Annotated in this window: 401 protein-coding genes, 3 tRNA genes, 3 rRNA genes, 1 pseudogene and 1 riboswitch (2 of these 409 only partly in view); of the genes and pseudogenes, 202 read left to right on the plus strand and 206 right to left on the minus strand. The window is 38.4% G+C overall.

From position 1 onward, the window contains the following. The 7 genes from B5D82_RS05805 to B5D82_RS05835 form a co-directional block, all read left to right on the plus strand. Window positions 1-125: the end of an SOS response-associated peptidase gene (locus tag B5D82_RS05805; RefSeq protein WP_081149910.1), read on the plus strand. It extends 502 nt beyond the left edge of the window; 125 of the gene's 627 nt are visible here — the last part of the coding sequence; its start codon lies off the left edge, out of view; it ends in the stop codon at window positions 123-125. Between the two features lie 60 nt (window positions 126-185). Continuing rightward, entirely contained in the window at window positions 186-542 is a 357-nt protein-coding gene (locus B5D82_RS05810) for a DUF2750 domain-containing protein (protein WP_081149911.1), read from the plus strand. A gap of 160 nt (window positions 543-702) precedes the next feature. Then, window positions 703-1,305 carry an HvfX family Cu-binding RiPP maturation protein gene (locus tag B5D82_RS05815; RefSeq protein ID WP_081149913.1) on the plus strand — a complete coding sequence of 201 codons (603 nt, stop codon included), beginning with the start codon at window positions 703-705 and terminating at the stop codon, window positions 1,303-1,305. A gap of 395 nt (window positions 1,306-1,700) precedes the next feature. Further along, window positions 1,701-3,125 carry a COG3014 family protein gene (locus tag B5D82_RS05820; RefSeq protein ID WP_172820624.1) on the plus strand — a complete coding sequence of 475 codons (1,425 nt, stop codon included), beginning with the start codon at window positions 1,701-1,703 and terminating at the stop codon, window positions 3,123-3,125. A 35-nt stretch (window positions 3,126-3,160) separates the two neighbouring features. Continuing rightward, window positions 3,161-3,637 carry a YcfL family putative periplasmic lipoprotein gene (locus tag B5D82_RS05825; RefSeq protein ID WP_081149915.1) on the plus strand — a complete coding sequence of 159 codons (477 nt, stop codon included), beginning with the start codon at window positions 3,161-3,163 and terminating at the stop codon, window positions 3,635-3,637. 18 nt (window positions 3,638-3,655) lie between these two features. Then, window positions 3,656-4,258 (plus strand): penicillin-binding protein activator LpoB, encoded by a 603-nt coding sequence (gene lpoB / locus B5D82_RS05830; RefSeq protein WP_081149916.1) that lies wholly within the window; start codon window positions 3,656-3,658, stop codon window positions 4,256-4,258. Between the two features lie 118 nt (window positions 4,259-4,376). After that, window positions 4,377-4,844, plus strand: a complete 468-nt coding sequence (locus B5D82_RS05835) for an outer membrane lipoprotein (RefSeq protein WP_081149918.1) — start codon at window positions 4,377-4,379, stop codon at window positions 4,842-4,844. Window positions 4,845-4,910: 66 nt separating this feature from the next. Here the strand turns inward: B5D82_RS05835 and B5D82_RS05840 are convergent, their stop codons facing one another. The 3 genes from B5D82_RS05840 to B5D82_RS05850 form a co-directional block, all read right to left on the minus strand. Further along, on the minus strand, window positions 4,911-5,213 hold the full coding sequence (locus tag B5D82_RS05840; RefSeq protein ID WP_081149919.1) for a hypothetical protein: 303 nt from the start codon (window positions 5,211-5,213) through the stop codon (window positions 4,911-4,913). Window positions 5,214-5,311: 98 nt separating this feature from the next. Then, window positions 5,312-5,911 (minus strand): RDD family protein, encoded by a 600-nt coding sequence (locus B5D82_RS05845; protein WP_081149921.1) that lies wholly within the window; start codon window positions 5,909-5,911, stop codon window positions 5,312-5,314. Between the two features lie 165 nt (window positions 5,912-6,076). Continuing rightward, on the minus strand, window positions 6,077-7,159 hold the full coding sequence (locus B5D82_RS05850) for an endonuclease/exonuclease/phosphatase family protein (RefSeq protein ID WP_081149923.1): 1,083 nt from the start codon (window positions 7,157-7,159) through the stop codon (window positions 6,077-6,079). 265 nt (window positions 7,160-7,424) lie between these two features. Here B5D82_RS05850 and B5D82_RS05855 point away from each other — a divergent pair, with 265 nt between their 5' ends. Beyond that, on the plus strand, window positions 7,425-7,604 hold the full coding sequence (locus B5D82_RS05855; protein WP_081149924.1) for a DUF6435 family protein: 180 nt from the start codon (window positions 7,425-7,427) through the stop codon (window positions 7,602-7,604). 144 nt (window positions 7,605-7,748) lie between these two features. Here B5D82_RS05855 and B5D82_RS05860 read toward each other — a convergent pair whose 3' ends face one another. The 3 genes from B5D82_RS05860 to B5D82_RS05870 form a co-directional block, all read right to left on the minus strand. Next, entirely contained in the window at window positions 7,749-8,630 is an 882-nt protein-coding gene (locus tag B5D82_RS05860) for a mechanosensitive ion channel family protein (protein ID WP_081149926.1), read from the minus strand. Between the two features lie 113 nt (window positions 8,631-8,743). Next, window positions 8,744-8,923, minus strand: coding sequence for a DUF6435 family protein (locus tag B5D82_RS05865; protein WP_081149928.1), 180 nt, complete (start codon window positions 8,921-8,923; stop codon window positions 8,744-8,746). Window positions 8,924-9,288: 365 nt separating this feature from the next. After that, complete coding sequence (locus B5D82_RS05870; RefSeq protein ID WP_245807563.1) at window positions 9,289-11,376, minus strand: alpha/beta hydrolase family protein; 2,088 nt, start codon at window positions 11,374-11,376, stop codon at window positions 9,289-9,291. A gap of 333 nt (window positions 11,377-11,709) precedes the next feature. On the opposite strand from B5D82_RS05870, the gene B5D82_RS05875 reads away from it, so the two are divergent. Next, on the plus strand, window positions 11,710-12,333 hold the full coding sequence (locus B5D82_RS05875; protein ID WP_081149929.1) for a 3'-5' exonuclease: 624 nt from the start codon (window positions 11,710-11,712) through the stop codon (window positions 12,331-12,333). Window positions 12,334-12,938: 605 nt separating this feature from the next. Beyond that, the gene (locus tag B5D82_RS05880) at window positions 12,939-13,982 is read left to right on the plus strand and encodes a zinc-binding dehydrogenase (RefSeq protein WP_157673847.1); all 1,044 of its coding nucleotides are present in this window, start codon (window positions 12,939-12,941) and stop codon (window positions 13,980-13,982) included. On the opposite strand, the gene B5D82_RS05885 is transcribed toward B5D82_RS05880, so the two are convergent. The 6 genes from B5D82_RS05885 to B5D82_RS05910 all read right to left on the minus strand — a co-directional run bounded on the left by B5D82_RS05885 (window position 13,979) and on the right by B5D82_RS05910 (window position 19,435). After that, entirely contained in the window at window positions 13,979-14,707 is a 729-nt protein-coding gene (locus tag B5D82_RS05885) for a substrate-binding periplasmic protein (protein ID WP_081149932.1), read from the minus strand. The genes B5D82_RS05880 and B5D82_RS05885 overlap by 4 nt on opposite strands. 52 nt (window positions 14,708-14,759) lie before the next feature. Then, window positions 14,760-15,230, minus strand: coding sequence for a Cys-tRNA(Pro) deacylase (gene ybaK, locus B5D82_RS05890; protein ID WP_081149934.1), 471 nt, complete (start codon window positions 15,228-15,230; stop codon window positions 14,760-14,762). Window positions 15,231-15,251: 21 nt separating this feature from the next. Continuing rightward, window positions 15,252-15,842, minus strand: coding sequence for a PqiC family protein (locus tag B5D82_RS05895; RefSeq protein WP_081149935.1), 591 nt, complete (start codon window positions 15,840-15,842; stop codon window positions 15,252-15,254). After that, window positions 15,842-17,497, minus strand: a complete 1,656-nt coding sequence (gene pqiB, locus B5D82_RS05900) for an intermembrane transport protein PqiB (RefSeq protein WP_094122855.1) — start codon at window positions 17,495-17,497, stop codon at window positions 15,842-15,844. Before pqiB ends, B5D82_RS05895 begins: the two co-directional genes overlap by 1 nt. Then, the gene (locus tag B5D82_RS05905) at window positions 17,490-18,680 is read right to left on the minus strand and encodes a paraquat-inducible protein A (protein ID WP_081149938.1); all 1,191 of its coding nucleotides are present in this window, start codon (window positions 18,678-18,680) and stop codon (window positions 17,490-17,492) included. The genes pqiB and B5D82_RS05905 overlap by 8 nt, the downstream gene beginning before the upstream one ends. 140 nt (window positions 18,681-18,820) lie before the next feature. Further along, window positions 18,821-19,435 carry a uracil-DNA glycosylase family protein gene (locus B5D82_RS05910; protein WP_425429879.1) on the minus strand — a complete coding sequence of 205 codons (615 nt, stop codon included), beginning with the start codon at window positions 19,433-19,435 and terminating at the stop codon, window positions 18,821-18,823. Window positions 19,436-19,782: 347 nt separating this feature from the next. Here B5D82_RS05910 and B5D82_RS05915 point away from each other — a divergent pair, with 347 nt between their 5' ends. From B5D82_RS05915 to B5D82_RS05930, 4 genes are all read left to right on the plus strand, one after another. Beyond that, on the plus strand, window positions 19,783-20,700 hold the full coding sequence (locus B5D82_RS05915) for a M14 family metallopeptidase (RefSeq protein WP_081149940.1): 918 nt from the start codon (window positions 19,783-19,785) through the stop codon (window positions 20,698-20,700). An 83-nt stretch (window positions 20,701-20,783) separates the two neighbouring features. After that, window positions 20,784-21,356 carry an elongation factor P-like protein EfpL gene (gene efpL / locus B5D82_RS05920; RefSeq protein ID WP_081149941.1) on the plus strand — a complete coding sequence of 191 codons (573 nt, stop codon included), beginning with the start codon at window positions 20,784-20,786 and terminating at the stop codon, window positions 21,354-21,356. Between the two features lie 152 nt (window positions 21,357-21,508). After that, window positions 21,509-22,060 carry a GNAT family N-acetyltransferase gene (locus B5D82_RS05925; protein WP_081149943.1) on the plus strand — a complete coding sequence of 184 codons (552 nt, stop codon included), beginning with the start codon at window positions 21,509-21,511 and terminating at the stop codon, window positions 22,058-22,060. Between the two features lie 654 nt (window positions 22,061-22,714). Then, window positions 22,715-24,706, plus strand: a complete 1,992-nt coding sequence (locus B5D82_RS05930; RefSeq protein WP_245807564.1) for a methyl-accepting chemotaxis protein — start codon at window positions 22,715-22,717, stop codon at window positions 24,704-24,706. A 153-nt stretch (window positions 24,707-24,859) separates the two neighbouring features. On the opposite strand, the gene B5D82_RS05935 is transcribed toward B5D82_RS05930, so the two are convergent. Further along, a complete protein-coding gene (locus tag B5D82_RS05935; protein ID WP_081149944.1) occupies window positions 24,860-25,375 on the minus strand; it encodes an NUDIX hydrolase in 516 nt (171 codons plus the stop codon). A 295-nt stretch (window positions 25,376-25,670) separates the two neighbouring features. Here B5D82_RS05935 and B5D82_RS20000 point away from each other — a divergent pair, with 295 nt between their 5' ends. The 8 genes from B5D82_RS20000 (at window position 25,671) to B5D82_RS05970 (ending at window position 38,870) form a co-directional block, all read left to right on the plus strand. After that, window positions 25,671-25,820: a hypothetical protein gene (locus B5D82_RS20000; RefSeq protein ID WP_172820625.1), complete on the plus strand. Its 150-nt coding sequence runs from the start codon at window positions 25,671-25,673 to the stop codon at window positions 25,818-25,820. A 268-nt stretch (window positions 25,821-26,088) separates the two neighbouring features. Next, window positions 26,089-28,044 carry an alpha-amylase family glycosyl hydrolase gene (locus B5D82_RS05940; protein ID WP_081149946.1) on the plus strand — a complete coding sequence of 652 codons (1,956 nt, stop codon included), beginning with the start codon at window positions 26,089-26,091 and terminating at the stop codon, window positions 28,042-28,044. Next, the gene (locus B5D82_RS05945; RefSeq protein ID WP_157673848.1) at window positions 28,041-30,626 is read left to right on the plus strand and encodes a glycoside hydrolase family 31 protein; all 2,586 of its coding nucleotides are present in this window, start codon (window positions 28,041-28,043) and stop codon (window positions 30,624-30,626) included. Before B5D82_RS05940 ends, B5D82_RS05945 begins: the two co-directional genes overlap by 4 nt. Window positions 30,627-30,915: 289 nt before the next feature. Continuing rightward, complete coding sequence (locus B5D82_RS05950) at window positions 30,916-31,263, plus strand: hypothetical protein (RefSeq protein ID WP_081149948.1); 348 nt, start codon at window positions 30,916-30,918, stop codon at window positions 31,261-31,263. 211 nt (window positions 31,264-31,474) lie between these two features. After that, a complete protein-coding gene (locus B5D82_RS05955) occupies window positions 31,475-32,947 on the plus strand; it encodes an efflux RND transporter periplasmic adaptor subunit (RefSeq protein WP_245807565.1) in 1,473 nt (490 codons plus the stop codon). A gap of 34 nt (window positions 32,948-32,981) precedes the next feature. Next, window positions 32,982-36,257 (plus strand): efflux RND transporter permease subunit, encoded by a 3,276-nt coding sequence (locus tag B5D82_RS05960; RefSeq protein WP_081149949.1) that lies wholly within the window; start codon window positions 32,982-32,984, stop codon window positions 36,255-36,257. 97 nt (window positions 36,258-36,354) lie between these two features. Then, complete coding sequence (locus B5D82_RS05965; protein ID WP_081149951.1) at window positions 36,355-37,293, plus strand: cation diffusion facilitator family transporter; 939 nt, start codon at window positions 36,355-36,357, stop codon at window positions 37,291-37,293. A 137-nt stretch (window positions 37,294-37,430) separates the two neighbouring features. Continuing rightward, window positions 37,431-38,870, plus strand: coding sequence for an alanine/glycine:cation symporter family protein (locus B5D82_RS05970; RefSeq protein ID WP_081149952.1), 1,440 nt, complete (start codon window positions 37,431-37,433; stop codon window positions 38,868-38,870). A gap of 463 nt (window positions 38,871-39,333) precedes the next feature. Here B5D82_RS05970 and B5D82_RS05975 read toward each other — a convergent pair whose 3' ends face one another. After that, a complete protein-coding gene (locus B5D82_RS05975; RefSeq protein WP_081149953.1) occupies window positions 39,334-39,861 on the minus strand; it encodes an Mpo1 family 2-hydroxy fatty acid dioxygenase in 528 nt (175 codons plus the stop codon). A gap of 222 nt (window positions 39,862-40,083) precedes the next feature. Here B5D82_RS05975 and B5D82_RS05980 point away from each other — a divergent pair, with 222 nt between their 5' ends. From B5D82_RS05980 to B5D82_RS06000, 5 genes are all read left to right on the plus strand, one after another. After that, the gene (locus B5D82_RS05980) at window positions 40,084-40,428 is read left to right on the plus strand and encodes a YajD family HNH nuclease (RefSeq protein WP_081149954.1); all 345 of its coding nucleotides are present in this window, start codon (window positions 40,084-40,086) and stop codon (window positions 40,426-40,428) included. A 43-nt stretch (window positions 40,429-40,471) separates the two neighbouring features. Next, window positions 40,472-41,422: a DUF808 domain-containing protein gene (locus B5D82_RS05985; protein WP_081149955.1), complete on the plus strand. Its 951-nt coding sequence runs from the start codon at window positions 40,472-40,474 to the stop codon at window positions 41,420-41,422. 135 nt (window positions 41,423-41,557) lie between these two features. Then, window positions 41,558-41,893, plus strand: a complete 336-nt coding sequence (gene hpf, locus B5D82_RS05990) for a ribosome hibernation-promoting factor, HPF/YfiA family (RefSeq protein WP_081149956.1) — start codon at window positions 41,558-41,560, stop codon at window positions 41,891-41,893. A 456-nt stretch (window positions 41,894-42,349) separates the two neighbouring features. Continuing rightward, window positions 42,350-42,646: a DUF6172 family protein gene (locus B5D82_RS05995; protein ID WP_081149958.1), complete on the plus strand. Its 297-nt coding sequence runs from the start codon at window positions 42,350-42,352 to the stop codon at window positions 42,644-42,646. Between the two features lie 198 nt (window positions 42,647-42,844). Next, window positions 42,845-43,294: a serpin family protein gene (locus B5D82_RS06000; protein WP_081149960.1), complete on the plus strand. Its 450-nt coding sequence runs from the start codon at window positions 42,845-42,847 to the stop codon at window positions 43,292-43,294. Window positions 43,295-43,406: 112 nt separating this feature from the next. Here B5D82_RS06000 and B5D82_RS06005 read toward each other — a convergent pair whose 3' ends face one another. The 4 genes from B5D82_RS06005 to B5D82_RS06020 all read right to left on the minus strand — a co-directional run bounded on the left by B5D82_RS06005 (window position 43,407) and on the right by B5D82_RS06020 (window position 48,574). Beyond that, complete coding sequence (locus B5D82_RS06005) at window positions 43,407-44,330, minus strand: histone deacetylase family protein (protein WP_081149961.1); 924 nt, start codon at window positions 44,328-44,330, stop codon at window positions 43,407-43,409. Window positions 44,331-44,412: 82 nt separating this feature from the next. Continuing rightward, window positions 44,413-46,248, minus strand: a complete 1,836-nt coding sequence (locus B5D82_RS06010) for a GNAT family N-acetyltransferase (protein WP_081149963.1) — start codon at window positions 46,246-46,248, stop codon at window positions 44,413-44,415. Between the two features lie 593 nt (window positions 46,249-46,841). Continuing rightward, window positions 46,842-48,011: a hypothetical protein gene (locus B5D82_RS06015; protein WP_245807566.1), complete on the minus strand. Its 1,170-nt coding sequence runs from the start codon at window positions 48,009-48,011 to the stop codon at window positions 46,842-46,844. Window positions 48,012-48,307: 296 nt separating this feature from the next. Next, window positions 48,308-48,574 carry a CBU_0592 family membrane protein gene (locus B5D82_RS06020; protein ID WP_081149965.1) on the minus strand — a complete coding sequence of 89 codons (267 nt, stop codon included), beginning with the start codon at window positions 48,572-48,574 and terminating at the stop codon, window positions 48,308-48,310. Between the two features lie 375 nt (window positions 48,575-48,949). Between B5D82_RS06020 and B5D82_RS06025 the strand changes: the two genes are divergently transcribed. After that, on the plus strand, window positions 48,950-49,837 hold the full coding sequence (locus B5D82_RS06025) for an alpha/beta fold hydrolase (protein WP_081149966.1): 888 nt from the start codon (window positions 48,950-48,952) through the stop codon (window positions 49,835-49,837). 90 nt (window positions 49,838-49,927) lie between these two features. Here B5D82_RS06025 and B5D82_RS06030 read toward each other — a convergent pair whose 3' ends face one another. After that, window positions 49,928-51,301, minus strand: a complete 1,374-nt coding sequence (locus tag B5D82_RS06030; RefSeq protein WP_081149968.1) for a hypothetical protein — start codon at window positions 51,299-51,301, stop codon at window positions 49,928-49,930. Window positions 51,302-51,936: 635 nt separating this feature from the next. Here B5D82_RS06030 and B5D82_RS06035 point away from each other — a divergent pair. Beyond that, window positions 51,937-53,598 (plus strand): tetratricopeptide repeat-containing diguanylate cyclase, encoded by a 1,662-nt coding sequence (locus tag B5D82_RS06035; RefSeq protein ID WP_157673849.1) that lies wholly within the window; start codon window positions 51,937-51,939, stop codon window positions 53,596-53,598. A 64-nt stretch (window positions 53,599-53,662) separates the two neighbouring features. Continuing rightward, entirely contained in the window at window positions 53,663-54,004 is a 342-nt protein-coding gene (locus B5D82_RS06040; RefSeq protein WP_081149972.1) for a Fis family transcriptional regulator, read from the plus strand. 3 nt (window positions 54,005-54,007) lie between these two features. Here B5D82_RS06040 and B5D82_RS06045 read toward each other — a convergent pair whose 3' ends face one another. After that, on the minus strand, window positions 54,008-54,622 hold the full coding sequence (locus B5D82_RS06045) for a LysE/ArgO family amino acid transporter (RefSeq protein ID WP_081149973.1): 615 nt from the start codon (window positions 54,620-54,622) through the stop codon (window positions 54,008-54,010). Between the two features lie 150 nt (window positions 54,623-54,772). On the opposite strand from B5D82_RS06045, the gene B5D82_RS06050 reads away from it, so the two are divergent. Then, window positions 54,773-55,666: a LysR family transcriptional regulator ArgP gene (locus B5D82_RS06050; RefSeq protein ID WP_245807567.1), complete on the plus strand. Its 894-nt coding sequence runs from the start codon at window positions 54,773-54,775 to the stop codon at window positions 55,664-55,666. Window positions 55,667-55,740: 74 nt separating this feature from the next. Continuing rightward, complete coding sequence (locus tag B5D82_RS06055; protein ID WP_081149976.1) at window positions 55,741-56,232, plus strand: GNAT family N-acetyltransferase; 492 nt, start codon at window positions 55,741-55,743, stop codon at window positions 56,230-56,232. On the opposite strand, the gene B5D82_RS06060 is transcribed toward B5D82_RS06055, so the two are convergent. The 3 genes from B5D82_RS06060 to B5D82_RS06070 all read right to left on the minus strand — a co-directional run bounded on the left by B5D82_RS06060 (window position 56,201) and on the right by B5D82_RS06070 (window position 59,859). Beyond that, entirely contained in the window at window positions 56,201-56,932 is a 732-nt protein-coding gene (locus tag B5D82_RS06060) for an NAD-dependent epimerase/dehydratase family protein (RefSeq protein ID WP_081149978.1), read from the minus strand. The genes B5D82_RS06055 and B5D82_RS06060 overlap by 32 nt on opposite strands. A 31-nt stretch (window positions 56,933-56,963) precedes the next feature. Beyond that, the gene (locus B5D82_RS06065; protein ID WP_081149980.1) at window positions 56,964-59,078 is read right to left on the minus strand and encodes a methyl-accepting chemotaxis protein; all 2,115 of its coding nucleotides are present in this window, start codon (window positions 59,076-59,078) and stop codon (window positions 56,964-56,966) included. A 532-nt stretch (window positions 59,079-59,610) separates the two neighbouring features. Then, the gene (locus tag B5D82_RS06070) at window positions 59,611-59,859 is read right to left on the minus strand and encodes a DUF3297 family protein (protein WP_081149981.1); all 249 of its coding nucleotides are present in this window, start codon (window positions 59,857-59,859) and stop codon (window positions 59,611-59,613) included. 696 nt (window positions 59,860-60,555) lie between these two features. On the opposite strand from B5D82_RS06070, the gene B5D82_RS06075 reads away from it, so the two are divergent. After that, the gene (locus B5D82_RS06075) at window positions 60,556-62,394 is read left to right on the plus strand and encodes a GGDEF domain-containing protein (protein WP_081149983.1); all 1,839 of its coding nucleotides are present in this window, start codon (window positions 60,556-60,558) and stop codon (window positions 62,392-62,394) included. A 228-nt stretch (window positions 62,395-62,622) separates the two neighbouring features. Here B5D82_RS06075 and recQ read toward each other — a convergent pair whose 3' ends face one another. Further along, window positions 62,623-64,419, minus strand: a complete 1,797-nt coding sequence (recQ, locus tag B5D82_RS06080; protein ID WP_081149984.1) for a DNA helicase RecQ — start codon at window positions 64,417-64,419, stop codon at window positions 62,623-62,625. A gap of 568 nt (window positions 64,420-64,987) precedes the next feature. On the opposite strand from recQ, the gene B5D82_RS06085 reads away from it, so the two are divergent. Both B5D82_RS06085 and B5D82_RS06090 read left to right on the plus strand, forming a co-directional pair. Next, window positions 64,988-67,330, plus strand: coding sequence for a TonB-dependent receptor (locus tag B5D82_RS06085; protein WP_081149986.1), 2,343 nt, complete (start codon window positions 64,988-64,990; stop codon window positions 67,328-67,330). 74 nt (window positions 67,331-67,404) lie between these two features. After that, a complete protein-coding gene (locus B5D82_RS06090; RefSeq protein WP_081149987.1) occupies window positions 67,405-68,085 on the plus strand; it encodes a Fe2+-dependent dioxygenase in 681 nt (226 codons plus the stop codon). Between the two features lie 86 nt (window positions 68,086-68,171). Here the strand turns inward: B5D82_RS06090 and B5D82_RS06095 are convergent, their stop codons facing one another. Next, window positions 68,172-68,471, minus strand: coding sequence for a hypothetical protein (locus B5D82_RS06095; protein ID WP_081149989.1), 300 nt, complete (start codon window positions 68,469-68,471; stop codon window positions 68,172-68,174). A gap of 256 nt (window positions 68,472-68,727) precedes the next feature. Next, window positions 68,728-69,669 (minus strand): AraC family transcriptional regulator, encoded by a 942-nt coding sequence (locus tag B5D82_RS06100; RefSeq protein ID WP_081149991.1) that lies wholly within the window; start codon window positions 69,667-69,669, stop codon window positions 68,728-68,730. Window positions 69,670-69,936: 267 nt separating this feature from the next. On the opposite strand from B5D82_RS06100, the gene B5D82_RS06105 reads away from it, so the two are divergent. The 11 genes from B5D82_RS06105 to rrf all read left to right on the plus strand — a co-directional run bounded on the left by B5D82_RS06105 (window position 69,937) and on the right by rrf (window position 85,319). Next, on the plus strand, window positions 69,937-73,332 hold the full coding sequence (locus tag B5D82_RS06105; RefSeq protein WP_081149992.1) for a methylmalonyl-CoA mutase family protein: 3,396 nt from the start codon (window positions 69,937-69,939) through the stop codon (window positions 73,330-73,332). 41 nt (window positions 73,333-73,373) lie between these two features. Then, the gene (locus tag B5D82_RS06110) at window positions 73,374-75,167 is read left to right on the plus strand and encodes an acyl-CoA dehydrogenase C-terminal domain-containing protein (protein WP_081149994.1); all 1,794 of its coding nucleotides are present in this window, start codon (window positions 73,374-73,376) and stop codon (window positions 75,165-75,167) included. A 164-nt stretch (window positions 75,168-75,331) separates the two neighbouring features. Then, window positions 75,332-76,345, plus strand: coding sequence for an oxidoreductase (locus B5D82_RS06115; protein ID WP_081149995.1), 1,014 nt, complete (start codon window positions 75,332-75,334; stop codon window positions 76,343-76,345). A 51-nt stretch (window positions 76,346-76,396) separates the two neighbouring features. Further along, complete coding sequence (locus B5D82_RS06120; protein ID WP_081149997.1) at window positions 76,397-77,563, plus strand: enoyl-CoA hydratase/isomerase family protein; 1,167 nt, start codon at window positions 76,397-76,399, stop codon at window positions 77,561-77,563. Window positions 77,564-77,652: 89 nt separating this feature from the next. Further along, window positions 77,653-78,414 (plus strand): SDR family oxidoreductase, encoded by a 762-nt coding sequence (locus tag B5D82_RS06125; RefSeq protein ID WP_081149998.1) that lies wholly within the window; start codon window positions 77,653-77,655, stop codon window positions 78,412-78,414. 220 nt (window positions 78,415-78,634) lie between these two features. Further along, the gene (gene gmhB / locus B5D82_RS06130) at window positions 78,635-79,186 is read left to right on the plus strand and encodes a D-glycero-beta-D-manno-heptose 1,7-bisphosphate 7-phosphatase (protein ID WP_216629022.1); all 552 of its coding nucleotides are present in this window, start codon (window positions 78,635-78,637) and stop codon (window positions 79,184-79,186) included. 669 nt (window positions 79,187-79,855) lie between these two features. Continuing rightward, a 16S ribosomal RNA gene (locus B5D82_RS06135) occupies window positions 79,856-81,400 on the plus strand. A 103-nt stretch (window positions 81,401-81,503) separates the two neighbouring features. Beyond that, window positions 81,504-81,579: transfer RNA gene (locus tag B5D82_RS06140), tRNA-Ala, on the plus strand. A gap of 33 nt (window positions 81,580-81,612) precedes the next feature. Further along, a tRNA-Ile gene (locus B5D82_RS06145) sits at window positions 81,613-81,689 on the plus strand. A 482-nt stretch (window positions 81,690-82,171) separates the two neighbouring features. Beyond that, a 23S ribosomal RNA gene (locus B5D82_RS06150) occupies window positions 82,172-85,065 on the plus strand. Between the two features lie 139 nt (window positions 85,066-85,204). After that, window positions 85,205-85,319 (plus strand): 5S ribosomal RNA (rrf, locus tag B5D82_RS06155). The 16S, 23S and 5S rRNA genes sit together here with 2 tRNA genes alongside, the layout of an rRNA operon. Before the next feature lie 1,378 nt (window positions 85,320-86,697). Here the strand turns inward: rrf and B5D82_RS06165 are convergent. Continuing rightward, window positions 86,698-88,857 (minus strand): S46 family peptidase, encoded by a 2,160-nt coding sequence (locus B5D82_RS06165; protein ID WP_081150003.1) that lies wholly within the window; start codon window positions 88,855-88,857, stop codon window positions 86,698-86,700. A 322-nt stretch (window positions 88,858-89,179) separates the two neighbouring features. Here B5D82_RS06165 and B5D82_RS06170 point away from each other — a divergent pair, with 322 nt between their 5' ends. Together B5D82_RS06170 and folD are read left to right on the plus strand one after the other, a co-directional pair. Beyond that, window positions 89,180-90,181, plus strand: a complete 1,002-nt coding sequence (locus tag B5D82_RS06170) for a GGDEF domain-containing protein (RefSeq protein ID WP_081150004.1) — start codon at window positions 89,180-89,182, stop codon at window positions 90,179-90,181. A gap of 463 nt (window positions 90,182-90,644) precedes the next feature. Further along, the gene (gene folD / locus B5D82_RS06175) at window positions 90,645-91,514 is read left to right on the plus strand and encodes a bifunctional methylenetetrahydrofolate dehydrogenase/methenyltetrahydrofolate cyclohydrolase FolD (RefSeq protein ID WP_081150006.1); all 870 of its coding nucleotides are present in this window, start codon (window positions 90,645-90,647) and stop codon (window positions 91,512-91,514) included. Window positions 91,515-91,686: 172 nt separating this feature from the next. On the opposite strand, the gene B5D82_RS06180 is transcribed toward folD, so the two are convergent. Then, window positions 91,687-92,175: a GNAT family N-acetyltransferase gene (locus B5D82_RS06180; RefSeq protein WP_081150007.1), complete on the minus strand. Its 489-nt coding sequence runs from the start codon at window positions 92,173-92,175 to the stop codon at window positions 91,687-91,689. Window positions 92,176-92,483: 308 nt separating this feature from the next. Here B5D82_RS06180 and B5D82_RS06185 point away from each other — a divergent pair, with 308 nt between their 5' ends. The 3 genes from B5D82_RS06185 to B5D82_RS06195 all read left to right on the plus strand — a co-directional run bounded on the left by B5D82_RS06185 (window position 92,484) and on the right by B5D82_RS06195 (window position 97,281). Beyond that, the gene (locus B5D82_RS06185; RefSeq protein ID WP_081150009.1) at window positions 92,484-93,833 is read left to right on the plus strand and encodes a DEAD/DEAH box helicase; all 1,350 of its coding nucleotides are present in this window, start codon (window positions 92,484-92,486) and stop codon (window positions 93,831-93,833) included. A gap of 525 nt (window positions 93,834-94,358) precedes the next feature. Continuing rightward, window positions 94,359-96,794: a winged helix-turn-helix domain-containing protein gene (locus B5D82_RS06190; RefSeq protein ID WP_081150011.1), complete on the plus strand. Its 2,436-nt coding sequence runs from the start codon at window positions 94,359-94,361 to the stop codon at window positions 96,792-96,794. Window positions 96,795-96,822: 28 nt separating this feature from the next. After that, complete coding sequence (locus tag B5D82_RS06195) at window positions 96,823-97,281, plus strand: hypothetical protein (protein ID WP_081150012.1); 459 nt, start codon at window positions 96,823-96,825, stop codon at window positions 97,279-97,281. Window positions 97,282-97,551: 270 nt separating this feature from the next. Here B5D82_RS06195 and B5D82_RS06200 read toward each other — a convergent pair whose 3' ends face one another. The 4 genes and pseudogenes from B5D82_RS06200 to B5D82_RS06215 all read right to left on the minus strand — a co-directional run bounded on the left by B5D82_RS06200 (window position 97,552) and on the right by B5D82_RS06215 (window position 103,793). Beyond that, window positions 97,552-98,394 (minus strand): 23S rRNA (adenine(2030)-N(6))-methyltransferase RlmJ, encoded by an 843-nt coding sequence (locus tag B5D82_RS06200; protein WP_081150014.1) that lies wholly within the window; start codon window positions 98,392-98,394, stop codon window positions 97,552-97,554. Between the two features lie 97 nt (window positions 98,395-98,491). Continuing rightward, window positions 98,492-100,084, minus strand: a complete 1,593-nt coding sequence (locus B5D82_RS06205) for an ABC-F family ATPase (protein ID WP_081150015.1) — start codon at window positions 100,082-100,084, stop codon at window positions 98,492-98,494. 165 nt (window positions 100,085-100,249) lie between these two features. Beyond that, a pseudogene (locus B5D82_RS06210) lies at window positions 100,250-101,356 on the minus strand (DUF3362 domain-containing protein); the annotation flags it as partial. A gap of 169 nt (window positions 101,357-101,525) precedes the next feature. Further along, the gene (locus B5D82_RS06215) at window positions 101,526-103,793 is read right to left on the minus strand and encodes a YgiQ family radical SAM protein (RefSeq protein ID WP_216629028.1); all 2,268 of its coding nucleotides are present in this window, start codon (window positions 103,791-103,793) and stop codon (window positions 101,526-101,528) included. Window positions 103,794-104,115: 322 nt separating this feature from the next. Here B5D82_RS06215 and B5D82_RS06220 point away from each other — a divergent pair, with 322 nt between their 5' ends. From B5D82_RS06220 to B5D82_RS06240, 5 genes are all read left to right on the plus strand, one after another. Beyond that, window positions 104,116-104,409, plus strand: a complete 294-nt coding sequence (locus B5D82_RS06220) for a hypothetical protein (protein WP_081148189.1) — start codon at window positions 104,116-104,118, stop codon at window positions 104,407-104,409. 179 nt (window positions 104,410-104,588) lie between these two features. Next, complete coding sequence (locus tag B5D82_RS06225) at window positions 104,589-105,803, plus strand: DUF262 domain-containing protein (protein ID WP_081148187.1); 1,215 nt, start codon at window positions 104,589-104,591, stop codon at window positions 105,801-105,803. Further along, the gene (locus B5D82_RS06230; protein ID WP_081148185.1) at window positions 105,800-106,870 is read left to right on the plus strand and encodes an AAA family ATPase; all 1,071 of its coding nucleotides are present in this window, start codon (window positions 105,800-105,802) and stop codon (window positions 106,868-106,870) included. Before B5D82_RS06225 ends, B5D82_RS06230 begins: the two co-directional genes overlap by 4 nt. A 1-nt stretch (window position 106,871) precedes the next feature. Continuing rightward, on the plus strand, window positions 106,872-107,756 hold the full coding sequence (locus B5D82_RS06235) for a type II toxin-antitoxin system RelE/ParE family toxin (RefSeq protein WP_081148183.1): 885 nt from the start codon (window positions 106,872-106,874) through the stop codon (window positions 107,754-107,756). A gap of 145 nt (window positions 107,757-107,901) precedes the next feature. Then, the gene (locus B5D82_RS06240) at window positions 107,902-108,606 is read left to right on the plus strand and encodes a hypothetical protein (protein ID WP_081148181.1); all 705 of its coding nucleotides are present in this window, start codon (window positions 107,902-107,904) and stop codon (window positions 108,604-108,606) included. Between the two features lie 171 nt (window positions 108,607-108,777). On the opposite strand, the gene B5D82_RS19860 is transcribed toward B5D82_RS06240, so the two are convergent. The 6 genes from B5D82_RS19860 to B5D82_RS06265 form a co-directional block, all read right to left on the minus strand. Next, on the minus strand, window positions 108,778-108,939 hold the full coding sequence (locus B5D82_RS19860; RefSeq protein WP_157673809.1) for a hypothetical protein: 162 nt from the start codon (window positions 108,937-108,939) through the stop codon (window positions 108,778-108,780). A 15-nt stretch (window positions 108,940-108,954) separates the two neighbouring features. Beyond that, the gene (gene tnpC / locus B5D82_RS06245; RefSeq protein WP_172820608.1) at window positions 108,955-110,481 is read right to left on the minus strand and encodes an IS66 family transposase; all 1,527 of its coding nucleotides are present in this window, start codon (window positions 110,479-110,481) and stop codon (window positions 108,955-108,957) included. Between the two features lie 58 nt (window positions 110,482-110,539). Further along, complete coding sequence (gene tnpB / locus B5D82_RS06250) at window positions 110,540-110,890, minus strand: IS66 family insertion sequence element accessory protein TnpB (RefSeq protein WP_157673808.1); 351 nt, start codon at window positions 110,888-110,890, stop codon at window positions 110,540-110,542. Next, window positions 110,890-111,195, minus strand: coding sequence for an IS66 family insertion sequence element accessory protein TnpA (tnpA, locus tag B5D82_RS06255; protein WP_081148179.1), 306 nt, complete (start codon window positions 111,193-111,195; stop codon window positions 110,890-110,892). Before tnpA ends, tnpB begins: the two co-directional genes overlap by 1 nt. 68 nt (window positions 111,196-111,263) lie before the next feature. Next, window positions 111,264-112,565 carry a DEAD/DEAH box helicase gene (locus B5D82_RS06260; protein ID WP_081148177.1) on the minus strand — a complete coding sequence of 434 codons (1,302 nt, stop codon included), beginning with the start codon at window positions 112,563-112,565 and terminating at the stop codon, window positions 111,264-111,266. After that, window positions 112,562-113,092 (minus strand): hypothetical protein, encoded by a 531-nt coding sequence (locus B5D82_RS06265; RefSeq protein WP_081148175.1) that lies wholly within the window; start codon window positions 113,090-113,092, stop codon window positions 112,562-112,564. Before B5D82_RS06265 ends, B5D82_RS06260 begins: the two co-directional genes overlap by 4 nt. Before the next feature lie 132 nt (window positions 113,093-113,224). Between B5D82_RS06265 and B5D82_RS06270 the strand changes: the two genes are divergently transcribed. The 12 genes from B5D82_RS06270 (at window position 113,225) to B5D82_RS06325 (ending at window position 134,908) form a co-directional block, all read left to right on the plus strand. Then, window positions 113,225-113,440, plus strand: a complete 216-nt coding sequence (locus tag B5D82_RS06270; RefSeq protein WP_081150019.1) for a helix-turn-helix domain-containing protein — start codon at window positions 113,225-113,227, stop codon at window positions 113,438-113,440. A 190-nt stretch (window positions 113,441-113,630) separates the two neighbouring features. Then, window positions 113,631-114,518, plus strand: coding sequence for a WYL domain-containing protein (locus tag B5D82_RS06275; RefSeq protein ID WP_081150020.1), 888 nt, complete (start codon window positions 113,631-113,633; stop codon window positions 114,516-114,518). After that, entirely contained in the window at window positions 114,519-115,133 is a 615-nt protein-coding gene (locus tag B5D82_RS06280; RefSeq protein ID WP_216629023.1) for a DUF1819 family protein, read from the plus strand. It abuts the gene before it with no gap. 4 nt (window positions 115,134-115,137) lie between these two features. Continuing rightward, a complete protein-coding gene (locus B5D82_RS06285; RefSeq protein ID WP_094122770.1) occupies window positions 115,138-115,725 on the plus strand; it encodes a DUF1788 domain-containing protein in 588 nt (195 codons plus the stop codon). A 172-nt stretch (window positions 115,726-115,897) separates the two neighbouring features. Beyond that, entirely contained in the window at window positions 115,898-119,596 is a 3,699-nt protein-coding gene (gene brxC, locus B5D82_RS06290) for a BREX system P-loop protein BrxC (protein ID WP_245807568.1), read from the plus strand. A 69-nt stretch (window positions 119,597-119,665) separates the two neighbouring features. Next, window positions 119,666-123,379, plus strand: a complete 3,714-nt coding sequence (gene pglX, locus B5D82_RS06295) for a BREX-1 system adenine-specific DNA-methyltransferase PglX (RefSeq protein ID WP_081150023.1) — start codon at window positions 119,666-119,668, stop codon at window positions 123,377-123,379. 1 nt (window position 123,380) lies between these two features. After that, window positions 123,381-124,298, plus strand: coding sequence for a radical SAM protein (locus B5D82_RS06300; protein ID WP_081150025.1), 918 nt, complete (start codon window positions 123,381-123,383; stop codon window positions 124,296-124,298). Next, window positions 124,298-124,693 (plus strand): DUF6375 family protein, encoded by a 396-nt coding sequence (locus B5D82_RS06305; protein ID WP_081150026.1) that lies wholly within the window; start codon window positions 124,298-124,300, stop codon window positions 124,691-124,693. Before B5D82_RS06300 ends, B5D82_RS06305 begins: the two co-directional genes overlap by 1 nt. Before the next feature lie 3 nt (window positions 124,694-124,696). Continuing rightward, window positions 124,697-128,797, plus strand: a complete 4,101-nt coding sequence (locus B5D82_RS06310; protein ID WP_081150028.1) for an NACHT domain-containing protein — start codon at window positions 124,697-124,699, stop codon at window positions 128,795-128,797. Beyond that, the gene (gene pglZ, locus B5D82_RS06315) at window positions 128,797-131,547 is read left to right on the plus strand and encodes a BREX-1 system phosphatase PglZ type A (protein ID WP_081150030.1); all 2,751 of its coding nucleotides are present in this window, start codon (window positions 128,797-128,799) and stop codon (window positions 131,545-131,547) included. Before B5D82_RS06310 ends, pglZ begins: the two co-directional genes overlap by 1 nt. A gap of 12 nt (window positions 131,548-131,559) precedes the next feature. Next, on the plus strand, window positions 131,560-133,761 hold the full coding sequence (gene brxL, locus B5D82_RS06320) for a protease Lon-related BREX system protein BrxL (protein WP_245807569.1): 2,202 nt from the start codon (window positions 131,560-131,562) through the stop codon (window positions 133,759-133,761). Between the two features lie 46 nt (window positions 133,762-133,807). Then, window positions 133,808-134,908 (plus strand): hypothetical protein, encoded by a 1,101-nt coding sequence (locus B5D82_RS06325; RefSeq protein ID WP_081150032.1) that lies wholly within the window; start codon window positions 133,808-133,810, stop codon window positions 134,906-134,908. Between the two features lie 429 nt (window positions 134,909-135,337). Here B5D82_RS06325 and B5D82_RS06330 read toward each other — a convergent pair whose 3' ends face one another. The 13 genes from B5D82_RS06330 to B5D82_RS06390 form a co-directional block, all read right to left on the minus strand. Beyond that, window positions 135,338-135,724, minus strand: a complete 387-nt coding sequence (locus B5D82_RS06330) for a hypothetical protein (protein WP_081150034.1) — start codon at window positions 135,722-135,724, stop codon at window positions 135,338-135,340. A gap of 306 nt (window positions 135,725-136,030) precedes the next feature. Next, window positions 136,031-136,474, minus strand: coding sequence for a hypothetical protein (locus B5D82_RS06335; protein ID WP_081150035.1), 444 nt, complete (start codon window positions 136,472-136,474; stop codon window positions 136,031-136,033). Continuing rightward, window positions 136,471-138,600 carry a hypothetical protein gene (locus tag B5D82_RS06340; protein ID WP_081150037.1) on the minus strand — a complete coding sequence of 710 codons (2,130 nt, stop codon included), beginning with the start codon at window positions 138,598-138,600 and terminating at the stop codon, window positions 136,471-136,473. Before B5D82_RS06340 ends, B5D82_RS06335 begins: the two co-directional genes overlap by 4 nt. After that, window positions 138,582-140,348 carry a hypothetical protein gene (locus B5D82_RS06345; RefSeq protein WP_081150038.1) on the minus strand — a complete coding sequence of 589 codons (1,767 nt, stop codon included), beginning with the start codon at window positions 140,346-140,348 and terminating at the stop codon, window positions 138,582-138,584. Before B5D82_RS06345 ends, B5D82_RS06340 begins: the two co-directional genes overlap by 19 nt. A gap of 27 nt (window positions 140,349-140,375) precedes the next feature. Then, window positions 140,376-141,587: a tyrosine-type recombinase/integrase gene (locus B5D82_RS06350; RefSeq protein ID WP_081150040.1), complete on the minus strand. Its 1,212-nt coding sequence runs from the start codon at window positions 141,585-141,587 to the stop codon at window positions 140,376-140,378. 78 nt (window positions 141,588-141,665) lie between these two features. Next, window positions 141,666-143,171 (minus strand): GspE/PulE family protein, encoded by a 1,506-nt coding sequence (locus B5D82_RS06355; RefSeq protein WP_281255942.1) that lies wholly within the window; start codon window positions 143,169-143,171, stop codon window positions 141,666-141,668. A gap of 1 nt (window position 143,172) precedes the next feature. Next, window positions 143,173-144,336 carry a tetratricopeptide repeat protein gene (locus B5D82_RS06360; protein ID WP_081150042.1) on the minus strand — a complete coding sequence of 388 codons (1,164 nt, stop codon included), beginning with the start codon at window positions 144,334-144,336 and terminating at the stop codon, window positions 143,173-143,175. Next, the gene (locus B5D82_RS06365; RefSeq protein WP_081150043.1) at window positions 144,333-145,241 is read right to left on the minus strand and encodes an ExeA family protein; all 909 of its coding nucleotides are present in this window, start codon (window positions 145,239-145,241) and stop codon (window positions 144,333-144,335) included. Before B5D82_RS06365 ends, B5D82_RS06360 begins: the two co-directional genes overlap by 4 nt. 11 nt (window positions 145,242-145,252) lie before the next feature. Next, on the minus strand, window positions 145,253-146,962 hold the full coding sequence (gene mshL, locus B5D82_RS06370; RefSeq protein WP_081150045.1) for a pilus (MSHA type) biogenesis protein MshL: 1,710 nt from the start codon (window positions 146,960-146,962) through the stop codon (window positions 145,253-145,255). Further along, on the minus strand, window positions 146,959-147,240 hold the full coding sequence (locus B5D82_RS06375) for a hypothetical protein (RefSeq protein ID WP_157673850.1): 282 nt from the start codon (window positions 147,238-147,240) through the stop codon (window positions 146,959-146,961). The genes mshL and B5D82_RS06375 overlap by 4 nt, the downstream gene beginning before the upstream one ends. Window positions 147,241-147,268: 28 nt before the next feature. After that, window positions 147,269-147,970, minus strand: a complete 702-nt coding sequence (gspM, locus tag B5D82_RS06380; RefSeq protein ID WP_081150048.1) for a type II secretion system protein GspM — start codon at window positions 147,968-147,970, stop codon at window positions 147,269-147,271. Between the two features lie 4 nt (window positions 147,971-147,974). After that, window positions 147,975-148,571, minus strand: a complete 597-nt coding sequence (locus tag B5D82_RS06385; RefSeq protein WP_081150050.1) for a PilN domain-containing protein — start codon at window positions 148,569-148,571, stop codon at window positions 147,975-147,977. A 1-nt stretch (window position 148,572) separates the two neighbouring features. Beyond that, window positions 148,573-149,472, minus strand: coding sequence for a hypothetical protein (locus tag B5D82_RS06390; protein WP_081150052.1), 900 nt, complete (start codon window positions 149,470-149,472; stop codon window positions 148,573-148,575). 106 nt (window positions 149,473-149,578) lie between these two features. Here B5D82_RS06390 and B5D82_RS06395 point away from each other — a divergent pair, with 106 nt between their 5' ends. Further along, the gene (locus B5D82_RS06395) at window positions 149,579-150,523 is read left to right on the plus strand and encodes a 1-aminocyclopropane-1-carboxylate deaminase/D-cysteine desulfhydrase (RefSeq protein ID WP_081150053.1); all 945 of its coding nucleotides are present in this window, start codon (window positions 149,579-149,581) and stop codon (window positions 150,521-150,523) included. A 223-nt stretch (window positions 150,524-150,746) separates the two neighbouring features. On the opposite strand, the gene rplI is transcribed toward B5D82_RS06395, so the two are convergent. From rplI to B5D82_RS06430, 7 genes are all read right to left on the minus strand, one after another. Then, window positions 150,747-151,199, minus strand: coding sequence for a 50S ribosomal protein L9 (rplI, locus tag B5D82_RS06400; RefSeq protein ID WP_081150055.1), 453 nt, complete (start codon window positions 151,197-151,199; stop codon window positions 150,747-150,749). A 20-nt stretch (window positions 151,200-151,219) separates the two neighbouring features. Then, the gene (gene rpsR, locus B5D82_RS06405; protein WP_077283912.1) at window positions 151,220-151,447 is read right to left on the minus strand and encodes a 30S ribosomal protein S18; all 228 of its coding nucleotides are present in this window, start codon (window positions 151,445-151,447) and stop codon (window positions 151,220-151,222) included. A 65-nt stretch (window positions 151,448-151,512) separates the two neighbouring features. Beyond that, window positions 151,513-151,827: a primosomal replication protein N gene (gene priB, locus B5D82_RS06410; protein WP_081150057.1), complete on the minus strand. Its 315-nt coding sequence runs from the start codon at window positions 151,825-151,827 to the stop codon at window positions 151,513-151,515. 23 nt (window positions 151,828-151,850) lie between these two features. Continuing rightward, the gene (gene rpsF, locus B5D82_RS06415) at window positions 151,851-152,297 is read right to left on the minus strand and encodes a 30S ribosomal protein S6 (RefSeq protein WP_081150059.1); all 447 of its coding nucleotides are present in this window, start codon (window positions 152,295-152,297) and stop codon (window positions 151,851-151,853) included. Window positions 152,298-152,651: 354 nt separating this feature from the next. Further along, window positions 152,652-153,410: a 23S rRNA (guanosine(2251)-2'-O)-methyltransferase RlmB gene (gene rlmB, locus B5D82_RS06420; RefSeq protein WP_081150060.1), complete on the minus strand. Its 759-nt coding sequence runs from the start codon at window positions 153,408-153,410 to the stop codon at window positions 152,652-152,654. 249 nt (window positions 153,411-153,659) lie between these two features. After that, window positions 153,660-156,125 carry a ribonuclease R gene (gene rnr, locus B5D82_RS06425; protein WP_081150062.1) on the minus strand — a complete coding sequence of 822 codons (2,466 nt, stop codon included), beginning with the start codon at window positions 156,123-156,125 and terminating at the stop codon, window positions 153,660-153,662. A 113-nt stretch (window positions 156,126-156,238) separates the two neighbouring features. Next, entirely contained in the window at window positions 156,239-156,856 is a 618-nt protein-coding gene (locus B5D82_RS06430; protein WP_231295790.1) for a tetratricopeptide repeat protein, read from the minus strand. Between the two features lie 324 nt (window positions 156,857-157,180). Between B5D82_RS06430 and B5D82_RS06435 the strand changes: the two genes are divergently transcribed. Next, entirely contained in the window at window positions 157,181-158,203 is a 1,023-nt protein-coding gene (locus B5D82_RS06435) for a GGDEF domain-containing protein (RefSeq protein ID WP_081150064.1), read from the plus strand. A gap of 80 nt (window positions 158,204-158,283) precedes the next feature. Beyond that, the gene (locus B5D82_RS06440) at window positions 158,284-159,453 is read left to right on the plus strand and encodes a cyclic di-GMP phosphodiesterase (RefSeq protein ID WP_081150065.1); all 1,170 of its coding nucleotides are present in this window, start codon (window positions 158,284-158,286) and stop codon (window positions 159,451-159,453) included. Between the two features lie 249 nt (window positions 159,454-159,702). Here the strand turns inward: B5D82_RS06440 and B5D82_RS06445 are convergent, their stop codons facing one another. The 3 genes from B5D82_RS06445 to B5D82_RS06455 all read right to left on the minus strand — a co-directional run bounded on the left by B5D82_RS06445 (window position 159,703) and on the right by B5D82_RS06455 (window position 162,552). Then, entirely contained in the window at window positions 159,703-161,112 is a 1,410-nt protein-coding gene (locus B5D82_RS06445; protein ID WP_081150067.1) for a M20/M25/M40 family metallo-hydrolase, read from the minus strand. Window positions 161,113-161,402: 290 nt separating this feature from the next. Further along, entirely contained in the window at window positions 161,403-161,744 is a 342-nt protein-coding gene (gene erpA, locus B5D82_RS06450) for an iron-sulfur cluster insertion protein ErpA (protein ID WP_081150069.1), read from the minus strand. A 64-nt stretch (window positions 161,745-161,808) separates the two neighbouring features. Then, window positions 161,809-162,552: a DUF6776 family protein gene (locus B5D82_RS06455; protein ID WP_081150070.1), complete on the minus strand. Its 744-nt coding sequence runs from the start codon at window positions 162,550-162,552 to the stop codon at window positions 161,809-161,811. A 59-nt stretch (window positions 162,553-162,611) separates the two neighbouring features. Here B5D82_RS06455 and B5D82_RS06460 point away from each other — a divergent pair, with 59 nt between their 5' ends. The 4 genes from B5D82_RS06460 to hemL all read left to right on the plus strand — a co-directional run bounded on the left by B5D82_RS06460 (window position 162,612) and on the right by hemL (window position 167,272). Next, a complete protein-coding gene (locus tag B5D82_RS06460) occupies window positions 162,612-164,300 on the plus strand; it encodes a chloride channel protein (RefSeq protein ID WP_081150072.1) in 1,689 nt (562 codons plus the stop codon). Then, entirely contained in the window at window positions 164,300-164,731 is a 432-nt protein-coding gene (gene hemJ / locus B5D82_RS06465; protein WP_081150073.1) for a protoporphyrinogen oxidase HemJ, read from the plus strand. The genes B5D82_RS06460 and hemJ overlap by 1 nt, the downstream gene beginning before the upstream one ends. Window positions 164,732-164,935: 204 nt before the next feature. Further along, on the plus strand, window positions 164,936-165,943 hold the full coding sequence (locus tag B5D82_RS06470; protein WP_081154359.1) for an aspartate carbamoyltransferase: 1,008 nt from the start codon (window positions 164,936-164,938) through the stop codon (window positions 165,941-165,943). A 45-nt stretch (window positions 165,944-165,988) separates the two neighbouring features. Then, complete coding sequence (gene hemL, locus B5D82_RS06475; protein ID WP_081150075.1) at window positions 165,989-167,272, plus strand: glutamate-1-semialdehyde 2,1-aminomutase; 1,284 nt, start codon at window positions 165,989-165,991, stop codon at window positions 167,270-167,272. 77 nt (window positions 167,273-167,349) lie between these two features. Here the strand turns inward: hemL and B5D82_RS06480 are convergent, their stop codons facing one another. From B5D82_RS06480 to zapE, 8 genes are all read right to left on the minus strand, one after another. After that, window positions 167,350-167,835, minus strand: coding sequence for a ClpXP protease specificity-enhancing factor (locus B5D82_RS06480; protein ID WP_245807570.1), 486 nt, complete (start codon window positions 167,833-167,835; stop codon window positions 167,350-167,352). Between the two features lie 11 nt (window positions 167,836-167,846). Continuing rightward, the gene (gene sspA / locus B5D82_RS06485) at window positions 167,847-168,488 is read right to left on the minus strand and encodes a stringent starvation protein SspA (RefSeq protein WP_081150077.1); all 642 of its coding nucleotides are present in this window, start codon (window positions 168,486-168,488) and stop codon (window positions 167,847-167,849) included. 97 nt (window positions 168,489-168,585) lie between these two features. Further along, window positions 168,586-169,284: a cytochrome c1 gene (locus B5D82_RS06490; RefSeq protein ID WP_081150078.1), complete on the minus strand. Its 699-nt coding sequence runs from the start codon at window positions 169,282-169,284 to the stop codon at window positions 168,586-168,588. After that, a complete protein-coding gene (locus B5D82_RS06495; protein WP_081150079.1) occupies window positions 169,281-170,549 on the minus strand; it encodes a cytochrome b in 1,269 nt (422 codons plus the stop codon). Before B5D82_RS06495 ends, B5D82_RS06490 begins: the two co-directional genes overlap by 4 nt. Continuing rightward, entirely contained in the window at window positions 170,549-171,139 is a 591-nt protein-coding gene (gene petA / locus B5D82_RS06500; protein WP_081150080.1) for a ubiquinol-cytochrome c reductase iron-sulfur subunit, read from the minus strand. The genes B5D82_RS06495 and petA overlap by 1 nt, the downstream gene beginning before the upstream one ends. A 784-nt stretch (window positions 171,140-171,923) precedes the next feature. Then, the gene (rpsI, locus tag B5D82_RS06505) at window positions 171,924-172,316 is read right to left on the minus strand and encodes a 30S ribosomal protein S9 (protein WP_081150081.1); all 393 of its coding nucleotides are present in this window, start codon (window positions 172,314-172,316) and stop codon (window positions 171,924-171,926) included. Window positions 172,317-172,319: 3 nt separating this feature from the next. After that, window positions 172,320-172,748 (minus strand): 50S ribosomal protein L13, encoded by a 429-nt coding sequence (gene rplM / locus B5D82_RS06510; RefSeq protein ID WP_081150082.1) that lies wholly within the window; start codon window positions 172,746-172,748, stop codon window positions 172,320-172,322. Between the two features lie 238 nt (window positions 172,749-172,986). Next, complete coding sequence (zapE, locus tag B5D82_RS06515; RefSeq protein ID WP_081150084.1) at window positions 172,987-174,102, minus strand: cell division protein ZapE; 1,116 nt, start codon at window positions 174,100-174,102, stop codon at window positions 172,987-172,989. Window positions 174,103-174,282: 180 nt separating this feature from the next. Here zapE and B5D82_RS06520 point away from each other — a divergent pair, with 180 nt between their 5' ends. From B5D82_RS06520 to B5D82_RS06535, 4 genes are all read left to right on the plus strand, one after another. Further along, window positions 174,283-174,747: a Z-ring associated ZapG family protein gene (locus B5D82_RS06520; RefSeq protein WP_081150086.1), complete on the plus strand. Its 465-nt coding sequence runs from the start codon at window positions 174,283-174,285 to the stop codon at window positions 174,745-174,747. Window positions 174,748-174,859: 112 nt separating this feature from the next. Beyond that, window positions 174,860-176,221, plus strand: coding sequence for a Do family serine endopeptidase (locus B5D82_RS06525; RefSeq protein WP_081150088.1), 1,362 nt, complete (start codon window positions 174,860-174,862; stop codon window positions 176,219-176,221). Window positions 176,222-176,550: 329 nt separating this feature from the next. Next, a complete protein-coding gene (locus B5D82_RS06530; RefSeq protein ID WP_094122771.1) occupies window positions 176,551-177,240 on the plus strand; it encodes a glucosaminidase domain-containing protein in 690 nt (229 codons plus the stop codon). A 374-nt stretch (window positions 177,241-177,614) separates the two neighbouring features. Next, complete coding sequence (locus B5D82_RS06535) at window positions 177,615-178,673, plus strand: trypsin-like peptidase domain-containing protein (RefSeq protein WP_245807571.1); 1,059 nt, start codon at window positions 177,615-177,617, stop codon at window positions 178,671-178,673. Between the two features lie 88 nt (window positions 178,674-178,761). Here the strand turns inward: B5D82_RS06535 and murA are convergent, their stop codons facing one another. From murA to mlaF, 7 genes are read right to left on the minus strand one after another with little or no spacing between them, the layout of a single operon-like run. After that, window positions 178,762-180,024 carry a UDP-N-acetylglucosamine 1-carboxyvinyltransferase gene (murA, locus tag B5D82_RS06540; RefSeq protein ID WP_081150089.1) on the minus strand — a complete coding sequence of 421 codons (1,263 nt, stop codon included), beginning with the start codon at window positions 180,022-180,024 and terminating at the stop codon, window positions 178,762-178,764. A gap of 27 nt (window positions 180,025-180,051) precedes the next feature. After that, window positions 180,052-180,309, minus strand: coding sequence for a BolA family protein (locus tag B5D82_RS06545; protein ID WP_081150091.1), 258 nt, complete (start codon window positions 180,307-180,309; stop codon window positions 180,052-180,054). A gap of 24 nt (window positions 180,310-180,333) precedes the next feature. Beyond that, entirely contained in the window at window positions 180,334-180,630 is a 297-nt protein-coding gene (locus tag B5D82_RS06550; protein WP_081150093.1) for an STAS domain-containing protein, read from the minus strand. 58 nt (window positions 180,631-180,688) lie between these two features. Next, on the minus strand, window positions 180,689-181,327 hold the full coding sequence (locus B5D82_RS06555; protein ID WP_081150094.1) for an MlaC/ttg2D family ABC transporter substrate-binding protein: 639 nt from the start codon (window positions 181,325-181,327) through the stop codon (window positions 180,689-180,691). A gap of 2 nt (window positions 181,328-181,329) precedes the next feature. Further along, window positions 181,330-181,800, minus strand: coding sequence for an outer membrane lipid asymmetry maintenance protein MlaD (mlaD, locus tag B5D82_RS06560; protein ID WP_081150096.1), 471 nt, complete (start codon window positions 181,798-181,800; stop codon window positions 181,330-181,332). Between the two features lie 60 nt (window positions 181,801-181,860). Next, window positions 181,861-182,637: a lipid asymmetry maintenance ABC transporter permease subunit MlaE gene (mlaE, locus tag B5D82_RS06565; protein ID WP_081150097.1), complete on the minus strand. Its 777-nt coding sequence runs from the start codon at window positions 182,635-182,637 to the stop codon at window positions 181,861-181,863. Further along, window positions 182,634-183,443, minus strand: a complete 810-nt coding sequence (gene mlaF, locus B5D82_RS06570) for a phospholipid ABC transporter ATP-binding protein MlaF (RefSeq protein WP_081150098.1) — start codon at window positions 183,441-183,443, stop codon at window positions 182,634-182,636. Before mlaF ends, mlaE begins: the two co-directional genes overlap by 4 nt. Window positions 183,444-183,873: 430 nt before the next feature. On the opposite strand from mlaF, the gene B5D82_RS06575 reads away from it, so the two are divergent. From B5D82_RS06575 to mgtE, 12 genes are all read left to right on the plus strand, one after another. Continuing rightward, on the plus strand, window positions 183,874-184,854 hold the full coding sequence (locus tag B5D82_RS06575; RefSeq protein WP_081150099.1) for a calcium/sodium antiporter: 981 nt from the start codon (window positions 183,874-183,876) through the stop codon (window positions 184,852-184,854). Between the two features lie 16 nt (window positions 184,855-184,870). Next, on the plus strand, window positions 184,871-185,836 hold the full coding sequence (locus B5D82_RS06580) for a KpsF/GutQ family sugar-phosphate isomerase (protein WP_081150101.1): 966 nt from the start codon (window positions 184,871-184,873) through the stop codon (window positions 185,834-185,836). Window position 185,837: 1 nt separating this feature from the next. Beyond that, entirely contained in the window at window positions 185,838-186,383 is a 546-nt protein-coding gene (gene kdsC / locus B5D82_RS06585) for a 3-deoxy-manno-octulosonate-8-phosphatase KdsC (protein ID WP_081150102.1), read from the plus strand. Then, window positions 186,380-186,946, plus strand: coding sequence for an LPS export ABC transporter periplasmic protein LptC (gene lptC / locus B5D82_RS06590; RefSeq protein WP_081150104.1), 567 nt, complete (start codon window positions 186,380-186,382; stop codon window positions 186,944-186,946). The genes kdsC and lptC overlap by 4 nt, the downstream gene beginning before the upstream one ends. A gap of 31 nt (window positions 186,947-186,977) precedes the next feature. After that, window positions 186,978-187,457: a lipopolysaccharide transport periplasmic protein LptA gene (gene lptA, locus B5D82_RS06595; RefSeq protein WP_245807572.1), complete on the plus strand. Its 480-nt coding sequence runs from the start codon at window positions 186,978-186,980 to the stop codon at window positions 187,455-187,457. Further along, window positions 187,458-188,189, plus strand: a complete 732-nt coding sequence (lptB, locus tag B5D82_RS06600; RefSeq protein WP_081150107.1) for an LPS export ABC transporter ATP-binding protein — start codon at window positions 187,458-187,460, stop codon at window positions 188,187-188,189. A gap of 60 nt (window positions 188,190-188,249) precedes the next feature. Then, on the plus strand, window positions 188,250-189,758 hold the full coding sequence (locus tag B5D82_RS06605; RefSeq protein ID WP_081150109.1) for an RNA polymerase factor sigma-54: 1,509 nt from the start codon (window positions 188,250-188,252) through the stop codon (window positions 189,756-189,758). A gap of 35 nt (window positions 189,759-189,793) precedes the next feature. Continuing rightward, a complete protein-coding gene (gene hpf, locus B5D82_RS06610) occupies window positions 189,794-190,081 on the plus strand; it encodes a ribosome hibernation promoting factor (RefSeq protein ID WP_081150111.1) in 288 nt (95 codons plus the stop codon). A gap of 29 nt (window positions 190,082-190,110) precedes the next feature. Then, window positions 190,111-190,563, plus strand: a complete 453-nt coding sequence (gene ptsN, locus B5D82_RS06615; protein ID WP_081150112.1) for a PTS IIA-like nitrogen regulatory protein PtsN — start codon at window positions 190,111-190,113, stop codon at window positions 190,561-190,563. A 6-nt stretch (window positions 190,564-190,569) separates the two neighbouring features. Next, on the plus strand, window positions 190,570-191,427 hold the full coding sequence (gene rapZ, locus B5D82_RS06620) for an RNase adapter RapZ (RefSeq protein WP_081150114.1): 858 nt from the start codon (window positions 190,570-190,572) through the stop codon (window positions 191,425-191,427). A 6-nt stretch (window positions 191,428-191,433) separates the two neighbouring features. Then, window positions 191,434-191,712, plus strand: a complete 279-nt coding sequence (locus tag B5D82_RS06625; RefSeq protein WP_081150115.1) for an HPr family phosphocarrier protein — start codon at window positions 191,434-191,436, stop codon at window positions 191,710-191,712. A 517-nt stretch (window positions 191,713-192,229) separates the two neighbouring features. Beyond that, the gene (gene mgtE, locus B5D82_RS06630; RefSeq protein WP_081150117.1) at window positions 192,230-193,588 is read left to right on the plus strand and encodes a magnesium transporter; all 1,359 of its coding nucleotides are present in this window, start codon (window positions 192,230-192,232) and stop codon (window positions 193,586-193,588) included. A gap of 211 nt (window positions 193,589-193,799) precedes the next feature. On the opposite strand, the gene pmbA is transcribed toward mgtE, so the two are convergent. Continuing rightward, a complete protein-coding gene (gene pmbA / locus B5D82_RS06635) occupies window positions 193,800-195,155 on the minus strand; it encodes a metalloprotease PmbA (protein ID WP_081154365.1) in 1,356 nt (451 codons plus the stop codon). Window positions 195,156-195,260: 105 nt separating this feature from the next. On the opposite strand from pmbA, the gene yjgA reads away from it, so the two are divergent. Beyond that, window positions 195,261-195,779 (plus strand): ribosome biogenesis factor YjgA, encoded by a 519-nt coding sequence (gene yjgA / locus B5D82_RS06640; RefSeq protein ID WP_081150119.1) that lies wholly within the window; start codon window positions 195,261-195,263, stop codon window positions 195,777-195,779. A gap of 78 nt (window positions 195,780-195,857) precedes the next feature. On the opposite strand, the gene B5D82_RS06645 is transcribed toward yjgA, so the two are convergent. From B5D82_RS06645 to B5D82_RS06665, 5 genes are all read right to left on the minus strand, one after another. Beyond that, window positions 195,858-197,006 (minus strand): succinylglutamate desuccinylase/aspartoacylase family protein, encoded by a 1,149-nt coding sequence (locus B5D82_RS06645; protein ID WP_081150120.1) that lies wholly within the window; start codon window positions 197,004-197,006, stop codon window positions 195,858-195,860. An 18-nt stretch (window positions 197,007-197,024) separates the two neighbouring features. Continuing rightward, window positions 197,025-198,278 (minus strand): PLP-dependent decarboxylase, encoded by a 1,254-nt coding sequence (locus B5D82_RS06650; RefSeq protein ID WP_245807573.1) that lies wholly within the window; start codon window positions 198,276-198,278, stop codon window positions 197,025-197,027. Window positions 198,279-198,286: 8 nt separating this feature from the next. Then, window positions 198,287-199,036: a 2,3,4,5-tetrahydropyridine-2,6-dicarboxylate N-succinyltransferase gene (locus B5D82_RS06655; RefSeq protein WP_081150122.1), complete on the minus strand. Its 750-nt coding sequence runs from the start codon at window positions 199,034-199,036 to the stop codon at window positions 198,287-198,289. After that, window positions 199,033-200,043: a 4-hydroxy-tetrahydrodipicolinate synthase gene (gene dapA / locus B5D82_RS06660; protein ID WP_081150124.1), complete on the minus strand. Its 1,011-nt coding sequence runs from the start codon at window positions 200,041-200,043 to the stop codon at window positions 199,033-199,035. The genes B5D82_RS06655 and dapA overlap by 4 nt, the downstream gene beginning before the upstream one ends. 80 nt (window positions 200,044-200,123) lie before the next feature. Further along, window positions 200,124-200,366, minus strand: a riboswitch (Lysine riboswitch). A 117-nt stretch (window positions 200,367-200,483) separates the two neighbouring features. Continuing rightward, window positions 200,484-201,776, minus strand: a complete 1,293-nt coding sequence (locus tag B5D82_RS06665) for a DsbA family protein (RefSeq protein WP_157673851.1) — start codon at window positions 201,774-201,776, stop codon at window positions 200,484-200,486. A 238-nt stretch (window positions 201,777-202,014) separates the two neighbouring features. On the opposite strand from B5D82_RS06665, the gene B5D82_RS06670 reads away from it, so the two are divergent. The 3 genes from B5D82_RS06670 to arcA all read left to right on the plus strand — a co-directional run bounded on the left by B5D82_RS06670 (window position 202,015) and on the right by arcA (window position 205,790). Continuing rightward, on the plus strand, window positions 202,015-203,064 hold the full coding sequence (locus tag B5D82_RS06670) for a methyltransferase (RefSeq protein ID WP_081150127.1): 1,050 nt from the start codon (window positions 202,015-202,017) through the stop codon (window positions 203,062-203,064). Window positions 203,065-203,151: 87 nt separating this feature from the next. Continuing rightward, window positions 203,152-204,765 carry a sensor histidine kinase gene (locus B5D82_RS06675; RefSeq protein WP_081150129.1) on the plus strand — a complete coding sequence of 538 codons (1,614 nt, stop codon included), beginning with the start codon at window positions 203,152-203,154 and terminating at the stop codon, window positions 204,763-204,765. 323 nt (window positions 204,766-205,088) lie between these two features. Further along, window positions 205,089-205,790: a two-component system response regulator ArcA gene (arcA, locus tag B5D82_RS06680; RefSeq protein ID WP_081150131.1), complete on the plus strand. Its 702-nt coding sequence runs from the start codon at window positions 205,089-205,091 to the stop codon at window positions 205,788-205,790. A gap of 49 nt (window positions 205,791-205,839) precedes the next feature. On the opposite strand, the gene B5D82_RS06685 is transcribed toward arcA, so the two are convergent. Then, window positions 205,840-206,193, minus strand: a complete 354-nt coding sequence (locus tag B5D82_RS06685; protein ID WP_081150132.1) for an Hpt domain-containing protein — start codon at window positions 206,191-206,193, stop codon at window positions 205,840-205,842. A 331-nt stretch (window positions 206,194-206,524) separates the two neighbouring features. On the opposite strand from B5D82_RS06685, the gene folE2 reads away from it, so the two are divergent. The 3 genes from folE2 to B5D82_RS06700 all read left to right on the plus strand — a co-directional run bounded on the left by folE2 (window position 206,525) and on the right by B5D82_RS06700 (window position 214,044). Then, a complete protein-coding gene (folE2, locus tag B5D82_RS06690; RefSeq protein ID WP_081150134.1) occupies window positions 206,525-207,451 on the plus strand; it encodes a GTP cyclohydrolase FolE2 in 927 nt (308 codons plus the stop codon). A 656-nt stretch (window positions 207,452-208,107) separates the two neighbouring features. Beyond that, window positions 208,108-212,568 carry a glutamate synthase large subunit gene (gene gltB / locus B5D82_RS06695; RefSeq protein ID WP_081150136.1) on the plus strand — a complete coding sequence of 1,487 codons (4,461 nt, stop codon included), beginning with the start codon at window positions 208,108-208,110 and terminating at the stop codon, window positions 212,566-212,568. Between the two features lie 27 nt (window positions 212,569-212,595). Continuing rightward, window positions 212,596-214,044, plus strand: a complete 1,449-nt coding sequence (locus B5D82_RS06700; protein WP_081150137.1) for an FAD-dependent oxidoreductase — start codon at window positions 212,596-212,598, stop codon at window positions 214,042-214,044. 278 nt (window positions 214,045-214,322) lie between these two features. Here the strand turns inward: B5D82_RS06700 and B5D82_RS06705 are convergent, their stop codons facing one another. Together B5D82_RS06705 and B5D82_RS06710 are read right to left on the minus strand one after the other, a co-directional pair. Next, the gene (locus B5D82_RS06705) at window positions 214,323-216,527 is read right to left on the minus strand and encodes a sensor domain-containing diguanylate cyclase (RefSeq protein WP_081150139.1); all 2,205 of its coding nucleotides are present in this window, start codon (window positions 216,525-216,527) and stop codon (window positions 214,323-214,325) included. 228 nt (window positions 216,528-216,755) lie between these two features. Next, on the minus strand, window positions 216,756-218,651 hold the full coding sequence (locus tag B5D82_RS06710) for a beta-ketoacyl synthase (RefSeq protein WP_081150141.1): 1,896 nt from the start codon (window positions 218,649-218,651) through the stop codon (window positions 216,756-216,758). A gap of 121 nt (window positions 218,652-218,772) precedes the next feature. Between B5D82_RS06710 and B5D82_RS06715 the strand changes: the two genes are divergently transcribed. Further along, window positions 218,773-219,807 (plus strand): GlxA family transcriptional regulator, encoded by a 1,035-nt coding sequence (locus B5D82_RS06715; RefSeq protein ID WP_081150143.1) that lies wholly within the window; start codon window positions 218,773-218,775, stop codon window positions 219,805-219,807. Window positions 219,808-219,815: 8 nt separating this feature from the next. On the opposite strand, the gene B5D82_RS06720 is transcribed toward B5D82_RS06715, so the two are convergent. Next, on the minus strand, window positions 219,816-220,136 hold the full coding sequence (locus tag B5D82_RS06720; protein WP_245807574.1) for an ArsR/SmtB family transcription factor: 321 nt from the start codon (window positions 220,134-220,136) through the stop codon (window positions 219,816-219,818). Between the two features lie 161 nt (window positions 220,137-220,297). On the opposite strand from B5D82_RS06720, the gene B5D82_RS06725 reads away from it, so the two are divergent. From B5D82_RS06725 to B5D82_RS06735, 3 genes are read left to right on the plus strand one after another with little or no spacing between them, the layout of a single operon-like run. Next, window positions 220,298-222,895: an efflux RND transporter permease subunit gene (locus tag B5D82_RS06725; protein WP_172820626.1), complete on the plus strand. Its 2,598-nt coding sequence runs from the start codon at window positions 220,298-220,300 to the stop codon at window positions 222,893-222,895. 10 nt (window positions 222,896-222,905) lie between these two features. After that, a complete protein-coding gene (locus B5D82_RS06730; protein ID WP_245807575.1) occupies window positions 222,906-223,793 on the plus strand; it encodes an outer membrane lipoprotein-sorting protein in 888 nt (295 codons plus the stop codon). Window positions 223,794-223,816: 23 nt separating this feature from the next. Next, the gene (locus B5D82_RS06735; protein WP_081150145.1) at window positions 223,817-225,136 is read left to right on the plus strand and encodes a hypothetical protein; all 1,320 of its coding nucleotides are present in this window, start codon (window positions 223,817-223,819) and stop codon (window positions 225,134-225,136) included. A gap of 122 nt (window positions 225,137-225,258) precedes the next feature. Here the strand turns inward: B5D82_RS06735 and B5D82_RS06740 are convergent, their stop codons facing one another. Then, a complete protein-coding gene (locus B5D82_RS06740; RefSeq protein ID WP_425429886.1) occupies window positions 225,259-225,555 on the minus strand; it encodes a DUF2956 family protein in 297 nt (98 codons plus the stop codon). A gap of 198 nt (window positions 225,556-225,753) precedes the next feature. Here B5D82_RS06740 and B5D82_RS06745 point away from each other — a divergent pair, with 198 nt between their 5' ends. The 6 genes from B5D82_RS06745 to B5D82_RS06770 all read left to right on the plus strand — a co-directional run bounded on the left by B5D82_RS06745 (window position 225,754) and on the right by B5D82_RS06770 (window position 230,218). Beyond that, window positions 225,754-226,374 carry a dUTP diphosphatase gene (locus tag B5D82_RS06745; RefSeq protein ID WP_081154374.1) on the plus strand — a complete coding sequence of 207 codons (621 nt, stop codon included), beginning with the start codon at window positions 225,754-225,756 and terminating at the stop codon, window positions 226,372-226,374. A 173-nt stretch (window positions 226,375-226,547) separates the two neighbouring features. Further along, on the plus strand, window positions 226,548-227,207 hold the full coding sequence (locus B5D82_RS06750; protein ID WP_081150147.1) for a DUF2726 domain-containing protein: 660 nt from the start codon (window positions 226,548-226,550) through the stop codon (window positions 227,205-227,207). A 166-nt stretch (window positions 227,208-227,373) separates the two neighbouring features. Continuing rightward, window positions 227,374-228,084, plus strand: coding sequence for a 5'-methylthioadenosine/S-adenosylhomocysteine nucleosidase (gene mtnN, locus B5D82_RS06755; protein ID WP_081150149.1), 711 nt, complete (start codon window positions 227,374-227,376; stop codon window positions 228,082-228,084). After that, the gene (locus tag B5D82_RS06760) at window positions 228,084-229,064 is read left to right on the plus strand and encodes a cobalamin biosynthesis protein CobD/CbiB (protein WP_081150151.1); all 981 of its coding nucleotides are present in this window, start codon (window positions 228,084-228,086) and stop codon (window positions 229,062-229,064) included. Before mtnN ends, B5D82_RS06760 begins: the two co-directional genes overlap by 1 nt. A 119-nt stretch (window positions 229,065-229,183) precedes the next feature. Further along, on the plus strand, window positions 229,184-229,573 hold the full coding sequence (locus B5D82_RS06765; RefSeq protein WP_081150153.1) for a rhodanese-like domain-containing protein: 390 nt from the start codon (window positions 229,184-229,186) through the stop codon (window positions 229,571-229,573). Between the two features lie 12 nt (window positions 229,574-229,585). Next, window positions 229,586-230,218 (plus strand): trimeric intracellular cation channel family protein, encoded by a 633-nt coding sequence (locus B5D82_RS06770; protein WP_081150155.1) that lies wholly within the window; start codon window positions 229,586-229,588, stop codon window positions 230,216-230,218. A gap of 218 nt (window positions 230,219-230,436) precedes the next feature. Here the strand turns inward: B5D82_RS06770 and B5D82_RS06775 are convergent, their stop codons facing one another. The 7 genes from B5D82_RS06775 to B5D82_RS06805 all read right to left on the minus strand — a co-directional run bounded on the left by B5D82_RS06775 (window position 230,437) and on the right by B5D82_RS06805 (window position 237,478). Then, window positions 230,437-231,642, minus strand: coding sequence for a class II fumarate hydratase (locus tag B5D82_RS06775; protein ID WP_245807576.1), 1,206 nt, complete (start codon window positions 231,640-231,642; stop codon window positions 230,437-230,439). Between the two features lie 107 nt (window positions 231,643-231,749). Continuing rightward, on the minus strand, window positions 231,750-232,499 hold the full coding sequence (locus B5D82_RS06780; protein ID WP_081150157.1) for a PRC-barrel domain-containing protein: 750 nt from the start codon (window positions 232,497-232,499) through the stop codon (window positions 231,750-231,752). A gap of 938 nt (window positions 232,500-233,437) precedes the next feature. Continuing rightward, the gene (locus B5D82_RS06785; RefSeq protein ID WP_081150159.1) at window positions 233,438-234,187 is read right to left on the minus strand and encodes a substrate-binding periplasmic protein; all 750 of its coding nucleotides are present in this window, start codon (window positions 234,185-234,187) and stop codon (window positions 233,438-233,440) included. 420 nt (window positions 234,188-234,607) lie between these two features. Beyond that, window positions 234,608-235,984, minus strand: coding sequence for a class II fumarate hydratase (locus B5D82_RS06790; protein WP_081150161.1), 1,377 nt, complete (start codon window positions 235,982-235,984; stop codon window positions 234,608-234,610). Window positions 235,985-236,527: 543 nt separating this feature from the next. Further along, window positions 236,528-236,821: a large conductance mechanosensitive channel protein MscL gene (locus B5D82_RS06795; RefSeq protein WP_216629024.1), complete on the minus strand. Its 294-nt coding sequence runs from the start codon at window positions 236,819-236,821 to the stop codon at window positions 236,528-236,530. Window positions 236,822-236,931: 110 nt separating this feature from the next. Continuing rightward, the gene (locus B5D82_RS06800; RefSeq protein ID WP_081150163.1) at window positions 236,932-237,189 is read right to left on the minus strand and encodes a hypothetical protein; all 258 of its coding nucleotides are present in this window, start codon (window positions 237,187-237,189) and stop codon (window positions 236,932-236,934) included. A 121-nt stretch (window positions 237,190-237,310) separates the two neighbouring features. Then, window positions 237,311-237,478 carry a PLDc N-terminal domain-containing protein gene (locus B5D82_RS06805; protein WP_081150165.1) on the minus strand — a complete coding sequence of 56 codons (168 nt, stop codon included), beginning with the start codon at window positions 237,476-237,478 and terminating at the stop codon, window positions 237,311-237,313. A 792-nt stretch (window positions 237,479-238,270) separates the two neighbouring features. Between B5D82_RS06805 and B5D82_RS06810 the strand changes: the two genes are divergently transcribed. Continuing rightward, window positions 238,271-238,942, plus strand: coding sequence for a tRNA (adenine(22)-N(1))-methyltransferase (locus tag B5D82_RS06810; protein WP_172820628.1), 672 nt, complete (start codon window positions 238,271-238,273; stop codon window positions 238,940-238,942). Window positions 238,943-239,128: 186 nt separating this feature from the next. Here B5D82_RS06810 and B5D82_RS06815 read toward each other — a convergent pair whose 3' ends face one another. Then, window positions 239,129-239,566, minus strand: a complete 438-nt coding sequence (locus tag B5D82_RS06815) for an energy transducer TonB (RefSeq protein ID WP_245807577.1) — start codon at window positions 239,564-239,566, stop codon at window positions 239,129-239,131. A 604-nt stretch (window positions 239,567-240,170) separates the two neighbouring features. On the opposite strand from B5D82_RS06815, the gene B5D82_RS06820 reads away from it, so the two are divergent. Beyond that, window positions 240,171-241,448 carry a YjiH family protein gene (locus B5D82_RS06820; protein ID WP_094122859.1) on the plus strand — a complete coding sequence of 426 codons (1,278 nt, stop codon included), beginning with the start codon at window positions 240,171-240,173 and terminating at the stop codon, window positions 241,446-241,448. Between the two features lie 262 nt (window positions 241,449-241,710). On the opposite strand, the gene B5D82_RS06825 is transcribed toward B5D82_RS06820, so the two are convergent. The 11 genes from B5D82_RS06825 to tyrS form a co-directional block, all read right to left on the minus strand. Then, window positions 241,711-242,001: a hypothetical protein gene (locus B5D82_RS06825; RefSeq protein ID WP_081150169.1), complete on the minus strand. Its 291-nt coding sequence runs from the start codon at window positions 241,999-242,001 to the stop codon at window positions 241,711-241,713. 180 nt (window positions 242,002-242,181) lie between these two features. Continuing rightward, a complete protein-coding gene (locus B5D82_RS06830; RefSeq protein WP_081150171.1) occupies window positions 242,182-242,505 on the minus strand; it encodes a ribonuclease E inhibitor RraB in 324 nt (107 codons plus the stop codon). Window positions 242,506-242,691: 186 nt separating this feature from the next. After that, entirely contained in the window at window positions 242,692-243,168 is a 477-nt protein-coding gene (locus B5D82_RS06835) for a hypothetical protein (protein WP_081150173.1), read from the minus strand. Continuing rightward, a complete protein-coding gene (locus B5D82_RS06840) occupies window positions 243,168-243,761 on the minus strand; it encodes a DUF4136 domain-containing protein (RefSeq protein ID WP_081150175.1) in 594 nt (197 codons plus the stop codon). The genes B5D82_RS06835 and B5D82_RS06840 overlap by 1 nt, the downstream gene beginning before the upstream one ends. Window positions 243,762-243,866: 105 nt before the next feature. Then, window positions 243,867-244,367, minus strand: coding sequence for a nitrous oxide reductase accessory protein NosL (locus B5D82_RS06845; protein ID WP_081150177.1), 501 nt, complete (start codon window positions 244,365-244,367; stop codon window positions 243,867-243,869). 11 nt (window positions 244,368-244,378) lie between these two features. Continuing rightward, window positions 244,379-245,197 (minus strand): ABC transporter permease, encoded by an 819-nt coding sequence (locus B5D82_RS06850; RefSeq protein WP_081150179.1) that lies wholly within the window; start codon window positions 245,195-245,197, stop codon window positions 244,379-244,381. Continuing rightward, the gene (locus tag B5D82_RS06855) at window positions 245,197-246,147 is read right to left on the minus strand and encodes an ABC transporter ATP-binding protein (protein ID WP_081150181.1); all 951 of its coding nucleotides are present in this window, start codon (window positions 246,145-246,147) and stop codon (window positions 245,197-245,199) included. The genes B5D82_RS06850 and B5D82_RS06855 overlap by 1 nt, the downstream gene beginning before the upstream one ends. After that, window positions 246,147-247,517 (minus strand): nitrous oxide reductase family maturation protein NosD, encoded by a 1,371-nt coding sequence (locus B5D82_RS06860; protein ID WP_081150183.1) that lies wholly within the window; start codon window positions 247,515-247,517, stop codon window positions 246,147-246,149. The genes B5D82_RS06855 and B5D82_RS06860 overlap by 1 nt, the downstream gene beginning before the upstream one ends. A gap of 133 nt (window positions 247,518-247,650) precedes the next feature. Next, window positions 247,651-249,540 carry a TAT-dependent nitrous-oxide reductase gene (gene nosZ / locus B5D82_RS06865; protein WP_081150185.1) on the minus strand — a complete coding sequence of 630 codons (1,890 nt, stop codon included), beginning with the start codon at window positions 249,538-249,540 and terminating at the stop codon, window positions 247,651-247,653. A gap of 42 nt (window positions 249,541-249,582) precedes the next feature. After that, window positions 249,583-251,712, minus strand: a complete 2,130-nt coding sequence (nosR, locus tag B5D82_RS06870; RefSeq protein WP_081150187.1) for a transcriptional regulator NosR — start codon at window positions 251,710-251,712, stop codon at window positions 249,583-249,585. Between the two features lie 265 nt (window positions 251,713-251,977). Further along, window positions 251,978-253,177 (minus strand): tyrosine--tRNA ligase, encoded by a 1,200-nt coding sequence (tyrS, locus tag B5D82_RS06875; RefSeq protein ID WP_081150189.1) that lies wholly within the window; start codon window positions 253,175-253,177, stop codon window positions 251,978-251,980. A 192-nt stretch (window positions 253,178-253,369) separates the two neighbouring features. On the opposite strand from tyrS, the gene B5D82_RS06880 reads away from it, so the two are divergent. The 5 genes from B5D82_RS06880 to B5D82_RS06900 all read left to right on the plus strand — a co-directional run bounded on the left by B5D82_RS06880 (window position 253,370) and on the right by B5D82_RS06900 (window position 258,824). After that, window positions 253,370-254,776: an OapA family protein gene (locus B5D82_RS06880; RefSeq protein ID WP_245807578.1), complete on the plus strand. Its 1,407-nt coding sequence runs from the start codon at window positions 253,370-253,372 to the stop codon at window positions 254,774-254,776. Window position 254,777: 1 nt separating this feature from the next. Continuing rightward, window positions 254,778-255,917, plus strand: a complete 1,140-nt coding sequence (locus B5D82_RS06885) for an anhydro-N-acetylmuramic acid kinase (protein ID WP_081150191.1) — start codon at window positions 254,778-254,780, stop codon at window positions 255,915-255,917. A 176-nt stretch (window positions 255,918-256,093) separates the two neighbouring features. Continuing rightward, window positions 256,094-256,285, plus strand: a complete 192-nt coding sequence (locus B5D82_RS06890; protein ID WP_081150193.1) for a hypothetical protein — start codon at window positions 256,094-256,096, stop codon at window positions 256,283-256,285. A gap of 570 nt (window positions 256,286-256,855) precedes the next feature. After that, window positions 256,856-257,752: a TIGR01777 family oxidoreductase gene (locus B5D82_RS06895; protein WP_081150195.1), complete on the plus strand. Its 897-nt coding sequence runs from the start codon at window positions 256,856-256,858 to the stop codon at window positions 257,750-257,752. 160 nt (window positions 257,753-257,912) lie between these two features. After that, a complete protein-coding gene (locus tag B5D82_RS06900) occupies window positions 257,913-258,824 on the plus strand; it encodes a formate/nitrite transporter family protein (RefSeq protein ID WP_081150197.1) in 912 nt (303 codons plus the stop codon). A 295-nt stretch (window positions 258,825-259,119) separates the two neighbouring features. Here B5D82_RS06900 and ssb read toward each other — a convergent pair whose 3' ends face one another. Together ssb and B5D82_RS06910 are read right to left on the minus strand one after the other, a co-directional pair. After that, a complete protein-coding gene (gene ssb / locus B5D82_RS06905; protein WP_081150199.1) occupies window positions 259,120-259,809 on the minus strand; it encodes a single-stranded DNA-binding protein in 690 nt (229 codons plus the stop codon). Between the two features lie 292 nt (window positions 259,810-260,101). Then, window positions 260,102-260,494, minus strand: a complete 393-nt coding sequence (locus B5D82_RS06910) for an acyl-CoA thioesterase (protein WP_081150201.1) — start codon at window positions 260,492-260,494, stop codon at window positions 260,102-260,104. Window positions 260,495-260,706: 212 nt separating this feature from the next. Between B5D82_RS06910 and B5D82_RS06915 the strand changes: the two genes are divergently transcribed. Both B5D82_RS06915 and B5D82_RS06920 read left to right on the plus strand, forming a co-directional pair. After that, window positions 260,707-261,405, plus strand: a complete 699-nt coding sequence (locus B5D82_RS06915) for a 2OG-Fe(II) oxygenase (protein ID WP_081150203.1) — start codon at window positions 260,707-260,709, stop codon at window positions 261,403-261,405. Window positions 261,406-261,531: 126 nt separating this feature from the next. Further along, a complete protein-coding gene (locus B5D82_RS06920; RefSeq protein WP_081150205.1) occupies window positions 261,532-262,287 on the plus strand; it encodes a substrate-binding periplasmic protein in 756 nt (251 codons plus the stop codon). Window positions 262,288-262,354: 67 nt separating this feature from the next. On the opposite strand, the gene pssA is transcribed toward B5D82_RS06920, so the two are convergent. Together pssA and B5D82_RS06930 are read right to left on the minus strand one after the other, a co-directional pair. Next, window positions 262,355-263,686: a CDP-diacylglycerol--serine O-phosphatidyltransferase gene (pssA, locus tag B5D82_RS06925; protein WP_081150207.1), complete on the minus strand. Its 1,332-nt coding sequence runs from the start codon at window positions 263,684-263,686 to the stop codon at window positions 262,355-262,357. Between the two features lie 283 nt (window positions 263,687-263,969). After that, window positions 263,970-266,000, minus strand: coding sequence for an NADPH-dependent 2,4-dienoyl-CoA reductase (locus tag B5D82_RS06930; RefSeq protein ID WP_081150209.1), 2,031 nt, complete (start codon window positions 265,998-266,000; stop codon window positions 263,970-263,972). Window positions 266,001-266,370: 370 nt separating this feature from the next. Between B5D82_RS06930 and B5D82_RS06935 the strand changes: the two genes are divergently transcribed. Next, window positions 266,371-266,754: a GreA/GreB family elongation factor gene (locus tag B5D82_RS06935; protein ID WP_245807579.1), complete on the plus strand. Its 384-nt coding sequence runs from the start codon at window positions 266,371-266,373 to the stop codon at window positions 266,752-266,754. Between the two features lie 42 nt (window positions 266,755-266,796). Here B5D82_RS06935 and B5D82_RS06940 read toward each other — a convergent pair whose 3' ends face one another. Next, window positions 266,797-268,161: an MFS transporter gene (locus B5D82_RS06940; RefSeq protein WP_081150212.1), complete on the minus strand. Its 1,365-nt coding sequence runs from the start codon at window positions 268,159-268,161 to the stop codon at window positions 266,797-266,799. Between the two features lie 322 nt (window positions 268,162-268,483). On the opposite strand from B5D82_RS06940, the gene uvrA reads away from it, so the two are divergent. From uvrA to B5D82_RS06955, 3 genes are all read left to right on the plus strand, one after another. Then, the gene (gene uvrA / locus B5D82_RS06945; RefSeq protein ID WP_081150213.1) at window positions 268,484-271,342 is read left to right on the plus strand and encodes an excinuclease ABC subunit UvrA; all 2,859 of its coding nucleotides are present in this window, start codon (window positions 268,484-268,486) and stop codon (window positions 271,340-271,342) included. A 156-nt stretch (window positions 271,343-271,498) separates the two neighbouring features. Continuing rightward, window positions 271,499-272,176, plus strand: a complete 678-nt coding sequence (locus tag B5D82_RS06950) for a fused MFS/spermidine synthase (protein WP_081150215.1) — start codon at window positions 271,499-271,501, stop codon at window positions 272,174-272,176. Next, window positions 272,169-273,089: a spermidine synthase gene (locus tag B5D82_RS06955; protein WP_081150217.1), complete on the plus strand. Its 921-nt coding sequence runs from the start codon at window positions 272,169-272,171 to the stop codon at window positions 273,087-273,089. The genes B5D82_RS06950 and B5D82_RS06955 overlap by 8 nt, the downstream gene beginning before the upstream one ends. Before the next feature lie 47 nt (window positions 273,090-273,136). On the opposite strand, the gene B5D82_RS06960 is transcribed toward B5D82_RS06955, so the two are convergent. Then, window positions 273,137-273,763: an FMN-binding negative transcriptional regulator gene (locus B5D82_RS06960; RefSeq protein WP_081150218.1), complete on the minus strand. Its 627-nt coding sequence runs from the start codon at window positions 273,761-273,763 to the stop codon at window positions 273,137-273,139. Between the two features lie 51 nt (window positions 273,764-273,814). Then, a complete protein-coding gene (gene rluF, locus B5D82_RS06965) occupies window positions 273,815-274,771 on the minus strand; it encodes a 23S rRNA pseudouridine(2604) synthase RluF (protein ID WP_081150220.1) in 957 nt (318 codons plus the stop codon). Between the two features lie 248 nt (window positions 274,772-275,019). Between rluF and B5D82_RS06970 the strand changes: the two genes are divergently transcribed. After that, on the plus strand, window positions 275,020-275,718 hold the full coding sequence (locus B5D82_RS06970) for a pirin family protein (protein ID WP_081150222.1): 699 nt from the start codon (window positions 275,020-275,022) through the stop codon (window positions 275,716-275,718). A gap of 18 nt (window positions 275,719-275,736) precedes the next feature. Then, window positions 275,737-276,276: an NADPH-dependent FMN reductase gene (locus B5D82_RS06975; RefSeq protein ID WP_081150224.1), complete on the plus strand. Its 540-nt coding sequence runs from the start codon at window positions 275,737-275,739 to the stop codon at window positions 276,274-276,276. Between the two features lie 39 nt (window positions 276,277-276,315). On the opposite strand, the gene B5D82_RS06980 is transcribed toward B5D82_RS06975, so the two are convergent. The 9 genes from B5D82_RS06980 to B5D82_RS07020 all read right to left on the minus strand — a co-directional run bounded on the left by B5D82_RS06980 (window position 276,316) and on the right by B5D82_RS07020 (window position 284,798). Further along, window positions 276,316-276,513: a hypothetical protein gene (locus B5D82_RS06980; protein WP_081150226.1), complete on the minus strand. Its 198-nt coding sequence runs from the start codon at window positions 276,511-276,513 to the stop codon at window positions 276,316-276,318. Window positions 276,514-276,685: 172 nt separating this feature from the next. Further along, window positions 276,686-277,297, minus strand: a complete 612-nt coding sequence (locus B5D82_RS06985; RefSeq protein ID WP_081150228.1) for a DUF2238 domain-containing protein — start codon at window positions 277,295-277,297, stop codon at window positions 276,686-276,688. Window positions 277,298-277,359: 62 nt separating this feature from the next. After that, a complete protein-coding gene (locus B5D82_RS06990) occupies window positions 277,360-277,728 on the minus strand; it encodes a hypothetical protein (protein WP_081150230.1) in 369 nt (122 codons plus the stop codon). A 5-nt stretch (window positions 277,729-277,733) separates the two neighbouring features. Then, window positions 277,734-278,444 carry a DUF6445 family protein gene (locus B5D82_RS06995; RefSeq protein WP_081150232.1) on the minus strand — a complete coding sequence of 237 codons (711 nt, stop codon included), beginning with the start codon at window positions 278,442-278,444 and terminating at the stop codon, window positions 277,734-277,736. 51 nt (window positions 278,445-278,495) lie between these two features. Beyond that, complete coding sequence (locus B5D82_RS07000; protein WP_081150234.1) at window positions 278,496-278,777, minus strand: putative quinol monooxygenase; 282 nt, start codon at window positions 278,775-278,777, stop codon at window positions 278,496-278,498. 135 nt (window positions 278,778-278,912) lie between these two features. Next, the gene (locus tag B5D82_RS07005; RefSeq protein WP_081150236.1) at window positions 278,913-279,719 is read right to left on the minus strand and encodes a formyl transferase; all 807 of its coding nucleotides are present in this window, start codon (window positions 279,717-279,719) and stop codon (window positions 278,913-278,915) included. Window positions 279,720-279,821: 102 nt separating this feature from the next. Then, complete coding sequence (locus B5D82_RS07010; RefSeq protein WP_081150238.1) at window positions 279,822-280,241, minus strand: GNAT family N-acetyltransferase; 420 nt, start codon at window positions 280,239-280,241, stop codon at window positions 279,822-279,824. A gap of 46 nt (window positions 280,242-280,287) precedes the next feature. Continuing rightward, window positions 280,288-281,232: a YbgA family protein gene (locus B5D82_RS07015; protein WP_081150240.1), complete on the minus strand. Its 945-nt coding sequence runs from the start codon at window positions 281,230-281,232 to the stop codon at window positions 280,288-280,290. Between the two features lie 260 nt (window positions 281,233-281,492). Continuing rightward, window positions 281,493-284,798: an amidohydrolase family protein gene (locus B5D82_RS07020; protein WP_081150242.1), complete on the minus strand. Its 3,306-nt coding sequence runs from the start codon at window positions 284,796-284,798 to the stop codon at window positions 281,493-281,495. A 283-nt stretch (window positions 284,799-285,081) separates the two neighbouring features. On the opposite strand from B5D82_RS07020, the gene B5D82_RS07025 reads away from it, so the two are divergent. Next, entirely contained in the window at window positions 285,082-285,375 is a 294-nt protein-coding gene (locus B5D82_RS07025) for a hypothetical protein (RefSeq protein WP_081150244.1), read from the plus strand. A gap of 340 nt (window positions 285,376-285,715) precedes the next feature. Here the strand turns inward: B5D82_RS07025 and B5D82_RS07030 are convergent, their stop codons facing one another. Beyond that, the gene (locus B5D82_RS07030; protein WP_081154380.1) at window positions 285,716-286,363 is read right to left on the minus strand and encodes a flavin prenyltransferase UbiX; all 648 of its coding nucleotides are present in this window, start codon (window positions 286,361-286,363) and stop codon (window positions 285,716-285,718) included. A 143-nt stretch (window positions 286,364-286,506) separates the two neighbouring features. Continuing rightward, on the minus strand, window positions 286,507-287,874 hold the full coding sequence (gene mpl / locus B5D82_RS07035) for a UDP-N-acetylmuramate:L-alanyl-gamma-D-glutamyl-meso-diaminopimelate ligase (protein WP_081150246.1): 1,368 nt from the start codon (window positions 287,872-287,874) through the stop codon (window positions 286,507-286,509). Window positions 287,875-288,092: 218 nt separating this feature from the next. Here mpl and B5D82_RS07040 point away from each other — a divergent pair, with 218 nt between their 5' ends. From B5D82_RS07040 to B5D82_RS07090, 11 genes are all read left to right on the plus strand, one after another. Continuing rightward, a complete protein-coding gene (locus B5D82_RS07040; RefSeq protein WP_081150248.1) occupies window positions 288,093-289,301 on the plus strand; it encodes a YcbX family protein in 1,209 nt (402 codons plus the stop codon). Window positions 289,302-289,315: 14 nt separating this feature from the next. Further along, on the plus strand, window positions 289,316-290,062 hold the full coding sequence (locus B5D82_RS07045) for a 5-oxoprolinase subunit PxpA (protein ID WP_081150250.1): 747 nt from the start codon (window positions 289,316-289,318) through the stop codon (window positions 290,060-290,062). Window positions 290,063-290,066: 4 nt separating this feature from the next. After that, window positions 290,067-290,837, plus strand: a complete 771-nt coding sequence (gene pxpB, locus B5D82_RS07050) for a 5-oxoprolinase subunit PxpB (protein WP_157673853.1) — start codon at window positions 290,067-290,069, stop codon at window positions 290,835-290,837. Next, window positions 290,834-291,898 carry a 5-oxoprolinase subunit C family protein gene (locus B5D82_RS07055; RefSeq protein WP_081150254.1) on the plus strand — a complete coding sequence of 355 codons (1,065 nt, stop codon included), beginning with the start codon at window positions 290,834-290,836 and terminating at the stop codon, window positions 291,896-291,898. Before pxpB ends, B5D82_RS07055 begins: the two co-directional genes overlap by 4 nt. A 114-nt stretch (window positions 291,899-292,012) precedes the next feature. After that, window positions 292,013-292,618, plus strand: a complete 606-nt coding sequence (locus B5D82_RS07060; RefSeq protein ID WP_081150256.1) for an anthranilate synthase component II — start codon at window positions 292,013-292,015, stop codon at window positions 292,616-292,618. 79 nt (window positions 292,619-292,697) lie between these two features. Further along, window positions 292,698-293,843 (plus strand): HDOD domain-containing protein, encoded by a 1,146-nt coding sequence (locus tag B5D82_RS07065; protein WP_081150258.1) that lies wholly within the window; start codon window positions 292,698-292,700, stop codon window positions 293,841-293,843. A 483-nt stretch (window positions 293,844-294,326) separates the two neighbouring features. Further along, window positions 294,327-295,541, plus strand: a complete 1,215-nt coding sequence (locus B5D82_RS07070; RefSeq protein WP_081150260.1) for an aspartate aminotransferase family protein — start codon at window positions 294,327-294,329, stop codon at window positions 295,539-295,541. A 71-nt stretch (window positions 295,542-295,612) separates the two neighbouring features. Then, window positions 295,613-296,629 carry an arginine N-succinyltransferase gene (gene astA / locus B5D82_RS07075; RefSeq protein ID WP_081150262.1) on the plus strand — a complete coding sequence of 339 codons (1,017 nt, stop codon included), beginning with the start codon at window positions 295,613-295,615 and terminating at the stop codon, window positions 296,627-296,629. 49 nt (window positions 296,630-296,678) lie between these two features. After that, on the plus strand, window positions 296,679-298,151 hold the full coding sequence (astD, locus tag B5D82_RS07080; RefSeq protein ID WP_081150264.1) for a succinylglutamate-semialdehyde dehydrogenase: 1,473 nt from the start codon (window positions 296,679-296,681) through the stop codon (window positions 298,149-298,151). A gap of 278 nt (window positions 298,152-298,429) precedes the next feature. Then, window positions 298,430-299,224 (plus strand): DUF1338 domain-containing protein, encoded by a 795-nt coding sequence (locus tag B5D82_RS07085; protein ID WP_081150266.1) that lies wholly within the window; start codon window positions 298,430-298,432, stop codon window positions 299,222-299,224. Window positions 299,225-299,366: 142 nt separating this feature from the next. After that, window positions 299,367-300,827, plus strand: coding sequence for a tetratricopeptide repeat-containing sulfotransferase family protein (locus B5D82_RS07090; protein WP_081150268.1), 1,461 nt, complete (start codon window positions 299,367-299,369; stop codon window positions 300,825-300,827). 92 nt (window positions 300,828-300,919) lie between these two features. On the opposite strand, the gene B5D82_RS07095 is transcribed toward B5D82_RS07090, so the two are convergent. Together B5D82_RS07095 and B5D82_RS07100 are read right to left on the minus strand one after the other, a co-directional pair. Then, window positions 300,920-301,240 (minus strand): DUF3718 domain-containing protein, encoded by a 321-nt coding sequence (locus tag B5D82_RS07095; RefSeq protein WP_081150270.1) that lies wholly within the window; start codon window positions 301,238-301,240, stop codon window positions 300,920-300,922. A gap of 300 nt (window positions 301,241-301,540) precedes the next feature. Then, a complete protein-coding gene (locus B5D82_RS07100) occupies window positions 301,541-304,492 on the minus strand; it encodes a TonB-dependent receptor (protein ID WP_081150272.1) in 2,952 nt (983 codons plus the stop codon). 527 nt (window positions 304,493-305,019) lie between these two features. Here B5D82_RS07100 and B5D82_RS07105 point away from each other — a divergent pair. The 4 genes from B5D82_RS07105 (at window position 305,020) to B5D82_RS07120 (ending at window position 309,191) form a co-directional block, all read left to right on the plus strand. Further along, a complete protein-coding gene (locus B5D82_RS07105; RefSeq protein ID WP_081150274.1) occupies window positions 305,020-305,373 on the plus strand; it encodes a DUF3802 family protein in 354 nt (117 codons plus the stop codon). A 60-nt stretch (window positions 305,374-305,433) separates the two neighbouring features. Continuing rightward, a complete protein-coding gene (locus tag B5D82_RS07110; protein ID WP_081150276.1) occupies window positions 305,434-306,087 on the plus strand; it encodes a single-stranded DNA-binding protein in 654 nt (217 codons plus the stop codon). Window positions 306,088-306,131: 44 nt separating this feature from the next. After that, window positions 306,132-308,246, plus strand: coding sequence for a hypothetical protein (locus B5D82_RS07115; protein ID WP_081150278.1), 2,115 nt, complete (start codon window positions 306,132-306,134; stop codon window positions 308,244-308,246). A 279-nt stretch (window positions 308,247-308,525) separates the two neighbouring features. Beyond that, window positions 308,526-309,191, plus strand: coding sequence for a TVP38/TMEM64 family protein (locus B5D82_RS07120; RefSeq protein WP_081150280.1), 666 nt, complete (start codon window positions 308,526-308,528; stop codon window positions 309,189-309,191). Window positions 309,192-309,345: 154 nt separating this feature from the next. Here the strand turns inward: B5D82_RS07120 and B5D82_RS07125 are convergent, their stop codons facing one another. The 4 genes from B5D82_RS07125 to ccoG all read right to left on the minus strand — a co-directional run bounded on the left by B5D82_RS07125 (window position 309,346) and on the right by ccoG (window position 314,367). Then, window positions 309,346-310,521 (minus strand): IS4 family transposase, encoded by a 1,176-nt coding sequence (locus B5D82_RS07125; protein ID WP_081148330.1) that lies wholly within the window; start codon window positions 310,519-310,521, stop codon window positions 309,346-309,348. Between the two features lie 744 nt (window positions 310,522-311,265). Further along, a complete protein-coding gene (locus tag B5D82_RS07135; RefSeq protein ID WP_081150284.1) occupies window positions 311,266-311,898 on the minus strand; it encodes a thiol:disulfide interchange protein DsbA/DsbL in 633 nt (210 codons plus the stop codon). Window positions 311,899-311,956: 58 nt separating this feature from the next. After that, a complete protein-coding gene (locus B5D82_RS07140; protein WP_081150286.1) occupies window positions 311,957-312,934 on the minus strand; it encodes a serine/threonine protein kinase in 978 nt (325 codons plus the stop codon). After that, entirely contained in the window at window positions 312,934-314,367 is a 1,434-nt protein-coding gene (ccoG, locus tag B5D82_RS07145; RefSeq protein WP_081150288.1) for a cytochrome c oxidase accessory protein CcoG, read from the minus strand. Before ccoG ends, B5D82_RS07140 begins: the two co-directional genes overlap by 1 nt. Window positions 314,368-314,589: 222 nt before the next feature. Between ccoG and B5D82_RS07150 the strand changes: the two genes are divergently transcribed. Then, the gene (locus tag B5D82_RS07150; protein ID WP_081150290.1) at window positions 314,590-314,946 is read left to right on the plus strand and encodes a hypothetical protein; all 357 of its coding nucleotides are present in this window, start codon (window positions 314,590-314,592) and stop codon (window positions 314,944-314,946) included. 52 nt (window positions 314,947-314,998) lie between these two features. Here the strand turns inward: B5D82_RS07150 and B5D82_RS07155 are convergent, their stop codons facing one another. Together B5D82_RS07155 and hutG are read right to left on the minus strand one after the other, a co-directional pair. Beyond that, window positions 314,999-316,363, minus strand: coding sequence for a formimidoylglutamate deiminase (locus B5D82_RS07155; RefSeq protein ID WP_081150292.1), 1,365 nt, complete (start codon window positions 316,361-316,363; stop codon window positions 314,999-315,001). Window positions 316,364-316,375: 12 nt separating this feature from the next. Next, complete coding sequence (hutG, locus tag B5D82_RS07160; protein WP_081150294.1) at window positions 316,376-317,182, minus strand: N-formylglutamate deformylase; 807 nt, start codon at window positions 317,180-317,182, stop codon at window positions 316,376-316,378. 332 nt (window positions 317,183-317,514) lie between these two features. Here hutG and B5D82_RS07165 point away from each other — a divergent pair, with 332 nt between their 5' ends. The 7 genes from B5D82_RS07165 (at window position 317,515) to B5D82_RS07195 (ending at window position 323,864) form a co-directional block, all read left to right on the plus strand. Continuing rightward, window positions 317,515-318,243, plus strand: a complete 729-nt coding sequence (locus tag B5D82_RS07165) for a glutathione peroxidase (protein ID WP_081150296.1) — start codon at window positions 317,515-317,517, stop codon at window positions 318,241-318,243. 136 nt (window positions 318,244-318,379) lie between these two features. Next, entirely contained in the window at window positions 318,380-318,622 is a 243-nt protein-coding gene (locus B5D82_RS07170; protein ID WP_081150298.1) for a VF530 family protein, read from the plus strand. 88 nt (window positions 318,623-318,710) lie between these two features. Next, entirely contained in the window at window positions 318,711-319,571 is an 861-nt protein-coding gene (purU, locus tag B5D82_RS07175; protein WP_081150300.1) for a formyltetrahydrofolate deformylase, read from the plus strand. 103 nt (window positions 319,572-319,674) lie between these two features. Continuing rightward, window positions 319,675-321,468, plus strand: coding sequence for a M61 family metallopeptidase (locus B5D82_RS07180; protein WP_081150302.1), 1,794 nt, complete (start codon window positions 319,675-319,677; stop codon window positions 321,466-321,468). Window positions 321,469-321,638: 170 nt separating this feature from the next. Next, a complete protein-coding gene (locus B5D82_RS07185; protein WP_081150304.1) occupies window positions 321,639-322,172 on the plus strand; it encodes a VOC family protein in 534 nt (177 codons plus the stop codon). Between the two features lie 609 nt (window positions 322,173-322,781). Further along, window positions 322,782-323,354, plus strand: a complete 573-nt coding sequence (gene yihI, locus B5D82_RS07190; protein ID WP_081150306.1) for a Der GTPase-activating protein YihI — start codon at window positions 322,782-322,784, stop codon at window positions 323,352-323,354. Between the two features lie 9 nt (window positions 323,355-323,363). After that, on the plus strand, window positions 323,364-323,864 hold the full coding sequence (locus B5D82_RS07195; protein ID WP_081150308.1) for a DUF2489 domain-containing protein: 501 nt from the start codon (window positions 323,364-323,366) through the stop codon (window positions 323,862-323,864). Between the two features lie 9 nt (window positions 323,865-323,873). Here B5D82_RS07195 and B5D82_RS07200 read toward each other — a convergent pair whose 3' ends face one another. Then, the gene (locus B5D82_RS07200) at window positions 323,874-324,422 is read right to left on the minus strand and encodes a DUF1285 domain-containing protein (protein WP_081150310.1); all 549 of its coding nucleotides are present in this window, start codon (window positions 324,420-324,422) and stop codon (window positions 323,874-323,876) included. Between the two features lie 214 nt (window positions 324,423-324,636). Here B5D82_RS07200 and B5D82_RS07205 point away from each other — a divergent pair. Beyond that, window positions 324,637-324,712, plus strand: a tRNA-His gene (locus B5D82_RS07205). Window positions 324,713-325,629: 917 nt separating this feature from the next. Further along, window positions 325,630-326,397, plus strand: coding sequence for a PEP-CTERM sorting domain-containing protein (locus B5D82_RS20140; protein ID WP_094122773.1), 768 nt, complete (start codon window positions 325,630-325,632; stop codon window positions 326,395-326,397). A gap of 495 nt (window positions 326,398-326,892) precedes the next feature. Here the strand turns inward: B5D82_RS20140 and B5D82_RS20235 are convergent, their stop codons facing one another. Next, entirely contained in the window at window positions 326,893-327,027 is a 135-nt protein-coding gene (locus tag B5D82_RS20235) for a hypothetical protein (RefSeq protein WP_281255943.1), read from the minus strand. Window positions 327,028-327,378: 351 nt separating this feature from the next. Here B5D82_RS20235 and B5D82_RS07215 point away from each other — a divergent pair, with 351 nt between their 5' ends. The 4 genes from B5D82_RS07215 (at window position 327,379) to B5D82_RS07230 (ending at window position 329,700) form a co-directional block, all read left to right on the plus strand. Further along, window positions 327,379-327,645: a type II toxin-antitoxin system Phd/YefM family antitoxin gene (locus B5D82_RS07215; RefSeq protein ID WP_081150312.1), complete on the plus strand. Its 267-nt coding sequence runs from the start codon at window positions 327,379-327,381 to the stop codon at window positions 327,643-327,645. A 47-nt stretch (window positions 327,646-327,692) separates the two neighbouring features. Next, entirely contained in the window at window positions 327,693-327,944 is a 252-nt protein-coding gene (locus tag B5D82_RS20310; protein ID WP_425429887.1) for a type II toxin-antitoxin system RelE/ParE family toxin, read from the plus strand. 574 nt (window positions 327,945-328,518) lie between these two features. Then, the gene (locus tag B5D82_RS07225; RefSeq protein WP_172820629.1) at window positions 328,519-328,713 is read left to right on the plus strand and encodes an NF038104 family lipoprotein; all 195 of its coding nucleotides are present in this window, start codon (window positions 328,519-328,521) and stop codon (window positions 328,711-328,713) included. A gap of 426 nt (window positions 328,714-329,139) precedes the next feature. Next, entirely contained in the window at window positions 329,140-329,700 is a 561-nt protein-coding gene (locus B5D82_RS07230; RefSeq protein ID WP_081150314.1) for a lysozyme, read from the plus strand. Between the two features lie 119 nt (window positions 329,701-329,819). On the opposite strand, the gene B5D82_RS07235 is transcribed toward B5D82_RS07230, so the two are convergent. Further along, a complete protein-coding gene (locus B5D82_RS07235; protein ID WP_081150316.1) occupies window positions 329,820-330,764 on the minus strand; it encodes a response regulator in 945 nt (314 codons plus the stop codon). A gap of 184 nt (window positions 330,765-330,948) precedes the next feature. Further along, a complete protein-coding gene (locus B5D82_RS07240) occupies window positions 330,949-331,440 on the minus strand; it encodes an NYN domain-containing protein (protein WP_081150318.1) in 492 nt (163 codons plus the stop codon). Between the two features lie 261 nt (window positions 331,441-331,701). Between B5D82_RS07240 and plsB the strand changes: the two genes are divergently transcribed. The 3 genes from plsB (at window position 331,702) to B5D82_RS07255 (ending at window position 340,896) form a co-directional block, all read left to right on the plus strand. Next, complete coding sequence (plsB, locus tag B5D82_RS07245; RefSeq protein WP_245807580.1) at window positions 331,702-334,146, plus strand: glycerol-3-phosphate 1-O-acyltransferase PlsB; 2,445 nt, start codon at window positions 331,702-331,704, stop codon at window positions 334,144-334,146. A gap of 631 nt (window positions 334,147-334,777) precedes the next feature. Continuing rightward, window positions 334,778-339,385, plus strand: coding sequence for a glutamate synthase large subunit (gene gltB, locus B5D82_RS07250; RefSeq protein ID WP_081150320.1), 4,608 nt, complete (start codon window positions 334,778-334,780; stop codon window positions 339,383-339,385). A 20-nt stretch (window positions 339,386-339,405) separates the two neighbouring features. Further along, on the plus strand, window positions 339,406-340,896 hold the full coding sequence (locus B5D82_RS07255) for a glutamate synthase subunit beta (protein ID WP_081150322.1): 1,491 nt from the start codon (window positions 339,406-339,408) through the stop codon (window positions 340,894-340,896). A 254-nt stretch (window positions 340,897-341,150) separates the two neighbouring features. Here B5D82_RS07255 and B5D82_RS07260 read toward each other — a convergent pair whose 3' ends face one another. The 4 genes from B5D82_RS07260 to B5D82_RS07275 form a co-directional block, all read right to left on the minus strand. Beyond that, the gene (locus B5D82_RS07260; protein WP_081150324.1) at window positions 341,151-341,564 is read right to left on the minus strand and encodes a hypothetical protein; all 414 of its coding nucleotides are present in this window, start codon (window positions 341,562-341,564) and stop codon (window positions 341,151-341,153) included. 108 nt (window positions 341,565-341,672) lie between these two features. Beyond that, a complete protein-coding gene (locus B5D82_RS07265; protein ID WP_081150326.1) occupies window positions 341,673-342,650 on the minus strand; it encodes a DUF4382 domain-containing protein in 978 nt (325 codons plus the stop codon). Window positions 342,651-342,999: 349 nt separating this feature from the next. Continuing rightward, window positions 343,000-343,860, minus strand: a complete 861-nt coding sequence (ubiA, locus tag B5D82_RS07270; protein ID WP_081150328.1) for a 4-hydroxybenzoate octaprenyltransferase — start codon at window positions 343,858-343,860, stop codon at window positions 343,000-343,002. Between the two features lie 12 nt (window positions 343,861-343,872). Then, the gene (locus tag B5D82_RS07275) at window positions 343,873-344,439 is read right to left on the minus strand and encodes a chorismate--pyruvate lyase family protein (RefSeq protein ID WP_094122775.1); all 567 of its coding nucleotides are present in this window, start codon (window positions 344,437-344,439) and stop codon (window positions 343,873-343,875) included. A 382-nt stretch (window positions 344,440-344,821) separates the two neighbouring features. On the opposite strand from B5D82_RS07275, the gene B5D82_RS07280 reads away from it, so the two are divergent. Then, window positions 344,822-345,202, plus strand: coding sequence for a flagellar basal body-associated protein FliL (locus B5D82_RS07280; protein ID WP_081150330.1), 381 nt, complete (start codon window positions 344,822-344,824; stop codon window positions 345,200-345,202). A gap of 75 nt (window positions 345,203-345,277) precedes the next feature. On the opposite strand, the gene glpG is transcribed toward B5D82_RS07280, so the two are convergent. Genes glpG through B5D82_RS07300 form a run of 4 tightly spaced genes read right to left on the minus strand, consistent with a single transcriptional unit; the run spans window position 345,278 to window position 348,715 of the window. Then, window positions 345,278-346,138 (minus strand): rhomboid family intramembrane serine protease GlpG, encoded by an 861-nt coding sequence (gene glpG / locus B5D82_RS07285; RefSeq protein ID WP_081150332.1) that lies wholly within the window; start codon window positions 346,136-346,138, stop codon window positions 345,278-345,280. After that, window positions 346,138-346,470: a thiosulfate sulfurtransferase GlpE gene (gene glpE / locus B5D82_RS07290; RefSeq protein WP_081150334.1), complete on the minus strand. Its 333-nt coding sequence runs from the start codon at window positions 346,468-346,470 to the stop codon at window positions 346,138-346,140. Before glpE ends, glpG begins: the two co-directional genes overlap by 1 nt. Further along, window positions 346,470-347,498 (minus strand): L-threonine 3-dehydrogenase, encoded by a 1,029-nt coding sequence (gene tdh / locus B5D82_RS07295; protein WP_081150336.1) that lies wholly within the window; start codon window positions 347,496-347,498, stop codon window positions 346,470-346,472. Before tdh ends, glpE begins: the two co-directional genes overlap by 1 nt. A 2-nt stretch (window positions 347,499-347,500) precedes the next feature. Beyond that, window positions 347,501-348,715: a glycine C-acetyltransferase gene (locus B5D82_RS07300; protein ID WP_081150338.1), complete on the minus strand. Its 1,215-nt coding sequence runs from the start codon at window positions 348,713-348,715 to the stop codon at window positions 347,501-347,503. 175 nt (window positions 348,716-348,890) lie between these two features. Between B5D82_RS07300 and B5D82_RS07305 the strand changes: the two genes are divergently transcribed. After that, a complete protein-coding gene (locus B5D82_RS07305; protein ID WP_081150340.1) occupies window positions 348,891-349,319 on the plus strand; it encodes an Lrp/AsnC family transcriptional regulator in 429 nt (142 codons plus the stop codon). Here B5D82_RS07305 and B5D82_RS07310 read toward each other — a convergent pair. Next, window positions 349,316-350,137 (minus strand): serine aminopeptidase domain-containing protein, encoded by an 822-nt coding sequence (locus B5D82_RS07310; RefSeq protein ID WP_081150342.1) that lies wholly within the window; start codon window positions 350,135-350,137, stop codon window positions 349,316-349,318. The genes B5D82_RS07305 and B5D82_RS07310 overlap by 4 nt on opposite strands. 175 nt (window positions 350,138-350,312) lie before the next feature. On the opposite strand from B5D82_RS07310, the gene waaA reads away from it, so the two are divergent. Next, the gene (waaA, locus tag B5D82_RS07315) at window positions 350,313-351,611 is read left to right on the plus strand and encodes a lipid IV(A) 3-deoxy-D-manno-octulosonic acid transferase (RefSeq protein WP_081150344.1); all 1,299 of its coding nucleotides are present in this window, start codon (window positions 350,313-350,315) and stop codon (window positions 351,609-351,611) included. Between the two features lie 19 nt (window positions 351,612-351,630). Here waaA and B5D82_RS07320 read toward each other — a convergent pair whose 3' ends face one another. The 3 genes from B5D82_RS07320 to B5D82_RS07330 form a co-directional block, all read right to left on the minus strand. After that, window positions 351,631-352,233, minus strand: a complete 603-nt coding sequence (locus tag B5D82_RS07320; protein ID WP_081150347.1) for a PepSY domain-containing protein — start codon at window positions 352,231-352,233, stop codon at window positions 351,631-351,633. 98 nt (window positions 352,234-352,331) lie between these two features. After that, window positions 352,332-352,775: an NUDIX domain-containing protein gene (locus B5D82_RS07325; protein WP_081150350.1), complete on the minus strand. Its 444-nt coding sequence runs from the start codon at window positions 352,773-352,775 to the stop codon at window positions 352,332-352,334. A gap of 19 nt (window positions 352,776-352,794) precedes the next feature. Next, window positions 352,795-353,883 carry a glycosyltransferase family 9 protein gene (locus tag B5D82_RS07330; protein WP_081150353.1) on the minus strand — a complete coding sequence of 363 codons (1,089 nt, stop codon included), beginning with the start codon at window positions 353,881-353,883 and terminating at the stop codon, window positions 352,795-352,797. A 48-nt stretch (window positions 353,884-353,931) separates the two neighbouring features. Here B5D82_RS07330 and B5D82_RS07335 point away from each other — a divergent pair, with 48 nt between their 5' ends. Next, on the plus strand, window positions 353,932-354,687 hold the full coding sequence (locus B5D82_RS07335; protein ID WP_245807581.1) for a 3-deoxy-D-manno-octulosonic acid kinase: 756 nt from the start codon (window positions 353,932-353,934) through the stop codon (window positions 354,685-354,687). A gap of 41 nt (window positions 354,688-354,728) precedes the next feature. On the opposite strand, the gene B5D82_RS07340 is transcribed toward B5D82_RS07335, so the two are convergent. Then, the gene (locus B5D82_RS07340; protein ID WP_081150356.1) at window positions 354,729-355,385 is read right to left on the minus strand and encodes a TetR/AcrR family transcriptional regulator; all 657 of its coding nucleotides are present in this window, start codon (window positions 355,383-355,385) and stop codon (window positions 354,729-354,731) included. 171 nt (window positions 355,386-355,556) lie between these two features. On the opposite strand from B5D82_RS07340, the gene B5D82_RS07345 reads away from it, so the two are divergent. Together B5D82_RS07345 and coaD are read left to right on the plus strand one after the other, a co-directional pair. Beyond that, complete coding sequence (locus tag B5D82_RS07345) at window positions 355,557-355,949, plus strand: nuclear transport factor 2 family protein (protein ID WP_081150358.1); 393 nt, start codon at window positions 355,557-355,559, stop codon at window positions 355,947-355,949. 75 nt (window positions 355,950-356,024) lie between these two features. After that, a complete protein-coding gene (gene coaD / locus B5D82_RS07350; RefSeq protein WP_081150362.1) occupies window positions 356,025-356,513 on the plus strand; it encodes a pantetheine-phosphate adenylyltransferase in 489 nt (162 codons plus the stop codon). A gap of 81 nt (window positions 356,514-356,594) precedes the next feature. Here the strand turns inward: coaD and B5D82_RS07355 are convergent, their stop codons facing one another. After that, on the minus strand, window positions 356,595-356,801 hold the full coding sequence (locus B5D82_RS07355) for a cold-shock protein (protein ID WP_081150364.1): 207 nt from the start codon (window positions 356,799-356,801) through the stop codon (window positions 356,595-356,597). A gap of 108 nt (window positions 356,802-356,909) precedes the next feature. Beyond that, window positions 356,910-357,233, minus strand: coding sequence for a hypothetical protein (locus B5D82_RS07360; RefSeq protein WP_081150367.1), 324 nt, complete (start codon window positions 357,231-357,233; stop codon window positions 356,910-356,912). A 420-nt stretch (window positions 357,234-357,653) separates the two neighbouring features. On the opposite strand from B5D82_RS07360, the gene B5D82_RS07365 reads away from it, so the two are divergent. Continuing rightward, window positions 357,654-358,220 carry a class I SAM-dependent methyltransferase gene (locus tag B5D82_RS07365; protein ID WP_081150369.1) on the plus strand — a complete coding sequence of 189 codons (567 nt, stop codon included), beginning with the start codon at window positions 357,654-357,656 and terminating at the stop codon, window positions 358,218-358,220. A gap of 155 nt (window positions 358,221-358,375) precedes the next feature. Here B5D82_RS07365 and mutM read toward each other — a convergent pair whose 3' ends face one another. Genes mutM through B5D82_RS07380 form a run of 3 tightly spaced genes read right to left on the minus strand, consistent with a single transcriptional unit; the run spans window position 358,376 to window position 360,766 of the window. Continuing rightward, a complete protein-coding gene (mutM, locus tag B5D82_RS07370; RefSeq protein ID WP_081150371.1) occupies window positions 358,376-359,284 on the minus strand; it encodes a bifunctional DNA-formamidopyrimidine glycosylase/DNA-(apurinic or apyrimidinic site) lyase in 909 nt (302 codons plus the stop codon). A 1-nt stretch (window position 359,285) separates the two neighbouring features. After that, a complete protein-coding gene (locus B5D82_RS07375; RefSeq protein WP_157673854.1) occupies window positions 359,286-360,221 on the minus strand; it encodes an ATP-grasp domain-containing protein in 936 nt (311 codons plus the stop codon). A 47-nt stretch (window positions 360,222-360,268) separates the two neighbouring features. Then, a complete protein-coding gene (locus B5D82_RS07380; RefSeq protein WP_081150374.1) occupies window positions 360,269-360,766 on the minus strand; it encodes a hypothetical protein in 498 nt (165 codons plus the stop codon). A gap of 124 nt (window positions 360,767-360,890) precedes the next feature. Here B5D82_RS07380 and B5D82_RS07385 point away from each other — a divergent pair, with 124 nt between their 5' ends. Next, on the plus strand, window positions 360,891-362,633 hold the full coding sequence (locus tag B5D82_RS07385; protein WP_081150376.1) for a DUF885 domain-containing protein: 1,743 nt from the start codon (window positions 360,891-360,893) through the stop codon (window positions 362,631-362,633). A gap of 253 nt (window positions 362,634-362,886) precedes the next feature. Here B5D82_RS07385 and rpmG read toward each other — a convergent pair whose 3' ends face one another. The 6 genes from rpmG to radC form a co-directional block, all read right to left on the minus strand. Beyond that, window positions 362,887-363,042, minus strand: a complete 156-nt coding sequence (gene rpmG, locus B5D82_RS07390) for a 50S ribosomal protein L33 (protein WP_070375415.1) — start codon at window positions 363,040-363,042, stop codon at window positions 362,887-362,889. Window positions 363,043-363,051: 9 nt separating this feature from the next. Next, window positions 363,052-363,288, minus strand: coding sequence for a 50S ribosomal protein L28 (gene rpmB / locus B5D82_RS07395; RefSeq protein ID WP_077284236.1), 237 nt, complete (start codon window positions 363,286-363,288; stop codon window positions 363,052-363,054). A gap of 237 nt (window positions 363,289-363,525) precedes the next feature. Further along, entirely contained in the window at window positions 363,526-363,912 is a 387-nt protein-coding gene (locus B5D82_RS07400) for a hypothetical protein (RefSeq protein ID WP_081150378.1), read from the minus strand. After that, on the minus strand, window positions 363,899-364,567 hold the full coding sequence (locus B5D82_RS07405) for an AAA family ATPase (RefSeq protein ID WP_081150380.1): 669 nt from the start codon (window positions 364,565-364,567) through the stop codon (window positions 363,899-363,901). Before B5D82_RS07405 ends, B5D82_RS07400 begins: the two co-directional genes overlap by 14 nt. A 71-nt stretch (window positions 364,568-364,638) precedes the next feature. Beyond that, entirely contained in the window at window positions 364,639-364,962 is a 324-nt protein-coding gene (locus B5D82_RS07410; RefSeq protein WP_081150382.1) for a PilZ domain-containing protein, read from the minus strand. A 32-nt stretch (window positions 364,963-364,994) separates the two neighbouring features. After that, window positions 364,995-365,675 carry a RadC family protein gene (gene radC, locus B5D82_RS07415; RefSeq protein ID WP_216629025.1) on the minus strand — a complete coding sequence of 227 codons (681 nt, stop codon included), beginning with the start codon at window positions 365,673-365,675 and terminating at the stop codon, window positions 364,995-364,997. 84 nt (window positions 365,676-365,759) lie between these two features. Between radC and coaBC the strand changes: the two genes are divergently transcribed. The 4 genes from coaBC to B5D82_RS07435 all read left to right on the plus strand — a co-directional run bounded on the left by coaBC (window position 365,760) and on the right by B5D82_RS07435 (window position 370,146). Continuing rightward, the gene (gene coaBC / locus B5D82_RS07420; protein WP_081150386.1) at window positions 365,760-367,004 is read left to right on the plus strand and encodes a bifunctional phosphopantothenoylcysteine decarboxylase/phosphopantothenate--cysteine ligase CoaBC; all 1,245 of its coding nucleotides are present in this window, start codon (window positions 365,760-365,762) and stop codon (window positions 367,002-367,004) included. A gap of 148 nt (window positions 367,005-367,152) precedes the next feature. Further along, on the plus strand, window positions 367,153-367,737 hold the full coding sequence (gene slmA / locus B5D82_RS07425) for a nucleoid occlusion factor SlmA (protein ID WP_081150388.1): 585 nt from the start codon (window positions 367,153-367,155) through the stop codon (window positions 367,735-367,737). A 58-nt stretch (window positions 367,738-367,795) separates the two neighbouring features. Next, window positions 367,796-369,268: an aminoacyl-histidine dipeptidase gene (locus B5D82_RS07430; protein WP_081150391.1), complete on the plus strand. Its 1,473-nt coding sequence runs from the start codon at window positions 367,796-367,798 to the stop codon at window positions 369,266-369,268. A gap of 218 nt (window positions 369,269-369,486) precedes the next feature. Beyond that, the gene (locus tag B5D82_RS07435; RefSeq protein WP_081150393.1) at window positions 369,487-370,146 is read left to right on the plus strand and encodes a response regulator; all 660 of its coding nucleotides are present in this window, start codon (window positions 369,487-369,489) and stop codon (window positions 370,144-370,146) included. A gap of 52 nt (window positions 370,147-370,198) precedes the next feature. On the opposite strand, the gene B5D82_RS07440 is transcribed toward B5D82_RS07435, so the two are convergent. From B5D82_RS07440 to B5D82_RS07455, 4 genes are all read right to left on the minus strand, one after another. Next, a complete protein-coding gene (locus tag B5D82_RS07440) occupies window positions 370,199-373,636 on the minus strand; it encodes a hybrid sensor histidine kinase/response regulator (protein WP_081150395.1) in 3,438 nt (1,145 codons plus the stop codon). Window positions 373,637-373,735: 99 nt separating this feature from the next. Then, entirely contained in the window at window positions 373,736-374,176 is a 441-nt protein-coding gene (locus B5D82_RS07445; RefSeq protein ID WP_081150397.1) for a hypothetical protein, read from the minus strand. Between the two features lie 228 nt (window positions 374,177-374,404). Then, window positions 374,405-376,144: a sodium:solute symporter family protein gene (locus B5D82_RS07450; protein ID WP_081150400.1), complete on the minus strand. Its 1,740-nt coding sequence runs from the start codon at window positions 376,142-376,144 to the stop codon at window positions 374,405-374,407. After that, on the minus strand, window positions 376,144-376,395 hold the full coding sequence (locus tag B5D82_RS07455; protein ID WP_081150402.1) for a DUF4212 domain-containing protein: 252 nt from the start codon (window positions 376,393-376,395) through the stop codon (window positions 376,144-376,146). Before B5D82_RS07455 ends, B5D82_RS07450 begins: the two co-directional genes overlap by 1 nt. Window positions 376,396-376,713: 318 nt before the next feature. Between B5D82_RS07455 and B5D82_RS07460 the strand changes: the two genes are divergently transcribed. The 3 genes from B5D82_RS07460 to B5D82_RS07470 all read left to right on the plus strand — a co-directional run bounded on the left by B5D82_RS07460 (window position 376,714) and on the right by B5D82_RS07470 (window position 379,611). Beyond that, window positions 376,714-378,558 carry a putative nucleotidyltransferase substrate binding domain-containing protein gene (locus B5D82_RS07460; protein WP_081150404.1) on the plus strand — a complete coding sequence of 615 codons (1,845 nt, stop codon included), beginning with the start codon at window positions 376,714-376,716 and terminating at the stop codon, window positions 378,556-378,558. 18 nt (window positions 378,559-378,576) lie between these two features. Continuing rightward, the gene (locus tag B5D82_RS07465; RefSeq protein WP_081150406.1) at window positions 378,577-379,275 is read left to right on the plus strand and encodes an exonuclease domain-containing protein; all 699 of its coding nucleotides are present in this window, start codon (window positions 378,577-378,579) and stop codon (window positions 379,273-379,275) included. Window positions 379,276-379,374: 99 nt separating this feature from the next. Next, entirely contained in the window at window positions 379,375-379,611 is a 237-nt protein-coding gene (locus B5D82_RS07470) for an RNA recognition motif domain-containing protein (protein WP_081150408.1), read from the plus strand. 499 nt (window positions 379,612-380,110) lie between these two features. Here the strand turns inward: B5D82_RS07470 and B5D82_RS07475 are convergent, their stop codons facing one another. From B5D82_RS07475 to B5D82_RS07485, 3 genes are all read right to left on the minus strand, one after another. Next, complete coding sequence (locus tag B5D82_RS07475) at window positions 380,111-380,539, minus strand: hypothetical protein (protein WP_216629026.1); 429 nt, start codon at window positions 380,537-380,539, stop codon at window positions 380,111-380,113. A gap of 42 nt (window positions 380,540-380,581) precedes the next feature. After that, window positions 380,582-381,688, minus strand: a complete 1,107-nt coding sequence (gene fic, locus B5D82_RS07480) for a protein adenylyltransferase Fic (RefSeq protein ID WP_081150411.1) — start codon at window positions 381,686-381,688, stop codon at window positions 380,582-380,584. Between the two features lie 256 nt (window positions 381,689-381,944). Then, entirely contained in the window at window positions 381,945-382,808 is an 864-nt protein-coding gene (locus B5D82_RS07485) for a YicC/YloC family endoribonuclease (protein WP_081150413.1), read from the minus strand. A 293-nt stretch (window positions 382,809-383,101) separates the two neighbouring features. Between B5D82_RS07485 and B5D82_RS07490 the strand changes: the two genes are divergently transcribed. Further along, on the plus strand, window positions 383,102-384,241 hold the full coding sequence (locus B5D82_RS07490; RefSeq protein ID WP_081150415.1) for a 2OG-Fe(II) oxygenase: 1,140 nt from the start codon (window positions 383,102-383,104) through the stop codon (window positions 384,239-384,241). Window positions 384,242-384,248: 7 nt separating this feature from the next. Here B5D82_RS07490 and B5D82_RS07495 read toward each other — a convergent pair whose 3' ends face one another. Genes B5D82_RS07495 through B5D82_RS07505 form a run of 3 tightly spaced genes read right to left on the minus strand, consistent with a single transcriptional unit; the run spans window position 384,249 to window position 387,266 of the window. Continuing rightward, window positions 384,249-385,973, minus strand: a complete 1,725-nt coding sequence (locus tag B5D82_RS07495; protein ID WP_081150417.1) for a GMC family oxidoreductase — start codon at window positions 385,971-385,973, stop codon at window positions 384,249-384,251. Beyond that, complete coding sequence (locus B5D82_RS07500; protein WP_081150422.1) at window positions 385,970-386,740, minus strand: gluconate 2-dehydrogenase subunit 3 family protein; 771 nt, start codon at window positions 386,738-386,740, stop codon at window positions 385,970-385,972. Before B5D82_RS07500 ends, B5D82_RS07495 begins: the two co-directional genes overlap by 4 nt. Next, window positions 386,718-387,266: a thioredoxin family protein gene (locus tag B5D82_RS07505; RefSeq protein ID WP_081150425.1), complete on the minus strand. Its 549-nt coding sequence runs from the start codon at window positions 387,264-387,266 to the stop codon at window positions 386,718-386,720. Before B5D82_RS07505 ends, B5D82_RS07500 begins: the two co-directional genes overlap by 23 nt. Before the next feature lie 167 nt (window positions 387,267-387,433). On the opposite strand from B5D82_RS07505, the gene rph reads away from it, so the two are divergent. Continuing rightward, window positions 387,434-388,147 carry a ribonuclease PH gene (gene rph, locus B5D82_RS07510; protein WP_081150427.1) on the plus strand — a complete coding sequence of 238 codons (714 nt, stop codon included), beginning with the start codon at window positions 387,434-387,436 and terminating at the stop codon, window positions 388,145-388,147. Between the two features lie 18 nt (window positions 388,148-388,165). Continuing rightward, the gene (gene pyrE, locus B5D82_RS07515) at window positions 388,166-388,807 is read left to right on the plus strand and encodes an orotate phosphoribosyltransferase (protein WP_081150429.1); all 642 of its coding nucleotides are present in this window, start codon (window positions 388,166-388,168) and stop codon (window positions 388,805-388,807) included. An 85-nt stretch (window positions 388,808-388,892) separates the two neighbouring features. On the opposite strand, the gene B5D82_RS07520 is transcribed toward pyrE, so the two are convergent. The 3 genes from B5D82_RS07520 to bioH form a co-directional block, all read right to left on the minus strand. Continuing rightward, on the minus strand, window positions 388,893-389,873 hold the full coding sequence (locus B5D82_RS07520; RefSeq protein WP_081150432.1) for a putative metalloprotease CJM1_0395 family protein: 981 nt from the start codon (window positions 389,871-389,873) through the stop codon (window positions 388,893-388,895). A 5-nt stretch (window positions 389,874-389,878) separates the two neighbouring features. Further along, entirely contained in the window at window positions 389,879-390,175 is a 297-nt protein-coding gene (locus tag B5D82_RS07525; protein ID WP_081150434.1) for a hypothetical protein, read from the minus strand. Between the two features lie 77 nt (window positions 390,176-390,252). After that, window positions 390,253-391,047 (minus strand): pimeloyl-ACP methyl ester esterase BioH, encoded by a 795-nt coding sequence (gene bioH, locus B5D82_RS07530; protein WP_094122778.1) that lies wholly within the window; start codon window positions 391,045-391,047, stop codon window positions 390,253-390,255. A gap of 54 nt (window positions 391,048-391,101) precedes the next feature. On the opposite strand from bioH, the gene B5D82_RS07535 reads away from it, so the two are divergent. Next, window positions 391,102-391,869 carry a ComF family protein gene (locus tag B5D82_RS07535; protein WP_081150436.1) on the plus strand — a complete coding sequence of 256 codons (768 nt, stop codon included), beginning with the start codon at window positions 391,102-391,104 and terminating at the stop codon, window positions 391,867-391,869. Between the two features lie 8 nt (window positions 391,870-391,877). Here the strand turns inward: B5D82_RS07535 and B5D82_RS07540 are convergent, their stop codons facing one another. After that, window positions 391,878-394,430, minus strand: coding sequence for a M14 family zinc carboxypeptidase (locus tag B5D82_RS07540; protein ID WP_081150438.1), 2,553 nt, complete (start codon window positions 394,428-394,430; stop codon window positions 391,878-391,880). Window positions 394,431-394,683: 253 nt separating this feature from the next. Here B5D82_RS07540 and nfuA point away from each other — a divergent pair, with 253 nt between their 5' ends. Beyond that, window positions 394,684-395,262 (plus strand): Fe-S biogenesis protein NfuA, encoded by a 579-nt coding sequence (gene nfuA, locus B5D82_RS07545; RefSeq protein WP_081154389.1) that lies wholly within the window; start codon window positions 394,684-394,686, stop codon window positions 395,260-395,262. A 27-nt stretch (window positions 395,263-395,289) separates the two neighbouring features. Beyond that, entirely contained in the window at window positions 395,290-395,526 is a 237-nt protein-coding gene (locus B5D82_RS07550; protein WP_245807582.1) for a hypothetical protein, read from the plus strand. 47 nt (window positions 395,527-395,573) lie between these two features. Here the strand turns inward: B5D82_RS07550 and B5D82_RS07555 are convergent, their stop codons facing one another. Next, window positions 395,574-396,905, minus strand: coding sequence for an MATE family efflux transporter (locus tag B5D82_RS07555; RefSeq protein WP_245807583.1), 1,332 nt, complete (start codon window positions 396,903-396,905; stop codon window positions 395,574-395,576). Between the two features lie 98 nt (window positions 396,906-397,003). Between B5D82_RS07555 and B5D82_RS07560 the strand changes: the two genes are divergently transcribed. Beyond that, window positions 397,004-398,053, plus strand: coding sequence for a polysaccharide deacetylase family protein (locus tag B5D82_RS07560; RefSeq protein WP_081150440.1), 1,050 nt, complete (start codon window positions 397,004-397,006; stop codon window positions 398,051-398,053). A 131-nt stretch (window positions 398,054-398,184) separates the two neighbouring features. Here B5D82_RS07560 and B5D82_RS07565 read toward each other — a convergent pair whose 3' ends face one another. The 5 genes from B5D82_RS07565 to B5D82_RS07580 are packed head-to-tail and all read right to left on the minus strand — an operon-like array spanning window position 398,185 to window position 402,171. After that, window positions 398,185-398,856, minus strand: coding sequence for an SCO family protein (locus B5D82_RS07565; RefSeq protein ID WP_081150442.1), 672 nt, complete (start codon window positions 398,854-398,856; stop codon window positions 398,185-398,187). Continuing rightward, on the minus strand, window positions 398,856-399,773 hold the full coding sequence (gene cyoE, locus B5D82_RS19780; protein ID WP_094122779.1) for a heme o synthase: 918 nt from the start codon (window positions 399,771-399,773) through the stop codon (window positions 398,856-398,858). The genes B5D82_RS07565 and cyoE overlap by 1 nt, the downstream gene beginning before the upstream one ends. Before the next feature lie 9 nt (window positions 399,774-399,782). Then, window positions 399,783-400,766, minus strand: a complete 984-nt coding sequence (locus B5D82_RS19785) for a COX15/CtaA family protein (protein ID WP_094122861.1) — start codon at window positions 400,764-400,766, stop codon at window positions 399,783-399,785. Between the two features lie 24 nt (window positions 400,767-400,790). Beyond that, window positions 400,791-401,351: a hypothetical protein gene (locus tag B5D82_RS07575; RefSeq protein ID WP_081150444.1), complete on the minus strand. Its 561-nt coding sequence runs from the start codon at window positions 401,349-401,351 to the stop codon at window positions 400,791-400,793. A 52-nt stretch (window positions 401,352-401,403) separates the two neighbouring features. Continuing rightward, a complete protein-coding gene (locus B5D82_RS07580; RefSeq protein ID WP_081150447.1) occupies window positions 401,404-402,171 on the minus strand; it encodes an SURF1 family protein in 768 nt (255 codons plus the stop codon). Between the two features lie 51 nt (window positions 402,172-402,222). Here B5D82_RS07580 and B5D82_RS07585 point away from each other — a divergent pair, with 51 nt between their 5' ends. Then, complete coding sequence (locus tag B5D82_RS07585) at window positions 402,223-402,432, plus strand: DUF2909 domain-containing protein (protein WP_081150449.1); 210 nt, start codon at window positions 402,223-402,225, stop codon at window positions 402,430-402,432. A gap of 72 nt (window positions 402,433-402,504) precedes the next feature. Here the strand turns inward: B5D82_RS07585 and B5D82_RS07590 are convergent, their stop codons facing one another. The 5 genes from B5D82_RS07590 to lexA all read right to left on the minus strand — a co-directional run bounded on the left by B5D82_RS07590 (window position 402,505) and on the right by lexA (window position 408,358). After that, window positions 402,505-403,389 carry a cytochrome c oxidase subunit 3 gene (locus tag B5D82_RS07590; RefSeq protein ID WP_081150451.1) on the minus strand — a complete coding sequence of 295 codons (885 nt, stop codon included), beginning with the start codon at window positions 403,387-403,389 and terminating at the stop codon, window positions 402,505-402,507. Window positions 403,390-403,419: 30 nt separating this feature from the next. Then, a complete protein-coding gene (locus B5D82_RS07595) occupies window positions 403,420-404,004 on the minus strand; it encodes a cytochrome c oxidase assembly protein (protein ID WP_081150453.1) in 585 nt (194 codons plus the stop codon). A gap of 11 nt (window positions 404,005-404,015) precedes the next feature. Continuing rightward, entirely contained in the window at window positions 404,016-405,620 is a 1,605-nt protein-coding gene (ctaD, locus tag B5D82_RS07600; protein ID WP_081150455.1) for a cytochrome c oxidase subunit I, read from the minus strand. Window positions 405,621-405,632: 12 nt separating this feature from the next. Further along, window positions 405,633-407,195, minus strand: a complete 1,563-nt coding sequence (gene coxB / locus B5D82_RS07605; RefSeq protein WP_425429880.1) for a cytochrome c oxidase subunit II — start codon at window positions 407,193-407,195, stop codon at window positions 405,633-405,635. A 548-nt stretch (window positions 407,196-407,743) separates the two neighbouring features. Next, window positions 407,744-408,358, minus strand: a complete 615-nt coding sequence (gene lexA, locus B5D82_RS07610; protein ID WP_081150458.1) for a transcriptional repressor LexA — start codon at window positions 408,356-408,358, stop codon at window positions 407,744-407,746. 273 nt (window positions 408,359-408,631) lie between these two features. Between lexA and B5D82_RS07615 the strand changes: the two genes are divergently transcribed. Next, the gene (locus B5D82_RS07615; protein WP_081150460.1) at window positions 408,632-408,997 is read left to right on the plus strand and encodes a cupin domain-containing protein; all 366 of its coding nucleotides are present in this window, start codon (window positions 408,632-408,634) and stop codon (window positions 408,995-408,997) included. A gap of 68 nt (window positions 408,998-409,065) precedes the next feature. On the opposite strand, the gene B5D82_RS07620 is transcribed toward B5D82_RS07615, so the two are convergent. After that, a complete protein-coding gene (locus tag B5D82_RS07620) occupies window positions 409,066-409,440 on the minus strand; it encodes a DUF2306 domain-containing protein (RefSeq protein ID WP_081150462.1) in 375 nt (124 codons plus the stop codon). Window positions 409,441-409,692: 252 nt separating this feature from the next. On the opposite strand from B5D82_RS07620, the gene oxyR reads away from it, so the two are divergent. Beyond that, the gene (gene oxyR / locus B5D82_RS07625; RefSeq protein ID WP_172820630.1) at window positions 409,693-410,592 is read left to right on the plus strand and encodes a DNA-binding transcriptional regulator OxyR; all 900 of its coding nucleotides are present in this window, start codon (window positions 409,693-409,695) and stop codon (window positions 410,590-410,592) included. A 104-nt stretch (window positions 410,593-410,696) separates the two neighbouring features. Here the strand turns inward: oxyR and ahpF are convergent, their stop codons facing one another. The 3 genes from ahpF to B5D82_RS07640 form a co-directional block, all read right to left on the minus strand. Further along, the gene (gene ahpF, locus B5D82_RS07630) at window positions 410,697-412,298 is read right to left on the minus strand and encodes an alkyl hydroperoxide reductase subunit F (protein ID WP_081150464.1); all 1,602 of its coding nucleotides are present in this window, start codon (window positions 412,296-412,298) and stop codon (window positions 410,697-410,699) included. A 115-nt stretch (window positions 412,299-412,413) separates the two neighbouring features. After that, complete coding sequence (gene ahpC, locus B5D82_RS07635) at window positions 412,414-412,983, minus strand: alkyl hydroperoxide reductase subunit C (protein ID WP_081150466.1); 570 nt, start codon at window positions 412,981-412,983, stop codon at window positions 412,414-412,416. Between the two features lie 1,055 nt (window positions 412,984-414,038). Next, entirely contained in the window at window positions 414,039-414,455 is a 417-nt protein-coding gene (locus tag B5D82_RS07640; protein ID WP_081150469.1) for a hypothetical protein, read from the minus strand. A gap of 236 nt (window positions 414,456-414,691) precedes the next feature. On the opposite strand from B5D82_RS07640, the gene B5D82_RS07645 reads away from it, so the two are divergent. The 5 genes from B5D82_RS07645 to B5D82_RS07665 all read left to right on the plus strand — a co-directional run bounded on the left by B5D82_RS07645 (window position 414,692) and on the right by B5D82_RS07665 (window position 418,998). Beyond that, complete coding sequence (locus tag B5D82_RS07645; RefSeq protein WP_245807584.1) at window positions 414,692-415,573, plus strand: PepSY-associated TM helix domain-containing protein; 882 nt, start codon at window positions 414,692-414,694, stop codon at window positions 415,571-415,573. Further along, entirely contained in the window at window positions 415,570-416,295 is a 726-nt protein-coding gene (locus B5D82_RS07650) for a PepSY domain-containing protein (protein WP_245807585.1), read from the plus strand. The genes B5D82_RS07645 and B5D82_RS07650 overlap by 4 nt, the downstream gene beginning before the upstream one ends. Before the next feature lie 313 nt (window positions 416,296-416,608). After that, complete coding sequence (locus B5D82_RS07655) at window positions 416,609-417,508, plus strand: endonuclease/exonuclease/phosphatase family protein (protein ID WP_081150473.1); 900 nt, start codon at window positions 416,609-416,611, stop codon at window positions 417,506-417,508. 149 nt (window positions 417,509-417,657) lie between these two features. Then, entirely contained in the window at window positions 417,658-418,314 is a 657-nt protein-coding gene (locus tag B5D82_RS07660) for an esterase/lipase family protein (RefSeq protein WP_081150476.1), read from the plus strand. A 342-nt stretch (window positions 418,315-418,656) separates the two neighbouring features. Beyond that, a complete protein-coding gene (locus B5D82_RS07665) occupies window positions 418,657-418,998 on the plus strand; it encodes a hypothetical protein (RefSeq protein WP_081150478.1) in 342 nt (113 codons plus the stop codon). A gap of 120 nt (window positions 418,999-419,118) precedes the next feature. On the opposite strand, the gene B5D82_RS07670 is transcribed toward B5D82_RS07665, so the two are convergent. The 5 genes from B5D82_RS07670 to B5D82_RS07695 all read right to left on the minus strand — a co-directional run bounded on the left by B5D82_RS07670 (window position 419,119) and on the right by B5D82_RS07695 (window position 423,860). Then, window positions 419,119-419,646, minus strand: a complete 528-nt coding sequence (locus B5D82_RS07670) for a hypothetical protein (protein ID WP_094122780.1) — start codon at window positions 419,644-419,646, stop codon at window positions 419,119-419,121. A gap of 186 nt (window positions 419,647-419,832) precedes the next feature. Beyond that, window positions 419,833-420,879, minus strand: coding sequence for a CNNM domain-containing protein (locus tag B5D82_RS07675; protein ID WP_081150480.1), 1,047 nt, complete (start codon window positions 420,877-420,879; stop codon window positions 419,833-419,835). Window positions 420,880-421,416: 537 nt separating this feature from the next. Further along, window positions 421,417-422,457, minus strand: coding sequence for a zinc-binding alcohol dehydrogenase family protein (locus B5D82_RS07685; RefSeq protein WP_081150484.1), 1,041 nt, complete (start codon window positions 422,455-422,457; stop codon window positions 421,417-421,419). A gap of 171 nt (window positions 422,458-422,628) precedes the next feature. Then, entirely contained in the window at window positions 422,629-423,336 is a 708-nt protein-coding gene (locus tag B5D82_RS07690; protein ID WP_081150486.1) for a pirin family protein, read from the minus strand. A 77-nt stretch (window positions 423,337-423,413) separates the two neighbouring features. After that, window positions 423,414-423,860 (minus strand): DoxX family protein, encoded by a 447-nt coding sequence (locus tag B5D82_RS07695; protein WP_081150488.1) that lies wholly within the window; start codon window positions 423,858-423,860, stop codon window positions 423,414-423,416. A gap of 120 nt (window positions 423,861-423,980) precedes the next feature. Between B5D82_RS07695 and B5D82_RS07700 the strand changes: the two genes are divergently transcribed. Beyond that, entirely contained in the window at window positions 423,981-424,874 is an 894-nt protein-coding gene (locus tag B5D82_RS07700) for a LysR substrate-binding domain-containing protein (RefSeq protein WP_081150490.1), read from the plus strand. A gap of 152 nt (window positions 424,875-425,026) precedes the next feature. Here B5D82_RS07700 and B5D82_RS07705 read toward each other — a convergent pair whose 3' ends face one another. Continuing rightward, on the minus strand, window positions 425,027-426,262 hold the full coding sequence (locus B5D82_RS07705; protein WP_081150492.1) for a TMEM143 family protein: 1,236 nt from the start codon (window positions 426,260-426,262) through the stop codon (window positions 425,027-425,029). Window positions 426,263-426,533: 271 nt separating this feature from the next. Here B5D82_RS07705 and B5D82_RS07710 point away from each other — a divergent pair, with 271 nt between their 5' ends. From B5D82_RS07710 to B5D82_RS07720, 3 genes are all read left to right on the plus strand, one after another. Next, a complete protein-coding gene (locus B5D82_RS07710) occupies window positions 426,534-427,265 on the plus strand; it encodes a cytochrome b/b6 domain-containing protein (RefSeq protein ID WP_081150494.1) in 732 nt (243 codons plus the stop codon). A 334-nt stretch (window positions 427,266-427,599) separates the two neighbouring features. Continuing rightward, window positions 427,600-429,303, plus strand: a complete 1,704-nt coding sequence (locus B5D82_RS07715; RefSeq protein WP_081150496.1) for a DUF5666 domain-containing protein — start codon at window positions 427,600-427,602, stop codon at window positions 429,301-429,303. A 314-nt stretch (window positions 429,304-429,617) separates the two neighbouring features. Then, a complete protein-coding gene (locus B5D82_RS07720) occupies window positions 429,618-430,406 on the plus strand; it encodes a hypothetical protein (protein WP_157673855.1) in 789 nt (262 codons plus the stop codon). A gap of 96 nt (window positions 430,407-430,502) precedes the next feature. On the opposite strand, the gene B5D82_RS07725 is transcribed toward B5D82_RS07720, so the two are convergent. Both B5D82_RS07725 and B5D82_RS07730 read right to left on the minus strand, forming a co-directional pair. Further along, entirely contained in the window at window positions 430,503-431,348 is an 846-nt protein-coding gene (locus B5D82_RS07725; protein ID WP_081150500.1) for a M48 family metalloprotease, read from the minus strand. A gap of 479 nt (window positions 431,349-431,827) precedes the next feature. Continuing rightward, window positions 431,828-432,289, minus strand: coding sequence for a YybH family protein (locus B5D82_RS07730; protein ID WP_157673856.1), 462 nt, complete (start codon window positions 432,287-432,289; stop codon window positions 431,828-431,830). Window positions 432,290-432,652: 363 nt separating this feature from the next. Here B5D82_RS07730 and msrB point away from each other — a divergent pair, with 363 nt between their 5' ends. Genes msrB through B5D82_RS07745 form a run of 3 tightly spaced genes read left to right on the plus strand, consistent with a single transcriptional unit; the run spans window position 432,653 to window position 434,132 of the window. Further along, on the plus strand, window positions 432,653-433,096 hold the full coding sequence (gene msrB / locus B5D82_RS07735) for a peptide-methionine (R)-S-oxide reductase MsrB (protein ID WP_081150504.1): 444 nt from the start codon (window positions 432,653-432,655) through the stop codon (window positions 433,094-433,096). Between the two features lie 3 nt (window positions 433,097-433,099). Then, on the plus strand, window positions 433,100-433,597 hold the full coding sequence (msrA, locus tag B5D82_RS07740) for a peptide-methionine (S)-S-oxide reductase MsrA (RefSeq protein WP_081150506.1): 498 nt from the start codon (window positions 433,100-433,102) through the stop codon (window positions 433,595-433,597). A gap of 7 nt (window positions 433,598-433,604) precedes the next feature. Further along, window positions 433,605-434,132 carry a peptide-methionine (S)-S-oxide reductase gene (locus B5D82_RS07745; RefSeq protein ID WP_081150508.1) on the plus strand — a complete coding sequence of 176 codons (528 nt, stop codon included), beginning with the start codon at window positions 433,605-433,607 and terminating at the stop codon, window positions 434,130-434,132. Between the two features lie 113 nt (window positions 434,133-434,245). Here the strand turns inward: B5D82_RS07745 and yihA are convergent, their stop codons facing one another. Continuing rightward, window positions 434,246-434,902 carry a ribosome biogenesis GTP-binding protein YihA/YsxC gene (gene yihA, locus B5D82_RS07750; protein ID WP_081150510.1) on the minus strand — a complete coding sequence of 219 codons (657 nt, stop codon included), beginning with the start codon at window positions 434,900-434,902 and terminating at the stop codon, window positions 434,246-434,248. Window positions 434,903-435,099: 197 nt separating this feature from the next. On the opposite strand from yihA, the gene B5D82_RS07755 reads away from it, so the two are divergent. From B5D82_RS07755 to B5D82_RS07765, 3 genes are all read left to right on the plus strand, one after another. Continuing rightward, window positions 435,100-436,326 carry a c-type cytochrome gene (locus B5D82_RS07755; protein ID WP_157673857.1) on the plus strand — a complete coding sequence of 409 codons (1,227 nt, stop codon included), beginning with the start codon at window positions 435,100-435,102 and terminating at the stop codon, window positions 436,324-436,326. 229 nt (window positions 436,327-436,555) lie between these two features. After that, window positions 436,556-437,176 (plus strand): c-type cytochrome, encoded by a 621-nt coding sequence (locus B5D82_RS07760; protein ID WP_081150514.1) that lies wholly within the window; start codon window positions 436,556-436,558, stop codon window positions 437,174-437,176. 204 nt (window positions 437,177-437,380) lie between these two features. After that, on the plus strand, window positions 437,381-439,072 hold the full coding sequence (locus tag B5D82_RS07765; RefSeq protein WP_081150516.1) for a M1 family metallopeptidase: 1,692 nt from the start codon (window positions 437,381-437,383) through the stop codon (window positions 439,070-439,072). Window positions 439,073-439,198: 126 nt separating this feature from the next. Here B5D82_RS07765 and B5D82_RS07770 read toward each other — a convergent pair whose 3' ends face one another. After that, window positions 439,199-439,693 (minus strand): outer membrane beta-barrel protein, encoded by a 495-nt coding sequence (locus B5D82_RS07770; RefSeq protein ID WP_157673858.1) that lies wholly within the window; start codon window positions 439,691-439,693, stop codon window positions 439,199-439,201. Between the two features lie 241 nt (window positions 439,694-439,934). Here B5D82_RS07770 and B5D82_RS07775 point away from each other — a divergent pair, with 241 nt between their 5' ends. Together B5D82_RS07775 and B5D82_RS07780 are read left to right on the plus strand one after the other, a co-directional pair. Next, complete coding sequence (locus tag B5D82_RS07775; protein WP_081150520.1) at window positions 439,935-440,513, plus strand: HutD/Ves family protein; 579 nt, start codon at window positions 439,935-439,937, stop codon at window positions 440,511-440,513. A 203-nt stretch (window positions 440,514-440,716) separates the two neighbouring features. Next, window positions 440,717-442,240 (plus strand): S10 family peptidase, encoded by a 1,524-nt coding sequence (locus B5D82_RS07780; protein WP_081150522.1) that lies wholly within the window; start codon window positions 440,717-440,719, stop codon window positions 442,238-442,240. A gap of 1,218 nt (window positions 442,241-443,458) precedes the next feature. Here the strand turns inward: B5D82_RS07780 and B5D82_RS07785 are convergent. Further along, on the minus strand, window positions 443,459-446,296 hold the full coding sequence (locus tag B5D82_RS07785; RefSeq protein ID WP_081150524.1) for a M16 family metallopeptidase: 2,838 nt from the start codon (window positions 446,294-446,296) through the stop codon (window positions 443,459-443,461). Between the two features lie 382 nt (window positions 446,297-446,678). On the opposite strand from B5D82_RS07785, the gene B5D82_RS07790 reads away from it, so the two are divergent. Beyond that, window positions 446,679-448,139, plus strand: coding sequence for an HDOD domain-containing protein (locus tag B5D82_RS07790; protein ID WP_081150526.1), 1,461 nt, complete (start codon window positions 446,679-446,681; stop codon window positions 448,137-448,139). A gap of 547 nt (window positions 448,140-448,686) precedes the next feature. On the opposite strand, the gene polA is transcribed toward B5D82_RS07790, so the two are convergent. The 5 genes from polA to B5D82_RS07815 form a co-directional block, all read right to left on the minus strand. Next, complete coding sequence (gene polA, locus B5D82_RS07795; RefSeq protein ID WP_081154400.1) at window positions 448,687-451,431, minus strand: DNA polymerase I; 2,745 nt, start codon at window positions 451,429-451,431, stop codon at window positions 448,687-448,689. 715 nt (window positions 451,432-452,146) lie between these two features. Further along, window positions 452,147-453,049, minus strand: a complete 903-nt coding sequence (locus tag B5D82_RS07800) for a copper resistance D family protein (protein ID WP_081150528.1) — start codon at window positions 453,047-453,049, stop codon at window positions 452,147-452,149. A gap of 12 nt (window positions 453,050-453,061) precedes the next feature. After that, window positions 453,062-453,472, minus strand: coding sequence for a copper resistance CopC family protein (locus tag B5D82_RS07805; RefSeq protein WP_081150530.1), 411 nt, complete (start codon window positions 453,470-453,472; stop codon window positions 453,062-453,064). Window positions 453,473-453,495: 23 nt separating this feature from the next. Continuing rightward, window positions 453,496-454,368 carry a copper resistance protein B gene (locus B5D82_RS07810; protein ID WP_081150532.1) on the minus strand — a complete coding sequence of 291 codons (873 nt, stop codon included), beginning with the start codon at window positions 454,366-454,368 and terminating at the stop codon, window positions 453,496-453,498. Beyond that, the gene (locus B5D82_RS07815) at window positions 454,365-456,197 is read right to left on the minus strand and encodes a copper resistance system multicopper oxidase (protein WP_081150534.1); all 1,833 of its coding nucleotides are present in this window, start codon (window positions 456,195-456,197) and stop codon (window positions 454,365-454,367) included. The genes B5D82_RS07810 and B5D82_RS07815 overlap by 4 nt, the downstream gene beginning before the upstream one ends. Before the next feature lie 230 nt (window positions 456,198-456,427). On the opposite strand from B5D82_RS07815, the gene B5D82_RS07820 reads away from it, so the two are divergent. After that, window positions 456,428-457,114, plus strand: a complete 687-nt coding sequence (locus tag B5D82_RS07820) for a heavy metal response regulator transcription factor (protein ID WP_081150536.1) — start codon at window positions 456,428-456,430, stop codon at window positions 457,112-457,114. After that, entirely contained in the window at window positions 457,104-458,495 is a 1,392-nt protein-coding gene (locus B5D82_RS07825; protein ID WP_081150537.1) for a heavy metal sensor histidine kinase, read from the plus strand. The genes B5D82_RS07820 and B5D82_RS07825 overlap by 11 nt, the downstream gene beginning before the upstream one ends. A 126-nt stretch (window positions 458,496-458,621) precedes the next feature. On the opposite strand, the gene gorA is transcribed toward B5D82_RS07825, so the two are convergent. Further along, complete coding sequence (gene gorA, locus B5D82_RS07830) at window positions 458,622-459,974, minus strand: glutathione-disulfide reductase (RefSeq protein WP_081150538.1); 1,353 nt, start codon at window positions 459,972-459,974, stop codon at window positions 458,622-458,624. Window positions 459,975-460,207: 233 nt separating this feature from the next. Between gorA and prlC the strand changes: the two genes are divergently transcribed. Continuing rightward, a protein-coding gene (gene prlC / locus B5D82_RS07835; protein WP_081150539.1) for an oligopeptidase A crosses the window boundary here: on the plus strand, window positions 460,208-461,373 show its 5' portion. The gene runs 877 nt beyond the window's last position; only the first 1,166 of its 2,043 coding nucleotides appear in the window; it begins with the start codon at window positions 460,208-460,210; the stop codon falls past the right edge of the window.

Here is a 461,373-nt window from a genome sequence, read left to right on the forward strand (position 1 = left end):
GTATGCCAGTGTTGATTTTGCCTGAAAATATTAATGTTTGGTTGCAGCCCACAAGTCCAAGCTCCAATTTATCACCATTAATGTCTGCAATTCCTGAGCAACACTTACAAGTAATAACAAATTAATATCCTCTGATTTAATTCAATTGGTATAATATAAAAAACGTTCTTAAGGTAATAAAACAAATGAGCACTGAAACAACATTGAAGTCATTTTTAAATCAAGTTAAAGACACCCAAACTCTTTGGGCGTTACAAGATAAAAACAGCGAAGACTGGGTAGTACTAGATTCAGTAAATTTTGAAAATACGGAAGTCATGCCGCTTTGGTCAACCGAGGCACTTGCTATAAGCCATTGTGTTGAAGAATGGGCTGACTATAAACCCGCTGCTATTAAGATTGCAGATTGGATGGAGTTTTGGGTTGAAGACTTACTAGAAGATGGCGTTATTATCGGCCTCGACTGGCAGGAAAATGAAGCCTGTTTTGAATTAGAACTAGCTGAATTTACTCAAGCATTAGCGGAAGTTGAAACGTTATAATAATGTTGTTCGCTTTAAAGAGATAAGCTTTATTTATAGCTAAATGACTTATTAAACAGCCTTAATGTGTATTTTATCGACAAATTTTGAAATTGCTCAGTCACTTATCGGGTCAAATAAAATAGTTCCCCATAAACAACTAAAGCAAATAGGAATAAACATGGTAAAAGCACTATTGAATAAAGGTTACTGTCTATTAAATTCAACGAGAAAGTTGGATTTTCTTGCCCCGTTACTATTACGTTTATATTTAGTACCTATTTTTTGGATGGCGGGCACGACTAAAATAGACGGTTTTGACAATATAGTGCAATGGTTTGGTAATGATAATTGGGGCTTAGGATTACCGTTTCCGTATATTCTGGCTATTTTAGCCGTTGGTGCTGAGGTTATTGGTGCCATTGCATTATTATTAGGCTTAGGCGTACGTTTAATGGCTGTTCCTTTGATGTTTACCATGTTCATTGCTATGACTTCAGTTCACGGACAATATGGTTGGCAAGCGATTGCAGATGCCAATGCCCCCTTCGCTAATGAGCGAGTAGAGGCGTCGGTTGAGAAAAAAGAAGTAATTATTTCTATTTTGCAGGAGCATGGTAACTACGAATGGCTTACCAGTAGCGGCAACATTACTATTTTAAATAACGGTATTGAATTCGCAGCGACATATTTTATTATGCTATTGGCATTGTTTTTTATCGGCGGCGGGCGCTATGTCAGCCTTGATTATTGGTTTAAACGCAGTTTTATATCAGTAACTTAGCGCATAAGAAATAGATTAAAACTAGATTAAAAAACAGATTAAAAAACAGATTAAAAAAAGATTAAAAGATAGATATAACCTGAACACTGGAGAATCTTTAAGCTCTTATTAATACTGAACTTTACAAGCGTCAATAGCGTTTATTGGTAACCATTTCATTAAACGCTATTACATGAATAAATAACAATATGTTGTTCCATCAAAAATACGTTATGTCATTTATTGCGCAGTTCGCCGCCAAATATAGTTTTCTTACATTTTTCATTAAAGTAAGTATTGCTACTCGTCTTAAATAAGCTTACTTTTATCAATAGTTAAAAAATCGAAAATTTTTTTATTTATTTATAAAAAGATAATTAAGCGCAGTAAAATTTTTATGGAAATAAATTAACTTAATGTTTAAGTCTTTTTCTAATCGTGTCGTTGTCATCGCAATTATTATCTCCGTGCTATCTGGTTGCGCAACCTTTCAACTTTCTGATCTCTTTCAAGGTTACAATAGCCAAATGCAACCGGTGAAATTGGCACAGCGACAAGGCGACTTTCTTAAAGCGCAAAACCTGCTGGGTGAACGTGACCAAAGCAATAATACTTATGTATTAAGCTTGCTAGAAAGAGGGCGCTTACAGTTTTTAGCCGCTGATTGGCCAACTAGCCAAAAAACCTTTGCTCAAGCCTATGTTCAAGTTGAAGAGCAACGTAACAAAGCGAAAATTCAAATCAGTAAAGGTATCGAAAAGTTAGGTGCTGTGGTCAGTAATGATAATGCGACGTCTTATGAAGTACCTTATTATGAACAAAGCATGCTTCATAGTTATCAAGCGTTAAATTATCTATTTCAGAATGACTTATCCGGTGCGTTAGTTGAGATACGTCGTGCGAATTTAGTTCAAGAGGCCGCACTTAAAGCTTATAAGGATGAAATATATAAAGCACAAAATGAGCTTCATAACTCGGGCATGAGTACCGATAGTTTGCAAGGTGGCTACCCAAGTATGGATAGTGCCATTGGCAAAGTGAAAAATGGCTTTCAAAATGCTTTTACCTTTTATCTTTCTGGTGTTTTATATGAAGCCAGTGGCGAATTAAATGATGCTTACATCGATTTTAAGCGAGCGATCGAAATATACCCAGAAAATCATTATTTGCAACAAGATGTTTTACGGCTGGCAAGCAAGTTAGGTATGCAAGATGATTTAGTCAGTTTCCAACAACGCTTTGGTAAATATCAAGCTCGAGAATCTAAAGGTAAAGGGCAAGTGGTTGTGCTTGTCGAGCGAGGTATTGTTAACAGTAAGCAAGATATTGGTTTAAACCTGCCAGTAGGTCGAAGCAATAACGGGTTTAAATTTTTCAGTTTTTCTTTACCTGTTTATGAAGGAGCTTTGCCACAGCATAATAAGCTTATCTTTAACAGTGCGGGTGAAAGTTATCAATCGAATGAAATTGTGCGAATTCAATCGTTAGCGGCGAAAGATTTAAAAGATCAACTACCGATACTTCTCACCAGGCAAGTAGTGCGAGTTGTTGCCAAAGAGCAAGTACGACAAAAGCTTAGCCGAGAAGCCGGTGATGTCGGTAATATTTTAGCCAGTATTTATAATATTGCTTCTGAAAAGGCTGATACTCGCAGTTGGTCTACATTACCAGATCAAGTTGATATAGTGCGTATGGATGTACCGGTAGGTAAGCAAATATTGCAAGTGCAGGTTAATGGACAACAAAAAAATATTGAAGTAGATGTACTACCCAATAGAATTACCTTGATTAATTTTTCAGTTATCGGTAGCTATACTGGTCATCAAGCGATTAACCTATAAAATAATGTTAAATGAATAATGAATCAGGAGGAAATATGTTAAATAGCAAAAACACGCTCAATACTCGTCAAAAAATCATTGGCAGTGTAGCGGTAATATTAGTCAGTGCTATTGTTACTGCTGGGTGCGCAAATAAAAAGCCTCCTGTAACCTCAGGCACAGGCACTAGTGCGATGACGCAAGGCGATGACTTTAGTAAACACCTTGAAGTTCATAACAAAGCTTTAGCGAAGCGATTATTTATTAGTGATGTTAAATCACGTAAAAGTAATGACTTACTGGAAATAAATTTAACCTTGACCAGTCGTTATGATAAATCGCAAAAATTACAATATCATTTTAATTGGTTTGACGAAGCTGGCTTTGTTATTGAAGCCGGAAAAACACCTTGGGTTCCTTTAGAATTACACGGTAAACAATCAACAACTTTACGAGGATTAGCGCCGAACATTAATGTCAGCACTTTTAGTGTTTATGTCCGCGAAATCCCTGAAAAAGCATACAAATATTAATTGTTAAGGAAAAGCATTATGAATAAATTAGCACTGGTAACAACACTCGGCTTAACCCTAGTAATTGCAGCGGGTTGTGCTAATAAATCAGTGGTTCGCTATGGTGATGCCACCGCGGTAGAAACGACTGATATTAACTTTGGCTCAACCGATTTACAAAAAGTTGCCGCCCAAATGACCGACTCGTTATTATTATCACCCGTTGTTGGCACATTAACGCAAAACACGCGTCCAGTAATGTTTGTGGAACGTTTAAAAAATAAAACCAGTGAGCATATTGATACTGAGTCAATAACTGACTCAATTTCTACTAAGCTTTTGCGTTCAGGCAAGTTCCGCTTTGTTGATATGGGCAGAGTAGAAGCAGCACGTGAACAACTTAAATTTCAACATGACGGTGGTATGGTTGACGCAAGTAAAGCGACTCAGTTTGGCCGCCAAATCGGCGCGCAATATATGTTATACGGTAACTTATCGAGTATCGTAAAAAGTAACCAAGATAAGTCAGACGTTTATTACAAGTTTACCCTGCGTTTAATGGATCTTGAAAGTGGTTTAGTTGAGTGGGCAGATGAAACTGAAATTCGTAAAACTAAAGCAAAAGAATCAGTAGGTTGGTAAGTTTAAAGCTAGATAGATAATTGATATTTCCGTTGAAAATTAGTTAGCTACTTCTACAAAATATTTATTTTTAAGTCGCTGACTAAGGATGTTGTTTATCAAATAAAAGGTGGGCAAAATGAAGACAATCTATATAACGTTAATTTGTTGGTTGGCACTAATCCCCTTTGCAAATGCTGAATATGAGCGAAATAAAGCTGTGCCAGTTGAAAAAGTGCTGTTTGGTCAAGTAATGTCAGTACGTAATATTACTGAACAGGAGCTGATACAAGATAAAAATGCTGGCTGGAAAACCTTTGGCGGTGCGCTGATTGGTGGCGCGATAGGCAATCAATTTGGTAGCGGCAGTGGCCGAGGTGTCGCCACGGTATTAGGCGCAATTATTGGTGGTTCAATAGCCCATGATAGAAACCCTAAATATCATGAAAAAACGTTATTGCTAGTTGAGCTAATGATTAAAGTTGAAAATGGTGATGAATATATGGTGATACAAGACTTAGATCACCGTATGCTATTTCAACAAAAAGATGATATTCGTATGATTTATCTCGCCAATGGTACTGTGCGTATTGATAAGCAAATGTGATTTTTTCTTTCAAAATTCAAAAATGGCTGAGTAGTGATACTAAGCCATTATTTTATTAATTTTGATTCATTTTGCCAATCTTTGTTCTGTTAGGCTTAATCGTTTTTGCGAACTATACACATGCTGTTTTTCATGACCTTTGATCAGAAACGCTTCCATTTCCACAGAGATTAACGCTGATTTGGGAAAAACTTCTAGAATACCGAGTTCACCAAGCTTCGCAGAGAGAAGTGCGGTTTTACCATTAGCGAGAAAACTAGTGTCTTGATCTCTACAATCACCGTCGATATAAAGTTTTGTACCACGTGACCATGAATTTACAATTTTAACTTTATGATCTTTTACTGTAAATTCGAATTCTTTTCTCATATTGAAACTCCGTTTAAAAAAATAGTGAAACGCCTAAAATAGACCCAACAAGCCAGTGATGCGATAACCTTTGCTTTTTATTCATTAGCAAAGGTTTGTTATGTATCGGTATAGCTAACTTTTGTTTTGGCTACATAGTCGTGTAAGCAACGTCTTTGCTTACCAAAAATAAATAATGGGTTTACGATACCTGAAATAAATTGGCCTACCGATGGTACAAACCCAATTAATTGCATTGGCAGCATGCGTTTGAGATAAATAGTCGATAAAGTCGCTTTGCTACCATCTAAGTTCTCAATTCGAATAGACATATAATGTTTGCCTATGGTTTGTCCATAATAATACAAAAGGTAACCATGAAAAATTAAGGTAGTTAGTAGGCCATAGAAAAACACAGCGCCAATGAAAGTTATGGTTGGTTCAGTGAATGCATCAAGTCCAACAAAATAAAATATAGGGATTAATGAGATAACAGCAATAGCTAAGTCAATCAATGAAGCAACCAACCGATCAAATTTTGATGCTTTATCTCCTGCTTGTTTTGTTTTATTAATTTCTTCAGGACATTCAGTTTCTTTCTGACGAATTATGTCATCTATTTCTTTTGCTCTTTGAGGATATAAATCTCGATCAATAGACTCAGCGCAAGTATAAAGTTCGTCTAGAGAATACGAAGAAAAGTTAATTTTAGCATCCATGTTTTTTAGCACTCCTTGTTGTATAACATCATATTCGCAAACGAATAAGAAACTCCTATTTACATAGTTATCTTTTAATTTAGAACAAGCTTCTGATATTTCAAGTTTTAATTTATAAAGCTGAAATTATTTTATAAAAAGAGTATAAATTTTAATTGCTTAATCCTATTCAGCAGGCGTTGGTACATCATTTTTACTGACTTGTTTTTGATTTGTGATCTCTTCAGACCATTTTTCTTCTTCTGCTTCGGCTTTTATACCTTCTTGGTCACTGCCGTGTGGGAAAGTAAATACTAGTCTAGTTAGCAAAGGGAAATGATCTGAATCAATAGACGGTAAGCGTTGTATATCACGTAGTGTAAAATGCGAGCTGTGAAATAAATGATCTAATGGCCAACGGGCAATTGGGTAATCTACGTGAAAAGTGTTAAAGGCGCCGCGGCCGACACGAGGATCTAACAAACCACTAATTTTACGGAACAATCGAGTGGTTGCAGACCAAGCAACGTCATTAAGATCGCCGGTTACAATCACCGGTTGCTTGCTCTTTGCAACGCTTTTCGCCACCATAATTAATTCTGCATCACGCTCAGCCGATTCAGGGTTTTCTGTTGGACTAGGTGGCGCTGGATGAAGAAAATGGGCACGCACTTTATCGCCGGTTCGTAATGTTAAGCACACATGTATCGACGGCACATCTTGCTCAACTAAGTAACATAATTCTTGCTCGTCTAGCGGCAGCCTTGAATAAACATGCATGCCATAAAGGTTATCGAGCGGGCATTTAATGCTGTAAGGCATATCAGTTTCAATCACTTTAAGCTGGTCTTGCCACCATTGGTCGGACTCAAGAGTCACTAACACGTCAGGCTTATGCTGTTTAACTAAACTGATTAAGGCTTTAGCGTTACGATTAGGGGTGAATACATTCGATGTCAATATACTCAGTTGCTTTTCAGCGGTGTTATCATTTGATGTTGCTACCTCTTTACGCCATAAAAGAGTAAAAGGTAATATCCACCATAATTGCCATATTAAACATGTCGTAGTGGCAAAAATTAATGTCTGTACGACTATTGTTTCTCGATCTAACAATAGCAGTTGGGCAATTAATAACGCAGCGGCAAATATCATAAATTGCAAACGCGGAAAGTCCATACCTCTGATCAGCCAATGTGGGTGTCGCCATAAAGGCAGTAAGGTAAAAATGAGAATGAGCAGTGTGCAAAGGCTGAGTATTTGTAACATATAGACTTTTCTTTAATCGTTAGTTTTATATTATATCAATAGGGCTAAATAATTGTTCAATTTGGATTAATTAATATCTTGCTCGAAGCAATGGGCAAATTAATTGTATATTTTCGCTTTCACCATGACGTATCAATAAAGATACGGCTTTTTATCGACTAAGAATAGCGCTAATTCTTTGTTTATTTAAAAAGTATTATAAATAAAAACCAAAATACCTTTTACATCGTATAATCGTCATTAACTCACCAACTGGTAATTAATTATGTTTTCAATATTTAAGTCAGACCCACTAAAAAAGTTAAATAAGCGCTATGAAGCCAAGCTTGAGCTCGCTATGCATGCCCAAAGAAATGGCGATATTAAAGGCTATGCCATGATTACTGCTGAAGCTGAAAAAATAGCAGTTCAAATAAAAGCGTTAGAAATATCATCTAATAGCTGATTAAATCACAAGGGCTATATTATGCTAAAGTCAGAATTTATCATTAGATTATGTGCTAAAGCAGCTGTAAATAAATGATATTACTTCATCATAAGATTTGTTTATATTAAATTAATATCGTTGATTACATATTACCAAGATTAATTATTCAGATGATTTATCTTGCTGTTTATCCGTGTTAACACTAATGGGTTGATTAAAAGTAAGCGTACGATAAGGGAAAGGTATTTCGATACCCGATTTATCAAGCGCAGATTTTACTGCAGCCACAACTTCATCTCGAGACTCTCGAATGTCTAGGGGCTTAGAGCCTGTCCACCAAGTCACTTCAAAATTTATTGATGAGTCTGCAAACTCGTTGGCAAATATTTGTACGGGTCGAGAATCACTAATAACAGTTTTACAGTCGGTTACAGCTTGTTTTATAACTGCTCTTGCCTCATCTACATTTTCGCCATAGCCTACGCCACAAACAATGGTTGTTCTTCGCTGGTCAAGATCTGTTCGTATCGTGAGTGGGTTCTTAAATAATATACTATTAGGCAGTATTACTAATTCACCATCGGGTTGACGAATATGTGTTTCACGCACGAGTATTGTTTCAACGGTGCCTTCATAACCCTCACAGGCAATAAAGTCATTAATGCGCATTTCTTTACGAATCAAAATGATAATGCCGGCTAAAAAATTTTCAAATATATCTTTAAATGCAAAACCAATAGCAACAGAGCCGATACCTAAACCGGCAAGCATTTTGGTTGGGGTTAGACCTGGGAAAGCGATAATGGCGGCAATCATGATACCAATAATCCAAATTGCTATCGAAGAAAATAGAATCAGTAAATTGATTAAGCTCTTACGTAATTTTGTTTTTTTAAGAATACGTTGTGCTATGTTTTTTGCTAATTTAGCGAAAGCGTAAGTTAACAATATTATGACTAATGCAATCAATAATTGCGGCATAACTTCAATAGCACCTCGGGCAATATCGCGAAGTTGCGCAACCAAAATATTAATAGGTTCCATCTTTAATTCCTTTTAGCTTCATTAGGACTGAGTTATGAAAACATTTAGTGCCTGATATAAAGTCGCTAAATTGTAGCTAGTTTAATTATATTATTTTAGCTTAGAAGTTAACGTTATGCTTTTGTGGGTTTTTCTAATGCTTGTATTTTTTGTCTAATTATAAGTGCTTCTTCAGCGAACATTGAAAAAGCACTTATATCACCGTGTTTTTGCGCACAGATAGCTTTTGCAAGTTTTTCCTCATAACGTTTGTTTAATTTTTTAGTTTCGTGCTTTATAAATAATGAAAACATATAAATATCTCGTGAGTTACTTATAAGTCTACATACGGCTACAAATAGCTTTTGGTTTTCTTTTTATAAATTAAATCATAACTTTCGATCAGTTGAGCTGATCAATAAACCCATTTTAAAATATTATTGGAAGGCTAGACTACTCGATGTAGTTGTCTGTAAGATTAGCTTTTTGCAAGCTGATATATAGTTGAAGTACGAGTAATTCATTGATATTGATGTTTTTTACGGTTTTATTTATGTTTTAATAGCGTTAAAACCAACTGTCGTTTGGCTTGTTCAATGTAAACAGTTGTTATAAATTTTGATGAAATAACGCGATGTGCGGCAGGTTTTACCAAAGGCCGCACATACCTTAAATGCTATTAATCTTGCTTCGCTACTTTGTCCTGCTGATCTGCTTTTGCTACATCATATTTAGCAAACCAGCCCATAATGTTATCGGTTTTAGCAATTAAACGGCTAGGGCGTGACGCAATATAATGCGGTGCGCTGGGCACTCTGATCAGTGCCGTATCAACACCTAACATTTTAAGTGCAGTATAAAACTGCTCAGCCTCCCATGCAGGCGTTCGATAATCTTCTTCCCCCACCATCATCAAAGTTGGAGTTTTAACTTTATCAACATAGCGAATAGGGGAAAACTTTAGGAATGCTTCAGGGTTAGACCAAGGGTCTTCACGTATCCAATGTCGTCTAACATAAGGGGCAATATCACCGGCCAATGCCATTGTCATCCAGTTAATTACCGGTTTTATTGACGCCGCAGCAGCAAACCTTTGGGTTTTAGTTACAATCCAAGCGGTTAAAATTCCGCCGCCAGAGCCACCGGTGACAAATAAACGTTTATCGTCGACATACTGACGAGCCACTATTTCATCCACTACACTCATTAAATCATGGTAATCATTACCAGGGTAAGCGCGATCAATTTCTAGCGCAAAGTCTTCACCATAACCTGTTGAGCCGCGAGGATTAGCCCAAACAGTGACATAACCTTCAGCAGCGTAACGTTGCATTTCGCTAGCAAAGTAAGGACCGTACATAGTGTAAGGACCACCATGTATCTCTAAAATCATAGGAAAGCTACCATCGGCTTTAAAATCAGGTGGAAAAGCCACCCAAGCTTCAATTTCTTTACCATCATGACTGGATTTAACTTTGATCTCTTCAACTGTTGCCATCTCAAGATAAGGCAGTAAATCATCATTCAGTTTGGTTAAAATCTGTTGTTTCTTACCTTTATAATCGCTCAAGCCAACTTCGGCTGGACGATCAGAAAATCCTGCCATATAGGCAATTTTAGGTTTACTTTGGTTACTGATGGAGAAACTACCATTGGCATAGGGGCGGCCGATAGAACCACCACCAATTCCAGTCAATATTTTTGAAATATTATCTTTTAAGTCAGTACGATACAGGCTAATTACGCCGTGATCCTCAGATGAAAAATACAATGATTTACTTGTCGAATGCCATTTTATTTGTCCAATGCTACCAGAGAAGTCAGCGGCTATTTCTCGAGCATTAGTGCCATCTGCGTTCATGATATATAAATTACTTTGTTGATAGGACAGCACCTTGTCGTCATAACCAATATAGGCGATATATTTGCCATTAGGCGAAACCGTTGCACCAGCATCTGGACCGTCACGCTTAGTTAATGCTGTTATCGACAAATCCTGCAATTCAATGGCATATATCTCGCTTTCAATGAAGTCCATGTCGCGGTCTTCTGCTGAATTACCCGTAACTAGTAGTGTATCTTTGTCTAACCAAGCTGAAGTATTCATATCAGCATCGCCATGAGTTAATTGGCGTACAGAGCCGCCTTCAATCGGTATCGTAAACACTTGCGTGGTACCTTCATCTAAATAGCCTCTTCCATCAAATCGAAATGTAAGATCGTCATATACCTTCATTGCATCATTCCATTGTGCACCTTCGGGCTTATCAACAGCTGGGGCAAAGCTTGGACTTTTACCTTTGACAAACATATTGAAAGCTATGTGTTTGCCATCAGGAGACCAGATGGCGCGTGACGGAGCGCTGGCAAATTGAGCTAAGGCAATATGTCGGTCTGATTGCACATATAACAACCTTAATTCAGGCTTACCGTCAGTTGCGCTAACAAAAACTAATGTTTTTCCATCTGGTGACCATCGAGGAGAATGAGAAGGCGCTTCGCCATCAATTAATGGTAGGTGCGTGCCTTTAGCAATATCGAGCAACCAAATGTGGCTTTGGTCATTATCACTCATTCTGTCCATAGAGTGGCGCACATAAGTAATGTGCTTACCGTCAGGTGAAATCTGAGGGTCGGTGGCATATTCCATATCAAACACTCGCATCGCGGTAAAACGTTTTGATGGAGTGTTGTTGTCAGCCGCTAAACTGCTAGTTAACGTAAATAATGAACATAAAAAAATGAAACCTAGATGACTGTAGCGCATTTTCTATCCCTGTTATTTATTCTTAGTTTAAGGTTTATATGCATTGCATTGACTTGCACAGGTTTGGTAAGGATAGCTTAGAAACAAGCATTTAACCAAACCTAGCAGTGTATACCTCTAGCATGTAAATGTTTTGAAAGATAAGCAGTGCTTTGGCATTGCGACCCGCAGCAGAAAAGCACCCACTTGATAAAATAGCAGGTTGATTTAGTTATTTTAACGTACTAATAAAGCCCCGCTATTCGATGTTAATGTATCTGGTATAAAACTATGAGATAATTTCATTTATTGAATTTTTATGTTCCATACTTATTAATTACTGAGGAAACGTTAGTGTTAGCTAACTCGATAGTCGTACTGGATTTTGAAACAACAGGTTTATCACCTGATCAAGGGGATCGCGCCATTGAAATTGGTGCAGTTAAACTTGAAAACGGCATTGTAACTGACAGATTTCAAGCCTTGATGAATCCAGGGCGACGCATCAATAGTTTTATTGAAAACTATACCGGTATTAGTAATACCATGTTGGCTACAGCACTTCCGTGTGCAGAGGTTATGACCGACTTTGCTGACTTTATAGGCGAAAGCAATTTACTCGCGCACAATGCCTCTTTTGACTCTCGTTTTCTTACGGCTGAGTTTTCAAACTTGGGGCGTCAGGTTTTAGGCGAATTTACTTGTTCATTATTAGTGTCGCGACGTATTTATCAAGATGCACCAAATCATAAGTTAGGCACGTTAATTAATTATAAAAACATCGCCGCCGATGGCAGTTTTCATCGAGCGTTATTTGATGCAGAAATGACCGCTGAATTATGGTTAATTATGTTAAAGGATATTAGCGAGCGCTATGGTTTAGAGAATATACCTTTTAGCTTAATCAAGCGACTGACCAGAACCCCAAAAGCTCAAATAGCTAAACTACTTACAAATTATGCTGCTAAAGTGCTTTAACTGAATAAGTTACACTGAAAATTTATCTATTCTAAACTCAAGTCATAGTTAATTATAAACTGGGATTATTAGTAATATAATACCTCCAATAGATGCTTTATAGCTATAAGCATTAAAGCATCTATAAAACACTTTGATGACGTGAATAAAGCGACAACAACGCTGAAAAAATTTCGCTATAGTGTTAACGGCCGAAAGTTGGAGCTTGATCACGTCATTATTGAACAACCCCTACAAATACGATTGCTGTGGCAAGCACAAGACTGCACTTAACTACAAAGCAAAGTGGATTCATTTGTAAAACGTTGATTGGCGTTTGTGACCATTGCAGGATAAATATTAATAATTTAAACAACTTAATTGATTTTAAAAGCTAAAAAATCAGCATACCCCAGCTGATATAAATAATAATTACTTTAACTTGAGCTTATTATATCCGCAGTAACCATCTAATAATTCATAATATTGGTATTAACACTATCTCCCATTTAAAAAACTGTAGAGTTTGCATGCACGCTAATTGTGTTCATTATATACTTAAGCCATTTGTCAGTTAGCTTTTCTCAGGTATGCTGTTTATATCATGAAAATAAGAGGAGTTAACATTGACAGACAATATGTTCAAAACGGTTAAAGGTTTCGCTTTGGTTCTAAGTGATGAAAATGAGCTAAAACCTTCGCAAAGAATAAAGCGCATTGAAAAAACATTACCTGAGCTTAAGCCTGGGCAAGTATTAGTTAAAATGTTGGCCACACCCGTTAATCCCTCTGATTTAATGTATTTGCTAGGTAAATATGGTCTAGCAGCACAAGATGGTGCCTTTGTTGGCTTTGAAGGTTGTGGCATTGTAGTCGAAGCTAATGCTGGGCTTTACGGCCGGTGGTTAAAGGGCAAGCGCGTAGCTCTATCAGCACAACCCGGTATTGATGGCGTATGGGCTGAATATGCTATTACAAAAATAAATTTTTGTTTACCGGTGCGAAAAGAATTAAGTGATGACCAAGCGGCAACGATTATCGTTAACCCATGTACATCTGTTTGCTTAGTAGAGCGGGCCATAGCTCTTGGCAGTAAAGCCATCGTTATTAATGCAGGGGCAAGTCAAGTAGGTAAGGGGGTTATCCGTTATGCAAAGCTTAAAGGTATTAAAACTATAGCGACTGTTCGTAGTGAAGCGAATGTTGAGGTTTTGCAAGCTTTAGGAGCCGATTGTGTCTTACTAACTTCACATGAAAATTTTGATGAATCATTAAAGCATTGGGCGAAAAAACTCAACGCTAAAGTTTTATTAGATGCTGTTGCAGCTAACGATACCCCTAGAGTTTTAAAAGCGATGCCCAATAGTTCTACAGCCATAGTTTATGGTCGTTTAACTGAAACTCATGATGCGCTTGGTGGTTTATTTAGCGTTGCTGATGTCATATTTCGTGATATCAAAGTAGAAGGTTTTTGGTTGGCAAAATACATTGGTGATGCCTCTGTATTACAGGTATTATCACTAAGTTCTAAAGTGCAAAAACTGTTTGCTCAAGACGTTTTTAAGACAGATATTTATGCCAGCGTGGGCTTTGATGATTTTTCCGAAGCATTAGATCACTACGCGAAACATAAAAGTGATGGTAAAGTGATATTAATGCCTAATAATTAAAAATTATATTTTTCAATGATATTTTGATATTTATTGCTCGCTTTAAAGGTTTTTAAAGCAGAGTTAAATACTTCGACATCTCCACTATTTTTAAATGCTACCTGATACGGACTTAACGGAAAAATATGGTGAATTTGAATATCACTTTGTTTTACCGTTTTACTGAGTTTATTCAAAAAGTGTAAAAATATTTTAGTATCCATTACGATGATATCTACTCGACCTAGCAGCAGCAACTCAACTTGTTTTTCTTGATTGGCGACTTGAATATAAATCGAACTATTAGTAACTGCTGCGGAAAATTCTGCTCCCAATGCTTTGTGGGCTAACTGGAATGCTGCAATAGAATAATCGGCTAATTCCGCAACATTATTGAGTGATATCGCATTTTTTTTCATGGATATAGCCACATTTTCATAGCTAATGTAACTTTTGCTTAGGTACTGACTATTCGGAAATATTTTCTCATTCACTGTCAATACAGCATCAATATCTGGTAATGCGAGCATTTTCTCGGAACGACCATAAGGGATGAAAATAAATTCTGGCTCTTTGCCAATCAAGGTTAATAATTGCTGAATTAACTCTAATTCAAAACCAGTTTGACTTTCTTCAATAACATAAGGAGGTTTTGATAACCCCACCACGACCTTATAGGATTGGTTTGCCATGCTATTTGTCGAAAGTAAGAAGATAAAGATAAACAAAATAATATTTATTGGCATATCAACTCCTAGCTATTAACTCTTAAGGTTACGTAATTAAGCTTAGTATATATTACTCGCTGCTTATATCAGCATAAATAGCTTGCAGCGATAGTACAAGGTTTTCTGGCGGTAACTCTATTTCTAAACCGCGCTTACCACCACTAACAAAAACGGTATTTAACACTTCTGCACTTTTATCTAATACGGTTACTAAGGTTTTTTTTTGCCCTAATGGACTAACCCCGCCTAGTACATAGCCAGTTGAGTTTTGTACTTTATTTGCATCTGCCATTTTAATTTTTTTAGCGAGAAGAACTTTGGCTAACTTCTTTAAACTGAGTTGTTTTATCACCGGGATTATAGCAACCGCTAAATAACGACTATCAACTTCAACAACCAAGGTTTTGAAAACGGTTTCAGCACTGACGTTTAGTTTCTCAGCTGCTTCTAGACCGTATGATTTACAATTAACATCATGCTGATATTGATGTAGCTTATACGCTATAGCTAATTTTTTTAATTGCTTAACACCAGGTGTCATATTGATAATTCCCTTTAATGTTTACTCAACTGCGAGGGTATTTGCTATTTTTTTAGCTAATTGACCAACGCTTTTTCGCATCTGCTCTACGGCGTGCTCATAGCCATCTTGGTTTAGCGCTACTGTTAGATTAAAGTTATGCTCAGCTATTTCGCCTTTAAAGTCTTTATCTTGCAGCCAAAAAGTTCCGGTAAGTATGGCTTGAGATTGGTGAGTAGCATGAAATGCACTTACTTTAACGAATACGACATCGGTTGATGTTTCATGGTTTGAAGCTTCGGTGCTAATATAATTTACGCGACTATTTATATCATTTAAATCTTGCGATAAAGCTTCTAGAAAACTGCTCTGTAGAGGCTCAGCCCACATATGAAAGTGCGAGTAGTGCAGTTGATGACTGGAAAGCTGTAAAACTAAACTTGGTTGCTTTAAATAATCAGGTAGTTCTATTAGTGTAATGGCTATGTTTTGATTGTTTTTATTATGAATAGGGGCAGTGCTAGTGCTCGTTGGACTATTAAGTAAATAATATTGTGTTTTTTGTGGAGTATTAGCACTACAAGCAGTGAGCAGTATAATTGACACAATAGAGGCTATTAATATCGGTTTCATTATTGTGATCCATTTATTTTTGTTGGTATTGGCTCAGAACCTTCACCACTATTAAATATTAAGCTATTAGGTTTGTGCTTTAGCTGATTAAGTAGAGGCTTTAATTCGTTCATTGTCGCCGTTAGGGTATGTAATGTGCTGCGCAGTTCTTCATACCCTTGAGAGCCAGATGATAAGTCTTTAGCTAATGTGGTAATGCCTTGCAAGGTTTTACTCAGTTCGCTGCTGATTTTTTGTTGCTCAACTTGACCGAGTAATTTATCAATACTTTGGCCTACCTTTTGAATTTCATGTGCTGTTTGAGTGATTTCGAGCATTAATTGATTGGCATTTTTACTCATACTCTTGAGCGGGATATTGTTTAAGTTATCTATAAATTGTTCAGCTTTTGCTGTGATTTGTGAAAATTCATCGCCATTGGTTGGTATGATAGAATAGTCACCATATTTTGCAATTTCATTGATCGGTTGGCCTTTATTATGCTGTAGATCAACGAATAGGCTACCGGTTAAGATATTACCTGTTCGAAGTACCGCTTTTAAGCCATTTTCAATCCAATAAACGTTTTGCTCAATCATCAAATTTTCGCCTACCTCATTATCAGGCAGTCCAACTCGACCAGGCTGTAAGCTGATGAGCACAGGAATTTTAAAATCTTCTTCTATTAACTGTGCTTGCTGACGCGAGCGGATTAAATTTGTTGACAGTACTTTACCTATTTGTACTCCTTTATACTCGACTGGAGCGCCAACTGACAGGCCTCTAATAGAGTCATTAACCAGTATTACAAACTCGATTGAGCGGCGATATCGTTCATCGTCAGCTTCCTCATAACTTGCGTAAATATCATAATATGAGCGTTCGCCAATTTTCTCACCAATAGCCATACCTTTAGGTATACCGAATGTTACCCCATTGGTTAACATAGTCTCAAAATTCCCCGTTTTAACTGAAATACCATCGGCATTTAAATCGAACTGCAGACCACTAACATCCCAAAACTTGGTATTACTGGTAATAAGCTGATGATAAGGTGATTTAATAAAGACATTGTAATAAACAACACGCTCTTCAAAATTGAAATAGATATCTTCAAATTGTCCGACGGTTAAGCCTTTATAGATAATAGGGTCACCTTTCTTGTAAGCAAATTGGTCGTTGCTATTCAGGGTGATGTGTAGACCAGGGGTGCCCGCTGGTGTTAGCGGAGGTGAGTCTAAAGCATCAAATAAATGACGCTCGCTTTCACTTTTTCCTGGTGATATTTCAATGTAAACACCTGAAATTAAAGTACTTAGTCCCGAAATTCCGGCATGTGATATTTGTGGTGAAACTACCCAAAACATACTGTCGGTAACTAAGAATTGTTCTGCTGATTTTTTTATTTGTGCTTTTACAATTACGCCATTACCATTTTTATTGAGCTCAATTTTGATCACTTCACCGATATCTACATTACGTGACTTAATTTTAGTTTTTCCTGCTTCCATGCCCTCTGCGGTCGGGAAATTGATGGTAATCGTTGAGCCTTCATTGCTCCATTGATAATAAATCATCCAGCAGCCAATTAAGACCGCGATAACAGGAATAAACCAGATTGTAGATACGGTTTTAATTGGCTTTATTTTCGCGTCTGGTGTGTGTGTATCATTCATATTTTTTTCTATCATTCCAAATCAATTGAGGTTCAAAACTCATGGCCGCCAGCATGGTGACAATAACTAAGCCTGAAAATGCTAATGTAGCAGCACCGGGTGTAATGCTCATAGTCGGTCCAAGTTGAATTAAACTCGCTAGAATAATAACCACAAAAACATCGATCATTGACCAGCGACCAACGAATTCAGCCATCCGATACAATTTAACTCTTTGTAAGCTTAATCTATGACTTTGTTTTTGAACACTATAATTTAACCAAGCCAGCACTAATATTTTAGCTACGGGTATAACAACACTGGCAAAAAATACAATCGCAGCAATAGGGTAAGAGCCTCCTTTCCAGAGTAAAATAACCCCTCCAATAATGGTGCTAGGATCGTTTTGACCTAAAAAGTGTGTTGTCATGATCGGGAGTGTATTTGCTGGTATGTATAATATTACCGCGGTAATAAGTAGCGCCCATGTCTTTTGCACACTCAGTGCATGGGTTATTGGGTTTTCTTGAGCGACTTTAGACTGACTTTGTTGTATTTCTATTTTATGTGCTTTTTCAACTTTAGCTAATAATTGGTAAAGCTCACGTTTATCAATATGCAAAATCACTATTGTCATTGAAAGCGCAAATAAAATAAAAGCATAAAATGATAACCCTAGTTCTATTTCTGCCATTGAAATAATTTTAATTAAACTAACCAAGGCGCCGATTAGAAATATTTCTACCATGCTCCAAGGTAATAATTTAAAAACCATCGCTAATACTTTTCGGCCGTGCTTGGGGTATAAACCTTTATTCATCGGGATAAGTAAATAAATAACTGATAATAAAACAACGGTGGGGATGGCAAAAATAGTAAGAAATTCAATCAGTGCTAAAAGTTGGTAATTATTGTCGATTAACACAAAAAAACTTGTGATGGCGTCAAAATGATTTTCTAAACCATTTGCACTAAAAGACAAAAATTTAAAAGGTAATGACGCGATTAAAAATATTAATGCAGTAATGGCGAAAGCGACAATTCTTTCATTAGCATTACGATGAATTGCACTTAAGGTATAGCCGCAACGGGGGCATTGTGCTTTTTGACTTTCTTTTAATATGGGTAAGTTTACAGTCAATGCACATTCGTAGCACTGAACTTCAACGGTATATATTTCCGTGGTTTGCAAGTTTTCTGGCATTATAAATGCCGTCCTCATTTTAAATACTTTGTCATAGTTTAAATTAGCATAAAATAGACACATCAAACTAAATTATTTTAACTAAAAGATAGTATTACGGGTAATATTGACCAGTATTCAAGCTTTTTATCTCTTTAGCTTTATTTATTAGTATTAAGTACTTTTATAAGCGCTTTAATATGAGCTTGTAATTCAGGCACTACCTTGTCTTCAAACCAAGGGTTTTTCTTTAACCAAATATTATTTCGTGGACTAGGGTGCGGTATAGGCATAATTGCAGGGCAAGTACTACGATAATATTTTTGCCAATTTTTTACCGTTGCTGTTAATGTTTGCTCATTATTATCGGGCAGGTGCCAATGTTGAGCATAACTGCCAATGGCAACAATTAACTCTAGTTGAGGTAATTGTTGGAGTAATTTATCACGCCATTTTAGTGCGCATTCAGATCGTGGGGCTAAGTCTCCTGATTTTGCTTTTCCAGGATAACAAAATGCCATGGGCAAAATGGCAAAAATATCAGCATTGTAAAAAAGCGCAGAATCAACACCTAACCACTGCCTAAGTCGTTCGCCGCTTTTATCATCAAAAGGTATGCTTGATTGATGTGCTTTAAGTCCCGGTGCTTGGCCCGCAATAAGAACTTTAGCCGATGGCGATATTTGTAATACTGGATTTACCCCTAGAGGTAAAAAATCCTGACAAAGGGTGCATTGATGAATATCATCAATTAATCGGATAAACAAATCAGACACTGGAGTGAACCTTGCGTTGTTGGTATTTTTATATCTAGATAATAAGTTTAAATATAGCAATCACTCCCTTCAGTGAAAACGATACTAGTCAATAATATCGCTTTTATTTTTGACTAGTGTCGTATTATGCCAATTTCACTCACTATTTGATCATGATTGTTGTCAGGCAATTATGCTGCTTACTCGGTAATACAGCGGTCCTTTGTCTTGAACAACGAGTTGTTAACATAAATGCTTTATATTTGGCTATTTTTCAGGGTATAAAGTAGACCAACTAATTAATGAATTTGGTATAATATAATTTATAACCGTGAAAAACGTAGTAATAAAACTTATTAGGTAACTATATGAATACAGAAGCAGCATACCCTATTGGTGAGTTAGGTAAAAAATGGACTGATGGTGATAAGGAAATATGGTTTCAACAACAACAAAAAAAACGTAGTTACTTTGACGAAGTTGTCACTAAATTAGATAGTTTAAATGAGCATTTTATTATTGAACAGTATGGCAGCTTGCTCTACGACGCCGAAAACTATCCATTATATGCTTTAAAATCCTTAAATTGGTTAGAAGATAAGCCCACTATTTTAATTACTGGTGGCGTACACGGTTATGAAACAAGTGGTGTTCAGGGCGCTATTCGGTTTCTACAAACAGCTGCTCAGCCATTTCAAGAAGCGTTCAACTTTGTGGTTTTACCCTGTATTAGTCCGTGGGGTTATGAAACAATTAACCGTTGGAACCCGCTAAGTATCGATCCTAATCGCTCATTTTATGAAAATAGTCCAGCACAAGAATCATTAGCTGTTATGCAGTTTATGAAAACATTGGGTCTTGAGTTCATGGCGCATATTGATCTACATGAGACCACCGATTCCGATAATAGTGAGTTTAGACCAGCACTTGCCGCCAGAGATGCTATTGAACAGAAAAGCTGGAATATACCTGACGGTTTTTATTTGGTAGGTGATAGCGCTAAACCCCAAGCCTTGTTTCAAAAAGCGATTATTGCTTCAGTAGAAAAAATCACTCATATTGCTCCTGCTGATAATGACGATAAATTGATCGGCGTGCCTTTAGCCCAAGTTGGTGTGATTAACTATGCTGCTCGTGAATTAGGTTTATGTATGGGCTTGACTGAAGCACCATATGTTACAACTACTGAAGTTTACCCAGATAGCCCAAGCGCCGATGATGAAACTTGTATTCTTGCTCAAGTAGCTGTTATTACTGGAGCATTAAACTATTTAATAACGCTTTAACCAAGGGATTTAAGAGATATTACCTTGCATAATAAGTAATTCATGTTATTTTTCTTTGATAAATTAATTTAGGATGGTTTTTCATGCCAAAAGCTAGTGATATAAAAAAGAATGCCGCGATAGAATATAACGGTAAAGTAATGATTATTAGAGATATTGAACGTTCAGTACCGCAAGGTCGAGCCGGCGGTAGTTTATACAGAATGCGTATGTATGATGTAGTGACTGGCGGTAAAGTTGATGAAACGTTTAAAGCTGACGATATGCTCAATTTTGCTGACTTAACACGTCGTCCAGCAATGTTTTCTTATATTGACGGTGAAGAATATGTCTTTATGGATAACGAAGATTACACGCCATATAATTTGAATGAATCTTCAGTCGCGGATGAAATATTATTCATTAATGAAGAGACTCAAGGTTTACAAGTGATTATTGTTGACGGTGTACCGGTTGCTATTGATTTACCGTCAAGTGTTGAATTAGTGATCACTGAAACAGACCCTTCAATTAAAGGGGGTTCGGCTACTGCTCGAACTAAGCCAGCTATTTTATCAACGGGCTTAACGGTGCAAGTGCCTGAGCATATTTCAATCGGCGATAAAATTAAAATCAATACAGAAGAGCGTAAATTTATGGGCCGAGCTGATAAATAACGCTTTGCGGTTAAATTTCGGCATCACCTAAGTATGCTTCTGGTGATGTTGGCTAAGTAATATATTAAAAAACCAGTTAATTCGTTAACTGGTTTTTTAATTTTTAGGTGACCCTTTAAATATTCACGAAATAACGGTTATGAGTAATAGATATGAGCATAAAATTTAGTCCGCTTAGCAAATATGACGTTAACTATTCAAATGTTATAGAACTTTATAAGGAAGCATTCACGACAGTTAGACGTGTACCATCATGGATCCTTAAATACATGATGAGAAATGGAAAAATAGGTTTTAGCGTGCTTTATGAAAATGATACTTGGATAGGTTTAATCTATATAACTGAGTATAAAGATATTATTTTTGTCCATTTTTTTGCAATATCTGCATCTCAGCGTTCAACGGGTTATGGCAGCAAAGTAGTCGATGCAATGAAAGAGATATATTCTGATCACAGAATTGTACTTAATATTGAAGAGCTTGAAGAACAGTCAGAAAACTACCCGCAGCGGTTGAAGCGAAAGGCGTTTTATGAAAAGAATGGCTTCAGTTCTTCAGGGTATATTGTTAAAGAGCCAGAAGAGCGGCTTGAGATGCTTATACTCGGTGGATTTATCAGTAAAGAAGAGATAGAGGCAATGTATAAAAATCTTTTCGGGGGAGTTCTTGGTTTCCTATATCGGCCTAAAGTAATAAAGCTCTGATAAATAATTTATGTCTCTGCCAAAAGCAATACGCTCAAGGGGATGAATTATCTATTGCGATCCTGTTGACCTTTAATTCGAACGTTTGCGACTGTCACCTCTTGGCATATAGAAGCCCCTTTTGATACAGGTTTATATTCTTGGAAAAGCGCCCGAATATGTCGTGAGCAATACTTCGGATTAAATTTAGTATCGATAACGCCATGTTAAGCGACCAAACTGTTGGCGGACATTATTCTTGTAGTGAAATAGCCAACTTATCTTTCCGTTATAGTCACTGTTAGTAAACTCTAAGTAAAGGTTTTGATATTTAGCAAGTGATTGACGCTGCAACTGCTCCTGTTATTGCTCTGAATAATAAGATGTAAATTCGGGTGGTATTGCTTGAAACATTTAATGGCATAGGTGCTGATTATGTTGAAAATTAATTGAGTGTGTTTAGGTTTATGGAGGATATTAAATAATAGTCGCATCAAAGGAGGCGTTATAATTTTAAATTTCAAGTCCTCAAACCAAAAGGCAGCATAAACATCGATTTTGTAAAGAGTTATAGGTGATTAAACTTACTTTGTCAGCTAAGTTTATTTTGATACTCATTGAAATATAAAGCGCTAGAAAAAGGGTCTTGGTCTCAGCGCTACACTCAGTTATATTATGGCTACATTTACGACCATTAAACGATTTGCTATGAATATTCGCTCTAAACTAACGTTAAGTTTTGCAGCTACAGTTATTGTGCCTATTATTGCTATTGCGATTGTCAGCATATCAATGACGATCTCTAAATCTTCAACAAGCTTTGTCGAACGCACTCAAGATGAGTTAAGACAAGTAGACAACGGCTTTCAACTGTTTTTTCAACAAATAAAAGCTAATGTAAAATTTTTAGCTGAAAATACGCTAACAGCTCAACTTCCTGATAATACTCATACCTATATTGGCGCTGATCATATGATGGTGCCGAAAAATGACTCTGTCGAAGAATTAGATTTATATAAGCTTTATGAAGACTTTGGTACATCCCACCCTGATTTACTCTATGTATACACAGGCACCAAAGACGGTGGTTTTGTTCAATATCCATTAGAAGAGCTTGGAGGTTATGATCCAAGAGAACGTCCTTGGTATAAACAAGCACTAGCTTCTCCTAATGCTCCAATTATTACCGAAGCATATCAGGATGTCATAGGAAAACCCGTAGTAACTTCTGCTTTAGTGGTTAAAAATAAGCAAGGCGATATCGTCGGTGTACAAGGCCTAGATGTTACCCTTTCAACCTTAACGGATATATTGAGTAATACAAAACTAGGTGAAAGCGGTTACCTCATTCTAATTGATGATTCAGGTACGGTATTAGCTGATGCAAAAACACCAGAGAATAACTTCAAAAATCTTAAAGATCTTTCATCGCCATTATTTTCTATATTACAAAAAGCACCTAATCAACAGCATTTTTCTACCGAGCATTTAGGTGAAAGTGTTAATGTTGCAAGTTATTATTCCAAAGAATTAAAGTGGCGTTTTGTTGGTGTTATTCATAGTGATGAAATTTTAGCGCCTGCATATAGTATGAGTATGACCATTACCGTGATTGCCTTAATCATGGTGACATTATTTATTGCTATAGGGTTTTGGTTAGCCAATCGTATTGTTCAACCGATAAATCGTGTCGCCGAAGGTTTACGTGATATTGCGCAAGGTGAGGGAAATTTAACTAAGCGACTAGACATTATTGGTCAAGATGAAGTAAGTGAGTTAGCTCAATGGTTTAATCAATTCTTAGATTCAATTCATCAGCTTGTTGTGGATATTAAAGCCTGTGCATCGACATTAAATGTGGCGGCTAATGAATCAGGCTTACAAATCGCTGATGTAAAAGCTGTCAGCCATCAACAAGAACAATCTATAGATAATGTGAATAATCTTATTGCAACCATGACAGATATAGCGCATCAAACTTCAAGTGATTGCCAAGAAAGTTCTACGACTATAATGAAAACTGAAGAGTATTCAAAAAAGGGAACTGCATTAATTTCTGTCACGGTAAGTGAAGTGAGTTCATTAAATCAATCGTTAAGTGAATCATCTCAATCGATGAAGTCACTTGAAATGGAAAGCGAAAATATTACAAAAATATTAGATGTTATTAGGAGCATAGCTGAGCAAACTAACCTGTTAGCACTTAATGCGGCTATTGAAGCGGCAAGAGCTGGTGAACAAGGGCGAGGTTTTGCTGTAGTCGCAGATGAAGTAAGAACATTAGCGCAACGCTCGCGAAGCGCTACCGAAGAAATTGATACGGTATTGATGAACTTGCTGGATAAAACACGTGTTGTTTCTCAACAAATGGGCGTGAATGTCAAACAATCGACACAGACTATTGAAAAGATTGAACAAGCGAACCAATCATTTAACGAAATCAGTTCTTTGGTTGGACAAGTGAAGGAAAATATTTCACGTATTACTCACGCCGCTGATCAACAACGCAGTTCATCAGACTTGATTAATGACAATATTAGTGGGATTAATCAATCGGCAAAAGGCATTGTTGATACCGCTGATACACTGGCCGATGGATCGAATGATTTACTCGTGGTATCAAAAGACTTAACAAATTTAGTGGGTCGCTTTAAAGTCAGTAATTAACACGTAATATTAGTACTAAGTGATAAGCCAGTATATTTTAACCATTTATACTGGTTTTATTTTAAGTGATAAATCTTCGGTATTTCGGTTAATTATTGGCACAAAGGTGTCAAAGATACTGTAAATACGTCATTAAATAATAAAGACATTACTTTAAATTAATTCAGCAACGATACGTTTTAACAAGAATGTTTCACGTTCAATCGACAAGCCTTTTTTCTCACTGTTTTTTATCACATATTCATTATGATTGATGGCCTCGTGAATATTCATCCAAAGTGCTTGCATACCATTTCGTAATTCATGGGCTTCAAATTCTGGTGCTAGTAGCTCCTGATCAATTTCGCAGGTATAACAATAAGAAAGCATATGCATTACATCAAAATCTGCTTTATACCAATTACGATACTCCTCATAACAGCCAAATGCTTGCACGTTGGTGACGTTTTGCGCACCGGTTTCTTCGCGTAATTCACGTATTAAGCCAGTAATATTATCTTCGCCATCGTCAATACCGCCTCCAGGTAAGCTGTAATCGTGATATCGCTTGGTATAAAGCAGGAGGATATTCTCACCTTTTAATACAATGGCGCGCGTTGCTTTACGTGTAAATTGGTGATTAATATTTGGATGTAAATCGGATACTTGTGTTGATTTTAATAGACGCATAGATAATTTTATTTATTAATGTTGTTCATTTATGGGGATGGTTATTAGCTAATTCAATAGAAAGTTGATTAGTGTTTATAAAACACAAATGGAAGTAGCTATAAAAGCTTTTAATAAGTGTGCTTTTGTAGAGGTCTCTGGATATATTTGTTTCAATTTTTGATTAATTGGTTTCGTTTAAGTTATGTTTTAGTGTTTTTATGTTTCGTTCTGTAATTTATTTTGAATTTCACCGTGTAAAATGAAAGTTAGTATGTAATAATACAGGGGTGGTAACGTTAATCAGGAGAGCATTATGGCTCACGAAGAAACAGTGAATGTAATAGAACCTAGCGAAAACGCTAATGGCATGTTAAAAACTATTGATCAGCAATTAACTGACGCTAATGCAGAAATTGAAGATCTTAGAATGCAAATTGCTTGGTTAGAACGCTCTTACGAATAGAAAATATTATTCTGAAAAGGCCAGTATGAATTTCATACTGGCCTTTTTTTTACCTAAAATTTGATCAGATAAATACACTTTTTAAAAGTGAGCCGTTTCAATATTCGTTTTTACAAATTAATGACGGAGAAAAAAATTAAATTTTTTATGAATTCGTATGCAGTTGGTCAGAATGCAATTTAATGTGTACTCTCGAAATATTGTCTTTGTTGTTGCCTTATTTCTGAGATTGAATTTAATGGGCAGCATTAATATTTAAGGTTATAAAATGCGTCGTTGTGTATCAAATATTACCCATTTCGGTAGACTAAAAATTGTGGCTTCAAGTTTAATCTTAGCCAGTTTTTTACCCGGTTGTACAATTGAAGATGGAGAGTCGATGAACTTAAATGATTTAAGTAACGTACCGGAAGTTGCAACTAGTAATGAACATACTGAACAAGGTAAGCCTGTTGTTTATCAAGTGTTCACTCGGTTATTTGGTAATAAAAATACGACAAATAAACCTTGGGGAACGATAGATGAAAACGGTGTGGGTAAATTTAGTGACTTTACTAATACGGCATTACTGGGCATTAAAGAGTTAGGTGTTAGTCATATTTGGTACACAGGCGTTCCACACCATGCCTTGATTGGTGACTATACAAAATTCGGTATTAATAATGACGACCCAGATGTAGTAAAAGGTCGCGCAGGCTCGCCTTATTCTGTTAAAGATTACTACAGTGTTAATCCAGACTTAGCCGATAACCCAGCTAAGCGCTTAGAAGAATTTGAAGCCTTAATTGCCAGAACGCATCAACAAGGCATGAAAGTGATTATTGATATTGTGCCAAATCATATTGCACGCGACTATCAATCGTTAGGTAAACCTGAGGGGGTACGTGACTTTGGCGCTGACGATGACAAAACGGTTGAATTCTCAGCGGATAATGACTTTTATTATGTTGTGGGTGAAGACTTTAAAGTACCTAAATCTAATGATGGTTATGCTCCATTAGGTGGTGAAAAACATCCGTTAGCTGATGGGATATTTAACGAGTCACCTGCAAAGTGGACTGGCAATGGTTCACAAGCGGCGCAACCTAGCATTAACGACTGGTATGAAACCGTAAAAGTGAACTATGGTGTTAAGCCTGACGGCAGTTATACCTTCGCAAGGTTACCTGAAGCATACCGTTTTAAAAGTTATCAAGCGCATAGTGAATTTTGGCGTCATAAAAAAGTGCCTAATTCTTGGATGAAATTTCGTGATATTACACAATTTTGGCTGGATAAAGGCGTAGATGGCTTTCGCTACGATATGGCTGAAATGGTACCCGTTGAGTTTTGGAGTTATTTAAACTCAGCCATAAAAATGACCAATAAAGATGCTTTTATATTGGCAGAAGTTTACAACCCCAAACAATATAGAAACTATATTCAGCTAGGAAAAATGGATTACTTGTATGACAAAGTCGATTTTTATGATCGCCTGAAAGATATTATGCAAGGTCACGGCAATACCGCTGATTTAGCTAATATTGCGCAGCGTTACAGTGATATTGAACAACACTTATTACATTTTTTAGAAAATCATGATGAGCAGCGTATTGCCAGTCCTGACTTTGCCGGCAGCGCCGAAAAAGCAAAGCCTGCCATGGTGGTTTCCGCGCTAATTAGCCGTTCACCCACCATGATTTATTTTGGCCAAGAAGTTGGTGAAGATGGCAGTGAAGAAACAGGCTTTGGCGACCCAACGCGTACCACTATTTTTGATTATGCTGGCGTACCTGCGCATCAACGTTGGATGAATGGCGGTAAGTTCGATGGTGGCCTGTTGTCTGATAAAGAGAAAAACTTGCGTGACTTTTATCAACGCTTGATGACCATTTCAGCGCAAAATAGCGCAATGTTAGGGAGTTACCAAAGCTTACATGAAAATAACCGTAAAGCGTTAAGTACTTATAATCATCTGCAATTTGCATTTGTTCGTTGGCAAGCACATGAAAGGTTAGTTGTTGTTAGCAACTTCGATAGTGAAAATAGCTATCAATATAATTTGCAAATACCGAGCAATTTAGTGAATCAATGGCAATTACCTGCGGGTGAATACCCGCTAGTAGATTTACTTTATGGCAGTTCAAATATCCTAACGGTTCACGCTGATAAAACCGCCACGGTTAACGTGACTATGTTGCCATTAAGCTCTTTTGTTTATCAACTGCAGGCAGCTAAGTCATGATGAAAAAATCTTTATTTGAATCTAAAACCGTGATGATATCTACCGTTATATATCTTATTACTTTGATATTAATATCTATTAGCTGGCAAGGCTTTACTCGTGATTATATTGCTTATCAATTATCAGGTAGCACCTTAGAAGTCACTACTAGCGATGGCAAAGTTGAAATTAATGCGCTCAATCAATCTGCGTTCGAAGTGCATTATCAACCGTTTGGCTTTAAGCAATTGCCGTCATTTGCTATCGACAACGCGAGCACTTTAAACAAGAAAGATAACAGAAACTTAACGGTTGTAGATTCTGCGAAAGCGTTAACCTTGAGCAGTAAAACCTTGGTGGCCATCATCAATAAATCACCTTTTAGTATTCGTTATACCAAACCCAATGGCGAGTATATCGCCGCTGAAGAGCTTGGGCTTTTTACTCAGAAACCTCAAGCTGTAATGCCAAAAGTCACTGTAAAAACTGACGAAAATACACTTGCCGTTGACAACGAAGTTATTGAAGTAGCAGACTTAAATGCAGCGCCTCCGATTGAATTTACTTTAGGGTTTCGTTTTAAATTACAACCTCAAGAGAAAATTTTAGGTGGTGGTCAACGGGTGTTAGGCATGGATCGTCGTGGTCACAAAATGCCACTATACAACCGTGCTCATTACGGATACGAGGCTCACTCAAACCAAATGTACTATGGTTTGTCGGCTATTATGTCGAGTAACAAATATATTATTGTCTTTGATAATTCGGCGAACGGAGAACTTGATATTGGCCATGACGAAGCCGATATATTGCAGTTTAGTGCCATTGGCGGTCGCACGTCTTACCTTATTATTGCCGGTGATAGTTATCCCAAATTAATTGAAAACTTAGTTGATGTTACCGGTAAACAACCATTACCTCCACGTTGGAGTTTAGGTAATATTGCCAGCCGTTTTGGCTACCATAGCGAGCAAGAAGCGCGTGCTGTGGTACAAAAATATCATGATGAAGACTTTCCGCTTGACGCTATTGTGTTTGATTTATATTGGTTCGGTCCTGATATAAAAGGCCATATGGGCAATTTAAATTGGGACAAAAAGGCATTTCCAACGCCAGTTGATATGATCAAAGACTTTAAAGCCAAAGGTGTTAATACCATTATGATCACGGAGCCCTTTATTTTAACTTCTTCAAGTCAATGGCAAAGTGCGGTTGAAAATAGCGCCTTAATGAAAAACGCCCAGGGGCAACCTGAAAAGTTTGACTTCTATTTCGGCAATACGGGTTTAGTCGATGTTTTTGATGAAAACAGTCAAGACTGGTTTTGGCAATATTATCAAAACCTCGCCGAGCAAGGTGTTGCAGGATGGTGGGGTGACTTAGGCGAACCTGAAGTGCATCCTGCGAATGGATTGCATAACTTTGCTGGAGGTAAAATTACCGGTGATGAAGTGCATAATGCTTATGGTCATAAATGGGCTGAAATGGTTTTTAAAAGGTTACAGAAATTTCAACCTGAAACACGGCCATTTATCTTAATGCGTTCAGGTTTCATTGGTTCACAACGTTACGGCATGGTGCCATGGACAGGTGATGTCAGTCGCAGTTGGGGTGGTTTTAAACCACAAGTAGAATTAGCACTTCAAATGAGCGTGCTCGGTTTAAGTTATATCCATTCAGATTTAGGTGGCTTTGCTGGCGATGGCCCGATAGATAAAGAACTTTATATCCGTTGGTTACAATACGGTGTTTTTCAGCCCGTTTATCGCCCACACGCTCAAGAAAATGCCAAGCCAGAGCCGATATTTCATGACACTGAAACTAAAGATATTTTGCGTGAATACGTTAAGTTACGTTATCAGTTGATGCCTTACATTTACTCGTTAAGCATTGAAAATGGCTTAACAGGTATGCCGATCATGCGTCCGATGTTTTTTGAAGATGAAACAAAGCTAAGTCTTATTGATGAAAAGGACAATTACTTTTATGGCAATGCCTTACTGGTAACGCCCGTTACTGAACAAGGTGCCCGTAGTGTCGAGGTGAACTTGCCAACAGGTGTTTGGTTTAACTTTTGGAATGATAAACGTTATTCAGGCAACCAAAAAGTGACTATAGCTGCACCGCTAGATCAAACGCCGGTTTTAGTACGAGGTGGCGCTTTTATTCCTATGGTTGAAGCGGTGCAATCAACTAAAGACTACAACACTAAAAATTTAATCTTACATTACTACGCTGACGCATCGGTAAAATCATCTTCTGCAATGATGTATAACGATGACGGTAAAGATCCTAATTCGCTCGCTAACGGTGATTATGAAACACTGACCTTTAATGCCGAACAACAAGGCAATAACTTGTCGTTTAACTTGCAACAAGCGGGCGACTTTTCAGGAATGCCTGCATCACGTAAATTGAGTGTAATGATCCATAATTTTGAAAGTACTCCTGTGAAGATAAAAGTTAACAATAAGGCGATAAAACTAGTAGCGAATCAACAGCAGTTCACTGATCACGCTATTGCTGCTTGGTATGATAGCCATACTAAGCAACTGCAAATTAAAGCTGAGTGGAATAAGACGGTGAATATAACTATAAATTAAATGAGTTCATGAGCATTAACTTTGTTTAGTGCTCATAGTTTACTGCTAATTTTTTCGATGTATCGGCTGCTTTTTAATACAAATATATACTGTTGATTTGTATTGAAATGTTACTGCTTTTTTATGTAATATCGAGCTCTCCTTGAAGGTTACACAATTTTTTAACCACTTAAACCAAAATACAATAAGCGGTTGAACACTCATAGGTTGAAGCCCACTATTAATTAACTTACACTGCTGTTTCGTTGTTAAGAGAACTAAAGCTGTGTTTAATCGTCTGTTAATTATAATGTTTGCTCTTTTGTTTGCTGGTCAAACAATTGCGTCTGCTTTTGATTTACACAGCAGCCATCAAGATACTGATTCAACACAAAACTTGTCTCATCGTAACTTAGATGAATCACATAAATCTCATCAAGAAGGCGCGTTAGCTAATACGCTTAATAATGCTGATGTCGGTGAGCAAGACCCATACGACTGTCATCATTGCTGCCATTGTCATGCGCCATCCGTTGTTTATATTACTTGTACTATCGCAACAAGTTTTATGCACAAAAGTAATGATAATATTTCGACCAGAAAAGTGGCCTTAGTGTCACTTTGGATAACACCCGAACATCGCCCACCCATAGTTTAAAACTTACCGCTACTTTATCTGAACAAGCAACACGCTGGTTTGGATATTTATGCTTTGTTAATCGATAGTGTTTGTTTTTTTAACGACATTCAGCTGAGTTACTTGCTTCATGCGAGTCAGCACTGTTTGATGTGTTTTAGTCAATCAAGTCAATAAACCTCGATTTTCAATCTTAAAAGTAATCTTAAAAAATAAAATTAAGAGTATCACTATGAGTAAGTTTCACCTTAGAAGCCTTAATATGGCTGCGCTATTTATACGGTATATTTCAGGTTCTTCAAATCTAAATTCTCTAGCAAAGTTCGCTGTTTTACCATGCATGTTCACTTTCAGGAGAGGAGCAGGTTTATTAATACCTTTAACCTTAACTATGGTGTTTAGTACTTCAGTAATGGCACTGGTAGCCGGTTCGACAGCCGAAGAATCATCTGCAATACCTGCAACATTATTAGAAAACCATGCCAGTCATGCTCACAAAGAAAGTGAAACAACTGAGCAAAAAACACATAAAACTAAAGCAGCTCCGCACCAGCATGGCGAAGACGTTGGTGAAGCAGTTCATGTGAATGAAGGCGATAAAAATGACCTTAGCCAAAACTTTTCTCAAAGCGCTTTACAAGCTTTATCAACGGGTAATGAATCTGCAGAAGATAACCATCAAGACGGTGTAAGTTTCAGTGCTGAAAAAATGGCACTTGCCGGTATTGAAGTTTCAGCAATATCAGCAAAAACATTTGCCAGTCATGTTTATGCACCAGGTGAAATTAAAGCCAATGGCTATAAAAGCTATATTGTTTCTCCGCGCACTGAATCTGTTGTGGTTTCTCGCCATGCCACATTAGGGCAACATGTTGAAAAGGGCGATGCTTTAGTCACTCTGTTCAGTGAATCGGTTGCCGAAGCACAAGCGAAATACCGTGTTGCCTATAATGACTGGCAACGAAATAAAAAACTCGGCAAAGAAACCGTGAGTGAAAGCCAGTTATTAAGCGCAGAAACCGATTATATTGCCGCCTACAGTCGTTTGAAAGCCTTTGGCTTAACTGAAACTGCTATTGCACAAGTTGTTAAAGGTAACTTATTAAATGCTTATGTAGAGGAGTTAGGCGAATACACCTTAATTGCACAGCGAGCAGGAGCGGTACTCAGTGATGATTTCTCGCAAGGGCAAAGGCTATCAGCTGGAGACGCCATTATGGTGTTAGCTGATGAAAGTGAGCTTTGGGTTGAAGCGCGCGTTTCGCCAAATAAGCAATTGAATTTACCCAAAGGCACGCAAGCGGTTATTGAAATTTCTGATCAATACTTTGTCGCCACTGTCATTCAAGAGGCACATACCATAGACCCAAAAACGCGTACCCGTATCGTACGCTTGGCGGTTAAAAATGATCACGACCGTCTCCATCCTGGCATGTTCGTTAATGTAAATTTTAGCTTTGAAACTAACGCGGCAGTAATGGCGGTACCCGAATCAGCACTTATGCGTTCAAGTGATGGCGATTGGACGGTATTTGTTGAAGGACATCCTGGTGAGTTTTCTGCGGTTGAAGTGATATTAGGTCGTTCGTTAGGACGTTTTCGTGAAATCTCAGGCCTAGCTTCACAAACTCGTATTGTAACAAAAGGTGCATTTTTTGTGGCTTCTGAAATAGCTAAAGGCGGCTTTGACCCGCATAACCATTAATTCATCGATAGCGAAGAAGTAGGAGCAGAATATTATGTTTAATAAAATGATCGATTTTTCTGTCAATAATCGACTATTGGTGATGTTGATGTTAGTGGCAACACTGGTTGGCTCAGTGTTTATTATTCCGCAATTAAATTTGGATGCTTTCCCTGATGTGACTAACGTACAAGTCGCCGTAAATACAGAGGCACCAGGCTTAGCGGCTGAGGAAGTAGAGCAACTTATTACTTACCCTATTGAAGCGGTAATGTATGCCATGCCTGATGTTGAGCAAGTGCGCTCAATTTCAAAAACTGGTTTGTCGGGTGTTACCGTGGTTTTTAAGGAAGGCACGGATATTTACTTTGCCCGTCAATTAGTATTTGAACGTTTACAAGCGGCAAAAGAATTAATACCACAAGGTGTAGGTACGCCAGAAATGGGGCCAAATACCTCAGGATTAGGGCAAGTATTTCAATACTTACTGATTGCTGATGAAGATGCCGGATATGACGCGATGGCGCTACGAAGCCTTAACGATTGGATTGTTAAGTTATTGCTGATGCCGGTCGATGGCGTGACCGACGTATTATCGTTCGGCGGTAATGTTCGTCAATACCAAGTGAATATTGAACCGAGTAAATTACTCTCTTATGAGCTGAGTCAAAGCGATATTGTTAGCGCGCTAGAAAATAACAATAGCAATGTCGGTGGTTGGTACATGAATCGCGGGCAAGAGCAATTAGTGGTGCGCGGAACTGGTTGGTTTAGTGGTGGTGCAGCGGGTTTGACTGATATTCAGCAAGTACCCGTTAAAACGGTAGCTGGTACAGTCATTACAGTTGCGGATGTCGCCACCGTTGTACTTGGCAGTGAAATTCGCCAAGGTGCGGCCACTATGACTAGACGTGGCAAAAATGGTGAAATTGAAAGCCTTGGTGAAGTGGTTTCGGGTATCGTACTTAAGCGTATGGGCGCAAATACAAAATCGACCATTGATGGTATTAATGCGCGCTTACCTTTAATTGAACAAGCACTGCCAAAAGGTGTGCGTTTTGAAGCTTTTTACGATCAGTCTGACTTAATCGTGAAAGCGGTTAACACTGTTGTTGAGTCACTTATTCTTGCGTTTATTTTTATCGCCATTGTACTAGCTTTGTTTTTAATGAACTTGCGTGCAACCTTTCTAGTATTAATATCCATTCCTATTTCAATAGCGATAACGTTAATGATCATGTCGTACTTGGGCTTATCGGCCAATTTAATGTCTCTTGGTGGAATAGCCGTGGCTATTGGCATGTTGGTTGATGGCTCAGTAGTGATGGTTGAAAACATGTTTAGGCATCTTAATCGCCCTGATGAAACACATTTAAGTCGCGCGATTGCTCGCAATGAAAGTGTGGGCTTAATTACTGCTCCAAAAGTAAGTGATAAAGAATCGAATAATAGCGCGCTGAGTGAGCGTAAAGCTGCTGACCCTGACCCGCATGATGTGGTGCACGATGACAGTAGCGGAATACCATTAAGATTAAAGCAAGCAGGTAAAGCGGTTTCTCGGCCAATATTTTTTGCGGCGTCAATTATTTTAGTGGTATTTATGCCGCTATTTAGCTTTGAGGGTGTTGAAGCTAAATTGTTTCAACCTATGGCGATAAGTATTATTTTAGCGGTAATTTCGGCTATTTTTGTCGCTTTGATTGTTGTGCCTGCACTGGCAACATATATGTTTAAAAAAGGTGTTAAAGCGCGTGAAAGTATTATTTTACGCCCACTTGAACGCTGGTATCGCAAAAGTTTAGCTCTCGCGATGCATCAGACCAAAGTGGTTATGGGTATCTCATTGATATTGCTGTTTAGTGCCATGGCTATAGTGCCGCAAATAGGTACTGAGTTTGTGCCCGAATTAGAAGAGGGGACGATTAACCTGCGCGCTACATTGGCCCCTTCTTCAAGCTTAGCTACCGCATTGCAAGTAGCCCCCATATTAGAGGAAAAGTTAATGGCTTTTCCTGAGGTTGACTATGCCCTTAGCCGCATGGGAAGAGCTGAAATTGGCGGTGATCCTGAACCTGTAAACAACATTGAGATTTATATTGGTTTGAAACCGGTTAGTGAGTGGACAAGTGCGAGCGACCGTTACGAACTTCAGCGGTTAATGGCAATAGAGTTAGAACAATTTCCTGGCCTGTTGCTTAATTTTTCACAGCCTATTGCTACCCGTGTAGATGAATTATTGTCGGGGGTAAAAGCGCAATTAGCGATTAAACTTTTTGGACCTGATTTAACGATTCTCGCATTAAAAGGGCAAGAGATTGAAAGCGCTATTAAATCGGTAGAGGGTGCTCGCGATGTTGCTATGGAGCAAATTGTTGGTGAAGCGCAGTTAGTGATTAAGCCTAATAGGCAACAGTTGTCTCGCTTTGGCTTTTCTGTTGGCGACGTAATGTCATTGGTGCAAAATGGTATTGGCGGTATCACCGCAGGGCAAGTTATTAATGGTAACGAGCGTTATGATATTTATGTGCGCTTACAGGAGAAGAGTCGGAATAGCCGCGATGCCATTGCGGAGATACGTCTGCAATCGCCTACGGGTGCTTGGGTGCGTTTAGGCGACATTGCCGATATTTCGCTTGAATCTGGGCCACCACAAGTGCGTAGAGATGATGTGCAACGCCGAGTGGTTATTCAAGCCAATGTGCAAGACCGAGACATGGGTAGTGTTGTAGCTGATATTCGTGCGGTTATTGCCGCCAATGTGGATTTACCTGCGGGCTATTCAGTCGCTATTGGTGGTCAATTTGAAAATCAGCAGCGCGCGCAGGCAAGACTCGCTATAGTTTTACCTGTGTCATTAGCTTTAATAGCATTATTGCTATATTTTGCTTTTGGCTCAATCGGGCAAGCTATGCTGATTTTGGTGAATGTACCATTAGCTATTATCGGTGGTGTGTTTTCATTATATCTTTCAGGGCAATATTTATCGGTACCTAGCTCTGTAGGTTTTATTACATTGTTTGGTGTGGCGGTATTAAATGGTGTGGTAATGGTGGAAAGTATAAACCAAAGAATTCAAGGCGGCTCAGTGGCCTCAAAAGCCGTATTTGAAGGCGCAACTTCACGTTTACGACCGGTACTGATGACGGCGATAACTTCTGCATTAGGTTTAATTCCTATGTTAATGTCTAATGGTGTAGGAGCAGAAATACAAAGGCCTTTAGCTAGCGTTATTGTGGGTGGGCTAGTAACGGCAACTTTGCTAACATTATTTGTATTACCGGTGCTTTTTAGTTGGTTTTCGAAGGCTAAAATAATGGAATTGAAACGTTAATATAGCGAATGAAAGCTAGCGTTTAGATGGTGCATGAATAAGGTCAATGTCGGCTTATTCATGCTGTTTTTATTATTAGTACTACCAAGAGGTAACTATGTCTGGTAATCATTCTACATCTCGTAATCACTTAAATAACCAGTCACATAACCATTCTCATCGTCACTCTCATGGCCACTCAGGCAACGGGAAATTGACTGTTGCCGTATTGATTAATATTTTACTCACCGTTGTTCAAATTATTGGTGGTGTGCTATCGGGTAGTTTATCTTTGATCGCCGACGCCTTGCATAACTTAAGTGATGCCGGCGCGATTTTAATTGCTATTTTCGCTCGTAAAATTTCGGCTAAGCAAGCGGATGAAAAGATGACATTTGGTTATCAAAGAGCCGAAATCATAGGTACGCTGATCAATAGCATTACGCTGATTATTGTTGGCCTTTATCTAATTTATGAAGCGATCAGTAAATACTTTAATCCAACTGAAATCGATGGCTGGATAGTGATTTATATCGCCGGTATTGCTTTGGTTATTGATATTGCCACTGCAGTATTAACTTATATGTCAGGCGCAAAAAGTAGCATGAACTTGCGCGCTGCGTTTATTCATAATGTTTCTGATGCTATGGCGTCTGTTGCGGTAATTATTGCCGGCGTTTTGATTATATTTTATCAGTGGTATGTAGTTGATATCATTGCGACGATATTAATTTCAATCTATGTGCTTTATCACGGTGGTTTACTAGCGCTTGAAAGTATTAAAATATTGATGCAAGCAGTGCCAGAAACATGTGAAATCAGTGAGCTTAAGGCGGATATTGAATTAATTAAAGGTGTGAGTGCAGCTATAGATATTCATGTTTGGCAACTCGATGAACATAAATTGTTTTTAGAATGTAAGGTAGCGTCTGTAACAAACAAGGTTTCCATAGATTTAGCTGAGATTAAAGCGATGTTAGCAAAAAAATATGGTATTAAACATTCAACCATTGAAGTTAACCAATCAGGTAAGGCGATAGAATCTAGTTGTTATTAAAGCGTAATTTTTAATAGCGCTAATAATTAACTTTAAAATTTGCTAAGGTAGAATACTTTCTTAAATTTCATCAATAAATCAATTGATTGCTTTATTATAACCGCATGTAACAACATGGCTAATGGGGATCTGTAATAATGAATTTCGAACAAATTGTATCGAGTATTAACAATGTTTTATGGGGCGAAGGGCAAGTACTCATTTATGTGTTGTTATTCGCAGGTTTTTGGTTTTCTTATAAGCTGAAATTTGTTCAAATCCTCAACTTTCGTCACATGTTTTCAGTGATGAAAAATAGTAGCAAGAATGATGAAAACTCTACTGAAAGTTCAGGTATTAGTTCGCTACAAGCACTTTTTATTGGCTTGTCTGCGCGGGTAGGTACCGGTAATTTAGCTGGGGTTGCTGTTGCCATTTCACTCGGAGGCAGTGGCGCGATATTTTGGATGTGGGTTATTGCGTTGCTAGGCATGGCTACTGGCTTTGCTGAAAGTGTTTTAGGGCAACTCTATAAAGTTAGCGACGACCATAAAGAATATCGAGGTGGGCCAGCCTACTATATTCAAAAAGGCCTAAACCAACGTTGGTTAGCCATATTATTTTCATTGTGTTTATTCTTAGGTTATGGCTTTAGTTTTAGTGCGATGCAAGCCAATACTATTGCAGATTCATTAAATCATGCGTTTAATATTCCTAGTTTGTACACCGGAATGGTTATCACTATTCTTGCTGGCGCTATTGTGCTCGGTGGCTTAAAACGTATTGCTCGATTTGCCGAGCTGATTGTGCCTTTTATGGGCATTGCCTTTATTTTGGTAGCGGTAAGTATCACCTTAATGAACATTAGCGCTGTACCTGCAATGTTATACGATATTATTACCTCAGCTTTTGGCTTACAAGAAGCAGGTGCTGGTATGTTAGGGGCTGCCATTAAAAATGGTATTCAGCGCGGTTTATACTCTAATGAGGCGGGTGCTGGTAGTGTACCCCATGCTGCAGCGAGTGCCAGACCTGTGCCTAATCATCCTGTTACACAAGGCTATGTCCAGATGTTAGGCGTTTTTCTTGACACTATGGTGTTATGTACTTGTACCGCGTTTATTATTTTACTGGCTGATATAAACTTTACCGGCGAAATGGAAGGTATTCGAGTGACACAAAGTGCTATTACTCATCATTTAGGAGAAAACGGGGTTTATTTTGTGTCTGCCGCGATTAGTTTATTTGCCTTTACATCAGTGGTCGCAAACTATGCTTATGCGGAAAGTAATTTACATTTTTTCAAACTCGACAATAAAGTCGGTCGAACTATCTACACGTCGATGTATTTGGCAATGGTATTTTGGGGCTCAAGTGCTAGTTTAAAACAAGTATGGAGTATGGCCGATGTAGCTTTAGGGTTAATGACTTTAGTGAACGTTATCGCAATTGTGCAACTTACGCCGACTATAGTGGCATTAACTAAAGATTATAATGCCAAACGAAAAATTGAAAATGTTAGTGATGCTGATATGGAATTTAAAGAAGCAGACATTGAATTTCAAGGTAAAGTTGAAGCCGGTATTTGGCATAAATAGCTTATGGTTAATTAATCGTTTAATCGTAACTTTAGTGACTAAGTTTATGCTTTATAAGACAGTTATAAAGCATACTTCTTAATATCCATGTATTTAACGAGCTTATTTTGACCATAGACGTTATCAAAAATGTAGTTGAAAAGTCACCTTGTTGATCGATAGAATAAGGTGACTGAAAGAGCTACCCATAGCTTAAAACAATCATGAGCTATTGCTGAACTGGTTTAATCTACTCCCTTCGTTCGAGCATCTACCTAAAAAAATTGGCGTTGAATCGCGCTATTTAGACACTGTTTTGATATACTATTTACCCATATTTCATATGGTTAGCTTTATTCTGAGGCTCTATTTTTTTAGTGAATAACTGAATTTGAAAAATATAGTAAACATCATTCTATCAATTTCAGTTAGATGCTGATTGTTACTTGTTACTTGTTAGTTGTTACTCAATTGACTCTATTTATTATTTTGTACGTTCAATTAAACGACGCTTTTCTCTTGCCAACGGTGTTATGTCTGTAGCAAGGCTTTTCTCTAACCCCAGAGCAAAATAAACTTCAGCCATTAAAAATAAAGGGCCAATTGCTAAGCCCATAATATCATCTAAGAAGGCGGGTTTAGCTTTTTCATAAATATGACCAATAAATTGAATAATCCAACCGACAACAAATGCGATTATAGCTATCCATAATGCACTCTCCATATTTGACACTAAGCTTGCAAGATAAATGTTTATTGCAATATATAGCAGCATACCTAAGGCTAGCTTCAAATGTAACTTTAAATAATAGAGCATTACAATAGTGAAAAATATTGCTGAAGGTGTGTAACTTAATGTTTTGCTACCTATTTCAATAGTAAAGGTATGTAAGCTTAACAATACGGTAATAGCCCAAACAATGAGCGGAACTCCTACAAAGTGGGTTATTATATTGTGTTTATTAAAGTGCACACTCTTGTAATTAGATAATTGTTCTTCAACTGTTTTCATGCCAGTTCCTTATTCAACTATAGTTAAATATCATGGCAAGTAATTGTTTAGAAGTAAAGAGAGCAGACCAGAGTAGCATGACAAAGTTTACCGTATTAGAAGTGATGATTAAAACATTGCTCTACGTTCGACAGCCGTTTATAAATGATTATAACGACCGTATTGCAGTTGTGTTGTCTTACTCATACAATAACCGTATTAGTTACTAAAAAAGTTAATAGTATGTCCTCAGATAGATTAGGCTCCAGCCTTAATTATAAACGCCAAGAGCAAGGTTATCGCGATCGCGCATTGAAGCTATATCCTTGGGTTTGTGGTCGTTGTGCTCGAGCGTTTGAATATTCAAATATTAGAGAGTTAACGGTTCATCATATGGATCATGATCATACAAATAACCCAAATGACGGCAGTAATTGGGAGCTACTTTGTATTTACTGCCACGATAATGAACATGCGAAATACACTGATCATGCCAATTATCACACGGAAGTTAAAGCGGGTGACACCAATCAAGACACCGCTACATATAACCCGTTTGCAGACTTAAAATCACTGTTAAAAAAATAACGTTTTACTAACACCTAACGATATTAATGTAAGGAAATTGAAAGTGGCAGGTTCAAGTTTATTAACCTTACTTGACGATATCGCAACGGTACTAGATGACGTTGCCATCTTATCGAAAGTGGCTGTGAAAAAAACAGCGGGTGTGCTTGGTGATGATTTAGCCCTTAATGCAGAACAAGTGTCGGGTGTAAAAGCGAATAGAGAGCTGCCGGTTGTTTGGGCTGTTGCCAAAGGCTCATTTCTCAACAAGTTAATTTTAGTCCCTTCAGCTTTGTTAATTAGTGCATTTTTACCGCCACTGATCACCATTTTATTAGTTCTCGGTGGTTTGTTTCTCTGCTTTGAAGGTTTTGAAAAAGTTTCTCATAAATTTTTTCATAGTAAGAAAGATTTAACTACTGAGCATCAAGCAGTACTTGAAGCGGTTAGCGATGAAAATATTGACATTGCCGCTTTCGAAAAAGAAAAAATAAAAGGCGCTATTCGTACCGACTTTATTCTTTCTGCAGAAATTGTAGTTATTGTATTAGGCTCAGTTCAAGATGCACCATTTCAAACACAAGTACTGGTTGTTTCGGCATTGGCTATAGCGATTACCGTTGGCGTATATGGGCTTGTTGCCGGCATTGTAAAGTTAGATGACTTAGGACTATATTTGCTACGAAAATCAGTGTCAGGACGTTTTAATACCTTACAAAGATCTGTTGGCAGAGGTTTATTAATTTTTGCACCGTTTTTAATGAAGCTATTAACCATAGTCGGCACTATTGCTATGTTCCTTGTTGGCGGCGGCATTATTGTTCATAGTTTTTCATGGCTTAACCGCCAATTTCATCATATTGAACAATGGGTAGGGCAATATCTTGGAACATTTCTTGAAAGTATTTTATCTATTTTACTTGATGGCATTATCGGAATTATTGCAGGTGGTCTAGTATTGGCTATTGTTAGTCTAGTATCTAGATTAAAAAAGCATCAAGCTGTTGTTAAGTAGATATATGTTTAAGCTGATTTTTATTAACAATTTCAATTGTATAGTATGTAGATTACAAAATACTTCATTTTAGCTATTGTTTTTTGTTGTCTTCGCCCTGAGTATATAATTGAAGACAACAAAAAAGGTAGCAATATGAAAATAATCATTTCCGGACATCACGTTGAAATTACCGAAGGTATAAACGTAGCAATTGAAAATAAATTTGCCAAAGTTGCTAAGCATTTCCCAAGCCTAATGACCTTAGAGGCCATTATTACCGTAGAGCCGCATCAACAGAAATTAGAAGTATCTACCATTTATGAGGGCGCGACTGTTTCAGTTAACGCTACCGATAAAGAATTATATGCCGCAATAGCTAGTGCCGCGAGTAAGCTTGAAGCCGCTTTAGCACATCGCAAAGGTGTATTGTCAGCTAAGCAGAAAAAGAAGTTTGAAGTAGAGCAATCAAACGCATTTGAGAGTCCTTAAACCTAGCTGGTAAGCATGAATTAAAAACTCAAAGGCCGTTATTAAACGGCCTTTTTATATTTAATATGAATGGTATGACGCGATCAAACAGATGTGAAAGAATGGCGATAGCAGATCTCACTAGCTCATCCTTGCTATCTTCGCTTTAGAACACTTCCATAACATCCCTAGCATAATCCTAGTCACTCCCTTTTTAATACAAAACTAGCCGTTATTTTGACATGAAGATAAAAGTTGATGAACCTTATCGATTAAATCTTTATTCACTTACTCAAACATTGAAAAACGGTGGGGTAATCAACTAAAGTATAAATTCTAAATATACGGTGAGGTTATTTAACTAACAATTAGATGAAGTATGGCTATTACGTAAATGTTTACGTAAAATAGCGACATTGGCTTTATATGAAAAAAAATTTACTATAAAGCGTACTTTTATTTGCTCCAAGGAATTCCATGAAAAAAACATTCGAGTTAACTCACCCAAAAATCAAACTCGCTAGAATGATTGAGTCAGCGAAACACGAAGTTAAAAAATATTTAAAACGTGAACGTAATAAAACGCTACCTGAAGGTGCTGATTATTGGGATTTTGATTGTAAAATTGGTAAAACTGAGCAAACGGCTGATGTTATTCATGTCACGACGATTAGCCAGGAAATTGATACGATTTTAGCAGAAGATACGACTTCATTTTATCTTGAAATTTTAGTTAAACCTGCCACTCGTTCATTTGAAGAAAAAGAGCTTTAAAATTTATTAATTCAATAGTCGTAAGTTTATTGTGCGTTTAAAGTAAAGTTTTATAAACGCACAACATTATCGTTCAAGCTTCCTTCCACAACATAATCTATTATCTTTTCAGTTCATTCGCTATTCAGCGCTAATTAACTATACTTCTCCTGTCGATTTTTTGGCAAACATTTTTCGGTAAACAATGGAGAGTATAAAATGAAACATATCGTCAAGTTTTTTGGATTATGTTGCATACTCTTTGCCTTTTCTTCTCAAGCAGAACTTGAGATTTATAAAGACTATGATCTTGGTAGTGAAATTATTTCAATGACCACCGTGCGTATTGACCCCAATATGGAGGATATTTATTTAGCAGGACTTCGAGAAAGTTGGGTGAAAGCGGTCCGCATGCAAAAAAAATTAGGCTACATTAAAGACTGGAAAATATATGGCAGTGAGCTGCCACAAAGTGGTGACTTTAATATGGTGTTAATGGTTATTTTTGAGAAAAGTAGTGATTTAGAACCAAATCAAGAAAAATACAATACCTTTATGAAAAGTTGGGGTAATGCCAATAAAGAAAATTCTCGAGAAATAACGAAAACCTATCCAAATGTAAGAACCTTAACGGGTGAATATCGATTAAGAGAAATTATGATCAAGTAGCTTAGGCATTAAGCTGTTCTATACCTAAAGCCAATGCTTTAGGTATAGTTATACTCAACTCAACTTTATAGCCAGGTGAATCTATTAATTTGATGCCAGTATTTTATACATGTTAATAGCCGATTAATCCATTTATATGCGCTACAGCACTTCTTCCTAAAGCGTTGAGGGCATAGCCACCTTCAAGCACAGACACAATCCGACCATGAGCATATTTATCGGCAATATCTTTAAGTTGGTCAGTTACCCAACGATAATCTTCATCTACTAAACACACTTGTGACATTTCGTCTTCTATATGCGCGTCGAAGCCTGCTGAAATAAATATTATTTGCGGCTTAAATTTCTTTAATGCGGGTAACCAATGATCGAGAATCGCTTCTCTAAAGTCATTACTTTTTGTTGTTGCCGCTAATGGTGTATTAATGATTGGCGGTTTAGTACTTTCTTGCACTTCAAATGGATAAAATGGATATTGATAAGTAGAACAAAATAAATAGCCTTTTTTACCTTTTATAATATTTTCTGTACCGTTGCCGTGATGAACGTCAAAATCAACAATAGCGACGCGCTTTAATTTATATTTTTCTTTAGCATAGGCGGCAGCAATAGCGACATTATTAAAAAAACAAAATCCCATCCCTTTATCGTATTCAGCATGATGACCTGGGGGTCTGGTAGCGCAGAATGCTGACGAAATCTCTTTTGACATCACTAGGTCTACCGCAACTTTTGCGGCACCAGCGGAAAGTAGAGCAGCATTAAGCGTATTTGGGTTCATAACCGTATCGTCATCAACGTTATACGTACCTTCGCTTGGTGCATTGGCAAAAATTGATGCTATATAGTTTTTGTCATGTGCTAAATAAAGTAGCTCTTTATCAATAGGCTTTGCATCAAATTGTTTAATAACATACTCGAGACCGCTACGTATAAGCTGATCCTGAATAGCAGCCATACGTGCTGGCGCTTCAGGGTGATGTTCTCCCATGTCATGTGTTAAGCACTGGTGATGACTAATAACGCCAACGGTCATATTTACACTCCTTTATACCTTCAATGCTAAGCGTTACTTACTCATAGCTCAGCGATTCCAATGTTGTTAATGTATGATTTAATTATAGGGTGTAAGCCAAGCTTACTTCGTCATAACCGTCGGATGGTTTTCTTAAAAAACCTGCTTTTTCAAATACTTTCAACATAGGCGCATTGTCTCGTCTGACACTTGCTATTAATTGCTCAACACCACGAATTTTAGCAATAGTTATTATTTCAGTAAGCAGTGCTTTAGCCATACCTTTACCTCGTTTACTTTCTTTAATAACGAATGCAACTTCCGCGCTATTATTCGCTTCAAGATAATAATAACGGCCAACACCTTGAATAGATTCACCTAGATGATCACGTTCTGTTAAACATAAGGCTAAATCAATATGCTGATTTACACTGACCAAGTCACACGATTTTTCACGGGTCATTTGTGTTGTATGGTGGTTGTATCGCATCATTAATGTTTCTTGATTATGGGAGTAAAAAAATTCCTGTAGCTTACGTTCGTCAGCTGGTGACAACGCACGAAGAAAGTATTCTGAATCAGCAAATGTAAAACGCTTTATCTCTACTTCTCCAAGTTCAGGTACTGATGTCGGGGTATTTTCTTGGTATTCAGGTACCCAATAGTGCTTACGAACATCTCTAAGTAATTGATCACGAAATTTAGGATGTGCAATTCGGATTAACTCTAAAGCCCGTTCGCGAATGCTTTTTCCTTGCAGCGAAGCAATACCGTATTCGGTGACAACATATGAAACATGTCCTCGAGAGGTAACTACGCCACCACCTTCAGTAATATGTGCAACGATACGCGATATTTTACCGTCTTTGGTTGTTGAAGGGAGGGCGATGATTGGCTTACCCCCCTTACTTAAAGAGGCGCCGCGAATAAAGTCGACTTGCCCACCAATCCCACTATAAAAATGATAACCAATGGAGTCTGATACTACTTGACCGGTTAAATCGACTTCAATAGCGCTATTAATAGACACCATCTTGTCATTACGTGCGATATTTACGGGTGAATTAACATGCTCGCTGGGATAAAATTCAACGTGAGGGTTACCATCAACAAACTTGTATAAGCGACGCGTTCCAACGCAAAAACTGACCACAGTTTTACCCTTGTGGAAGGTTTTTTTACGGTTATTAATTACACCAGAAAGCATTAAGTCGATAATGCCATCGGAAATTAATTCACTATGCACGCCTAGGTCTTTATGTTTAGCTAAATAGCGTAATACTGCCGAAGGAATGTTACCAATGCCAATTTGGATAGTAGAGCCGTTGTCGACTAACATGGCCACATATTGGCCTACTTGTTCGGTTACACGATCTATTACCGGTATTGGCGTTTCTGGTAAGTATTGTTGTACGGTCATAGAAGCATGAATTTGATTGACATGAACAAAACTATGACCATTAGTGCGAGGCATTTTAGGATTAATTTGTGCAATGACATATTTTGCTTTATTTATTGCAGCCTGAATAATGTCAACACTGACGCCTAATGAGCAATAACCATATTCGTCTGGTGGACTAACCATAATCAATGCAACGTCTAGTGGTAAAATGTTTTCATTAAATAACTTTGGAATTTCGGATAAGAAGGAAGGAGTGTAATCTGCACGGCCTTCATTAATTGCTTTGCGAATTTTTTCGCCACCAATAAAAAAAGCGTTAACCTTAAATAAATCTTTGTGTTTTGGTTCTACCCAAACATCATCAGAAAGTGTCAAAATATGTACAACTTCGATGTCATGCAAACCTTGGCTATTGGCAATAATATCCTCAATTAATGCATTAGGTACTGCAGCGTTAGAGCCAATAAAAATCCTATTTCCAGATTTTAGGTATTTAGACCAGTCGATAGTAGACGGGGACTTTTTCCGTAATGACATATTGCTCTCTATTATTGCAACTGAGGCATTTAATTTATCACAGAACTTAATCTATATTGATTAAATACCTACTGATTCGTTAATTTATCAGCTTAAAGCGGTCTATATAGTAACTTTCATTGCTATCTGTCATCCCAATAGTTAGCTATGAGTGACTTACACGCTTGAATTTAAATATTGATCCTTATTTAAGTTTGATGAATTATATTATCTCTTTGCAGTCAGTATGACTTAGTGATTTATTTATTACTTGATCCTAGTCAAATCAAATACTTTAATAAACTAAATGATTAGCCAAAGTAAGCTGAATATTAGTTAACTTTACAATTAAGTCGCCAATATTTATCTAAGATAGAGACTTAAAAATAATAGCTAAAACATTAACCTCACAAATTAAAACTATGAGCATTGATTCATGCAAAAGATGAATATAGATTTTAATCTGAAAATTGTTAGCTTAATTGAAGTGCTTTCAATCATCTTGCCCGCATAAGCGAATACAATAAGTAAATCGCCTGTTTAGCAAACATAAAAAAGCCCAATTAAATTGGGCTTAGAATATTACGACTTTACTAACCAGCAAAAAGTCATAGTTAGCCAAAAATATTACGCATTAAAGTAATAGCTTGGTCAACCGTTTTACCGTCTTTAACACTATTCACTATAGTACTACGCATGTTGAGTATAAAATCAGGAATATCATCTGCTTCAAAAGCTTTATCAACAATAGCCTCTGCTGAAGCTTTACTTCGTTTTACGGCTTTAGCCACACCAATTTTAATTTTTTTAGGTTTATCACGCATACGAATATAGTTTGAATTTTCCGCTAACGAATTATCAGCAAATAAAAATAGATCAATTAATATGGCTCTATTTTTCCAAAGCTGAAGTTCAATTTCATCGCTTGGCTCTTCGCTACGCCACCACTGTGTATTTCTAATACCTGCAATCATTTCATGCCAATAATCATCAAAACTTTGGTTGTTTAGTTTTACCAAGCCTAAGCCTAGTGACAAGGTGTCTATTTTTCCACTAGTTAACGCAATAAATTGGTCTGGTCGGCGCATGGCCAACAATCGTGTTGCTGCACTCAATGGTGCTTTTTCTTCATTGGTGTGATCAGCAAATATGCCTTGATAAGCATTAACAAAGCTTTCATAGTTTGCCAATGTAACATCACCGTCCAAGGGGATGTTAGCAAGGGCTTGATCAAAGGCTTGTGGATGAGATTTTAATAGTTGATGAAAAGTTTTGGCACCACGGGTTCCAGCAAACCACTCTACATCAAAGTCATAAACACTGATATCATGCTGGGCGCTATGTTTTCCAGCAAACGCTAGTCTGTCTTCATCAATCATATCAGCCAATTTATTACTGCGTATCGCTGCAATATAATCTAATAGTTTTAGTCTTTCGGGTAAGGCTTGTAACTTAGTGTGTTCTTTTATAAAGTCAGTAAATATAGGCCATGGGATAATACGAGCCATTTTTAATTGGCAAGCACTAACACCGTTAGACAGTGTTTCTTGTAATTTCTTTAAAGGCTTTTGTTGGCTTGGCTCTAATAAGTCATGATTTATGTCATGTAAGCAAATTCGATATAACTCTCTGCACCAGTTAAGAAAATTATCAGGATGATTTTCTACTTTTACGGCCATTAAATTAAGGCTGATCTCAGCGACAAACGACAAAGCGTTTTGGTAAATTGATTGTTCGGTAGCACTAAGTGACATGGCATTTGGCGAGGTAAGTAACTTTCTCATGAGACAATATTTCCGACGATAAAAACATAAAAATAGGGCGGCATGATACGTGTAAAATCGGCTAACGCAAGCGATAAAGTATAATTTAATAGAGAAATGAATAACTGATGTTTAAAGCAACAGCATCTGGGGACTTAATCAACTAAAACCTATGCCCATGCAATTATAATCATTGGCTAGACATAGACTTTAGAATTGAAAATATTAGCGACCAACTGATTAATGCCAATTTGATTAATTAAGTGTTCTACTTTCTTTGAGGAAAAATAGACGACTAAATTAGTCTCATTGGAAGATTATTCAACAGAGATTGTTTGTTTTGATTTTGTATAATATTTTACCAAACCGATTACTGAGGCAGCAATCCAGAATAGTTCAATGACAAAACTTGCTAAATTAAAGTTGTAGCAAAGACTGATTAACAGCAAAATAGCGCCAGAAAGATTGATTAAGTTATACGCTAAACTCTTTGGATTTATTTTTTCCAGTTGTAGCATTATAAATGCGCCAACAACGAGAATTGTTCCAGACATACCAATAATATCGAATAAAATATCGATCATAATGAACTCCAAGCTATAGAGGGTGATCCAAAATGCTGGCCCTATCCGTGGGTTGGATCGTTTTCGTTCCGTGAAACAGCTTGTCGTTTTACTGAAAATAACCAAAGCTATAAAGCAAAAACTATCAGTACAGTAATTTATTATCTTATGCAGATTATCTCTGAAGGTAAAGTAACAAAATGTTACCTATTTATTTTTAAACAGGGACCATCAAATCGATAAAGCCTGATAAAAAATTGATTTTTACTACTTGTTCTTTCTTTTGAAGAAAAGTAACCTAACACCTGGTCTGACCATTATTTCTATTTCTAGTATGGTTAGCATTAATAAAAAGCTAAATTCTAACAAGTAGTGAATAATGATAGGTAAATGTTAATGCAGCAAGAATCAATTTATATAGCCGATGGTGAAGATCAGCTTCACTTACGCCATATTTGGAAAAATGTCGGCGGTGTGCCAATTTTTATGTTGCATGGCTTAATTGAAAACGGCTTTATCTTCTATACAGAAAAAGGCAAGGGATTAGCTTGTTATCTTGCAGAACAAGGTTTTGATGTTTATGTTGCTGACTTACGTGGGCGAGGGAAAAGCCGGCCAGCGATTAATTCGACATCGACATTTGGCCAACACGAAGCTATCACACGAGACATTCCGTTATTTCTCGAAAAAATTCAGCACTTGAATAGCCAAAAAATTCATCTTATTGCCCATTCATGGGGGGGCGTATTAATAACGAGCTTTTTGGCTCGATATCCGCAATGGCTCGCAAAAGTAAAAAGCAAAACGTGTTTTGGAACCAAGCGAGTTGTAACGGTTAAAACCTTTGAAGCTTATTTTAAATTAGGTTTAATGTGGCGGTATATCGCGCCAATTGTAGCAAAAAATCAGGGCTATTTTGATGCTAAAAAATTTAGATTTGGCTCTGATAGTGAAACAATTTTGTCGCTAAAAGAAAGCATAGCATGGGTTATCCCAGGACAATGGCGTGATCAATACGATGGTTTTGATTACTATAATGCAGCACAAAATGTAACCTGGCCACCCACTTGGCATTTCACTGGTATTAATGATCATGCTTTAGGACACAAGCAAGATGTAAAGTTGTTTATTGACGAATGTGGCAATAGCGCAGCAAAATTCTCAGTATTATCAAAACAGGCAGGTAACATAGCTGATTACGACCACATTAATATTTTAACTCATGCGCAGGCGATACATGATCATTTTCCAACACTTGTCACTTGGCTAAAAACACAGGATTAAAACCGCTAGTAAGATAAAATATGACCATATTTTATATTGGTTTAGTACAACTTAACGACAGAGTAAGATGGTGTAATAACTATTTAATTATTAATCATCGTCATCTGCTTTCATCGCCTCTATGTTCACAATAGTAGAACGATTTAGAGTGATCTTAAAACGTTGTGTTTGTTGTAAATCTTTTTTATCCGTTTGCATTAACACTACATTTATTTGGTAACGGCGTTCAACCGCTTGCTTTGTTACTTTACTGCCATCCAGAGAATATAAGCGACCTTCACCTTTTTTTAGGAAACGAATAAAGGGCGTTAAATTAAAATAGATACGCTGTTGAATTTCATCATAGCCGGGCATAAAGCTTTTTGCATTTACTTTCGTGTCACTACGAAAGTGCAGTAATTGTGCGGCCTGTTTATTTTGATGACGACGGTTTTGAAATAACTTATCAACTTTTTTGGGTAGGTCTTTATTGCGAATGTATTCAAGCCAAATTGTTTGGGTTGCAATACGATTTTTATTTACACTATTGGTGTAAATATTTTTCCATTTAGGCAAACCTTTTTGAATATAACGCCAAATAACACGAGTAATATCGTCTTTAAATATTTCCCTTAAGCCATAAACAAAGCCTAACATGCCGACTAAAGCAATGGTTACTTCAGTAAAATTAGCTCGAGCATTTAGCACTAACATCATCACAAAAGCCATAATTACCGCTGTAACTGTGCCACTGACAATACGCTTTAAATTGCGGTTAAGACTTTTAACTTCTTGCTGAAGTACTACACCGTATTCGATTAACCGCTGCAGCAAGCGCATTTTGTTCGTGATACGATTAGGATCATCTAAAGTAATTTGCGAATTATATTGATTGGCTTCGCGGTACTCACTTTCACTACGACATAAGGCGAACAAAAAATTTCTTTCGGTAGTAAAGTCACTACTTTTTGGTCCACGAGAAAGCAACTTTAAAAACGATTGCTCGACTTGCCAACTAAGGTAATTGTCGGCATTTTCAAAAAATGGACTAAGTTTTTTATCTGGCGGGGTATATCGCCTAAGTTTCTTCAGTAAACCAGAAATTTGCTCTGCTAGCACAATGGCTTGAGGATAAAAACTCTCGCTTTCTCTAAGCTTAATAGTCTGTTTTATATCCGTATCTAAGGCAATTCGAATCTGATAAGAAAATAAATTAAGGTTAAGCCGATAATCACTTTGCTCACCTTTAGTTTGGCTTATAAATCGGCTGCGCACTAAAGGTATGTGTAGTTGGTCTGAGTAATAAGCACTGTGATTTTCAATGCTGCTATGAAAATAATGCTCTTCGGCTAAGGTTTTAGGGCCTATACCCATTTCAACCGGTAATGAAAAATATAAATCCAGTCTTTGATGATCAGTAGGCAACAACTGATAACTAACCTTAATGGAAAGGTTTTCGTCTTGGGTAAGTTTGGTGTTGTTCACTTATATTCCCTGCTACTGTCAGTTTAATTGCCAAGCCAGAATTGATTGATTACGCCTTACTATAGGCTATTTTAATGTAAATACTGTTAACTTTTATATGAGTTAAATTTATCTATATTTAATCAGAAAACAATGATTAAGATACCATATACTAACGAAATTGATGGATAGTTAAATAAAATTTAACACTATAAAGTAAAGTTTGTAATATCGCTGCTCAATGACTATCGTAGCGGTTTTACTCTTTTATAATTGTCTTTCAAAATTGATGAGTTCTACTAGGTAAAATATCTATTTTGCTATAATAAGTTGTCAAAATAAGTGTGATTAATAAAAATTATGTTGAACTATTTCTCTACAAAGTAGGGTTGATAGCTAGTTCATATTTAATACATTTATAGTAATATAATGTAAGCTGTAGCTCAACAATGGAATGTTTACACAAAAATGGAATTTATAAAATGAACTTCACCAGTAGGTATCCACGACTTAACCTCTCGATCATTATTATTTTTCTGCTCCTTTCTGTGCTGATACTAACAAAAGCATACGCTCAAGAAACCCGAGAATATTATACTCAATTAAAAAGCTTTTAGCATTTAAATACCGATAAAAATCGTATATTTGTTAAAGACTTGCTTATTAAAGTTAGTTTGCCAGCCTATGCTGAATTGCAAGCTCCTATTTATGCTTATATAGCGAAGCTAAAAGTTAAGAGTGGTGATTGGGTAGAAGGTAAATATTATCTCGATTTAGCGATTTCAAAGCTTTCTTTAGTTAAAAGTGACGAATTATATATCGACTCATTAGAAAGTATTAGTGGCATATACCTAGTTCGCGGAAATTACGCTGAAACAATAGTTTATGTCCAAAAAATGGCTGATTATGCCCATGATTCGAAAAATAAACGTGGTGAGATAGTCGCCTTAAATCGTTTAGCCTTGATCTATATTCAATTAGATCTTTTTCAATTAGCTGTTGAACCTTTACAAATGGCACTAACGTTAGCACGTGAAACGAAAAACTATGATGGTGAGTTTTTAGCTACATTATATTTAATTTGTGTACACATTAATTTACCTGAAGTTGGCCCACAAGAAACCTTCGAATTAACCATAGTTGCTGAAAATATTCCGTCGAGATTAAATAATAACAATGGTTACTTAACTCGATTTAAAGGTATTGTACAACAACAATTAGGGAATTTTTCAGCAGCAGAAAAATGGCTGAAATTGGCATTAAATAAAGCTGAGTCCGATCATGATATTCGCTTGTTACAAGCCGTGAGTAAAAACTTAGCCGAGTTATATGTAGTAACTAATAAACCCTTGCTCGCGCTCGATTATGCCATCATGAGTTTACGCTACAATAATAAAATGCCGCATAGCAATAATAGTGCTGCTATTCAGTATTTACTCAGCAATATTTATCAGCTGATGGGAGATGATAAAAATTCATTGAAATACTTACGTGCCTACGCTAATTTCCAACATTTAGCGAATGAAACCAACACAATAAGTTTAGTTACCACTATGGATAAGCGCATTGAGAATATTAAAAGTCAGCATGAATATGCTGAGCTTAATAACTCATTCTTAATTAATAAAGTAATGGTAGAAGAGAATAAAAATAAACAACAGCAGTCTATTTTTATTCTCATTGCATTAGGGCTAGTTTTTTGCTTTTTTATCATCGTGTTTTTTGTTCACCATCGGATGTTAAAAGCGCAAGTTGTAACATCGATGAAGGATGGACTAACGGGTGTATTCTGTCGAAGTTATTTAAAAAGTTACTTACCGGCGGTTCAGTCTCGATTTGAGCGAGAAACTGATCCTGAGTTGTCATTAGGGGCGTTAATAATTGATTGTGATGACTTTAAATTTATAAATGATACATTTGGACATGCGGGTGGTGATAAAGCATTAAAAGCTATTGTAAATACAATAACTACGCAAATTAGGGAACATGACCTCCTTATTCGTTGGGGAGGCGATGAATTTGTTTTGATTTGCGAGTCAGTTAGTCATAGTCAAATGCGTGAACTTGCTAAAAGAATCATTCGTAGTATTAGCGATTTGCTTATAGAATACGATCAGGCGACGCTTTCAGTCACCATATCAGCAGGTTATGCTCTACATGATAAAAATGAAAAATTTAATTTTGATGAATTGATAAAAACAGCAGACGGTTTTTTATTAACGACAAAAAGATCAGGAAAAAATAACTACCTGGGAAGTAAAAATAATGGTTTAAGCGCAACCGATTTTTCAAAAATATTTTCTAAAGGTATTGTATAAATGTTTTTATAGATAATGTATAAAGGCCATGCAAAGTCAAAGTCAAAGGTAGTGTTAATAAGTCATGCGTAAATCAGATAAAAAATTGGATAATCAAATAGTCAAAGTGCTAACTCAGGTTTGCCACTCCGCGTTAGAAAGCATCGAAGGCTTTGAGTGGTTAACACATACCGTTAATTTTGATAACTTCCCCGAAAGTTTAAAAATAGTTTGTGTTTTTGACCGTAACATTACATTAGCGAGCTATTTGAAGTCATCTGATAATAATAGCTTAGCATCGATGATTACCAGTAATCTTGCTGATATTGGCATTGAGCTTAAAAATGCTAAAAACCAAGTTGAGCTAGATAGCGAAGAAAACTGTACGCTATATCACGCTGGAAATTGGCGTAAAAGACTTGCTTAGACGCTATAAACTATTAAACAATGTCCATGCTATGGCACACATAATTAATCCAACGAGTATATCAATGATTCTTTTTACCTTAGCTTGATTAAGCCAAGGTGACATTTTCGCCGCTGCGCCAGCTAAACTATAAAACCATAGCATAGAAGCCAACATGGTACCGATTGCAAATGCAATTTTTTCATGGCCTTGAAACTGGCCACCAACACTGCCCAATATCAATACCGTATCAAGATAAACATGTGGATTCAATAACGTTACTGCTAATGTAGAAGCAATAACTAGCCAAGGTCTTTTATTCGTTTTTTCCGCTTTTTCATGCGCACTATTATAACTATTAAGCCATGCTTGGCGAAATGACAAAACTGCATAACCACATAAAAATAGTATACCGCCCCAAGAAATAACGGTGACTAAGGTTGGAGATGTGGCGATAAGTTTTGCACCGCCAAACACACCTAATGCAATAAGTACCACATCACATAGCATGCAAATTGATGCAGCTAAAAAATGATGATTTTTTTTAATGCCATGATTGAGCACATGAGAATTTTGCGCGCCAAGCGGAATAATCATACTGCCACCTAAAAAAAGGCCTTGTAGAAGAGGTGAAAACATTTTACTCCAAAAAATATCAGTGTGTTGTGTCATTGCGGCTAATATAACGAATCAGTATTAATAAATATAATTAATGATTTTCATCTTTGATTAGTTTTGCTAATGTCGCTGTGTTAAATCAACATGAGCAACTTGTAGGAGTGAATTACTTTGTTGGATTATAAGCTATTACATGCGTTGAGCGTGGTGGTGGATGAACAAAATTTTGATAAAGCCGCTTCGGTATTAGCTATTACACAATCTGCTGTGTCACAGCGGATTAAAAGCTTAGAGCAAACGCTAGGTCAGCCGGTATTAATTCGTGCACAACCTCTAGTAGCAACTAGTATCGGTAAGAAATTACTCGCTCATTATCAACAGGTGAAATTACTTGAGCAAGATATTATCCCTGAAATTTCAGGTGATAAAAAAAACGAAACAATTACGGCAAACATCGCCAGTAATGCAGACAGTTTAGCCACTTGGTTAATTGGAGCCATTGGTGATGTCTGTCATGAATATAATGTCGCAGTAAACTTTCGATTGGTTGATGAAAATAGAAGTCTTAATTACTTAAAAGATGGTGAAGTGTTTGGCGCGTTGAGTACACATGAACATGCTTTACCAGGTTGTACACTTGATAAATTAGGCGATATTCAGTATTTATTAGTCGCTTCGCCAAGTTTTATCAAACGTTATTTTTTTAAGGGTATTAATGAACAATCATTGGCCAGAGCACCCGCTGTGGCTTATGATCAAAAAGATGATATGCACATTAAATATATTGAACAAACTTTTGGATTAAAAGGTGGCTCTTACCCTTGTCATACTGTGCGCTCGTCAGAAGCCTTTGTTAACTTTGCTAAGCAGGGCTTAGCTTATTGCTTAATCCCTAAATTGCAAATACAAGCTGAATTGACTTCAGGAGTACTGGTAAACTTGATGCCAGAACACCCTATTATAAGAACACTATACTGGCATCATTGGATATTGTTGAAAGGAGTCTTTAAAGAATTTTCAACCGCGATAATTACCCGTGCAAAACAAGCGTTAGAGAATCAATAATCGTATGAAAAATTATATGTATTGATTGTTAAATTAATAAAAAAGACAATAAATCAATTGATTAGGAGTTAAATGTGAGCAATTTAGTCGTTAGAAAAGCTACAGCGGACGATACCCGTATATTATTTAAATTTATTATAGATCTCGCGATCTATGAGAAAGCTGAACATGAAGTTTTAGCCACAGAACAAAGCATAAAAGATAGTATTTTTGCAGAAAACAGTCATGTTTTCGCCTTAATTTGTGAGCTTGACGGTGTCGCGATTGGCTCAGCCATTTATTTCTTTAATTATTCCACTTGGTTAGCAAAATCAGGCCTGTATTTAGAAGACTTATACGTTATGCCTGAATACCGTGGCAAAGGTGCAGGCGTTAAATTACTAAAAGCTATGGCAAAAATCGCCATAGAAAAAGACTGTGCGCGATTTGAATGGAGCTGCTTAGATTGGAATACGCCTTCAAGAGAATTTTATCATTCGCTAGGTGCAGTCGCACAAGAAGAGTGGGTTGGCTATCGTATGACCGGTAAAACACTTAGTAATTTTGCAGCTGATCTGACGGTATAATCGTAATTCCTGATGGAGGATGTTCTGCGTAAGCGAGCATAGCATTCGCCACCTTTTTGGCTTGAATTACGTGATACTTTTTTGGGATCATAAATGCAAGTGCGTTCATCAATACGCTACCCAGTTGCTCGCCGAGTCGGAACTCATCACGTTGACCTGATAACATTGACGGACGAAATAGGCCAAGGTGCTCAAAGCCAATGTCACTTAACCCTGTCTCCACTTTCCCCTTAACTTGGTTATAAAATATGGACGAAGACTCATTTGCTGCCATTGCGGTCACTATGGCAAAAAGTGCCGTATTTTGACGATAAAAATGTTTGGCTATGATCAGTGGGTACAGGTAATCAATTTTACAAAAAGCTGATTTAGAGCCTGCTTTATTTATAGTACTGCCAAGTGTGCAAAATATATGATCAATTTTGGCTAAGCCGTCGTTGTTAGTTGTTGTATTTTGCTTTTCTTCATTAGCGAGTTCTAAGCGAGTGAATTCTGCGGTTAAATGCTCAAAATCTACTATTCTTTGTTCAAGTTTGTTGTGTTCTATAGTAAGAGGGTTTCGCACTAAGGCGATAACTTTACTGTAATTGCTACTTTCTAAAAGCTGCATCAACAAATGTTGTCCAACTAAACCACTGGCACCAACAATTAAGGCAACTTTATTCTTATCTTGAGGTTGTGCAACGCTATGTATTGTCATTTTTCCTCTGAATTGAATAAACTAATGTTCACTAACATTTTAGCCTATTTAACTCGGCTTTAATCTGTTCGGCTATGCCTTTCGAGTGAATACTATTTTTTTGTAATTTATGCCCTAATTCAGCTAGGCCATTACTACTATCAGAAACGGATACTAATCGAATGTTTATATCCTCTGCAACATGGCTTTGTTGCTCGGCCGCTGTTGCTACCTGCTCAATACTTTCGCTCATTATCTCAATGCTTGTTTTTGTTTGAGAAAGTCGTTCAAAGCTAATATTTGTATTATCAACCGTACGGGTAATTGAATCTTTGTTCTCGTCTAATGTTTGAACGGCTTTATTGACATCTATTTGTAAATTGCTAATTAAGTTACTGATATCTTGAGTAGAGGTTTGAGTACGTGCTGCTAAGCTTCTAACCTCATCGGCAACAACGGCAAAACCTCTTCCTTGTTCTCCTGCTCTTGCTGCTTCTATTGCCGCGTTTAGTGCTAGTAGGTTAGTTTGATCGGCAATAGATCGAATAGTTTCAACAATACTCGTTATATCATCACTGCGAGCAGCAACTTGTGATATTTGTTCGCTCGTCAAGGATATATTGCCCTGAAGTAATTGCACGTTTTTCACACTACTTTCTAATATGTCCTGTGTTTCTTGGAGAAGTGCGTTAGCATGCTTGCCACCATTAGCCGTTTCTACTGCTAGCTTTGCTACATCACCCGAAGAAGCTGCCATTTCAGTCATTGCTGTAGCAATACTGTCTAAATCTATTTGTTGTGCTTGAGTGCCAGTTTCAACGTCATTTGCAATATTTTCTAATTCGCTGAATTTTCCATATAGCTCATGAGAAAAAGTTTTAGATGCACTAATCATTTCTGCCAATTTATTAATGAACTTATTAAACCCTTCTGCCAAGAGAATTAATTCTGCATGACTATTAACATTTACTTTTTGAGTTAGATCCCCTTCATTTTCTGCCAATTCTTGAATTGAAGAAGACAGTAACTTTATGGGGGTCGTTATCGACCTTGCGAGCCAAATTGCAAATAATAAAGCGACTATTACAAACAGCAACGAAAAGAGCAAAAGTTCTACTAACGCTATATTGTAGTGCTCATTCGCTTGCTCGGTCATTTGTAATATTGAGGCTAAAGCAACCTTTTCAGGCAGTGAAATAAGTAATGTCCAAGTCACATCGGCTTCACTGATAAACACTGGAACTTTAACATACCAGTCAGTACCTGAGTTAACTGAGCTTTTAGATTCATTCAATATCGTAGAAAGTTCTGCATTAACTGCACTGGCTTTATTAGATAATTTATCAGGGTAAAGGCTTGATGCTATTAGGATATTTCGCTGACTGAATAAACTTATAGATGCATTACCCTGAAATAATGATTTTGACTGTTCTGTTATCCATTTTTGTATGACAGGTAAATTTATATCAACGCCAACTATTCCTCTAAACTCTTTAGATACAATAATAGGGGCAGATAGCGTTGTCATTAATTCATGACGACCGGACTCTATTTCATACAAATAAGGATCTAACGCACAAGGCTTTAGTGAGTCTTTACTGCATAAATAAAACTCTGCGGTACGAATGCCATTATCGTCTTTATCAGTAATGTATTTATCTTGTGCATTTTCAGTAGGGTAAAAAATGGCTTTTCCATTCTCTTTTATCCAATAAACTTCTAGAGTTCCTGTTGGTGTTGAGTGTTGACCGAATGCTAAAAACTTACTATCGAGTCTGTCATAACCATTCACTTCAAATTGGGCATAAATTGAGCTAATTGTTGGCGTGGCATCTAAAGCGTAATGGCTTAAATCATTTACAACATCTCGATCAAAAGGCGTATTAGGGTAAGCTGTTTTAGCTAAAGTTTCAGCCAAAATTAGTGCTGGTGCGAAGCTTTGCTTAAGTAAATTACTGATACGTTCACTCGACAATTTTCCGGCGTCTTCCATCGAGTTAAGCACAGAACTTTGTAGCAGGCTTTGAGTTGACGATATTTGTTCAGAGGACAAAGATGATAATGTACTAGAGGTTATAACCCCAAAAGCAATAGCACAGAGCAAAACAATACTAATAAATAATACCGTGACTTTTTGTTGAATTGAATGTCGTTTACTTAACAGCATTAGTAGTAGACCTTTTGTATCAATTGAAAAAATATGTAGTTAAAATAACAAACTGCAAGGCTGAATAAGCATAAGTGCAGGATTATTATTAATAACTAACTTATCAGATAAACTTTAAATAACAATAAATATCGTGAAGTGATAAATTTACAAACAATATCATTATTGAAATTGAAACTAATATCCGAGAATGCACTTTTGCGAATATGACTAAACTTATTCTCTTGGATTGGGTATAGCTAAGAAAGTCGATGATACCGTGATAATCGATAAATTATTAAAGTTATCTATTGATCTTGATGTTGGTCATGCAGAGCACAAACCCAGACTACGTTAATGTATACGTAATGTTAGTGGTTACTTTTTGAGATGGTTATAGGTACTTAATTTTACTATGTATATGTGGCACCAGTTATACTTAGAATTGTATTAGGTGTATTGATAGGGGCAGATTTACATCACGCCAATTTGCCCCTATTTTATCTATATTTGAAAGGAGATTAACTAAATTATCAGTTTTTTGCTGACCAATTTAGCGATAAAATGATTCAACAGTCCCTTTTACTGTGACTAAAAGCGGTTGTCCACGACGATCTAATGCTTTAGCCGAAGCGACTTTTACCCAGCCTTCACTGATGCAATATTCTTCAACATCGAAGCGCTCTTTGCCATTGATTCGAATACCAATTTCATGTTCGAAAACTGCTGCAACATGATGTGGGCTGCGAGGGTTAATTGAAAGGCGATCGGGTAAAGCTGGTTGCGAACTTGTATCGTTCATATGAGTGGTCTGTAATAAGTGAAAAGTGCGCTATTGTAGGCAATATAAGTATACCGCTCAAGTACTGTTAGCGTAATTAAATCTCTTTTTACTCTATTGTTCTACTCGGTTAATCGCAGACATGGGCTTTTGTGGTTAGCATGTACATTTTTAGCACAATTTTTAGCACAATAAAGGGGGGGGGGCGATAAACTTTCATTACTGCTGGTTGCTTAATTCGCAAATGGTAAACACTTTTACGTTAATTTACGACTTGCTCTGTGTTAAGCTTTTGTTAATGTGCTCTATTGCAATAAATTACATTGTAGTTTATAAATCATTTAGGCATATATTTTAGTGGTTTTTTAGATGGTATTTATGGATAAAACCCTATGCTGCGAAAAATTTCCAGCTTATAGTTTATGGTTAAAAAATTGGGACTCATGGATGCCCCTTATTCCGTTAGTTTTATATTTTTATAATTAAATTAAATTAAAAATTAAATTAAAAATTAAAAAATAAATTAAAAAATAAATTAGGTTGTTGCTAATTAAATACTTTTTATCGATTCTCTCAAGTTTTTACACTATTCACTTTTTATTGATTCAAACAATTTAAATATTCAGGCCAACATTATTCACAATCACGGTTAAACAGTGGTTGGAAATACCATTATATAAGCAAAAATAGGTTTTTATTTTATATGGCTATACTCAAGTGGCAGCAAGTATTTTGAATATATTTAAAATAGTGGTTAGTAAATGTTTGATATTTTTTACCATATATTATTTTTCGTTTTCTCTCATTAATTCGGCATTCGCCAATGACTTGAATATTACTTTGAATAGCATTCAACCCTCTATTTATTATGCTTGCCCAGTAGATACAGTGTTAAGTGATACTGTTGATGGATTTTTAGCTAACTCACCAAATTTATCAAATCAAGCGCGCTCGAAGCTACTTTGGCAAAAATCGACGGCTATTTACTGTAAATATGGTTTTAGTGAAGATTATCTAAGGCACTTAAAGAAAATAACCCTTTTACCGAGTAAGGAAGTAAACCCAAATATTTTATCAATTGCCCTTTTTGATTTGACCGCATTTTATTATCGATATTCAGAAAAAAAAGCATGTGATTTTTTGCATGAAATGCGACCTTTAGTAACAAGTGCGTCACAAGAGGTTTTGAAGTACCTGGATATGTCCGAGCTTCAGTATTGTTCGGATAAAACTGCAGTAGAAAAAATCCAAGGCTTTCTTATGTTACTGGAGTTAAATAAAGGCGATAGAAAGTTTATAAGTGATATTTATCTCACTATAGCTGAAATGTATTCATCTATAGGTCAGTATAATCTAGCCGCGAAAACGTTCAAAAAACAATTGTCTTATATTAATAATGATTTTGAGATACATCGTACTTATTATTCTATTGCTACTGAATTATTAGATGCTGGTGAAATTGAAGAAAGTAAGCAATATTTTAGAAAATTTGAATCAGGGAAAGCCCTGTTCATAGATGCTCAATATTACCAAGTGTTATTACTCACTTTAAAAATAAAGTTCGCATATATAGAAAAAAAGTTTCCAGCAATGTTAGCGCTTATTAATGAATTTGAACCTTATCAAAGTACGACTGAAGAGTTGCATCAAAATAATAAAATGACATTGTATAAAGCTATAGCATGTTTAGAAAATAATAGAACTCAATGTGTTGATAGCTTCATAGTAAAAAAAGAATTACTAATTGAGCAAACCAATACCACTAATTTACGGTTACTATATGAGTTTTTGAGCAAATATTATATATCTCAAAATCAACCTTACTTAGCAAAACAGTATTTTGACAATTATATAGATATCAATCAACAAGCTTTAATTAGTCAGCAAAATTCTGTTTCTATTTTAGCTTTTGCAGAGTTACAACAAGATATAGTTTCACTGGAACTTAGCTTAGTTTCAGCTAACCTCGAGCAATCAAAGATCACCTTAGGATTATCCAGTATAATAATATTTACATTGTTCACCATCTGCATATTTATATGGCATCAAAAAAATAAACAAAAAATATTATCAGAAACTGATGAGCTTACACGCATCTTCAATAGGCGAGCGATTTTTGAACAAATAGCATGCTTAAACAATACGATAAACAATGATATACATGCCATTATTCTTTTTGACTTAGATGACTTCAAATCTATAAATGATAAATACTCACATATTTGTGGTGATAAAGCACTGAGGCATATAGTTAAACTAACTAAAGATAATATTAGACAGCAAGATCTTTTTGGTAGAATTGGTGGAGAGGAGTTTGTTATTTGTTTAAAGGATTTAGAAAAAGTTTCCGCGCAAATTATAGTTGAGCGCATCCGTAGTAGCTTTGAAAGTAACCCCATATTTATAAATGATGAAAGTGAACTAACGGTTACAGCCAGTTTTTCAATAACCTATATGAAAGAAACAATTCCTAATTTTGAGTCCATTTATCAAGGCCTAGATAATGCGCTTTATAAGGCGAAAGACCTCGGTAGAAACAGGATAGTTGAAGTGTAACCGTAAAGGGATATTTTTCTCAATATAGATAATTAAAATAGCGCTTCAAGCATACTGTGGCATGCATTGAATCGATAAACAGTACTTGCATTAGTTAATTTTTACTTCTTATCGGCAGATAGCTACGCCTTTTTTCTTTTGCATATAAAAATGTAGATTCTTGCAAATGATAACTAAATTAAATAACAAGCCACATAAGAAGCAACATAACTAATGCGGTTTTATTTTCTACGTTAACAAGGCAATAATTTTCTGACCATAAAGCTCAAGCTTTGTTTTACCTAAGCCATTAACTTCAAGTAGTTGGTTTGAATTTTTAGGATTTATTCGCGCTATATCCATTAAAGTTGCGTCATGAAATACAACATATGCTGGAACATTCCGCTCTTTTGCCCATAAAGATCGCTGTTGCTTAAGTTTTTCAAAGTTGATTTGTTCGCCTGCCGATAAATCGCACTCAATAGATTTTTTTTTGTTTTGGGCTTGCTTTGGCTTTTTATATTTTTGCACTTTAAGTTGAATCGCACATTCACCTTTTAATAATGGTCGCGCTTTTTCGGTTAATTTTAACACGCCATAATCCATTTCAACCGCTAAATATCCCATGGAAATAAGTTGTCTAAATACCGTTTGCCATTCCATTGCCGTAAGTTCGCTGCCAATATTATAGGTGGAAAGTTGATCGTGATTCAGACTAGTAATTTTTGGTGTTTTTTTGCCGGTTAGCACATCTATTTGATGGCCAACTCCAAACCTTTGCCCTGTTCGATAAACCGTAGAAAGGGCTTTTCGTGCAGCACTGGTGCCATCCCAAGTTACCGGAGGGTTTAAGCAATTATCACAATTACCGCAGGGCTCTGCTAATGTTTCTCCGAAATAATTTAACAGCACTTGTCTGCGACATGAACTGACTTCACAGTAACCCAGTAGAGCGTCAATTTTACGTTGAGTGATAAATTTAAACTGTTCATTACCATCACTTTGACTTGCCATCTGCTTTAGCTTGATAACATCTTGCATACCATAAGCTAACCATGTGTTAGCTGGCATGCCATCTCGACCTGCGCGTCCAGTTTCTTGATAATAAGCTTCAATACTTTTTGGTAAATTTAAATGTGCAACAAATCTCACATCAGGCTTATCAATACCCATGCCAAATGCAATGGTAGCGACAATTATAATGCCGTCTTCTCTTAAGAATCGCTGTTGATTATTATCTTTAAGATCACTGGCTAAACCAGCATGATAAGGTAAAGCGGTTTTTCCTTGCTCAGTTAACCACAGAGCGGTTGATTCTACGGATTTTCGTGAAAGGCAATAGACAATACCGGCATCTTTTTCATGCTCGGTATTAATAAACCTCAGTAGCTGCTCTTTGCTATTTTTCTGTTCACTGATGCGATATTGAATATTGGGTCGATCAAAGCTATGTACAAAAGTTTTAGCACCCGTTAAATTTAAAACCTGAACGATTTCATCACGGGTTTTCATATCAGCAGTTGCGGTTAAGGCAATTTTTGGTGTGTTGGGATATCGGTGACCTATGATAGAGAGTTTTTGATACTCAGGCCTAAAGTCGTGGCCCCATTGCGAGACGCAGTGCGCTTCGTCAAAGGCAAATAATGCGATGGTGACTCGATCTAGTAGCGATAGAAAATAATCACTTAAGAGTCTTTCTGGCGCTACATATAATAAGTCGACATTGCCCGAGGTGATTAGCTGCTCAACACGACGCTGTTCTTCATAATCTTGTGATGAATTTAAAAACTCAGCTTTTACCCCTTGTAACTTTAACGCATCAACTTGATCTTTCATTAAGGCAATGAGTGGCGATACAACAATACCAACGCCCTGTAAAACAATAGCCGGTATTTGATAGCATAATGATTTTCCGCCACCGGTTGGCATAAGGGTGAAAACATCAGCACCATTGATTAGTTCACTAATGATGCTGGCTTGTTGGTGACGAAAATCAGTGTAACCGAAGGTATTTTGTAAAACTGATTTTGCTGTGTTGATATCCAAATTAAGTTCCTTTGTAAGCTTGATATGATTAAGTCAGCATATTTAAATAACGTAGACTAAAAATTTAAAAATAAACACCGTAAAGTGCTATACCGGTATTAATAAATTTTATTAACCTGGCATTTTAGCATTGAAGAATTACTTTGAGGGCAGAGCATTTGAAGAAGATATCATTAATACCTGCATAAATGAACATGTGACAAGCGGGCGATTATGCAGGGAGACATTTTGCTTAATACAGTACACGGTTTTATGATGACTTTTTTTGAAAGTGCTTATCTTTGAGCTTGTATTATTCATAACTACAGAGCTTAATTCTTATACGTTAAAAATTCTCCATAAGTAACAATATTCCTCATGTATTCAATAGTAATGTGGACGTCACTACCTTAATTTATCACCTAAATAAAATTACCGGTATGCGGCCTAAACGGATGTAAGGGAACCTTTAATGCACAAAATATAAACATTAATGCAAATGATATCTATTATCATTTGCATTTGAGGTTTGTGTTAGTTAATATCTCAATCCTCACTAATTAAGACTTTAAAATAAAAGTAATAAAACATGAACTCTCAAATAAAACCTCATCAAAAAAATAAAATGACATTGGGTGCACAAGCCGTAGCTGCGGCATTGGTATTTAGTGGTACATCGGCATACGCAGAAAATAACCTAGAAAATTGTGAAAAAGACAGTGCCGTTATTTGTGAATCGAAAGAAATTAATAAATCTGAAGAAGCAATTGAATTAATTAAGGTTCACGGCTCTAAAACTTCTGTCTATTTACATGACGCTTCTGGTGATATTCGTCGTGTTGCCGAACTTGTTGATACGCCACAAATGATCACCGTACTGACACAAGATCAAATTATAGAAGCCGGTAAAACAGATCTTAAAGATATACTATCCGCACAAGCGGGCATTACTTTAGGTACAGGTGAAAACGGCAACGCTTTTGGCGACCGTTATATTATTCGTGGTCATGAAGCACGCAGTGATGTTTTTGTTGATGGCTTAAGAGACCCAGGAATGAGCACGCGTGAAAGCTTTGCTACCGAGCGTGTTGAAATTACCAAAGGACCAAGCTCAACTTTTGCAGGTCGAGGCTCATCAGGTGGTGCGGTTAACAGCATCACTAAAAAGGCATCTGTAAATTATAACTTTGGCCGTGTTGATGCCGGTTTAGGTAGTGATGAATATAAACGTGTAACGCTAGATTATAATTTACCCTTATCAGAGAATACCGCAGTTCGACTTAATGCTTTGATTTCTGATGAAGATAAGCCAGACCGTGAAGGAGTTTCAAATGAAAGAAATGGCGTACAGTTATCCGGTGTGTATTTACCAACCCAAGCATTATCAATTACCGCGGATGCTTATTATTTAGATGCGGAAGATGTGCCTGACTTAGGCAGTTACTTTGACAAAGATGAGCGTACTCCCGTTAAAGATATTCCGGTTTATTCACAAGCGTCAGACTTTTTAAAGTCGGAAGTCAAAACCTTTACCTTACGCACAGAGTATGAAGTTAACGATAATATTACGCTTTATAACGCTACGCGTTTTGGTGACACCAAAAATGGCTATATTACTACTGGAGCAAAGGGGACAGTTCGCGCGGATAGCGATCCGGATGCCCCAGGTGCAAAAACGATAGGTTTAAGTACGCATCAAGGTTATCAAGATGTTTCATACGTGAGTACACAGTTTAACTTGTTCTGGAACACTTCTGTTTTTGACGTAGAAAACAACTTTGTTTTTGGTTTTGAATACAGCGATGAAAGTGTTAACAACGGTGTATATGATATTGAATATAATAACCCAACGAATTGTATAACCTCGGGTCGACGTGGCGATAGCGCAGGCTACTGTATTCTCGACGGTGCAGGTGAGCAGCTTGATAACCTTGATCAATTGATGGGTCGAACTTATAGTCGTGGCGATAACGATGCAGTACTAGATATTGAAACTGTGTCAGTTTACATGTTAGATACGGTACATGTAACCGATCAACTCGATGTATTTTATGGCGCTAGATTAGATAATTTTGATTACAGTAATGAAGCAACAAGTGGCGGAACATCAGCACTTTATGCTTATTCAGATACTATGTACAATGGTAATTTTGGTGTAATCTATGACTTTTCTGAAGACGTTAATGTTTATGCAAATTACAGCACAGCAACCAATATTAATGGTGGAGAAACTGATTTAGGCGCGAACTGTGGTTATGGCGGTGTTTGTGGTAATGCCACTCAAGTACCTGATTCAGATCCTGAACGTGTAGAAAATATTGAACTTGGCACAAAATTAATGCTACTTGACGATAACTTTATGCTTAGCGCATCTATTTTCCAAATTACTAAAAATGATGTTATGGAAAGTGTCGGTGACGATGATTACGCGACTTTAGGTACGTTAAATACTGGCGAGAATAGAGTAAGAGGTATTGAAATTGGCTTTGTTGGTAATATAACGGAAAACCTTAGTGTACAGTTCTCTGCTACGTCAATGGACTCTGAAGTGTTAGATTCTATAAATGATGAAAGCATTGGCCTAGCGTTAAGCAATTTTGCTGAAAAAAGTGTTTACTTACAACTAAGATATGAGCTTAATGAGTCATTCGTTGTTGGTGGAGATTACGCTTATCAAAGTGAAATGTATGCGGGGCAACCTGACTCTGCTGCGGGTTATGACAGTGTAAATAATCGCTACAGTATTGTTGTACCTAGTTATCAAGTGGTTAACTTATTTGCTAACTATTACGCGACTGACGATTTAACCTTTAGATTAAATATTGGTAATGCATTTAACGAAGAGTATTTTACAGCGGCTTATCGTTCGGGTGCCTTTATGTATTTAGGCAGTGCTACCAGCACAAAACTTACTGCAACATATGAGTTTTAATAAATACTAAATCCATGGTAATAGTTTCTTTTAGAAACATTTTAGAATTGAGTTAAACAGGTAAAGTAATCGTAATGATTGTTATAGAAAAAATATTATCGAAAGAAGAAGTTCATAGTTATCGCCAACAGCTTGCCAACGCCCCTTGGGGTGACGGCGGCAATACAGCGATGGGTATGGCGGCTTCAGTGAAAAATAACAATCAAGCTGATGCCAGTAATACCCTTGTGCGTCAATTAGCTAACCAGCTATTGTCGCGCATTGGTGAAACACCTAAAGTGGTATCAGCTGCTTTACCGCATAAAATATTCCCCCCTTGTTTTAATCGCTACAGTGAGACAGAAGAGTACGGTTATCACGTAGACGCTGCTGTTATGAGAATACCTGGAACATCTGAAGTTTTACGTAGCGATATGTCAATGACCACTTTTTTAAGTGAACCTGAAGAATATGAAGGAGGAGAGTTAGTTATATCTACCGAATTTGGCCAGCAGTCAATAAAACTACCTGCCGGATATGCGGTTGTTTATCCGTCGAGCAGCCTTCACAAGGTTACGGCTGTTACTCAAGGACAGCGCTTTGCAGCTATTACTTGGATGCAAAGCATGATATCAGATGTCAGTATTCGCCAAAATTTATATCAGTTAGATCAAACTATTCAAAACCTGATCAAAGAAAATAAAACTTCTCGCACTGAAATGGACAATTTGCATAATGTTTACCACAACTTAATTCGACAGTTTGCGCAGTTGTAGTCAGTATTTCTAGTTAAAGGAACAATCATAATAAAGCTTAATATCACTAAAGCGCGGTTTAGCGTGATTATTTAATAGACATAAAATTATATATTAAGGGCAAAACTCAATAGTACCCGTTTGCCCGACTCAATTTTAGATACACTGTGTTCGTATTTATCCGGACGAAATAGATAAACCCGGTTAAATAAATTGATAATACAGTTTGAACATTCAAACACACCACCACTTTTAGCTCGCACCAACACAAAATTAAGTTTGTAATAACGTCCTTTTTGTACCGGATCGCTGTGCTTCATCACACTATGATTAGTAGGGTAAGTGACATAATTAATAGAAAAAACTCTACTGCTGAAAATTGCTTTATTTGTTACTTTGGCGATCATAACCGCTCCATTATTTTGAGCGTAATAGTCATTATCTAGACACTCAGAAACAATAATATTGGGTTAAGCTATGCCAATTACAAGCAAATATACTGCAATGAGTTTATTTAGTTATTAAAAATAGACGATGGCTTAAATACAACTACGCTGCAGTTAAATAAACCTAATTAACATGCAGCATAAACTAGGCTTAGTGTTACTCGAATTGTCTGTAATGTCAGGATGCCGCGAAGCTGTTTCGCTCATAATAAAATGTTTATGAACTATGACGAGAGTCACGATATTGTTTTGGCGAAATACCGACTAATTTTTTGAATAGTCGCGAAAAATAATACGGATCGCTGTAGCCTAAGCCACTGGCAATGTCTTTAATGGCAATATCACTATTATCTAACTGCGAACAAGCGTGTTGTATTTTCATATTAATAAAGTGCTGAATAGGAGAGCTATCGGTTAACTCTTTAAATTTTTTCGCAAAGTGAAATTTAGATAACTGACTATAATGCGCTAACGTATCTAAACTCAGTTCTTGATGCAAACTGTTGCGCATTAAAGCTTCAACCGCCTCTAAATCAAAACTGGAACTGTTATTAAACATGGTTAAACGTAATTGCAGCGCGAGAAAGCTCAACGCTTGTTGCAAAATATGCACGGCATGAATAACGTTCGTCGCCGTATAACCTCGAGCACCTAATGCCAGTAGGTGATCAAAATCACTAACAATATTATTTAACACGCCTACATGCGCAACACCACTATCCATTTTCATTAGTAGTCGCTCAGCAAAATCTTGCGCTAAGGTGCCAGTGAAGTTAATCCAATAGACAATATTATCTACAGCTTTGCTGTCACGGCTACTCAGTTGCTTATCACCGTGGCTAATTTTATTTATCGAATCTTTTGTTTTATTAAGCGTAAAAGTGAAGGGAGTATTAGCATTAATAATAACAAGATCGCCACGTTCTATTATTCTTTCTTTACCTAGGTAGTGTAGTTTTCCTGCGCCGGATAAGCAGTAAATTAAGCTGTGTGAATGGTTATATTCTTGCTGAAGTTTATAGTTGTTATTTGCTTGTGTTATGCCCAAAGAAACTGGGTATAAGCCGTCAGTTAATCGATGTTTAGCTAGTTTTTTTAATAAAAATACGGGGATGAACAAGCGAATGTCAGCTGATTTTGTGAGTTTGATATTTGACATGGTAGCCTACAATTTATACACGGTGTTGCTTGGTGGTCTAATCACAATATAGTCCATCAAATTGACAATAAAATCAATGTTCATTACATTTTTAGTGTGTTCTAATTTTGTTATTGAGTTTCCATTATCGACTTTTACGACTAAAACTAGTGCATAGGTGCTTTAGTAGGTTGTGAATACTGAGATAATTATTGCTTTAAAACACGGATATTTTTTACTGAATATCACTTGTGAATAAGCGATTTTGATAAATTAAGAGAGTATGAGATGAATACTGAAAGATATCAGTTAAAAAATAAAATACGTATCGTTACCGCCGCATCATTATTTGATGGTCACGACGCCGCTATTAATATTATGCGCAGAATTTTGCAATCAAGCGGTGCAGAAGTTATTCATCTTGGTCATGACCGCAGCGTTGAAGAAGTGGTTAATACTGCCATTCAAGAAGACGCAAACGCTATTGCGATGACCTCTTATCAAGGTGGCCATAATGAATATTTTAAATATATGTATGACCTGTTAAAAGAGCGTGGTTGTGAGCATATTCGTATAGTAGGTGGCGGTGGGGGTGTAATACTGCCTGACGAAATTAAAATGCTACAAGACTACGGCATTACCCGTATTTACTCACCTGATGATGGCCGCGCGCTTGGCTTGTTAGGTATGATTGATGACATGCTAGAGCGTTGTGATTTTAAAACCGGTATTAATGTTAAAAAAGATGACGTAGCCAACTTAAAGAAAGGCGTGCCTCTACAAGATAAAAAGCAAGCGATTGCCCGTTTAATTTCAGCTGCAGAAAACGCGCCAGAAGAAAACAAAAGCGACCTGGCTAAAATACGTAAAATTGCCACAGTAAGTAAAACGCCAGTATTAGGTATCACCGGTACCGGTGGTGCAGGTAAATCGTCATTAGTTGATGAATTGATCCGCCGCTTTTTAATGGCGTCAGAAGATAGCAAAATTGCGATTGTCTCGGTTGACCCGTCAAAGCGTAAAACCGGCGGGGCATTATTAGGTGACCGTATACGTATGAATGCGGTAAATAATGACCGTGTTTACATGCGATCGCTAGCAACACGCCAGTCAAATTTAGCCTTGTCTGTATATGTAAATGACACACTAGACATTTTAAAAGCGACTGACTTTGATTTAATTATTTTAGAAACCTCAGGTATTGGTCAGTCAGACACCGAAATTGAAGAGCATTCTGATGTTTCATTATATGTGATGACACCAGAATACGGTGCCGCTACCCAACTTGAAAAAATAGATATGTTAGATTTTGCTGACATTATCGCGTTAAATAAATTTGATAAACGTGGTGCTTTAGATGCATTACGTGACGTGAAAAAACAATACAAACGCAACCGTGGCATGTTTGAAGCCGGCGATGATGAAGTTCCTGTATACGGCACTATTGCGTCACAATTTAATGACCGTGGTATGACCGAACTATACAACGCGGTGATCACCGCGTTAAATACTAAAGCAGGCTTAACCGTTGGTGATCTCTTATCTACTGAAGGCACGTTAGCGAATAAGAGTAGTGTTATTCCAGGTAACCGTATTCGTTACTTATCTGAAATATCAGAAAGTAACCGTGGTTACGATGCTTGGGTAGAGAAGCAAACTACGGTGGCACAAAAGCTTTATGGCATTCATCAAGCCATTGAAACAGCAAAAGAAACTGACACAGATGTGTCAGCAGGTTTAGTTGCTCAACTTGAAGCATTATATACCCATGTTGAGCTTGATTTAGATCCAAAAAACAAACTATTACTAGAGCAATGGGCAGATAAAGTTCAGCGTTATAAAGACCCTGAATTTAAATTTAAAGTGCGTGATAAAGAGCTTTCAATCCAAACGCATACCAAATCGTTGTCGGGTAGTGCTATTCCAAAAATCAGCATGCCTAAATACCAAGGCTGGGGTGACATTCTAAAATGGAACCTACAAGAAAACGTACCGGGTGAATTTCCATATACCGCCGGTTTGTTCCCATTCAAGCGTGAAGGTGAAGACCCAACAAGAATGTTCGCAGGTGAAGGTGGCCCGGAACGTACTAACCGTCGTTTTCATTATGTCTCTAAAGGTATGCCAGCAAAACGTTTATCGACAGCATTCGATTCAGTAACTTTATACGGAAACGATCCTGCTATTCGTCCTGATATTTACGGGAAAATTGGTAACGCCGGTGTTTCAATTTGTTGTTTAGATGACGCTAAAAAACTTTATTCTGGTTTTGACTTAGCACATGCCATGACTTCAGTCTCAATGACGATTAATGGTCCAGCACCGATGCTTTTAGGCTTCTTTTTGAATGCGGCGATAGATCAACAGTGTGAACGCTTTATTGTTGAAAATGGTTTAGAAAAAGAAGTGGCTGCCACAATTAAAAAGATCTACCAAGGCAAAGGTTGTGAACGTCCAACTTATCAAGGCGAATTGCCTGAAGGTAACGACGGTTTAGGCTTGATGTTATTGGGTGTTACGGGCGATCAAGTGTTGCCACCTGAAGTATACAAAACGATAAAAGCGAAAACATTAACCTTGGTTCGCGGTACAGTACAAGCGGATATCTTAAAAGAAGATCAAGCCCAAAATACCTGTATTTTCTCCACTGAATTTGCATTGCGCTTAATGGGCGATGTGCAAGAGTACTTTATTGATAAAGGCGTACGTAACTTCTACTCAGTGTCAATTTCTGGCTACCATATTGCAGAAGCTGGCGCGAACCCGATCACTCAATTGGCGTTAACTTTAGCGAATGGCTTTACGTTTGTAGAATATTACTTAAGCCGAGGTATGGACATCAACGAGTTTGGTCCAAACTTATCGTTTTTCTTCTCAAACGGTATTGACCCAGAATATGCGGTAATTGGCCGAGTGGCTCGTCGTATATGGTCAAAAGCGATGAAGAATAAATACGGCGCTAATGCCCGTGCCCAAATGTTGAAATACCATATTCAAACCTCTGGTCGTTCATTGCATGCACAAGAAATTGATTTCAATGACATTCGCACTACCTTGCAAGCGCTTTACGCAATCAACGATAACTGTAACTCATTGCATACCAATGCTTACGATGAAGCGATTACTACACCGACTGAAGACAGTGTTCGTCGTGCGATGGCGATTCAATTAATTATCAACCGTGAGTTAGGTTTGTCTAAAAATGAAAACCCTATTCAAGGCGCCTTTATTATTGAAGAGTTAACTGATTTAGTCGAAGAAGCGGTATTAACTGAGTTTGATAGAATCAACGAACGTGGCGGTGTACTGGGCGCGATGGAAACTATGTACCAGCGTGGCAAAATTCAAGAAGAAAGTATGCATTACGAGCACTTAAAACATTCAGGTGAGTTCCCTATTATTGGTGTTAATACCTTCTTAAGTTCAACCGGGTCACCAACAATTGTGCCGGAAGAAGTTATTCGTGCAACAGAAGAAGAAAAGACTTATCAAATTGAGATGTTAGCGAGTTTAAATAAAGCCAATGAAGCGGAAGTACAAGTGCTGCTTAAACGTTTACAAACAGCGGCAATTAAACATGAAAACATTTTTGAACTGATGATGGATGCTTGTAAGGTTTGTTCATTAGGTCAAATTGTTAATTCATTATTTGAAGCTGGCGGTCAATACCGCCGCAACATGTAAGCTTTATTCATTTAATATAAGCAACCAGACGAGTATGAGTGATGAGTAATTACCAAGCGCCAATGCGCGATATGCAATTTTTATTGCATGAAGTTTTTAATGCTGAAAAATTATGGACAACCATGCCAGCTGTTGCTGAGCTAATTGATAAAGACACTGCCGATGCGATTTTATCGGAGGGCGCAAAGTTAACCGCTGGTGTTATCGCGCCCTTGAATCGAAACAGTGATGAACAAGGTGCTACTTGGTCAAACGGTGAGGTGACAACACCTGACGGTTTTGCCAAAGCTTATCAACTTTACTGTGAAGGTGGTTGGGGCTCGTTAAGTGGCGACCCTGAACATGGTGGCATGGGAATGCCTAAAATGTTGCAATCGTTTGTTGAAGAAATGACACAATCGGCTTCTATTTCATTTGCGCTTTACCCAATGTTGACGGCGGGCGCGAGTTTGGCGCTTAGTGCTCATGCTAGCGAAGAAATGAAGCAAACTTACTTAGAAAATATGTATTCGGGCAAGTGGGCTGGCACCATGTGCTTAACCGAGCCTCATGCCGGTAGTGATTTAGGTATAATGACGGCAAAAGCAGAAGCGCTAGACGATGGCAGTTTTGCTTTATCCGGCACTAAAATATTTATCACGGGTGGCGAGCAAGACTTAACTGAAAATATTATTCATTTAGTCTTAGCGAAAATACCGGGTGCGCCAGAAGGTCCTCGCGGTATTTCTATGTTTGTGGTACCTAAGTTTTTATTAAATAATGATGGCAGCTTAGGCGCTAGAAATACCGTTACTTGTGGCTCAATTGAACACAAAATGGGCATTAAAGGCTCAGCAACTTGTGTGATGAACTTTGATACCGCTACAGGCTTTTTAGTTGGCGAAGAAAACAAAGGCTTAAATTACATGTTCACGATGATGAACTATGAACGTTTAGGCATGGGTATTCAAGGCGTTGGTGCGGCTGAAACCTCATATCAACAAGCGGCAGAATACGCCATTGAACGTATTCAAGGCCGCAGCGCTACAGGTGTTAAATCAGCGGATAAAAAAGCCGACTCGCTTATTGTTCACCCTGATGTTAGAAAGATGCTGCTAACTATGCGAGCATTTAACGAAGGTGGCCGCTGTTTTTCTACGTATGTTGCTAAACAACTCGATATTGTTAAATTTTCTGCTGATGAAACTGAAAAACAGCAAGCCGAAGCATTAGTTGCATTATTAACGCCGGTTGCTAAAGCGTTTATGACCGATATGGCTTATGAAAGCTGTAACTTAGGGCAAATGGTTTTTGGTGGTCATGGTTATGTGCGCGAATGGGGGCAAGAGCAGCTGGTTCGTGATGTTCGTATCGCCCAAATTTATGAAGGCACTAATGGCATTCAGGCCTTGGACTTATTGGGCCGCAAAGTGGTTGCCAATAAGGGCAAGTTTCTTGATGTTTATTTTGCAGAAATCACAACATTTATTGAACAACAGGCCAATAATCAAGAGCTCACTGGTTTTATTGCGCCTTTAGCGGGGGCTTTAGAAAAGTTAAAAGCGATCACTGTAGTCATTATTGCCGAAAATGCTGATGATAAAAATATGGTTGGTGCCTCTGCAACTGATTATTTAGCCGCCTTTGGTTTGCTTAGCTATGCCTACATGTGGGCTTTGATGGCTGAGCAAGCATCAAAGCAATCAGAGCATGATTTTTATCAAGCAAAACTGTATGTTGGACATTTTTTCATTGAACGATTATTACCCAGAATTGACGGTCATATTCATGCGATTGAAGCCGGTAGTAAAACGTTGATGGAGATGCCAGAAGGTTTATTTAACTATAATCATTAATTATTAGCCGCTGAGTAAGTGACCGACGGGACTAAAGTTTAATTGTTTTGGTCATTAATATACTGAATGCTAATTAACCTGAACGTTGCTTTACATTATTTTATTAGCTGCTGAACTCAACCGAATAGTTCAGCAGCTAATATAATTCATCAAGAGGGCCTAAAATGTTGACAGTTCCGGAAAGATTTACCGCATTTCGCATTCATAAAAATGATAAAACCATTACCAGTGGCTTTGAAAAAATTAGCCTTGATGATTTAACTGCTGGCGAAGTAGTTGTTAAGGTTGCTTATTCAGACATTAACTATAAAGATGCGCTAGCAGCAACGGGTAAAGGTCGCATTTTAAGAACTTACCCATTAGTCGGCGGCATTGATTTATCAGGCGTTGTCGTTAGCTCAGAAGACTCGCGTTTTCAGACCGGCGATAAAGTGCTAGTTTGTGGCGCGCAATTATCAGAGCTTTATGATGGTGGTTATAGTGAATATGCCCGTGTTAAGGCCGACTCAATCGTTAACTTGCCTATTGGCATGAGTTTACGTGATGTTATGGCGCTAGGCACTGCCGGTTATACTGCGGCGCTTGCGATACAGCGAATGGAAGATAACGGTCAAATACCAGAACGAGGCCCAATTGTTGTTACGGGTGCTACGGGCGGTGTCGGTAGTTTTGCGATTAACATGTTGTCGAATATTGGCTATGAAGTTATTGCCTATACGGGTAAAACAGAACAAGAACCCTATTTAAAAGCGTTGGGAGCAAGCAAGTTAATTAATCGTCATGATATTGAAATGGGTACCAAGCCATTAGAAAATGCCCAATGGGGCGGGGCGATTGATAATGTTGGCGGTGATACTTTAGCTTGGTTAACTCGCACAACAAACGTTTGGGGCAACATTGCTTCGATTGGCTTAGCTGGTGGTTACAAACTTGAATCAACGGTTATGCCTTTTATTTTACGTGGTGTTAGCTTGCTTGGTATTAACTCAGTTGAAATGCCCTTATCGGTTAGAACACAAGGATGGAAGCGCTTAGCTAGCGATTTAAAACCTACTAAGCTCGAACTTATTTCTCCCACCACCATTAAATTCGCTGATTTACCTCAAGCATTTGACGCCTATGTTGAAGGTAGCGTTACTGGACGAACCGTAGTTGAAATTGATGCGAGCCTAGATTAACCGCCATTTATTCAAAATATAATATGTGTAAATACAAAGTTAAGGATTGATATGTCACCGGTAATATTTAGCGAAATAAAGACAAAAAATAATAAGCGCATTGCATTTGCAGAATTAAATGCCCCAAAATCGCTTAATGCTCTTAACATGAGTATGTTTGTGTTATTGCATAAGCAACTACTGGCATGGCAAAGCAATGATGAAATTGCCATGGTAATTATTCAAGGGGCTGGAGATAAAGCCTTTTGCGCTGGTGGTGATGTTGTTAGCTTATGCCATGTGCTTAAAGAGGAAAGAGAAAATAGCGCTAACATTGAGTCGAATTACTTAACACAAACATCGGCTAGTATAATCAATGACGAAACTATTATTGCATCTTTTGGGCATGAGTTTTTCTCACTAGAGTATCAAGTAGATCAACTGATACACGAATTTACTAAACCCATTTTAGTTTGGGGTGACGGGTATATCATGGGCGGTGGTATTGGCTTATTTGCTGGTGCGAGTCATAAAGTGGTTACCGAAAAAACCTTGCTAGCCATGCCCGAAATCACGATAGGTTTATATCCCGATGTTGGTGCAAGTTGGTTTCTTAATAAAATGCCTAATAATATCGGGCTATTTTTAGGTATGACGGGCGCAATTTTTAATGCGGCAGACGCGTTAAACATTGGTTTAGCTAATGTTGGCATTAACAGTAGCTTTAAAAATGATGTAATAGCAGACCTGAGTAATATTGATTGGCAAAGTAATAACGAAAACTATGACTTGCTTGATCAAGCATTGAGTAAGTTTGTTCAACAAAGTGAGCAAGCATTCAAATCAATGCTATCTAACATAGTCGAGCATCAAGCGGTGATTACACAATTAACCCATTTTGATAATGGCGCAGATATCTATCAAGCTATTTTAGCCCTAGAAACTGATAATGACTGGTTACAGCGAGCACAAGGTAAGCTGAGAAAAGGTAGCCCGCTTTCGGCGATAATAACCTATCAACATTTAATAATGAGTAGAGATCTCACTTTAGCAGAATGCTTTGCCGCTGATATCAACTTAAGTTTACGTTGTTGTCAGTATCCAGAATTAAGTGAAGGCGTTCGGGCACTGCTGATAGATAAAGATAAAAGTCCGCGCTGGACCTATGAAAACATTAACGATATTCCCGCAGAATTACTGACTTGGTTTTTTACCCCTTTAAAAAACCTAAGCAAATAAATTATTAATATCGGCTTTAACTCATTTAATACCTATGTAGTTTAAAGCCGACGTTACAAACAAATTAAAAGATAAACAGAGGATTAACTATGAATTTAAACGGTAAAACTATAGTAGTGACTGGCGGCGGACAAGGCCTTGGTCGTGCAATTGCCTTAAACTTGGCAAAATCAGGCGCAAAATTAGCACTTATTGATCTCAATGAAGTGCAATTGCAAACCACCGTTAGCTTGATTGAAGAAGCAGGTTCGCAAGCTAAATACTATTTAGCAAATGTAACTAATGAAAGTGAAGTAGAAGCAACATTTATAAAAATTAATGATGACTTCTCAGGTATCGATGGCTTAATCAACAATGCCGGTATTTTACGTGACGGGATGTTTGTTAAAGCTAAAGATGGCGTTGTAAGTAAAAAAATGTCACTAGATCAATTTCAATCAGTCATTGATGTGAACTTAACTGGCGTATTTTTATGTGGCCGTGAAGCAGCTGTTCACATGATTGAAGGCAAGCGTAAAGGCGTGATCATTAATATGTCATCAATTGCCCGTGGCGGTAATATGGGCCAAACTAATTATGCTGCATCAAAAGCTGGCGTAGTGGCAATGACAGTTACATGGGCAAGAGAGCTTGGCCGCCATGGTATTCGTGTTGGTGCAATTGCACCTGGTGTTATTCGCACAGCAATGACCGATGCAATGAAACCTGAAATGCGTCAACGCTTAGAGAGCATGAAGCCTGTTGGTCGTTTAGGCGAAGCTGATGAAATAGCGCATACTGTTAACTATATCTTCGAAAATGAATTCTTTACTGGTCGTGTGGTGGAAATTGATGGCGGCTTGTGTATGTAGTTTCGAGAAATAACTGATCGAAACTATTAAAATAAAACAGGCTAATAGCTCAGTAATAGATCGTGTTATGATTTGTGTGAGCGATGTGTTTTGATTACATGTTCGCTCTGTATTATTGAACTCCTCAAATATCCGTACACTTTATAAATTGTGTGAAAAACAAGGTCTTTTGAGTAATTACGATTAAACGGCGCATTTAAATAAGTTAACTAAGTAAATTATGATGGATAAAGCACTTTTTTTGGATAGAGATGGCATTATTAACGTTGATCATGGTTATGTACACAAAATTGAAGACTTTGAATTTGTTGATGGCATATTTGACCTGTGCCAGTTAGCAGCAGCGAAAGGATATAAAATATTTGTAATTACTAACCAAGCAGGTATTGCTAGAGGCTATTATGATAAGCCAACATTTGAAGCATTATCTCAATGGATGGTTGAAGAGTTTGCTACCCAAGGTATAACAATTGCTAAAGTATACTATTGTCCGCATCATCCAACGAAAGGGGTAAATGAGTTCGTTATGCCATGTACCTGTCGAAAACCAGAGCCAGGTATGATCATGCAAGCACAAAAGGAGTTTTCTATATCGCTTGCACAAAGCATTTTTATAGGCGACAAAGTCTCTGACATGCAAGCTGCTGCTAATGCAGGCATCAAAAGTAGAATTTTAGTTGATAGCCGCTATACTAATGAATCACCAGTAGAGCAAATTGAAGGTGTAATTCGAGTTAATAAGCTCAATCAGGCTAGTCAATTTATCAAATAAGTGCGTTTTATCGGCGCATTGTATGTTTTAAAAGCAAACAAACACTTTTTATCAATTTAATTGCATTTAGGTGTTGACGTGAGACGAGAAATCTCTAAAATGCGCTCCAGTTCCAAGGGGTAACCCCAACGAGCTGTTTTAATAAGTTATCTAGTACGGTTTAGGCTGAATGAGTTAACTTAACGTTTTAAAGTAGGGTTTTGAATCTTCTGAAAAGAAAGTTTAAAAAAACGAAATAAAACGTTGACATTAAAACTGAGTTGCGTAGAATGCGCATCTCGCTTCAGGCAAGGCTACTAGCCGGCTTCAAGCAACAAGCGGTCTAACAACGAATGAGATTGTTGGCTCGTACCGAACAAAACGTTCATCCATGAACGGTTCGGCATAGGTACTTCGTGTACCCATCTTTAACAATTAGTTATCATGCAATTTGTGTGGACACTCACATTAACGTTGATTTTACATAGTTATCCTCGGATAACAAAAAAACAGCTTAATATGATGTCACACAAAAAATAAGTATCATTTAGACTTTCGAGTTTAAATAATACGTTTTATGTAGTTTTTATCTTCTTTAGTCGGATAGATAGAAACACGACAGAATTCATTGAGCAGATGTCTTTTCTTAGTTAACTTCGGTTCGTTAAGGTGAGCATCACAAACGATTTTTAATTGAAGAGTTTGATCATGGCTCAGATTGAACGCTGGCGGCAGGCTTAACACATGCAAGTCGAGCGGTAACAGAGATAGCTTGCTATCTGCTGACAAGCGGCGGACGGGTGAGTAATGCTTGGGAATATGCCTTTGAGTGGGGGACAACAGTTGGAAACGACTGCTAATACCGCATAACGTCTACGGACCAAAGGGGGGGACGCTTCGGCACCTCTCGCTCATTGATTAGCCCAAGTGAGATTAGCTAGTTGGTAAGGTAATGGCTTACCAAGGCGACGATCTCTAGCTGGTTTGAGAGGATGATCAGCCACACTGGGACTGAGACACGGCCCAGACTCCTACGGGAGGCAGCAGTGGGGAATATTGCACAATGGGCGAAAGCCTGATGCAGCCATGCCGCGTGTGTGAAGAAGGCCTTCGGGTTGTAAAGCACTTTCAGCGAGGAGGAAAGGTTAGTAGTTAATAACTGCTAGCTGTGACGTTACTCGCAGAAGAAGCACCGGCTAACTTCGTGCCAGCAGCCGCGGTAATACGAGGGGTGCAAGCGTTAATCGGAATTACTGGGCGTAAAGCGTGCGTAGGTGGTTTGTTAAGCAAGATGTGAAAGCCCTGGGCTCAACCTGGGAACTGCATTTTGAACTGGCAAGCTAGAGTTTTGTAGAGGGTAGTGGAATTTCCAGTGTAGCGGTGAAATGCGTAGAGATTGGAAGGAACATCAGTGGCGAAGGCGGCTACCTGGACAAAGACTGACACTGAGGCACGAAAGCGTGGGGAGCAAACAGGATTAGATACCCTGGTAGTCCACGCCGTAAACGATGTCAACTAGCCGTCTGTAGACTTGATCTGTGGGTGGCGTAGCTAACGCGCTAAGTTGACCGCCTGGGGAGTACGGCCGCAAGGTTAAAACTCAAATGAATTGACGGGGGCCCGCACAAGCGGTGGAGCATGTGGTTTAATTCGATGCAACGCGAAGAACCTTACCATCCCTTGACATCCAGAGAAGAGACTAGAGATAGACTTGTGCCTTCGGGAACTCTGTGACAGGTGCTGCATGGCTGTCGTCAGCTCGTGTTGTGAAATGTTGGGTTAAGTCCCGCAACGAGCGCAACCCCTATCCTTATTTGCCAGCGAGTTATGTCGGGAACTCTAAGGAGACTGCCGGTGATAAACCGGAGGAAGGTGGGGACGACGTCAAGTCATCATGGCCCTTACGGGATGGGCTACACACGTGCTACAATGGCAAGTACAGAGGGCAGCAATACCGCGAGGTGGAGCGAATCCCACAAAGCTTGTCGTAGTCCGGATTGGAGTCTGCAACTCGACTCCATGAAGTCGGAATCGCTAGTAATCGTAGATCAGAATGCTACGGTGAATACGTTCCCGGGCCTTGTACACACCGCCCGTCACACCATGGGAGTGGGTTGCAAAAGAAGTGGCTAGTTTAACCCTTCGGGGAGGACGGTCACCACTTTGTGATTCATGACTGGGGTGAAGTCGTAACAAGGTAACCCTAGGGGAACCTGGGGTTGGATCACCTCCTTATCTTGAAGTAAAACAGCTTAATGGAAACTTCGGTTTCACGAGTGTTCACACAAATTACATGATAACAAATTAGAAGAAGAAAACGTAAACCCTAGCATAATAAGGGGCTATAGCTCAGCTGGGAGAGCGCCTGCCTTGCACGCAGGAGGTCAGCAGTTCGATCCTGCTTAGCTCCACCACTTATTATGTAGTATCGATTTTTGATACGATGCAGGTCTGTAGCTCAGCTGGTTAGAGCGCACCCCTGATAAGGGTGAGGTCGGCAGTTCAAGTCTGCCCAGACCTACCAATTCTTCGTTACTCTGCGTTAGTTCGCAGCTCGTGTAGAAAACCTACACGTCGCTACCAACTGCCTTGATTAACAAAGAATACATTTACTTCTTCATAAAGAAAGAGACCAAACTTAAACTATCTCAAGTTGATAAGTTAAGTTTGGTTTTTTAAACCAAGATTTATACCGAATGCGCGTATGAATTTAGTTCTTTAACAATCTGGAAAGCTGATATAAATACCGGTATTTATATGTTGAACACGGTGTCGCGCTGTTGTTCATAAATTATAAATACCAAGCTGTTGTTAACGGGAATATCGCCTGTTAATAATGGTGATAGTGGCTCCTCCTCGGAGACGCTATCAACCCGGTAATAAATCGTAAGATTTGTTACCACTCTTATTCAAGACACACTTTGTGTGCGTGAAAATGTCAGACTTTACAATTGAGCGGGTTTTGTCACCTGCTTGTACCAAATAGGAAACTACTTGGGGTTGTATGGTTAAGTGACTAAGCGTATGTGGTGGATGCCTTGGCAGTTAGAGGCGATGAAGGACGTGTTAATCTGCGAAAAGCTTTGGTGAGGTGATAAAAACCGTTATAGCCAAAGATATCCGAATGGGGAAACCCACCCGTCGTAAGGCGGGTATCATTAAGTGAATACATAGCTTAATGAGGCGAACCGGGAGAACTGAAACATCTAAGTACCCCGAGGAAAAGAAATCAACCGAGATTTCCTTAGTAGCGGCGAGCGAACGGGAATTAGCCCTTAAGTGGTTTGTAAGTTAGTGGAATCTACTGGAAAGTAGAGCGATACAGGGTGATAGCCCCGTACACGAAAATAAACTTATCATGAAATCGAGTAGGTCGGCACACGTGAAACGTTGACTGAACATGGGGGGACCATCCTCCAAGGCTAAATACTCCTAACTGACCGATAGTGAACCAGTACCGTGAGGGAAAGGCGAAAAGAACCCCTGTGAGGGGAGTGAAATAGAACCTGAAACCGCATACGTACAAGCAGTGAGAGCCGGATTTAGTCCGGTGATTGCGTACCTTTTGTATAATGGGTCAGCGACTTATATTCTGTAGCAAGGTTAACCGAATAGGGGAGCCGTAGCGAAAGCGAGTGTTAACTGCGCGTTTAGTTGCAGGGTATAGACCCGAAACCCGGCGATCTACCCATGGGCAGGTTGAAGGTTGAGTAACATCAACTGGAGGACCGAACACACGTATGTTGAAAAATGCGGTGATGACTTGTGGGTCGGAGTGAAAGGCTAATCAAGCCGGGAGATAGCTGGTTCTCCCCGAAATCTATTTAGGTAGAGCCTCGCACGAACACCATTGGGGGTAGAGCACTGTTAAGGCTAGGGGGTCATCCCGACTTACCAACCCTTTGCAAACTCCGAATACCAATGAGTGATATGCGGGAGACACACTACGGGTGCTAACGTCCGTTGTGAAGAGGGAAACAACCCAGACCGCCAGCTAAGGTCCCAAAGTACTAGTTAAGTGGGAAACGATGTGGAAAGGCATAGACAGCTAGGAGGTTGGCTTAGAAGCAGCCATCCTTTAAAGAAAGCGTAATAGCTCACTAGTCGAGTCGGTCTGCGCGGAAGATGTAACGGGGCTAAACTAGTCACCGAAGCTGCGGATTTGAACTTAGGTTCAAGTGGTAGGGGAGCGTTCTGTAAGCCGTTGAAGGTGAGTTGTAAAGCTTGCTGGAGGTATCAGAAGTGCGAATGCTGACATGAGTAACGATAAGGGGAGTGAAAAACTCCCCCGCCGAAAGACCAAGGTTTCCTGTCCCATGTTAATCAGGGCAGGGTAAGTCGGCCCCTAAGGCGAGGCGGAAACGCGTAGTCGATGGGAAACAGATTAATATTTCTGTACTTCTATATATTGCGAAGGAGGGACGGAGTAGGCTAGGTGAGCACGGCGTTGGTAGTCCGTGTGAAAGTACGTAGGCGGTTATCTTAGGTAAATCCGGGATTTCATTTAAACGCTGAGATACGAGACGAGACTCTACGGAGTTGAAGTCATTGATGCCATGCTTCCAGGAAAAGCTTCTAAGCTTCAGATATATAGGAACCGTACCCCAAACCGACACAGGTGGTTAGGTAGAGAATACTAAGGCGCTTGAGAGAACTCGGGTGAAGGAACTAGGCAAAATAGTACCGTAACTTCGGGAGAAGGTACGCTCTCTAATGTGAAGCCCTTGCGGCGTAAGCATCGGAGAGTCGAAGTAACCAGGTGGCTGGAACTGTTTATTAAAAACACAGCACTGTGCAAAATCGAAAGATGACGTATACGGTGTGACGCCTGCCCGGTGCCGGAAGGTTAATTGATTGGGTTATCTTCGGAGAAGCTCATGATCGAAGCCCCGGTAAACGGCGGCCGTAACTATAACGGTCCTAAGGTAGCGAAATTCCTTGTCGGGTAAGTTCCGACCTGCACGAATGGCGTAATCATGGCCACACTGTCTCCACCCGAGACTCAGTGAAATTGAAATTGCGGTTAAGATGCCGTATACCCGCGGCTAGACGGAAAGACCCCGTGAACCTTTACTATAGCTTGACAGTGAACATTGCTCCTACATGTGTAGGATAGGTGGGAGGCGTTGAAACTTTGTCGCTAGATGAAGTGGAGCCAACCTTGAAATACCACCCTTGTATGCGTGATGTTCTAACCTAGGGCCCTTATCGGGCTTGGGGACACTGTCTGGTGGGTAGTTTGACTGGGGCGGTCTCCTCCTAAAGAGTAACGGAGGAGCACGAAGGTTGGCTAAGTACGGTCGGACATCGTACGGTTAGTGCAATGGCATAAGCCAGCTTAACTGCGAGACAGACACGTCGAGCAGGTACGAAAGTAGGTCATAGTGATCCGGTGGTTCTGTATGGAAGGGCCATCGCTCAACGGATAAAAGGTACTCCGGGGATAACAGGCTGATACCGCCCAAGAGTTCATATCGACGGCGGTGTTTGGCACCTCGATGTCGGCTCATCACATCCTGGGGCTGAAGTCGGTCCCAAGGGTATGGCTGTTCGCCATTTAAAGTGGTACGCGAGCTGGGTTTAGAACGTCGTGAGACAGTTCGGTCCCTATCTGCCGTGGGCGTTTGAGAATTGAAGAGGGCTGCTCCTAGTACGAGAGGACCGGAGTGGACGAACCGCTGGTGTTCGGGTTGTTATGCCAATAGCATTGCCCGGTAGCTACGTTCGGAACTGATAACCGCTGAAAGCATCTAAGCGGGAAGCAGGCTTTGAGATGAGTTCTCACTGGAGCTTTAAGCTCCCTAAAGGGTCGTTGGAGACTACAACGTTGATAGGTTGGGTGTGGAAGTGCTGCGAGGCATTGAGCTAACCAATACTAATTACCCGTGAGGCTTAACCATACAACACCCAAGTGGTTTTGTAGGTAAGTTTGACCAACATCACGCATAACATAGTGATGAATAAGAGAAACCAATACGTATTTATATCGACATAGAGCTAAGGCTTTATGTAAACAGCTTTCAAGATTGACCCTTTTTGTCTAGCGACAATAGCGACATGGCCCCACCTGATCCCATTCCGAACTCAGAAGTGAAACGTGTTAGCGCCGATGGTAGTGTGGGAGTTCCCATGTGAGAGTAGGACATTGCTAGGCTTCTATTTAGAAGAGCCCGTTACGAAAGTGACGGGCTTTTTGCTGTCTGGGATTTATAGAATAAAACTAGCGCATGAAACGTGTTAGCGCCGGTGATAAAGCGCGTGTGGGTGTTCTTCTCTTTATGTGAGAGGGACGCCGTTCCTGCACATCCATGTGCCCACGGCATTAGTGCATCTCGGTAATTGCTCCTGCATTACGCTACTAACCTACATCCATGTAGGAACTTGCACGTCATTGCTAGGCTTCTATTTAGAGAAACCCGTAGCTGATGCTACGGTTTTTTTGCTTTCTGCGATTTATACAATAAAACTTGTGCATGAAACGTGTTAGCGTCGTTGGTAAAGCGCGTGTGGGTGTTCTTCTCTTTATGTGAGCGGGACGCCGTTCCTGCACATCCATGTGCCCACGGCATTAGTGCATCTCGGTAATTGCTCCTGCATTACGCTACTAACCTACATCCATGTAGGAACTTGCACGTCATTGCTAGGCTTCTATTAAGAGAAACCCGTAGCTAACGCTACGGGTTTTTGCTTTCTGGTGTTTAGAAAATATAATATATCAAAAATGAGCTTGAAACTTGTGGGGGCTTTAGTCACCTTTAGTTGATTTTATTCAGGCGAATAGATTTGTCTTACACTGCTAAGAGCACTGCTCGGTGAAGCGCGAAGCGCCTCAGTACTTACTCGGTGGTGCATAATCTTTTAGTTTTTAAACACAAGACAAGGCTCACCACAGAGAACACCGAGGGACTGCGTCCTACACCGAGGAAAGATAAGACACAAAGGCCAAAATCATTCGTCACTGCTCGGTGAAGTGCGAAGCGGCTCAGTACTTACTCGGTGGTGAATAATCTTTTAGTTTTTTAAACACAAGACAAGGCTCACCACAGAGAACACCGAGGGACTGCGTCCTACACCGAGGAAAGATAAGTCACTAAGCCCAAAATCACTCGTCACTGCTCGGTGAAGCGCGAAGCGCCTCAGTACTTACTCGGTGGTGGATAATCTTTTAGTTTTTTTAAAGACAAGACAAGGTTCACCACAGAGAACACTGAAATGTGATGTCATACCAATTTCAACAATTATATGATCATTCTTAATGATTAAAATAAGCAACTTCAGCATTGTTAATTTAGTACTTATCGCTTCATAGATACAGATTATTAGACAATGAAGATGCGTATGGTCCTGCACAAGGACTAATTTAAATAATCTCCTCATATTTTTCCTCTTTCGCTGTGTACAGAGTGCACTGCCTAAATAATGAAATTTTAAGTAGAGTCAGGGTGAAATATATTAGTTATAAAAAATCCAGCATTTGCTGGATTTTTATTTTTAGTGATAAAACTGCTGATCAGTTCATTTAAAATTAGAGCTTATTCAACAATATCCATCTCTTCAATTAGGTTTGTAGCACCGTCCACATGTTCCATAACCCAAAGCATGTATTTGATATCAACGTGAATTGAGCGATTCAATTTAGTATCGTAATCCCAATCACCAATTATACTTTCGTAAACACCGTCAAATACTAAACCAACAAACTCTGCTTTATCATTTAATGTTGGCGAGCCAGAATTACCACCTGTGATGTCTAGAGTACCTAAAAAGTTAACAGGGACTGAGCCTAGCTCTTGTTTTGCATATTCACCATATTGTTTTTGTTTAATTAGTGAAAGTTGCTTTTTAGGCGCATCAAATGGCGTGATGCCAGTATCTTTTCTGACGATACCTTCAAGGGTAGTAAAAGGTGTTGCTACTAAGCCATCTTGTGGCGAATATCCTTTAACATTACCATAAGTTACTCGAAGTGTACTGTTGGCATCAGCGTAAACTGGCAGATCTTTTGAGTTGAAATATGCAATTAATGCTTCCATATATTTTGGTCGATATGATTGGATATTTCCAGAAAGCTCTTCGTTAGCTTCTTCAATAGCTTTACGTTCAGCGTAAGTTGCTGTCGCCAATTGAATGAACGGGTCGTCACTATTAGCAAAGTCTATTGGTGACTTTTCCATCCAAGCTAAACGACTATTTTGCTCGTTTAGGCTCGTAGTTTGGTACATCTTGGTAAGTTTAGTTTGTATCTGGTCTTCACTAATATTTTTACCGACATTAAAAAATTCATCCAGCGACGCTAAACGTTGTGCTTTAGGTAACTGAATATAATGTTTAAACATGGCCAGTAATATTTTTTGATCCATTTGTGCGTCATATCGACGATTAACCGCTTTCATACTTTGTTCAAAACTCGCGATATCGCGCTCTTGATAGCCACTTTTGCGCTCAACATTTGGCTTTTTACTTTCCAGCGATAAGCGATATAGACGATTAGCTGTATTCAACATTTTGCTATAATTCATATAACCTAGAATTAAGTCCCGTGCTTGGCTTTGCTGATCTTGCTTAATTAAGCTATTTAAACCTTTTAAAGCGTCACCGTATTTATGTTGGCGAGATGTATCTGCACTTATCCATTTGCTTAGTTCAGATTCTAATGATTGTTTACGGGCAAGAGTTGTACCTTTATTGTAGCTTTCAACCATGCTGCCGTAATTTTTAGCGTAATTGGCAAGACTGGCTAAAGTACTTTCATATTTAATCCGTGCATCACTACCTAGCGCTAAATTATCATGTATAAGATCGATAATTTCTTCCCTATAAGCTTTTGCTTGAGGGTAAGTCCAAGTAAATTGGTTTTCTACTTCCAACGCTGTTCTGTAGCGATTAGTTCTTCCTGGATAGCCCAACACCATGATGTAATCATTCTCATCGACACTACTTTTATTTACTTTTAAGTGGTGTTTAGGTTCATATGGAACGTTATCACTACTATAGTCTGCAGGTTGACCATCTTTACCCACATAAGCACGGTAAAAGCCATAGTCTCCGGTATGTCTTGGCCACATCCAATTGTCGACATCGCCACCGTATTTACCAACACTACTCGCAGGAGCGTGAGCCAAGCGCACATCTCTTATAGTGAGTTGTTTAAATAAGTAATACTCTAGTCCTCCGTGAAAGTTAACAACACTACAACGATACTTGTTATCGCTTTCACATTCGGCAATTAAAGTTTTGGAACTATGCTCAATGCTATTATAACGTTCAGCACCAGTCATATCTGATCCCAAACCAGCTTTGATAATAGTGGTAACAGGCGTTATTTCTTCTGTAACATATATTCTAGTGCCAGGAGTGGCGGGGAGCTCTTCTTTAAATGATTTTGCTAAGAAACCATTCTTTAGTAAGTTATTATCTTCAGTAGAGTTATATTGCACTGAACCATAAACACAATGGTGGTTGGTTGCTACAAGCCCTTTGTCTGAAACAAAAGAAGCAGTACACCCCCCTAAACTTACGATGGCGCCCATAGGGAAACCAGTCAGGTCAGTTAATGTGTTAGGATTAAGTTTCAGTCCCGCATTAACGAGCTTAGTTGCAATATCTGGTAGTTGGTGTGGTTGCCACATTCCTTCATCAGCTAAGGTCGCTGTTGAAGCTAATGCAAAGCAAAGTGTTGCAAATTTTTTCATTATAATTATTCTCTAAAGTAATATTCAATACTATCAGCAGTTTGCTGTATCAAGCTCAATTAGTCAAAAGCAGTTCTAATTATCTGTGATACAGAGAAATTTCCTTTGTCATAATAGAAAATTATGCAATTTCAAATGAAATTTTGTTAATAACGTTAAATATTAAGCCTAAAGGTTACTAACATGCACAATTTAGCATTTTAATACTTGTTGAACGTTATTAATTTAGATATTCTTATCGTCGTAAGTAACACAATGTTTACGCTTGCGGTGTTTAACTTAAAAATAATAAAATAATAAATAGACTCTTAAGGAGCGACTTGTGCTTATTAAAGATAACTTTGATGAGGCACTGAAATTCAGTGAATCAACTAACGAATTTTTATCTCATTACCAAATCCCACCTAGTCCGGTAAACTATTCGGTTATATACCTACATAGCAGTAAAAGAAATGAAAAATTATCAGCTGAACTAGAGAGGCATGTACAAACGTTCCAGGAAGTTGACTTAACCTTTATTGAAGGCTTATTTGAAAAGTACATTTCCAATTCTCACGCTATCGATAAACAAATACTTGATCCCATTGAGAAGTCCTTAACTTCAACACTAGCTAAAATAAATCTCCAAGTTGACAGTGATAAAACAGTAGCTTCAAACCTTAAAAAAGCCGAAAAAGCGCTCTCTAAGCACGAATATCATAAATCTATGCAGAATATTGTTGCCTTTTTGATGGATAACATTACTAATTCACAGCAGCAGCATACTGACCTATCTCTCGAACTTACTCGGGCTTGTGGCGAAGTTAGCTTTTTAAAAGCTAAGCTTGAGGCGGCACGTCATGAAGCAATAGTAGATTCTTTAACGGGTTTATATAATCGTCGTGGTTGTGATATTAAGTTAAAAGAGCTAGATATTGAACAAGTGCATTCATCACTAGCAATAGACATTGATCATTTTAAGAATGTGAATGACCAATTTGGACACTTTATTGGTGATAAAGTTATCCAACGAATTGCAAAAATTATCAAGACAACTATATCTGATAAAGATATTGCTGTTCGTTTCGGCGGTGAGGAGTTTGTCGTTGTTATGGTTAATAAAACTCTAACGCAGGCACACGAAGTTGCTGAAAAAATAAGGTTAGCCATATCACAATTAAAACTTATGCAAAGAGATTCGAAAGCATATTTACCTAGAATTTCGGTTTCTATAGGTATTGCACAACGCCAAGAAGAACTAAACTGGACTGCAATATTTGAGCAAGCTGACACAGCATTGTATCAAGCTAAAAACAGTGGCAGGAATAGAAGCGTTTGTTTATAAAAAACCATGTAAATTTTCGAGCTAATCATTTGAATTTTATTTGGTAAATGACAGAGGAGTGTCGCCACCAGATCTAATGAAATATATCTGTACCATCTATCCTATCCCGTAATAATCTGCACCATTCCTTGTATAAAACCATTTTACTTAGATTTTAATTAAATCTACGCATAGTATTAATTTTTACATTTTTCACAAAGGCCTTTGTAATTCATTAGTTTTTTCCATAGGATAGCAGGGTAAATTATTATACTAAGTTGATTAATTAACGGCTCATTTTTAATGGTTAAAATGAATAATGACGGCGTTATAAAATTTATAAGTAGCATAACTACTGACTAAACTTTATGCCTTGTCATTATCCATTTTTCCTCATGAAAAAGTAGATCACTTAATTAATCAAATTGGCATTACGGGTATATTCAGCTTAGCTGATTCTGTTTGAAAAATGAGAATATAAATAATGAATATTGATGGGAAGTTAACAGCACAAACATTGAGAGACAAATTAGCTATTGAGGTAGCTGAATTTAAGTCGCGTTATAAGATTCAACCCAGCTTAACGGTAATTATTGTAGGCGATGATCCAGCTAGCCATATATATGTAAAAAATAAAGTAAAACAAACACAAGAAATTGGCATGATCTCTAATGAAATAAAGCTACCTATAGAGACCACTGAAAACCATTTACTGAGCCTACTTGAACAATTAAATAACGATGATAGTGTCCATGGTATTTTGGTTCAGTTACCTTTACCAAAACATATAGATGAAAGCGCTATTATTTCAGCCATTAACCCAGATAAAGATGTTGATGGTTTTCATGCTATGAATTCTGGCCGGTTATTTAATGGTGAACCAGGGGCATTAGTACCATGCACTCCTCAAGGTTGCGTTTTATTGGCCAAACAACATTTAGGTAAAGACTTATCCGGACTGCATGCCGTTGTAATCGGTCGTTCTAATATTGTCGGTAAACCTGTTGCTATGTTGCTACTTCAAGAAAACTGTACAGTGACAATTACACACTCTAAAACTAAAAACTTACCTGAATTGTGCAAACAAGCTGATATTTTAGTCGCGGCCGTTGGTATTGCTAAATTGGTGAAAGCTGATTGGGTTAAAGAAGGTGCAACAGTAATCGATGTAGGCATTAATAGAATTACTACGAATGAAGGGGCAACAAAATTAGTAGGCGATGTTGACTATGTAGAGGCTTTTGAAAAGTGTGGGGCGATTACTCCTGTTCCTGGAGGTGTAGGCCCAATGACGATTGCTTGTTTACTGAAAAATACCTTAGCAGCTGCAAAAAATAGTCTTCAATCGCGCTAGGTTCCATTGGTGCTATCTTTCGCTATTCAGATAATGACGTGGTTTTAATCGCTTAAGAATATTTATGATCAACAAATGAAAGCAGATACATTAATTAATCAGCAGGCAGTTTTTAAAAACATTTTAATAGTGCTAGTTTCTAATAATACACAGAATATATACTGTGTATTATTCATTTATTGTGGCTATAAAGGTAGCAGTGAAGGTTATGCTGTTTTTCTCGATAACGTATCAGTCGCTGTTTGAACTCTACGGGCAGGCTAGCAATTTCGTCTTTAGTGTTATATTTACTGAAATTATTTTTTATATAAAACTGCTGTAATTCACTGTCGATAAAGCAAATTATGTTTTCATACCTTGCGTTTTCGTTTTCATGTTCGTCATTTATAATTGTTTGTAATATTAGGCTAGCGATACTTTTTCCCTGCTCGGCCTTGACGGTAACCAGGGCATGCAGTAGCCAAAAGTTATCACTTACCTGGCCTCCTGATATCATTGCGCTCGCTATAATATGATTATTAATTTTTACAATATAACAATGATCTTGCCCAATAAATCTGGCCGAATAGCGTTGAGTTTTATAAAAACGCAATAGCTCTTTTTTATCTGCTTTAGTTGCTTTTTCAACAGTATATTTTGATTTATGAACAGTTATATTCATTGAGTTATGTCTATGAATCCGTAAGTCTAGCGGACAAGTATATATTGCATTCAAAATTCATTTTACTATATTTAATCGTCTTATCTTATTTCTTGTTATGCGTAGGCAAAATTACCGACTAATATCGGTCAATTAATTGAGTAAACAGTAAGCTAACAGCATATTTACAAGTTTTTTTATTTTTGATGAAATAGTTTGGCTCAATGTCGGCAATTACAGGTTATAATACGTCAATATATTTTGGTTTTATGTGTCTGTTTCAATAGATTTGATTAACAGATATAAGTTAATTAACGTGGAGAGTAAGCTTGCAGTTTAGTGATTTTGGATTGGATAGTAAAATAATGTCAACCGTGGAACATTTAGGTTTTAGTGAGCCTACTGAAATCCAACAGCAGGCAATTCCTGCCGCGATGACAGGTCATGATTTGATCGCATCATCTAAAACGGGCTCAGGTAAAACATTAGCATTTATTATTCCCGCTATGCAGCGCTTGTCAAAGAACCGTGCGTTAAGTAAACGTGACCCCCGTGTACTTATTTTAACGCCAACACGTGAATTAGCTAAGCAGGTTTTTACCCAACTGAGAATGTTTACTTCAGGGTCAGCGTTTAAAGCTGTACTTATTCTTGGCGGAGAAAATTTTAACGATCAGGTAAAAGTACTTGAAAAAGACCCTCACTTTATTGTTGCGACGCCAGGACGTTTAGCTGACCATCTTTCACAAGGGCATTTTTATCTTAGTGGCTTAGAATTACTTATTCTTGATGAAGCTGATCGGATGTTAGATTTAGGCTTTGCTGAGCAATTAGCGCAAATTAACAAAGCTGCTGATCATCGTAAACGCCAAACGCTTTTGTTTTCAGCTACTTTAGACCACGCGCAGGTTAATGATTTTGCGTTAGCGTTATTAAAAAAACCAAAACGAATTGCTATTGGCAGTGCTCACACTGAACATAAAGATATAACCAAACGTTTCTACCTTTGCGATAACTTAAGCCATAAAGAAAAGCTTCTTGCCCACTTTATTGCTACAGAAGTTCATCAACAAATGATCATATTTACCGCGACACGCGCAGATACTGATAGGCTTTCTACACTATTAACGCAACAGGGCCTCAGTACAGTGGCTTTAAGTGGTGAATTAAACCAAGGCCAACGAAATCAAATAATGGACGGCTTTAGTAAAGGGCAGCAAAAAATATTGATCACCACAGATCTAGCTTCTCGCGGATTAGATTTAATTAATGTTTCGCACGTCATTAACTTTGACATGCCAAAACATACTGAAGAGTTTGTGCATCGTATTGGCCGAACTGGCCGTGCAGGTAGTACGGGTGATGCTATATCTTTTGTCGGACCGAAAGACTGGATAAGCTTCAAAAATGTTGAAGGTTTTCTGCAGCAAAAACTCAGTTTTGACACGGTGGACGGCTTAAAAGCTAAGTTCAAAGGCATTAAACCTAAGAAGCCAAAAGTTGAAAGTAAATTAAAAGATAACAATAAGTCTGTTGTAATAGCTAAAACACCAAAATCGAAGAAAAATGTTAAAAACACCTTTTTAGCGCAAGACGCTGGTGATCTTCCTGTATTAAAGCGCAAGCAAATTGTTGCGCCGCAAGATATTGAAAATACGGATGTTGATGAAGTGGATTAATTTCCCTTTTAAATACTCTCAAGTCATTATACAGACCCGCTAAGCCTTGATTTTAAGAGCTATAGCGGGTTTTTTACTTTGGTAGCATAAGTTTTAATTAAATTAAACTAACCTGAGGAATCATCTGAGCTTTACTGTAGAGTAAATAACTGGATTAGATCAGTCTTACTGATTCAGTGACCTACTATTGGGGAGGAAGAGTTTATAAATACAAGATATTGAGTCTATTAAGTCGTTATTCTTCTTGTCGGTTTTATAGCGCCGAAATTTTTATTCCTATTGGTTTTTAAATCATTAATAAAAGATATTTTTTCCATAAGTAAATATCACTATTATATGTAGATAAACTACTGTTAATAGTAAAACATAATTCCCGATTAAATCACTTAAGCCGTGTTTTATTGTATGCACTGATTAGCTATTTTTTCTAATATAAACAATACTAATAACAGTTTTTAATCCCTTTAACTTTCTAAAGAGTGCCAATAAGCATGCTGTGCTCTTTTCTTGTAAGGTTACAATTACGTGTCAACTAACAATGAGCCAGAAGCTACAGTTTCATTAGATAACGTCAAGGGGCACTTTTCTGTAGATACAGAGCTGCATCAAGGTTTTCAATTAGGCAGTTTAGTGATTGAGCCTGACTTAGGTGTAGTCATTAGAAATGGTCAAAGATACCATTTAGCGCCGAAAGCGATGGAAGTTTTACTTTTTTTATCATCTACTAATGGTGAGATAGTTTCTCGAGAAAAAATATCACAGTTTGCTTGGGGTGATAACCATGCGTCCAAAGCAAATGTTACCCATGTCATCAGTGAAATAAGACATGTACTCGACGACCACAAAGAATGTCCTACCTATATTCAAACTATCCCCCGAAAAGGCTATCGCATGCTTTTGCCCACCGTAGCGAAATCAGCCAATACTATTTGGCCATTTCCTGGTGATCATCTAGAACAAATCGGTGATAGAGAAAAAAAATGGAAATTGTCATTTTCATTATTAAAAAGTAGTCGTTTGATTAATGCAAGTGCAGCGTACTTAGTCGTTTCTTGGGTTTTATTACAAGTTTTTTCAATTGTATTACCTATCTTTGATGTGCCAACTTGGGGGGGGAAAGTAGCGGCTTTATGCTTAGTTGTTGGTTTTCCAATTGTTATCAGTTTTCAGTGGTTTAAAGAGTTTAAAGCCAGAAGGAAGTTTGCTTCTGATCATAATAAACAGCAGCGATTTGTCTACCGTCAATTCGCAATTGATAGCTTTTTTGTCCTTATTATTTTATTTTTTATTTATTATATATCCACTCATTTAATTGAAAAAATAGAAACTGAAAGCAATATGCCGCCTTTGAACATGGCACTTAGTAGTAAAGCGCCAATAGCAAATGTGAGCGAAAATGCTGTTGCTGTTTTACCTTTTCTTACAACAGATACGGTTAATAATCCCCAATACTTTGTATCAGGCCTACAAGAAGAGTTGATTAATCTATTAGCATTAAAGCCAGTATTTAAAGTGTCCTCAATAAGGGCTATAAATGCATTGGAACCTGAAGCAAGTATTGAGCAAATTAAAAATAGTTTGGGGGTTAAATATATCGTCGAAGGGCGGTCTAAAACTGTAAACGGTTCATTAACGATAAATACCACCATGACAGATGTGGAAACAGGCTTTCAGGTTTGGTCTGATGAATCTATAGGGTCAACGAATGAGTTGGTGCTACTTTTTAGTGACTTGTCTCGTAAAATTACTAATGCCTTGCATTTGCTAGTGGCAGGGGATCAATCAGTTAACAACATTAATTACATGCCAACAGAAAATTTTGCCGCTTATGATGCTTATTTGCAAGGGAAAGAAAAATATAGAAACTCGAAAAACATCAACGCTTTGATAGAGGCAGAAAAGCTCTTTATTGTCGCTTTACAATTAGACCCTGATTTTATACAAGCTTCATCAGCATTATGTCAAACGTACTTAGATAAATATTTACTTAACGATGATACAAATGAATATCAAAAAGGGCTAAACGTTTGCCAACTCATTGCCAGTAATGAAACCGTATCGTTTGAATCTCAATTAGCGCTTGGCACACTTTATCGTGTTAATGGTCAATATGAGAAAGCTGAAACACATTTAATTAAAGCAAAAATAATTAACCCTGAGTCGAGTGAAGTTTACATTTCTTTGGCTGATTTATATGCCAAAATCGAGCAAAGTGACAAAGCTGAAAGCTTATATCAAGAGGCAATTAGGCTGGAGCTAGGTAATTGGAAAAACTACTATGACTACGGTGTGTTTTTGTATACTTCGGGGCGATATGAACAAGCGGTAAGTCAATTCAACAAAGTGACTTTAATCAATAAAAATAGTGCCATGGCCTATAATGCTTTAGGTGCAGTATATTATATGGCGCTGAATTTTGAACAAGCGAATATTGCTTGGTCTAAATCATTAGCCATCGAACCAACATCAGTCGTGTTTATGAATTTAGGTTCGGTATTATTCTTTATGAAGCGATTTGAAAATGCAGCTGAAATGTATTTACAAAGCGCAGAGCTGTCGCCGTTAAGCCCTACCGTTTGGGGCAATTTGGGTGATGCATTGAAGTACAGTAAAAACAAAGCCAAAAACGCTAAAGCGGCTTACGAGAAGGGACTTGATTTAGCGATAAAGAATGCAGTTATTAATGATAAAGATCCAAGTCTGCAGGCTCAAATATCTCGTTATTATTCAGAATTAACTCAATGTGATCAGGCAAAAATACATCAGGAATTAGTCCTTAATAATAAGATCCAAGATCCCTATATTTATTATGACTTAGCAATAGTCGCCATTAATTGTTTTGACGATAATAGTTTTAAGTCATTTATTGATAAAGCTATATATTTAGGTTATCCAACTAAGCTTTTACTGGCGGATCCGCAGTTTTACGACTATAAAGATTGGTTAAAAGAAATTGTTTAAAATTATTAATCTGAAAAAGGGAAGTTCAATGAATATCCAAAGTAACAAATTAATAAGTGGCATCAATAAAAGTTTAATCTTGTTAATAGCAATCATATCTATTGGCGCTCATGCTCAAAACAATAGGGATAAAGACCAAGAGTTGATCATCGATGTAGATCCCTCGACACATTGCGCTATTAATGTCGCTCCTGCAGACCATGAGAGTAATTGTTCACTGTTATACTCAGTAGATAAAAATCCTTGTAAGCATGATCCTGAATGTGTTTGTTCAAAAAAGGAGAAGTATATTTCTTGGCAAACAAGTACTGGGGATGGATTTGATATCCACTTTACCGATGGTTCGCCTTTTAAAAGGTGTGAATATAGTGCTGGTCGCGATGGTGAAGTGCGTTGTAAAATCAAAAATGATGGTGATTATTACTACGAAATTAATGTACAGGGTTGTGCAACTAACCCTTATGATCCTCGCATTGTGGTGAAATAGTGTGTGGTGAAATAATTTTTGTTGAATGATTTTTGTTGATATATACCAATTTCATTAATCGGTTGAACTATTTTATACAGGTTAAAATGGTCAAATATAGATATATTTAATCACGCGTTATTCAGGGGGAATAGGCTCCTTCATTGTCTAATAAACTGCATCCATGCAGCGATAATGATTAAATAAATAACGTAGTAGTAGGTTGTTTTAACCCGTATAAATGGTCAGATAATCAATGAGATTGGTATTATATTAAGGTAATTACTCAGCTCACTCAGCAATTAATTGTTTAACGCTATACTGACTCTCTGAGTTACCTAAATTAGCTTTTAAATAAGGTAGTATTTCATCCAGTTGGCTACTTAATTGCCATGGAGGATTGACGATAAATAACCCAGTGCCCGTCATACCATATTCATCAGTATCAGCTTGTTGGCAATATTCTACTTGCAATAAGTTACGTACTTCACTTTTAGTAAATGCGTCTTGCATTTGCTCTACAAGTTCTCGCTTAACTACGGGATACCATAAAATATAGGTGCCAGTGGCAAATTTTTTATAGGCATTAACGATAGTGCGAACCGCTTTTAAGTAATCTTCTTTTAATTCATAGGGCGGATCAATTAATACCACACCTCGACGATTTGGCGGAGGAACTAAGCCTAAAACCCCTTGATAACCGTCAGATTGCTTAACGTGTGATTTATTCCAACGTTGGCTATATTCTTTTAAATGTTCGATATCAGTTGGATGTAACTCAAATAAATGAGCGCTGTCTTGTCGACGTGTAAACTGTCGAGCTATACCGGGCGAGCCAGGGTAGAGAGCAAGTTCGTCAGATTCACGGTTTAAATCTTTTACTAAATCTATAAAGGGTTGCAGAGCTTCAGGTAAATCATTATTCCCAATTAATTTAGCAATGCCGTCTTTGTATTCCCCGGTTTTTTGTGCGTATTCATCAGCTAGTTGATACATACCTGCGCCCGAATGGCTATCAATATAATAAAAGCCTTTCTCTTTTCGGGTCATGTATTCTAGTACTAAGGTTAATACCGAATGTTTTAAAACATCAGCAAAATTTCCGGCGTGAAAAGCGTGGCGATAACTGAGCACAATGGCTCCTTAAAATGTTAGACAGTTATATAAAAATAAAGGTATCAAAATTAACTTATGATACCTTTTTTAAAGTGCGTTTAACGCGATGACTACTTTACTCTTGTGATGCTAAGTATTCGTCGTACCCACCAGCAAAGTCAGTGTAACCACCTTCGGTTAATTCGATGATACGAGTCGCTAAACTTGAAACAAATTCACGGTCATGACTGACGAATAAAATAGTGCCTTCAAACTGTTCCATCGCCATGTTTAATGACTCAATAGACTCCATATCCATGTGGTTTGTTGGTTCATCCATAACGAGAATGTTAGGCTTTTGCATCATGATCTTACCGAACAACATACGACCTTGTTCGCCACCTGAAAGTACTTTAACAGACTTGTTAATGTCGTCAGCAGAGAATAATAAACGCCCTAAATAGCCACGAACCGCTTGCTCATCATCAGTAGGTTGACGCCATTGGCTCATCCACTCAAATAAGGTCATGTCATTTTCAAATTCATGACTATGATCTTGTGCATAGTAGCCAATGTTAACGTTTTCCGACCAGGTGTATAAACCTGACGTTGGTTGATAATCAGCTTCGCCCATAATGGTACGCAAAAATGTGGTTTTACCGATACCGTTTTGTCCGATAATAGCGACACGCTCACCCACTTCAATCATCATATTAAGATCTGTTAAGACCTTATTATCATCAAAGTTTTTGTTCATGTTTTCCATCACAAGGGCGTTACGGAATAACTTCTTTTCTTGTTCAAAACGAATAAACGGATTAACACGACTTGAGGCTTTTACGTCTGCCAATTGAATTTTATCAATTTGCTTAGCACGAGAAGTGGCCTGTTTTGCTTTTGAAGCATTTGCCGAGAAGCGCGCCACGAAAGCTTGTAGTTCACCAATTTGTGCTTTTTTCTTGGCGTTGTCCGACATTAATTGTGCTCTAGCTTGCGTAGAGGCCAACATGTACTCGTCGTAGTTACCTGGGAATACTCGTAACTCACCGTAATCTAAATCAGCCATATGGGTACAAACACTGTTTAAGAAATGGCGATCATGCGAGATGATTATCATGGTTGAATCGCGCGCGTTCAATGTTTCTTCTAACCATTGAATCGTGTGAATATCCAAGTTGTTGGTTGGCTCATCAAGTAATAAAATATCAGGATTTGAGAATAAAGCTTGGGCCAATAGCACACGTAATTTCCAACCAGGGGCAACATCACTCATTAAACCGTAATGCTGATCAACAGGAATACCAACGCCCATTAATAACTCACCGGCGCGACTTTCTGCGCTGTAACCGTCCATTTCAGCATATTCAGCTTCTAAATCACCAGCACGCATACCATCAGCTTCACTCATTTCAGGTAAGGCATAAATACGGTCACGTTCTTCTTTTATCGCCCATAACTTGGTATGGCCCATAATCACGGTATCAACAACAGACGTTGCTTCAAAGCCAAACTGGTCTTGACGAAGCTTACCAATACGTTCGTTTGGATCTAAGGCAACGTTGCCAGATGTTTGCTCTAAATCACCACCCAAAATTTTCATAAAGGTTGATTTACCACAGCCATTGGCGCCGATTAAACCATAGCGGTTGCCGCCACCAAATTTTTGTGAAATGTTTTCAAATAACGGTTTAGCACCGAATTGTTGGGTAATATTGTTTGCAGCTAACATATGAATTCCGTAGCGAGTGTTTAGAAGAGTACTTGACTCATAACTTTTAAAATAATGCGCGCGATTATACTTGAAGCGTAAAATAATGTCAGTAGAAGATACTAAAAACAATAAGCCTAGCAAGAGAGCTAGGCTTATAAAAATAGAATAAAAACAAAGAAAGTCCTAGTTACTAATGCGCTTCTTCTTTGCAGGACCATTAGGTTTTCTGTCGTTAAACTGATTATCAGAAAAACGTGTTAAGCCTTGTTTGGCTTTATCACCAGGTTTAGCTTTTTTAGCGGTTATTGGCTTTTTACCGTAACGTTTTTCTTGTCCAGGCGAGGTTTTATTACCTAAGGCATTATTTTTACCTTTACCGTTATTTTTATAATGTACCTGCTGACTTTCATTTCTTGTTTCATTAGGTACTAAACAACCAGGTTTGCTGCCAATAAGTTTTCTTGCAAGGCCCATTTTAGTCAAGGCTTCACGAATAATGCCCCAGTTAGCAGGATCGTGATAACGCAATATAGCTTTATGTAAACGACGCTGAATAGTACCTTTTGGCACGGCTACTGACGCGCTGTCTTTTTTAACATTACGTAATGAGTCAATCTCAGTATGATAAAGCGTTGTAGCATTGGCTAAAGGCGACGGGTAAAAATTTTGTACTTGGTCGAGCTTAAAGTCGTTTTCTTTTAACCATAATGCGAGGTTTACCATGTCTAAATCGGTAGTACCCGGATGCGCTGAGATAAAGTAAGGGATCAAGTACTGCTTTTTACCGGCAAGTTTAGAGTAATGATCAAACATTTCTTTAAACTTGTTATAACTGCCCATACCAGGTTTCATCATTTTATTTAATGGCCCTTCTTCTGTATGTTCAGGAGCAATCTTTAAGTAACCACCGACATGATGAGTGGCCAATTCTTTTACATATTCCGGATCTTGTATGGCTAAGTCATACCTTACACCCGAAGCGATAAGTATTTTCTTAATGCCTTTAACTTTCCGTGCTCTGCGGTATAAATTAATGGTTGGGGTATGGTCGGTCTCTAAGTGGCCACAAATGGTTGGCCAGACACATGACGGTTTACGACAAGTCGCTTCTGCTTTCTCACTTTTACAGTTTAATTTATACATATTAGCGGTTGGTCCGCCAAGATCAGAAATTACACCGGTAAAACCAGGGACTTTTAATTTAATATCTTCGATTTCAGCGATAATAGAGTCTTCACTACGACTTTGAATAATGCGTCCTTCATGCTCAGTGATAGAACAGATCGGGCACCTTAGTAAAGGTATAGTTAGAAAACTTACCAAACCCTATAAATTATTGGCCTACACAATATTTCTAAAAAACACTTAGAAATGAAAATATTTACTGTAGGAAGCTAGAAAAAATTAAGTGATATTTCTAAATTATATAAGCAAGCTTAATACTAAACTTGCTCTCGGATTACTTTTTCTTTTTAAACTGATTATCACTAAAGCGGGTTAAGCCTTGTTTTCCATTAGTTGGTTTTTTCCCATAACCAGATTTAGCTCTTTGTTGACCTGGTGAAGTTTTATTACCAGCAGAGTTATTTTTACCTTGTCTATTTCTATTGGTTGAATTTTGCTCAGCACGTGTTTCTTTAGGCACTAGGCAATTTGGCGCAGAGCCAATAAGTTTACTTAATCCCATTTTTGTCAATGCCTGACGAACTTGTGGCCAATTAACTGGATCATGGTAACGTAAAATCGCTTTGTGCAAACGTCGTTGAATAGCGCCTTTAGGCACTGTAATTTTACCATCTTCTTTTGCTAAGTTTTTACTAGTAATGTTACGTAAAGAATTAAGCTCCGTATGGTATAACGTTGTTGCATTTGCTAATGGCGACGGATAAAAGTTTTGCACTTGATCCAATTTAAAGTTATTTTCTTTTAGCCATAAAGCTAAATTTACCATATCTCTATCGGTAGTACCTGGATGAGCAGAGATAAAATAAGGAATTAAATATTGTTTTTTACCAGCAAGTTTTGAGTAATGATCAAACATCTCTTTGAATTTATCATAGCTACCCATACCTGGCTTCATCATATTATTTAATGGCCCATTCTCGGTATGTTCAGGTGCTATTTTTAAATAACCACCCACATGATGGGTTGCTAATTCTTGAACATATTCAGGGTGTTCAATAGCCAAATCGTAGCGTACACCCGAAGCGATTAGTACCTTCTTAATACCCTTAACTTTACGTGCTTTACGGTATAGTTCTATCGTTGGTGTGTGATCGGTATCTAAGTGGCCACAAATGGTTGGCCATACGCATGAAGGTTTACGACAAGTTGCTTCAGCTTTTTCGCTTTTACAATTTAGCTGATACATATTGGCGGTTGGTCCGCCTAAATCTGAAATTACACCGGTGAAACCGGGAACTTTTACTTTGATATCTTCAATTTCAGCAATAATTGACTCATGAGAACGTGATTGAATAATACGACCTTCATGTTCTGTTATGCTACAAAACGTACATCCTCCAAAGCACCCCCTCATGATATTGATAGACGTTTTTATCATATCGTACGCAGGAATTTTAGCTTTGCCATAGCTTGGGTGTGGAACACGCTTATATTCAAGACCAAACACACCATCCATTTCATTTGTAGATAATGGTTTAGCTGGTGGGTTTAACCAAATTAGGCGAGTACCATGACTCTGTACAAGCGGCTTAGCTGATGTTGGATTTACTTCTTGATGGAAAATACGAGATGCGTGTGCATAAAGTACTTTGTTCTCTTTTACTTGATCAAAGGTCGGCAAATTAATATAAGTCGTTTCCCAAGGCTTTGATTTCTTTTCCCACGTCTTGTTTTTATAATCTGCCATTATAATAGGTTGGGCTGTTTTAGTGATATCTTTTTCTACTGATGAAGCTTCTGTTTTAGCTTCGTTATCACTACAAGTTTCAGGTGTTATTTCTTCATAAGGACTAAAAATAGGGTCTATTTTACCTGGTCGGTCGATATCTCTAGAATCTATACCTTTCCAACCTGGCAGAGCCTGATTAGTTAAAAAAGCACTACCACGTACATCGGTAATGGTTTTAACGTCTTCTCCACGGGCAATTCTATGAGCAATTTCTACTAAAGGACGCTCGGCGTTACCAAAAACTAGCAGGTCTGCTTTTGAATCAAATAGCACGGAACGACGAACTTTATCAGACCAATAATCGTAATGGGCAATTCGTCGTAAACTGGCTTCAATACCACCAATAATAACAGGAACGCCTTTAAATGCTTCTTTACAACGTTGGGTATAAGCTGTTACCGCGCGATCTGGGCGTTTACCACCTTCATCGTTAGGAGTGTAAGCATCGTCATGACGCATTCTTCGCTCAGCGGTATAACGGTTTATCATGGAATCCATATTTCCGGCTGTAACACCGAAGAATAGGTTAGGTTTTCCTAGCTCCATAAAGGCATCTTTTGAGTGCCATGCAGGCTGTGAAATAATACCGACACGAAAGCCTTGAGCCTCTAACATGCGGCCAATAATAGCCATACCAAAGCTTGGGTGATCGACATAAGCGTCACCAGTTACAATAATAATGTCACAGCTATCCCAGCCTAAAATGTCCATTTCTTTTCGAGTCATAGGTAAAAATGGCGCTGTACCATAACATTCAGCCCAATATTTAGGGTATGAAAATAAATTAATTTCTTTGTTTTTTAGGTTTGGCAGGGAATTCAATGTCTTAATCTCTGAAAAATAGAAGCCAAAGGATTATAACATAGAGCAGTTAAATAGAGTCATTGTTAATATCTTCGCTGTTTAAATATCTTTCATGGCTTTTAATGTTTTGCCATAGAATTAATAGTTTAAAACTATTCTATAAATATATCTAAAATCTTACCTACTTCTAAATGATTGTTATTAACTTCCAGTTTAAACTGCGTATCAAGCAAATGAATTGTCACCTATATTACATAGAGCAGCCAATTACTAACGTTAAACAAACAGCTTTCTGTTTTTAGAGGTTACCCATTCCTAACAGAGTCACGCCATGAATGTTCAGCGGATTGGTGGTGCGAGTGTCTCTGTTTGGTGGGAATTAAGACGTTTAAAAGAAAAGCTTGGTCTCGACTGTGCATTAGAAAAAGCACGAGTCGTTGCTGATGAAAGAAAATGGGATGATTTTATTAATGCGATGAGCTGTGTGTTTGCCAAACGCAAAGACCAACCCTTAAAGCTTGCCTACGATGCAACGTTCAATAAAGAAACAGGTGAATGTAAGCTCGGTTTTTACGATGGTAATATCATTCAAACGCTCAAAGGATTGATGTTTAAAGGCAATTGATAGTCACACGTTTTTTCAGTTGGCGTTTAGAAAGAGCAAACGAAGTTTGCTTTAACTTGGAGTTCTGTAAATAACTGTACTAAAAGATTAAGTCATGTTGTTTTGCTTTATTATAAGGTTCTATTTTAGTGAAAAATGTATAGAATATATAAAAAATTAATTTAGCAATAGGAATTTTCTTGGAATCTACAACGAGTAATACTCCTCAAGTCAGTGAAGAGGAATTTGAAGAAGAGTTTGAAGAAGAAATACTCGAACCTTTCGATCCAGACAAGATATCTATCGAACAAAGAGTAGTGTCGATGGATGCAATTAAAAGGAGATTAAACCAAGGTACTATTCGCCTATCACCTGACTTTCAAAGAAATGAAGTTTGGGATGAGACTCGAAGGAGTCAGTTAATAGAGTCTATCATGCTAAAGATACCTTTACCTATGTTTTACGTTGCAGCGAATGAACAAGGTGAATGGGAAGTTGTAGATGGACTTCAAAGGTTATCAACAATTAGAGATTTCTTGCTTCTAAACCCAGTAACTAATTTACCTTTGAAATTAGACAAATTAGAGTTTTTACAGAAAAAATTTGGAGGGATGACTTTCAATAAAATGGAGAGTGATCCAACGTGTCAAAGAGTTATTAATACAATAATGGAAACAGAATTGCGGTTCACCGTTATTAATCCAGGGACACCAGAAGATGTAAAACGGAACATATTCAAGAGAATCAATACAGGAGGGCTACCTCTTACTACTCAAGAAATTAGGCATGCCTTGTACCAAGGAAATTCAACTAAACTATTGCAACATCTAATGGGAAGTCAATATTTTATCCGCGCAATAAATTCAAAAATAAATGATAAAAGGATGGCGACGAGAGAACTTATTCTTCGATTTGTAGCTTTCTATATTTTTGAAAAAAATGATTATAAAATGAACTTAGACAAATGGCTAAGTGACGCGATGAGAGTAATAAATTTATTCCCCGAACTTGACGAAAAGAAATTATCTAAAGTATTTACAGATGGCTCAGCCCCGAAAATAAAACATCACTCAATTGAAGATATCAGGTATAAATTTGAGTTAGCTATGTATAGGGCAAAAGAATTATTTGGAGATCATGCTTTTAGAAAATCTACAATTCACGATAATAAAAAGTCACCAATTAACAAAGCTCTTTTTGAGTGTTGGTCTAATATTTTGAGTGGATTATCAGATGATGAATTTTCGAAATTATTGGAGCACAAAGCTGATTTTACGTACTCTTATAAAGAATATTTGTTAAATGAAGATGTACTCAACTCTATAAGTCGTCACGCTTCACAGGCTATCAGAGGGGTAAACTATAGATATGAAGTTTTTGAAAATTTAGTTAAGCATTATTTGGATATCTCATGATTAAGTTATTAAGTCTAAAAGGTTTTAAGTCCTTTAGTGAAATAGATATACCGTTCAAGCCTTTAACTCTCTTTTCAGGGCTGAATAATAGTGGTAAAAGTTCGATTATTCAATCTTTAAGAATGTATGTAAAAGCTTGTGATAATAAATCTCCATTTATTGAAGGGTATGGTTCTTTAAGGGAGTTGCGTTCGAAGCTTTCCCACCCTAGCGAGCCAGTAACAATAAAATTGGAGTACAGTTCAGATGACGTCGACCAGCTTATACTTCATGAAGATGAGGACAAACAATCTTACCCTGAAAAATCTCTTGTTTTTTCCTTTCTTTCAGCAGATAGGTTAGGCCCACAAACATATTTACCTTTAAGTAACAACTATACTCATTTTCCAAAAATTGGTGATAGAGGTGAGTTTGTATATGAGTTCATTGATAAGTTAGAGCGGTCAATAGTTCCAGATACAATGCAACATGAGAATAGTCAGGGGGACATATTACCGTTAGCTATTAAAGGTTGGCTTTCTGAAATATCTCCTAATGTAGACTTCCTTTATCAATTAAATTCTAAAGTTGATATTGCTCAAGCTACATTTGATGAATTTAGACCTAAAAATGTAGGTTTTGGACTTAGTCACGCTCTCCCTATTATAAGTACTATATTAGGACATGTTGCGACAAAGCCGATTCATGATTGGGATGAAGATTGGGGGAAGGAATGGGATGAACGTCGACTCAATAACACTTTGATTGTTATTGAAAACCCTGAAACGCACCTCCACCCTCGAGGTCAAACTGCTATGGGTGTATTGTTGGCGATGGCAGCCTCTCATGGTGTTCAAATTGTACTGGAAACACATAGCGATCATCTTATGGACGGTATTAGATTAGCATGTAAGGAAAAGTTGATTTCTAACGATGATGTAATATTTCATTATTTGTCTAAAGAAAATAGTGAATCTGAAACTAAAATTCAAACCCCAAGTATTGATGAAAATGGAAAGCTAAGCTTCTGGCCAAATGGATTTTTTGACCAATCAATGAAAATAAGAGCTAAATTAGCAAGGAAATAGAATGGATCATTTGCTATGTATAAATACAAATAGCTTCCCCGCAGAAAATATTGAAACAGCAAAAGAACTATTCATGGATTCAATCCAAGGGATATTACAGTTATTTGTAGAAAGCGATGATCGAGTGGTTTTTTATCTTGATTTATTGGATGACAGGAATCTATATAGTTTAGAACTTAGTCAAGGCTTTGCATACCAAGATTTTTTAGATTACTTGCAAGAAGAAAATGAGTATGATCTACTTTCTGTATTATACGATATTGAAGATAAGTCACCTGCTTTGGACTTCTTTGATGAAGAAGCCATAGATAGTATTACTGAATATACATATTTTTTGGAAGGACATGAGTTACACCTTAATCCTGCCGTTTTTAGTATTGCGGATCATTTAGGTGCTAAATTACTAAGCTTGGATACTTCACCTGAATGGAGTTCTCACCAGCTAGGTTTTAACATAACTAAATGTGGGGAGTTCAATCAAGAAAAGTGTGTCGTAGATAATATTTCAACTAAGTCTCATGGAGAGCTTCTTTATACATTATATAATTCACTAGATTTAAATGATGCTTGTCCAATACAGGATATCTCAGGTGAGTTATTGTTATGGTTTTCAGAGCTCTCAGCTGAGAACAGAAATATTGTATATAAGAAGTTAAAACATTGTCATGAACTTGGCTTTAGGGGGAACGAGCCACTCTTCAAGCAACTTACAGGAACTAATGCTGTATGGGAAGTACGATTTAGTGCTTTTTCAGGTGGTGCAATAAGAATATTGTACAAGCTGAGAGGTAGTACAACTGTTTTATTGGTTGGTTTTATAAAAAAATCCAATGATGAAGGTTATGATCAAAATATTACACGAGCAGAAGAAATTTTTAACAGATAATATCAATTGCTCTCCCCAGCTACACACCGATGATGATTTATGATTAAGGTTAAATTACCCGTGTTTACCCCATTGTTTTTTATAGACTTTGTGGTACTACCTTCGTTTTTACTACCTCATTAACAGGGCGTTAGGCTTTAAAACTATGAATTGGCAAGAATTAATCAAATACTCTAGCGTTCAACTACGAAAGCATGATGAAAATGACATGCCCTCTAGTTTTGGCTCTGGCTGTCTTTTTGACTTTAAAGAAAATCGCTATTTATTAACTGTATTCCATGTTGCTGAAAAGTCATCTAAATGGTCTGCACAAATAAAGTTTAATGATCATGTCCAGAAAATTGAGGTTTTATTTCTTAATCAATTTAGTTATTTGGCGGATTATTCTGAAGATAAAAAATCAATAAAAGATGTAGAGTTTTCTTTTCACCCCGTTCGCCCAGACTTAAAGATCTATTTTTACAACAGAACATACAAAGGTGAAACTTTAGAAATAAAAGAAAGACCTGTGTTTACAGTAGACGACATTGGCGAGCCAAATAAAGAAACTATGTATGGGTTTTCTGGCGATATACATCCAACATCATTCCCTGATTTAAATGCTTTTGAAACTACGCAACTTATATATCATGGATTAAAATATGACAGATTAGAAAATGGTATGCATTACTTTAAATTACCTGAAAATCATCCTGGGCATGAAATTTTTCAAGGTTGTAGTGGTGCACCGATTATCGGAGAAGATGGTAAGTTAGTAAGCCTTGTAAGTGGTGGTTGTGTCGATAAAAATGAAATATATGGTTGTAACCTACAGAAATGCATTAGAACCTTAGATTACTTTTTAGAATAAAAATCCTAGCAAGAGACTATGACTGACCGTTCTTATATTATTTGGTGGCTAAACTGAGATGTAGTTGTCCTGAACACTTAATTTACTTGCTTAATAAAACTTCCATAGATGGACAATAGTATTATGGAACAGAGCCTTAATTTAATTGACTAAAATAAAACGAGAGCATAGTTACCTCAATTCACTTAACCCAAGTTCAATTGATTCTTGCTGAAATCGACCAAAAATATTAACCACTTGTTCATACGAACTTGTCAAAAAGTGTTTATCAGATGTTTCCTTAACTTGCTCAAAAGGTACAGCATCAACAAAGTGTTCAGTATGTAAGCGCACAATTAAGCAGTGCGCTTAGCTATAATCGAAGTCTAGATGCACATTCCATGGCATTAGATCGGTAAAATCATCATCGTCACTTTGACGTGCGGGCAATGTTTTGAATAAATGCTGGAAGTAATAATATGGATTGATGTCATTGGCCCTGCACGTCATGACAATACTATAAAGTATCGCACTTGCTTGTGCACCATTGACTGATTTTGAGAATAACCAGTTTTTTCTACCTGTTGTAAACGGCCGAATATCTCGTTCAGTGATATTATTATCAATCCCTAAATGACCATCTTCAACGTACCTAATCAGTTTATGCCACTGGTTGAGATTGTATTTTATTGCTTTGCCAATATAACTCCCCGCGATCACTTTATCACTGGCTTCATCAAGCCATGCTTTGAATTGTGTTAAAATCGGCAGGGCTTTTTCTTGTCGTAATTGATACCGTGCTTGTGGTGATAACTTTTTGTTCTTCGCTTGAGTTTCTATTTTATATAATTGACTGATAAAGCTGATCGCTTTATGCGCACGGCCTTTATTTTTCGACTCTGCTTTTAAGGCTTCATCATATTTACGTCTAGCGTGCGCCCAACATCCCACAGGAATAACGCCTTCAATACCGTCATAAACACTGTAACCATCGCATTGTAAATATCCTTGATAATCTCTGAGGAACGCTTCTGCGCAAGCACGACTACGACCCGCTTGATAGTCGTAAATAACCACTGGCTGTTTACTGACTTCATTACTGCGATAAACCCACATTTGTGAATTGCTACTTGGATTATCACCTTCATCAAGGACTTGTACACGCGTTTCATCCGCACATAAACTATGCTCACCAAGTAAGTGGCGCTGCATTGCTTTGACTAATGGCTTAATGAGTACGCCGACCTTAATGCACCAGTTGGCTAGGGTTCCTCTGGATATTTTTAAACCGCCGCGCTCAAAGATATCAACTAAACGATACAGCGGCAGTGCATCACAGTATTTAGCAGTAACTACTGCGGCTAAGGCCTCAGGACTCGCGATACTACCAGGAATAGGTTGAGCTGGTTTAGGCGCAGTTATTATTTTACAGCTTAGCTCTTCATGCTCACAGTGCCTGCAAGCGTATTTAAATTGTTTATGTTTTATCACACTGATTTTGGCGGGGATAATTTTCACTTGTTCGCTATCTTCACTGCCACAGTGATGCATTTGTTCACCGCAACACGTACAAGCTAACTCGGTTAAGGTGTGCTCAACGTCTTCTCGCTCAAAGTGTTTAGCTAGCGATTGTTTACCTTTTTTATGATGTTTGGGAGGCTCACTCGTTTTATGCTGCTCGGCTTCGTTGAAGGTACCTCGGGGGGCTTTTTCACTTTTTCGACCGTACTTTTGTGATTTGCTTAGCTTTAATTCGGCGAGTAGATGGTCAATACGCGTTTGCATTTCAACTTTATCTTCTTGCCATACCGCCTTATCTTTTTTCAAGGCATCAATCTGTACTTGCATCTGGGCAAGTTGATTTTGTAAGGTGAGGAGTTGTGTGTCATCTGTCATTTTTATAGCATGACACACTGGCAAGATCGTACAAGAGGGTAACAATGATCGTAATGGATTACATCACAGACAAGCCTGATAATGTGGGATGTCGAGTCTGGCTCGTCACCGCCAAACCGGATAATAACCATTGAAGTTGGCGCTGTTCAATGCTCATTGCAGCACATGCTTCGCCGTATTTTGGCCATTGAAATCGTCCTTGCTCTAAACGACGATAATAAAGCCAAAAACCATTAGTATCCCAAAATAATATTTTTAATTTATCGCGCTGTTTATTACAAAAAACAAACCAAGCTTGACTCAAAGGATCGAGTAATAAGGTTTCGCTGACTATAATGCTAAGACCATTGATTGATTTTCTCATGTCAGTGAAGCCGGTAACCAAATAAACTTGGCTTGGGGAATGCATTACAGCGCACTCAATAGTTGCGTTAAGGCTTGATGGCTTAAGGTCGACTCAAAATCTACTTGGTAGCCACTGGGCGTGGAGAGTTTAATCATGGAAGGTTGTGTCAAAGACTGCTCATGAATAACAAAGGGGATCACCTGTTGCGGTTCAATTGGTTGGGTTTTATCAGAAAGGCGTTTACGCCAACCATAGAAGGTAGACACGTTAATATTGTTGTCGCGACAAAATTGAATGATAGTTAAATCACTATCTTGCTGCTGTTCAAAGATGTTTTGCCAGTGTTTTATTTTTTGTTGATTATTCATAATGACCTCATGTTAATTTGCTAAGATAATTATGCGCAGACTGGATTAATATTAGTATGTGGGGCTAATTACGCGCTTACTTCAGTATCACCTAGCTTTATTTCTGATTGGATCAATTTAATCTTTTTATTATCGAATTTTAGTGTGGTAGATATCTTATTATTAACCTTGTCTTCAATCTGTAATTTCATCTTTTCAAATTTAACAATATCGGCTTCAAAAGGAACATCTTGTTTAACTCGGTAAGCATATTCTAAAAGTTTAGGCTCAGCGGGCATGTACATAACCGCCTCCTGATTTTTTGAACCTGTCACTCTAAGTATCCGCCCCAAAATCTGTCTAAAGTGCATTTCCGTTTTTATATTCGTTAAGTGGCAACATACCTGTAACCGAGGAATGTTTGTGCCTTCACTGATCATACCTACGGATATTATCCATTTACTTTGAGCGTGCCTGAATTCCTGAATAATATTTGTAGGTTCATTTTCTCTATAGGTAACCACAACGCTATCCTCGTTGAGATAGGTTTTCATTAGAGTCGAAATATTCCTTGCATGCTCGACAGATGACGCAACAATTAATCCTGCAGCATTAGGAGATTCTTTTCGAATTGACGTTAACCTTTGATGTGCAGATGAGATGACGTATTTAATAACAGCTGTATTTTCAATAACCTCCTTGTATGGAATGATTGACTGACACAATAAAGTTTTAAAACTATTGAAGGTTTTGGTCTCTTCGTTATCAACAACAGAAATATTATTATTATCTACGGCAACTATCTGCGGTATACGACAAACATTATCTTTAATGGCTTCAGCAAGCCCATAAATAAAATCACAAGATATTTTGTTGCTCGGATGCATATAATTCGACAGAACAATGGGTGCAGTATCTGATCGCCAAGGAGTACCCGTCAACGCCAATGTAAATTTAGCCTTATCTTGAATATTTAGTATTATTTGCTCTCCCCATGCATTGGCATTCTCAACATTAGAACCGGCACAGTGATGAATTTCATCGAAGATAACGAAAACCTTGTATCTCTCAAAAAGTTGCCAAAAGCTAACATCTAAAAATTGTAAATTTTGATAAGTTAACGATCGACCTTTTGATCCCATTAGCCCATCAAAACGTTCTTGGGTTTTTCTCTGTAAACTTTCACTAAAATCTTGAGAAACAATCGAAGAAGGAGAAAAACAAAAAATTAAATCGACAACATTTCTTTTTAAAAGTCGGTTAGCTAACTCTGATGCCATAAATGTTTTACCGGCACCTGGCGTAGCCAATGTTAAAAAATGAGTTTCTCCATTTAAATATTGTTCAAATGCTTTATCAACACACTCTGATTGCCATTTTCTTAGTTTCATACTGCTTTACTGTTACCATCGTTAATTAAATTTTCTACTGCTTTTATTTGCCCTAGTAATCTGGCATTTTGCTCACGGGCATTATTATATTGAGGCTGTAGCAGTTCATATAAGTCAGGGAAGTCGTTACAAAGTTGCTTATATTCACTTGATTCACCATAACTCATCAGTAATTCATTTTTATACTGAGTTAAACGTTGTCGTAGAGAGTCTTGAATAGTGTTAGATGAAGGGTTAGCTTTAAAATTTATATTACTTTCTTTTTCATCACTTCCTATGATTTTACTTACATTAAATGAACTTGTTTTAATGTAAGTGGTAATCTCTCTTTTTTTTGAAACATTTTTTCGTAGCCAACCATTTTTAACTAACTTTACTAGTTCTGTATAAACAAACCGTCGAGCATCACTGGGATCCAAAGCTTTATCTGAATGAATAGTTATATAGGCTGCTCTGAGTTCTACAGCCGAAAAATGGTCAAAATTAGGAGCTGAAATAATTTGAGCTAGCAACTTGTTCAATTTCATTTCTTTATCCTAGAAATAATAAACTTACCTGTGTGGTGTTATAATCCGTAGGAGTATAATCCGTGGGATTATACTCTGTGATATTATAATCCGCAATATGGAATAGTCGCTCATTTGATTAGGAAATTCATAATGAGTGAACTGTCTAAGCGGTTTGGAGAAAAAATTCGTTCAGTAAGAACCGCTAAAGGAATATCTCAAGATAAACTCGCTGTAAAAAGTCAAATCGATCGAAGTTATATTGGCCGTATTGATCGAGGTGAAGTCAATATAACCATGGATAAGTTATATATCTTAGCAGCCGCGTTAGAGTGTAAACCTCAAGATCTCTTACCTGAAATGGACTGAAATTTTTTTCAAATTTTTATATATCTATTTAACTATTTAACTATTTAACTATTTAATCTTAGTATCAAGTTTAAATAGCGACAAAAGTACACTAGTACTATAAGACAATCTTTGAATAGCAGAACCACTTGAAGTATGTTTGATTTTAAAACATACTGTGTTCACTCAAAAGATTGGTACGTGCTATATAATGAATTTGGATAACTTGAATTACTCACAGAAACAAAGACTTGCTTATATCGACTTTAAGTTACTTTTTGTTGGCAGAGTCACTCGTAATGAAATAGTAACTAAATTTGAAAAAGGGATGTCGGGAGCTACGGCAGACTTAAATTTATATAAAGAATTATGTCCGAATAATATGTCTTACGACAACAAGCAACGGATGTATATTCAAACAGATAAATTCAAACCACTATTTACACACGACCCTCGTAAAACATTGGTAAAGCTCGCTAACCAAATTACAGATGGTTACGACGCAATTGGTGACGTTGCTTTTCCAGTTGAGGCTCCTAGTCAGCTCAATATTCCCGATATATTCATCGTCGCACGACTCATTCAAGCTATCATCAATCAAAAACCTGTCAGTATAATATATACATCGTTAAGTAGTGGTTCAGCCGCTCGTGAGTTAGTGCCACATAGTATTGTGGATAATGGTCTGCGCTGGCACGTTCGTGCATTTGACCGAAAATCAAATTCATTCCGTGATTTTGTACTTACCCGCATCTCCAAGGCAACCATTCTTCCACAGAAATTAGATAGCTATGAAGATAAACTTGAAGATCATCAGTGGATGCGAATGATGCCATTGCAGCTAATTCCTCACCCAAACAATGTTCAACACCCAACCGCTATAGAATTAGACTATGGCATGGAAAATAAGGTTTTAGAATTGAATGTACGTGCTGCTTTAGCAGGATATTTATTAAGGCGTTGGAATGTTGACTGTACCAAAGAAGCTTCATTAGAAGGCGGAGAGTATCAATTGTGGCTACGTAACAGGCAAACCCTCTATGGTGCCGAAAACCTAGCTATAGCTCCTGGTTACAAGCCGGATGAAGAGGCGCTATAAATGATACCTCAAGCAAATATGCAAAGCCATAAAGGGTACTTAGGTGATCTTATTGGCGGTAGCTTAATGATCCGCGAAAGCCAAATTATTGCAGAATTACTTCTTAAAAAGCCATCAAAAAAAGAATGGACTGATGCTATTGTAAATCAAAATGTTTTACAAAAACGCTCAGATGCCTCATCTAAACGTAATGCCGCAACAATTAAAAAACGTTTAGAAGGCTTAAGCGATGAGTTTATTGAACAACTTGCTTTTGGCAGTACCGAGCTTTCTACTCAATTAATGTTTGCGGCAACGCTGATTAACTCAACAATGCTCGCTGACTTTATGCGTAATATTTTTATTGATGCAAAGCGTATGTTTCGTGAAAATATCGACAGTACCGACTGGCAGTCCTTTTGGGATGAACGCTCACGCCTATTTCCAGAATTCGCTCAAATGACAACATCTTCAACGTATAAAGTATCTCAAGTAGCATTCAAAGTATTAGCTGATGCGGGTTATATCGAAACAACGCGTAATAAAAAGCTACAAAATGTTTACTTGTTACCCGAAGTAAGATCATTACTAACAGATATGAACCGTGATGACATCATCGCGGCAATGGAGGTCTAGGTTTATGAAACAAAAAAGCTTAACCGCTAGGCTAGATCAAATAATGCCAAAAATAGAAAGTGTAGACTTTCTTAATAACCAAGGTTTGGGTAATGAAATTGGTTTTTATGTATTTGATTATCCTGCCGAGTCAGAGCTTGAAGTAAGAGAACATATTACTTTCATGACTGAGAAAATGAATAAGCGTGGTAGAACGTTTACCAACATCAACTTGTTTGAAGTTGTCCTTGAAATACTCGAATCTCGCAAGCTAACTGAACGTGCATTTAAAACACAAAAAGAACGTGGTGATGACGCTTTATTTAAAGCCTTAAAAGGGCCTCTTGAGCAAAATAGAGTGGCAGAGTTTATTGCAAATAAAATTGATTTAGACAACTCAGGTGAATCGAAATCTGAGTTCATTTTGTTGCATGGTCTAGGTAACGCTTGGCCGATCATTCGTGGTCATGGCCTATTGAATGCTTTACATGCAAAAGTGGGTAATGTGCCAACGGTATTATTTTACCCTGGTGAATGGGATGGCCTAACACTTAAAGCCTTTAGTACGATGGAAGGTAACGGTTATTACCGAGCATTTAAGCTCGTGCCATAATTTAGAAAGGTAAATGAAATTACAATCACATTTCTCATTGTGAATGTAAAATAGCTGCCTAGTTCAAATCAGAAGCTAAATAAGAAGTTAATTTGAAAACTAAGTTAAAAATTAATGAAAAGGACTTTCAAGCCTTTCACGAAAATAACGGATTACTAGAGAAGAATAACTTATGTCAAATATGAAAATTAAAGAACTATTTACCAAAGACATCGAACGTAAAATTAACGGTGTTGTTAAAGCGGATCAACGAGAAGATCACGTTGTCTTCACCGAGTTAGACGAATACGTAGTCACCAAAGAGCTATTTACCCATTTTGAAAAGTTCTTCGATTGCTACATGCCATCAGTGCGTGATCCGAAAGCCAAGGCTGCTTCTGGTAAATTAGGTATTTGGATAAGTGGCTTCTTTGGATCTGGTAAATCCCACTTTATTAAAATTCTTTCATACCTTTTACAAAATATCGAAGCTAGAAATGAACTGCTTGCCAATGGTGAAAGTAAAAAAGCAGTCGACTTCTTTAAAGATAAGATTAACGATGGCTTCCTGATTAGTGAAATAAATACTGCTGTTACTAAAGAAAACACTGTTATTTTGTTTAACATCGACAGCCGTGCCAACACAGACGATGGTGACGACGCCATCTTAAAAGTGTTCCTTAAAGTATTTAATGAGCAAATGGGCTTTAGTGGTGATCATCCTCATATTGCACACTTAGAACGTGAACTTGATAGCCGTGGTGTATTTGCTAAATTCCAAGAAGAGTTTACCAACTTAACTTCTGCAAGCTGGATTGAAGAGCGTGATGCTTATGACTTCTACCGTGATGATATGGCCGAGGCTTTGGCTAAAGTTACTGACCAATCTACAGAGTCAGCACGTCAATGGGTTGAGCAACTTGAAAACAACTTTACATTAGACATAGCAAACTTCTGTAAATGGGTTAAAGAATATTTAGATGTAGACCAAGAACGTCGAGTATTATTTTTTGTCGATGAAGTAGGTCAATTCATTGGTAAAAATACTCAAATGATGCTTAAGCTACAAACCATCACTGAAAACCTAGGTACAATATGTGAAGGTCGTTCGTGGGTTGTGGTGACTTCTCAAGAAGACATTGATGTTGTTTTAGGGAATATGTCGGGTTCAAAAAACCATGACTTTTCAAAAATCCAAGCACGCTTCGAAAAACTATCACTTTCAAGTTCAAACACCAGCGAAGTAATAGAAAAACGTCTACTCGAAAAAGAACAGCCAGCCCGAGAATTGCTGTCAAAACTATACGATGAAAAAGGCGATATTCTCCGAAATCAATTAGCATTTGATTCATCAACCAAAGCAGAATTAGCAAATTATAAAGACGCAACAAGCTTTATTCATAGTTATCCATTTGTGCCTTATCATTATAAGTTAGTGCAAGATATATTTGCAGGATTAAGTAAATCCGGTGCAGCAGGAATGCACATGGCTCGTGGAGAACGTTCATTACTTGATGCCTTCCAAAGTGCCGCTCAAATAATTGCCAATAAAGAAGTGGGTGTTTTAATACCGCTACATTATTTTTATAACTCTATTGATAACTTTTTAGATACCGCTGTAAAGCGTGATGTTTTGCAAGCGGCTGAAAAAGAATCTATCTCAGAATTTGGCGTAAACTTATTAAAAACCTTGTTCTTAGTGCGTTATGTTGATGCTATTAAATCAACATTAGATAACCTTGTTACCTTATGTGTTAGCAAAGTTGATGAAGACCGTTTAGCACTTCGACGTGAAATAGAACAAGCACTTAATTCATTAGAGCAAAACTTACTGATTGCTCGCCAAGGTGATGAGTACATCTTCTTAACCAATGAAGAAAAAGAAATCGAAAATGAAATTAGAGAGACTGAAATAGAGCTTTCTGATGAAACCAATAAACTTAGTAATATCATTTTTGATGAAATTTTACGTAGACAAAATATCTATCGTTACCCTGAAAACAAACAAGATTTCCCTGTAAGTCGTTTCTGTAACGGTATTCCACGCGATGGATCTCAAGAAAATGACTTAGTTGTTAAAGTCATTTCACCTATTGATCCTAACTACAGCGAATATGAAACTGCCGTTTGTGCAAATCACTCTTCAGATGGTAATGGCTCAATCATTATTAAGCTAGCCGATACAACTAAAGTGTTTGATGAAATCATAACGTTTGTTAAAACGGATAAATTTTTACGCAGAGCTGGCGGTAACCGCCCAGAGCAGCAGCAACTTTTAAATCAAAAAGGGGCTGAAAACCAAAAACGCAATGGTCGTATTAAACTTGAAGTGGAAGAATTATTAAAAGATGCTGAATTTTACGCGCTAGGGTCTGAACAAAATCCAAGAGGTAGCTCCATCAGTACCATCTTAGATGTAACCTATAAATACGTAATAGAGAATACCTTTGGCAAGCTTAAGTTAGTTAAGCCGTTTCCTGGTGATATTCGCCGTGAAATTCAAAATACCCTTATAGCCGATGATGTTGGACAAATAGGGTTAGATCTTAAAGCGGAAGAAGTTAATCCACTAGCCTCTATAGAAGTTGAAAAGCACATAACCCTTGCTGATGACACAAGTAGAACAGTTACAGCAGAAGATATTGTTAAACGTTTCTCTAAACGTCCATTTGGTTGGAACGATGAAGAAATACTACTCATCATGTCGCGTTTGGCGTTGTCTAATAAAATCAACTTCCAAATGCGTCAACAAGACGTACCGCTTAGAAATGCTTACGATAACCTGATTCAAGTGAGAAAACGTGCAGAAATGCGTGTTAGACGTATTAAACAACAGTCCGATGCTAACCTTAAGCGTGCTGCTAAGTTATTTAAAGACTTCTTTGGTAAAAATGCCCCTGATAATGAAAAAGAGCTATTCAATATTGCCCAAGAAAACTTAGGCAGAATGAAGACTAAGCTTGATGCTTTCTCTAATAAAGCATCAACAGGAAAATACCCAGGTGGTAAAGAAATTGACCAAGGCATAGTGCTATTAGCAGGGTTAACAGATCAACACTCAAGCTTCTCGTTTATCGAGCTATTTTTATCAAGTGATAATGACTTATTAGATTTTGAAGAAGACTATCAAGACTTAGAAAACTTCTTTGAAACTCAGTTTTCAACATGGCAAAAATTGGCAAAAGCATTAAACCAAGAATTTGATCGTAACCGTAATGCCTTAGAAAAAAATGATAAGGCAAGCCAAGCATTACAAAAACTTCAAGCTATCTATAACAATACTCGTCCATACAAAGATATACGCAATATAGAGCCACTTATTGCACAAGTGGCAAAAATTAATGAAACCTTATTACAAGAAAAGCGCGAACACGCTTTAGGTCGTATTCAACTTAGAATTGACCATGTACAGCAACAAATTAAAGATGCTGCCATACCAAGTGACATAAGTAATAAGGCGCTATATCCATTACAGAGTTCACTTAAAAGGTTAAGTGATTTACAAGGTATCGCTGAAATTCATCAAGAAATTACTGAAGCTGCAAGCCTTGAAGAAGATGCTTACGAGTTAATTAACCGATACATCGAACAAGAAGATAAAAAGCGTGCCCAAGCAGAAGCTGAAAAATCCTCTGGTGTAGGCACAAGCTCTGGTTCTAGCACAACAGCAGGTGGTGTTAATTATCCACCTAACGAGCCTTCAGAGCCTCAAAAAGTAGCTAGTCCTAATATTGCTAAGAAAATTGTATCTGTTGATACTAGTAGTGTTATGCGAGAGGTAAATCAGTCGGGTGTTATCGAAACAGAGCATGATATAGATACTTATCTTAATGCTTTGCGAGATAAGTTATCTACGCTAGTTGCAGCAAATAACAAAGTGCGTATCAAGTAGTCTAATTACAGTATAAATACCCAGTGGAAGAGCCATAAAAATTACCACGGAAAGGATAATAAGAAAAATATGAACACTAAAAATTTAAAAGCATACGCACCTAAAGCACGTTCTCAATTTATTGAAGCCATTAAAAAGCGTGCCGCCCAATTGGGTATTTATCAAGACAAAATAGCTGACGTTCAATTTGAAGGTGGGGCAGCCATCATCGAAGGTCGTGCCTTTACTAAGAAGCAAGGTGACCAACGTAAAGCACTTGAGCGAAAGATAGATGAGAAGCCTTTAGCAACTCATATAGAGCGGTATGATTTGTTCATTCGCGAAATGGCTTATACATGGTTCAACCGTTTAGCCGCTATTCGTTACATGGAATTACATGACTATTTAGATCATGGTTTCCGCGTACTTAGTAACCCGAACGGTGCTGATAGCTTGCCTGAAATCCTCGACCATGCCTCTGATGTGGTAGATAGTTTAGATCCTGACCAAAAGTATTTAGATAAAAACCATATCATTGAACTGCAATTAGCAGGCAACAAAGAAGAAGAGTTATACCGAGAGCTTCTTTTAGGCCAATGCCATCGCTTGTACAACATCATGCCATTCATGTTTGAAGCGATTGATGATGCCACCGAGTTATTATTGCCAGACAATCTAACCAAAACTGATTCAATCTTAAAAGGCTTAGTGAACGAAATACCAGAAGAAGATTGGAGTGAGATTGAAGTAATTGGTTGGTTATATCAATTTTATATTTCAGAACATAAAGATGCCGTAATCGGTAAAGTGGTTAAATCAGAAGATATTCCTGCGGCAACACAGTTATTTACCCCTAACTGGATAGTAAAGTATCTTGTACAAAACTCATTGGGCAGACAATGGTTAGCAACATACCCTGAATCAGATCTTAAAGGCAAAATGGAGTATTACATTGAGCCTGCTGAACAATCTGATGATGTAATCGAACAATTAAAAGCTATTACCCCGACCAGTATCGATCCTGAACAAATAAAAGTGCTAGACCCTGCGGCAGGTAGCGGTCATATTTTAGTAGAAGTCTACGAAGTGCTGCGCGAAATTTACCTTGAACGTGGTTATCGTTTACGTGAAATACCAGAACTTATTTTAACTAAAAATATCTATGGTTTAGATATTGATGATAGAGCTGCACAACTTGCAGGCTTTGCGTTAATGATGAAAGCTCGTGAAGATGATAGACGTATTTTTCAACGTGTTGAAGATGGTGAAGTAGCGCTTAATGTTTACTCTTTACAGTCAACTGAAGGCTTAGATATTGGCAAGCTTTGGCAAGCTTTGAACTTGGAAGGAAATCAGAAACAAGGCTCCACAGGTGGACTTTTTGATACCTTAGACGGTGAAACAGGTACCTTTGTTCAACCAACGGGGATTTATAAAGAATATTTTGAATTACTACAAATATTAAAGACTTCATTTTTACAGGCTAAAACACTTGGTTCACTCATTCAAATTGATAATCAACACTTACAAAACTTAGTTGCTTTAAAAGAGTTGTTACAAGCTAAAGAAAAAGGTTCTGATCCTTCTTCTAAAAACGCTGCTATTGATTTACTGCCTATTATTCATCAGGCTATGTTACTTTCACAAGAATATGATGTAGTAGTTGCTAACCCGCCTTATATGGGGAGTAAATATCAAACATCAGAAGTGAAAAAATATTTGAAAGATCACTTTGATGGATACGAAAAAGATCTATTTTCTGCGTTCATAGTTAGAAACCTTAGGCTTGCTAAGTATCGAGGAGAGCTTGGTTTTATGACACCGTTTGTGTGGATGTTCATTTCAACATATGAACAACTAAGGAATAAATTAGTAAATGATGAAATAATATCGACGTTAATACAGTTGGAATACTCTGGCTTTGATGGCGCAACAGTACCAATATGCACTTTTACTTTAACTAAAGGACATGTTGATGATTATGTAGGGAGCTATATTAAACTATCAGATTTCCGAGGCGCTGGAAATCAAAGTCCACGCACTCTTGAGGCTATTAATAATAGAGATTGTAACTGGTTCTTCAATGCAAAGCCCGATGACTTCAAAAAAGTTCCAAGTAGCCCTATCGCATATTGGATGACAAATTCTATGCGGGAACTTTTTGTAAAGTTCCCTGCAATATCTCAATCGGTAAATGTTACAGGTGGGATGACGACGGCTGACAATGACAGATTTTTGCGTTTGTGGCATGAAGTTTCTGTAGGTAAGTCAAATTTGTCGAGTAATAATAGAGTTGATGCTCAGGAATCTAAAAAGAAATGGTTTCCATATAACAAAGGGGGAAGCTATAGAAAATGGTTTGGCAATAGAGATTATTTTGTCAATTGGTATAACGATGGTGAAGAAATAATTGGGACTGGAAGAGCTTTTCCTAGGAGTAAAAACCATTATTTTAAAGAGTCTTTAACATACACTGCGACTAGTTCATCTTATTTTGGTATTCGATATTCAGATCCCGGATTTATATTTGATGCAAAAGGTTCTTCATGTTTTGCAGATGAAGATACTTTAAAGTGTAGTTTAGGCTTTTTGGCTTCAAAAATTTCAAGCTATTTATTGCAATCATTAAACCCTACTATTGAGTTTCAAACTGGTAATTTAGCAATACTACCTTTTATAGAAGTTTCAAGTTTGAAAGAGATCGTTGACGAATTAATTGAAATTAGTCGAGTTGATTGGAATGCTTATGAAACGTCATGGAGTTTTAGTCAACATTCATTTTTAGAATCTAAAGTTTTTTCAGATACAATCCAACATACCTTTTGTAAAGTTGTTGAAGAATGGGGAAAGTTAATAAATAAGACTTCCACACTAGAAGAAAAAAATAATAGTTTATTGATTGAAGCATATGGTTTAAATGATGAAGTAACGCCAAACATACCAGATACAGAAATAACTTTAGTTTGTAATCCTAAATATAGATATGATTCAAAATCAAGCGTTACAGAATTAGAGAATAGACAACAGTCTGACACGATTACTGAGCTAATTAGTTATAGTGTAGGCTGCATGATGGGGCGTTATTCTCTTGACTGTGAAGGTCTTGTTTATGCTCAGTCAGGTAATGAAGGCTTTAAAGAACTAGATTCTGAAGGTGTTTACCGAACTTTCCCTGCAGATGATGATGGCATTGTGCCATTAGCGTCTGAAAACTGGTTGTTTGAAGATGATGCAACTGCACGCTTTAAAGAATTTGTTAAAAACGTTTGGGGTGATGAACATTTACAAGAAAACTTAGAGTTTGTTGCCGGAAGCTTATGTTTACATGCATTAAAGCCTGTAAAAGGCGAAAGTGCAAACGATACTGTCCGTCGTTACTTCTCAAAACAGTTTTACAAAGACCACTGCAAAACTTATAAAAAACGTCCTATCTATTGGTTATTTAGCTCAGGAAAAGAAAAAGCTTTTGAATGTTTGGTTTACTTGCATCGTTATAACGAAGGCACATTATCTCGTATGCGTACTGAGTATGTCACACCATTAATGGGTAAATACGAATCACAACACTCGTTACTAGCAGAACAAAAAATAGAAGCTACAACAACAGAATCACGACGTATCGAAAAAGAGCTTAAATCGTTAGATAAAAAGCAAGCCGAACTACGCACCTTCGACGAGCAACTAAAACACTACGCCGAAAAGCGCATCACCCTCGACCTAGACGACGGTGTAAAAGCCAACTATGGCAAATTCGGCAACCTACTAGCCGACGTAAAAACTATCCACGGTCAGGCGGTTAAATAATATGAAGGTGTCATATAAGACTAGATATGGGCCTGATGGTATCCACCTATTTCAACGTCAAACAGGGGTGAATATTTTATTAGATGAAATAGATGTTCCTGCTGAAAAATGGTCAAAAGCGCCTAGACAAGTTTCTATAGCTTTAACAAATCTATGTAACTTAAATTGCACACATTGTTATGCGCCAAAAAAAGACGCAGAGCTAGATTTTGAATTGTTAAAGGAATGGTTGTTAGACCTTGATGAAAATGGATGTTTTGGTGTGGGCTTTGGAGGTGGTGAGCCAACACTGTATCGATATTTTACAGAGCTTTGTCAATTTGGTGCGCAAGAGACTAGCTTGGCGATCACTTTTACTACTCATGGACATAACTTTAGCGCGAAGTTAATTAAAAAGCTTAAAGGGTCTGTTAATTTTATACGAGTTAGCATGGATGGAGTAGGTTCTAACTATGAATCAATTCGTGGTAAAAGCTTTAATAAGTTTTTGGAGTCATTAACTTTGCTTAAAGGTGAAATCCCTTTTGGAATCAACTTTGTAGTAAACAACAAAACTATTAATGATCTTAACTCTGCAATAGAAGTATGTAAATCATATGGTGCAACAGAGTTGCTTTTGCTGCCAGAAGTCTGCTCAGGACTTGGGAAAGGGATAGATGACACTTCACTTACTCATTTAAAAGAATGGGTAAAGGGCTATAAAGGGTCAATTAAATTATCCATTAGCGAAGCGTTTAAAGCAGACTTTCAGGTTATTGAACCATGTATTAACGAGCATGAGCTTCAGTCTTATGCCCACATCGATGCAAATGCTGTATTAAAACTCAACTCTTTTAACAGCTCTGGTATATCAATAAATAATAAAAAAGTTATAGAAGCAGTCCAAAGTTTAACGGCTTTGAAAGAGGAAATAAAATAATGAAAATATGGACTTCGTATGGTTCTGAGCACTCAATGAATTTAGTTATGGTTGGAACTTTTAAAACGGCAGAAGATGCTACACAGGCGAAAGAGTTATCTGAACGCTTAACTGAAGTGTTGCAACATAAGGTTGAGCTTGATGGTCAAACTACTCGCTTTCCAGATGATGTAAGAGACGTTTTACGTAATGAAAATTTTCACTCTTTATCACCACAAGAAGTTGAACATTTTTCATATGAACATTGGATTGAACAGGAAAAAGAAACACTTATTTTTAAAACGGAAGAGTCAGAGTTCTCTGCTTTTTTAAAGCTTTTCTTAGACAAAGGTGCAAAAGTAGAGGTTTATTCTGCGCATGACTTTCCCGATGAAGAGTTTGGTAGAGGTAAGTAGTAAATGCCTGGATTGAATTGGGAAAAATTTAAAGAGTGTTCTGGCGATGTTCGAATCAACTTTGAGAACTTGTGCCGAGGCATTGTTCGTGCGCATTTTGATGGTTTTGGACAATTTAAGGCGTTAAAAAATCAACCTGGCGTTGAGTACCATATTAACTTATCTAAGGACTGCTCATCATTGGGAAGTGCTGGTCAATGGTTCGGCTGGCAATGTAAATGGTTTGAATTGAATAAAGATAATAGCCTGAAAGCAGCGAGTAAAGCTGACATAGAAGACTCTTTAAGTAAAACCGTTAAATGTTTACCTAATTTAACCGACTGGGTATTGTGGACACCTTTTACTTTGGCTAAGAAAGATCAAACTTGGTTTTATGGACTAGAAAGTAAATATCCTTTCAAATTACACCTCTGGGCAGAAGAGGAGCTTGATAATTGGTTATCTGGCCCAGCAGAGATGCTACTCAAAACATACTTTGGTGAGTTGGTTCTATCGTTTGAAACGCTAAAAGAACAACATGATAGAAGTATTGCTCCTATTAAAGATAGATGGTTGGCACCTGTTCATCAGGTTACAAATACTGAAGCCGAGGTGCGAAGGGCCTTGGCTAGTCCTACAGCCTATAGAGAGCTTGAAACCATTCGGCTGAGTTTAGAGCAATGTAAATCCAACATTCTGAAACTTGAATCAATATTAACTGATGAGGCTAAACTTTTAGAGGAGTTTATTTATTCCACTGATGAATATTTAGAGATTCTTAATAATCTAGAAGTGATGCTTGCTGAAGGCGACATAGAATCGCTGCATGAATGGCTTGCCAGCCCAGCACTTAAAGTTTCAGATAATACAAAACGCTTTGTCCGTGTATTAAGAAAGCGTAATTTGCCGATAGCACTAGATGCAGCAAATGCCTTGGATGACATGTTTCTAGCCAAGCGACTATTTAAATCTATTGATGAAAAGTTAAAGGTTAGATTAATAGCTGTCTTAGCTGATGCAGGAGGAGGCAAAACACAGCTTTCTGCTCAACTTTCATCTGCAAATAAGGATGGAATTTACGGGATCTATATACAAGGTAAGTTTCTTAGTAAGACAGGTTCATTGGACTCTTTGGCTAATAAATATAAAATCAATGGTGCGAGTGTTAGTACCTTTGAAGGATTAGTTTTTGCGTTGAATGCAGCAGGTCAACGTGCCAAATGCAGATTGCCAATAGTAATCGATGGTTTGAATGAGGCTGAAGATCCTAGAGTTTGGAAAGACGAATTAGCATCACTGTTACCTATATTAGAAAATTCAAGAAATGTTTTAGTGGTATGCACACTTCGAACTGGGGAATTACCTAGACGTGGGTATTATGAGCGAAAGCATGCTGATCAGAGAGAATCGTTTGCAGTTCAAGCTTTACCTGATGACATTACTAAAATTGAAATGGATGGGTTTGGTGATTTTACAGTCAAGGCAATTAAAGATTACCTTCGTTATTATAAAATCGATGCTGGTGATACCGAATTACCTATTAATTTCTTTAAGCGCCCAATCACTTTAAGAATATATTGTGAAGTAACAAATCCAAGTAAATCTAGCGTGGTCAAAGTAAATCAGTTTCCTACTTCTTTACCAGAAATATTTGGTAAGTATATTGATTATTCTTGTAAAAAGGTAAGTGAAACCTCGTATTTATCCCAACAATATTCAGAAGATAATATAAGGCTCGCATTATATTATTTAGGCCAATGTTGGTGGGAATCTAATAGCAGAGATTGCGATGAGAAGGAGTTTAAAAAACTTATTCAAGATGATGTTGTTTGGGATGTTTGCTTAGTGAACCTCTTATCACAAGAAGGGATTATATTCAGAAACCCTGGGGACAGACCTGGGTATTTTGAATTAACTCCAGTCTATGATGCACTCGGAGGGTATTTAATTGCAGACTTCCTTTTACGAAAAAATGCTAAAGACAGTAGGTTAACTTGGTTTAATACTGATGAAGTTATAGAAAAGCTTGGTGGAGATAATAGTCACCAATTATCCAGTGATATTTTTAGGTCATTAACGTCTCTTGTTCCAAAGGAATTTCATGGTGCTCAGTTATGGAAACTTGTGCCTCAAGAATTTGAGGTTTCGGCACTTTTAGGTGTGAGTGAAATTGCCCCCAACTTAATTGATGCTGACTCCGTAGAAAAAATTAAATTTATTTTTTCTCAGTCCCCAGACATTAGAGACGAAATCTTTTCTCGCTTAAGAAAAGTGAGAAGTAACGCATCAAACCCACTAAATTCTTCTTTTTTATCCCGTATTTTAAGTGATTTAAGTATTAAAGACAGAGATCTTTTTTGGACCGAGTGGCTGAGAAAAAACACTGAAAATGTTGTTAAAGATGTTGTAAGGTTAACTCGTCGATGGAAAGCGTCGGGAATTAGATTAACTGATTCTGATTGTTTATTAGCTGAGTGGTTAATGTGGATATTACCTACTACCAACAGAACTTTAAGAGATGATGCAACGAAAGCCTTATATGAATTTGGTAGGCTTAGAGCAAATAAGCTATTTGAATTAACGTTAAAATCTTCAACAATTAATGACCCCTATATTTTTGAAAGAATGTTAGCTGCTAGCTATGGTGTTTCGTTAGATATTGTTGGTGGTGAGCTAAATGAAAGTAAATATCATGTGATGCTTACTTGCTTTGTTAATGAATTATTTAAAAACTTTTATTTACAGCATATCAGCTATTCAACTCATTTTATTATTAGAAAAACTGTAAATGATATTGTTTTAGTTGCCAATAAAATATTACCCGTTAAAGAGAGAATTGAAATACCTCCAAGTAAGTCATGTCCTCAAATTAAATGGGGTTCAATTAACTGGGATAGTAAATTAAAACACCCCTTTCATATGGACTTTGAAAACTACACCATAGGAAGACTTATTCCAGGCCGTGGAAATTATCACTATAATCATCCCGAATATAAGCATGTAAAAGAGCAGATGTTGTGGCGTGTACTCGATTTGGGTTGGTCGGATAATGATTTTAGTAAGGTTGATAGTCAAATAACTTCAGGTCAACATCATCACCGAATTTCATCATCAAATGATAAAGTAGATCGTTATGGGAAAAAATACTCATGGATAGCTTATGATGAGATAGCTGGAGTGTTAATAGATCAAGAAAAGCTTGAAGAAAATTGGGATTGCGCATCTTCAGGAATAGATTTTAGCTTCCCAGTTTTGGCTGAACATCAAGATATGATCACTGATGAAATATTAGAATTAGACGATGAAAGTGATTCAGATTGGTTAACTCGCCAGGTTCCAGAAGTAATTAAAAAGCAACTGATAAGTCAAGACTCGACTTGTAAAGTGTTGTTGGACGGCTTAATCGGGAAAGAAGTAAATAACTCGAAAAGAAAAATATGCGTTTTTGTTCGAGGCTATTTAATCAAAAATTCTGAATTAAGTGATTTTATTGAGCAATTCAAAGAGTCTGAGTTTTCATCAAGCTTATTGCCTGAAAAACCAGACTTTAGAAATACATCACTTAAAGAGTATGTTTTGAAGGAGCAAGGTGAGTCAGACTTTGAGTCACATCTAGATTATGTGATCGGCTCTGAGCAAATTGAAATAGATGCACCATTGATTGACTTTGTAGAAAACGAAGATGGTACATCAATGCTAATTACAGATAGTGCTAAAAGATTAATAGATAAGCCAATATATAAAAGTTTTGAATGTGAGCTACCTTCTGTATTGATTTCAAGGGATGTAGGAAGTGAAACGGAAGGTTCAGTAAGAGTTCTCAATAAGAAAATAATTGCGGCTTGCGATTTAAAGGTATCAGCACGAACATTTGACCTTTGTGATCAAAACAATGAACAAGCCACTTGGGTAACAGGAAACCAAAAGAACAGTTATACGAATCATGAAGAATGGCTGTATATCAGGAAAGACCTTTTAGATAATTATTTGAAAAATAATGAATTCAGCCTTGTATCTGTTATTTGGGGTGAGCGTAGTTTAAAAGAAGGAAGGCACGGTGCAAATAATTACACTGTTTTCCATGATCTTGAAGTTTATTATCCATTGGATAAAGAAGAGAAATAATGAACCTAGAACAAATAAAACAAGGCATCCTAGCCAAGTTTATAAAATGCCGCTTGGTATTCTGGCAAGATGAAGATATTGAATTTCAGGAACAATTTCCTGAGATAAGTGCTGAGTTAAATTCGGCGGGTATTCAAGCTATCGCGATCGATGGTGAATCTCATTTTGAAATTAAACAACGTATTGAATTGTTAGAACCGGAGAAGCAGTTCTTACTTTATAGCAATAAACCTGTTAATGAGCCAACTAGAGACTGGCTATATGATATTCGCCTATATGCTCAAGAGTTTTATGCGGATTCAAGCTCTATGATCCTTAATGAATTAGGCATGAGAATGGAGTTTCGTCAGCTCGTTAGCCGTTATAAAAAGTTCTTTGCGAATAAGCAACGTTATGCGAAGTTAAGAAATTTATTACCAAAGAATGCCGATAAAAACGCATTAGAACTTGCAATGGTTGCAACGTTAGCAAAAGTTGAAACGATGAGTTTTACCGCTGTATTAAATGAGCTAATAAGCAAATACAGTAACTCTGCTGAGCAAGCAGACGAGGTTCTTGAAGAAATTACTAAATACGGTTTAGACAAATCATTTTGGCAACAGGCTCTTGTAGAGTTTGGTTATCTGACCGCAGATTTTTGGCTAGCTGATAACGTTACGGGTGAAGTAGCTGAAGGAAACACATATCCTTCAGTAAAAGATTTAATAACTAAGCTATTGGTGACAGACTGTTATCATGGGTTACAGTCATCTGGTGCCAAAGTTGGTAACTCAACTTTTGCGCAAAGTTTATCCTCGCATTTACTGCCTATTTCACTTGATAAAAACACTAACGATAAACTTCCTAAAGATATTCAAGAGCTAGTGGGTAATACCGCAGCCAAAAGAGCGGCGGTAATTAACTTTGTAAAAGCGTGGCGTGAAAGCCGAACGCTTTCTAAGTCATACAATCAAATAGCTAAAAATGTGTCGTTTGAATTAGAGATAAAAAGTAAATTGGCTGAATTTAAACAGCCCAGTGAATTACTTTATGTTGAGACCTTTGTTGATGCAGAAGAAGCGTTACTTAAGTTACTTGCCAAAGATTTGCCCGCTTACAATTCAAATGATATCGCTAATTGGGTGTCAATTAGACTGAGAAGTCATTGGTGCTACCAAGATCAAAAGTATGCGGCCATTCATCGAGCGTTAAAATTAGCGAAACAATTTTATGAGCTTAAAGAAAAGTATGTTGATGGCTTTGAAGCGCTAGGTACTAAGCAGCTTAATACTGCTAGTGCGCTCTATAAGGCTTATGAAGAAGAAATACATCAGTTTGATACTTCGTATCGAGTGTTCTCAGAAAACTCGCTTAGAGCATCACAAAATGGCTCTGACATATTAAAGTTGACTGGCTTAGTTGATGATATTGAAAGCTTGTATGTTGATTGGTATTTACATGATTTTGCTATTGCATGGGGCAAGCTAGTTGATAAAGAATCGTTACTTGAAAACTGGAAGCTACCGTTTATTCATAATCAATATGAATTTTATAACCGAGAAGTTCAAGCAGTATTGCAGCAGCCTAGTGTTAAGCGTGTTTTTGTCATCATCTCTGATGCTTTCCGTTATGAGTGTGCAAAAGAAATTCATGATTCTATTAATAACCGTAACCGTTATAAATCAGAACTTAAATCTCAGTTAGGTGTTGTTCCGTCATATACGCAAGCGGGTATGGCATCATTACTTCCTCACAAAAAATTTACTGCTCATTTAAATAAAAATGTTGAATATAAACTTGATGGGATATCTGCTCACGGTACAGATAATCGACATAAAATTCTTCAAGCACATGGTGGTATTGCCTGTACTTATGATGAAGTGATGAAATGGACAAATCAGCAATATCGGGATTTAGCTCAAGACTCATCTGCAATATATATTTATCACAATAAGATTGATGCTATTGGTGACGATGGAGGCACTGAGAACGAAGCCTTTTTAGCTGCACGCGATGCTATTGAAGAAGTGGATAAGTTAATTATTCGTATTTTTGACAAGCTTAAAGGCGGTAGGGTTATTTTAACTGCGGATCATGGCTTCTTATTCAACCAAAGTGATGTTACTGAGTCTGATAGAACTGATTTAAAAACTAAACCCGCAGGCACTAAACTTTCTAAGAAGCGTTACTTGGTTGGTGAAAATCTACCTAAAGGTGATAGTTACTGGGTTGGTAAAATGTCGAATACGTCGAACGTTGATCCAGACTCTGATGCCGAGTTTATTGTCCCTCGTGGTAGCAACAGATTCCATTTTGTCGGTGGTGCCAAGTTTATTCATGGTGGCATTATGCCGCAAGAGATCTGTGTTCCTGTTATGCATTTGCGTGCTATTCATTCAACGGTTAAACAGAAGCAAACTAAACAAAAAGTTGGCGTTGTACCGTTAAACAGTCCTGTAAAAATAGTATCAAACATTGATCGCATTCAATTTTTACAAGCTGATCCTATTGGTGATAAATATAAATCTCGTGAGCTACATATTTGGATTGAAAACCCTGATGGAAACAAAGTTAGCTCAAGTGAGAAAGTCTTATTTGATTCTGCATCAGACAAGATGGAAGAGCGTAAAAGAAACGTTCAAGTAAAATTAGAAGGTAGTGGTTTTGACCGTACCATCAGTTATAAATTGATAATGGAAGATACTGAAAGCAAAACTAAAACAACACATTCAGTGACTATCGATTTAGCTTTTGAAGATGACTTTTTTTAGGGAAGTATTGTTGTGAACAATGAAAATGAAATAAAAGATGATAGCTCAAGCGACACAAACAATGAAAAGAACGTCACTGTAGATGTGCATGTTCACTTGCATGATGATCAAACCGAGCAGTTTGATACAGGTGAACAAATAATTGAGCCTATTCCTCAAACATATGAAGAAGAAAAAGCAGATCTTCGTAGCTTAGATATAGATGACTTGATGAAGTCTGAGTTTAAAGGTCGCATTGTACGCAAGGATTTAACAAAGCAATTAAAAGAAGGAGCTAACGTTCCTGTATACGTATTAGAATATTTGCTTGGCATGTACTGCTCATCTGCGGAAGATGAACAGATCAATGAAGGCATGAAAAATGTTAAAAAGATTTTAACTGAAAACTACATAAGACCTGATGAAGCTGAAAAAGCAAAATCGCTTATTCGAGAAAAGGGCACTTATAAAATAATTGATAAAGTATCAGTTAAGCTTAATCAAAAGAAAGATATTTATGAGGCTAGTTTGACAAATTTAGGTATTAAAGATGCAGTAGTACCTAATAATATTGTTAAGCAAAACGAGAAATTATTAACTGGCGGTATTTGGTGCATTATCACCTTGAGTTATTACTATGAAGAAGGCCAAAAAATATCGCCTTTTAGTGTTTTTAACTTAAAGCCTATTCAAATGCCATCTATGAACATGGATGAAATATATAATGCGCGTAGAAAGTTCACAATGGATCAGTGGATGGATGTATTACTTCGTTCAATAGGTATGGAGCCTGCGAATCTAGAGCAAAGAGCTAAATGGCATTTGATTGCTCGCATGATACCATTTGTTGAAAATAACTATAACGTGTGTGAACTTGGCCCTAGAGGTACAGGTAAATCTCATGTTTATAAAGAATGTTCACCAAACTCCTTACTAGTTTCGGGTGGTCAAACAACTGTTGCTAATCTTTTTTATAACATGTCATCTCGCCAAATTGGTTTGGTTGGTATGTGGGATGTTGTCGCTTTTGATGAAGTAGCAGGTATCCGTTTTAAAGATAAAGACGGTATTCAGATCATGAAGGATTATATGGCTTCTGGGTCATTCTCTCGTGGCCGTGACTCAATTGAAGCAAAAGCATCAATGGTGTTTGTAGGTAATATAGATCACAGCGTTGAAACATTAGTTAAAACTAGCCACCTTTTAGCACCATTTCCTGATGAAATGATTGACTGTGCATTCTTTGATCGTTTTCACGGATACATTCCTGGTTGGGAAATACCAAAAATGCGACCTGAATTCTTTACTGATCGTTTTGGTTTGATCACTGATTATTTAGCTGAGTATATGCGTGAGATGCGTAAAACAACATTCTCAGACTCTATTGATAAGTTTTTTAAACTTGGAAACAATTTAAACCAACGCGATGTTATTGGAGTACGTCGAACCACATCGGGTTTACTTAAGTTATTAGTACCACATGGTGATTACACCAAAGATGAAGTTCGAACGTGTTTAATCTATGCACTTGAGGTCCGTCGCCGTGTTAAAGAGCAACTTAAGAAGATTGGAGGAATGGAATTCTTTGATGTTAACTTTAGCTATATTGATAACGAAACATTTGAAGAGTTTTTCGTTAACGTACCGGAGCAGGGCGGTTCAAACTTAATTCCAGCTGGTATTACTAATGCTGGTGTTGTCCATTTTGTAAGTAATGGCTCTAGTGGTAAATTGGGTGTGTACCGTTTAGAGAGCCAAATGACAGCGGGTAATGGTAAACACTCTACATCAGGTCTGGGGTCAGATACTTCAGCTAAAGAGCAAGTACGTGTTGGTTTTGAATATTTTAAAGGTAATTTAAATCGTATTGCTGCAAGCTCACGTTTTTCAGAGCATGAATTTCACCTACATTTTGTTGATCTTCAAAGTTCAGGTAATAGCCATTCTGCAAGCTTATCGTCTTTAGTTTCTTGTTGTTCAATATTATTGAATAAGCCAGTGCAAGAACAGATGGTTGTTTTGGGCAGCATGACACTTGGTGGTGTGGTAAACCCAGTACAAGATTTAGCATCAAGTATGCAAGTGGCACTAGAAGCTGGAGCAACGAAAGTATTACTACCAATGGCATCCGCAACTGATATACCAACAGTTCCAGCAGAAACTTTTACTAAGTTTCAAGTGAGCTTCTATAGTGATCCTGTTGATGCGGTTTATAAGGCTCTTGGGGTAAACTAAATTCACTATCTAAATTAAATTGGACTAGTACAGGGAAGGTATTAAATTGAATCCTATTGTAAAAAAAGCAAAGACATTGTTTCCTAAATCAAATTTTCCAATTCACCATACTTTTATGGAAATTTTGTTTAGGTATTTCTCTACTGAAGTGAGTTCTTCTGATATAGGAAAGCTATCTCTATTGATGGGTAAGGATTACGTATGTTTACTTTATCTTGTTGAGCACCTAGAAGAAAATGACAACTCAAATGAATTCTTTAATTTTTGTTTAAAAATGAAAGTTAATGCGAAAAAGCTAAAAGCAACCACCGGTGAAGAGTTTTCAAATGATAAGTTACCAAAGATAACTGAAGCTATAGAAATTTATTCAGCGGCTTTTGATCAACAGGAATTAGCATTACAGCAAGAAGCTGAAAGGTTAAAAGCTGTTGAGAAACAAGAGTTAGCTAATAGGATTAAAGAAAAATTTAGGTTGCAAGAAGCTCAGTTTTTAAAGAGCTTTTGTGACTTCCCTGAATTTGGCATAAATAGAATAAAGGTAGGCTCCCACGCTGCTAAAATTTTAATTCGACTCCAAAGTGGTGCTATTAATGAGCAAGATTTTTTATGGCTTGAAGATAAAGGTTTTAACAATGAGGATGTCACCCAGGCATTTTATATAAATAGAGCTAAAAGCCACCTAGCACAATGGAAAAGTAGCAATAAGCCTTGGAGCTTAGTTAATGCTATAGCTGACTACAGAAAGGGAAAGTCATCTCAGGAAGTGCTTGGGGTTGTTAAATCAAACTATCCCTTTAAGTTTTCTAAAGGCAATAAGAAGTTAAACTCGGCCTTACTCACAACCTCAGGTGGTGTCTTTCGTGACTTAAGCCAATACACAGAATCCTTGAAACTAGGGAGTGAGGCCAATATCTTAACTCCATCTGATTTTCGGCCCTGTACTCTCATTGGTGCATCTAACATATTACTTGGCAATGTCAGTGAAGGGTACGAATGGTATCAAAAAGCGATAGAGCGCGGTTTTAAACCAGACAGCTACGATAACGAACTTCGTTCTGTCTATATGCGCTGTAATAAACAGATACAGAAAGAGCTAAAAATTGACTTGTTAGAGAAGGGTTATAGTTTTTCTTGGCTGAAGTGCTAATTGCAATAACTGTTAAAAAAATACACTTTTAGTTACTTTACCATCATTAATGGGTTTAACGTATCCGTCAGTTAAACACCACTTTCTGATGTCGTAACTAACATAATATCCTGAAGCGGACGTTGCCAAAATATAAAAAAATGAGTCTATTGATGGTAACTTTTTGACAATAGCCTGTTAAACCTGAATGAGAACAAACCTAAATATTGCAGTCATTCATCATTAAATTATTAATGCTAACAATGTGTGCTTACAGGAAGCTAGAGCTTGTCTCACTAACGGCAGCTCCCAGAAAAATCGGTCGTTAGCATCAATGATTATATTATGACTTTAGCTCGCTATCAGTTGACCTAAATAACAATCAGTATCTAACGTCAACAATGCGCAAAAAATGCATTAGTGCACTATTTATGATGCTCTACACAATCATCAAAAATTGTCTTTTAGTAATTGAAATGGGATATTAAATAAATATTCTAATTTATTATGATAACCAACTTTAATAATAAAGCCTTTTTCTTCTAGACTTTTGATTGCTCTTGATAGGTTCCCATTAGTTAATACAACACCAGTTTTTAATCGGAATAAATCAAAAGATTCGACATAAATAAAGCTTGTTTTTTTGTCCCAAAAATCCATTAAATTAATTAAAACATTAAAATCTGTTTTACTTGTTTTAGTATCTAAAAACTTATCAACTATAGCTTTTAAAGTTGTTTCTTCGAGATTAATATAAATCAAAGAAGTTGGATCACAGACTTCTTTATACAGATTATTTGATTGTATTTTAATACTTTCAATTTCATTGTTATTCATAATAATCCATAAAAGTTGTTTGTCATATATGATAACAGAATTCTGGTGGTTATCAAATATGACAACAGAGTGATTGAGGTTATCATATAAGATAACCACTAGAATTCTACGAAGCAGGCTAAACTTACAAGACACAGTTATCATCAGTAAAGCTATCTGTTTCTTCTGTAACTCTGAGAGTATCGCCACACATATCAGCAAAACACTGTTGACATAAATCAGTCTCGATTTGTTTGCCATCTATTAGGCATAAATTATTAGAGGATCAAACCGCAAGCATTTTATGTATTAAACCATTGGCTATGTTTACACTGGTTTCGATTTTAATGAAAAATTAAGTACTTTCATATCGGCCACACCGTCAACTTGTAGGAACTCTATATATTGCTGTAACTTGAATAGTTGAAACAAAAGTTCTTTATTTTCAGCTTCCAAATATATATTTTCTTCTTTTAGTTCATCACGCTCACTACGGTATTTATCTTTTAAGTTTTGCTCTTTTTTTTCTTTGCTTTTTCTCTTTGCTATGTCATCGGAAGTGTTAGGCACTTGGTCTGATATCGGCATTTTAAGTTTTATAATACGATCTTTAAGTTCAATGTATTCTTCAACCTTGTAATTGAGGGCTCCATTAGATAAGCCAGCTTTTTTTTCAACGGCGTACTGTGAGATCCGCTCTCCATTAGCAATCATTTCTTGTAAGACTATTTCTACGGCTTTTACTGTTAGTGTTATTTTTGCGGTGCTCATAGCGTTACTCCGTAATAGTCTAATGCCTCTTCAAAAAATTGTTGTTCAAGCTTGAGGTATTCAACTTGAGCAGCGCTCTTTTTATGATCAATTGTATTGGAAAGTAGATTAGTGTAGTGGTTATATTTTGACTGCCAGTGCTTAATTGCATCTTTACTAGCAACTAGGTTCTCACATTTATTATTGCATTTAGCTGATTGTATAATACCTGTGATTTTACAGTCTTGACCGTTAAGGCAGTACATTCCATTACCTAAAGATTTTAAAGTAGATTTACCCCTTAATGCCATGTTAGTGGCTTTTTTTAATGTTGGGTATACTTTTGCGCTTTCATGAAGGTCTCTAGCTACTTCGAGCACTTTACCGCCTTTACCGTACAACCCTTCGGTTGCTTGAATTTGAAGTGCTAATTCAGCAGATATTTCTGCTTGTTCCTTTTCGTAATTATTTTTCATCATTTCAGGTATTTGGGCTTTATATATGGCATTAGCACTACCTCCACTCGAATACCAATCTGTTTCGGTTCGATAAAGGTGTTTTAATTGGAATGAGATGTCCTGGCCAGACACTACATTCAGTCGTCTTCCATGAACAGAAATAGAACGTCTAGGTTGATGTGAACGAAGAGGCCAATGTGCGCCTTCGTAAATCTCTTGTTCAACCAGTTCTTTATCAGCTATATTTTGGTTAAGTAAGTAGAACTCTTTAATATCCTCATTTGTTAGAGTGATATCGTGCTCTTCACACCAAATTCTTGCCCACTTTGTAAAGCTTCTTGGTGTAACCTCCTGTATTGTATTGCCCATTTTGTATTCTTTAACATTAATGCAGATATTCATTTTTTGGATATCCTTGGCATACATAGGTTTGAATACAGCACGCGCAAGTTCTATATTAAAATGGAATATATCCACAATCCAAGGAGCTGCCGCCCAAAGTTCGTCAATGCCACCTTCTGGAGCATATTTACTGAGTAAAGATTTTATGCCGACGTAACCATGTTGTTTATCATCTAACAATGAGTTGAAACATATAGCTCCAGCTTCGCTGATACGCATTCCTGAGTATGCTTGGCATGCAGCTTTGAAGGTTGAAAATATATTAGTCAAACTATGATAGAACTGGATTGAATCAACATGATAGTTAACACCTTTGTTAAGTAACGTGGTGTAAGTTCTTTTAGTATCTTTCGATGTAGAGTTTCTTATTTTATCTTCAATACAACCTGTACCGAATCCATGCCAGTTTTCATGAAAATATTTCAGGGTATCTTGGTGGTTGGCGATATATTCTAACCAGTCAATGTCATCTATATTACGCGACTCGCCATGATACTCGTCCACTATGAATAGAATTTTTTTAGCCGAGTCTATAAAGTTTTTATTAGTAAGGTCATCAAAATAATTTTTAAATGATAACCAAAGTTTTGATAAAATAGGAAATGGCATGCAGTAAGTTTGATTCGCATCAGTATCACCTAATTCATTATTAAATGTTCGTGAAACGGAATATCCGTAGACTTGTAGCGGTGTGTTGTCCATTTTACCTAGATTATTTAATGCAATAACATAATTACGTAAACTATTTTCGTTTAGTCGCTCTCTTAAGAGGTCAAAAAGTTTGTCTGTTACTTGTTTATTTTGAAGATGAAATATAGAAAGAATACCAAGTGATTGACAGGCTTTTGCGATTAACGAAATGGTAGTTGCGACCCGAACAACACTAGACAGCTTTGCTGATTTTTCGGCAAGCCAAATTATATATAGACAAATAATACGAACTTCAAACGCTAATTGTTTATTCAGACCTGTAAATGTGACCTTTCGATCACAATCACACCCTTTTATTTTGAATGACCATATGGAAAATGAAAAGCGAACTGCAGCTAAGGCGTTACCTTTAGCATCAAGACCTGCAGGACAAATTATCATGTTTTTTAAACCATCGGGGATCTCCCTTAATTCTTGTTGAACCTGTAGAAAAGTAATGGTTCTCCGCATAGTGGGTAGAAAATCAATTTCCTTTGATACGACGAGGGGACGTGATTCAATAGAAAAAATATTGTTGAGTTGTTTGTGCAGGAATTCATGTTCTGTTTTTCTAATAGTTAAATTGTTATTTTCCATACGTCACTGACTCCATCATTAGTTATTTTTTTTTGTGCTGCCGCTAATTTTGCCTGGTCCACTAGTGTTAATCTTTCGTTGATACCATTAACTATTTTTTCGTATTGTTCAGATCCTTTAGTTGAACCGGAATAAAAAACCTTATTGAGTAGGATAGATTGTCTAAATGAGAGAAGTTCATATAAGTTACTTTCTTGATCAATGATTCCACACTTATCACACTTCAGGCATTCAAGAATATTGGCGCATACTTTTGGCGTTCGTCCTTGTGACTCTTGTTCTCTGAAAAAGTCACGCTGTTGTTTTGTTTCATTATCATCAGTTTTGCAACCGAGTCCGTGAGCTGATGATATGTATGAATTGTCATCAGGAGATACCAACTTGATACCTTTCTTATTAGCGATTTGTTGACGTTGTTCTATAGGAAGGGAGCTTGTCCCACCAGTGACCATGATGTTTAGAGCATTAGAAAAATTCTTCATCATGTCAATTTCATTACCTTGGGAGTAATTTCTTTGATAAGTTTCCCATTCATGCTGAGCTTTCCCTGTTGTTAATAAAGGGTCTTGTCCTAATGAATCAAGTAGTTGCTCAGAAGATTTTTTAATTGCCCTTGCACTAAATCGAGGGATTTCAATATATTCTTGTTGAATCTTCCACCAATGATGGTTGTTGTAGAGTGAATCGAATGACTCGGAAAGTTGGTTAAATCCAACAGATGAGCCAGTGTTGTTAAATTGATGGAAAAGGTATGGAGAATTATTAATTATTCCAGAAGTTTCTAAGCACTCTAGATAAGCCTTTCTTGTGTTCAAGTAACGTTCAAACCATTTCACACCAGAACGTTCGAAATCAACAGTGATGCTAGCACCTATACCATAACGAACAAATTTAAAAGCTCGACCTTTGAACTTATAATTAGTTTCTACTCCTCCATCTGTATTTGTGAATATTTCAGATTCGAGAAGCTCTGTTATTTGTTTTTTGGAAGCAATAGTATAAAAAATAAATATCAAAAAACTTAATAGGTTGTACGTTCGAATAAGATTGAAAAGCCCTACATCATATGTGTACTCAGTACCTTTTATATTAAGAGTCATTTCTCTAAAGAATATACTTCGATCGTTAGTCATATTGGATGCTAGCGCTTTACCTTCCTTTATTCTCTCTGTGAGATGTTCAAGCTCTTTTTCATAAGTTTTTTGCAAATTCATTAAAAGGTGTAAAGCGAGATTAAACTCTTCAGTAGTGTACTTAGCGTTAGCTTCATGAGCTTTTGATGCATTAGAAAAGGTATAGGTATATTGGGAGCCTAGTTCCCCCTGACTGATTAAAAATTTACTTACCATATTCAACATTGAGCTTGCAGTTTTATCTTTATAAACTTTAGTGAAAACTTGAGATTTAAGTAGGCTACACCATTCAGCAACTCCATCCCTTTTGCCTAATTCAAATCCTTTTTGAGCTTGAAATGATAAAAAATTATAGATAGCCCTAAGAACAGTTAAACGTCCACTAACACTGTATTTTTTTATATATTTACAAAGGTTATTTCCAAGTTCATAGGACTTGGAGCAATAATGGTTTTTTGGAATTGAGTTAAAATTTGATTGTTGTACACCTGCTGATAATGGATGTTTCCAAAACTGCTTATCTGCAGACATGTTCAAATCATGAATACAAGTAGAACCGCCATTACCTACCCCATTACTTTCAATATATAAATTAGGGGTATATTTTATTTTCATAAGATGTCCTTACTATTGTTTTTTAATTTAGGCTGCAGCTAAAATTATTTCATTGGCAAACTTATCTAATATGTCAGCGGCTTTATTAAGCATATCCGAATGCTTAAGATACTTGATGTACCTTAAAGTAACAGCTTCATTTTTATGACCCATGGTTTCTTTTACAAAACCTAATGCATCAATAACATCGCTTTTTTCATTTGTAAGTATTTTAAGGAGATTAGTACCGAATGTTGCCCTCATGTCATGAGGTTTGTGGTTTAATTTTTCACCAAATCGTATTTCATAAAGATATTTAAATTTGACCCATACATTTCGTTTGTTATATTCATTGAAAGCTGTACCAGTTTTTGTGATAAACAAAGGAGAGTATCCTTTTTTGTTCTTATTGCTTTTCTTATACAGCGTTAGTAAGTCTTCGTATTCTTCTGATTCTAAATAGTCCATGATACTTTCGAAAAATGGCCTGGTAATAAACAAATCTCTAGGTGTGTCATTCTTCGTCATTACACCTACTCTTGGGGATATTTCAATATCATTAATGAGGAAAGAATCGTCTTTATGGAGGTTTTCGATAGTAAAGAGCTCTGCGTTCATCGTATTACATTCTTGACTTCGTAATCCTGAACCTATCATTAGGTTAAGGAATAATCGATCTCGTTCACCCATAGTATTAATCACAAGTAAGGCTCTTTTGGCTTGTTTTTGATTTAATGGATTTAGAGACTCCCCATGTTTTGTAACTTTCCTTATTCTAAGATCCGTCGATTGAACATTTCTGTGGCCAGTTGATGCTGTCTCGTATTTAAAGAAACCTTTTTGGGGAACTACTTTATTTCTAATAAGAAACTCATAGAAAGCTCGGAGGTAATTGATGTAAGAACTCGCTGTAGTATATTTTTTGTCATTTTTATCATTAACATCAAGTAGTAAATCCTCTCTGTACCCATAGGTAGGTGAATTATAATGTAAAGGAGTCGGCTTATAGGGATTTATATTGTTCGCTTCAATGAAATTTAACCAAGAAAGGAGAGCTTTAGCATAGGTGAATGATTCTTTAACTTGAGAAGCCTTCTCCATGATTGCTATATTCATGAGCCTTTCAATATTTTTGTCTTTAGCTCCACTAATAATTTTTACTTTTTTTAAGGTCGGCGAAGAGAATGTATGTTTTTCATCATCTATTTTAAGTTGATCTATGACACCGAATCTACATTCAATAGTTTTTATTTCTGGCATTATGGAAGCCTATTGTTGTTAATTGTATTTTAACAATAGCACTTGTTTTTTCTAAGTCAACTTATTGGGGTGGATTTTCTAAGCTGCTCTTACTAGGGTAGTTTGACAACCGCGTCCATGGCTAAACTCGACATCTTTAATGTTTTCATCAACAAGATGAGATAACCACATTAATTCTTGTTCATCAGGATGATAAGTTTGACGGCAACTATCACAAACTTTACGTACCAAGCGCTGAGCAATAATGGCGCGTAAAGAACTCCCCACTAAGAAGCCTGCCGCGCCCATATCTAATAGACGTAGCGCACTCGTAATAGCGTCATTGGTATGTAATGTTGATAACACTAAGTGACCTGTTAACGCGCCTCGTAAACCTATTTCAACGGTTTCTTGATCACGCATTTCACCTACCATGAGTATATCGGGATCTTGTCGTAATGCCGTGCGTAATACGCTAGAAAATGTCAGGTTTATTTTGCTATTAACTTGTACTTGGTTAACCCGCGGTAAACGATATTCTACCGGGTCTTCTACGGTGATAATTTTCTTACTGGCTTTATTTAATTCACTAAGTGCCGCATACAAGGTGGTAGTTTTACCACTACCGGTTGGGCCTGTAACTAGCACCATTCCATGTGGGCGTGAAATTTGATGGCGTATGCGTTTAACAAAGTGCTCTGGCATGCCCGTTTCGTCTAACGACAGTAAACCCGCTGACTGATCAAGTAAACGCATAACCACAGACTCACCGTATTGCACCGGCATGGTTGACATACGGACATCGATATTATGGCCGTTGATTTTTAAATTAAATCGCCCATCTTGTGGTAAACGTTTTTCAGATATATCTAAACCTGCCATCAGCTTTAATCGTAATACCATCGCCGAGGCAATTTTATTTTCTTTTAAAATATTTTCTTGCAGCACACCATCAATACGTTGGCGAATACGCAATGCGTTTTCATCCGGTTCAATATGCACATCAGACGCCCGCATTTGTACGGCATCTTCAAATACTGATTGAAGTAATTTACCCACGGTTGCATCACCGCCTTCCTCAAGGAAGTTATTTGATAAGTCAAAATCACTACTTTGATCGTATTCTTCCTCTAGTTGGCTAGCAAAAGATTCAATATCGGCGGTGCGTCGGTATAACCCGTCAAAGGCATTAAAGAGTTGTGACTCCATGACAACGGCTAGTTTCAATCGCTTCGGAGCTAACATTTGCTCGAGTTGATCAAGTGCACTTAAATCTGCCGGATCGCTCATGCCGATAAGAACAGAGTCGCCTTGGTCTTCAATTATTATGGCACGCAAACGTCGGGCATGAACTTCCGGTAATAATAGTGCGACTTCAGATGAAATTCTGCGTTGGCTGATATCTAAAAATGGCACATCTAATTGCTGGGCAAAAAACTCTAATAACTGCTGCTCACTAATATGCCCTAGCTCAATTAAGGTGTCACCGAGCTTTCTACCACTAGTTTTTTGACTATTTAAAGCCTGCATGAGTTGTTCATTGCTAATAATGTGTTCGTGAACAAGTAAATCGCCCAAACGCATTTTTAATTTAGGTGCTGCCATATTATTCTCCTAACTCTATCAAACGCTGCCGAGCAAATTGCATCGCACTTGTGGATAAATTATTACGTGCTATTGATTGCCTATATGCATCTCTTGCTGGCACAAATTTGCCAAGACTATCCAAAGAAACCGCTACACCTAGCCACCATCGACCAACATCAGGCTCAAGTGTAATTAATTTTCGGTAAGCAGTAATCGCACTTTCATGCTCATTTAATTCCGCCGATGTATTAGCTAACAAAGTTTGTACCTCTGTGCTATCACTTCGATTGACTGGATTTAAAATGTTAAATGCTTGTCTGGCTTGACCTTGTTCATAATAAATTCTAGCACTCATTAAGCGCATTTCTTCTGCTTGCGGTGCTAAAGCAATACCTTGTGATAACAAGTTAACAGCTTCTTGATAATATTTTTTACCGTACCACAAAGCAGCAAGCTGTTTACGCGCTGTTTCATGAGCGGGCACTACGAGTAGTATTTCCTCAAATAACGATTCAGCTTTGGCTATTTCATTACGTTCCATTGCTTGCTCGGCTTGAGTAATTTTATTTGCCGCCAATGCCTGTGGTGATAATTGTGTGCGAGAAATGGTTAAACTTGATTTAGCGGGAACAATGTCAGTAACGGCTTCAGGCTTAACCGCTGCCTTTGCGGCTTGAACCGGCGTAATTATCACAATTGTGTCGTCTGTTTCTGTGACTTTTTCTGTTAGAACTCTGTGTTCAATTGTCTCACCTAGATCATTCGCTAGGGCATTGTTCTCTTTATCAGGTGCAATTACTACGGTTGACTGCGGAACATTGGCTAAGCCTTTACTTTCGTCAAGTGCATGCTTTATTGCTTTCGAGGTAACCGGTAGCGCTAACACTTGTGTCGATGGTAGGTTTGAGGGTGATACTTTATTTTTATGAGTATCAGCTCTGAATTGATCGTTTTTCAGCGTTATTGCTGCTTGCTGTACTTGTGCTTTGAATTGTTGATTTTCGCTGTAAAGCTGCCAAGCAAATATACCAACAATATTGACAATAATAATGATAGCGACAATAACAAATATTAATTTAGTCGAAGAGTTATTGGCTGGTAAAGGTACAGAAACATTAGACGCGCTTTTTTGATCGTTCTGGCGCTTGTCTAAATCTTTTAACATTTGATTAATTACACTCATACTAACGTCTCAACAATATCCCATGAAAAATACAAGCCAGCCAATATTGTAACCAGTAACAAGCTAATTAAATAAAATTTTAACGACGTGTTTTGTTGTGCACCTTCGGTGTCTATGATGGCAGCTGCTAAATATTTTTTTGTTAATTTATAGCTGCCTTGCCCATAACCAAGCATCAGTATTTTATGACAAATAATATTTACCAACCTTGGAATACCGCCACTAACTTTAGCCACTTTGGTTGCCATTGAGCGACTAAATAAATTTGGCCCTTTATGACCTGCAACTTGTAGTCGATGTTGGATATAATAATCAACTTCACGTGCATTCATCGCGCGTAATTTATAAGAAAAAGTAATACGTTGCTTCAACTGTCTAAATGCTTTTTCTGCTAGCCTTTCATCTAATTCTGGCTGAGCAAATAAAACCACTTGTAATAATTTTCGTGTTTCTGTTTCAAGGTTAGTAAACAACCGCAATGCCTCTAGACTTTCCGACGGTAATGCTTGCGCTTCATCAAGAATTAATACGACCGAATGACCTCGAATGTGTAGCTCCAGCAACCTTTGCTGTATTCGTTGAGTTAAAAGCTCTGCCGATACTGTTTGTGCTTGCTTTACGCCTAGTTCGACTGCAACTGCGCGCCGCAACTCATCTGGCTTTAAATATGGATTGGGAATATAGGCGGTGACGAAATGCTTAGGAATTTCATTTAGCAATTTACGGCACATTAAGGTTTTACCCGTGCCGACTTCCCCAACCACTTTAATAAAGCCTTCGCCCGTTTGTAATGCGGTTAGCAGTACTGCAAGAGCCTCATTGTGAGACTCTAATCCCAAATAAAAATTGGTATTTGGTGTCAAGGTAAATGGGAATTCCTTTAAACCAAAGTGTTGCAAGTACATAAGGTTATAACTTAATTAGTCGTTGCGTTTGCATCTGCATCTTCTGGAAACCATTGCTTTAGTAAAGCACGAGCGTCTTGCAGTTGATTCTTCCAAGTGTCATGTCCGATAACAATAGGTTTTAGCAAAATAATTAGCTCTTTCTTTTGCACAGATTCGCTTTTACTTTTAAATAACGCTCCCATGATTGGAATATCCCCAAAGAAAGGTGTTTTAGATTCCGTGTCAACTTTACGTGTTTCTATTAAACCGCCAATGACTACAATTTCACCTGATTTTGCTCTAATAATAGTATCAGACTCACGAACACTACTTTGCGCCAAAGGTAATACAATATCTTGATCGCTTAAACGAATAGTTTTAGTTTGCTCGGCAGTAATCGTCACCGACGGATGAATATGTAGAATAACTTCGCCATCAGCATCAATTTGAGGCGTTACGTCTAGGGCTATACCCGAGAAGAAAGGCGTTAGATCGATTTCTGGTGTAGTGGTTGTTGAAGTACCTGTAGTAGTTGTACTCGATACATCAGTAACAAAATATTCATCTTCCCCGACTTTTATAATCGCTTTTTGATTGTTTGTCGCGGTAATTCTAGGACTAGAAAGTACTTGCACATTACCTTGAGTAGATAATAAATCAATTACACCACTAAAGTCTTTATTAAGAAAACTTAAACTTGTTACACCACCAATGGCTGAAGAAATTGCATTTCCTGCAATATTACCCGTGGTTGAGAAGCCAATATCTGTGCTTTCAATGTGCCCTAATACTTGGTCCCATTTAACACCTTGTTGGTAATCATCATTTAAGGTGACTTCCATTATTTTTGCTTCAATAATAACTTGGCGACGCAAGTGCTCTTCAGTGCTTTCAATAAAGCGCTTAACGGCCGCTATTTCAGCAGGCAATGCTTTAATCGTGACTAAACCCGCTTGTGGCGACACAATGACAGAACGGCCGGCCTCATCACCAACTAATGCGTTTAAAGTCTCTTTTAGTTCGCTCCAAAAATCAGATTCATTTTCAGTATAAATATTTACACCGCTGCTATTACTCTGATTTCCATTCCCGTTTTGATTGTTATTATTATTGCCGCTATTGCCACTATTATTATTGTTATTCCCGCTGTTACCATTTGAATTACTACTGTTGGGATCATTTTCAGAAACACCGCCAGAGTTAATACTCGTGCTAGAAATACCACGACGCTTAACATACAAATAATCTAACGGGATAGTTTCGGTGCGAATACCTGCTGGATACACTTGGATTACTCGCCCTTCGCGGCGAATATCGTAACCATAGATTGATTCAACCACGTCAAGTGCTTCATCTAAGGTGACATTTTTTAAATTCAACGTGATGTTACCGCTAACCTCAGGATGTATCGCAATACTATAAGATGAGTCATCAACAATAGCGGCAAAAAACTGCTCTGCAGCGACACCGCTGGCAGCAATTTCTAGACGTTTTTCCGCCAATAAACCATGACGAGCTTGCTTAATTTCTTTTTGCATAAGCTCTTGGCGAACAGAGTTTGGCAACGCCTGTAGCGGCTTAGGTGCTGATGGCTGATTGGATTGGGCAATCGCTTTATCTAACGCTTGTGTTACATCAGTTGGTGGTTTGGGCGCTGATTGACAACCCACAAGTACAATTACCGCTGAACAGCATAATAGTTTCATTTGGTGTTTTTTAATTTTAATTGTTTTATTCATTTTGAGTTCGCTATTACACCGGAAAATAATAATAATTCCATTCTACCTTGTGGTGAATCTAACACCACCCCATTTGCATTGATTGCAATCAAATCGAAACCTTTATATTTATCGCCGACATTAAGGACTTGACCATTAATAATCGCTTTTTTCTTATTATTACTTTGGATAATTGATTGCAAAACTAAAGCGGCTCTCTTTTCGCTACTATTCGCTGATGCAACCGCACCAAAAGGCCGAGTAGGATCTACTTGTTGACCTTTTGCGCATTGGGACATAAAGAGCACGGATAGAACGAAGATAATTTTATACACCAATAAACTCCTTGGACGTGCTCAAACTATAAATTACAATTTCTAGTTCACTGACAGGATACGCTTTTAATTGGTAATCGAATTCTTGCCAGAAAAACTTCCAAGACAAACTCTCTAACTGGCTTAAGTAATCTTTTAGCTCAAAGTATTGCCCTTGCAGCTTTATTTTAATGCCATGACGGTATAAACGTAATTGCTTGGGTTGCGACTGCACAGCATCTACTTTTACCGTTGTTATCTTATTCGCTTGATCTGCTTCAGCTTTATTCTCAGTTACTGGATTTGCTGGCAGCACTTCAAATGAAAGTAGCTTAACACCTTTTTGTAATTTTAATAACTTGATCAAGGCATAGCGCATTTGAATGGGATCAATTAAATCTGAGGTTAACGCGAGTAACTTTTCGTCAACACTACCGAGCTTAGCTTGATATTGTGATAACTCTTTCTTTAAGGCGATATTAGGGTCTTCGCGCAATGCTTGTTCTAATATTTGAATCGAATTTTGCATGTTTTCATTACTTTGCTGAGTTTGCAAAACTTGTTGATTCAACTTTTCGATACGCTGAATCGATTCATCCAGAAATAAAGTGTATAAAATAAAAACGATGGCAACCATGCCTGAGGCGATAATTAAATATTGCTCACGTGGTGTCGTACTATTAAATTTTTCACTGTAAGCTAACCACTGAGTCATAACACTACTCTCCTTTACTTTGTGCAGAGCTAACAACGAACTCAGTTAATTTTTGTTCATTTTCAATTAAAGAGAAATTAATAAATCGCTTACCAGAAAGAAATGTCGAAGATTCAAAACCAGATAACCAATTAGGCACGGCATCTGGGGTACGCGCTATACCCGAGAAGGTCATATTACCATTACCAATATTAACTCTTTGTAAACTTATATTTTTATTGTGCAACGCAGCTAATTCCGCCATTGCGCTTGAAAAGCCCACGCTATAAGTTTTTGTGGGATCCGTTAATTGTTTATGTAAATGCTCTTTATTGGCAATCACTAGCTTAATGGTATTTAATTCCGTCAGTAATGTAGTGTTTTGACGGTTTTTACTAATGGCTGACTCTAAGTTTTGTAACTGTGACGTTTGGCTTATATTTTGCGACTTTATTACTTCAAAATCTGCTTCTAAGTTACTAACTTGCCACTGAGTAATAAAAATTAATCCCAGCATAACGACCAAAGTAACTACCCATAATGTCACAACACGATTTAGTGTCCAGAGCGCTTTTTTGGGTAGCAAGTCTGCTTGTAATAAGTTGATTGAATATTTAGCCACGTTAGTTTGGCTCCATAAAATTTAACTGAGTCGCTCCAACAGCTACCGCGTTATTTCGGAGGCCTTCTAGTGTATCGGGCATAACAAACAGCTTCACCTCTACATTAGTATTCTCCGCCAATTTACGGGCTAAAAACGCTTCTTTATCAATAGGTAGCAAAACTTCAATAGTTTTGATTGGTGCTTGTTTTAATTGTCGTTCAAAATAATCGGTAGAACGCTGAATTTCGAGACTTAAAGCGTCAATAACGCCCATACTTAATTCATCTTCGCTTTTATTAGCAATTTGGGTGAAGCCACGTAATCGTCGACTAAAGAATAGTCGTCCGTTTTTAACAATTAAAATGTTTATTTCTTCATTGGGCTGTTGGCAAACGAGTAATACAGCATCTTCTTGCACTGGTAATAAGCTAGCAAACGCAAACTCTTCAGTGGTAATACTGTCAATATTTAGCTGTTCGTCGGTTAATACGGTAACCAGTTCAATTAAATCATTTTTAGCTACACAGACTACATTAATCTTTTCATGCCCCCCAGCTAAGGTTGGGCCATCAAAGTAATCCAATACCATATTTTCAGGGGCAATACTGACGAGATCTTTGATCTGCCACTTTAAGGCAGCGTTCATTTCATCAATCGGTACATTAGGTTTATCTACCTGGACTATGTGCGAATGAACATTCGCTAGAACCAAATGACACCGTCCTGAAAACGACTGAGCACTAACTAAGTGCTTAAGCGCCTTTGCAATTGAATTTCCTTTGTTTTCAACAACGTCACTTTTATTTTTATTAATTTTTTTAACAAAATAACTAATAGACTGCTGTCGCAAGGACACACCAATTAAGTCAGCGGACTTTGCTTTTGAGAAAACATTTTTGATACGTGTAATAATTGTCATTAAGCGATATTATTATTCTATTATCTGTAACCGTAAAGCCATTATCGCTGATTCTATTTTCGGCGCAAGTGTTTTAATTACTTCATTATTTTGAGTTACAAAACTTATGCCTCCTTTATCTGTTTTACAACCCATCGCTCATCCTATTTTTTCTCAGCATAAAATTACAGTACAAGTTAAACGTGATGATCTCATTCATCGTTTTATTTCTGGTAATAAATGGCGAAAACTTAAATACAATTTGCTACATGCTAAAGCGATTGGTGCTAAAGGTGTTATTACTTTTGGCGGCTGTTTTTCTAATCATATTCATGCTTGTTCGTTTGCCTGTCATCAACAAAACTTACCCGTTATTGGCATTATTCGTGGAGAACAGGACAATCAAAACAACTACACATTAGCATGGGCTAAACATTGGGCGATGAAGCTGACTTTTGTTGACCGAAAAACTTATCGCATGCGCAATGATGAACATTATTTACAACAATTACAGCGACAATACCCTGACTACTTCATTATTCCTGAAGGTGGAAGTAATGCACTGGCGTTAACTGGGGTCGCTGAAGTGATTGAAGAACTCAGCCAACAATGCGAATTTGATACCCTGATAACACCTGTAGGTAGCGGCGGTACGTTGGCAGGTCTTATTTTAGGTGATAAGTCGCAGCATAACTTACTAGGGATAGCAGTACTAAAGCAACAAGGCTATCTTGAAAGTGAAGTAAGCGATTTACTCCCCTTAACCAGTAAAAATGAGAATAAATGGCGAATAGCGCACGAATTTCACTGCGGAGGTTACGCTAAATTTAGTCCGCAAGACGCAGAAAAGATAAGAAACTTTAGTCAGGTAGTTGGCATTGATTTTGAGCCAGTTTATTCAGGGAAAATGATTTTAGCATTGCTAAAGCTGATCGAATCAGGCTATTTCCCAGCACATCATCGCATTGTGCTTCTACATACTGGTGGTCTGCAAGGGTTAGGGGGCATGTTTGAACGCGGCTTACTTAATCAAGCTGAATGGCCTTCACCACCTGCGACACCGGTTCCGTAAAAAGTGACCTTGCCCGCCTTTACACCCAGTTGTAGTAAAGTGCGCCACTAGACTCCCACCTAAAACCTAAAACAGAGTGTTCTTTACGGCCGCTAGGTTTTTTAAACTTTAGATGAGCACTTAATTTTCTGATAAGTCTTTATTATGATCATAAATATGGGCATAAAAAAACCCTGAATTCATGACGAATACAGGGTTTTCATTATACGATTACTAGCAGCTATTAAGCTTGAGCAATAACAACAACTTTAATTGTTGCATCTACATCGTTGTGCACGTGAATTACGATATCGAATTCACCTGTTTCACGAATGCTACCTAGTGGTAAACGTACTTCAGCTTTAACAACTTCAACACCAGCTTCAGTGATTGCATCAGCAATATCACGTGTACCAATTGAACCGAATAATTTACCTTCGTCACCGGCTTTAGAAGCGATAGTGATTTCAGCTAATTCAGTTAATTTAGCAGCACGTGCTTCAGAAGCACTAAGTTGCTCAGCTAATTTTTTCTCTAAGTCAGCGCGACGAGCTTCAAAGTGCTCAACGTTTGCTTTAGAGGCAAAAACAGCTTTGCCTTTTGGTAGTAAAAAGTTACGAGCGTAACCAGATTTAACTGTTACCTTGTCACCAAGGCCGCCTAATTTGGCGATTTTATCAAGAAGTATTACTTCCATTTTCAAAACCCCTTATTAGGTTACTTATGTAAATCAGTATATGGTAATAATGCTAAGTAACGAGCACGCTTGATCGCACGACCAAGTTGACGTTGATATTTAGCACTTGTACCAGTAATACGGCTAGGAACAATTTTACCACTTTCAGTGATATAGTTTTTAAGTACAGCTGTATCTTTATAATCGATTGCAGCAGCACCTTCCGCTGAAAAGCGGCAGAACTTGCGACGTCTAAAAAAACGAGACATGGATTTCTCCTAATATGGCTTACTGTATTAAGGTGAAAATCACCGTTAAATATGTATCGCCTAAATTAAATCATTTCAATTTGTTGGGCATGTAATACTAAAAGCGGATTACCGTTTCTAGATTCATGACGGTTTATAAAACCAGTCACTTTAACATTACAGCCTTCAATTAAATCACGAGTTAAGTGTTGTGACACTTTGCCGGTTGCAACAACTTGTATTCGAACAAACGCTTGTCTGTTCATGCCTGCTTCATTTTGAATAGACTTGTGGTCCATTGAAAACTGACAGTGCTGAATACCCGCTGGGCTAGTTGACGTTTTAGGTGGCTTTACCACATGTCCGGTCAATACTAAGCAATTCTCTTGGCTATTATTCATAGTAAGAGCAGGTCACAGGTTACTTATTCTTCGCTCGCAGCTTCTTCTGCTTTTGGTGCTTCGGCAGCTGGTGCTTCAACATCTGATGCTTCAGTAGCTGGTGCGTCAGTAACCTCTTTCTTCACTTCGCGACGTTCATCACGACGGTCTTCTTTAGCAACAGCCATAGCTGAAGCTTCAGTAACCGCGTCTTTAGTACGCATGATCATGTTACGTATAACAACATCGTTATAACGGAAAGAAGTTTCTAATTCATCAATAGCTGCTTGAGGCGCTTCAATGTTAATTAAAACATAGTGTGCTTTGTGCAATTTATTGATTGGGTAAGCTAATTGGCGACGGCCCCAGTCTTCAAGACGGTGGATTTTGCCTTCAGCATTAGTGACGATGTCACTGTAACGCTGAATCATAGCTGGTACTTGTTCACTCTGGTCAGGGTGAACCATAAATACGATTTCGTAATGACGCATTACGAGCTCCTTACGGTTGTAGCCTCATTATCTGGCTCAGCCACACCAGTTGAGGCAAGGAACAAAAGTTCAGGCTGAATTAAGGACGCGTATTGTAGGGAAAATAAGCAAAAAAGGCAAGGAGATGCTTCATATAGTTTAGTTATTAAATTTTAAACTTAATATTCATTCACTTGGCGGAGTTTTATCTATTGCTCTGGTTCGCTAAAACGAGTTGAATTGGGTTTTTAAAAGCAGGTAAGCAGAAACTAATAAGTAGAATTAAGCGCTGAACGGGTAAAAGCCTAGCTTAGAAAAATTTCAGCTGAATTCATCGATACTCAATAAATTCAGCTGACTATTTTTGTTTACTTTTTACACGGCTAATCGTTGACGCACGATCTCAAACAAACAAATACCTGTTGCAACTGATACATTTAAGCTTGAAACGCTGCCAGCCATCGGTAGTTTAACTAACTGATCGCAGTTTTCGCGGGTTAAACGACGCATGCCTTTCCCTTCAGCACCCATCACTAACGCCATTGGGCCGGCTAATTTCACGTCGTAAAGGCAAGTGTCTGTTTCTCCTGCCGTGCCAATAATCCACACGCCCATTTGTTGTAGGGCTTTCATGGTTCGAGATAAATTGGTCACTTGCACTAATGGCACACTTTCAGCAGCGCCAACCGCAACTTTTCGAACCGTTGCAGTTAAGCGGGCAGCGTTATCTTTAGGTACTATGATCGCTTGCACACCTGCGGCATCGGCATTTCGTAAACATGCGCCTAGATTGTGCGGATCAGTAACACCATCTAATATTAATAAAAATGGCGCTTGTTCTTTACGCTCTGCTTCTGCAAGAATGTCTTCTAAATCGGCTTCAGTAAATACTTTTCCAGGCTTAACGCGAGCCACAACACCTTGATGCTGCTCGCCTTCACTTTTATCATCTAGCACTTTACGACTCGCCATTTGTGCAGGAATTCCGTATTGTTGCGCTAAGTTAGTAATTGGCATTAAACGGTCATCTTCCCGCCCTTTAAGCAACCATAACTCGATAAATCTTTCAGGGGCATGTTCAATGAGAGCTTTTACTGCATGGATGCCAAATACTAATTCTTCTTGCTTTGCCATAAACTTATATCTTTCTCTGTTAATTACTTTATACCAATTTGATTCATTTAATGATCTGCTTGGTATTACATGTCTTTGCCACTAAACAAGTTACAACATAAGACGGGCTTTATTCATCAATTTGACGGCATAAATGCCGACCTACAAGTGATCATTTTGCCTTTAAAATGAGGAATCCAAAAAAGCACGACACTTTATTAGGTTACTGCATACATCGTCTAACAACACAACTGGCTAACGCTTTACTGACTAAGTATCTGCTTTACGTGCATTTTTACCAGGGCGCTTTTTTCTCGCCTTGCGCTTTTTCGCTTTAGCCGTTGTTTTATCGCTAGCTTTGTCGGCAGCTTTCACCGGTTTTTTACTTGGTTTAGCTTTTTCATCAAAACTTGCTTTTGCGTCTTGTGATGCTGATTTGCCAGCAGAGCGCTTACCGCGTTTATGCTTATCCGAGCTTTTACCTTTTGTCTGTGGTTTAGCACGTTTTATAACGGCATTTGCGCCGGCTAATGCTAAATCAATTTTTTTCTCATCCAGATTAACCGCAGCAACTTGCACTTCTACCGTATCGCCAATGTGATACTTAGCACCGGTATTTTCACCTGTTAAGCACATGCGCACATCGTCAAAGTGGTAATAGTCATGACCTAATGAGGTGATATGCACTAAACCTTCAATGTGTAAATCAGCTAAACGCACAAATAAACCAAAGTTGGTCACAGTTGAGATGACACCGGTAAAAGTATCACCAACATGGTCTTGCATATATTCACATTTCAGCCAATCTGAGACATCACGCGTGGCATCGTCAGCACGACGTTCGGTCATAGAACAATGTTCACCAAGCTCTATCACCGCTTCAGGTGTATAGCTATGTGCGCCAGCATTCGCTTCATCTTTAGCTTGCTCATCTAAAATAGCTTTAATAACACGATGCACCACTAAATCTGGGTAACGGCGTATGGGCGAAGTAAAATGGCTATATGATGGCAGTGCTAGGCCAAAGTGGCCGATATTGTCGCTTTGATAAACCGCTTGGCGCATAGAACGCAACAGCATGGTTTGAATAAGCTCTTGATCCGGACGGTCGGCAATTTTTTCTAATATATGGCAATAGTCTTTCGGCTCAGGCTGTGTTTTACGTTCTCCCATGGAAGACAGGTCAAGTCCCAGCTCGTTAACATAACTGATAAAGTTATTATACTTGTCTTCACTTGGCTTATCGTGCACACGGAATAAACCGGGTTTTTTATGTTTTTCAATGAACTCTGCTGTCGCAACGTTAGCTAAAATCATACATTCTTCAATGATTTTATGTGCGTCGTTACGCACCATTGCCACGATAGATTCTATTTTTCTATCACTGTTAAAAAGAAACTGCGATTCTGTCGTTTCAAAAGCAATAGCACCACGTTCTGTTCTTGCTTTGCTTAGCACGTGATACATGGTATTTAGGTTTTCTAAATCAGGTATCAGTGCTTGATATTGTGTGCGTAATTCTGCGCGGTAATCTTCATCTTTTTGCTCAGGATTTACGCCTAAAATAGTCGCGACTTTGCTATAAGTAAAACGCGCGTGAGAGCGCATTACAGCAGAATAAAATTTAGATCCTGATAATTCTCCCGAAGCAGAAATATTCATTTCGCAAACCATACACAGTCGGTCAACATCTGGATTTAATGAACACAGGCCATTGGAAAGTTTTTCCGGTAACATCGGAATAACTTGGCTAGGAAAATACACTGAATTACCACGAGAAATTGCTTCTTCATCTAGTGCGGTTTTATCACGCACATAATAACTCACATCAGCAATCGCCACCCATAACGTCCAACCGCCACCAGCATTAGGCTTACAATATACCGCATCGTCAAAATCTCGGGCGTCTTCACCATCAATGGTGACTAAAGGTAAATCGCGTAAATCTATTCTTGGTGCTTTTGCTGACTCTTCAACTTCATCAGCAATACCGCTAACTTCGGCAATTACTTCTGGCGAAAATTGATTTGGAAGATCATGTTCACGCAAGGCTATTTCAATTTCCATCCCCGGCGCCATATGTTCACCGAGCACTTCAATCACTTCACCCACTGCATTTGAACGCTTAGTAGGTCTTTGAATAACATTAACGACTACGACTTCGCCATGGCGAGCGCCTAATTTTTTATCCGGTTGGATAAGAATTTCTTGCTGAATACGCGCATCATCAGGCACAACAGAAGCGATATGATGATCAACATAAAATCGCCCAACAACCCCTGCAGTGCGTGGTTTAATCACATCGAGTATTTTTACTTCTTTGCGACCTTTTCGGTCAGTGCGGTCTATCAAGATCGCTTCTACAATATCACCGTGGATTACACGTTTCATTTCATATGATGATATATAGAAGTCTTTGTCACCATTGTCTGGCGCAAAGAAGCCAAAACCATCACGATGACCGATGACTTTGCCGGTTAACACATCACTACGGTTTGCGATGGCATATTGCTTAAACTTATTAAACACAATTTGGCCACTATTTTCCATGGCACGTAAACGGTGTTTTACCCCAACCACCATATCGTCATCAGTATATTGTAGTTGTTTAATAAGGGCTTTAAACGTAGGCGGGATGTTAGATTTTTCGATCAGCGACAATAGCAGCTCACGGCTTGCTACGGGTTTATCATATTTGTCAGCTTCACGCTGTTTGTGCGGGTCTTTATTGGTCACATTTATTCATTAATGGTTTTTTTTGTAGTATATCGTAGATTAACTATATACCCAAGCGAGATAAAAACCTGAAACAATAACTCATCAACGTAATACTCTGCCGCCCATAGCGGTTAATACTTTCCGTTACTGGCCGCATTAACTACCCGTTCAGGCATTTTTTGCGCTAGTTTCACTAAATGCTGCGCGATAATTTTATGTTCTTTTTTATCGTCAGTAACCGATTGATGTAACTGTGTATAGAGCTGTGGGAAATCCAGCGGACTACCATGACCCGCTAAATACAAATCTGCTAACCTAAGCTGCGCTTTTAAATTATTTAACGCTGCTGACTCTTTTAGAAAAATAAGTGCTTGATTGATATCAACTTGTACAAACTTGCCAACATGATAATAGCGCCCCATTTGCTCTAAAGCCTCAGATAACCCCTGATCAGCTGAAGCTTGCATGTAATGTAATCCTAAGGGCACATCTTTTTTCACACACACACCATAAGCAAGCATGTCGCCCCAGAGAAATTGATATGAAGGCATTTGAGATTTTACCGCCCGCGCTTCAATATCTTGGACTAATTGGCAGTCATCAATAACCACTTGGCTTAAATGTTTGTTTTCTTTTATTAAATCAAGTAATACGTTATCACTATAAATTTGCACCGCGGTTAACTCAGCCGCTGAAGCGCTAATAATCTGCGTAAAAGTAAATAAGATCGCTATAAGTAGTTTTTGCATTGGTTGCATATTACCTCGTTGCACTGTGATGCCATTCTAATGAAGTCATTGTTTATATCGACCGTTACCCTAAATAACTTAGTTAATTACCCTAATTATTTATTAGACAATTCAGCAAAGTTACTTTTCATAACAAGCTAAAACGATTGCGCTGATAAAACGTTAAGCAATTACAGCAAGCAAATATAATACCACTAAATGCGTATTATTTTTGCTAACCACTGATTTGTCGACATAAAGCAGTGTTCTCCACTCGGAATGTGCTTGCACTCTCTAGAATAAAATATAACAATGGTGAAGATATGAGCAGTCAAGGCGTGTTAAATGTCGAAAATTCATCAGTTAATTGAAAATTCAAAAGTAAACGAAAGTATTGCCCGAAAATTATTTGAAATAGAAACAGAAGTGCTGGCTTGTCAATCAAGTGAGGAGCTGCTGGAACGTTTACTTGGACTAATTCAAGCTAAATTTCAATTGTCTGGTATTTCATTATTACTTGCTGAGCCTACACCGATAAGTTATTTAATTAACGGGAATTTGCAATCTAATTGGCATCAAAAAAACACCTCTCAGATTTCTACTGAAAAATTATCTTTACTGCACGTAGACAAAAAACCTATGTTGACCAACCAACTTGAGCAACTGAATAATATTGTGCCAAAATCATTACTCACTGGTGCAAAATCGGCGGCCTTAACACCGTTGTCATTGGAAGGTAAATTATTTGGCAGTTTATTATTTACCGATAAATCATCAGCTCGATTTCATCAGGACTTAGGCACTTTTCATTTAGAACAACTTGCCGTTAAGGTGAGCCTTTGTTTATCGAATGTATTAATTCGCGAGCAACTTCAATACATGGCGCACTATGACCGTTTAACCGGTGTGGCTAATCGGCGTCTGATGGAAGTTTGTATTGGTGAAGAGCTTATTCGCCAACGTCGTTATGGTGTGCCCTTTTCAGTATTGTTTATTGATTGCAATAAATTTAAGGCCATTAATGACACATATGGACATGACTGCGGCGACAAGGTTTTGACTTATGTTGCGAGTCAATTACAAGAATTAGTTCGCGAGAATGATAAATGCTTTCGCTATGCCGGAGATGAGTTTGTTGTCGTCCTTGCCAGCCAAACGTTATTAGAGGCTGAACAAGCGAGTGATCGTTTATGTCAATTTTTTGATGATAATCCCATGCCCTATCAAAGTGCTTTGTTGCCCGTTAGTATTAGCTGTGGTGCTGCAGCAAGTAGTGGTGAAGAGACGATGGACGAATTATTAAAAACTGCCGACAAAAACCTTTATGTCAACAAAAAGGCAAATAACGGCATGGTATTTAAACTATAAAAATAATTTTATACAAAAATAAATTACCTTTTATTAGGCTGTGACTATTATTAAAGTTAACTACCCTAAAAAATTGTATTATGATCATAAAAGTTAGTATTAATGATTTAAAGAAAGGGCACTTCGTTGTCGATATTGTTGAACAACGCGGCACTTATAATTTAACACGTGCTGGACATATTAAAAGCAACGATGTCATCAGTGCTCTAAAAGCCAAAGGTGTTGAGTCGGTTTTAGTTGATACTACCAAAACCATTGACGATGCCCTGACTATTAACCTCCCAGAACAGCTAGAAAAACCAGGCCCGGTGATCCTCGAAGTCACTAAAGCTAAAAAACTTTTTCAACAATCAAAAAAAATTCAACAGCAAATTTTTCTCGACGTCCAACAAGGTCGTTCAATAGATCTTGGTCCTATTGTTGAAGTTACTCAGGACATCATAACAGCAATATTTAAAAATCCTGATGCATTAGTTTGCGTGATAAATATTCGTGATAAAAATGAATACTTATTAGAACATTCTGTTTCGGTCTCTGTACTTATGACTGTTTTTGCTCGCTTTTTGAAAATAGATAGAGACATCACCCATCAACTTGCCATTGGCGCGTTTCTTCATGATGTAGGTAAGATTAAGGTACCCGATAAAATACTCAATAAAGTAGAAAAACTTACAGAGCAAGAGTTCAATATTATAAAAGAGCACGTAAATCACTCCATTGAAATAATTAAAGCGATCCCAGACATTTCTCCCCTCAGTTTAGAAGTTGCGGCACTACATCATGAGCGTTTAGATGGCTCAGGCTACCCTCAACAACTAAAGCAAGACAACATTTCAAACTATGGTGCCATGATTTCCATTTGTGATATTTTTGACGCGCTAACAGCAGAAAGTTGCTATAAAAAAAATTACAGCCCAATTAAAGCATTCGGTATATTAAGAGGCTTAGCGCTTGATGGTAAACTTATGCCTAGGTTGGTTGATTTATTTATTAAATGTTTAGGGGTATACCCTGTTGGCAGTATTGTCGAACTTAGTTCAAACCGGTTAGCCATTGTAGAAAGTGGCAATCTAGACGACCCTATAAACCCAAAAGTACGCTGCTTTTATAATTTGAAATACCATCGATACATTATGGCAAAAAATATTGACTTAGCTAAAGAAGCTGACTTTATTATTCGTGGTGTTAAGGCAAAAGATTTTAATTTAGATCACAACCGAATTATCGAGTTTTTATTACAGGAAGGATGATATAGGTCAATCGAAGGTCAATCGCCGTTGAATTCAGTTATTACTAGATTCACTGACAGTATTGACTGAAAACATTCACTTTCAACAACACAGTTAAATTGATGGTCTCAATCTGCAATATATACTGTTTAAATTGATGGTCTCAATCTGCAATATATACTGTAATGACACTAACCGAATTAATTTATTGAAACGCTAGCTTGTTCAATAAATTAATCTATCGGCTAATGATATTTTATTCTCTATTTTCTACTTTCTGAAATCTACCATCGCTTGTGCAGCAAAATAGGCATACATCGTATAAATAGCCGTATTCACTTTCAGTGCTTCTGGTTCAACTTTGTCTAAAGTGTCATTTTCAGTATGGTGATAATCAAAGTAGTTAGAACCATCAGGTGAAAAGTTAATGCTCGGCATACCTGCATCACTTAACGCACTCATATCTGATTGACCTTTCGCATTATTTTCTGGTGCTAACGCTACGCCCATTGGCGCCAAATATTGCGCTAGTTCACGTACGGCATTTAGCGATTGTGCGCCCACACCTGGCGTCATTTTATATATGCGACCTATACCAAAGTCCCATTCAGCGCCCATAACGTGAGCATTCATATCATCTTTATGCGCTTTAACATATTGCTTAGCGCCCAATAAACCCACTTCTTCAGCGGCGAATAAAATAACCCGAATAGTGCGTTTTGGACGTTTAGGGAGTTGTCCAATATGATGTGCTGCAGCCATTACCATACCAATACCTAAACCATCATCTAATGCCCCGGTACCAACATCCCAACTGTCTAAGTGAGCACCTAAAGAGACAATTTCATTTGGTAATTCACTACCCGTAAATTCACCAATAACATTGGCTGAGGTTGCGACAACTTCAGCGTTAGTTTTAGCGGTCATGTTAAGGTACATACTGACTTCTTCACCACGTTTCAGTTGATTTACTAATAAATCAGCATCAGGATTAGATAAGGCAGCTGCCGGAATTTTTTTAACCTCATCTTTATAGCGCATCACTCCGGTATGAGCCGTGCGATTATTGTCTGTGCCTACTGAGCGCATAATCAACGCTGAAGCGCCTTTTTGTGCAGCTACAACTGCACCACCTACACGGGTACCGACAGCAGGTCCATAACCATCACCATCAATATGTCGCTCCATTTGATAAGAAACGAAGGCTATCTTGCCATTAAGGCTGTTATCTGGTGCCGCTTTTAAGTCAGCCAAAGTTTCAAAGTGCGCAACCTTGGCTGTTAAACCTTCTTTAGACGTTCCTATGCTGCCGCCTAACGCTAAGATCACAACATCGTGTGGATATGGTGCAACAATACGTGCTTTAGCTTCTCCACGTAACCAATAACTGCCGGTGACTTCTTCGGTCCATACTTTATCAAAGCCTAATGCTTTCATTTTATTTACGGCCCAAACAATCGACTTTTTATCGCCTTCCGAACCCATCAAGCGGTGACCCACTTCTGTCGTTAACGACTCAATAAGTTGGTAAGATAAATCTGATTGTAGTGCGGTTGTTTTTAGCGCGTTTAATTGCGCTTGTTGGTCAGTGTTTAATTGTTGTGCTGAAGCAATAAAGCTACCTACGCTCATTAATACAGCTAAGTATGTACTGGCAATGAATTTGCTTTTCGAGATCATGTTCTTCCTTAAATCAATTATTTTTCTTTATTTTGTCATTGTCGCTAAGTATCTATAAAAGGTAATTAACTTGCAATAAATTCTCCGGTGTTAGGTAATATCGCTAATAACAAATATTTAACAACTGTAAAGATATACTGCCCTTTAGAATTTCAATAAAAAACTGTAGCCCTAAAATTGTAGGTTTTTATATTAAACTACCTATTGCTATATTCACTTACTTTACATCGGATTAATTGGCGATCAAAAAAGCCGACATCAAGTCGGCTTTCATTTACGCTAAATGTCGATTAAATCGAAAAAGAAGAACCACAACCACAGGTTGTTGTCGCATTTGGATTGTTAACCAAGAAACGACTGCCTTCTAAGCCTTCAATATAATCAACTTCACCGTCAACTAAATACTGTAAACTCATCGGATCAATCACCATAGTGACGCCTTGTTTTTCTATCGTCATATCGCCGTCATTGACTTTTTCATCGAAAGTAAAACCATACGAAAAGCCAGAGCAGCCACCACCTGTAACGTAAACACGTAATTTCAAGTCTGGGTTTTCTTCTTCCGTGATCAACGACAATACTTTAGTCGCCGCAGCGTCAGAAAATTTAATAGGTAATTCAGGATTTGACATAAAACTCAACTTAAAACGGATTAACTAGGGCAATTATCTTAAACTTGACTGTTTTAGTCAAGTATTATGGCTGACTCTGCGTAATATTATCAACACTTTTCAGCCATGGATAACTATGATCGATACGGTTATATTTTTGCCACTTACTTTTTGGCAGTATTGCGGCGACATTAATGGTTTCAGGAATAAAATTATCCGGTAAGGTTAATTCACCCGATATAATTTGAAAGTACTGAAAACTAAAAGATAGATCTTTTTTATCTGCCGTCGAAAGCTCAGATAAGGCAATGCTGGTTGGCTTATTATTTAAACTGCCGGTAATAGAAAGTTCGATATAACCTTTTGCATAACGCTTGCGCAATAACTGTTGCACCAATACCACTTGAAAACGGTAATGCGCAGGACTTTCAGACTTAGTCAGGTTCACACCGTCAATCACCAAGCCATTCGCTTGCTTTTCAGGTGCCATAACCTTTTCATAAAAGGCGAGCTCCTTTTTGACTTGAAAATGCTCTTGTTCAATTGACTTTAAGGTTTGCTGGCTACGTGTATTAGCCATACGTTCAACTTCAAGCTCAACTTCTAAGGTATTTATGCGCTGAGTCTTCTCAACTAATTGCTGATAGATAAAGTCTAAGCGTGTTTGTTGTTGTGCTAAAGTCTGCGTTTGATAGCCATGATAAAAATTACCCAAGCGATAACCACAGAATAATAAAACGGCGACTATGACCAAGAGTAAAATTGCCGAACTAAATGTTCCTAAGCGCTTTACGACGGTGCTGAAATTTATTTTTGCTAACCAATTCATTTGAAAAGTATTATGATATCCAGAATGTCTGTAAATATGTCCAATAAAAATAACTCAATATGAAGACAATAACCCAGCTAAAAAAGCGCCTTGCTCTTCCACAAACATCCTGGCAACTATGTTTACTAGCGGCTATTGGAGGTTTTGCATCGGCGATGCTGGTTGTGCTATTCATTTTCACCATTGAAGGCGTTCAGTCATTTTTCCTGAGCGAAAAAGACGACTATAGCAGCTTAACCCCTTTAAGTCGTTTCCAATTACCAATAATTGGCGCTATCGTTATTCTCTTCTTTGCCTGGCTTACCGGTTACAAGTATATACGCAGTGGTATTCCTTTTGTTTTACATCGCTTAAAAATTGCTAATGGCGTTATGCCTTTTCGTAACACTGTTAATCAATTCATGGGGAGTGCAGTCGCACTTATCGCAGGCTTTTCTGTTGGAAGAGAAGGCCCCGCGGTGCACTTAGGTGCTGCGTGTACTAGTTATATTGGTAATAAATTAAATTTACCTTATAACGCTATTCGTAGTTTAAGTGCTTGCGGTATTGCCGCGGGTATTGCCGCTTGTTTCAATACCCCCATTGCCGCCGTTTTGTTCGTGATGGAAGTCATATTAAGAGAATACAAAGTCCATATTTTTATTCCGGTGATGATTGCGGCTATTGTCGGTTCGATGACTACGAGTACTATTTTTGGTCCCACCCATGAGTTCGGTCATTTTACTGCTATTACTATAAACACTGATCATTATCTTGCCTTGGCTTTACTCGGCATTGTGCTGGGCTTCTTTGCCTTTATTTTTAATCGTTATTTAATCTTGGTGATCAAACACAGTGCCCCGTTTCATATTGTGTCGCGAATACTTACAGCGGCTATTATTACTGGCGCTCTAGGCTATGCGGCACCTTACGCTATGGGCACCGATTTAAGTGCGATTAATTTTTCATTGCAAAACAACTTTCAGTTGCAATTACTCCTTGGCTTGTTAGTAGCAAAAGTGCTTATGACTATTTTTGCCCTAGGTCTTGGAATACCTGGCGGTATTATTGGCCCTATACTCGGCATTGGCGCTATCGCTGGTATCTGCGGTTCTGTCATTACATCGTACTTTATGACTGGCGACATATCTGCCAGTGATTTTGCTTTGATGGGGATGGCAGGTTTTATGGCTGCCACGCTCAATGCACCATTAGCTGCCCTTCTTTGTGTCGTAGAATTATCTGATCAAATAGAGATAATTGTCCCTGCTATGATTGTTATCACCAGTGCTTGTGTTTTTTCCGGGCAATTTTTTGGTAATCGCTCTATTTTCATTATGCAGTTGGAAGTTCAGGGACTCCCCTACCGTCGACCGCCGATAGAAAAATCGTTACAACGCATCGGGGTAATTGGCGTAATGGATGAAAATATTACGCTATTACATAAAGCTACTGATGAAACTATTACCACGGCCTTAATAAACCAAAATCCCCAAGATAACGTGATCTGCAAAATAACCAGTACAGATAACCAAACAGAATTTATTTTTTATCAGCAAAGCCAGGCAAAAATTGATGATGTGCCCACGATAGAGAAACATACGCTGATCCCACTTTCTAGCCAATCGACACTGGCTGAAGCTTATTTATTATTGGTTAAAACTAGGGCAGGAGGTGTTTACATATATCAAGATAATCCCGATGAAATTATGGGTATAATATCTTTTGACTATATTCGCTCATATTTATTGAAAGGAAATACCTATTAATGACTACCATCCTTTGGCTTAAAGCATTTCATGTGATTTTTATGGTGGCATGGTTTGCGGGTATTTTTTATTTACCGCGTATTTTTGTCAATCATGCTGAATCTTCTGAGCCGCTTGTCCATCAACATCTCAAGGGCATGGAGCGACGCTTACTTTATTTTGTTACCCCCTTTGCCCTTTTCACTGTGCTTTTAGGTATCGCGATTATTTATCAATATGGTTATCCATGGTTTGTTGCGGCAAAATGGCTACACATTAAAATAACGTTAGTGATTTTATTGCTCTTTTACCATGGCTATTGTTTTAAACTCGTCAAAACATTTGCCGCTGATAAAAACACCCGTTCAGGGAAGTTTTACCGGATTTTCAACGAAATACCTGTGATAATACTATTCATTGTCATTATATTAGCCTACGTAAAACCGTTCTAATATCTTCATTGAAAATACGGCAATATTCTTAATTCAAATGAGAGAATACGTTCTCAGCATTCAACTTTTGTGCTATATTTCGCAACAATTTTTCGCTGCTAATTAAAAACGGCAGCCCACTATTTAATATAATGAAAATGAAAGTATCAATCTGGTGCTTAACTTACCTTGGTAATGATTTTTATAATTTAGGTATTATCTATGATGAAATTTGAAGGGAACCATATCTTGTCTGTATCGCAGTTTGATAGAGAGAGTATTTCCCGTATTTTAGAGATTTCAACGTTAATGGCGCCTTACGCCATGCGAAAAAAGCGCTGCCATGTCCTCGATGGTGCAATATTAAGTAATTTATTTTTTGAGCCCAGCACTCGCACACGCGTTAGCTTTGGTACTGCGTTTAATTTATTGGGTGGTTTTGTCAGAGAAACCGTCGGACAAGAAAATTCTTCCTTGTCAAAAGGCGAATCGTTATTTGACACCGCGCGTGTGATTAGTGGATATTCTGACGTAATTGCTATGCGCCATCCCACCATGCACTCAGTGGCTGACTTTGCTAAAGGTAGTAGTGTACCTGTGATCAATGGTGGCGATGGTGCTAACGAACATCCAACCCAAGCGTTACTTGATTTATTTACTATTCAGTCAGAAATGGCGCGCTACGATATGGGACTAGATGGCTTAAACATTGTGTTAATGGGCGATCTTAAACATGGTAGAACAGTACACTCACTGTCAAAATTAATCAGCTTATACAACAACATCAAAGTCACTATGATTGCTCCCACGGCATTACAAATGCCTGACAGCGTGGTTAGCACTTTGACCGATGCTGGTCATGAAGTGGTGATTACCGATAAAATTGAAGGCAATTTAGCCTGCGATGTAATATATCAAACACGGATTCAACAAGAGCGATTCGCGAGTAAAGATGAAGCTGACTTATATCGTGGTCACTTTAGTTTAAATCGAAAAATCTATCAGCAATATTGTCACGAACATACCGTAATAATGCACCCATTACCACGCGATTCTCGTGCTGAAGCGAATGAACTAGATATCGATTTAAATGACTTAGATAATTTAGCCATATTCCGCCAAGCGCAAAATGGTGTCCTAGTACGTATGGCATTATTCGCCCTAAGTTTAGGCGTTGAAAGCAGACTTAGCCATTATGAAAAGCCTGTCACCTGGTACACTAATAAATACTAATTTTAACCTCAACAGTTAGGTTATGTTAACAACGAGTAGAACATTATGACGAAAAATTCACAGCAATTATTTAATGAAGCCCAAGATGTTATTCCTGGTGGCGTAAACTCACCTGTACGCGCCTTTAATAGTGTTGGCGGCACACCATTGTTTATCAAAAAAGCACAAGGTGCTTATATTTTTGATGCAGAAGATAAAAAGTATGTCGATTATGTTGGTTCATGGGGCCCAATGATTTTAGGTCATAATCACCCAGCAATTCTCGAAGCCGTGATTGAAACTGCACAAAATGGTCTTAGCTTCGGTGCTCCCACTGAACTTGAAATAACCATGGCTGAAAAAGTACGTGAAATTGTTCCATCAATGGAAAGATTACGTATGGTCAGCTCTGGCACTGAAGCAACCATGAGTGCCATTCGATTGGCACGTGGCTTTACCGGTCGTGACAAAATATTAAAATTTGAAGGTTGTTATCACGGTCATGCTGACTCTTTACTGGTAAAAGCTGGCTCTGGCATGTTGACCATGGGCGTTCCAAGCTCGCCTGGTATCCCAGAAGACGTTGCTAAGCACACCTTAACGGTCAGCTTTAACAATATTGATGAAGTAAAAGAAATTTTTGAAAAAATTGGTGATGAAATCGCCTGTATTATTGTAGAACCCGTCGCGGGTAACATGAACTGTATTCCTCCGGTTGCCGGTTTCTTGGAAGGATTACGCGATATTTGTGATCAGTATAATAGCGTCTTAATTTTTGATGAAGTCATGACAGGGTTTCGTGTGGCATTAGGCGGTGCACAAGCGCATTACAACATAGTGCCAGATTTAACTACGTTAGGTAAAGTAATTGGTGGTGGTATGCCGGTTGGTGCTTTTGGTGGTAAAAAAGAAATCATGGACTACATTGCGCCTGTTGGTCCGGTTTATCAAGCCGGTACGTTATCAGGCAACCCTATTGCTATGGCAGCGGGTTTAGCGTCATTAACCGAGCTTTGTAAGGGAAATAAGCATCAACAACTTAGCGATGCAACAGAAAAGCTTGCGATGGGTTTAAAAGCCGCCGCAGAGCGTAATGGCGTTTCATTAGCGATTAATTATGTGGGTGCTATGTTTGGATTCTTCTTCACCGAGGAAGAAAATATTACTTGTTTTGCACAAGCAACTGCCTGTGATGGCGATAAGTTCAATCGCTTCTTTCATTTGATGTTAGAAGAAGGTGTTTACCTTGCTCCCTCATCATTTGAAGCAGGCTTTGTATCAACTGCACATGGCGATGCAGAAATTGAATTTACCTTAGCTGCAGCAGATCGTTGTTTCGCTAAACTATAAACGTTTTTATTAGTTTTCGAGCAACAAAAAAAGGTAAGCATAATGCTTACCTTTTTTAATATCTAAACTTTAACGGCTTAGTCTTGTTTGTTTTTTACAACCGACAGGCTAGGCTTTTTCGCTTTTGATGCTTGAGCACTTTTCTTTTCACCTGAAGTTTTCACTTTGCTGTCTACTGCTTTCACTGAAGACATTTTCGCAGGTGCTTTTTCTGGTGCTTCAACAATATCACCTTGCTCAGGATGCTCTATCGCTAGCGATGTACCAGCACCATTTTCTTTAGCATAAATAGCGCCAACAGCGCCATAAGGCACGCTCATATTTTCAAGCTTACCGCCAAAACGCGCACTAAGTTCGATTGTATCTTCACCCATTGCAATACTACCAACAGCGGATAAAGAAACATTTAACACGATTTGACCGTCATTAACATAAGACATTGGCACCATAACACCATAAACATTCACATCAACAACAATGTAAGGTGTTAAACCATTATCAGAAATCCAGTCATAGAAAGCCTTAACAATATAAGGCTTAGTTGATGTCATATCGCTTGTCATGAGTTAGATCTTTAAACCGGTGCGCCAAAGCGAAGTTCACGCTCGGACTCAGTTAATGACGCTTGAAAAGACTCACGTTCAAATACTTTTAACATGTAAGATTTTAGTTCTTTAGAACCTTGACCTTCTAACTCAATACCCATCACAGGTAAGCGCCATAATAGCGGAGCCAAGTAACAATCGACTAAACTGAACTCTTCACTCATAAAGTAAGGTGCTTCATTCAAAATAGGAGCAACACTAAGTAAGCTTTCTTTCAATTCTTGACGCGCTTTTGCTGCTGCATCGGCTGGTCCGTTATAGATAGTTTTAGCTAAGCTGTACCAGTCTTGCTCAATACGATGCATCATTAAGCGACTACGACCACGAGACACAGGATAAACCGGCATTAGTGGTGGATGAGGAAAACGCTCATCCAAGTATTCGATAATAATTGAAGCTTCATATAATGCTAATTCGCGATCAATTAACGTAGGCACTGTTCCATAAGGATTTAAATCAAGTAAATCCTCAGGTAAATTGGCTAAGTCAACCAAATGGATGTCAACTCCGACACCCTTCTCTGCCAACACAATGCGGGTTTGATGACTATACATATCATCTGCATGCGAATATAAAGTCATAACAGAGCGTTTGTTTGCGGCTATGGCCATAATGCCTCCAAAAAATTTTTAATTAAAAAAACTAACAAAGGGGGCCAAAGCCCCCAGTAATATCTAAAGTTTACACTGTTTTAAAGAACATTAATAACTAGTGTACATCTCTCCAGTATTCTTTCTTCAGTAAATATGCAAAGAATAGCAGGATAAATAAGAAACCAATGACCCAATAACCTAAGTTTTCTCGCTCAAGTTTATTTGGCTCACCGGTGTATTCTAAGAAATTGGTTAAATCACGAGCAAACTCATCATATTCTTCGGTGGTCATCGATCCGCCAGTAGCCTCAGAAAGGTTACCATGCTCATCCATTGTACGAACACCTTGAAGATTTTGTAATACATGTGGCATACCAACATCTTTAAATACTTTATTGTTTACACCAAACGGGCGGCTTTCATCAGCATAGAAAGAACGCAAATAAGTGTAAATCCAATCAGGACTTCTAAAGCGTGCTTCAAGTGTTAAATCTGGTGGTGTGCTACCAAACCACTTAGCCGCTTCTTTGCCTGGCATAGTATTAGTAATATGATCGCCGACTTTTTCACCGGTATACATATAATTAGCCGCGCCATCTTGATCAGAGATACCAAGATCTGCAAAAGTGCGATTGTAACGTTGATACTTTAATTCGTGACAAGCTAAACAGTTATTAATGTAAGCTTCAAAACCACGTTTTAGAGACTCTTTATCACGTAAATCATTATTCGCTTTATCTAAGTCCATGCTAGGGCCAGCAGCTATCGCTAGCATTGGAAGCACAGCTAAAACTGCTAAAATAAATTTTTTCATTTTCCTGTCACCCTCTCTGGAACTGGCTGAGTTTTCTCGTTTTTACTGTAAATCCATATCGCAACGAAAAAGCCAAAGTAACCGAAACTGGCAATAGTACCAATCATGTTATTTAGTGGGTTTGAAGGTAAAGTACCTAAAACACCTAAAATGATAAAACAAATAGCGAACTGAACAAGGTTTACCGTATGGGCAGTACAACGGTAACGCAATGATTTAACCGTACCACGGTCGAACCAAGGCAACATGAACAATGCGATAATCGCACCAAACATACCTACAGCACCTAACAGCTTATCTGGAATAATACGTAAAATAGTGTAGAAAGGACCAAAATACCACACTGGAGCAATATGCTCAGGCGTTTTCAAGCCGTTAGCAGGTTCAAAGTTTGGCGCCTCAATAAAGTAGCCACCACCTTCTGGCGCAAAGAACATAACACCACAAAATATAATCAAAAAGATCACTACAGCAACTAAATCTTTAACGGTGTAGTAAGGATGGAAAGGTATCGCATCAACAATATCGTATTTCTTAGTATACTGCTCATGGAAAGTAAATTTACTTTGCTCTTCAGGAGGTACACTACCTTTTGGTTTTTTAATATTCGTGCCGTCAGGGTTATTTGAACCGACTTCATGTAGCGCTAAAATGTGTAAGAAAACTAACACAACTAACACTAATGGTAAGGCAATAACATGCAAGGCAAAGAAGCGATTTAGCGTTGCCCCGGATATAACATAATCACCACGAATCCACAGTGTTAAGTCATCACCGATAACAGGAATAGCGCCAAAAATAGAGATAATTACTTGCGCACCCCAATATGACATATTACCCCAAGGTAATAAGTAGCCCATAAAGGCTTCAGCCATTAGTACTAAGAAGATTAACATACCAAATAACCACAATAATTCACGCGGTTTTTGGTAAGAGCCGTACATCATGCCACGGAACATATGCATATAAACAACAACAAAGAATGCAGAAGCACCCGTTGAGTGCATATAACGCAATAACCAACCGTAGTCGACGTCACGCATAATGTATTCTACAGAAGCGAAAGCACCATCGCCTGAAGGTTCATAATTCATTGTTAACCAAACACCGGTTAACAATTGGTTGACTAAAACAACACTCGCTAAAATACCAAATACATACCAAAAGTTGAAGTTCTTTGGTGCTGGGTATTGTGCGGCATGTTTATTCATCGCGTCCATTAAAGGTAGACGCTGTTCGATCCAAGCCATTAAGTTAGAAAACATTATGCTGCTCCTCCGGCTACACCAATTAATAATGTGTCATCAGTAGGAAATGAATGTTCAGGAACCATCAAGTTAGTTGGCGCCGGTACACTTTGGAAAACACGACCAGCCATGTCAAATTTTGAACCATGACAAGGACAAAAGAAACCGTCTTTAACGCCTTCAACTTCTTGATCAAAGTCACCTTTGCGATAGGTAGGAGCACAACCTAAGTGAGTACATACGCCTAACGCCACTAAAAATTCAGGCTTAATAGAACGATATGCGTTAGTCGCATAAACCGGCTGTTGTGGCACTTCTGATTGTGGGTCTTTCAATTGGCCGTCATGTGCACTTAAACCAGAGAGTATTTCTTCTGTTCTACGTACCACATATACTGGCTTACCGCGCCATTCAGCACGAATTAATTGACCAGGCTCTATCTTACTTACATTGACTTCAACCGGCGCACCTGCTGCTTTCGCACGCGCGCTAGGGTTCCAAGATCCAATGAAAGGCACAGCCACACCGACAACACCAACACCACCAACTACCGAAGTAGCCGCAGTTAAAAAGCGTCGACGGCTGTTGTTAACAGGCGCATTGCTCATTCAAACTCTCCAATTATTATCTAGCTAAAACAACATCACAGGACTAAGAAAGCTACCTAGTTACTGCGAAGATTGCTGATCGACTAAATCAACGACAAAAAAATTGTTCTGATAATAAAGAAAAGCCTTGTTTTTTACAAGGTAATTAAGCTTTTCAGTAAAGGTTTATGTAAAAAAAAGCCAATTATTCCAAGTTAATAGAAATTATTCGTATTTGTGGCTTTATTATCGAGTGAGCAGCTATTAAATACAAAATAATTATAGCATGCCATTAGTCGTGAGGTGTGATGCCAATTGAAATAAACAATCCATCACTCTCAAGGGTCATAAATTCCCAGTATCTGTATTGAATTTGCTTTAACATTTATGACGCTACAGCATTAGTAACAACAATTTCATTAATTAGAGGGCCTAGTTGATGCTTAGGAAAACAGCCAAATATAAGCTATTTTTTAAGAAGTCGTTACTCAGGACAATAGGCTTCTACATGGTCTAATAAGGTGAATGTTTGCGACGTTAATAATTATATAAAAGCGCAGAGTGGGTTATTTTAACTCGTAAAATTGAGCAAATAATTAGTGATATTGGTAATACTTAATTCGACTACTATCAATTTATGCTGAACGTCAAATCAATGTTTGTTATGACCTTTGATAATGTCAGCAAACAAGGCTAAAAAATTGAACGTTATCATTTTTCACATTCATTAAGTCACGATATTCCGTAAATTCGGAGCAAAAAAAAACCGGCATAAGCCGGTTTTTTAAATAACATAACGTAAATATTAACGTTTTGAAAATTGTGGCTTTTTACGAGCCTTGTGTAAACCAACTTTCTTACGTTCAACTTTACGAGCATCACGAGTAACGAAACCAGCATTACGTAGAGCACTACGTAAAGTTTCGTCAAACTCCATTAATGCACGAGTAATACCGTGACGAATTGCGCCAGCTTGACCAGAAATACCACCACCAGTTACAGTGATGTTAAAGTCAAACTTTTCTAACATTTCAACTAGGTCTAATGGTTGACGAACAACCATACGAGCCGTTTCACGACCAAAGTATACAGAAATGTCACGCTTGTTAATTGTGATTGCACCGTTACCAGCTTTCATGAACACACGAGCCGTTGAGCTCTTGCGACGACCAGTACCGTAATATTGATTATCAGCCATTGCTTAAAGCTCCAAAATTTGTGGTTGTTGTGCTGTATGTTTATGTTCAGTACCCGCGTAAACTTTAAGTTTACGGAACATTTCACGACCTAAAGGACCTTTAGGTAACATACCCTTAACTGCGAATTCAATCACGCGCTCTGGAGCTTTTTCGATTAGCTTTTCAAAGCTAATTTGCTTAAGACCACCAACAAATTCTGTATGCGAGTAGTAAATTTTACCCTTCGCTTTATTACCTGTTACTCTTACTTTCTCAGCATTGATAACAACGATGTAATCGCCAGTATCTACATGAGGAGTATATTCTGCTTTATGCTTACCGCGTAAACGGCTTGCAATTTCAGTAGCGATACGACCTAAAGTTTTATTTTCGGCGTCCACTAAGAACCATTCGCGTTGTACGCTTTCTGGTTTAGCTACAAAAGTTTTCATTAAAAAACCCAATTATATAAATGTTACTTAAATAATAACCTAAGAAAACCTTAAGTTATCCGTTAAAAGACTACGCTATTGCCCCTTCGAGCATCGAGTCCGTTGCCAGTCCTCTGGAAAAAGAACAAGCTTTGTAACGTAGGGAGGCCGGATTATACAGAACAATAACTTAAAGATCACGCCTATTTTTTAATCTTTTCTGTTTAAATTTGAAAACGGGTCAATAAACAATAATTATCTAAGGCAAATGCTCACTGGCCAAATAACTATGTGACTGCATTTCTTGTAAGCGACTCAGACATCGCTTGAATTCAAATGTTAAGCGCCCCTCTAAATACAAAGACTCTAAAGCGACTTCAGCTGAAATAATCAATTTAACATGGCGCTCATAAAATTCATCGACTAAGGCAATAAATCGACGCGTGCTATCATCATTATCAACACCCATTTGTGTAACATTCGCCAATAACACTGTGTGGTATAAACGGCTTAGTTCCATATAATCACGCTGACTGCGCGCAGACTCACATAACGTAGAAAATTCAAAGTGCACCACGCCATCTGATTCCTGTACCGTCGTTAAAGGACGGTTATTAATGTTTATAACCTTACCTTTTTGACCTGCTTCAATCGACAGCTGCTGAAAGTAATGCATTAAGTTTTCTTCGGCTTGTTGGTCTAGCGGAAAATGAAAAATTTCAGCTTGCTCTAGCGTACGAAGTCGATAATCGACCCCACTGTCAACGTTGATCACGTCACAGCATTCATTAATTAACTTTATTGCCGGTAAGAAGCGCTCTCGCTGTAAGCCATTACGATACAACTCATCTGGGATAATATTTGACGTAGCGACAAGCGTAACATTGTGGGCAAATAATTCTTCAAATAACGTCCCTAAAATCATTGCATCAGTAATATCTGAAACAAAAAACTCATCAAAACAAATAATGCACGTTTCATCAGCAAAACGCTTAGCAATAACTTTTAATGGATCAGATTGTCCCTGCAGAGATTTTAGTTCTTCGTGTACTCGGTGCATAAAGCGATGAAAGTGCACCCGCATTTTATTTTTAAACGGTAAACAATCATAAAACGTATCAACAAGATAAGTTTTACCACGGCCAACACCCCCCCAAAAATAAATACCTTTGATTATTCTTACCTCAGGCTTAGCTACCACTCTTTTCCAGCTATTTAATACTTTTTTAAAGCCAGTTACCGGCAATGGTTGGGTAATTAAGTCGTCATATAGGCGTTGTAGATTTTGAACCGCATTTTCTTGTGCTGCATCATAGTGAAAGTCATCGTGGGTTAAATCTTGTGTATACTTTCCAATTGGAGATAATTTAATCATTTAACAGCCGTTTAATTAGTACTAACTTAATTTTTTTATAGCGTTTACACAAACTACACTTGAAATATATTTATTTGCAAATATATTCATTAGGAAAGTAGCGTGAAGCACGTTATATTAAATTGGATTGAAGGGTATTTTCTCTAATTTTTTCCATGAATACAATGAAGGTATAGAAATATGAATGTTGTTTTAGGGCTTGGGCTATTTATCGTTGGTGCAATTGTCGGTTTTTTTGCTAACAGAACGCTTTTTTCATCGGCACAAGAAACACAAAAACTCGCTGCAAAAGCCAGTCAAAGTGAATCAGAGTTAGCACAATATAAACTTGATGTAGCAGAGCACCTTGAAAACTCAGCATCTTTGCTTGAGCAAATGAACAGCACCTGCCAAGTAGCTATGGCTCAAATGGCGCAGAGCACCCAACTGTTGCAACAAGCAACACCTGAGAATATAGAGAACATGCCATTTTTCTCTAAAGAAACGCAAGAACAATTGGCACAAACCGTGAATTTGCGACACAACAAAAATTTGCGAAAAAATGACGAAACATCGTCTGAGGCACCGTTAGACTATTCCGGTTCACCAAGCGGATTGTTTGATGATAAGAAACATACTGTTACAAATGCTCAAACCAATAATTAGGAACTAATTTTTTTATTCCATGTCTTTAATTGGGTGATAGCAACAAGATTAATTAGCTAAAAAAATTTAATCTTGTTGCTTATAAATACTTTAATTAGGAGTTTTCTGTTATATGAAAAATTTATCAGTTTTAATTAATACTGTTTTACTTTCCTCTTCAATTGCCATGGCAAGTTTACCCGTACAAGCCGCAATGCCTCAATCGCTAAATGGCCAAACTATGCCCAGCCTTGCGCCCATGTTAGAACAGGTAACTCCTGGCGTTGTACTTATTTCAGTTCGCGGCACCCATGAAGTTCAGCAGCGTGTTCCAGATGCCTTCAAGTTTTTCTTTGGTAACCCTCGTCAAAACCAAGGGCAACAAAAAGAACGAGAATTTAGAGGTTTAGGCTCAGGTGTTATTCTTGATGCTGATAAAGGTTATATCGTCACTAACAGTCACGTAATAAACGATGCAGACGAAATTCAAATCACTTTAAAAGATGGCCGTCAACTCGAAGCTAAAAAAATAGGTGGCGACGAAGCTAGCGATATCGCTTTATTACAGATTGTCGCAGACGACCTTATTGCCGTAAAATTTGCAGACTCTGATCGTATACGCGTTGGTGATTTTGCTGTCGCAATTGGTAGTCCATTTGGTTTAGGACAAACGGTTACCTCTGGCATCGTAAGTGCCTTAGGCCGCAGTGGTCTAAACATTGAAAATTACGAAGATTTCATTCAAACCGATGCGGCAATTAATAGCGGTAACTCAGGTGGCGCTTTAATCAATTTACGTGGTGAGCTTATTGGTATCAATACCGCCATTTTAGGACCTAATGGTGGCAATGTCGGCATTGGCTTTGCAATTCCAAGCAACATGGTACAAAACCTGGTTAATCAAATAATTGAATTTGGCGAAGTACGTCGCGGCGTTTTAGGCGTTGCTGGTCGAAGTGTTACGAGTGAAATTGCCAAAGCAATGGAGCTTGACGTCAGTCAAGGTGGCTTTGTAGAACAAGTAACAAAAGACTCTGCTGCTGATGAAGCCGGTATTCGTGCTGGTGATGTCATTATTAAAATTAATGGTAAAATGATTAAAACCTTTAACGAGCTTAGAGGCAAGATTGGCTCAATAGGTGCTGGCAAAACCATAAAAATTACTGTGATTAGAAAGGACGGTAAAGAGAAGACCTATGATGTCACCCTGAAGAAATCTGAAATGGCTAAAATAGAAGCTGTAAGTTTACATCGTATGCTCGATGGTGCTGAGCTAGAAAACGATGATAAAGGCAATGGTATTGTCGTTGCTGAAATTGCAGAAAACAGCCCTGCAGCCTCAGTCGGCTTGCGTAAAGGTGATGTGATAAATGGCATTAACCGCCAACGTATTAATAACATTGGTGAATTACGTAGCTACTTAAATGATCATAAGGGTGTTTTCGCATTAAATGTACAACGGAACAATTCGTCATTATTCTTGATGATCCGTTAGTACTCCATCACCAAAAATCTATTTATTAGTCTTATTTTTTACTAATTTTTATAGAGTTAAGCCTGTCAAACGACAGGCTTTTTTTATGTCATTACTTTTAAATCGCCACGCTTGAATTATAGAGTTTAGAGACGTTCATGAGACTTTTATAGAAAACCTATTTTCAATACTATTTAAGTTTAGGTTTGGGCTTGGCTTTAGGGGAAGGTTAACGGTCAGTCGTTATTATTTACAAACTGTTCGTTTTCAAAACAACCGATTTTAGAGCAAAGTAACTTATGTGTTATTATAGCTTATCTTGTTTTTTACAATTGAATTAAAGGCTTTATATGAAATTAACTGCTTCTCAATCAAAAATTTTAATCGTACTTATTTCCATCTTCTTAGTATCCGCCGTTATTTATTTCTACACAGCGAAAGACACAACACTGCCTAAAATGACAGTACAAGAGAAAAAAGCACGCTTTAAAGCGCTTATAATTCCGGCCGTAGACGAAGTTTATGATGACCTTATGGTGCAATATAAAGACGTTGCCGCAGCACTAAAGTCGGGTAGTGATACTGATGAAATAGCAGAACTTAAAGTGGAATATAAAGCAAAAAGTGATGCAGAACTTCTCATGGCACTTAAGCCACACCCGAAAAGCATTGCTATTGCTCAGGCTGCAATGGAAAGTTCTTGGGCAACTTCTCGATTCTTCAGAGAAGCGTATAATATTTTTGGTGTTTGGTCGTTTGATGAAGATGAACCTAGAATAGCTGCACTACAAAAACGCGGTGATAAAACGATTTGGGTTAAGGAATACCCCTCTGTGAAAGCATCTGTCAGTGATTATTATCGAACCATTGCACGTGGCGATGCATTTAAAGAATTTAGACAATTAAAAATGAAAACTGACGACCCGCATGCTCTGGTTAAAAAATTAGACCGTTATTCTGAAAAAGGTGCTGAATATGGTCATGAGTTAACATCCATTATTAAGTTTAATAAATTTCGTCAATATGATGCTATAAATTAAAACACTCATTATTTCAGTTTTTTAAATACTTCAGGAATATCGATTATTCATAGTTTTAGATTGTAAAAATATACAAGTAGTACTCTTGGTTCAGCAGTCTAAAACTATAAAACCCTATTTATAAGCTCATTAAAACCATTTTGGCGTTTACATCGGTAACACTCGCTAATAACATTAAAGCTGCCCCTAAATAACATTCTCCAACGCCATTAAACAGCCCCAGGTTCATTAATTATCTGCATCCATGCGATGACAAGCTTAAATAAATGTCGCACAAGCTAAGTGCGCTACTGAGCAGCTAGCTGAGAAAAACTTTATAACAACAAAGGCTTTATGGTAATCTACAAAAAATTAGACTAATAAAAATAATCCTGTTGAAAATTATCAATGCCCTAAAATTTGTTATTCGCTCAGCTAGCTATGGCGTTATGTTTGCTGTGGTTTTGTTGTTACTCGTCCCTGAACTGCGTGAAAACAATATCGTTCCATGGAAATTTCTCTCCACTACTGAGAAAAGTCAACAGCCGTTGTCTTATGCTAAAGCGGTACGTTTAGCCGGTCCTGCGGTAGTCAATATATACACTGAAGATATTCAAGTAAATCCGACTTATGGCCGCCAACCACGAAAAGTAACTCGGTTAGGCAGTGGTGTAATCATGCATGAACAAGGTTATATCTTAACTAATTATCATGTTGTGCAAAGTGCTGATTTAATCGTCGTTGTATTACAACGAGGCCAAGAGCTTCATGCTGAGCTTATTGGTTACGATGTACTAACTGATCTTGCTGTATTAAAAGTTCAAGACAATAATTTACCCGTGATCCCGCAAATCAGTACATTAACTTCACAAGTGGGCGATGTAGTTTTAGCGATAGGTAATCCTTTAAATCTTGGACAAACTGTGACCCAAGGTATTGTCAGTGCTACCGGCCAAAGCGGATTAAGCACTAGCTACTTACAGTTTTTACAAATGGATGCGGCCATTAACGAAGGTAACTCTGGTGGCGCACTTATCAACTCTAATGGTGAATTAGTCGGTATCAATTCAAGAAAATTTACTCAGGCTAATCCTAACCTCAATATTCAGGGAATATTTTTTGCTGTACCGTATCAATTAGCCCGAACCATTATGTTAAAAATTATAGAGCATGGTCGCGTAGTTCGGGGATGGCTCGGCGTTGACGCAAACGATTCACTGACTAATCTCAAAGGCTTTATTATTGGGACAATTACCCCAAACAGCCCAGCCCTAAAAGCAGGACTGCAATCAGGTGACGTGGTTTATCAAATTGACGACATTAGATTACTGAATGCAAAACAAGGCTTAGATGTTGTCGCTGAAGCGGCCCCAGGGAGCATATTAAACTTTATGATCTCTCGCGATAATCAACTGCTAACCTTACCAGTCACTATCGTTGAAATACCAAAGTAATACTGCTTTAAAAAAATAAAAATCCCAGCTATTAGCTGGGATTTTTTTATCGTGCTGTCAACGGTTAATAGACATTAACTTTTGTCTGTTATGAAGCTTTAATACGCGTGATGTTTGCGCCTAGGGCTTGCAGCTTATCTTCAATTTTCTGGTAGCCACGGTCAATATGGTAAATACGGTCAACTTGCGTTTCAGTACTTGCCACTAACCCCGCAATAACTAAGCTCGCTGAAGCACGTAAATCAGTGGCCATTACTTGCGCACCATTTAGCTGTTCAACACCGGTACTGATTGCGGTATTACCTTCAAGACTGATCTTCGCGCCCATACGTTGTAGTTCAGGCACATGCATAAAGCGATTTTCGAAAATAGTTTCTGTTGTCGTTGCTGTGCCTTGGGCTATCGCATTCATTGCAACGAATTGCGCTTGCATATCGGTTGGAAACGCGGGATGAGGTGCCGTGCGGATATTAACTGCTTTTGGTCTTGAGGTCATTTCTAGCTCAATCCAATCATCACCTGTAGTGATAACCGCGCCGGCCTCTTGTAATTTACTGAGTACTGCATCTAAGGCTTTAGGGTCAGTATTTAAACATCTTACCTTACCTTGGGTTACTGCTGCAGCAACTAAAAATGTACCTGTTTCAATTCGATCAGGCATCACTGAATAGCTTTCACCTTGAAGTTTTTCAACACCCGTAATCGTTAACGTATCAGAGCCTGCACCTAAAACAATGGCGCCCATGCTATTTAAACAATTAGCTAAATCGACAATTTCAGGCTCACGCGCTGCATTTTCAATAATCGTTACGCCATCAGCCAGTGCTGCCGCCATCATCAAGTTTTCAGTACCGGTAACACTAACAGTATCCATAAAAATGGTCGCGCCTTTGAGACGACCATTGTTACGAGCAACGATATAGCCATTTTCAACGTCTATATCTGCACCCATCAATTTCAAACCATGAATATGCAAATTAACCGGTCGTGCACCGATAGCACATCCCCCCGGTAAAGACACTTCTGCGTGACCAAAACGGGCAAGTAAAGGACCTAGAACTAAAATAGAAGCTCGCATAGTTTTTACTAATTCATATGACGCGCGACAATGATCAATGCTACTCGCATCTATCATCAAACTACTCTCACTAACCCACTGGCATTTTGCGCCGAATTGTGACAAAAGTTTAATCGTCGTTTCAATATCATTAAGCTTGGGTACGTTGGAGAAAGTAACCGGCGTTTCCGAGAGTAATGCGGACATTAAAATAGGTAATGCCGCATTTTTTGCGCCTGAAATAGTTACTTCGCCGTGTAGTGGTTGCCCACCAATAATTTTAAATGCGTCCAATATTATATTCTTTTTTGTCTGGGTGAATTAAAGAGGTAAGTTAAACATTTTTTCACGTTGCCAAACAGACGTTGTGAAGGTTTTAATAGATACCGCGTGAATCAGACCATCATTAATCACTTGTGTTAAAGGGGCATAGATTGTTTGCTGCTTTTTCACACGGCTCAAGTCGCCAAGAAAATCGGCAACGGCGATAATTTTACATTGTGAGCCATCAAATGACACATGGATTTCGTCTAATTCAACCGCATCGGTAATTAGCTTTTCTATATCTTTTACTTCCACTTTTTGCTCCAAATAGCGTATAAATTAGGTGTTTTTTATCGGTAATAACGTATCAACTGCACTTAACTTTGCCAGCTTTATTAAATCTTCAGGTAAATTAACTAAGCTGATATCACAGCCTTTACTCGCCGCCAATTCTATTAATAATAAAATCCACGCTAAGCCTGCGGTGTCAATTTGGCTAACCATAGCTAAATCAATAACAATACGCTCATTATTGACTAATTGACGGTACTTTTTATCAAATGCACGCGTTATTGTAGCACGCGTTAAGGCACCACTAAAAATCGCTTTTTCATCTGCTTGTTGGACATCTATCATTTTAATTTGTTAACAACCTTTAATACGTTACTTTATCTGTACGCTTAAAATAATTATATTACTTAAAACTAATGCTTTTTTGACTTTTTTCTCTGAGCATTTCAGTAACATGAGACAGTCCTTTTTGACGAATCAAGCTACTTAACTCTGCTTGTTTGCTATCGAGTAAGCTTATACCTTCCGCGACCATATCGTATGCTTTCCACTCACCGGTTTTTTTATTTTTTCGCACACGAAAAGAAATATCAATAGGTTCGCGTCCAGGCTCTATAACACTGGTAGCAACTGATACCACACGTTCATCAGAAAAATCTCTTGCCGGTGCAAACTCTACTAGTTGATTATTATACAAGGTAAAAACCTGAGCATAAGACGTGATAAGGTATTCACGAAATGCAGGTACAAATTCAGCTCGTTCGGCTTTATTAGTTTTCTTAAAGTTACTACCAATAACTTTATATGCCGCATATTGGTAATTTATATAAGGCATGAGCTCTTCACGCACGATGGTCTTCAATAAATTTGGCTCGGTACGGATCGCACTTTGCTCATTGGCAAAGCGCTTAAAGGTGATATCCGCAACCGTTCTAATCATGACATAAGGGTCTTTTTTATTAACCTCTTCAGCGGCGTTAACACCAGCAGTCAATCCCAAAAGCGTTAAACAAAAAAACAGTTTTTTTATCGTCTTATTCATGATTAATCACCACTTCCTTGACCAAACAAAAATTGCCCAATGAGTTCTTCTAATACCAAGGCCGGTTTTGTATCTTCAATAAAGTCACCGGGCTGTAATGTTTCAACAGACGAATGTATAAAGCCAGGTAATAAGCCAACATATTGTTCACCCAATAAACCTGCGGTTAAGATTGACACCGACGTTGCTTCTGAAAAATTATTGTATTCGGCAAAAATGTCTAAAGTGACCACCGGCGTATAGTCTTCGCTGTCTAGCGAAATTGCACTAACGCGACCGACAACAACACCACCAACTTTAATGGGTGAACGAACTTTCAAACCACCAATGTTGTCAAATTTCGCGTACAGTTGATATGTGCTACCACTGCCTGAAATACCACTATCAGCTACTTTTAGCGCTAGCATTAACAATGCAGCAATACCAATTGCAGCAAATAGTCCGACCAATAACTCTATTTTTTTCGACACCATGTCTTCCACCAAATTCAAATTATATTTAACTAAATAACCGCTATAACTACTTTGCGAACATTAATTTGCAAACATCAACGCGGTTAATACAAAATCTAAGCCTAAAACTAATAATGACGATTGCACTACCGTAGACGTTGTTGCTCTGCTGATGCCTTCAGACGTTGGCTCACAAGAATACCCCTTATAAACCGCGATCCAAGTCACCACAAAAGCAAACACTAAACTTTTGATAATGCCATTTAAAATATCTTTCTCAAATGACACTTGCGACTGCATTACCGACCAAAACGTACCACTATCAACGCCTAACCAATCAACACCGACGATATGGGCACCTAAAATACCAACCGCAGAAAATATTGCAGCTAGTAAAGGTAAACTGATAAAACCAGCCCAAAAGCGAGGTGCTACAACACGACGCAACGGGTCAACAGCCATCATTTCGAGGCTTGAAAGTTGCTCGGTTGCTTTCATTAATCCTATTTCAGCCGTAAGCGCAGAACCGGCTCGACCAGCAAAAAGTAAGGCAGCTACCACTGGACCTAATTCTCGTAACAATGACAAGGCGACCATGGGGCCTAGACTTGCTTCAGCGCCATAGCCCACTAAAATAGTATAGCCCTGCAAAGCTAATACCATGCCGATAAACAAACCAGAGACTAAAATGATAACTAACGACATGACACCAACTGAATAAAGTTGGTTCATCAACAATGGAAAACCTTTGCGCGGGTTAGGCATATGCAACAATGCTGATGCTAACATCAACAAAGCCCTACCTAAGCCTGATATTTGGTCAATAATGGTACGACCTAAGTGTTGCAGTTGATTCACTTCTCAACTCCTTGGCCAATTAACTCTTCGCGATATGACGCTGCAGGATAATGAAAGGGTACCGGACCATCAGCTTCACCTTTTACAAATTGCTGCACTAAAGGTGACGTTTGAGCGTAAATCTCTTCCGGCGTACCTTGACCGATAATTTTTTGCTCTGCAATAATGTAGATATAATCTGCAATACTCATCACTTCTGGCACATCATGAGAAACCACGACAGAAGTTAATCCTAGCGCTTGCCCTAATTCACGAATTAAGCGCACTATGACTCCCATAGAAATCGGGTCTTGACCAGCAAAAGGCTCGTCATAAAGAATCAGTTCCGGGTCTAAAGCAATTGAACGCGCTAATGCCGCACGACGTGCCATGCCGCCTGAAAGTTCACTGGGTCGTAAATCCCGAGCACCACGCAAACCAACAGCTTCTAATTTCATCAGAACCATTTTTTCAATTACATCTTCGGCTAACTCAGTATGCTCACGTATTGGAAAGGCGATATTATCGTAAACACTCATATCGGAAAACAACGCACCACTTTGAAAAAGCATACTCATACGCTTGCGTACATCATATAAAGCTTTACGAGATAATTTAGGTATGTCGTGACCATCAAATAGAATGTGTCCGGATTCTGGTTTAATTTGACCACCAATTAGGCGCAATAAGGTTGTTTTCCCGATACCACTAGGACCCATTATTGCAGTAACTTTACCTTTAGGAATAGACAAACTGATGCCATCATAAATGACACGTTCGTTACGCTTAAAAGTCATGTTTTTGATATCAACTAAAATTTCGGACATATTGCTTGGGGTAACACCACAGTTAATTATTGTCTTATATATTGGAATTCTAACGCAGCGCAACAGCTCAGTCATTACAAATTAATAAATATTTACTAGGAAAAGAGTAAGCAAAAGTATGTAAATGTAACTTTAATGTAGCAATATCTTTATGAATGTTCGCCTATATGGTAAATAAACTGGAGCTACTTCATGCTCTATAGTCAGGAGATATAATTAAATTTCAACATCCTCTGGTTTATTTTATTTATTTTATGATGATTGAGCGTGCCAAAAATATCAGAAAAAGTTTATAATGGAGTTTGCTCAACCTAATATGGGCAAAATAAGTATTAATTGGGTGTCATCGGTTATCATCAATGGTTTATAATTCCTCTTTTTATACCTTCATCAGCAAACACTATTTAGCGTTACCAAACAGGAGTTTTGAATGTTCATCCAAATTTTGATCTTATTGCTTTCACTAGTTATTTTAGTGTGGAGTGCAGACAAATTTGTATTTGGTGCCTCAGCATTAGCACGAAATCTTGGTATATCTCCGATGATAATTGGCTTAACGATTGTCGCTATGGGCTCTTCGGCTCCTGAGATGATGATCGCCGCTACTGCGTCTTTACAGGGAAATCCAGACACGGCTATTGGTAATGCTATAGGTTCAAACATAACCAATATTGCCTTAGTGCTTGGCTTAACAGCACTTTTTCATCCATTATCAGTTTCGTCATCGACTATTAAACGTGAAATACCGCTGATTCTAATCATTACCGCTATAGCGACATACATGTTGGCCAATAGTAACTTTAGCTTCAATGAAGGTTTAATACTGATTATTGGCTTTGTGCTTTATATCGCTACTTTGCTCTTTGTGACGTTAAAGCGCTCAAAAGAAAATCCTATTGACGATAAAATGGTACTAGAAGCAGAGCAAGAAGTGCCTGACGGCGTCAGTACCAAAAGCTCTATAATCTGGTTAGTTGTCGGCATAATATTACTGCCTTTAAGTGCGAGCTACCTGGTTGACTCATCCGTATTTATTGCCAAAGCGTTTGGTATTAGTGATCTCGTTATTGGCCTAACTGTTATTGCCATTGGTACCAGTTTGCCAGAGTTAGCCGCTAGCATTATGAGCATTATTAAAAAAGAAGATGATCTTGCTTTAGGTAATATTATTGGCTCAAATATTTTTAATATATTAGCGGTATTGTCACTTGCAGGGCTAATCGCCCCAGGTGATATTGATAATGCCGCCGCAGTGCGCGACGCTCCGTTTATGTTAGCAACTACCTTTTTATTGTTCCTACTATGTTTCAGTCGTGGCGGAAAGTTTCGCATCACGCGCGCGAAAGGGTTACTATTATTAGCAGTGTTTTTTGGTTATCAAGTGTTACTTTTCAGTCAAATCAACGTGTAAAAAGTGGTCTTTAGCAATGAAAAATTTTAAACAATTAGCCTTAAATGTTATTAATATTGAACAGCAAGCCATTGCCGAATTATCGCAATATATAGACGACGATTTCGCTAAAGCCTGTGAGCTAATGTTTAATTGCCGAGGCCGTGTCATCGTTATTGGTATGGGTAAATCAGGCCACATTGGCGGAAAAATTGCCGCAACATTAGCAAGTACCGGTACCCCTTCATTTTTTGTACACCCTGGTGAAGCAAGCCATGGCGATCTCGGCATGGTCACCGTTGATGATGTGGTACTAACCATTTCTAATTCTGGCGAGACTGGCGAGGTACTGGCAATTATTCCCGTACTCAAGCGTATTGGCGCCAAAATAATTGCCATGACAGGTAAACCTGAATCAACACTAGCAAAACTTGCCGATACGCACGTTTGTGTAAAAGTATCACAAGAAGCTTGCCCTTTGGGATTAGCGCCAACGTCTAGCACAACAGCAACGTTAGTCATGGGAGACGCGTTAGCGGTTGCTTTATTGAATGCGCGTGGCTTTACCGCTGACGATTTTGCTTTATCTCACCCCGGTGGTAGCTTAGGTAAAAGGTTATTATTACGCTTAGCCGATATCATGCACAAAGATGACCGCCTCCCAACCGTGACAGAAGCTGCTAAGATAAAAGATGCGTTAGTCGAAATGTCACTAAAAGGCTTAGGCATGACCGCGATTGTTGACGTGAACAAGAGCCTAGTTGGCCTGTTTACTGATGGTGATTTACGCCGTATTTTAGATGCAGAAATTAATATACATCAAGACAGCATTACCAGCGTAATGACTAGAAATCCGCTTGTAGCTAAGCAAGATATGCTTGCTGCTGAAGCATTAAAAATCATGGAAGACAAAAAAATTAATGGCCTGATTATTGTCGACGATAATAATCACCCCATTGGTGCCATGAATATGCATGACTTATTAAAATCAGGAGTGCTGTAATTTGGATAGTTTATACGGAAAAGTAGCGCCAAGTGTTTGGCAAAAAGCGCAAAAAATTAAACTTTTTGTTTGTGACATTGACGGTGTTTTTTCTGATGGTCGTATCTACTTAGGCAATAACGGTGAAGAACTAAAAGCCTTTCATACCAAAGATGGTTATGGCATTAAAGCTTTAGGGGCAAGTGGTGTTGATGTTGCCGTGATCACGGGCAGAAAATCTAATATCGTCCAAACACGCATGACGGCATTAAACGTTAAACACATAGTGCAAGGTGAAGAAAATAAACTGCCTGCATTAAAAGCGATGATAGACGCTTTACAACTAACGCCTGAACAAGTTGCTTACATCGGCGATGATATGCCAGATTTTGAATGCCTAAACTATGTTGGTTTTAGTATTGCGGTTAATGACGCGCACCCTGCCATTTTAAATCTTTGTGATTACACAACCTATACCCGAGGTGGCTTTGGTGCTGTGCGCGAAACTTGCGACCTTATTATGCAAAGTCAGCATACTTTAGCCGATGCAAAGGGTGCCAGTATATGAACCGCATCACCCTTGCGACAATAACCTTATTTATTTTGGCGTTAACGACTTATGGTCTACTTGAGTGGTATGGCGCTAAGAAAGAAACCAGTAGTATCCTCGACAATGCCACTAATCCAGAATTTATTGCTGAAAACCTCAACAGCGATGTTTACAAAGCAACCGGTGCATTATCATATAATGTAGAAGCACAACGGATGGAACATTATGCTCAATTAGAGGTCACACACTTTGAATACCCAAGATATACCCTATACCCAAAAAACAACAAACCTACTTGGCAAGTAACAGCCAATGAAGGCACGTTATATAATAATAACCGTGTAAAATTGAAAAACCGCGTACGTTTAATCGCCACTGATGAAGAAAGTTTGATACAGGAAGTGCACGGAAAAAATTTAGAAATGGATTTAAAAACTAATATAATCAGCTCAGAGCAAACTATCTTAATATTAGGTAAAGGATTTACTATGTATGGCTCAGGATTAATTGTAGACTTAAACACAACACAGATGACATTGACTGAACATGTGCAAACCATTTATAAAAAAATTAAAAAATAACCTTATTTGCCTCACCGCTTTCGCATTATTAGTGCCAGCAGTAAGCGCAGAAAAGTTTAATGTTGAACAAGAAATTAAAATATCTTCTTCGCGACAAGCTGCCGATCTGAAAAACAAAATATTCAGTTATATCGATAATGTCATTATTGCTCAAGGCACGCTAACAATACATGCTGAATTAGTACAGGTAATTACCGAAGATAAAAGTGATAACAAAATTTATATTGCCAAGGGTTCACCAGCGACATTTGAGCAAACGCTGCAAGATGGCAGCCCCATAAACCTACAAGCTAATGAAATCCGGTATGAGCCCAGTATGAACACCGTGGTCATTTCAGGTAATGCACTTCTGCGCCAAGAAGGTAGTGAAGTTAGCGGTAGTAAAATCACTTATAATTTTGACACCGAATATGTCAATGCTGAAAGCTTAGATAACGCTAAAGTAGAAACGGTATTACAGCCAAAAAATAAAACTGAACTGCCTAAAAAATCTAAGGACAAGCAAGAGTAAATGTCAACTTCAACATTATCAGCAACCGGTCTTGCAAAAGCCTACAAAGGCAGAAAAGTCGTTAAAAACGTCAGTATGAAAGTGTCCGCAGGACAAATTGTTGGCTTATTAGGTCCCAATGGCGCGGGTAAAACCACCTCCTTTTATATGATTGTTGGCTTAGTCAATAACGACAGTGGCTCAATTGTTTTAAATGGTGAAGATTTAACTTTGTTACCCATGCACGAACGTGCGCGTAAGGGCATCGGCTATTTACCACAAGAAGCTTCAATTTTTCGCAAATTGTCTGTTTATGACAACATTATGGCCATTTTACAAACGCGTAAAACCCTGAGCGATGTTGAACGAGAAGAAAAACTTGAACATTTATTAGAAGAGTTCAACATCGGTCATATCAAGGATAACTTAGGTATGAGTTTATCTGGCGGTGAACGCCGACGTGTTGAAATAGCACGTGCTTTAGCGGCAGACCCTAAATTTATTCTCCTTGATGAACCTTTTGCTGGTGTTGACCCAATTTCAGTAGGTGATATAAAAAAAATTATCCTACACTTAAAAGAACGTGGCATTGGTATTCTGATCACTGATCATAATGTACGAGAAACACTCGATGTCTGTGAACATGCTTATATCGTTAGTCATGGTGAACTGATCGCTGAAGGTAATTCGAATCAAATACTTGCAAATCAACATGTAAGAGATGTATACCTTGGTGAACAATTCACGCTATAGTGAATAACAGACTAAAGCGGTATAACAATAATGTATTTCAACAGGGAAATGAAAACGTAAATGCGTCCTACTTTGCAACTCCGTATCGGACAACAATTAACGATGACCCCGCAATTGCAGCAGGCGATCAAGCTACTGCAATTATCGACTCTGGATCTCCAGCAAGAAATTCAAGAAGCACTCGAAAGTAACCCCTTGCTTGAAGTTGATGAATCTTTTGAAAGTAACTCAGAAAGCACCCCAGATCACTTAGAAGAAGGTTACTCCGCTAGTGTTGGCGAAACGAAAGAAATGTCTTCGTCTGATGGTAGTGAGGATTCTGCCCCGAGTATCGATGAGATTAGCTCATCCGAAGGTTTAGCTAAAACCGATATTCCCGAAGAATTAAACAGTGATAGCACTTGGGATGATAACTTCAGTGCCAGTGCGAGCAGCGGCGGTGTTGGTCACGCATCTGAAGATTATACTTATCAGGGTGAAACGAAAGATTCACTGCAAGACCATCTTATTTGGCAGATGGAACTTACGCCATTTAGCGATACCGACAGAACCATTGCCATCGCCATTATTGAAGCTATAGATGAAGCAGGTTACTTAACGGTTACCGCAGATGAGATATTAGAAAGCGTTGGTATAGACGATGTAGAACTCGATGAAGTTGAAGTGGTACTTAAACGAATTAACGTTTTTGATCCCGTTGGCGTGGCTGCTCGTTCAATTCCTGAGTGTTTGCTTATCCAGCTCAATCAATTTGCGAAAGATACGCCTTGGCTAGCTGAAAGTAAATTAGCCGTAACTGAACACATTGACTTGCTTGGTAATCGTGATTATCGACAACTGATGCGTAAATTACGCATCAAAGAAGATCAATTGCGCGAAGTTATTCGCTTGATCCAATCGTTAGATCCTCGTCCAGGCGATAGTGTCATCAAAAGTGAAGAGCAATATGTGATTCCTGATGTATCTGTTGAGAAGAAAAACGGCCGCTGGACGGTAGAGCTTAATCCTGATACTGCACCTAAATTATCAGTGAATCAACAATATGCTGCCATGTCTAGGTCTATGAAGTCGTCTGCTGATAGCCAATTTATTCGCTCGAATTTACAAGAAGCAAAATGGTTTATCAAAAGCTTAGAAAGTCGCAATGATACCTTATTAAAAGTTTCAAATTGCATTGTACAACGCCAACAAGGTTTCTTTGAACATGGGCCTGAGGCTATGCGACCTATGGTATTAAATGATATTGCAGAAGCTGTGGACATGCATGAATCAACCATCTCTCGTGTTACCACACAAAAATATATGCACACACCCAGAGGCATTTTTGAGCTTAAATACTTTTTCTCTAGCCACGTAAGTACTGAAAATGGCGGTGAGTGTTCTTCAACTGCTATTCGTGAATTAATTAAAAAGCTTGTTGCCGCTGAAATACCCGCAAAGCCATTAAGCGACAGTAAAATCGCAGATATATTAGCTGAACAAGGTATAAAAGTAGCAAGGAGAACCATTGCCAAGTATCGAGAGTCGCTCTCTATACCGCCGTCAAATCAACGTAAAAGCCTATTGTAGGCAGTCTTATTCACCAAAAAAGAGGAATGAAGCATATGCAAATTAATCTTACTGGACACCATGTCGATGTTACCGACTCATTACGTGATTATGTTAATGGCAAGTTTGAAAAGCTAGAACGTCATTTTGAGCATATTAATAATGTACATGTCGTATTAACCGTAGAAAAATTGAATCAGATTGCCGAATCTACTGTGCACTTAAGTGGCTCAGAGGTTCACGCGAAGGCCGAGCATAATGATATGTATGCATCAATTGATGCATTAATTGATAAGCTAGATCGCCAAATCCTGAAATACAAAGGCAAAATTAACAAGCATTAGCGCTCAGTCGCTTTAGGTTTTATAAGTTTATGAAGTTGCAAGACATTTTATCCCCGGACTGCACTATTTGTGCAGCACCGGGCTCCAGTAAAAAACGTATTCTAGAATACTTAAGTAGCCTGGCCGCCGATAAATTGGCAGACCATGACACATTTCAACTCTTAGAAAGCCTAGTTAAACGTGAAAGAATGGGGTCAACTGGCATAGGTAATGGCATTGCTATACCGCATGGTCGTTTGGAAAATGCTACACAGCCCATTGCCGTAGTAATAACCACAGAAGAAGCAATTGATTTTGATGCTATTGATCATCGCCCAGTTGATATTTTTATTGCCTTATTTGTGCCTGAAGAAGAATGTCAAAACCACCTCAGTACATTGCAGAGCATCGCAAAAATTTTTCGTAACAAGCAATTTTGCAAGCAAGTACGAAAATGCGAAAGTAACCAAGCACTGTATCAGTTAATCCAACAAGCGAGCTAAACACAGATGAAGCTAATTATAGTCAGTGGCCGTTCAGGGTCAGGTAAAAGTGTTGCACTGCGAGTGTTAGAGGATTTAGGCTACTATTGTGTTGATAATATCCCTGTCAACTTATTACCTGCTCTCATCCATACAGTGATTAACGATTATGAGAATGTAGCTGTGAGTCTCGATGTACGAAACTTACCAGCTGATCCTAATGATGTACCTGAAATCATTGAATATATGCCTAATGCGGTTGAATTAAGCTTACTTTATTTAGATGCGGATGATAGTGATCTTATTCGTCGATTCAGTGAAACGCGACGCTTACATCCGTTGATTAAACAAAATATTGCCTTAGACCAAGCCATTGCCCTAGAGAAAAAGCTCCTTGAGCCAATCGCCAGTCGAGCACACTTATATATCAATACTAGCCAACTTACGCCACATCAACTAGCGGACTTAGTTAGAGAGCGAATTTTGGGGAAAAAATCTGGCTCTATGGTCGTTGTCTTTGAGTCATTTGGTTTTAAACATGGCGTACCACAAGATGCTGACTATGTTTTTGATGCGCGTTTTTTACCAAACCCATTTTGGGATAAAGAACTAAAGGGCTTCACAGGGTTAGATAAACCGGTACAAGACTTCCTTGCAAGCCAACCGATAGTGACTAAGTTTATTTGGCAAATCAACAGTTTTATGATGACTTGGTTACCGCATCTAGAACGAAATAATCGCAGTTATATTACCATTGCGATTGGTTGTACTGGCGGCATGCACCGTTCGGTATATATTGCCGAAATACTGGCAAATAATATGCGTAAAGAACGTAAAGATGTGCAATCACGTCATCGTGACTTACCTACTACTGCAAGTACGTAAATTACCATGAGCGCACAAGCAAGCCGGAAAGTACTTATCATTAATAAACTTGGCCTACATGCCCGTGCGGCTTCTAAACTTGCACAATTGAGCCAAAAGTTTACCGCTAAAGTGACTATTGAGTTAGACGAAAACCGTGCAGACGCGAACAGTATAATGGGCTTAATGCTACTCGCCGGCGCACAAGGTAAAACCGTCAAGGTAATTGCTTCAGGGGTAGATGCCGAAATAGCATTAGAAGAAATTTGCCAACTCTTTAGTAACAGGTTTGATGAAGCTGAATAGGAATCACAGTATTTATCGTATTTCTGTTTGCTCTTAAGTTAATAAAAAAGCTGCGAAAACTGATAAATTACGGTAAACTCAACGCGGATAATTATTAATATTAAATACTCATTGGAAAAATGAATTAGCTAACTTACGCTACATTTGAGAATTTAGCACAAACGATATTTCTCAAACATATTCATTCTCGGCGTTGCCTCCTTAGTCGCTTTGCCTGAATCATCCAAATAGTCGAATTTTTTCTCATTTGATATTATTTAATATAACTTTAATAATACTCTTTCATAATAGGGACTGTTTAGCTTTCTGGGTTAAAGTTTACATCAGGTAAAATAACTTTCAATAATCCCAAAGGTAGCGTTAGTTTGAAGTTGATACCGCGTGCTCACACGCTGATTTAGCTAGCATCATTTCTTGTATTTTGCTGGGTCAACATATCAAACCATCGACTACAAAGTAAGTTCAACAATCCCTGGTAACTTTTAGTTTTCGTTTTGCAACGGCAAAAGGTAAGAATATGCCGGAAGTTTCTGAACAAGAATACAGCCACCAGCGCCTTCAGCAGGTTAACGATGCCCTCGATAGTGGTATGTTTGTCTATGTCCGCAAACTTTTGCAAGACATGCCCGCTTATGATCTTGCTTTACTCTTAGAGTCATCCCCAACCAAAAGCCGTGTCGCGCTTTGGCAGCTGATTGACGCAGATCATCACGGTGATGTGCTTGAAGAGCTAAACGAAGAAGTTCGAAAAGGTATTCTGAAAAACATTAATCCCGCGAAGCTTGCTGCTGTTGCAGAAGGCATGGATGTTGATGATTTAGCCGAAGTTTTCAGAACATTACCTGACAGTGTTTATCAGGAAGTGCTTAATGCGATGGACGGGCAAGATCGCAGCCGTGTAGAAGCAGCACTTTCATTCGAGGAAGACACGGCCGGCGGTATCATGAATACCGATACTATCTCTATTCGTCCTGATGTGACGGTGGATGTAGTTTTACGTTATTTACGCTTGCGCGGAGAATTACCCGAAGCAACTGACTCATTTTATGTGGTCGACAGAGCAGATCACTTTATTGGTGCTGTTTCATTATCAGCCATTGTTACTGCCAAAGCAGAAACAATTATTTCGAGCCTAATCGATAAAGACATCGAGGCTATTAACGCTGATATGAACGAAACTGATGTCGCGAAATTATTTGAACGCTACGATTGGTTTTCGGCTCCGGTTATCGATCATGAAGGCCGACTTTTAGGTCGTATTACTATCGATGATGTCGTCGATATTATTCGTGAAGAAGCAGAGCATTCCATGATGAGTATGGCGGGTCTAGACGACGAAGCCGATACCTTCGCGCCAGTATTGAAAAGTACGCAGCGACGCTCTATCTGGTTAGGCGTAAACTTAATTACAGCACTTATGGCTGTTGCTGTATCCAGTATGTTTGAAGGTATTTTAAATCAGCTAGCTATTTTAGCCGTATTAAACTCATTGGTCCCTAGTATGGGCGGCGTAGCTGGAAATCAAACCTTAACCTTAGTTATTCGAGGTATGGCCTTAGGTCATATTGGTGAAAGTAACTCGCGAATTTTACTATACAAAGAATTGGCCATTGGCTTTTTTAATGGCTTGATTTGGGCGATATTAATTGCCTCAGTCGTTGCTATATGGCAGCAAAACCTCATGCTAGGTGCCATCATCGCTTTTGCCATGTTAATGAATATGACCGCTGCCGGCATTGCCGGTGTTACTGTGCCATTAATGTTGAAAAAGATGAACATAGATCCCGCTTTAGCAGGCAGCGTTATCCTAACAACCGTTACAGATGTTGTCGGCATATTCGCCTTTTTAGGTACAGCAACCTTGATGCTAGGGTAATAGACCATAGCGATAAGCTTTCAGTTTAAAGCTGTCAGAAAATAACTAAAACTACACCGCGATTAGCTTTCAGGTTAAAGCTATCAGAAAATAACTAAAACTACATAGCGATTAGCTTTCAGGTTAAAGCTGTCAGTAAATAACTAAAACGAGCTTCTGTTCACTTGTTTTTTCTGACGGCTGACAGCTATTAACTTCAAACTTTAATCGCTTAACTGCCTGCAATTTGCATTTCGTTAACAATAATAGAACCCGTGCGAATACTACCTCTCATATCAGTATCGTTACCAATGGCGACAATACCAGAGAATATATCCTGTAACTTACCGGCAATGGTAATCTCATCAACTGGGTAAGCTATTTCGCCATTTTCAACCCAGAAGCCTGCTGCGCCGCGAGAATAATCACCCGTTACAACGTTGACGCCTTGGCCCATCAATTCAGTCACTAATAAACCCGTACCTAAGGTTTTTAACATGGCATCAAAATCGCCACCTTGGCCTGACTCTTTCATACCGAGTTGCCAATTATGAATGCCGCCCGCATGACCGGTTGTTTTCAGTCCCATCTTGCGTGCTGAATAACTTGTTAAAAGATAAGTGGCTAAGCTACCATCCGTAATTATTTCACGATCAACCGTGGCAACACCCTCTGCATCGAAAGCACTACTTGCTAACGCTTTTTTCAAATGCGGACGTTCACTGATGCTTAAAAATTCAGGAAAAACTTGCTTGCCAATCGAATCCATTAAAAAAGATGATTTTCTATATAAATTTCCACCACTAATGGCCGCAATAAAATGACCAAACAAAGTGTTAGCGATATCTGCACGAAACATGACCGGCACTTTAGTGGTCGATAACTTTCGAGCACCTAAACGCGACAAAGCTTCAATAGAGGCTTGTTGTCCTATTTTAGCGGCACTTTCCATCGCATCGAATTCACGACTAACGGTATAAGCATAATCGCGCTGCATGTCGTCACCTTCGTTAGCAATCATCACACAACTTAAACTGTGACGAGTACTCGGGTAACCCACTAACTGACCATGGGTATTGCCGTAGACTTTAAAGCCTTCAAAGCTTGCTAACGTAGCGCCATCTGAATTAGTAATACGTTTATCATAGCCAAGCGCGGTGTCTTCACATGCTTTCGCTAAGCTTATCGCTTGCTCTGTGGTTAATGCCTTAGGATGATATAAATCTAAATCTTCAGGTGCCATCGCAAGTCTATCTTTATCCGCCATGCCTGAGCATTCATCAACAGACGTATACTTAGCAATATTTACTGCGGCTTCTATTGCTTGTTTTAAGGCTTTCTCAGATAAGTCGGCCGTCGAAGCACTACCTTTACGACCGTCTTTATAAACCGTAATACCTAGTCCACCATCATTAGTAAACTCAACGTTTTCAACTTCGCCCATGCGAGTACTGACACTAAGCCCTTGTTGGCGGCTCATCGCAACTTCAGCACCATCGGCTCCAAGTGTTTTAGCCATAGTCATGGCGTCATTAACACGTTTTTTAACATGTTCTATTTGCATTTGGATACTTTCTGAATCGCTCATGGGTAAATTATTTCTCATATTTTATCGATACAAACAACAGGAATGTTTTTGCTGCTCCTGCTTTGTTGTATACTATAGGTAATTATCACTTGATTACTTAACATTATGCCCCACTCTGCCAACGATATCGATGAATTAGAAGAAGAATTACTGAGTAAATCGGAAATAAAACGAGAAATGCATCGACTGCAAGATTTTGGCCTGGTTATAGTCAAAATGTCGAAGCATCAACGCAGTAAATTACCGCTGACTGATGATCTAAAAGCTGCCATGTTGCTGGCGGATAAAATCACCAATAAACATGAGGCGTTACGTCGACATGTGCGTCATATTGCAAAAATATTGGCTGAAACCGATCTTGAACCGATTAAACAAGCTATGGATGTTATGGCGAATAAACATCAGCAAGAGTCAGTTAAATTTGAAAAACTAGAAAAAATGCGTGATGACCTTATCGCCAATGGTAATGAGACCATTGAAGCATTATTAGCCGAATGTGAAGGCATGGAAAGACAAAAGCTGCGACAGTTAGTTCGCCAGGCAAAAAAAGAACATAGCGCTGAAAAGGTTGGTAAACATTACCGAGATTTATTTGCCTACTTAAAAGAGCACGTAGTTTTTTAACTAAATTCTAATACATGCGACAAAAAAGTGCCTTGATTTCATCATAAATCAAGGCACTTTTGTTTTCAGAACCTGAGATTATAAAATACTGTATTTACTAAATACTTTATAAAGCTCTGTGCCTTGATTCACACTCGCCGATGCAAAATGTAGAATTGGAATAACATCATCCTCTAGGCTGATATAGTGCAGTGGATCACCATCACCATAATTGTCCATGCGAAGTATACGTGCCAAAGGCTCTCCAGCTGCGAGAGGCTGACCAAACTCAGCTAAATAATCTACCATGCCTCCCATTGGAGAATAAAGCGCCTTGTAGTCTTCTAACATACAACTATATCGAACCATGGTTTTTGGATGGAAGTCATTGCTATTGATAACCCCTTGGTATTGTAAATAGCTTAAAATACCTAAAGCATCTTCATGCGCAACGTCTAAATCAATCTGTTCTTGCGAACCCAACTCAACAGTAAAGCTTTCTTTTATCACCGCATCTTTGCCTTGATTAGTAGCAGTTTTCGTTATCGGAAAGTCTCGACCTAGTTCAGCAAATTTCAGTTGTAAATACCACCAAGGACAAAATGTCGCTTCATCTAAGGCGCCATCAAAACCATTAGGGATAAATAAAACATGTGGAATATCAAAATACTCAGCACTGGCTCGGGCATAGTCTGGGCAATATAAGTGCTTACTAGAAATTGGCCCTGTGTGTAGATCTAAAACAAGATCAGCCTGATGAGCTAGTCGTTGCAGCTGATACGCGATACGCTGTCCGGTAGTAATACCATAGATATTGTGATTAAGCTTTTGCGATATTTGCTCGACCATCAAGGCTTTAAAAGCACGCTCGATTTCAACTATTGAATCGGTTAAATGCGCTTTTGCAAAGGGCTCAATAATACTTTCGTCAAAATGATACATGCGATTCCAGTTCACACCGGTAATGGGATCAAATCGACCTAAGGTATACTCACCGTTTTTATGATTACAACCCACAGGGTTAGCATATGGTACAAGGGTAATACTGCCATTTAATTCAATAGTTTTTAATTGCTCTAACAACTGAAAAATAACCGCATTGCCTTGCACTTCTGCACCATGCATATTGGCTTGTATGTAAACATCAGGCCCTTGTTGTTTACCCTTAATACGGTAAACGGGCACGGTAAGCGCTGCTCCACTAGCCATTTCACCGACATGCATCACTTCTTTACTAATTAAATTCATAAATAACCTTATTAAGCCTTAGCGTAAATACCATGAAGCAGGCTGAGCTGATCGTACTTGTTCAATTTTTCCTTGCTGCAGAACATATTCTGCCGCGATTTGATGACAAAGAAAAAATGGCATACTTTCGGTAAAACCATAAGCACCCGCTAAACCAAATATTAATTGATCATCAACTGCAACATCACTGGCTATCGCCAAGGTGCCCAATTTATCTAAACTGGTACACAATGGCCCATGGAGATCAAAATACACAGGGCTTGCTGCTGATTCTCTAATCATCGTCACTGGAAATGGCTGTTCTGTAATGGCAGGTCGAATTAAATGATTAATACCCCCCGCTAGCACCAATTGTTGGTGTTGAAAATTTTCTTTACGGTCAACAACTGAGGTTACGTAATACCCCATTTCAGCCACCGCAAATCGGCCAAGCTCTAACCAGAGCTCGCTAACGCCGGCCCGCGCTTTTATTTTGGCTAAGTCGGCAACAATCTTTTCCCATCGTAACCCTTTTCCAGTTTGCAGGTAATCAACACCTAAACCGCCACCTAAATCTAATACCTCTAAGGTCATTCCTAATTGTTCCGCCAATGACAACAAAGGCGATACCATTTGTGACCAAAGCTCAAACATACGCTCATTGCTGAGCATGTTTCCCCATTGGAAAATATGTAGACCATTGATATTTAATGCTGGGAAATCACTTACTTTTATCGTTTGCCACGCTTGGCAAGATAAGCCAAAAGCAGTAACTTCGTTACCCCCTAAAGGGTTTTTCTCTCCCTCCTCCCATTGCAACTGCACGCGCAGTAACACTTGAGGTTGGCAAGATAACTCGCTAGCGGCGTCATTAAGCCATTGTAACTGGTTCAAACTCTCCACCACAAAAGTGCGCACGCCTTGCTCTAGAAAGGCTTTTATTTGCCGCTTCGATTTAGCTGGGCCAGTATTAAGAATACGATCGGCTGGAACATCTTGTGCTAATACTTGTGTTAGCTCGCCTTGACTTGCAACATCAAAATTAAAACCTTGCTGCGCTAAAGTTTTGATCACCCTTGACAAGGGATTTGCCTTGACAGCAAACCAAAGTTTAATCACGTCTTGTTGCATCAAACTCGATAAATGTTGCTCAAGATAGTCGAGATCATAAAGAAAATAACCGTCTTCATCTTGTTCAACGTCATTACGATTATTTAGTCGTTCCTGATGCGCCAATAGCGGTTCAAGTAATGCAGGCCTAAGCCAGTTTGGTCTATTTAACATTGCAGTCATTTTTGTTCCTAGCGCAGCACAGATTCAAGTTCTAACGCCGCATTACTTTTTTCATCACGGTACTTAACAATTAACGCACAAGCCATATTCAGTCCATGCTGCTCAGCCCAATCGCCAGCGACAGGACGAGTGCCCGGCACAACTACGGCATTTTCAGGAATATCAGCACCTTTTGCTAATATGACATTATTGACACAGTCATAAACTGGTACCGACGCTGACAGCGAAACTCCCGGTGCTAAAACCGCGCCTTTTTTCACTACAATTCCTTCAACAATAATAACGCCAGCACTTAAAAATGCATTATCTTCAATAATCACTGGGCTAGCACCAATAGGCTCAAGTACACCACCTATTTGTACCGCAGCAGAAACATGGACATTTTTGCCAATTTGCGCGCACGATCCAATCAACGCATGACTATCAACCATAGTGCCGCTATCAACAAAGGCGCCAACATTGATGTAGGCTGGTGGCATAATAATAACGCCCGGTGCTACGTAAGCACCACGGCGAACTGATGAACCACCCGGTACCATTCTGACTTTATCGGCAACGGTAAATTCACGAGCAGGTAAATTATGCTTATCAACAAAGCCACGATAAGCACCATCAAATTCGATATTTTCTCCCGCTTTAAATGCCGCTAGAATTGCCTGCTTTACTTCAGTATTAACTTGCCAAGTACCCTCGCTATTTTGCTGTGCTGCGCGAGTTTTACCGGTTTCTAAATCTGTTAATGTTTGCTGCCATGTCATGAGTTTATGTCTCGTAAGTTAGTTGTAGTTACAGAGTGAAAATTTTCAGCACTGAGAGTGCTAGTTGAAGCATAATGTTGAGCTAAAGGATTGTTACTGTTGTTTTCTAGCCATTGTTGAATTTGTCGATGGGTATCGAGTAAGCCGTGTTGTGCTGAAATCTCTTCTTGGCATAACGGTAAACGAAGTTTCGCAGAACTAATCATGTTAAGTTCGGCCATTAAAACTTTTACCGGTATGGGGTTGGCCACTTGAAATAATGCCGTTATAGCTTTATGCCAGAGCGGAAAAAGGCTTACATTTTGGTGAGCTAAAGCCATAGCGACATATTGTCTGCTTGCCTCAGGCCAAACGTTTGAGCTAACAGACACTAGACCTTTCACGCCGGCGCCGGCAAGATAAGGCATCATGGCATCTTCACCACTATACAAATCAATGCTAGGACAATGCTCTTTGTAGGCGAGTAGTTTATGGAGATCGCCACTGGCTTCTTTTAGCGCCCAACAATTTTTATGGTTTTGCACTTGTTGCAGGGCTGTAATCGTAATTTCAACGCTACTGCGCGAAGGAACGTTATAAAGCATACAAGGAAAGTTTGCGGCATCAAGTAGACTTTTAAACCATAGCGTTTGCCCTACTGGACCCGGCTTGGCATAAATGGGGCTAGCAAGTAAATAAGCATTTATCGGCAGTTGGTTGCATTCTTCAATCCAGGCAAGTTGCTCGTTGAGGTTATACCCGCCAACAGCAACCATTAATGGCACCTGTAAAGTCATAGCACAAACGTATTTTACAATACTTAAATGCTCTTGCGCGGTCAGTGCTAAGCCTTCACCTGTGCTTCCCAATAATAAAATGCCATTGTGAGCTGCGTTTTGTTGTAACACTAGATTACGCAAACTGACATAATCAATTTCGTCATTAGCAAATAATGGCGTGATCAATGCGGTCCAGACCAATGGTCGATCTGTGAACAGCTGATTTTCTATCGATTTTTTTTGATTCATTTCTCTCGAACTCTTGTCGTTCGGAGAACTTTTAGGCGCTTGTAGAGGCAAAATTTCAAGGACGAAACTTGGCCTTTACAAAGGCCAGAAGCTCTCCACCTAATAGGTGACAGTTGCTAGGATTCAACCTAATACCAAGCGAATAAAACTATAGATCCGTTTGGTATAATGCTTAATCGATGTTTAACGACGATAAAGCTAAAACAACCGGCAATTGTATTATCAAATTTACAATTACCTCGGCGTTAAACCCCCTCATTATTGCTCAATAGAGTTTGATCTCTTCACAATAACTACCTGGTTAACGCTCCTCTTCTGGCCCTATATTTGTGGTCATTAATTTTTTACGATTAATTTCACTGGAATAAGGGACTGCAATATTAAAACATTTAAATATAAGCACAGTCAATAGACGTCTATACGTATATTGACAATTAACATTAACCTGCTGTTCTAAATATATTTATTTCTTTTTCTAATTCAAAAATACGATCTTGACCCCAATAGCTATAACCGCCATAACTAAAACAAGGCACACCCCATAAATTTAACTTGGTCAATTCAACTTGGTTGATATCCGCCCATTGTTGCCAGTCATGCTGCTCCTGATAAATACTCGCATCATCAACATCTAAAGCTAATTTTTTAAAAATAGTCTCCACATTCTCTGGATTAGCTAAGTCGATACCATCAACATAAATTGCTTGGAAGCAAGCCAAGATATACTCAACAGCCTTGCCTTGCTGTTGTGCCCAAGCAAATAAGCGATATGCGTTAATAACACCATCACCTAATGGATCTGTAAATCCATTAAACTCAATACCCAGTTTTTTAGCTTCACGCACCGCATCAAGGTAGATGTATTTTTGCTTAACCATTGGAATAGACTCGCCGCGCATCAATAGTGGCAATATAGGTCTTATGATTAACTCTATCTGTTGACGCTCTGCTAGATTAACGGCCTGCACAAAACCCAAATAAGAATAAGGGCTGCGTAAGGATAAATATATCACTAAAGGCTCAGTCGCTACAGTAGGTGTCTTCGCGGCTTTAATGTTGACTACTTTATGAGGGTAATTTCGTGGCGTAACAATGTTATTCAGCTGATTTTTTGCCGTAAAATCTTCAGTAACATCATCTAAAAGAGCAAATTTTTGTAACATGCTTTCAAAATGATATAAACGATCAATACCGACAAACCAACTACCAGCAAAACTAATACTTGCTGGGGCATAATGCCCTTTTTCTTTTAAACGAGTTTGATTTTTAACTTGATGGTTAATCGTAGGGGTAGATGTTTGAAAGTGTTCGCGGTAATGATTACCCCATGTATTTATGAATATTTGTTCGGCATTTTTAATGTTGTTCACCAGCAACTGCCATGTTTGTTGGCCAGTCGTTAACGATGCCGATGAAGGTTCCGCGGAAATATTAACCAATTGATACTGTTCTGCGATTAAATTTGCGTCTTTAATCGCCCATTGACGATAAAGCTTTGGACAGATCGTAACACCAGGTAAAGTTCCCCAAATAAATAGTACTTTAAAATCTAATCGATAGTTTTTTGCTAACCGAGATAACATTTGCACTAACATAAAACTATGTGGATCATTAAGTGACAGATAAACTTCTGCTTGAGCTTTTTTACCCAAAAATTGTCCAATCAAAAAATAGCGAAAAATCAATACTTTTGCTCTAAGTTGACTATGCAGCCATTTTATTTTTAGTCGCAATAACATTTTCTTAAAAATAGTTAATTCCCTGTGGACTAATGATGGCGAGATAATTTAATTCGCGTAGAATGCGCGCATTATGACATATTAATATCAGCTGTATAAATGAATTATCATTAAGTGAGTTAATTCATTTATACCCCTTTTAATTAAAAAATTAACGGTACTTATTGGGTTTTCATTTATACTAATAAGCTACTGTAAATTAATAATATTTTTCAAAACCTTAGGTATTCTCATGGCAATAAGTAACATTAACCAACTATTGATACGCAATCTTGAGGCATTAACGGCAACAAGACCTCTTTTAGTCAATATTGCAGACGACGGTTTTATTGCCCAATACTTAAGCCAGCATAGCGCTGCTAACATTGATAGTTACCATACAAATTATGCTGAATATAAAGCTTGTCAGCAATTAAAAAATGTTCGGTTACGAACACACTTTTCTGTGGAGTATGTCGCCAAAACTAAACACGACATGGCTATCATTCATTTCCCAAAAAGTAAGGCTGAATTTAGCTTTACCTTAGCCATGCTGGCCGATTCAATGGCAGATGATGCAACTATAGTTATTGTGGGTGAAAATAAAGGTGGCGTAAAGTCGGCCGATAAACTTGGGGCTGACTACCTAGCGTATTGCAACAAAGTTGATTCTGCCCGCCATTGCTTAATGTTTATTGGTGAGTTCAAGTCTACTTTGCCTCGCTTTGAACTGGAAAAATTCTATAAATATTACCCAATACAAGTACAAGAAAAAACCTTAAAAATTGCCGCATTACCCGGCGTATTTAGTCAAAACGCATTAGACACCGGCACAGAAATTTTATTAGCCCACTTGCCTGACATTATAACGGGTAAAGTTTTAGATTTCGGCTGTGGTGCAGGTGTTATCGCTGCATACATAGGTACAGTCTATCCACAAACTAAACTCACCTTAGTTGATGTCAGTGCTTTAGCATTGCACTCTGCACAAACTACACTAAGTTTAAACCAGTTAACGGGGCAATATATCGCGTCAAATAGTTTATCTGATGTACATGAGCGCTATGATTTTGTGATATCCAACCCACCATTTCATCAAGGTGTAAAAACAAATTATGCCGCGACTGAGCAATTTTTAACTGAAATTAAGCAGAATTTAACGGCTAAAGCATGTGTTACCATTGTCGCGAATAGCTTCTTGAAATACTTACCCATAATGGAAAAAGCTATCGGTAAAACAAAAACTTTAGTAATTAAGAAAGGCTTTGCTGTTTATCAGTGTTATCTTAATGGTAAAAATTAAAAGTTTAACTAAGACAAAATGATTGTTGAAATCAATAAGGTTTTCTACAATCATTTTATAGCCACAATCAATTGAGTTCAGAATTGTATGCCAACAATCCAGCCTATTTGGTCTATCCGTCGTATCTTCTTGATCTCGATCTTCAGCGCTTTCTCAATTTTATCTATATTGAGCATCTCAATAATCACCCAACAATTTAACCAAACTTACCATGACAGTGCAGCCGAACAAATAGAGCATTGGGCCAATATTTTGGCCGATGAGAGTTTACTCTATTTAGTTAACTCAGAACGAAATGCACTAGATGATAATTTTTCATTACCAAAACACATCCCTAATTTAAGTTATACACATATTTATCAATTAGATAGAGAATCAGGTAAGCTTAATCTTTTTTATAGCTACAAGCGTAATCTGCAACGTACGGCTATTTTGGAAAAATCTAACGAAATAATTAACTTGCAGACACCTAAGTTTAAAGAAAAATACCTTGAGTACATGCAACCCATTAAAGTCAAAAATGAAATTATTGGTTATATTTATCTCCAGAGCAGTATTGAGCATATAACACAGATTACCAATAACTCATTGATCACGAGCATTATTATATTTCTTATTATATGTTTACTTGCCGTGATAATAGCACTGAAACTTGAACGCTATATTAGCGCACCATTTATAGCATTAGCTAACACCGTTCAACTTGCCGCACGACAAAGAAACTTTCAGCAACGATGTCAAGATATGCCATATCGTGAAGCTGATATTTTAGCGCGCAATATTAATATTTTATTTGTTCGTATGGAAAAACGTTTAGCACAATTAGATTCAGCTGAACAACAAAGTCTAGAGCACTCACAAGAGTTAGAAAATAAAATTAACAAACGCACCGAGGCACTTAAAGAATCAAACCAAGAGTTACTTTCTACTTTAGAGAAACTCCATCAATTTCAAAGCCACTTGGTTGAAAGTGAAAAAATGGCTTCGCTCGGAGATATGGTTGCTGGCGTTGCGCATGAAGTAAATACACCGATAGGCTTAGGGGTAACGGCATCAACTCTGCTAGCTGATAGATTAAATGAAATTAAAAGTGCTTTTGAGCATAAAACCTTAAAATCTAGTCAATTAAAAAAGTTTTTGCATGACAGTGGCGAAAATATAGCCATCATCTATCGAAATCTAAATCGCGCTGCTGACCTTATATCTAGCTTTAAAAAGGTTGCCGTAGACCAATCAAGTGAAGATATACGTATTTTTGACGTTAAAGAACTTTTAAGAGAAGTTTTGCTCACCTTAAGGCCTCAACTAGATAATCTACCTTACATTATTAAAATTGATTGCCCTGATGATTTAACCGTTAAAAGTAAACCAGGCCCTATCAATCAAATTCTGATCAATTTAATTATGAATTCCATTATTCACGGTTTTGAAGGTAAAGAAACGGGTCAGATTTCAATTACGGTTATGTCGCTGAGCAACCAGCTAAATATACTCTTTAAAGATGACGGCGTCGGAGTTGATGAGTCAATAAAACATAAAGTTTTTGAGCCATTTACGACAACAAAACGCGGCGAAGGTGGCAGTGGTTTAGGTATGCATTTAGTTTACAATCTTGTTACTCAAGCACTTGGTGGCTCAATAGTCTTAAGCAGCGAAACAGGTCAAGGCGTAAGTATTGAAATCAACTTCCCTATTAGCTAGGCCTTCATTTCGCTATTAGCAATATGTTGATATTAATTATATCGAAAGTAAAAATCTTACCCTGCTAAGGGCTTAATAGGTCATAAATAATTGACCTCCAAATAACCACTAGATATTAAGTAGCTTTAGCTAAATGGTGATAAATGAAGTAATTAGCTTTCTATTGATTGTTTTTTAACTAGAGCTTCTATAACATTAGCCGATATTTAATACTTTAATATAGTCTATAATGACAAGATATTAACTATCGCTGCTTAATATAAATAATACAAATCGGATTAATAATTTTAAATAATTAACTTTCACAGGACTGGATATTGAACATGCATAAACCTCATATATTAATCGTAGAAGACGAAGACGTCACACGCTTTAATCTACGAAATCTATTTGAAGCAGAAGGCTATCAGGTGGCAGAAGCAATAGATGGTGATAGCATGGAACGCGCACTTAAAAATAACCAGATCAACTTAGTTATTATGGATATTAATTTACCCGGTAAAAACGGTTTATTATTAGCACGAGAATTAACCCGTAATAAAGACTTAGGCTTAATTTTTCTCACTGGGCGCGATAGTGACATTGACAAGATTCTTGGCTTAGAAATTGGTGCTGACGATTATTTAACTAAACCGTTTAATCCTCGTGAACTTACCATTCGAGCTCGTAATATATTAAATCGCATGACACCGAGTAATCTTGAAAAGCGTCTTGATATTATAAGCTTTAACCAATGGTCACTTGATGGCAACTCACGCAAGATGACGACACCAGACGGCAGAGAAATATCAATTCCACGCGGCGAATATCGAGCACTGCGTTTACTTATTGAAAATGTTGGACAAATTGTTACGCGTCAGCAATTAATCAAAGAAATGACTGGGCGAGACTTACGTACTAACGACCGAACAGTAGATGTTACTATTCGTCGCCTACGCAAACATTTTGAGTCAGTTGAAAGCTCACCTGAATTGATTAATACCATTCACGGTGAAGGTTATCGATTTATCGGTCAGATAGATTAGAAGGTTATAAGCAGGGAGAATGATTTACCTGCCAAATATCTACCTCGGCTTATTGTTCTTTAAGCCATTGTTGAAAAGCAGCGACTGCTTGTTGGTTTAATAATCTCAGTTCATGTAAGTGCTGAGCTTTAATCTCACTGTCTTCGGTCGACTTCTCTAGCAAAATAAGTTTCTGATGTACTTGGCTTAAGCCTGCACTAGCGGCCGATCCTTTCATTTTATGACACTGCTCTTGCCATGTCTTTTGATCCGCATTAACTACGGCACTGTTAATGGCAGTTAGATTCAATTCCGACTGCTGAATATATAGATCCAACATTTGTTGAATGACCACTATGTCTAATGCTTCTAAATAACCATTAATTAATGTTAAGTCGATGTGATGGTGCTGAGTTAGTGCCATGAAGTCTCCTTTGCGACAACAATTCGATGCTACGGCTATTTAAACTTTAAGTTATAAATAACAACTAAATTAAGCCCCGTTTATAACAGATATTAAATACAACTACCATATTCTAGAACAATCTCAACATCGCTATTACAAATATTGCTTTTAGTGGGTATTTCGTTCAAAATAGCCGCCTTTTCAGGGTCACTGCATTATATTCCACCTTCTAAAGTCGTTGTGGGAACTATCGCAATTTTTCGATAATAATGCTGATTATAATTTTTCTAAGTACTGAAGTTATCAAAGTTAGCCCTTTACTTAGTGCACATCGAATAGCGGAGTCAAAATGCCAACATTAATGCCTGATATAGCAAATCACACCACAGCACAAACTGAGGGTACTTTGGATTGGGTCGGTATGAGCAATATAGAAATGCCAATCATGGTTGCCTCAAAAGGACAATCAGAACGTATGGTTTCAGCCTACGTTGATGCGTTTGTCAACCTTAAAGAGCCAAAAGCCAAAGGCATTCATATGTCGCGCTTATATTTACTCCTTGATGAATTATCAAACTCAAATGTTTTAAACCATCAAAGCTTAGTGACCCTATTAGACGGCTTTATTAGCAGCCATCAAGAGTTAAGTGATAATGCTAAAGTAAAATTTAGCTTTGATTATCATCTCCGTCGTAAGTCGCTTATTAGTGGTAAACAAGGTTGGAAAGCTTATCCTGTTACGGTTACTGGCCGTTTAAATAAAGGTAAACTTGATATCGAGCTTTCTCTCGACGTACGATATTCTTCAACTTGCCCTTGTTCTGCAGCATTAGCACGTCAATTGATCCAGAAAGCCTTTAAAGAAAAATTTTCCGATGACGCCAATGTTGATTTAGCTGATGTTCACGAATGGCTTGGCACAACCGAAGGCATTGTTGCTACACCACATAGCCAACGCTCGGTTGCTGAAATTAAAGTAAAGCTTAATAGTTCTACAACTGAATTTCCTATTACTGATCTTGTTGATTTAATTGAAAACTCACTTAAAACACCCGTTCAAGCTGCAGTAAAGCGTGAAGACGAACAAGAATTTGCACTGTTAAATGGCCAAAACTTAATGTTCTGTGAAGACGCTGCTCGTCGCTTACAGCACACCATGAATATCACTGATCAGTTTGATGATTTCTGGCTACGTATTAACCATTTAGAATCACTACATGCTCATGATGCCGTCAGTGTAACAACGAAAGGTGTTGTAGATGGTTATCAAGCTTAACGTAATCAACTTACGATAAGCTTGATATTGGTATTAACGCAAAAAATTAACAATCCCTAATTTTGTAAAACGATTAGGGATTTTTTTATCTACTCGAAAATTTCAACAGTGCCACTCGCCAATTTTTGTCTAATTTCCTACTCAGTAGTATTATACCAACCTAAATAATCACTGATTATTTCTTCTGGTCAAAACAACCCACTGATATAAATAACGTAGACCTCGACTACATACAACGGGCGCGGTCATTAATCATCAAATTTATCACTTTTTAGTTTGCCTTGAGGATAATTTCAACGGCCTATGACTTTGCACAAATAATGAATAGAAACACTATAAGCGATTACACTTTTATAACCTGAAAATGTAATAAAATTACATAAAGCACGTTTATAGTTACTTACGTACAGTCAACATGACCTAAAAAGCAGCTATATTGTTGACAATAGTACGAATATCACACTATTTGTTGTTATTTGTTAATAAGCACGTAAAATAATTACGAGTATTTACTCTATTCGAATTGACGTATAAGCGTTAAATGTTTAATGTAAGGAGTTCCTCGCTTCGAATTCGGGACTATTTATGCATTTTAAGTATAATTTCATTCCATTCTAATCAAACCAAACAGTCGAGGCGTTTATTTGGAGAAAATAATGCAACTTTACGATCATACTTATCAAAAAGACAATTGTGGCTTTGGTCTTATTGCCCATCAACACGGCGAAACCAGTCATAAGCTCGTAAAGACTGCCATTCAAGCATTAGACCGAATGCAGCATCGCGGTGGTATCGCTGCTGATGGAAAAACCGGTGATGGTTGTGGCTTGTTAATGCAAAAGCCAGACAGCTTTTTTCGTGCTGTTGCTGAAGAAAACAACTGGCAGCTAGGACGAAAGTACGCCGTTGGTATGATTTTTCTTAATCCCGATCCTATCAAAGCAAATGCCAGTAAAAAAATTCTAGAAGAAGAATTAGCGCGTGAAACACTGACCTTAGTTGGCTGGAGAATAGTGCCTACTGACACCGCTACTTTAGGTGAAATTGCTAAAGGTAATTTACCTGGTATTGAACAAGTTTTTGTCGATGCGCCGTCAGGCTGGCGTAACCGAGATCTCGAACGTCGACTATATATGGCGAGACGACGCGCAGAAAAACGTATTAGTGACGACCGCTTCTATGTTGCAAGTTTGTCGTGCTTAGTAACGATCTACAAAGGCTTAATGATGCCAGTAGATTTACCAAATTTTTATTTAGACCTTGCCGATATTCGCATGCAAACTGCGATTTGCCTATTTCATCAGCGCTTTTCAACCAATACCTCTCCCGAGTGGCATTTAGCACAACCTTTTCGTTATTTAGCTCATAATGGTGAAATTAATACCATTAAAGGCAACCGACAATGGAGTCGTGCTCGAACGCACGGCTTTAGATCCCCCTTACTCCCAGACTTACAAGACGCGGCTCCTTTTGTAAACGAGAGTGGCTCTGATTCCTCTTCATTAGACAACATGCTTGAATTATTCATGGCGGGCGGCATGGATCTTTACCGGGGCATGCGTCTGTTAATGCCACCAGCTTGGCAAAGTAATCCTTTAATGGACGATGATTTAAAAGCTTTTTATGAATTTAACTCGATGCACATGGAACCATGGGATGGACCGGCTGGCGTTGTTGTTACCAATGGCCGTCACGTTTCTTGTAACTTAGACCGAAATGGCTTAAGACCTGCTCGTTATGTTATCACTCGAGATGGTTTTATTACCTTAGCCTCTGAAGTGGGTATTTGGGATTACGGCGAAGATGAAGTGGTCGAAAAAGGCCGCGTCGGTCCTGGTGAAATGTTAGCCATTGACACTTATACTGGTAAAATTTTTAATTCAAACGCGATCGACAATGAACTAAAAATTCGCCATCCTTATCGTGAATGGTTAGACAATAATATTCGTCGTTTGGTCCCTTTCGATCAATTAGATGCAAGTTTGATTGGCCAACGGATATTTACCGATCAAGAAATTGCTCAATACCATAAAATGTTTAACTACAGCTATGAAGAAATACATCAAGTCGTAAAAGCATTAGCGGAAAACGGTCAAGAAGCGACAGGTTCGATGGGCGATGACACGCCAATGGCTGTATTATCTAGTCAACCGCGTTCGCTCTATGATTATTTCCGTCAACAATTTGCGCAAGTAACCAATCCACCTATTGACCCATTACGTGAGCGTTATGTTATGTCATTAGGTACTTGTATTGGCCGTGAGCATAATGTTTTCAATGAAACCACTGGCCATGCCGATCGTATTCTATTTGCTACACCAGTATTAATGTACACCGGATTAAAGCAGTTACGAGAGCTTGATCCCGAACATTACCGCTCAGACACCTTAACCTTGAACTATGATCAAGAAGAAGGTTTAGAAGCCGCGGTGTTGCGTCTATGTGATGAAGCAGAAACATTAGTAAGAGATAAAAACACCGTAATCTTAGTGTTATCTGATCGCCAAATACATAAAGGCATGTTACCTATTCCCGCTGCAATGGCTGTTGGTGCGGTACAAAAACGTTTAGTCGATAAACAATTACGTTGTGACTCCAATATTATTGTAGAAACAGCTTCGGTGCGTGATTCACATCAGTTTGCCGTACTGTTCGGCTTAGGTGCCACCGCGATTTACCCGTTCTTAGCATACGATACTATTGAACAATTGGTTGAACAAAAGCAGATTAACCTTACTGCTCGCCAAGCCGTAGTCAATTACCGTGAAGGCATTAATAAAGGCCTGCTGAAAATATTATCGAAAATGGGTATTTCGACCATTGCCAGCTATCGTTGTGCGGGACTATTTGAAGTTATCGGCTTAAATCGTAACATCATGGATCTTTGTTTCCCTGAATTGCCTAGCCGTATTCAAGGTGCAGACTTTGCTGACATCGAACAAGACAATATCAACCTTGCTCGCAAAGCTTTTATGCCACATCAAAAAATAAGCCATGGTGGTTTACTAAAATACGTCCACGGTGGAGAATATCACGCTTATAACCCTGATGTAGTCAGCACACTACAAGCAGCGGTGCGCAGCGGTGATTATAGTGATTACAGAATATTTGCTGACCACGTTAACAAACGTCCAGCCGCCGCGTTACGTGATTTATTAGCACTAAAAGACGACCAAACAGCGATTGATATTTCAGCCGTTGAACCCGAAACCGAACTATTTAAACGCTTTGATAGTGCTGCTATGTCTATTGGTGCATTAAGCCCTGAAGCACATGAAGCATTAGCAATTGCCATGAACCGCTTAGGTGGTTTCTCAAACTCTGGTGAAGGTGGAGAAGACGAACGACGCTTTGGCACGGTAAAAAATTCACGTATCAAGCAAATTGCATCAGGGCGTTTTGGCGTTACACCTTACTATCTAGTGAACGCAGATGTGTTGCAAATTAAAGTAGCACAAGGCGCGAAACCAGGTGAAGGTGGCCAATTACCTGGCGATAAAGTTACTCCTTTGATTGCAAAACTACGTTTTTCAGTGCCTGGAGTGACCTTGATATCTCCTCCTCCGCATCACGATATTTATTCTATTGAGGATCTGGCCCAACTGATTTTCGACTTAAAACAAGTCAATCCCAAAGCGGTTATTTCAGTAAAACTTGTTTCAGGTCCAGGTGTTGGCACTATCGCCTCTGGTGTTGCCAAAGCCTATGCTGACTTTATTACTATTTCAGGCTATGACGGTGGCACAGGTGCCAGCCCGCTAACCTCAGTTAAATATGCAGGTTGCCCTTGGGAGCTTGGTTTAGCTGAAGCGCATCAATCACTGGTAACAAACGGATTACGCCACAAGGTTCGTTTACAGGTTGATGGCGGACTTAAAACTGGATTAGATATTGTTAAAGCCGCTATTTTAGGTGCAGAAAGCTTCGGTTTTGGTACCGCGCCTATGGTGACACTCGGCTGTAAATTCCTGCGTATTTGTCACTTAAACAACTGTGCTACAGGTGTTGCAACACAAGATGAAGTGCTACGTGAACAATTTTTTAAAGGTTTGCCTGATCAAGTAATGAATTATTTTAAGTTTATTGCGCAAGATGTTCGCGAAATTTTAGCCAGTCTAGGTGTTGAAAGTTTAACGGCTATTATCGGTCGCACCGATTTATTCGTCCCATTAGCGGGTATTACGGCTAAGCAACAAAAACTAGATTTACGACCAATTATTGCACCGGTGGTAGCAGGTGATGATACTGCGTTGCATCAAACTGATACCAATGAGCCCTTTGATAAAGGTGAGTTAAATCAGCGTTTACTGTCGCTTGCTTCTGATGCTATTGCCCACAGTAAAGGTGGTGAATATCGTTTATCGATTCAAAACACTGATCGCTCAGTTGGTGCTTCATTATCTGGCGAAATTGCGCGTAAACATGGCGATCAAGGCATGGCTGCAAACCCAATTAAAGTATTTTTAAATGGTACGGCAGGACAAAGCTTTGGTGTCTGGAATGCTGGCGGCTTAGAAATGACCCTAACCGGTGACGCTAACGACTATGTTGGCAAAGGAATGGCCGGTGGTAAATTAACTATAAAACCACCCAAAGGCGTTGAATATTTAAGTCATAAAACCATGATTATGGGTAACACTTGTTTGTACGGAGCAACCGGCGGCAAGCTTTACGGTTGTGGTCGTGCGGGTGAACGTTTTGCCGTGAGAAACTCTGGCTGTCATGCTGTTATTGAAGGTACTGGCGATCATGCCTGTGAATACATGACTGGTGGTATAGTGACCATTTTAGGCCATGTAGGGGTTAATTTTGGTGCCGGTATGACGGGTGGTTTCGCTTATGTTTTAGATGAGCAAGATGATTTAGATATTCGCCTAAACAATGAATCAATTGAGATGTTAGCGATTGATGAACTCAATATTCATCAAGAACACCTACGTGGCATTATCAACCAACACTTAGATGAAACTGGCAGCTTAAGAGCAGAAGAAATTTTAAATAATTTTGACACTTATGCACCAATGTTTAAGTTGATTAAGCCAAAGGCCGTTGATGTTAAAACCCTATTAGGGCATCGCAGCCGTTCATCTGCAGAACTTCGTGTTCAAGCGCAATAATAAGAACACGATTGGAGAAGCTAGATCATGAGTAAAAATATATATCAATTTATCGACGTAAAACGTATCGACCCGCCTAAAAAAGCGATAGAGCAACGTAAAATTAATTTTGTCGAAATTTATCAACCCTTAAGTGAAGATCAAAGTGCCGGTCAAGCCGATCGTTGTTTAGATTGCGGTAACCCTTATTGTGAATGGAAGTGCCCTGTGCACAACTATATTCCACAATGGCTAGAGCTGGTTACTGACGGCAAAATAATGGAAGCGGCTGACTTGTGTCATGAAACTAACAGTTTACCTGAAATGTGTGGCCGTGTTTGCCCACAAGACAGACTGTGTGAGTCAGCTTGTACCCTAAATGATGACTTTGGCGCTGTTACTATCGGGAATATTGAAAAATATATTACCGATACTGCCATAGCACAAGGTTGGAAACCTGATCTATCTCAAGTTATTGCCACTGGCAAGCGTGTCGCCATTATTGGCGCTGGCCCAGCGGGTATAGCCTGTGCTGATGTACTAACCAGAAACGGTGTTGAAGCCGTTGTGTTTGATAAGCACGCCCAAATTGGTGGTTTGCTTACTTTTGGCATCCCATCTTTTAAATTAGAAAAGGACGTTATTCAAACTCGTAGGGAAATCCTTGAAGGTATGGGGATTGAGTTTCGCTTAAATATTAATGTCGGTGTCGATATCAGTTTTGCTGACATCAGCAATGAATTTGACGCCGTATTTTTAGCACTGGGTACGTATACCGACATGACCGGTGGTTTCGAAAATGAATCAGCACCTGGCGTTTATAATGCACTAGACTTTTTAGTTGCCAACACGCAAAAACTCATGAAACTTTCACAAGAAGATGGCAATGCCAATGCCAAACCTTATGTTAACTTTTCAGGTAAAAAAGTTGTCGTACTGGGTGGTGGTGATACCGCGATGGATTGTGTCCGTAGCTCTATTCGCCAAGGTGCCACTGAAGTTACTTGTGCTTATCGCCGCGACCAAGCAAATATGCCAGGTTCGCCACGAGAAGTACAAAATGCGAAAGAAGAAGGCGTAGATTTTCAGTTTAATATTCAGCCTATCGATATCGCGACTGACGATAACGGCGATACTTGCGGTGTTAAATTTATCAAAACACAGCTGGGTAAGCCAGATGCTAAAGGCCGATGCAACCCAGAAGCTATTGAAGGCTCAGAGTTCATTATGCCAGCAGATGCTGTGGTTATCGCATTTGGCTTTATGCCAAGCCCACCACAATGGATGAAAGATGCCGGTGTAGAAGTAGACACTAGAGGTCGTGTAATTGCTGCCGACAACACCAGTTTTGCCTTACAAACCAGTAAAGAAAACATCTTTGCCGGTGGTGATATGGTGCTAGGTTCTGACTTAGTAGTTACTGCTATTGACCAAGGTCGAAAAGCCGCTATTGGCATACTAGATTTTGTGATGACAGCTCAAGAAAAAGAAGCATAAATAATATCAATTGATATAACTCACTTTACAATGTGGCACTCGCTGCATTGTAAAGTGATATTAGTAAAAAGTTATGCCAATAAATAACAAACATAAACTCCACCGAACCGGATAAGTTTTATTGCTAAAATAGCGCTAAAAAGAATATTTCAATTTTATACTCACGCGCCACTACAACTCATACAATCTCATATTTACCATGCCCTATCTTGCTAGCACTATATTAAATGACACCGCCTATAACGTAGTAATACCAAGTTGACTGGTATAAAAGTGACTTAATCCTTGCTTACATTCGTTAAAATATTACTCGCTAATTGATTACGACCATTGTGCTTCGCCTGATAGAGTTGCTCGTCCGCAAGACTGATCCAGTCATCAATATCTGCAGAAAACTTAGCGTTAGCGGTTACCACACCAATAGAAATAGTAATACCGACAAATTGATGAGATAGGTGCGGGAAGCTATGCTGTGCTAATTCTTCACGAAACTCTTCGAGTTTTTGTATTACACCGTTTTGATCATCCGATTGTGTAACAATAATAAACTCTTCGCCGCCAAAGCGAGCAACAATATCACTGCGGCGATCAAATTTACGTTTCATAACACCACTAATATACGCTAAACAGTTATCACCAATTAAATGGCCGTATTCATCATTCAATTTTTTAAAGTGGTCAAGATCTAGCATAGCAACCACCATGGCAGCATTATTCCTCGACAATATGGCTTGGAGTTCACTAAATTTATCTTCTAAATATCGGCGATTATATAGGCCTGTTAAGCTATCTATATTGGCTAATTCTTTCAGCGCTTTATTGGCTTTATTTAGGTCTTTAGTGCGCTTGCTAACTTTTTCCTCTAAAATAAACTGCTGTTTTAATAGCTTTTCTTTCGACTGCTGTAATTCATCATATAACGTCAAAAATTCAGTTGGGGCATCATAAGGAATGGCTTTGTAGCCTGTTTTACCATCACCATGAGCAAGCTCATTTAAAGCAAATACTAAAGGTTTATTTAATGTATTAGCAAATTGATTTGCTAATAAAACCACCAACATAAAAATTAAAAATAACGAGATAAAAATGGTCAAGTATTGTTGTTCAATTAACTTTAAAATTTGCTTATGTTCAATCAAAACAAATATTTTCCAACCATTATTCAAGGTTACTTGGCGGTATAAGTAACGTATGTTATTTGAGCCATTACTCTCAATTATCATGAAATTATTTGAGTTAGTATGTTGATTAAAAGTGAAATTAAATTTCGATAATTGAGATAAGCCTAAGCTAGATTCAGCATATATTACATTGTCATTACCATCAGTTAAAACGACATCAATCTCTCGATCGTTCGCTGCATAACTATTAACTTTTTCAAACAAGTTAAGATTTAAGGACCCTTCGACAACGCCAGCCGGCTCATTATTATTTTTGACATAAATTGGAGCACTGATGGCAATAATAGGATCTGCGCCGAATCCTCTCCCGAGGAAAACGGGCGAGACATAAACCGATTGATTAAAAAATGCTTCGGTAAAATAAGAGCGGTCAGCAACACTTACGCCACTTTGGGGTATATCTTTCATTAAAATTCGCGGGGAAGAGGCTACAATATTTGCCTCTTGATTCGTCACCAACATAGTTATAAAACCTGGATACAACTGATGAATTTTAACTAAGGCGTCATTATAGCGGCTGGGCTCAATAGCAGAGAGTTCATTAGCAATTTGCGCAACGGCTTTTGTGTGATCATCAACATAACTTTCTACAATTCGACCTAAATATTGACTACTAATATCGATTTTATCTTCAATTTGTTGCTGTTGTATCTCATTTAAGTTACGGCTTAAAAACAAACAAACACCGATGACAAAAAAAGCCGACATTATCCATAGAATATAGTGTAAGTATTGCTTTAGGTTTTTCATTAGCTTTGGTTGTTGTGACTTTACCCAGCCGTTCAATTTATCACTGAAGACAAAAATAAAGATGACACCTAGAGCAGTATAAAAAACCGCATTAATACTCTGCTTAAACAAAGAGAACAGTAAATACTCTTGTGACTCTGATGTATTAAGCCAGATTATCACCGCGGTCATTGGCATACCTATAATAAGCCAATATAAAAAATCAGCCGTAGGTAAATACCAGCCTCTCCCGCGCATGTAAGAGATAAAAAGTGCTTCACAACCGAAGGTTAAAAAACCAAAAGGATGGCCCCAAAGAACCAACAGCGGCGCGACACAAATCAAAGCACAGAGTAATGTTAGTGCAGGTCGAAGATAAGCAGCGGCAATAATAAAAGCCAGATTTCCGATAACTAATGAAACACTGTAGGCAAGTTCAATAGGATAACTATTGAGCGCTGCGCCAAATAAACCTAACGCTAAGGCTAATATGATGAGGCGGGATTGGCTAGATTTGGCTTCAACGATTTCTTCGTCAAGCGGTAATGCAGTCTTAATAGGCGCAATAGCCATAGATTATGAAACACTCCAATCGAGATTAAGTTGCTATTATGCAAACGGTATAATTGAGGACATAGCTCCTGACATTAAGTCCTTTTGCACAGCCAGAGAATTTTGATAACGGCCTGTGATAACTGCCTGTATAATATTTATATAGCGATTGTTATAGTGCATTAAATACAAAAGCCCTGTCAATATTATTGCAGGGCTTTGTAGAAAACTATCTTTGTTTAATTAAGGTTAAACCATATCGGCAAACGGGTTCTTTACTGGTAGTACTATTTTATTGGCGAAACCAGTAACACTAATATCTTCATCGGTTATGGTAACGTCATCATCCATCAAGGTACCGTCACCAAAACGGTAAATAATTTGAAAATCACCGTTATCGGCTTGAGTTTGATATTTGATTCTAGCTTGTTCTACAACCTTCGCTTTATCATGGTAACTTTCCATGGCATGGCTACCGTGACGTTTTTCCATCATCGCCAAAGTTACGGCTGGTGAAAATAAAGTCGCTGTGGCGTTATTGCCACCAAAGCCTTTTGAGTTAATAAATGCCACATCCATGTTGTCACAATACCAATGCTCTGTAGCGATATTTAAGCGCTCGTTATAAACGTCATCAGCCACTTTATCAATAGTAGTTATACCTGGCATAATATTGTGAGCAAACACACCTAGCGCCATCGCTACTTGATCGCCACTTGCTGGACCAATAGTGTGACCAACAAAAGCTTTTGGTGCGGCTACTGGCCAATTGTTAATATCAAAACTTCTTGCGACACGGTCATAAATTAATGACTCAGTAACACGGTTTTGTGGCGTACTTGAACCATGGGCCAATATAAAACTACGTTGTTGCACTGCTTCAGCACCCACAATAGATTTAGCCAATGCAACTGATTTCGCCATCGTAATATAATTGCCTGGACCAGGCGCAGTAATCGACTTTTTAATACCATCAGCATTGGTAAAAACGTCAGCCACTGAGCCTAAAACATTAGCACCAAGTTCGAGTGTTAAGGCATCATCCATTATCACAATAAACTGAGCTGCTTCACCGATAGTAAAACCACAGTTATTACCGAATGGACGACTGGTACGACGATGATCAGCAACACCGTTACCATCAATTTTTTTCAAACCTTCTTCATTGGCCAATGCACTCATATTGCCAAAACCTTCAACAACTTCCGGCGTAACAGCACAATCATTACTACCAACAATCGCCAAACGAATGCGACCCGCTTGTATATCTTGTACGGCTGCTTTTAAGTTATATAGAAACGTGGCACATGCGCCCGTAGAGGTAAATGTTGTGCCTACACTGCCCGTAACATAAGCATTGATAAAATCAGTCGACATGGTATTTAAACCTAGCGCTAAATTTTTTGTTGATACACGCTCGCCTTGTTGACGGCTTTGCATCATGCCACCAAAACCTTCTGCTTGGGTTTGGCCAAAAACAGAAGCTGAATAAGTGCCAATTTCATCTGGGCTTATTCTGTCAACAATTTCATTCCAGCTATAACCTGTAGAGTGAATAGCGTCTGCTGCGCCAAAAATAGTGGCTTGCAAACCACGTGGCTGATAGCGGCTATTATATAAACTCGCGGGTTTGAAGCCGGTGGGGAATTGTCCTGCAGCTTTTATTGGGTTATCACGAGTTGAGTCATGTTTAACTTCAATTTCACCGGCAATTTCTACACGAACGCGTTTATCTTCTAATTCGGTAATTTTCCATGAACGAGGTAATGGGCTCGGTAAATCACGAGCACGGGTTTCAAAACTAATTCCGTTATCGCCGGTATCCATGGTGAGTTTTTGCTGCCATGGCGTGGCATCAGGATTAAAGTGTTCATGTTCAATCTTACGGATCAATGTTCCGGCTAAAATTTCTTCGCCAAAACGTTGTTCAACGTCAGACTTATCAACAACATTACCTTCAGCGTCAACTAGATTGCCATCTTGGCTAGTTAATAAGTTCATTAACGTTGCTAAGCCGACAAAAGTTTCTTGCCGAGCTTCAGCATTTAATTTATCAATAACAATGCGGCGAAAGCCTTGATGAAATGATGTTCTACCAGCAGCATTAATGCCACCCATGCCAACTATAATCGGTAACGCAGTCATGAAAAATCTCTTAAAATTAAAGCAAATATATTTATATAGCTCAGTGTAAGAGTTAACTCAAAAAAATAATATGTATAAATAGCCATAAAACATGTCAAGATAGCCAAATCAATTAAATAGTATGAGATCAGGTGTGCTAAAAGCAAAACAAAAACGCAATAAAGACCATCAAATTAACATAGCCTTGTTGCTCTATGATCATATGCTATCAACCAGTGTTAGCTTACCCGTTGAAATGTTGCGTGCTGGTGAAGCTGTAGCGCGGCAAGAAAATCGCCATGCACCACGCTTGTCGATTGAAATGGTTGCTGAAAATATTAAGCCAATATCTACTCGCGCGCTAATTAAATTGCTGCCAGATACAGATATTGACCATGCACAGCGGCCCGACTTTGTTTTTATTCCAAGTTTATGGCGCAACCCTAGACCGATAATTGCGAAACAACCGAAAATGTTAAACTGGCTCAGTAATATTTGGTCACAAGGCTCAACCTTAATTGGCAGTGGCACCGGGGTTTGCTTAATGGCTGAAGCGGGACTTTTAGACCATCACCCCGCCACAACACATTGGCATTATGTCGAGCAGTTTAAACGTGATTACCCTAAAGTAGATTTAAAACCAGACTTTTTTATCACGCAATCTGAACGCACCTATTGTGCTGCTAGCTTAAATGCCCTAGCAGACATTGTTGTGCATATTATTTTTCAAATTTATGGCCAAAACGCTGCTCAACAGGTAGAACGTAACTTCTCTCATGAAATAAGAAAGCCTTACGAGGAACAACGCTACTTAGAAGGTGGGGTCGATCGACATCCCGACGAATTAATTAGCCAAATTCAATTTTGGCTGAAAACGAACTTAAATTCTGAATTTACCTTAAATGATATTGCCCAGCAGTTTGGTATTAGTCAGCGCTCATTTACCCGCAGGTTCAAACTAGCGACAGGCATTAACGCTACGCAATATTGGCAAAAATTAAAGATACAAACAGCAAAGGAATTATTAGCGGCGAGTAATTTATCAATTCAAGAAGTGGCTTTTCAAGTGGGCTATCAAGACCAAGCAAACTTTACTCGGCTATTTAAAAGCATGCTAAATATAACGCCAAAAGCTTATCGAGCTATGGTAAGAAAAAAGTTATTTAGCAACGATTAATGATTGGCTTATAAAGATTTTTCACAAAACTCACTGTGTAAAAAGCTAATTAACTTTACCACTGAAGGATTCGCGATACTGTAAAATATAGTTTGAGATTCACGACGCGTTTTTACTAAATTATCTTGGCGTAATCTCGCTAAATGCTGCGATAAGCTTGATTGACTTAAATCGACAAAGTTATTCAGTTCATTGACCGACATTTCTTTCTCACCTAAATGACATAAAATCAATAATCGATTTTGATTACTCATCGCTTTCAATAAGTCGGCTGCCTGTGCCGCATTCTCTCGCATGTCGTTTATATCAATTGCTGCTAAATCAGCCATTTATCACTCACTATTATTTATCGTAAAAATGATGCTACGGTGTAAGAATTATCTATCCTTTATTTCTTGTTGGATATTACATTAGATACTGCTAATATAAAAGTATATTACATTTTCCTAATATAACTTTACTCTTATAATAAAATAGACTGGAAAGCATTTTGAATTATCAACGCATATTAAACTTCGCTATTGAAAAACCGAAAGTAATCTACAGCATAGTTTTGCTAATAACACTGTTGAGTTTAGCCATGCTACCTCAAATAGTTATCGATACCGATCCTGAGAATATGCTCAGCCGAGAGGATCCAGCACGAATATTTCATAATCAAATAAAAACTGATTTCCTGATGCGCGATATGATTGTCGTAGGTTTGGTCAGCAAAAATAGTATATTCATTCCTGAAACCCTCAATATTGTTGAGCAATTAACTAATAATATCCTTCAACTTGAGGGGGTTATTTCACAAGATTTAATGTCGTTAAATGTTGTTGATAATATAAGTCAGATAACTGACCAGCAAGGCGTTAATCAGGGGGTGCTATTTGAATACCTGATGAGAGAAGCCCCCACTACCTTACAAGCTAGTCAAGAAATTCAGCAAGCGGTAAAACGTTTGCCTATGCTAAATAACACCTTAGTGTCTGGCGACAACAAAGCGGTTGCGATCTATGTGCCGATTATAGCCAAAGACCAAAGTTATGCTATTGCCGAACAAATAAGAGCCTTAGCCGCTAACATAACAGCCGTTACACAAAAAGACTTAGCTTTTCACATCACAGGTTTACCCGTTGCTGAAGACCAGTTTGGCTACGAAATGTTTGTACAGATGGCCGTTGCAGCGCCATTAGCTGGCTTAGCGATATTTCTATTACTTTGGGTTTTCTTTCGAAATATAGCGCTGATCATTGCCCCTATGGTTGTCGCTATGGCAACGGTATTAATCATTATGGGGAGCTTAATTGGCTTTGGCTTTACCGTTCATATTATGTCGTCGATGATCGCGATATTTTTAATGCCGATAGCAGTGGTCGACTCCGTGCATATATTATCGGAATTTGCCGATCGTTTTAAAGCCGGTGACGACGCATCCAAAACCATTAAAAAAGTCATGGGACATTTATACAAGCCTATGCTATTTACCTCAATTACTTCTGCGGTCGGCTTTTACTCCTTAATGTTAACGCCTATTCCGCCAGTAAAAGTGTTTGGCGCTTTTATCGGCAGTGGCATTCTATTAGCCTTTGTCTTAACCATTACTTATATTCCTTCGTATATTGCACGCATGAAGCCTGAAACCTTAGCCAAGTTACAAGCCGCAATACAGCAGATGGAACAAAAAGGCCGATTAGCTAACAGCTTAGAAAAATTAGGCGCGTTTTCCGTAAAACGTACCAAGCTAATCTTAATCGCTTTTATTGCATTGTTTGCAGTCAGTTTAGTGGGTGTAAATCGCATTATCATTAATGACAACCCGATCAATTGGTTCAAAGCCGATCATGAAATTCGTATCGCCGATAAAGTACTTAATGAACATTTTGCCGGTACTTATGACGCATGGCTTGTGTTTAGCAATAACAACCTACAGCAACAAGATGCCTTAGCTAATTTTAATAACATCCTTAATGTGGCAAATAACGGCGCGACGAAAACGGCCATTTCACAAACTTACAATCAATGGCTAAATACCGATAAAAATGAAAAAAGAAGCTTCTTCACGCAAGATTTATTAATCCAACTTGATGACTTTAGCTTTAATGCCAACGCCCAAGAGCAACCTTGGCTCGAACAGCTTTATAGTATTAGCGAGCAAGCCAATAATGCCCAAAAAATATTTACTGACCCTGCCATGCTTAATTGGTTGGTTAATTTACAAACGGCGCTGGTTAATAACGGCGATGTCGGTAAAGTAAATAGCTTGACCGATATTATTAGCACAGTGAATCGTGAGCTTAATTCTGGAGATGATAAAGATTTCGCGATTCCAAATAGTAGTAATGGTGTCGCACAAACCTTGCTGCAATTTCAGTCTTCTCATCGCCCACAAGATTTATGGCACTTTGTGACCCCTGATTACCAACGCACGCTTTTATGGCTACAAATGACTAGCGGTGACAATCAGCACATGGCAAACGTGGTGAGTTGGGTAGACAACTATATCAGTGAAAATCCGCCACCTATCGACGTTCAACATCAATGGGCGGGTAAATCATACCTCAATGTTGTTTGGCAAGACGCGATGGTTAGTGGCATGATTGACAGCTTACTGTCGTCATTTGTCATGGTATTTATCATGATGATGCTACTGTTTAAGTCGATTAAATATGGCATTTTAGCCATGCTACCACTGACCTTTACTATTACGATGATTTACGGACTGGTTGGCTGGTTTGGCAAAGCTTATGATATGCCTATCGCGGTACTCTCCGCTTTAACACTAGGTTTATCAATTGATTTTGCCATACATTTTATTCAACGAGTACGAGAACTTGAAGCTGAAAAACAAAGTCTAAGCGCAGCATTAGCCGCTATGTTTCAAGAACCAAGCCGCGCTATTACTCGTAATGCTATCGTGATTGCGATTGGCTTTACGCCCCTGTTGCTATCGCCGCTTATGCCCTATATCACCGTAGGATTTTTCTTAGCTAGCATCATGATTTTATCGGCATTAGTGACCTTGGTCTTGCTACCCGCTTTACTAACGCTGCTTGCTAAACGCAGCGCTCTTAAAGCCGATAAAAAATCACAGCATTCATAAGGACAATATAATGACCATTACATTTACCAAGCAAATGATGAAAGCCTCAAAACACAGCCGCCAAGTGGTACTGACGCTGAGCTTATTTTTGGCCAGTCATTTTAATCTGCATGCTGAAGTAGCACCTAGGTTATCCAATGAAAACGCTACTCTGAATGCAATAACAAACACGACAACAAACAAAGTTAACAACATAATCGACCAAGCGAACCTAGCTTCATATTACGCTGGCGAAGATGGTAGTGCTGAAGCACGAATGATTATTGTAGATGAAAACGGTAATCGCCAAATGCGACAATTCACTATATTACGTAAAGATATACAAGATCTTGGCGATCAAAATATGCTGGTATTTTTTTCGCAGCCAAGCAATGTCAAAGACACCGTATTTAGGGTCGAAAAACAACTTAAAAGCGACGATAACCGTTGGTTGTTTTTACCGGCACTCGACCTGGTGAAACGTATTTCTGCTGGGGATAAACGCACCTCTTTTGTTGGTTCGCATTTTTACTATGAAGATGTTTCAGGGCGTAACCCTAATGAAGATAACTTTACTTTAGTAAGCGAAGACAAAAATACGTACACCATTGCCGCCATGCCGAAAGATCAACAAAGCGTTGAATTTAGCCGCTATAGCGTAAAAATTGACAAGCAAAACTTTCTCCCGACAGAAACAATTTATTTTGATAAAAGTGACCAGGCTATTCGTAAAATGACCGTACTACTGGTACAAGACATTAACGGTATTCCAACGGTGATGAAATCTCGCATTACTAATCTACGTAATAATAGCTATACCGAAATGCAATTTCGAAATGTGAAATATAACCTTGGCTTACCCGACAATATCTTCAGTGAGCGCAGTATGCGCACGCCACCGAAAGCTTGGTTAGACTAATCGCTAAGGCTTTATCTAAAAAGGTGAAAATCATTAATAATTTAGCGGTAATTAACGCCCTATTACTCAATATTTTCCTGTTACTTTTCAGTACAAGCGCTAGTGCAAGTAATGAGAGTAACGATGATTGGGCCGAAGCCTGGGTTGAACAGGCGCCTGCTTCACCATGGCAAGTAACAGGCTTTATTGAAGCAGCTTACGGACAGTTTCTACAAACAAATGTGACTGAACATAACGCATCGCTTAACGAGCTTAAAGCAAGAATAAATATTGATTATAGCCATGAACTTTTCGATGCTAGCGGCAAGTTAGACAGCTACTACGACGCTGTATTAACCAAAACTATTTTCCATACCCGAGAGCTTAGCATTAGTGCGAGCCCATTTAGTTTTGTCGACATAAAAGCTGGCCGACAAGTGTTAACGTGGGGTACGGGTGATTATCTATTTCTCAATGATTTATTTGCTAAAGACTGGCAGTCATTTTTCTCTGGGCGCGCCGATGAATACTTAAAAGCACCATCGAATAGTATTAGAACTAACTGGTTTTATAACGCAGTAAACTTTACCTTAGTATGGACACCTGAGTTTACTCCCGATAACTATATTAACGGCGAACGTTTCTCGTTTTATTCGCCACAAGCACAACAAATAGTGGCCCCCGCTAATGGCTTTCCCGTCAACAAAACCCATAAAGCGCAGTGGTCAGCTCGCTTAAAGACTCGTATAAATGATATTGAGGTTTCACTTTATGGTTATCAAGGTTTTTGGCCAACGCCTGAAGGTACAAAGCAACCTGCAACTAATACGATGCAAAACCAAGCCTATTTTCCAGCACTTAATACTTGGGGAGTCAGTGCAACAACCCCTTTTAAGAGCGGTATTTTGAATGTTGAATATGCCAGTTACAACAGCATTGAAGATAGCGAAGGCACTAACAATATGATCGCTAATGGTCAGCACAAATTCTTAATAGGCTATGAACACGAACTAGCAAAAAACCTAACCGCTAATGTGCAGTACTATCTAGAGCGCACTAAGGACTATCAAGCACTGGTTAATAATAGCCAATTACCTGAGCAAGTTGTTGCTGAAAATCGTCACTTAGTCACCTTGCGATTAAGTTATCGCGCACTAAGGCAAACGCTTACTTACTCAATGTTTGCCTTTTATTCACCTAGCGACAAAGACGGTTACCTTAAGCCATCAGTTAACTATCAATATAATGACCAATGGTTATTCAGCGCAGGTGCCAACGTATTTTTTGGCGAAGATGAGTTTTCATTTTTTGGTCAACTCGAAAAAAATACTAATGCATGGTTACGAGCGCGCTATCAATATTAAACTCATTGTTTAAGCTAACTAAAGCCCCGTAATTTATACGAATAAACGATAGAAATAACTTATATGGCTAGTTAGCAGATCTAAAAACTCATTTCAACCAACATGCCTGTCAACCATGGTAATTAAGTAGCCAGTAAAAAATAGCCCCAACTCACCATTAACAGCAACCAAGGTAAAACGATTGCTACTTTTTTGCTGTTGCTTAAACCTTGTTGCTGCTGGCTATTCACCAATGAAGTCTCAGTTATTTCAGCATTAGCTTTCGACGCAACATTTTTTTTACGTTGCTTATCTCGCTCGCGCCCCTTAACTTTTTGTTGCTTCTTATATTCACTAATACCTTTTTCAATACCTTGAGCAATTAATTTAGTTTGCTCTTTAGTCTGTGATTTTTTTTGCGTGCCTTTGGCAATACGCATTGCTTCACTTTGTACTTCGGATGAAACTTTAGGGGTAATTTGAGCTGTCAAAAATAATATTCCTGCGCGGTGATGTTATTGCTATATAATGCCATTAATCGTGGAAAACTTTAACCACAAAGTTTACTCTTGCTCTAGCAACCTATGAGCAAGTACCTTACAAATACCGATAGAATAGAGAACAGCATGAGCGATTTACTGAGCACCGCAAAAAACCAAATTACCCAAATGTTATCAATGCAAAATGCCATGAATTCACGGGTGAGTGAAACTTGGCGAGATAACAATTATGAATGGTATCGTGCCATTTGGGTTGAGTGTGCAGAAATGCTGGATCACCATGGTTGGAAATGGTGGAAACACCAAGAAATTGACGTTGCACAAGTACAGTTAGAATTAGTGGATATTTTTCATTTTGGCCTAAGTTTACGCTTAATGACTGGTGACTCAATTGAAGATATTACGCAGACTTTAGCCAATGAGTTAACCCAAAACAGTGGTCAGCAAGATTTTAAAATTGCTTTAGAAGCCCTAGCCTCTGCAGCTGTTACCGATAAAGCTTTTGACGCTTTAGCATTGGCAGATTGCATGCGTTTAATGTCGATGGATTTAGATGAACTATTTCGTCAATATGTTGGTAAAAATACCTTAAATTTCTTCCGTCAAGATCACGGTTATAAAGACGGTAGCTACATTAAAATTTGGAATGGCGAAGAAGATAACGAAGTCCTAGCAAATTTAGTTACTAGCCTTGACGCCAGTGCTGACGACTTTCAGCAACAGCTTTATACGGCATTAGAAGTAAAATACCCGAAATAATAAACTTAAATAATCCATACTTAAGTTTTCAAAATCAGTTGGTTAATAAAAATGTTAGCCACATTTTTTTTTATTAACTAACTGATGTGTTGAGAACATCATCTCTGGCTCATTTTTTGCTTTATCAAGTTAACTAAGATAAACGTCAATAAATTGAACTGCCGGAGATGTATATGGAACTCATTCTATTTGCCATGATCAGCCTAATTGTTATTGTTGGTATGCTTGCTAGCCGCTTAAACGATAATAGTTTCCCCTTTCCTTTCGATCGTAAAACTGCCTTGTTCACTCCCGCAGAAAAAAACTTTCAAAACCTTGTTGAGCAAGCTATGGGCTCAAGATATCGTATTATCAATCGGGTTAAACTTGCCGATATTGTTAGTATTCGCAATGGCGTGTCAAAGCGAGCTGGCCAAACCGCGTCAAACAATGCCAATAGTAAGTATTTAGATTTTGTTATTTGTGAACGCGATAGCATGAAGTTGTTAGGTGTAATCGATTTAGTCGACACCCAAGGTAAAGGCTACAAAGTTAAAAAAGACTGGTTTGTTAGCGGTGCGCTTGAAGCAGCTGCCATTCCACATATTCGTATTAAAGTTAAGCCAAATTACACCATCGATGAAATTCGTGCTTGTATTAACAGTCGTATATTAGGCAATAATGCACCTTCACCAAAAGTGAAAGGCCGAATTATTCCAGCACCTTTAGTTAAAGCTCGCCCAAGAGCATCGGGAGTATTGTCTCCATCAGCGGCGCAAGCAATGTTGGCAAAAGATACACCAGCCTTGGCTGGACAGCTTTCATCTGCTCAAGTTGCCGCACTTCCTCACTAATATTATGTATTTCATTGGTATTGGTGACTCGATAAAATGTAAAGCAGACCTATAAGTCTGCTTTTTTGTTGATACGGATAAAAGATTTTACCGGCAAGTCGCGCTATAATCCGCGCATAAACTCTGACGCAATGTGGTCGTCAAAATATTTACAGGATTAAAGTTAATGAAAGCAGGCATTATTGGCGCTATGGAGCCAGAAGTTGCAATTTTAAAAGCAAAGCTAGAAAATTGCCAAACATCCACCCATGCTGGATACACATTTTATCAAGGGCTATTAAATGGCTCTGACGTGGTTATTGTGCAATCGGGCATTGGTAAAGTAGCCGCCGCACTAGCAACCGCAATACTGATTGATAAGTTTCAACCTGACTATGTGGTTAATACTGGCTCAGCCGGCGGTTTTGGACAATCACTTAAAGTGGGCGATATTGTTATTAGCTCAGAAGTACGTTACCACGATGTTGACGTTACCGCTTTCGGTTACGAAATAGGTCAATTACCGGCTAACCCACCAGCTTATATTCCTCACCCTGAACTTATTGCTGCAGCAAAAGTGGGCATAAGTTCGCTTGAGAATGTACAAACTTTAGTGGGTTTGATCACCACCGGTGATACCTTTATGACCAAAGATGACGATATTGCTAAAGCCAGAGCCAACTTCCCCACTATGGCTGCGGTAGAAATGGAAGGTGCGGCAATCGCCCATACCTGTCATCAGTTCAAAACCCCATTTGTGGTTATTCGCTCAATGTCAGATATTGCAGGCAAAGAGTCACCAACCTCATTTGAAGCATACTTAGAAACTGCCTCAGTTAACTCGTCTAAAGTCGTAACGAGTATGATTGAAGCACTGAAAGGAAAGTCATTAAACTAATGGAACATCTGAGTAATATTTTAACTAGCCCCTACCTTTATTCTTCTGCCGTCACTTTGTTATTATTGATCGCATTAAAAGCAATAATTGGCCAGTTTATTACTCAGCAACCGTTAGCATTTTTCAATTTTTATTGTCAGCGTTTAGCCGATAAAGTTAATAAACAGACTAATAGTTCACGCCAACAAAATATTTCAGGCCTCATTGCTGTACTAGTGACTTTAATCCCCATAATCGCAATTTTATGGTTATTTGAAGTGTTTATTGAAGTGCAATGGCTTTGGCATGCATTATTACTTTATTTCGCCCTAGGCAGCTTTGGCTTAACGAAAACCAATAAAAATATTGCGCGTGAATTAGTTGCTAATAACAACTATCAAGCTAAACAAAAAGTAGCACCGCTTTTGTTGCGCGATACCGAACAACTGTCACCGTTAGGTATCAGTAAAGCCTGTATTGAAATGCAAGTGTTACGGAGCTCACAACTGTTAGTTTGTGTGGGGTTCTACTTTCTTTTTTTTGGTCCGTTAGCGGCATTAGCTTTTCGTTTATTGTTAGAAATGCATTACGCATGGAATATCAAAATGTATCGCTTTGTGCACTTTGGCGCGGCGGTTAACTATATAGTTAAATTACTACAATGGTTGCCGTCACGATTATTTTCCTTACTACTCTTGATCGGCACCGTTGGCCAGAATACCTTGTTATATTGGCGCTTAATACGAGGCAAGTTTTTTCAATTGGACAACGGAATATTGTTGCATGTACTTGCTTTAGGCTTAGAAATAAAACTCAGCGGCGTGGCTATGTATAACGGAAGTAAAGTCCGTAAAACTAGCTTTAATGACCACGCTAGACAACCGCAAGCCACTGATATTATTCATGCCAGCAAACGCATCAATTACGCACTTTATATCTTAATTTTATTAGTGATGTTACTCGCCGTAACCTCCTATTCTCTTTCTGGTATGGGTAAATAATATGAGTAATAAATGGCGCCCCTTTTACCCACAATTAAAAGTCTTTGCTAACTTACCGAATCAGGTAAACTATTGGCATTAGCGTAAAAATACGTTTAACCCGATCATAAGGAATTCTCATGAAATTTATCAAGTCAGCATTAGTTATTTTATTAAGCGTTTGTGCATTTTTAACTTTTGCAGAGCAAACAGCCACTATTTCACAGCAAGCACTTTTAAGCTTAATGGCCACAGCTGAAAATAAAACCGTCGTGTTAGATGTGCGCACCGCTGAAGAGTTTGCAGAAGGACATATCGCTGGCGCCATTAATATCAGTCACGAGCAAATTAACGCTAACCTCAGTAAGATTATTGGTTTAAAAGATAAAACTGTTGTCGTGCATTGTCGCTCAGGTCGTCGTGCTATAAGCGCAGAAAATGATTTGCGCGCGGCAGGCTTTAGCGACCTTCGCCACTTAGACGGCGATATGAATGGCTGGCAATCAGCTGACTTACCCTTGGTTAAATAAGCAAGTTCACCAATGTTAGAATTACTTTATTGGCTTGATCTCTTCGGCGTTATTGTTTTTGCCTTTTCAGGGGCATTAATGGCCGGTCGCTATCAACTCGACCCATTTGGTGTTGCCGTGCTGTCTGCTGTTACCGCTATTGGTGGCGGCACCATTCGCGATGTAATTTTACAAACACCAGTCTTTTGGGTCAAAAATCCCATATATTTGTATGTTATTCTAGCGACTGCCGCATTAACGATTATTTTTATTCGATGCCCCAAGCGTATTCCCAAACGATTCCTATTGGTTTCCGATGCCTTTGGTTTGGCATTGTTTGCTGTATTAGGCACTGAGAAAGCCTTAACCTTAGGTGCTGCGGTACCCGTTGCTATTTTATTGGGTATGGTGACAGGCGTTGCCGGTGGTATGATCCGCGACGTACTTTGTAATGTAATTCCAATGATATTACGACAAGAAATTTACGCCACTGCGGCGATTTTAGGAGGAGTATTATTTACCTTCCTCCTCTATCTTGGTTTACCAGAACATATCGCTATTATTGGCGCAATATTAGGCGCATTAGCATTACGTTTAGCCGCTATTTATTGGCGAGTGACCTTGCCAGCCTTTGAAATAATTGATCATGATGAAAGTAATAAATAGCCATAGATATCGAAGGTGAACTAAATTGATGACAGCTTAGTTCACATTAAAAGTCATTTACTGCATCTATCCCAGTAAAGTACATTTATTAGCTTATAAATGAATTTTATCAGTTGCTTATATTATTTGATTTTATCCACTGGTAAGTTGATTCGGGTCGAGGGGTTTAATAATCTCGGCGCTTTTGTCATAACCAATCAACTGGTTTAACGCAGTGGTCAAATAAGATTTTTTGCCAAGTTTTGGTTAATCATCAAATGATTTACTTTCATGTCTTTAATCACTTTATCGGCAAGTCCAATGCTGCTTGAAGTTAACAGTTGAATACTTTGTACGAAAGTATGACCAATCAAAGGTAGCATGGTGTTGAGTTGAAAATTACCCGATTGCCCAGCTAAGGTAATAGTGGTGTCGTTGCCAATCACCTGAGTACAAGCCATTAATACCGCTTCCGGGATCACCGGGTTAACTTTGCCTGGCATAATGCTGCTACCTTTTTGTAGCTCAGGTAACTGTAATTCATTTAAGCCATTTAACGGTCCACTGCTAAGCCAGCGAATATCATTATTCACTTTACTCAAACTAACCGCAGAAGTTTTGAGTATTCCGCTTACATGCACTGCTGTGTCTTGAGCACTTATGGCTCGAAAATAATTAGCCGCTGGGCTCAGTTTTAAGCCGGTTTTTTGGGTTAATACCTGCGTTACGATCGCAGCAAAATCAGGATGTGTGTTAACACTTGTACCGATAGCCGTGCCACCAATAGCCAGTTTGCATAAGCTAGGTAAGCTATTTTTAAGCTGATCATGTGCATAACGAATTTGGCTGCTCCAGCCACTTATTTCCTGAGCGAAACTTAATGGTATAGCGTCCATTAAATGCGTTCTGCCATTTTTAATCGTGCTGTGATGTTCACTTGCTTTTGCATCTAAGGTATCACTCAAATGTTCTAATGAGGGTAACAATTCATCAGAAATAAGCTTTGCTGCACTTAAGTGGATACATGACGGTATAACGTCATTAGAGCTTTGCCCCATGTTCACGTCATCGTTTGGGTGAAGATTAAATTTTTGCTGACTATGTCGCTTGACTAACGAGACAATAACTTCATTCACGTTCATGTTAGTGCTGGTGCCCGAGCCGGTTTGAAACACATCAATTGGAAACTGATTAACGTGAAAGCCGTCGGCAACTTCTTTGGCAGCCAATTGAATAGCAGCAGATTTATCGGCATCAAGCAGCCCTAACTCTTGATTAGCTTGTGCACAGGCGCTTTTTATTGTCGCTAATGCCCAAAGAAATGCCCGCGGCATTTTTAGCTCACTAGTGGTAAAATTAGTTAGAGCTTTGGCCGTTTCGCTGCCATACAATATATCGGTTATTTCGCTACTTTTAGATGTTTTAATGTCGTCATTTTTTTGCATTTAGTTATCCTTTAATTACCCGAGAATAGTAGCTTGAGAATTTTTCGTCGACTGACATTTACCTATGTAATGATAGGCATATTACTCTGAAAATATATTTAATCTGACTACTTATTGAACATGAGCTTATTTTTAATCTCTGCTAGATACTCAACATCATTCAATTTGTCGTCATTGTATTCTGGACAGGCTTTTATCTGCTCAAAACTAAGATTACAGGTGACCGTTTTTTCTTCCCAATTTAACTTATCTAAATGCTTTGGAGAGATCAGTACTTTTTTGCCGCCAGGTAGCCAATCACGGGTATCAACCACAATGTAAAGCAGAGACCAGCTATCGGTGTCACAAATGAAGTCTTTGATATAGCCTTTTTTACCATCTAAAGCATCTATACCGTAATGTGTAACCTCATTGGTTGAACGAAGATGATTGGTAGTCTTAGTCTCTTCAGTTTCGCTGCTATCTTTTGACAATGTATTTGGCTTAACCAAAGCCATTGGATACGCGTATTCACCCCATGCTCCAGGCCCCACCCAATAGTAACCATAGGCATAATAATCAAAATAGCTCTTTTCAAACTCACGGGAAACTGTTTCGTGTTCATCGATTTGTGGACTGTTCTTAACCTTATCTTTTGTTATAGACACGTTAAGTTGCTGCTCTTCAATATCGTATTCAAGCAGTGATATAGGGCTTATCAAGGTTTTTTCACTTAAGGGTACCCAAGGCTGGATATCAACGACCATAAATCTTATGGTCCAGTGCCTATCATCAAAATACACATCGGTTACCTGCCCAATTTCACCATCTACTGCATGAATAGTACTTCCGTTTAGCTCTTCCAAATTAACTAACATCACTTTCTCCATCTTTGTTCGTTATATTTAACAATTGATTTTCATCAGAACATCAGAATTTTCGTTCTCATACGCCGATAATAATTTAAGATGATTCGTACAAGTCCCTTACTTTATATGTTACCTAATTACTTGCTACAATGCTTAGAGTACATACTATAATTATAGTTCAAACTTTATTTGTCTTGAGTATAAAGCCAATAAAAACAGATGGGCAAACTTAACCCAACAAAAATAAATAGTTAGTACACTAAATAAAAATCATAACCAACACAAAAATTTAATGGTTTCTAATTGAGTTTCATGTGACAAAGGTAGGCGTTAAAAGTCATAGTGGCAGTTACTAATATGTTCAGTAGCAATGTCATTTTATTAAACTTAATACGTTAGTGTGTTAGTTATGAAAAAACAGACTATAACGGGAATCGCTTTATTTACCTTGTTCACTGGCTCGCCTGATTATTGTTGATATATGGTGTAGCGTTTAGCCACTAAGTATTGACAGGTAATTCAACAAGAGCAAAACAATAATGGGGAAAACATAGAGGGAATAATAAACTAGTTTTAAATTGGAAACTTACCCTAAGTTGCTGTGCATTGCGGGCACTTAGACGCTTTAATTCTGATAACCGACTAACAAAACGATAACCGAATAACAAAACTGGCAATTTTTCGTTGCCTCCCTATTTGCTTCGACTCTGTGTTTTTTATACGATTGATCCCCTTAACTCAGATGATGGCAAACCAAGACACTATTAATAAACAAACCATAACTGACGTTACCACACCGTATTTATTGGCAAGTGCTAAGCTAAGATATGGGCCAACCTGTACACGATTTTTTAACACCAAGAACAAGTCGTCCAGATCAACGCCGCAGGTAAATAAATCCAATACAACAAGATACGAGTACAAACCAAGGTTTTATAAGTGAACGTTTAGAGAGCCAGTTCGTTTGACATAAGTACTTTGTCTATCGCTTGCTGTAACTTCTCAACTAACTGCTGTTCAATATCAGAGCTAAGCGCAAAATAATAACGTTTTGGTGGAAAGCGATAAATAATTTCAAAATTTGCGGGATCAAGGTCAGATGAAACTAAGGTCTCACGCCAGCCATCTTCGCCAAATATCCATAAATCTATCCGTCCAGCACTTAACATCATGCCCAAGTTTGTTGAATGAGAAAGCAAAGTGATTCTTTGCAGCGAAACGCCAACGTCTTTGAGTATTTCCTCGCCAACATCGCCCCTGACAGCACCGGTGATATAATTCATCATATCTTCTGGTTTACTGAGCGTAATTTGACGTGTTTTCAACGCTATTAAAACATCACTTTCAGAAGCAATCGGCCCGACCCATTGAAAGTTTTTCTCACGTTCAGGTGTTCTAATTGTACTGAACAAAACGGTGTTAGGGCCTTTTTGAGCATTTATAAAACCTCTAGCCCAAGGTTGAACTAATATATTCTCGCGTTTTATTGGGCTACCAGCACTCGCCGAAGCAGCCAACAGTAAATCCACCGCAGGCCCTTGCAATTTTCCATCTCGAATATAATTAAATGAGGCACTACTTTCAGTAATATAAGTCAGCTCATTAAGTTCGACCGCGAATACCGAGTCACTAGGAGTCCATGCAAAAAGTGTAACTATCGCGACTAAAATCGATAATCTATGAAAAAATGACTGCATACACCTCCAAACGGCAAAGAAAATTTTAATGCTGATATTTTAACCTTAAAGCTATTCAATATTCGAGATAAAAAAAACCTGTAAGGTCAGGTTCGATGAAATGGCCGGTGAACGCTCAATTTAGACTGGATATTTAGACTGGCAATTTAGGTCATCTCATTACCAACGTCTCTTTTCAACTTTTCTATTTTAATACGGTCAATTCTGGCTGGACTAATAAAACATGAAGCAAAATCTACGCAAAACTAGATCTGTGGTTGGTAATAGGGCCAGGTGTGCTATCGCAGACATTACTTAAACCATTGTTATTATTGTCTGCTTGGTCGGCGTTGGCATCATTAGGCCTGTTATCGACAATATAATCACCTGACGCACCAATGCCTTTGATATACGCTGGATACTTATCAACTAATGAGCTAACTAAGTTTCGCCCCTAATAAGTCGTTTCGGATCTAGGAGTTTAACAAGCTCTGTCTCAGTTATATCGGTTAGCTCAATTGCAACATCTAACACCGTTCTTTTTTCTTCATACGCTTTTTTAGCAATCTCGGCACTCTTGTCATAACCAATCAACTTGTTTAACGCAGTTGCCAAAATAGGATTTTTTGCCAAGTTTTGATTAATCATAGAATGATTTACTTGCATATTTTTAATCACTTTATCGGCAAGTGCTGAACTGCTCGAACTTAGCAGTTGTATACTTTGTATCAAAGTATGGCCAATTAAAGGTAGCATAGTATTCAGTTGAAAGTTGCCAGATTGCCCTGCTAAGGTAATGGTTGTGTCATTACCTATCACCTGAGTACAGGCCATTAAAACCGCCTCTGGGATCACTGGGTTAACTTTACCAGGCATAATACTGCTGCCTTTTTGTAATGCTGGTAACTGTAATTCATTTAAGCCATTCAACGGCCCGCTGCTAAGCCAACGAATATCATTGCTAATTTTACTCAGACTAACAGCGGTAGTTTTGAGCATGCCGCTAACATGTACCGCGGTATCTTGAGCACTTATTGCCCGAAAATAATTATCGGCGGGAGTAAATGTTAATCCTGTGCTTTGTGATAATATCCTCGTTACAATCCCTGCAAATTCTGGATGTGTGTTTACACCGGTACCGATTGCAGTACCACCAATAGCCAGTTTCAATAAACTAGATAAGCTATTTTCAAGCTGTTCATATGCAAAACGAATTTGGCTGCTCCAGCCACTAATCTCCTGAGCTAAACTCAATGGCATAGCATCCATTAAATGCGTTCTGCCGGTTTTAATCGTGTTGATATGTTCACTGGCTTTTGCATCCAGAGTATGGCGTAAGTGTTGTAACGAAGGTAATAATTCTTCAGAGATAAGCTTTGCAGCACTCAGGTGAATACACGACGGGATCACGTCATTTGAGCTTTGACCCATATTAACGTCGTCGTTTGGGTGCAAGCTAATTTTCTGCTGGCTATGTTGCTTAGCTATCGATGCAATCACTTCATTGATGTTCATGTTAGTACTGGTGCCAGAACCAGTTTGAAATACATCAACGGGAAACTGATCAACGTGAAAGCCGTCAGTAATTTCTTTAGCTGCCATTTGAATAGCAGCAGATTTTTCGGCATCAAGTAGACCTAACTCTTGGTTAGCTTGCGCACATGCACTTTTTATTGTCGCTAATGCCGAAATAAAGGCTCGCGGCATTTTAAGCTTGCTAATGGTAAAGTTACTCAGCGCTTTGGCTGTTTCACTACCATATAATATAGCGTTTTTTTCGCTACTTTTGGATGCTGCACTGTCATCTTTTTTAAGCATTTTGTATCCTTTTTCAATCTTAAGAATTCTGCTTTATCATTCAAATATACACTAAAAATACGCATATACTTATTTGTTAAATATTAGGCAACCACAGGGTTGCAGCAGCCCCAAATATACCTACTCCCATAATAAGTCTTGCCGCCATAAGTGCTATCGAACGGCATATTTTCCAGTAGCATTTGCTTTATTTAGCGCCCAAAAATATAATTATTACAAAGCTAACGTAATAAGATATTGGGCAAACGCTAAGACAAAGTAAAGGCCTTTCAGAGGTTTATGAGTCAAAGCCGACGGGCCTTTGATGAATTGAAATTCAAGCCATTAGACCAACGCTGAAGAACCAACCAGCGTTAACAACCATCATTAATCGCAATGCCCATTGACGATGTTTAGTTATCTTACGCGCTAGCGCGTTTCGTAAAGCGAATAGGGTTTTAACTACTTTACGGCTTTTTTGAGCAAAATTTACAGGATACTAAAAACTTTATATGGAAAGAGTCAAAAATGAGAGTCGATAGTCGATAAACTAGAAAATTAGAACTAATCTAAGCTCGCTGTACATTGCGGGCTTTTGAACGCTTTTACATTGATAAGTGAATAACAAAACTGGCAACTTTTTGTTGCCTTGCCTACCTTCTGCGATACTGCGTCTTTTATACGATTAATACCTTTAACCAATACAAATGCAAACCAAGATAATATGGTAAAACTGAAAACACTATTTATGAATAAACTATAACTGTGCGTTACAGTACCATCTTTATTGGCGACATCTAAAGTAATATATGGAGCGCCCTGTGCACCACTTTTTAATACCAAAAATAAATCAGCCATATCTCAAACATTTCATTTAAGTGCAAATCTCTTATATTCCACAAATATTTTCTTTATATACTCTCAAGTTAAATTGTAAACAGTGGCTATATTTACCTTAAAACACGGCTCTATTTGGCCTTAGGCAACGTAAAGTTCGCATAAATGGTTGTAGCAGTGCCAGCAACAAGCGACAGCATAGCAATACCAAACATGGCATTACTTTGAGCCTCAAAAGCCATAATATATAGGCCTAACGCGACAAAAAGTAAGCCAACTGACATAAAAAGCTTTGGGTGTAATGTTATCAAGCCCGGTGACTTAGCATTTTTGGCGGATCTAGGTGTCGTATGAGCAGAAGCTTTTCGTTTATGCTTATTTGTCGGCATGGCCAACTCCTTAAGTTAGCACCCCAGCAGGGTGCTTTTTCGCTATATAAACCAACTAAATTCACATGAAATAATCATTAACTGTGAACTTATCAAAGAAGAGATCTAGCTTTATTTAAGTCTATTTGGGCCCGGCTAAAAACCAAATAATCAAACCAATAACGGGAAATAACAGCACCACTAAAGCCCATACAATTTTCTCTGCGGTTGATGCGCCTGATTTTAAAATACTAAGAATCGCCCATATCGCGATAATTAAATGAAGTAGACCTAAAATACCTGTAAACATAAGTTATATCCTTAAGGGTTATTAAAACGTTCTGACGACTTACTACTTATCTTAGAGCATAGTTAATAATCTTACTTTAAACTAAATAAAAGTAGCGACTAAAACACAGATTAATTAACCTTAACTTTTAACAGAGCAATATTTAGATCAGCATTTAGGACATATCAACTAAAAAAGGATGTTCTAATAAAGTCATAAATGCACATTTAATCTCGGTTCGTTATACGCAGATAGCTTGCTTTACATACGTTTGAGGTGCTCAATTATATTAAGTAAGTGTTCTGAATAACAAATATTAAGTAATTGCTCTGAATACAAATATTAAACAAGGAATAATCTTGTCAAAAATATCTGTTGCTTTCAACACTAAAGGCCAAACAAGCTGACTATTCGCTGCACGTCCTAGAACTGTATAAAAGCAACTATTCTAACTTCTTGGTTTTATGGACTTATTGGTACGGGTACCAATAAGTGATTCGCTCGCAAGTGAATACTATCCTGTTGCGCTGGCTTATTTGGCCGTCGCGATCAATTGTGCCAGTTTTAAAGCATTTGCCGCCGTATTGAGCGTGTGCAACAACTTCAGCGTAACGAGACATTGGCAGTTGCCGCACTCCTATTTATGAGCTATTCCCTGCACTTTACCCTGCCAATGCTGTTTGTATCTAGCTACGAAAACTTGCCTGAGCTACCAAAGTGTTTAGGATTAGACTCTTGATTATCAAGTCAGCCAACACTCGCAATAATAAATAGAACCATTACAATGCGATGATTTAACTACAGGCTATTTCATTGAAACTCAGTAAAAGATTACAACGTATTGAGCAAATGGTTACAGCGAGCTACACCCACATCTGGGATTGCTGCTGTGATCACGGATTTTTGGGTGCAAGCTTATTATCTCGACAAGCGGCTCAGAACATACATTTTGTTGATATAGTGCCAGAACTGATAACAAGTATAGAAAGCAAGCTCCAAAGGTTTTATCAAAATGCCAGCTCTAATTGGAAAGTACACTGTCTTGATGTCTCCAAGTTACCCTTGAAACAGTATCAAGGAAAACACCTCATCATCATTGCGGGTATTGGTGGCGACTTAATGATCCAGTTCATCAATGACATTCATCAAAAACATGCCAACGACAATATTGATTTTCTGTTATGCCCAGTTAACCAACAATTTGCACTGCGTCGAAAATTAATAGCTCTAAATTTCAGCTTAAAAGATGAGGTTTTAGTAGAGGATAATCGCCGCTACTATGAAGTTATTTTGGTTTGCTCAAAGCGCGATAAAAATAGGAAAATTAGCCCGGTAGGTCATGATATTTGGCAATCAGATAACGAAAATCAAGCACGTATAGTTAAACTTTATTTAGAAAAAACACTTAATCATTATAACCGAATTCAGCAAGGTGGCACTGAGAATGTTGATGAAATCATTAGTGCTTATAGCGGTAAAATCTAAGTTCTGAACCGGTACTTGAATTATGCGTTTAAAACGGCTTTTGAAGTGACGCGGTTAAGTAAAAATACAATCTGGCCCTCCCCAAACTACAGTAATCAATATTAACGGGCCTAAAGAGCCTGTTCTACAGAGCATAGCTTGAGTAGCCCTAGTAGAATAGGTAACGGCCCATAGTGGTTAACTTCACTATTTACATGAAATGAGGGTTTGCTGCTTACAAGCTTCTTCAGCTTGCTCAGTTGAATCACCATCAATACAAAAATCTAACCTTAAAGTTCTTTTTTCTGCAGCAGGTTCAGTCAATTTAGACGTTGGAGTCCAATGCCATTTTTGTAGCATTTTTCGAGAGGATTTACCTAGTTTTCTTTTAGGCACTGAACTAATAATTTCTACACTTTCAGTTTTACCCGATGCAGAAATTTCAAAAGATAAAACTGCACAACCTCTGATCCCAGAGTTTGCAAGCTCTATTGGATATTTTGGTGTATGTGGATTTTTACGCTTCCATATAACGTTAGTTGTGGGTTTTAATTCGGTAACCTGCACATCCGCATAAATATTCTCAGCTGAGCTACTGGCAGATACGGTCATAAAAGCAACCGTGATTAGGGATAAAATTTTCATATACATTCCTTGTTTTAATTTTATAAATAGATATTTTCAATTACCTTGAGAGTCTACGTTTATTTTAATTAAACTGATCAGTGGTTTTCTGGCATTAACTATCAAGAAAACCCATTTATACCAATTTGATTAAGTAAGTGTTCTACTTTTTCATGAGGGAAAATGGATAATTACCAGGCATAAAATTTAGTCAGTAGTTATTCTACTTATAAATTTTATAACGCCGTCATTATTAATTTTAACCATTAAAAATGAGCAGTTAACTAATCAACTTGGTATTACTTTGGCCGATTGTTAATCCTAGTATAGCGCTTGTAATGTTTCAAATTAACTATGGCTGTCCCAATTAATTCTCTCGTTAAAAAATTAATTTTAAAGTGAATCATTTTACTTAGACTAGATAAGCAGGTAATCTTGCCCCGCTAAAAATCATTGAATCAACATTCAGCAATCTCCCAACGCAAGGTTAGACACGATCAACCATATTTATTTGGCCAATCAGTAAGGTTTACATAAAGTGACTCAACAGATCCAGAAACAACAATATAACATTAAAACGATACTGACCTTTATTATTCCGTCGCTGCTCGGTTTATTATTATTCATGACACCCATCAGCTATAACGGCGCGATTACGATTCCTATCGCTATAGCGGCAAAGGCGATACAAAGCCAATTTGCAGAGATACTGCCGTTAATCGTGACTTGTATCGTTGTCTTTATGGCAATTATGTCAGTACTCAGTAAAGTCATTAAACCTAAATTTGTTCAAGAAACCCCTTTTCTGAATAGCTTACTAAATGTTTCACTTTTTTGGTTAGTGGTGCGTATTCTAGGCGCAGTATTCATTGTACTAACATATCTAAAAGTGGGCTCAGAAGTCATATACTCTGCTGATGCTGGTGCATTAGTACTTAACGACTTATTACCGGTGCTTTTTTCAGTTTTTATTCTAGCTGGTATGTTACTGCCTTTATTACTCAACTTTGGTTTACTTGAGTTTTTTGGGACCATGCTGACTAAAATAATGAGACCTATCTTTAACCTTCCAGGCAGAAGCGCAATTGATTGCATGGCTTCTTGGTTAGGTGATGGCAGCGTTGGCATCTTAATGACAGCCAAACAGTATGAAACACGTTTTTACACAGAACGTGAAGCTGCCGTTATTGGTACAACATTCTCTGCGGTCTCTATTACTTTCAGCTTAGTGGTTATCTCTCAAGTACAACTTGAGCATTTATTTATACCGTTTTACTTAACCGTTTGTCTTGCCGGCTTTGTTGCAGCCATTGTGGTACCAAAACTTCCACCACTATCAAGAAAGAAAGATTTATACATAGATAACACTCCACGTCATCCAGATGATGAAATGATCCCGCAAGGTCATGGTGTAATGTCATGGGGCTTTGAACAAGCACTTAATAAAGCTTCACAAGCAGGAGGCGTTAAACATGTTCTGCAAGAAGGCGTTAAAAATGTAGTCGATATGGTCTTTGGTATTATTCCAGGGGTTATGGCGATTGGTACTATCGCATTAGTGTTGGCTGAGAACACACCTATCTTTGATTATTTAGGTATGCCATTTATCCCGTTACTAGAACTTTTACAGATCCCTGAAGCCGATGTTGCTTCAACGACTATTGTGGTCGGCTTTGCTGATATGTTCTTACCATCCATCTTAGCAAGCTCGATAGAGTCTGATCTAACACGTTTTGTGATCGCGGCTTTGTCGGTAACTCAATTAATCTATATGAGTGAAGTCGGCGCGCTACTGATTGGCAGTAAAATCCCAGTTAACTTTTTTGAGTTATTTGTTGTATTTATTCTGCGTACTTTGGTGACCTTGCCTGTTATTGCACTTTTAGCTCATATTTTACTCTAGCGGTAATATGCTAAATTTTTAAGACTACCGCATTTATTACAGCATCATTTATTAGTACATCAACGGACCATGACTTATTTTATCAAATGAAATAAGTCATTAATCTATTGTAAGTGAGGCTAAAATGACGGAAGGAAAGAATCTTTGCGTAGCGGTTTAGTTAAACAATTTAATAGCAGGAACCATTTCTCTTTTGAACAAAAAAGAAATGCTTCCTCATTGTCTGACTTGGGAAACAATGCTTAATTAAGTCATACTCAAGCTATTTTTCTGAGATACAAGTACTGTTAATTAATTCAATTTGTTGGTGAATTTCGCCGGCATTACTTTCTTGTTCCGCCATCGCTAGATCTAGTTTGGCAGCAGTACACTTATCGGCGAGTTCTTTATTCATTAGATGCGTTTGGTCTTGCTGTTGCTGCTTTAAGCCTTCAGCACCGCTGTATTGGTCTCGATCTTCAGGGGCTCTATCTTTTTGGTATGGCGGTGGTTGTGTTGCGCCACAAGCGGTTAGTAAAATCATCAGAGGGAGTGATAGATATATATTGAACATGGTTTAAACCTCCTTGTGCCTAAGGCACTATATTACGGTAAATTTATGAGAAATTTTGAGTAAACCTAACTCTATAAATTTTAATTGTGTGATATTAATATCACACAATATCAGATAACTATAAGCCTTTTTACTTAAGAACCACCAAGCTGCTCAACTCGAATTTAGTTGGTTAAGCAATTAAGCCTCAATCCCCCAACCATCATTAAAGCCTTTAAACTTTGCCGCAAGCAATTCAAACTCAGCTTCTTGCGCCACTATGGCTTCGTAACTTGGTATCATAGTCACCGTACAATTTAAGTCCCAAACATTAGGTAACTCGTCTGGTTCAAGCGTTACGATCATGTCTGGTGCTTTTTCAGCTAAATGCTCGACCATAGCTTTCGCTTGTAGTTCTTGTTCAAATAACTGAAAAAACACTACGTTGTGCATTTCATTTAAATTAATGCCTGCAGCTTGCATTTCAGCTAAAACTTGGCCTGTTTCGTCATCGGGAAAGGTCATATTACATACAATTTATAAAAAACAATACCTTATTATATACCCAAAGCCATTCAATATGCTCGTTTGGTCGACAATTATAAAGTCGATTATACTCAGGCTATTATTTTGAGGGTTTGTCATATTCCGCTAGCAATAATTAAGGCCACTGAATGGTCTATAAAACAACTGTAACACTAGTATTTATCATTAATTGGCAATATTAACTAAGCTGCAAATATTTTGCTGACAAGCCAGTTCACTTTGCGGTTCTACTCTTGGACAGTTATCCATTGTGATGGTGTGTGTGGCTATTTTTTTCAGTTGTGATACACCAATAATATTACTCGCTAGCTTGCAGTCAGTATTTTTGAATTTAACTGTCACTATTTTACATTGGGCTAACGTTACACAAGTTAAGTTATTGATTAACGTATTTTCAAACGCTTGCATTATTTCAGCCTCGCTTTGCTTTGGCACTTTGTCAGCGACGGCTTCTGCCTTAGCATAAGCGTTAAGATTGTTGCGCTGATCAATTTTTTTCTGATTTAACTGAGTCTGTTGCGCCAATTGCTCTTTCAGTACTGTGGTGGTTTTTTCATTTTCCGACAGTAAATACCCTAAACCAAGTAAAATGACCATAAAACAAATCATCGTAAAAAGCGTAATAGCTAACCATTTTGCCATTATACAAACTCTCCTTTATCGTTAAGCACTTGGCTAATGTTTTGACCGCGAGGATAATCGCGCAACATATTATCAACCGCGTTGCTAATTTTTTTCTGCATTTCTTGGCTGTTATCTTGCGCTTTAAAGCCTAAAGGATAAACACTTCGCCAGACCGTGCGTTGACTTTTCGGGTCTATTATATCTAGGATTAAACTCCCGGGGCGGAGTTTTGTTTCTAACTCTACGCGCGAATTTTTTCCTGCATTTAAGCAATAACCACAATATTTTACTTGCTGATTATATTTATTAAGTTCGGCAAAGTTCTGATTAAGCAGGTGATAGGCAATCATAACGTCGGCATTTTCTGAAATTTTATAGCGAAAGCCATTTTCGTCAAAACCCTGTTCAATCGCCAGCTCTATGGTATTACGGATAGTATCATTGAGGTTTTGTAAGTCGCCAAAGGCGGAATTGCGTCCGTAAGTGCTATAGCTTTCAACGCTCGAGAAATCAAAACCATCTCGAAAAGACGTCGTAGCACTGTTAATAGATGAACAAGAAACAAGGCTGATGAGCAACACTACACAGCTAAGTAATCGACTATTTATCATGGTGACTCAAACAGGAAATAATGGCACTAGATTACCTAGCTGTTTGTAAATTACAACTTTTGTAGCCTTCATTAGTGGCATCATATGTTGAACGTGTAACAAACCCTATTGTAATGACTGATAGTTTACCGCATTAAAATCGATTACGTTGCCGCCAAATTCGCTCGCAAATGTATCAGCGTCAGTTTTGGTTGAAAAGCTTGCAAGGGTTTTCCCCATCGCACCCGTTAGATTTGAGCCAACAACGTACCAAGCTAGGCGAGCATCGATAAAATAGCTGTCATTTGGCGAATCCCAAGGTGCTTTGCTCATGTCATGCACCAAAATAGTGGTTACGTTGCGGTTATTTTCTGGATCAAGGTAAAAGCTAAACATGTCGCGTGTTGAACAGAATTTTTTCACTCTATTATTATCTTCTGTCGTCACACCTTTGCGAAAAAGCTCTGCTTTGGGTCCCGAAAAATTAGAAATTAGCATGCCGCATAAGTGGCATTCATCTGCACTTTCAATCGTAACCGCTTGGTGAATTATTTTTTGTTGCTCTGATTGTTCTGAACAACTGAACACTGCGAATAAAACCAGTAATAAAAAGACTTTACGTTGCATAAAGAATACCTTTAAAGTTTTTTGTGCTTAAAAATAACCGAGGCAATAGCCAACGGTGCAATAACCCAAGCTAATAGAATTAATAGCAACTGTGCTTGCGATATATTTGTGTTGAGAGCAACGGCAAGTGCGCCATTAACATCGGTACTGTCCAAACCTACTAGGTTTACTAAACGAAAAATATCAGCAGGGTTTAACATCATTAGTTGAGTTAATGTGCTTTGACTTAAACTGGAGTCAGTACCTACTAGCAAGGCGAGTAATGCCAGATCAAAAACCAAAGCGAAGAAAAACCAAGTGAGTAAAGCCACGCCTGCGGCTTTTGATTTTTCACTTGCTATTAAGCTAATCATATAAGCAATTGCAGTAAAACTTAACCCCAATAACGTTGCACTCAGGATGAAATAAACAAAGGTTTCAATAATGACAACATCACTGTGTTGAATAAACAATAATAATGCCGACGCACCAAATCCCAGCAAAGTGGCTAAGGCAATAATGCTACCTTGCCCCAAAAATTTACCCACTAACAGCTGATTTTTACTCAAAGGGTAAGTCAATAATAACAGTAATGTGCCACCTTCTTGCTCACCCACAAAGCTATCGTAACTTAACAATAATGCGATCAGTGGGATCAAAAACACTGCTAAGCTCGCTAAGCTCGCAATAGTGGTTGATAAAGAAGTAATACCTACAGTACCTGACGCGGCAGCGCCGAAGTAGCTTAAACCTAAGGAAAGCACTGCAAAAATTAAGGTAATGGATAATAACCAGCGATTACGTAATCCGTCGCGAAATTCTTTGTTGGCAACAGTAATAATTTCTCTCATTACCCACCTACCTTATGACTTTTTTGCTTGTTTTTAGACTTACTTTCAGTTGTCATTTTTTCTGCTTGCGCTAAAAAACATTGATAAACTTGCTCTAAATTTGCAGATTCTACGGTTAAATCACACAAACTATCATCAGCAAGTAAATGACGTAAAATCTTGAGCTTTTCTTGTTCAGGTACGAATAGATTATCTGCCTCATCCAAATAAGGCTGTAGTAACGGATCTCCTTGTAGCGAACCATTTAAGCCTTGCGGTTTAATTTTTATTGGCAAATTCGACTGCGCCCTAAGCTCTTTAATAGTACCAAGTGCTAACGTTTTACCGCCAGAAATAATCATAGCTCGATCGATATGCTGCTCAACACCCGGTAAAACATGCGAGCATAAAACCACACTGGTCCCTTGGGTTTTTAGCTGATCTACACTTCGATAAAACTCAGCAGTAGCGCTGGGATCAAGGCCCACAGTGGGTTCATCAAGTAACAGTAATTTAGGTTCACCAATAAAAGCTTGTGCTAAACCTAAACGTTGACGCATGCCCTTTGAGTAAGTCTTTACCGGTCGCCCCATTGCATGGGCAATGCCTACTTGCTCTAATAGTGCTCTCGCGTGTGTTTTTGACTGCCCCTTTAAGCGCGCGAAGTATGTAATAACTTCCAAGCCAGTTAACTGCTCATAAAACATAACATTTTCAGGTAGGTAGCCCATTTTCGTCCGCATGTGCCAAGCTGATTTATCATCAGGCTTTGTGCCCATAACGCTAACATTGCCGATATCGGGAGAAATAATGCCCAGTATCAGCTTCATCAGTGTGGTTTTACCCGCGCCATTGTGGCCAAATAAACCTAGCACTTCACCTTGAGCTAAATGCAAATGTATCGCCGATAATGCGATCAGGTCTTTATAATGCTTACTGACATTTTCAAGAGAAACTAAAGGTGTATTCATTATAATGTGTATGCCTCTTTTTCAAGTAATGCAGTTTTCATATTAGCGCGTTGAACTACTGAAAGCGTAGCGTCTTCAATTAAGGGATTAGTTGGCGAGCGCATCAGCGGAAAACTATCTTTAACTCCTGGCGGCTTTAAAACCGGAAATTCTTTTTGTATCCAACGTAAAATTAATACCACCGGACTGTCCATGAGCATTTTCATTTCTGGGTATCGCCATATCAATTGATCGATGCCGTCGTTGGGTTCAAAAATCACATCTCCAATATTGTCGCCGTTCATATCCCAGCCTAGGTAATTACTCCAATAATTACCTTTGCCCTCAAAGCTCCATTCTTGTTTTTTATTAGAGACATACTTCACTTGTATGGGGTTATTGATAAAGCTATTGCCATAAACCTTGGTGTTTTCTGAACCAGCGGTTAAGTGAATACCAATTTCAGCGGTGTCGATACGATTATTTTTGATGGTGTTGTACGCCGAGTTATAAACGAAAAAACCTTTACCGTCTCGACCTAGTACTTTATTTTTCGGCTTGGTCCAAACACTTTTAACATCATTATTACTGATAGTTGATGAGGTAATAAAATTCATTAAGAAACCATAATCTTCGCTGTTTTCAGTAAGATTACCATCAACAATTAGGTTACGTGAACTCATGAGAGCATAACCCGCCCGTGTATTATAGGCTTTGTTATTCAGTACGTTATTGCTATGTGAATACATAAAATGCACGCCATAGCGTAAATCTCGCATAGTGTTGTTTTCTAATACATTATTCTGGCTTGAAATAATATATAAGCCATCGCGGGTGTGAAAAATTTCATTATTTTTAACTGCTACGTCTTGTACAATGGACAGTTGAATACCATTACCACGGTCGGCTGAGCGTAGTGCAATATTGCCCTGTATAACGTTAGCTAATACTTTTATATTTTTAGCTTTTTGCAACCAAATACCAAAGCCATCGCCTTTAAGGTGGTTACCTTTAATCGTAATATTCGTCGCATTGATTACCGCATAAATGCCCGAGTCTTGTTCGGTTAAATCATGCCCCCAATTCACAATTGTTAAGTTCTCAAGCACAATATTACTTTGCTCTAAAACTAGCGCGTGACCTTGTCCTTGCGCATCAATAACCGCTGTTGGCTTAATACCTATGCTACGTAAAGTGACTCGATGCTTAACGACAAAATTACCTAAATAGCGACCTGGAGCAAGTATAATAATGTCGCCATCAACACTGTTATCTAATGTTTGTTGTAAATTATCCGCGGGTGAAACCTCAATAGTTGCCGCTAAAATACTATGTTGAGCAATAAGACTCAGCACAAGTATCGATAATATTTTAAACAATAGTAGCTTCAAAAGTCAGCCCTTTAAAAGTGAAAAATGCGGCAATAACACTATCGCTATTACCACGTAATTTTCGATGTTTATTGAGTTACCTTCCACCTAGCATATGGTCAGCATGAGGTAACGAACGCCCATACATTATTAGCTAGGTTTCAACAAACATACGGCCGCGCATTTCCATATGTAGCGCATGACAGAACCAGTTACAGTAGTACCATTGTACGCCCGGCTTATCGGCCTTAAAGGTGATTGATGCCGTCGCTTGTGGACTAATTTCCATTTGCACACCATGGTTTGTCATACAAAAACCATGCGTTACGTCTTCAACTTGGTCAAGATTAGTAACGATGACTGTGACTTCATCGCCTAGCTTAACGGTAAACTCATTCATACCAAACGTTGGTGCAATCGAAGTCATGTAAACGCGAACTTTACTACCATCACGAATCACCTTGTTTTGAGTATAGACATCAACACCATCTTTTTTCGCCATCGCAATAGTTTCAGCAAAAAATGGGTCAGTACGTGGCCAGATTTTAAGCGGTTTCATTTTACTGCGATGCACCATGATACAGTCATGTGGTTCAGCGAACGTTGGGCCATCGTGAACCAGTTTCATTTCATCACCTGAAATATCAATTAATTGATCGTTTTCTGGACGCAATGGACCTACAGGTAAAAAGCGATCTTTTGAGAACTTACAAAGAGATACTAACCATTTACCATCGACATCTCGCGTTTCTCCTTGCGAAGTATGGTTATGGCCGGGTTGGTAATGCACGTCTAATTTTTGGCGAATGTAGTTAACTTTTTTACCGTTATGGGCAGCAATGGCGTCTTTTACATTCCATTTAACAATTTGGCTATCTAAAAATAGTGTTGTGTACGCGTTACCTTTGTTATCAAAAGCCGTGTGTAATGGCCCTAAACCTAATTCTGGCTCAGCTACAATAGTGTCACGCGGTTTAATTTTATCCGCAAATAAAGCATCTAGTTTTTTAATTGAGATAATTGATACGGTCGGTGATAATTTACCGTTCGCTACAAAATACTCGCCATTAGCCGACGTATTTAAACCATGCGGTGACTTCGGCACTGGAATGTAACGCGTTAAACTAGAGCCTTTACGACCGTCGAGTACTGGTACACTGTTACCGTTATACGTTTTGAATTTCCCGGCTTTTAATGCGGCTTCACAAGCAGCTAAGCTAAACACGACTACGTGATCACGTTCAGCAGTGATCATTTCCCCTAAACTCATGCCCATTTCAGAATTATAACAAGTTGATGCAAAGTATTTACCATCGAAATCAGCATCAGTATTATCTAAGTTACCGTCGACCATCACTTGGAATGCCATTTCCATTTTTTCGGCGTCAATAACGTTATACAACGAGCGATAGCTACTGACATCTTTCATGCCGGCTTTACCATCGTTATTCATCGGAATTTCAAATTCACCGTTACAAACTACATATTTTGTGTAAGGTGCTTTTTGTACACGTAAACCGTGTACCGCCTGCACGTTAGGCACGGTCAGCATTTTATCGGTTTTCATGATATCGCAACGAATACGCGCTACTCGGGAGTTAGCTTTATCGTTAATAAAGACATATTTACCGTTATAACGGCCGTCGGTCATGCTCATGTGTGGATGATGTGAGTCACCGGTCAGCAAATGCGCACTATCACCTTTTATGCGTTTACTTTCGTTAGTTAAACCCCAACCGGTTGCTGAATCAGTATTAAATACTGGAATACGCATCAATTCACGCATTGATGGCACACCCATAATACGTACTTCACCTGAGTGTCCACCACTCCAAAAGCCGTAATACTCGTCTAAATCGCCAGGGTGGACGAATGGGCTATTGCCGGCTTCTGCTGCATTAGCTTTTGCCATTGAAACAAACATGGCGGCAGTCATCGGCGCTGCAACAGCACCGGCACCAACTAAGGCTGTTTTACCAAAAAATTTACGTCTGCTTTCACTTTCTAACTTCGGCTCGTTGGCATTTTTATCATCGTTAATCATCTGCTTTCTCCGTTGATTGACTCTTTTATTATAAATAAAGGCTTAACCGACATTAACTGTCTCAATTTCTTGTTCTTTATATTTGTTTTTTTTATATTTTTGTTTTTTCAATGGCGGACATTTATCATCATTGAAATAGGTAACTTGGCAATCTAAGCAGTAATGGCACTCTCGCATATTGATTTCACCATCAGGGTTAATCGCCTGTATTTCACATTCTTTTGCACAAGTTTTGCAAGGTTGACCACATTCAGGTCGACGCCTTAACCAACTGAATAAACGTATGCTATTACTGGTTGAGAGTGCAGCACCCAATGGGCATAGGTAGCGACAGAAGAATTTACGGTTAAATACGTTAATCGTTAATAAAATGAGGGCATAAAGAATAAATGGCCATTCACGATCGAACTTCAATAAGAATGTGGTTTTAAAGGGTTCAACCTCAGCAAATTGTTCCGCCAATGCTAATGAATCTAGTGAAAGAGCAAACAGCCCCAATAAAATTAAATACTTAATTGCCCATAGTCTTTCGTGTACAGCCCAAGGTAATTCAAATTGTGGAATTTTGATGTAACGAGCAAATACATTAATCAATTCTTGTAGCGCACCAAAAGGACATAACCAACCACAATATACTGCCCGTCCCCACAACAACATAGTCACTGCAGCAGCGCCCCATAACATAAAAATAACGGGATCTAATAGAAATAAGTCCCAAGAAAAATCTGACATAAAAGCTTGTAGAAAGGTAAACACGTTGACGATGGAAAGCTGTCCACCCCACGCCCAACCGATAAAGACCACTGTAACGACTAAAAAGCCATGCCTGAAATTGTGCATAAAGGTTGGATGTCTAACTAAAATATCTTGGAAAAACAACGTTGCGAGCAACAAAGTCATCAGTAGGGATAAAACGATTACTTCAGTTTCTTTCTCCTGCCACACTTGTTGGGTAAGCGTTAATTCTGGCTCAGGTATCACAACTGGCGGACGGTATAAATACTGTTCAAGGCCATGGTAACTGCCTTTAAAACTAGTAAACACACTATCAACCGCACCTATTTGACGACGAACCAATAGTTCAAACTGCCAATCTACACCTGGGTTAAATTCATGGTGTTCACGGACAATGAACAACGACATTTCTCGAAAGTTTGGCGCACCTTCAATAAGCAAATCAGTAACACGATTATGATCTAAATCACGAAAGGAAAAGGCGGTTTCATTTTGTATAATTTGAATGCGGTCAAAAATACCGCCGCGAACATAACCGGAGCCTTTAAATGAGTAGCCGTTACCTAAAACAATAATGGCATGTTCATTAGGCTGCAGTGATTTCATCAACCAATTATATTCACTATCACCTAATAAATTGCGACCAACAGTTGGAATATCGGCTTGAGCATAATAAATCTCAGCAAACATACCTGACTTTTGCGCCGACCTCACTTGTTCAATATTTTCAGCAGCACTACCAACGAAGGCTTCACCAACCATTTTACGGTCTAAATATAACTTACGAATCGAGCCATCGCCCAACATTGTTTGCCAATTCACTTTTTGATAAACGTCAGGCAGTATCGTGGCTATTGGCTGTTTAATTTGTTCAACTTCGTCGATAATACCCAGTGAACGGGCCACTTTAGTCGCCGCTTTAGTTATCGCAACATTCATCACCATAACCGTTACGGTCGCACCAGACAGACCATCTAAATGTATGACGTCGCCTTTGGTGTTGCCGCCAACTTTTAGACGAGCGCTAACACTTAGTCCCTGATATTGATCTGTAAATGCCCATAATTTAGCTTCAGGGATGCCGGCAAGAATAATCGGCTCATGGTGTTCTAAAACTTTAGCACCAAGGTAAGTACCGTTAACATCTATGGCGACTAGCATATTGACCGGTTCGCCTGAATACGCAGGTATCCTAGCAACATCATTGGTTTCAAAAGCATAACCAATAATTTCATCTTGCTGAAAAATAGTCCAAATAAGCGGGTCGCCTACTTTCTCTGATACTTTAGTGGCTTGCGAAAAAATTTCATGAATGAGCGGCAGAGGATCTCTTGGCTCACTAATAAATAAGGCATGAACCGAGAACTGAACAAAGCAGAGTATTAATACGGTAAATAACGTTAACTTTTTTTTACGGTACGATAAGAGAAGTAACATTGTATCGTGCACCTGCGTGTAGATGAGAAGTTAGACGTTCAGAGCAAACATGTAGACTTTGACTTATCTAACGGCGACTATATCTCGCACATATTACGCTTTTTCAATTTAACGATACTGACTTAGATCAATAAAACCACCTTCTTTCATTAAAATAATTAGCGACTTATTTTATATTTTTTCTACACTAGCCCAGATAAGTTATTACACATAAAAAAGCCAGTAACAGGTACTGGCTTGTTTTTAAACGTTGCTATCTAGGAGGTTATTTTACTGTAACTTTAGCAAACTTACGTTTACCAACTTGGTAAATGGCAGTTGTGCCAGTATTAATCACTAACTTATTATCAGTAACTTTTTCGCCTTCAATTTTAGCCGCACCTTGTTTAATCATGCGCATAGCTTCTGAGGTACTTGCTACTAAACCCGCTTCTTTCAACAAGTTCGCGATGGCTATTTCGCCATTTTCAGTCGCAACTTCTATTTCTGCTATATCGTCTGGCATCGCGCCTTTTTGAAAGCGATTAATAAATTCTTGATGAGCCGCTTCAGCCGCTGCACTGTCATGAAAACGTTCGATTAATTCTTTGGCTAAATCAATTTTTACATCACGAGGGTTTGAACCTGCCGCAATTTGCTCTTTATAACCATTAATAACGTCAATCGGCTTAAAGCTTAATAGTTCATAGTAGCGCCACATTAAATCATCAGAAATTGACATTATTTTACCAAACATATCGTTCGGCTCATCAGTAATGCCTATGTAGTTATTTAATGACTTAGACATTTTTTGCACGCCATCTAAGCCTTCTAATAATGGCATCATAAGCACGGTTTGCGGACGTTGGCCTTCCGATTTTTGTAGTTCACGACCCATCAGTAAATTAAATTTCTGGTCGGTGCCGCCCAATTCAACATCAGCCTCCAATGCAACAGAATCCCAGCCTTGCACTAACGGATACATAAATTCATGAATGGCAATAGCTTGGCCGCTGTTATAGCGTTTTTTGAAATCATCGCGCTCCATCATACGAGCAACGGTTTGACGAGAAGCAAGCTTTAACATACCCGCAGCACCGAGTTTATCCATCCACGTAGAGTTAAAAGCAATGGTAGTTTTCGCTGGATCTAAAATTTTAAATACTTGTTCTTTATAAGTTTCAGCGTTTGATAAAACATCTTCTTTGGTTAACGGTTTACGCGTAACGTTTTTTCCACTCGGGTCACCAATCATGCCAGTGAAATCGCCAATTAAGAAGATAACTTCATGGCCTTGCTGCTGAAACTGACGCAACTTATTTAGCAATACGGTATGACCAAAATGTAAATCTGGTGCTGTTGGATCAAAACCCGCTTTAATTTTTAGCGGCTTTCCTTTTTTCAATTTTTCCAACAATTCATCTTCAAGCAGAATTTCTTCTGCACCGCGCTTTATTTCTTCAAACGCTTGGTTTACATCTGACATTTACTTAGGCTCCAACAAGAGTTATAAACCAAACTGATTAATAAACCATTTCGGTTGATATTTATAATTAATTGTCGAATTCTACTGTACTTTTAACGGCGGTGAAAACCCTATCATTGTTTAGCATGATATTATTTTGTTATAGTAGACGATAGTTTTCGTATTAACATTTCTTTTATAGGTCTTAGCTTTTTGAAAAATATAAAAAATTTATATTTTGCCTTACCAAAACAGCACCAGATAATTATTACTTCATGTGCTGCCGTGGTACTGATTTTATTAATGGTACCGTTAAAAAGTAGTAAGCAAGTAACGTCGAGTACTAATGGCGAGTTTATCGTCGGTGAACGCTATCAAGTAGCTATGCCGGAGCAGGAAAATGGCATTGTTACGCCCGATAATATTCAATTACCCATTCAGCCCATCGAACCCGTAAATATTATCCAAGAGCCAACGAGGGTTCTGCCCAGTAATATTGAAGAAGACGCGGCTCAATTAGACTGGCATTCAGTCAAAGTAAAAAGTGGCGACTCACTAGCAAAAATATTTAAACGCAATGGCTTAAATGCCACCACAACCCACAATGTCATCACCGCAAAAGGTGATGACAGTGAGCTACTGAAAAAGATCCGTGTTGACGATATTATGCGCATAGGTAAAGACAGTGAGGGTAACTTAGTTTCACTTGAATATCCGCTATCGAAATACGAGACGTTATTCGTCAATTTACAAAATCAGCAATATCATGCTTACAAAGAAAGTAAAACGGTAGAAGTTCGAGAAGCTATTGCACACGGCACAATTAAATCTAATTTTTGGAATGCTGCATCTTCGGCAGGCTTAAATGATGGACAAATTATCAGCCTAGCTAATGTATTCGGCTGGGATATTGATTTTGCAATGGATATTCGTGAAGGTGACAGCTTTAATGTTATCTATGAAAACCAATATGTTGAAGGTGATTTTATTGGCACTGGCAATATAGTTGCGGCAGAGTTTATTAACCAAGGTGAGTCTTTTCAAGCCATACGCTTTACTGACGATGAATATTATTCTCCTGATGGCAGAAGCATGCGTAAAGCATTTTTACGGGCGCCGGTCAGTTTTCGCTATATTAGCTCGAACTTTAAACGTAAGCGTTTTCACCCAATACAAAAACGTTGGAAATCACATAACGGCACTGATTACAGCGCTAAGCAAGGAACACCTGTTGTAGCCGCGGGTAATGGCAGAGTTACCCATTCAACCTACAATAAATACAATGGTAATTATGTTTTTATTCAACACGGTAATGGTATTGTGACTAAGTACTTACATTTTTCTAAACGCGCCGTTAAACAAGGCGAACGTGTTAAACAAGGTCAAGTTATCGGGTATGTTGGCTCAACGGGTATGTCAGAAGCACCGCATTTACATTATGAGTTTCTACTCAACGGGGTACATCGCAACCCTAGAACGGTGAAACTGCCAGACGCCAAACCTATTAGTAGCAAATTTAGACAAAAATTTGATGCGATAGCAACTCAACGCCTTGCAGAATTATCAAGTTCACGTCACATGATGCTTAGCATGCAATCAAGCAATAGTAGCGCACAATAATATGAATAATAAATTGCGCTATATTGGCCTAATGTCAGGCACTAGCGCTGACGGTATTGATCTTGCGTTGGTTGAATTTGACGCTGAACAACAGCTACAAGCCAACGGAGCTAATTTACTCGCCAGTTATTATCAAGCTTACGATAATAATACTCAGCAAAAAATAATGAGTTTGTATAACGCAAGTGCCAATGAAATTGATCGTGCTGGTAGTCTCGATATGGAATTAGCACAACAATTTGCTCTAGCGGTTACAAAATTTTTACAGCAAGAAAATTTAGCTGCAGCGGATATCACCGCTATCGGATGCCATGGTCAAACTATTCGGCATCGCCCAGTTAAAAATCAAGAAATAACAACGCCTTTTACCTTGCAAATAGGCTGTTTACAAACCTTAGCTTTACTAACCGGTATTCGCGTGGTTGGTGACTTTAGAACGAAAGATATCGCCTTAGGAGGCCAAGGTGCGCCATTAGTGCCTGCTTTTCATCAAGCCATTTTTGGCTCAACTGAAAAAGATGTTTTTGTGGTCAATATCGGCGGCATTGCAAACATTACCTTTCTCCCCTCAAATGCGCCACACCAAACCATCGGTTTTGACACTGGCCCCGGCAATGCATTGATGGACTATTGGTTTGCACAACATCAATCAGGCCGATATGACGCTAATGGCCAATGGGCCAATTCAGGTAACATTTGTCATCGTCTACTACGGACAATGTTAAGCGACCCTTACTTCGCTCAAACCGCCCCTAAAAGCACCGGACGTGAGTACTTCAATAGTCAGTGGTTGGCAAAATTCACGGATAAAAGCACACTACCTCCTGCGGATATTCAAGCAACATTAACCGCATTAACCGCGGAAAGTATCGCACATGAAATAGGCCAACTAAGTACGAAGTCTGACGTATATATTTGTGGTGGTGGCATTGAAAATGACTACTTGGTTTCACTGTTAAATCATAAGCTTACTAAACATTCGTTAGTGAATACTCATACAAAAAACATAAATAGTGATTCACTAGAAGCTATGGCTTTTGCTTGGTTAGCCTTCGCATTTGATAAAAATATTTATGGCAACATTCCAGCGGTAACAGGGGCTAGCAAGCAGGCGGTTTTAGGTATTAGCGCCCAACCATAAAAATGACTAGATCTGAATATTTTTCTCTTTATAATAAACCGTTCCCGTCGAAAAAAAGCACGTTAGCTGCAGAATATTTGAACTATTTTAAGAATAGATATTCTAAGTAAATAACATAGATAGTTTGCTTAATCGAAAGCACAGTTCGGTATTCGACAATAAACGAGGAGGAAACGATGGAATTTAACGACATACATATTGGTATGAAATGCGGTAGTAAAAAAGGTAGCGGTACAGTTACTTGGATCGATGGTTCAACCCGCACTATTTATATGGCAAATACTGATAGTAATAACAGTTTTGAAGTCGGCTTTGAAGAGATTATTGAAGATCCTCAAGCGCACAACAAAGAAGATACCTACTACTAAGTTTTCTATTCGGCTTACCTAGTAATAAAAAAGCTCCCTCGGGAGCTTTTTTATTGCCCACGTTTTATTTACGACAACAGTCGCTATAGCTTTCCTTTACAGTTCTTTAGCAATTTCATTGATTTGCTCGTCTATTTTATGCACAGGAATTCGGTCAAATATAAGGCATTGATTATAATAACTAGCGTTTATCAGTAGTAAATAAATAACGCAGTCGTTGGCTACTTCAATCAATATAAGTGCTCAGATAATAAGTCAGGTTAAGATTAAATGTGATCCATAAATTGAATCTATCGGTATCTATAAACAGTAAATTACAAAATAGTAATTACAATTTAATTAATAAGGTGGCCTATTAAGGCTTAGAAAATAGCCCAACATTAGGTATAAATATCAGGTATCTATGCTAATAACTCGTTATTCATGATCATATTATCCTGCATGACTAACAAGCTTTACTTATGCAGCTATAATGACTAAATAAGTAACGTATTAGTAGTGAGCTATTTTAACCAACTTAGATAATGAGTAACAATGATATAAGTTTCAATTTGAATCAAAGGAGCAATGATGAATATTTTGATCACAGGCGGTAGTGGACTGATTGGGCAAGCACTAATCCAACATTTGAATGCCGATCGCATTATTGTTTTAACTCGTAGTCCAGAAAAAACCACAAAGTTACTACCTGAAAATATTGAATTAATCACAACAATTGATGATGTAGACTTTAATGATCTTGATGTTGTAGTCAATTTAGCCGGTGAAGCCATTGTTGATAAAAGGTGGTCAAATGCGCAGAAAGCTATTATTTGCCAAAGTCGCTGGCAAATAACCCGAAGCTTAGTTGAAAAAATACAAGCCGCGACTAAACCGCCTCATAGTTTTATATCGGGCAGTGCTATCGGCTTTTATGGTCGCCAAGGCGCTGTAGAAATCGATGAGAGCTATCAAGATGTACATGATGAGTTTAGTCATCATATTTGCCAGAAATGGGAGCAAATAGCGCTACAAGCTGAATCTGAACAAACGCGCGTTTGTCTGATAAGAACAGGCATTGTTTTAGCTAATAACGGCGGTGCTTTAGAAAAAATGCTACTACCTTTCAAACTCGGCCTTGGCGGCCCCATAGCCAGTGGTGAGCAATTTATGTCATGGATACATATTGATGACATGGTTGCCGTTTTATTAGCCGCTATCTACCAAACTGCGTTTTCTGGGCCTATTAATGCCACTGCGCCTGTGCCCGTGTGTAATCAGCAGTTTTCAGAAACCTTAAGTGCCGTACTTGGGAGACCTTGTATATTCAGGGTTCCTGGCTTTATATTACGAATATTAATGGGTGAATCAGCAGATTTAATTTTGTATGGACAAAATGTTATACCAAAAAAACTGCTTAGCAATAACTTTAAGTTTCAATATCCCACTTTAGAAATAGCCTTAAAACAACTATTAACACCAACTTAAATGTCTTATTGAACAGCCTTATTTCAAGTCGACATTTTACGAATTGAATTAAGTCAGTGAGCAATTATAAGTAAGAATAATATTAGCCTAAATAAGCACATTGATAGTGCTAGAGCGAATATTGACATATCCATAAAAATCACCAAATAAGCGACTTGTAATGAACGAAATAAATGACCCAGAAGTGCCTAAAATTGTCTCAGCCGATGGCGAGCCACTATTCGAAGAGCACACTGCAGAGCGAAGTAAAGAACGTGTAAAAGAGAGCAGCGAATATGTGCCCGTCATAATTAAACGTACTGATGAAACCCTTCGCCATCCTGATGATATTTTAGAGAAAGCAATAGAAGAGGGTCTTGAACAGTTAGTTCGACCAGGTTTATCACTCTTTCTCTCCGCTATTGCTGGCGGCATGATCATTTGCTTTACCGTCATGGCTGTTGGTGTCATGGCTACTATTGTTGGAGATCTTGATTCTGGCTTTAATCGTATTCTGGTTGCACTTGTTTATCCATTAGGCTTTATTTTGTGCATTTTAAGCGGCACCCAGCTATTTACCGAGCACACTGCTACCGCCTTTTACCCAATACTAGACAAACGCGCTAAACTAACCGTCATGCTCAAATTATGGGCAATTGTAATTTCAGGAAACTTATTTGGTGGCTTGATAAGTGCCGGATTACTCAGCGCTGCAGACGATGTGATTCATGCCGCTGATGGCTACCTTGTTATTGCGCAACACATGTTAGCATACGAATATAGTACTTTGCTTGTCAGTGCTATTCTCGCAGGCTGGCTTATGGCCCTTGGTGCTTGGACAATTTTATCTACCTCTTCAACAGCCAGCCAAATTTTGTGTATTTACATTGTTACCTTTGTTATTGGTGTTGGTGGTTTACATCACTCTATTGCAGGATCAGTTGAATTGTTCGTTGCTCTGTTTACATCTAACGCCCTTGCGGTAAGTGATGTAGCTATGACAATTGCAGTGATATTATTAGGGAATGCTTTTGGAGGTAGTGTATTTGTTGCGTTGCTCAATCATGGGCACATACGCGCACTCAACAAATGATTAATGCCAATTGGGTATACATTAAAAATAACGGACTTAAACATAATGAACAGTCCAGTGAATGTGCTAAAAGCTGGGGAAATATTTGAAAAATTATGATTTATATCGTAGTGCAAGCTTTTTCAACTGTATTACCCGCGTCGATACAGATATTTACCGCAAATAAGCCTTCTATGAATGGTGAAATATAATTGGCTTTACCATTTATACAGCATAAAAAAACAAAAAACCCACTAGTAACAGTGGGTTTTATCGTTTTCGATGTTTAGCTTAACAAAAACCTATCTTTAGTACGTCAAAACGGAATGTCGTCATCAAAATCAATGGTTGGTTCTTGTGGGTTTACTTTAGGTGCATTCTGTTGGAAGCCACCTTGCTGTTGTTGAAATCCACCAGACTGTTGTTGAGGTGCAGACTGCTGTTGGAAACCACCTGATTGTTGTGGAGCTGACTGCTGTTGTGCTGGTTGTTGAAAACCACCACTTTGTTGAGCAGGTTTGTTATAAGCTTGTTGTGGCGCTGCTTGCTGATTATATCCACCACTTTGTTGTGGTGCAGCAGCTTGTTGTTGGAAACCACCTGATTGTTGAGGAGCTTGTTGATTAAAGCCACCTGCACCAGCACCAGCACCGCTACCACCACGTGAATCTAACATCTGCATAGTGCCGTTAAAGCCTTGAACTACTATTTCAGTAGTATATTGGTCTTGGCCTTGTTGGTTTTGCCACTTACGTGTTTGCAAAGATCCTTCAATATAAACTTTAGAGCCTTTCTTTAAATATTCACCGGCGATTTCAGCAAGTTTTCCGAACATGACTACACGGTGCCATTCAGTTTTTTCTTTTTGTTCACCCGTTTGCTTGTCTTTCCAACTTTCAGAAGTTGCAATAGTAAGGTTAGCTACCCCACCACCGTTAGGCATAAAACGTACTTCAGGGTCTTTCCCTAAGTTACCTAAAATTATTACTTTATTGACACCAGCCATGAACAAAATCCTATATTTGCAGTAAAGTATTACTTTACCAATTTAACACTTTCTGAGCGTCAGCTCGCTCAGAATATTTATTTTTAATAACGATAAACAGATTCTATCATTAGATGTAAAAAATTTCGCTAGATTTACGGTTTTTTTATTAAATATTTTATCCAACTTAAGCAAATTACGATGCACATGAATAGAGTTATTTTAAGAGCACTCGCTGGCTTTCAGTGCGGTCAATCATGCAATCTTAATCATGATTAGCCTGAGAATACATTCGTAGTATTTCTAATGCTGTTTAAGCAAAAGAGTGCTCTTTCATACTATTGATTGTCGCATCTGCAATCTTTTGCGACTTTTTAGTCTGATGGTCAAAATGCACCATAACAGCGGTACCCGATGCACATTTTTTATCTTCCTGCCATGCTTCTTGATAGACATCAAAAGAGCTATTTCCAATGCGGCTAATATAAGTTTTTAACTCTACATCAGCGCCATATTGTAATTCAGCATGGAACTCAACGGTGGTCTTAGCTAAAATTAACTTCCAATTTTTTACACTAAGATCAGGGGTAAACCATTTAAAAACAGGATCTCTAGCGCCCTCAAACCACTGTGCAACTACGGTATTGTTGATATGACCTAAACCATCTGTTTCACAAAATCTTGGTTTTATACTTTCTTTAATCATTATGATTCTCTACATTGTTTTTTCGAAATATTTGTATTTAAATCACAAAGTGTATATTTTTAATAGCTTGATTTATCGTGACTAAAACAACCATGGTAAACACTTTATAAATAAAATTTATGACAACATTCTACAGAGATTTACCGACAAGGTAATTAAATTAGTAGCCGTTTGTTGTATGCTGAGTTCAGATTAATAATAAGAATATAACTATGACAGATTTTATTGAAGTATACCCTGATGCACTTAGCCCAGAGTTTTGTGAAAAATTTATTCAAGATTTTGATAACAGCAATCATAAAGTGCCCGGAAGAACGGGTAACGGTGTTGATACCACAAAAAAACTCAGTCAAGATATTTACCTCAACCAACATGCTGAATTTCAGCCTGCGTTACAAACAATTTTACAAGCCTGTGGCGAGCATATTACCGATTATATTGGCAAATATTTCTTTAGCTTAATTGGTGGTATTTCATTAACCGTTCAACACCCTAAAACCAAACAGCCCGTAGTATTAACAGTTGATAATTTTGAAGAAGTTGGCAAACCAAATTTATTTAATTTGATAAAATATTTGTTCAATTTGGCGCCTGTAAATGGTCAGCGGTATGAGCAAGGCAAGGGGAACTATGGCTATTGGCACTCGGAAATTTTTCCACAACTGGGTGAGAATAAAGCGCTGCATCGGGTGCTACTGTTTATAATTTATTTAAATGACGTTGAAGAAGGTGGCGAAACAGACTTTTATTATCAAAATAAAAGCATTAAACCTAAAGCCGGCAGTATGATTATTGCTCCATGCGGCTTTACCCATACACACCGAGGTAATATACCTATTTCATCGAATAAGTATGTGCTAACGTCTTGGATGAGCTTTAATCCGGCACAGCAAATATATACCTCAAGTTAGCAATTGGCTTTTCCCATGAACAGCCATTTGTTATTAACATTTTTGAAAAATAAAGTTATGCTCATCTTATCATTAGCAGTAATAGTGAGCTATCAAACTCACTTTAACGGAACTAATTAATATTTTATGGATAAAATAATTATATGTATCGCGGCTCTTTTCATGGGTCATAGCTTTGCAGCACAGCCGTTACCTGTATTAACCGTTGCGAGCGAGGAATGGCAGGAATACACCAACGCTGATGGTACAGGCACATACTGGGATATCGTCAGAGCGGTGTATGGAAAGCACTATCAATTAGAGTTTATATCAACTAGCTGGAGTCGTGCGCTAACTTTAGTAGAAACGAGACGTGCAGATATACTTGTTGGCAGCTATAAAAACACAAATCGTAAGCTGATTTTTCCACAGCATCATCTAGATATTGAATATCCGCTGTATGCTATTTTTGATAAGAACGTTCATAACATTAAAGGTATTGATGACTTAGCTGGCCTCACTGTAGCGGGTAAAAAAGATTATGGTCTACAAAAATTTTTACCAAGCAGTAGTCATTTTTATGGCGTAGGCTACATTGATAATGTCGCTAAGCTGATTGAAAAAAAACGTGTAGATCTTGCCGTTGCCTATCAAACCAATTTATATTTAGCAGACCCCGACAAGCGTTATAGTCATCAAATCATAGGGACTGAAGCGCCTTTATATCTAGCTTTTAGCCATTCAGCTAAAGGTGAAAAACTTAAAAAACTTTATGACCAGAAAATTCTCAAGTTAGTTGCTGATGGCACATTAAAACAGTATTTTATTAATGTAGACGAATACCAACATGCCCAACTAGACACTATATTACCGCCAAAGCCTTCCTTACCTGTGCAAAAATAAAAAAGCATAATGAAACATTATGCTTTTTAGCCGCTAAGCTTGTAAAATTTGGTATTAAAACTAAATGCTAAAGAAAACGTTTTAGCAACCTATCTACTTGCGTCATACGTAGTCTTTTCAGAAGTTTACGAGGTTTTTCAGGGTAGTTTTGCACGCTTTCAATCTCAGATGATTGACGTATGATTTTTGTATTTTGGGTAATACGCTTAAACTCTTCAGCAAATTTATCTGCTATCTCACCTTTTTCGTCATCAAGTAAGATACCATTTTCCAAATCTAACGCCCAAGCTCTTGGATTAAGATTACTGCCCGTTAACAAGTGATATCGTTCATCCACCACCATGCCCTTTAAATGGAAGCTATTATTATCGTGTTGCCATAACCTCAACGATAAAGTGCCATTGTCTAAATATTTTTGACGTTTAGCCAAAAAGCTCGCGAGTAAACGTTCATAAATATAAGGCACAATTTCAACCGTTGAAAACGTTGCTTCATCGGCATTATAAAAGTCATTGGCTTTTTTATCACCTACGGTCAAGATAACTTTAACCCCGCGTTTTAGCGCGGCATCTACATCTCTTAATAAAGGCTTAGGTAAGTTAAAGTAAGGTGTAAAAATAACTAAAGTATTACGACTACTGCGCACTAAATCTCGGATCACCCGGTTTAATTGGTTACCCCTTCGACCACAACCAACAAACATCGAGGCTTGAATATTAGTAGATTCAGTGCCAATTTTATTGGCACTGAACGGGCGATACTTTGATGATTTTAATAAGCGAGTTAAACGAAGGATATTGCGTTTTATTACCTTGTTGTCTGGTAACTCCCCTTGGTTTAATAGTGGGGCCAAGTTTGAATCGATAAAGTAACGCTGGAGATACTGGCAAAAATTATCAGCTAAGGCTTGATTATTTAGGCGATAGTAGCGATCAAGACGATATCGCCCTGTTTGTTGCAGGTATACATCATTAATACTGGCGCCAGTATAAAGTAGCACGTTGTCGATCACCATGCCTTTTAAATGCAAAACACCGAGTAACTCTTTACGCTTAACGGGCACACCATAAATGTTAATTGAAACTTGATGTTGTTGTTCAAGTGCTAAATAAAGATCTCGATTTCCACCAGATAGTTTATCACCAATCAATCCGCGTTGTGCACGATGAAAATCTACAAACAAACAAATATCTAATGTGGGGATTTTTTGCTTTGCCTGATATAAAGCTGCCAGTATTTCTCTGCCAGCTGCATCGTCTTGTATATAAAGCGCTGAAATGTAAATGCGTGATTTAGCCTGGGAAATTTCTGCCAAAAGTAGCTGTTTAAAATCAGCTGCACTGTGGGCAATGTCTATATCTGCGGCTGCAATCCCAGCAGTAGAATTAACGGTTACCATATTATCGGTTATCCGCTAGCACGATGGCTAAATTAGGAGTTTTATTTTTATTCATTCAATCTAGTCATTTATTTCTTTATAGTAAACTGAGTTAATTGTACCGCAAGTTCTTCTGCGAGTTGAGAAATATTAATCTCAGTATGTGAACACTTTGTTTTTTTGCCTTAAACTATCACGAATCTTAACTATATTAAGTATTTTTTGAGTTCAAAATAAAAAATGCAGATGCTGTTCAAGCTTTTTAAAGCGCATGAACAACATCTGCATTTTTCTAGTAAAACCGTTATATTTTTGCGGCTAGCTCTGCCGCTTGTCTAATGGCTCGCTTGGCATCAAGCTCTGCAGCAACATTCGCCCCGCCAATCAGATGTGCATTTATACCTTGGGCTTCTAGCTGATTATAAAGGCTGCGTTCAGATTCTTGCCCCGCACAAATAATAATGTGGTCTACTTTCAGGGTTTGTTGCTCTCCATCAACAGAAATGACTAAACCATCATCATTAACCTCGTCATAAGTAACGCCAGCTAACATTTTTACACCATTTTTTTGTAAGGTAGCACGATGGATCCAACCCGTAGTTTTACCTAAACCTGCGCCCACTTTCGTGGATTTACGTTGTAGGAGATAAATTTCACGACTTGGCGCTTCTTGAACTGTCTTACCTGATAAGCCGCCATTTTCTTGATAGTTTTTATCTACACCCCAATTTTGTAGCCATTTTTCAGGGTTTGTCGTCAATGATTCTTCTTCAACTAGAAATTCAGCGACGTCAAAACCAATACCACCGGCGCCAATAATCGCAACGCTTTTACCTACAGGTTCTTTATCGCGTAATACTTGAATATAAGATTTTACTTTTTCGTGATCGATACCTTTAATATCAAGTGCTCTGGGGACAATGCCTGTTGCTAGCACAATTTCGTCAAAGCCTGCAGCGGCTAATTGTTCTGCACTTTGCTGCTGATTTAAATGAAGCGTTATGCCCAACAATTCAATTTGCTTATTAAAGTAACGTAAGGTCTCAAAAAACTCTTCTTTACCCGGTATTTGCTTAGCATAGTTAAACTGGCCGCCAATTTCGCTACCACGGTCAAATATCTCGACACTATGACCACGTTGCGCAGCATAAACACTAAAAGCTAAGCCTGCAGGACCTGCACCTACAACCGCTATTTTTTTCTTTGTATTAGCTTTTTCAAATGTCAGTTCGGTTTCATAACAGGCAGCAGGGTTAACTAAACACGAAGCACGTTGCTGCTTAAATACATGATCTAAACACGCTTGGTTACAACCAATACAGGTATTAATTTCGTCACTTTTATTGGCCGCCGCTTTGGCAACAAAGTTTTCATCCGCTAAAAATGGCCGTGCCATAGACACCATATCGGCTTGGCCTGAGGATAATATTTTTTCTGCGACTTCAGGGGTATTAATACGGTTTGTGGTAATTAATGGTACAGATACCTCTTTTTTCATTCGCTCGGTGATCCAAGTGAATGCTGCGCGTGGTACTGATGTTGAAATGGTAGGAACACGCGCTTCGTGCCAACCAATACCAGTATTAATTAACGTTGCGCCAGCGGCTTCAACCGCTTTAGCCATAGTCACCACGTCTTGCCAGCTGTTGCCGCCGTCAACTAAATCAAGCATAGATAAACGGAATATTATAATAAAATCATCGCCGGCACTTGCCCGCACAGCACGAATAGTTTCAATGGCTAAGCGCATTCTATTTTCAATGCTACCGCCCCATTCATCGGTACGTTTATTAACTTTGACACAGCTAAATTGGTTGATGAGATAGCCTTCAGAGCCCATAATTTCAACACCGTCATAACCGGCTCTTTGTGCCAGCTTTGCCGAATGGGCAAAATCTTTTATCGTGCCTTTAATCTGGCGCACTGACATAGCTTTGGGCGTAAAAGGGTTAATCGGTGACTTAACTTTACTGGCTGAAACACTGAACGGGTGATACGAATATCTGCCTGCATGTAATAATTGCAAACAGATTTTTGTTGGATATTTATGTACGGCTGAAGTGATTTTTTTATGCTTACCTACGTGCCAAAATTTGCTTAGCTCACAACCTAATGGCGCTAGACGCCCGCGCAAGTTTGGGCTAATACCACCGGTAACAATTAAACCTACACCACCTTTTGCACGCGCTTCATAGAATGCTGCGAGTTTATCAAAGCCACCTTTTTCTTCTTCAAGACCGGTATGCATTGAACCCATTAAGGTTCTATTAGCTAAGGAGGTAAAGCCCAAATCTAATGGCGCTAATAAATGTGGAAAGGCAGCATTATCATTCATGTTAAATCACTTTTTGGTTGTTATTCTAATGTATAGCAATAGTATTATCTAAAGCTAGTTCATATTTTTTGGTTGAGCTTATTAATATATAAAATATCTGCAAGTAAGATAAAACTCAAGCTTTATTTTGACACCTGTCAGATAGCCACAATAGCCGGGTGACTTCCAGATTGCTCAAAGCACTGGTTTACTTTCGATTTATTCTACGTATGCTGAGTTGTAGCAATCAGGAGCAGCAATAGCGAGAAATGTTATCTACATCGACAAAAAAATCATCATTGACCAAGTTACTGAACAACTAAAAAAAGAATTAGCGCTCGCATTAATTGCCGCAAATAATGCTCACAAGGCGGCTACCGACGATCAGTCAGTGGCAGAAACACAATATGACACTTTGGCAATTGAGCAAAGTTACTTGGCAGAAGGCCAATCTAGACGGGTCGATGAAATTAAATACACCATCAAGTGTTTGCAAAATATCCCTTCACAAGCGTTAAAGCCTAAGCTACAGATAAACATTGGCTCAGTGGTGCAGTTAGAAAGGGATATTGATAAACAGCAGTGGTTTTTTCTTGCGCCAGTGGCTGGCGGTTATCGCTGCAAATTGGCTATGCAGATTGACACGATTACTATTGTTGTTATTACGCCAGAATCGCCCTTGGGCGCAGCTATGATTGGAAAAGTCATAGATGATGAAGTCAATATAAAGATAGCCGAAAAAAGCATTACTGACTTCATTACTATGGTGATTTAAACGCACTTTTTACCGGCTTAATACGTTTGAAATCAAGCTTAATTATTGATTAAGCAAGGCTTTGATACTCGCTAGATCAACAGTTTTATCGTCTACCTTCAAATAAGCAACAGCCTCTTCATGCATAATGGTAGCTTCAATGACGCCAGGCATTTCACTGAGTTTTTGCGCTACTTCACGTGCTTTTTCATCATTAATAATACTGGTTGAAAAACTATACGCCTTAGATTTTTTCAACGGCTTCATACCAAAGGTTAATAACAGCCACACTAGCGCAAATAAACCGGTGACAAGAAATATAGTTTGCTCGCCAAATTCGCCGGCAATAAAACCACCTAAAATACCGCCAGCAAAAGCGCCTAAAAACTGGCTACTAGAATAAATACCCATCACGCTGCCTTTAACACCCGCAGGCGCAATGCGCGACAATATTGACGGCATGGTCGCTTCTAAATAGTTAAAGGCGGTAAAAAACATCATCACTAATACAATCAATGTGGTCATGCTAATAGGCAGGTACCAAAGTAATAATAAAGCTAACGTTAGCAAAGCAACAGCTGCGCTAAACATTTGCGTTTCTTTTTGCTTTTTCAACCCAATGATCATAAATGGCACCATCAGAAAAAATGAGCCTATTAGCGTCGGTAAATAAAGCTGCCAATGCTGTTCAAGCGCTAAACCATTAGCCACAAATTGCTTGGGTAAAGTTACAAAACAAGCGGTTAAAGCCATGTGGAGAATGAATACCCCCCAATTTAATCGTGACAGTTGTCCGTCACGAATTAAACTGCCTAGCTTTGATGGCAATGCAACATTGTCACCTTTAGGTGCGGTATTGATTGAATTAGGTACGATAAACTGAATGGTTAGCATAGCAAATATTGTTAATATCGCGATAAACCAGAACAAGCCACTTAAGCCAAATGCTTGCGCGACTATCGGACCAATAATCATCGCAACAGTAAACGAGAGACCAATGAACATACCGATAGTTGCCATAACTTTTGGGCGCTGTTCCTCACGGCTTAAGTCTGCCGCTAATGCCAGTATTGCACTCGCTATCGCGCCTGTACCTTGCAAAGCTCGACCAAACACCACACCATAAATAGTGTCTGACATAGCAGCCACAACACTACCGATAAAAAATATAACCAACCCAGCTAAAATTACCGGCTTTCGACCAAATTTATCCGATAAAATTCCCATCGGAATTTGTAACATCGCCTGCGTTAAACCATAAGCACCAATCGCTAAACCAAGCCAAATTGGACTGTAACCGATAAGTTCTTCACCATAAATGGCAAAAACAGGCAAGATCATAAACAAGCCGAGCATCCGCAAGCCGAACACTGACGCCAGCGATAACGCGGCCTTTTTCTCAATACTATTTAAACCGGATGCACTCATGAAGATTTTGAACTCTTAATTTATTGGGAGCGGGAATATAAACGGGCATATCTTAACACGGCTTCTGAATGAACATAAACAGAGATTTTAGATGAATTTGGATTAAAAATTGTGCGATAATAATCGGTTCTAACTTTATGTTCGCCTAAAAACAACCTTGAGTAAAATTGGCTGTAAAAACAACCTTGTTTAGGAGGTATTTTATCGTTAACCATTATGTACAATGTTGCTAAAACGTAAGGTAATTTACAATCAGTCTGATCTTTGCATACAGCTCTTTCGTATAACAATCCTCGGGCGTTAAATTGGTCACAAAGTCATTATGAAGAAAATAGAAGTCAGGGGTGCTCGCACTCATAACTTAAAAAATATTAATGTAGATATTCCTCGCGATAAACTCGTTGTTATCACCGGGCTTTCCGGCTCAGGCAAGTCTTCACTAGCCTTTGATACCCTATACGCTGAAGGACAAAGACGCTATGTAGAATCACTTTCTGCTTATGCGCGCCAATTTTTATCCTTGATGGAAAAGCCCGATGTAGATCATATCGAAGGCCTGTCTCCTGCTATTTCAATTGAACAAAAATCGACTTCACATAATCCGCGTTCAACCGTGGGTACTATCACCGAGATCTATGATTATCTGCGTTTACTTTATGCTAGAGTTGGTGAACCCCGTTGTCCGAATCACCACTTACCACTGGCTGCACAAACTATTTCTCAAATGGTTGACCGTGTTTTAGAGCTCGACGAAGGCACTAAAGTGATGGTACTAGCCCCTGTGCTACAAGACCGTAAAGGTGAGCATGTTAAATTATTAGATAGCCTTGCTGCACAAGGCTACATTCGCGCCCGCATTGACGGCGAAGTTTGTGATTTATCCGATCCACCGACGTTAGAGTTACATAAAAAACATACGATTGAAGTGGTTGTTGACCGTCTGAAAGTTCGTGAAGATATTCAATTGCGCCTTTCTGAATCTTTTGAAACCGCACTATCGCTTACCTCCGGCACTGTGAAAGTCGGCTTTATGGATGACCCCAAAAGAGAAGAGTTAGTTTTCTCCGCTAATTTCGCTTGCTCTAAATGTGGCTATAGCATGCAAGAATTAGAACCACGCTTGTTCTCATTCAACAACCCAGCCGGAGCATGTCAAACCTGTGATGGATTAGGTAACCAACAATATTTTGATAAAAGCCGCGTAATTACGAATCCAGAATTAAGTTTAGCTGGTGGCGCTATTCGTGGTTGGGATAAACGTAATTTTTATTATTTTCAAATGTTGCAAGCCTTAGCTGATCATTATGAATTTCCCTTAGAGCTTCCCTTTAGTGAATTAGATGAAAAAACTCAACAACTGATTTTAACCGGCAGTGGCAAACAAGAAATTGAATTTAAATATATGAATGACCGTGGTGACATTGTTATTCGCAAACATCCGTTTGAAGGTATTTTAAATAATATGGATCGCCGCTACCGCGAAACAGAATCTAACGCGGTGCGTGAAGAATTATCTAAATACCTAAATAGCCAAAACTGTCCAGACTGTAAAGGTAGCCGATTAAGATTAGAAGCACGTAATGTATTTGTTGGTGATACACCATTAACAGAAGTAGCTGAATATGCCATTGCTGACGCCTTAGCATTTTTCCAAGGCTTAGAATTAACCGGTCAAAAAGGACAAATTGCCGAAAAAATTCTTAAGAAAGTTTGTGACCGTTTAGGGTTTTTGGTGAATGTTGGCTTAAATTATCTTAACTTGTCGCGCGCTGCAGGCACATTATCAGGTGGTGAAGCCCAGCGTATTCGCTTAGCTAGCCAAATTGGTGCCGGCTTAGTTGGTGTAATGTACGTTTTAGATGAACCGTCTATTGGTTTGCATCAACGTGATAACGAACGCTTGTTAGAAACGCTGATCCATTTACGTGATTTAGGTAACACCGTCATCGTGGTCGAACACGACGAAGATGCTATTCGCGCCGCCGATTATGTTATTGATATTGGCCCTGGTGCAGGTGTACATGGTGGTCATATTATTGCCGAAGGTAATGTCGATGACATTTTAGCGTGTAAAGACTCACTTACCGGTCAGTACCTGTCAGGCAGAGAACGTATTGAAATACCAAAAACCAGAATACCTTTTGATAAAAACAATGTGGTTGAACTTAAAGGTGCCACCGGCAATAACTTAAAAAATGTCGATTTAGTCATTCCAAATGGCTTAATGACCTGTGTAACCGGCGTTTCCGGCTCAGGTAAATCAACCTTGATTAACGATACCTTGTATAAGCTGGCTCACATTGAATTAAATGGCGCAACGACACAAGAACCTGCGCCACATAAAGAGATTATCGGTTTAGACCTACTCGATAAAGTTATCGATATTGACCAAAGCCCGATAGGGAGAACACCGCGTTCTAATCCTGCCACTTACACCGGTATTTTTACCGCTATTCGTGATATTTTTGCGGCAACGCAAGAGTCACGTTCGCGTGGTTATAAGCCAGGACGCTTTAGCTTTAACGTGAAAGGTGGACGCTGTGAAGCGTGCCAAGGTGACGGCTTAATTAAAGTTGAAATGCATTTTTTACCGGATGTTTATGTGCCTTGTGACGTTTGTAAAAGTAAACGATATAACCGTGAAACTTTAGAAGTAAAATACAAAGGAAAGAGCATTCATGAAGTCTTAGATATGACCATCGAAGATGCTTTTGAGTTTTTCTCTCCTATTCCAGCGGTTAGACGTAAGCTGCAAACCTTAATGGATGTTGGCTTGAGTTATATCAAACTTGGACAATCAGCCACAACATTGTCAGGTGGTGAAGCACAACGCATTAAGTTGTCAAAAGAGTTATCAAAACGCGATACCGGTAAAACCTTGTATATATTGGATGAACCGACCACAGGCTTACACTTTCACGACATAAAACAATTACTGCAAGTTATTCATCGCTTGCGTGACCATGGCAATACCATCGTGGTCATTGAACATAATCTAGATGTGATAAAAACGGCAGACTGGATTGTTGATTTAGGTCCAGAAGGCGGTGGCGGTGGCGGTGAAATATTAGTGACTGGCACGCCAGAGCAAGTAGCGGAACATAAAGGTTCTCATACCGCGAGATTTCTAAAACCACTATTGGCTAAAGAAAAATTGTCTAAAGAAAAACGATCTAAATAAGTTATTCGCTAAAGTGAAAATAGTATAAACGTCAATCATGATGTATTGCCAAAGGCTTGTTTTTTGTAACAAGCCTTTTTTGTATCTAGCATCTGATAGAAGTTATGTTTAATATGACTAATCTCAATTGAATTAAAACCTAAAGCAGTAAGTTAAATGACGAATAAAAACAACAATAATGGGCCTTGGCAAAACCCGCTAATTTATTTACTGGCCTTTTCTAGTGGCTTTTGCATTATGGGTATTGAGCTTCTGGGCGGTAGAATATTAGCGCCATTTTTCGGCAGTAGCGTTCATATTTGGGGCAGTATAATTACGGTATTTATGCTGAGCTTGTCGTTTGGCTATTTAGCTGGTGGCAAACTATCAACTAAAAACGCATCTTTAAATCGCTACGGGTTAATTTTCATCTTTGCAGGTATCGCTGTTTTGCCCGTGGCATTTTCTTCAGAATGGGTAATGGAGGCTATTTTCCTTGCTGTTGAAGATACCCGTTATGGTTCGTTACTCGCGTCAATGGCCTTATTCTTTGTGCCAACGGTAATACTGGGTATGATTTCGCCTTACTCTGTGCGCTTGTTAGTTACCGATAAAGATAAAAGTGGCCAAGTGGCTGGTTTTCTCTACTTTGTGTCAACACTGGGCAGTGCTTTAGGCACTATTATTACCTCTTTCTACTTGGTTTTACTGTTCGAGGTTAACGATATTATTATGGTGTTCAGCACCGCGCTTATTCTACTTGGTGTTAGCGCCATGATCTTCAATCGTCTAAATCAGCAGAAAAAGATCAGTAATAACCGTTCGGGCAACCCACAGGAAGCGGCACATGAATAAATTATCGATTACTTTCCTGATTGGGGTGGTCACTAGTTTGCTCATAAGCGCGGCCTTAAGTACACCAGTGATGGCCAAAACTATCCACAGTGAACGTTCGTTATATCGCAATATATTAGTCGAAGAAAAAAACGGACTACGTTGTTTAAAGTTCAATGTTAGAAGTACGAAAACTCAGCAAAGCTGTATGTTAGTGGACGACCCGCAACGTTTAGTTTTTAATTACACCAAAATGCTATTTTCAAGCTTATTAATAAACCCTAACCCAGAGCGTATTTTAATTATTGGCTTAGGCGGCGGCACCATGTCGAATACTTTACATCAAATTTATCCAAAGGCGACTATTACCAATGTTGAAATAGATCCGGCGGTAATTAAAGTCGCGAGAAACTACTTTAGCTTTTTCGAAAACGACCATATTACTGCTGTGGCGCAAGACGGACGTATTTTTGTTAAACGCGAGTCGATAAAAAAACAGCAATACGATTGGATAATTCTCGACGCGTTTAATGGTGACTACATACCCGAACATTTAATGACGCAAGAGTTTTTGCAAGAAGCGAAAAACTTACTCAGCGATAATGGCGTGTTAGCGGCAAATACGTTTTCAGTCAGTGATTTATACAATTACGAATCGGCTACTTATAAATCAGTTTTTGGCGATTTCTTCAATGTTCGAAATAATAGAAACAGTAATCGCATCATATTAGCCAGTACAAAACCATTACCTACGAATGATATTATAGCGGCACGCGCTATTGAATTAAGTGAAAAGTTATCACTTTTTGATGTCGATATCACTGAGATAAGCCGTCAAATGACCTCAACGGCTACAAGTCAAGATTGGCCTGAAGGTTCACCCCTTTTGACCGATCAATATTCGCCAGCAAACTTATTGAATTTAAAAAATTAAGCGTAAAACTTAAGATGATATTAAATTGGCGAAGACAGTTAAACGTATCAAGCTTTTGCAGCCTCGCCTATGCCCAGTTTTAATTCATGCATGTAATCCACTAAGGCTTGATGATCTGCGGATGTTGATTTACTAAGTGCAGCAGTAACACCTTGTTGATCGGCTATTGAGCGATGCTGTCCCAGCTTGACTTTTGCGTCAATAACATCAATTGAAATTTTAAAACCAACGATACCTTTAGATAATTTTTCTTGATAATCTGCACTTACCACATCACGCTTAACTAACAACTCAGGTTCATATTTGTGCATAAGCGAATCAAGTGCTTGTGTCGTATCATCTGCACTGAGTAATTCAGCACAGCCTTTAATATGAATGGCCGCATAATTCCATGTTGGTACCGCAGGCTTATTGTCATACCAAGTCGGAGAAATATAGCCATGTGGACCATTAAATATAACTAAGTGTTGCTTGACAATATCTTCAGTAAGTTCACGCCAATGTGGATTATTGCGAGCAAAGTGTCCTATTAAATAATGATTACTACGATCTAACATTAACGGTAAATGACTAGACTGCAGTGATGGAGACACTAGCGTTGCAAAGCTATATTTTTCAATAAATGAAAATATTTGTGCTTGTTCGGTTAAACGCCATTTTTCTTCAACATGCATAATATCGAATTACCTTTTATTCAGATAATATCTAAAAAGACCTAGATAAAATTAACTTTTCTTTTTCAAACTTAGGCGTTTTTTACCTGTTGATGTTGTTGCTGTTTTTTTCACATCGATACGGGTTAATGTACGTGAAGAAGCGGGTGATTTCGACGCTATGGTTTTACTAGGGTGCTTAATATTAGTGATATCGACTTTTACAGCATCATTTTTAACTTCTATTTCAGTTAAATCAATTTCATTTTCATCTAACTCCGACAAGTCACCATCAAGTGCGGTTTTACGAGAGTGTGATACGGCCGTATTTATCTCAGCCATTTCACTTTCAGTTAAGTCGCGCCATTCTCCTGAACGTAATTTACCTAGTTCTACATTCATAATACGCGAACGCTGTAGTTCAATTACTTCATAGTCTAAGTATTCACACATACGACGAATTTGTCGATTCAAGCCTTGAGTTAGAATAATTCTAAACACATATTTACTGTCATGTTTCACAACGCAAGGTTTGGTTATTGTGTCTAAAATCGGTACACCTTTTGACATACGTTCAATAAAACGTTCACTGATTGGCTTATCAACTTTGACGATATATTCTTTGTCGTGAGCATTTTCAGCACGTAATATTTTATTCACTATGTCACCGTCACTGGTGAGGAAAATCAAGCCTTCTGAAGGCTTATCCAAACGGCCGATAGGGAATATGCGTTTAGTGTGGCCAATAGCATCGATGATATTGCCTTTTACATGTCGCTCCGTTGTACAGGTAATGCCAACCGGTTTATTATAAGCAATATAGACACGATCAGTGTGATTACTGGCGCTGGCTTTAATCTCATTGCCGTCAATGCAAACCCTATCACCCAACAAAACCTTAGTACCAAGTTCAGGCACTTTGCCATTAATCGTCACGCGATTATTTTCGATCAATTTATCAGCAAACCGACGCGAGCAATAACCCGAGTCACTAATGTATTTGTTTAAGCGTTTTTCGTAACTTGACACAGGCTATCCTAAAAAAGAGCAGTAAATAACTGTAATTTCGAAATTTGATTACAGCTATTTTACCTAAATTTAGTCACACTGTAGAGTAATGTTATAAATAGTTATGAAAAATCGATCAATATGGCATAAATATCAACATAATTACTTATAACGTAAGAGTTTTATACTTCAGCTTTTGTATCGCATTAAGTATTAAAGCTTTAAAATATTTATCGTTAAAACATGCCCGACAATGGTGAAATAAAAACATGCAAAAGCTAACCTTTGAGCAACTACCCCAAGACGGTTTTGCCGGATTAATTGAACGTCATTTTGTGATAAACCAAAATTATTTTGGTCGTTCAAAAACATTAGCACTACCTGGTCTGGGTCAATTTGTTTATTTATCCGATGCAAATTTTTTGCCTTTTGGTGAAACGCGTATGCATGGCCACAAAGAAGTTGATGTTATTTCTGTTATGGTCGCTGGTGAGGTTGAACATCAGGGTTCATTAGGTCATGGCGAGCGATTGACTGCAGGCTCGGTGCAAGTGCAACGTGCTGGCGCAGAGGGCTTTCGCCACAATGAAGTCAACCCAGGTGATCAACAAAATCAAATGATTCAACTTTGGGTGCTGCCAGATGAATTAGGCGAACCTGCTGGTTATAAGGTTTATCAGCCTAAGTCAGGAGAGCTGACAAAGGTTTACGGCGGTGAAAAAAATCAGCCAAGCACATTTGATAGCACTATTTCCATTTCAGTTAGTAACACTGTCGAGCAACAAAACATTACTATTTCCGGCGAAACATTAGTTTACCTTTGCCATGGGGAAGCTAACATTAATGGTGAGTTAATAAATGCTCGCAGCCTTATACACGACAAAAAAGGTATCTCTTTTACGGCATTAAGCGCCGGCCAAGCGATATTTATTTACCCTTCAAAACAGTTAAACTTAATAAAAAAATAAATAAAAGGAAACGTTATAATGAAAATAATCGCATTTGGTGCAAGTACAAGCCGTAAGTCAATCAATAAGCAGTTGGCCACCTATGCTGCCAATTTAGCCACTGAAGTACAGGAAAATACAGTCGTTGAAATACTCGATTTAAACGATTTCGAATTACCACTTTTCAGCCAGGATAAGGAAGTAGAATTAGGCCAACCTGAAGCAGCGAAGGCCTTCTTTAATAAGCTCGGCGAAAGTGACGCTATTATTATTTCATTTGCCGAGCATAACGGTAGTTATAGTGCTGCCTATAAAAATTTATTTGATTGGACCTCTCGTATTAATCAAAAAGTTTTTCAAAATAAATCTATGCTATTTTTGGCAACATCACCAGGACCCGGTGGCGCAAGTAATGTGCTAGCGGCAGCTTCAAGTTCGGCATTTTATTTTGCTGGCGATGTTAAAGCGACGCTATCAATACCTAGCTTTTTTGATAACTTTGATATGGAAAATACTAAGTTAATAAATGAAGAATTACAGCAAAAATTGACCGATGCGGTTAAAAGCTTAATGGCATAGGCTACGGTCTAACTAAGCGCTAAAAATTGCCTGGCAGTGTTAGCGCTCCCCCTCTTTTTTGCCCTGATCGCTGATATGCTCGCTTAAATTTTCGTTCACAATGACGTTTGGTTGCTTAGGCTTGCTTTCCACCGTCACTTTCGTGCCGCGATTGCTAACAGAAACAGAGCCACACGCCGATATAGTAAATATGATTATCGTGACTAATAACACGCTCATCATTCTATTTAATTTCATATTTAATACCAATTTGATTAATTAAGTGATCTACTTTTTCATAAGGAAAATGGATAATTACAAAGCATAAAATTTAGTCAGTAGTTATTCTACTTATAACTTTTATCACACCATCATTATTAATTTTAACCATTAAAAATGAGCAGTTAATTAATCAACTTGGCATAACTCATTAACCTGCAACAGAAACGTTTATTTTAGCCAGTTGACGATCATGATATGTCGCTAAGACAATAATTGAAACAATGGCCCCTAATAATGCTAAGGCCATATCTGACTGCGTATCCCAAATATAACCTTGTGTACCCAAGAAGGCTTCAGCATTTTCACCTGAGGCGACAGCAACCCACCATTCTATCAGTTCATAAAACGCGCTAAAAGCCAAACAAATAGAAACAATAATAACATTTAACCAAGCTTTGCCATTAACAACACATTTTCGGATCAGGATTTCACGGGCCAGTAAAGCAGGTACAAAGCCTTGGAAAAAATGCCCTACTTTATCGTAATTATTGCGCTCAGATCCCATCCAATTGGCGATGGTGTCGAAAAGAGGTACTTCTGCATACGTGTAATGCCCCCCAACCATCAGTACTATGCAATGCAGTAAGATAAAATTATAAAGTAAACGCGTAAGCGGGAAGCTCCTTAAGCTTATCGCCATAAGCACTAAACCGATAATCGCCGGTAATACTTCTAAAAACCAAGTAAATTGATCTTTTGGCCCAATACCCGACCAAATTAAGACGACAAAAAAGAGCGTTAACCAAAAGGCCTTTAACATTTTATTCACCATTTAATAAATGACATGTTCATCAATTGCGTTAATCACTATAGATTTTTATATTACCAGGTAGTGTAAATTATATAACTGCCAAAAATGAAAGAGAAAAATCCAGAAACGCGAAACGTAGTGCTAAATTTTTCTGCTGACCACAAAGCAAATGTTCGGTGTTTATCAGCACCAATAACTAGCAACAATATTGCGACAAGTAACATTAAGTAACCTAGGGTCGCATTCATAATTGGCGCTAAGGTCAAAGGTGAGTAATAGACAAAAACTACACCAAAAAATAAACGGCTTAAAATTTCGAAAACATGAAAATATGTTTGTTGGCTAAACTTAATGATACCGGTAGCGAAAGTCTGAGGATTTTTTATCATTACCAAACTTATCACCATCATCAGTAAACCAAAAAAACTTAATAGCCACATTTCACTTAATCTTCCGCTAACCAAAAAAACGTTATCGCAAGGCGTTTATCTCTTTTTTCTTTACCAAAGTAACTACTGGCGCTATGCGCAATATTACCTTTAAACAAAATGAGTCGATTAAATTTATTCTCAATCGCGACATCTTCATACCAAGCACCTTTTGGTAAGCTCTCTGTTTTAAGCGCATCAACTAAGTTTACATATGGCGCTTCCACCAAATTACCGCCGGCAGCGCCGTTACTATATTTAAGCCGATAAAAACTAGTACCTGAGTGCGGTTGAGGGTTTTGACTTAAATAAAGTACTGCACCGAAACGACATAACTTCCGGTTATCAACATGGGGCCTTGCTTCACCCTCTTCAGCACCCACTAAAATTGCGGTATTGCTATCAACCACCACACTATCTGACTCAGCCACCCAAAACTCAGCTTTATTAACTTGCGATTTAGCCCACGTTTCAACCAACTGTAAGTCACTCTTACTTAGTGCGTTTTTTGATCGCATTCCTGGCCAAAGCTCTTTGGTGTAGGGAGAACCGAGCTTCCATTTCTTTTTGTTAAAACATTTATTGGCTAATTCAACAGCCTTCTTTTGTGGGAAGAAGTCATCTTGAATCCAATAATTCACACCTAATTCTGGTTTTTCATAAGGTAATGTTGGTGAATTATATGGAATTTCTGGTAATGCCGTATTGTCATCATATTTTTCATACATACGAATTATTATCTATATCCTTAGCGAAATTTAAAAAACGATGCTGCAGGTTTACAACTTGTAATAATTGCCCTTAGGCGCGGCACCAAATAAACTCATTGCGGCTTGCATATCATCTTGTGGATAATTAGTAATCGCCAGTTGGTGGCTTTCAATACAATCCCATCGCTCAATAATCATAAATTGTTCTGCGTGCTCATTGTGCTTTAACAGTTCGCAGGAAAGACAACCTTCTGCACCAGAAATATAAGGTAAGAGTGCTTTTAGAAAAGCATACAGTTCTGCTGATTTTTGAGCTGCAGCGGTAAATTCATTAACACGGACTATACTCATAGTAACCTCTTTAAATATAATGATTTATTTTAATGTTTTTAACCAAGGACTTATCTTAATGTTTATTATTCAACTCATTTTTCGCTACAGTTATCCGCGTTAAAATTCAGTGTTAAAATTCAGTGTTAACTTTGTTCATATCGTGGTTTTCTTTATCGATGTAAGTAAATTAACAACTTCATCTTTATTATACAATACGCCACAATTTTCGGTAAACGCCGTCAATTGCTCAGTACTTGGAAAAGTAAAATAATCACCTGCCTGAGTTTGAATATCCGTTGTTAGTTCGCCACCATTTTCAAGTATATTAATCGCTTGTAAAATTAATTGGCATCCACCTATATACAAAGACAACACATGCCAGAGATAAGACTTTTCTTGCTGTACTGTCAGTGTTGAATTCGCAATAACTCGGCCGGTATCTATCGTACTGTCATCTATAAAGTGTAAACTCGTCGACAGTTGCGCATCGCCATTTAATAAGGCCCAAAACGTGGCCATAACACCACGGTAGTCTGGTAACTTTCCAGAGTGCAAATTAATGACACCGTGTTTTGCTAAGCCAATAATTGGCTTCTTTAGGATAACCCCGTAGCGAATAGAAACAATTAAACCGGCTGAAAGTGACTGAATTTTTTCTATGCCCTCTGCTGAATTAATTTCATTTAAGCTTTCAATCTTAATATCGCTGTACTGATTTATTTCAGTATAGGTTTTAAACATTAACGACTTTTCTGTACTCTCTGGCAATTGCTCAAGCGCCCGATAAACATCGTGTTGCTCAAATTGCGCTAAATCCTGCAAAGCTTGAGGGCGTGTGGAATTACCACCCACTTTACTAGATAAAAACACGGTAATATTATGCGATCGCAACGCTGGCAATAATAAATTTAATGCTAAATTACTAGCAATGTCATTATTCAGCAATAACACAATGTTCATAGCGATAATTCCTGTAGCTGTTGTTAACTCGTTTGATCCGAAGACTGAATGAAGGCTAAATTTGTCATCAAACTTTATTGCAGCCGTAGATCTCCGATAATTTTATTCGCTCAACTGTTTCATCATATAATACCGACAACCAGTTTTTGGGTAGCCTTGCTGTGTCCATTGCACTTGATAACCGTGCTTTTCATAAAAGGGCATCGCTTGAAAATTCAACGTGTCCAGTAACGCTTTATTACAACCTCGCACCTGTGCTGCTTGCTCTATTTCATGTAAAATTTTACTGCCGACTTGCTGGCCTCGCAGTGTTTCTGACACCCATAAAGTATTGATCATTAACCAATCACCAAATGTTCGACCTGCCGCGCCAGCAATAACATCACCATTTTCATCGTTTAACTTCACAGCAATCGCTTTACGTTCACTTACTTCCCAATGCGCCCAATTAAATTCAGCAATTTTATCATCTAAAAATGCAATTAACTCTGTTGCTGGGTTTTCAATAACTTCTATTTTCAACGCTTCTTCCTGAGCAGGTTTAATACCTATATTGTCATGTATGCTTTTATAAACTATTTAATAACATCAACTCTTTAGGGTGAGGCTTCATATAATAAGAGTCGGTAATATAGTCGTTTGGAAAGCGTCTAAAATGATGGCGTAATAATGTTATCGGCACAATAAGTGGCAACAAACCATTGCGGTATTGGTCAATAATATCTACTAATTCAGTTTTGTCATCAGCGCTGATAAAGTTTTTCAGATAGCCTTGTAGATGATGTAAGGTATTTACGTGACCCTTCCGACTCGCTCTTAATTTGAGTAATGTCATCATTTTGGTTAAGTATTGCGGCAATACTTCGCTCGGTTCTTCAGCATGAGCTTGCGCTAGCCAATGCCCCAATTCTTTAGCCATCGCTTGGTTATGGCTCATAAAAATATACTTATGTTGGGCATGAAAACGATTAAGTGTTTGTAATGAAAGTCCTTCTACCGCTAGCTTTTGCCAACGCGCATAAATAAACACTCGTTGAATAAAGTTTTCACGCAAAATCGCATCACCTAATCGACCTTCTTCTTCGACGGGTAAATTGGGATAATTTTCCATTAGCTTTTGCGCGTAAATGCCGACGCCAATTCGATCGGGCATATCACCTTTGTATAGACGCACGCGTTCCATACCACAACTGGGAGAGTCTTTCTTTAAGATGTAACCGCTCAGGTTTTGCTGCCATGTTTTTTGTTCTTCAGCACAATCTTTAAGCCGATCCGTTACATCTAAATCAGGATTTTTTGAGCCAACGCAATGTACCTTATCATCTAGTAAAACCAAACGGATGGTCTCACGAGGAATACCTAAGCCTATTTCCACTTCTGGACAAAACGGAATAAAATCAAAATATTCACTTAAGGTATTATTTATATAAGAGTTATTTTTATGACCCGAGTCAAATCGTACTTTATGGCCCAATAAGCAACTACTGATGCCAATTGATATCTTGTTATCCATATTCGTTCCCTTTAACTAAGTTTTTTATTTTTTATATAATTTCAGTATAACTAAAAGCCTAATTAAGTTAATCATTTAAATGATATTGCTACTCACAAAAATTTACTCGGCAATGAAAGAACTAATGAAGGCAATCCCGGAGCAGCAATCCAAAGACACTAATGACACTAAAGGTATGGGGTTTAAAGATGACCTGAATAGATAAAGCCCAATAAATACTGGGCTTTATCTAGATGCTTTAATTAAACAAAGTTGAAAGGTTATTTTTCAAAATAAAATTTAGCACGCTTATTATCGTAGTTACCCACTTCATTCATCGTTTCAGAATTATACAAACGGCCATTAACCATAGTGTAAATAACTTTATCAGATAAACGAATATCTTTGCTGACATCACCATCTACCACTAAAATATCCGCAAGTTTACCGACTTTTATCGAGCCTAATTGGCTATCTAAACCTAAGGTGTGTGCTGGGGCAATGGTTGCTGTACGAATAGCATTTAATGGTGTCATACCGCCTTGTGCCATCATCCACATTTCCCAGTGCATCGCTAAACCTTCACGTTGACCATGACCACCAGAATTCACCACAACACCTAAGTCTTGTAGCTCTTTAGCCACTTTCGCAACATTAATGTGGTTGTAATGATGATGTGGCGCTTTGGTGCGACGCATTGAACGCGGATCTAAGAACTCGCTCGGTACATACTGACTCAAACGTGGATGTTTCCATACATCTGTTGTGTCATACCAAAAATGCTCACCTGAAATACCCCCGTAAGCTACGCCCATCGTCGGCGTGTAGGCCATTTCAGATTGCGACCATAATTGCTTTATATCGTCATAAATTTTCGCGGTCGAAATTGAATGCTCTAACGTCGTATGACCATCAATAATCATAGATAAGTTGTGTTGTAGTAGCGAACCCCCTTCTGGTACCACTAAAATTTGGGCCTCACGTGCTGCTTGTATCATTTGTTGGCGCTGATTGCGACGCGGTTGATTGTAGCTTTTAACACTAAACACACCGGCTTTTTTCAAACGTTCAATATGAAATTTAGCATCATCTAAACTATCAACATGCGAGGTATAGCCCGCAATAGTGGCACCGTATAAAATACTGCCCGTAGAGAATAAACGTGGACCAACAATATCACCAGCTTTTTGCATTTCACTGGCAGCAAAAAATTCAGTAGTGTCGTTTGATGGGTCGTGAACGGTAGTTACCCCTAATGCTAAACCAGCGTAATTTTTCCAGTTTTGCTGTGGAATAATTTCATTACTGCCTTGCGGGCCATGTGCATGCGCATCAATTAAGCCTGGCATAATCGACTTACCCGTAACATCAATCACTTTAGCATTTGACGGAATATCTACTTGCCCATTTTTGCCCACGGCAATAATTTTATTGCCTTCGACAACCACAACGCCGTTTTCGATTATTTGCTCACCTTCCATCGTGATCACTTTACCGCCAACGAACGCAACTCGACCCGAAGGCTTATCAGCTTTTGCTTTAAAACCTAAATAAGTTTTAAGTGGCTCTGGTGTTGTTTCTGCTTTTGTCTGCTCTTCACTACTATCAACATCGTTACTTTCAACGTCAGTTTTCGCCAGTGCTTTTGTGTCCGTTATATCAAATAAACCGCCAACACTTGCTTGATATAAGTCTGGTCCTAAGCTCCAGTAAAGTTCATTAGACTCACCATTCCAGTTGATACCTTCGCCAGCACGTAACGATAATTTTTTCACCGGTAAGTTTTTTGCTTTCGGTCCAATATCAATCACTTGTCCGCGCTCAACAAATGGCGTTACAAATACTTTAAAACGTTCAGCAAACGCTAAATATTTGCCATCAGGTGACACCTTAAATTCAGTAGCAAACTTACCTTGATAAAGCGCTTGTTCCTTCTCAGCGTTTGATGAATGATTTAAATTAATTTTCACCAGTTGTGGCTTTTCACCGTTACGTAAAACATAAACACGATCGTTTTTAGCACCAAAATGTGGCAATAAGCCAGACTCTGTTACCAGCTTAGGCGTTCCATCTTTAACACTAACGGTATAAACCCCTGAGTTTAACCCCCACGTTGGATCGGTGATGTAACCGCCAGAAACTTTTCGAAATACCACGGTTTTTCCGTCTGGAGAAAAGCTAGGTTCTATGTATTTACCCGGTTCTTCGGTTAATAAACGGCTCTTACCACCACGTGATGATACGGTGCGAATTTCACCGAGTTGTTTATCATTCCAAGTGCTATAAACTACCGTTCTGCCATCACGAGAAAAACTCGGGTTTAATTCAAAGTGAGACTTTTGCTTAGTTAAACGCTTCGCTTTACCTTTGACTTTGCCATCAGCAATATTACGGATATAAATATGGCCCATTGACTCGTACACTACTTTGCGACCATCCGGTGATATTTCAATATCACGGAGCATTTTCACGTCAAAGTTATCTTGATCAATATCTTGTTGAAAGCGTAACGCAGTTTGGATTTTTTTCTCGGTTTTCACATGAAATGGGATAACCGTTGTCTTTTTGCTCTCAAGATCAAGTTTGTTGATTTGTCCGCCAGACCAAAATACCATGCCCGCGCTATTTGGCAACCACGCCATATTTGGATACACGCCGTGAATTGCCCACGTTTCTTGCATATCACGGTCTAAGTTTTCAAAAATCAGGCTTTCTTCACCACTTTTCAAGTCGTAAAGGTACAAATTAGATTGGAAATCGTCACGGCTAATATAAGCTAAGTACTTACCATCAGGTGATGGCACCGGTCGTATTGCACCACCTTTTCCAGAAACAACGACTTTAATTTCTCCGGTTTCGAGTTCAAGGCGTTTGATTTTATAAATGCCTTTTTCAGAATCTTTACTGTAATGGAAGGTTTTTCCTGGAGTAGCATCTTGTGAGAAGTAAACGTATTTCCCGTCATGTGAAAATGCCGGTTCGCCTAAATCTTTCTGCTCATTAGGGCGTTTAGTTAACATTACGCCATTACCACCAGTTTTGTGGTACATCCATACTTCGCCAGCCCCCAAAGAACGAGAACCGGTAAAGTGTTTACGGCCAACAATATAATTGCCGTCTGGTGACCAAGCCGGGCTATTTAATAAACGAAAGGTTTCTGAGCTAACCGCTTTGCCAGCACTACCATCAGCTTTCATAATCCATAAATTATCGCCGCCATCTTCATCAGAAGTAAAAGCAATATGTTGTCCATCTGGGCTAAAGCGCGGTTGCATTTGCCAAGCAATATCTGTCATTAACGCTGTGGCTTCACCACCATCAACTGGCAAGGTGTAAATGTCACCAAGTAAATCAAATACTAAAGTTTTACCATCTGGGCTTATATCAACATTCATCCAAGTCCCTTGGCGAACATCAATTTTTGCGGTGCTGAATTCACCTTGCGGATTATTAACTGACCATTTCTCAGCTTTGTTTTTTTCTGGTGTTTTCGCCGTATTTTCTTCAGCAAAAGCTTGATGACCGGCACCTGCTACTAAAGCAATGCTAAGTGCTAGTGAAGAGATCCGAGCGGTAAATCTAGACATATATTCAACCTAATCAGCTATGTAATTTATTTTTATAACCTTACTACAACACATCATTATTGAAAACTTAAGCCGAATGCGACAAATAGTCGCTATTTGCCGTTCAACACCCGTTACATAACGCTAAAACATTGTCGTCACCAAGAAGATATTATGCAGAAAAAATAGACAATATTTTTAATTTTCAGTATGGTATGTAAGTACTATAACTGTTCTCGAGTTACGACTATTCGCATTTCGAAATAGACCAGTTTTAAAACAATAAAAACAAGGACTGATTTTTATGAAAAGACTAGAAGAAGCACAAGCAAGTTTAATAACCACCTACTCGCTCTACAATGCCGCAAGTGAAAAAAAGTTGCCGGCAATTGATGCTAACGATACTGAAACCTTGAAGACTTTGTTAGAAGTTATTCAAAATCGTGAAGCCATTGCTTACGTTCAAAAAGTAAAGAAAAGCATTCCCACTGAAGTCACCGAACTTAAAAGATTACTCGCTGATGTTATGCTGTTACTTGATGGTGTCGATATTAAAATTCTTAAAGCAAAAAACAAAGTTACGGCAAGCGCTGAATAACGCACGGTTAAATTAAGTACCTTACTTAAAGCTCGCTACTTTAGGCCTTAATTTAAAATATAAGTAAAGTTATCTACACAGGCTTATTTACATCTGATGGATAGTAAATAAGTCTGTGTTATACCAATTTGATTAATTAAGTGTTCTACTTTTTCATGAGGAAAAATAGATAATTACAAGGCATAAAATTTAGTCAGTAGTTATTCTACTTATAAATTTTATAACGCCGTAGTTATTCATTTTAACCATTAAAAATGAGCAGCTAATTAATCAACTTGGTATATTCATATCAATAATAAATATAATCGCTCAATGAACCTTGCCCAAAATAGCACAGGCTTTACTGCGTTTGCGTGGGTGATTGATAGCCCCAGCGTGGCATAATCGATTGTTCGATATTTAAATGGTCGAGTATTCGACCGACCATAAAATCAATCAGATCATTAATCGTCTTAGGTTGATGATAAAAACCTGGAGATGCCGGCATTATAGTTACGCCCATTTGCGATAACGACAACATATTTTGCAAATGTATCGTTGAAAAAGGTGTTTCGCGTGGCACTAAAATTAATTGTCCACGTTCTTTAATGACCACATCCGCAGCACGTTCAATCAGGTTGTCACTCATCCCTTGGCTAATGGCCGCCAGCGTGCCTGTAGAACACGGACAAACCACCATAGTTTTCGGTGCAGCAGAGCCAGAAGCTACCGGAGAAAACCACTGTTCTTTGCCAAAGACGATAATTTGCTCAGGCTTGGCATTAAATTTCTCAGTAAAAAATTGACTCGCAGCGTCAGGCGAACTCGGTAGCTTTAAGCCAACTTCGGTATCAAACACCACACGAGCAGCACTAGAGCACAATAAATACACTTGATAGTTTGCTGCGACTAAACATTCCAATAATCGCAGTGCGTAAGCCGAGCCAGAAGCACCTGTAATGGCCAAAGTTATTTTCTGATCAAATTCGCCATTGTTATTTATTGTCATTGCTTTATTTTGCACACATTCACCTAAATTGGGTAACGTAAATTAACGGTTACCGTGTCTATACTCGTAACATTAATGAATAGTTCACTTATGCATTTGTCACTAATGGATAGTTCACTAATAAATAATGATTGTACTGGCTATTATAGCTTAGATAATGCCGATAACAGTTTTTCATGAATACCGCCAAAACCGCCGTTACTCATCACGACAAGCGTATCGCCTGCTTCGGATTTTGCCACTATATCGGCCACCATTTGGTCAATGTTTTCACCGACAAAACAGGGTTGAGAACAATCGGCAATTAAAGCATCAACGGACCACTGCACTTGCTCACCTTGATAAACAAACACCAGATCCGCGTCTGCTAGCGATTTTGCCAACGTGTCTTTATGCACGCCTGACTTCATGGTATTCGATCTTGGCTCTAGTATCGCTATTACGCGTCTGTTGCCCACATTTGCCCGCACACCCGCTAATGTTTTAGCGATCGCGGTCGGATGATGAGCAAAATCGTCAAAGACTCTGACTTGATTAACTTCACCTTTAAGCTCTAATCGGCGCTTGGTATTTACAAAGCTTGCTAACGCTTCAATGGCTACCGCTGTTGGCACACCAGCATGACGCGCGGCCGCAATCGCCATTAAACCGTTGTCGATATTAAAGTCGCCAATAAGCGCCCAATTAACTTGCCCTTGTTCCACACCTTCAAAGCTAACAATAAATTCACTGCCATCTGCAAGACATTTTTCGGCATACCAGCCAGACGATTTATGCGTTTCATCGACACTATATTCAGTCGGCGTCCAACAACCCATCGCCAGTGTTTCTGTAATAGCTAGTTCATTTTTAGGCGACAAAATAAGGCCATTGCTTGGCACCATACGAATAAGGTGATGAAATTGACGCTGAATATCGCTGATATCATTAAAAATATCCGCATGATCAAACTCCATATTATTGATCACTAAAGTATTTGGGCGGTAATGGACAAACTTAGAACGTTTATCGAAAAAAGCCGTATCGTATTCATCGGCTTCGATAACAAAAAATGGCGCGTTACCTAAGCGAGCAGAGCAATCAAAGTTTTGCGGCACGCCACCAATCAAAAAACCCGGTTCCATTCCTGCATATTGCAATATCCAAGTCAGCATGGAGCTGGTGGTGGTTTTGCCATGTGTACCCGAAACAGCCAGCACCCAGCGGTCTTTTAACACATTGTCTAATAACCATTCTGGACCTGACGTATAGGGAATTTTACGGTCAAGTACATATTCCACCATGGGGTTACCACGCGCCATAGCATTACCGACGATGACTAAATCAGGCTCGTCATCTAAGTGCTCAACTAAATAACCTGACTTTAATTCGATGCCCAATTGTTCGAGTTGAGTACTCATTGGTGGATAAACATTAGCGTCACAGCCAGACACTCGAAAGCCCATTTGCTTGGCAATAGCGGCAATACCGCCCATAAAAGTGCCACAAATACCTAATATATGAAGATGCATAAAAGCCCATTTTGTTAGCTCTTACACCGCATATGCTAGTGCGAGCTTAGGTTTAAATCAGAATGGCCTCAATATACCTTAATCCACCAAAAATACATATTGCAAAATCAATGCATTTTGCCCACTATCAATGTCATTAACACTAACGGAAATAATTCATACCTCCTGAGGAGAATTAAGCCCATTAGTATTACCATTAGCAGTATTTGAGGGAGTTCATGAGTCAGGCTATTCTGCAAAATATTCATATTTATCCAATTAAATCTAGCGCCGGCATTGAGCTTTCAAACAGCTGGGTTGAAGAATTTGGTTTAGCCTTTGATCGTCGCTTTGTAATTGCTAGCCTCAATGGTGAGTTTTTTACCGCTCGCACGCAGCCAACTTTGTGCTTAATTCAAGCGAGCCTAACGTCAACTGGCTTTAGGGTTACCGCACCCAATATGCCGACTTTGGTTATTGAGTACCATAATCTTTGCCAAAGTTATGTTGCAGTTAATGTTTGGCAAGACACAATTAATGCACAGCAATGCCAAGACAATATAAATAAATGGTTCAGTGACTATCTTGACCAACCTTGCCAATTACTTTTTTTCGGCGCAGACTCGCAGCGCTTTGTTAAAAACAAAAGTAGCCAAGTGGGTTTTGCAGATGGCTACCCTTTATTGCTGATTTCACAAGCATCGCTTGATAACTTAAATAATCAATATAAGCCCAATACTGCCAGTATTACCATGGCCCAGTTTCGGCCAAATATTGTCGTGAGTAACTGTGATGCATTTGCAGAAGATACATGGCAGCATATTCGCATTGGCGAAGTAGAGTTTGAAATAGCAAAACCCTGCACGCGCTGTATTTTCACCACTATTAACCCTGAAACCGGCGAAAAGCATCAGCAGCAAGAACCTTTAAAAAAATTAAAAGAATATCGTCAGTTAACAAATGGCGATATTTTATTTGGGCAAAATTTAGTGGCCCTTAATCAAGGTCAAATTAAACGTGGTGATAAAGTTGAAGTAATAAAACGCCAAGTTGCCCCAGTGTTCGCGGTAAGAAATAAGTCCGATATAAATATCACCAATAGTGACACTAATATCCCGCTCAAAAAGGAGCCTGTCTTGAGCAGAAAGAAAAAAAAACTGGTAGTGACATTTAGTAGTCACAATAAAACCATTACCGGCAATAACATCCAAACTCTCCTTGAACAAGGTGAAGATGCAGGCTTAATACTGCCATACTCTTGCCGTGCAGGCATGTGTGGTAGTTGTAAAGTAAAATTAGAGCAAGGTGAAGTAGAACAACTTTGCCAAGATGGTTTATCCGACGAAGAGCAGCAGCAAGGTTATATTTTAAGTTGCAGCTGTACACCAATTACCGATGTTGTGATCAGTCATCCTCCACGACAACGTCGTCACATAAATGACGATTAAATAGAGCGTATTCCATGAAGTTGAATTGTGATTTAGGTGAGTTTACAGAAAATAACGATGCCGATATTATGCCATTGATTGATATGGCCAATATCGCTTGTGGATTTCATGGTTCTGATCCTTTAACGATTAAAAGAACCATTAAACTTGCCCAACAACATCAAGTCATTATTGGCGCTCATCCCAGCTATCCCGATGTAGAAAACTTTGGTCGTCAGTCAATGGATTTATCGCAAGATGAATTAATCGCTAATGTGCAATATCAAATTGGTGCCTTACAAGCCCTTTGCTCTGTGGAAAATACCCAGCTTAATTATGTTAAACCCCATGGGGCGTTATACAACGACATGATGAAAAACGTGAACATATTTGAGGATATTTGTCTGGCCATCGCGCAGCTAAACCAAACTAACCACAAACCACTATTTTTAATGATACAAGCAGTAACTGACAGTGATAAATTTGATCAGATAGCAAAAAAGCATCACATTTCACTTTATTATGAAGCCTTTGCTGATCGCGCCTATTTAGATAATGGTTTGTTAGTACCTCGCGGTGAAGTTGGCGCTGTATTAACCAATAACCAAACCGTGGTGAGTCGCTGCCAAGCCCTACTTAATAAGCAACCATTACTAAGCCAAAATCAACAACCTTTGCAGTTTCACATTGATGCCTTATGCGTGCATGGCGACACCCCTAACGCTTTAGAAATGCTTAAAGCGTTACGTGCAACCATTAATAATGCGCAAGGTCTGCGTTAATAATATGAATAGTGATCAAAACAGTGATAAAAATGGTGCTAAAAATAGTGCTAACTTTACTATTGAAGTAGTCGCCGAAAATGCTTTACTGCTAAGCTGGCAAGCAAAAATATCGCTTACTCAACATAATAAAATCATTGCACTACAAGCAATTATTGTAAAACAACTGGGCGAACTCATTCTAGAAACGGTGGCAAGTTATCATTGTTTAATGGTTTATTTTAACCCTCAAAATAACACTAGCACGCAAGCGATCGAAAAAATAAAGCGTATCGCTAAAACTCATAACGCCGGTTTAGAAAAAGCACACGGTGAAATACCAAAAGTTAAAAGCCTAAATGACGATTGCATCAAAATACCGGTGTACTACGATACTGAACAAGAATGGGATTTAGCCGACGTTGCAAAGCGTTGCAATATGTCGATAGATAACGTTATTAAACAACACAGTGCTGAAATTTATCATGGTTTTGCGTTAGGTTTTACGCCGGGGTTTTGTTACTTAGCGAGCTTACCCGACAGCTTACATTTACCCAGAAAATCCTCACCACGTATAAAAGTACCTAAAGGTGCCGTAGCCATTGCTGAACAACAAAGTGCTATTTATCCGATTGAAAGCCCGGGTGGCTGGCATATTATCGGCCAAACCCCCTTACCTATGTATGAAAGTAAAAATAGCCAGTTCAATGCCACTATAAACGTTGGGCAAAATGTACAGTTTTATGCCATTACCAAAGCTGAATTTATAGCGCTACAACAAGGTTTACAGGCATGAGCCAAGGTTATCTTGAAATTATCAGCATGAATGGTCAAGCAAGTATTCAAGATCTTGGCCGTCTTAATGCACAGCACTTAGGGTTTAGTGCTAGTGGCGCCGCCGACGAATTCGCTTTTCTTAGCGCTAATAAGCTTATTAACGATAAATTAGCGGCCAATGATATGAGTGTTGAACTACACAATAAACAACGTCATTGTGCCACAATAGAAATTACGCTTGGGCAAGTCAGTTTCGAAGCCAAAGCGGCTTGTATAATTTCGATAACGGGAGCTGATTGCCAAGCGAAAATTAATAATGTCGCCGTTAATCACTGGCAATGTTATCAACTACAAGCTGGCGACATGCTAGATTTTTCCATGCCCAAAACCGGTTTGCATAGTTATCTGGCCGTACTCGGTGGTTTTACCTGCCAAAAAGCACAACAACCCTGGTTAGGAAGTTACGCTCAAACTATCAATGAAATGGCCTTAGGCTTTACAGGCGAAAAGTTAACGGTTGGCAGTAAACTGTATTTTTCAGCGCAAACTAAAGGGTTAACTGAGTCAGCATCAGAAAAAATAAATAAGCCAAAAGAAGCAAACAAACCATTCAAAGCACCGAGTCAATTTTACGCTCAGCAAAATCTGACATTACGGATTATGCCCAGCAGCTTATTTTTACAAATGAGTAGCGATCAACAACAACAATTTTTAAGCACCGAATATATTATTTCGCCTGATAGCAACCGCATGGGTTATCGTCTCAGCGTTTCGCCTGCACAAATATTATTAACCAAATCAGCCAACGAAAAAATACTGTCTGAGCAGTTACGCAGCCGTTGTTTATTATCAATGCCAGTGACATATGGCATGGTGCAATTTCCTGACAACGAACAACCTATAGTGTTAATGAAAGAGCGACAAACCATGGGGGGTTATCCGGTACTTGGTACCGTAATGCAAACTGACTTATTTCGCTTAAGCCAAATGCGCCCAGGCGAAAAAGTCAGCTTCACTCTCATTAACCATCAACAAGCCCAACAACAATTAATCGCATTTCACCAAAAGTTCCGTCCATAATTCTGATCGTGATGTGTTTCAGTGCTTTAATCAGAGTGTTTAAAGGTAGAATGGCGATCAATAAAAGATTAGAATAATGTCCGTTTTACGATTTAGTCTTACGCAGGTGTTTTTTTGTTACTAATGATCGACAATTACGACTCTTTTACTTTTAACCTAGTACATTATTTTCAGGCGCTAGGGCAGCAAGTTAAAGTCTGTAGAAACGATGAAATAAGCTTAGCTGCAATCGAAGCGTTAGCGCCCCAATATATTGTTATTTCACCAGGTCCTTGCGACCCAGATGCTGCCGGTTTGTCACTCGCGATAATCGAAAGATTTAAAGGTCGCATTGCCATACTTGGCGTTTGCTTAGGGCATCAATGCATCGCCCAGCACTTCGGTGCTAGAGTCATTAAAGCAAAGAAAGTTATGCACGGTAAAACCAGTATCATTAACCATAATGAACAGGGATTATTTGCCGCTTTAAAGCAGCCATTAACGGTCACGCGATATCACTCGTTAATTGTAGATATAGATTCTTTACCTGATGAGCTAGAAATAACAGCTTGGGTAACTGAAAATGGTCAGCAAGAAATCATGGCCTTACAACATAAACAATTAGCCATCGCTAGTGTGCAATTTCATCCTGAATCTGTGTTAACAGAACAAGGTCATCAATTATTACAAAACTTTATTGACCAATATGCAATTCAAATAGATGATAATAAAAGCGCCTAATGAAATAAGCTAACAGGCCGATAACTGAGCTAACCTCACAAATTATTAACTAATAACGAAAACCAACAATGAAGTCCTGATGCAAATATTTGAAAATAACAAGTTAGTCCAACCTATATACAGTCGCATGCTCAGCCTCGCGATCAGTAAAGATTTTGCCAATCAAAAAAATGGCAAAATAAATATGTCTCAGCATCAAGACAGTGAGCAGTTTAACCGTCGACGAGAGTTATTGGCGGTAGAAGAAGAAGCACACAAAAATAAAATTATTCAAGCGCACGGCCATGAACACTTTAAAACACAGGTGAAAAATAAATTTTTTAAGCGTGTAGATATCCAAGTTAATAAAGAGTTTGATAATAAAGAAAATCTCTACATGAATGTGCTAAAAATAGAAGATGCCGCCCCTTCTATTATGGAAATACTGGCAGTAAAAGCAGCCAGTATTAATCGCATCACCCCCTTAGCTAAATCATTACCTTGGCTATGTAGCGAATTAATAAACTTGGTTAACAAACCCCAATATCGTAAACGCTCAGATATACAAGTAACTGAGCCAAATTTAGCGCTAAGTTATGTTGGCTTAGATAACCTTAAATTGGTTATGCCAACATTTATGCTAAAGCATTGGTTACCTACTAGCACCTCGCCTTACCCCCTAATGAAACGGAAACTATGGAACGATAGTTTATCTATTGCGTTAGCCTCTCAGTTATTAGCCAAAGAACAAGGTTTAGACGAATTTACCGCATTTACCGCCGGCATGTTAAGCAATTTAGGCTTATTAGCCGTTACCCGCGGCTTTTTAAATACTTATAGCAATCTATATACTCAAGAGCTGAAAGCCGCTTATGACAGTAAAGATAAAAAACTGCACGACATATTAGCGACTCTCGACACAGCGCCAGAATTATTATTAGAACAACTGCTACTGCGCAGTAGTAACGTGGCTGCAGACATGGTCGAACTCATGCGCTTTGATCGCTTACAAATTACTGAGCCGTTATTCGATCTTGCCTACGCAACTGACATAGATCATATGTGTCCAATTGCTAAGCTCGTTACTAAAGCCAAAGCTTATGTTGCGTTTAGAGGCTTAGCAAAAGAAAACCTCATCAGCACTGAAGAAGCAAAAATATTGCTAACCGCAGGTCGGTTGACCAAAAATGATATTGCCTTATTAAAGAAAAGCGATATCGATCACATAAAGCTAATTTTTAATTAACACCCGTCACAATTACTGTTCACTGCATGGACTCATTTATATCAAATACGCTATGGGTTTGGTCCACTTAGCTCTATCAACCTTGTCTAAAGCTGAAACATAGCCGTAAAATCACCTAAAAAGCTCAAAACAATAATTTATTTTTGATTAATTATGAAACATGGTCTGTTATTACAGATCTGCCTAGGTGACATAAGAATCTAATAACTAGCCACAGTGCAGAAAAACACAGCAAACATAGTTATGCAGTAATAATGAATAAAAACGGACGAACCTTTATTTTACAAGGGCTTCAGCGCATTTTGACAAGACACTGGCTATTTTTTCTGTCATAATCCGTGCCTATTTTTAATAAGTCTGTATTTAAATATCTGTATTTAAATAATAGATGACTCATTAATACATTTAGTTCTGCTAGCGTTAGCGCTCAAAACTAATAAACAACTTTTGATTACAATATCCTAAATATAAGAGGAATTTACAATGTCTAACCATTTCCCAGTAAATCGTGAATTATTTGATGATGTTATGGTACCTAACTATTCACCATCTGCAGTTATCCCCGTTCGCGGTCTAGGTTCACGTGTTTGGGATCAACAAGATCGTGAATTTATCGATTTTGCCGGTGGCATTGCTGTTAACTGTTTAGGACATTGTCATCCTGCATTAGTTGGCGCATTAACAGAACAAGCTAACAAAATTTGGCACTTATCAAATGTTATGACTAACGAGCCAGCATTACGTTTAGCAAAAAAATTAACTGACAGCACTTTTGCTGATAAAGTTTATTTTGCTAACTCAGGTGCAGAAGCAAACGAAGGCGCTTTAAAACTAGCTCGTCGTTGGGCACTTGAGAACTTTGGCGCAGAAAAATCGCAAATCATTGCTTTTAAACAAGGTTTCCACGGTCGTACTTTCTTCACGGTTACTGTTGGTGGTCAAGCGGCTTATTCTGACGGTTTTGGCCCTAAGCCTGGTGATATTGTGCATGCAGAATACAATAACTTAGAAAGTGTAAAAGCATTAATCTCTGACAAGACTTGTGCTGTAGTCATGGAGCCTTTGCAAGGTGAAGGCGGTATTATTTCACCTACCGATGAATTTGCTAAAGGTGTGCGTGAACTTTGTAACCAACATAACGCGCTTTTAGTATTTGATGAAGTACAAACCGGTGTTGGTCGTTTAGGCGAGCTATATGCATACATGGGCTTAGGTGTAACACCTGATATTTTAACCACAGCTAAAGCACTAGGCGGTGGTTTCCCAATTGGCGCTATGATCACAACAACCGATATTGCTAAGCATCTTAAAGTGGGCACACACGGTAGTACATACGGCGGTAATCCATTAGCTTGTGCTGTAGCAGAAGCTGCTTTTGATACTGTGAACACACCAGAGGTATTAAACGGCGTTAAAGCCAAAGCAAAACTTTATGTTGCTGGTTTAAATGCCATTAATGCGAAATACAACGTATTCAGTGAAATTCGTGGTAAAGGTTTATTAATTGGTGCTGTATTGACTGACGCATACCAAGGTAGAGCAAAAGAGTTTTTAAATGCCGCTATGGACGAAGGTGTAATGACACTAGTCGCTGGCGCTAACATTATACGTTTTGCTCCTTCATTAGTTATTCCTGATGAAGATATCGCTGAAGGTTTAGCGCGTTTTGAAAAAGCTGTAGCTAAACTAGCTAAGTAAGCCTTCCTTTATTATAGCGTTCAAATACCGGTGACTATTACGGTGTTTGAACGTCTCATTGAGAGTTTTCTATGATTATTATTCGCCCTATTCAAAGCAGCGATTACGATGCACTTCATCGCATTGCTGTGGAGTCAGGACACGGTTTCACATCACTACCGGTCAACGAAAAACTGCTGAAAAACCGCATTTCTCACGCGGAAGCTTCTTTCAACAGCTCGGTAACTGAGCCAGGTAATGAAGGTTACCTGTTTGTTATGGAAGATACCAAAACCGGTGCAGTAGTTGGCACGAGTGGTATTGAAGCGGCTGTTGGTCTAGATGATGCATTTTACCATTACCATTTAGGTAAGGTTGTGCACAGCTCTCGTGAGCTTAATATTTACAACACCGTTGAAACATTATCTTTATGTAATGACTATACTGGCGCCTCTGAAATTTGTACTTTGTTTTTGAGCGAAAGCCACCGTAAAAATCGTAACGGACGCTTGTTATCGCGTTTTCGCTTTCTATTTATGGCCGAGCACACCGAACGTTTTGCTGATACGGTCATCGCAGAAATGCGCGGTGTTTCAGACGAATCTGGCGCATCACCATTTTGGAAATGGTTAGAAGAGCATTTCTTTTCGCTCGACTTCCCCACGGCTGACTACCTTACAGGCATAGGTAAAAAAGTATTTATTGCTGAATTAATGCCTAAGTACCCAATTTACGTTAATTTGTTGAGCCCTGAAGCACAAAAAGTTATCAACAAGGTACATCCAAAAACAGTACCCGCATTAAGATTACTTGAAGCTGAAGGCTTCTCACGTCGCGGTTATGTTGATATTTTTGATGCCGGCCCAACGGTTGAAACACAAACAGCCTTAGTGAAAACTGTACGTCAGAGCCAAAAATGCCAAGTTATCATTGGCGATGTAGTAAACGATAATAAATATATTATTTGTAACGACAAAATTGCAGATTTTAGAGCAACGCAAGCACCAGTTTTATTACGAGAAACCGCCAAACAAGTGGTGATATCGCAGGCGGTTGCAGATGCGCTAATGGTTAACGAAGGAGACTGGGTGCGCCTAGTTTCAAATTAAGCATTACGCAAAACACATGACTCGCGATACACGCGCAGAGGAATAAAAAATGTCACACAATATACAACTTATTAATGGTCACTGGACAGCCGGTTTAGGCCATGAAATTTTCTCAAAAAACCCCGCTAAAAATCAAGTGATTTGGCAGGGAAATACCGCTTCAGCAGCACAAGTTGACGAAGCCGTTATGTCAGCGCGTGCAGCATTCGACACTTGGTCTAATATGCCGATTGAAGAACGTATTGCCATCGCAGTTAAGTTTGCTGAATTACTGACTGAACACAAAGAAGCATTCGCCACGACTATCGCGCTTGAAACTGGCAAACCGCTTTGGGAAACACGCACCGAAGTCGGCGCTATGGTGGGTAAAATCGCTATATCGGTTCGCGCTAACGAAGAACGTACTGGTACAGTTGAAAACCCTATGCCAGGTGCAAAAGCGTTTATTCGTCATAAGCCTCATGGTGTTGTTGCTGTTTACGGCCCTTATAACTTCCCAGGTCATTTACCAAACGGTCATATCGTTCCTGCGCTTATTGCGGGTAATACCGTGGTGTTTAAACCAAGCGAATTAACACCAATGGTTGCTGAAGAAACCTTAAAACTATGGTTAAAAGCAGGCCTGCCTGCTGGTGTTATCAACATGGTGCAAGGTGAAGTTGAAACTGGTAAAGCATTGGCAAATCATCCGCAAATTGACGGTTTATTCTTTACAGGTAGCTCAACAACTGGTCATTTCTTACACGAACAATTTGGTGGCCAACCGGGCAAAATTTTAGCGCTTGAAATGGGTGGTAATAACCCATTAGTCGTTAAAGATGTTAGTGATGTAGATGCCGTAGTACACGACATTTTACAATCAGCATTCATCACAACAGGTCAACGCTGTACTTGTGCTCGTCGCTTATTTATTGAAGCGGGCCCACAAGGCGATGCTATTTTAGCTAAATTAGTCGCTAGCACAGAAGCAATTAAAATCGGTTACTTTGACGATGAAGACCAACCCTTTATCGGTTCAATGATTTCTGAAAAAGCGGCATTAAGCTTAGTGGCCGCTCAACAGCAATTGCTTGACCTTGGTGGTGAATCAATTGTTATGATGAAGCATCTTGAAGAAGGTACTGGCTTTATATCTCCTGGCATAGTCGATGTAACAAACATCTCTGAAATGCCAGATGACGAGCACTTTGGTCCGTTATTAAAAGTTTACCGTTATACTGATTTTGACGCGGCTATCGATGAAGCGAACAACACTTCATTTGGTTTATCTGCTGGCTTATTAAGTGACAGCGAAGCGCTATATACTCACTTCTTCCGCCGTATTCGTGCAGGTATCGTAAACTGGAACAAGCCAATTACTGGCGCCAGCAGTGCTGCACCATTTGGTGGTATTGGTGCTAGTGGTAACCACAGAGCTAGCGCATTTTATGCCGCTGATTACTGTGCCTACCCAGTAGCATCAGTTGAAGCTGAAAAAGTATCATTACCAGCGACGTTAAGCCCTGGTTTAACGATTAAGTAAACAGTAAAATTTACACTTAATGAAATACTACTGCCCAATAAAAAAAGCTGGGATCCGTCCCGGCTTTTTCAAAAATATCGATCAAATATAGTCGCTAACTCTGAGTGCCTATTCATCACGCTATCCTAAATATTCTCTCCTTAACAAGTAAATGCCTGAGTTAAATACTTAGCTATTTAATAAGTTAAAAACCTTTTTGAAGAATAAATAGCCTTGCATATCACTCAACCGACTTTAGCAATCGACACAAATTTAATTTATGCATTTAGGAAATAAACATGACTCCCGTTAAGAATTTATTTAACAATATTTGGCAAAACTATTTAGAAGTTACACCGTCAGCTGACAAAGTACATCAACTTTTAAGCACCGGTGACGAACTAATCAACGACCACGTTGCTTATCGCACCTTTAATATTGCTAAAGTTAATATCGCAAAAATTTCAGCACACCTGCTTAACTTAGGTTACAAAGAATGTGGTGAATATCATTTTGAAGCGAAAAAACTCTATGCAAAGCACTTTGAGCACACAGATACTAACTTGCCGAAAGTTTTTATCAGCGAACTATTAGTAGAAGAGTTTTCTCCACGTGTACAAGCAATCATAGAAAAAATGGTCGCTGGCATAAACGAAGCTGATATTAACGTTGAAAGCTTTTTATACTCAGGTACGCACTGGCAAGTGAGTCACCAAGAATACTTAGATTTACTCGCTGAAAGCGAATATGCGGCATGGGTTGCTGCATGGGGTTACCGCGCTAACCATTTCACGGTAAGCATTAACCATTTATCAAACTATGATTCAATTGAAGCCGTTAATGCTGCAGTTAAAGCCGGTGGCTTTACGCTAAATACTACTGGCGGTGAAATAAAAGGCGATGAGGCCGTTAAACTAGAACAATCTTCTACCATGGCCGATCACGTGTTAGTTGAGTTTTCTGATAAAACAGTCGCCATTCCTAGCTGTTTTTACGAGTTTGCCAAACGCTATCCTATGGAAAACGGCGAGTTGTACACCGGGTTTGTGGCTGCTTCTGCCGATAAAATCTTTGAAAGTACTAACGCTGCTTAATTAAACGATAAACCAGTTCACCAAAAGCCACATGGGTTTTGGTGAACTTTAGCTTTTTTCTTGTCTTTTACCTTTCTTTAACTCCAAATCAACATCATATTGTAGTAATCTTTATACTCCATTTTTTGATGTAGATAACAAATTGACTGACTTAGAACTGGCCAACAGTGTCTTAAAAGATGTAAAAACTCAACAGCGCACTAGCGCCGCAAAAAGCATCCAAGCATTATTAGATAAGGATGCGGATCTTAAAGAAAATTGGGGTGCGATAACAAGACTAGCCATATCGATAGGTGAGTATAAAAACGCCGTACAATGCAGCAAAAAATATTTAGCTATTTCGCCAAAAGAAGCAAAACGCATTATTCAATGTGCCGCAATATTAGCAGAGTGTAGAGAAATAAAAGCAGCTATTGAACTTGTAAACCCGCTTCTGCAAGAAAAAAACACGCCTGACGTGCTGCACTTTTTAGGCACGACTCATAGCCAAATAGGCAATATAGAACTCGCTAAAAAATACTTAGTCGAACTCGTTAAAGTGGCGCCTAAATCAGCGATATCTTGGCTAACACTGGCTGCTATTCATCAGTTTTCAGAAAATGATGAGCTCTATACTCAAATTACCACCATGCAAAAGCAGTTTGAGCATGACAAAAGTACACACAATGCGCCATTTTGGTTTGCGTTAGGTAAGGCCGCGCTAGACGTAAAAAATGAGCAACAGGCATTCGATTATTTCTCACGCGGTTGCCGTTTAATGCATAATGAAAAGTCTTACCTTCCCAAACAACACAATGACTTTATCAATGACATTATTAGTCATCAAAATGCCGAATATTTAACGACATTACCCAGCTTAGAACAAGCTGAAAGCTGTCCGCCAGTATTTATAATCGGTTTACCGCGCAGTGGCACTACTTTACTGCAGCAAATGCTCAGTGCACATAGTGCAATTGGTCAAGGCGGTGAATTAAAGTACTTAAGTTATTCAACTGCGGAAATTGGTCAGGCTAAACTTAATAAATTAGCGGATAACGAGCCAGCAGATAACTTAGCCGTCTTTAAAAAGATACACGCTGATTATCAACACTTACGCGCGCAACAATTTAGCTTAGACAAACCTATGGTCGATAAAACATTAAGTCTTAATCATCATTTAGGCTTAATATCTAAAGTTTTCCCAAGCGCCGCTATTATTCGCATTACCAGAAACCCAGCAGATAATGCTTGGTCTTGTTTCCGTAACTTCTTCAATCAAGGTCTAGGCTGGAGCTACGACTTAGAGAATATTGCTGAGTTCTTTCATCATGAAAACCGACTTGCTAAGCATTGGCAGACATTGTTAGGTGATAGAATATTAGAAATTAGTTATGAAGATCTTATTAACAAGCCTGAAGACACATTAAAACAGTGCCTGGACCACATGGGCTTAGCTTATGAAGCAGAAATGTTAGCCTTTTACCAAAATAATGCTTTAGTGCAAACAGCGAGTGTTGGACAAGTTAGAAAGCCGCTAAATAAAGCTTCAATTAATACAAATCACTCAGTGCAAGAGCACTTAACTCCATTTAACAAGCGCCTTCAAGCACTAGAAAGCGATTAAAATGATGCGATAGAGTTATCGTGATGAAACTATAACTCTATCGTTTTATTGTCTTACCTAAACTACTTAACGGCAATATTTTAATGGCAATATTAATTTTTTGCTAAATCTGTAATAGAAGTCCTATGTTCGCTACGATCTAAAATTCTCAGCATAGCATCAGCATTGCGGCCATGCTGTTGAACAAAAGTCAAAATACTCACACCATTACACTGCACATTGTTCACAATAAATGGCTTGCTATATCCCGATGACTTAATATTGTTGTGCATTGCTGCGCGATTGCCCGCTAGCGCGGTCATACATAATTCCGTGATATTAGAATTATCTGCTGCAATCATCTCATTGGCTTGACTCACTGCAGACGTAGCACCGATTATACACATGGCTAAAAATAATTTTTTTACCGTCATTTTTACTCTCCTAAAAATATTGAATTAAACACCCAAACAACTTTGTTTATAAATAGTGGCTTAAATTTTCAGAAAAGTTGTAACGAACAGCTAGGGAGATGTAAGTAAAAAACCTTTATTGGTTGTAGTAGTTAAAGGTATTTGATGCCGAAAGACCGCTTAACTCGCTGTAATTCAGGTTGAATATCAACAATAGTGATAAACCAAGTGCAGATACACCTGCTTACAGTTCGTAAACTCCAGACATAAAAAAACCTCGCTAGGCGAGGTTTTTATTTCAAAAGTTTAACAAGCTGTTAATTAAAACTCAGCAGATACGCTTAAACGTACGTAACGAGGAGTTTGGAAGCTAGTTGGTAAACCATAAGTTGCTAAAGGACCACCACGATATCCACCAAACGCACCATCATAAGAAACAATTTCTTCGTTAACTTCATTTTGTTGCGTAGCTTTATCGTTGTTAGTTACGTTAAAGATATCAGCACGGAAAGTTATTTTACTGTCTTCAATGTAGTAATCGTAAGTCGCTGAAAGATCTAACGACCAAGTGTTAGCCGTTCTACCTTCAGAACCACGTGTTACTAATTGACCTTCTTTAACAAATGATTCTGCACCGTATAAAGACGCAAAAGCATCGGTAGGGTGTAGACCAAATGAGTTAAGTGGACGACCTGTAGTGAAGTTAAAGTTTGCACCTACAGATAAATCTTCTGTAATCGCATAAGCGCCATTAATTTTCACGTTATGACGACGGTCATTTGGTAAGTTACCATTTGCACCATCAGTTAAGCCAGGTTGGTCAAAGTTAGTAGTTAAACCTGAATCGTTTTGATCGTTATCTGAACGAACGAAACCTTCGTTGTTACCCCAGCTATGTGACCAAGTGTATGTGAAGTTCAATAACCATTGATCATCCCACGCTCTATTTAACGTTAAATCTACCGCAGCATACTGACGTTCAGCTTCAGGGTAACCTAGTTGATCGGCTGTAATCGTATAATCTTTATACTCTAGCGGACCATCACCATCAGGGTCAGTAGTAATAGTTACATCTTGTCCTGGGTTAGTTAATACATAATAATGGAAGCCAGAACACAGAGTACAAGCACCACCTAAAGACTCATCAAAGCCCGCATCGATAGCAATATCTTCTAATGAGCTACCCAATTCACGGTAAGTTGCCTTAACACCAAAGCTCCATGAATCATCAATAACTTGCTCATAACCTAACATGAACTCATCTTGATACATTGGATCCAAGTCAGCATTTACTGTTTCAGTAGTGCCTTTTAAGGTACCGTCTGCGTAAACGACTAAACCAGAAGTTGCATCGCCCAATGTAGGTACGTAATTCTCATCAATACTTGTAACTTCAAAGTTCTGACGAGTATAAAGCTCATCACCCGCTAAACGAACGTTAGTGTTGGTTGCTACAGGTAAGAAGTAACGACCGTAGTTAGCATAAACTTTACTTTCGCCATCGCCATTAATATCCCAGCTTAAACCAAGACGAGGTGCCCATTGGTTAGTAACATCAACAAACTTATCACCGGCTTTATTGTAGTTTTCAAAAGACTCGTTACGTAAACCTAAACGTGCAACTAAGTTATCAGTAATTTGCCAAGTATCTTCAATATAAAATGCAGCACTTCTTGTTTCAAAGTCACCTTGGTTTACATAAAACTCTTGACGAACATTTGTACAATCAAGTTCATTATTAGCTAATGCATCTGCATCACATTCTTCATATCTATATGCTACACCACCTGCACGTTGAGTATCTTCAGTCGCTTCCATTTCTTCATAATCGATACCAAAACGTAAAGTATGATCGTCATGTACGTACCAATCAACATCAAAGCGGTAAGCGGTACGTTTGTCATTTTGAATTGATGGTGTAAATAAACCAAAACCACCAAACTCTTGGCCAGAATAACGCTCATAGATTGCTGGCTTGTCACCTAATGGATTTTCGCCTACGTTTAAGTTACTGTAGCTTGCTTCGTTAACCGAGTATTGTGCACTTACGGTTAAATCGTCAGTTAAAATACCTGTGTATTTAAGACCCCAAGTTTTACCACCACGCTCTAAGATGTAGTCACCAAGATCATCAGACTTTGTTTTCGTGTCATGATCATATTGACGTTTATTAGTGTCTAAGTCAGAGCCATTGTCCCAGCCTGTGAACTCTAAAATATGCTCATCAGTAATGTACCAATCAATTTTAGCAGCATATAACGTGTCGCTTGCTTCACGTTCATAAAACTTTGAAGCCGTTGCATAGTCGCGGTCACGACTTTCTTGGTTTAACAAACCAAAAAAGAATAATTTATCTTGAATTAATGCACCACTTGCCCAGATATTATAGTTGTTTGTGCCTGTTTTATCTTCAGAATTAACAACATAATATTCAGAGTCAGCACGTGCAATATCGTCAGCATCGGTACGTTTTACATTCGGTGAGCTTGCGCGCATTGAGCTAGGCTCCCAAAATGCACTTGCACCAAATTTAAATTCGTTTGAACCACTTTTAGTTGTAGCGTTTACAACACCACCAGTTGAACGACCAAACTCAGCAGAGTAACCACCAGTTTTAACTTCAAAGGTTTTGTACATTTCAAATGGTAATTCTGAACCACCTAAACCGTTACGGAAGTTAGTGGTGTTTATACCGTTAATGTAATAAGTGTTTTCACCAACTGATGAACCACCAAAAGAAGCATTTTTACCAAAGTCAGAATCACCAGATACTGTACCAGGAGCAAGAAGTGCTACTGAGGTTACGTCACGTGCAACCGGTACTTTTGCTAAGTATTCTAAATCTACAACTAACTGCGACTCACTTGATGAAACATCAATAGATGATACAACCGCGCCAGTTACACTGATACGCTCAATATCACCAGATTCTAAAGTGAAATCTGCACTTGTACGGCCAACAGAGCTAACCTTAAGCTTTTCTTGTTTAAGCATTAGGAAGCCGTTTTTCTTCGCTTCTAATGAGTAGTTACCAGCAGGTAATAACGGGAACTTATAGTTACCTTGGCTATCAGTTTCTATTGTACGAGTTAAACCAGTATCAATATTGATAATAGTAACCGTTACACCTGAAAGAACTTGGCCTGAACCACTTACAGATTTACCCGCAAGTAAACCGTCGTTTGCCATTGCTGGCATAGCTAAACCTAACGATACTGAAACAGCTACTGCTGTAACTGAACGTTTGAATGTTTTAGAAAAGTTATTTCTCATGATTGTGTTTCTCTCCGAGATTATATTGTTTTTATTTTGTTACTATTATCTAACATATATGTTTCATAATGTTACTAGCTGTAACATTTTCCCTATCTTTACTTGAATTGAAAATATATTCAAGCATTTTATTGTTACATTGAATACAATATACAAAAATCAAAAGTAGTGTAAAAACAATTTATTAATATAGAACAATAAATTATCGCAACATTTATATAACATATATGCAATATTGCTGAATTTTTGATGCATAAATCATTAAAAAAGCAATTTTTTTGCTGGTTTTAGATGTTTCATTTTGTGTATTACTTCATATTGATTTTATATTTATCAATTTATTTAGTGGGCATTTGGCAGTTTAGGTTACAAAAAATATCTTAATTAAGGTTATTACCAGCAGAGAATTCTATGTCTCTCTGCTTTATACACTTATAGATAAACCCTTTGTGATTTTAAAAGCCGCTTGATCAGCACCTTAATATACGAGTAAAGTAAGACAACGATAAAATGACATAGATACACAGATGGTTACCAATACTGAAGGTTATATTCTTGTTATTGAATATTTAACCGCCCATTTAAGCTTATTTGAAAATAGTCCCAATATTGATAATGCCAACAGCTCTGTATTAGAAGTTATCGAACAAGAAATGAGTGAAAATATTATTGCTTTATGCAATCAGAATCAGGATTTAACCTTTAAGCAGCGAAATACTATTATTCGAGAAGTTGATGCAATCGTTTATGATTTACAAGAAATATTATCGGGTGTGGTCAACAATTCGGTGAATAGTGAGCAGTTAGCGTTTATTAAAGAGTTTGCTATTTTAATTAAAAATTTATTTGATACAGAAATTAACAATCAATTTATACTGTAGCCATACTATTGATCGTTAATAACTGTCGAGCACTTTTTTCCTATTACAACAAGAAGACCTATGTTAGCTGAATTACCACAAAACCACTTATGCACTGTTACCCTTCTAGGCAACTTAGTTAATAAGCCTGATATTCGCTATCAAGCGAATCCTGTTGTTGCTGTTGCTGAACTTACTTTGGCAACGCATAGTCGTTGGTTTGATAAAACCAGCAACAAATTTAAAGAATGGACCAGTTATCATACCGTAAAAGTTATTGGCGAAATTGTTGAACGTGCCCTGATTCACGCCAGCAAAGGCGATATTATACTGCTACAAGGCTATTTAATTAATAGTAAGAAGAATAATCGCGAAATTATCCACGCTAGCTACGCACAGACTTTTCCGAAGGGTTATGCGCAATCTATTAATCAAATTCATTTTAGTGGTAATATAATTTCTGATATAAAACTTATTACCACCGAAAATAATAAAGAGTTAACTGAAGTTATATTAGAATCGCAGCAACATATATTTTCCACTATTACTCAAAAACTCCATGTAGTGATAATACAGCGCCCAGTCCATATTTGGGGTAAGCAGGCACTTTATCTTGCTGAACACGGAAAAAGAAATGATCAAATAATAGTTGACGGAAAATTAAGCTATCTGAATAATAAGAATAAAAACCAATTTATAGATGCGCAACAAGCTGTTTTAATAAGCAAAGATTAAGCTTGGACTGCCTATGATTAATTTTACAAGGAATGCGCTGTTTTATGGACAAAAGTAACTGGTTTAATCATTTTAAGTGCTATTTTATTTTTACATTGGTGGCTATGCTTAGCCAAGTTTCTCATGCTGCAGCACAAACGGCCAATGACCTAGAATTATCGGCAATAGCCAACCTTGATAAAGCGGTTTTAGAAAATGATCAGTGGCATAGCGTATTACCGGTTATAGGTGACGAAAATCAATATTTTGTATCCACAAAAGCGGGGAAAATTTACCAATTAAATCATAACGAAATATCTCAATCTGCTTTTTTCGATCTAAAATTAGCGTTAAAAAACCCTGACATTATTGCCCTAACCGCTATCACTTTAGATCCAAACTTTCACTATCGTGATCGAGATGGATATCACACTTTTTACACAGCCCACACTGAAGCCAGTAAAAAAATCAAGTCGAAGTTAATACCCAAAAACACTAAAATAAATGCCCCCTACGATGCTGTAATAATGCGCTGGCAAGTAACAGGTCTGCAAAATCAATCACCTAAACTTAGTAAACAGCATGAAGTTATGCGTATTGCTATTCTACAGCCGCAAGAACATATCCAGCAGCTAAGTTTTAACCCTTATGTAGAGCCTTGGCACGATAATTTTGGTTTACTTTTTGTTGCCCTCGCCCGAAGTGAATCATTAAAGACTGAAGCACTTTACGCTGGGAGCATTCTGCGAATAAAGCCCGAAAAATACGGTTTACAAAACTATACTATTCCAGCCGATAACCCATTTACAAAAACAGCCGATATTCATAATGAAATTGTATTTATCGCAGGGCATAAAACTGAACATTTTGATTGGATAAAGAAAAGTACTTATAGCTTACTTGTACAATTTAACCAGCAAGACGCTAATGTTCTGATTGAGGCAAAAATAGGCGATGACTGGCGCGAAGCTATCCCACAAGCACAGATAAAAAAGCGCTTACCTGCAGTAAACGAAAAGCATAAAACGTTGCTTTATCATGGGAGAGAGCTCAAAACTTTATGGGGTAAAGCACTACACTTACAAGAAACAGAAAATGATTGGCACTTACAGGCAATAGCATTAAATTCAAACCTTGATAGTGAAAATGAAACGCTAGACACTCCTCATAAACTAATAAAATATAACGCGAGTGAGCAAGCAAAGTTTAGTTTGCATCAAAAACACAATGGCGAATTATTACTACTCGAACATAGCCAACAACGTTTATACACCATTAATAAACCTGCAATAACCGAGACTAAAACGGCAATTATTGAGGATCCAATAAGCAGCTCAAATACCAATAGTGTTTATGCTTTTTTGTTTTTTATGGTAATTATTTTAACGGGCTATTTTTGGTATTTGAGAAAAAATGGCGTTGTTAAAAATAGCTTTTTGCAACAACAATGGGCTAATTTTGAAGTAGATGTAGCAGCAAAAACGTTATCTTTTTACAAACGTCATGCTAAAAGCGCCGAAAAAATTATAAATATATCGTCGATTACCCGCAGTGAAATCTTACTAAATGATGAGGTTATTTCAACGATTAGTGCTGACGCATCACAAGCTTTCTCTAATGATTTAGAAAATATAGTCTTGACAACCTTTGCGAAAGAGCACCGCTTAAAAATGATGGATGATAAGCAAAGAGGCATTCAGATCCGCTTAACCGATGATCAAAAAAAGCATTACCTCTTTTGCCTGTATTTTCGTATTGGAAATATCCGTCATACTAAGCTGAAATACCAAGAAGTGATTAATAAAGTGATCGATTGGCAGTGGCTTTTTGCGCAATATATTAATCCAGATGTAACCACAAAACGAAAAATCAAAGTTCAACTAGCTCGAGAAATACCCATACCTAGTAAAACAAACAAAACCACAACTGCGCCTACAACCCGACCAGAAACGCTTGAAGATAATTCGACACCTGTAACGCTGATATTAGAAACATCTAATATCAGCAACACTGATAATGGCCTGCCAGCGAATAGCACTCAAGATGGCTCTGCTGACATCGACACTAAGCTTGTTGCTGCTTTAGACAAACTTGTCATAATGAAAAAACAAGGCTATTTGAGTGAAAGCGAATTCAATATTGCAAAAACAAAAATTTTAAAAAATTTAACTAACGACTAATGGCTTCATTTTATTTGACCTTGGTTTGACCCATATTGCATTGACTCAACATTGGCTGATTGAACATATAGGTTGAATATATCGCCTGAACAAATAACATCATTTGTAGTTAACCATAAAGCAGTGTTAAATGTGTCCAATTACCACTCATTGATGCCAATATATTAATACGGTACAACCTAGCTAACATTTTATCCACGGTAGCTTGTGATAAAATATATTTTGTTAAAGCAAAACCAATTAATACCGAATTGATGAATAAGCAAAAAGAGCCTTCAAGTGTTTAAAACAAAGTCAGCATTAAAGTTAACCGTTGTCGCGACCCTAATATCGATATTGTTGGCAATTACCTTGGCTACGCTATTACTCGGTAACTATGGCGTTATTATTCAAAATCATTTAAATACGATAATCCCAAATACCCTCTTTGGCGCTTTATTATTCGTATTAATACTGACTCCAGCAATGGCTATTGGACTGCCACGACAAATTGCCGCGCTAAGCGCTGGTTTTTTATTTGGTGCAGGATCAGGGATGTTGCTAGCGACAATATCTGCAGTTTTTGGATGCTTAGTAACGCTGATGTTAGCTCGAAAACTATTTGCAAATTTAATTGAGCAACATTACCCACAACCACTAGCAAAAGTAAGCTATTTTTTTAGCCATAATACTTTCTTGAAAGCGCTGACTATTCGACTTTTACCTGCTGGTTCAAACTTTCTGACCAATATACTAGCAGGCACAGCACGCTCACCAATAAAACCCTATATATTGGGTTCTGCACTCGGCTTTGTTCCACAAATGACAATATTTTCATTAATGGGCGCAGGATTACAGATTAACGGTCAACAACAACTGATTCTCAGTATTATTTTACTTATTATCGCCTTGTTATTGGGGAGCTACCTGTATCGAAAAACACACAATAAGTTAACGTTAAGTTGACCGTTACTGAACGCGCCTGATTTAAATTTATATTGCCCCATTTTGACGGCATAAATGCCGACCTACAACAACCATTAACAGCCTTCTGCTTCTGGGTTTTTTATTCTATTTTTTTGTAGGTTGGGCTTTAGCCTGAGAGATCCCCACAAGTTTCTCAATATAAACTTTCATGAATCAGTGCCTTCATTGCACTGATTATCATCTTATCCGATATATAATACCGCTTATGTTGTAGGATCCTTAGCGCTAAATACCCATAAGATAGCACACGCTTAGTTTTCACCGAGTTTGCTTGGAATTGCCGATGATAGCCTGCTGATTCCGCTGCCTTGCCTACACAATATAGATAAAATTGAACCATCATACTTAACAGTAAAATAACCTGCAGCCTTTCTACTGAACGGCTTAAACTACGAGACAAGCCTAAGCCATAGTATTCATTTTTACAGTCTCTAAAGGATTCTTCAATGGCCATTCTTCGTTTATACATATTCACTAAATGCTGCGGTTTAAATGTATTTCTAGGTAAATTAGATACTAAGAACCAAGGCTCTTTAGCTGACTTTGAACTCTTTATATTGGTTTTACATTTTGTGGTTACGCCCTTTCGATTAAGCTTATGGCGATACATCTTTCGTCCTTTGAATAAGACACCACGACAAACAAATTGATGAGCCTTTGATAAGATTACGCCTTTGAGCTCACTTGCTATAGAGAGCGCAAGATGGTGACATTTGCTCACATAATGCCAATCGCTTTCACCTTGACGTTGGCATTTTACAGTGCCTCTTGTCCTTGCAAGCCAGTACCATTGCTGAGCCTCGATCGCTTTAAACCACGGGATTTTAAAGCCCGCATCCGTGCATATAATAGGCTGAATATCTTCAGGTAATATCTTTTTTAAATTAGCAATGAAGTTCAAGTGTACTTGGTGGTTCGTGTGTTTACTTTCAGGATGAACTTCCTCATAGATCGTAACTGCACGTCCTCCAATAGAAATGGCGGCTCTGAGCATGACGAAGTTATAGTTGTAGACGGTGGACCAGTCCACATGAATAAGTGGGTGGGGTGTCGTAATAAACAGCCGTGCAATGTCCTGGTAAAATGACTGCCTATTCTGATATAAAGGCTGACTCCCAAGCAGTCTATCGATACGTTTTATCGCGTGTTTTTCTGATTTACCCTGCAAGCTAGCAGCGTGTCTTCCCATCGAGGTTAAGGTCAATGCCGCACCATTGATGAGACTATCAGCAGCAGTAAAAAGAGATTTTGTAATTCTAGGATCTAAAGTGTTTGAATCAAAGGTGAATAAGTCTGATAATGAAGGCATAGCGCTTGTATTTGGTATATTTGTTTTTTGTGGTGATTAACATTTTACCAGATATCAAGCGCTTACTTCTTAAACTTGTGGGGATTCCTCAGGCTTTAGCCCATCATCTTGATTTAAAGCTATACTGCGCCGTTTTGACGGCATAAATGCCGACCTACAACAACCATTCCCAAACTTCTGTTTGTGGGTTTTTAATTCTATTTTTTGTAGGTTGGGCTTTAGCCCATCATCTTGATTTAAAGCTATATTACCCCATTTTGACGGCATAAATGCCGACCTACAATAACCATCAACAGCCTTCTGCTTCTGGGTTTTTTATTCTATTTTTTGTAGGTTGGGCTTTAGCCCATCATCTTGATTTTAAACTATATTGCCCCTTTTTGACGGCATAAATGCCGACCTACAACAACCATTAACAGTCTTCTGTTTGTGGGTTTTTAATTCTATTTTTTGTAGGTTGGGCTTTAGCCCATCATCTTGATTTAAAGCTATACTGCGCCGTTTTGACGGCATAAATGCCGACCTACAATAACCATTAACAGTCTCCTGCTTCTAGGTTATTTATTTTTTTGTAGGTTGGGCTTTAGCCCATCATCTTGATTTAAAGCTATATTGCGCCTTTTTGACGGCATAAATGCCGACCTACAATCTTCACTTGCCAACATTTGCTTGTTGGTTATGGTTTGTTAAATTTTTGCCAATAAAAAAGAGGCCGCAGCCTCTTTTTTGAATCACTTTACTCGCTTATTTTAAGGTTAATAAGTGATTTACAAGATTAATGTAATCTTGCTCAAAATTATTTCTATCTAGACCTTGAGCATCTACGCGGTACTTGCCGTTGACTATAACTGCAGGTACACCTGTTAAAGCGCCTTTGCTAGAAAAGTAGTCTTGTTGCTTCTTCATAGCATTAGCTTTGCTCACTACACCAAAGCTTTTCATTAACTTATCGAATTGTTCTCCATCTGCACCGTTAAGCACAAATACGTTACGAATATCTTTTTCTGAAGTAAATACCGCTTTTTGTACATGAATGTAATTAAACATTGCCCCAACCATTTTTTTCTCTAAGCCCATTTGATGAGCAACAACAACCGCTTTACTCAACATTTGTTGTACTTTAGGAGAAGCAGCGCGTAAGAAGTCAACATGGTTCATTTCGAACTTAGCATTTTCTGGTATTGATGTTTTTAGCTTCTGCATAAAAGGTTCAAACTGAAAACAATGAGGGCAATAAAACGAGAAAAACTCACGTACTTCTTGTTTAGCGGTGACTTCCTCACTGACTTTAGTGTAATGCTCGCCTTCAGTATAATTTGCTGCGAATGCGAATACTGGTAATAACATTAAAGCGAATAAGCTCACTAATTTTTTCATAAAATTAAAATTCCTAATCAATAATAAATCAAAATAATTTTGCTGAACTTACTTATACTTAATAAGGTAGTAAGCTCAACGGAGGCTGTTGCAATGCTGACATTTGCTCTTTAAGCATCAAAATTTGTTGTTCCCAATATTTTTCAGTATTAAACCACGGAAAATTATGAGGAAAAGCAGGGTCTTGCCAACGTTTACATAGCCATGCCATATAATTAACTACTCGCATAGTACGCAATGATTCAATTAAAGGCAATTGATTGGTCTCAAAGCGATGAAATTCATCGTAGCCCGTTAATATAGTGTCTAACTGTAATAACTGCTGCTGACGGTCACCACTGAGCATCATCCAAATATCTTGTACTGCAGGTCCCATACGACAATCATCAAGATCAACAAAGTGCGGTCCTTTATCAGTCCATAAAATGTTACCGGCATGACAATCGCCGTGCAAACGTATCTGCGATTTAGGTTGATACTGCTGGCTTGCGATGGTGATCACTTGCTCTAAAATAGTGAAAAAAGGCAGTGTTAAACTCGCGGGAACAAAGTTAGATTTTTCAATAATAAGTTGTGCCTGCTGTAGCATTTCTTCACTATTAAATGTCGGTCGTTCAGTAAAATCTTTTTTAGCCGCCACAGCATGAATGCGCCCTAAAAATCGCCCCATCCACTCTAATTGATCTAAATTATCGACTTCGAAAATACGACCACCGCGGCAAGGAAATATAGCAAAGTGATAACCTTCATAAGAAAATAAAGACTCACCATCTATTTTCAACGGTGCCACTAACGGTAGCTCGCTTTTGTCTAATTCAAATGAGAATTTATGTTCTTCTCTAATTTGGGCTTCTGTCCAGCGTTGCGGTCGATAAAACTTGGTAACATATTTAGTTTTATCCATATCATGAAACTGATAAACGCGATTTTCATAACTATTTAACGCCAGTAAGCCGCTATCAACCGTTAAGCCCGTGCTCTCGAGGCCGTCTAGAATTAAGTCTGGCGATAGCGAAGTGAAATCAAAGACTGACATTAGCGCTTATTAAAGAAGCGGCTTTCATGTTCAAGCTTAACCTCATCCGTGTCTGATACTAATTCAATAACAAAACTTATATCTGTCATATAACCTTCTAATTCGTATGGGTCAACCGAAATACTAATCGGTAAAGTATACACTTTAGCCGCTTTAACAAGTATCTCTTGTTCGCCATGCCATTTAGTATTATTAATGCCCTTTATGGACAGGCGATAGCGGTTATCTTTTTGTGACTTATTAAGAATTTTTAAGGTATAAACATTTTCTATATCACCATTAAAGTTCTCTTTTGCCAGTTCATTTCTATCGCGAATAATGTCCAGTGTTACTGGCGATCTGTTGACCATTTCTACAATCAATAAACTGGTCATTACAATCAATACCAATGCATAACCAATGAGTTTCCCCCGAACAAAATGTACTTTTTTTCCTTCTAACTCATGTTCAGTGGTATAACGAATTAACCCTTTGTCGTATCGCATTCGCTCCATAACATCATCACAGGCATCAACACAGGCACCACAATTAATACATTCATATTGTAAACCGTTACGAATATCAATGCCCGTAGGGCAAACCTGAACACAGAGATTACAGTCAATACAATCTCCTAAACCGACATCTTTTGGCACATCTTTTCTGGTTCGTGGCCCACGATTTTCACCACGTTTTGCATCGTAAGAAACGGTTAAAGTGTCTTTATCAAACATGGCTGACTGAAAACGAGCATATGGACACATATGCAAACACATAATTTCTCGCATCCAACCCGCATTACCATAAGTACAAAAAGCAAAAAACCATACGGTGGCTGCCAAAGCAAATGAGGCATTAAAGGTGAAAAAATCAACAAACACCTCTCGCATCGGAGCAAAGTAGCCTGCAAAGGTAAGCGCCGTTAAAATAGAAAAGAAGCCCCAACAAAAATGTTTAAGTGCTTTACGCCAAAATTTATTGATATTCATCGCTTGGCTATCGAGCTTTTTCCGCTGATTCGCGGTGCCTTCTATTTTTTCTTCGAACCAAATAAAGATGAAAGTCCAAACAGTTTGAGGACAAAGATAACCACACCAAACTCGCCCTAAAAAAGTGGTAATAAAGAACAGTAAAAACGCACTAAGAATAAACAGCCATGCCAGTAAAGTAAGATCTTGTGGCCAAAGCGTGACACTCCACAAGGTAAAGCGTTGTTCGCTAATATCAAACAAAATAGCTTGATGCCCGTCATACTGTAACCAAGGTAAAACAGCAAACAAGGCTAAAAAGAAAAAATTCATTTTTTGGCGCAGTTTTTGAAATACACCTTTTACTTTACGGACATAAATTTGATCGCGAGGTGCATATGCATCGCTTTTGGCGGGTTGATGAATTTGAACATTTTTAATCGGAATATACTGACTGACGTTGATGTCTTTATCTTTTGATTTCAAAGCGGATCCTTTATGTCGATAATGCCGGTCAATTATAACGGATTAGCCAACGTTACCCACCAATAAAATAGCAAAAAATTGCTTTGTGAGTATAAAATTGATTACTCTAGAGCTATTCTGATGACATTTCTTCTAACAAATCAATAATACCATATGTGGTTACTTCAATAACAACAGTTAATTGTTAGTTATTTGTACGCACAGATGATTATAAGGCAAGGTATGAAAAAACTATTAATCGTGATCGTGGTGGGCGCAATATATTTTCACTTTTACCCTAATGAAAAACTCAATAGCTGGGTATTTGAACAAAAAGAATTTGTACTGAGTTACTTTTCAGATGCAACAGATACCAAGGTGCGGTTAAAATCAGATAAAATATATCAAGACTTAGCGAAAGATTTTGGCCAATTTAACAGCCAAGAAAAAGCCTACGTCGCTGAAATTACTAGCAGTCGTGAAAAAGTAAAACGCTTTAACGAGCAATACTGTAAAAGTAAAAAACAAACACCAAAATTACATCGAGATAACTTAGCTAAGGTGTGCCATACCATTGGTAAATACAGCAATTTATTATAGTCGTCAGGTTAAGACGAACAGCTAAAAAGCTAATCGTCTATCCCCTGCAAAATTAAGCTGAAAGCTTAACTAATAATTTAGCGAAACTATCTGCGCTCACCTGCTCTAACGCATGTTCTGAGTCACGGATCACCCAACTTCCATTCACCATCACATCTAATACCATGTTTCGCTGGCTAGCAAATATTAGGCTGTCGAGTAAATGCTTATCATCATGAGCAAACAAGCGTAATTGACTGTCATCTAAAACCAATAAATCAGCTTGCTTGCCAAGCGCTAATGCGCCGGTATTACTATTGGTACTTTGCGCTCCACCGGCAGCGGCTTTTTGCCATAAATTAAGTCCGACAGATTTCTGCTCGCTAGTGGCTAACATTGCACGTTGCTGCTTACTTAAACGTTGTGCATATTCAAGCCAGCGCAACTCTTCGATGGGGTTGACTGAAATGTGGCTATCAGAACCAATAGCAAAAGTGCCATGCTCCATCAAAAATTCATCGGTCGGGAATATACCATCACCTAAATTAGCTTCTGTCGTTGGGCAAATACCAGCGATTGCTTGACTAGCAATAATCCCCTTACGCTCTTCTTCATCGATATGTGTGGCGTGAATTAAACACCAATATTGGTCTAAATCTGCATTATCGAGTAACCACTGCACAGGTCGTTGTCCATAATGAGCTAAACAATCATCCACTTCTTTTTGCTGCTCAGCAATGTGGATATGAATAGGAGCTTGTGCATCGAGTGCTCGAACATGCTCAACAGCCGCTAACAATGAGTTTTTATCAACCGCACGCAAAGAATGTGGCGCAATACCAACATTACAATTAGGCTGTAATTGCGCCAGTTTAAAACAATCACTGACCAAATCATTAAATTGCTCAACTGAATTAATAAAGCGCTTCTGACCATCAGTCGCCGCTTGTGGACCAAAGCCACTGAAGCGATACAAGACCGGCAATAATGTTAAACCAATACCTGATTGCTTGGCCGCTGCAAAAATAGCCTCTGCCATAGTCGCCAGTTTTTCATGGTTTTGGCCGTCAATATCATGATGTAGATAGTGAAACTCAGCCACTCGGGTGTAACCCATTTTCAACATTTCAATATAAAGCTGACGCGCAATGACTTGTGCATCTTCTGAGGTTAGTTGCCCCAAAAATTTATACATTATATTACGCCAAGTCCAAAAGCTGTCTTGGCCTTCACTGCCTTGTTCACTGAATCCGGCAAAAGCACGCTGAAAAGCATGAGAGTGACAATTTACCATGCCCGGAATTACCACGCCATTTGCTCGCTCTGCACCGTCAAGATAACCCGCGGTAATATCGGTAATAACGCCGTGTTCAATGGTCAAGGTTTGCTCGCTCGCCCAGCCATCAGCTAATAATATTTTATTCGCAAAAAGTTTCATTAATACCTACCATTAATCCTTAGCGTTTTTACTTAAAGTTGCAGCAAAAGTTATCAGCGCTTTCACTAACGCTTCAAGTTTAGGTTGCACTTGCATAGCAAGAGTTTCGTTATATGTCATGGCTTGCTCATTCATATAAGTGAACTGCGAAAGCTCTAGCTGAATAGCGTGCAAGCCATTATCAGGTTGGCCGAATGCACGCGTAATATAGCCACCTTTAAATCGGCCATTACATACCATAGTGTAAGGGGCATAATCTAAACCGACCAAGGTGGAAATTAATTCAGGTGAACAACTTTTACCGTCGGCATTGCCAAAATTAAAATCAGGTAGTTGACCTTGAAAAAATCTCGGCACATGTGATTGAATTGAATGTGCTTCTAGCAACACGGCTTGACCGAACTCGGCTTTTATAGCCTGCATGGTTGACTTCAACGCCTGATGGTAAGGTTGCCAATAGTTTTTTACACGTTCAGTTATTTGTTCAGAAGTAGGCGCGCATCCCTCTTTATATAAAGGCGACAAATCAAATGCGGTAGTAGGACAAAGCTCAGTATTATTAGCACCTGGATATAAATCGACACCGTCCGGATCACGATTTAAGTCAATGACATAACGGTTATACTTAGGCATTAATATATAAGCGCCTAGCGCTTTCGCAAAAGCATATAAGCGATCCATATACCAATCAGTGTCGGCAACTTCACGACCTTTAGCTGTCATAACTTCAGCAATATCTGCCGGTATTGCTTCACCATTATGTGGCATGCTGATAAGCAAAGGCACAGAGCCTTTAATTAAGGTGTAACTGTCTGACATTCATTCCTCTCAAATTGTATATACAACTTCCTTAAAGTTAATTTACCACCTCAGTAATAAAACAGGAAATTATTTCTCTCTTTAGCAGCTAATTCGTTTTGTTGATATGTGCAAAATCAGTGCGAACCACAAGCTGCATCAAAGGTGCTCGAAGTATTGATACTGGCAGTAAAAATTCTTAAGATAAGATAACATTTTATATAAAGCCAATATCAATCGATTTTATCAATCATAAAGTACAATATTAATCACTTTATTTAAAATGGAACTTATTCGATAATAACAACATATCGAGCAACACCACTATTTTAGAAACTATAGACGGAGCCATTATGTTAGAAAATAAAGAGCAACAAAAAGTCCCTAATGTTACTTTCACATTAAGAGCAAACGACGAGTGGACAACGCGCAGTAGTGACGAAATTTTTAACGATAAAACTGTCGTAGTTTTTTCATTACCTGGTGCTTTTACACCTACTTGTTCATCTTCACATTTACCACGTTATAACGAATTGGCACCAACGCTATTCAAAAATGGCGTTGATGAAATTATTTGTATGTCAGTTAACGACACGTTCGTTATGAATGCTTGGGCAGAACATCAAGATGCCGACAACATTAGTTTTATTCCTGACGGCAACGGCCAGTTTACTGATGCCATGGGCATGTTAGTTGATAAAGCTGATATTGGATTTGGCAAACGCAGCTGGCGTTATGCAATGCTAGTTAAAAATGGCGTGATTGAAAAAATGTTTATCGAACCTGACTTACCCGGTGACCCGTTTGAAGTTTCTGACGCCGACACTATGTTAAAACATATTAATCCGTCAGCATGTCAAACATCAGCTATTACCGTTTTTAGCAAGCCAACTTGCCCATATTGCAAAAAAGCCAAAGCATTGTTAACTGAAAAAGGCTTAACATTTGAAGAGTTAGAAGTCGGTAAAGATGTTAACTTAACGATGTTTAAGGCAATAACTAACTCAGACACCGTACCGCAAGTATTTATTGACGGAAAAAATATTGGTGGCAGCGAAGCTTTAGAAGCTCACTTTAGTTAATAATAAGTGAACAAAATAAGCTAAATTTAGCTTAACGATTAAAAAACGACGCAATAGCGTCGTTTTTTGTTTTAGCTTTTTAACTATTTAACTTCGCCATGGTAGAATAACGCTTAAAATTGCAAAGGCCAAACATATGGATCATCAACCCTACAACCCATTGCACGGGTTAACGTTAAAAGTTATCGTGACACAATTAGTCGAACACTTTGGTTTCCCTTACCTTGGCAAGGAAATAAAAATTCGTTGTTTTACCGATGATCCTAGTATTAACTCAAGCTTAAAATTTCTTAGAAAAACCCCATGGGCAAGAGAAAAAGTAGAAGCGCTTTATATTCAGCACAAAAGTAAACTCAGCGATGAAAACGAATCTACTTGAATAAGCATTAGTATATAGCACAATAGTATTTATCAAGATGGCAATAAAGTGCCAGACTGCTGACATATAACCACAGAAGTTTTTTCATATGACAAACACCCATCACTACATTTTAACTTGGCAATGCCCTGATACTTCCGGCGTGCTAGCAAAAGTCAGTCAAAGTTTATTCCAACATGGCGCTTTTATTACTGAAACTAGCCAATACAGTGATCCTTACACCGATACATTTTTTTCTCGTATTGCTTTTGATGACCGAGAGCTTACTGTCAGCTTTGATGAGTTTAGCCAAGCCATTGAACTGTTAGCAAAACCTTTAAACATGAACTATCACCTTAGAGAAAGAGAGAACTTTCCTAATGTGGTTATCGCTGTTTCTAAAGATGATCACTGTTTAGTCTCATTGCTAACAAAATGGAAGGCAGGTGCTTTACCGGTGAATATCGTTGCCATCACTTCAAATCATCAAGATTGTCAGGCGCTGGCGCAGTGGCATAACGTGCCATTTCATCACCTACCGGTTAATAAAGAAAATAAAGCACAACAAGAGCAAGCCTTACTCGATATTTATCAGCAATATAATGGTGATTTACTGGTACTTGCTCGCTACATGCAAATATTATCAGATGAACTGTGTAACAGTTTACGTGGACAAGCAATTAATATTCATCACTCTTTTTTACCCAGCTTTAAAGGTGCAAAACCTTATCATCAAGCCCATAAGCGTGGTGTTAAAATTATAGGTGCAACAGCACATTATGTTACAGCAGACCTTGATGAAGGGCCGATCATTGTACAAGAAGTTAAACCTATCAACCATGCCTTTACCATCGAGCAAATGGTACATTTAGGTCACGATTTAGAAGCAACGGCTTTGTGTCATGCCGTAAAAATGCATGCTGAACAACGCATCTGTATCAATAAAGATAAAACCGTTATTTTAAATTAAATTTAATCAGAGATGTAAGCTGCAAAGACACATTTCCAAGCTGTTTTATTAGGTTAACTCTGCTACATTGGGCACAAATATCTAGTCAACATTTGTGCCCAATATGATCCAATATCAAATTTGTCCTATCAACCCAAATAGTCACTTATTTGAGGTTTTATTATCTTTTAAAAGTACCCCTGGCCAAAGCTACACCTTAACTTTACCTGCTTGGTTACCTGGCAGTTATATGATCCGTGACTTTGCCAAGAGCATTACCGAAATTTGCGCCTATGACAGCAATCAGCAAGCGATTAGCTTAAGTAAAATAGACAAACAAACTTGGACATTACAAGCCAGTGATGAGCAGGTTCAAGTACGCTATCAAGTATTTGCTTTTGACTTATCAGTACGCACTGCTTATTTAGATAGTCAGCGCGGTTTTTTCAATGGCAGTTCAACTTTTTTACAAGTACAAGAGTTAAGTGAACAAACGTGCCAACTCACCATTCAACCATCAACGTTAGTTGAACATAATCAATGGCGTGTAGCGACGGGCTTACCAAGGGCGCAAGGCACAGAAAAATACCAATTCGGTCAATATATTGCCGATAACTATCAACATTTAATCGACTGTCCTGTAGCGATAGGTGAGTTTGACAGCACAGAATTTACTGTCGAAGGTGTGGTACATCACTTAGTGTTCACCAGTAAGCATTACGGGGATACTGAACGATTAGCAGCTGATATTAGTAAGCTATGCCAACATCACATAAGCGTATTTGGTGAAGCGCCTTTTAAAGAGTACTGGTTTATTACCCATTTGCTTGCCAATGGTTTTGGCGGTTTAGAGCACAAAAACTCGACTATTTTACAGGCCAGTCGCTTCGATTTACCCAATCCGCAACAATCTTCGGCGGAGCGTACTGAAGATTATAAAACCTTCTTAAGCTTATGCTCACATGAATATTTCCATGCTTGGAATGTTTGTCGAATTAAACCGAAAGAATTTGTGCCTTACAATTTAAAGCAAGAAAGCTATACCAAGCAATTATGGGCATTCGAAGGTATAACGTCTTACTACGATGACTTTTCGCTTTATCGCACAGGTTTGATTAATTTTGAAGAATATTTAGCCATATTAGCGAAAGCAGCCACACGGGTTAACCGAGGTGTGGGTGAGTTAAAACAAAGCGTAACCGCTTCAAGCTTTGACGCCTGGACCAAGTTTTATCAACAAGGTCCCGATGCCGTGAACAACATTGTAAGTTACTATGTTAAAGGCGCTTTAATTGCACTTTGGCTAGACTTAACTATTCGCAGTAAATCGAATGGTCGGTATAGTTTAGACACGTTAATGCGAGAGTTATGGATCCATTTCGGACGCACAAATATCGGTACCAGTGAAGAGGACTTTATCAACATTGCTAATCTACTCTGTGGTGAAGATATTTCATCGACCTTTAAACACTATTTATACAGTAACGAACGCATAGATTTAACCTCTCATCTGGCAAGTTATGGCGTAGCATTGCAAAAACAAAAATTCAAAAAGTTAAATAGTGTAGAGACGACTTCAGCTGAGCATTACCACGCCTATTTCGGTGCACAATATAAAGCACAAAGCTTTGGTTTAACCATCACACAAGTACTAGAAAACTCACCCGCCGCAACAGCAGGGTTAGCGGTGAACGATATTCTTATTGCGGTAGACAAAGTCAAAGTTACAGAGCAATCACTACAAGCACTATTTGATCACTCACCCGCTAACAGTGAGCTAATTTGCCATTTCTTTCGTGATGATCAATTGCTGAGCTCGACCATAACAGTTACTGACTCACCGTTAGCTGGCATAGCGTTTAACGTCATTGATGAAAGCTTAGTGAAACGCTGGCAGGACATTATATCAATCGAATAAACTGCCATTGCAAACTATACTTGTAATCTATACATGTAAACTAAAGCGTACTAAATTGCTGACAACATCTAGCGAGTAAACTCGTCATTAAATTAGTGCGCATTATCGAGTTATGGTAAAAATTAACTTAATTCGAGATTCACTTATCTTCTAACTTAAGTAAGTACATTATGATTAATTTAAAACGTATCCACCATGTGGCTTATCGATGTAAAGATGCAAAAGAAACCGTTGATTGGTATCAAAAACATTTAAACATGGAACTCACCGTTGCTATTGCAGAAAACGAGGTGCCGTCAACCAAAGCGCCAGATCCATATATGCATATATTTTTAGACGCTGGCATGGGCAATGTTTTAGCATTTTTTGAAATCCCCAACTCGCCTGATATGGGCCGCGATGAGAACACACCACAATGGGTGCAACATATTGCCTTAGAAGTTGAAGATGTTGACGCCTTGGTTGCTGCAAAAAACGATCTACAAGCACTTGGCTTAGACATTTTAGGCCCGGTCAATCATGGTGTATTTAAATCTATTTATTTCTTTGATCCAAATGGTCACCGCTTAGAATTGGCGGCAAACACCGGCACGACAGAGCAATATGACGAACTTAAACGGGTAGCATCGTTAATGGTTGAGGAATGGTCAAAAACCAAAATAGCACCAACCCACGCCGCTTGGTTACATGAACTAGACGATTAAGAGTTTGAAATAGCACTCGTTTTTCAGAGTTTTGTAAGACATTGCCCATTTGAACTTAGCGTAATAAAATAAAATTACATTTATTAACATAATTATTACAATTAAAAACAAAGACTTGCTGAACATTTGATTTTAGTACAACAAATAAACGAAAAAAACAGCTTGATGCTTTATCAAACTCACGTAAAGTATGGGGCAGCTACATAGGTAGCACTACACAAAACGGATAATATTTGCACGGAAAGCAATAAGCGTTAATTAACGCAGCACATGATTTAAAATATGGATTGTTTACTAAAGCTTAGGATGAGTATTGCAGTATTTTGCCCAAGAGGGTATCAGGGAAAGCCTAAAAAAGCGTCAGGACGACCGAAAAAAATAAAATTACGCACGGAATAATAATAACAATAAAATTGGAAATTAAAAAATTCACAGGGATCGTAACAAAAGGCTAGGATAGCCACTTAAGAATCGGGACTATACATGTTGGCATATGCCACATATTTCTCCAAAGGCGACGTTAATAACGTCGCTTTTTTTCTTTCTATCGCTGTTTAGCGTGGAATGTCGTAAAATAGACCTAATTGTTCATTATTTTAAGTTATTATTATGTCTCGTACGAAAAAATCACGCAAACCGGGCACTGGCTCTATTGGCATCCTTAAAGATGACAAAAAAAAATTAGTCGAACCGAAGCCTCGCAGAGCAAAGAAAGCGAATGGTAACGAAGCGGGAAATCGCCAAAAAGAAGCCACACCAAAAATCATCAATAATCCAAACTCAGCTAAAAACAAAGATCCTCGCATTGGTAATAAAACGCCTATTGATTTAGGTAAAAAAGTTGCTGCGCCGATTAAAGTTAAACCCGCTAAAAAGGTTCAAGATAACTCACCTATAGCGGCAATTCGTGCTGTCGAAGTTAGCGAGACCTTGGAAGAGCAATTAGGTCGCATCGAACAAGACCCTAGATTACTTGAAATACTCGAAAAGCAAGATGCTGACGAAGCCTTAACGCCAGAAGACGTTATCTATTTCAATACGCTAATGGAACAGCATGAAAAAATCAGTGAAGAATTAGGTTTAGATGATGACGAAGAAATTGTAGCACCGGCTAAAAGATCGGACTCTGAAGATGATCTATGGGACAAGTTTGATAACAGTGATTTATCAAAATTTGAGTAGGTATCAATAATGCTTTTAAACCCTTGGATTTATCTAGCTTTATTAGCTCTTGTTATTATTGGCGTATTAGCCGCAATAGCCACCAAGTTATTGCGTCAATTGAAACAACAAACGCTTGAGCAAGAGCAACAAAAAGCCGCTCAACAGCAAGCATTGCAACAGCATGATAAAAAAATAATTTCTAGTGTTGTTATTATTGTGCGCGCAATGAAAGAAGAGCAATGCGATATTGCAGAAGGTTGTTGGCGCTTAAGTGTTCTACTTGACTCATTAAAGTTAAGCCAAGACCTACATGTGCAATTTCCAGCGATATTCAAATTTTATGAAGCCATAAAGCATATGCCGATTCTAGCTGCACGGAAGAAGCTAGATAAAAAGTCTCGTATGAAACTAGATTTCGAGCGAATGAAACTAGAAGCAGAAATGGCAGACGATATTCGCAAAGATATCGAACTACTGCACCAATACGCCAATGAGCGAAATAGCATGCTGAGTGCAGCTTCTGCTTAATACTTTTAGTTAACCTTCTAGCTGACCTAAACTAAATCGACAATCGGCGCTGAAAAACACCAATTCAGCGCCATTGCCCTGGTTATCCTCACGGGCTAAATCTACCCATTGATAATAAACATTACGATGTACCTTTGCCTGCAAGTTTCGTCTAACCGTGACATATAAGCCACCATCTTCGGACACTTCTAATGGATGTTCAGTATTTAGGATAAAGCTGTCATCTAAATTAGTCGTCACTTGCATCTGAGTTTTCTGTTCATCTAGCCATTGCCATTGTGTTAAAACAAAGGGTGCATCTTCGACGACAATACCAACCTTTTCGACCGGTGTTACTAAAAAATACTTATCATCTTCTTTTTTTAAAACCGACGCGAATAGCTTTACCAAAGACAAACGTTTAAACACTGTGCCGTTGTAAAACCAACTACCATCCGACTTTATTTCTAAATCAATATCACCACAAAAAGGTGGATCCCATAATTCAACCGGTGGCATTTTTTTAGCCTTGCCCTGTTGAGAATCAGAAATTTGCGCAGAAATTTTTTCTAATGACATAATAATCAACTTAATAAGTAGCTTTACCTAATGGTAGCAAGTTAAACGTTAAAGTTGAAATAGCTAAATCATTACCCATTGAATTAAAAATTCTGCTTTGGCAGGTTTAATTCAACCAAAATGAAGCAAAATAAAATATTTTTCTTGTCAATTAGCGCATAAATGCAATATACTCCTCGCGCCTTACCACAAGGCGTTTCAAGTAAGTTCAGTGGTGGCTATAGCTCAGTTGGTAGAGCCCCGGATTGTGATTCCGGTTGTCGAGGGTTCAAGTCCCTTTAGCCACCCCATTCTTCCCCTTTATATTCAAAGCCTCTGGGCAATCACAGACTATAATTAGCACTTTCTGATGAATGCTCCTGTGCATATTCTGTGAGTATTTGAAGCTAATTAGGTCTAATTACTTACACGTATATCCAACTTCTAGCTCATATCCTCAACATCGACCGGAACTGATTAACTTTGCCTGTTCAGGAAATTTACTGTCTATTTCCTGTGCTTTTTTCAGAAAAGTAAAAATATCGTTTCTAATGAAGACGTCTCGAAAGTGCGCATTATAGTTATCTACTGATTGTTCTTTAGGTCAAGTTCTAGCCATAAGTGGAAGTTAGCTTTTGAGTTATTAACGGCAGTTCAGAGAATGAAAAATCAAAGGTCGATCTGCCAATATCCGACTTCCACTAACAACGGATAAAACTCCGTTAGTACGCATATATTAAGTTTTATTACCTTGTTTTATTCGAAATCCATTAATATCAAAGAACATGGTTTATCGCCAAAAATCATTGACTTGAGTTCGAAGAGATACCAACGAACGACATATCAAGCCAACTGATTACAAGTCAGTTGTTCGGTGGTAACAATCTGTTGAATATACTGGCTTGTAGTGGTTTAAACCTGATTGATAGATAATTTATTTATAGTTTTATGTGGAATTCAATTATCTCATACTATTTTTATAGTAGAACCAATAAAAACATGCTTGTTAATATTATGTTCTAAAATCAATCGATTGATGAGTTTTCTGTGTCAGGTTATTTTACAGTTAAAATATTTATGTTGGATTTACTTTTATATCTAGTTGAAATTATTGATTATTGTTGTACTGGCTCGTTTTGTGCACAGACTAGGTTTAATAAGGTGATGTCGTTTCACTTTAAGCATTTACTTTCCAAAACTATTGGAAAAAATTAAAAGGGTATATCAAATGAATTTTAAATTTTTAAATGCCGCTATTGTCAGCTTGGTATTATCAGTTGGTGGTTTTGCTAATGCGGGAGTCATTCTTATTGGCCAGACGGCTGGTTATAATTACTCTAACATTGAGATAGCTTTGGAAACTGCTGGTCATAGTGTGGATTTTGTAGATTTAACTACAACAGATTCTGTATACAATGCATTTAATGCAACCAGCTACGATCAATTTTTCTTGTTTGATGTTACAACAAGTAATTTATTGAGCGGTAACGATTTATCATCTCTTGCTAATTTGCATAACCAACATAGCTCAATTGTTATGGACACACAGTCATATAATTATAACGCATGGGATTTAAATAACGCTAATGGGAATCAGATGTTAGTTAACATAGCCGATCAATTCTCATTATTTGGTGGAGGTGTTTTTTTGGGGACAGACCATGATAGCTGGGCGAAAAATGCAAATGCAATGCTAAGTAGTTTTGGAATGGGTAATATCACCGGTGATATTTCTGGCGAAATAACTTGGTTTAACGCTGCTAGTCCAATTTTTAATGGGGTTAACCCATTAAGCTGGGGTTCTAGCTCATACGGAAGAGCTTTGACAGGTGTGCACGGCGGTCAAACGTTTACGGCGCTAGCAGGCACAAGTTCAACCACATTCATTAGTTCTAGTTTTGTTGATTCCACATCAGTCCCAGAACCATCTACACTAGCTATTTTTGCATTAGGTATGATTGGTTTAGCATCACGTCGATTTAAGAAACAATCTTAATATAGTTTTTTAATACATTATTCTAGAAACATCAATTGTAATGATTGGTGTTTTTTTGTTTCTGATGATTGGTAAATTATGTAGTTTTATCAATAAACTATTACCATAGAATTAAGTATCCTTTGTTATGCCATATAAACAAAGACTTCTGACGATTCCATTTAAATAATTAACACTGTGGTACCTGTGGGGTCAGGTTCGTTGAAATGTCAGCAATGCTGTTTACCTCATTAGCGTCTGATATTTTGAATTCACTTAAGTCTTATTTGTCGGTTCACTTGTCGTGAGATAATCCTAGGCTAACGTCTTCGTATCTTTGCTGACTGTTTTAAGGACGATTCTCTATTAATAAAAATGACAGGAAAGTGGCATAAGTGATCGTTACGAATGTAAAAAAAAGAAGAATTAAAATTTTTATAAAACATAACGACCAAACGCCGAACATGCCCATTTGTGAGAATTGGCTAACTAATAAAGTTAGCCTGCATTTTTTAATTAATCATCAAAGATAAAACCAACTATACCGCCAATGGTAGCACCAATTACTATGCCTTGCGGACCAAATCGTGAGCCTATCAATTCACCTTTAGTTGCTCCTTTCATACCACTATCTAAAACTTTGTTACTCATTCAATTATTTCCCTTAGATTTTGTAGTTCATACTGACAGCCGATATTTAATTCGTCTGACGGTTAAAGGTGTTTGAGTTAAGTAAGTCATTACACTTTAAATTTAATGGTGTAATGTCCATTGAGTTTTTATGGTGTATTTGCTTTAGCTAGCCCCTGTCTAGAAAAGGATTATTTGCTCCAAATAAGGTGAGTCAAAATTAATAACTACCATAATTATTTTAAATTTAACGATAAGGGCATGATGCCGCTGGACGTTCTGTTCTAAATAATTTTTTTTACAGCTTTTATTACCAAGCTACATGGATAAATATAAACTGGTGTTAATAACCATAGTTATTGGGATATTCGAATGCAACCAAAATTCTCAGAAGATGTCGTGCCCTTATCGGATCTTAAAATTAATCCAGTTAAGATAGTTAATCATGCTAAAGATTCTCATAGACCAATACTAGTCACTAGTCGTGGACGAGGTATTGCTGTAGTTCAAGGCTTAGACGAATATGAAAAAAGTATCGAAGAGCTTGCTTTCATAAAAGCTGTTGTCAAAGGCATGCTTGATATTAAAGAAGGAAATAAATCGGATATCAGTGATGTAAAAGCAAGGCTAGGTTTGTAGTTGTGAAAATTGAATTTGCATAATCTGCTATTTGTGTTCTAGAAGATATCAAGACATATTATGATGAGCAGCATGTTCCAGATATTGGTAATAATTTTATTTTAGACATAATAAGCCATATAGAACAATTACCCGATAATCCGAAAATTGGCAGACAAGTTCCTGAATTTTGCGTGTCATCAATTAGAGAATTAATTCACCCGCTTTTTCGTATTGTGTATGTATTAAATGCAATAAGCATTCAAATTATTAGAGTCTGGCGAAGCGAAAGATTAATGCATTTACCGTTAGATTATTGAGTGAAAAATAATGCTCGGGTATCAATCTGTGAGTATGTACGGCAATAAATTACCTTTAAACTCCAAGTAATGACATGAACAACACCCATAGTATATAGCCTGATACACGTTAAACTAAGTAAATCTTATACCGACAACTTGTTTGTGATTCCGCATTTCAAGTTCGCGAGAGTTCAAGTCCCTTTGGCCAGCTCATTTCTTTTCTTACCTTATCTTTAAAAATCAAAAACAGTTCATTACCTTCAATTTTGCTGGTTTGTGCTTTACAGCTATTAACCAACACATTTATTCATAGCAAAAAAATAAAAATCAACACATTAAATTACCTAGTATTATGCTTTCTTTTGGTTTTTTATCATGAGTGTCGAAGTTAATATTCATAGATTAAAGAATGAGTTCAAGGATCTAAATTGTAGTGGAAATACTTAATCCTGCTGACTATCTGCTATACCTTGTTTAGTTTTACGCATCTATAGTAATAATTTTCACGCTGATATGGCAGTAAAACAACGGTTGATTAGCGAATAAATTAGCGTATTCTAAATCGCTCTTTATTTATTCATTTAGGAACGTCATGTTGAAAAAAGTTACGCTAAGCATTTTTTTACTCTATGTGCTTGTTAGCTTATCTGGCTGTATTGCTGTTGCTGTTGTCTCAACTGCCGTAGGTGTCACTACATCGGTTGTTGGTGGCGCTATCGACGTTGTCGACGCGGTAACTCCAGACATAATTGACGACGACGATGAACAAGAAGACGACGTTCAATAAACAATGATCAATTACGCTGACAAACCATGTTTAGTCTTAGTCAATAAAGCCGCTCTTCTTTGCCGGATTTTTAAAGTGTTACGGCGGGCTTAATATTTTCATCTAGCGATTAATGCCCAAATTAAACTCTTATCACATTTGCTACTTTTCCTAAATGGTCACTTATCATGCTTATCCATTCCTTGAGTACTAATACCAAGTTTTTTAATTAGCTATTCATTTTTAATGGTTAAAATGAATAACTACGTCTTTAATTAAGATATATGTCATTCCTCATTTGAAGCTTGTTTATGCCTGCCCGTTTCAAAGTTAAGACAATGGCGAGTGTCGAATTCATATTATTCATTAGCAAATAAGCACTGAAGTATTATTGCTCAACTCAGAGCTATGTATATTAATTTTACAAACTAAGTTGAAGGAAAAATGATGAAATTTAAATATTTTGCTGTCTATGGCTTAATTGCTTTACTTGGCGCTTGTAGCCAAACGCCTAGAGTGTCGGATCAGTCTACCCCATCTAATCAATCGTCATCGATAACAAAAAGCGACCCAGGTAGCTTTAAAACAAACCAAGCCTGCATTAATATTATTAAAGAATTTGAAGGAGTGCGTCTCAATGCTTATAGAGGTCTCTCAGGTGCTTTTCTCATAGGTTACGGTCATATGGCTGATGTTCACAAAGGAATGAAGATATCGCAAAAGCAAGCTGAGCAGTTGCTTAAAGAAGATTTAAATCGATTTGAAAAAGACGTTGCCCGACATGTTAAAGTTCCGATCACTGAAAATCAGTTTAGTGCAATGGTTTGCCTCTCGTACAATATTGGTAGTGGTAATTTTTATAAGTCGACAGTACTGAAAAAAATTAACAACAACTTGCCGACAGAAGCAGCTGATGCCATTTTAATGTGGAATAAAGTTAATAAAAAGGTAAACCTTCATCAAGTTAAACGTAGAAAAATGGAAAGAGCTTTATTTATTATGCCTTAAACAGCCAGACATAATAAATAAAGGGTAAGTTGTGCATCACCACAATTTACCCTTCTTTGTATAATAGCGCTATTATTCAGCGTTAAATATAGTAATTAAAATCGAAAAGCTTTAGTTTTTTAAGCTATTTTCAAATAGTCTTTGATAATTTGCGCACCATTATCGGCCTGAATGGGTTTAAAGATAAAACCAGAGATACCCATACTTTCACAACTCTTGATTAACGCTTGGTCTGTTACCGAAGACAGCATAACTACGGGCACGTTACTGCCATTATCACGAATTTTCGCTAAGGCTAAGTCACCGTTCAGTTGCCCCATGACCACATCCATAAACATGAAGTCTGGCTTTTCCTCCTCAACCATTATCACTGCTGTAGAACCATCGTCAGCTTCAATAACATTATTATAGCCAAGTTGTGATAAATACCGTTTTAGTGCTTTGCGGATCATGCCACTGTCGTCAACTAAGAGTATTTTACTTTCAAGCGGCAATACTTTGGTATGTGGATTACTAATACCCGTACTGGCTTCTCGCTTAATCCCTACCGATTGATATTCAACATTGCGGATTAACAAATTAAAATAATAACGCCCCACACCTTCGATGGTAATAGGCACAGTTATAACTTCTGTTACACCGACTAAGTATTTGTCCATGTCATTCACGTCATGAACAAAGTATGGGCTAGAAAATTTATAATCTAAACTATAGCGGCCGTGTAAATCGGTTGAGCGACCGACAATGGTATTGCCCCACTCAGCTAAGGCATTACTTAATTCTTCGTTTATTTCAGTGAATTGATATTTTTCTTCAAACATATGTTCACAAACCGAGTTACCGATAGCAATCGCGGTTTCAGGGTAATGATGCATCATAATAACGCCATCTAAGCCGCCCGTAACTTCAGAGCATACCGCATAACCTTTAAAGCGAAAATCATCAACACTATCAACAAAGGCATCCCCGGCTTCGCCAACCAAGTTCGTCATGGCTTTTAAACTAGCAAGTGACTCATTAATAAATGGGTATAAAATAACTTTATATAGCGCTTCTACTGACATGATTATTCCTTTTTATAATTATTTATAAATCAATTTTGTTTGTACATACTAGCTAAAACAATGAGTCTAAATTTAACTGAAGTCGCCATTAATAGCATCATATATAACAAAATATTCTCCATATTTGAGCTAAGTGTTCTTTTAGTATGAATATAAAATAGAAATTCACCTGCCTAAATATACATTACAACAATAGCTTACGGTCGATAGGAAAAAATTCACTCGCGGCATTAATTAATGACTGTGCGGTTAAAGCTGTAACGCCATAGACATGAGTTTTTACACCGTCTCGTTGCATTATTTTTCTGAGTAATAAATCAAAGTCACCATCACCAGAAAGTAAGATAACAATATCGACTTCGGGTGCCATCTCCATTACGTCAACGGCGATACCAACATCCCAATCTCCTTTAGCAGAGCCGTCTCGTCGTTGAATAAAAGGTTTGAGTTTTACATCAAAGCCGATATGTTTTAAAGCTTTTTGAAACTTGTGCTGTTGATCATCACTGCGTTGTATTGCATAAGCATTAGCCAAAACAATTTCACCTTGCTGGCTGATTTCCTGCCAAAAAGCGCGATAGTTAAATTGCTGTTGAAAAGTATCTCGAGTGGTGTAATAAATATTTTGTACATCCACAAATATAGCAATTTTGGGGGACGTTGAGCTATTTTGCATAAAATTCCTATTGGCTAAATAAAGTAAGATTTGCTATCACTTAAATTATTTCTTTATATTTCATTATGGTACTTGGTTTGAGTGTATTTAACAGTTAATTATTAACATGTAAAAACTACCCATCGCCAACAAGAATGAAGTACGAGTATAATAGCCATTAAAGTATGAGTTGAGAACTTAGCTAGAATAACTCTAAAGGGATTAAGAGATTGTTCTCATGCTAAGCGTTATAATCGACAGTCAAATAAAACTGAGTAAAACATGATGTTAGCCATTCGTAAATTATTTTATTTATTATTACGTTTACCGATAAAGTTGTTGGTGCGTTGCAAAGTTGTTGCCGACGAAGTAATTAGTCTAGGTCAATTAACCACTGAGCAGCCGGTATTTTATGTACTGCGCCATCAATCAGCCAGTGATGTTTTATCGCTGCGTACGGCCTGTAAAAAAGCTAACTTACCCGACCCCTTAGAGCCCGTAAATGTTGATGGAGAAACCTTCTCTCGATTATTGTTTTTAGAAAAGCCCAAGGCTTTATTTAATTGGCGAAAACCGCAAAAAACCACGGCAATAGCACAGGGGTTTGAACTCCTTAATGCTCATGCTAATAACGAAGAATTAGACGCTCAACTAATACCTGCGAATGTTATTTGGGGCCGTACCCCGACGAAAGAGAAAAACAATACCAATGTTGGTGCTTTGCTCACCGACCAAGAATCGCCAACCTGGTTGAGAAAGTTTTTTATCGTATTATTTTTAGGCCGCCATACCATGGTGCGCTTTAGTGAAGCTATTTCATTTCGCCACATGGCGGATAAACATGGCAGTGATGAAGCCAGTGCTCACAAGTTAATCCGCATTGCGCGTTTTCATTTTCATCGTCAAATTATTGCGGCTACAGGGCCTAGGCTTATGCATCGCCAACAGATGTTCGCTAATTTGATGGTTAATCCCGCGATAAAAAGGGTGATCAGCGAAGAAGTAAAAAATAAAAACATCACAGAAGCAGAAGCGAAGAAACAAGCCTTAGCCATTATGGACGAAATTGCCGGCGATTATCGTGATGTTACCGTACGTTTCGGCGAAAGAATTCTCGGTTGGTTATGGAATCGACTGTATAACGGTATTGAAGTTAATAAAGCTGAACGCTTAAGAAACTTAGCGCAAGAAGGTCATGAAATTATCTACGTGCCATGCCACCGTAGTCACATGGATTATTTACTGCTGACCTACGTTATTTTTCAACAAGGCTTAGTAACACCGCGTATTGCTGCCGGTATCAATTTAAATTTTTGGCCAGCAGGACCTATTTTTAGAAAAGCCGGCGCCTTTTTTATTCGCCGCAGCTTTAAAGGCAACCGTCTTTATTCCACTATCTTTCGTGAATACCTAAGCTTACTGTTTGAACGTGGTTATTCTGTGAAATATTACTCAGAAGGTGGCCGAAGCCGAACAGGTCGTTTACTTGCACCGAAAACGGGTATGTTGGCGATGACCATTCAAAGCATGCTGCGTGGCATCGACCGACCGTTAACTTTAGTACCGGTTTATTTGGGTTATGAACACGTAATGGAAGTGGGTACTTATCATAAAGAGCTGAGTGGTAGCCAAAAGAAAGGTGAATCAATATTTGGCGTGATTAAAGCTATTCGAAACTTGCGTAATTACGGTAAAGGCTACGTTAACTTTGGCGAACCCATCAATATTAATCAGTTTTTAAATAATCAGGTTCCTGATTGGAAACAAGCAATAGACCCTATTGACCCACAAAAACCAACATGGTTAAACCCCTGCGTTAACGTGCTTGCACAACAAGTGATGACCTCAATCAACCAATGTGCTGCATTAAATGGAGTCGCCTTAGTTTCATTGATTTTACACGCAACAGAAAACAAAGCACTCACTAAAGCTGAGTTAATAAGCCAGCTTGATTTTTTCATCGCTATGCAACGTGCTGCGCCTTACCATACCGAATTAACCATACCAAATGAAAGCGGTGCAGAGCTTTTAGCGCATGTAATATTATTGAATAAAGTTTCCATTAACCAAGACAGTTTTGGTGACATTATTTCTTTAACTGAAAGCGCAATATTAGAACTACGCTACTATCGCAATAATATTATTCACACCTTTATATTACCGTCATTGGTGTGTCGTTTATTAGAGCGTAATGCAAAAATTAGTCAAGATAGTTTGCTCGGTCAAACTCAGCGCTTAGTCGCATTACTGCAAACCGATTTATTTTTATGGCAATCAGCAGAAGTTGTAGAAGAACAAGTGATCGCCGTTTGTCATTTCTTGGCTGATAAAGGGATTGTTAAACAAAGTAAATCGGGTGCTTGGTCATTAAGCAGTGACGATGAAAGTAGAGCTAAAATACGTTTAATTGCAGAATGTGTAAACGAAACCATGCAGCGTTTTGCCATCATAACATCATTGCTTGGCCAATTAGCCCCGGTTAAAAAGTCTGAATTAAATGAAAAGGTTGTTGCTATTGCTCAACGTTTATCCGTACTAAATGATATAAATGCGCCTGAATTTATTGACAAAAAGGCGCAATCAACCTTAATAAGTGCAATGAAAGATCACGGTTATATCGTATTAGATGAGGATGATAAATTAGTAGATAGCAGCACATTAAGCTTATTAAAAAGCTCAGTCAGTAATTTAGTCGATATCGAAGTTCTACAAAGTATCGTGCGTTAATTTTATCGCAAAGATTAATAGCAACTAACTAAGAATTCAGGCTTATAGTGATGATAAAGACTATAACGCCTGTTTTTTTTGAACAACACGCCAATGCATAACCTTGATATAGGCGTTTTAAAGACAATAACCCCATCAGTAGCACAGTAAATAGATGCACATTTATTGACTGTGCTCTTATTAACTGACTGTTTATCTTCAGCATCTTTTTCATACCCTGAGCACTGTCCGAGTGGGTGTTTATATGCCCTAAAATAAAACGTTAACTATATGCTCAAGTACCTAAATACATAGCTATAATATAAGATATAAATAACTTATAGTGTCAATATAAAGGGTCTTTAATAATAATTCATTACTATTTATATTCAAATAATTAGCATATAAATTCACTTTATTGTTGACTCAGAGCCATTTTACAGATAATTTTCCCGACCGCTTTAAATAATGATTTTCATTAATGACATGTCGTCTTATAAAAACTCAGTAGAAGTTTGCGATAGAAGTTCAAGAAATTCAAAGTAATATTCTGAAGGATCAGTAGCGCACACTTTGAGCATTAAAAATATATGACTGAATTAGCTAGCAGTATTTAGCTAATAGAAATGGTTTGATGAAATAGGAATAAGCAATGAATGATATGAGCAAAAAATCCCAAGGTCTTTATCGCGCCGAGTTTGAACATGACAGTTGTGGCATTGGCTTTGTAGCCAACCTAAAGGGTAAAAAATCTCACGATATTATTGAAAATGCACTCACCATGTTGAGTTGTATGGAACATCGTGGTGGTACTGGGTTCGACGTAAAAAGTGGTGACGGTGCCGGCATTCTTATTCAAATACCTCACGCATTTTTAAGCCAAGAAACTGCAAGCTTAGGGTTTACCTTACCAGACGCAGGAAATTACGGCGTTGGAATGATTTTCTTCCCGCAAGAACAAGAACAAAGTGATGCTTGCCGAAATATATTAAATCAAAATATTACTGATCTGGGCTTAACCTTATTAGGTTACCGACATGTCCCTGGTGATAACTCTATGTTAGGTGCTGCTTCACTTGAAAGTGAACCAAACATTGAACAAGTATTTATTGCCAAGCCAGAAGCATTAACGGCTCAGGCATTTGAGCGCAAGTTGTTTGTGCTGCGTAAATACACATCGCATCAAATTAATGCCACTATCGCTAAAGAACGTGACGAATTTTATGTTACTTCAATGTCATCAACCAAAATTGTTTATAAAGGCCAATTTACCACCCAGCAAGTTCGTCAATATTACCTTGACCTTCAAGACGAACGAACTATTTCTGGCATGGCAATGTTCCACTCACGCTTTTCAACCAATACTTTTCCTGCTTGGCGTCGTGCGCAACCGTTTCGGTATATCGCCCATAATGGTGAAATAAACACTGTACGCGGTAACATTAACTGGATGAATGCTCGTGAAGCATTATTCAGTTCAGTAAATTTCAGCGATGCTGAATTGAAAATGTTAACGCCCATTTGTAATAACGACAATTCTGATTCTGCCAACCTTGATATGGCGATTGAGTTATTAGTCCTAAGTGGACGTTCGTTAGCCCAAGTTATGATGATGATGGTGCCAGAGGCTTGGCAAACACAAACCGATATGGACGCCACCAAACGTGCATTTTATGAGTATTATGCTTGTATTATGGAACCGTGGGATGGCCCGGCTTCATTATCGTTTACCGATGGAAATGTTATCGGCGCAACTCTAGATCGTAACGGTTTACGCCCTTCACGTTATTTATTAACTGACGACGGCACGCTCGTTATGGGCTCTGAGACCGGTACATTGTGTGTTGACCAATCAACAGTTGTTGAAAAAGGCCGTTTGCAGCCAGGTAAAATCTTTATTGCTGATTTAAAGCAAGGTCGTATCATTAGTGATGACGAAGTAAAACAGCAAGTTAGCTCGACACAGCCGTATGGCCAATGGCTCGCTAAAAACAAAATTGAATTAAACAAGTTACCTGTACCAAGAGCTTCTATTGCACAGCCGCCATTAACTGAGCTGCGTAAAATACAAAAAGCCTTTGGTTATACCAACGAAGACCTTAACTTAGTGCTAGCCGGTATGGTGGGCACGTCAAAAGAACCATTAGGCGCTATGGGCACTGATACGCCGTTAGCGGTACTATCGCATCGCCCTCAGCAATTATCACATTATTTTAAGCAGCTGTTTGCTCAAGTGACTAATCCACCTATTGATCCAATTCGTGAAGAGTTGGTGATGTCATTACGTGGTTATATCGGCAAGTCGCTTAACTTACTTGATGAAACTGCAGCGCATTGTCATAAGGTTGAAATTGAGCAACCGGTTCTAACCAATGAACAATTACGTAAGTTGCAGTATATTGACAATGACCATCTGCAATCTAAAACTATTAGCATTACTTTTAAAGCTAATGGCCAAGCAGGTGCACTTAAAAAAGCGCTTGATCGTGTTTGTTTATACGCAAAAAATGCTGTGGAAGATGGCTATGCCATCTTAATATTAAGTGATCGTGAAGTTGACAGCGACCATGTTGCTATTCCATCAGTATTAGCAACAGCGGCCATTCACCATTATTTGATTCGTGAAAAATTACGCTCTTACGCTGATATTATTCTTGAATCAGCAGATATTCGCGAAACCCATCACTTTGCTACTGTTATTGGCTATGGCGCAGCAGCGGTAAACCCATACCTAGCACTAGAAAGTATGTATGGTTTACGTGATGAAGGCGTACTAGATACTACGTTAACAAACGAACAAATCGCCGACAAGTACACCGCAGCTGTAGGCAGCGGTTTATTGAAAACCTTCTCTAAAATGGGTATTTCAACGTTACAGTCTTATTTAGGCGCACAAGTTTTTGAAGCCTTAGGTATTAACTCTGAAGTTGTCGACCAATATTTTACCGGTACCGTAAGTAGAATCGAAGGCTTAAGCCTAGATCAAATCGCTCAAGAAGCGCTTTTACGTCATCGTGAAGGTTTTCCAGAAGCAAGCCGTATCGCTATTGAAAACTTATTGCCGACCGGTGGTGAGTATTCGTGGCGTCATGATGGCGAACGTCATCTATTTAACCCAACGGTTATTCGTTTACTTCAGCATTCAACAGCAAGTAACGATACTAATCAGTTTAAGCAATACACAAAAACGGTTGATGAACAGAGCAAAGAAGCCTTTACCTTACGTGGCTTACTTGAACTGAGTAGCGATCGCCCTGCCATTGCATTGAGTGAAGTTGAACCGATTGAAAATATTTTCAAACGTTTTGCCTCAGGTGCCATGTCATTTGGCTCAATCTCTTGGGAAGCACACACGACTTTAGCCATTGCCATGAACCGTATTGGCGGTAAGAGCAACAGTGGTGAAGGCGGTGAAGACCCTATTCGTTATACGCCGTTAGAAAATGGCGATTCAATGAATTCGCGCATAAAGCAAGTTGCTTCGGGTCGTTTTGGCGTTACTAGCCATTACTTAACGAATGCTGACGAGCTACAAATTAAAATGGCACAAGGCGCAAAACCAGGCGAAGGTGGCCAATTACCAGGTGATAAAGTAGACGCTTGGATTGGTAAAACACGTGGTTCAACGCCAGGTGTAGGCTTAATTTCGCCACCACCACATCACGATATTTATTCTATTGAAGATTTATCACAGCTTATTTTTGATCTTAAAAATGCCAACCGTGATGCTCGTGTTAATGTTAAATTAGTGTCTGAAGCTGGTGTAGGTACTGTTGCATCAGGTGTGGCTAAAGCCTATGCAGATGTAGTACTTATCGCTGGTCACGATGGCGGCACAGGTGCTTCACCACTAAGTTCCATTAAACATACTGGCTTACCGTGGGAACTTGGTTTGGCTGAAACCCATCAAACCTTGGTACGTAATAAACTGCGTAGCCGCATTACCGTGCAAACTGATGGTCAACTTAAAACACCACGCGATTTAGCGATTGCAACGCTGCTAGGCGCAGAAGAATATGGCATGGCAACGACAGCACTTGTGGTTGAAGGTTGTATTATGATGCGTAAGTGTCATTTAAATACCTGTCCGGTTGGCATAGCGACGCAAGATAAAGGTTTACGTGATCGTTTTACCGGTCGTGCCGATATCTTAGTGAACTTCTTTACCATGATGGCTGAAGGTTTACGCGAAATTATGGCTGAACTTGGTTTTAGAAGCATTGAAGAAATGGTTGGCCAAACCCAGTGTCTTTCGCAACGTAAAGACGTTGAACATTGGAAATACCAAGGTGTCGACTTAACGCCGCTATTGCATAAAGCAGAATGCGATGAAAACGAAACACTGTATCAATCAATTAATCAGAAACATCTGATTGACGATATTATTGATCGCAAAATGATAATAGATGCTAAAGCCGCGCTTGATTCTCAACAAAGTGTTGCGCTTGAATATGACGTTATTAACACCGATAGAACCATTGGTGCAATGATCTCGAATGAAATCTCGAAAAAATATCACGAACATGGCTTACCAGAAAATACCATTAAGGTGAAATTTAACGGTTCTGCCGGTCAAAGTTTTGGCTGTTTCTCAGCTAAAGGTCTACATTTTGAACTTGAAGGTGATGCCAATGATTACTTTGGTAAAGGGCTTTCTGGTGCAAACCTTGTGGTATATCCAAGCAAGCAAGCTAAGTTCTCAGCCAGTGAAAACATTTTAATTGGTAATGTTGCCTTCTTTGGTGCGACTTCAGGAACAGCCTTTATACGTGGTATTGCTGGCGAACGCTTCTGTGTTCGTAACTCAGGTGCAACCGCAGTAGTTGAAGGTGTTGGCGATCACGGTTGTGAATACATGACCGGTGGTAAAGCCGTTATTTTAGGTACAACAGGTCGTAACTTTGCCGCAGGTATGTCTGGTGGTGTTGCGTATGTACTTGATAATAACAATGACTTTGCGCCTAAATGCAACATGGAAATGGTGGCATTAGAAACAGTGAATTCCGCTGCAGAAAGTCTTGAATTAAAAGCACTAATTAGCCAACATTTTGATGCTACAGGTTCAGATGTTGCCAGTGACTTACTGAAAGATTGGGACAATAGTGTTAAGCGCTTCGTTAAAGTCATGCCTATTGATTACAAACGCATGCAAGGTTACATGAATGACGTGCGCAGTAGCGGAAAATTTGAGTCAGAGTATGACATTGCCGTTGAAGCTTTCGATATCCATTTAAACAACATAGCTAGCGCTAAAGCTTAAGCTGCCAAGGAGAATATATTATGGGAAATCCAACTGGATTTATCAACGTAGGTCGTGCCTTGCCAACTGAACGCAACGCAGGTGAACGTTTAATTGACTGGCTTGAAGTCTATGAAGAAATACCACTAAAAGATGTAGAGAAACAAGCTTCTCGCTGTATGGACTGTGGTGTGCCATTTTGCCAATCAGCAAAATCAGAGTTTGCACCAGTAGTAGCTGGTTGCCCGGTGAACAACGTTATTCCTGAATGGAATGACTTAATTTACCGAGGACGTTGGAAAGACGCTATAGATTTATTACATAAAACCAATAACTTTCCGGAATTTACCGGTCGAGTATGTCCAGCGCCATGTGAAGGTGCTTGTGTATTAGGTATTAATGCTGACCCTGTCGCTATTAAGCTGCACGAAAAAGAAATTATTGACCATGCTTTTAAAGAAGGCTGGGTAGTAGCTCAACCACCTTCAGCACGTAGCGGTAAAAACGTTGCGGTTATTGGTTCGGGCCCTGCAGGCCTTGCTGCGGCAGCACAGCTGAATAAAGCTGGTCATATGGTTACTGTATATGAACGTGCTGACCGTATTGGTGGTTTGCTGATGTACGGCATTCCGAACATGAAGCTACAAAAAGAATTAGTGCAACGTCGCGTTGATATTTTAGCCCAAGAAGGCATTGTTTTTGTCACTAACACTGAAGTAGGTAAAGACATTAGTGTTGAGCAACTGGAAACTGATTTTGACTCGGTCGTGCTATGTATCGGTGCGACAGTACCTCGCGATTTACCGGTTGAAGGCCGTGAACTTAATGGTGTCCATTTTGCCATGGACTTCTTAAAAGCCAATACTAAAAGCTTGCTAGACAGTGAACACAAAGATGGTCAATACATTAATGCCCAAGGCAAAAATGTTGTCGTGATAGGTGGCGGAGATACCGGTACCGATTGTATTGGGACTTCATTGCGCCATCAGTGTAAAAGCGCAATACAGCTAGAGATCATGCCACGTCCACCAGAAAAGCGTGACGAGACCAGCAACCCTTGGCCAGAATGGCCAAAACGCTTGTTAGTAGACTATGGTCAAAAAGAAGCAATTGAAGTACAAGGTCAAGATCCACGTCAATACTTAGTCATGACTAAAAAAATTGAAAGTGACGACCAAGGTAATGTTAAAGCAGTGCATACTGTCGATATTACTTGGGAGCGCAACGACAAGGGACAAATGTTCCCACAAGAAGTTGCCGGTAGTGAAAAAGCTATTCCTGCTGATATTGTACTTATCGCTATGGGCTTTATGGGCCCTGAAGGTGGCTTAATTGAGCAATTCGGCCTAGAACAAGATAACCGTTCTAATATTGCAGCAGAATACGATAAGTTCGCTACCAGCAAGCCTAGTGTGTTTGCTGCGGGTGATGGTCGTCGTGGTCAAAGCTTAATTGTTTGGGCGATTGATGAAGGCCGTCGTTGTGCGCGCGAAGTAGACACGTATCTGATGGGTAGTAGTTACCTACCTTAAGCTTAAGAAATTTACGGCTAAAGCTGAAATAAAAAGCCCTGTCGTCTTTATTACGACAGGGATTTTTTATGGTCTATTGATTAAAAAGAGTAGTTTTAGCAAGTTGACTAATTGATCAAATTGGTAATATATGTTGTAAAGCGGGTGATGAATAAGTATAGGGCACATAACTTATAAGCTCCGATCATGATAATAACGTACCGTTGAGTGACCCTTAATTATTACATATTACCTTTAAAATTTTACTTCGTTGTTTAGAAAATTTGCCACCATTTTTTTCTTACTTCTTTTGCCTGCTCACTACTTTTATCTGTATCTACTTTCTCTTTGGCAGCTGATTTATCAGCATTATTTTTCAATGCTTCGGTTTCATTTTTGTTAACTTTCTGCTTTTTAATCGCTTTTTCTTTCTTGATTTTATCTTGCTTATTTTTATCTTTTTTAACTTTATCTTTTGTCTTATTCTTTGCTTTTTCTTTGTCTTTTTCGAAATCACCTGCCATTTTTTCGTGTTCGTTCTCTACACTTTCTTTCGCCTTCATTGACGCCTTATGCGCTTTTAGCTGTTCTTTTGTAGGTTTGCCTTTGCCAGCCCATTCAGGTTTTTCTGCAAATGCAACGTTAGCAGTGAGTAATGTAAAAATAATGAGTAAAGATAAAATTTTCATTTTTATGCCTTAAATGTAATCTGCTAATTTCACCTAGCAAAAATAGGGGGTATTAACGTGCAAGTGCTCTTGCAACCATGCAAGAGCACTGCGCTAAAAAAATATGATTTAAAAGCTAACTTGTACTATTGATCTATCACCTAAGACAGTAACATTCTGTGCATTAATAAAGCTCACTTCGTCGTCAACTTCTGGGTCATCAACTGTGTCACAGCTTAATGCGATGGTGTAGTCGCCCGCTTTTATAAAGCCAATGGCAAAATTATAACTGGTTTGCTCGCTATTAAAAGTTACTGCGGTACTAGCGTATGGTAAATTAGCGTTTACATCTCCGCCATTATCTTCAAGCGTTTCAAGTGACAAATCAGCACCTTCATACATGTAAACACTCGCTACACTTTCACTGGCATCAGAAAGTGGTGTACATTGATTATTAATTAACACTGTTTCGGCAACAGTGCCTTCAATATGACCCGACTCATTATTGTTAACTAATCTAACACCTCGAGGCTTAAGAAAATAACCCGCTTGCCCAACAGGGTTTGTCATGGCTTTATTGAGGTCAAATTCTAATGTGAAATCTACAGTGCCACCTAATGTTGCAGTAAATCCGTCTAATTTAAGCTCATTTGAAGGCACGCTAACGCTAATTTTATCACCCGTTTCTGCATCAATTCCGTAAGAACCATCACTCATGATTAATCGTAACTGGGAATAGTCACCAGCCTCAATGCTAATACCATCGACTAACGCAATTGAGTTACTACCTGTATATTGTATTAAATCAATACCTACTGTATTTGGGATAACATTATCACTGTCATCCAAACATAAATCATTGGTTGCAATTAAGCCGTCTTCATTGCCTACAGTAAAGACAGTGTCTGCACTGCCGCCTTTAAGCTCTATTTGGTTGAAACAAACTACGACCTGAGAAAGATCGTCAACAGGTGCATCACTGATCGCTAAAGAGAAGCTAGGCAAAGGGGTGATATCATTTGATGGGGCACTTGAACTACTACCACCGCAAGCAGAAAGTAGAACCGTTAAAAAAGTGCCGGTGACAATGTATTTTTTATTTAACATAATTTTTCCTAATGAATTTAAATTACCGTAACTGAATATTCAATCACCAATTCTTTAGAAAAATCATACAAATATGAAGGTTTATTTCATTATTGATAGACTTTTTCTAAGAAAAAATAACATGACTTCTGTCATATCACGATTGCTGTGGAGCAATTTATCAATTGAACTTAAAGTTCCATTTAAGCTAAATTTTAGGCAAGCATGCTTGCCAAGATAACTCATGCATAAAAACCGCGGGCAAGTTCCCACCAAGGCTAAATATAGCTATTGCCCTTTTAAAAATTTATACAAAATTAATGTGGCTATACTAAGTTGATTAATTAACTTGATATTAATATTAATGTGCTTAAAAATACTCAACAGTAACACCAACAAATACAATTAAACCAACATAATGATTATTTAAAAAGGCCTGAAAACAACGGTCACGATCACGTCCGGCAATTAAAATTTGTTGATAACAGAAAAAACCCGCGGCAATAACAAGCGACAACTGATAAGGCCAGCCAAAGGCTAGAATATCTCCAACGGTAAATAATAATGCTAAGGTCATTAACTGCAAAAATAAAATAATGCGTTTATCATTTTCGCCAAAGATAACCGCGGTTGACTTAACACCAATTCTTAAATCATCATCACGATCGACCATGGCATACATAGTATCGTATGCAACAGTCCATATAACGTTAGCAGCGAACAATAGCCATGCCACAACAGGTATCTGGCCTTGCTCTTGTGCAAAAGCCATGATCATCCCCCAACTAAACGCTGCACCCAAGAACACTTGAGGAAAGTGCGTAATTCGCTTCATAAACGGATAACTGGCCGCCAAGAAAACAGCAACAACAGAAAGCATGATGGTGTAATCACTTAAGGTTAATACTAAAGCAAAAGAAAGAAGAACAAAGGTAGCAAACAGTTGCAAAGCCTCACTCTCCGACAGCGCCCCAGTCACTAACGGGCGATTTTGAGTGCGCTTAACCTCACCATCAACTTTGCGGTCAGCATAATCATTAATAACACAGCCAGCACTGCGCATAAAAAACACACCTAGGCTAAAGATCACTAGCATATGCAACGACGGCCAACCATCTGAGGCAATCCACAATGCCCAATAAGTTGGCCATAGCAATAAATATGTCCCGATAGGCTTATCCATACGGGTAATTTGCTTAATGGCCGTTAGCTTTTTCGTAAACTCACTCAATGTAATGCCCTTTTATTTATGATATGCAACGGCGCCAGGTAAAAATACTTCTGCCACCATTAACGGTTTTTTATCAAGGACAAAAACCGAACGACGGCCCCAAAGGGGTTGTTGAGAAGTTTGTAATGCTAAATAGTGCGCAAGTTTAGCGACACTAGAGTCTTGGTCAAATGCGGCGACCTCAATTTTTTTACGCTGTAAATCAGGATGATTAAACAATACCTGCCCTAAAGACTGCGTACCCAAATGCGCTAATTGCTGTTGAGCGCCCGTCAACGAACTTAACGGCAATAAGCTTCGAGCATATACTTGTGCAATTTCGTCACAGTACAACAGTACTTCTCTCACTAAGACTTGTTCACCGGTGATAATGTCATTATTAGCTTCAGCAGCGCTACAAGCTTCAATTTTTTGTCCAAGTACTTCCACGCGAAAATGCCGACTATGAGACTTTAGACGTGCAGTTAATGAACTAGGATCGAGTAACCAATCGCGTAAGCTATTAGGCAGCATAACGCTTTCTGGCGGTTGCCAATTTGCGACCATTTGCACAGGGAATAGTAAATGTTCTGTTGTCATACCTGAAAACTATTTAACCTCAACTCGGGTAAATGAATGTTGTACATTCAAAAACAAATGAATTATTAATAATCTACGTTAAACTCTTTTTGATTGCCGCTGATAATTACGAAACATTAATAATCTTGTATAGAGCAACATCGTAACTATTTAACGAAAAGCGACGTATGATAGCGTTTAGCATGGCAAAAATACAGCTTACTCCCCGCTTTCAATACAGCGGCTTATACAAGGAATTATTATGCTAAGCGTATGAACCTGATAAAAAATAGCTAAATAAATCAGCGCATGATCAAAATTCGCGTTATCATTTAATAGCCATCAGGCTATTTAACTTTTTATCATAAATAGTTAACTTATTTTCTAATTTGAGTTTTAGTGTATGAAAACATCAATTATTTTAATACTAGTACTGCTAAGTTCAACATTTGCTAAAGCTGCAGATTACGCTTACTTTGGCTTCGAACCCTCTATTGTTACGAATTACGTCGCCGTTAAGAAAAAAATGGGCTATGTTCGTCTAACAGTAGAGTTGATGATCGAAGACGCGACAAATTACGAGATTGTTGAACATCATGCACCGCTGCTGCGAGATGCCATTATTAATATTATTGGTCAGCAACCTGAGTCAAAAATAAAATCAATAAATGGTCGCCATGAAATACAGCGTTTATGTGAAGATAAAGTAAAAGAATTACTAGAAAAAGAAACCGGCAAACCCTTAATTAAAAAACTTTTATTTACCCAGTGGTTAGATAATTAAGCCCTGCTTAGCCAACAGCAATTGAAATTTTAACTTCAATTGCTGTTAAACTAAAACACATTTACTATGATTAGTTTATGTGTTTTTTGCTTTTAAAAATTGAATATAAGCAAGTATACAACCACTAAGCAAGCCTAATAAATGTGCGGTGTTCGCCACATTAATCGGCATTAAACTGGTATAACCTAATAATAACCAAAACAGCATAAAACCGATTATCGGCTTCGACAATGACAGGCCTTTATCAGGCATTAACCAACCTACCCACCATACATAACCCACAAGTGCATATACCACACCCGACAAGCCACCAAAATTGGGTCCATCAACAAAAAACTGCCCAACATTAGAAACTAACGCAGATATAATCAATAAGTTAATTAAACTGAATTTTCCCGTGACTTGCTCTATCGAACCACCCAATTGCCACCACCACATGGTATTAAAAACAATATGTAACCATGAAAAGTGAAAAAAAGCGGGCCCTATTAATCGATGAGGTGCTTGTAAAACAGCATCGAAACTTAGTTGCGGATAGAATTGTAAATGATGAAATACTGTATTACCCCAACCTAAGCTACTAGCAATAAAAACCAGCCAACATAAAGTAAATACCACTAAGGTAACGATACCAGCATGAGAAAAGAATTGGTTTTTAAAACTGCTTAATAACGTGGGAGAATTCGAATTAACCGCAGTTACATCACCGTTTTGCCATGCAGCTTGCTGATATTTGGCATGAAAAGGCTCAGCGATGAATTGCTCAAACTCTTGTTGAGCAAAGTTATGCTTGTCGGGCTGGCAATAAATAACAAAACCCGAATCTTCATTTTTAACCTGCGCTTGAACCTGAATTGTTTGCAAATAATTGCAAAAAAGTAAGGCAATATTATGTTGCGTTACTTTCACCAATGGTCGCAGTTCTTCTTCCAACATCAGCGTTCAACAACATCCGGATGTTGTAGCTGCCAATCAGTAAAACCACCATCCAAAGAATACACTTCAGTAAAGTCTTGGCTGATCAGGAACTGCGCTGCTTGTTGACTTGAAATACCGTGATAACAACACACCACAACCGGTGCGTCAAAATCAGCGGCACGCAAAAATTCAGGCAAACTGTCATTGCTTAAATGTATAGCATTAGGAATATGCCCCGATTGAAACGAGGCTGGATCGCGAATATCAACCACCACATGTGTTTCATCAGTTAACACTTTATGCAGCTCACTGATTTGCATATGTTTAAAATTTTCTTCGCTATTGGCCATTATGTTTCCCAGTTTAAAATTACTTTACCTGATTGTCCTGAACGCATGATATCAAAACCTTGCTGAAAATCATCAATATTAAAGTGATGAGTGATAATTGGTGTTAAATCTAGGCCAGATTGAATCAAACTCGCCATTTTATACCAAGTTTCGAACATTTCTCGACCGTAAATACCTTTGATGGTTAAACCTTTAAAGATAATTTTGCTCCAATCAATCGCCATATCCTCGCCAGGAATACCTAACATGGCAATTTTACCACCATTATTCATGTTAGCCAGCATATCGGTAAATGCCATAGGTACGCCTGACATTTCCATGCCAACGTCAAAACCTTCGGTCATACCTAAATCAGCCATAACATCTGATAACTTTTCTTTTGTCACGTCAACCGCGCGCGTAGCGCCCATTTTTCGCGCCAAGTCTAAGCGGTATTCATTAACGTCGGTTACCACAACATGGCGAGCACCGACATGTTTTGCTACTGCTGCAGCCATAATACCGATTGGGCCAGCACCGGTGATCAAAACATCTTCACCGACTAAATCAAACGACAAAGCCGTATGAACTGCATTGCCAAACGGGTCAAAAATAGCGGCTAAATCATCTGATATTTCATCCGGTAATTTAAAAGCGTTAAAGGCTGGGATCACTAAGTATTCAGCAAAAGAGCCTGCACGATTAACACCAACACCCACAGTATTGCGACATAAATGCGTACGACCACCACGACAATTACGACAATGACCACAGGTAATATGCCCTTCACCAGAAACGCGATCGCCAAGGGCAAAACCTTTCACTTCTTGGCCAATACCGACGACTTCACCAGCATACTCATGACCAACAACCATAGGCACAGGAATAGTTTTCTGTGACCATTCATCCCAGTTGTAAATATGAATATCGGTGCCACAGATAGCGGTTTTCTTAATCTTAATTAACAAATCGTTATGGCCAATTTCTGGCTTTGGCGAATCGGTCATCCAAATGCCCGGTTCTGCTTTTAATTTTGCTAATGATTTCATATTTAGCCCTCAATCACTTTCATTTCTTTGCCAATGCGAATAAAAGCTTCAATGGCTTTATCTAATTCAGCTTTGGTATGTGCGGCAGATATTTGCGTGCGAATACGTGCTTGACCTTTAGGGACAACAGGGAAGGAGAAGCCAATGACATAAATGCCTTCGGCTAATAAACGATCCGCCATAGCACTGGCCACTTTTGCATCACCTAACATAACTGGAATAATCGCATGATCTGCGCCAGCACAGGTAAAACCAGCCGCTTCCATTTGCGTTCTAAAATATGCCGCGTTGTCTTTTAGTGTTTTACGTAATGCGCCGCCTTCGGCTAATAAGTCAATAACGGTGATTGAAGCATTAACAATCGCTGGCGCTAATGAATTAGAAAACAAGTATGGACGTGAACGTTGACGTAACCATTCAACCACTTCTTTTTTCGCCGCTGTGTAGCCACCTGAGGCTCCACCCATCGCTTTACCTAGTGTACCCGTGATAATGTCAACACGACCCATTACATCACAGTATTCATGGCTACCACGGCCTTGCTCACCGACAAAACCCACGGCATGTGAGTCGTCAACCATTACCATGGCATTGTATTTATCGGCTAAGTCACAAACCGCTTTCAAGTTAGCAATAACACCGTCCATTGAAAATACACCATCAGTGGCAATTAACTTAAAACGCGCACCGGCTTCATCCGCTTCAATCAAGCGTGCTTCAAGTTCTGCAGCGTCATTATTAGCATAACGGAAGCGTTTAGCTTTACATAAACGTACACCATCAATAATTGATGCATGATTAAGTGAGTCACTAATAATAGCGTCTTCTGGGCCTAATAAGGTTTCAAACAAACCAGCATTAGCGTCAAAACAAGAAGAATACAAAATAGTATCTTCCATGCCTAAAAAGGTACTTAGCTTTTGCTCTAAGGTTTTATGAATGTCTTGAGTACCACAAATAAAACGTACCGAGGCCATACCAAAACCGTGTTCATCTAACCCTTGTTTAGCGGCCGCGATTAATGACGGATGATTAGCCAAACCTAAATAGTTGTTGGCACAAAAATTTACTACATTTTCGCCGGTATTAACCGCTATTTGTGGTTGTTGCGCTGTGGTTATTACTCGTTCAGCTTTATATAAACCGTCTTCTTTTACTTGGTTTATTTGTGCAGTTAAATGAGTATAAAAATTATTTGTGTTGGCAGAATCGGTCACGGTAATTCCTTAAAAAGTTATTGTCTTTCAATAGTCGTATTATCAGCCTAGACGACTTCGTAAGAAAAGTGACATTACGTGATAAATCGTCATTTTTTATAGTCAAATTGACATATGGATATGTCAAAGTGTAATATGCTAGGCTATTTTTTGCTTTTTCTCCTAGGAGTACGCATTGTTAACCGAAAAAGATGAAGAGCTACTTTCCATATTGCGTCTAAATGCTCGTGCTAGTGTGTCTGACATGGCTAGAGCGACTGGCGTTTCAAGAACGGCAATACAAAATCGGCTGAATAAACTTGAAAATAATAATGTGATTGAAGCATACAGCGTAGTGTTAGGAAGTGAGTATACTAGCGGATTAATCTCTTCAAATGTGTCATTAAAAGTAAATCCTAATTTGCGAAAAACTATCTGTTTAGCCTTAAGAAAAGTGCACCAAATTAGTCATATTTATTCTATCAGTGGTGAGTACGACTTATTGGTAACAATACAAGCCGGCACGTTAGAAAAATTAAGTGAAGTGCTCAATATGGTGTGTTCACTTGAAGGGGTCGCGAGAACAAACTCATCGATTATTCTCGATACTATTTTCAAACGCTAATTAGCTTTCAAGGTACTTTGCAGCCAAGTCGCAATATTTTCATTCAGATAAGACTGATGTTTTAATAAATTATAACTTGAGCCGTTACCTTTAAATATTTGTAAAACAGAATGGCTATCGCCACTCCACTCGAATAACTCCTGGGCATTGAGCATGGCTTCGGTTAAATGTTTAGCACTGAGGAGATAAATTGGCATATCGGCTAAATGTTTAAATTGCTCTTTCTCGTCATAACTGAGTTCTGGCGCTAACATCACCAAACTTTTTACTGCAGTTTTTTCCGCTAAATAAATTGCTTGATTACTACTGCAACCACTCGTCACCATACTAATCGGTTGATTATTATTCATCGCTGTTTGTAAATACTGATAGGCCTTATAAACATCTTTTTGCCAATGCAGCATCAAAGCAGCTAATTGGCCTTGATAACTGACAATATCATCAGCTTGCTGTCGAATATTTTTATGCGAATAAACTTCACTTTCGCTGGCACCAAAACCGCGTAAATCGAGCGCTAAAACAAAAAAACCTTGTTGTGCTATGGTCGAGTATAAAGACTGAAAATCTTTGACCGAATTTTGGCAGTCATGCAACACCAATACACCACCCGCCATCGCTGAACCAGGAATTAGCTGAGCTGATAATTTAAATTTATCAGGCGCTATTAATTCTACCGTTTGTGCTAAATGATCCTCAGCCTTTACTAAAAGTGACTGAGCGACTACCTGCTGAGCAACGCTAAACGATAATAGAAAGAAAATAAATTTCAATACTGAATGTTTAACGCTTTTATATCCATTTTTTCTAAAAATGTTCATAAGTTAACCTAAAGTCCTTTGCACATCTGAACTGACTATTAGTGATATCACTCGCTAAGTAAAATAATTATTGAAACAAAACACTTAGCCTAGCTATTTTATAGCTTGCTTGATTTTTTTAAGCAAGATTTAGGTATACTATTAAGCATACCATATTGATATTTGAGCTCATTAAGTGCGTTTTACTCTCGCTTTAGTTTTATACCGATTATTATTTTTGCTGTTAACACCGCTACTTTTAGTCGTGTTACTACTACGTTCAACTAATCACCCAGCATATAGAAAACGCCTACTTGAACGTTTGGGTATACTTGAAAAAAATCTCGAACCCAATGGTATTGTAGTGCATGCGGCCAGTGTTGGTGAAATTATTGCTTTAAAACCTTTTATTTCGCAACTGCTTATCTATAATCCTGAAATGCCAGTCACCGTAACGACTTTTACGCCAACCGGCTCAGCACAAGTAAAAAAATTATTTGCAGATAAAGTGCAGCATTGTTATCTGCCACTAGACAATATCATTTCCACTACTATGTTTTTAAAGCGCTTAAAGCCTAAAGCTATGGTTTTTATGGAAACGGAATTATGGCCAAATTTAATCTCACAGTGCAAAAGTAACCAGATTAAACTGCTGTTAGTTAATGGCCGATTATCCGATAAATCAATGCGCAGTTATCAAAAACTCGCTTGGTTAATCACCCCTGCAATACAAAGCTTTGACAGAATATTGACCCAAAGCCAAGTTAACCAAGAGAATTATATAGCGATGGGGGCAACCCCTGAAATGTGCAAGTTATCGGGTAACTTAAAATTCGACGTTTCGTTAAATAATGATGTTGTCACAAAACAGCGTGAATTAAATAGCTTAATGACCGAAAAACGTAAAATTTGGCTAATCGCTAGTTCACACCCCGGCGATGAAGCACTAGTATTAAAAGCATTTGAACACGTAAAACAACAAGACAGTAAAGCTTTGTTGATTATTGTGCCACGACACCCTGAACGCTTTGAGCAAGTCGCCAAGCTCGCACAAGACGCTGGTAATCATGTACTAAAACGTAGCCAAAATCAGCTTGTTTCACTTAATACCCAGGTATGGATCATCGATACTTTAGGTGAACTACTCGCCGCCTGCTCTTTAGCTGATGTGGTCACTATGGGAGGAAGTTTTAGCGATATTGGTGGCCACAACCCTTTAGAGCCAGCATTATTTCAAAAACCCGTTATCGTCGGCCCAAATATGAGTAACTTTAAAGAGATTTTGGTACAACTAATGTCTGCACAGGGCATAGTACAACTTGTTGAAAATGAAGATATGCCTAAAGCCTTAGCGAACGAAGTACTACGTTTGTTTACTGATGAAACCAGTGCACAAATACTAGGAAGTAATAGCTATAAAGTTGTGCAAGCAAACCAAGGTGCTACCACGCAATCTTTAACCGCTCTGCAAAATTTACTGAAGTCACCATATTAAGGTTTATATTAAGCAACGCTCAAGAGCGCTGCTTAATATAGATTCTCACACCTAAAAACGTTAATGAGATCAATAACACTAAACCGAATATCCCTAGTATTTGGTTTAGTGCTTCGAAGGGAGTCCATTGCAAATAGTGCACTTGATAAAGTAAGTTAATTAACTGAGTATCTTGCCCTGTTTGGCTTAATCTAAGGCTATTCCAATGAAGTGTTACATCGACACCTGTACTTGTGCGCGCCGACAAACCATTGGTACTTACTATTTCGCCATAGCGCGCTTTATTAATAGCAAAGGCATCGTTTAATAGTGTTGTAAACTGTAATGTTGTTGGTTCGGGTTTAACAAGCATTGTTACGGGATCTACATGCTCGCTTTTATTATTAGTCTTCACTAAAAGATGCTGACCTAAAACTGTTTTAACTAACTTAATTTCTTGCCAGTTTTCCTCAGGTGTAATGGTCAGCGATTGACTCAATGGGTATTTTTTTACTGACAATTGCTCATAAGCCCCTTGATAACCAGGCTTAATAAAAAATACTAAGCCGGTAAGTGTCCACCCCAACATAGGTAGCACTAAAACAAGGCCAATGAGTTTGTGCAGTTTTCTACTTTTTTTCATTTTTATTTCTTATTGATGCTTATTTTTTAATGCTCTTTTAATTAAAAAATAAGCATCAATAAATTCAGTATGATGGAAAAACGTTAAGCCGAGAATAATCACGCTTTAATGCGTTCCTCAGCAATTTCCTTTATTAATACCGGTGTGGTGAAATTGGCTTGTTTATCTAAAGCTAAAGGAATTAACCAATGCAGGTTCGGAATAATATTAGCTGGCAATTCACTCAGCTTAATAATATGTACTTGTTCTTGCTCTATAGTTCTAGCACTAAAAGCGAGATCTGAAAATGCAAAATACATGTCAACATCATAAAAGTTGGGTCTATGTATTTTCGCATAACAGGTCCAATCTACTGTATTAGTTATCACGCCTGTTTCTTCAGTAAACTCTCTAACCATGGCATCGACTGATCGCTCGTTTGCTTCAATTTTACCACCAACGCCATTGAATAACCCATGCTGCCATTGCGGGTTAATCTTCTCGATTAGCACCACTTGGCTAGCGTCTTGTGAAAATAAAAAGCCTGTTACATATTTTTTCACACATATTCCTTGTGTTGACTTACCCTAACTCTGGATAGTTATCGTGAATAAGCCGTTCAATGGTTTTCCTTACATCAGCAATGCTGATTTGCATCATTAGGTCTTTCCCTTTAGCACGAGTGCCCCAAGGTAGTTGCTCAAAACTTTGTTTGTATTGCCGTTGTATCGATGAAGTGTAAGCACTCACAACATATTGGGCATATAAGTAAGGGCCTGTACGCTTTGGATTGCTGTGGGCATATAAGCCCACAACAGGTGTTTCAACCGTCACTGCCATATGTGCAGGACCGGTGTCAGGTGCAACCACTAAATGGGCTAATTTTAATACCGCCAATAACTGCTTTAGACTTGTTTTACCAACCAGATTTTGTATTTCGTTTTCGCTTTGATTAAGCTTACTCCGACTAATAATCGCCTCAGCAAGCAGCTTCTCCATGGTGGTTGGGCCACCACATACCACGACTTTAAAACCACGAGCGATTAAATATTCAGCCGTTTGAGAATAACCTTCAGCATGCCAATTACGCTCCGCTTTACTTGCAGCAGGACATAGCACCGCAATCGGTTTATTAGCTTCATTGGCGGCACTGAGTTTTTCACTGGCCCATAACTGGTCGCTATCCGCTAATGGCATTTTCCACAACGGCGGAGGAGCGTCTAGACCTAGTGCTTTTGCAAACCCCATAAAACCATCGAGCACATGCGGTTGTTTTTGCTTAGCTATTTTTTTATTGGTGAATAACCATTGCCCTTCTTTCGCACGCTGGGTGTCAAAGCCAATCTTTACTTTTGCTGAAATACATAAACTGGCAATACTAGCCCTTAATGCCACCTGCATATGCAGCAAAACATCAAACTTACGACCTTTAAGGTTTTGCCTTAAGTCTTGGTAACCTTTTAAACCTGCACGTTTATCAAAAATAACAAATTCAACACCATACAAGCCTTGTAATAAACTCGCTTCAATTTTACCTATCACCCAAGTAATTTTGGTGTCTGGCCACTGACGTTGAATATTTTGCACTACAGCAACGGCATGACATACGTCTCCGATAGCTGATAATCGCAATAAACATAAATTTTTCGGAGCAGATATTTGACCCAGCATAAAGGATTCACCACAATAGGAGCAGAAATATAATATAGGCCTATTATCTTGAACAAGCCCGCAATTGTAAAACCCTGTAATGAAAAAATTTTTCAACAAGGCAATGTTTATTGTCGTTATGACAGCGACGATGTTAGCGCTTTTGACCCTGAAATGCTTGATGGCAATTTTTGGCAAGCCAAAAATGCCATCGTTGGTAGTGCTCAAGGCAGAGGTACAACATGGTTTATTGCTACTGAAAACGCCGCCGGTATTATGCGAAATTGGGTATTGCGCCATTACTATCGAGGCGGTTTAATTGGCAAGGTTATTAACGACCAATACATCTACACCGGCATAGCAAAAACCCGGGCGGCACGCGAGTTTGATTTACTTAAAACAATGAGAGCATTAGACCTGCCCGCACCTAAACCCGTAGCTTTTCGTGTCATTAAACATGGCTTGTTTTATCGCGCCGATTTATTGTCATCACGCATCCAAAATGCCAGTGATCTGGTCGGTATACTCAGTAAACATAAAATTAACCAACTGCTTTGGCAAGAAATCGGCAAGGTAATTAAATCGTTTCATCAACAAGGTATTTACCATCATGACTTAAATGCACATAACATTTTAATTGATGATAGTGATAAAGTTTGGTTAATCGACTTTGACCAAGGTGAACAGCGAAATAATCAAATTAAATGGCCAGAAGAAAATATGGCTAGATTACTAAGATCATTTCGGAAAGAAAGTCATAAAATCAGCAATTTTCACTGGTGCGAAAAAAACTGGCAAGCGTTATTAAACGGTTACCAGTCTTAAATTTAATTAATTGCTGTTGCTACATGTTGTTGAACAGCAGCTTATGCCACATTTAAACTATCTTGGCAGCGTTGGCGATACATAGCACGAGCCTCTAAAAATTCACTTTTAGCGCCCTCGCTTATGTAAGGGTGAATGATGACTAATATTTTCAATACACCTTGATAGAATACCGCGTCGTTAATTTCATTATCATTATTTTGTGTTTGATAAAAACTTAACCAAAAAGTATTTACCAAACGCAGAATACTGACAATGTCTGGTAGGTCTTCATCAGAAAACTCCATCATTTTTGCCTCGCGTAGTGAAAGTAACAGCTCACTTACACGTTGGGCAATAAAGCTTTGTACTTCAACATATTTGTCGTGCAATAAGGGGTTTTTTGCGAGTAATACCGGTAAATTACTGTAGAAGAAGCGAAACTTCATCATCGCCTGAAATACCACATCCATATATAAAATAATGGCATCAAGGGGTTTTACGTCAGGGCTCACTTCCGGCATGGTTTCTATTAAAAGATTACGCGCATACTCCTCATATATTGAAAGTATGATGTCTTCTTTATTACGAAAGTGGTAGTACAGATTACCGGGGCTGATACCAAGATCAGCGGCAATGTGATTGGTGGTAACATTTCGCTCACCCTGTTCATTAAATAATACAATGCTGGCTTGAATTATTTTATCCCTAGTTTTCATGGATACTACTTCTTGTATTTGTTGACAGATATTTTTCTATCATACTATCAAAAATCATCAAACTTAAAGCATTTCGAGTAAATACTTTAAGTAAGTTTAATATTGACACCTGTTAGATTTAATTGCATCTTAACTTTACATGCATAAAAACCAATCAAAAAGGACTCGAAAATGCTTCATAATTGGCATGATTTGATAAAAAATAAAGCCGTTGATCAAGTTTCCACCCTGCTTGCTGATGACGTTACCCTATTTTCACCGGTGATTCATACGCCCATAAAAGGGAAGAAAGTGGTCAGCATGTACTTAACGGCGGCTTTTCATACTTTTTTAAATGGTACCTTTAAATACGATCGAGAATTTTCAGGCGATAACTCAGCGGTATTAGAGTTTTCACTAAGTGTGAATGGTATCGACATTAACGGTATTGATATGATCACATGGAATGAGCAGGGAAAAATTACTGAATTCAAAGTAATGATCCGCCCTTACAAAGCCTTAAATATGATTAATGACCAAATGACGGCCATGTTAGATAAACTAAAGCAGCAGAGTGTAAGTTAAATTATTTGATTACTTTGAATTTAGCCGCTTCAACAATTACAATAGATTTTTACTCATTTGAGGTCAGCTATATTTATGTCAGTTAAAGCGATTTACCCAGGTACCTTTGATCCAGTGACTAACGGTCATGCCGATTTGATAGAACGCGCAAGCCGTTTATTTAGTGAAGTTGTGGTTGGTATTGCCGCTAGCCCAAGTAAGCAGCCACACTTTGATCTAGCTCAACGAGTAGCTTTACTTGAAGCTGTAACAAAGCATTTATCGAACGTGACTATAGTAGGTTTTACTGGTTTATTGATAGATTTTGCCAAAGAACATCAGGCGAAGGTACTTATTCGTGGCTTACGTGCTGTTTCTGATTTTGATTATGAATTTCAATTGGCCAATATGAATCGACGTTTAGCGCCCGACTTAGAGTCAGTATTTTTAACACCCGCGGAAAAAAATTCTTTTATCTCTTCGACCTTAGTTAAAGAAGTAGCCTTACATAACGGCGACGTCGGCCAGTTTGTTCACCCTATTGTGAAACAAGCACTTGATAAAAGCATGCGTAAAACTAAATAAGAAGGGAAATTTAGGGTTTTCTATCGATAAGTATAAGTAAACGAATGCGTTATATGCACTCGTTTACTTATGGACTAGCGCTTAAACAGCAACTACTTTATTTGCACATGGACCTTTTTGTCCTTGGCCTACTTCAAACTCAACAGCTTGGCCATCAGCCAAAGTTGCGTATTCACCACCAGATTGGATCTCTGAATGATGAACAAATAAATCTTTGCTGCCATCTTCTGGAGTAATAAAACCGAAACCTTTGTCTGCATTAAACCACTTAACTATACCTTTGCTCATATTATTCTCTTTTATCTTCGGTGAAAAATATAATTCTGACTTGCTATCACCATTACAAATCAGAATTTGAATTTAGTTGGCTACTGTCGGCCAAGTGCATTTTACGGATTAACGCAACTTGCCATTCTTATTCTTCATATTAGCGACCTTTCGGGCTATAGCAAGTAACTCTGATGAAATATCATCGCTACCCGCTTTTATTAACTTGCTAACATCACCAGAAGAGAATAACGAACCACGCTCAGACTTTACGCCTAACGAACGCACAAAATCTTTTGTTTTACCGGTACTACCCGTTTCAATATATTTAAATATAACCTGTTCATTAAAGCTTTGAGGCTCAGTTTTTAGGGTAGTAATTTCATCGTTAATGGCTTTAATTTCTAATTCTAAATTAGCAACTAATTCGGCAATGCTTTCGTAAGGTTTCATCAAACTATTTAACTCTTATAGGATTATCTGATCTTATTTATTGCGCTCACTTTACCAGTGTCACAACTCAGTATAACCGTTATATGTAAAACATCATTGTACAGTGAATGAAAGTGAGTAAATAGCTTTAGAACACCGATACTTTGTTAAACGCTGTATATATTGTAAAAAACAGCTAGCCGTATCAGGTTTTATAGGTAATACAATTCAGTAGATTTATTTTTATTTACCTGAAAATACAATAATTTAACTACTTACGGGTGAACGGTTGTAAGTTAACTCCCTGTAGTAAAGTTAGAATATTTATTAACCTGTCGACTTTAGTAAAAATTGCAGTTAACGTGCTAAATATAAAGCCAACGCTGATCTGTTCCGTTAATTCATTCGTTTGGTATACACAATCGGTTTCGGAATTATGCCTTGATAATCTTTGATATTTTACTGTTAATGGCGGTAATGTTTATTGCTGGAACACTGATATACAGTAGCGTTAAGCTAGGAATTTCTCCTATGCCTAGCTCAAGAAAAGCCTATAAGGTTATGAGCGACTTAGTTGATAAAACCGGTACTGGCCCAATTATTGACTTAGGCAGTGGCTGGGGCAACTTCGTTATACCCATAGCCAAAAGCAATCGACAAAGACAAGTCATTGGTTATGAAATGTCTACACTGCCATGGCTTATCTCAACATTACTTAAGCAGATATTAGGGTTAAGTAATCTAACCTTGCACCGAGAAAATTTTTATCACGCAAGTCTGCCTGCTGCATCGGTGATAGTGTGTTATTTATACCCGCAAGCCATGATTAAAATTCAGGCTAAATTGCTTTTAGAGCAACCAAAAATTGACTTTCTTATCAGTAATAATTTTGCCTTACCAGCATTGCAGCCTGATGCTGTGATAATGCTTGATGACTTTTACAAGTCACCTGTTTACCTTTACAAAATAGCTGACCCTGGCACTATTCAATACAGCGCTAAGTATTAAGTCTATCCAGTATTTTCAGCTTACAAGACTAGCTATTAATGAAGTACTTTCGGTAATCTCAAATGCTAATATCGCGAATCAACTGATCATTTCTACTGGTTAAAACCGTTATTTTATTGTGTATAAAGTAGATATACTGATGAGTAAAGATGATCTTATTTATTTTTAACGACCTTGTTAACTAACGCTTTCTTTAAGACAGTTTTTGCTTTTTGTTTTACTGTTTTTTTGGCTGTTTTTTTCGGTATGACTTGTACTTGGCATTGTGGGCAAAATACTGAACTACGATTAGACTGACGAATTTCTTCAAGTACCGTTTGGCAGCCGTCACATTTCTCCCCTGCTCGCCCGTAAACAAAAAGCTTTTGGGCAAAATAGCCTGGCTTACCATCAGCTTGTGTAAAGTCTTTTAAGGTCGTGCCGCCTTGCTCAATGGCTGCTGCTAATACTTGTTTAATAATATCGGTTAACTCATTAAATTTTTCTTCGCTAATACTATTAACTAAGGTCGCAGGATGAATACTGGCGATAAATAATGCTTCGTTAGCATAAATATTACCTACGCCTACCACCACATGATTATCCATTAAAAAGGTTTTAACCGGTACTTTTCGATTGCCTGCCTTGGTAAATAGGTGCCCATAAGTAAAATCTTCAGTTAATGGCTCAGGCCCTAGTTTTGTTAATAATCCTTGCAGATCATGATGTTCAGGAAACCATAATACCGCACCAAAACGCCTTGGATCGTTCAACCTTAACATTTTGTCATTATCAAATAACATTTCAAAATGGTCATGCTTAGCCGCAGGTATCTGCTCCTCCAGAATACGCACTGAGCCCGACATACCTAAATGCAATAATAACGTACCGCTTGAAAACCTTAACAATAAATACTTTGAACGCCGCTCTATTTTTTCTAAAGTTTTACCGACCACACTATGCACTTCATCTGGGATAGGCCAGCGAAGTTTGGCATTACGTACGATAACATGGGTAACTTTCTGGCCAGCTATATGGGGTGTAATGCCTAATCGACAAACTTCGACCTCAGGTAATTCAGGCATATTAAGATATTCCTCGAGATGAAGTGGCAGTGTCGGATTCAGCGTTTTGCAATTTGGGCTCACATGATGCCATACGAGTAACGAAAGCATCGACAAAGCGCTGTGGCGCGGCTTCATCCATATTAAAATACAGCGAAGGCTCAATTAACTCAGCCTCCATCAAAGCAAATGTGTCTTCATGGCGTACAAAATCAATACGAGCATAAAGCAACTCACCATGTAGCTTACTGATGGCTTGCATTGTGTTATTTGCTGCTAGCAATAATGATGGCTCAGGTGTTACTGTTAATAACCCACCGCCATGCTCTTCTTGTACACGAAAATCACCTTGTGCTGGGGTTTTTAATATCGTATGGCTGTACTTGCCATTAAAATAAAACAATGAAAACTCCCCCTCTTGGCAAATTGCCGCCATAAAAGGTTGCACCATAAGTTCTCGAGTAGCAAACGCTTGACTTAACTCTGCCATTTTATCTTGATAATTCTCTTTTGTTAGCCAAAAAGTATTATCCGCATTGGCACTTACCCGCGGCTTTAATACGATTTGCTCGGTCGCAAAATGGCTGAAATATCCCGCTATATTTTTAGCATCAAAAGTCTCGGGCCATAACGTGGGTACTATAGTTACACTGTCCGCTGCTAGGCTTTTTAAATAACTTTTATTAATATTCCACTCAACTACATTCAAGCTATTTTCTAGCCGCGCGTTTGATTGCTCAATCGTTGATAGTACGCTCAGAAAATTTTCCATATCGTCTTGGTAATCCCAAGGACTTCGAATGATAACCGCTTCATAGTCCGACCAATTTACGTTAACACAACGCCATGAAATCAATTCAGTCTGCCAACCTAAAGCCAACATTGGCTCGTCAATCAAACAATCGTAAGTTTCAAAATCAGCTAAACTGTCCATGGATAAAATTGCGCATTTTTTCATAAATTAATGACCTTACTTCAGCGTTTCGGTGAATATTACAACGTTAATTAATCGACAAAAATTTCTTGAGGAAATAATTGCCCGTACATAGCGATTGGCATGACAAGCCATTGTTGTGATGCGTGATTAAATATTAGTAATTGTTGATCAGTAGCATAGAAACTTAACTGTAATGGCTGTGTTTTTCCAGCGATATCAAGTAAAACATCAAGAGACAGTTGACGATCAACTTCTGGTGCTTGCACCATAGTCTGACCACTACTTTGCTGCCAAGACATCATCATTTGTGCTAAGGCTTGTCCAGAAATACTGGCCGGTGTTGCTCGCCAAGTGCGACCTATGCGCTCGATAGCGACAATGTTATTAATGTTTAGCGTTAAAATAATATTTTGTGTCCCGACTAGCGCTATATCTTGTTTGCTATTTTCATCGCTACTATCATCTGACGAGTAGATTTTTTTATTAGTGACGTTAATCAATAAAATAAAGCCCATAACGACAAAAATGATGACATTATTCCAACCAGTTTTTGATAATTTCACCATGATAGGCCTCCATACTTTCAACTATCTGCATGATACGAAAAAATTGAGCTTATTAGTACATAGCTTTACACTATTAACAAATAATAATGAATCCAATATCAGCTTTCCAAAATCAAGGCTTTTTATGAAACTAAAAAAATTAAGTATTGGCATATTAATGCTAAGCGGTTTATTCAGCACAACCAGTACATTTGCCAACCAAGCAAGTGAGCAATTTCAACAACTGCTCGATGACCATTGGCAAAGCGCCAATAAAGAACAAATTTTCTTTCGAAAAGACCCTGACGCATTTCGATTGAATGGTAAGTTACCTGAAGTGTCACAAAAGGGTCGCGATCGTCGGTCAAAATACAATAATGAATTGTTAATGCGTGTTAACAGCATCAACGTGAACAAACTGACATCGGCTGATCAAGTTACCTACCGTTTATTCAAATATGAACGTGAAGCGGAAGCGAAAAGTTATCAATTTCAAGATCACCTTTATCCGTTAACCTACTATGCTGGCTTTCATAGTTATTTTGCCGGTGCTCCAGCCAACATGTCGTTCTTAACCGAACAAGACTATCGTGATTACCTCATTAGTTTGGCAGATTACCCTCGTTACAACCAAGAGCACATTGTTGATCTTAAACAGGCCATTGCTCAAGGCCATACACATTACTGTGAGAGTTTTAAAAACTACGATAAATCAATTAGTAAGCATTTAGTTAGCCATGCTGAAGACAGTGTTTTTTACGCTCCTATGTTAAATATGCCAAAAGCGATATCACCCGAGCAGCAAGCGCAATATCGCCAGCAAGTAAAAACCTTGATTAAAGATACTGTAGTGCCTGAATACCAAGCCTTTTATGACTTTTTTACCCAAGAGTATATGACTAACTGTCGAACCACTGCTGGTATTAGTAGTGTGGAAGGCGGCGATGATTACTACCAATACCTAATCGAGTATTACACCACCACTAATTTATCAGCTGATGAAATTCATCAAACAGGTCTAGCTGAAGTTAAGCGTATTCGGCAGGAAATGCAGGAAATTATTAACGCCGTAGGCTTTAAGGGAGAGTTTAAAGACTTTATTGAGTTTTTGCGGACCGACGAGCAATTTTATACTACGAGTGCGATGGATATGATGGAGAAAGCGAGTTATATCACTCGTAAAATGGCAGCACAATTACCTCAGTGGTTTTCGGTATTACCCCGCTCAACTTTTGATATAAGACCGAGCCCAGACGGCGGTGCCTACTATGTTGCCTCTGATGGCAGTGGCACCACACCAGGGGTTTACTACCTAGAAACAAAAGGCTTAAAAAGCCAGCCGCTATACACCTTAGAGGCATTAACTTTTCATGAGGCTGAACCCGGTCATCATTTCCAAAGTGCTATTGCCCAAGAAGTTGATATGGCAGAATTTCGTAAAACCTTATATCACTCGGCCTTTGGTGAAGGTTGGGGCTTATACTCTGAACGTTTAGCTAAAGAAATGGGCTTCTACCAAAGCCCATATAGTGACTTTGGCCGTTTAACCTATGAAGCGTGGCGTGCTTGTCGCTTAGTCGTTGACACTGGTATTCATTCTAAAGGTTGGACTCGCCAACAAGCGATTGACTATTTAGCTGAGAATACCGCTTTAAGCATGGCTGATGTGGTTGGCCAAATTGACCGATATATCACATGGCCAGCACAGGCCTTATCGTACAAAATTGGCGAGATTAAAATTCGTCAACTACGCGCTAAAGCGGAAAAAGCGCTTGGTCATAAGTTTGATATCAGAACGTTTCATCATCAAATGTTAAAAAATGGTAGCTTACCTATGGCATTGCTTGAAGAGTTAACGATGGATTGGATTAAACAACAGCAGACATAATTAGACCCATTTTATTCATAAGTCTAAAAACTAAAAGAGAAGCCACATTAAGCGGTTTCTCTTTTTTTATACCTTGTTTTTATCTGACTAAAAATGCTCAGCTAAGTCTCGCTATAAAATGACAAACCAATCAACATAGAACATACAGCGTAAATTTCCTAGCAAAAGTCATTAAACCGAATGCCACTGGCTACTTTTCTTTAGGCAATAAAAAACCCGGTATAAACCGGGTTTTTAAATAAGCGTCTATCAATTACTTGATTTTAGCTTCTTTATACATAACATGCTGACGAATGCGAGGATCAAACTTTTTGATCTCCATTTTTTCAGGCATAGTTTTTTTGTTCTTGTCTGTAGTGTAAAAATGGCCAGTGCCAGCACTAGAAACTAAACGAATTTTATCGCGCATTGCAATTCCTTAAACTTTTTCGCCACGGGCACGGATATCAGTTAAAACTGCATCAATACCTTTTTTATCGATAATACGCATTCCTTTCGGAGTTAAACGTAATTTAACGAAACTATTTTCACTCTCAACCCAAAAACGGTGAGTTTGAAGGTTAGGTAAAAAACGACGACGAGTCGCGTTTCTTGCGTGCGAACGGTTGTTTCCAACCATTGGCTTTTTGCCTGTTACTTGGCAAACTTTAGACATAATGAGTACTCCAAAATTAATTTCAGGTCGTGCTGTATTTCCCCAAGACCGTCGCCTCGGGATCCTGAAAAAGGTGGCATATTATAGTGAAAGTGAAAAATGAATTCCAGTATTAATCACCTTAAAAGTGAATACTTTTGAAAACAACTAAAATTCAATAACTTAACTGTAAAAATTAACATAAATGTAGCATTTCATGCAGTATTATCATCCTAGTCGTATAATAATACTGCATTTTCAGCCTATTTTAGAGTCTAATAATTTTCGTAATTTTTCTTTTTGATCTTTATTACACAATTCATCAATTAAAATACGAATAATATGTGACTTGGCTAAATGTGTATCAATAGCCAATTCTTGTAGTTGCTCTATTGCCGCTTCACTCAAAGTGAATGTTGCAGGACGGAAACGACGCCCCACTTCACTACCACTTTGTGTTTTTCGGGCAACGTGTTCCTTAGCGGCCAAAACAGCTTGCTGTAATGTCAATTCATCGTGTTCTCGACTGACTATTTTTGGTTGACCTTGAGCATAATTTTCAGCGTCGGCAATAAATTCATCAACCGTGAACTGTTTCTTTTTCTTGGGACCGTCCTTGGATTTTTTTAAATCACTTAAACTCATGAGAATTGTCCGGTTTCATCGCTAATAGCTCTTCCGCTATTGCGATCATTTCTATCGCCGCTTTACTATCAGGTTCAATTTCCAGTACTGATGAACCCAGTTCTTCACTGTCATCATAAATATTACGGCTGTAAGTTACGGCATTTAAAACATTGATGCCGAATGAACTGCACACTTCTTTAGCTTCTAAAATGCGGCCTGCTTGATTAGGTAGCGAAGGACATTGAGTGATAACAAATGACGCTAACATTTTAGGATTGACCATTTTACAGGTGCTGAGCATGTCTTCCATATGCGGTACTGTCTTTAAGTCACGACGCTTTGGCCTCAATGGAATAACCACATGATCGGCCACTGACATCGCCGCCCTTAGCGCTAAATTGTCTTGGCCGCCACAATCAACAACGACATAATCGTAATGTTGATTAAGACTTAATAAATCGTTGCGAATTTTGCCATATAGCTGAATACAGTTGATTGCTGGCAGTGACGGATCAGAATTTCTTGCTTGTATCCAATCAGACGTAGTGCGCTGTGGATCACAATCAACCATCAATACAATAGCTTTTTTCTCGCGGGCAAAATACACAGCTAAGTTCTGTGCTAGGCAGCTTTTACCGCTACCGCCTTTTTCCCCGCCTACTAAAATCATCATTTTGGTAATTCCTTGTTTACTACTTAAAATACAACAACCACTTCATTATAGTTCAATAATTAAGGGCTAGCTTAAGCAAGATCTGTCAGCTGCATTGCAACTTCAAACCAGCCATTGTCTTGTTTGATACAGCGGATAACTTTGCCATGCAATTTCTGGCTATTCGGGTTCGCTGCTTTAAATATAATCATTACTTGGGTATTTGCCGCTATTTCGCAATCACAATCTACCTTCAAGCCACCACGAGAAAAATCTAAGCACACTATTTTCTTACGTTTTTCATCGCCATTGTCGTCAGTCCAGACAATATCAATTAATTCTTTTTCCATATCTAAACGGAAAGATCGCCGACGTTCGTTTTCTTCGCTATCTTGTATTTTGTCAATATCGCTCATAGTGACTCCTTATTTACAACACTTACGTTAATTCATTGTTCAATCATTCGACCATGCTCAGCATACGAATAACAATGGCAACCCGCAACTATTATATGATCAAGTACTTTTATATCAATTAAAGCAAGTGCTTGCTCTAATCTACTGGTGATCTGATTATCAGCAATGCTGGGTTCAGCGATACCCGAAGGATGATTATGCGCCAGAATAACCGCTCCCGCTTGATACTTTATTGCCGCCTCTACCACAATACGTGGATAAACCGCAGCCGCATTAATAGTGCCCTGAAAGAGTCGTTCAAACTTTATGACTTGATGCTGGGTATTCAAAAATAGCACAGCAAATATTTCCCGAGTTTCATTACGCAACTCAGCTTTTAAGAAGTTTTGCGTACTGAGTGACGACGTTAACGACTGACCCATTTTCATTTGTTCAGCCAAGTAGCGTTTCGACATTTCTAAACATGCTTGTAATTGCACATACTTTGCTACCCCTAAGCCATGGTGCTGACAAAAGTCATTTAATTCGGCTTGATATACTTGCGAAATACTGCCAAAACTTTTTAATAAATTTCTCGCTAGGTCTACTACGTGGCAACCTTTGACGCCGGTTCGTAAAAATATCGCCAGTAATTCAGCATCACTTAAACTTTTAGCGCCATGGTGTAATAACTTCTCTCTGGGTTTTTCGCAGTCCGGCCAGTCTTTTAACATAAGTGCATCCTTGCAAAGTGATTTTAAAAAAAGAGTGAATAATGCTATCTTATCGCTCATTGTGGTTATTAAGATTAGCAGTTTATGCAGATTCTTCAGGGTAAAAAAATTCTATTGGGTATAAGTGGCGGTATTGCCGCCTACAAAACGCCTGAGTTAGTGCGCCGATTAAAAGAAAAAGGTGCTGATGTTCGTGTTGTAATGACCGAGGGCGCAAAAGCTTTTATTACGCCATTAACCTTACAAGCGGTTTCTGCCAATGCAGTTTCTGACAGCTTATTAGATACTCAAGCAGAATTAGCTATGGGCCATATTGAGTTGGCAAAATGGGCTGACTTTATTTTAATTGCGCCCGCAACAGCTGACGTTATTGCCAAAATAGCGGCAGGTATGGCTAATGACTTATTAACCACGCTTTGTTTAGCAACAGCAGCGCCAATTGCCGTTGCACCGGCGATGAACCAACAAATGTGGCATAACCAAGCTACGCAAAACAACATTAAAACGTTAACAAGTTGGCATTACAGCATATTTGGCCCAGGTGCTGGTGAGCAAGCCTGTGGTGATGTCGGTTTAGGTCGAATGTTAGACGTGCCTGAGTTAGTCGCTTTAACTTGCCAAGCTATTGAAAATATCAATACGCGTGTTATTACGTCAGCTGAGCAAAAACCTTTATCCGGGCAAAAGTGGTTAATTACTGCAGGACCAACACGCGAAGCTATTGACCCTGTGCGTTATATTTCCAACCATAGTTCAGGAAAGATGGGGTTTGCCATTGCCAGTGCAGCGCAAAGTCTAGGCGCAGAAGTGACTATAATTTCAGGACCGGTTAACTTAACCACACCACAAAATTGTCAAAAAATAGCCGTAACTAGTGCAGTAGAAATGCATCAACAAGCTTTAGCACATGCCCCTAAGTCTGATGTTTTTGTTGCCTGTGCTGCTGTAGCTGACTATCGTATTGACCATATCGCCAGTGAAAAAATAAAAAAATCTCAAGACACTATGCAGCTTAATCTTATCAAGAACCCAGATATAGTTGCTGATGTTGCAGCGCTTGAAAGCAAGCCCTTTACCGTCGGGTTTGCTGCTGAAACACAAGATGTTGAACATTATGCGAAGGGTAAATTAGCGCGTAAAAAACTTGATATGATCGCGGCAAACAACGTTGCTGAAATTGGCCAAGGATTTAATAGTGACGATAACGCGTTAACCGTGTTTACAGCCAACGATGAAAAAGTTTTGCCTTTGATGAGTAAAAGTGAACTTGCCAAACAATTAGTTCAACATATTCATCATACATTTCAAAGTACGCGATTAAAAAAATAATTTAGAAACTGCTGATTTCATTGTTGAACATCAGCTAAGTAACGCTATACAATCACGCTAATCTTTTAGTCGCCATAACAATTGGAATAATTTATTACTCCAATTGTTATGATTGCTAAAAATATAATAAAAATAGAGAATCAGTTTTATGCCGGCGACTCAAAAACCAAATCGCAAACAACAAATTTTAGAATGTCTTGCGCATATGCTACAAACCAGTGCAGGGCAAAGGATCACAACAGCAAAGCTTGCCGCTGAAGTAGGCGTTTCCGAAGCGGCACTTTATCGCCACTTTCCGTCGAAAGCACGGATGTTTGAAGGCTTGATAGAATTTATTGAAGAATCAATTTTTTCTCGTGTAAACCTAATTTTAACCGATCATAAAGAAGCGCTTATTCGTTGCCATCATATTTTGCACGTACTGCTGATTTTTGCTGAACGTAATCCAGGTATGTGCCGAATCCTTGCCGGTGATGCTTTAATGGGAGAAAACGAGCGTTTACGTGCACGTGTTAATCAATTTTTTGAGAAACTTGAATCACAATTTAAGCAAGTTTTACGTGAACGAAAGCTCCGTGAAGGTAAAGGCTTTACTATTTCAGAGCTTGCTCTAGCCAATATTTTAATGGCCTATGCAGAAGGTAAAATTAATCAATATGTTCGCTCTGACTTCACCAAAAAACCTAGCAGCGACTTTAATGAGCAATGGCAATTTTTAATGGCCGATAAATAAGACAGCCTCTTAATAAATTTCTTAAATCTACTTAAGCCCAAAATATAAAGGATCTGCATTGAGCACGTTAGCAAAACTACAACCGCAAAAGTTATGGCAAATATTTGATAAAATTTGTAGCATTCCACACCCTTCTAAACACGAACAAAAAATCTCCTTGTGGATACAGTCTTGGGCAACAGAACTGGGGCTAAGTGTTAAAGAAGATGCTGTTGGCAACTTAATTATTAAGAAACCTGCTACTGCAAGCATGGAAAATAGAAAGGGCGTAATTCTACAAGCTCATATGGATATGGTACCGCAGAAAAATGCCAATACTGAGCATGACTTTCTTACCGACCCTATCAAACCATATATTATTACCGAAGCTGATAGCGACTGGGTAACTGCTGAAGGCACTACGCTGGGTGCAGATAACGGCATTGGTTTATCTTCTGCGCTAGCGGTATTAGCCAGTGATGATATTGCTCATGGTCCGCTAGAAGTCTTAGTGACCATTGACGAAGAAGCGGGCATGACCGGCGCTTTTGGCCTTCAATCTGGTTGGTTGGAAGGCGATTTACTGATCAATACTGACTCCGAGCAGGAAGGCGAAGTCTACATGGGTTGCGCTGGTGGTATTGATGGTGAAGCGACTTTTGCACTTACCTATGAAGAAGTTAATGATGATGTTGAATCATTTAACTTATCAATTTCAGGCCTAAAAGGCGGTCATTCAGGTGTAGATATTCATACCGGTCGCGCCAATGCTAATAAATTACTGGTGCGTTTTTTACTCGACGCCAGCAACGAATTAGGTTTACGCTTAACAGAGTTAAATGGCGGCAGTTTACGTAATGCTATACCGCGTGAAGCCGATGCTAGCTTTGTGATCAGTCGCTCAAAAATTGCGCCGTTAAAAGCCAAACTAGCTGAGTATTTAGCAACAGTGCGTCACTCTTTAGCTGCTATTGAAACCGATATCGATATGCTTTTAATTTCGCCTGAAACTTTTGATGAATGTTGGACACTAGCAACCCAAAGCACCATTTTACGTGCGCTTAATGCCTGCCCTAACGGCGTTTTACGTATGAGTGATGACATTGAAGGCATAGTTGAAACCTCATTAAACCTAGGTGTTATGCGCAGTAAGGGTAATAAGTTTGTCGCGATGACCTTGATTCGTAGCTTGCATGACGATGGGCGCTTAGATGCGCAGACTATGGTGCAATCTGTGTTCGAACTCGCTGGCGCGAAGATTAAATTTTCTGGTGCTTATCCGGGTTGGAAACCTGATACTAGCTCAGCTTTAATGCAAACCGTGCGTGACACTTATCATTCATTATTTGATAAAGTGCCTGAAATTATGGTTATTCATGCCGGTCTTGAGTGTGGTTTGTTTAAAACCGCTTACCCAGATTGGGATATGGTGTCATTTGGACCAACCATCAAGTTTCCACATTCACCTGATGAAAAAGTGCAAATAGCTACCGTTGAGCAATATTGGCAGTTATTACTCGCTGTATTAGCTAATATTCCAGAAAAGTCTTAAATAATAGAGTAGCGTGATAAATCGATGTCACGCTAATACAGCAATATTATTTTGGCTGAAATAGGCTATGATTAATATCAGTTTGAACATTTTTAAAAGTAAACGGGTATTATTCTTATTAGGCTAAAGTCTAATAAGAATCTAATGCTGAACGAACTAGACTAGCATGGGATTTTTTTGGTCTAAATTAGACTTGGGTATTTTAAGGAAGCAATAACATGATTCAGCCAGAAAAAATTATAATAGCTGACGATCATCCATTATTTAGACAAGCATTATTGGGCACATTAAAGTTAAAATTAACCCAAACACAATGGTTGGAAGCACAAACTATCGCTGAGCTAGAGCAACACCTTAGAGATAATCCCGACAGCGATCTACTATTGCTCGATTTACATATCCCTGGTGCTCATGGCTTTAATACCCTAATACATGTACGTAATCATTTTCCTCAAATACCGGTTGTAGTAGTTTCTGCTCATGAAGATCACGAAACTATTCATAAATCGATGGGCTACGGCGCTTCGGGCTTTATTCCGAAATCTACGCCCGTTGAAGATATTTATAGTGCTATTCAACAAGTATTGTTAGGTAATATTTGGACGCCAGCAGCTTATAATGAATCCGCGCCTATGCAAGACAATAACGACATTGCTGAGCGCGTTGCTAGCTTAACTCAACAGCAATATCGAATTTTAATGATGTTTGCTCAAGGTATGTTAAATAAGCAAATTGCTTATGATTTACATGTATCAGAAGCAACGATTAAAGCTCATGCCACCGCTATATTTCGTAAGCTAGATGTGCGCAATCGTACACAAGCGGTTATCGTTATTGGTCAACTTGATCTTAGCGATATGCAATTACAAGACAGTTAATACTCGTCTTCATCAAATAATTCAGCAATAAACAGAGTTAGCCAATTAATTGTTATTGCAAATATTTGGCTTGTAGCTTCTTCGTCAACATTGCACTCATCATCGCTCGAAGCGCGGCAGGTTTAATCAATTTACGCATAAAACCGATATCGGCTGCTAAAGTTTTTTCTTCTAAATCGCTGTCCGTTGTCGCGGTAATTAAAATTGCCGGCACATGGTGTCGATTTAACTTTCTTAGTTTCTTAATCAACGCAATGCCGTTAAAATCAGCATCAAGTTGATAGTCAACCAACAGTATTTCGATCTCATTTTTGTGCTCATCATAAAGTGTAAGTGCTTGCTGGTATGAATCCGCCGCTAACACAATGCAGCCCCATGCTGATAACAGCTCAACCATACCACTCAACACGTCTGGGTCGTTATCAATGCACATAACGGTCACATCACTTAACCCTATATTAGCGGCAGACTTAACCGCAATGACTTCTTGCTGGGTCTGAGTTCTTTCTACTTCAACAGAAAACTTACAACCCTTACCTATTATCGAGTTAAGCGCTAAAGGGTGACCTAACAGTTGAGCTAAGCTTTGGGTAATATTCAAACCTAAACCTAGCCCACCCGCAGATGAGCTTTGCTGATTATCTAATTGGGTAAATTGTTCAAAGACCATAACTTGCTTATCCGCAGGGATACCTGGGCCATTATCCAGCACTTGAATATCAATAATATCGCCGCGCGCGCGTGCTCCTAATAACACCTTACCCGGACTGGCATAACGAAAAGCATTACCGATTAAGTTTTGCAATATTCGACGCAGTAAATTTCGGTCCGAGCGTAGCCACATAGAATTACAATGCACACGAAATTCAATTTCAAGATCTACAGCACTGGCAGAAAACTCTTTGGCAAGATCATCAAATAAAGACTTCACTGAAAAATTGCTTATATTAGGTCTAATATTTCCACTTTCAATGCGAGCAATTTCGGCTAAATCGGCCACTAGGTCATTGGCAACTTTTAGCGAGTGATCGATATTATCGACCTGTCGTTGTTGGGTTGCAGTTAAGTTTCCTTGGCTAGCTAAAGCGGAGGTAAATAAACGTGCTGCTTCTAAAGGTTGCATCAAGTCATGGCTACACGCTTTTAAATATAGACTTTTTTTGATATGGGCTTGCTCAGCTTTTTCACGCGCTAACGCCAAGGCGTCATTGGTTTGTTCTAATTTTTGTGTTCGCTCAAGTACCCGGGTTTCCAAATCAACATTCGCTTCTTTCAAACCTCTTTCTGCTTGACGGTAAGCGGTTATGTCAGAAAACAACATCACAAAACCACCACCAGGCAAAGGGTTACCTTCAATACGTATCACTCGGCCATCACTATGTTCTCGCTCAGAGCTATGCGGGCTACCATTACGTAAATGCGCTAGGCGTTTACCCACTTGCTCTTCAATCTTACCTACACCACATAAACCGCGCACCACGTTAAAGCGAATTAAATCGCTAACCGGGCTACCTTGGAAAATTAACTTGCTTGGATAGGAGAATAAATCAACATATTTTTTATTCCAGGCAACAAGATTTAAATCGCTATCAACGATGGAAATCCCTTCACTGGCATTTTCTATCGCGCTTTGTAATAAATCTTGGCTATATTGTTGTCGTTGGCTTGATGCTTCTTCCACTAGTACGGCAATTTCATCTAAAGCAATATCACGCCCCTCTAGTGCCGATGATAATACTAAACGAGCTGACGATGCCCCCATAACACTCGCTAAGGTATTTTCAGTGTGCTGTAGTAACTTCTGGTTATACGCGACATTGCTCATTTGTGCTTTGACGGTGGTTCGCTGAAACTGCGAAAAGCTAACATTGGCTTTTTTATCACCCACAAACCGCGAGACTAATAATTCAAGCTCTTGGTAGTTAATTTGTTTATTGCGCTGCAACTGTAAAGCCTTTGGCGCTTGATACTCCATAAATAATGATGCTTGCATGCGCTCTTGCACACTTTGACGACTCACGTGAGACAGCAACCACATCGCGATAATATTAGCCGATAAAGACAGTAAGCTTGCCATTGAATTAGCAGGTAGGAATCCTCCTTCAAAGGGATGAGGATAAACGCCAAACTGTGGAATAAAGTTCAGAAATAGCCAGGCAGAAAAACCAATAACAATGCCACCATAAACGGCCGTTAAAGTAGCTCTGCGCCAATAAAATGCAGCGATTAATGCTGGGGTTAATTGGGCAAAGGCACCAAAAGCTATTTCACCTAAAGAACTTAATGTATCTGGCGCCGCCATTAAAAACACGCCGTAGCCTAATAAAATAACAAATAAAACTAATACTTTACGAATAGTTAACAGACGTAAACGAAATTTGTCATAGTCAGTGTCATGATTTTTATTAGCCCGATATAACCATGGAAAAACTATTTCATTACTGAGCATAGTACTCAAGGCAATAGAAGAAATAATCACCATAGAACTGGCAGCAGATATTGCGCCTAAAAAGGTAAATAAGGTCAACCAAGGTTGCTGTTGATACCAAGGTAAAAATAATACATAAGCATCAGACGGTACCGTATCACCCAATAATAAATGCCCCGCTAATCCTAGTGGCACCGCAAAAACTGCAAATACTAATAAATAAAGCGGGAAAATACGGCGACTAAGCCAAGTATCTTTTTCATCTTTTAGTTCAACGACCATCACTTGAAATTGTCGTGGTAAGGATAAAAATGCCGCCATTGTTATGACTAACATGGCAAACATTGACATAACATTAGGAAAATTGAGTTGTTGATCGAGTTGAAGGCTTGCAGATGAACGTCGCCAAATTTCCATCGGCGAATCAAACAAGACATAAGTAACAAAAATACCCACAGCGATAAAGGCAAATAGCTTAACTAAAGATTCAAAAGCAATTGCCAACATAACCCCTGGATGACGCTCAGTGACATCGATGTTACGTACACCAAAGACAATGGTAAAGCCGGCTAATACCAAACTTACCACTAGGCCAAAATGCCAATTGGCTAAGCTTTGCTCTGCTTGTAACTGTTGGAATGTATAAACAATGGCTTTTAATTGCAGAGCGATATAAGGCATGGTGCCAATTAATGCCACTATGGTGACTAAAATGGCTAAATTGTGTGATTTGCCAAAACGTGCGGCTAATAAATCGGCGATTGATGTCAGGTTTAACTTTAAACTCACCCGAATAATGCGTTGAATAAATGGCCACGCAAATATGAACAGTAATATAGGTCCTAGATAAATAGGGATATGAGAAATGAAATTAGTTGATGCTTGTCCAGGCGTACCTAAAAAACTCCAAGACGTGCAATAAACCCCTAGGGTTAGCGCATAGATTACTGCTTGGCTTTTGCGCAATAATTTATGTCGATATTTGTCTCCAACATAGGCAATAAAAAACAGCAAACCTATATAAGCAAAACTTAAGCCTGCTAATTGCCAATTTGGAAACATCTAATTTCTCTATAACTTATATTAAGTGTTTGATTATATGATTATATGAATTTATTCACATATGTCATTAAACTTAAACTCATAACGTAAACTGTAATGCTAATTTACCGTTTGAGTGTAAAATTCGGCAATATATTGCCCGCCTTTAATATTAGCAATAACCCGTAATTTTTGCTTATCGCCCTTGCGACTGATGGTATTACGTAATGGCGTTGGACTCTTCCAATAATAAGGGCTGTCAATCATGCCTAGTGGGTAAGCATTCGCTTTATTGTCTTTATCTACTACAAAGAATGTTGCGCTATCAAGCGGAAAAGTAGAATTTAATGTTGTCATGCCTGCTTCATCATATATATTGACTTCAAATTCACCTGATTTCAAAATACATTTTTGATTGATAACATCACAATGACCATAAGGAACCAATTTAAATGCGCGCATTTGATTAGCACTATTTTCTTCCCATAAGTCAGCTAATGCAAAGCCTAAAATAGTAAGGATAGGAGCTACTATAATAGCTGTTTTAGTGTGTTTATTCATAAAGTATCCTGCAATTTATATTGTACTAATCCGCATAAGAATTTTTTGAACTTACTAGTTTTTCCTGCGTAATCATTGAGTACTTATTTTTGTGGAATGGCTTAACTTCGTCATTCTGCTGAGGCAATCTGTATTTAACCATTATATCTTAATGACAAAATAAAAAGCCCTATTTATAGAAATTAAATAGGGCTTTTAGTTTATTAATCAATAAGTAGTTAAAACTATTTAGTGATCATGTGCTGCCGATACGCCACCAGCAGGCGTACGCATATTATCAACCATTTGTTGGATATGAGCTGGCGCTGGACCTGTTACTTTCAACATAGCGAAAGCTACTGCAAAGTTAACTAGAGCACCTACTGAACCAAAGGCATTTGGTGAAATTCCGAAAAACCAGTTAGGACCCATGTCACCTAGGAATGAAGTACCAGGAATAAACATGATGCCTTTATGCTGGAATACATACAGCATAGTTACACCGATACCTGCGATCATACCTGAAACTGCTGCAGTACCGCTCATTTTCTTAGCGAATATACCCATCATTAGCGCTGGGAATATTGACGATGCAGCTAAACCAAAGGCTAGTGCAACCGTACCGGCGGCAAAACCAGGCGGATTTAAACCAAGCCAACCAGCCACCATCACCGATATGGTCATCACAACACGACCGGCTAATAACTCATTCTTCTCAGTTAAGTCAGGCGTTAATATACCTTTCATTAAATCATGAGAAATTGAGGATGATATCGCTAATAACAAACCGGCTGCGGTAGATAATGCAGCAGCTAAACCACCAGCAGCAACTAAAGCAATTACCCAGTTTGGTAAATTAGCGATTGCAGGGTTAGCCAATACCATGATGTCACGGTCAACTTTAATCATTTCATTGGTTGCAGGGTCAGCAGTATATTGAATTTTACCATCGCCATTTTTTTCTTCGTATTGCAATAGACCCGTATTTTCCCAATCTTTAAACCATTGAGGGCGCTCAGCGTATTCAAGGTTTTGACCAGCTGCTGGTTCAATAGTGTTCATTAAGTTAAGACGAGCCATAGCACCAACTGCTGGAGCAACTGTGTATAACAATGCAATGAATACTAAAGCGTAACCTGCTGATTGACGTGCTGCTTTAACTGAAGGAACAGTGAAGAAGCGCATAATAACGTGAGGTAAACCTGCAGTACCAATCATCAGAGACAAGGTGTAAGCGAACATGTTTACTGAACCACCCATGTTGTCAGTGGTGTACTCTTTAAAGCCTAACTCAGTAACAACTAAGTCTAATTTATCAAGTAAGTAAACACCACTACCGTCGGCTAACGTAGAACCTAAACCTAGTTGTGGAATTGGGTTACCTGTTAACTGTAATGAAATAAATACCGCTGGAATAGTATAAGCAAAAATCAATACTACGTACTGAGCGATTTGCGTGTATGTAATACCTTTCATACCACCTAATACAGCATAAACCCAAACAACGAACATACCGATGTAAAGGCCTAAATCATAATCAACTTCTAAGAAGCGAGAGAAAGCTACACCTACACCTTTCATTTGACCGATGATGTAAGTTAATGACGCGATGATTAAACAAACTACCGCAACAACACGTGCTGTTTTTGAGTAATAACGGTCAAAAATAAATTCAGGTACGGTGAACTTACCGTGCTTACGCATGTAAGGTGCAAGTAGCATGGCTAATAGTACATAACCACCGGTCCAACCCATTAGGAATACAGAGCCCCCGTAACCTAAGAATGAGATCATACCTGCCATTGAAATAAATGACGCAGCACTCATCCAATCGGCACCAATCGCCATACCATTTTGCATTGGCGTTACACCACCACCAGCAACATAAAAGTCACTAGTTGAACCCGCACGAGCCCACCAAGCTATACCGAAATAAACGGCGAAAGAACCGAATACAGCTATGTATGTATAGAGTTTTAACTCTTCCATTATGATTCCTCCACGTTATATTTTTTATCAAGGTCGTTCATTTTCTTGGTATACCAAAAAACTAAACCGACAAATGTGTAAATTGAACCCTGTTGTGCAAACCAGAAACCTAGTTTGTACCCACCTAGACGTATTGCATTTAATGGCTCGACAAGAAGCAAACCAAAACCAAATGAAACCACGAACCAGATAGCAAGACATATAAATATTAGGCGCAGATTCTCTGACCAATATGTTGCATTACCTTCCATCATTCTCTCCTAGCAATTATTCCTATTAAACCTAATTAGCTTAATAGGCACAGCGTTTTATGATTTTTATACGCTATATACCGAATGGATTATTCTTCCAATTGGTATCACCTGTTGTTTAAGAGAGGTTGACTATTAATTCGACCAGCTGGCAAAGCCAACGTTGGATAAATGAATACTTAACCTACTCTAAGCTACACACTAGCAATATTATTTCGGCGCTCATATTAAACTTTAGTCTAGAACTCAGTTGAAACAGTTGACTTAAGCAGCACTAATCCCCTAAATATAGTGAGCGTACTAACTCGAGATATTGTTATGGACTCAGCATTAAGCGAAATCAGCGAATTTATTCAAGCGATTCCACCTATGGACTTATTGCCGAGTGAAATCATCGAACAAGTGGTTAAAGAGATCAGCATTAGTTACGTGCGTCGTGGTCAGTCTCTTCCACCGCAAGGCATCACAGAAGAAAATATCTATATATTACGCAAGGGGGCCTTAAGCTACTTTAGCAAAGACAATAAGTTATTGGCCAAATACGGTGAAGGAGATATTTGCACGGTTTTTTGCTTTAGCAATGATGACCATATCAGCAACAACGTTATCTCTGATGAAGATACTTTACTCTATAGCATCAGTTACAAAAACTTCCAAAAATTAGTCAAAGCATACCCAGATGTTATGGCATTTTTCCAGCAAACTTCTGAGCAAAGACTCAATAAGAAAATGCTGAAAGTGAATGAAGACGCCATTTTAAATTCATCATTACTCAATAGCTCAATCGCAAATTTTTATCACAGCCCTGCTGTCACCATAGGTCCTAATACAACCATTCAACAAGCTGCAATATTGATGACCGACAAAGGGTTTTCGTGTTTGGTGATTGTAGAAAAGGACAAATTATTAGGCATAGTAACCGATAAAGATATTCGCCGTCGCTGTGTCGCGCATGGATTAGGTATTGACCAGCCCGTTAGTGTCATCATGACCGACGACATGACAACCATTGATATTAAAAGTACCGCTTATGACGCCTTAATGATGATGACACAAAGGCATATCCACCATTTGCCTGTGACCGCAAATAATCAACTAAAGGGCATGGTCACCGTTACTGACTTAATGAACAATGAAGGCCAAAATGCGGTAAATATTACCAGTGTTATTCATAAGGCTAAGTCGGTCAGCGAATTAACCGAAATTAGTAGCATGATACCTAAATTGCAAATACGTATGGCAAAATTGGGCACTACCGCGGATCATGTCGGTAAAAGCATTAGTGCGATTACCATGGCATTCACCATTCGATTAATTGAAATGGCAGAAAAATTATTAGGCCCACCACCCGTACCTTACGCATGGTTAGCCGCAGGTTCGCAAGCCAGACAAGAGCAGTTTGCTCACTCAGATCAAGACAATGCCCTGATCATCTCTAACGACATGCAACCACAACACAACTACTGGTTTAAAGACCTTGCCACTTTTGTTTCTGATGGCTTAGCCGCATGTGGCTTTATTTACTGTCCTGGGAATGTCATGGCCACTAACCCTAAATGGTGCCAAACACAAAATCAATGGTCACAATATTTTGCTCAATGGATTAATACCCCTGAACCAAAAGCATTAATGCACTGCAGCATTTTTTTCGACTTAACCACGGTTTATGGCGATAGCCGCTTACTGGAACAAGTGCGAGTGAATATGTTAAAAACAACGCAACGTAGCACGCTATTCATCGCACACTTATCACGCAATGCTTTAAATTTAAGGCCACCATTGGGATTTTTCCGTGATTTTGTTTTAATCCAAAATGGTGAAAATAAAGCCACACTAGATTTAAAACATAACGGTATTGCCCCCATCGTTGATCTCGCCCGTATTTATGCATTGTCTGAGGGAATTTCATCCGTTAATACGATAGAACGTCTAAAGCAAGCAGCAGGAACCCCTTCATTATCAAAATCATCGGCAGCAAATCTCATCGACGCCTATGAATTTTTAAGCATGCTACGTATGATGCATCAAGCGAAAAAAATGCAACTAGGGCAACAGCCCAATAACTACTTATCTCCAAAAGATATTTCAAAACTCGAGCGTGAACACTTAAAAGATGCCTTTAAAGTGATAAAAACCATGCAAGACAACCGTCAATCTACTTAATAGCGATAGCCATTTATCATGTTAAACCATCATCTATTAACTCGCTGGCTAGTCGGCTACGAAGCACAACGAAAACGTATGCTAAAGCGAGCCCCTGCGGGTCCATTGCGTGATTTTCTCAAGGTCCCTTTTCCTGCCATTTCTACCCCTTTTGAACAAACACCGATACTAGCAGTAGATTTCGAGACAACAGGGTTAGACGCCATACAAGATAAGCTGCTCAGTGTCGGGTGTGTAGAGTTAAATCATTGTCAAATTAAACTTGGTACGAGTTATCACCAAATTATTCAAACTCAAGGCAGTTTAAAGGCAGATAACGTTACTATTCATCAAATAACTGATGACCAAAAAGATCAAGGAAAACCATTGGCCGACGTGGTTGAACACTTACTTAAAAGACTCGCCGGTAAAGTCATGTTGGTACATTTTTCTCGTATTGAACGACAATTTTTACAACAAGCGTGTTTAGAACTCTACGGCATGGCACCACCCTTTCCAATGATAGACACTTTAGTGGTCGCTAAAAAAAGATTAGATAAACGCGATGTTGCTTACGACCCTTCAGAGTTAAGGCTTACCGCGTTGAGAGCAAAGTACGGATTGCCTAACCACTATGCCCATAACGCGTTAAATGACGCGATTGCTACCGCAGAATTACTGTTAGCACAAATTAGCGAACGTAATGAAGATATGTCACTTCAGCAATTGATTTTATAGCGGCCTAATACACTTATTTTCCTCAAATGCAGAAAATAACTTGGTCTATTGCAAAACTATGAGATAATTGTGCTCGCAATCACACATTAATGGTCCATTATGAAACTTTTAGTTCGCAACCTTTCTCGTTCAACAACCGAACAAGAACTCCGTATTTTATTTTCTGCTCATGGCACTGTCACTGAATGTAATTTAGTTTTAGACCAAGCAACGGCGAAATCAAAAGGTTTTGGCTTTGTTGTCATGCCAGATGAAAAAGCAGCTAAACTAGCTTTATCTAACCTTCATGAAACTAAAGTTGCAAACAATAAAATTCGCGTAAAAATCGCGCAATAGTTTTATCTAGTCTAGAAACTTAAAACCAGCATTGAGCTGGTTTTTTTGTTTCTAGCTGATACTAACAATGTGTTATAAACGCCTGTAAATAAGCATTTTGACTTAATACAAATCAGCCTCGAAAACGAGGCTTATTGCTAAAATAGTGCTTACTTAAACAATATAAATATCACTCTATATTTGGTTCTGAATATAGAACAAAATCAATAATTCTTTATAAAACAATGCAAAGATGACTTTTAATCTGGATATATTTTTATTGCCCACCTTTAAGCTCACCTTTAAGCCCACCAACACTAACTTTAAGATATAAATATTGGTGCTCTTTATTAATTGAAATTTGACGGGAAATAATTAATAGCTAGGAATAGGAAAACTTAACTAGGGTGTCTGAATTTAGTTGACCAGGTCACCATTAGCTACATCTGGATTTGATAATAACTGTATCATTTGGTTTTCATGCGCTTCGCCGCTATCCATAATTGCGTCCATTAAGGCTTTAGGGGGAGTCTCCTCGCATTGCTTGCTCAGGCGTATTGTTATCTATCTGCTTCATTACCAGCGTATTTTCTTTCATCTTATCTTTAATGGTATATAGGTAATTAACCATATCCTGATCGGTCAGCAGATCTGTGATAAAAAATTCATTTAGCTTAGAGATAATTTGAGAAAGAAACTCTTCTTTCGGGTCTTTAACCTTGGCTGTACCCACTGCATCACCTGGTACCAATTCATAATCAGGAGAATCTTGTTTTAATTGAATATCTTGCTGGCGTATTTTTGATAAACGATAATGGCTCATCACTACATTACTTAGGTCGATATCACTTTCTTCTGAAGTTATTTCACGTAGCATAGGGCTTAGATTACGAGCATATAACGAAAGCTTCTCTAGTTCTTTATCATCATAATCGACAATCTGAGACATAAACTCGTAGCCGAGGTGATTGGTTCATTGAATTTTTCATCATTAGCCGTAAGACTGCAAATTATTGTTATCTTGAGTCATTAAGCGCATTAACTTAGGATGAAGAAAGAGCTTTTCTTTACCTGATTGCATTTCTTCAAGTACACCAATATCAACCAGCTGCTTTAAATAAACAGAAGCTGTTTGTCGTTTTGCAATATCTCGTTCAACTAAATTATTAATACGGCAATAAGGCTGTTCAAAAATGATTTGCACTAACTCATAACTATAAATCTTAGGTAGCTTGACTTGAATATACTGGCTAGTTTCTTCAATTAACGCCCGAATAGCGGCTATTTTTTTGGTTGTCCACTGCGCCGTTTCAGTGACACCATTAAGAATAAAAACAATCCATTCTTCCCAATTAGCATTTGAGGTTACACTTGTTAATAGTCGGTAATAGTCCGCTTTATGTTGGACGATATAGCGACTTAAATACAAAATTGGCAAGGTTAAAAGCTCTTGCTCTAATAAATAGAGGATATTGATTATACGACCTGTTCTGCCATTACCATCGTGAAATGGGTGAATAGCTTCAAACTGATAATGACTAACTGCCATTTTAACTAGTGGGTCGATATCATCTTCAGCATGTAGAAAGTTTTCCCAATTAGTTAATAAATCTCTTATAGCTGCTTCACCAATGGGTGGGGTATAAACTATTTCTTGAGTATCTTGATTACTAATTACCGTGCCAGGCACTTTTCGAATATCCATACCCGTACCTTTCAAGGTACTGCATACATCTACTGTCGTATTTGTACAAAGCGGGCGTTTAGCTAATTGAAGATAACCTTCGTACAATGCGGTTCTATATCGTAGCGCTTCTTTGGTTGCCGGATCAGCTAAGCTATCTTCCTGAGAAAACTGAAATAACTTATCGGTAGTGGTAACAATGTTTTCTATTTCTGAACTGTCTTTCGCTTCTAATAAGGGTAGAAGATTTACTAATAATTCTTGATTCGGTAATAATTCGCCTGCTTGTTTTAGTTCAGCAAGTGCGGCACGCGCAGGAATACAGGCTTTGAGAATAGGGATAGATTCAACGTTATCTATAGCGGGTGGTAATAACGGCATATTATTAAAAGGAGTTTCAGCTTGCCATGACATGTTTATATATTCTCAATATTTCGACATGAAAATAGTATATGTTGATCGGATCGACACGTAAAGGTGTTATGTCGAATAAATCACAATATATCGTCACGTTCAATTGTCATGTGGATGATATCGACATAGAGAGTGTGTTGCCTATTTTTAATTGGACTCAGTGGTTAGCACTTACACAAAAAACAACAAGAAATAAAAAGCCCCGATTAACGAGGCTTCATGTACTTATCAGCACGTGGGTGAATATATCAAAACTCTATTCAATATTTTGGATCTGCTCACGCATTTGCTCAATTAAAACCTTTAACTCTACTGCTGAGTTAGTGATATCAGCATTAATAGATTTAGAGCCTAAGGTATTCGCTTCGCGATTAAATTCTTGCATCATGAAATCTAAGCGGCGGCCTTGTGCACCACCTTTTTTTAATTTGCTGCGCGTTTCTTTTACGTGGCTAAATAGACGGTCAATTTCTTCATCAACATCCATTTTTTGCGCTAGCAATACCAACTCTTGTTCTACTCGAGACGATTCAAGTTCAATGTTAGCATCGGCAAACTTGTCGGTAATGCGTTTACGTTGCCATTGAATAATTTCTGGCATGTGGCCTTTTACAATATCTGCCTGCTCGATAATGCCATCTAAACGCTGTTCAATAAGGACTTTAAGGTTTTCACCTTCATCGGTACGCGATGTAATAAAGTCTTTTAATGCTTGGTCAAAGCCCGCTAATATTTCGGCTTGAATGGTGCTCATGTCTGCTTCTTCAGCTTCCATAACACCAGGCCAGCGCATAATTTCTACGGGATTTACAGTCGAGTTATCTGATAACGCAGCTATAGTATTAGCATGCTTCATTAATTCTGCGGCTAACTCTGCATTTAATGTTACGTTACTTTTTGCTGAAGGATTAGCATTAAAACGCAAGTTACATTCAACTTTTCCGCGATTTAATTGTTTGCGAAACCGCTCACGTAATACAGGTTCTATACTGCGAAATTGCTCAGGAAGTCGAAAATATGTTTCAAGAAATCGTTGATTAACAGAACGAATTTCCCATACGGCATTACCCCAATCGCCTTTTATTTCATGACGTGAGAATGCTGTCATACTATGGATCATAGAATTTCCTAAATATTTAAAATTAACAATGTGATGGATTATGCCCTAGCTGAGATTAGGTATCTACTATCCGGGCATTTATTCATGTGAATACCTTATCAATTGGCATTTACTCTGATAAACATCCATTTTACGCATTTATCAAGCGGCAAACTTGCCTTTGCTTGATAAAGCTGAAAATCAAATAAATCATCAGTTAAAATTACAAATTCGGTGAATTACTGCGATTGAAAAGCTATGATGATAATGACTCATTTTTAAAGATATTCAACGTTTAAGGCTAGCTTGTAAATATGCATATCGAAAATTCATCTCATTCCAAGCAATTGCAACAATGTCGCTTATACTTTGCTGCGGGTGAGTTTAGTCAATTAAATGAAATTCTTTTACCGCTATTAGATAAAAAAGTCCCTGAAGCCCTGCTGACAAAGGCCGATTTCCTCATGCAGCAAGATGCCAATAAAGGTATTGGTTTTTTATTACAGTTAGCTGGCGAGAACATTGCCATGGCCAATTACAAAATGGCGATGTTGTTATATTTTCATCCGGAGTTAACGTTAGACTTTAATACTTATTTAGAGCAAGCCTATAAAGAGCAAGAATTACCCGCGATAATCACCTGCGTTTATTTAGCTTATGCAGATAAACGCACTGACTTTGCGCAAAGCTTATTACTTGCACATGCAGAATTTGACGAAATTAGGTCATTAATCGCTGCACTGGGTTTAGGTGTAGATAATAAAAAAATACAGTATATAAAGCCAGATTATCAGGCATTTAAGCGCGCGGATCATAGCCAGAAGCATTTAAAATATATCAATAAAGACATATCATTAGCAACTAGCGATCATTTTCTCAATACCTTTGAATGCGCATGGCTTAAATGTAGATCGCAAGCATCACTTGAGCCTTCGATGGTGGTGAATGCAGTAACCGGCGATAAAATACAAAGCCCTGTTAGAACGAATCAATTCAGTCAACTGGTTCCAACGTTGAGCGATTGGATTTTGCTGGATGTTGAACAGCGCATTGCTAAACTCATTGGGTTACCCATGTCCCATGGAGAAATCAGTAATATGCTTTATTATCAACAAGGTAATGAATATAAGGCTCATTATGATTTTTTTCATCCCAAAGATCCGGGCTCTGAATTAGCCATGCAAGACGGTGGGCAGAGAGTCAGAACGGTGCTTTGTTATTTATCACCGGCGACAGAAGGCGGCGAAACTTATTTCCCGCGTATTGATGAAAAGCTAGACGGGCATGCCGGGCAACTGATTGTATTTGACAATGTCAGTAAACAGTTAGCTCCTTTGCCTCTATCCTTGCATCAAAGCTTGCCGGTAATTTCAGGGGAAAAATGGCTATTAAGTAAGTGGTTTCGACTAAATGAAACTAGCTATAAAACCAATCTTATCGAATTGAATTTATAGCTCAAGCTTAACTAATATTTTCTTGCCAACGTGCTTTAATATGATCAGCAACACGAAACGAATTCGCGTAAATGGTAAACGTATATGGCACGCTACCACCGGTGGGCATAAACGAAGCATCAGTAACGAATAGATTATCAACCTCGTGTGCTTGGCAGTTTTTATTCAGCACTGAGGTTTTAGGATCGTTGCCAAAACGACAACCTCCAGCCATTAAGTTTGATGCTGGGGCGCTGCTCACCGATGATGAAATGTTTGTTGCGCCCATTTCACCCAGTAACTTCTCCGCTTTTTCAGCCAAGTATTCGCCAACATCTAAATCGTGGTGATGTGCGCCAATACGTATTTTCGCGACTTTATCACCCCATTTATCGGTAACTTCATCATCTAAATCGACAAAACAATTATCGGTTGGTAGCCAGTCATTAAACACTTCAAAACGTAAGGTTTTATAGGTGGTGAACTCGGCTTTCATACTCTGCTTAAGTTCTTCACCCCAAAGTAGCTTTTCACTGTCTTGGCTTTCATCGTATTGCCATTGCGTGCCTTGCGCGCGTGATATCGGGTTTTGGTAGAATAAGAAATCTATCGTGCCGCCTTTCGCTTTACCGTTTCTATTAATACCGTTAAAGGCTTTATCATCGATTTGATACCAGTCTTGCAATGCACGGTTTATAAAGGGACCCACTTGGGTTAATTGCGCCTTTTTTTCTGCCGTTAAGTCTTTGTAAAAAAAGTCACCACGGCCAGTACCACCACCGCTAAAAATTAAATTTTTACCGACATGCCCCGAGTTATTAGCTAAACCGTTAGGGAATTTTTCACCTTTCGATGCCAGTAACAAACGAGACGTTTCTACCGCTTGGCAAGCAACAACGTAATATTTAGCCTGAACAACTTTTTTGCGCCCTGCCTTGTCGTAATAATGCACACCCGATATTTCGCCTTGGCTATCTGTAGCAATTTTATAAACTTTCGCATGCGGTGTAATGGTGCAATTGCCCGTAGCAACCGCATGATTTAATAGCGCCGCCCGTCCGCTGCCTTTTGCCCCTGACGAGCAACCGTAACTGCTGCAATAACCTGAATATTCACAACTTTGTCTGCCCATTGCCGGTTTCGATAATATTGCTCGTGGCACTGGTACGGTGTGATAACCAATTTTTTCCGCGCTTTCATCTATCCAAGATGATATAGCGTGTTCAGCTACCGGTGGATAAGGAAAGTCTGTCGATCTAGGCTCTTGATGTGGATGTTCTGTAACTCTGCCTGATACGCCTACCACTTTTTCAACCATCGCATAATACGGTTCAAGCTCTGCATAGCTGATCGGCCAATCTTCTACATTGGCACCTTTAATGTCGCCAAATTCAGTTTTTAAACGAAAATCTACGGGTTTTAAACGATGAAAATATCCGCTCATAAAGTTTGATGAACCGCCGACTACTGTACCGTTCCAAAAGCTCCAACCCGATTCACTCGTGGCCTCTCCTTGCCAGTAACTTTCACCCGCTTCGTTTTCATATTCTTCTTCAATAACATGCTGTTCGTCTTCAAGCTTCGGGTTGTAAGCATCGCGCAAACTAATGGCGAGCTCATCTTTGTAGAACTCTTTTTCGGTTAACCAAGCACCTTTTTCTAACACCAATACTTTAGCGCCTGCGTTAGCTAAGGTATAAGCTACTGGTGATGCGCCGGCGCCACTGCCTACGATACAAATATCATATTTCATGCTTTTTTAGTTCCTATTTGCGAGCGCTTATATTGCTGGTGACTGACCACTTGTGTGGTTGTGTTATTTGCCAGCGCAGCCTTGTTACTCATCACGATGGGTTGCTTGCCGGGTAATTCGTAATATCGCTTGCCCGTTGGAGGTAATGGGAAACCTGCGTGGTGATCTAACCATTGCCAACCAATACCATTAGGGTTGCCACCGTAACTGGGTGGTGAAAGCATGGCTTCAAAAATATAACTGACTAAATTACTGAGCCAGTTTTCACCCGCTCGTGAGTTACTTATTGCGCGTAGTGTTTTTTCTTTTTCCTCAAGCGTCAGATCGACAAAATTTTTCTGTAGTTGGCTCTGACTAAAACCATTGAGCCAGCCGACACCTTTATAAATAAATTCAATTTCTGCGCTATCGGTGGGTTGTTGATACACAACATTATATAAATACTGAGTTACTTGAATTTCTTTTGCACTTGGGCCGGTTGGTGACTCTGGTAATAAATGCGCGAGTACGGCATCAAGCGTTAACCAAGGGTCAGTTTGTAAAACACTGGAAAATTGATCACCAGTCAATGCAGACCAAGCCTTTAATGGCATAGCAGCAACCATAGTGGCGCCAGCAGCTGACTTTAAAGCGTTACGTCGTGATACCTTTTTTTGTAACCATGTTGGGGTACGAAAATTGTCATCAAAAAATGACGTGACTTGCGATACTGTCTTGCGGACCGTCTTCTTTCGAGTCACGGTTTTAGCCTTTTGCACTTGTATCATGGGCATATTCCTTATTATTTTTTACCTGCCATTTTCTTAAAAATGTCAGCCAGTATTCAGCAGAGTACTCCAAATCATCTAATAGTTCAGCGGTATCTTTTGATAACAACATTTGGCCAGTACTCGTTGACACATACATATGAGGATAGCCTTGTACTGGCGGCAAAGATTTCATGAAAGCTTCATTTTCATTACTGTCACTAACGCTGATTTTAAGCAGGACATAATTATCATGTAGGGTCTGATAAATTGTAGGATTTTTCTCTAAAAAGGCATCCATTTTATGACACCAAGTACACCAGTTGCCGCCGATTTCAATCAACACGTTACGATCAGTTTTTTGTGCCAAAGTAATGGCTGCTTGTGCGTCTTTAAACGGGTCGCGCTTATCATCATAAACTTTACTGTAAAGCGGTAAATTATTGACTAGCACAATAGCAGTGTTGCTCGCAGACTCTTGCGCGTTTGATTGACTCGTAATAAATACGCTTGATAAAAACAACACAATAAACAACTGAAATTTCATAAATACTCTCTATTTCGATAAGATTCAAAGGCAATTAACAACCCATGCATAATAGTATGACCTTAGTTTAATTCACTATATTTCAAAATACTTGTGAGGTCATTATGTCAAATTGCCATCTGAACGATTATAATGCGCAGCAATTATACTACGATAGGAAATTCAACATGCGTCCAAGCGGCAGAACTTTAGGGCAAATTCGTCCTGTAACCATTACTCGTCAATTTACAGCTCATGCAGAAGGCTCAGTACTTATTGAGTTTGGTGACACCAAAGTTATTTGTACCGCAACAGTTGAAACTGGCGTACCACGTTTTCTGAAAGGCCAAGGTAAAGGTTGGATCACTGCTGAATATGGCATGTTACCGCGCTCAACTCATACCCGCATGCGTCGCGAAGCTGCCAACGGCAAGCAAAGTGGTCGTACGTTAGAAATTTCTCGTTTAATCGCTCGTTCATTACGTGCAGCGGTTGATTTAGTGGCACTGGGTGAAAACACCATTACGGTTGATTGTGATGTAATTCAAGCTGACGGCGGCACACGTACGGCGTCAATTACTGGCGCTTGTGTGGCATTAGTTGATGCATTAAACCATATGCGTGCTAAAGGTATTATCAATAATAATCCACTTAAACACATGATTGCTGCTGTTTCTGTTGGTATCTACCAAGGTGAAGCCGTTTCTGATTTGGATTATGTTGAAGATTCAGCTGCAGATACTGACATGAACGTCGTAATGACTGAAACAGGTAAGTTAATCGAAGTGCAAGGCACAGCAGAAGAAGAACCTTTTAGCTTTGATGAAATGCAAGAAATGCTAGCACTTGCTAAAAACAGCATTAACGAATTATTTGATATACAAAAAGCCGCTTTAAACTAAGTCAGACAGGAACTAATCATGAAAGAATATCAACGCGAATTTATCGAGTTTGCCTTAGCTAAACAAGTATTACGTTTTGGCGAGTTTACGTTAAAATCAGGCCGAACGAGTCCTTACTTTTTCAATGCTGGTTTATTCAATACCGGCCGTGATTTAGCACGTTTAGGCCGTTTTTATGCTGCGGCATTACAAGATTCAAAAATCGATTACAATTTGTTATTTGGTCCTGCTTACAAAGGTATTCCGATTGCAACCACTACAGCCGTAGCACTTGCCGATAGTTACGATATTGATATGCCTTATTGCTTTAACCGTAAAGAAGCTAAAAAACACGGTGAAGGTGGCAGCTTAGTCGGTTCAGCACTTGAAGGTAAAGTGATGCTGGTTGATGACGTGATCACCGCAGGTACAGCGATTCGTGAGTCGATGGAAATTATTCAAGCTCATGGTGCTGAGTTATCAGGCGTACTTATAGCCTTAGACCGACAAGAGAAAGGCCAAGCTGAACTTTCGGCTATTCAAGAAGTAGAGCGAGACTTTAATACTAAAGTTATTTCTATCGTCACCTTAGCTGACTTGATTAGTTACTTGGAAGAGCAGCCTGATATGGCTGATAGCTTAGCGAGCATTAAAAAGTATCGTGAAAACTACGGTATTTAATTGTTCCCATTAAATGCTTCATAATGTTCTGAAAGTATAAAAGCCTGCAATTGCAGGCTTTTTAGTTATTGGCATACTGATTAAGCTAAGCGGTTAATTCAAATTGATGGCTTGCTGATTTTTCATAGGCTTGATTAATATTTGAGTAAAATTGTTCAATACGGCCAGCTCTTTGATCAACAGTGATCGGCCTAGTTGGAGCAACCGCTTCCTGTGCTGATAACGTTTGTTCAATTTGGCGATCAAAAGCTTTGCTACTTTCATTATTTTCAAGGCTCTCATCACTTTGCAGTAGCACTTCTTTATCACGAAATAAATTACCTAACTTAGGTGTAGACTCTTCATTCTCAATACTCGCATTAACTAATTCGGCTTGGGCCTCTAAGATGATGCTAGACGCCGTAGCTGCAACCCGTATATCTTGTGATGATGGGTTGGCAGGAGCTAACGCAGCAGCCTGAACTTTGTTCATTTTCGCAATGGTTTCTTGTGGATCGCCAGGCACGGGAGTTAAATCAACAGAGACTTCACCTGAAACGGCGTACTTTTTACCATTTGGACCCGTTTCATAAGCATAAGTCGGCGCGCCAGTAAGTGAACCGCCAACTGAAGCATGGGCTCTTTCATGATTACGCACTTCTTTATCACGACTTTCCAAACTTCGAATTATTTGTTTTTCTGCAAATTCTTCATTACTAGATTGTTGTGTACGACTTGACGTTTCTTGTCCCTGTTTTGATTCTACAGAGCCATCATTATTTTGTTCATTGGCCTCTTGTTCTGAGCCTTGCCCAGAACGTTCATTATTACCAGCACCGTTGCCAATAACATCGTTTGCTAGTTCCGCTTGCTTGCGTAAACTGGCGAAATCTACTTGTTGATTATTTTGTGCTGGCGTACGGCCACGCTCTTTGTCAGAGGCAACGCCTTTTTCGCCAGCTGATTGACTCGACGGCTCTGGCTTTGTAATGATTTCTCTTTGCTGATTATCGCGGCGCAAGCTATCTGTCTGCAGATTGACGGCAGTTTGTACGGGTAGCTGATTGCTTTGTGGCGTGATATTCATAATAGCTAAACTCGAACGTCCAATAATGTGCCTAAATTTTCGTCAGCAGATACAATAACGTTCGCAGACGCTTTTGCTTGAAACTCTGCTACCCGTAAATCAACCACTGATTGCGTCAGGTTTACTGCGGTATCAGGATTCTGTATCGCCGAATTCGAAATTTGATTGTTATCTTGGCCGATACCGTAAGACTCAGGCGTTATACCTACGCTAGTCGCTATATTTTCAGCGGCTTTATAGGCATCTTCATTGGCTTTTTGAAAACCTTGTACACCAGCATTAAAAGCGGATTGAATTTCCATAAAACTCTCCTAAATTATTACTTGCACTTACCTGTTCAATTATTAACCAAATCCACTAAAAAGTAAACCTTTACCCTTTAGATAACATGTTCCATTAGCCAATTTTTCAATATCGTTAAAAATTCTGCCTGGTGAGATATAAAGGGTGCATGTGATGCTTGTTCAAATATATAACGCTGACTGTTGGGTGCGAGCTCATCAATTAATGCGATAACTTGTTTGGGTACTAAGCCATCAAGTTTGCCGTAAAGTCTAAAAAACGGCTGTTTTATGCCAGCTAATTGTTCAGACAAATCCGATGTTTCTAATAAACTTAATGAATCGTCTAATATCTGTCGCGCTGGTTGTTGATGCTGCATCACTAGATCACGAATGGTCTTAATATCTTGGCGAATATGCGGACTCCCCATAGCCTGTATTTTCAAAAAGTTACTAATGGTTTTTGTCGTGTCTTGAGCAAGTTGCTGGTGAAATAAGGCCAAAACACTTTCTTTTATCCCCGGCCAATTATCTCGTTCAATGAATTGTGGCGAACTCGCGACAGTAATTAACCCTAACACTTGTTCGGGATGGTTAATGGCTATTTGGCTGGCGACTAATCCGCCTAATGACCATCCGATATAAACCGCAGGTTTACCAACCGCATCGATAATAGCATTTGCTATTTCGACTAACGAATATTGCTCAAGTTGAACTAAGTTATTGGTCGCAAATCCGGGTAAATCAACGGTAATAACTTCAAAATCAGTTTGTAGTTGCGCTGAGCATGGCTGCCATACAGCAGAGTTTAGACCCCAACCATGAATAAATACTAAGGGTATGCCTTGGCCTTGGCTCGCAATTTTCAATCTTTCTGCCATGCTTTCTGTCATGCTTCGTTTGCTCGATAACGGATATACGCATAGTTTAACTAAAGGGTGCTGAAAATGGAATTTAGCAGCAAGATCAACCGCGATATAATATTAGCTTTACCACAAATTTTTCGCCAACAATTCAAAAATATCCAACTGAAAGTAAGCTGCTGCAGCTTATGTGGAAACACTTGCCAAAAGCATCCACTGCTTTGTCAATTCTGCCAAGCTGATTTACCCTATTTTAATTACCAACACATCCCTTATGATTTATTGTCTTGGCCTGCCATTACAAAACTTATTCCCATCAAAAATTTTGATCACCTATTAGCCATTGCCCCCTATATTTGGCCTTTCGATAGCTGGATTAGCCAACTAAAATATCAACATAAAACAGAATTGGCGGAGTTACTCAGTTATCTACTTATTAATCATTGGCAGCAATACCTTAGTGCCGACAAAGCCAACGTAACGTCGGATAACACCTTAATTGTGGCTGTGCCCTTACATTTAAAAAAGTGGCAAGCGCGGGGGTTTAATCAGGCGCATCTTATTGCACGAAAGTTCGCACAGTATTTTAATTATGAATATCAAGCGGAACTTGTCACTCGGGAGAAATTGACTGAAAGTCAGGTAGGAAAGTCTGGTATAGAGCGCCGGAAAAATTTGAAGAATGCCTTTAGTCTCAACATAAATTCAGCGGCAAAGTTTCCAACAAATATTATTTTGATTGATGACGTAGTGACCACAGGCACAACAGCAAATGAAATTTGTAAGCTGTTGAAAAAAAGCGGAGTGCAAAACATTACACTCCTCAGTATTTGTTTAGCTATTCCTAGCTAATTAGCAAGTTATTCGGCTAAATTGGCGCTAAACGTTTTAGCAAAAAATAGGCTGTTAGCAATTATTTTCATGCTACCTAAAAAATAACCACGAAAAACTAAGTCGTCAGTACTGGCAATAACGCGACCTTTGCCAACATTATGCGCCACAAGCGTTGGATTATTCGCTAAACGATTAACCAAATTTTGATCTGCATAACCACTGAGCAAAGGTGCTTGGCTGTATTTCGCTACAGTAATAAATGGCTTCACTGTTTGCTCCATAATCACGGTGCTATTACGAAACACCGGCAAATCACTTTGTTGGTAACCGTAAGCAAGTGGATGACTAACATCTAATTCTGCTTGAAAAATAGCACCTGCGATGCGTTTTCTAGCGGAGAGTTGCTCTTTATCGGCGTAAGTTAATTTTATCGTATCAAACAGTTGATCAATATGATCTTTTCTCACAAAATCAATTTTTAGTAATTCATTGACTGATAACCATAGTGCTGCGCGTTTTTGACCAAAGATGACCCCACCGTTTTCTAACCATGATTTAAACTTACTCAGTACCTCAGCATTTAACGCAGCATATTTACCATCAACCATAATAATATGACTGTAGTCTGCTAAATCAATTGCCGATAATCTTTGCATTTCGACCACAGTCACTGGAATTTCTAAAAGGTTATCAAGGTAGTAAAGCATTTCTCCTGCTTCATATTGTGATACGCCTTTGCCACCAACCAATAATACTTTCGGTGCTGAAACCAAGCGGAATGAGTTACTACCAATATCAATGCCTTTTGCGGTTAATCCGGTAGCTAAAGTGTTCAGCTGTATTTGGCTCTTAGCGGCCAAATCAGTCAGAATATTACGCCAGTTATCCTGAGTCTGTATACCAGCAGGCACAACGATAGTCCCTTGATTAAAAGTTTTAACTACGCCATTTACTGTCGCTGAAAAAACTTTAGTGGCTACTTTTGCTTTGATCTTAGCATTGGTTATGTTGTTTAACAGTTTAGGAGCTAAAAAGTCATGCCACTCAAATACATAAGCGTAAGCAGAATCACTTACTTCGGTGATTTTTTCTGTGCTTGGTTGCCAAGGTATATCGTGAGTTTTTAAACCCCGAGTGCTGCCAACCTGAGCAAATTTTATATTCATTGCCAGCGGTAATGTCCAACCTGAGACATCATAAAAAGTATTATCTTGAAAGTTTTTTTGTTGATTAAAGAGGGCTTTAATCACGCGATATTGCGGCTGTGCTATCGGAATATAATAACTGTGCTTGGCAATGTATTTTCGCTCATGAATCTTATAATCTTGCTTAAGTGGGTAAACCTTAATCTGATGTTGCTGCAGCTTACTTAAGAAAGCTTGTAGGCGATAATTATCTTCAGCTTCAGTAAAAATATAACCGTTAAAATTTTCATCACTGGCTTGTTTTTCAGCTAGTTTAAAGAACTCTTTTCGATAGTTTTTAAATTTATCTTGGTTTTTCCATGCTCCCTCAATGGTTGATAAAGACGTTAAGACATGGTTTTGAATACCATACTCAAAAGTTAATAAACCATTAATAGTATCTTGTTGAAGGCCGCGACTGCTCGCTTGTTCAAACAAGACACCAATACCACCATTAATATCAGGGTAAGTTGAGCCTTTACCGTAATAAAAGTCGTCAAAACTTTCTTCGCTGTAATATAAGCGATCTTTAGCATCAAGCGCTTTGGCATGATAGGTTGCTAATAACTGCGTTAATTCAGTATTTTTAGCCGGAGTCAAAGGATGAGTGCGTGTGGGTATGCCTGGCTGAAAAAAATAGCTACCGTTAGCACCCATTTCATGGAAATCGCCTAAGACATTCGGTTGATATTGATGAAAATAAGGCAGGCGATTCTGACTTTCTTTTTGCGACAATAGTAGCCAATCACGGTTTAAATCAAAACCAAAATGGTTAGTGCGACCTGTGCGCCAATGTTGATGATGTTCAATATGGTTTGGATCTGAATTTTCAGTCATGCCGCGATGCGTCGCCACCCAATTAACAAACCTATCCATTCCATCAGGATTAATAGTCGGCTCGATTACAATAATGGTATCGTTGAGCAGTTCAGCAACGGCTTTATCTTGCGAGGCAGCTAAATGATATGCAACCACCATAGCGGCATTGGTACCACTAATTTCATCACCATGAACACTATAACCTAACCACACAACAATTGGGTCTTTAGATGAAGCTCCTATATCTGAGCGTCGCGCTAATATTTCATCGATATTTTTAAGGTTTTCAGGACTAGAAATGGTCAGTAAAACTTGCGAACGATATTGTGTAGTTCGTCCCATCTCTTCAATTTTAACACGAGTTGAAGATGCCGCGACTTGCTGTAAGTAATTTAGCACTTGGTCATGACGAGGATGACGTTCACCTATACCAAAACCCAATGTAGATTCAGGCGTGGGTACTTGCTCATTATAAACGCTACCATCAGGCAAATATGTGCTGACATTCGCGCCTAAAACAGTAAACGAGGCACTTAATAAACAAAATATTACAATTCGATACAGCGATAACAACATACAAGCTTTCCTTATTTGGTTATCTGATAAAATAACAAAATTACGGCATTTGAACTAGTTATCTTGCCATAATTAGTCATTTATCTGCTCGGTTTGTAGCTTTTCATGTTATGTGTATATAAATTATGCCATCTAGTACTAGCACCAAATGACAGAGAAGAGTAAAATGGTTATACTTGAGTAAAATAGTCGGGTATTGAAAACTCAATCCCAGTAGAAAATTCAACACCAGTAGTGAGAGTAAAATAGTATGATGGTTAACATTTCAGAAACTGCACAAGAACATTTTGTAAAACTACTTTCTGGTCAAGCTGAAGGTACTAGTATCCGTGTATTTGTTGTAAACCCGGGTACAGCAAGCGCAGAATGTGGTGTATCGTACTGTCCAGCTGACGCTGTAGAAGCTGATGACATTGAACTAAAGTTTGAAAAATTTTCGGCTTACATTGATGCTGACAGTAAAACATATTTAGAAGAAGCGGAAATTGATTTTACCACTGACCAAATGGGTTCGCAGTTAACGCTGAAAGCGCCAAACGCTAAGTTGCGTAAAGTAGGCGATGACGCGCCATTATTTGAGCGTGTTGATTACTTCTTAAAAGCTGAAGTAAACCCACAACTTGCTGGCCATGGCGGCGAATGTACGCTAATGGAAATCACTGAAGACGGTTATGCTGTATTACAATTCGGTGGCGGCTGTAACGGTTGTGCCCAAATCGATGTCACTGTAAAAGATGGTATCGAAAAGCAATTGATCGACATGATGGGCGACGAAATTAAAGGTGTGAAAGATATGACTGAACACGAACGTGGTGAGCATTCATATTACTAAACGCTTGTAATATAAATTAGTTATAAAGTGTCGTTATTAGAAAAACTAGGCCAAGACCCACAACGCAGCATGCAGCGTTTTCTCAGTGGACTTGGTCTTTTTGCTATCGGTGCCTTGTTAATATTTTTAGGGCTTTATCAAAGCCATATTTGGCAGATTATTGGTATTGTATTTCTTGCGCTTGGCGGCTTGTTTGCCATTTATGGTTACGTCGGATTATTTGCCAATCGTTTGTATCATATTTTTAATCGCACAAAACCATAACAATACAAACCTCAAAAGCTAATGCTTCAAAAATAGTCTTAAAATCCCTAAAAAGTATACTTATTTCGCTGATAATGCCAAGCCAATGTGGCTCCACGCGCCAACATAAATATTGAAAATGCCGCCCACAAACCATGATTGCCATAATCTTGTAATAACCACCACACCGGAAAAAAGCAACCAAATGTCGCAATAAGCATACTGTTTCTCATAATATGTGCCTGCATCAAACCTACGTAAACACCGTCATATAAGTAACACCAACAGGCGAGTAATGGCAGCGCTATAATCCAAAAAAGATATTGTTGTGCATAGTCAACGACGGCGGTTATATTCGAGATAGTGTGAATGAAATAGTTACCCGCTAAATAAAACAGTAAGCTATAAGCGAGTGCAAATATCCCAGTCCAAAATAGTGCGATATTGACACTAACAAACATATTTTTTTGATTATTTTCTCCTTTCGCTTTACCCACCATCACTTCTGCAGCATTAGCAATACCATCTAAACCGAACGATATTAACATTAAAAAATTCATTAATATGGCATTGGCGGCAATCACATCATCACCGAGTCGCGCCCCTTGAAAGGTCATAAAAACAAAGCATATTTCTAAACATAACGTTCGAATTAATATATCTCGATTCAGTTTAAAATAGCTTAATAAGGCCGAACGCTCTAATACAGCATCAAACATTTGTTGTACGCCTGAGAACACCCCCATAAACTTTTGCTTAAAGTTTTTATAGACAAAACCTAATCCGATGACTAAGCCACTGTATTCTGCTATTAGCGTCGCCATAGCTACGCCTTTAACTTGCCATGCAAAGCCAATAACGAACAGTAAATCTAATCCTAAGTTAATCAAGTTGGTGGCAATAATTAACCACATCACCACTTTCGCTTTGTGATTACCCAGTAACCAGCCCATAATCACCAAATTAGCTAATGCCGCCGGTAAGCCCCAAACTCGAATGGCACTGTACTCTCGGGCATAAAATTGTACTTGTTCTGACCCACCAGCTAAAGAAAGCGCCAGATCGAGGTAGAGGTTTTGAAATAATATCACCAACAAGCCTACGCTGAACGCAACTATCATCCCACGCAGTAAAATTAAAAAACTTAGCTCATTATTACTTTGACCAAATGCTTGCGCTGATAACCCTGTGGTCGACATGCGTAAAAACCCACACAACCAAGTGATGACCGTGATGATCATGGCACCAACCGTACTGCCGCCTAAATAATAGGAATGTTCAAGATGCCCAATAACGGCAGTATCAACTAAACCTAATAATGGCGCAGTAATATTGGATAAAATCATCGGCAAAGCCAGAATAAATAGCTGCTTATGACGTTCTATATCATTAAATTTCAAAAAAGCTGACCTTTATAGGTAAATGCACTGTATCTATAGAAGAAAAAACGTTATTTTACGCAGGCGTTTAAAGTCTACTATTTTGCAGGAAGATTAACATGAAATATTGCCTGTTGGCAGCATTGTGCTATTGCCTACATTTCACCAGTTTTGCCACTGTTATATTACAGTACCATCACGTTAGCGAAGAAACTCCGGCGAGTACCAGTATTGCTCCCAAGCAATTTGATAAGCATATGCAGTTTCTGCAAGACAACAACTTTAAGGTAATTCATTTATCCACCTTAATGGATGCCATTAAGGAAAAAAAAACGTTACCTGATAAAACAGTAGTTATCACCTTTGATGATGCCTATATAGACATTTTAACTCAAGGTAAGCCTATTTTAGACAAATACGGTTTTCCATTTACGATTTTTATAAATCCGGGCATGGTGGGGCAAAATACGTCACACTTTTTATCATGGCAACAATTAAAAGCTATGGCAGACGACGGGGTAATTATCGCTAACCATGGCATGAACCATGATTCATTAGCACGCACCCCTCCGGGTATGACCACCCAAGCTTGGTTGGCTAAAAACGCTGAGTCTTTATTGCGAGCAGAAAAAATAATTGAAAAAGAAACTGGCCAAAGCTGGCGATATTTCGCTTACCCCTACGGTGAGTTTAGTCCTGAAGTTCAGCAGTGGGTACTTGACAATAACTTTGTCGCGTTTTCACAGCAATCAGGGCCTGTTGGCTTAAATACAGATCTCACCAGTATTCCGCGTTTCCCGGCATCGCAACCATACGACCAACTATCAAGCTTGCGAGATAAACTCGATTCATTGCCCTTTAATATTCACCTTGAGGGAAAAAATCAACAAACCATCTTTGAGCAAGGAGAGTCGACTTCACTCAGTATTAATATTGTCGTTGACGACTTTGAGCCAGAGCAATTGCATTGTTATATCTCTGGCTTAGGCCGTCAGAAAATTCAATGGCAAAGTGAAGACATGTTTACGATAGATTTTAACGCGCCGCTGCCGTCAGGTCGGGTAAGATGTAATTGCACCGCGCCTAGCATTAGTGAACCCGGACGTTATTATTGGTTTTCAAAGCCTTGGTTTATTCTCAAAGAAAATCGTGAATGGTATCCGCTATAATGTAGACAGCGATTAACGTGAATATGTTAATTGACCATTGTAGGTCGGCATTTATGCCGTCATTTAGACGTTAAAATTCGCCAATACTGTCGTACTGTAGACCTATCATTTGATGTCGCTTTGCCTTTAACTCAATACAAAGCGACTATTTTTGCAAAATCACTAACGAGTTTATCGCCTTCAATCACCGGAACTGCACCCAGCGCCTGTTTTGGTTTGAAAATAGCTTCTACTTTGCCGGCAGGATTAATCAAGACCAATGAAGCACTGTGATCAACCAAGTAGTTTGTCGCCGTAGCGCCGTGATTTTCTATGGCATCACTATTCGCTTGCTGTGCTATATCAGATTCAGTTATTGCATACATTAAGCCTAAGTTACGCGCGAATGGAAATAATGCACCATGGTTACCATGTAATGCCTTAAACTCAGGATTAAAATAGCCAATATAACTGGCAAGCTTTTCTTGCGTATCACGTTTTGGGTCAACAGAAACCAATAATACTTGGTTGTTTTCGGCTATCGCTTTTAAATCATCATAGATAAAATTCATTTCTTGCAGTGTTGTTGGGCAAACATCTGGGCACGATGTATAACCAAAAAATACCCAACTCCACTGACCTTTAAGCGACTCATTATTAAATTTTTCGCCAAGATGATCGGTTAATTCAAACGATTTAATATCTCTTGCTTGTTGATAATGTAAAGCAAATTCAACAGGTGCTTTTTGATTTAGCTGACTAAATAACATCACACCTGCTGCAAGCGCACCTAATGCCACAATCAGCGTAACAATTTTAATCATTAGCCTGTTACCGGTAAAAGATAATGGTCGAGTAAAAGAATAATAAATAATGCCATTAAATGCACAATAGAAAACTTAAAGGTATCCATTGCGGTTTCTTCATCAGCATTAAATTTTAATTTCCAAGCATAGGCGAAAAATACTAAGTTCAATACCACCGCACCGATCAAATACAACCAATTACTCATGCCAACTAAATATGGCAGTAAACCGACGACAAACAGTAAAACGGTATACAATAAAATCTGAGTTTTGGTAAAACTTACGCCATGGGTGACAGGTAACATTGGAATATTTACCTTAGCGTACTCGTCTTTACGATGTATCGCTAAAGCCCAAAAATGAGGCGGTGTCCAAGTAAAGATCAATAATACTAATAATAAAGCATTCGGGTGCACTTCATTCGTCATTGCGGTCCAGCCCAACAAAGGTGGAATGGCTCCGGCTAGTCCGCCAATAGTAATGTTTTGCGGCGTTGCACGCTTTAAATACATTGTATAAACAAAGCTGTAACCTACTAGGCCGGAAAACGTTAACCAAGCCGTTAGCGGGTTAACTAAAGTGTATAAAACTATAAACCCTGTTACCGCTAAGCTAATAGCAAAAATCGTAGCATTGCGTGCGGTAAGCCTGCCATTAGGTAGTGGTCGATTATAAGTTCGCCCCATTTCCTTATCTATACGTTCATCAACAATGTGATTAATCGCTGCTGCTGCCGATGACAAAAAGCCAATACCTATCATCGAAGGCACTAACACTTGCCAAGGTATAACGCCTGGTACAGATAAACACATGCCGACTAAAGCGGTTAATACCAGCAATGCGACAACTCGAGGTTTGGTTATTTCATAATAGTCTCGCCAAATTGGCGTACTAGGTGCGCTATGACTCGCTTCTACTGTGTTGCTCTGACTCATAATATGCCCCTAAATTTTCCGTTTTAAACTATATGTCATGGTAATTAATGACATCATTAGCATGGCGGCCACCACGTTGTGACTCACCGCTACACTCAGTGGTAGTGAGAACCAAATATTACTAATACCTAAACCAACTTGTACACTAAGAATAAAACCTAAGCTCAATGCTGCGTTCTTAAAAAATGGTGACTGTGCCTTACGATAAATGCTAATAACCAACCATAATAAATATAGCGTAGTTACTATAGCACCTAAGCGATGCATTACATGAATTGTCACACGTGATGCGTGATCAAGGTGACCAAATTCATAACTATCTTTCTCTGGAGGGATCAAATCAAAAGCATGTTCAAAATTAATCTGATCTACCCACCCTGCCTGGCAAATGGGCAGTTCGGTACAAGTAAGCGCAGCATAGTTGGATGATGTCCAACCGCCTAAGCCTATTTGCCCGGCCAAAATAAAAATACCTAATACGGCGAATTTAGCATATTTTTTCAGGGCAAGGTCGCCACCGGGCACTCGATAATCACTTAAGCGTAAATACAGTAATAGCAGTAAACACAAGGTGGTAAAACCGCCAAGCAAATGCCCCATGACCACCACAGGCATTAACTTCATGGTGACCGTCCACATGCCAAGCGCCGCTTGAAAGGTAACGACTATCAAAATAAAAACCGGTAAGCCTACGGGTCCGCCCTGCGCACGACGTTTTAATGACATTAAGGCTATAATTAAGATCAATATCCCTAATGAGCCAGCGAAGTAGCGATGGATCATTTCATTCCACGCTTTATGTGGTTCTACTGGGCGTTCAGGAAAGGCTTGCTCGGCAGCAATAATTTGCTCACTTGTTTGCGGTACATCAATTAAGCCATAGCAACCTGGCCAGTCTGGACAGCCTAAACCAGCATGCGTTAATCGTGTATAAGCACCTAAACTCACCACAACTATGGCTAATAAAATGCTAACAAAAACAAGCTTTCTAATATCGGATGAGCTTTGTGATTTCATTTAGCCAATCCTTGAATATTTCAACAGCTTTTTAAAATCGGCCAATATAGACTTGCCAAATTGAGACAGTTTTTCAGTGTTTTCTGGCGGCACATGACTGAGAATTACATTTCCTAAAGGGTCAACAATCAACACTTGAGACTGCGATATCACTGTTTTTGCTAAAGTAGGCATGGGTTGAATATGCCACTTTTTAATTTGAATTTTATCGGTTTGCTCTGCGCGTAAATCTTGTTGAGTTAACGCGACAAGCTTAACTCGAGGCATTTCCTTACCTAAGGCAATATAGGTATTATTAACACTCATTAAGGTTTTTTCACATTGTTGTTCACAATTTTCTGGCAAGGTATATAACATCAGCCATTGATGGTCATAGTCATCAACACTTAGCCCAAGTTTAGCTAAGGTTAATTCATTCTCGATAAGTTGCCCTTGGTTGGTCACACCATAATTGAACCATTGCTGATTCAATGCCAATTTAGCAAGCACAATGGGTACGATAAATACCGCTAGGAGAATTAGCATACTGCGGCGCGATTTATTTAACTCTGAAGAACTCATACAACTCAGCCTTTTATTCTTATTATTCGGTTTCGGTATTTTTCTAATCTATTTATTTCAGATTATTGCTACTTATTTCTGACACTTCATTTTTGCTCATTTTTATCGCTGCCCAAATCATTAAACTTATCCAAGCTAATGCCAAACTAAACCATTGAAAGGCATACGCCCGATGTTTTTCTGGTGGCATTACGATGGGCTGCCAATTTTTTTTATATCCAATAGTCTCTTTTTTATCTAAGTAAACCACAAAGGGCAACAGTTTCTTGCCAATTAATTGTGAAAACTTATCTAATTCTATTTGTTGCACTCTTAATGGCCACGAAGGATTAGTCAAATTTTGTGCCTGTAATTGAATACCCACTTCCACTTCGCGTACATGGCCCGTAATAGTATGCTGGCCACTAACAGGTGTTATTTCAGGTAATATATTTCGATCAATTGAACCCTGTACCCAACCCAAATTTACGAGTATGACATCATCGTTACTGTCAATCATTTGATATACACGATAGCCCAAGCGGCCTTTGTCTGGTTGATTATCGAGAAGAAAGACTTTATCAGCAACAAACTGACCATTTAACTGAATGGGTAAATCGTTAATACCATCTTGTAAATCCTTCAGTGCTAACACTTGTGATAAAGATAGGGCATCGCGCTGACTTAATTCACTGATACGAAGTTGACGTTGCTCTTTTTCAAGTGCACGGTCAATTTGCCAAAATCCAAGCTTGATTAATGTTGAAAATACTAGCATGGTAAATATAACCATTGGCCAATTAAGTTGTTTTAACTTGTGCTGAAGTGATACCGAATTCATAGACTACCGCATGTTCACTAACTAAAAACAGACTATAAAAGAGAGAATGTCGTGTTAATTAAAATTATTGTTGTCGGCTTATTAGCCTTTATGATTTATAACCTGTTTCGGGCGTTATTCATTATGAATAAAAATGACCCGGATAAACCACCTATGTCTAAATTTATCGGTCGTCGAGTAATAACATCTGTCGTTATAATCTTATTACTTGTTATCGGTATATTCACTGGGGTGATCACACCTAATCCACGTCCGTTTTAAATAATCAAAAGGTACGATATTTATAATACCGTACCTTAAATAACTGACTTAATTCTGTTTATAGCAATATCGTTAGATAATATAAACAAAAACAAACAGTATTACCCACACGACATCAACAAAATGCCAATACCAACTTGCGGCTTGGAATGCAAAGTGGTTTTTCGGTGTGAAATGCCCTTTAAATACTCGAATCAGCATAACCAGCAGCATAATTGTCCCTAAGGTCACATGCATACCGTGAAAGCCGGTCAGTAGATAAAAGGTATTGCCGTAAATGCCACTGTCTAAATACAGTTTCATTTCATCAGCATAACCATGTGCATACTCTAGGCCTTGGCAAAACAAAAACACTACACCTAAAACGACCGTTAATCCCAACCAAAACTTCAATAATCCACGTTTTTCTTGCTCTAATGATACATGAGCAAAATGTGCGGTAATTGAGGAAGTTAACAGTAATATGGTATTAATTAACGGCAAACCATACCAACCCATAGCGGTTGTTTCAGTGCCACCTGGTGTTTTAATCAATGGCCAAGTTGCGGTAAAGTCAGGCCATAAAATTGCGGCTGTTGCCGCATTGTTACCTGCGCCGTCAAGCCAGGGTACCGAAAAAGTACGGGCGTAAAGTAAAGCGCCGAAGAAAGCGGCGAAAAACATCACTTCTGAAAAAATAAACCAGCTCATCCCTTGGCGAAATGAATTATCCATTTGTCGGCTATATTTTCCGGCCATTGACTCGGTAATAACATTATTAAACCAGCCAAAAACCATATAAATAATCAGTGCGATACCCGCCAGTAAAACCCAGCCGCCACCGACACTTTCAGGATTATTTAAATTTGCTACATAATTGCCAGCACCAACAGCAATTAAAAACAGCGCAACCGCACCCACTATTGGCCATTTGCTTTGTGCTGGTACGTAATAACTTTCGTATTCTTTTGTCGTCATTGTTGTTCCCCTCATTTAAGTGCCAAGCACTTAAGAATCAACTGAGCTTGTAATATCGTACAAGGTGTAAGATAGGGTTATGGTAGAGACATCATCGGGTAGGTCTAAATCAACATAGAACTGTAATCCCATTTCAACATCTTCACTGGCTTTTAGCGGTTGGTTATTAAAACAAAAGCATTCTATCTTTTGAAAATATACCGCTGCCCGCCCTGGTGATACTGACGGCACAGCTTGCCCGACAATATCGCTTACAGACTCATTTTTGGCGTAAAATTTAACGGTTTTTCGCTCGCCTGGATGTACTTTTATTTCATTAATCATTGGTTCAAACCGCCAAGGAATACCTTTGGCTGTTCTAGTCAAAAATTGCACGGTAATAGTACGATCGGTATCTATAGTTACATCTTTATAACTTGCTGCAACGTTAGATGTTTTTCCGTTTAACCCAGTGATATCGCAAAACACGTCATATAACGGCACCATCGCAAAACCAAAGCCAAACATTCCGAAAACAATCAACATCAGTTTTTTTACTGTTTTTTTCACTGAAGCATCATGCGTTTTAGATTGCGCTTGCTTTGATAAATTATTTTGCGATTCACCGTTAGTCATTTTGCTTCCAATTAATCAATTTTTGGTGGTGTTTCGAATGTATGGTATGGCGCAGGGCTAGGCACTGTCCATTCCAAACCTTCAGCTCCATCCCATGGTTTCGCTGGCGCTTTCTCGCCGCCCTTAATACACTTGATAACCAATACCAAGAAGATTAACTGCGAAATACCAAAGGCAAAACCACCAATACTCACCCACTTATTAAAGTCCGCAAACTGCAAAGCATAATCAGGAATACGACGAGGCATACCCGCCAAACCTAAAAAGTGCATAGGGAAAAACAATAAGTTTACTGAGATAAGTGAACACCAAAAATGCCACTTACTTAAGGTATCGTTGTACATGTAACCCGTCCATTTCGGTAACCAGTAGTAAGCGCCTGCAAAAATAGAAAATAGCGCGCCAGTAACCAATACATAATGGAAATGAGCAACAACAAAGTAAGTATCATGATATTGAAAATCAACCGGAGTCATCGCTAGCATCAAACCAGAGAAACCACCAATAGTGAACAAAATCACGAAAGCTATAGAGAACAGCATAGGAGTTTCAAAACTAATTGAACCACGCCACATAGTGGCTGCCCAGTTAAAGACTTTCACCCCTGTAGGCACCGCAATTAACATGGTGCAATACATAAAGAATAATTCGCCAAATAGCGGCATACCCGTGGTGAACATGTGATGTGCCCAAACGATGAACGACAAGAAGGCAATTGATGCTGTTGCGTAAACCATTGAACTATAACCAAAGAGCTTTTTACGAGAGAAAGCTGGAATGGTAGTAGACACAATACCAAATGCTGGCAAGATCATGATGTAAACTTCAGGATGACCAAAGAACCAGAAAATATGCTGGAACATTACAGGGTCACCACCACCGGCGGCATCAAAGAAACTAGTGCCAAAATAAGTATCGGTTAACACCATAGTGACGGTACCTGCGAGCACCGGCATTACCGCTATTAACAAGTAAGCCGTGATGAAAAATGTCCATACAAACAATGGCATTTTCATGTAAGTCATACCTGGAGCACGCATATTCATAATGGTTACAACGATGTTTATTGCGCCCATAATGGAGGAAATCCCCATAATATGTACCGCAAAAACGAAGAACGCTGTGCTGCCGTTACTGTAAGTGGTTGATAATGGTGCGTAGAAGGTCCAACCAAAGTTTGGCGCGCCACTTTCTAAAAAGAAAGTCGACAATAAAATAGCAAAAGCAAAGGGTAATATCCAAAAGCTCCAGTTATTCAATCGTGGTAATGCCATGTCTGGCGCACCTACCATCATAGGTAGCATCCAGTTAGCCAAGCCGGTAAAGGCCGGCATGATCGCACCAAATACCATAATAAGACCATGAACTGTGGTCATTTGGTTAAAGAAGTCAGGCTCAACTATCTGTAATCCGGGCTGAAATAACTCAGCACGAATAACCAGCGCCATAACACCGCCAGTTAAAAACATGATAAATGAGAACCATAAGTACATCGAACCGATATCTTTATGGTTAGTGGTATATAACCAGCGTTTCAGGCCGGTCATTTTATGATTATGGTGCTCACCGTCATGTGAATCATGTTCGGATTGATCATTAATTACATCTGTAGTCATTTTAACGCCTCCCTACTTCGCGCTAGCAGCAACATCTGCTGGCTGGACTAAATCACCGGTGTTGTTACCCCAAGCGTTACGCTCGTAAGTGACAACCGCAGCAATTTGCGTTTTAGTTAATTGGCTAGCAAAAGCCGCCATCGCTGGATTTTTCTTGCTGCCGTTAAGCACCATATCTAAATGCACAGCTACATCACCTGTGGCAATAGCACTGCCTTTAAGGCCAGGAAATACTGGTGCCATACCTTCGCCACTCGCTTGATGACAAGCAGCACAAGCAGTCATGTAGACTTCTTCACCCATCGTCATTAATTCATCTTGGCTATAAACCTTCGATAAATCTTCCGCAGGGACAATGTCAGCAATGACTTCTGTTACTTGTTCTTTTACATCTTCAACAGCTTGCTTAACAGTTTCAGTAACACTTGCCCCGGCACTACCTGACGCAGCTTGAACATCGGCAGCTTGAACAGCGTCACCGGTATTATTACCCCAAGCATTACGTTCATAAGTAACTACTGCTGCAATTTCTTTTAAGCTCAGTTGCTTGCCATAACCTTGCATGCCAGTGCCAGCTTTGCCATTAAAGACAATATCTATATGCTCGCTAGCAGGACCTGTTGTCGCAACAGCACTACCTTTAAGCGCGGGAAATGCTGGTGGTAAGCCTTGGCCACTAACTTGGTGACACGCGGCACAGTATGCGGTGTAAGTTGTTTCACCTAGTTGCATTAATTCTTCTAAAGGTACTGAAGCATTCAACGATGCTGCTTCTGCAGCTTTCGCATTAGCCTTCAATGCTTTCTGCTCATCAAGCCAAATGGCATAATCAGCTTCAGACTTCACTTCAACCACTATCGGCATAAAACCGTGATCTTTACCACATAGCTCAGCACATTGGCCACGATAAACGCCGGGGTCATCTACCTTAGTCCAAGCTTCGTTAATAAAACCAGGGTTAGCATCTTGTTTTACCGCAAATGCCGGAACCCACCAAGCGTGGATAACATCATCAGAGGTAATAACAAAACGCACTTTTTTATTGGTTGGAATAACTAAAGGACGATCAACTTCAAGCAGATAGTTTTCACCTTTCTCGGCTGAAGTACCATCTTGGTTTTCGTATTGGTCACGTGGCGTAGAAAGTACCGAATAAAACTCGAGGTCTTGATCAAAATATTTATAATGCCATTTCCACTGAGAGCCCGTTACTTGAATAGTTATATCTGCATCATCGTTATTTTCCATATCAATGAGCGTGGTAGTGGCAGGAACAGCCATAGCGATTAGAATGACGACAGGAATAGCCGTCCAGAGAATTTCTACTTTTGTGCTTTCATGGAAGGTTGCTGGTTTAAAGCCTTTTGATTTACGGTGAAACACCATAGACCAAAACATAGCACCAAATACCACAACACCAATAGCTGTACAGATATAGAGAACCAACATATGTAAATCGTATACGTCTCTACTAACTTCCGTAACACCTTTGGTTAAGTTCAGCGACATATCTGCCCATACCGAACTCGACAACAAGCCCCCTAGCAACAGCAAACCTAGGTTACGTCTTTTCACTCGACATCTCCTTCACCCTTTTTAAGGCCAAACAACACGGTTTAATCACCATTACACAATGAAAACCGGCTATTTCGCGCATACATTTATTATTATTTAAGTGACGTATTATTCGACAACTGTCAATTACGCCCTATTGTTATGTTTGTACGTTTTCTAGACTAGAATTACTTAAAACTTGATCGGGGTCAATTTAAAATTTCAAAAGCATGAAAAATAAAAGCTAATAAATACAATAGAGTAATAACCCTAAACTGGACGACAAGTGCATTTTTAAAAGGATTACTTCAATGTTTATTTTTTGTTCGAGGGGTGTTTTTTGCGCTGAATAATAAATATTCGATCATGAAATTAGCTGTATAAAAAACAGGCTACAAGCGTTATTTATTGGCGATTAATAGAATTGTTCTGACCAAAAATACTTTAGGTGCTAGAAAAGCTGTTAAATGGAAGAAAAGCGCAAATTTAAGCAATAAGTTTAAAAAACATCAATTAAATCTGCGGGTTTAGCGCAGTAAAAATAGTAAAATATTTAAATATGTATGTAATTACATCCAATCTGCCGCGCGAATAACACCGACAGCTAGGCCTTCGATGTTAAATTGTTGGGACGTTAAATCGACTTTAATTGGTGAAAAGTCTTCATTCTCAGCAAGTAAGTGAACCACATTACCTTCACGTTTAAAACGCTTAACCGTAACATCGTCTTCAACACGAGCAACAATGACTTGGCCATTTTGTACGTCTGTGGTTTGATGCACTGCCAGCAAATCGCCATCTAAAATGCCAATGTCTTTCATGCTTTCGCCATTAACGCGCAATAAATAATCGGCCGGTGGATGAAATAAACTTCCATCAATTTTATAGTGCTGCTCAACATGTTCTTGTGCCAAAATTGGCTCACCTGCTGCGACTCGACCAATAAGCGGCAAACCATCTTCTTCAATAAATTCTTCCGCAAGACGAATGCCACGAGAAGTACCAGGTAACATCTCAATATAGCCTTTCTTAGCTAGCGCTTTTAAATGTTCTTCTGCTGCATTGGCCGATTTAAACCCAAAATTAGTCGCAATTTCGGCACGAGTTGGCGGCATACCAGTATCCGAAATTTTTTCTCTGATCAGATCAAATATCTGCTGTTGTCTAGGTGTTAAAGGGCGCATTTTTATTCCTTAAGCGACTGAAGAGTAAGCCTGTATTTTTAAACAGTATTACTGTTATTGTATACAGGCTTTTTGGAAACGCAAGAAATTATTGCTGAGGGATTGAGCAGTTTTGTTAATTATAATGAAAATTTTTCTGTATATTTTTTTAGAATGCTTCGAGGCGTATTAAAAATAAGCACTCTCCCCCCTTGATTAAGTCAAACATTTGCAGTTTCTAAAACGCTAGAATTATGTAATATTAAAAGCTTAACTTAAGCTCTCGGAGCAAAGATGAAGTCAAAAGTAATCAACTTTAAAGATAAATTTAGCCAATTTACTGAGCATTGGTCGCCTCGTGTTATCGCTGAAATGAATGATTATCAATTTAAATTAGTGAAAGTAGCAGGTGAATTTGTCTGGCATGACCACCCAGAAACAGATGAGGTTTTTATTGTCATTGAAGGTGTTCTTAATATCGAATTTCGAGATGGACCTGTCACCTTAGAACCTGGCGAAATGTTTGTGATCCCTAAAGGTGTTGAACATAAACCCGTCGCTAATGCTGAATGTAAAATTATGATTGTGGAGCCAAAAGGAGTAGTGAATACGGGTGATGCGAACAGTGATCTCACCGCTCAAAATGATCTATGGATATAAATTCAACTGGCTTGTAAAACAAATAAAATCATCATAAACACTAAACAAACGTTAAACTCACTACTTCATTAAAAAGTTTTAAAAATCATCTCATGCAATAACCGTCCCGGTACACTTGCTGCAAAAAAAGCAGAAACAATAGTGCCAATGTAAGCACCCACCATACAACGAGCATGTAATCGCTTATTGTGTTTTCGTATTGCCATAATACCAACAGACACACTAACAATAACCACAATAGCGAATAAATGCAGCCAAGTAAGACTGCCTGTCGGCATAATGAAAAATGCGCTAAATGATGCAATCAGCATTAGACAAGCCCATATTTTGCCATTTAATCGATGAAACCGAGTGCCTTTTGCTAGTAATAAATTGAATAAACCAAGAAAAATAGCAGGGATAACGACAAGAAGATGTATTTGAATCGGAATAACTGTATCCATATTCGCCTTATATATTATTCGGGTCTATATCAGGCTAGGTAAAGTTTACCCATATGTCTAGTCAGACAAAGCTAGCAAAAAAACAGACAAGATATTCTTCCCGCAAGTTATAGGTCAAGGCACTGTTTTTTCATAAGTATATTTCTGCTGTGTTGTTACCTCGTTGTATTTAATAGAACACAGTGGCTGAATTTCATCTTTTAAGATAAAATAATTTAACTATTAAATCCCTAACAACCATAGATTTTAACTATGATAAAAATTCGCGATTTAGAATACCTAACGGCCATTGCCCAATATAAACATTTCGGCCATGCTGCTGATGCCTGTTTTGTTAGTCAACCAACCTTGAGCGGGCAAATTCAGAAGTTAGAGCAGCGACTTAAATTAACATTAATTGAGCGACAACCTCGCAATGTGATGTTAACACCAGCAGGTGAAAAGCTAGTTCAACAAGCCCAACAAGTGTTGAACGCAGCCAATAATTTTGAAGAAGCAGCTAAAGCTCTACTTGACCCACTGTCGGGTGATTTACATATCGGCTTAATTCCCACGTTAGCGCCATATATACTGCCGCACATTATGCCAACGCTGAACAGCAATCTAACGAAAATAAACTTTTATTTACATGAAAATAGAACGCAAGATTTACTGCAACAGTTGGAAACAGGCAAACTCGATATTTTAATTCTGCCTTGGCTACCCGAAATGGCACGCTTTGAACGATATGACTTATTCACTGAGCCTTTGGTGATGGCAACGTCGCCATCACACGCACTTGCCAACAGATCGACCGTAACTTTTGATGATCTGCATAATCAAAAAATCCTTACCTTAGAAGACGGGCATTGTTTAAGAGATCAAGCCATGGGTTATTGTTTTAGCGCAGGTGCTGAAGAAGATCATAGCTTTCGAGCCACTAGTCTTGAAACTTTACGCTATATGGTGGCAAGCAATATCGGTATTACACTGATGCCACAATTAGCAACGATTAACTATGCGCCGCAAAAGCATATTCACTATATTCCTTTTGAAAGCCCACAACCAATGCGTGAAATAGCATTACTATGCCGCACAGGATATGCTCGAATGGAAAGTGTTAACGCCGTAGTTAATGAAATTCGACAATCAGTAAAAGGTTTATTCGATTAGCGCTGAATGAAATGAAGAAATTGAATCAATGTGAGTCTATCGATGAAAAAAACGCTATTGTTGTGCACAATAGCGTTTTATAGCACAAGATATTATTGCAAATTTTAGGCGGCAACTTTACTGATACTTTCACGTTCTTCAAGTGGATTCGGTGTTCTAATTAAATAATCAAATGCACCTAACGCTGCTGCTGCACCGCCACCCATGGCGATAATTATTTGCTTAAAAGGCGTGTTTGTTACATCTCCAGCGGCATAAACACCGGCAATATTGGTTTCACCTTTTTGATTAATAATAACCTCGCCTCGTTCAGTTAAATCAACGGTTCCTTGCAAGAATTGTGAATTCGGCAATAAGCCTATTTGTACAAATATACCCGCAAGTTCGATACTTTCTTGCTCATTGGTTGCACGGTTAAGGTAATTAAGCCCAGTTACATGCTTACCATTACCTAAAACCTCTGTGGTTTGTGCATTCACAATAATGTCGATATTAGGTAATGAGCGAGCTTTATTTTGCAATACCGCATCGGCTCGTAATACAGAATCAAACTCCAACACAGTAACATGTTCAACAATGCCGGCTAAATCAATCGCCGCTTCAATACCTGAATTACCACCACCAATCACGGCAACTGATTTTCCTTTAAATAAAGGTCCATCACAATGTGGGCAATAAGCCACACCCTTACCACGATATTCTTGTTCACCAGTTACGTTCATTTCGCGCCATCTTGCCCCTGTGGCGATTATGGTTGAGCGTGTTTGCAGGGTGGCACCATTTTCTAATTCAACGGTAATTAAGCCACCTTCAACAGCACTTTTTATAATATTTCTCACCCGTTGATTATTCATAATATCAACATCGTAGTCATTTACATGCGCTTCTAAACTAGCGACTAACTTAGGGCCTTCAGTCGCACTGACGGAGATAAAATTTTCAATCGCCATAGTGTCTTGTAGCTGACCACCAAATTTGTCGGCAACTATCCCTGTACGAATACCTTTACGAGCACTATATATGGCTGACGCAGCGCCAGCTGGGCCACCACCGATAACTAATAAGTCAAAAGCTTCTTTGTTGTTTATGGCTTTAGCTTGTCTCGCACCTGCATTGGTATCTACTTTATTTAAAATCTCGGTTACTGTCATTCTGCCTTGAGCAAAGGATTTACCATTAAGATAAACGGCAGGTACCGATAAAATATCGCGTTTGTATACTTCTTCTTGAAATAGCGCACCATCCACCATCACATGTGTAATTTGTGGATTAATCGCCGCCATCATATTCAAGGCTTGCACTACGTCAGGACAATTCTGGCAACTTAATGAAATGTAGGTTTCAAAACTATAGTCTCCTTCAAGTGCGGCCACTTGTTCGATTACGGCTTTATCAAGCTTAATCGGGTGTCCGCCACTGTGCAGTAAGGCTAATACTAGTGAGGTAAATTCATGCCCCATAGGCACGCCCGCAAAACGCATTTCGCCACCAGTTTTAACTGATTTTACTAACATTGATGGTACACGCTCATTAGTTGCATCAGCTTTAACAATAGTCACTAATGCAGACATTTCTGCGATTTCTACCACCAAGGCATTTAATTCTTTAGATTTTACGTCGTCACCTAAAAATACTGACAATTCAACAGCCGATGTTAAATTTTGCAAATAGGTTGTTAGTTGTTGCTTTAAGTTTATATCTAACATGGTTTATCCCTTCGAGAGTACTGATGAATTTGATTCAAGGTTTGTATAATTTTGATTTTTGTCTTTAAAGCATGCCGCGATATTTATATTAATATCGCGGCAATTTTGTCTTAACTTAGATTTTGCCAACTAAGTCTAATGACGGTGTTAATGTTTCTGCACCTGGCTGCCATGCTGCAGGGCAAACTTCGCCGTCATGCTCTGCTACATATTGTGCCGCTTGAATTTTACGCACTAATTCTTTTGCTGAACGGCCTATACCAAGGTCATGTATTTCAGCAATTTTAATTTCGCCTTCAGGGTTAACAACAAACGTACCACGCAGTGCTAAGCCATCGTCTTCGATCATGACACCAAAGTTACGGGTAATTTTACCTGTTGGGTCACCAATCATTGGATATTGAATTTTGCCGATAGTGTCTGAACTGCCGTGCCATGCTTTATGAGTAAAGTGTGTATCAGTTGATACGGAGTAAACTTCAACGCCCATTTCTTGTAACTGTGCGTAATGGTCCGCCATATCGCCTAACTCTGTCGGACATACAAATGTAAAGTCAGCAGGATAGAAGAAGAATACCGCCCATTTGCCAGCAACATCTGCTTCTGATACTTCGACGAATTCGCCTTTACTAAATGCTGTTGCGTTAAATGGTTGAATAGTTGAATTGATAATTGATTTGTACATGTGTATCTCCACTGGTTTAAAAATATGAGTGCTTGTTAAGTTGAGAGAATGATACGTTGATATTTTAGATAGGAACAATCGTTTGAATTTATCATGTCAATAGGTAAAACCTATAGTGATAATAAGAACGATTGCTTTGATGACTGATAGCACTCTATTCTCTGGATTGTTAATGCATAAATATTTGTTATTCGTAGCAGTGAGAAGCAGGTTTTTATGAAAAGACTTTATGGCGATTAGAACCCATTGATTAAAAATTAAAGCAAAAAAAAACGCCCCTCAAATGAGGAGCGTATAACAATATAAAAACACTAATATAAAACAATAATAAAAACAAAACCGAGGGGAGAATCTCTTGCTAAGTAAGAGTACCTTGTTCGTGTTTAGTTCAATTTTATTTAAAATAAAATTAAGCGGTAACATTTTGTCGTTGTAATTCGGTATTTATAAGACAACTTTCTGCTAAAAATCATAGGTGAAACTAAACTCTGCTATTCACTTTAGCCAAAATTACCCTAGTGAATATTTTGTCACTTTTTATTAGACAAAAAAAACGCCCCTCAAATGAGGAGCGTATAACAATATAAACACTAATATAAAACAACAATAAAAAACAACAATAAAAACAAAACCGAGGGGAGAATCTCTTGCTAAGTAAGAGCGTGTTATTCGAGGTAAGTTCAATTTTATTTAAAATAAAATTAAGTGGTAACATTTTGTCGTTGTAATTCGGTATTTATAAGACAACTTTCTGCTAAAAATCATAGATGAGAATCTAAACTCTGCTATTCACTTTAGCCAAAATTATCCTAGTGAATATTTTGTCACTTTTTATTAGACAAAAAAACGCCCCTCAAATGAGGAGCGTATAACAATATAAACACTAATATAAAACAATAATAAAAACAAAACCGAGGGGAGAATCTCTTGCTAAGTAAGAGCATGTTATTCGAGGTTAGTTCAATTTTATTTTAAAATTAACTAAATTAATAGCAACTGTTATCACAGAGGCTCAATTTTAATGGCCTACAAGCTAGAAATAGTGTTCTATAACTTTAAATATGTGCAAATTTATGTCTGTCAGCAAGTAAATTCAGTACTTTAGTGAGCTTTTTTGCGAGATAGCCCGATAATAGTTTGGGTTGTTGTTCTAGCAATACAAGCTCGGCTGATGTAATAGCAACATGACAATCTAGTAAACTATTTTTTGTACCTATTAACACATCATCAGCAAGCGATTCTAAATCAACACTACCTGCATGAGTGCTTACATTTTTAAGTTCAGAAATAGAGACAAGATAAAAATTAATCATTAAAATATTAGCTTCATTACTATACCAATTGGCTGTCATGGTATGAAAATTCAACTGAGCTTCTAGTTTATTACTCACTGAAGCAATATTTTTTATTTCAGCAACTAAAGCATCACTAACTTGAATAGCAATTGGCAGGGTTTCAGTCATAATATCCATGATGTTGCTCGCCTTTATGGTAACTAATTTACGGTTGATTTATGGGTTATCGATGAGTACTAACGCGGTAATGTCGATTCCTGGCAATGCTACAGTAACTATATCAATATCATATCTCACTTTGTAAATTATTCGTTAAGTGATTAAGCTGCTATTATTGGCCTCGTGTCGATATTATATAATAAAAAGAAAAGGTTCATAAGTCATTAAATTCAGCGCTAGATTACATATTTTCAATGCAGATAAACGCTACAGACTTGTGCCAACCAATGTTTATTTTGGAGAACCGTACCATTATTTCAAAAAATGCTAGCACTAGAATAAAAAGAAAAAAGCCTTTTAAGCTTTTTAACCTTAGCCATAAACTTCATAAATGGCTGATGTTATTTATTGGTGCACAATTTATTATTTGGTCTGTCACTGGTGCTTATATGGTGTTTTTTGATATTGACTATATTCATGGTGATAGCCTAGTAATAACCCATCAAAGTAAAATAAAACCAGAGAATTTGACCTTCGATTCACAACAGTTATTTCAACAATATCCACGTGCGCAAAACTTAAGTGTTGGCGTACTGATCGACCGAGAAGTATATCGATTTAAAATTGCTAAGCAGCAATTTATAGTCGATGCTCGTAGTGGAGAAGTGTTGTCGCCATTAAATAAAACTACGGCAATTGCCTTAGCAAAGCACCTTTATTCTGGCGATGATGACGTTATCAATGCTGAGCTAATTTCATCAACTCCACCCTTTGCTTTAAGTGCACGACATTTGCCAGTATGGCAGGTTGATTTTGATCATTTCTCCTCACCAACGCTTTATATTTCGGCGAATAACGGCAAAGTGGTCAACAAACGCCACCAATTTTGGTATTTATTTGATTGGATGTTCCGCTTCCATATTATGGATTATGGCGACGATGAAGATGCCAGTAACTGGTTATTATTTTTCATTGCTTCATTCGCACTTTTTGCAGCGCTTAGTGGTTTAGTACTAACCTATTTTAAAGTGATAAAACCGATAATAAATTCTGGAAAAAAACGCGGTAGTAAACGCAGGAATAGCGCTAAAAAACCCCAACAAAATACTCAATTATCTGACGGTGAAAAGTCATGATTATTTGGGTAAGAAAAATTCATAAATGGGCCTCATTACTTATCGGTTTACAAGTGCTTATATGGGTAGTTAGTGGCTTAACATTCAATGTTATTGATCATGAAAAAGCACGCGGTAATGCTTATCGCCAAATGATAATATCAACGCAACCAACAACCGCAAACAAAGACTTATTGCCCGTTGAAAACATACTAAAATCGTATCCTGACACCATTGAGCTTAATCAAACTAATATTCTCTCTCAGCCCTATTATCTGTTAACTCAACAACAAGGGTTATATCGTCATTCTGCCAATAGTTACCACATCGTTAATGCCATAACAGGTGAGCTAACCTTAATTGATGAACCGCTCGCAACCGCTATTGCCCAAGCAAGTTATATTGGGCCAGGTAACATTAACTCAGTCACCTTAATCGAACCGCCAATTGCAGACTTTCTTAAACATAAAAACCCCAGTTGGCAAATTAATTTCGATGATAGCCTCGCAACCAGTGTTTACGTTGAACAAGGCTCAGGACGAATTGTAGGGCACAGCAATAGCGACAAACGCTTTGCCGATTTTTTCTTCATGTTACACTTTATGGATTATGGCAGCGCAGGTAACTTCAACACTATTCAAATTATGCTTTTTGCTTTTATTACCTTGTGGTTAACACTTTCAGGATTGATTTGGACCCTACATATGTTGCGAAAAGGTAGCTATCGTTTAAAAAAGTCTTAGCATGATAAAAAATCGTAATTTTAGTTGAGCTAGCGTTAGGTATAGGTGTAATCATGATGTTCTTCAGCTAGTTCGACAAGTTTAGTCAGCTTTAATTTATCAGGCTACGATTAAATTACGGTATCTCAAATTAAGGGGCTACTAAGCCCTTTATAATTTTAATCGTAAAATATCGTTAACTAAAAACACCGTTAAATATCAATACAAAATCAAATATAGCAGTAATGTTAGCCCCTAAAAACTAAACACTTTACTTGAATTTGCTTTAACAGCGGTTACTATAGCTGCCCAATGAACAATCTAGAATAACGTCATGACAAAATTTATTAGTTTTATTATCATCGCACTAACACTTTTAAGCACATCAGCCTTTGCTGAAACCTTAAAAGTAGCTTCATGGAATATCGCTTGGTTGGGTTCTCATGAATATAATCAGCGCAAAGACTCTGATTACCAAAAATTAGCGCGTTATGCTCGAGAATTAGACGCTGACGTCATTGCCTTGCAAGAGGTGGAAAGTGCTAAATGGGCAGCAAAAGTTTTTGGTGATGAATACGACTATTTCTTCACAACCAAAGACTGGGTTCAACGTGTTGGCGTAGCGGTAAGAAAAAGCAGCGGCTATAAAGCTACAGCTGTTGAGTATCATGAACTTGATCAAGGCCTTGCGCGCAGAGGCATGGACGTTACCTTAACTAAAGATGGTAAAAGCGTGCGTTTATTAGCAGTCCACATGAAATCAGGCTGTTTTGATAAAGCTCTTGACCAAACTAGCATTGCTAAAATGCCCAACACGAATGAAAAAGAAGCCTATGCAAAAACGGCCTGCGCTGAACTTGCTAAGCAAGCTAAACCACTAGAAGCTTGGGTTGATGCGCGTGCGAAAGAAGGCGTCCCTTTCATATTATTAGGTGACTTTAATCGTCGCTTTGTAAAAGATATATCATTAAATTACAGTGAAATACAAGGTTTATGGCAAACCATTGATGACGAGGGAGCAGAAGCTCTTTGGGCTCCAACAATTAAAGCAGAGTCTAAATGTTGGGGCGGTTATTACAAAGACTATATCGACCATATAATTTTTGACCCAAAAGCAAAAGCACGGTATGTCGAGAATTCATTTGACCAGTTAGTTTTTGAACCAAAATACACCCGAGAGCTCAGCCAAACACTTAGTGATCATTGCCCTATTTCTGTAGAATTAGTTTTGTAAGCTATTTATAAAACCCAACATACGATTCATATATTGGGTTTTATAACTTCATGCTTTAACATTAAAATTGATGTTAATGCTATTAAGCTACCGATACTGAAAGCTCGTTTATTTTCGCAAAAAACTAGTTTCAACCGTTGGAATGACAAATGAAAGATATGAATATGCCAACAACAGAATGTGTCATTTTATTGCACGGTTTAGCACGCTCAGCACATTCAATGGACAAAATGGCAGACCGCTTAAGCGAGCAAGGTTATAAAGTGTTAAATATCGACTACCCTTCTCGTTCTTATTCTATTGAGCAACTAGCAGAACAAACCATTTCAGATGCACTATTAAAATGTGAAGGCATGTCAGTAAGCTTTGTAACCCACTCAATGGGTGGTATTTTGGTTCGACAGTTTTTAAGTAACCATAGCGTTAAAAACCTCAATAAAGTGGTCATGCTAGGACCACCAAACAAAGGTACTGAAATTGTCGACAAGCTCGGTAATATGCCAGGGTTTCACTTTGTTAATGGTGATGCAGGTATGCAATTAGGCACAGGAGCATTAAGCGTGCCTAACCAATTAGGTAAAGCTAATTTTGACGTGGGAATTATCGCTGGTACCCAAAGTATAAACTTGCTGTTATCTTCACTTATCCCTGATACTGATGACGGTAAAGTATCAGTCGAAAGTACGAAAATAGAAGGTATGAGTGACCATATTGAAATGCCAACCACTCATGTATTTATGATGCGAAATGATGCAGTGATCGACCAAGTTATTAATTACCTAAAGCAAGGTAAGTTTGAGCATTAGTCAGTACAATGTTTCGCTTAAAAATAGCGTTTATTAGCGACGAAAATGCTCCTGCGAGTCGAAAGTATAATTGCTAGTACCAATGACTATAAATAAAGCTACACGTCGAGCCCATCAAACCAGTAGCGCTCATTAATGTGGTTATTTTAATACCTCATCGATAAGCCAAACGATGGAAAACATCTCTAGCTCTTTTAAAACAAGTGCCGCAAGTCAATCAGTAAAAATTCAATTGTGACGTTATTATGAATGTTGCAAATTAACCATGTCAATCCGGTAAAAATTTAGTAAGGTGTCTGTGAGCTTAAGCAGTATTTAATGAATCTAGGTAGGAGAATCAAGATGAAATTAATTAAACAAGTAACGCTATCGGCCGCTGTATTACTCAGCGCTTTATCGGGCTTCACGTCTGCAAATGAAATGGAAATCACTGCCAAATCACAAGAAATATCGCCTGACAGTAAACTCCACACATACACAGGTAATGTTAGAATTGCCTTCGCCAATGGTAATTTATCGACTAAATCAAGCCATGCCTCGTTTCAAAACGGAAAAACGGTGATGGAAGGCGATGTTGAAATTATTCTCAGCAACGCTGTTGCCAAAACAGAGCGCGTAACCTTTATACCTTCACAGCAAGGCTTAATCGCTAAAATGGACAAAGTTACATTTACCTATCAATAATCATCACAAATTTTACTTATCTCAATTACAGACAGGTAATTATCAACAAATAAAGTCCTCTGCATAAGCTAGATTAAATGCTTGTGTAGAGGAGATAGGCTTTTAAGTTCGACATCACCATTACTTGTTAGCGATTAATGACAACCTTAATTTGTTCAGTGCATCTACCGCAAAACCTTGATCATAAAAGTATAATATTTCACCTTCACTATTTAACAAAACCACTCTGGTGTTGGCAGCATTTTCGTTACCGGTAAATTCCTGAATTTTTTCTCCATCATCGTAAATAGTCACTACCCCTTTCCATAACGGCTTTGGAATACCAGCACGCATTCCATTATCAATAACGGTGCTAAACATTTCAGGAAATAACCCTTGAATAGTCGGTACTTCATAAACTTTTACATTAGTTTCAGTCACATCCAATGCAATTAACCAACGGTCAATATCAAATTGTGCATTCTGTACGTAACCAATCAACAGCAGGGTTAAGTCATCGGTTAAATCGCTTGGAATAGACAGTGTTGTTTCTTCTAATGTAGAACCAACAACGGCTGGGAAGGTTTGTCCGGTAATATCTTTATTCGGGTATTGGCTGCTACAGCCGGTCAATAACAGTAATCCAAATATGTAAATTATTTTGCGCATTATATACTTCTCCTCAATGCTATGAGGAATAATACGTAAGCGCTTTTCTTTTGGTTCACACAATCAAAAAATAATCATAAAGAGAAACAGCAGATAACGTAAAAAATATTCATTAATATTCAAACTAGATCACGGTATTAGTCGTAAAGGCGTTTGAACTATCAAAAAATCGGCGATTCTTTATGATTAATCACTATTGTTCTGCTTAAGTTCTCTTAATCGTTCGCGATATTTATCACGCGCTAATGCTTGCATGTCAGTTACAGCATCACTTTCGTCAACTATTTCACGGCCCAACAGAGTTTCAATGGCGTCTTCTAAAGTAACTATGCCTGATGTTTGACCATACTCATCTTCCACTGAATAGATATGAATATGATTTTTTATGAACATATCTAGCAATTGCTGCACCGGCAGCTTTTCAGATACCGCCGTTAATGGAATAACAAAGTTACTAATGGCTTCATCGCCGTGTCCGCTACGTTCAGCTTCATACAAGTCGCCTTTGATGACTTTGCCGATAATATCGTCAATAGTATTACCGTAAACGGGTATTCGGGTAAATTGTCGAGTTAGCTCATGATTTAGCGCGGCTGTAACGGTTATATCCTGATGCAGCATGTGAACTACGGTGCGCGGTGTAAATACGTCTCCAGTGCGTAATTCGTGCAAGTTGAGAATATTTGATAAGTATTCATTCTCTTGTGAGAATAGACTGCCGTCTTTATAGCCCAGAGACGCTAAGGCAATAATTTCTTCACGCGTAATTTCGTTTTCTTTCCCTTGCTTGAACGAGCGTGTTAGCCAAGTAGAAAGCCAAACCAGTGGATACACTATTCTTACTAACCAAGAAATGACATACGCAGATGGTATCGCTAAATTACGCCAAAATGTTGCCCCTAATGTTTTAGGAATAATTTCTGAAAAATATAAAATAACCAGTGTCAGCAGTACCGCGATCAGGGTTTCCCATTTTTCACCGAAGATATCCATGGCCTGTGCGCCAACTCCGGCGGCCCCCATGGTATGAGCAAATGTATTGAGAATTAAGATACTGGCAAGTGACTCTTCTAATCGCAACTTTACTTTTGCTAAAACCGCACCATTTTTAGGCTTTTTGGTTTGCATTTGCTCAACAAAGCTAGGCGTTATAGATAAGAGAACGGCTTCTAGCACCGAGCACAAAAATGACAGCCCTATGGCAATTGCTAAATAAATAAAAAGTAACGTCACGTAATCATTCCATCTCTAAGAGTTTTGTCTTCCACTGATAAATAGCATATCACAATGGAGAACAGCGCGTGCTTCCAATGGCTAGCTTGTTGGCATTTTGCAAGGGTTTAGGTGATTTATAATACAAAATATAGAGAGCTTTATTCTCCACAGCATTTTATTATCCAGACTGTAATTCACGTTACTAATGATCAACGAACCGCGATGGCTTATTTTTCAGTTTGAGCTTTAAAGAGGCTGAAGAGGTTGAAGAGGTTGAGAAAAGGATCGGGCTTCACGAAAGAGTCACTTGCGAGGAAAATTACGCCGGTAGAGCAGCCGTAGTCGCCATGACAAATGATATTCTAAAACTAGTAACTCGTTCAGCTATTCCGGTATTAATGCATATCCTTAATCGATAAATCGAGTCAGTTATCATTTATATGACAGCTGCTACTGTATTTTTACCTGTCACATCTAACTAACCAACGCTTTAAAACGTTTACCTTGTAAAGCTTAGCTACAACTTAATAGCTTACTTATCTCAAATGTAGGTAGTTAAAAACCTTGTAAAACCAACTTACCTATTGATTTACCTGATTCTAATTCTTGATGCGCTGCTCTTAAGTTTTCTGCATTAATGCTACCTAAGTTTTTACCGATTGTGGTTTGGATATAACCTTGGTCAATAAGTTCAGCAACGCGATTTAATAAGTGACTTTGTGCTTGAATATCAGCAGTATTAAACATTGAACGAGCAAACATAAATTCGATATGAAACGATAAGCTTTTAGGTTTCAGTTTCATAATATCTAACGCTGTAGCGGGATCGTCAATCATCGCTATTTTTCCAAACGGCATTAACAATTCAATATAAGTTTCAAAATATGTCGCCGTACTATTTAAACTAGCGACATGAGTTACCTGACCGATAACATCATTGTCAACTAAAGCATCAATTTGAGGCTTTAACGCTTTACTGTGATCAACAACATAATCTGCTCCTAGTTGCTTCAGCCATTCTTGAGAGCTTGCACGAGAAGCCGTTGCAATAACTGTTGCACCAGTAATGGCTTTAGCCAATTGCACTAAAATTGACCCTACGCCACCTGCGGCACCAACAACTAAAATAACCTCGTGCGATTTATCGGTACTTGCAGGTGATTGCTGTTTAATCACTAAATGCTCGAAGAGCATTTCCCAGGCCGTGATAGCAGTCAAAGGTAACGCTGCCGCTTCTGCGTCAGATAAACTTTTTGGTTTTTTTCCGACAATACGTTCATCAACCAATTGGTACTCTGCATTACTGCCTTGGCGGGTAATATCGCCAGCATAATAAACAACATCGCCGGGAGAGAAATTACCAACATCTTCACCTATGGCCACGACTTCACCCACCGCATCCCAACCTAAAACTTTGTATTCGCCTACGTTCGGTTCAGCTTTTAAGCGCACTTTGTAATCTACTGGATTAACCGCTATTGCTGATATCTTTACTAACAAATCACGCCCGCTCGCTACCAGCAGCGGTAATTCAATATCCATTAAAGATTCTTGATTAGTGATAGGCAAAGACTGGGTATATCCAATAGCTTTCATATTATATCTCACTTATTTATTTAGCTTATTTAGCTTTATTTACTAGCTAGCACCAAGCTTTGTTGTAAATTACCGAATAAAATCATTATAACAAGCGACGTAGTCGGAATCATAAAAATTTGCACAATTAACCTCCACTGCCGAGTAAGTTAAAGGGCTAAACTCACCCTATCACGGAGTGTCAATAATAATAATTTCACTATCTTTTAATGCCTTAATCGTTATGAATTTTTGTTGAGTAATTTCTGCTCCATCGCCTTTTGCCATATTAACACTTTGCTTGCCATCAACTAATGTAAAAGCACCTTGCGAAGCAATAACGTAGGCTTGATGTGTTATCTCATGCTCTACCTCTACTCCTTTATTAATTTTACCGGCAAATATTCGGGCTTGTTGCTGAATAAATAAAGTCTGGTGGCGATCTTCTTCATAGCCAGAAACAACCATAGGCAAGCTAGAATTATTCACCGTTTTAGGGTATTTCATGCTATCCCAACGTGGTGCTACATTCTGTTTATTGGGTTCTATCCAAATTTGAAATAACGTCGTTGGTTTGTTGCTGTGGTTATATTCTGAATGCCGAATGCCTTTACCTGCACTCATGACTTGCACTTCACCTGCAGAAGTTACCCCTTGGTTTCCTCGGCTATCTTGATGTGTAATAGCACCACTTCGAATAAAGGTAATAATTTCCATATTCTTATGTGGATGCTCAGGAAAGCCAGTATTAGGAGCAATCCAATCATCGTTGATAACACGTAAATGACCAAAGCCCATTCTTCTGGGGTTATAATACTGCGCAAAGCTAAAGTGATGATTAGCAGTCAACCAACCATGCTTAGCTTTGCCAAGCTGCTGAAATGGATAATGTTTAATCATTATTTTTCCTACTTTGTAAATTGCTTGTTAGGGCCAGTAAAATAGTTATTCACTGGCTATGTACTTTTTTCAAGAGCTTAAAGCTTCTGGCTAATCGTCTGATCAACGGAGTATTTACCACCACCCTGTATAGCTAGCGCAACACTGATCGCTAATAACACTAGGGCAAATTCATAACCGTTGTTGGCCATAAACAAGCCATTAGCTAAATGTACTTTAATAATGGCGACGACCATAGTTATTGCCAACAACGCGCTAGTCGGTCTAGTTAGTAATCCTAAAATGAGTAGTAAACCACCAAAAAACTCTACACTACCTGCGGTTAGTGCCATTAAATATCCGGGCCCTAAACCTATTGAGTCCATCCATTGTCCTGTACCGTCTAAACCGTAACCTCCAAACCACGCAAAGAGCTTCTGCGAACCATGTGCAGCAAAAATAATTCCTGCAACAATACGTAAGGGTAAGGTTGAAACACTGGTATCTGTATTTAATATCTTCTTAATAATTGAATTGTTTATCATGTTATCTATTCCGCTTGATGTTTAAGATGTGATTATTCTATACGTTGAGTTATGGTTAAATAACCGCTAAAATTTGTTCAATTCATTCAAAAAATTTGAACAATGATATAAGGACAAGAAATGAATGGGACACCACTCACTTTCGAAGCTTTACTGGTACTAGACGCAATTGCTAATAGAGGTAGTTTTGCCTCTGCCGCGGAACAACTTAATAAAGTGCCTTCTGCAGTGTCGTATATTGTGCAAAAACTTGAAGAACAACTTTCGGTCACCTTATTTGTCAGACAAGGACGACGTTCAGTACTTACCCCTGCGGGGCAGCACTTATTGCATGAAGGAAGAAAAATTTTAGCGGCTGTTAGTAAGGTTACGGAACAAACACAAACGCTAGCACATGGTTGGGAGCCCAAAATTAGAATAGCTTTCGACTCAATCAATGCTGTAGCGCCAATCATGCAATGTTTACAAAGTTTTCTAATTGAGCACCCTAACGTTGAAGTAGATCTATGCGAGCAAGTGCTGAATGGCTCTTGGGAAGCGTTAATAGAAGATAAAGTCGACTTGCTGATTGGTGCGCCACCTCCAGTACCTAATCAAGCCGGTATTCGCGCGTTAAAAATATGCCAATTTGAGAATGTTTTAGTCGCGGCTAAACAGCATGAATTAAGCCACTTTACGCGACCAATCACCCACAGGGACATTGCTGATTATCGTACGGTAGTCGTGCATGATTCTTCGAAAAGTACCGTACCTTGGTCATCGAACGTCGTTGATCAAAGTCGACATTTTTATGTGGTTAGCGTTGAACATAAAATTCACGCCATAGCGGCTGGCATTGGCGTTGGTTTCTTGCCAAAAGCCAGAGTTCAACACTTAGTCGCTTCAGGGCAACTAGTCACTTTAAAAACCGAAAACGAACAGCCAAGTGTCGACTTATTTCTCGCATGGAAAACAGTTAATAAAGGTAAAGGATTGGCCAGACTTCGTGCGCTTCTACTTGAACATTATGCTTGATTACAAACCAGTACAGCTAAACTAGCTTTAAATGATTAGGCTTGGCATTTAAAGCCACTTATCGGTAAAAATTTATCAGTGCCTACACATCACTTATTAAGCACTGCAATATCTAATTATACCTAAGGTTATGTTTTCGCTAAATGATTATGCTAAGCATAGTTAAAAATGTTATCCCAATGGGTATCTAATATTTTTTTAGCTTCGTCTAGAGCAACGGCGTGATAAATGTCATGATTTAATTTAACCAACTGCATACGCTCAAGTTTTCCTAATGCGTCGGCAATTTCAAAATCCAATTCACATTGATACTTTTCTTTAAACCAGCATTCTATTCGCTCGTCTAACGCCTCTGCAGTTAAACCATCTTGGCAATTAAGTAAAAAACTATAAGCCAAGATGGCTTCTTTAAAATCTTCCTCTTCCGCAGCGTCTATCAGGGTATGAAAAACACCGGCATTATTATCAAGATTTTTAAAATATAAGTTGTCAGATAGCGCTTTCATAAACTTAATTTTTCTATTTTTAAATTTACTCCATTCTTTAAAAATAAAGCCTGCAAAAACTCCTAGCCCGATAGCGAAAGAGATAAAGTGTTGTTGGGTCATCTCTACCGCTTCTTTGTGCCAACCAATCCAAAACCCCATTAATGCCGCCAATAACAAAATTGAAGCACCTAGTTTAGTGACTAACACGACTGCGCCACCAACAACGGCTGAAGCGCCAATAAAGGCTTTATCAATCGGCCGCATACGTACTTCACTATTCGGAAATAGCATTTCTAAATCGGCTTTTGGTACATCCTGGAAAAGCTTAACTATGGTTGAACCAGGCTCAAAGCCAAACAAGGCTTTTTTCTTTCGGTCAAAATGCGCTTTATCTTTAAAAGTAATATAAATTGCTACGCGGTCATAGTTAGTAAAATTAAGCGTTTGTTTTCGCAGGCCAAATAGCGAAGTAATGGTTTCAGTTAATTGCGACTCACCTCGACGATAGAAAACCACTTGTTCAAAGTCATCAAACTCAACTTCTAGCCTAACTTTAAATAAAGACTCTTCGGTTAAGGCGTCTTGTAGATCTTGCTCAGTAATTTTTTCAAAATTGGCTGCATTTAAAACGTTGGCAAAATTCTCTGCAAAGCGAGTCTGACACTGGGATTTTTGCTCAGGTGTGTAGGGTTCAAGTTGCTTAGTATCAGCATTGGGGTCAAATGGTGCATAGTCGTTTTTTAGTGACTCTAACGTTTGATGATATTCAACATGCAGCGAATTCGACAGCAAGTCACAAAATTGCCGAAATGATAATACTGAATCATCTAGTTTGAGTTCTCGTAAACACATTTCAACAATGTCTTGTTTTCTATAAGGTATAAACCGATCGGCAGCCATAGCACAATATCAACTAATGTCAGATAGTTAGAGTGTAAGGTAATTCTCTAAATATTGGAATGTGAATATGTGATGGCCGCAAAGCGACGTTTGATAATTAATGAATTTATTGATTAACGCTTTAAACCCAGCTGAAGTAGCTGAACTTTTAATGACATAGAATAACTAAAGGTTAAAATTAGCCATATTTACTGCTTTACCGAGTTACATTGTGGGCTTAAGGCAATTATAATATGAACATGCCTAGCCTATAGCGATAAAAGGAATATATATGAATATTACCAGAGAGCAAGTTTTTGTCTGGAGTAGAAAAATCAGGCTTTTCCATTGGATAAATGTTATCGCCATTTTATTACTCATTGCTATTGGCACTATTATCTTGAATGGCAAAATGTTTGGCGTTAGCACTGACGGGAAAATCTTGTTAAAAACTATCCATGTGATTGTTGGCTATGTGTTTGCCAGCAACTTAATCTTTCGATTGATTATTGGATTTGTCGGAAAAAGTAATGAACGTTGGCATAAGATTCTACCTTTTAATAAAGGCTTCAAAGCTGAACTTATTGAATTTAAGCAAGGTAAAAAGCTGGCCTACAAAGGTCATAACCCAGCTGGTAAGTTAATGATATTAGCACTATTGTCGTTAATGACAGTGCAAATGATCTCAGGATTGGTAATCGCTGGTACCGATATTTACTATCCCCCTTTTGGTCACTATTTTGTGGAAAGTATCGCTATTGATAAAGACAATATAGCCGCGATAAAACCATATTCAAAAGTGAATGTAGATGAAGCGTCTTATCAAGCCATGAGAGAGGTACGAAAACCGTTTATTACCGCGCATGTCTATGTTTTTTACTGTCTGCTATTACTTATTCCACTACATATTATTGGGGTAATTATTGCTGAACGTCGGGAAAAGACGGCAATCGTTTCTGCAATGTTCAACGGCTATAAATATCTCCCTAAAGAGACTACTAATGACAAGACTAAGGATAGTTAAGCATGGGTTTCACCCTGATATTAAAGGTTACACGCCCACAAAGTGTACATAAAAACAGCAGTTTCGTGTTCTTTTTATGGCTATATTCTATGGTCCCTGTTAACCTTTCCTTACATTGATAAATTGTTTTTACTTACTCGTCGTTCACAGGCTTAAATATAAAAACAATCGTAGATATTGATCTTCAATCAGTACCTATTTTCTAGAAGAAAGTCTATCATGCTGTTTATAAAGGACAAAAAACTCATATCATAGTCATCTTCCTACGTTAAATTATCAATCTAACTAAAGCTATCAACAGCTTTTATATGATTAATTTTCTGAGGATTACAACATGTCAAACCGTTTCATTTTATCATTAATTACAGCTGCTGTATTAACCGGCTGTGGTGGTTCATCAACAAGTGACTCCGCACCAGAAACTCCAGCGCCAACGCCACCCCAACCTACGACAACTACAACGGCAACTACAGGTGTTATAACCGGGTTTGGTAGTGTATTTGTTAATGGGGTTGAATACGAAACTGATGCAACTACGATCACTACAGATGATAACGATGGTGCAAGTGAAACCGATTTACAGGTAGGCATGGTTGTAACGCTCAGTGGCGAAGTAAATGAAGACGGCACCACAGGTAATGCCAACGCTATTCATTATGACGAACAATTAAAAGGCCCTGTAGAGAGTATTGATTTATTTGCAAACAGCATAACAATACTCGGACAAACTATTGTTTTTGATGACTTAACAAGCTTTGATAACGTTGTTGTGGCTGATCTTAATCCTGGTGACATTCTTGAAATTAGCGGTTATTTCAATGCCAATGGCGACCTTTACGCCACACGCATAGAAAAAGAAACCGAACAAACTCGATTAAAAATTCAAGCACGTATTACATCTTTAGATACCGCCAATAAAACATTCGAGTTAAATGGGTTAACTATTGATTACAGCTCTGCAATATTTAAAGACTTTGTTGAAGCAGATTTAGTTGATGGACAACAAGTTCGTGTTAAAGGTGATTATTCAGCCTTAACCGCTGGCGTATTGGTGGTCAGTGAAATAAAGCTTAAAGATAAAAATGAAAATCATGATGAAGGTGATAACCGGCATGTAGAAGGTTTTATCACGAATTTTGAATCTTCGAGTAGCTTCAAAGTAGATGGCATCGCGATTATTATTGATAATAATACCGAATTTAAATATGGCGATGCTAGTGCTTTAAAGGCAAATGTTAGCGTTAAAATTAAAGGTGAATTCAATGCCGATGGTGCTTTAGTCGCGAAGAAAATTCGTATCGAAAACAAAACAAATTTAAAGATTGAAGGCGCTATTGAAGCTATTAACTTAGATTTAAGCACAGTAACCGTATTAGGTGTCGAGTTTGAAATAAACAACCAAACCAAAATGAAAGATGAGTCAGATGACGACGAACGTTTCTTTGATTTAGCCGACTTGGCCATTGGTGACTTTGTAGAGCTAAAAGGTTTTGTCGATAGTGAAGGAAAAAATATAGCCACTAAAGTGCAGCGTGAAAATGAAGATGAAAACGTTGAAGTAGAGCTAAAAGGTAAAGTAAGTAACATTGAAAACTTTAGCTTTAGCCTTGTTGGCGTAACGGTTACTACCGACGAAAATACAAAGTTTGAAGGAACAAGTGGTAATGACGTAAGCCAAGCAACATTTTTCGAACAACTCGAAAATGACATGTTAGTCGAAGTAGAAGGTCAGTTAATAGACGGTATTTTTGTCGCCCAAAAGATTGAAATAGAAGAACATGACGACGATGACAGTAGTGATAGTGAAAATAACCGAACGGAGTTTAAAGGTGTTGTTGAAGCCGTAAATGAAGACTCTCTTGTTGTTTCAGGTCATCAGGTTTTAACGAGTCAAACCACTAAATTTAAAGTGGATGATGAACGGGTTTCAGCTGAACTATTTTGGTCTATGGTTGCCATTGATGATCAACTTGAAATTAAAGGCACTATCGACCTACAAGGTATTATTACAGCAAAATCAATAGAACTTGAGCATTAATAAAACTTTAATAAAGTCAGTGTGGGCAGTTTTGATAAAGGTCATGTATTTTTTCAATCAAATCTGCTCACACATTTTGCATCATTTTGTGTAACTTTAAATACACTAACGCTTAACGGTCATCAAAAGAATAAACTTGAATGCCGTTTATATTTGTAGCCAAGCTGAGATAATTATTTAACACGCTAAATCAGCACATTACGGCTTAAAATTTGACAGTTCCTCAATCAAGGGGCTATCTTTATCTAAGTCTTAACTGATTGATCAAAAATTTTATTAACTGTATACATTGAGTAAATAAGGAACGCTTTCTCATGCTTTATCACAGGTACATAGGAGTGAAGATTAGGCTGCGGGGATTAAAATTAACTATACTAATAGCATTATTCTCGATAGTTAATCACAGCGCTTTTGCTAACGAATTGTACGTGTGCTCTGCATATAATTCTGGCCCCTTCATCATAGACGAAAAAAACCGCGTGGGTTTGGTATATACCTTTACTGATTTCTTAAATAAACAAGCACAAGGGAAATATAGCTTTGAGGTTTTAATATTACCTCGAGCTCGCTTATTAATTGAGTTGCGCTTAAGCAATCATTGTATTGTGCCTTTTGTATCTTATAAATGGTTTGATCCTAATAAGCAGCTTTTTTACTGGAGTCAACCCATCATCAAGGATGCTAATGTCATCTTATCTTCTCAAAAAAATAAATTAGAAAGCATTTCAAAAGAACGAGTGGCCGGAATGAAAACTAGCCAAGTTATTGGTTTTTTTGACGATCAAGTTGAAGCATTAATAAGTGAAAATACAGTGATCGCATTCAATACTTCATCTTTAGAAAAAAGTGTCGGTATGGTCGCACGCAAGCGAATAGATTTTATAGTTTCAGGCAAAATTCCACTGCAATATTTAATCCACAAACAGCATATTCAAGACCAGGTTTATTTGAGTAAATATAAAACTATTAGCTTCGACCGCTCGGTTTTTGTGCCAATATCTAAGCCGGCATTAAGTGCATTTATAGAGGAGCAAGTAGGTCTATTCAAAACATCAGTTGAATGGCAGCAAGCAAAAACTGAATTTGGAATTGATGATAATTAGTCTATTGTGCTGTGTCATCATAAATAATCCTACTTACGGCCACCCAAAAGCTATAAGTCAAATGTGCCTATCATTGGCGTCTTTAGCCTATTTATTTCACAAGTCTAGATATTTCGCCATCGTTTCTGCTCTCTGAGGATACCTTACCATTGCAAAGCGTATCAGTTCTGTAACCCTTGTTGTATGATGTGGAAACGTTGATAACGCCCTGCGAAGCCAGCAAAAAAATTCTCGTCCAAAAATACGCTCTTGCGCTATAAATGATTTGACGTTGACTTGATCTGCTATCTCGCTACCCACAACCAACTTGATCATAGCATGAACGGCTGTACAGATATCACCATCTATCATTGCAAGGCCCATCCTGTCGCCAGACAACTTTGTGGCTCTTTCATACGGGTACAGCAGAATATTAAATATCATCAGCTTTTCTACCCCATTAAGAAAACCTTGTAACCATGTAAATCTATAATGTTTTGAAGCTAGTGCTCCAATAAATCTACCAACAAGAAATCGCAACTCATCATTAGAATTCCCATCTTTAAAAAGTTCAGAATTTAGCATCAGAACTTTATTGCGCAATAATGGCATCAACTTTAAATTATAACTCCCATCTTCATATACGTATGCATTTACAGGGTAGTCGTAGCCAAAGAAAGTACAGGCATCTTCAATAGCTTCCTGAGCTTTTGGAAAACTATTTTTATTTACAAGAACGGTATTATTCATACAAAAGGCGGTATATAGTTTGGCTGAAAACCATAAAAAAAATAACACTATTGGCGCGACTAAAAGCACTCCCCCCAAAGAAGCTATAATCAGAGATACCAGAATTACTCCTAAAGGTAGTAAAACAAATATTGTCTGAATAAAACGTGAACGTTCTTTGGGATGCCTCAAAGAATGCAGCTCTTCTTTTGTTAAACGTGTATGGTTTTTCATTTCATATCACCTTTTTATATGACTTAATAACGCTACATCATACGGCTTGTGCAGCCCATTTTAATTATTTCTTCTGTCGCCAAAAAATCCTAATATTATAGCGTGCTATGCTTTTCATCGTATTTTTCATTCATATATTTAAACTTCCCACATTCGAAATTTTTATAAAATTTTCGTTTTATGTTGCCTATATAATCGTTACTTAGATGCGTCAAAAAACACTGTCCTCCCCCTAAAAACAAAGCACAAACGACAATTAACCTGACTAAAATAAATTATTTTAGAGTAAAGGCTTTACTTTTAGAGCTGTTGCTCTATAATGACATTGTTCTCGTTAGAACACCTGTTGTATTAATTTTGAATTTAGCTTCCCCAAGCTTCTATACCGATGGCCCCTTTAGCCATCGGTTTTTTTCTGCCTAAAATTCGATCTTAACTTTTTCCTATGAAAAATTAGTCACAATTATCTGCTTAAACCACTAATGCTTTTTAGGCTCGTCTGCACAATGCCAAGCAACAAATTTCCATGATTTTTTATCTTTCACTAGTACATCACTGCAGCGGCCATGCGTAACTTTTTGATCGCCTTTTTTAGAAGTAGTGCCATTGGAATAGTAATAATGAGCGACAGCAGTGTCACCATGTACAACAATTGCAGTCGGGCTGTACTCTGCAACATTATTAATGGTTCCATCGTCAAGACTAAATTTTTCCCAACGCTTTATTGCGCTACGACTGCGAGGCATTGGCGTACTACTGCCCCAAACTATTGCGTCTTCGGTTACCCATTTATCAGTCCAATTGTTATCACGTTTATCAATATCTTCATATGAGGCTAAAACAATGTTCCAGACTTCAGTTTGTTGTTTATTCCAACTTTCGGCATGCGTACTAAAAGCAGCAATAGTAATGATTAATACTATGGTAAGTTTAACGTTCATTTTTCTGATCCTTGTTGATGTTTCGACAAGGCTTACTAAACAACTCATTTCTAAGTAAACTCTAATTTTCGATTATCGCTCATTAAATATAGCAGCTTTATATTTTCTGGCTTTTTATGCTTAAAGTGACCAGTACTAGGAAATGAATTACGCCTTCTTAGAATGAGCTATTATTTACTTCAACAGGTATTAACTCTCGTTTACCTTGTTATATGGAATTTATGCTCAATATAGATTCAATACTATGGCGAATTATTACTTAACTTTCCGGTCTATTGTTAAGCAGTAATGATCAGGATAATATTTCATTTATTTTTTGTATCAATAAGTCATTAATCGCCATCAAGCTACTCAGGAGTGCTTATGTCACAATATACAAAATCAAGCGATGCGGTTAACGCGTTAACCGCTGAACAATATCGTGTCACCCAAGAAAGTGGTACTGAACGTCCGTGGACTGGTGAACTATTAGAAAATACTGCACCTGGTATTTATGTTGATGTTGTTTCAGGCGAGCCATTGTTTGCCTCAGCAGATAAGTTTGACGCTGGCTGTGGTTGGCCAAGTTTCAGTAAGCCCATTGAAAGCACAAATGTGAGTGAACTTACCGACGATACTCATGGCATGGTGCGAACAGAAGTTCGCTCAACACATGGTGACAGTCATTTAGGTCATGTATTTACCGATGGCCCGGTTGCACAAGGTGGCTTACGCTATTGTATTAATTCTGCTTCACTGAAATTTATTCATCGTGACCATATGATCGCTGAAGGTTATGAAGCCTATTTACCACAAGTAGAGGGATAAAACATGACAATTGAACGAGCCGTGCTAGCAGGTGGTTGCTTTTGGGGCATGCAAGATTTAATACGTAAATTACCTGGCATTACCAAAACGTGTGCTGGTTATACTGGTGGCGATGTTAAAAATGCGACTTACCGAAATCACGGCAACCATGCTGAAGGCCTTGAAGTGTATTTTGATAATACTGTGATCGGGTATCGAAAAATTTTAGAACTATTCTTCCAAATACATGATCCTACGACAGAAAATAGACAAGGCAATGATCTTGGCAGTGAATATCGCTCGGCAATTTATTACACTAGCCCAGAGCAAAAATCTATCGCGGACAAAACCATAGCAGATGTTAATGCTTCTGGTTTGTGGCCGGGAAAAGTGGTTACTGAAGTAGAGCCGGTTGGTGACTTTTGGCAAGCTGAGGTTGAGCATCAAGATTATTTACAGCGTGTTCCCAATGGCTACACTTGCCATTTCCCACGCGCCGATTGGGTGCTACCTGAAAAATAACCGTAAAGTGACAACAAGTAAAGTTGGGCTAGGCGGCGGATGTCATTGGTGTACCGAAGGCGTATTTGCATCATTAAATGGCATTGTAAAAATCAATCAAGGGTGGATAAGCTCTACAGGTACAAATACGCAATTTTCTGAAGCCATTGAAGTATATTTTGAGCCAGATGTTATTGCACTAACCGATTTGATCAGCATTCATTTACATACACATGCTTGTACTGCTGATCATTCAATGCGTCACAAATATCGTTCTGCTGTTTATACATATAGTGATGAACAAGCAGAACAAAGCCATACTATTTTACGTGATCTACAATCTGACTTTGAAGAAAGTATAATTACGAAAGTGTTACCTTATCAGGAATTTAAAACCAATAAAATAGAGCTGACTGATTATCTTTACTCCGCGCCAAGCCGACCTTTTTGCCAACAATATATTCATCCAAAATTACAACTGTTAATGCAGCGTTTTAGCAAACATGTGAATTATGAAAAGTTAGTCACTGCGGGTATCGAGTTCACGAGGAATTAGTTTATTGGGTACAACAAGCTATTTATCACGCTTTGCCTGGTAAGCAGAAAAGTAAGCTGAAAACAAAAACGCCCCGATAACTCGAGGCGTTTTTATATTCAATTATGTTGCCATTACTCTTCAGTTAAAGGCGCTTCGCTTGATTCACTTAACGCTTGAATGTTCTCGTCTTGGAACCAGTCGCAAATCACTTTATCAGCCTGCTCTGAGCCTGTGCGTTTTAACGACGAAAACGCCTGTACCTTAATATCAGCATTGAGTGCTGCTAATTCTTTTTTAACAAAATGTACTTGCGCGCTAACTTTACCTTGAGAAAGCTTGTCACTTTTTGTTAGTAGCGCTAAAACGGGTAAATCACCATCTGCAGCCCATTGAATCAGATCCATATCAAGATCTTTTAACGGGTGACGAATATCCATTAATATCACTAGACCTTTCAAACATTCTCGCTTTTCCAGGTATTCACCTAGAGCTTTTTGCCATTTTTTCTTCATTTCCATAGGGACTTTGGCAAAACCATAGCCTGGCAAATCGACTAGACGCTTGTTTTCGGCAATTTCAAAAATGTTAATCAGCTGAGTTCGTCCCGGTGTTTTACTGGTACGCGCAAGGCTTCTTTGATTAGTTAATGTGTTTAACGCACTTGATTTACCTGCGTTAGAGCGACCTGCAAAAGCAACTTCAATACCACTATCTGCGGGTAAACGACGGATATCGGGTGCGCTAAGGGTAAAAGTCGCTTTGCTTAGATGAATGGCTGTAGATGACAAGGTTTAGATCCAACGATATAAATAAAAACCGCATTATATCGTTTTTTCACATTAAAGATGCAATTGTATTCAATTTTTGCTAAAAAAATTAGCTAAAAATCCCTCTAAAGTGCGTTAATGGTGTATGATGTTGCCGATTTTTCGGCTTATTGAATGCATTCAATAAAAAAACACAAAAGCATGTTGAGAGTTTTGTTATGAAACATATTTTAACTTCGTTATTTTTAACACTATTAAGCATTAATATTGCTGTAGCTGCGTCGGGCGATGCAGATGCAGGTAAAACTAAGGCAGCGACTTGTGCTGCGTGTCATGGTTCAAATGGCATTGGCGCTAGTGATACATTCCCTAACTTAGCCGGCCAACATTCAGATTATATTGTTAAACAGTTAAAAGCATTCAAATCAGGCGACCGTAAAGATCCACTCATGGCCCCTATGGCTGCAGCTTTATCTGAGCAAGATATGGCTGACGTTGCCGCATATTTTTCCGGCCTACCACACGATGGCGGAAGTCAAGACTCTGGTTCTGCAAGCGCAGGTACATCAACTAGTTCAGCTCCTGTGGCATATGTACCAAACCCTGCTGCAGGTAAAAGCTTATACGAATTAGGTGATGCTTCTCGCAATATTGCCTCATGTATTGGCTGTCACGGCAGTGAAGGTAACAGCGAAGTTTTAATTTACCCTAACTTGGCTAACCAACACCCAGAATACATCGCTAAACAGTTAATGAACTTTAAAAACAAAAGTCGTGTTAACTACGCTATGAATCAATTTGCTGGCAACATGACCGAAGATGACATCGCTGATATGGCGGCTTATTTTGCCGACCCTGCTGCTGTTGCTAACGTAGTTTCTCGTAAGATAATGCCAGCAGCGCCTATCACCGATGAAGTAATAGCAGGTAAAGCTAAGTCTGCTACTTGTGCTGCTTGTCATGGTGCTGACGGTAACAGCCCTGTTGCTATTTACCCGAAACTTGCAGGCCAAAGCGCTGATTACCTCATAAAACAGTTACAAGAATTTAAAGCAGGCACTCGTAAAGACCCTGTAATGGGGCCTATGGCTGCCGCGTTAAGTGAACAAGACATGTTAGAAATTGCCAGCTATTATAGCGCTCAAAAAATTGCGGTAGCAGAGTTAGCAGGATCTGATATTGGTAAGAAACTTTATTTTGGTGGTAATGTTAAACGTAAAATCACTGCTTGTGTTGCTTGCCATGGTGTTAACGGTAAAGGCATGAATAAAGCAGGCTTCCCAACTATTGCAGGCCAAAATGAAGCTTATTTAAAAGCGCAGCTAATGAATTTCAAAAAAGGTCAGCGTAATAACGATTACAACACCATGATGCAAAGTGTTGCAGCTAAACTTTCAGTTAGCGATATGGATGAGTTAGCGAAATTTATGGCGTCGATGAAGTAAATTTAACGTTTTAATTACTAACATTTATGGCCATCAAAAAAGCAGCGTATATCGCTGCTTTTTCATATTTACAGGTAAAATTTTTAAAGCACAGCTAAACAATTCGTTGATTTTATTCATGTCATTATTTCACAATCATTAAATTCGTGTAGAATGCCAAATCAACATAGTTAGCAAATTATTAGAAGTAAACCATTTATCGTGTTTACGACAAGCAGAGACTCAATCAATGAAAAAATTTATCATTACTATTTTATTAGGATTAAGTGCAGTCGCTACAGCCAATGCAGCTGAAGGTAACGCCGAAGCAGGTAAAGGAAAATCAGCTATGTGTGCCGCTTGCCATGGCTCTGACGGCAATAGTCTTGTGCCTATGTACCCTAAACTAGCTGGGCAAAGTGCTAGTTATTTGGTTAAGCAATTAGCTGAATTTAAATTAGGCATGACATCAGGTGGTAAATCTGGTCGTGTTGACCCTGTAATGGGTGGCATGGCTATGACACTTAGCGAACAAGACATGGCCGACGTTTCAGCCTTTTATGCCAGCCAAAAAATAACGGCTGGTAGTGGTAACGCAGATGCATTAGGTAAAAAACTTTATTTAGGCGGTAACGCTGAAATGGAAGTTACGGCTTGTGTTGCTTGTCATGGTATTAACGGCAAAGGTATGCCAAACGCTGGCTTCCCTGCCCTTGCTAGCCAAAATGCTGACTACTTGAAAATTCAATTAGAAAAATTTCGTAACGGTACACGCAACAATGACCTAAATGGCATGATGCAAGGTGTCGCAGCGAACTTAACTGATGATGAAATTGCAGCACTTTCACAATACATGTCGTCATTAAAATAATAACGCGAGCTATTTAATAGCTTTTCATCTTATTATTTACAAAAAAAGCAGCGTTCATCGCTGCTTTTTATATTCAGGCTACTAAGTTAGTCGGCCATCTACAAAATATACAATGGCGCTTTGCATGCTATTTACCATAACCTTCCATAAAGGCTATGACCTTAAAGCCAATACTCCAGTGTCATTAGCGGCGAATTAATACCTATGAACCTTAAACTTATATACCCAATATTACTGTTTACTAGCCTAATATCTATTAGCACAGCAACGGCAGAATTATTTCCTAAGCTAGCGATTGATGATCACCAACAAAATATTTTTCGTGGCACTATAACGCCAGAAAGAGCCTGGTGGGATTTAAGTCATTATCATCTTGATATTAACGTAGACCCGATAAACAAGCATATTTCTGGTACCAACACCATGAAGTACATCGTCTTGTCAAAGCAGAAACGCCTACAAATTGAATTACAAGCGCCAATGCAACTCAACAAAGTAGAGCAAAACGGAAAAGTATTAGCTGTTGAGCAATTAGGTTATTCATATTTTATTACTGTTGAGCAAGAGCAAGAAGTGGGAAAAGAGTATCAACTCACTATGCACTTTTCAGGTCATCCTCGAGCAGCAGTTCGCGCACCTTGGGACGGTGGTATAACCTGGAATAAAGATGATAACGGTCATGATTTTATCGCTTCGTCGTGCCAAGGTTTGGGCGCCAGCATTTGGTGGCCAAATAAAGACCATGCATACGACGAACCGAATAATGGTGCCATGATCAGTGTTGAAGTGCCTGAGCATTTAATGGATGTTTCGAATGGCCGCTTAGTTAAGGTAGAGCATAATAAAGCTAAACAAACCAAAACCTTTCACTGGCAAGTCACAAACCCGATTAATAATTATGGCATTAATATTAACATCGGTGACTATGTACATTTTGGAGAAAAATACCAAGGTGAGTCAGGCGAGCTTGACATGGATTACTATGTTTTACGCGACAACCTCGACAAAGCCAAAAAACAGTTCAAAGATGCTAAGCGTACTATTGAAGCATTTGAATATTGGTTTGGCCCTTACCCTTTTTACCAGGACAGCTTTAAGCTTGTTGAAGCGCCCTATTTAGGCATGGAGCATCAAAGCTCTGTTACCTATGGCAACGGTTACCAAAATGGCTATTTAGGCCGTGACCGCAGCCAAACAGGTGCAGGTATGCTGTTTGATTTCATTATTGTGCACGAATCAGGTCATGAATGGTTTGCTAATAATATTACTCACAATGACATTGCAGACATGTGGATCCACGAAAGCTTTACCAGTTACTCCGAAAGTCTATTTTTGGAATATCACTATGACCAAGAAATAGCCTTTGAATATATTAGAGGAAAGCGGCTAAACATACAGAATAAAAGCCCGATTATAGGGCAATATGGCTTACATCAAGAAGGTTCAGGTGACATGTACGACAAGGGTGGCAACATGTTACACACCCTTCGTCAGATCATCGACAATGATGATACTTGGCGCAGTATTTTACGAGGTTTGAACAAAAAGTTTTATCATGGCATTGTCGAAACAGCACAAGTTGAAAGTTATATTAGTGATAAATCGGGCAAAAATTTAAGCAAAGTGTTTGACCAATATTTACGCGACATTCGAATTCCAACCTTTGAGTACTTTGTGAAAAATAACCAAGTACAATATCGCTGGAGTAATACTATCGATGGTTTTGATATGCCAGTGCGGGTGTTTATAAATGGCAAAGCCATGTGGCTTTCGCCGTCAAATAAATGGGCGAATATTAGTGTAGATAACGAACAAACTGAAGATAAGGCTGACAAAGTGCAAGTGATGGTCGATGCTAATTTCTATGTCAGTACCTTAAATTTACTCGGTAATTAATAGTAATCAAAATAAAAAAAATATTCTAGAGTGGTAAAACTTTGCTGAATGCAATGGGCTTTACGTCACAATATAAAAAGGGAAGCGCAATGGCTTCCCTTTATCGTCATATCGTCAATTAAAGCGCTAAAAAGCGTATTTAAAGCCAACGCTAAACACATCAGTTCCGTCGAAGTTTTCGAAAGAAGCTTCCACACTTGTTTTTTCATTCAGCTTTTTACCAACACCAGCACCAAAACCAAACTCCCACTCGTCGTCACTAATTGACGCGCCGTTGAAACTTGCTTTAAAATCTAAGTTAGCATACGACGGTACAGCATAGGCGTAAAAGCCATTGTCAAAGTTATACTGTCCACGAACTGAAAGTGCAGTGAAGCTTTCAACTTCTAACTTAACTCCACTGATTTTATCATCGGAAATACCCGTGCCCAAACGTAACTCAGGCACCAAAGAAAACTTGCTGCCCTCTAGAGCAAATTCATAAGTTACAGCACCATAAATAACACCTAATGAAAGGTCATCATCTGAGAGGTTCGCATAGCCAGCGCCAGCTGACCAGTTAGCCGAAGCGGTTAAAGGTAATGCTAGTAAAGAAAATGCAATTAAAGATTTTTTAAACACAATAATATCCTTTTATTATTCAACAAAGCGTGAATGTAAATATGAAGGTGCGCATGCTATCAACGCAATTTTTTTTAGGCAATGAGTTTGTTATTACAAATGCATAAAATTAGTAACAAGCTATGTCTTTAGTGCCCCAAAAAAAGACCATTTTAATCTGGATTTAACGCAGACATATCAAGTTGTTTCGCGCTATGATCAAAGCACTATAAAAGTGCCAATATTTATTCGGAGTATTTACATGATTGAAATTATTCAACCAACACAATTTAAAACCGTGCCTTGGAAAAACGGCAAAGGCGAGACGGTCGAAATGGCAATAAATTCTGGCGGGACCTTAGATAATTTCAACTGGCGTTTGAGTATGGCTAGTGTGGTTGAAGACGGAGTTTTTTCTAATTTCACTGATTACACCCGTAACTTAATTTTAATTGACGGAGATGGTATTAATCTACAACACAATGACAGTAAAATTGATCGATTAACCAAACTACTTGATTTTGCGACTTTTGATGGTGGTAACAAAACCGTTGGCAACTTACACAGTAATGAAATAACCGACTTTAATATTATTGCCCGTACTTCAGCCTTTAATACCAAGCTAGATTGCCAGACGAGTGCGAAAAACCATCCGCTTAAAAATAGCGACTTATGTTTTATCTATAGTTTATTCAAAGATGCAGAACTTACCGTCAGCAACACACAGGAAACTCTCACCTTGCCTGCTCAGCATTTGGTAAAAATAACCGATTTAACACAAAACCATTCATCCATCACAGGCGAGCACCTGATTATTGTTTATCTAAACCATTGCACATAGCGACATAATTGTCAGAAGGCGCGATGCGCTTTATATATCTTGTACTTAAGTCGCCCTATTTTGATAAAGCTTTTTTTCATCAATTATTAAGGTTATTAATCGCTATAAATACTCGTTTTAACTTTTAAATATGACTTTGTCTTCATGCTGTCGTAGGCTAGATGCACAACTAAAAAATCCCCCCTAACACTGAGAACATTGTGATGACATTTCGACATTTTATAACCTTATCGGGCCTACTCTTATTGTTATCGCCCTTGGCAAATGCAGAATTTGAGCGAAAAATTGCAATTGATGAAAGCAAAACCAGTAGTCATAGTACTAAAGTGAACGGCAAAAAATTTGATTACACGGCTACCACAGGCACACAACCCGTGTGGGACGAAGACGGCAACCCAATTGCTAGCCTTTTTTATACTTATTATCAACGTTCTAAAGTAAAAAATAACGCCGCGCGCCCTTTACTCATATCATTTAATGGCGGTCCAGGTTCGGCTTCAGTTTGGATGCACATAGCTTATACAGGCCCTAAAGTACTTAATGTTGATAACGAAGGTTTTCCTCTGCAACCATACGGTGTAAAAACGAATGAATTCTCCATTTTAGACAGCGATGATATTGTATTTGTCAATCCTGTAAACACCGGTTATTCCCGCGTTTTACCGAATAAAGAAGGTGAAATGCCGTCAAAAGAAGAACAAAAGAAAATGTTCTTTGGTGTAAATGCTGACGTAAAATACTTGGCTGATTGGGTTAACACCTTTGTTACCCGCAATAACCGCTGGCAATCACCTAAATATCTTATCGGCGAAAGTTACGGCACTACTCGTGTTTCAGGTTTAGCGCTAGAATTACAATCTCGCCAATGGATGTATCTAAACGGCGTTATTTTGGTGTCTCCAACCGATATTGGTATCAAACGTGACGGTCCAGTTAAAGCCGCTAATCGCTTACCTTATTTCGCGGCAACGGCTTGGTATCACCAAGCACTAACAAGTGATTTACAAAGCCAAGATTTATTAGATATATTACCTGAAATTGAACAATTCACCCTTGAGCAGTATCTACCAGCACTTGCTAAAGGTGGCTTTATTGCAGAAGATGAAAAACAGCGTATTGCCAAACAAGTTGCCCGCTATTCCGGTTTATCGGTACAAGAAGTATTACGTAATAATTTAGATATTGAAGCGTCTTATTTTTGGAAAGAAATACTCCGTAACCGTGAGCAAACCGTTGGCCGTTTAGATTCGCGTTATTTAGGCATCGATGAAAAGGTGACTGGCAGTCGCCCCGATTACAATGCCGAGCTAACTTCATGGTTACACAGTTTTACGCCTGCAATAAATTACTATTTGCGTGAAGAGCTTAATTATAAAACTGATCTTAAATATAACATGTTCGGTAATGTGCACCCGTGGGATAGAACCAACAATAATACCGGTAAAAACTTACGTTTAGCCATGGCGCAAAACCCGTATTTAAACGTAATGATCCAATCTGGTTATTATGACGGTGCGACTAATTATTTTGATGCTAAATATACTTTGTCACAACTTGACCCAAGCGGAAAAATGAAAGACAGACTTTCATTTAAAGGCTATAAAAGTGGCCACATGATGTATCTACGTTATCAAGATTTAGAAGCATCTAACCAAGATATTCGTGAGTTTATCAAAGCGACGTTACCGAATAGAACTACGCCGGCAAAATATCAAAGCAAACACTAATTTAAAACCTACTTTCGTACCTTAATAAACGTTGTCAGTGCATATACACTGACAACATTATTCACTACCCACCTGTCAAATAGTCCTAGTTTTACTCATTCTCTTCTCATTGACTTCTCATTGGCTCCTCCTTGTAAAAAAAAGCAATAATTCACAGGGAGAAAATAATGAGGACTGCAAGAGAGGAAACATCACAAATACAAACTACTTTTACTATTGAAGCACTGCTCATTGTAGATGTATTAACTCATTCTCTTCTCATTGGCTCCTCCTTGTAAAAAAAGCAATAATTCACAGGGAGAAAATAATGAGGACTGCAAGAGAGGAAACATCACAAATACAAACTACTTTCACTATTGAAGCACTGCTCATTGTAGATGTATTAACTCATTCTCTTCTCATTGGCTCCTCCTTGTAAAAAAAGTAATAATTCACAGGGAGAAAATAATGAGGACTGCAAGAGGGGGGAAAATCACAAATACAAACTACTTTTACTATTGAAGCACTGCTCATTGTAGATGTATTAACTCATTCTCTTCTCATTGGCTCCTCTCTGTAAAAAAAAAGTAATAATTCACAGGGAAAAAATAATGAGGACTGCAAGAGGGGGAAAAATCACAAATACAAACTACTTTTACTATTGAAGCACTGCTCATTGTAGATGTATTAACTCATTCTCTTCTCATTGACGCCTCTCTGTAAAAAAAAGTAATAATTCACAGGGAGAAAATAATGAGGACTGCAAGAGGGGGAAAATCACAAATACAAACTACTTTTACTATTGAAGCACTGCTCATTGTAGATGTATTAACTCATTCTCTTCTCATTGGCTCCTCCCTGTAAAAAAAAGTAATAATTCACAGGGAGAAAATAATAAGGACTGCAAGAGGGGGGAAAATCACAAATACAAACTACTTTTACTATTGAAGCACTGCTCATTGTAGATGTATTAACTCATTCTCTTCTCATTGGCTCCTCCTTGTAAAAAAAAGTAATAATTCACAGGGAGAAAATAATGAGGACTGCAAGAGAGGAAACATCACAAATACAAACTACTTTTACTATTGAAGCACTGCTCATTGTAGATGTATTAACTCATTCTCTTCTCATTGGCTCCTCTCTGTAAAAAAAAGTAATAATTCACAGGGGAAAAATAACGAGGTCTGCAAGAGGGTAAAAAGGCCGCCAGTTGGCAGCCTTGTGTTTCGTTGCTTTAAGCTAAATTTCGTAATTAATCACTTCGTAACCTAATGCCTGTAATTGAGGTTTCAACGTTTTAGCATCGCCCACGACTACCATTAACATTTCACTCAGGTTTAAGTGCTTTTTCGCCAAGGCGTTAATTTCTGCTTTACTGATATTAGCCACAATGTCATTGCGTTCTTTGACAAAATCAGATGTTAAGTCATGCTCTAAAATTTGCGCTAAAAAGCCAAGTTTACGACTCGGCGTTTCATATTTCAAAGCATCTTTTTGATTGATCGCACTACGCATAAAGGCTAACTCTTCATCACTGATACCTTGCTCAGCATAGCGCTTAATTTCCTCAACAAACTCAACAATTGATTTGTCGGTTACGTCAGCACGAACTTCTGCACTGGCGGTATAAGTGCCAGAGAATTTATCACCATAAAAATACGAGCGCGCACCATAGGTATAGCCCTTATCTTCACGTAAGTTTAAGTTGATACGACTATTAAATGCTCCCCCTAATGGAAAATTCATTAAATAGGCACGATAGTATTCACCTGTGACATCCTCGGTAAGTGAGCGCTTACCAATACGAATTGCAGATTGAGCTGCATTATCTTTATTAACTAAATAAATAACCCCGCGTTTAGCATTAGATTCAGGTAAGTTTAATGTTAACGCTTTGCCTTCGCCAGTCAGTGATTTAAATATACTCAGTGACTTTAACACACTGCTCTTGTCTAGATCCGACACCAGTATTATTTCACTGCCTTTAGCTTTAACTTGCTGCTGATACAGCGCTTTAATATCGCTTAACTCAATACTAGCCAATGAAGCTTCTGAACCGCCGCTCGGGGTTGCTGCAATATTATCTGCATGCAGTAATTGGCGATAAGCATTAGACGCTAAATATCCGGCATTTTTCTTACCATTAATAGCCCCTTGAATCGCATTATTTTTATTGCGGTCAAATTCATTAGGCAAAAATGCTGGTGCGGTTAGTTTTTCATAAACTAGAGCAAGCGTGGCATCAATATGCTTAGTTAGCGCGTTTATATTAATCGCTAAATAGCTATTACTAGCTGAAATTCCAACCGAAGCACCTAACTTTTGCAGTGCTTTACTCATGTCTTCAGCACTACGTTTAGTGGTTGACTCATTAAGCATTGCCGCTAAAAGTGCCGCGGTTCCGGCTTTGTCTTTATCCTCAAAGTAATGTCCTGCAGGGATTTTAATCAATATTGAAGTAGTTGGCGTTTCGCTACTTTGCGTTGCCAAAACTTTAATACCATTTGTAAAAGTTTCTCGCCACATTTGTGGAACATCAACCGCTTTATTCGCACCAGCAATCGGCATTAGACTACGGTCAAAATTATCTTTCGCTTTGCGAACTCGCAGGTCTGTGTCAGAAGTAACAGCTAGCTCTGGAATAACACGCGCGGCAGGTGTAAAGTTGTCTTGCGCAGCGACCAGTGCTTTTTGCCCTTTCGGCACAATGCTCATGATCACACCATGTTTATTTTTAATGTATTTTTTATAAACACGCATAACATCAGCTTTGGTAACATTGGCATAACGGGCAATGTCTTGCTCAATATAATTTGGATTCCCTTTAAAGGTTTCATTAGCCGCTAATTGGCTTACTTTACCCGCCACACTTTGCAAACCAAACACAAAATTTGCTTCCATTTCAGCTTTTGCTTTAATTAAGTCGTCGTCTTCAACACCACGAGTCTCAAACTCTAATAAGCTGTCACGAATTACTTTTTCCATATCCGCTAAGGTTTTACCTGAAGCTGGATGTGGTAAAGCTAACATATTGAAAGTACAAGCAAGCTCTGCACATGGATGACTTACAGAAGCTTGCACAGCTAATTGGTTTTTCACTAAATTTTTATAAAGTAATGAGGTTTTTCCGCCCCCCAAAATACTCGATAATAAATCAAGCGCTGCTTCGTCTTTATGCCTAACACTAACCGTTGGGTACGACATATACACCAAAGGTAAGTGCACATTATCTTCCATAGAAATATAGCGATCAGCCTCAATAATAAAGCTAGGCTTTATCGGCATCTTTACTTCAGGACCACGAGGAATGCTACCAAAATATTTATTCACCATAGCTAAGGTTTCATCAACATTAAGGTCACCACCTATGGTTAACGTGGCATTGTTAGGGCCATACCAACGCAAGAAAAAGGCCTTTAAGTCGTTAACATTCACACGATTTAAATCGTCAATATAACCTATAGTTTGCCAAGAATAAGGGTGCCCTAGCGGATACATAGCTTCAGAAACTCGCTCACGTAATAGCCCGTAAGGTCTATTTTCGTAACTTTGGCCACGCTCATTTTTTACCGTTTCACGTTGTATTTCAAACTTCTCTTGAGTAACGGCATCTACTAAAAAACCCATTCGGTCGGCTTCAAGCCACAACATTTTTTCAAGTTGGTTGGCGGGTACGGTTTGAAAATAATTAGTGCGATCACTGTTAGTAGTACCATTCATGGTACCGCCTGATTCAGTCACAATTTTAAAGTGTTCGTCGTCTGCAACATTTTCTGAACCTTGAAACATCATATGTTCAAAAAAATGTGCAAAACCCGACTTGCCAATTTCTTCTCGTCCAGACCCAACATGATAAGTCATATCAACGTGTACAAGGGGATCAGACCGGTCTTGATGAAGTATTAAGGTTAAACCATTATCAAGTACATATTTTTGATAAGGAATAACTGTTTGCCCTGCTTTTGCAGTAACGCTTTCAACAAAACTTACCCCAGCGATTGCATCTGTAGGTTTTATCTCTTCTGATTTTATAGTGTTTTCACATGCCGTTAAGCAGGCCAATAACACCGGTATCATCCATTTATTCAAAATCTTCCCCTTTATTTTTCACGATTATATTTAGCTGATCTAATACTAACTAAATAAGCTATAAGTACAATAGCTTAGCTTGATTAATCTATTAAGAATGTAGTGACTACAAAGAACAATACCTAGCGCCTTCAACTTTACTCATGCCAAGCTATGTCTCTTTTAATGCTCAGACTATGTAGTTCAACAGCTTTAATTTATATGAATCTTTATGACTCCATACCAAGATAAAAGTGCTAATAGTTTTCTTCACGCAACAACTATAATCATAAATAAGCCTGATTTGTTAATCATAACTTTATAAAAATATGTGTTACGCTCGATAAAATAACTATAAATAAAACAGCGATTATTCACTTGGAGCAAAAAGATGACTGACACACCGCAGGTATCAATTCAGCATTGGGTTGATATCATCGCAAAAAGTGAATTACCTGCTATCACTTCAACAGCGAGAATGCTGGATAAATTCAATAATGATGACAAGTCTTCTTTACCTAAATTAAGTAAGGCTATCTTGCACGATCAGGCACTTGCATCTTGCTTATTAAAAGTAGCTAACAGCGTTCAACATCTCAGTATTAATAAAGTTAACACGGTATCTCGAGCTTCAGTAGTACTCGGTATACGCGCAGTTAAAAACATCTGCCTAACATCTAAACTGGTTGAAGGCTTGCTAGCAAATAAAGAACTTAACCCCGATGTATACCATCAATTAACTCAGTCAATGGCCAGTTCATTTTATGCCGGATTATTAGCGAAAATGATGGCACCACAGTATGCAGAAGACACGCAAGAAGAGCTGTATTTAGCGGCGATGCTTTATCGTATTGGTGAAACTGCATTTTGGATTGTCGGTGGTGAGTCGGCCGAAAAATTAATATCACATGAAGATATGACTACTGAAAGTTTTCGACAAAAATGCCAAAGTGAAATTGGCTGTGATTTTCCCCAATTGAGTATAGAACTTGTAAAAACCTGGAGCTTGAGTGATTTACTCCTAAAAGCAATGGACCAGCCGAAAAGCAGAACCATTGAAATTCAAATAATATATTTTGCCGACAAATTGAGTAATACCATCGCAAACCCTACTGGCAGTGCAGAGGAATTTCAGCAACTTTTAGCTGATATTGCAAAATTAACCGGTTTAAACGTTCGGCAATTAGTGCTAAAAATCGAACATCTGCGCGAAAGAGCAAATAAATTATTAACCTCTTATGGCGCATCGGCATTAATAAAGCATATTAACCCCTTGCCAAAAGTAAGTGACTTTAAAGGTAACAAGTTTCAAGTTTTAAAACCTAACCCGCACAAAGACAGCGATATACTCAGTGCTTATATACAGCTCAATAAATTGCTAAAAACCTCAAACGACCTAACCGAATTTATTCGCTTAGCACTAAAATCTATGGCAAAGATTTTTGCTTTTGAACATTGTAGCTTTTTTCTAGTTATTGATGATAAAAAGGCGATAAAGTCTCGTTTTACTTACGATATCGCGAGTCAGTTAATTGAGAAAAACGTGAAATTTTCTCTTTCTCGCAGCAATAATGTTTTTAGTTATGCCATGGATAACAACCAAGCAATATTGATCAAAGACCGACAGGAAAAACAGTGGTATCAATATATTACTGGAGAAATAGCCGAATTCATCGTCGAAGGCTCGGTATTAATTTGCCCTTTAAAAGTTGGGCAAACACCGATTGGGGTTATTACCGCACAGATCTTTCATAGTGATAAGGAAATTCCGCTTATTGATTTTGATCACTGCGCTGCATTAGTCGAACATTTAAACTTATGCTTAACGATGCTTTCGCATAAAAATAAGTAAATAACATAGTGCAGTCCTCAATGCCCAGCTAAACATTAAGACAGCCACTCTGTAATATAATTACAAATTTTAAAATCAAATATAAAGCCAAGCTATTCGCGTGAGTATTTAATAACAATATTTTAGGCAAAAAAAAGAGCCGAATAAATAAATTATCGACTCAAAAGCTATATGGGGAAGCTTAAAATACAAATTATCACAACAAGCGTTCAATTTGGGAACAAGGTCATTATAGAGTAACAACTCTAAGAGTGTAAAGTTAATTTTGTAACTTTTTTACATTATTTGGTAAATTTATAACATGACTGTATATTTACAAATGCAATAGCACTAAATACCTTAAGAAATAATACCAATTTGATTAATCAACTTGGTATAAGCTGCTAACTATATAATCAGCCAAAAAAAAAGGCCTCTGGGTAGAGGCCTAAAAAACAAAACACCATGAAGGGATCATTCGGTGTTATTTAATAAGAACGTATCTCGGCTATATTCATTTCAAAAATTTGTAAAATAATACAGTCGAGATAACGCAGAAATCGAATTTCTAATGCGCTTGTTCCCAGTTATCTCCTATGCCCGCCTCTGCAATTAGTGGCACACTCATGGTAATAGCATTGTTCATTATCTCAACCAAAGTCGCTGTGGTTGCTTCAACAATGTCTTGATGGATTTCAAATATTAATTCATCGTGCACTTGCATGGTCATTTTAATTCTAGGATCGTTCTGCGCTTGTATCCAGTCGTCTACAGCCAACATGGCTTTTTTAATGATATCAGCAGCAGTGCCTTGCATTGGCGCATTAATGGCAGCTCGTTCTGCTGCCTTTTTACGCATGGCATTTTTAGCTTTAATATCCGGTAAATAAAGTCGGCGGCCAAATAAGGTTTCTACATAACCTTTTTCTGTTGCTTGCTGACGCGTATCTTCCATATATTGAGAAACATTTGGATAACGCTCAAAGTATTTATCCATATAAGCTTGCGCCGTATGGCGAGGAACGTTTAATTGTTTTGCTAAGCCAAATGCCGACATACCATAAATTAAACCAAAGTTAACTGCTTTCGCGCTGCGGCGTTGGTCGCTAGTAACTTCGTCAAGTGGCACAGCGAATATCTCAGCGGCTGTCGCTTTATGTACATCTTTACCCTCAGAAAATGCTTTAACTAAGCCTGGATCGTCAGACAAATGCGCCATAATGCGTAATTCAATTTGAGAATAATCTATCGCGACAATTTTATGCTCAGGTGGAGCGATAAAAGCAAGACGGATTTTACGTCCTTCTTCACTACGAATTGGAATGTTTTGTAGATTTGGATCGGTTGAAGATAACCGTCCTGTTGCAGTAACCGCTTGATGATACGAAGTATGAACACGATTCGTTTTAGCGCCAACTAAGAGCGGTAGCTTATCAGTGTAAGTAGACTTTAATTTACTTAAACCTCGGTTTTCTAAAATAACTTTCGGTAATGGATAATCTAAGGCTAATTCTTGCAGCACTTCTTCAGCTGTTGAAGGCGCACCTTTAGGCGTTTTCTTAATAACAGGAATTTTTAACTCTTCAAACAAAATGACTTGTAACTGCTTAGGTGAACTTAAATTAAAGCTTTTACCTGCCAGATTATGCGCTTCAATTTCTAACTCTGCTAAACGCGCACCAATTGACTGGCTTTGTTCAGCCAGCATATCGCAATCAATTAACACGCCATGCTGCTCCATACGAGCAAGTACTGGTAATAAAGGCATTTCAATATCAGCAAAAACCGATAGCTGCGCACTTATTTTTGATAATTGTGGATAAATGGCTTCATGCAAGCGCAGAGTAATATCGGCATCTTCAGCGGCATAATGGCCGGCTTTTTCAATCTCAATTTGATTAAAAGTGAGTTGTTTAGCGCCCTTGCCTGCTATATCTTCAAAATGTACCGTTTTATAGCCTAAATACTTATCCGCTAGCGCATCCATATTATGGCGAGTAGCTACACTATTTAAACAATACGACTCTAGCATGGTATCAAAAGCAATGCCTTGCATAGCAATATCATAATGCGATAACACATTGGCATCGTATTTTAAATTTTGCCCTACTTTAAATAAAGTATCACTTTCTAATAGGGGTTTAAGTTGCTCAAGCACCCAGCTAAGTTCTAACTGTTCAGGTGCATCGATATAATCATGTGCTAATGGTACATAAGCCGCTTTACCGACCTCAATACAAAATGATAAGCCCACTAGCTTAGCCTTCATATAGTCGACACTGGTGGTTTCAGTATCGAAAGCAAATAGCTCAGCCGCTTTTAACTTTTCAAGCCAAACATTAAAGCTGGTTTTATCCAAAATAATGCCATATTCACTATCAACAGCAGCCGGCAAGTCTGCAACTTCATCGTTATTCTCTGTAACTAACGAATCAGGTTTTTTATCGACGGCATCTAGATCTGCTAATAAACGCTTAAGTTCGTATTTTTGATACAAGGTTCTTAATTTTTCTGTATCAGGTGCGCTTGGTTTTAATTCAGCAGCGTTTTGCTCAAGTGCAACATCAAGCTTAATCGTGGCTAGTTCATAAGAAAGTGGTAAGTGGGCTAAAGCAGTACGCAGGTTCTCACCTACTTTACCTTTAACTTCATCGGCATGTTGCATTACTTCTTTTAAAGTCGGATAAGCGGTTAACCATTTTACGGCGGTTTTCGGACCACATTTATCAACACCCGGAATGTTGTCAACTTTATCGCCCATTAAGGCAAGATAGTCGATGATCTGATCTGGGCGAACGCCAAACTTTTCAATGACGCCAGCTTCATCCATTTCTACATTGGTCATGGTGTTAATTAAGCGCACATGCGGGTTAACTAACTGTGCCATATCTTTATCACCGGTAGAGATCACCGTCTCAATACCCAGCGCTGTTGCTTGATGCGATAACGTACCAATAACATCGTCCGCCTCAACACCATCAATCACTAAAAGTGGTAAACCCATGGCAGTGATAATTTCATGTATTGGCGCAATTTGCGTGCGTAAATCATCCGGCATTGGCGGACGGTTAGCTTTATATTCGGGATACATGTCATTACGAAAGGTTTTTCCTTTGGCATCAAATATCGCAATAATATTACCATTAGGATAGTCTTTTTTCAGGCTTCTGATCATGTTCAAGACACCTGTAATGGCACCTGTAGGTTGACCGTCTGAAGTTGATAATGCTTGTAAATATGGCACGTGATATGCGCGGAATAAATAAGATGAACCATCGACTAAAATAAGCGGTGATTGGTCAGAAGTTGGCATGATAATTTTATAACTGGGAGAAAGATGGGCTAAGCATGCCATAATCGGCAAATTCTCTCTAGCTATTCATTATATTTAGTCACAAAATTAGCGAAAATTGTGGATAAGTATGTTGAAAAGCACAGGAAAAGACCCTAAAGATCTGGCGAACTTTACGGCAACTGCATTTTAACTACTTGTATTATAAGGAAAAAGGTAAGTCAGAAATCCTTTTCACATATTTATTATTATTTTTATATTATGTGGATAAATAAATGTCCAAGCTTAGATTTACTTGTTCAATTAACGAACAATAGAAATAAGCGAGCTAAGAGATTACCAGAAAACCACGCCATTACCAGACAATTATTAAACTATTTTAATCCTGTAATGACACCTAGAAATAACAAAAAAACATAAGCTATATTCGGCAAGGGCTAGCTGAATTATTAGAATTTATTTTTCTTAAAAATATAATTTTTATTTGCAAATTAAATGAAATTTATCATTCAACAGTTTAACTAAATCACTTGTATGTTTGAGCGTACTTTCTATTGAAAATTTAACTGACAGTTTTTCATTTCATCTTCCAATGCGAAAACAAATAGCCAAGGGAGTTAATAGCCATTGGTATAACTGAGTTGCTAGTATGAAATTGGTGATAGTTGGACATAGGCAAGCGGGAAAAAATAAATATTACTTGGGCATGAGTTTTTAAATATTTATCCCGTTAGCCTTACATTGGTGGCCCAATTAATGTGGTGAATATACTCGTAATTATTAACACGACAAAAGCGATAAACATCTCGACTGAAATGGAACGTTTTAAGGTGATGATATGGTGTTGTTCAGCGATTTGAGGCACTAACGTTAGTTTATGCCAAGCACCTAGTAAAAGCATTGCACACACGAGTAACAGTTTTAGTAATATTAATTGCCCGTAGTTTGAGGTAAATAATTCAGCCACACTGTTTAAATATTGCAACAATAGGGTAACACCTGAAACTAGCAGCACTATTATGATAATAACGGCGAGCTGACCAAATTGATGCATTAGTCGTTTAACTTCAGCCATAGGTAAGAACTGACAGCTTTTATAGAGTGGCCATAATGAACCTACCCAACAACTAATGGCAAAAATATGAAACATAAACAGGCTTTTTATAAGCAGGTTTTTCTCAGCGCTATGCCCTGTAAATGTGAAACTAGCAATAATAGTAATAAGACTAAATAAGGTCAGAAAAAAATTGAGGTTTGTTGTACTAGCACTATGTTTGTTCCAAGCAGCGACAGCAACTATAGCTAAAATAAAAGCCGGTATTCTCACCACGGCTTGATCACCAATGACCGATTGCCAAATAATTTCCAGCATAAAAGCATCTGTCATGCCAGAAAACCCTGACTCAGCCATTGAGCCAGCTTCAATCGGTACTTGCAATATAGAGGCAATTAACGCCGTACTGAGGCAGATTAATAACCAAGACTTTATATATGAATTTAAAGCAGCAAAATTATCATCTGTAATTTTGCTTTTTCGATTAAGTATACGTAAAACTAAAGTACCAGCCAGCGCCGCAGTAGCCAAATAAGTGACTAATTTTACGAGTAGCAAAAATACTGACCAGTCACTTATTTGCATTACTTAGTTTCCCTAGTGACTATGTTGGCTGTGCGAAGACGACATTTCTTTTTTCATCTCATCATGTGCACCATGATCACCAACCATAAAATTAAAAGTTCCTGTCATTTTATGACCATCGCCCCCTAATGCTATCCACTTAGCGGTGTATTTGCCTTTGCTTAACGTGGGTAAAGGCCAACTAAACGCCATATTTGGTTTTGAACTCGGCTTAAAACTAAAATCTACTGGCTGATTATCTGCATCGGTCAGTACAACTTTAGCCAATCTAACTTCACCACTAAAAGTCAACGACAGTTGTTCAGGGCTTTGCATCAGCATAGCTTCATTCGCTGGTGCTGACTCCGTGAGTGAAATATGTGCCGATGCTGAAAACGCTAATGTTAAGCTTAAAAAAGCTGCCACTGTATTAAAAAATTTCATTATTACCTCTTATTTATAAAAAATTAAAACCAAAATTTTACGCCAGCAACGAACTCTGTTTCGCTGCTACTTTGTCCATCTAATTTTGCATAGTCTGCTGTACTGCCATATTTATTAGTCCATTCAACACCAACATATGGCGCAAACTGACGAGTAAATTCATAACGTACTCGAAAACCAATAGCACTACTTGATAAACCACTACCTAAACCATTTTCTATATCTTTCTTACCATAAAGTGTCAGCTCAGCACGCGGTTGAACGATCAGCTTTTGGGTCAGTAATAGCTCATATTCAGCTTCAAAAGTCAGCGCAGTGTTCCCTTGCTCGCCAATGTAAGCGGTCATATCAAGTTCGAACCAATACGGGGCTAAACCTTGCACACCCAATGCTAACCATTGACGATTTTTACCCCCTTGATAGTAATCAACGCGAATACCCAATTGAGTATCCCAATAGGCGCTAATAGCGTGTCCCCATAAGATATCCGTCGAGTTTTCTTCCAGTTTACCCTCTGAAAAATCGCCTTCTGTTTTAATCACTAACCGGTCAAATGTTGTTCCATACCAAGCTTGAAAGTCGAATACGCCAGCATCTGCTTGCTCATTATATTCAAGCCTATTACCTAACAGTGCATAAAAACTATGCTCATCAGCAAGTACTAATCGATCTTCTTCACCTAAAGCGTAAGGGCCTTCTGTTAAGGTTGTCCCTGCAGAATAAGCATGTGGATCGCGAGCATCTATTGGCGCATCACCACTTTGGGGTTGCGGCTTTTCGCTATCCATTTCAGCCATATTTGCCATTTCATTTTGCGCAAATGTTTGCACGCTGACTAAAGGCAAGCAAAGCAACAGTGCACTGACAAAAGGTTTAAACAATATTAAATTTCTCATGATACAACCACCTCTCTAAACATACCGGCATCCATGTGGAATAATAAATGACAATGCCACGCCCAACGGCCCACGTCATGTGGTGTGGTTAAAAAGCTGATCCGCTGTGCTGGTTGAACTGGAATGGTATGTCGACGCACTTGCACATCACCCTGATCATTTTCTAAATCGCTCCACATGCCATGTAAATGCATCGGGTGCGTCATCATGGTATCGTTTTGTAAAATAACCCGTATACGTTTATTATGCTGCATGTGCACCGGCGTACTTTTACCAAACTCTAAGCCATCAAACGACCAACTATATCGCTCCATATTACCGGTTAAATGTAACTCGATTTCAGCTTCAGGCTCTTGGTGATTAGCGATACCATCCAAAGAATGTAAATCGGCTAAGGTTAATACACGGCGGCCATTTTTTCGCAGACCAATTCCTGGGTCGTCCAAGTTTGTTCTTGGCATATCAACACGCATATCCACCGATGCACCATATTCTGTTTTTGCATGACGCACTTTAGTACTAGCAACACTCAAGGGGTTCTCAGACATGCCATGTTTGCTGTGATCCATTGCCATCGCACCATGTTGGCTATGATCCATTTTCATTGCGCCGTGGTCCATACCTGGCTGCTTCATATTTGCCATAGCACCATGATTCATATCAGACATAGCGCCATGGTCCATATTCCCCATCATGTCCATCATCGTTAACCATTCCACTGGGTCTAATGCTGGTGTCGGCGCATCAAGACCTTGTGCTACAGATAAAGTACCTTTTGCATAGCCTGAACGGTCCATACTTTGAGCGAAAATGGTATAAGCATCGTTTTTAGGCTCAACAATTACATCGTAAGTTTCACCTGGACCGAAACGAAATTCGTCAACGGTTACCGGTTCAACATTTTGACCATCAGCTTGCACAACCGTTAATTTTAGTTCGGGTATTCTGACATCAAAAAAGCTATTACTAGAACCGTTAATAAATCTTAATCTAAGCTTCTCGCCAGATTTAAACAGCCCCCGCCAATTAGCCATCGGCGCAGTACCATTCATAAGAAAGGTCATCGCAGATGCGGATAAATCGGCCAAATCGGTTGGGCTCATACGCATTTGATGCCACATTTTTCTACGTTGTAAAGCATTAGCAACACTGGTATTTGACACATCAGCAAAAAATTCAGGTACCGTAGGTTGACTGAAATTAAACACATCACTTTGTATTTTTAATTTACGAAATAGTGCCATGGGATCATCATCAGTCCAATCAGACAATTGAATAACATGCTCATTATCCGAACTAATAATGTCGGTTTCTCTTGGTTCAATAATTAACGCGCCGTACATGCCGGTCATTTCTTGAAAACCACTGTGCGAGTGATACCAATAGGTACCACTTTGTTGTAATTTAAATTTATAAACGAAGGTTTCGCCGGGCATAATGCCTTTAAAACTAATGCCAGGCACGCCATCCATTTGATAAGGTAAAATAATGCCGTGCCAGTGAATAGAACTAGGCACTGATAACTTATTTGTCACCTTAATAGTAACGTCATCACCTTCCCTTAATCGTAACGTTGGGGCGGGAATCGAACCATTAATAGTGGTTGCCATACGAACGACACCCGTAAAGTTAACGGGTGATTCATCAATAACAAGTTCGATCACTTTTCCGCTGAGCTCTGGTGCATTGCCTGTAATGGTTCCGGCAACCAAAGATGAGGCGGCATGGATAATACTTGGAAATGCGGCTAAAACGCCTCCCGCGATCAACCCCTGTACGAAACGGCGTCTCGGAAAGTGAGATGCTTGCTGTTTGTTAATGTCGTCCATTTACCAACTCCTCTAAATCAGAATACGACTAGAGTATAGAGATATTACCTGTCAACGACATGACTATAAAATGACAAAGGTGTAATCTTAGTGTCATGTTGCAGTGTAGACCGCTACTTTATAATGTTTTTAACAGCAATTTAATGAAGTAAGTGGGCAATGATATTGACCTCCTTAGAATGAATGATTTTTAAATTCAATTGCTATCAATACTTTTTTAGGAAAGCTTCATGCGATTATTGGTTGTAGAAGATGAGAAAAAAACAGGTGATTATTTGAAACAAGGCTTAACTGAAGCTGGGTTTCAGGTGTCTTTAGCACGCAATGGTTTAGATGGTCACCACATGGCTATGACCGAAGTATTTGAGGTAATTATATTAGATGTAATGCTACCTGACGTTACAGGATGGCGAATTTTACAGTCGCTTCGAGAAGCGAATAACCAAACGCCGGTGCTATTTTTATCCGCCCGCGACAGTATTGATGACAGAGTTAAGGGCTTAGAACTTGGTGCTGATGATTATCTTATAAAACCATTCGCATTTGCTGAGGTATTAGCCAGAGTTCGTACATTGATCCGTCGAGGAGGCACACCAAAAATTGAAAACATCTTAACCGTCGCCGATTTAGAAATGGATATTTTAAAACATAAAGTAAAACGAGCAGGCAAAAATATCTTACTCAGTAATAAAGAGTTCAACCTGCTCGAGCTAATGATTCGTCGCGAAGGGGAAGTTTTACCTCGATCATTAATTGCCTCGCAAGTATGGGACATGAATTTCGACAGCGATACCAATGTTATTGATGTTGCAATTAGAAGATTACGCGGAAAAGTTGACGATGTATTTGACGTTAAGCTCATCCATACCATTCGTGGTATGGGCTATAAGTTAGAGGTAGAGGTTAATGAAAACTAACGCTAGGCCATTATCACTTACCTTTAGAGTCGTTTTATTTGTGGCCGTAACTACAATATTCAGCTTGAGCTTTCTCGGTGTACTTATAGACAGCTCAATTCGCCATCACTTTGTTCAGCAAGATATTAATGAGCTCGAAGTTATATCCGCTTCAATTGAAGGCGCGTTAATGAAAAATCACACCAATAACGAGCAATTAATCGATTCTTTATCTCAGGCTGTAGTGGGCCATCATGGAGTTTATTACCAAGTTAACGCTCAACAAGGCGATTTTATATACGCAAATTCCGAACGTAATTTGTCTCATTTAAGTTCAACACTACCCGCTAAAACTGGCTTTGAGATTGCTAATGTTACTGAGCAACAAGTTGGCAATTTTTCGTATAGGGTATTAATAACTACCTTTAAAACCCCGCAAACAACATATAGCGCTATCGTGGCTATTGATATGAGCTTTCATACCCACTTTTTAACTCAATTTAGACAAAGTTTAGGGGTAATTATGATTGGCGCTGGCTTGTTAGTTCTGCTGGCTGGCTGGTTCGCTGTTCATCAAGGGTTAAATCCTTTACGGGGTCTGAGTAAAAAAATGCATGATATTCAAACAAACAATTTTGAAGTCAGGCTTGACGAAACAAAGGTACCAATCGAATTATTAAATATGGTGCAGTCTTTTAATTTAATGCTCGATAGGCTGCAAAGCGAATTTTTGCGTTTATCTAATTTTTCAACAGATATTGCTCATGAATTACGAACGCCGTTAACGAATATAATTACACAAACTCAGGTAGGGCTTTCCCAACCTAGAGCCTCAGAAGAATACCAAGAGCTGTTGTTTTCTAACTTAGAGGAACTCGAAAGGTTGACCAATATGGTGCGAGATATGCTTTGGTTAGCTAAAACTCAAAATGGTTTAATAAAGCCAAAGCAACAAGTACTCAATAGTCATACTGAAATCGAGGCCTTATTTGAATACTTTGATGCACTAGCTGAAGAGTCAAATATTACCTTTGTAAAACAAGGCGATAATCTTAATTTTTATTGTGACCAACTCCATTTCCGGCAATTGTTATCTAACTTATTATCAAACGCCATTCGATATACCGCTAAAGGTTTATCAATAATTGTTAGTACTGAAAAAGCAGACAGTGGGCAGGTTTGTATTACCATCAGTAATCCAGGCGATAAAATACAGCCAGATCATTTACCCTACTTGTTTGATCGCTTTTATCGACCTGATAAATCAAGACAACGACACAGCGATGGAGCAGGTTTAGGCCTAGCTATTGTTAAGGCCATGGTTGAAGCCAATAGTGGTAAGGTAACCGTTGCCTCAGATGATGATAATACCCATTTTAAGGTTTTCTTTAATTCGCCTTAACCTTAAATAACATCATTAAAAAAACCATCATTTATTCGCTATTACTCGGTGAATAAATGATGGTTTCCTAAACTTTATCAGCTGGCGCTTACATGCCAGATAACAGCATATTTATTTTTTCACTGGTTACATAGTGACAAATTCTTCCGCAGACGTTGGATGAATAGCCACTGTGTTGTCAAAGTCAGCCTTAGTTGCGCCCATTTTCATGGCAACAGCGAAGCCTTGTAATAACTCATCACTACCAAAACCAATACTATGAATGCCGACAATTTTTTCTTCTTCGCCCGCACAAACTAATTTCATGCGCGTCGGGTCACGATAATCTTCAGTTATGGCTTGATACAGGGCAGTAAACTGCGAGTTATATACCTTAACTTGGTCAACGCCATACTCTGCTATGGCTTCTTTTTCTGACAAACCAACCGTACCAATAACCGGATGACTAAACACCACCGTCGCTATGTTTGAATAATCTAAATGCTCGTTAGGTTTATTATTAAATAAACGTTCACATAAGCGTCGCCCTGCTGCAACAGCAACCGGCGTTAATTGTGCACGACCGGTGTTATCGCCCACCGCATAAATACCGTCAACATCGGTGTTTTGAAATTTATCCGTAGGAATAAAACCACGTTCATCGAGCTTTATACCCGTAGATTCAATATTAATATTGTCTGTTGCTGGGTCTCGCCCTATTGCCCAAATTAAGCTATCAACTGGACCGATACTTTTACCGTTATCTAAATGAATAGTTAATTGGCCGTCACTATGTTTTTCAACACGCGTCGGCACACTCATGGTATGCAACGTTGGACCGTGTTTTTCCATTTGCTCGACTAACGTATCGCTAAGCATGTCGTCAAAACCACGTAATGGTTTTTCTTTACGCACCAATAAATGTGATTCACTACCCAAGGCATGTAATACGCCCGCTAGCTCAACGGCAATATAACCGGCACCAACAACCGCTACTTTTTTAGGTTGTTCTGTTAATGCAAAAAAGCCATCTGAATCAATACCGTGCTCTGCACCTTCAATACTTGGACGACTTGGACGTCCGCCCGTGGCAATCGTAATATGATCAGCCGTGTATAAAACACCATCAACCTCTAAGGTGTTTTTATCTACAAATTTTGCAAAGCCGTTGATTACCGTAACGTCGTTACTAGCAAAGCCACGCGCATAAGCCGCATGAATGCGTTCAATATAAGCTTCTCTGTTTTCAACTAACTTTGACCAGTTAAAGCTTTGCAATGGTGCTTTAAATCCATAGTCATTCGCATAATGTAATGCATCCGCTATTTGTCCGGCATACCACATCGCTTTTTTAGGTACACAACCCACATTTACACAGGTGCCACCAATATGCTTGGCTTCAATAACCGCTGCTTTTTTTCCTAAACGTGCCGCGCGATTCGCTGAGGCAATGCCGCCACTACCAGCGCCAATTGAAATGTAGTCAAAATGTTGTGTCATATTAATATTCCTGTGTGATTATCTTCATTATATTGGACTGATAAAATTAAAATTCAAGCAATTGAGCCAACATAGATGGTTTTTGCTGAGCTATAGAAGCAAATGACATGGTTTTGAGCAGTTAAATTTCAATTTTTTACATCGATAGCCAAATAATAGTGAGCGCTAAACCTTGATTATCGAACGATTTGCCATTACATCTAGTGCATCATTTAGTAAAACATGCGAATTTTATGACCAATCCATTATTACAAAATACATCTCTACCACAATTTTCGAAAATTAAGCCTGAACATATCAAGCCAGCGGTTGAAAAAGCTATCGGTAATTGTAAAACAGTTATTGCTGAGGTGTTAGCCAACAACACACAATTTAGCTGGGAAAACTTGGTTTCGCCAATTGACGAGGTAGATGACGTATTAGGTAAATTATGGTCGCCCATTTCGCATATGAATTCAGTGGTTAACAGTGATGAGTTACGCGATGCTTATGAGTCATGCCTGCCGTTATTATCAGAATACGGTACATTTGTAGGGCAACATGCGGGCTTATTCGCAGCCTATCAACAATTAAGCGAAAGTGATGAATTTAAAACGCTAAACGAAGCACAACAAAAAGTCATTACTAACGCATTACGCGATTTTAAATTATCAGGCATAGCCCTGAACGATAACGATAAAAAACGCTACGGCGAAATTGCGACACGTTTATCTGAGCTTAGCTCTACTTTTGGCAATAACATCCTCGATGCTACACATGCCTTTAGTGTAAATATTACTGATGAAAAAGAGCTAACTGGCTTACCCGAAAGCGCCAAAGAAGCGGCGAAAGCCTTGGCTAAGTCACAAGAAAAGTCGGGCTGGTTATTCACCTTAGACATTCCAAGTTATTTACCGGTAATGACCTACTGTGACAACTCCGCTTTACGCGAAAAAATGTACCGCGCTTATGTTACTCGCGCTTCAGAAATAGGGCCAAACGGCGGCGAATATGACAACAGTCCAATTATGGCTGAACTATTATCGTTACGTCACGAGCTTGCCAACTTACTTGGTTTTGATAGCTTTGCGGAAAAATCACTCGCCACGAAAATGGCCAATAACATTGATGAGGTGGTAGGTTTTCTAGAAAATCTAGCAGTAAAATCAAAAGCACAAGGCGAACAAGACCTAGCTGAAGTTACCGCCTTCGCTGCGGATAAATATCAACAAAGTAACTTACAAGCTTGGGACTTACCTTATTACGGCGAGAAACTAAAACAAGAGCGTTATGCTATTTCTGACGAAGAGTTGCGTCCTTACTTCCCTGAAAGCAAAGTGGTAGCAGGCTTATTTGAAGTGGTGCATCGTTTATTTGGTTTAAACATTAGCGAGCGCCAAGGTATTGATACTTGGCATAA

This window comes from Cognaticolwellia beringensis (genome assembly GCF_002076895.1).
GTDB classification, from domain to species: Bacteria; Pseudomonadota; Gammaproteobacteria; order Enterobacterales; family Alteromonadaceae; genus Cognaticolwellia; species Cognaticolwellia beringensis.

Coding starts and splice junctions, on each gene's coding strand:
- B5D82_RS05810 (WP_081149911.1), top strand. CDS start 186: ATGAGCACTGAAACAACATTGAAGTCATTTTTAAATCAAGTTAAAGAC.
- B5D82_RS05815 (WP_081149913.1), top strand. CDS start 703: ATGGTAAAAGCACTATTGAATAAAGGTTACTGTCTATTAAATTCAACG.
- B5D82_RS05820 (WP_172820624.1), top strand. CDS start 1,701: ATGTTTAAGTCTTTTTCTAATCGTGTCGTTGTCATCGCAATTATTATC.
- B5D82_RS05825 (WP_081149915.1), top strand. CDS start 3,161: ATGTTAAATAGCAAAAACACGCTCAATACTCGTCAAAAAATCATTGGC.
- lpoB (WP_081149916.1), top strand. CDS start 3,656: ATGAATAAATTAGCACTGGTAACAACACTCGGCTTAACCCTAGTAATT.
- B5D82_RS05835 (WP_081149918.1), top strand. CDS start 4,377: ATGAAGACAATCTATATAACGTTAATTTGTTGGTTGGCACTAATCCCC.
- B5D82_RS05840 (WP_081149919.1), bottom strand. CDS start 5,213: ATGAGAAAAGAATTCGAATTTACAGTAAAAGATCATAAAGTTAAAATT.
- B5D82_RS05845 (WP_081149921.1), bottom strand. CDS start 5,911: ATGGATGCTAAAATTAACTTTTCTTCGTATTCTCTAGACGAACTTTAT.
- B5D82_RS05850 (WP_081149923.1), bottom strand. CDS start 7,159: ATGTTACAAATACTCAGCCTTTGCACACTGCTCATTCTCATTTTTACC.
- B5D82_RS05855 (WP_081149924.1), top strand. CDS start 7,425: ATGTTTTCAATATTTAAGTCAGACCCACTAAAAAAGTTAAATAAGCGC.
- B5D82_RS05860 (WP_081149926.1), bottom strand. CDS start 8,630: ATGGAACCTATTAATATTTTGGTTGCGCAACTTCGCGATATTGCCCGA.
- B5D82_RS05865 (WP_081149928.1), bottom strand. CDS start 8,923: ATGTTTTCATTATTTATAAAGCACGAAACTAAAAAATTAAACAAACGT.
- B5D82_RS05870 (WP_245807563.1), bottom strand. CDS start 11,376: ATGCGCTACAGTCATCTAGGTTTCATTTTTTTATGTTCATTATTTACG.
- B5D82_RS05885 (WP_081149932.1), bottom strand. CDS start 14,707: ATGCCAATAAATATTATTTTGTTTATCTTTATCTTCTTACTTTCGACA.
- ybaK (WP_081149934.1), bottom strand. CDS start 15,230: ATGACACCTGGTGTTAAGCAATTAAAAAAATTAGCTATAGCGTATAAG.
- B5D82_RS05895 (WP_081149935.1), bottom strand. CDS start 15,842: ATGAAACCGATATTAATAGCCTCTATTGTGTCAATTATACTGCTCACT.
- pqiB (WP_094122855.1), bottom strand. CDS start 17,497: ATGAATGATACACACACACCAGACGCGAAAATAAAGCCAATTAAAACC.
- B5D82_RS05905 (WP_081149938.1), bottom strand. CDS start 18,680: ATGCCAGAAAACTTGCAAACCACGGAAATATATACCGTTGAAGTTCAG.
- B5D82_RS05915 (WP_081149940.1), top strand. CDS start 19,783: ATGAATACAGAAGCAGCATACCCTATTGGTGAGTTAGGTAAAAAATGG.
- efpL (WP_081149941.1), top strand. CDS start 20,784: ATGCCAAAAGCTAGTGATATAAAAAAGAATGCCGCGATAGAATATAAC.
- B5D82_RS05925 (WP_081149943.1), top strand. CDS start 21,509: ATGAGCATAAAATTTAGTCCGCTTAGCAAATATGACGTTAACTATTCA.
- B5D82_RS05930 (WP_245807564.1), top strand. CDS start 22,715: ATGGCTACATTTACGACCATTAAACGATTTGCTATGAATATTCGCTCT.
- B5D82_RS05935 (WP_081149944.1), bottom strand. CDS start 25,375: ATGCGTCTATTAAAATCAACACAAGTATCCGATTTACATCCAAATATT.
- B5D82_RS20000 (WP_172820625.1), top strand. CDS start 25,671: ATGGCTCACGAAGAAACAGTGAATGTAATAGAACCTAGCGAAAACGCT.
- B5D82_RS05940 (WP_081149946.1), top strand. CDS start 26,089: ATGCGTCGTTGTGTATCAAATATTACCCATTTCGGTAGACTAAAAATT.
- B5D82_RS05945 (WP_157673848.1), top strand. CDS start 28,041: ATGATGAAAAAATCTTTATTTGAATCTAAAACCGTGATGATATCTACC.
- B5D82_RS05950 (WP_081149948.1), top strand. CDS start 30,916: ATGTTTGCTCTTTTGTTTGCTGGTCAAACAATTGCGTCTGCTTTTGAT.
- B5D82_RS05955 (WP_245807565.1), top strand. CDS start 31,475: ATGAGTAAGTTTCACCTTAGAAGCCTTAATATGGCTGCGCTATTTATA.
- B5D82_RS05960 (WP_081149949.1), top strand. CDS start 32,982: ATGTTTAATAAAATGATCGATTTTTCTGTCAATAATCGACTATTGGTG.
- B5D82_RS05965 (WP_081149951.1), top strand. CDS start 36,355: ATGTCTGGTAATCATTCTACATCTCGTAATCACTTAAATAACCAGTCA.
- B5D82_RS05970 (WP_081149952.1), top strand. CDS start 37,431: ATGAATTTCGAACAAATTGTATCGAGTATTAACAATGTTTTATGGGGC.
- B5D82_RS05975 (WP_081149953.1), bottom strand. CDS start 39,861: ATGAAAACAGTTGAAGAACAATTATCTAATTACAAGAGTGTGCACTTT.
- B5D82_RS05980 (WP_081149954.1), top strand. CDS start 40,084: ATGTCCTCAGATAGATTAGGCTCCAGCCTTAATTATAAACGCCAAGAG.
- hpf (WP_081149956.1), top strand. CDS start 41,558: ATGAAAATAATCATTTCCGGACATCACGTTGAAATTACCGAAGGTATA.
- B5D82_RS05995 (WP_081149958.1), top strand. CDS start 42,350: ATGAAAAAAACATTCGAGTTAACTCACCCAAAAATCAAACTCGCTAGA.
- B5D82_RS06000 (WP_081149960.1), top strand. CDS start 42,845: ATGAAACATATCGTCAAGTTTTTTGGATTATGTTGCATACTCTTTGCC.
- B5D82_RS06005 (WP_081149961.1), bottom strand. CDS start 44,330: ATGACCGTTGGCGTTATTAGTCATCACCAGTGCTTAACACATGACATG.
- B5D82_RS06010 (WP_081149963.1), bottom strand. CDS start 46,248: ATGTCATTACGGAAAAAGTCCCCGTCTACTATCGACTGGTCTAAATAC.
- B5D82_RS06015 (WP_245807566.1), bottom strand. CDS start 48,011: ATGAGAAAGTTACTTACCTCGCCAAATGCCATGTCACTTAGTGCTACC.
- B5D82_RS06020 (WP_081149965.1), bottom strand. CDS start 48,574: ATGATCGATATTTTATTCGATATTATTGGTATGTCTGGAACAATTCTC.
- B5D82_RS06025 (WP_081149966.1), top strand. CDS start 48,950: ATGCAGCAAGAATCAATTTATATAGCCGATGGTGAAGATCAGCTTCAC.
- B5D82_RS06040 (WP_081149972.1), top strand. CDS start 53,663: ATGCGTAAATCAGATAAAAAATTGGATAATCAAATAGTCAAAGTGCTA.
- B5D82_RS06045 (WP_081149973.1), bottom strand. CDS start 54,622: ATGTTTTCACCTCTTCTACAAGGCCTTTTTTTAGGTGGCAGTATGATT.
- B5D82_RS06060 (WP_081149978.1), bottom strand. CDS start 56,932: ATGACAATACATAGCGTTGCACAACCTCAAGATAAGAATAAAGTTGCC.
- B5D82_RS06065 (WP_081149980.1), bottom strand. CDS start 59,078: ATGCTGTTAAGTAAACGACATTCAATTCAACAAAAAGTCACGGTATTA.
- B5D82_RS06070 (WP_081149981.1), bottom strand. CDS start 59,859: ATGAACGATACAAGTTCGCAACCAGCTTTACCCGATCGCCTTTCAATT.
- B5D82_RS06085 (WP_081149986.1), top strand. CDS start 64,988: ATGAACTCTCAAATAAAACCTCATCAAAAAAATAAAATGACATTGGGT.
- B5D82_RS06090 (WP_081149987.1), top strand. CDS start 67,405: ATGATTGTTATAGAAAAAATATTATCGAAAGAAGAAGTTCATAGTTAT.
- B5D82_RS06095 (WP_081149989.1), bottom strand. CDS start 68,471: ATGATCGCCAAAGTAACAAATAAAGCAATTTTCAGCAGTAGAGTTTTT.
- B5D82_RS06100 (WP_081149991.1), bottom strand. CDS start 69,669: ATGTCAAATATCAAACTCACAAAATCAGCTGACATTCGCTTGTTCATC.
- B5D82_RS06105 (WP_081149992.1), top strand. CDS start 69,937: ATGAATACTGAAAGATATCAGTTAAAAAATAAAATACGTATCGTTACC.
- B5D82_RS06110 (WP_081149994.1), top strand. CDS start 73,374: ATGAGTAATTACCAAGCGCCAATGCGCGATATGCAATTTTTATTGCAT.
- B5D82_RS06115 (WP_081149995.1), top strand. CDS start 75,332: ATGTTGACAGTTCCGGAAAGATTTACCGCATTTCGCATTCATAAAAAT.
- B5D82_RS06120 (WP_081149997.1), top strand. CDS start 76,397: ATGTCACCGGTAATATTTAGCGAAATAAAGACAAAAAATAATAAGCGC.
- B5D82_RS06125 (WP_081149998.1), top strand. CDS start 77,653: ATGAATTTAAACGGTAAAACTATAGTAGTGACTGGCGGCGGACAAGGC.
- gmhB (WP_216629022.1), top strand. CDS start 78,635: ATGATGGATAAAGCACTTTTTTTGGATAGAGATGGCATTATTAACGTT.
- B5D82_RS06165 (WP_081150003.1), bottom strand. CDS start 88,857: ATGAAAAAATTTGCAACACTTTGCTTTGCATTAGCTTCAACAGCGACC.
- folD (WP_081150006.1), top strand. CDS start 90,645: ATGAATATTGATGGGAAGTTAACAGCACAAACATTGAGAGACAAATTA.
- B5D82_RS06180 (WP_081150007.1), bottom strand. CDS start 92,175: ATGAATATAACTGTTCATAAATCAAAATATACTGTTGAAAAAGCAACT.
- B5D82_RS06195 (WP_081150012.1), top strand. CDS start 96,823: ATGAATATCCAAAGTAACAAATTAATAAGTGGCATCAATAAAAGTTTA.
- B5D82_RS06205 (WP_081150015.1), bottom strand. CDS start 100,084: ATGTTAGCTGCAAACAATATTACCCAACAATTCGGTGCTAAACCGTTA.
- B5D82_RS06220 (WP_081148189.1), top strand. CDS start 104,116: ATGAATGTTCAGCGGATTGGTGGTGCGAGTGTCTCTGTTTGGTGGGAA.
- B5D82_RS06230 (WP_081148185.1), top strand. CDS start 105,800: ATGATTAAGTTATTAAGTCTAAAAGGTTTTAAGTCCTTTAGTGAAATA.
- B5D82_RS06235 (WP_081148183.1), top strand. CDS start 106,872: ATGGATCATTTGCTATGTATAAATACAAATAGCTTCCCCGCAGAAAAT.
- B5D82_RS06240 (WP_081148181.1), top strand. CDS start 107,902: ATGAATTGGCAAGAATTAATCAAATACTCTAGCGTTCAACTACGAAAG.
- tnpC (WP_172820608.1), bottom strand. CDS start 110,481: ATGACAGATGACACACAACTCCTCACCTTACAAAATCAACTTGCCCAG.
- tnpB (WP_157673808.1), bottom strand. CDS start 110,890: ATGCATTCCCCAAGCCAAGTTTATTTGGTTACCGGCTTCACTGACATG.
- tnpA (WP_081148179.1), bottom strand. CDS start 111,195: ATGAATAATCAACAAAAAATAAAACACTGGCAAAACATCTTTGAACAG.
- B5D82_RS06260 (WP_081148177.1), bottom strand. CDS start 112,565: ATGAAACTAAGAAAATGGCAATCAGAGTGTGTTGATAAAGCATTTGAA.
- B5D82_RS06265 (WP_081148175.1), bottom strand. CDS start 113,092: ATGAAATTGAACAAGTTGCTAGCTCAAATTATTTCAGCTCCTAATTTT.
- B5D82_RS06270 (WP_081150019.1), top strand. CDS start 113,225: ATGAGTGAACTGTCTAAGCGGTTTGGAGAAAAAATTCGTTCAGTAAGA.
- B5D82_RS06275 (WP_081150020.1), top strand. CDS start 113,631: ATGAATTTGGATAACTTGAATTACTCACAGAAACAAAGACTTGCTTAT.
- B5D82_RS06280 (WP_216629023.1), top strand. CDS start 114,519: ATGATACCTCAAGCAAATATGCAAAGCCATAAAGGGTACTTAGGTGAT.
- B5D82_RS06285 (WP_094122770.1), top strand. CDS start 115,138: ATGAAACAAAAAAGCTTAACCGCTAGGCTAGATCAAATAATGCCAAAA.
- brxC (WP_245807568.1), top strand. CDS start 115,898: ATGTCAAATATGAAAATTAAAGAACTATTTACCAAAGACATCGAACGT.
- pglX (WP_081150023.1), top strand. CDS start 119,666: ATGAACACTAAAAATTTAAAAGCATACGCACCTAAAGCACGTTCTCAA.
- B5D82_RS06300 (WP_081150025.1), top strand. CDS start 123,381: ATGAAGGTGTCATATAAGACTAGATATGGGCCTGATGGTATCCACCTA.
- B5D82_RS06305 (WP_081150026.1), top strand. CDS start 124,298: ATGAAAATATGGACTTCGTATGGTTCTGAGCACTCAATGAATTTAGTT.
- B5D82_RS06310 (WP_081150028.1), top strand. CDS start 124,697: ATGCCTGGATTGAATTGGGAAAAATTTAAAGAGTGTTCTGGCGATGTT.
- pglZ (WP_081150030.1), top strand. CDS start 128,797: ATGAACCTAGAACAAATAAAACAAGGCATCCTAGCCAAGTTTATAAAA.
- B5D82_RS06330 (WP_081150034.1), bottom strand. CDS start 135,724: ATGAATAACAATGAAATTGAAAGTATTAAAATACAATCAAATAATCTG.
- B5D82_RS06335 (WP_081150035.1), bottom strand. CDS start 136,474: ATGAGCACCGCAAAAATAACACTAACAGTAAAAGCCGTAGAAATAGTC.
- B5D82_RS06340 (WP_081150037.1), bottom strand. CDS start 138,600: ATGGAAAATAACAATTTAACTATTAGAAAAACAGAACATGAATTCCTG.
- B5D82_RS06345 (WP_081150038.1), bottom strand. CDS start 140,348: ATGAAAATAAAATATACCCCTAATTTATATATTGAAAGTAATGGGGTA.
- B5D82_RS06350 (WP_081150040.1), bottom strand. CDS start 141,587: ATGCCAGAAATAAAAACTATTGAATGTAGATTCGGTGTCATAGATCAA.
- B5D82_RS06355 (WP_281255942.1), bottom strand. CDS start 143,171: ATGGCAGCACCTAAATTAAAAATGCGTTTGGGCGATTTACTTGTTCAC.
- B5D82_RS06360 (WP_081150042.1), bottom strand. CDS start 144,336: ATGAGTGTAATTAATCAAATGTTAAAAGATTTAGACAAGCGCCAGAAC.
- B5D82_RS06365 (WP_081150043.1), bottom strand. CDS start 145,241: ATGTACTTGCAACACTTTGGTTTAAAGGAATTCCCATTTACCTTGACA.
- mshL (WP_081150045.1), bottom strand. CDS start 146,962: ATGAATAAAACAATTAAAATTAAAAAACACCAAATGAAACTATTATGC.
- B5D82_RS06375 (WP_157673850.1), bottom strand. CDS start 147,240: ATGTCCCAATGCGCAAAAGGTCAACAAGTAGATCCTACTCGGCCTTTT.
- gspM (WP_081150048.1), bottom strand. CDS start 147,970: ATGACTCAGTGGTTAGCTTACAGTGAAAAATTTAATAGTACGACACCA.
- B5D82_RS06390 (WP_081150052.1), bottom strand. CDS start 149,472: ATGACAATTATTACACGTATCAAAAATGTTTTCTCAAAAGCAAAGTCC.
- B5D82_RS06395 (WP_081150053.1), top strand. CDS start 149,579: ATGCCTCCTTTATCTGTTTTACAACCCATCGCTCATCCTATTTTTTCT.
- rplI (WP_081150055.1), bottom strand. CDS start 151,199: ATGGAAGTAATACTTCTTGATAAAATCGCCAAATTAGGCGGCCTTGGT.
- rpsR (WP_077283912.1), bottom strand. CDS start 151,447: ATGTCTCGTTTTTTTAGACGTCGCAAGTTCTGCCGCTTTTCAGCGGAA.
- priB (WP_081150057.1), bottom strand. CDS start 151,827: ATGAATAATAGCCAAGAGAATTGCTTAGTATTGACCGGACATGTGGTA.
- rpsF (WP_081150059.1), bottom strand. CDS start 152,297: ATGCGTCATTACGAAATCGTATTTATGGTTCACCCTGACCAGAGTGAA.
- rlmB (WP_081150060.1), bottom strand. CDS start 153,410: ATGGCAAAGCAAGAAGAATTAGTATTTGGCATCCATGCAGTAAAAGCT.
- B5D82_RS06430 (WP_231295790.1), bottom strand. CDS start 156,856: ATGCAAAAACTACTTATAGCGATCTTATTTACTTTTACGCAGATTATT.
- B5D82_RS06435 (WP_081150064.1), top strand. CDS start 157,181: ATGTCGAAAATTCATCAGTTAATTGAAAATTCAAAAGTAAACGAAAGT.
- B5D82_RS06440 (WP_081150065.1), top strand. CDS start 158,284: ATGATCATAAAAGTTAGTATTAATGATTTAAAGAAAGGGCACTTCGTT.
- B5D82_RS06445 (WP_081150067.1), bottom strand. CDS start 161,112: ATGATCTCGAAAAGCAAATTCATTGCCAGTACATACTTAGCTGTATTA.
- erpA (WP_081150069.1), bottom strand. CDS start 161,744: ATGTCAAATCCTGAATTACCTATTAAATTTTCTGACGCTGCGGCGACT.
- B5D82_RS06455 (WP_081150070.1), bottom strand. CDS start 162,552: ATGAATTGGTTAGCAAAAATAAATTTCAGCACCGTCGTAAAGCGCTTA.
- B5D82_RS06460 (WP_081150072.1), top strand. CDS start 162,612: ATGAAGACAATAACCCAGCTAAAAAAGCGCCTTGCTCTTCCACAAACA.
- hemJ (WP_081150073.1), top strand. CDS start 164,300: ATGACTACCATCCTTTGGCTTAAAGCATTTCATGTGATTTTTATGGTG.
- B5D82_RS06470 (WP_081154359.1), top strand. CDS start 164,936: ATGAAATTTGAAGGGAACCATATCTTGTCTGTATCGCAGTTTGATAGA.
- hemL (WP_081150075.1), top strand. CDS start 165,989: ATGACGAAAAATTCACAGCAATTATTTAATGAAGCCCAAGATGTTATT.
- B5D82_RS06480 (WP_245807570.1), bottom strand. CDS start 167,835: ATGACAAGCGATATGACATCAACTAAGCCTTATATTGTTAAGGCTTTC.
- sspA (WP_081150077.1), bottom strand. CDS start 168,488: ATGGCCATAGCCGCAAACAAACGCTCTGTTATGACTTTATATTCGCAT.
- B5D82_RS06490 (WP_081150078.1), bottom strand. CDS start 169,284: ATGAAAAAATTTATTTTAGCAGTTTTAGCTGTGCTTCCAATGCTAGCG.
- B5D82_RS06495 (WP_081150079.1), bottom strand. CDS start 170,549: ATGTTTTCTAACTTAATGGCTTGGATCGAACAGCGTCTACCTTTAATG.
- petA (WP_081150080.1), bottom strand. CDS start 171,139: ATGAGCAATGCGCCTGTTAACAACAGCCGTCGACGCTTTTTAACTGCG.
- rpsI (WP_081150081.1), bottom strand. CDS start 172,316: ATGGCTGATAATCAATATTACGGTACTGGTCGTCGCAAGAGCTCAACG.
- rplM (WP_081150082.1), bottom strand. CDS start 172,748: ATGAAAACTTTTGTAGCTAAACCAGAAAGCGTACAACGCGAATGGTTC.
- zapE (WP_081150084.1), bottom strand. CDS start 174,102: ATGATTAAATTATCTCCAATTGGAAAGTATACACAAGATTTAACCCAC.
- B5D82_RS06520 (WP_081150086.1), top strand. CDS start 174,283: ATGAATGTTGTTTTAGGGCTTGGGCTATTTATCGTTGGTGCAATTGTC.
- B5D82_RS06525 (WP_081150088.1), top strand. CDS start 174,860: ATGAAAAATTTATCAGTTTTAATTAATACTGTTTTACTTTCCTCTTCA.
- B5D82_RS06530 (WP_094122771.1), top strand. CDS start 176,551: ATGAAATTAACTGCTTCTCAATCAAAAATTTTAATCGTACTTATTTCC.
- B5D82_RS06550 (WP_081150093.1), bottom strand. CDS start 180,630: ATGATAGATGTCCAACAAGCAGATGAAAAAGCGATTTTTAGTGGTGCC.
- B5D82_RS06555 (WP_081150094.1), bottom strand. CDS start 181,327: ATGAATAAGACGATAAAAAAACTGTTTTTTTGTTTAACGCTTTTGGGA.
- mlaD (WP_081150096.1), bottom strand. CDS start 181,800: ATGGTGTCGAAAAAAATAGAGTTATTGGTCGGACTATTTGCTGCAATT.
- mlaF (WP_081150098.1), bottom strand. CDS start 183,443: ATGTCCGAAATTTTAGTTGATATCAAAAACATGACTTTTAAGCGTAAC.
- B5D82_RS06575 (WP_081150099.1), top strand. CDS start 183,874: ATGTTCATCCAAATTTTGATCTTATTGCTTTCACTAGTTATTTTAGTG.
- B5D82_RS06580 (WP_081150101.1), top strand. CDS start 184,871: ATGAAAAATTTTAAACAATTAGCCTTAAATGTTATTAATATTGAACAG.
- lptC (WP_081150104.1), top strand. CDS start 186,380: ATGAACCGCATCACCCTTGCGACAATAACCTTATTTATTTTGGCGTTA.
- lptB (WP_081150107.1), top strand. CDS start 187,458: ATGTCAACTTCAACATTATCAGCAACCGGTCTTGCAAAAGCCTACAAA.
- B5D82_RS06605 (WP_081150109.1), top strand. CDS start 188,250: ATGCGTCCTACTTTGCAACTCCGTATCGGACAACAATTAACGATGACC.
- hpf (WP_081150111.1), top strand. CDS start 189,794: ATGCAAATTAATCTTACTGGACACCATGTCGATGTTACCGACTCATTA.
- ptsN (WP_081150112.1), top strand. CDS start 190,111: ATGAAGTTGCAAGACATTTTATCCCCGGACTGCACTATTTGTGCAGCA.
- rapZ (WP_081150114.1), top strand. CDS start 190,570: ATGAAGCTAATTATAGTCAGTGGCCGTTCAGGGTCAGGTAAAAGTGTT.
- B5D82_RS06625 (WP_081150115.1), top strand. CDS start 191,434: ATGAGCGCACAAGCAAGCCGGAAAGTACTTATCATTAATAAACTTGGC.
- mgtE (WP_081150117.1), top strand. CDS start 192,230: ATGCCGGAAGTTTCTGAACAAGAATACAGCCACCAGCGCCTTCAGCAG.
- pmbA (WP_081154365.1), bottom strand. CDS start 195,155: ATGAGCGATTCAGAAAGTATCCAAATGCAAATAGAACATGTTAAAAAA.
- yjgA (WP_081150119.1), top strand. CDS start 195,261: ATGCCCCACTCTGCCAACGATATCGATGAATTAGAAGAAGAATTACTG.
- B5D82_RS06645 (WP_081150120.1), bottom strand. CDS start 197,006: ATGAATTTAATTAGTAAAGAAGTGATGCATGTCGGTGAAATGGCTAGT.
- B5D82_RS06650 (WP_245807573.1), bottom strand. CDS start 198,278: ATGACTGCAATGTTAAATAGACCAAACTGGCTTAGGCCTGCATTACTT.
- B5D82_RS06655 (WP_081150122.1), bottom strand. CDS start 199,036: ATGACATGGCAGCAAACATTAACAGATTTAGAAACCGGTAAAACTCGC.
- dapA (WP_081150124.1), bottom strand. CDS start 200,043: ATGAATCAAAAAAAATCGATAGAAAATCAGCTGTTCACAGATCGACCA.
- B5D82_RS06670 (WP_081150127.1), top strand. CDS start 202,015: ATGGCAATAAGTAACATTAACCAACTATTGATACGCAATCTTGAGGCA.
- B5D82_RS06675 (WP_081150129.1), top strand. CDS start 203,152: ATGCCAACAATCCAGCCTATTTGGTCTATCCGTCGTATCTTCTTGATC.
- arcA (WP_081150131.1), top strand. CDS start 205,089: ATGCATAAACCTCATATATTAATCGTAGAAGACGAAGACGTCACACGC.
- B5D82_RS06685 (WP_081150132.1), bottom strand. CDS start 206,193: ATGGCACTAACTCAGCACCATCACATCGACTTAACATTAATTAATGGT.
- folE2 (WP_081150134.1), top strand. CDS start 206,525: ATGCCAACATTAATGCCTGATATAGCAAATCACACCACAGCACAAACT.
- gltB (WP_081150136.1), top strand. CDS start 208,108: ATGCAACTTTACGATCATACTTATCAAAAAGACAATTGTGGCTTTGGT.
- B5D82_RS06700 (WP_081150137.1), top strand. CDS start 212,596: ATGAGTAAAAATATATATCAATTTATCGACGTAAAACGTATCGACCCG.
- B5D82_RS06705 (WP_081150139.1), bottom strand. CDS start 216,527: ATGGCTATTGCGCCTATTAAGACTGCATTACCGCTTGACGAAGAAATC.
- B5D82_RS06710 (WP_081150141.1), bottom strand. CDS start 218,651: ATGACTGCGTTACCGATTATAGTTGGCATGGGTGGCATTAATGCTGCT.
- B5D82_RS06715 (WP_081150143.1), top strand. CDS start 218,773: ATGAGATCAGGTGTGCTAAAAGCAAAACAAAAACGCAATAAAGACCAT.
- B5D82_RS06720 (WP_245807574.1), bottom strand. CDS start 220,136: ATGGCTGATTTAGCAGCAATTGATATAAACGACATGCGAGAGAATGCG.
- B5D82_RS06730 (WP_245807575.1), top strand. CDS start 222,906: ATGACCATTACATTTACCAAGCAAATGATGAAAGCCTCAAAACACAGC.
- B5D82_RS06740 (WP_425429886.1), bottom strand. CDS start 225,555: ATGCGTATTGCCAAAGGCACGCAAAAAAAATCACAGACTAAAGAGCAA.
- B5D82_RS06750 (WP_081150147.1), top strand. CDS start 226,548: ATGGAACTCATTCTATTTGCCATGATCAGCCTAATTGTTATTGTTGGT.
- mtnN (WP_081150149.1), top strand. CDS start 227,374: ATGAAAGCAGGCATTATTGGCGCTATGGAGCCAGAAGTTGCAATTTTA.
- B5D82_RS06760 (WP_081150151.1), top strand. CDS start 228,084: ATGGAACATCTGAGTAATATTTTAACTAGCCCCTACCTTTATTCTTCT.
- B5D82_RS06765 (WP_081150153.1), top strand. CDS start 229,184: ATGAAATTTATCAAGTCAGCATTAGTTATTTTATTAAGCGTTTGTGCA.
- B5D82_RS06770 (WP_081150155.1), top strand. CDS start 229,586: ATGTTAGAATTACTTTATTGGCTTGATCTCTTCGGCGTTATTGTTTTT.
- B5D82_RS06775 (WP_245807576.1), bottom strand. CDS start 231,642: ATGCAAAAAAATGACGACATTAAAACATCTAAAAGTAGCGAAATAACC.
- B5D82_RS06780 (WP_081150157.1), bottom strand. CDS start 232,499: ATGTTAGTTAATTTGGAAGAGCTAAACGGAAGTACTATTCATGCAGTA.
- B5D82_RS06785 (WP_081150159.1), bottom strand. CDS start 234,187: ATGCAGTCATTTTTTCATAGATTATCGATTTTAGTCGCGATAGTTACA.
- B5D82_RS06790 (WP_081150161.1), bottom strand. CDS start 235,984: ATGCTTAAAAAAGATGACAGTGCAGCATCCAAAAGTAGCGAAAAAAAC.
- B5D82_RS06795 (WP_216629024.1), bottom strand. CDS start 236,821: ATGGCTGATTTATTTTTGGTATTAAAAAGTGGTGCACAGGGCGCTCCA.
- B5D82_RS06800 (WP_081150163.1), bottom strand. CDS start 237,189: ATGCCGACAAATAAGCATAAACGAAAAGCTTCTGCTCATACGACACCT.
- B5D82_RS06805 (WP_081150165.1), bottom strand. CDS start 237,478: ATGTTTACAGGTATTTTAGGTCTACTTCATTTAATTATCGCGATATGG.
- B5D82_RS06815 (WP_245807577.1), bottom strand. CDS start 239,566: ATGAAAATTTTATCCCTAATCACGGTTGCTTTTATGACCGTATCTGCC.
- B5D82_RS06820 (WP_094122859.1), top strand. CDS start 240,171: ATGACACCCATCAGCTATAACGGCGCGATTACGATTCCTATCGCTATA.
- B5D82_RS06825 (WP_081150169.1), bottom strand. CDS start 242,001: ATGTTCAATATATATCTATCACTCCCTCTGATGATTTTACTAACCGCT.
- B5D82_RS06830 (WP_081150171.1), bottom strand. CDS start 242,505: ATGACCTTTCCCGATGACGAAACAGGCCAAGTTTTAGCTGAAATGCAA.
- B5D82_RS06835 (WP_081150173.1), bottom strand. CDS start 243,168: ATGGCAAAATGGTTAGCTATTACGCTTTTTACGATGATTTGTTTTATG.
- B5D82_RS06840 (WP_081150175.1), bottom strand. CDS start 243,761: ATGATAAATAGTCGATTACTTAGCTGTGTAGTGTTGCTCATCAGCCTT.
- B5D82_RS06845 (WP_081150177.1), bottom strand. CDS start 244,367: ATGCAACGTAAAGTCTTTTTATTACTGGTTTTATTCGCAGTGTTCAGT.
- B5D82_RS06850 (WP_081150179.1), bottom strand. CDS start 245,197: ATGAGAGAAATTATTACTGTTGCCAACAAAGAATTTCGCGACGGATTA.
- B5D82_RS06855 (WP_081150181.1), bottom strand. CDS start 246,147: ATGAATACACCTTTAGTTTCTCTTGAAAATGTCAGTAAGCATTATAAA.
- nosZ (WP_081150185.1), bottom strand. CDS start 249,540: ATGATTAACGATGATAAAAATGCCAACGAGCCGAAGTTAGAAAGTGAA.
- nosR (WP_081150187.1), bottom strand. CDS start 251,712: ATGTTACTTCTCTTATCGTACCGTAAAAAAAAGTTAACGTTATTTACC.
- tyrS (WP_081150189.1), bottom strand. CDS start 253,177: ATGTCAGATGTAAACCAAGCGTTTGAAGAAATAAAGCGCGGTGCAGAA.
- B5D82_RS06885 (WP_081150191.1), top strand. CDS start 254,778: ATGAATAATAAATTGCGCTATATTGGCCTAATGTCAGGCACTAGCGCT.
- B5D82_RS06890 (WP_081150193.1), top strand. CDS start 256,094: ATGGAATTTAACGACATACATATTGGTATGAAATGCGGTAGTAAAAAA.
- B5D82_RS06895 (WP_081150195.1), top strand. CDS start 256,856: ATGAATATTTTGATCACAGGCGGTAGTGGACTGATTGGGCAAGCACTA.
- B5D82_RS06900 (WP_081150197.1), top strand. CDS start 257,913: ATGAACGAAATAAATGACCCAGAAGTGCCTAAAATTGTCTCAGCCGAT.
- ssb (WP_081150199.1), bottom strand. CDS start 259,809: ATGGCTGGTGTCAATAAAGTAATAATTTTAGGTAACTTAGGGAAAGAC.
- B5D82_RS06910 (WP_081150201.1), bottom strand. CDS start 260,494: ATGATTAAAGAAAGTATAAAACCAAGATTTTGTGAAACAGATGGTTTA.
- B5D82_RS06915 (WP_081150203.1), top strand. CDS start 260,707: ATGACAGATTTTATTGAAGTATACCCTGATGCACTTAGCCCAGAGTTT.
- B5D82_RS06920 (WP_081150205.1), top strand. CDS start 261,532: ATGGATAAAATAATTATATGTATCGCGGCTCTTTTCATGGGTCATAGC.
- pssA (WP_081150207.1), bottom strand. CDS start 263,686: ATGGTAACCGTTAATTCTACTGCTGGGATTGCAGCCGCAGATATAGAC.
- B5D82_RS06930 (WP_081150209.1), bottom strand. CDS start 266,000: ATGAATGATAATGCTGCCTTTCCACATTTATTAGCGCCATTAGATTTG.
- B5D82_RS06940 (WP_081150212.1), bottom strand. CDS start 268,161: ATGAGTGCATCCGGTTTAAATAGTATTGAGAAAAAGGCCGCGTTATCG.
- uvrA (WP_081150213.1), top strand. CDS start 268,484: ATGAAGAAAATAGAAGTCAGGGGTGCTCGCACTCATAACTTAAAAAAT.
- B5D82_RS06950 (WP_081150215.1), top strand. CDS start 271,499: ATGACGAATAAAAACAACAATAATGGGCCTTGGCAAAACCCGCTAATT.
- B5D82_RS06955 (WP_081150217.1), top strand. CDS start 272,169: ATGAATAAATTATCGATTACTTTCCTGATTGGGGTGGTCACTAGTTTG.
- B5D82_RS06960 (WP_081150218.1), bottom strand. CDS start 273,763: ATGCATGTTGAAGAAAAATGGCGTTTAACCGAACAAGCACAAATATTT.
- B5D82_RS06970 (WP_081150222.1), top strand. CDS start 275,020: ATGCAAAAGCTAACCTTTGAGCAACTACCCCAAGACGGTTTTGCCGGA.
- B5D82_RS06975 (WP_081150224.1), top strand. CDS start 275,737: ATGAAAATAATCGCATTTGGTGCAAGTACAAGCCGTAAGTCAATCAAT.
- B5D82_RS06980 (WP_081150226.1), bottom strand. CDS start 276,513: ATGAAATTAAATAGAATGATGAGCGTGTTATTAGTCACGATAATCATA.
- B5D82_RS06985 (WP_081150228.1), bottom strand. CDS start 277,297: ATGTTAAAGGCCTTTTGGTTAACGCTCTTTTTTGTCGTCTTAATTTGG.
- B5D82_RS06990 (WP_081150230.1), bottom strand. CDS start 277,728: ATGTGGCTATTAAGTTTTTTTGGTTTACTGATGATGGTGATAAGTTTG.
- B5D82_RS06995 (WP_081150232.1), bottom strand. CDS start 278,444: ATGTATGAAAAATATGATGACAATACGGCATTACCAGAAATTCCATAT.
- B5D82_RS07000 (WP_081150234.1), bottom strand. CDS start 278,777: ATGAGTATAGTCCGTGTTAATGAATTTACCGCTGCAGCTCAAAAATCA.
- B5D82_RS07005 (WP_081150236.1), bottom strand. CDS start 279,719: ATGAACATTGTGTTATTGCTGAATAATGACATTGCTAGTAATTTAGCA.
- B5D82_RS07015 (WP_081150240.1), bottom strand. CDS start 281,232: ATGGATAACAAGATATCAATTGGCATCAGTAGTTGCTTATTGGGCCAT.
- B5D82_RS07020 (WP_081150242.1), bottom strand. CDS start 284,798: ATGTCTAGATTTACCGCTCGGATCTCTTCACTAGCACTTAGCATTGCT.
- B5D82_RS07025 (WP_081150244.1), top strand. CDS start 285,082: ATGAAAAGACTAGAAGAAGCACAAGCAAGTTTAATAACCACCTACTCG.
- B5D82_RS07030 (WP_081154380.1), bottom strand. CDS start 286,363: ATGACAATAAATAACAATGGCGAATTTGATCAGAAAATAACTTTGGCC.
- mpl (WP_081150246.1), bottom strand. CDS start 287,874: ATGCATCTTCATATATTAGGTATTTGTGGCACTTTTATGGGCGGTATT.
- B5D82_RS07040 (WP_081150248.1), top strand. CDS start 288,093: ATGAGTCAGGCTATTCTGCAAAATATTCATATTTATCCAATTAAATCT.
- B5D82_RS07045 (WP_081150250.1), top strand. CDS start 289,316: ATGAAGTTGAATTGTGATTTAGGTGAGTTTACAGAAAATAACGATGCC.
- pxpB (WP_157673853.1), top strand. CDS start 290,067: ATGAATAGTGATCAAAACAGTGATAAAAATGGTGCTAAAAATAGTGCT.
- B5D82_RS07055 (WP_081150254.1), top strand. CDS start 290,834: ATGAGCCAAGGTTATCTTGAAATTATCAGCATGAATGGTCAAGCAAGT.
- B5D82_RS07065 (WP_081150258.1), top strand. CDS start 292,698: ATGCAAATATTTGAAAATAACAAGTTAGTCCAACCTATATACAGTCGC.
- B5D82_RS07070 (WP_081150260.1), top strand. CDS start 294,327: ATGTCTAACCATTTCCCAGTAAATCGTGAATTATTTGATGATGTTATG.
- astA (WP_081150262.1), top strand. CDS start 295,613: ATGATTATTATTCGCCCTATTCAAAGCAGCGATTACGATGCACTTCAT.
- astD (WP_081150264.1), top strand. CDS start 296,679: ATGTCACACAATATACAACTTATTAATGGTCACTGGACAGCCGGTTTA.
- B5D82_RS07085 (WP_081150266.1), top strand. CDS start 298,430: ATGACTCCCGTTAAGAATTTATTTAACAATATTTGGCAAAACTATTTA.
- B5D82_RS07095 (WP_081150270.1), bottom strand. CDS start 301,240: ATGACGGTAAAAAAATTATTTTTAGCCATGTGTATAATCGGTGCTACG.
- B5D82_RS07100 (WP_081150272.1), bottom strand. CDS start 304,492: ATGAGAAATAACTTTTCTAAAACATTCAAACGTTCAGTTACAGCAGTA.
- B5D82_RS07105 (WP_081150274.1), top strand. CDS start 305,020: ATGGTTACCAATACTGAAGGTTATATTCTTGTTATTGAATATTTAACC.
- B5D82_RS07110 (WP_081150276.1), top strand. CDS start 305,434: ATGTTAGCTGAATTACCACAAAACCACTTATGCACTGTTACCCTTCTA.
- B5D82_RS07115 (WP_081150278.1), top strand. CDS start 306,132: ATGGACAAAAGTAACTGGTTTAATCATTTTAAGTGCTATTTTATTTTT.
- B5D82_RS07125 (WP_081148330.1), bottom strand. CDS start 310,521: ATGCCTTCATTATCAGACTTATTCACCTTTGATTCAAACACTTTAGAT.
- B5D82_RS07135 (WP_081150284.1), bottom strand. CDS start 311,898: ATGAAAAAATTAGTGAGCTTATTCGCTTTAATGTTATTACCAGTATTC.
- B5D82_RS07140 (WP_081150286.1), bottom strand. CDS start 312,934: ATGTCAGTCTTTGATTTCACTTCGCTATCGCCAGACTTAATTCTAGAC.
- B5D82_RS07150 (WP_081150290.1), top strand. CDS start 314,590: ATGAAAAAACTATTAATCGTGATCGTGGTGGGCGCAATATATTTTCAC.
- B5D82_RS07155 (WP_081150292.1), bottom strand. CDS start 316,363: ATGAAACTTTTTGCGAATAAAATATTATTAGCTGATGGCTGGGCGAGC.
- hutG (WP_081150294.1), bottom strand. CDS start 317,182: ATGTCAGACAGTTACACCTTAATTAAAGGCTCTGTGCCTTTGCTTATC.
- B5D82_RS07165 (WP_081150296.1), top strand. CDS start 317,515: ATGTTAGAAAATAAAGAGCAACAAAAAGTCCCTAATGTTACTTTCACA.
- B5D82_RS07170 (WP_081150298.1), top strand. CDS start 318,380: ATGGATCATCAACCCTACAACCCATTGCACGGGTTAACGTTAAAAGTT.
- purU (WP_081150300.1), top strand. CDS start 318,711: ATGACAAACACCCATCACTACATTTTAACTTGGCAATGCCCTGATACT.
- B5D82_RS07180 (WP_081150302.1), top strand. CDS start 319,675: ATGATCCAATATCAAATTTGTCCTATCAACCCAAATAGTCACTTATTT.
- B5D82_RS07185 (WP_081150304.1), top strand. CDS start 321,639: ATGATTAATTTAAAACGTATCCACCATGTGGCTTATCGATGTAAAGAT.
- yihI (WP_081150306.1), top strand. CDS start 322,782: ATGTCTCGTACGAAAAAATCACGCAAACCGGGCACTGGCTCTATTGGC.
- B5D82_RS07195 (WP_081150308.1), top strand. CDS start 323,364: ATGCTTTTAAACCCTTGGATTTATCTAGCTTTATTAGCTCTTGTTATT.
- B5D82_RS07200 (WP_081150310.1), bottom strand. CDS start 324,422: ATGTCATTAGAAAAAATTTCTGCGCAAATTTCTGATTCTCAACAGGGC.
- B5D82_RS20140 (WP_094122773.1), top strand. CDS start 325,630: ATGAATTTTAAATTTTTAAATGCCGCTATTGTCAGCTTGGTATTATCA.
- B5D82_RS20235 (WP_281255943.1), bottom strand. CDS start 327,027: ATGAGTAACAAAGTTTTAGATAGTGGTATGAAAGGAGCAACTAAAGGT.
- B5D82_RS07215 (WP_081150312.1), top strand. CDS start 327,379: ATGCAACCAAAATTCTCAGAAGATGTCGTGCCCTTATCGGATCTTAAA.
- B5D82_RS07225 (WP_172820629.1), top strand. CDS start 328,519: ATGTTGAAAAAAGTTACGCTAAGCATTTTTTTACTCTATGTGCTTGTT.
- B5D82_RS07230 (WP_081150314.1), top strand. CDS start 329,140: ATGAAATTTAAATATTTTGCTGTCTATGGCTTAATTGCTTTACTTGGC.
- B5D82_RS07235 (WP_081150316.1), bottom strand. CDS start 330,764: ATGTCAGTAGAAGCGCTATATAAAGTTATTTTATACCCATTTATTAAT.
- B5D82_RS07240 (WP_081150318.1), bottom strand. CDS start 331,440: ATGCAAAATAGCTCAACGTCCCCCAAAATTGCTATATTTGTGGATGTA.
- plsB (WP_245807580.1), top strand. CDS start 331,702: ATGATGTTAGCCATTCGTAAATTATTTTATTTATTATTACGTTTACCG.
- gltB (WP_081150320.1), top strand. CDS start 334,778: ATGAATGATATGAGCAAAAAATCCCAAGGTCTTTATCGCGCCGAGTTT.
- B5D82_RS07255 (WP_081150322.1), top strand. CDS start 339,406: ATGGGAAATCCAACTGGATTTATCAACGTAGGTCGTGCCTTGCCAACT.
- B5D82_RS07260 (WP_081150324.1), bottom strand. CDS start 341,564: ATGAAAATTTTATCTTTACTCATTATTTTTACATTACTCACTGCTAAC.
- B5D82_RS07265 (WP_081150326.1), bottom strand. CDS start 342,650: ATGTTAAATAAAAAATACATTGTCACCGGCACTTTTTTAACGGTTCTA.
- B5D82_RS07275 (WP_094122775.1), bottom strand. CDS start 344,439: ATGACAACAGAACATTTACTATTCCCTGTGCAAATGGTCGCAAATTGG.
- B5D82_RS07280 (WP_081150330.1), top strand. CDS start 344,822: ATGAAAACATCAATTATTTTAATACTAGTACTGCTAAGTTCAACATTT.
- glpG (WP_081150332.1), bottom strand. CDS start 346,138: ATGTTGGAAGAAGAACTGCGACCATTGGTGAAAGTAACGCAACATAAT.
- glpE (WP_081150334.1), bottom strand. CDS start 346,470: ATGGCCAATAGCGAAGAAAATTTTAAACATATGCAAATCAGTGAGCTG.
- tdh (WP_081150336.1), bottom strand. CDS start 347,498: ATGAAATCATTAGCAAAATTAAAAGCAGAACCGGGCATTTGGATGACC.
- B5D82_RS07310 (WP_081150342.1), bottom strand. CDS start 350,137: ATGAACATTTTTAGAAAAAATGGATATAAAAGCGTTAAACATTCAGTA.
- B5D82_RS07320 (WP_081150347.1), bottom strand. CDS start 352,233: ATGAAAAAAAGTAGAAAACTGCACAAACTCATTGGCCTTGTTTTAGTG.
- B5D82_RS07330 (WP_081150353.1), bottom strand. CDS start 353,883: ATGCTGGGTCAAATATCTGCTCCGAAAAATTTATGTTTATTGCGATTA.
- B5D82_RS07340 (WP_081150356.1), bottom strand. CDS start 355,385: ATGAAAACTAGGGATAAAATAATTCAAGCCAGCATTGTATTATTTAAT.
- B5D82_RS07345 (WP_081150358.1), top strand. CDS start 355,557: ATGCTTCATAATTGGCATGATTTGATAAAAAATAAAGCCGTTGATCAA.
- coaD (WP_081150362.1), top strand. CDS start 356,025: ATGTCAGTTAAAGCGATTTACCCAGGTACCTTTGATCCAGTGACTAAC.
- B5D82_RS07355 (WP_081150364.1), bottom strand. CDS start 356,801: ATGAGCAAAGGTATAGTTAAGTGGTTTAATGCAGACAAAGGTTTCGGT.
- B5D82_RS07360 (WP_081150367.1), bottom strand. CDS start 357,233: ATGAAACCTTACGAAAGCATTGCCGAATTAGTTGCTAATTTAGAATTA.
- mutM (WP_081150371.1), bottom strand. CDS start 359,284: ATGCCTGAATTACCTGAGGTCGAAGTTTGTCGATTAGGCATTACACCC.
- B5D82_RS07375 (WP_157673854.1), bottom strand. CDS start 360,221: ATGAAAAAATGCGCAATTTTATCCATGGACAGTTTAGCTGATTTTGAA.
- B5D82_RS07380 (WP_081150374.1), bottom strand. CDS start 360,766: ATGGTGAAATTATCAAAAACTGGTTGGAATAATGTCATCATTTTTGTC.
- B5D82_RS07385 (WP_081150376.1), top strand. CDS start 360,891: ATGAAACTAAAAAAATTAAGTATTGGCATATTAATGCTAAGCGGTTTA.
- rpmG (WP_070375415.1), bottom strand. CDS start 363,042: ATGCGCGATAAAATTCGTTTAGTTTCTAGTGCTGGCACTGGCCATTTT.
- rpmB (WP_077284236.1), bottom strand. CDS start 363,288: ATGTCTAAAGTTTGCCAAGTAACAGGCAAAAAGCCAATGGTTGGAAAC.
- B5D82_RS07400 (WP_081150378.1), bottom strand. CDS start 363,912: ATGAGTTTAAGTGATTTAAAAAAATCCAAGGACGGTCCCAAGAAAAAG.
- B5D82_RS07405 (WP_081150380.1), bottom strand. CDS start 364,567: ATGATGATTTTAGTAGGCGGGGAAAAAGGCGGTAGCGGTAAAAGCTGC.
- B5D82_RS07410 (WP_081150382.1), bottom strand. CDS start 364,962: ATGAGCGATATTGACAAAATACAAGATAGCGAAGAAAACGAACGTCGG.
- radC (WP_216629025.1), bottom strand. CDS start 365,675: ATGTTAAAAGACTGGCCGGACTGCGAAAAACCCAGAGAGAAGTTATTA.
- coaBC (WP_081150386.1), top strand. CDS start 365,760: ATGCAGATTCTTCAGGGTAAAAAAATTCTATTGGGTATAAGTGGCGGT.
- slmA (WP_081150388.1), top strand. CDS start 367,153: ATGCCGGCGACTCAAAAACCAAATCGCAAACAACAAATTTTAGAATGT.
- B5D82_RS07435 (WP_081150393.1), top strand. CDS start 369,487: ATGATTCAGCCAGAAAAAATTATAATAGCTGACGATCATCCATTATTT.
- B5D82_RS07440 (WP_081150395.1), bottom strand. CDS start 373,636: ATGTTTCCAAATTGGCAATTAGCAGGCTTAAGTTTTGCTTATATAGGT.
- B5D82_RS07445 (WP_081150397.1), bottom strand. CDS start 374,176: ATGAATAAACACACTAAAACAGCTATTATAGTAGCTCCTATCCTTACT.
- B5D82_RS07450 (WP_081150400.1), bottom strand. CDS start 376,144: ATGGAAGAGTTAAAACTCTATACATACATAGCTGTATTCGGTTCTTTC.
- B5D82_RS07455 (WP_081150402.1), bottom strand. CDS start 376,395: ATGGAAGGTAATGCAACATATTGGTCAGAGAATCTGCGCCTAATATTT.
- B5D82_RS07460 (WP_081150404.1), top strand. CDS start 376,714: ATGGACTCAGCATTAAGCGAAATCAGCGAATTTATTCAAGCGATTCCA.
- B5D82_RS07465 (WP_081150406.1), top strand. CDS start 378,577: ATGTTAAACCATCATCTATTAACTCGCTGGCTAGTCGGCTACGAAGCA.
- B5D82_RS07470 (WP_081150408.1), top strand. CDS start 379,375: ATGAAACTTTTAGTTCGCAACCTTTCTCGTTCAACAACCGAACAAGAA.
- B5D82_RS07475 (WP_216629026.1), bottom strand. CDS start 380,539: ATGTCTCAGATTGTCGATTATGATGATAAAGAACTAGAGAAGCTTTCG.
- fic (WP_081150411.1), bottom strand. CDS start 381,688: ATGTCATGGCAAGCTGAAACTCCTTTTAATAATATGCCGTTATTACCA.
- B5D82_RS07485 (WP_081150413.1), bottom strand. CDS start 382,808: ATGATCCATAGTATGACAGCATTCTCACGTCATGAAATAAAAGGCGAT.
- B5D82_RS07490 (WP_081150415.1), top strand. CDS start 383,102: ATGCATATCGAAAATTCATCTCATTCCAAGCAATTGCAACAATGTCGC.
- B5D82_RS07495 (WP_081150417.1), bottom strand. CDS start 385,973: ATGAAATATGATATTTGTATCGTAGGCAGTGGCGCCGGCGCATCACCA.
- B5D82_RS07500 (WP_081150422.1), bottom strand. CDS start 386,740: ATGATACAAGTGCAAAAGGCTAAAACCGTGACTCGAAAGAAGACGGTC.
- B5D82_RS07505 (WP_081150425.1), bottom strand. CDS start 387,266: ATGAAATTTCAGTTGTTTATTGTGTTGTTTTTATCAAGCGTATTTATT.
- rph (WP_081150427.1), top strand. CDS start 387,434: ATGCGTCCAAGCGGCAGAACTTTAGGGCAAATTCGTCCTGTAACCATT.
- pyrE (WP_081150429.1), top strand. CDS start 388,166: ATGAAAGAATATCAACGCGAATTTATCGAGTTTGCCTTAGCTAAACAA.
- B5D82_RS07520 (WP_081150432.1), bottom strand. CDS start 389,873: ATGAATATCACGCCACAAAGCAATCAGCTACCCGTACAAACTGCCGTC.
- B5D82_RS07525 (WP_081150434.1), bottom strand. CDS start 390,175: ATGGAAATTCAATCCGCTTTTAATGCTGGTGTACAAGGTTTTCAAAAA.
- bioH (WP_094122778.1), bottom strand. CDS start 391,047: ATGACAGAAAGCATGGCAGAAAGATTGAAAATTGCGAGCCAAGGCCAA.
- B5D82_RS07535 (WP_081150436.1), top strand. CDS start 391,102: ATGGAATTTAGCAGCAAGATCAACCGCGATATAATATTAGCTTTACCA.
- B5D82_RS07540 (WP_081150438.1), bottom strand. CDS start 394,430: ATGTTGTTATCGCTGTATCGAATTGTAATATTTTGTTTATTAAGTGCC.
- nfuA (WP_081154389.1), top strand. CDS start 394,684: ATGGTTAACATTTCAGAAACTGCACAAGAACATTTTGTAAAACTACTT.
- B5D82_RS07560 (WP_081150440.1), top strand. CDS start 397,004: ATGAAATATTGCCTGTTGGCAGCATTGTGCTATTGCCTACATTTCACC.
- B5D82_RS07565 (WP_081150442.1), bottom strand. CDS start 398,856: ATGATTAAAATTGTTACGCTGATTGTGGCATTAGGTGCGCTTGCAGCA.
- cyoE (WP_094122779.1), bottom strand. CDS start 399,773: ATGAGTCAGAGCAACACAGTAGAAGCGAGTCATAGCGCACCTAGTACG.
- B5D82_RS07575 (WP_081150444.1), bottom strand. CDS start 401,351: ATGAGTTCTTCAGAGTTAAATAAATCGCGCCGCAGTATGCTAATTCTC.
- B5D82_RS07580 (WP_081150447.1), bottom strand. CDS start 402,171: ATGAATTCGGTATCACTTCAGCACAAGTTAAAACAACTTAATTGGCCA.
- B5D82_RS07590 (WP_081150451.1), bottom strand. CDS start 403,389: ATGACGACAAAAGAATACGAAAGTTATTACGTACCAGCACAAAGCAAA.
- B5D82_RS07595 (WP_081150453.1), bottom strand. CDS start 404,004: ATGACTAACGGTGAATCGCAAAATAATTTATCAAAGCAAGCGCAATCT.
- ctaD (WP_081150455.1), bottom strand. CDS start 405,620: ATGACTACAGATGTAATTAATGATCAATCCGAACATGATTCACATGAC.
- lexA (WP_081150458.1), bottom strand. CDS start 408,358: ATGCGCCCTTTAACACCTAGACAACAGCAGATATTTGATCTGATCAGA.
- B5D82_RS07615 (WP_081150460.1), top strand. CDS start 408,632: ATGAAGTCAAAAGTAATCAACTTTAAAGATAAATTTAGCCAATTTACT.
- B5D82_RS07620 (WP_081150462.1), bottom strand. CDS start 409,440: ATGGATACAGTTATTCCGATTCAAATACATCTTCTTGTCGTTATCCCT.
- oxyR (WP_172820630.1), top strand. CDS start 409,693: ATGATAAAAATTCGCGATTTAGAATACCTAACGGCCATTGCCCAATAT.
- ahpF (WP_081150464.1), bottom strand. CDS start 412,298: ATGTTAGATATAAACTTAAAGCAACAACTAACAACCTATTTGCAAAAT.
- ahpC (WP_081150466.1), bottom strand. CDS start 412,983: ATGTACAAATCAATTATCAATTCAACTATTCAACCATTTAACGCAACA.
- B5D82_RS07640 (WP_081150469.1), bottom strand. CDS start 414,455: ATGGATATTATGACTGAAACCCTGCCAATTGCTATTCAAGTTAGTGAT.
- B5D82_RS07645 (WP_245807584.1), top strand. CDS start 414,692: ATGCAGATAAACGCTACAGACTTGTGCCAACCAATGTTTATTTTGGAG.
- B5D82_RS07650 (WP_245807585.1), top strand. CDS start 415,570: ATGATTATTTGGGTAAGAAAAATTCATAAATGGGCCTCATTACTTATC.
- B5D82_RS07655 (WP_081150473.1), top strand. CDS start 416,609: ATGACAAAATTTATTAGTTTTATTATCATCGCACTAACACTTTTAAGC.
- B5D82_RS07660 (WP_081150476.1), top strand. CDS start 417,658: ATGAAAGATATGAATATGCCAACAACAGAATGTGTCATTTTATTGCAC.
- B5D82_RS07665 (WP_081150478.1), top strand. CDS start 418,657: ATGAAATTAATTAAACAAGTAACGCTATCGGCCGCTGTATTACTCAGC.
- B5D82_RS07670 (WP_094122780.1), bottom strand. CDS start 419,646: ATGCGCAAAATAATTTACATATTTGGATTACTGTTATTGACCGGCTGT.
- B5D82_RS07685 (WP_081150484.1), bottom strand. CDS start 422,457: ATGAAAGCTATTGGATATACCCAGTCTTTGCCTATCACTAATCAAGAA.
- B5D82_RS07690 (WP_081150486.1), bottom strand. CDS start 423,336: ATGATTAAACATTATCCATTTCAGCAGCTTGGCAAAGCTAAGCATGGT.
- B5D82_RS07695 (WP_081150488.1), bottom strand. CDS start 423,860: ATGATAAACAATTCAATTATTAAGAAGATATTAAATACAGATACCAGT.
- B5D82_RS07700 (WP_081150490.1), top strand. CDS start 423,981: ATGAATGGGACACCACTCACTTTCGAAGCTTTACTGGTACTAGACGCA.
- B5D82_RS07705 (WP_081150492.1), bottom strand. CDS start 426,262: ATGGCTGCCGATCGGTTTATACCTTATAGAAAACAAGACATTGTTGAA.
- B5D82_RS07710 (WP_081150494.1), top strand. CDS start 426,534: ATGAATATTACCAGAGAGCAAGTTTTTGTCTGGAGTAGAAAAATCAGG.
- B5D82_RS07715 (WP_081150496.1), top strand. CDS start 427,600: ATGTCAAACCGTTTCATTTTATCATTAATTACAGCTGCTGTATTAACC.
- B5D82_RS07720 (WP_157673855.1), top strand. CDS start 429,618: ATGCTTTATCACAGGTACATAGGAGTGAAGATTAGGCTGCGGGGATTA.
- B5D82_RS07725 (WP_081150500.1), bottom strand. CDS start 431,348: ATGAAAAACCATACACGTTTAACAAAAGAAGAGCTGCATTCTTTGAGG.
- B5D82_RS07730 (WP_157673856.1), bottom strand. CDS start 432,289: ATGAACGTTAAACTTACCATAGTATTAATCATTACTATTGCTGCTTTT.
- msrB (WP_081150504.1), top strand. CDS start 432,653: ATGTCACAATATACAAAATCAAGCGATGCGGTTAACGCGTTAACCGCT.
- msrA (WP_081150506.1), top strand. CDS start 433,100: ATGACAATTGAACGAGCCGTGCTAGCAGGTGGTTGCTTTTGGGGCATG.
- B5D82_RS07755 (WP_157673857.1), top strand. CDS start 435,100: ATGAAACATATTTTAACTTCGTTATTTTTAACACTATTAAGCATTAAT.
- B5D82_RS07760 (WP_081150514.1), top strand. CDS start 436,556: ATGAAAAAATTTATCATTACTATTTTATTAGGATTAAGTGCAGTCGCT.
- B5D82_RS07765 (WP_081150516.1), top strand. CDS start 437,381: ATGAACCTTAAACTTATATACCCAATATTACTGTTTACTAGCCTAATA.
- B5D82_RS07775 (WP_081150520.1), top strand. CDS start 439,935: ATGATTGAAATTATTCAACCAACACAATTTAAAACCGTGCCTTGGAAA.
- B5D82_RS07780 (WP_081150522.1), top strand. CDS start 440,717: ATGACATTTCGACATTTTATAACCTTATCGGGCCTACTCTTATTGTTA.
- B5D82_RS07785 (WP_081150524.1), bottom strand. CDS start 446,296: ATGATACCGGTGTTATTGGCCTGCTTAACGGCATGTGAAAACACTATA.
- B5D82_RS07790 (WP_081150526.1), top strand. CDS start 446,679: ATGACTGACACACCGCAGGTATCAATTCAGCATTGGGTTGATATCATC.
- polA (WP_081154400.1), bottom strand. CDS start 451,431: ATGCCAACTTCTGACCAATCACCGCTTATTTTAGTCGATGGTTCATCT.
- B5D82_RS07800 (WP_081150528.1), bottom strand. CDS start 453,049: ATGCAAATAAGTGACTGGTCAGTATTTTTGCTACTCGTAAAATTAGTC.
- B5D82_RS07805 (WP_081150530.1), bottom strand. CDS start 453,472: ATGAAATTTTTTAATACAGTGGCAGCTTTTTTAAGCTTAACATTAGCG.
- B5D82_RS07810 (WP_081150532.1), bottom strand. CDS start 454,368: ATGAGAAATTTAATATTGTTTAAACCTTTTGTCAGTGCACTGTTGCTT.
- B5D82_RS07815 (WP_081150534.1), bottom strand. CDS start 456,197: ATGGACGACATTAACAAACAGCAAGCATCTCACTTTCCGAGACGCCGT.
- B5D82_RS07820 (WP_081150536.1), top strand. CDS start 456,428: ATGCGATTATTGGTTGTAGAAGATGAGAAAAAAACAGGTGATTATTTG.
- B5D82_RS07825 (WP_081150537.1), top strand. CDS start 457,104: ATGAAAACTAACGCTAGGCCATTATCACTTACCTTTAGAGTCGTTTTA.
- gorA (WP_081150538.1), bottom strand. CDS start 459,974: ATGACACAACATTTTGACTACATTTCAATTGGCGCTGGTAGTGGCGGC.